General features: G+C 74.4%; 421 protein-coding genes, 12 tRNA genes, 1 other RNA gene and 1 pseudogene (2 of these 435 only partly in view). 257 read left to right on the top strand and 178 right to left on the bottom strand.

The genetic code is table 11. The features are described 5' to 3' along the window. On the top strand, positions 1-869 hold the 3' portion of the coding sequence (locus O2W14_RS07245) for a class I mannose-6-phosphate isomerase (protein WP_269175395.1). Its footprint begins 121 nt before the window's first position; 869 of the gene's 990 nt are visible here — the last part of the coding sequence; its start codon lies beyond the left edge, outside the window; its stop codon occupies positions 867-869. Positions 870-903: 34 nt separating this feature from the next. Here O2W14_RS07245 and O2W14_RS07240 read toward each other — a convergent pair whose 3' ends face one another. From O2W14_RS07240 to O2W14_RS07230, 3 genes are all read right to left on the bottom strand, one after another. Beyond that, a complete protein-coding gene (locus O2W14_RS07240; protein ID WP_269175394.1) occupies positions 904-3504 on the bottom strand; it encodes a bifunctional FO biosynthesis protein CofGH in 2601 nt (866 codons plus the stop codon). A gap of 49 nt (positions 3505-3553) precedes the next feature. Next, positions 3554-4498 carry a class A beta-lactamase gene (bla, locus tag O2W14_RS07235; RefSeq protein ID WP_269175393.1) on the bottom strand — a complete coding sequence of 315 codons (945 nt, stop codon included), beginning with the start codon at positions 4496-4498 and terminating at the stop codon, positions 3554-3556. A gap of 62 nt (positions 4499-4560) precedes the next feature. Further along, positions 4561-5070 carry a flavin reductase family protein gene (locus O2W14_RS07230; protein WP_269175392.1) on the bottom strand — a complete coding sequence of 170 codons (510 nt, stop codon included), beginning with the start codon at positions 5068-5070 and terminating at the stop codon, positions 4561-4563. Positions 5071-5096: 26 nt separating this feature from the next. Here O2W14_RS07230 and O2W14_RS07225 point away from each other — a divergent pair, with 26 nt between their 5' ends. Next, positions 5097-6518: a dihydrolipoyl dehydrogenase family protein gene (locus O2W14_RS07225; RefSeq protein ID WP_269175391.1), complete on the top strand. Its 1422-nt coding sequence runs from the start codon at positions 5097-5099 to the stop codon at positions 6516-6518. A gap of 30 nt (positions 6519-6548) precedes the next feature. Then, positions 6549-7505, top strand: coding sequence for an NAD(+)/NADH kinase (locus O2W14_RS07220; protein ID WP_269175390.1), 957 nt, complete (start codon positions 6549-6551; stop codon positions 7503-7505). A 69-nt stretch (positions 7506-7574) separates the two neighbouring features. On the opposite strand, the gene O2W14_RS07215 is transcribed toward O2W14_RS07220, so the two are convergent. Beyond that, positions 7575-8360 (bottom strand): transglutaminase-like domain-containing protein, encoded by a 786-nt coding sequence (locus O2W14_RS07215; protein WP_269175389.1) that lies wholly within the window; start codon positions 8358-8360, stop codon positions 7575-7577. A 106-nt stretch (positions 8361-8466) separates the two neighbouring features. On the opposite strand from O2W14_RS07215, the gene O2W14_RS07210 reads away from it, so the two are divergent. Beyond that, positions 8467-9288: an SGNH/GDSL hydrolase family protein gene (locus O2W14_RS07210; protein WP_269175388.1), complete on the top strand. Its 822-nt coding sequence runs from the start codon at positions 8467-8469 to the stop codon at positions 9286-9288. A 35-nt stretch (positions 9289-9323) separates the two neighbouring features. Here the strand turns inward: O2W14_RS07210 and O2W14_RS07205 are convergent, their stop codons facing one another. Then, positions 9324-11645, bottom strand: a complete 2322-nt coding sequence (locus O2W14_RS07205; RefSeq protein ID WP_269175387.1) for a putative bifunctional diguanylate cyclase/phosphodiesterase — start codon at positions 11643-11645, stop codon at positions 9324-9326. 171 nt (positions 11646-11816) lie between these two features. Further along, positions 11817-12119, bottom strand: coding sequence for a DUF427 domain-containing protein (locus O2W14_RS07200; RefSeq protein WP_269175386.1), 303 nt, complete (start codon positions 12117-12119; stop codon positions 11817-11819). Between the two features lie 139 nt (positions 12120-12258). On the opposite strand from O2W14_RS07200, the gene O2W14_RS07195 reads away from it, so the two are divergent. Both O2W14_RS07195 and O2W14_RS07190 read left to right on the top strand, forming a co-directional pair. Then, a complete protein-coding gene (locus tag O2W14_RS07195; RefSeq protein WP_269175385.1) occupies positions 12259-13290 on the top strand; it encodes an LLM class flavin-dependent oxidoreductase in 1032 nt (343 codons plus the stop codon). Positions 13291-13352: 62 nt separating this feature from the next. Next, positions 13353-14375, top strand: coding sequence for an aldo/keto reductase (locus tag O2W14_RS07190; RefSeq protein ID WP_269175384.1), 1023 nt, complete (start codon positions 13353-13355; stop codon positions 14373-14375). Between the two features lie 70 nt (positions 14376-14445). Here the strand turns inward: O2W14_RS07190 and O2W14_RS07185 are convergent, their stop codons facing one another. The 3 genes from O2W14_RS07185 to O2W14_RS07175 all read right to left on the bottom strand — a co-directional run bounded on the left by O2W14_RS07185 (position 14446) and on the right by O2W14_RS07175 (position 16533). Further along, positions 14446-15627 (bottom strand): S1C family serine protease, encoded by a 1182-nt coding sequence (locus O2W14_RS07185; protein ID WP_269175383.1) that lies wholly within the window; start codon positions 15625-15627, stop codon positions 14446-14448. A 227-nt stretch (positions 15628-15854) separates the two neighbouring features. After that, a complete protein-coding gene (locus tag O2W14_RS07180) occupies positions 15855-16403 on the bottom strand; it encodes a DsbA family protein (protein ID WP_269175382.1) in 549 nt (182 codons plus the stop codon). Positions 16404-16460: 57 nt separating this feature from the next. Further along, a tRNA-Arg gene (locus tag O2W14_RS07175) sits at positions 16461-16533 on the bottom strand. A 238-nt stretch (positions 16534-16771) separates the two neighbouring features. Between O2W14_RS07175 and O2W14_RS07170 the strand changes: the two genes are divergently transcribed. Together O2W14_RS07170 and ettA are read left to right on the top strand one after the other, a co-directional pair. Further along, positions 16772-17302, top strand: coding sequence for a single-stranded DNA-binding protein (locus O2W14_RS07170; RefSeq protein ID WP_269175381.1), 531 nt, complete (start codon positions 16772-16774; stop codon positions 17300-17302). Positions 17303-17410: 108 nt separating this feature from the next. Next, positions 17411-19081 carry an energy-dependent translational throttle protein EttA gene (gene ettA, locus O2W14_RS07165; RefSeq protein ID WP_269175380.1) on the top strand — a complete coding sequence of 557 codons (1671 nt, stop codon included), beginning with the start codon at positions 17411-17413 and terminating at the stop codon, positions 19079-19081. Positions 19082-19282: 201 nt separating this feature from the next. Here ettA and O2W14_RS07160 read toward each other — a convergent pair whose 3' ends face one another. Further along, positions 19283-19711: a protein-tyrosine phosphatase family protein gene (locus tag O2W14_RS07160; protein WP_269175379.1), complete on the bottom strand. Its 429-nt coding sequence runs from the start codon at positions 19709-19711 to the stop codon at positions 19283-19285. A gap of 102 nt (positions 19712-19813) precedes the next feature. Between O2W14_RS07160 and O2W14_RS07155 the strand changes: the two genes are divergently transcribed. Beyond that, positions 19814-20227 (top strand): acyl-CoA thioesterase, encoded by a 414-nt coding sequence (locus O2W14_RS07155; RefSeq protein ID WP_269175378.1) that lies wholly within the window; start codon positions 19814-19816, stop codon positions 20225-20227. 148 nt (positions 20228-20375) lie between these two features. Here O2W14_RS07155 and O2W14_RS07150 read toward each other — a convergent pair whose 3' ends face one another. After that, positions 20376-20972, bottom strand: coding sequence for a biotin transporter BioY (locus O2W14_RS07150; protein WP_269175377.1), 597 nt, complete (start codon positions 20970-20972; stop codon positions 20376-20378). Positions 20973-21478: 506 nt separating this feature from the next. On the opposite strand from O2W14_RS07150, the gene O2W14_RS07145 reads away from it, so the two are divergent. After that, the gene (locus O2W14_RS07145; RefSeq protein WP_269175376.1) at positions 21479-21847 is read left to right on the top strand and encodes a hypothetical protein; all 369 of its coding nucleotides are present in this window, start codon (positions 21479-21481) and stop codon (positions 21845-21847) included. Positions 21848-21942: 95 nt separating this feature from the next. On the opposite strand, the gene O2W14_RS07140 is transcribed toward O2W14_RS07145, so the two are convergent. The 5 genes from O2W14_RS07140 to O2W14_RS07120 all read right to left on the bottom strand — a co-directional run bounded on the left by O2W14_RS07140 (position 21943) and on the right by O2W14_RS07120 (position 29249). Further along, positions 21943-23460 carry an ATP-binding cassette domain-containing protein gene (locus O2W14_RS07140; protein WP_269175375.1) on the bottom strand — a complete coding sequence of 506 codons (1518 nt, stop codon included), beginning with the start codon at positions 23458-23460 and terminating at the stop codon, positions 21943-21945. Positions 23461-23607: 147 nt separating this feature from the next. Further along, positions 23608-25173 carry a glycoside hydrolase family 13 protein gene (locus O2W14_RS07135; RefSeq protein ID WP_269175374.1) on the bottom strand — a complete coding sequence of 522 codons (1566 nt, stop codon included), beginning with the start codon at positions 25171-25173 and terminating at the stop codon, positions 23608-23610. A 60-nt stretch (positions 25174-25233) separates the two neighbouring features. Next, the gene (locus O2W14_RS07130) at positions 25234-25662 is read right to left on the bottom strand and encodes a globin (protein WP_269175373.1); all 429 of its coding nucleotides are present in this window, start codon (positions 25660-25662) and stop codon (positions 25234-25236) included. Next, positions 25659-26978 carry an MFS transporter gene (locus tag O2W14_RS07125; protein WP_269175540.1) on the bottom strand — a complete coding sequence of 440 codons (1320 nt, stop codon included), beginning with the start codon at positions 26976-26978 and terminating at the stop codon, positions 25659-25661. The genes O2W14_RS07130 and O2W14_RS07125 overlap by 4 nt, the downstream gene beginning before the upstream one ends. A 192-nt stretch (positions 26979-27170) precedes the next feature. After that, complete coding sequence (locus O2W14_RS07120; protein ID WP_269175372.1) at positions 27171-29249, bottom strand: prolyl oligopeptidase family serine peptidase; 2079 nt, start codon at positions 29247-29249, stop codon at positions 27171-27173. A 121-nt stretch (positions 29250-29370) separates the two neighbouring features. On the opposite strand from O2W14_RS07120, the gene O2W14_RS07115 reads away from it, so the two are divergent. From O2W14_RS07115 to O2W14_RS07105, 3 genes are all read left to right on the top strand, one after another. After that, positions 29371-29967, top strand: a complete 597-nt coding sequence (locus O2W14_RS07115; protein ID WP_331253578.1) for an HNH endonuclease — start codon at positions 29371-29373, stop codon at positions 29965-29967. A 120-nt stretch (positions 29968-30087) separates the two neighbouring features. Further along, the gene (locus O2W14_RS07110) at positions 30088-31713 is read left to right on the top strand and encodes a hypothetical protein (protein ID WP_269175371.1); all 1626 of its coding nucleotides are present in this window, start codon (positions 30088-30090) and stop codon (positions 31711-31713) included. A gap of 1 nt (position 31714) precedes the next feature. Further along, positions 31715-32380, top strand: coding sequence for a class F sortase (locus O2W14_RS07105; RefSeq protein WP_269175370.1), 666 nt, complete (start codon positions 31715-31717; stop codon positions 32378-32380). 1 nt (position 32381) lies between these two features. Here the strand turns inward: O2W14_RS07105 and O2W14_RS07100 are convergent, their stop codons facing one another. Together O2W14_RS07100 and kynU are read right to left on the bottom strand one after the other, a co-directional pair. Further along, a complete protein-coding gene (locus O2W14_RS07100) occupies positions 32382-33029 on the bottom strand; it encodes a dihydrofolate reductase family protein (RefSeq protein WP_269175369.1) in 648 nt (215 codons plus the stop codon). Positions 33030-33095: 66 nt separating this feature from the next. After that, positions 33096-34361 carry a kynureninase gene (kynU, locus tag O2W14_RS07095; protein ID WP_269175368.1) on the bottom strand — a complete coding sequence of 422 codons (1266 nt, stop codon included), beginning with the start codon at positions 34359-34361 and terminating at the stop codon, positions 33096-33098. A 66-nt stretch (positions 34362-34427) separates the two neighbouring features. On the opposite strand from kynU, the gene O2W14_RS07090 reads away from it, so the two are divergent. From O2W14_RS07090 to O2W14_RS07080, 3 genes are read left to right on the top strand one after another with little or no spacing between them, the layout of a single operon-like run. Beyond that, a complete protein-coding gene (locus tag O2W14_RS07090) occupies positions 34428-35846 on the top strand; it encodes an amidase (protein ID WP_269175367.1) in 1419 nt (472 codons plus the stop codon). A 42-nt stretch (positions 35847-35888) separates the two neighbouring features. Further along, positions 35889-36338 (top strand): aa3-type cytochrome oxidase subunit CtaJ, encoded by a 450-nt coding sequence (gene ctaJ, locus O2W14_RS07085; protein ID WP_269175366.1) that lies wholly within the window; start codon positions 35889-35891, stop codon positions 36336-36338. Between the two features lie 4 nt (positions 36339-36342). Continuing rightward, positions 36343-36864: a DUF5130 family protein gene (locus O2W14_RS07080; RefSeq protein ID WP_269175365.1), complete on the top strand. Its 522-nt coding sequence runs from the start codon at positions 36343-36345 to the stop codon at positions 36862-36864. 311 nt (positions 36865-37175) lie between these two features. Here the strand turns inward: O2W14_RS07080 and pepN are convergent, their stop codons facing one another. After that, positions 37176-39722, bottom strand: coding sequence for an aminopeptidase N (gene pepN / locus O2W14_RS07075; protein WP_269175364.1), 2547 nt, complete (start codon positions 39720-39722; stop codon positions 37176-37178). A gap of 148 nt (positions 39723-39870) precedes the next feature. Between pepN and O2W14_RS07070 the strand changes: the two genes are divergently transcribed. Then, on the top strand, positions 39871-40536 hold the full coding sequence (locus O2W14_RS07070; RefSeq protein WP_269175363.1) for a mycothiol-dependent nitroreductase Rv2466c family protein: 666 nt from the start codon (positions 39871-39873) through the stop codon (positions 40534-40536). A 71-nt stretch (positions 40537-40607) separates the two neighbouring features. Beyond that, entirely contained in the window at positions 40608-41378 is a 771-nt protein-coding gene (locus O2W14_RS07065; RefSeq protein ID WP_269175362.1) for an SDR family oxidoreductase, read from the top strand. Between the two features lie 9 nt (positions 41379-41387). On the opposite strand, the gene O2W14_RS07060 is transcribed toward O2W14_RS07065, so the two are convergent. Together O2W14_RS07060 and O2W14_RS07055 are read right to left on the bottom strand one after the other, a co-directional pair. Further along, positions 41388-42149 (bottom strand): MBL fold metallo-hydrolase, encoded by a 762-nt coding sequence (locus tag O2W14_RS07060; RefSeq protein ID WP_269175361.1) that lies wholly within the window; start codon positions 42147-42149, stop codon positions 41388-41390. Next, complete coding sequence (locus O2W14_RS07055) at positions 42146-42823, bottom strand: DUF429 domain-containing protein (protein ID WP_269175360.1); 678 nt, start codon at positions 42821-42823, stop codon at positions 42146-42148. The genes O2W14_RS07060 and O2W14_RS07055 overlap by 4 nt, the downstream gene beginning before the upstream one ends. Positions 42824-42860: 37 nt before the next feature. On the opposite strand from O2W14_RS07055, the gene O2W14_RS07050 reads away from it, so the two are divergent. Beyond that, the gene (locus O2W14_RS07050; RefSeq protein ID WP_269175359.1) at positions 42861-43346 is read left to right on the top strand and encodes a ribose-5-phosphate isomerase; all 486 of its coding nucleotides are present in this window, start codon (positions 42861-42863) and stop codon (positions 43344-43346) included. A gap of 7 nt (positions 43347-43353) precedes the next feature. Further along, positions 43354-43944 carry a hypothetical protein gene (locus O2W14_RS07045; protein ID WP_269175358.1) on the top strand — a complete coding sequence of 197 codons (591 nt, stop codon included), beginning with the start codon at positions 43354-43356 and terminating at the stop codon, positions 43942-43944. Between the two features lie 62 nt (positions 43945-44006). On the opposite strand, the gene O2W14_RS07040 is transcribed toward O2W14_RS07045, so the two are convergent. The 3 genes from O2W14_RS07040 to O2W14_RS07030 all read right to left on the bottom strand — a co-directional run bounded on the left by O2W14_RS07040 (position 44007) and on the right by O2W14_RS07030 (position 47262). Beyond that, positions 44007-45242 carry a GNAT family N-acetyltransferase gene (locus O2W14_RS07040; RefSeq protein WP_269175357.1) on the bottom strand — a complete coding sequence of 412 codons (1236 nt, stop codon included), beginning with the start codon at positions 45240-45242 and terminating at the stop codon, positions 44007-44009. A gap of 86 nt (positions 45243-45328) precedes the next feature. Next, positions 45329-45973: a LuxR C-terminal-related transcriptional regulator gene (locus O2W14_RS07035; RefSeq protein ID WP_269175356.1), complete on the bottom strand. Its 645-nt coding sequence runs from the start codon at positions 45971-45973 to the stop codon at positions 45329-45331. Between the two features lie 8 nt (positions 45974-45981). Next, positions 45982-47262, bottom strand: coding sequence for a sensor histidine kinase (locus O2W14_RS07030; protein ID WP_269175355.1), 1281 nt, complete (start codon positions 47260-47262; stop codon positions 45982-45984). A 254-nt stretch (positions 47263-47516) separates the two neighbouring features. Between O2W14_RS07030 and O2W14_RS07025 the strand changes: the two genes are divergently transcribed. The 5 genes from O2W14_RS07025 to O2W14_RS07005 all read left to right on the top strand — a co-directional run bounded on the left by O2W14_RS07025 (position 47517) and on the right by O2W14_RS07005 (position 53646). After that, positions 47517-49205 (top strand): hypothetical protein, encoded by a 1689-nt coding sequence (locus O2W14_RS07025; protein ID WP_269175354.1) that lies wholly within the window; start codon positions 47517-47519, stop codon positions 49203-49205. A 97-nt stretch (positions 49206-49302) separates the two neighbouring features. After that, entirely contained in the window at positions 49303-50319 is a 1017-nt protein-coding gene (locus O2W14_RS07020; protein WP_269175353.1) for a sigma-70 family RNA polymerase sigma factor, read from the top strand. Further along, positions 50319-50876 carry a dihydrofolate reductase family protein gene (locus tag O2W14_RS07015; RefSeq protein ID WP_269175352.1) on the top strand — a complete coding sequence of 186 codons (558 nt, stop codon included), beginning with the start codon at positions 50319-50321 and terminating at the stop codon, positions 50874-50876. The genes O2W14_RS07020 and O2W14_RS07015 overlap by 1 nt, the downstream gene beginning before the upstream one ends. Before the next feature lie 677 nt (positions 50877-51553). Beyond that, complete coding sequence (locus O2W14_RS07010; protein WP_269175351.1) at positions 51554-53035, top strand: hypothetical protein; 1482 nt, start codon at positions 51554-51556, stop codon at positions 53033-53035. 5 nt (positions 53036-53040) lie between these two features. Further along, on the top strand, positions 53041-53646 hold the full coding sequence (locus O2W14_RS07005; RefSeq protein WP_269175350.1) for a hypothetical protein: 606 nt from the start codon (positions 53041-53043) through the stop codon (positions 53644-53646). Here O2W14_RS07005 and O2W14_RS07000 read toward each other — a convergent pair. From O2W14_RS07000 to O2W14_RS06990, 3 genes are all read right to left on the bottom strand, one after another. Further along, entirely contained in the window at positions 53643-55346 is a 1704-nt protein-coding gene (locus tag O2W14_RS07000; protein ID WP_269175349.1) for a hypothetical protein, read from the bottom strand. The genes O2W14_RS07005 and O2W14_RS07000 overlap by 4 nt on opposite strands. Further along, positions 55339-56556, bottom strand: a complete 1218-nt coding sequence (locus O2W14_RS06995) for a DNA methyltransferase (RefSeq protein ID WP_269175348.1) — start codon at positions 56554-56556, stop codon at positions 55339-55341. The genes O2W14_RS07000 and O2W14_RS06995 overlap by 8 nt, the downstream gene beginning before the upstream one ends. A gap of 618 nt (positions 56557-57174) precedes the next feature. Then, positions 57175-57248 (bottom strand) — tRNA-Gly (locus O2W14_RS06990). A 68-nt stretch (positions 57249-57316) separates the two neighbouring features. On the opposite strand from O2W14_RS06990, the gene O2W14_RS06985 reads away from it, so the two are divergent. From O2W14_RS06985 to O2W14_RS06960, 6 genes are all read left to right on the top strand, one after another. Beyond that, positions 57317-57390 (top strand) — tRNA-Pro (locus tag O2W14_RS06985). Positions 57391-57487: 97 nt separating this feature from the next. Then, complete coding sequence (gene tig, locus O2W14_RS06980) at positions 57488-59059, top strand: trigger factor (protein ID WP_269175347.1); 1572 nt, start codon at positions 57488-57490, stop codon at positions 59057-59059. A gap of 287 nt (positions 59060-59346) precedes the next feature. Next, entirely contained in the window at positions 59347-59997 is a 651-nt protein-coding gene (locus tag O2W14_RS06975; RefSeq protein ID WP_442928829.1) for an ATP-dependent Clp protease proteolytic subunit, read from the top strand. A 2-nt stretch (positions 59998-59999) separates the two neighbouring features. Further along, positions 60000-60638 carry an ATP-dependent Clp protease proteolytic subunit gene (locus O2W14_RS06970; protein ID WP_269175346.1) on the top strand — a complete coding sequence of 213 codons (639 nt, stop codon included), beginning with the start codon at positions 60000-60002 and terminating at the stop codon, positions 60636-60638. A 329-nt stretch (positions 60639-60967) separates the two neighbouring features. Beyond that, the gene (gene clpX, locus O2W14_RS06965; RefSeq protein WP_269175345.1) at positions 60968-62242 is read left to right on the top strand and encodes an ATP-dependent Clp protease ATP-binding subunit ClpX; all 1275 of its coding nucleotides are present in this window, start codon (positions 60968-60970) and stop codon (positions 62240-62242) included. A 178-nt stretch (positions 62243-62420) separates the two neighbouring features. Beyond that, positions 62421-63128 carry a DUF4230 domain-containing protein gene (locus tag O2W14_RS06960; RefSeq protein ID WP_269175344.1) on the top strand — a complete coding sequence of 236 codons (708 nt, stop codon included), beginning with the start codon at positions 62421-62423 and terminating at the stop codon, positions 63126-63128. Positions 63129-63203: 75 nt separating this feature from the next. On the opposite strand, the gene valS is transcribed toward O2W14_RS06960, so the two are convergent. Next, positions 63204-65795: a valine--tRNA ligase gene (valS, locus tag O2W14_RS06955; RefSeq protein ID WP_269175343.1), complete on the bottom strand. Its 2592-nt coding sequence runs from the start codon at positions 65793-65795 to the stop codon at positions 63204-63206. Positions 65796-65814: 19 nt separating this feature from the next. Between valS and O2W14_RS06950 the strand changes: the two genes are divergently transcribed. The 3 genes from O2W14_RS06950 (at position 65815) to O2W14_RS06940 (ending at position 68002) form a co-directional block, all read left to right on the top strand. Further along, a complete protein-coding gene (locus tag O2W14_RS06950) occupies positions 65815-67203 on the top strand; it encodes a bifunctional folylpolyglutamate synthase/dihydrofolate synthase (protein WP_269175342.1) in 1389 nt (462 codons plus the stop codon). Beyond that, a complete protein-coding gene (locus O2W14_RS06945; RefSeq protein ID WP_269175341.1) occupies positions 67200-67589 on the top strand; it encodes a DUF4233 domain-containing protein in 390 nt (129 codons plus the stop codon). The genes O2W14_RS06950 and O2W14_RS06945 overlap by 4 nt, the downstream gene beginning before the upstream one ends. Before the next feature lie 125 nt (positions 67590-67714). Then, on the top strand, positions 67715-68002 hold the full coding sequence (locus O2W14_RS06940) for a hypothetical protein (RefSeq protein WP_269175340.1): 288 nt from the start codon (positions 67715-67717) through the stop codon (positions 68000-68002). Positions 68003-68025: 23 nt separating this feature from the next. Here the strand turns inward: O2W14_RS06940 and O2W14_RS06935 are convergent, their stop codons facing one another. Beyond that, positions 68026-68544, bottom strand: coding sequence for a Clp protease N-terminal domain-containing protein (locus O2W14_RS06935; protein ID WP_269175339.1), 519 nt, complete (start codon positions 68542-68544; stop codon positions 68026-68028). A 1-nt stretch (position 68545) separates the two neighbouring features. Next, positions 68546-68767 (bottom strand): helix-turn-helix domain-containing protein, encoded by a 222-nt coding sequence (locus O2W14_RS06930; RefSeq protein WP_269175338.1) that lies wholly within the window; start codon positions 68765-68767, stop codon positions 68546-68548. 72 nt (positions 68768-68839) lie between these two features. Between O2W14_RS06930 and ndk the strand changes: the two genes are divergently transcribed. The 18 genes and pseudogenes from ndk to holA all read left to right on the top strand — a co-directional run bounded on the left by ndk (position 68840) and on the right by holA (position 90264). Next, positions 68840-69262: a nucleoside-diphosphate kinase gene (gene ndk, locus O2W14_RS06925; protein ID WP_269175337.1), complete on the top strand. Its 423-nt coding sequence runs from the start codon at positions 68840-68842 to the stop codon at positions 69260-69262. A 311-nt stretch (positions 69263-69573) separates the two neighbouring features. Continuing rightward, positions 69574-70590: a hypothetical protein gene (locus O2W14_RS06920; protein WP_269175336.1), complete on the top strand. Its 1017-nt coding sequence runs from the start codon at positions 69574-69576 to the stop codon at positions 70588-70590. Positions 70591-70675: 85 nt separating this feature from the next. Further along, the gene (locus tag O2W14_RS06915) at positions 70676-72661 is read left to right on the top strand and encodes a TIGR03960 family B12-binding radical SAM protein (RefSeq protein WP_269175335.1); all 1986 of its coding nucleotides are present in this window, start codon (positions 70676-70678) and stop codon (positions 72659-72661) included. Next, positions 72661-73428, top strand: a complete 768-nt coding sequence (locus O2W14_RS06910; RefSeq protein ID WP_269175334.1) for a TIGR03936 family radical SAM-associated protein — start codon at positions 72661-72663, stop codon at positions 73426-73428. The genes O2W14_RS06915 and O2W14_RS06910 overlap by 1 nt, the downstream gene beginning before the upstream one ends. A 294-nt stretch (positions 73429-73722) precedes the next feature. Then, a complete protein-coding gene (locus tag O2W14_RS06905) occupies positions 73723-77250 on the top strand; it encodes an Rne/Rng family ribonuclease (RefSeq protein ID WP_269175333.1) in 3528 nt (1175 codons plus the stop codon). A gap of 213 nt (positions 77251-77463) precedes the next feature. Next, complete coding sequence (rplU, locus tag O2W14_RS06900) at positions 77464-77775, top strand: 50S ribosomal protein L21 (RefSeq protein ID WP_163610748.1); 312 nt, start codon at positions 77464-77466, stop codon at positions 77773-77775. Between the two features lie 4 nt (positions 77776-77779). Continuing rightward, positions 77780-78070 carry a 50S ribosomal protein L27 gene (gene rpmA, locus O2W14_RS06895; RefSeq protein ID WP_237493723.1) on the top strand — a complete coding sequence of 97 codons (291 nt, stop codon included), beginning with the start codon at positions 77780-77782 and terminating at the stop codon, positions 78068-78070. A 109-nt stretch (positions 78071-78179) separates the two neighbouring features. Next, the gene (gene obgE, locus O2W14_RS06890; protein ID WP_269175332.1) at positions 78180-79670 is read left to right on the top strand and encodes a GTPase ObgE; all 1491 of its coding nucleotides are present in this window, start codon (positions 78180-78182) and stop codon (positions 79668-79670) included. Continuing rightward, entirely contained in the window at positions 79667-80773 is a 1107-nt protein-coding gene (gene proB / locus O2W14_RS06885) for a glutamate 5-kinase (RefSeq protein ID WP_269175331.1), read from the top strand. Before obgE ends, proB begins: the two co-directional genes overlap by 4 nt. Positions 80774-80867: 94 nt before the next feature. Next, positions 80868-81347 (top strand): peptide deformylase, encoded by a 480-nt coding sequence (def, locus tag O2W14_RS06880; RefSeq protein WP_269175330.1) that lies wholly within the window; start codon positions 80868-80870, stop codon positions 81345-81347. Between the two features lie 41 nt (positions 81348-81388). Next, positions 81389-82639 carry a glutamate-5-semialdehyde dehydrogenase gene (locus O2W14_RS06875; RefSeq protein ID WP_269175329.1) on the top strand — a complete coding sequence of 417 codons (1251 nt, stop codon included), beginning with the start codon at positions 81389-81391 and terminating at the stop codon, positions 82637-82639. A gap of 281 nt (positions 82640-82920) precedes the next feature. Next, a complete protein-coding gene (gene nadD / locus O2W14_RS06870; RefSeq protein WP_269175328.1) occupies positions 82921-83667 on the top strand; it encodes a nicotinate-nucleotide adenylyltransferase in 747 nt (248 codons plus the stop codon). Further along, entirely contained in the window at positions 83664-84140 is a 477-nt protein-coding gene (rsfS, locus tag O2W14_RS06865; protein WP_269175327.1) for a ribosome silencing factor, read from the top strand. Before nadD ends, rsfS begins: the two co-directional genes overlap by 4 nt. Beyond that, a complete protein-coding gene (locus O2W14_RS06860; protein ID WP_269175326.1) occupies positions 84137-84907 on the top strand; it encodes a histidine phosphatase family protein in 771 nt (256 codons plus the stop codon). Before rsfS ends, O2W14_RS06860 begins: the two co-directional genes overlap by 4 nt. A gap of 46 nt (positions 84908-84953) precedes the next feature. Continuing rightward, on the top strand, positions 84954-85817 hold the full coding sequence (locus O2W14_RS06855; protein WP_269175325.1) for a DegV family protein: 864 nt from the start codon (positions 84954-84956) through the stop codon (positions 85815-85817). A 134-nt stretch (positions 85818-85951) separates the two neighbouring features. Then, positions 85952-86803, top strand: coding sequence for a ComEA family DNA-binding protein (locus tag O2W14_RS06850; RefSeq protein ID WP_269175324.1), 852 nt, complete (start codon positions 85952-85954; stop codon positions 86801-86803). Position 86804: 1 nt separating this feature from the next. Then, positions 86805-88943, top strand: a pseudogene (locus O2W14_RS06845) (ComEC/Rec2 family competence protein); the annotation flags it as partial. A gap of 310 nt (positions 88944-89253) precedes the next feature. Continuing rightward, complete coding sequence (holA, locus tag O2W14_RS06840) at positions 89254-90264, top strand: DNA polymerase III subunit delta (RefSeq protein WP_269175323.1); 1011 nt, start codon at positions 89254-89256, stop codon at positions 90262-90264. 120 nt (positions 90265-90384) lie between these two features. On the opposite strand, the gene rpsT is transcribed toward holA, so the two are convergent. Further along, positions 90385-90645, bottom strand: a complete 261-nt coding sequence (gene rpsT / locus O2W14_RS06835; protein ID WP_237493735.1) for a 30S ribosomal protein S20 — start codon at positions 90643-90645, stop codon at positions 90385-90387. Between the two features lie 222 nt (positions 90646-90867). Between rpsT and lepA the strand changes: the two genes are divergently transcribed. Continuing rightward, on the top strand, positions 90868-92697 hold the full coding sequence (lepA, locus tag O2W14_RS06830; RefSeq protein ID WP_269175322.1) for a translation elongation factor 4: 1830 nt from the start codon (positions 90868-90870) through the stop codon (positions 92695-92697). Between the two features lie 73 nt (positions 92698-92770). After that, complete coding sequence (locus O2W14_RS06825; protein WP_269175321.1) at positions 92771-93424, top strand: MOSC domain-containing protein; 654 nt, start codon at positions 92771-92773, stop codon at positions 93422-93424. 6 nt (positions 93425-93430) lie between these two features. Here O2W14_RS06825 and O2W14_RS06820 read toward each other — a convergent pair whose 3' ends face one another. From O2W14_RS06820 to selD, 3 genes are read right to left on the bottom strand one after another with little or no spacing between them, the layout of a single operon-like run. Beyond that, positions 93431-93730 (bottom strand): hypothetical protein, encoded by a 300-nt coding sequence (locus O2W14_RS06820; protein WP_269175320.1) that lies wholly within the window; start codon positions 93728-93730, stop codon positions 93431-93433. A gap of 14 nt (positions 93731-93744) precedes the next feature. Beyond that, entirely contained in the window at positions 93745-94710 is a 966-nt protein-coding gene (locus O2W14_RS06815) for a zinc-binding dehydrogenase (protein ID WP_269175319.1), read from the bottom strand. Between the two features lie 57 nt (positions 94711-94767). Then, the gene (gene selD, locus O2W14_RS06810) at positions 94768-95769 is read right to left on the bottom strand and encodes a selenide, water dikinase SelD (RefSeq protein ID WP_269175318.1); all 1002 of its coding nucleotides are present in this window, start codon (positions 95767-95769) and stop codon (positions 94768-94770) included. A gap of 60 nt (positions 95770-95829) precedes the next feature. On the opposite strand from selD, the gene O2W14_RS06805 reads away from it, so the two are divergent. The 8 genes from O2W14_RS06805 (at position 95830) to selB (ending at position 105553) form a co-directional block, all read left to right on the top strand. Beyond that, a tRNA-OTHER gene (locus tag O2W14_RS06805) sits at positions 95830-95925 on the top strand. 161 nt (positions 95926-96086) lie between these two features. Continuing rightward, on the top strand, positions 96087-97085 hold the full coding sequence (locus tag O2W14_RS06800) for a LacI family DNA-binding transcriptional regulator (protein WP_269175317.1): 999 nt from the start codon (positions 96087-96089) through the stop codon (positions 97083-97085). Between the two features lie 267 nt (positions 97086-97352). Beyond that, positions 97353-98705: an ABC transporter substrate-binding protein gene (locus O2W14_RS06795; RefSeq protein ID WP_269175316.1), complete on the top strand. Its 1353-nt coding sequence runs from the start codon at positions 97353-97355 to the stop codon at positions 98703-98705. Between the two features lie 88 nt (positions 98706-98793). Beyond that, positions 98794-99744 carry a carbohydrate ABC transporter permease gene (locus tag O2W14_RS06790; protein ID WP_269175315.1) on the top strand — a complete coding sequence of 317 codons (951 nt, stop codon included), beginning with the start codon at positions 98794-98796 and terminating at the stop codon, positions 99742-99744. Further along, entirely contained in the window at positions 99741-100661 is a 921-nt protein-coding gene (locus tag O2W14_RS06785; protein WP_269175314.1) for a carbohydrate ABC transporter permease, read from the top strand. The genes O2W14_RS06790 and O2W14_RS06785 overlap by 4 nt, the downstream gene beginning before the upstream one ends. A 194-nt stretch (positions 100662-100855) precedes the next feature. After that, on the top strand, positions 100856-102367 hold the full coding sequence (gene arfA / locus O2W14_RS06780; protein ID WP_269175313.1) for an arabinosylfuranosidase ArfA: 1512 nt from the start codon (positions 100856-100858) through the stop codon (positions 102365-102367). A gap of 139 nt (positions 102368-102506) precedes the next feature. After that, positions 102507-103817, top strand: a complete 1311-nt coding sequence (selA, locus tag O2W14_RS06775; RefSeq protein WP_269175312.1) for an L-seryl-tRNA(Sec) selenium transferase — start codon at positions 102507-102509, stop codon at positions 103815-103817. After that, positions 103808-105553: a selenocysteine-specific translation elongation factor gene (gene selB / locus O2W14_RS06770; RefSeq protein ID WP_269175311.1), complete on the top strand. Its 1746-nt coding sequence runs from the start codon at positions 103808-103810 to the stop codon at positions 105551-105553. The genes selA and selB overlap by 10 nt, the downstream gene beginning before the upstream one ends. Before the next feature lie 4 nt (positions 105554-105557). Here the strand turns inward: selB and O2W14_RS06765 are convergent, their stop codons facing one another. Next, positions 105558-105716 carry a hypothetical protein gene (locus tag O2W14_RS06765; RefSeq protein ID WP_269175310.1) on the bottom strand — a complete coding sequence of 53 codons (159 nt, stop codon included), beginning with the start codon at positions 105714-105716 and terminating at the stop codon, positions 105558-105560. Positions 105717-105880: 164 nt separating this feature from the next. On the opposite strand from O2W14_RS06765, the gene hemW reads away from it, so the two are divergent. Together hemW and O2W14_RS06755 are read left to right on the top strand one after the other, a co-directional pair. Beyond that, on the top strand, positions 105881-107113 hold the full coding sequence (gene hemW, locus O2W14_RS06760; RefSeq protein WP_269175309.1) for a radical SAM family heme chaperone HemW: 1233 nt from the start codon (positions 105881-105883) through the stop codon (positions 107111-107113). 31 nt (positions 107114-107144) lie between these two features. Next, a complete protein-coding gene (locus O2W14_RS06755) occupies positions 107145-107891 on the top strand; it encodes an alpha/beta fold hydrolase (RefSeq protein WP_269175537.1) in 747 nt (248 codons plus the stop codon). Positions 107892-107903: 12 nt separating this feature from the next. On the opposite strand, the gene recQ is transcribed toward O2W14_RS06755, so the two are convergent. After that, positions 107904-109742 (bottom strand): DNA helicase RecQ, encoded by a 1839-nt coding sequence (recQ, locus tag O2W14_RS06750; protein ID WP_269175308.1) that lies wholly within the window; start codon positions 109740-109742, stop codon positions 107904-107906. Between the two features lie 105 nt (positions 109743-109847). Between recQ and O2W14_RS06745 the strand changes: the two genes are divergently transcribed. From O2W14_RS06745 to O2W14_RS06730, 4 genes are read left to right on the top strand one after another with little or no spacing between them, the layout of a single operon-like run. Next, positions 109848-110765 (top strand): ATP-binding cassette domain-containing protein, encoded by a 918-nt coding sequence (locus O2W14_RS06745; RefSeq protein ID WP_269175307.1) that lies wholly within the window; start codon positions 109848-109850, stop codon positions 110763-110765. After that, the gene (locus O2W14_RS06740) at positions 110762-111508 is read left to right on the top strand and encodes an ABC transporter permease (protein WP_269175306.1); all 747 of its coding nucleotides are present in this window, start codon (positions 110762-110764) and stop codon (positions 111506-111508) included. The genes O2W14_RS06745 and O2W14_RS06740 overlap by 4 nt, the downstream gene beginning before the upstream one ends. 36 nt (positions 111509-111544) lie before the next feature. Continuing rightward, positions 111545-112654, top strand: a complete 1110-nt coding sequence (locus tag O2W14_RS06735; protein WP_269175305.1) for a sensor histidine kinase — start codon at positions 111545-111547, stop codon at positions 112652-112654. A gap of 37 nt (positions 112655-112691) precedes the next feature. Then, positions 112692-113300 (top strand): response regulator transcription factor, encoded by a 609-nt coding sequence (locus O2W14_RS06730; RefSeq protein WP_269175304.1) that lies wholly within the window; start codon positions 112692-112694, stop codon positions 113298-113300. 77 nt (positions 113301-113377) lie between these two features. Here O2W14_RS06730 and O2W14_RS06725 read toward each other — a convergent pair whose 3' ends face one another. Next, entirely contained in the window at positions 113378-113710 is a 333-nt protein-coding gene (locus O2W14_RS06725) for a type II toxin-antitoxin system VapB family antitoxin (RefSeq protein ID WP_442928831.1), read from the bottom strand. Between the two features lie 239 nt (positions 113711-113949). Here O2W14_RS06725 and hrcA point away from each other — a divergent pair, with 239 nt between their 5' ends. Genes hrcA through O2W14_RS06705 form a run of 4 tightly spaced genes read left to right on the top strand, consistent with a single transcriptional unit; the run spans position 113950 to position 117229 of the window. Continuing rightward, positions 113950-114972 (top strand): heat-inducible transcriptional repressor HrcA, encoded by a 1023-nt coding sequence (gene hrcA / locus O2W14_RS06720; RefSeq protein WP_269175303.1) that lies wholly within the window; start codon positions 113950-113952, stop codon positions 114970-114972. A gap of 15 nt (positions 114973-114987) precedes the next feature. Continuing rightward, complete coding sequence (dnaJ, locus tag O2W14_RS06715) at positions 114988-116130, top strand: molecular chaperone DnaJ (RefSeq protein ID WP_269175302.1); 1143 nt, start codon at positions 114988-114990, stop codon at positions 116128-116130. Further along, entirely contained in the window at positions 116127-116882 is a 756-nt protein-coding gene (locus O2W14_RS06710; RefSeq protein ID WP_269175301.1) for a 16S rRNA (uracil(1498)-N(3))-methyltransferase, read from the top strand. The genes dnaJ and O2W14_RS06710 overlap by 4 nt, the downstream gene beginning before the upstream one ends. Continuing rightward, positions 116879-117229: a hypothetical protein gene (locus tag O2W14_RS06705; protein ID WP_269175300.1), complete on the top strand. Its 351-nt coding sequence runs from the start codon at positions 116879-116881 to the stop codon at positions 117227-117229. Before O2W14_RS06710 ends, O2W14_RS06705 begins: the two co-directional genes overlap by 4 nt. A 72-nt stretch (positions 117230-117301) precedes the next feature. On the opposite strand, the gene O2W14_RS06700 is transcribed toward O2W14_RS06705, so the two are convergent. From O2W14_RS06700 to O2W14_RS06685, 4 genes are all read right to left on the bottom strand, one after another. Continuing rightward, positions 117302-118906, bottom strand: a complete 1605-nt coding sequence (locus tag O2W14_RS06700; protein WP_269175299.1) for a PhnE/PtxC family ABC transporter permease — start codon at positions 118904-118906, stop codon at positions 117302-117304. A 5-nt stretch (positions 118907-118911) separates the two neighbouring features. Then, complete coding sequence (locus tag O2W14_RS06695; protein WP_269175535.1) at positions 118912-119583, bottom strand: phosphonate ABC transporter ATP-binding protein; 672 nt, start codon at positions 119581-119583, stop codon at positions 118912-118914. A gap of 53 nt (positions 119584-119636) precedes the next feature. Then, positions 119637-120542, bottom strand: coding sequence for a putative selenate ABC transporter substrate-binding protein (locus O2W14_RS06690; RefSeq protein WP_269175298.1), 906 nt, complete (start codon positions 120540-120542; stop codon positions 119637-119639). Between the two features lie 168 nt (positions 120543-120710). Beyond that, on the bottom strand, positions 120711-121466 hold the full coding sequence (locus O2W14_RS06685) for an SDR family oxidoreductase (RefSeq protein ID WP_269175297.1): 756 nt from the start codon (positions 121464-121466) through the stop codon (positions 120711-120713). A gap of 100 nt (positions 121467-121566) precedes the next feature. On the opposite strand from O2W14_RS06685, the gene O2W14_RS06680 reads away from it, so the two are divergent. Next, positions 121567-122388, top strand: coding sequence for a helix-turn-helix transcriptional regulator (locus O2W14_RS06680; protein WP_269175296.1), 822 nt, complete (start codon positions 121567-121569; stop codon positions 122386-122388). A gap of 4 nt (positions 122389-122392) precedes the next feature. On the opposite strand, the gene O2W14_RS06675 is transcribed toward O2W14_RS06680, so the two are convergent. Continuing rightward, complete coding sequence (locus O2W14_RS06675; RefSeq protein ID WP_269175295.1) at positions 122393-123235, bottom strand: helix-turn-helix transcriptional regulator; 843 nt, start codon at positions 123233-123235, stop codon at positions 122393-122395. A 101-nt stretch (positions 123236-123336) separates the two neighbouring features. Here O2W14_RS06675 and O2W14_RS06670 point away from each other — a divergent pair, with 101 nt between their 5' ends. Next, on the top strand, positions 123337-124116 hold the full coding sequence (locus O2W14_RS06670) for an SDR family NAD(P)-dependent oxidoreductase (RefSeq protein WP_269175294.1): 780 nt from the start codon (positions 123337-123339) through the stop codon (positions 124114-124116). Positions 124117-124159: 43 nt separating this feature from the next. Here O2W14_RS06670 and O2W14_RS06665 read toward each other — a convergent pair whose 3' ends face one another. Then, positions 124160-125716 carry a GAF domain-containing protein gene (locus tag O2W14_RS06665; protein ID WP_269175293.1) on the bottom strand — a complete coding sequence of 519 codons (1557 nt, stop codon included), beginning with the start codon at positions 125714-125716 and terminating at the stop codon, positions 124160-124162. A gap of 145 nt (positions 125717-125861) precedes the next feature. On the opposite strand from O2W14_RS06665, the gene O2W14_RS06660 reads away from it, so the two are divergent. The 7 genes from O2W14_RS06660 (at position 125862) to O2W14_RS06630 (ending at position 131739) form a co-directional block, all read left to right on the top strand. Continuing rightward, a complete protein-coding gene (locus O2W14_RS06660) occupies positions 125862-126233 on the top strand; it encodes an HIT domain-containing protein (RefSeq protein WP_269175292.1) in 372 nt (123 codons plus the stop codon). Between the two features lie 110 nt (positions 126234-126343). Beyond that, on the top strand, positions 126344-127477 hold the full coding sequence (locus O2W14_RS06655) for a PhoH family protein (RefSeq protein WP_269175291.1): 1134 nt from the start codon (positions 126344-126346) through the stop codon (positions 127475-127477). Between the two features lie 5 nt (positions 127478-127482). After that, a complete protein-coding gene (gene ybeY, locus O2W14_RS06650; RefSeq protein ID WP_269175290.1) occupies positions 127483-127980 on the top strand; it encodes an rRNA maturation RNase YbeY in 498 nt (165 codons plus the stop codon). Continuing rightward, positions 127977-129314, top strand: coding sequence for a hemolysin family protein (locus O2W14_RS06645; protein WP_269175289.1), 1338 nt, complete (start codon positions 127977-127979; stop codon positions 129312-129314). Before ybeY ends, O2W14_RS06645 begins: the two co-directional genes overlap by 4 nt. 90 nt (positions 129315-129404) lie before the next feature. Beyond that, positions 129405-129737, top strand: a complete 333-nt coding sequence (locus tag O2W14_RS06640) for a cytidine deaminase (RefSeq protein ID WP_269175288.1) — start codon at positions 129405-129407, stop codon at positions 129735-129737. Between the two features lie 227 nt (positions 129738-129964). After that, positions 129965-131083, top strand: a complete 1119-nt coding sequence (locus tag O2W14_RS06635; protein WP_269175287.1) for a sensor histidine kinase — start codon at positions 129965-129967, stop codon at positions 131081-131083. Continuing rightward, positions 131080-131739, top strand: a complete 660-nt coding sequence (locus tag O2W14_RS06630; RefSeq protein WP_269175286.1) for a response regulator transcription factor — start codon at positions 131080-131082, stop codon at positions 131737-131739. Before O2W14_RS06635 ends, O2W14_RS06630 begins: the two co-directional genes overlap by 4 nt. A 38-nt stretch (positions 131740-131777) precedes the next feature. Here the strand turns inward: O2W14_RS06630 and O2W14_RS06625 are convergent, their stop codons facing one another. Next, positions 131778-132374: a hypothetical protein gene (locus O2W14_RS06625; protein WP_269175285.1), complete on the bottom strand. Its 597-nt coding sequence runs from the start codon at positions 132372-132374 to the stop codon at positions 131778-131780. Positions 132375-132469: 95 nt separating this feature from the next. On the opposite strand from O2W14_RS06625, the gene era reads away from it, so the two are divergent. From era to O2W14_RS06610, 3 genes are all read left to right on the top strand, one after another. Next, a complete protein-coding gene (era, locus tag O2W14_RS06620; protein ID WP_269175284.1) occupies positions 132470-133387 on the top strand; it encodes a GTPase Era in 918 nt (305 codons plus the stop codon). 38 nt (positions 133388-133425) lie between these two features. Further along, a complete protein-coding gene (recO, locus tag O2W14_RS06615; RefSeq protein ID WP_269175283.1) occupies positions 133426-134172 on the top strand; it encodes a DNA repair protein RecO in 747 nt (248 codons plus the stop codon). An 88-nt stretch (positions 134173-134260) separates the two neighbouring features. Further along, a complete protein-coding gene (locus O2W14_RS06610) occupies positions 134261-135013 on the top strand; it encodes an isoprenyl transferase (RefSeq protein ID WP_269175282.1) in 753 nt (250 codons plus the stop codon). A 104-nt stretch (positions 135014-135117) separates the two neighbouring features. On the opposite strand, the gene O2W14_RS06605 is transcribed toward O2W14_RS06610, so the two are convergent. Both O2W14_RS06605 and O2W14_RS06600 read right to left on the bottom strand, forming a co-directional pair. Further along, a complete protein-coding gene (locus O2W14_RS06605) occupies positions 135118-137091 on the bottom strand; it encodes a methyl-accepting chemotaxis protein (protein WP_269175281.1) in 1974 nt (657 codons plus the stop codon). 148 nt (positions 137092-137239) lie between these two features. After that, positions 137240-137767: a hypothetical protein gene (locus O2W14_RS06600; RefSeq protein ID WP_269175280.1), complete on the bottom strand. Its 528-nt coding sequence runs from the start codon at positions 137765-137767 to the stop codon at positions 137240-137242. Positions 137768-137914: 147 nt separating this feature from the next. On the opposite strand from O2W14_RS06600, the gene O2W14_RS06595 reads away from it, so the two are divergent. Continuing rightward, positions 137915-139327 (top strand): glycine--tRNA ligase, encoded by a 1413-nt coding sequence (locus O2W14_RS06595; RefSeq protein WP_269175279.1) that lies wholly within the window; start codon positions 137915-137917, stop codon positions 139325-139327. 117 nt (positions 139328-139444) lie between these two features. On the opposite strand, the gene O2W14_RS06590 is transcribed toward O2W14_RS06595, so the two are convergent. Further along, positions 139445-140512, bottom strand: a complete 1068-nt coding sequence (locus O2W14_RS06590) for a type IV toxin-antitoxin system AbiEi family antitoxin domain-containing protein (RefSeq protein WP_269175278.1) — start codon at positions 140510-140512, stop codon at positions 139445-139447. 304 nt (positions 140513-140816) lie between these two features. Between O2W14_RS06590 and dusB the strand changes: the two genes are divergently transcribed. Genes dusB through O2W14_RS06560 form a run of 6 tightly spaced genes read left to right on the top strand, consistent with a single transcriptional unit; the run spans position 140817 to position 146067 of the window. Further along, the gene (gene dusB / locus O2W14_RS06585) at positions 140817-141977 is read left to right on the top strand and encodes a tRNA dihydrouridine synthase DusB (RefSeq protein WP_269175277.1); all 1161 of its coding nucleotides are present in this window, start codon (positions 140817-140819) and stop codon (positions 141975-141977) included. Between the two features lie 31 nt (positions 141978-142008). After that, the gene (locus O2W14_RS06580) at positions 142009-142467 is read left to right on the top strand and encodes a hypothetical protein (protein WP_269175276.1); all 459 of its coding nucleotides are present in this window, start codon (positions 142009-142011) and stop codon (positions 142465-142467) included. Between the two features lie 59 nt (positions 142468-142526). Further along, positions 142527-143156, top strand: a complete 630-nt coding sequence (locus O2W14_RS06575) for a YdcF family protein (protein WP_269175275.1) — start codon at positions 142527-142529, stop codon at positions 143154-143156. 12 nt (positions 143157-143168) lie between these two features. Further along, entirely contained in the window at positions 143169-143648 is a 480-nt protein-coding gene (locus tag O2W14_RS06570) for a hypothetical protein (RefSeq protein WP_269175274.1), read from the top strand. After that, positions 143648-145531 (top strand): DNA primase, encoded by a 1884-nt coding sequence (gene dnaG / locus O2W14_RS06565; RefSeq protein WP_269175273.1) that lies wholly within the window; start codon positions 143648-143650, stop codon positions 145529-145531. The genes O2W14_RS06570 and dnaG overlap by 1 nt, the downstream gene beginning before the upstream one ends. Then, positions 145528-146067 (top strand): hypothetical protein, encoded by a 540-nt coding sequence (locus tag O2W14_RS06560; RefSeq protein WP_269175272.1) that lies wholly within the window; start codon positions 145528-145530, stop codon positions 146065-146067. Before dnaG ends, O2W14_RS06560 begins: the two co-directional genes overlap by 4 nt. A gap of 7 nt (positions 146068-146074) precedes the next feature. Here O2W14_RS06560 and O2W14_RS06555 read toward each other — a convergent pair whose 3' ends face one another. Then, positions 146075-146284, bottom strand: a complete 210-nt coding sequence (locus tag O2W14_RS06555) for a hypothetical protein (RefSeq protein ID WP_163610675.1) — start codon at positions 146282-146284, stop codon at positions 146075-146077. A gap of 133 nt (positions 146285-146417) precedes the next feature. On the opposite strand from O2W14_RS06555, the gene O2W14_RS06550 reads away from it, so the two are divergent. After that, positions 146418-146490: transfer RNA gene (locus O2W14_RS06550), tRNA-Asn, on the top strand. 106 nt (positions 146491-146596) lie between these two features. On the opposite strand, the gene O2W14_RS06545 is transcribed toward O2W14_RS06550, so the two are convergent. Then, the gene (locus O2W14_RS06545) at positions 146597-147250 is read right to left on the bottom strand and encodes a DUF7002 family protein (RefSeq protein WP_269175271.1); all 654 of its coding nucleotides are present in this window, start codon (positions 147248-147250) and stop codon (positions 146597-146599) included. A gap of 329 nt (positions 147251-147579) precedes the next feature. Here O2W14_RS06545 and O2W14_RS06540 point away from each other — a divergent pair, with 329 nt between their 5' ends. Then, positions 147580-148557: an AAA family ATPase gene (locus tag O2W14_RS06540; protein WP_269175270.1), complete on the top strand. Its 978-nt coding sequence runs from the start codon at positions 147580-147582 to the stop codon at positions 148555-148557. A 159-nt stretch (positions 148558-148716) separates the two neighbouring features. Here the strand turns inward: O2W14_RS06540 and O2W14_RS06535 are convergent, their stop codons facing one another. Together O2W14_RS06535 and O2W14_RS06530 are read right to left on the bottom strand one after the other, a co-directional pair. Further along, the gene (locus tag O2W14_RS06535) at positions 148717-149169 is read right to left on the bottom strand and encodes an HNH endonuclease (RefSeq protein ID WP_269175269.1); all 453 of its coding nucleotides are present in this window, start codon (positions 149167-149169) and stop codon (positions 148717-148719) included. Positions 149170-149510: 341 nt separating this feature from the next. Then, complete coding sequence (locus O2W14_RS06530; protein ID WP_269175268.1) at positions 149511-149966, bottom strand: VOC family protein; 456 nt, start codon at positions 149964-149966, stop codon at positions 149511-149513. A gap of 128 nt (positions 149967-150094) precedes the next feature. Between O2W14_RS06530 and O2W14_RS06525 the strand changes: the two genes are divergently transcribed. Then, positions 150095-150874 carry an alpha/beta fold hydrolase gene (locus tag O2W14_RS06525; protein WP_269175267.1) on the top strand — a complete coding sequence of 260 codons (780 nt, stop codon included), beginning with the start codon at positions 150095-150097 and terminating at the stop codon, positions 150872-150874. Positions 150875-150935: 61 nt separating this feature from the next. Here O2W14_RS06525 and O2W14_RS06520 read toward each other — a convergent pair whose 3' ends face one another. Together O2W14_RS06520 and O2W14_RS06515 are read right to left on the bottom strand one after the other, a co-directional pair. Next, entirely contained in the window at positions 150936-151826 is an 891-nt protein-coding gene (locus O2W14_RS06520) for a TauD/TfdA dioxygenase family protein (protein ID WP_269175266.1), read from the bottom strand. A 292-nt stretch (positions 151827-152118) separates the two neighbouring features. Continuing rightward, positions 152119-153750 (bottom strand): glycoside hydrolase family 13 protein, encoded by a 1632-nt coding sequence (locus O2W14_RS06515; protein WP_269175265.1) that lies wholly within the window; start codon positions 153748-153750, stop codon positions 152119-152121. A 235-nt stretch (positions 153751-153985) separates the two neighbouring features. On the opposite strand from O2W14_RS06515, the gene O2W14_RS06510 reads away from it, so the two are divergent. Further along, complete coding sequence (locus O2W14_RS06510; RefSeq protein ID WP_269175264.1) at positions 153986-154405, top strand: DUF4396 domain-containing protein; 420 nt, start codon at positions 153986-153988, stop codon at positions 154403-154405. A 31-nt stretch (positions 154406-154436) separates the two neighbouring features. Here the strand turns inward: O2W14_RS06510 and O2W14_RS06505 are convergent, their stop codons facing one another. Both O2W14_RS06505 and O2W14_RS06500 read right to left on the bottom strand, forming a co-directional pair. Beyond that, the gene (locus O2W14_RS06505; protein WP_269175263.1) at positions 154437-155522 is read right to left on the bottom strand and encodes a HAMP domain-containing sensor histidine kinase; all 1086 of its coding nucleotides are present in this window, start codon (positions 155520-155522) and stop codon (positions 154437-154439) included. 2 nt (positions 155523-155524) lie between these two features. Beyond that, a complete protein-coding gene (locus O2W14_RS06500) occupies positions 155525-156187 on the bottom strand; it encodes a response regulator transcription factor (protein WP_269175262.1) in 663 nt (220 codons plus the stop codon). A gap of 123 nt (positions 156188-156310) precedes the next feature. Between O2W14_RS06500 and O2W14_RS06495 the strand changes: the two genes are divergently transcribed. Together O2W14_RS06495 and O2W14_RS06490 are read left to right on the top strand one after the other, a co-directional pair. Next, positions 156311-157195: a serine hydrolase gene (locus O2W14_RS06495; RefSeq protein ID WP_269175261.1), complete on the top strand. Its 885-nt coding sequence runs from the start codon at positions 156311-156313 to the stop codon at positions 157193-157195. Between the two features lie 122 nt (positions 157196-157317). Beyond that, entirely contained in the window at positions 157318-157590 is a 273-nt protein-coding gene (locus O2W14_RS06490) for a hypothetical protein (protein WP_269175260.1), read from the top strand. A 9-nt stretch (positions 157591-157599) separates the two neighbouring features. Here O2W14_RS06490 and O2W14_RS06485 read toward each other — a convergent pair whose 3' ends face one another. Continuing rightward, positions 157600-158109, bottom strand: coding sequence for a mycothiol transferase (locus O2W14_RS06485; RefSeq protein WP_269175259.1), 510 nt, complete (start codon positions 158107-158109; stop codon positions 157600-157602). 44 nt (positions 158110-158153) lie between these two features. Beyond that, positions 158154-159350, bottom strand: a complete 1197-nt coding sequence (locus O2W14_RS06480; protein ID WP_269175258.1) for a serine/threonine-protein kinase — start codon at positions 159348-159350, stop codon at positions 158154-158156. 89 nt (positions 159351-159439) lie between these two features. Between O2W14_RS06480 and O2W14_RS06475 the strand changes: the two genes are divergently transcribed. Then, a complete protein-coding gene (locus O2W14_RS06475; protein ID WP_269175257.1) occupies positions 159440-160468 on the top strand; it encodes an ion channel in 1029 nt (342 codons plus the stop codon). A 6-nt stretch (positions 160469-160474) separates the two neighbouring features. Here O2W14_RS06475 and O2W14_RS06470 read toward each other — a convergent pair whose 3' ends face one another. After that, positions 160475-160939 (bottom strand): histidine kinase, encoded by a 465-nt coding sequence (locus O2W14_RS06470; protein ID WP_269175256.1) that lies wholly within the window; start codon positions 160937-160939, stop codon positions 160475-160477. A gap of 105 nt (positions 160940-161044) precedes the next feature. Here O2W14_RS06470 and O2W14_RS06465 point away from each other — a divergent pair, with 105 nt between their 5' ends. Continuing rightward, the gene (locus O2W14_RS06465) at positions 161045-161503 is read left to right on the top strand and encodes a DUF5313 family protein (RefSeq protein WP_269175255.1); all 459 of its coding nucleotides are present in this window, start codon (positions 161045-161047) and stop codon (positions 161501-161503) included. A 1-nt stretch (position 161504) separates the two neighbouring features. Here the strand turns inward: O2W14_RS06465 and O2W14_RS06460 are convergent, their stop codons facing one another. From O2W14_RS06460 to O2W14_RS06435, 6 genes are all read right to left on the bottom strand, one after another. Continuing rightward, complete coding sequence (locus tag O2W14_RS06460) at positions 161505-161882, bottom strand: hypothetical protein (RefSeq protein ID WP_269175254.1); 378 nt, start codon at positions 161880-161882, stop codon at positions 161505-161507. 307 nt (positions 161883-162189) lie between these two features. Then, positions 162190-162669, bottom strand: coding sequence for a DUF2505 domain-containing protein (locus O2W14_RS06455; RefSeq protein ID WP_269175253.1), 480 nt, complete (start codon positions 162667-162669; stop codon positions 162190-162192). A gap of 36 nt (positions 162670-162705) precedes the next feature. Next, positions 162706-162966 carry a hypothetical protein gene (locus O2W14_RS06450; RefSeq protein ID WP_269175252.1) on the bottom strand — a complete coding sequence of 87 codons (261 nt, stop codon included), beginning with the start codon at positions 162964-162966 and terminating at the stop codon, positions 162706-162708. A 327-nt stretch (positions 162967-163293) separates the two neighbouring features. Continuing rightward, positions 163294-164751, bottom strand: a complete 1458-nt coding sequence (locus O2W14_RS06445) for an RICIN domain-containing protein (RefSeq protein WP_269175251.1) — start codon at positions 164749-164751, stop codon at positions 163294-163296. After that, positions 164748-165071 carry a hypothetical protein gene (locus O2W14_RS06440; protein ID WP_269175250.1) on the bottom strand — a complete coding sequence of 108 codons (324 nt, stop codon included), beginning with the start codon at positions 165069-165071 and terminating at the stop codon, positions 164748-164750. The genes O2W14_RS06445 and O2W14_RS06440 overlap by 4 nt, the downstream gene beginning before the upstream one ends. 487 nt (positions 165072-165558) lie before the next feature. Next, a tRNA-Ile gene (locus tag O2W14_RS06435) sits at positions 165559-165632 on the bottom strand. A gap of 61 nt (positions 165633-165693) precedes the next feature. On the opposite strand from O2W14_RS06435, the gene O2W14_RS06430 reads away from it, so the two are divergent. Then, positions 165694-166440: a DUF3145 domain-containing protein gene (locus tag O2W14_RS06430; RefSeq protein ID WP_269175249.1), complete on the top strand. Its 747-nt coding sequence runs from the start codon at positions 165694-165696 to the stop codon at positions 166438-166440. 148 nt (positions 166441-166588) lie between these two features. Here O2W14_RS06430 and O2W14_RS06425 read toward each other — a convergent pair whose 3' ends face one another. The 6 genes from O2W14_RS06425 to O2W14_RS06400 all read right to left on the bottom strand — a co-directional run bounded on the left by O2W14_RS06425 (position 166589) and on the right by O2W14_RS06400 (position 173287). Further along, complete coding sequence (locus tag O2W14_RS06425) at positions 166589-168001, bottom strand: acyl-CoA carboxylase subunit beta (protein WP_269175248.1); 1413 nt, start codon at positions 167999-168001, stop codon at positions 166589-166591. 90 nt (positions 168002-168091) lie between these two features. Further along, positions 168092-169333 carry a beta-ketoacyl-[acyl-carrier-protein] synthase family protein gene (locus O2W14_RS06420; protein WP_269175247.1) on the bottom strand — a complete coding sequence of 414 codons (1242 nt, stop codon included), beginning with the start codon at positions 169331-169333 and terminating at the stop codon, positions 168092-168094. Positions 169334-169449: 116 nt separating this feature from the next. Next, positions 169450-169695 (bottom strand): acyl carrier protein, encoded by a 246-nt coding sequence (locus tag O2W14_RS06415; protein ID WP_163610644.1) that lies wholly within the window; start codon positions 169693-169695, stop codon positions 169450-169452. A gap of 90 nt (positions 169696-169785) precedes the next feature. Next, complete coding sequence (locus O2W14_RS06410; protein WP_269175246.1) at positions 169786-170754, bottom strand: beta-ketoacyl-ACP synthase III; 969 nt, start codon at positions 170752-170754, stop codon at positions 169786-169788. Beyond that, the gene (locus O2W14_RS06405; protein ID WP_269175245.1) at positions 170751-171953 is read right to left on the bottom strand and encodes an acyltransferase domain-containing protein; all 1203 of its coding nucleotides are present in this window, start codon (positions 171951-171953) and stop codon (positions 170751-170753) included. Before O2W14_RS06405 ends, O2W14_RS06410 begins: the two co-directional genes overlap by 4 nt. A 146-nt stretch (positions 171954-172099) precedes the next feature. Beyond that, positions 172100-173287, bottom strand: coding sequence for a PucR family transcriptional regulator (locus O2W14_RS06400; protein WP_269175244.1), 1188 nt, complete (start codon positions 173285-173287; stop codon positions 172100-172102). Between the two features lie 45 nt (positions 173288-173332). On the opposite strand from O2W14_RS06400, the gene O2W14_RS06395 reads away from it, so the two are divergent. Together O2W14_RS06395 and O2W14_RS06390 are read left to right on the top strand one after the other, a co-directional pair. Beyond that, positions 173333-173980 (top strand): phosphatase PAP2 family protein, encoded by a 648-nt coding sequence (locus O2W14_RS06395; RefSeq protein WP_269175243.1) that lies wholly within the window; start codon positions 173333-173335, stop codon positions 173978-173980. Continuing rightward, a complete protein-coding gene (locus O2W14_RS06390; RefSeq protein WP_269175242.1) occupies positions 173977-174495 on the top strand; it encodes a pirin family protein in 519 nt (172 codons plus the stop codon). The genes O2W14_RS06395 and O2W14_RS06390 overlap by 4 nt, the downstream gene beginning before the upstream one ends. Here O2W14_RS06390 and O2W14_RS06385 read toward each other — a convergent pair. Then, on the bottom strand, positions 174484-175083 hold the full coding sequence (locus tag O2W14_RS06385) for a maleylpyruvate isomerase N-terminal domain-containing protein (RefSeq protein ID WP_269175241.1): 600 nt from the start codon (positions 175081-175083) through the stop codon (positions 174484-174486). The two genes, O2W14_RS06390 and O2W14_RS06385, sit on opposite strands and share 12 nt — an antisense overlap. Before the next feature lie 54 nt (positions 175084-175137). Here O2W14_RS06385 and O2W14_RS06380 point away from each other — a divergent pair, with 54 nt between their 5' ends. Then, positions 175138-176352, top strand: a complete 1215-nt coding sequence (locus O2W14_RS06380) for a M20 metallopeptidase family protein (RefSeq protein ID WP_269175240.1) — start codon at positions 175138-175140, stop codon at positions 176350-176352. Between the two features lie 111 nt (positions 176353-176463). Here the strand turns inward: O2W14_RS06380 and O2W14_RS06375 are convergent, their stop codons facing one another. Together O2W14_RS06375 and aceE are read right to left on the bottom strand one after the other, a co-directional pair. Beyond that, positions 176464-177477: a type IV toxin-antitoxin system AbiEi family antitoxin domain-containing protein gene (locus O2W14_RS06375; protein WP_269175239.1), complete on the bottom strand. Its 1014-nt coding sequence runs from the start codon at positions 177475-177477 to the stop codon at positions 176464-176466. Positions 177478-177673: 196 nt separating this feature from the next. Beyond that, complete coding sequence (gene aceE, locus O2W14_RS06370; RefSeq protein ID WP_269175238.1) at positions 177674-180484, bottom strand: pyruvate dehydrogenase (acetyl-transferring), homodimeric type; 2811 nt, start codon at positions 180482-180484, stop codon at positions 177674-177676. A gap of 322 nt (positions 180485-180806) precedes the next feature. Between aceE and O2W14_RS06365 the strand changes: the two genes are divergently transcribed. From O2W14_RS06365 to O2W14_RS06350, 4 genes are all read left to right on the top strand, one after another. Then, entirely contained in the window at positions 180807-181232 is a 426-nt protein-coding gene (locus O2W14_RS06365; RefSeq protein ID WP_269175237.1) for a DUF3052 domain-containing protein, read from the top strand. Positions 181233-181369: 137 nt separating this feature from the next. After that, on the top strand, positions 181370-181837 hold the full coding sequence (locus tag O2W14_RS06360) for a peroxiredoxin (RefSeq protein WP_269175236.1): 468 nt from the start codon (positions 181370-181372) through the stop codon (positions 181835-181837). A 62-nt stretch (positions 181838-181899) separates the two neighbouring features. Further along, positions 181900-181971: transfer RNA gene (locus tag O2W14_RS06355), tRNA-Val, on the top strand. A gap of 162 nt (positions 181972-182133) precedes the next feature. Beyond that, the gene (locus O2W14_RS06350; protein WP_269175235.1) at positions 182134-184689 is read left to right on the top strand and encodes a putative bifunctional diguanylate cyclase/phosphodiesterase; all 2556 of its coding nucleotides are present in this window, start codon (positions 182134-182136) and stop codon (positions 184687-184689) included. A gap of 43 nt (positions 184690-184732) precedes the next feature. Here the strand turns inward: O2W14_RS06350 and O2W14_RS06345 are convergent, their stop codons facing one another. Beyond that, the gene (locus O2W14_RS06345) at positions 184733-185413 is read right to left on the bottom strand and encodes an SPFH domain-containing protein (protein WP_269175234.1); all 681 of its coding nucleotides are present in this window, start codon (positions 185411-185413) and stop codon (positions 184733-184735) included. Positions 185414-185719: 306 nt separating this feature from the next. Between O2W14_RS06345 and O2W14_RS06340 the strand changes: the two genes are divergently transcribed. Beyond that, entirely contained in the window at positions 185720-186115 is a 396-nt protein-coding gene (locus O2W14_RS06340; RefSeq protein WP_269175233.1) for a rhodanese-like domain-containing protein, read from the top strand. 4 nt (positions 186116-186119) lie between these two features. Here O2W14_RS06340 and O2W14_RS06335 read toward each other — a convergent pair whose 3' ends face one another. After that, positions 186120-188078, bottom strand: coding sequence for an FUSC family protein (locus O2W14_RS06335; RefSeq protein ID WP_269175232.1), 1959 nt, complete (start codon positions 188076-188078; stop codon positions 186120-186122). A gap of 83 nt (positions 188079-188161) precedes the next feature. Between O2W14_RS06335 and O2W14_RS06330 the strand changes: the two genes are divergently transcribed. From O2W14_RS06330 to O2W14_RS06315, 4 genes are all read left to right on the top strand, one after another. Further along, entirely contained in the window at positions 188162-191896 is a 3735-nt protein-coding gene (locus O2W14_RS06330; protein ID WP_269175231.1) for an ABC transporter ATP-binding protein, read from the top strand. A 173-nt stretch (positions 191897-192069) separates the two neighbouring features. Continuing rightward, positions 192070-193707 (top strand): L-dopachrome tautomerase-related protein, encoded by a 1638-nt coding sequence (locus O2W14_RS06325; RefSeq protein WP_269175230.1) that lies wholly within the window; start codon positions 192070-192072, stop codon positions 193705-193707. A 198-nt stretch (positions 193708-193905) separates the two neighbouring features. After that, a complete protein-coding gene (locus O2W14_RS06320; protein ID WP_269175229.1) occupies positions 193906-194646 on the top strand; it encodes a zinc ribbon domain-containing protein in 741 nt (246 codons plus the stop codon). Next, complete coding sequence (locus tag O2W14_RS06315; RefSeq protein WP_269175228.1) at positions 194643-195737, top strand: bifunctional RNase H/acid phosphatase; 1095 nt, start codon at positions 194643-194645, stop codon at positions 195735-195737. Before O2W14_RS06320 ends, O2W14_RS06315 begins: the two co-directional genes overlap by 4 nt. Before the next feature lie 2 nt (positions 195738-195739). On the opposite strand, the gene O2W14_RS06310 is transcribed toward O2W14_RS06315, so the two are convergent. The 3 genes from O2W14_RS06310 to O2W14_RS06300 all read right to left on the bottom strand — a co-directional run bounded on the left by O2W14_RS06310 (position 195740) and on the right by O2W14_RS06300 (position 198218). Continuing rightward, the gene (locus O2W14_RS06310; protein WP_269175227.1) at positions 195740-196489 is read right to left on the bottom strand and encodes an amino acid ABC transporter ATP-binding protein; all 750 of its coding nucleotides are present in this window, start codon (positions 196487-196489) and stop codon (positions 195740-195742) included. Beyond that, positions 196486-197259, bottom strand: coding sequence for an amino acid ABC transporter permease (locus O2W14_RS06305; protein WP_269175226.1), 774 nt, complete (start codon positions 197257-197259; stop codon positions 196486-196488). Before O2W14_RS06305 ends, O2W14_RS06310 begins: the two co-directional genes overlap by 4 nt. 95 nt (positions 197260-197354) lie before the next feature. Further along, positions 197355-198218 carry an ABC transporter substrate-binding protein gene (locus O2W14_RS06300; protein ID WP_269175225.1) on the bottom strand — a complete coding sequence of 288 codons (864 nt, stop codon included), beginning with the start codon at positions 198216-198218 and terminating at the stop codon, positions 197355-197357. Positions 198219-198353: 135 nt separating this feature from the next. On the opposite strand from O2W14_RS06300, the gene nadA reads away from it, so the two are divergent. Next, positions 198354-199376 carry a quinolinate synthase NadA gene (gene nadA, locus O2W14_RS06295; RefSeq protein ID WP_269175224.1) on the top strand — a complete coding sequence of 341 codons (1023 nt, stop codon included), beginning with the start codon at positions 198354-198356 and terminating at the stop codon, positions 199374-199376. Between the two features lie 79 nt (positions 199377-199455). Here the strand turns inward: nadA and O2W14_RS06290 are convergent, their stop codons facing one another. Further along, positions 199456-200211, bottom strand: a complete 756-nt coding sequence (locus tag O2W14_RS06290; RefSeq protein ID WP_269175223.1) for a sulfite exporter TauE/SafE family protein — start codon at positions 200209-200211, stop codon at positions 199456-199458. Between the two features lie 26 nt (positions 200212-200237). On the opposite strand from O2W14_RS06290, the gene O2W14_RS06285 reads away from it, so the two are divergent. After that, the gene (locus O2W14_RS06285; RefSeq protein ID WP_269175222.1) at positions 200238-200597 is read left to right on the top strand and encodes a DoxX family protein; all 360 of its coding nucleotides are present in this window, start codon (positions 200238-200240) and stop codon (positions 200595-200597) included. Between the two features lie 100 nt (positions 200598-200697). Here the strand turns inward: O2W14_RS06285 and O2W14_RS06280 are convergent, their stop codons facing one another. After that, positions 200698-201696, bottom strand: coding sequence for an Lrp/AsnC family transcriptional regulator (locus O2W14_RS06280; protein WP_269175221.1), 999 nt, complete (start codon positions 201694-201696; stop codon positions 200698-200700). Positions 201697-201822: 126 nt separating this feature from the next. On the opposite strand from O2W14_RS06280, the gene O2W14_RS06275 reads away from it, so the two are divergent. Both O2W14_RS06275 and rnpB read left to right on the top strand, forming a co-directional pair. Beyond that, positions 201823-202545: a PIG-L deacetylase family protein gene (locus tag O2W14_RS06275; RefSeq protein ID WP_269175220.1), complete on the top strand. Its 723-nt coding sequence runs from the start codon at positions 201823-201825 to the stop codon at positions 202543-202545. A 34-nt stretch (positions 202546-202579) separates the two neighbouring features. Next, positions 202580-202979: RNase P RNA component class A (gene rnpB, locus O2W14_RS06270), an RNA gene on the top strand. A gap of 29 nt (positions 202980-203008) precedes the next feature. Here the strand turns inward: rnpB and O2W14_RS06265 are convergent. The 3 genes from O2W14_RS06265 to O2W14_RS06255 all read right to left on the bottom strand — a co-directional run bounded on the left by O2W14_RS06265 (position 203009) and on the right by O2W14_RS06255 (position 206059). Continuing rightward, on the bottom strand, positions 203009-203287 hold the full coding sequence (locus O2W14_RS06265; RefSeq protein ID WP_269175219.1) for a hypothetical protein: 279 nt from the start codon (positions 203285-203287) through the stop codon (positions 203009-203011). Positions 203288-203451: 164 nt separating this feature from the next. Next, positions 203452-203670 carry a hypothetical protein gene (locus O2W14_RS06260; RefSeq protein WP_269175218.1) on the bottom strand — a complete coding sequence of 73 codons (219 nt, stop codon included), beginning with the start codon at positions 203668-203670 and terminating at the stop codon, positions 203452-203454. Positions 203671-203773: 103 nt separating this feature from the next. Further along, positions 203774-206059, bottom strand: a complete 2286-nt coding sequence (locus O2W14_RS06255) for a putative bifunctional diguanylate cyclase/phosphodiesterase (RefSeq protein WP_269175217.1) — start codon at positions 206057-206059, stop codon at positions 203774-203776. Positions 206060-206201: 142 nt separating this feature from the next. Between O2W14_RS06255 and O2W14_RS06250 the strand changes: the two genes are divergently transcribed. From O2W14_RS06250 to O2W14_RS06210, 9 genes are all read left to right on the top strand, one after another. Next, positions 206202-206867, top strand: a complete 666-nt coding sequence (locus O2W14_RS06250; protein WP_269175216.1) for a prepilin peptidase — start codon at positions 206202-206204, stop codon at positions 206865-206867. 195 nt (positions 206868-207062) lie between these two features. Beyond that, positions 207063-207278 carry a Flp family type IVb pilin gene (locus O2W14_RS06245; RefSeq protein WP_269175215.1) on the top strand — a complete coding sequence of 72 codons (216 nt, stop codon included), beginning with the start codon at positions 207063-207065 and terminating at the stop codon, positions 207276-207278. 86 nt (positions 207279-207364) lie between these two features. Beyond that, on the top strand, positions 207365-207760 hold the full coding sequence (locus O2W14_RS06240; protein WP_269175214.1) for a TadE/TadG family type IV pilus assembly protein: 396 nt from the start codon (positions 207365-207367) through the stop codon (positions 207758-207760). Continuing rightward, the gene (locus O2W14_RS06235) at positions 207748-208713 is read left to right on the top strand and encodes a pilus assembly protein TadG-related protein (protein ID WP_269175213.1); all 966 of its coding nucleotides are present in this window, start codon (positions 207748-207750) and stop codon (positions 208711-208713) included. Before O2W14_RS06240 ends, O2W14_RS06235 begins: the two co-directional genes overlap by 13 nt. A gap of 11 nt (positions 208714-208724) precedes the next feature. Next, the gene (cpaB, locus tag O2W14_RS06230) at positions 208725-209468 is read left to right on the top strand and encodes a Flp pilus assembly protein CpaB (RefSeq protein WP_269175212.1); all 744 of its coding nucleotides are present in this window, start codon (positions 208725-208727) and stop codon (positions 209466-209468) included. Next, complete coding sequence (locus tag O2W14_RS06225) at positions 209465-210655, top strand: AAA family ATPase (protein WP_269175211.1); 1191 nt, start codon at positions 209465-209467, stop codon at positions 210653-210655. The genes cpaB and O2W14_RS06225 overlap by 4 nt, the downstream gene beginning before the upstream one ends. Further along, on the top strand, positions 210655-212064 hold the full coding sequence (locus O2W14_RS06220) for a CpaF family protein (protein ID WP_269175210.1): 1410 nt from the start codon (positions 210655-210657) through the stop codon (positions 212062-212064). Before O2W14_RS06225 ends, O2W14_RS06220 begins: the two co-directional genes overlap by 1 nt. Next, entirely contained in the window at positions 212064-213002 is a 939-nt protein-coding gene (locus O2W14_RS06215; RefSeq protein WP_269175209.1) for a type II secretion system F family protein, read from the top strand. Before O2W14_RS06220 ends, O2W14_RS06215 begins: the two co-directional genes overlap by 1 nt. Continuing rightward, positions 213002-213895, top strand: a complete 894-nt coding sequence (locus tag O2W14_RS06210; RefSeq protein ID WP_269175208.1) for a type II secretion system F family protein — start codon at positions 213002-213004, stop codon at positions 213893-213895. The genes O2W14_RS06215 and O2W14_RS06210 overlap by 1 nt, the downstream gene beginning before the upstream one ends. Positions 213896-213931: 36 nt before the next feature. On the opposite strand, the gene O2W14_RS06205 is transcribed toward O2W14_RS06210, so the two are convergent. After that, on the bottom strand, positions 213932-214267 hold the full coding sequence (locus O2W14_RS06205) for a hypothetical protein (protein ID WP_269175207.1): 336 nt from the start codon (positions 214265-214267) through the stop codon (positions 213932-213934). Between the two features lie 209 nt (positions 214268-214476). Here O2W14_RS06205 and O2W14_RS06200 point away from each other — a divergent pair, with 209 nt between their 5' ends. The 3 genes from O2W14_RS06200 to O2W14_RS06190 all read left to right on the top strand — a co-directional run bounded on the left by O2W14_RS06200 (position 214477) and on the right by O2W14_RS06190 (position 216305). After that, the gene (locus O2W14_RS06200) at positions 214477-215604 is read left to right on the top strand and encodes a baeRF2 domain-containing protein (protein WP_269175206.1); all 1128 of its coding nucleotides are present in this window, start codon (positions 214477-214479) and stop codon (positions 215602-215604) included. Positions 215605-215665: 61 nt separating this feature from the next. Continuing rightward, entirely contained in the window at positions 215666-215923 is a 258-nt protein-coding gene (locus O2W14_RS06195; RefSeq protein ID WP_269175205.1) for a DUF2795 domain-containing protein, read from the top strand. Between the two features lie 151 nt (positions 215924-216074). After that, positions 216075-216305, top strand: a complete 231-nt coding sequence (locus O2W14_RS06190; RefSeq protein ID WP_269175204.1) for a hypothetical protein — start codon at positions 216075-216077, stop codon at positions 216303-216305. A 9-nt stretch (positions 216306-216314) separates the two neighbouring features. Here the strand turns inward: O2W14_RS06190 and O2W14_RS06185 are convergent, their stop codons facing one another. Next, positions 216315-217334 carry a LacI family DNA-binding transcriptional regulator gene (locus tag O2W14_RS06185; protein ID WP_269175203.1) on the bottom strand — a complete coding sequence of 340 codons (1020 nt, stop codon included), beginning with the start codon at positions 217332-217334 and terminating at the stop codon, positions 216315-216317. 255 nt (positions 217335-217589) lie between these two features. On the opposite strand from O2W14_RS06185, the gene O2W14_RS06180 reads away from it, so the two are divergent. The 3 genes from O2W14_RS06180 to O2W14_RS06170 all read left to right on the top strand — a co-directional run bounded on the left by O2W14_RS06180 (position 217590) and on the right by O2W14_RS06170 (position 219643). Then, positions 217590-218348: a polysaccharide deacetylase family protein gene (locus O2W14_RS06180; RefSeq protein WP_269175202.1), complete on the top strand. Its 759-nt coding sequence runs from the start codon at positions 217590-217592 to the stop codon at positions 218346-218348. Between the two features lie 74 nt (positions 218349-218422). Next, a complete protein-coding gene (locus O2W14_RS06175; protein ID WP_269175201.1) occupies positions 218423-218854 on the top strand; it encodes a ChaB family protein in 432 nt (143 codons plus the stop codon). An 18-nt stretch (positions 218855-218872) separates the two neighbouring features. Further along, a complete protein-coding gene (locus O2W14_RS06170) occupies positions 218873-219643 on the top strand; it encodes a potassium channel family protein (RefSeq protein WP_269175200.1) in 771 nt (256 codons plus the stop codon). Here O2W14_RS06170 and O2W14_RS06165 read toward each other — a convergent pair. Beyond that, the gene (locus O2W14_RS06165) at positions 219627-220964 is read right to left on the bottom strand and encodes a M24 family metallopeptidase (protein ID WP_269175199.1); all 1338 of its coding nucleotides are present in this window, start codon (positions 220962-220964) and stop codon (positions 219627-219629) included. The two genes, O2W14_RS06170 and O2W14_RS06165, sit on opposite strands and share 17 nt — an antisense overlap. Before the next feature lie 50 nt (positions 220965-221014). Beyond that, the gene (locus tag O2W14_RS06160; RefSeq protein WP_269175198.1) at positions 221015-222187 is read right to left on the bottom strand and encodes a GGDEF domain-containing protein; all 1173 of its coding nucleotides are present in this window, start codon (positions 222185-222187) and stop codon (positions 221015-221017) included. A 140-nt stretch (positions 222188-222327) separates the two neighbouring features. Between O2W14_RS06160 and O2W14_RS06155 the strand changes: the two genes are divergently transcribed. Together O2W14_RS06155 and npdG are read left to right on the top strand one after the other, a co-directional pair. Beyond that, entirely contained in the window at positions 222328-222510 is a 183-nt protein-coding gene (locus O2W14_RS06155; RefSeq protein WP_269175197.1) for a hypothetical protein, read from the top strand. A gap of 87 nt (positions 222511-222597) precedes the next feature. Beyond that, on the top strand, positions 222598-223293 hold the full coding sequence (gene npdG / locus O2W14_RS06150; RefSeq protein ID WP_269175196.1) for an NADPH-dependent F420 reductase: 696 nt from the start codon (positions 222598-222600) through the stop codon (positions 223291-223293). Positions 223294-223367: 74 nt separating this feature from the next. Here the strand turns inward: npdG and panB are convergent, their stop codons facing one another. Both panB and O2W14_RS06140 read right to left on the bottom strand, forming a co-directional pair. Further along, positions 223368-224198 carry a 3-methyl-2-oxobutanoate hydroxymethyltransferase gene (gene panB, locus O2W14_RS06145; protein WP_269175195.1) on the bottom strand — a complete coding sequence of 277 codons (831 nt, stop codon included), beginning with the start codon at positions 224196-224198 and terminating at the stop codon, positions 223368-223370. Continuing rightward, the gene (locus O2W14_RS06140) at positions 224195-226027 is read right to left on the bottom strand and encodes an NAD+ synthase (RefSeq protein ID WP_269175194.1); all 1833 of its coding nucleotides are present in this window, start codon (positions 226025-226027) and stop codon (positions 224195-224197) included. The genes panB and O2W14_RS06140 overlap by 4 nt, the downstream gene beginning before the upstream one ends. A gap of 147 nt (positions 226028-226174) precedes the next feature. Between O2W14_RS06140 and O2W14_RS06135 the strand changes: the two genes are divergently transcribed. Both O2W14_RS06135 and O2W14_RS06130 read left to right on the top strand, forming a co-directional pair. Continuing rightward, on the top strand, positions 226175-227386 hold the full coding sequence (locus tag O2W14_RS06135; protein WP_269175193.1) for a L,D-transpeptidase: 1212 nt from the start codon (positions 226175-226177) through the stop codon (positions 227384-227386). Positions 227387-227486: 100 nt separating this feature from the next. Then, positions 227487-228827, top strand: a complete 1341-nt coding sequence (locus tag O2W14_RS06130) for a glutamine synthetase family protein (RefSeq protein ID WP_269175192.1) — start codon at positions 227487-227489, stop codon at positions 228825-228827. 73 nt (positions 228828-228900) lie between these two features. Here the strand turns inward: O2W14_RS06130 and O2W14_RS06125 are convergent, their stop codons facing one another. After that, complete coding sequence (locus O2W14_RS06125; RefSeq protein WP_269175191.1) at positions 228901-229350, bottom strand: hypothetical protein; 450 nt, start codon at positions 229348-229350, stop codon at positions 228901-228903. A gap of 125 nt (positions 229351-229475) precedes the next feature. Between O2W14_RS06125 and O2W14_RS06120 the strand changes: the two genes are divergently transcribed. The 4 genes from O2W14_RS06120 to O2W14_RS06105 all read left to right on the top strand — a co-directional run bounded on the left by O2W14_RS06120 (position 229476) and on the right by O2W14_RS06105 (position 235094). After that, a complete protein-coding gene (locus O2W14_RS06120) occupies positions 229476-230207 on the top strand; it encodes a type 1 glutamine amidotransferase (protein ID WP_269175190.1) in 732 nt (243 codons plus the stop codon). 2 nt (positions 230208-230209) lie between these two features. After that, positions 230210-233311, top strand: coding sequence for a bifunctional [glutamine synthetase] adenylyltransferase/[glutamine synthetase]-adenylyl-L-tyrosine phosphorylase (locus tag O2W14_RS06115; protein WP_269175189.1), 3102 nt, complete (start codon positions 230210-230212; stop codon positions 233309-233311). Between the two features lie 46 nt (positions 233312-233357). Then, positions 233358-233711, top strand: coding sequence for a CDGSH iron-sulfur domain-containing protein (locus O2W14_RS06110; RefSeq protein WP_269175188.1), 354 nt, complete (start codon positions 233358-233360; stop codon positions 233709-233711). Positions 233712-233849: 138 nt separating this feature from the next. Next, the gene (locus tag O2W14_RS06105) at positions 233850-235094 is read left to right on the top strand and encodes a hypothetical protein (protein ID WP_269175187.1); all 1245 of its coding nucleotides are present in this window, start codon (positions 233850-233852) and stop codon (positions 235092-235094) included. Between the two features lie 45 nt (positions 235095-235139). Here the strand turns inward: O2W14_RS06105 and O2W14_RS06100 are convergent, their stop codons facing one another. Together O2W14_RS06100 and O2W14_RS06095 are read right to left on the bottom strand one after the other, a co-directional pair. Then, a complete protein-coding gene (locus O2W14_RS06100; protein ID WP_269175186.1) occupies positions 235140-236153 on the bottom strand; it encodes an iron-containing redox enzyme family protein in 1014 nt (337 codons plus the stop codon). An 86-nt stretch (positions 236154-236239) separates the two neighbouring features. Then, entirely contained in the window at positions 236240-237784 is a 1545-nt protein-coding gene (locus O2W14_RS06095) for a methyl-accepting chemotaxis protein (RefSeq protein WP_269175185.1), read from the bottom strand. A gap of 224 nt (positions 237785-238008) precedes the next feature. Here O2W14_RS06095 and O2W14_RS06090 point away from each other — a divergent pair, with 224 nt between their 5' ends. Together O2W14_RS06090 and O2W14_RS06085 are read left to right on the top strand one after the other, a co-directional pair. After that, entirely contained in the window at positions 238009-240216 is a 2208-nt protein-coding gene (locus tag O2W14_RS06090; protein WP_269175184.1) for a carbon starvation CstA family protein, read from the top strand. Next, a complete protein-coding gene (locus O2W14_RS06085; RefSeq protein ID WP_269175183.1) occupies positions 240213-240416 on the top strand; it encodes a YbdD/YjiX family protein in 204 nt (67 codons plus the stop codon). The genes O2W14_RS06090 and O2W14_RS06085 overlap by 4 nt, the downstream gene beginning before the upstream one ends. Positions 240417-240437: 21 nt before the next feature. On the opposite strand, the gene O2W14_RS06080 is transcribed toward O2W14_RS06085, so the two are convergent. After that, complete coding sequence (locus O2W14_RS06080) at positions 240438-241319, bottom strand: DUF4349 domain-containing protein (protein WP_269175182.1); 882 nt, start codon at positions 241317-241319, stop codon at positions 240438-240440. Positions 241320-241599: 280 nt separating this feature from the next. Here O2W14_RS06080 and O2W14_RS06075 point away from each other — a divergent pair, with 280 nt between their 5' ends. Together O2W14_RS06075 and O2W14_RS06070 are read left to right on the top strand one after the other, a co-directional pair. Then, positions 241600-241992: a hypothetical protein gene (locus O2W14_RS06075; protein ID WP_269175181.1), complete on the top strand. Its 393-nt coding sequence runs from the start codon at positions 241600-241602 to the stop codon at positions 241990-241992. Positions 241993-242026: 34 nt separating this feature from the next. Then, entirely contained in the window at positions 242027-242755 is a 729-nt protein-coding gene (locus O2W14_RS06070) for a glutamine amidotransferase (RefSeq protein WP_269175180.1), read from the top strand. 151 nt (positions 242756-242906) lie between these two features. Here O2W14_RS06070 and glnA read toward each other — a convergent pair whose 3' ends face one another. Next, complete coding sequence (gene glnA, locus O2W14_RS06065; protein ID WP_269175179.1) at positions 242907-244340, bottom strand: type I glutamate--ammonia ligase; 1434 nt, start codon at positions 244338-244340, stop codon at positions 242907-242909. Positions 244341-244507: 167 nt separating this feature from the next. Here glnA and O2W14_RS06060 point away from each other — a divergent pair, with 167 nt between their 5' ends. Next, the gene (locus O2W14_RS06060) at positions 244508-244933 is read left to right on the top strand and encodes an RDD family protein (protein ID WP_269175178.1); all 426 of its coding nucleotides are present in this window, start codon (positions 244508-244510) and stop codon (positions 244931-244933) included. A 120-nt stretch (positions 244934-245053) separates the two neighbouring features. Here the strand turns inward: O2W14_RS06060 and O2W14_RS06055 are convergent, their stop codons facing one another. From O2W14_RS06055 to O2W14_RS06025, 7 genes are all read right to left on the bottom strand, one after another. Then, positions 245054-245908, bottom strand: coding sequence for a DUF4191 domain-containing protein (locus O2W14_RS06055; protein WP_269175177.1), 855 nt, complete (start codon positions 245906-245908; stop codon positions 245054-245056). Between the two features lie 71 nt (positions 245909-245979). Beyond that, positions 245980-246978: a lipoyl synthase gene (gene lipA, locus O2W14_RS06050; RefSeq protein WP_269175176.1), complete on the bottom strand. Its 999-nt coding sequence runs from the start codon at positions 246976-246978 to the stop codon at positions 245980-245982. 105 nt (positions 246979-247083) lie between these two features. Then, positions 247084-248574, bottom strand: coding sequence for a hypothetical protein (locus O2W14_RS06045; RefSeq protein WP_269175175.1), 1491 nt, complete (start codon positions 248572-248574; stop codon positions 247084-247086). Positions 248575-248829: 255 nt separating this feature from the next. Beyond that, on the bottom strand, positions 248830-249651 hold the full coding sequence (locus O2W14_RS06040) for a phosphocholine cytidylyltransferase family protein (protein WP_269175174.1): 822 nt from the start codon (positions 249649-249651) through the stop codon (positions 248830-248832). Positions 249652-249653: 2 nt separating this feature from the next. Further along, complete coding sequence (locus O2W14_RS06035; protein ID WP_269175173.1) at positions 249654-250778, bottom strand: CDP-glycerol glycerophosphotransferase family protein; 1125 nt, start codon at positions 250776-250778, stop codon at positions 249654-249656. Beyond that, positions 250775-251605: an HAD family hydrolase gene (locus O2W14_RS06030; RefSeq protein WP_269175172.1), complete on the bottom strand. Its 831-nt coding sequence runs from the start codon at positions 251603-251605 to the stop codon at positions 250775-250777. The genes O2W14_RS06035 and O2W14_RS06030 overlap by 4 nt, the downstream gene beginning before the upstream one ends. Further along, positions 251602-253176, bottom strand: coding sequence for a mannitol dehydrogenase family protein (locus tag O2W14_RS06025; protein ID WP_269175171.1), 1575 nt, complete (start codon positions 253174-253176; stop codon positions 251602-251604). The genes O2W14_RS06030 and O2W14_RS06025 overlap by 4 nt, the downstream gene beginning before the upstream one ends. 778 nt (positions 253177-253954) lie before the next feature. On the opposite strand from O2W14_RS06025, the gene leuS reads away from it, so the two are divergent. Beyond that, complete coding sequence (gene leuS / locus O2W14_RS06020) at positions 253955-256828, top strand: leucine--tRNA ligase (RefSeq protein ID WP_269175170.1); 2874 nt, start codon at positions 253955-253957, stop codon at positions 256826-256828. Between the two features lie 223 nt (positions 256829-257051). Here the strand turns inward: leuS and lipB are convergent, their stop codons facing one another. From lipB to O2W14_RS06005, 3 genes are all read right to left on the bottom strand, one after another. Continuing rightward, the gene (gene lipB, locus O2W14_RS06015) at positions 257052-257696 is read right to left on the bottom strand and encodes a lipoyl(octanoyl) transferase LipB (RefSeq protein WP_269175169.1); all 645 of its coding nucleotides are present in this window, start codon (positions 257694-257696) and stop codon (positions 257052-257054) included. A gap of 79 nt (positions 257697-257775) precedes the next feature. Next, on the bottom strand, positions 257776-258504 hold the full coding sequence (locus tag O2W14_RS06010; RefSeq protein WP_269175168.1) for a peptidase E: 729 nt from the start codon (positions 258502-258504) through the stop codon (positions 257776-257778). A gap of 57 nt (positions 258505-258561) precedes the next feature. After that, positions 258562-259815, bottom strand: coding sequence for an NAD(P)/FAD-dependent oxidoreductase (locus tag O2W14_RS06005; protein WP_269175167.1), 1254 nt, complete (start codon positions 259813-259815; stop codon positions 258562-258564). A 118-nt stretch (positions 259816-259933) separates the two neighbouring features. Here O2W14_RS06005 and O2W14_RS06000 point away from each other — a divergent pair, with 118 nt between their 5' ends. Next, positions 259934-261967, top strand: a complete 2034-nt coding sequence (locus O2W14_RS06000) for a serine/threonine-protein kinase (RefSeq protein ID WP_269175166.1) — start codon at positions 259934-259936, stop codon at positions 261965-261967. 26 nt (positions 261968-261993) lie between these two features. On the opposite strand, the gene O2W14_RS05995 is transcribed toward O2W14_RS06000, so the two are convergent. From O2W14_RS05995 to lpdA, 3 genes are all read right to left on the bottom strand, one after another. Further along, entirely contained in the window at positions 261994-262899 is a 906-nt protein-coding gene (locus tag O2W14_RS05995; RefSeq protein WP_269175165.1) for a TIGR01777 family oxidoreductase, read from the bottom strand. A gap of 129 nt (positions 262900-263028) precedes the next feature. Further along, a complete protein-coding gene (gene sucB, locus O2W14_RS05990; protein WP_269175164.1) occupies positions 263029-264891 on the bottom strand; it encodes a 2-oxoglutarate dehydrogenase, E2 component, dihydrolipoamide succinyltransferase in 1863 nt (620 codons plus the stop codon). Positions 264892-264952: 61 nt separating this feature from the next. Then, entirely contained in the window at positions 264953-266335 is a 1383-nt protein-coding gene (gene lpdA, locus O2W14_RS05985) for a dihydrolipoyl dehydrogenase (protein ID WP_269175163.1), read from the bottom strand. 157 nt (positions 266336-266492) lie between these two features. Here lpdA and O2W14_RS05980 point away from each other — a divergent pair, with 157 nt between their 5' ends. Next, positions 266493-266849, top strand: a complete 357-nt coding sequence (locus tag O2W14_RS05980) for an oxidoreductase (protein WP_269175162.1) — start codon at positions 266493-266495, stop codon at positions 266847-266849. Between the two features lie 21 nt (positions 266850-266870). On the opposite strand, the gene O2W14_RS05975 is transcribed toward O2W14_RS05980, so the two are convergent. Continuing rightward, positions 266871-268385 carry a leucyl aminopeptidase gene (locus O2W14_RS05975; RefSeq protein ID WP_269175161.1) on the bottom strand — a complete coding sequence of 505 codons (1515 nt, stop codon included), beginning with the start codon at positions 268383-268385 and terminating at the stop codon, positions 266871-266873. Between the two features lie 70 nt (positions 268386-268455). Here O2W14_RS05975 and gcvT point away from each other — a divergent pair, with 70 nt between their 5' ends. Next, on the top strand, positions 268456-269574 hold the full coding sequence (gene gcvT, locus O2W14_RS05970; protein ID WP_269175160.1) for a glycine cleavage system aminomethyltransferase GcvT: 1119 nt from the start codon (positions 268456-268458) through the stop codon (positions 269572-269574). A gap of 60 nt (positions 269575-269634) precedes the next feature. On the opposite strand, the gene O2W14_RS05965 is transcribed toward gcvT, so the two are convergent. Genes O2W14_RS05965 through O2W14_RS05955 form a run of 3 tightly spaced genes read right to left on the bottom strand, consistent with a single transcriptional unit; the run spans position 269635 to position 271395 of the window. Next, a complete protein-coding gene (locus O2W14_RS05965; RefSeq protein ID WP_269175159.1) occupies positions 269635-270822 on the bottom strand; it encodes a YihY/virulence factor BrkB family protein in 1188 nt (395 codons plus the stop codon). 49 nt (positions 270823-270871) lie between these two features. Further along, positions 270872-271144 carry a DUF4235 domain-containing protein gene (locus tag O2W14_RS05960; RefSeq protein WP_269175158.1) on the bottom strand — a complete coding sequence of 91 codons (273 nt, stop codon included), beginning with the start codon at positions 271142-271144 and terminating at the stop codon, positions 270872-270874. Next, the gene (locus O2W14_RS05955; protein WP_269175157.1) at positions 271141-271395 is read right to left on the bottom strand and encodes a DUF3618 domain-containing protein; all 255 of its coding nucleotides are present in this window, start codon (positions 271393-271395) and stop codon (positions 271141-271143) included. The genes O2W14_RS05960 and O2W14_RS05955 overlap by 4 nt, the downstream gene beginning before the upstream one ends. 124 nt (positions 271396-271519) lie before the next feature. Between O2W14_RS05955 and O2W14_RS05950 the strand changes: the two genes are divergently transcribed. Further along, positions 271520-271732 (top strand): hypothetical protein, encoded by a 213-nt coding sequence (locus tag O2W14_RS05950; protein ID WP_269175156.1) that lies wholly within the window; start codon positions 271520-271522, stop codon positions 271730-271732. A 60-nt stretch (positions 271733-271792) separates the two neighbouring features. Here O2W14_RS05950 and O2W14_RS05945 read toward each other — a convergent pair whose 3' ends face one another. Together O2W14_RS05945 and O2W14_RS05940 are read right to left on the bottom strand one after the other, a co-directional pair. Beyond that, the gene (locus O2W14_RS05945) at positions 271793-272776 is read right to left on the bottom strand and encodes an aldo/keto reductase family protein (RefSeq protein WP_269175155.1); all 984 of its coding nucleotides are present in this window, start codon (positions 272774-272776) and stop codon (positions 271793-271795) included. Positions 272777-272848: 72 nt separating this feature from the next. Further along, positions 272849-273457, bottom strand: coding sequence for a DUF3043 domain-containing protein (locus tag O2W14_RS05940; RefSeq protein ID WP_269175154.1), 609 nt, complete (start codon positions 273455-273457; stop codon positions 272849-272851). 219 nt (positions 273458-273676) lie between these two features. On the opposite strand from O2W14_RS05940, the gene O2W14_RS05935 reads away from it, so the two are divergent. Then, entirely contained in the window at positions 273677-274036 is a 360-nt protein-coding gene (locus O2W14_RS05935; RefSeq protein WP_269175153.1) for a HesB/IscA family protein, read from the top strand. Between the two features lie 425 nt (positions 274037-274461). Here O2W14_RS05935 and asnB read toward each other — a convergent pair whose 3' ends face one another. Genes asnB through O2W14_RS05920 form a run of 3 tightly spaced genes read right to left on the bottom strand, consistent with a single transcriptional unit; the run spans position 274462 to position 277139 of the window. After that, on the bottom strand, positions 274462-276396 hold the full coding sequence (gene asnB / locus O2W14_RS05930) for an asparagine synthase (glutamine-hydrolyzing) (protein ID WP_269175152.1): 1935 nt from the start codon (positions 276394-276396) through the stop codon (positions 274462-274464). Between the two features lie 52 nt (positions 276397-276448). Then, positions 276449-276784 carry a DUF3817 domain-containing protein gene (locus tag O2W14_RS05925; RefSeq protein ID WP_269175151.1) on the bottom strand — a complete coding sequence of 112 codons (336 nt, stop codon included), beginning with the start codon at positions 276782-276784 and terminating at the stop codon, positions 276449-276451. Next, a complete protein-coding gene (locus tag O2W14_RS05920) occupies positions 276774-277139 on the bottom strand; it encodes a metalloprotease (protein ID WP_269175150.1) in 366 nt (121 codons plus the stop codon). The genes O2W14_RS05925 and O2W14_RS05920 overlap by 11 nt, the downstream gene beginning before the upstream one ends. Before the next feature lie 286 nt (positions 277140-277425). Here O2W14_RS05920 and ctaC point away from each other — a divergent pair, with 286 nt between their 5' ends. Both ctaC and O2W14_RS05910 read left to right on the top strand, forming a co-directional pair. After that, positions 277426-278307: an aa3-type cytochrome oxidase subunit II gene (gene ctaC, locus O2W14_RS05915; RefSeq protein WP_269175149.1), complete on the top strand. Its 882-nt coding sequence runs from the start codon at positions 277426-277428 to the stop codon at positions 278305-278307. A 33-nt stretch (positions 278308-278340) separates the two neighbouring features. Further along, entirely contained in the window at positions 278341-278742 is a 402-nt protein-coding gene (locus O2W14_RS05910; protein WP_269175148.1) for a cytochrome c oxidase subunit 4, read from the top strand. A gap of 1534 nt (positions 278743-280276) precedes the next feature. On the opposite strand, the gene qcrB is transcribed toward O2W14_RS05910, so the two are convergent. The 4 genes from qcrB to ctaE are packed head-to-tail and all read right to left on the bottom strand — an operon-like array spanning position 280277 to position 284596. Beyond that, positions 280277-281980 (bottom strand): cytochrome bc1 complex cytochrome b subunit, encoded by a 1704-nt coding sequence (qcrB, locus tag O2W14_RS05905; RefSeq protein ID WP_269175147.1) that lies wholly within the window; start codon positions 281978-281980, stop codon positions 280277-280279. After that, entirely contained in the window at positions 281980-283095 is a 1116-nt protein-coding gene (qcrA, locus tag O2W14_RS05900) for a cytochrome bc1 complex Rieske iron-sulfur subunit (RefSeq protein WP_269175146.1), read from the bottom strand. The genes qcrB and qcrA overlap by 1 nt, the downstream gene beginning before the upstream one ends. Further along, positions 283092-283973, bottom strand: a complete 882-nt coding sequence (qcrC, locus tag O2W14_RS05895) for a cytochrome bc1 complex diheme cytochrome c subunit (protein ID WP_442928828.1) — start codon at positions 283971-283973, stop codon at positions 283092-283094. Before qcrC ends, qcrA begins: the two co-directional genes overlap by 4 nt. A gap of 8 nt (positions 283974-283981) precedes the next feature. After that, the gene (ctaE, locus tag O2W14_RS05890) at positions 283982-284596 is read right to left on the bottom strand and encodes an aa3-type cytochrome oxidase subunit III (protein WP_331253576.1); all 615 of its coding nucleotides are present in this window, start codon (positions 284594-284596) and stop codon (positions 283982-283984) included. A 146-nt stretch (positions 284597-284742) separates the two neighbouring features. Here ctaE and O2W14_RS05885 point away from each other — a divergent pair, with 146 nt between their 5' ends. After that, the gene (locus O2W14_RS05885) at positions 284743-285165 is read left to right on the top strand and encodes a hypothetical protein (protein WP_269175144.1); all 423 of its coding nucleotides are present in this window, start codon (positions 284743-284745) and stop codon (positions 285163-285165) included. Between the two features lie 4 nt (positions 285166-285169). After that, positions 285170-286228, top strand: coding sequence for an anthranilate phosphoribosyltransferase (gene trpD, locus O2W14_RS05880; RefSeq protein ID WP_269175143.1), 1059 nt, complete (start codon positions 285170-285172; stop codon positions 286226-286228). 162 nt (positions 286229-286390) lie between these two features. On the opposite strand, the gene O2W14_RS05875 is transcribed toward trpD, so the two are convergent. Together O2W14_RS05875 and O2W14_RS05870 are read right to left on the bottom strand one after the other, a co-directional pair. Next, the gene (locus O2W14_RS05875) at positions 286391-286678 is read right to left on the bottom strand and encodes an Lrp/AsnC family transcriptional regulator (protein ID WP_163610520.1); all 288 of its coding nucleotides are present in this window, start codon (positions 286676-286678) and stop codon (positions 286391-286393) included. Beyond that, complete coding sequence (locus O2W14_RS05870) at positions 286675-288582, bottom strand: DEDD exonuclease domain-containing protein (RefSeq protein WP_269175142.1); 1908 nt, start codon at positions 288580-288582, stop codon at positions 286675-286677. The genes O2W14_RS05875 and O2W14_RS05870 overlap by 4 nt, the downstream gene beginning before the upstream one ends. A gap of 288 nt (positions 288583-288870) precedes the next feature. Between O2W14_RS05870 and O2W14_RS05865 the strand changes: the two genes are divergently transcribed. The 4 genes from O2W14_RS05865 to O2W14_RS05850 all read left to right on the top strand — a co-directional run bounded on the left by O2W14_RS05865 (position 288871) and on the right by O2W14_RS05850 (position 293235). After that, entirely contained in the window at positions 288871-289206 is a 336-nt protein-coding gene (locus tag O2W14_RS05865) for a hypothetical protein (protein WP_269175533.1), read from the top strand. A gap of 476 nt (positions 289207-289682) precedes the next feature. Beyond that, a complete protein-coding gene (locus O2W14_RS05860) occupies positions 289683-290645 on the top strand; it encodes a C40 family peptidase (protein WP_269175141.1) in 963 nt (320 codons plus the stop codon). 182 nt (positions 290646-290827) lie between these two features. Beyond that, positions 290828-292117, top strand: coding sequence for a M48 family metallopeptidase (locus tag O2W14_RS05855; RefSeq protein WP_269175140.1), 1290 nt, complete (start codon positions 290828-290830; stop codon positions 292115-292117). Then, a complete protein-coding gene (locus O2W14_RS05850; protein WP_269175139.1) occupies positions 292114-293235 on the top strand; it encodes a glycosyltransferase family 4 protein in 1122 nt (373 codons plus the stop codon). Before O2W14_RS05855 ends, O2W14_RS05850 begins: the two co-directional genes overlap by 4 nt. 34 nt (positions 293236-293269) lie before the next feature. Here the strand turns inward: O2W14_RS05850 and O2W14_RS05845 are convergent, their stop codons facing one another. Continuing rightward, entirely contained in the window at positions 293270-295084 is a 1815-nt protein-coding gene (locus tag O2W14_RS05845) for an AMP-dependent synthetase/ligase (protein ID WP_269175138.1), read from the bottom strand. A 176-nt stretch (positions 295085-295260) separates the two neighbouring features. Here O2W14_RS05845 and O2W14_RS05840 point away from each other — a divergent pair, with 176 nt between their 5' ends. The 4 genes from O2W14_RS05840 to O2W14_RS05825 are packed head-to-tail and all read left to right on the top strand — an operon-like array spanning position 295261 to position 298326. Beyond that, positions 295261-295692 (top strand): SRPBCC family protein, encoded by a 432-nt coding sequence (locus O2W14_RS05840; protein WP_269175137.1) that lies wholly within the window; start codon positions 295261-295263, stop codon positions 295690-295692. Then, positions 295692-296870, top strand: coding sequence for an ArsA family ATPase (locus O2W14_RS05835; RefSeq protein WP_269175136.1), 1179 nt, complete (start codon positions 295692-295694; stop codon positions 296868-296870). The genes O2W14_RS05840 and O2W14_RS05835 overlap by 1 nt, the downstream gene beginning before the upstream one ends. After that, the gene (locus tag O2W14_RS05830) at positions 296867-297301 is read left to right on the top strand and encodes a hypothetical protein (RefSeq protein WP_269175135.1); all 435 of its coding nucleotides are present in this window, start codon (positions 296867-296869) and stop codon (positions 297299-297301) included. The genes O2W14_RS05835 and O2W14_RS05830 overlap by 4 nt, the downstream gene beginning before the upstream one ends. Further along, positions 297298-298326 (top strand): ROK family glucokinase, encoded by a 1029-nt coding sequence (locus O2W14_RS05825; RefSeq protein ID WP_269175134.1) that lies wholly within the window; start codon positions 297298-297300, stop codon positions 298324-298326. Before O2W14_RS05830 ends, O2W14_RS05825 begins: the two co-directional genes overlap by 4 nt. A gap of 182 nt (positions 298327-298508) precedes the next feature. Here O2W14_RS05825 and O2W14_RS05820 read toward each other — a convergent pair whose 3' ends face one another. Together O2W14_RS05820 and O2W14_RS05815 are read right to left on the bottom strand one after the other, a co-directional pair. Beyond that, positions 298509-299201: a hypothetical protein gene (locus O2W14_RS05820; protein ID WP_269175133.1), complete on the bottom strand. Its 693-nt coding sequence runs from the start codon at positions 299199-299201 to the stop codon at positions 298509-298511. Continuing rightward, complete coding sequence (locus tag O2W14_RS05815; RefSeq protein ID WP_269175132.1) at positions 299198-299977, bottom strand: alpha/beta hydrolase; 780 nt, start codon at positions 299975-299977, stop codon at positions 299198-299200. The genes O2W14_RS05820 and O2W14_RS05815 overlap by 4 nt, the downstream gene beginning before the upstream one ends. Positions 299978-300090: 113 nt before the next feature. Here O2W14_RS05815 and O2W14_RS05810 point away from each other — a divergent pair, with 113 nt between their 5' ends. Beyond that, positions 300091-300873 carry a lysophospholipid acyltransferase family protein gene (locus O2W14_RS05810; RefSeq protein WP_269175131.1) on the top strand — a complete coding sequence of 261 codons (783 nt, stop codon included), beginning with the start codon at positions 300091-300093 and terminating at the stop codon, positions 300871-300873. 10 nt (positions 300874-300883) lie between these two features. Here the strand turns inward: O2W14_RS05810 and O2W14_RS05805 are convergent, their stop codons facing one another. Then, positions 300884-301306 carry a RidA family protein gene (locus O2W14_RS05805; protein ID WP_269175130.1) on the bottom strand — a complete coding sequence of 141 codons (423 nt, stop codon included), beginning with the start codon at positions 301304-301306 and terminating at the stop codon, positions 300884-300886. A gap of 49 nt (positions 301307-301355) precedes the next feature. Here O2W14_RS05805 and O2W14_RS05800 point away from each other — a divergent pair, with 49 nt between their 5' ends. Continuing rightward, the gene (locus tag O2W14_RS05800) at positions 301356-302603 is read left to right on the top strand and encodes an alpha/beta hydrolase (protein ID WP_269175129.1); all 1248 of its coding nucleotides are present in this window, start codon (positions 301356-301358) and stop codon (positions 302601-302603) included. A 10-nt stretch (positions 302604-302613) separates the two neighbouring features. Here O2W14_RS05800 and O2W14_RS05795 read toward each other — a convergent pair whose 3' ends face one another. Next, the gene (locus O2W14_RS05795; protein ID WP_269175128.1) at positions 302614-303903 is read right to left on the bottom strand and encodes a cation:proton antiporter domain-containing protein; all 1290 of its coding nucleotides are present in this window, start codon (positions 303901-303903) and stop codon (positions 302614-302616) included. Between the two features lie 134 nt (positions 303904-304037). Between O2W14_RS05795 and O2W14_RS05790 the strand changes: the two genes are divergently transcribed. Then, positions 304038-304541: a polyadenylate-specific 3'-exoribonuclease AS gene (locus O2W14_RS05790; RefSeq protein WP_269175127.1), complete on the top strand. Its 504-nt coding sequence runs from the start codon at positions 304038-304040 to the stop codon at positions 304539-304541. 104 nt (positions 304542-304645) lie between these two features. Here the strand turns inward: O2W14_RS05790 and O2W14_RS05785 are convergent, their stop codons facing one another. Further along, positions 304646-306763, bottom strand: coding sequence for a methyl-accepting chemotaxis protein (locus tag O2W14_RS05785; protein ID WP_269175126.1), 2118 nt, complete (start codon positions 306761-306763; stop codon positions 304646-304648). Positions 306764-306904: 141 nt separating this feature from the next. Here O2W14_RS05785 and O2W14_RS05780 point away from each other — a divergent pair, with 141 nt between their 5' ends. The 3 genes from O2W14_RS05780 to O2W14_RS05770 all read left to right on the top strand — a co-directional run bounded on the left by O2W14_RS05780 (position 306905) and on the right by O2W14_RS05770 (position 311037). Next, the gene (locus O2W14_RS05780) at positions 306905-308242 is read left to right on the top strand and encodes a class II 3-deoxy-7-phosphoheptulonate synthase (protein ID WP_269175125.1); all 1338 of its coding nucleotides are present in this window, start codon (positions 306905-306907) and stop codon (positions 308240-308242) included. A 75-nt stretch (positions 308243-308317) separates the two neighbouring features. Beyond that, positions 308318-309367, top strand: coding sequence for a threonine aldolase family protein (locus tag O2W14_RS05775; protein ID WP_269175124.1), 1050 nt, complete (start codon positions 308318-308320; stop codon positions 309365-309367). A 257-nt stretch (positions 309368-309624) separates the two neighbouring features. Next, a complete protein-coding gene (locus O2W14_RS05770; RefSeq protein ID WP_269175123.1) occupies positions 309625-311037 on the top strand; it encodes a GntP family permease in 1413 nt (470 codons plus the stop codon). Positions 311038-311097: 60 nt separating this feature from the next. Here O2W14_RS05770 and O2W14_RS05765 read toward each other — a convergent pair whose 3' ends face one another. From O2W14_RS05765 to pknB, 3 genes are all read right to left on the bottom strand, one after another. After that, complete coding sequence (locus O2W14_RS05765; RefSeq protein ID WP_269175122.1) at positions 311098-312261, bottom strand: S8 family peptidase; 1164 nt, start codon at positions 312259-312261, stop codon at positions 311098-311100. Between the two features lie 142 nt (positions 312262-312403). Next, positions 312404-313300 carry a deoxyribonuclease IV gene (locus tag O2W14_RS05760; RefSeq protein ID WP_269175121.1) on the bottom strand — a complete coding sequence of 299 codons (897 nt, stop codon included), beginning with the start codon at positions 313298-313300 and terminating at the stop codon, positions 312404-312406. A gap of 11 nt (positions 313301-313311) precedes the next feature. Then, positions 313312-315330 (bottom strand): Stk1 family PASTA domain-containing Ser/Thr kinase, encoded by a 2019-nt coding sequence (gene pknB / locus O2W14_RS05755; RefSeq protein ID WP_269175120.1) that lies wholly within the window; start codon positions 315328-315330, stop codon positions 313312-313314. Between the two features lie 400 nt (positions 315331-315730). Here pknB and O2W14_RS05750 point away from each other — a divergent pair, with 400 nt between their 5' ends. Then, entirely contained in the window at positions 315731-316054 is a 324-nt protein-coding gene (locus O2W14_RS05750; protein WP_269175119.1) for an Rv2175c family DNA-binding protein, read from the top strand. 30 nt (positions 316055-316084) lie between these two features. On the opposite strand, the gene O2W14_RS05745 is transcribed toward O2W14_RS05750, so the two are convergent. Genes O2W14_RS05745 through O2W14_RS05735 form a run of 3 tightly spaced genes read right to left on the bottom strand, consistent with a single transcriptional unit; the run spans position 316085 to position 319673 of the window. Further along, positions 316085-317014, bottom strand: coding sequence for a phytoene/squalene synthase family protein (locus O2W14_RS05745; RefSeq protein ID WP_269175118.1), 930 nt, complete (start codon positions 317012-317014; stop codon positions 316085-316087). Further along, a complete protein-coding gene (gene crtI, locus O2W14_RS05740) occupies positions 317011-318528 on the bottom strand; it encodes a phytoene desaturase family protein (RefSeq protein WP_269175117.1) in 1518 nt (505 codons plus the stop codon). Before crtI ends, O2W14_RS05745 begins: the two co-directional genes overlap by 4 nt. Beyond that, positions 318525-319673 carry a polyprenyl synthetase family protein gene (locus tag O2W14_RS05735; protein WP_269175116.1) on the bottom strand — a complete coding sequence of 383 codons (1149 nt, stop codon included), beginning with the start codon at positions 319671-319673 and terminating at the stop codon, positions 318525-318527. The genes crtI and O2W14_RS05735 overlap by 4 nt, the downstream gene beginning before the upstream one ends. 92 nt (positions 319674-319765) lie before the next feature. On the opposite strand from O2W14_RS05735, the gene metF reads away from it, so the two are divergent. Then, a complete protein-coding gene (metF, locus tag O2W14_RS05730; RefSeq protein ID WP_269175115.1) occupies positions 319766-320695 on the top strand; it encodes a methylenetetrahydrofolate reductase [NAD(P)H] in 930 nt (309 codons plus the stop codon). A 1-nt stretch (position 320696) separates the two neighbouring features. On the opposite strand, the gene O2W14_RS05725 is transcribed toward metF, so the two are convergent. Further along, entirely contained in the window at positions 320697-321314 is a 618-nt protein-coding gene (locus O2W14_RS05725) for a hypothetical protein (RefSeq protein ID WP_269175114.1), read from the bottom strand. 76 nt (positions 321315-321390) lie between these two features. Here O2W14_RS05725 and O2W14_RS05720 point away from each other — a divergent pair, with 76 nt between their 5' ends. The 4 genes from O2W14_RS05720 (at position 321391) to O2W14_RS05705 (ending at position 324676) form a co-directional block, all read left to right on the top strand. After that, complete coding sequence (locus O2W14_RS05720; RefSeq protein ID WP_269175113.1) at positions 321391-321765, top strand: hypothetical protein; 375 nt, start codon at positions 321391-321393, stop codon at positions 321763-321765. A gap of 66 nt (positions 321766-321831) precedes the next feature. Continuing rightward, a complete protein-coding gene (locus tag O2W14_RS05715) occupies positions 321832-322938 on the top strand; it encodes a sigma-E factor regulatory protein RseB domain-containing protein (RefSeq protein WP_269175112.1) in 1107 nt (368 codons plus the stop codon). Then, positions 322935-323870: an ABC transporter ATP-binding protein gene (locus O2W14_RS05710; RefSeq protein ID WP_269175532.1), complete on the top strand. Its 936-nt coding sequence runs from the start codon at positions 322935-322937 to the stop codon at positions 323868-323870. Before O2W14_RS05715 ends, O2W14_RS05710 begins: the two co-directional genes overlap by 4 nt. Next, the gene (locus O2W14_RS05705; RefSeq protein ID WP_269175111.1) at positions 323867-324676 is read left to right on the top strand and encodes an ABC transporter permease; all 810 of its coding nucleotides are present in this window, start codon (positions 323867-323869) and stop codon (positions 324674-324676) included. The genes O2W14_RS05710 and O2W14_RS05705 overlap by 4 nt, the downstream gene beginning before the upstream one ends. 204 nt (positions 324677-324880) lie before the next feature. Here O2W14_RS05705 and O2W14_RS05700 read toward each other — a convergent pair whose 3' ends face one another. Then, positions 324881-326482, bottom strand: a complete 1602-nt coding sequence (locus tag O2W14_RS05700; protein WP_269175110.1) for a methyl-accepting chemotaxis protein — start codon at positions 326480-326482, stop codon at positions 324881-324883. A 109-nt stretch (positions 326483-326591) separates the two neighbouring features. Continuing rightward, a complete protein-coding gene (locus O2W14_RS05695; RefSeq protein WP_269175109.1) occupies positions 326592-327413 on the bottom strand; it encodes a lipase family alpha/beta hydrolase in 822 nt (273 codons plus the stop codon). A 53-nt stretch (positions 327414-327466) separates the two neighbouring features. On the opposite strand from O2W14_RS05695, the gene O2W14_RS05690 reads away from it, so the two are divergent. Beyond that, a complete protein-coding gene (locus O2W14_RS05690; RefSeq protein WP_269175108.1) occupies positions 327467-328159 on the top strand; it encodes a CDP-alcohol phosphatidyltransferase family protein in 693 nt (230 codons plus the stop codon). A gap of 115 nt (positions 328160-328274) precedes the next feature. Next, positions 328275-329252, top strand: coding sequence for a carbohydrate kinase family protein (locus tag O2W14_RS05685; RefSeq protein WP_269175107.1), 978 nt, complete (start codon positions 328275-328277; stop codon positions 329250-329252). A gap of 101 nt (positions 329253-329353) precedes the next feature. Here O2W14_RS05685 and O2W14_RS05680 read toward each other — a convergent pair whose 3' ends face one another. From O2W14_RS05680 to O2W14_RS05650, 7 genes are all read right to left on the bottom strand, one after another. Further along, on the bottom strand, positions 329354-329998 hold the full coding sequence (locus tag O2W14_RS05680) for a flavin reductase family protein (protein ID WP_269175106.1): 645 nt from the start codon (positions 329996-329998) through the stop codon (positions 329354-329356). Positions 329999-330014: 16 nt separating this feature from the next. Further along, a complete protein-coding gene (locus O2W14_RS05675) occupies positions 330015-331127 on the bottom strand; it encodes a glycosyltransferase (RefSeq protein ID WP_269175105.1) in 1113 nt (370 codons plus the stop codon). Continuing rightward, the gene (locus tag O2W14_RS05670; RefSeq protein ID WP_269175104.1) at positions 331124-331903 is read right to left on the bottom strand and encodes a carotenoid biosynthesis protein; all 780 of its coding nucleotides are present in this window, start codon (positions 331901-331903) and stop codon (positions 331124-331126) included. Before O2W14_RS05670 ends, O2W14_RS05675 begins: the two co-directional genes overlap by 4 nt. Continuing rightward, positions 331900-333516, bottom strand: coding sequence for a phytoene desaturase family protein (locus O2W14_RS05665; protein WP_269175531.1), 1617 nt, complete (start codon positions 333514-333516; stop codon positions 331900-331902). Before O2W14_RS05665 ends, O2W14_RS05670 begins: the two co-directional genes overlap by 4 nt. A 74-nt stretch (positions 333517-333590) precedes the next feature. Continuing rightward, on the bottom strand, positions 333591-334169 hold the full coding sequence (locus O2W14_RS05660; RefSeq protein ID WP_269175103.1) for a GNAT family N-acetyltransferase: 579 nt from the start codon (positions 334167-334169) through the stop codon (positions 333591-333593). After that, entirely contained in the window at positions 334166-334705 is a 540-nt protein-coding gene (locus O2W14_RS05655; protein ID WP_269175102.1) for a YbaK/EbsC family protein, read from the bottom strand. The genes O2W14_RS05660 and O2W14_RS05655 overlap by 4 nt, the downstream gene beginning before the upstream one ends. Positions 334706-334754: 49 nt before the next feature. Beyond that, positions 334755-336101: an MFS transporter gene (locus O2W14_RS05650; RefSeq protein WP_269175101.1), complete on the bottom strand. Its 1347-nt coding sequence runs from the start codon at positions 336099-336101 to the stop codon at positions 334755-334757. A gap of 266 nt (positions 336102-336367) precedes the next feature. On the opposite strand from O2W14_RS05650, the gene O2W14_RS05645 reads away from it, so the two are divergent. The 4 genes from O2W14_RS05645 (at position 336368) to O2W14_RS05630 (ending at position 341711) form a co-directional block, all read left to right on the top strand. Then, positions 336368-336691, top strand: coding sequence for a DUF6504 family protein (locus O2W14_RS05645; RefSeq protein WP_269175100.1), 324 nt, complete (start codon positions 336368-336370; stop codon positions 336689-336691). After that, positions 336691-337200 carry an SAV_6107 family HEPN domain-containing protein gene (locus O2W14_RS05640; RefSeq protein ID WP_269175099.1) on the top strand — a complete coding sequence of 170 codons (510 nt, stop codon included), beginning with the start codon at positions 336691-336693 and terminating at the stop codon, positions 337198-337200. The genes O2W14_RS05645 and O2W14_RS05640 overlap by 1 nt, the downstream gene beginning before the upstream one ends. A gap of 73 nt (positions 337201-337273) precedes the next feature. Further along, complete coding sequence (locus tag O2W14_RS05635; protein ID WP_269175098.1) at positions 337274-341119, top strand: DNA polymerase III subunit alpha; 3846 nt, start codon at positions 337274-337276, stop codon at positions 341117-341119. 322 nt (positions 341120-341441) lie between these two features. Continuing rightward, entirely contained in the window at positions 341442-341711 is a 270-nt protein-coding gene (locus tag O2W14_RS05630; RefSeq protein WP_269175097.1) for a hypothetical protein, read from the top strand. Positions 341712-341784: 73 nt separating this feature from the next. Here O2W14_RS05630 and O2W14_RS05625 read toward each other — a convergent pair whose 3' ends face one another. Continuing rightward, positions 341785-342543, bottom strand: coding sequence for a metallophosphoesterase family protein (locus O2W14_RS05625; protein ID WP_269175096.1), 759 nt, complete (start codon positions 342541-342543; stop codon positions 341785-341787). 54 nt (positions 342544-342597) lie between these two features. After that, entirely contained in the window at positions 342598-342804 is a 207-nt protein-coding gene (locus O2W14_RS05620; RefSeq protein ID WP_269175095.1) for a hypothetical protein, read from the bottom strand. Positions 342805-342960: 156 nt separating this feature from the next. On the opposite strand from O2W14_RS05620, the gene O2W14_RS05615 reads away from it, so the two are divergent. Beyond that, positions 342961-343695 carry a class I SAM-dependent methyltransferase gene (locus O2W14_RS05615; RefSeq protein WP_269175094.1) on the top strand — a complete coding sequence of 245 codons (735 nt, stop codon included), beginning with the start codon at positions 342961-342963 and terminating at the stop codon, positions 343693-343695. Further along, complete coding sequence (locus O2W14_RS05610) at positions 343692-344900, top strand: alkaline phosphatase family protein (RefSeq protein WP_269175093.1); 1209 nt, start codon at positions 343692-343694, stop codon at positions 344898-344900. The genes O2W14_RS05615 and O2W14_RS05610 overlap by 4 nt, the downstream gene beginning before the upstream one ends. A 1-nt stretch (position 344901) precedes the next feature. Here the strand turns inward: O2W14_RS05610 and O2W14_RS05605 are convergent, their stop codons facing one another. The 3 genes from O2W14_RS05605 to O2W14_RS05595 are packed head-to-tail and all read right to left on the bottom strand — an operon-like array spanning position 344902 to position 347559. Further along, complete coding sequence (locus tag O2W14_RS05605) at positions 344902-345912, bottom strand: sucrase ferredoxin (protein ID WP_442928827.1); 1011 nt, start codon at positions 345910-345912, stop codon at positions 344902-344904. Further along, positions 345881-347209 (bottom strand): cupin domain-containing protein, encoded by a 1329-nt coding sequence (locus tag O2W14_RS05600; protein WP_269175091.1) that lies wholly within the window; start codon positions 347207-347209, stop codon positions 345881-345883. Before O2W14_RS05600 ends, O2W14_RS05605 begins: the two co-directional genes overlap by 32 nt. 2 nt (positions 347210-347211) lie before the next feature. Further along, on the bottom strand, positions 347212-347559 hold the full coding sequence (locus O2W14_RS05595; protein ID WP_269175090.1) for a BatC protein: 348 nt from the start codon (positions 347557-347559) through the stop codon (positions 347212-347214). 306 nt (positions 347560-347865) lie between these two features. Here O2W14_RS05595 and dinB point away from each other — a divergent pair, with 306 nt between their 5' ends. Together dinB and O2W14_RS05585 are read left to right on the top strand one after the other, a co-directional pair. After that, positions 347866-349101, top strand: coding sequence for a DNA polymerase IV (gene dinB, locus O2W14_RS05590; protein WP_269175089.1), 1236 nt, complete (start codon positions 347866-347868; stop codon positions 349099-349101). 154 nt (positions 349102-349255) lie between these two features. Next, the gene (locus tag O2W14_RS05585) at positions 349256-349705 is read left to right on the top strand and encodes a DUF3040 domain-containing protein (protein WP_269175088.1); all 450 of its coding nucleotides are present in this window, start codon (positions 349256-349258) and stop codon (positions 349703-349705) included. 74 nt (positions 349706-349779) lie between these two features. Here the strand turns inward: O2W14_RS05585 and O2W14_RS05580 are convergent, their stop codons facing one another. From O2W14_RS05580 to O2W14_RS05565, 4 genes are all read right to left on the bottom strand, one after another. Next, the gene (locus O2W14_RS05580; protein ID WP_269175087.1) at positions 349780-350730 is read right to left on the bottom strand and encodes a ribose-phosphate diphosphokinase; all 951 of its coding nucleotides are present in this window, start codon (positions 350728-350730) and stop codon (positions 349780-349782) included. Between the two features lie 108 nt (positions 350731-350838). Then, positions 350839-353175, bottom strand: a complete 2337-nt coding sequence (locus O2W14_RS05575; RefSeq protein WP_269175086.1) for a transglutaminase family protein — start codon at positions 353173-353175, stop codon at positions 350839-350841. Further along, a complete protein-coding gene (locus O2W14_RS05570; RefSeq protein ID WP_269175085.1) occupies positions 353172-354560 on the bottom strand; it encodes a DUF58 domain-containing protein in 1389 nt (462 codons plus the stop codon). Before O2W14_RS05570 ends, O2W14_RS05575 begins: the two co-directional genes overlap by 4 nt. Positions 354561-354583: 23 nt before the next feature. Further along, entirely contained in the window at positions 354584-355624 is a 1041-nt protein-coding gene (locus O2W14_RS05565; RefSeq protein ID WP_269175084.1) for an AAA family ATPase, read from the bottom strand. 267 nt (positions 355625-355891) lie between these two features. Between O2W14_RS05565 and mraZ the strand changes: the two genes are divergently transcribed. The 18 genes from mraZ (at position 355892) to O2W14_RS05475 (ending at position 375969) form a co-directional block, all read left to right on the top strand. Further along, positions 355892-356326, top strand: a complete 435-nt coding sequence (gene mraZ / locus O2W14_RS05560) for a division/cell wall cluster transcriptional repressor MraZ (RefSeq protein ID WP_269175083.1) — start codon at positions 355892-355894, stop codon at positions 356324-356326. Between the two features lie 304 nt (positions 356327-356630). Then, positions 356631-357608 (top strand): 16S rRNA (cytosine(1402)-N(4))-methyltransferase RsmH, encoded by a 978-nt coding sequence (gene rsmH, locus O2W14_RS05555; protein ID WP_269175082.1) that lies wholly within the window; start codon positions 356631-356633, stop codon positions 357606-357608. Between the two features lie 4 nt (positions 357609-357612). Further along, positions 357613-358506 carry a hypothetical protein gene (locus O2W14_RS05550; RefSeq protein WP_269175081.1) on the top strand — a complete coding sequence of 298 codons (894 nt, stop codon included), beginning with the start codon at positions 357613-357615 and terminating at the stop codon, positions 358504-358506. 3 nt (positions 358507-358509) lie between these two features. Next, positions 358510-360378: a peptidoglycan D,D-transpeptidase FtsI family protein gene (locus tag O2W14_RS05545; protein WP_269175080.1), complete on the top strand. Its 1869-nt coding sequence runs from the start codon at positions 358510-358512 to the stop codon at positions 360376-360378. A 92-nt stretch (positions 360379-360470) separates the two neighbouring features. Then, positions 360471-362027: a UDP-N-acetylmuramoyl-L-alanyl-D-glutamate--2,6-diaminopimelate ligase gene (locus O2W14_RS05540; protein ID WP_269175079.1), complete on the top strand. Its 1557-nt coding sequence runs from the start codon at positions 360471-360473 to the stop codon at positions 362025-362027. Then, the gene (gene mraY / locus O2W14_RS05535) at positions 362024-363106 is read left to right on the top strand and encodes a phospho-N-acetylmuramoyl-pentapeptide-transferase (protein ID WP_269175078.1); all 1083 of its coding nucleotides are present in this window, start codon (positions 362024-362026) and stop codon (positions 363104-363106) included. The genes O2W14_RS05540 and mraY overlap by 4 nt, the downstream gene beginning before the upstream one ends. Next, positions 363106-364509, top strand: a complete 1404-nt coding sequence (murD, locus tag O2W14_RS05530; protein WP_269175077.1) for a UDP-N-acetylmuramoyl-L-alanine--D-glutamate ligase — start codon at positions 363106-363108, stop codon at positions 364507-364509. The genes mraY and murD overlap by 1 nt, the downstream gene beginning before the upstream one ends. 7 nt (positions 364510-364516) lie before the next feature. Then, the gene (gene ftsW / locus O2W14_RS05525; protein WP_269175076.1) at positions 364517-366205 is read left to right on the top strand and encodes a putative lipid II flippase FtsW; all 1689 of its coding nucleotides are present in this window, start codon (positions 364517-364519) and stop codon (positions 366203-366205) included. Then, positions 366202-367368 (top strand): undecaprenyldiphospho-muramoylpentapeptide beta-N-acetylglucosaminyltransferase, encoded by a 1167-nt coding sequence (gene murG / locus O2W14_RS05520; RefSeq protein ID WP_269175075.1) that lies wholly within the window; start codon positions 366202-366204, stop codon positions 367366-367368. Before ftsW ends, murG begins: the two co-directional genes overlap by 4 nt. After that, positions 367365-368837: a UDP-N-acetylmuramate--L-alanine ligase gene (gene murC / locus O2W14_RS05515; protein ID WP_269175074.1), complete on the top strand. Its 1473-nt coding sequence runs from the start codon at positions 367365-367367 to the stop codon at positions 368835-368837. The genes murG and murC overlap by 4 nt, the downstream gene beginning before the upstream one ends. Continuing rightward, complete coding sequence (locus tag O2W14_RS05510; RefSeq protein ID WP_269175073.1) at positions 368834-369673, top strand: cell division protein FtsQ/DivIB; 840 nt, start codon at positions 368834-368836, stop codon at positions 369671-369673. Before murC ends, O2W14_RS05510 begins: the two co-directional genes overlap by 4 nt. Positions 369674-370012: 339 nt before the next feature. Continuing rightward, positions 370013-371335 carry a cell division protein FtsZ gene (gene ftsZ / locus O2W14_RS05505; RefSeq protein WP_269175072.1) on the top strand — a complete coding sequence of 441 codons (1323 nt, stop codon included), beginning with the start codon at positions 370013-370015 and terminating at the stop codon, positions 371333-371335. A 60-nt stretch (positions 371336-371395) separates the two neighbouring features. Next, positions 371396-372127 (top strand): peptidoglycan editing factor PgeF, encoded by a 732-nt coding sequence (gene pgeF, locus O2W14_RS05500; protein ID WP_269175071.1) that lies wholly within the window; start codon positions 371396-371398, stop codon positions 372125-372127. Continuing rightward, complete coding sequence (locus tag O2W14_RS05495; RefSeq protein ID WP_269175070.1) at positions 372127-372969, top strand: YggS family pyridoxal phosphate-dependent enzyme; 843 nt, start codon at positions 372127-372129, stop codon at positions 372967-372969. The genes pgeF and O2W14_RS05495 overlap by 1 nt, the downstream gene beginning before the upstream one ends. 90 nt (positions 372970-373059) lie before the next feature. Next, entirely contained in the window at positions 373060-373938 is an 879-nt protein-coding gene (locus O2W14_RS05490; RefSeq protein WP_269175069.1) for a cell division protein SepF, read from the top strand. 54 nt (positions 373939-373992) lie between these two features. Beyond that, positions 373993-374277, top strand: coding sequence for a YggT family protein (locus tag O2W14_RS05485; RefSeq protein ID WP_163610439.1), 285 nt, complete (start codon positions 373993-373995; stop codon positions 374275-374277). An 87-nt stretch (positions 374278-374364) separates the two neighbouring features. Continuing rightward, complete coding sequence (locus O2W14_RS05480) at positions 374365-375084, top strand: DivIVA domain-containing protein (RefSeq protein ID WP_269175068.1); 720 nt, start codon at positions 374365-374367, stop codon at positions 375082-375084. A 120-nt stretch (positions 375085-375204) separates the two neighbouring features. Then, the gene (locus tag O2W14_RS05475) at positions 375205-375969 is read left to right on the top strand and encodes a hypothetical protein (protein ID WP_269175067.1); all 765 of its coding nucleotides are present in this window, start codon (positions 375205-375207) and stop codon (positions 375967-375969) included. 7 nt (positions 375970-375976) lie between these two features. On the opposite strand, the gene ileS is transcribed toward O2W14_RS05475, so the two are convergent. Then, entirely contained in the window at positions 375977-379138 is a 3162-nt protein-coding gene (ileS, locus tag O2W14_RS05470) for an isoleucine--tRNA ligase (RefSeq protein ID WP_269175066.1), read from the bottom strand. A gap of 97 nt (positions 379139-379235) precedes the next feature. On the opposite strand from ileS, the gene O2W14_RS05465 reads away from it, so the two are divergent. Then, on the top strand, positions 379236-380747 hold the full coding sequence (locus O2W14_RS05465) for a potassium/proton antiporter (RefSeq protein ID WP_269175065.1): 1512 nt from the start codon (positions 379236-379238) through the stop codon (positions 380745-380747). 194 nt (positions 380748-380941) lie between these two features. On the opposite strand, the gene mqo is transcribed toward O2W14_RS05465, so the two are convergent. Beyond that, complete coding sequence (gene mqo / locus O2W14_RS05460) at positions 380942-382426, bottom strand: malate dehydrogenase (quinone) (protein ID WP_269175064.1); 1485 nt, start codon at positions 382424-382426, stop codon at positions 380942-380944. A 274-nt stretch (positions 382427-382700) separates the two neighbouring features. Here mqo and lspA point away from each other — a divergent pair, with 274 nt between their 5' ends. From lspA to O2W14_RS05430, 6 genes are all read left to right on the top strand, one after another. After that, entirely contained in the window at positions 382701-383342 is a 642-nt protein-coding gene (lspA, locus tag O2W14_RS05455) for a signal peptidase II (RefSeq protein ID WP_269175063.1), read from the top strand. A gap of 54 nt (positions 383343-383396) precedes the next feature. Next, positions 383397-384377: an RluA family pseudouridine synthase gene (locus tag O2W14_RS05450; protein WP_269175062.1), complete on the top strand. Its 981-nt coding sequence runs from the start codon at positions 383397-383399 to the stop codon at positions 384375-384377. Between the two features lie 12 nt (positions 384378-384389). Beyond that, positions 384390-385190 carry a CPBP family intramembrane glutamic endopeptidase gene (locus O2W14_RS05445; RefSeq protein WP_269175061.1) on the top strand — a complete coding sequence of 267 codons (801 nt, stop codon included), beginning with the start codon at positions 384390-384392 and terminating at the stop codon, positions 385188-385190. A gap of 26 nt (positions 385191-385216) precedes the next feature. Beyond that, on the top strand, positions 385217-385651 hold the full coding sequence (locus tag O2W14_RS05440) for a GNAT family N-acetyltransferase (protein ID WP_269175060.1): 435 nt from the start codon (positions 385217-385219) through the stop codon (positions 385649-385651). A 242-nt stretch (positions 385652-385893) separates the two neighbouring features. Beyond that, the gene (gene dnaE / locus O2W14_RS05435) at positions 385894-389463 is read left to right on the top strand and encodes a DNA polymerase III subunit alpha (RefSeq protein WP_269175059.1); all 3570 of its coding nucleotides are present in this window, start codon (positions 385894-385896) and stop codon (positions 389461-389463) included. 99 nt (positions 389464-389562) lie between these two features. Then, positions 389563-390342: a DUF2567 domain-containing protein gene (locus tag O2W14_RS05430; protein WP_269175058.1), complete on the top strand. Its 780-nt coding sequence runs from the start codon at positions 389563-389565 to the stop codon at positions 390340-390342. A gap of 120 nt (positions 390343-390462) precedes the next feature. On the opposite strand, the gene O2W14_RS05425 is transcribed toward O2W14_RS05430, so the two are convergent. Beyond that, positions 390463-391374, bottom strand: coding sequence for an LON peptidase substrate-binding domain-containing protein (locus O2W14_RS05425; protein ID WP_269175057.1), 912 nt, complete (start codon positions 391372-391374; stop codon positions 390463-390465). A gap of 82 nt (positions 391375-391456) precedes the next feature. Between O2W14_RS05425 and hisD the strand changes: the two genes are divergently transcribed. From hisD to O2W14_RS05405, 4 genes are read left to right on the top strand one after another with little or no spacing between them, the layout of a single operon-like run. Continuing rightward, the gene (gene hisD, locus O2W14_RS05420) at positions 391457-392761 is read left to right on the top strand and encodes a histidinol dehydrogenase (RefSeq protein ID WP_269175056.1); all 1305 of its coding nucleotides are present in this window, start codon (positions 391457-391459) and stop codon (positions 392759-392761) included. After that, positions 392758-393864: a histidinol-phosphate transaminase gene (locus O2W14_RS05415; protein WP_269175055.1), complete on the top strand. Its 1107-nt coding sequence runs from the start codon at positions 392758-392760 to the stop codon at positions 393862-393864. Before hisD ends, O2W14_RS05415 begins: the two co-directional genes overlap by 4 nt. Positions 393865-393869: 5 nt before the next feature. After that, positions 393870-394466 carry an imidazoleglycerol-phosphate dehydratase HisB gene (gene hisB / locus O2W14_RS05410; RefSeq protein WP_237494039.1) on the top strand — a complete coding sequence of 199 codons (597 nt, stop codon included), beginning with the start codon at positions 393870-393872 and terminating at the stop codon, positions 394464-394466. Further along, entirely contained in the window at positions 394463-394639 is a 177-nt protein-coding gene (locus tag O2W14_RS05405; protein WP_269175054.1) for a hypothetical protein, read from the top strand. Before hisB ends, O2W14_RS05405 begins: the two co-directional genes overlap by 4 nt. Before the next feature lie 62 nt (positions 394640-394701). On the opposite strand, the gene O2W14_RS05400 is transcribed toward O2W14_RS05405, so the two are convergent. Then, positions 394702-395046, bottom strand: a complete 345-nt coding sequence (locus O2W14_RS05400; RefSeq protein WP_269175053.1) for a MerR family transcriptional regulator — start codon at positions 395044-395046, stop codon at positions 394702-394704. Between the two features lie 14 nt (positions 395047-395060). Further along, positions 395061-396551: a SulP family inorganic anion transporter gene (locus O2W14_RS05395; RefSeq protein ID WP_269175052.1), complete on the bottom strand. Its 1491-nt coding sequence runs from the start codon at positions 396549-396551 to the stop codon at positions 395061-395063. Positions 396552-396666: 115 nt separating this feature from the next. On the opposite strand from O2W14_RS05395, the gene O2W14_RS05390 reads away from it, so the two are divergent. Both O2W14_RS05390 and hisH read left to right on the top strand, forming a co-directional pair. Next, complete coding sequence (locus O2W14_RS05390) at positions 396667-397260, top strand: nucleotidyltransferase family protein (RefSeq protein WP_269175051.1); 594 nt, start codon at positions 396667-396669, stop codon at positions 397258-397260. Positions 397261-397277: 17 nt separating this feature from the next. Beyond that, complete coding sequence (gene hisH, locus O2W14_RS05385) at positions 397278-397916, top strand: imidazole glycerol phosphate synthase subunit HisH (RefSeq protein ID WP_269175050.1); 639 nt, start codon at positions 397278-397280, stop codon at positions 397914-397916. Positions 397917-398064: 148 nt separating this feature from the next. Here hisH and O2W14_RS05380 read toward each other — a convergent pair whose 3' ends face one another. The 3 genes from O2W14_RS05380 to O2W14_RS05370 are packed head-to-tail and all read right to left on the bottom strand — an operon-like array spanning position 398065 to position 400033. Beyond that, positions 398065-398838, bottom strand: a complete 774-nt coding sequence (locus O2W14_RS05380) for an SDR family NAD(P)-dependent oxidoreductase (RefSeq protein WP_269175049.1) — start codon at positions 398836-398838, stop codon at positions 398065-398067. A 16-nt stretch (positions 398839-398854) separates the two neighbouring features. After that, complete coding sequence (locus O2W14_RS05375) at positions 398855-399454, bottom strand: nitroreductase family protein (protein ID WP_269175048.1); 600 nt, start codon at positions 399452-399454, stop codon at positions 398855-398857. Between the two features lie 30 nt (positions 399455-399484). Beyond that, positions 399485-400033: a TIGR03086 family metal-binding protein gene (locus O2W14_RS05370; protein ID WP_269175047.1), complete on the bottom strand. Its 549-nt coding sequence runs from the start codon at positions 400031-400033 to the stop codon at positions 399485-399487. A 38-nt stretch (positions 400034-400071) separates the two neighbouring features. On the opposite strand from O2W14_RS05370, the gene O2W14_RS05365 reads away from it, so the two are divergent. Genes O2W14_RS05365 through hisF form a run of 4 tightly spaced genes read left to right on the top strand, consistent with a single transcriptional unit; the run spans position 400072 to position 402863 of the window. Next, positions 400072-400911 (top strand): helix-turn-helix domain-containing protein, encoded by an 840-nt coding sequence (locus tag O2W14_RS05365; protein ID WP_269175046.1) that lies wholly within the window; start codon positions 400072-400074, stop codon positions 400909-400911. Positions 400912-400948: 37 nt separating this feature from the next. Beyond that, on the top strand, positions 400949-401680 hold the full coding sequence (priA, locus tag O2W14_RS05360) for a bifunctional 1-(5-phosphoribosyl)-5-((5-phosphoribosylamino)methylideneamino)imidazole-4-carboxamide isomerase/phosphoribosylanthranilate isomerase PriA (RefSeq protein ID WP_269175045.1): 732 nt from the start codon (positions 400949-400951) through the stop codon (positions 401678-401680). After that, positions 401677-402072 carry a RidA family protein gene (locus tag O2W14_RS05355; protein ID WP_269175044.1) on the top strand — a complete coding sequence of 132 codons (396 nt, stop codon included), beginning with the start codon at positions 401677-401679 and terminating at the stop codon, positions 402070-402072. Before priA ends, O2W14_RS05355 begins: the two co-directional genes overlap by 4 nt. Beyond that, a complete protein-coding gene (gene hisF, locus O2W14_RS05350) occupies positions 402069-402863 on the top strand; it encodes an imidazole glycerol phosphate synthase subunit HisF (RefSeq protein WP_269175043.1) in 795 nt (264 codons plus the stop codon). The genes O2W14_RS05355 and hisF overlap by 4 nt, the downstream gene beginning before the upstream one ends. 2 nt (positions 402864-402865) lie before the next feature. On the opposite strand, the gene O2W14_RS05345 is transcribed toward hisF, so the two are convergent. Both O2W14_RS05345 and O2W14_RS05340 read right to left on the bottom strand, forming a co-directional pair. Then, on the bottom strand, positions 402866-403588 hold the full coding sequence (locus O2W14_RS05345) for a class I SAM-dependent methyltransferase (RefSeq protein WP_269175042.1): 723 nt from the start codon (positions 403586-403588) through the stop codon (positions 402866-402868). A 23-nt stretch (positions 403589-403611) separates the two neighbouring features. Next, a complete protein-coding gene (locus O2W14_RS05340; RefSeq protein ID WP_269175041.1) occupies positions 403612-404238 on the bottom strand; it encodes a TIGR03085 family metal-binding protein in 627 nt (208 codons plus the stop codon). 107 nt (positions 404239-404345) lie between these two features. Here O2W14_RS05340 and O2W14_RS05335 point away from each other — a divergent pair, with 107 nt between their 5' ends. The 16 genes from O2W14_RS05335 (at position 404346) to O2W14_RS05260 (ending at position 427208) form a co-directional block, all read left to right on the top strand. Next, complete coding sequence (locus tag O2W14_RS05335; protein WP_269175040.1) at positions 404346-406139, top strand: ABC transporter ATP-binding protein; 1794 nt, start codon at positions 404346-404348, stop codon at positions 406137-406139. Continuing rightward, positions 406136-407953: an ABC transporter ATP-binding protein gene (locus O2W14_RS05330; protein ID WP_269175039.1), complete on the top strand. Its 1818-nt coding sequence runs from the start codon at positions 406136-406138 to the stop codon at positions 407951-407953. Before O2W14_RS05335 ends, O2W14_RS05330 begins: the two co-directional genes overlap by 4 nt. A gap of 266 nt (positions 407954-408219) precedes the next feature. Continuing rightward, a complete protein-coding gene (locus O2W14_RS05325) occupies positions 408220-408771 on the top strand; it encodes a hypothetical protein (RefSeq protein WP_269175038.1) in 552 nt (183 codons plus the stop codon). Then, entirely contained in the window at positions 408740-410410 is a 1671-nt protein-coding gene (locus O2W14_RS05320; RefSeq protein ID WP_269175037.1) for an FAD-binding dehydrogenase, read from the top strand. The genes O2W14_RS05325 and O2W14_RS05320 overlap by 32 nt, the downstream gene beginning before the upstream one ends. Further along, positions 410407-411129 (top strand): hypothetical protein, encoded by a 723-nt coding sequence (locus O2W14_RS05315; RefSeq protein ID WP_269175036.1) that lies wholly within the window; start codon positions 410407-410409, stop codon positions 411127-411129. Before O2W14_RS05320 ends, O2W14_RS05315 begins: the two co-directional genes overlap by 4 nt. Positions 411130-411162: 33 nt before the next feature. Next, positions 411163-411528 (top strand): phosphoribosyl-AMP cyclohydrolase, encoded by a 366-nt coding sequence (hisI, locus tag O2W14_RS05310; protein WP_269175035.1) that lies wholly within the window; start codon positions 411163-411165, stop codon positions 411526-411528. Beyond that, complete coding sequence (locus tag O2W14_RS05305) at positions 411515-413029, top strand: anthranilate synthase component I (protein WP_269175034.1); 1515 nt, start codon at positions 411515-411517, stop codon at positions 413027-413029. The genes hisI and O2W14_RS05305 overlap by 14 nt, the downstream gene beginning before the upstream one ends. Next, on the top strand, positions 413026-413673 hold the full coding sequence (locus tag O2W14_RS05300; RefSeq protein WP_269175033.1) for a Trp biosynthesis-associated membrane protein: 648 nt from the start codon (positions 413026-413028) through the stop codon (positions 413671-413673). Before O2W14_RS05305 ends, O2W14_RS05300 begins: the two co-directional genes overlap by 4 nt. A 241-nt stretch (positions 413674-413914) precedes the next feature. Further along, positions 413915-414724 carry an indole-3-glycerol phosphate synthase TrpC gene (trpC, locus tag O2W14_RS05295; RefSeq protein ID WP_269175032.1) on the top strand — a complete coding sequence of 270 codons (810 nt, stop codon included), beginning with the start codon at positions 413915-413917 and terminating at the stop codon, positions 414722-414724. A 147-nt stretch (positions 414725-414871) separates the two neighbouring features. Beyond that, a complete protein-coding gene (gene trpB / locus O2W14_RS05290) occupies positions 414872-416263 on the top strand; it encodes a tryptophan synthase subunit beta (protein ID WP_269175031.1) in 1392 nt (463 codons plus the stop codon). Then, entirely contained in the window at positions 416260-417060 is an 801-nt protein-coding gene (gene trpA / locus O2W14_RS05285) for a tryptophan synthase subunit alpha (RefSeq protein WP_269175030.1), read from the top strand. Before trpB ends, trpA begins: the two co-directional genes overlap by 4 nt. Beyond that, positions 417057-418214, top strand: a complete 1158-nt coding sequence (gene lgt, locus O2W14_RS05280; protein WP_269175029.1) for a prolipoprotein diacylglyceryl transferase — start codon at positions 417057-417059, stop codon at positions 418212-418214. Before trpA ends, lgt begins: the two co-directional genes overlap by 4 nt. A 412-nt stretch (positions 418215-418626) precedes the next feature. Beyond that, positions 418627-423303 carry a glutamate synthase large subunit gene (gene gltB, locus O2W14_RS05275; protein WP_269175028.1) on the top strand — a complete coding sequence of 1559 codons (4677 nt, stop codon included), beginning with the start codon at positions 418627-418629 and terminating at the stop codon, positions 423301-423303. Beyond that, the gene (locus O2W14_RS05270) at positions 423296-424783 is read left to right on the top strand and encodes a glutamate synthase subunit beta (RefSeq protein ID WP_269175027.1); all 1488 of its coding nucleotides are present in this window, start codon (positions 423296-423298) and stop codon (positions 424781-424783) included. Before gltB ends, O2W14_RS05270 begins: the two co-directional genes overlap by 8 nt. 110 nt (positions 424784-424893) lie before the next feature. Then, positions 424894-426309, top strand: a complete 1416-nt coding sequence (gene pyk, locus O2W14_RS05265; RefSeq protein WP_269175026.1) for a pyruvate kinase — start codon at positions 424894-424896, stop codon at positions 426307-426309. After that, the gene (locus O2W14_RS05260) at positions 426306-427208 is read left to right on the top strand and encodes an acyl-CoA thioesterase (protein ID WP_269175025.1); all 903 of its coding nucleotides are present in this window, start codon (positions 426306-426308) and stop codon (positions 427206-427208) included. Before pyk ends, O2W14_RS05260 begins: the two co-directional genes overlap by 4 nt. A gap of 67 nt (positions 427209-427275) precedes the next feature. Here O2W14_RS05260 and O2W14_RS05255 read toward each other — a convergent pair whose 3' ends face one another. Together O2W14_RS05255 and O2W14_RS05250 are read right to left on the bottom strand one after the other, a co-directional pair. Then, on the bottom strand, positions 427276-429132 hold the full coding sequence (locus O2W14_RS05255; protein WP_269175024.1) for an aminotransferase class I/II-fold pyridoxal phosphate-dependent enzyme: 1857 nt from the start codon (positions 429130-429132) through the stop codon (positions 427276-427278). Positions 429133-429301: 169 nt separating this feature from the next. Then, positions 429302-429378, bottom strand: a tRNA-Leu gene (locus O2W14_RS05250). Between the two features lie 69 nt (positions 429379-429447). Here O2W14_RS05250 and O2W14_RS05245 point away from each other — a divergent pair. The 4 genes from O2W14_RS05245 to O2W14_RS05230 all read left to right on the top strand — a co-directional run bounded on the left by O2W14_RS05245 (position 429448) and on the right by O2W14_RS05230 (position 432474). Continuing rightward, positions 429448-430059: an ANTAR domain-containing response regulator gene (locus O2W14_RS05245; RefSeq protein ID WP_269175023.1), complete on the top strand. Its 612-nt coding sequence runs from the start codon at positions 429448-429450 to the stop codon at positions 430057-430059. 226 nt (positions 430060-430285) lie between these two features. Then, entirely contained in the window at positions 430286-431635 is a 1350-nt protein-coding gene (locus O2W14_RS05240) for an ABC transporter substrate-binding protein (RefSeq protein WP_269175022.1), read from the top strand. Positions 431636-431722: 87 nt separating this feature from the next. Beyond that, a complete protein-coding gene (locus O2W14_RS05235; RefSeq protein ID WP_269175021.1) occupies positions 431723-432049 on the top strand; it encodes a hypothetical protein in 327 nt (108 codons plus the stop codon). Then, positions 432046-432474, top strand: coding sequence for a DUF1772 domain-containing protein (locus O2W14_RS05230; RefSeq protein ID WP_269175020.1), 429 nt, complete (start codon positions 432046-432048; stop codon positions 432472-432474). The genes O2W14_RS05235 and O2W14_RS05230 overlap by 4 nt, the downstream gene beginning before the upstream one ends. A gap of 86 nt (positions 432475-432560) precedes the next feature. Here the strand turns inward: O2W14_RS05230 and O2W14_RS05225 are convergent, their stop codons facing one another. The 5 genes from O2W14_RS05225 to O2W14_RS05205 form a co-directional block, all read right to left on the bottom strand. Beyond that, entirely contained in the window at positions 432561-433412 is an 852-nt protein-coding gene (locus O2W14_RS05225) for an ABC transporter ATP-binding protein (protein ID WP_269175019.1), read from the bottom strand. After that, entirely contained in the window at positions 433409-434470 is a 1062-nt protein-coding gene (locus O2W14_RS05220; RefSeq protein WP_269175018.1) for an ABC transporter ATP-binding protein, read from the bottom strand. Before O2W14_RS05220 ends, O2W14_RS05225 begins: the two co-directional genes overlap by 4 nt. Beyond that, entirely contained in the window at positions 434460-435458 is a 999-nt protein-coding gene (locus tag O2W14_RS05215) for a branched-chain amino acid ABC transporter permease (RefSeq protein ID WP_269175017.1), read from the bottom strand. The genes O2W14_RS05220 and O2W14_RS05215 overlap by 11 nt, the downstream gene beginning before the upstream one ends. Before the next feature lie 4 nt (positions 435459-435462). Next, the gene (locus tag O2W14_RS05210; protein WP_269175016.1) at positions 435463-436770 is read right to left on the bottom strand and encodes a branched-chain amino acid ABC transporter permease; all 1308 of its coding nucleotides are present in this window, start codon (positions 436768-436770) and stop codon (positions 435463-435465) included. 194 nt (positions 436771-436964) lie between these two features. Continuing rightward, positions 436965-437369, bottom strand: coding sequence for a PaaI family thioesterase (locus O2W14_RS05205; RefSeq protein ID WP_269175015.1), 405 nt, complete (start codon positions 437367-437369; stop codon positions 436965-436967). Between the two features lie 71 nt (positions 437370-437440). Between O2W14_RS05205 and polA the strand changes: the two genes are divergently transcribed. Next, the gene (gene polA, locus O2W14_RS05200) at positions 437441-440182 is read left to right on the top strand and encodes a DNA polymerase I (RefSeq protein ID WP_269175014.1); all 2742 of its coding nucleotides are present in this window, start codon (positions 437441-437443) and stop codon (positions 440180-440182) included. A gap of 139 nt (positions 440183-440321) precedes the next feature. Here polA and O2W14_RS05195 read toward each other — a convergent pair whose 3' ends face one another. After that, positions 440322-441146 (bottom strand): IclR family transcriptional regulator domain-containing protein, encoded by an 825-nt coding sequence (locus tag O2W14_RS05195; protein ID WP_269175013.1) that lies wholly within the window; start codon positions 441144-441146, stop codon positions 440322-440324. Positions 441147-441238: 92 nt separating this feature from the next. Next, the gene (locus O2W14_RS05190; RefSeq protein WP_269175012.1) at positions 441239-442726 is read right to left on the bottom strand and encodes an amidohydrolase family protein; all 1488 of its coding nucleotides are present in this window, start codon (positions 442724-442726) and stop codon (positions 441239-441241) included. Between the two features lie 219 nt (positions 442727-442945). On the opposite strand from O2W14_RS05190, the gene O2W14_RS05185 reads away from it, so the two are divergent. The 5 genes from O2W14_RS05185 to O2W14_RS05165 all read left to right on the top strand — a co-directional run bounded on the left by O2W14_RS05185 (position 442946) and on the right by O2W14_RS05165 (position 447318). Then, positions 442946-444136: a CaiB/BaiF CoA transferase family protein gene (locus O2W14_RS05185; protein WP_269175011.1), complete on the top strand. Its 1191-nt coding sequence runs from the start codon at positions 442946-442948 to the stop codon at positions 444134-444136. Positions 444137-444218: 82 nt separating this feature from the next. After that, on the top strand, positions 444219-445052 hold the full coding sequence (locus O2W14_RS05180) for a citryl-CoA lyase (RefSeq protein ID WP_269175010.1): 834 nt from the start codon (positions 444219-444221) through the stop codon (positions 445050-445052). Continuing rightward, positions 445045-445908: an extradiol ring-cleavage dioxygenase gene (locus O2W14_RS05175; RefSeq protein ID WP_269175009.1), complete on the top strand. Its 864-nt coding sequence runs from the start codon at positions 445045-445047 to the stop codon at positions 445906-445908. The genes O2W14_RS05180 and O2W14_RS05175 overlap by 8 nt, the downstream gene beginning before the upstream one ends. Before the next feature lie 46 nt (positions 445909-445954). Then, entirely contained in the window at positions 445955-446314 is a 360-nt protein-coding gene (locus tag O2W14_RS05170) for a hypothetical protein (RefSeq protein ID WP_269175008.1), read from the top strand. After that, the gene (locus tag O2W14_RS05165) at positions 446314-447318 is read left to right on the top strand and encodes a quinone oxidoreductase family protein (protein ID WP_269175007.1); all 1005 of its coding nucleotides are present in this window, start codon (positions 446314-446316) and stop codon (positions 447316-447318) included. The genes O2W14_RS05170 and O2W14_RS05165 overlap by 1 nt, the downstream gene beginning before the upstream one ends. Before the next feature lie 34 nt (positions 447319-447352). Here the strand turns inward: O2W14_RS05165 and O2W14_RS05160 are convergent, their stop codons facing one another. Next, positions 447353-448213, bottom strand: coding sequence for a class I SAM-dependent methyltransferase (locus O2W14_RS05160; protein WP_269175006.1), 861 nt, complete (start codon positions 448211-448213; stop codon positions 447353-447355). A gap of 221 nt (positions 448214-448434) precedes the next feature. On the opposite strand from O2W14_RS05160, the gene rpsA reads away from it, so the two are divergent. Together rpsA and O2W14_RS05150 are read left to right on the top strand one after the other, a co-directional pair. Continuing rightward, a complete protein-coding gene (gene rpsA / locus O2W14_RS05155) occupies positions 448435-449907 on the top strand; it encodes a 30S ribosomal protein S1 (protein ID WP_269175005.1) in 1473 nt (490 codons plus the stop codon). A gap of 30 nt (positions 449908-449937) precedes the next feature. Then, entirely contained in the window at positions 449938-450618 is a 681-nt protein-coding gene (locus tag O2W14_RS05150) for a hypothetical protein (protein WP_269175004.1), read from the top strand. 48 nt (positions 450619-450666) lie between these two features. Here O2W14_RS05150 and O2W14_RS05145 read toward each other — a convergent pair whose 3' ends face one another. Further along, complete coding sequence (locus O2W14_RS05145) at positions 450667-450924, bottom strand: hypothetical protein (protein ID WP_269175003.1); 258 nt, start codon at positions 450922-450924, stop codon at positions 450667-450669. A 200-nt stretch (positions 450925-451124) separates the two neighbouring features. On the opposite strand from O2W14_RS05145, the gene coaE reads away from it, so the two are divergent. Continuing rightward, positions 451125-451721 carry a dephospho-CoA kinase gene (gene coaE, locus O2W14_RS05140; RefSeq protein WP_269175002.1) on the top strand — a complete coding sequence of 199 codons (597 nt, stop codon included), beginning with the start codon at positions 451125-451127 and terminating at the stop codon, positions 451719-451721. 110 nt (positions 451722-451831) lie between these two features. Here the strand turns inward: coaE and O2W14_RS05135 are convergent. From O2W14_RS05135 to O2W14_RS05120, 4 genes are all read right to left on the bottom strand, one after another. Continuing rightward, positions 451832-451906 (bottom strand) — tRNA-Val (locus O2W14_RS05135). 54 nt (positions 451907-451960) lie between these two features. Further along, positions 451961-452031: transfer RNA gene (locus tag O2W14_RS05130), tRNA-Cys, on the bottom strand. A 42-nt stretch (positions 452032-452073) separates the two neighbouring features. After that, positions 452074-452145, bottom strand: a tRNA-Gly gene (locus O2W14_RS05125). 132 nt (positions 452146-452277) lie between these two features. After that, positions 452278-452784, bottom strand: a complete 507-nt coding sequence (locus O2W14_RS05120; protein ID WP_269175001.1) for an SsgA family sporulation/cell division regulator — start codon at positions 452782-452784, stop codon at positions 452278-452280. Between the two features lie 185 nt (positions 452785-452969). Here O2W14_RS05120 and O2W14_RS05115 point away from each other — a divergent pair, with 185 nt between their 5' ends. From O2W14_RS05115 to O2W14_RS05075, 9 genes are all read left to right on the top strand, one after another. Next, complete coding sequence (locus tag O2W14_RS05115) at positions 452970-453605, top strand: sigma-70 family RNA polymerase sigma factor (protein WP_269175000.1); 636 nt, start codon at positions 452970-452972, stop codon at positions 453603-453605. Beyond that, a complete protein-coding gene (locus O2W14_RS05110) occupies positions 453602-454483 on the top strand; it encodes an anti-sigma factor domain-containing protein (protein WP_269174999.1) in 882 nt (293 codons plus the stop codon). Before O2W14_RS05115 ends, O2W14_RS05110 begins: the two co-directional genes overlap by 4 nt. A gap of 101 nt (positions 454484-454584) precedes the next feature. After that, positions 454585-454962 carry a TIGR02611 family protein gene (locus O2W14_RS05105; RefSeq protein WP_269174998.1) on the top strand — a complete coding sequence of 126 codons (378 nt, stop codon included), beginning with the start codon at positions 454585-454587 and terminating at the stop codon, positions 454960-454962. Between the two features lie 26 nt (positions 454963-454988). Next, a tRNA-Val gene (locus O2W14_RS05100) sits at positions 454989-455060 on the top strand. A 95-nt stretch (positions 455061-455155) separates the two neighbouring features. Further along, positions 455156-455554 (top strand): HNH endonuclease, encoded by a 399-nt coding sequence (locus tag O2W14_RS05095; RefSeq protein ID WP_269174997.1) that lies wholly within the window; start codon positions 455156-455158, stop codon positions 455552-455554. Between the two features lie 10 nt (positions 455555-455564). Next, the gene (locus O2W14_RS05090; RefSeq protein ID WP_269174996.1) at positions 455565-456119 is read left to right on the top strand and encodes an MOSC N-terminal beta barrel domain-containing protein; all 555 of its coding nucleotides are present in this window, start codon (positions 455565-455567) and stop codon (positions 456117-456119) included. 208 nt (positions 456120-456327) lie between these two features. Next, positions 456328-457299, top strand: coding sequence for a CapA family protein (locus tag O2W14_RS05085; RefSeq protein ID WP_269174995.1), 972 nt, complete (start codon positions 456328-456330; stop codon positions 457297-457299). 81 nt (positions 457300-457380) lie between these two features. Next, entirely contained in the window at positions 457381-459432 is a 2052-nt protein-coding gene (thrS, locus tag O2W14_RS05080) for a threonine--tRNA ligase (protein WP_269174994.1), read from the top strand. Then, positions 459429-459881, top strand: the 5' portion of a protein-coding gene (locus tag O2W14_RS05075) for an HIT family protein (RefSeq protein WP_269174993.1). 144 nt of this gene lie beyond the right edge of the window; 453 of the gene's 597 nt are visible here — the first part of the coding sequence; the start codon lies at positions 459429-459431; its stop codon lies off the right edge, out of view. Before thrS ends, O2W14_RS05075 begins: the two co-directional genes overlap by 4 nt.

The following is a 459881-nucleotide window of genomic DNA, read 5'->3' as shown; positions in this document are numbered from 1 at the left end:
GGGTCGGTTCCACGACGACGCTGTTCGGTGAGGGGGCACTGGGGTTGACGGTGCTCGACGACGGGCGCACGCTGCGCGACGCGGTCGGGGCAGACCCGCGGGCGTGGCTGGGGGAGGCGCACGTGGCCCGTTTCGGAGCGGACACGCGGCTGCTGACCAAGCTGCTCGACGCCGGGCAACGGCTGCCGGTGCACCTGCATCCCGACGGCGCCTTCGCCGCCGAGCACCTGGGGTGTGCGCACGGCAAGACCGAGGCGTGGGTGTTCCTGCGGGGAGGCGAGGTGCACCTGGGCTGGCGTGCCGAGCTGTCCGCGGACCGGCTGCGCCGGCTGGTCGACGACCAGGACGTCGACGGGCTGCTGGCAGCGATGCACCGAGTCGAAGTGGCGCCCGGGGACGCCGTGTTCGTACCGGCCGGCATGCCGCACGCGATCGGGGCCGGCACGTTCCTGGTCGAGGTGCAGGAGCCGGAGGACCTCTCGATCCTGCTGGAATGGCGTGACTTCGCACTCGACGGGCCGCGCGACGGGCATCTGGGGCTGGGCTTCGACCGCGCACTCCAGGCGACCGACCTCGCGCCCCGAACGGCCGACCAGGTCGAGGCCCTGGTGGTGCGCGCCGGGGCCACCGGACCGGTGCTGCCGGCGGCGGCGGACAGCTTCTTCCGCGTCGACCGCGTTGCCGGACGGACCGAGCTCGCGGCGGGCTTCGCCGTCGTCGTGGTCACCGACGGCGCCGGGGTGCTGTCCTCGGGGGCGGGCAGCCTGCAGGTGGAGGTGGGCGACACGGTGCTGGTCCCGGCGGCCGCCGGTGCGACAGTGCTCGACAGCGGGCTCACCGCCCTGGTCTGTCGTCCGCCCGCTCCCTGAGCGCAGGTGGGGTCGGCTGTCTCGGGAAGGGCAGTCAGACGACCTTGAGGGTGAGCGCGCGGCGGCCGGCGTCGGTGCGGGCGGTGGCCATCCGCTCGGCGCTCGGCGTGCCGTACTCCGTCGTGCGCTGGCGGGCCGGGCGGCCGATCGCGGCGGCCATGGCCTCCAGTTCGGCGATGGTCTTCAGCGACCCGTTGCCCGAGCCCGCCATCCGGCTGATGGTCTCCTCCATCAGCGTGCCGCCGAGGTCGTTGGCGCCGCCGTCCAGCATCGCCTGGGTGCCGGTGTCCCCGAGCTTCACCCACGAGGTCTGGATGTTGTCGATCCGCCCGTGCAGCACCAGTCGGGCCACGGCGTGCACCGCCCGGTTCTCCCGGTTCGTCGGTCCGGGCCGGGCGACGCCGGCCAGGTAGATGGGCGAGTTGTGGTGCACGAACGGCAGCAGCACGAACTCGCGGAAGCCGCCGGTCTCGTCCTGCAGGCGGCTGAGGGTGCGCAGGTGCGCGACCCAGTGGGCGGGGGTGTCGACGTGGCCGTACATCATCGTCGAGGTCGTCGGCAGGCCCACCTCGTGCGCCGTCCGGACGATCTCCAGCCAGGTGGCCGTGGGCAGCTTGCCCTTGGTCAGCACCCAGCGGACGTCGTCGTCCAGGATCTCCGCCGCGGTCCCGGGCAGGGAGTCGACGCCGGCCTCCTTCGCGGCGGTGAGGAAGTCGCGGAAGCTCAGGCCGGTGCGCGCCGACCCGTTCACCACCTCCATCGGGGAGAACGCGTGCAGGTGGATGTCGGGACGGCGGGACTTCACCTCCCGCGCCAGGTCGAGGTAGGCGGTGCCGGGCAGGTCGGGGTGGATGCCGCCCTGCATGCAGATCTCGGTCGCCCCACCGGCCCAGGCCTCCTCCACCCGGTCACCGACCTGCTGCATCGACAGGGTGAAGGCGTCGGCGTCGGTGCGCCGCTGGGCGAAGGCGCAGAACCGGCAGCCGGTGTAGCAGACGTTGGTGAAGTTGACGTTCCGGTTCACCACGTAGGTGACGTCGTCGCCGTTGACGTCGCGGCGGACGGCGTCGGCCAGCGCCGCGAGGGCGTCGAGGTCGGTGCCGTCGGCGCCCAGCAGCGCCAGGTACTCGGCGTCGCTCAGCCCGGCGGGGTCGGTCTCGGCGTGCCGGAGTGCCGCGTGCACCTCCGGGTCGCCGGCCGCGATCGCGGTCGAGTGCCCGTCGCGGGCGCTCTCGGTGCGGGAGCGCAGCTCGGCCCAGTCGCCGTAGACGGCGTCGAAGTCGCTGCGCCGGTCGCCGGTGCGCCCCAGGGTGTCGATCTCGGTGTGCAGGTCGACCCGGCCCGACGCCGTCCACGCCTCGTCCGGCTCCTGCCACGGCAGCCCGACCGGGTTGCGGCCCTCGACGGCGAGGCCGTCCTCGCCGGCCAGGGCGTCGACGTGCGGGCGCACCCGGGGGTCCAGCCACGGCTCGGGCTGCAGCACGTAGCCGGGCTGGGCGGCGAGCCGCTCGCGCAGCGTGAAGCCGGCGTCGGCGGTCAGCTGGGCCAGCTTGTCGATGTTGGGCCACGGGCGCTCGGGGTTGACGTGGTCGGGCGTGAGCGGGGAGACCCCACCCCAGTCGTCGACGCCGGCCCGCAGCAGCAGGCCCAGCTCGGTGGAGTCGCTCAGGTTCGGCGGCGCCTGGACCCGCGCGGCCGGCCCGAGGACCAGCCGGCTGACCGCGACCGAGGCGACGTACTCCTGCAGCGCGAGGTCGTCCGCGCCGGCCATCGCGGTGCGCGGCTTGGCCCGGAAGTTCTGCACAATCACCTCCTGCACGTGTCCGTGCCGGCGCGCCGAGGCCCGGATCTCGGCCAGCGCGTCGACCCGCTCGGCGTAGGTCTCGCCGATGCCCAGCAGCACGCCGGTGGTGAACGGGACCGCGGAGCGGCCGGCGTCCTCGAGCACCCGCAGCCGCACGGCGGGCTCCTTGTCGGGGCTGCCGAAGTGCGGGCCGCCCTTCTCCGACCACAGCCGCGTGGCCGTCGTCTCCAGCATCATGCCCATCGACGCCGCGACCGGCTTGAGCCGCTGGATCTCCTCCCAGCTCAGCACGCCGGGGTTGAGGTGCGGCAGCAGCCCGGTCTCCTCCAGCACCCGGATGGCCATCGCCCGCAGGTAGCCCAGCGTGGAGTCGAAGCCGTGCGCCTCCAGCCACTCGGCGGCCACCGGCCAGCGGTCCTCCGGGCGGTCGCCGAGGGTGAACAGCGCCTCCTTGCAGCCCAGCGCCGCGCCCTGGCGGGCGATGTCGAGCACCTCGTCGGGGGACAGGAACGGCGCCCGGCCCTCGGCGCGCAGCTGCCCGGGCGTGGTGACGAACGTGCAGTAGTGGCAGCGGTCGCGGCACAGGGTGGTGAGCGGGATGAACACCTTGCGGCTGTAGGTCACCACCCCGGGGCGGCCGGCGGAGGCGAGGCCGGCGTCCCGCACCCGGGAGGCGGTCGTCAGCAGCCGGTCCAGCGGCTCGCCCTCGGCCAGGCCGCGGGCGTGCATCAGGGTCTCGGCCTCGGTGGCGTCGAGCGTCACGCCGCGTTCGGCACGGACGAGCGCGCGGTTGAGGGCGGACGCGGACGGGGCGGGGAGGGAACCAGTCATCGCAGGCACGACGCTAGCCCCGGCTCGTGTCGCCCGCGTTCCCGGGCGCTCAGCGCAGCGCGGTGACCACGACCTCGGCCGCCCGGGCGACGACGGCGTCGGAGGGGTCGGCGTCCGCGTCGGCGGAGGTGGAGAGGACGGCGAGCACGATCGGCGCGCGCCCCGGAGGCTGCACGACGGCCAGGTCGTTGCGGGTGCCGTACGCCGCGGTGCCGGACTTGTCGGCGACGTCCCACCCGTCGGGGACGCCCGCGCGGACCAGCGCGCCGCCCGTGGTCGAGCTGCGCATCCAGCCCAGCAGCAGGGCGCGGTCGTCCGGGTCGAGCGCCTCATCGACGGCGACGGCGCGCAGGTCGCCGGCGAGTGCCCGGGGCGTGCTGGTGTCCCGCTCGTCGCCGGGGACGCCGGTGTTCAGCTCCGGCTCGTACCGGTCGGGAGAGGTGACGTCGTCCCCGAGTCCCCGCAGCACCTGCTCGAACCCCGCGGTGCCGCCCAGCTCGTCGAGGAGCAGGTTGCCGGCGGTGTTGTCGCTGACCTGCAGCGCGGCGGCCAGCACGTCCCGCAGCGGCAGCCCGGTCTCGACGTGCAGCTCGGTCACCGGCGAGTACGTCACCAGGTCACCGGCGGTCCAGCGGACCACCACGTCCAGCTCGGCGTCGGTCGTCCGGTCCAGCACCGCCGCGGCGGTCAGCGCCTTGGAGGTGGAGGCGTACGGGAAGCGCTCGTCGGCGCGGTGCTCGACGACCGCACCGGAGCCGGTGTCGACGGCGTACACCCCGAGCCGGCGCCCGGACTCCTCCTCCAGCGCCGCCAGCGCCACCCCGACCGCAGGGTCGGTGACCGGCGGGGCCGCCGACGCCGGAGCGGCCGGGGCCGGCGCGGAGGAGGCCGGGGCGGGGGACGCCCCCGGCGCCGCGCCCCCTGAGCAGCCCGCGACCGCGAGCACCGTGGCCGCGGCGAGCGCCGTTGCGCAGATCCCGGGAGGTCGGGCCACGCCGACACCCCGACGAGTGCGCACCCACCCGCCCCCGGCGATGCCGGGCGACCCGGCCCCGCTCACGGACGGCGGAGGGCCTGGCCGGCGCCGTCGGTGAAGCGGCCGCGCAGCCGCAGCAGCGGGTCGTCGTCGCCGAGCGCCGGCACGCCCTCGACCTGCAGCAGGACGACGACGTGGTCACCGGCCTCGACGACGGAGGCCACCGTGCAGTCGAGCGCGGCCAGGGCGCCGTCGAGCACGATCGCCTCGCTCACCGGCGCGCGGTGCCAGGGCACGGACTCCAGCAGGTGCCGGGCGCTGGGCCGGCCGGCGGAGGAGAACCGGCTGGCCAGGATCGCGTGGGCGGACCCGAGCACGTTGACCGCGCAGGAGCCCACCGCCTGCAGCACCTCGGCCGGGTAGCCCTCGGTGGCCAGCCCGATCGCGACCAGCGGCGGGTCGGCCGAGACGCTCATCAGCGACGTCACCGTCGTCCCGACGTCGTCGATGTCGTCGCGCACGGTCAGCAGCACCACGCCGGCCGCGTACTGGCGCAGAGCGGCTGCGTACTCCCGAGCATCGACAGGCACGGGGACCAGTCGACCACAATGCAGTCGTGACCACTGCAGAGCAGAGCTACGACGTCATCGTCCTCGGGGCGGGCTCGACCGGGGAGAACGTCGCCGACATCGTCGTCAAGGGCGGGCTGACCGCCGTCCTCGTGGAGAGCGAACTGGTCGGTGGGGAGTGCTCCTACTGGGCGTGCATGCCCAGCAAGACGCTGCTGCGCGGCAGCGAGGTGCTGGCCGGGGCCCGGGCCGTCTCGGGGGCCGCCGCCGCGGTGACCGGCGAGCAGGACGTCGCCGCGACGCTGGCCCGCCGCGACTCCTTCACCCACGACTGGGACGACTCCAGCCAGGTCGAGTGGGTCGAGAGCAGCAACATCGCCCTGGTGCGCGGCAAGGGCCGCCTCGACGGCGAGAAGCGGGTCGTCGTGACCCAGGCCGACGGCACCGAGCTGGTGCTCACCGCCCGGGAGGCCGTGGCCGTGTGCACCGGCTCGCGCGCCGCTGTCCCGCCGGTCGACGGGCTGGCCGAGGTCACGCCGTGGACCCCGCGGGAGTCCACCAGCGCCAAGGAGGTGCCGGGCCGGCTGCTGGTCATCGGTGGCGGCTACGTGGGCTGCGAGATGTCCACCGCCTGGCAGCAGCTCGGGTCCTCGGTGACGCTCTTCCAGCACAACGAGCGGCTGCTGCCGCACCTGGAGCCCGCCGCCGGCGAGGCGGTCGAGGCCTCGCTGCGCGACCTGGGCGTCGACGTCCACCTGGGCGTGGAGGTGCAGTCGGTGCGCCGCGAGGGCGGCGAGGTCGTGCTCACCAGCTCCGCCGGGGAGTTCCGCGGCGACGAGGTGCTGGTCGCCGTGGGCCGCGCCGCGAACACCGACGAGATCGGGCTGGAGACCGTCGGCCTGGAGCCGGAGGGGTACCTCGACGTCGACGAGTCGCTGCAGGTGCCGGGCACCCCGTGGCTCTACGGCGTGGGCGACGTCAACGGCCGGCAGCAGCTGACCCACATGGGCAAGTACCAGGCCCGCCAGGCCGGCGCGGCGATCGTCGCCCGGGCCCACGGCGAGCAGGTCGACCTGTCCGACTGGTCGCCGTTCGTGGCCACCGCCGACCGGCGCGCCACCCCCAGCGTCGTGTTCACCGACCCGCAGGTCGCCTCGGTCGGCATGACCGCCGCCGAGGCGGACAAGGCAGGGCTGCCGCACCGCGTCGTGGAGTACCCGATCGGCAGCGTGGCCGGTGCCGCGGTGCACGCCGACGGCTACACCGGGACGGCGATCGCCGTCGTCGACACCGAGCGCGAGGTGCTGCTCGGGGTGACGTTCGTCGGCGGAGGCGTGGCCGAGCTGCTGCACTCGGCGACGATCGCGGTGGTCGGCGAGGTGCCGATCGCGCGGCTGTGGCACGCCGTCCCGTCCTACCCGACGATCAGCGAGATCTGGCTGCGCCTGCTCGAGACCTACCGGGGCTGACGGGTGCACGGTGGGAGCCGCATCGGGCTCGTGCTGCACCCCTTCCGTGACTGCGCCGGCGCCGTCGACCAGGTGGCCGCCTGGACGACGGCGCACGGGGTGGAACTGGTCGCCAGCGACGGGGACGTCGCCCGGCTGCACCTGCAGGGGGTGACCCCGGTGGGCGTGGCGGAGCTGGCGACCAGCTGCGACGGCATCATCGCCCTGGGCGGTGACGGCACGCTGCTGGGCGCGATGCGCCTGGTCGTCGACGACCCGGTCCCGGTGCTGGGCGTCAACTTCGGCCGGCTCGGCTTCCTCACCGAGGTGGAGGGCCGGGAGCTGGAGGGCGCGCTCACCGCGATGGCCGAGGGCCGCTCGACGCTGGAGTCGCGCAGCTGCCTGGTCGTGCAGGGGCCCGGCTGGGAGACGGTGGCGTTCAACGACGTCGTCCTGGCCCGGGTGCCGGGGGAGGGGATGGTCGACGCGACCCTGTCGGTGGCCGGCCGTCGCTACGGGCACTACCGCTGCGACGCCCTGATCATCGCCACCCCGATGGGGTCGACGGCCTACAACTTCGCCGCCGGTGGGCCGGTCGTGTCCCCGGGTGCCGAGGGCGTGCTCGTCACCCCCTCGGCGCCGCTGAACGGCATCGACCGCACCCTGGTGCTCGGCCCGCACGAGCCGCTGCACCTGTCCCTGCCGGAGAACGCGGGCCGCCCGGCGGTCGAGGTCGACGGGCTGGTGGTCGGCCGGCTGGGCCCCGGCGACGAGCTGCACGTCTCCACCCGCACCGACGCCGGGCTGCTGGTGCGGCTGGACGACTGGCTGGCCGCCGACCGCAGCCGGGTCAAGCTCTCGCTGCTGGACCTCCCGCTGCTGCCCGAGGAGCTGGTCGAGCTGCTGCCCGACGAGCTGCGCCGCCGCCAGCCGGGCGGGGTCACGCCCCCGGGCAGCACCGCGACCAGCTCGCCGTCCGTCCGCAGCCGGGACGCCGACGGGCGCTGACCAGGAGCTGTCGACGGTGGGCCCGGCTCGGCCCAGGGGCCCTGGTCCACCTCCGGCAGGACGCGGCGGCTACGGCAGCGGGAAGGGCTCGTCGTCGGGGGCGGGGAGGTCGCCGTCCACGGTGGCGGTGACGGTCATCCGCTCCAGCACGGACCGGCCGCCGAACAGCGACAGGAACGCGGTGTCGGCGGCGTCCCGGCCCGAGCAGATGCGCACCAGCGCCGACGTCGGGGCCAGCCGGGTGGCGTCGACGGTCTGCCAGACGCCGTCCACGTCGGCCTCGACCACGGCGTGGAAGTCCATCGGCGACAGCCCCGGGGCGTAGACCGCGACCAGCCGGGCCGGGACCTCCAGCGCGCGCAGCATCGTGATGGTCAGGTGCGCGTAGTCGCGGCACACGCCCCGGCCCAGCAGCAGGGTGTCGACCGCGGTGTCCACCGGGCGGCTGGAGCCGGAGACGTAGCTCAGCCGCCCGGCCACCCAGGCGGCGACGGAGGCGATCAGCTCCGCGCGCGGCAGCGACCGGTCGAACTCGGTGCCGGCGTAGCCCTCCAGCTGGTCCGACGGGCAGTAGCGGCTGGGCCGGACGAACTCCGCCCACTCCGCCGGCGTGACCTCCCGCGGGCTGCCGGCCGACTCGACCTGCGCGGTGTAGACGATCGTCGTCTCCCCGGCCGGCACCTCCAGCCGGTGCACCCGGGCACCGGGGACGGCGACCTCCTCGACCGGCACCGGCCGTCCGTCGCCGAGCACGGTCAGCTGCTCGGTCAGCGGCGCGGCCACGGCGACCTGCAGCAGGGCGGTCGCCGGTGCGGGCGAGGAGACGATGAGGGTGCAGGCCACGTCGGTGCGCATGACCGCAGATCCTGGCGGTCTCATGTGACGGGCAGGAGACGGCGACGTTGAGGTCGGCCCCACCCCTCGCTGCGTGCCGCCGGTCCGGGCGTGGTGCAGTAGCAGCGTGCAGCCGGGCAGCGACCGACGGACGTGGCAGCGCTACATCGCGCTGGGGGACTCCTTCACCGAGGGGCTCAGCGACCCCGACCCGGGGACGCCGGACGCCTTCCGCGGCTGGGCCGACCGGCTGGCCGGGCACCTCGCGGCCGCGGCCCCCGCGGGCACCGTCGAGTACGCCAACCTGGCCATCCGCGGCCGGCTGCTGCACCAGGTGCTCGCCGAGCAGGTGCCCGCGGCGCTGGCCGCACGGCCGGACCTGGTCAGCCTGGTCGCCGGCGGCAACGACCTGCTCCGCCCCGGCGCCGACCCCGACCGGCTGGCCGCCGACCTCGAGCAGGCCGTGGTGGGGTTCCGGGAGGCCGGGGCCGACGTCCTGCTGGTGACCGGGGTCGACCCGCGGCAGACCCCGATCATCCGGCGCACCCGCGGCCGGGTCGCGGTGTTCAACGCCCACCTGTGGTCGATCGCCGCCCGGCAGGGCGCCGTCGTGGTCGACCAGTGGGGCGCGGCGTGGGTGCAGGACGCGCGGATGTGGGACGCCGGCGACCGCATCCACCTCACCGCCGAGGGTCACCGGCGCACCGCGCTGGCGGCGGCCGCGGCACTCGGGGTGCCGGTCACCGGCGACGACACCGACTGGCGGACGCCGCTGGACCCGGCGCCGCCGCGGCCGGCCCGCGAGGTCCTCGCCCAGGAGGCCGCCTGGGTGCGCGGGTTCGTGGTGCCGTGGATCGGCCGCCGGCTGCGCGGGCGGTCCTCCGGCGACGGCCGGACGCCGAAGCAGCCCGAGCTGCGGCCGGTGCAGGCCGGAGAGCGCGTCGGCTGACCGGCCGGCGTCGTCGCCGGCCGGTCAGGGGAGCGTCAGCTGCGGCCGACCTCGGGGAGCTCGCCGGTGCGCGGGCCGAGGCGCTGCTGGAAGGACTCCAGCCAGGGACGCAGCCCCGACAGGTCCCCGGCGTCGGGGGTCAGGCCGCTCAGGTCGCCGATCTCGGCGGCCTCGCGGGGCTCGGGCACGAACGGGTCCTGGACGCCGTTGGCGGCCAGCAGCTCGCGCAGCTCCAGGAAGGCGCGCGAGGGCCGGAACACCGACGGGTCGAAGTCGGGGTCGACGGCCGGGACCTCGTCGGCCTCCGGGACCGCTGCGGCGAGCGGCTCCGGCGCCGGGGACGCACCGGTCACGGGCAGGGCGAAGGCGTTGAGCTCCGGCACCGCGGCGGTGCCCTGCGCCGGCTTCGGCGTCCACCGGTCCCGGCTGCGGGGCCGCTCGTCGCGGTCCTGCTCACCGAGCTCCACGTCGTCCAGCTCGTCGACGTCGGACAGGACGTCGGCGGGCAGGGCGAAGGGGGTGTCGAAGGCCAGCGGGCCGGCCGACAGCCCCCCGGACGGCGCCGGACCGGACGGCGGGCCGCCCGGCAGGCTGAGGTCCGGCGGGGTGTCGAGGTCCTCGAGCTCGCGGGCCGGCAGCGGCGCGGGCCGGCCGAAGGCGTAGCCCTGGGCCATCGAGCAGCCGTGCTCGAGCAGCCACTTGGCCTGCTCGCCGTCCTCGATGCCCTCGGCGATGACCTGCAGGCCCATGCCCGCGCCGAGCTGCAGCAGCCCCTGCACCAGCGCCGCGGTGGCCGGCTGGCCGACGACGTCGGCGACGAAGGAGCGGTCGATCTTCAGCGTGTGGATCGGCAGCCGGTGCAGCGCGGTGATCGCGGAGTAGCCGGTGCCGAAGTCGTCCAGGGCCAGGGTCACGCCGGTCTCGGTCACCGTGTCCACCGCGTGCAGCGTGGCGTCGGCGGCGAACAGCGCCGTCGACTCGGTGATCTCCAGCTCCAGCCGCTCCGGGGCCAGGCCGGACTCGGCGAGGGCGTCGGCGACCAGCTCGGCGAACCCCGGCTCGGCCAGGTGCCGGGCGGAGATGTTGACGTGCACCCGCAGCGCCGGGTCCCAGCCGGCCGCGTCCCAGCAGGCCTGGTGCAGCACCCAGGCGCCCAGCCGGGAGGTGAGCCGGTTGTCCTCGGCGGCGGCCAGGAACGCGCCCGGCGGCAGCAGCCCGCGGGTGGGGTGCTGCCAGCGGATGAGCGCCTCGTAGCCGAGCAGGTGCTCGTCGGAGAGCGCGACGATCGGTTGGTAGAACAGCCGCAGCTCGCCGGCCTCCAGCGCGTGGCGCAGGTCGGTCTCCAGCTGCAGCTGGTCGACGTAGGCCTCGGTGACCGCGCCGTCGTGCAGCTCGACCCGGCCGCGGCCGCCGCTGTCCTTGGCCCGGGCGAGCGCGCTGTGGGCCTGGCGGAGCAGCGCCTCGGGGGAGATGTCCGACCCCAGCGTCATGCCGACGCTGGCGGACAGGCTCACCTCGCGGCCGGCCACGTGGAAGGGCTCGTCGAGCACGCTGAGCAGGCGGTCGGCCAGGGTGCGCAGCGCCTCGACGTCCTCGACGTCCTCGGCGAGCACGAGGAACTCGTCGGCGCCGAAGCGCACGGCGGTGTCCTCGACCCGGGTGCTCCAGCGCAGCCGGTCGGCGACCTGGCACAGCAGCTGGTCCCCGCCCTCGTGGCCCAGGGAGTCGTTGACGGCGGTGAACCGGTCGATGTCCAGGTGCAGCAGGCCCACGGAGGTGTCCCGGCGCCCGGAGACGGCCAGCGCGTGCTGCAGGCGCTCACTCAGGGCGCGGCGGTTGGGCAGGCCGGTCAGCGGGTCGATGAAGGTGCGGCGCACCAGGTCGTCCTCGGCCCGGCGGCGGTCGGTCACGTCGACCAGGGACAGGACGACGAAGTGCAGCTCGCCGGTGCTGCGGTGGATGAGCTCGCGGCTCTGCTCCACCCACAGGCTCTCGCCGTCGGCGCGCTGCAGCCGGCGCTCGCCGACGACCTGCAGCTGCGGGTCCAGCAGCGTCGTGCCGGGCAGGTGCTCGTCGGCGAGGTCGGCCAGCGGGACGTCGTCGGGGTGGGTCAGCAGGTCCAGGTGGCGGCCGACGAGCTCGCCCGTCGTGCGGCCGGTGAGATCGCACAGCGCGGGGTTGACGACCAGCAGCTGGCCGCTGGCGTCGACGACGGCCTGGGCGACCGGCGCGGAGAGGAACAGGGCCCGGAACAGCTGCCCCCGGTCGGCCAGCAGCACGTCGGCCGCACGCAGCCGCTGCCCGGCGGTGCCGTCGGGCCCGGTGGCCCGAGGCGACTCGGGAACGGAGGTGGTCACCTCGACAGCCTCGCCCATCGTGAGCCCTTAACCACGCAACCTCGGCCGTGTCAACGTGTTCGTGCCGTCACGTCCAGTGACAGGACGCCACTCGGGTCACGCGGTTCCCGTCCTGCACCACCGGCGTCCGGGCGGCAGGCGGTGACGGGTGCCGCCGCCTGCCGGGCCGGGTCAGGCGGAGACGGTGACGCCGGGGGAGAAGGCCACGTAGCCGGCGAAGTCACGGCCGACCCGCTCGACCGCCGAGGGCTTGAGGTCGGGGTAGCTCCAGGCGCCGTCCTTCGTGGTGCCGTCGGGGGTGACGACGTCCCAGTACTGGGCCGCGCCCTTCCACGGGCAGGTGTAGGGCGTGGGGCTCTCGCTGAGCGCGCCCGGGGTGAGCGCCGAGGGCGGGAAGTACCAGTTGCCCTCGATCTTGACGAGCTCGTCCTCGGTCGCCTCGGCGACGACGGTGCCGTTCACGGTGGCGCGCATGGGTCCTCCTGGGGTCAGCGGGCGGCTGGTGTGCCGCCCGACACGTCGGGGGCAACGCACGGACCACCCGATGTGATCCCACCGGGAACACCGTGGCCCCCGTGGACGCTCACGGGGCAGACGACGAGAGGTGAGTGCGGTGGACAAGAAGATCGGCTTCCTGAACTTCGGGCACTGGCAACCGGTCCAGGGCTCGCAGGTGCGCACCGGCGCGGACGCGCTGCTGCAGACCGTGGAGCTGGCCGAGGCGGCCGAGGAGCTGGGCGTCGACGGCGCCTACGTGCGGGTGCACCACTTCGCCCGCCAGCTCTCCTCGCCGTTCCCGCTGCTGGCCGCCATCGGCGCGCGCACCCGGCGCATCGAGATCGGCACCGGTGTCATCGACATGCGCTACGAGAACCCGCTGTACATGGCGGAGGAGGCGGCCGCGGCCGACCTGATCAGCGCCGGGCGGCTGCAGCTCGGCGTGAGCCGCGGGTCACCGGAGACGGCGCTGCGCGGGTCCGAGGCGTTCGGCTACGTGCCCGGCGAGGGCAGCGACGACGCCGAGCTCGCCCGGGCCAAGACGGGCCTGTTCCTGTCCGCGATCAGCGGCACCGCGCTGGTCGACGCCGACCCGCGGATGCACCGCGGCGGGACCCGGCTCGCCGTCCAGCCGCAGTCGCCGGGGCTCCGCGAGCGCATCTGGTGGGGCTCGGGCACGCGGTCCACCGCGGTCTGGACCGCCCAGCAGGGCATGAACCTGATGAGCTCGACCCTGCTGTCGGAGGACACCGGCGTGCCCTTCGACGAGCTGCAGGCCGAGCAGATCGCGCTGTTCCGCGCCGCCTGGGACGAGGCCGGCTGGGCGCACCAGCCGCGGGTGTCGGTGAGCCGGTCGGTCATGCCGATCACCACCGACGAGGACCGCGCCTACTTCGGTGCCGACCGCGACAGCGGCGACCAGGTCGGCCTGCTCGGCGGTGTGCGGTCCCGGTTCGGCAAGAGCTACGCCGGTGAGCCCGACGAGCTGGCCGAGCAGCTGTCCAAGGACATGGCCGTGCGCGAGGCCGACACCCTGCTGCTGACCATCCCCAACATGCTCGGCGTCGAGTACAACGCCCGGCTGCTGGAGACGATCACGCAGCACGTCGCGCCCGCGATCGGCTGGGTGCACCCCGACCAGCGTTGATCTCTGCAACCACCCCCGCCGAGAACGGTTCGGCGGGGGTGGTCGCGGTTACGGGGGTCGGCATGGAGATGCGCACGCTCGGTCGTACCGGCGTCAAGGTCAGCCCGCTCTGCCTCGGCGCGATGATGTTCGGTGCCTGGGGCAACCCCGACCACGAGGACTCGGTCCGGATCGTCCACGCCGCCCTGGACGCCGGCCTGAACTTCGTCGACACCGCCGACGTCTACTCCGCCGGGGAGTCCGAGGAGATCGTCGGCAAGGCCCTGCTCGGCCGGCGGGACGACGTCGTGTTGGCCACCAAGGCGCACGGGAAGATGGGCGAGGACCCCAACCACCAGGGCAACAGCCGCCGCTGGCTGGTCCGGGAGGTGGAGAGCAGCCTGCGCCGGCTGCAGACCGACTGGATCGACCTCTACCAGATCCACCGGCCCTCGCCGGACACCGACGTCGAGGAGACCCTCGACGCGCTGACCGACCTGCAGCGCGCCGGCAAGATCCGCTACTTCGGCTCCTCGACCTTCCCCGCCTCGGAGATGGTGCAGGCCCAGTGGGCGGCCGAGAAGCGACACAGCGGCCGGTTCGTCACCGAGCAGCCGCCGTACTCGCTGCTGGTGCGCGGCATCGAGACCGAGGTGCTGCCGGTCGCCCAGCAGTACGGCATGGGCGTGCTGCCGTGGAGCCCGCTGGCCGGTGGCTGGCTGTCCGGGAAGTGGCGCAAGGGGGCCGACGCGCCGGAGAGCAGCCGGTCGGGGCGGATGGGCGCCCGCTACGACCTGTCGGACCCGGTCAACCAGCGCAAGCTCGACGCCGCCGACGCCCTGGCCACCCTCGCCGAGGACAACGGGATGACGCTGGTCGAGCTGGCGATCGCCTTCGTCCTCAACCACCCGGGCGTGACCTCGGCGATCATCGGCCCGCGCACGATGGAGCAGCTGACCAGTCAGCTCCCCGCCGTCGACGTCGTCCTGTCGGCGGAGGTGCTCGATGCGATCGACGCGATCGTCCCGCCGGGGACGAACATCCGCGCCGACGACGCCGGCTACCAGCCGCCCTCGCTCACCGACGCCGCGCTGCGCCGCCGCTGACGTCACCGTTGTGCGCTGGTGGTCGCCTCCCGGTCCCGGAGGCGACCACCAGCGCACACTGGCCGGCCGGTCAGTCGGCGGGGCCGGCGACCAGGGTGACGGTGGCGGTCTGCGACGTCCCGGTGATGTCGGTCCAGGTGACCTCGACCTCGTCGCCGGGGTCCTGCGCGGCCAGGGCGGTGGTCAGGTCGGTGGCGCTGTCGACCGGCGTCCCGCCGAGGGCGGTGACGACGTCGCCGGCGCCGATCCCGGCCTGGTCGGCCGGGCCGTCGGACAGCACCCCGGCGATGATCGCGCCCGCGGTGCCGTCGGCCACCGAGACGCCTAGGAACGCCGGCAGGCCCTGGTGCACCGTCGCGTCGTCCACGCCGTCCTCGATCTGCCCGACCAGGTCCATCGCGGTGTCGATCGGGATCGCGTAGGACCGGACGGCACCGCCGCTGGAGGCCGCCGTGTCCATCCCGACCACCTCGCCGTCGGCGTCGAACAGCGGGCCGCCGGAGTCGCCGGCCTGGACGTCGGCGTTCGTCTCGATCAGCCCGGTGAGCCGCTCGGCGTCCGTGCCGGACTCGCTGGTCGCGGTGATCGACTGGTCCAGTGCGGTGACCGTGCCCTCGGCCGCGCTCGTCGAGGAGGGGTCGCCGCCGGCGTTGCCGACCGCGGTCACCGCCTCGCCCAGCTCGACGCCGTCGGCGTCGACCTGCACGGTGTCCAGCCCGGAGGCGTCCTCCAGCTGGAGGACGGCGACGTCCGCGGTCGGGACGGTGCCGACGACGGTCGCGGTGTACTGCTCGCCGGTCGACAGCACGGTCACCGTGATGCTGGTGGCGCCCTCGACGACGTGGTCGTTGGTCAGCACCTCGCCGTTGGAGGTGAGCACCATGCCGGTGCCCGCTGCCTCACCACCGGAGTACGCGAGCTCGGTGACGATGTCGACGACGCCGACCACCTGGTCCGCGGTCGCCGTGCCGGCCGCGACAGCCGTCGAGCTGCCGTAGCCGGGGGGCGTCCCGTAGCTGCCGGGGCCGCGGCCGAAGGTGACCGCCGGCTCGGTGGCCGCCGACGGCGTGATGGTCGCCGCGCTCGCGCCCCCGCTGGTCTGCACGCCGATGACCACGCCGGCGGCGACGCCCAGCGCCCCGACCGCACCGGTCGCGAGGGCGCGGGTCCCGCGTCGCCGCCGCGGGGTGGGGGCAGTGGTGGTCGTGGGGGCCGGCTGGGCGTCGGACAGCGGGGTCGTCTCGTCGTTCATGGGACGAGTGGACCGCCCGGGACCCAGCGGGGGCTGTGCGCCGGTTGGGAGTTGCCTGCACGCCCTGGGAGTTGCCTGGGAGCGGCACCCGATGGGGGTGGTCGTCGGCCTGCTCGCCTCGCTGACCTGGGCGTTGGAGCGGGACGGCCGTCAGGCCGAGCGGTTCCTGGCCGCGCACCCCGACCCGGCCGAGGCCGGCTGACCGCGCGCCAGCCGGCCGCCGCGGGTCAGCCGCGGACCAGCGCGCCCAGCGCCTCGGGGTCGTAGAGGACCTGCGCGTCGACCCACTCGCCGTCCAGCTGTGCCTGCGGGGTGCCGTCGGGGTCCTGGGCCAGGAAGGCCTCCTCCCGCTCGACCACCCAGTCGACGTGGCGGCCCTCCCGCACACCGGACACGAACTCGGGGGTGGTCAGGCCGGCCCTGCGGCCCAGTTCGACGAGCTCGTCGGTGGTGAAGCCGCCGGTCTGCTCGGCCGGCTGGTGGGCGAACAGCTCACGGCGGAGCTGGTCGAAGTGGCCGGCCTCGGCGGCCAGGGCCAGGGCGTTGTTCGCCCGGACCGACTCGGGGCCGAGGAAGCTGCGCATCCGGTACTCGACGGAGACCGAGCCCGAGGAGATCTCGCGCCGGAGCACGTCGCCGGTGGCGTCCTCGGACTGGCGGCAGTAGGGGCACTGCGGGTCCTCGAACAGGACGAGCGTGCGGCGCGCGTCTTCGCTGCCCACGAGCACGCCGCCCTCGGGGGTGTGGCCGGTGGGGGAGGGGGTCGGTGAGCTCATGCCCGGGCTCTACCCGCCGCCGGGTGTGCCGACGCGTCCGTGGCGCGCGGTGGGGAGCGCGCCCGGCAGGGATCGAACCTGCGACCAAGTGCTTAGAAGGCACCTGCTCTGTCCACTGAGCTACGGGCGCTCGCGGCCCGCATCATCGCATCGCGCGCGCCGCCGAGCGGGACGAACCCGGGGTGCCCACCGCGTCCGGTGCGTTCGGCGGGTCGCACGTAGTGCTGCGGGTCGGTCCTCCGCCGGCCGCCGTCCACACCCGGCCGGTTCCTCCACAAGCGGGCCGGACCGCTGTCCCGGGCGGCACCCGGACAGCACGGTGGTGGCATCCCCGGCAGGTCGCCGGGCCCACCCATCGGAGGAGCACCGTGAACGAGTGCCTGATCACCGTCGTCGGCAACATCGTCAACTCACCGCAGCGCAGCCGGCTGCCCAGCGGGGACGGCGTGACCAACTTCCGCATGGCCTCCACGTCGCGCCGGTTCGACCGGGAGACGCAGGCCTGGACCGACAACCGCACCTTCTTCGTCGACGTCGAGTGCTGGGGCGAGCTGGGCGGCAACGTCTCGCACACCCTGAGCAAGGGCGACCCGGTCGTGGTCCGCGGTGAGCTGTACACGCACTCCTGGGACAGCGAGCAGGGCCGCCGCAGCCGGCCGCAGATCCGCGCCGCGCACGTCGGCCCGGACCTGACCCGCGGGACCGCCGAGTTCCGCCGGTCCGCGCGGCCGGTCACCCAGGCCGCGCCTCCCGGGGTCCCGGACGACGTCGCTGCGGAGCCGCCGGCCGAGGACCCCTGGGCCGACCGGCCCACGGACTACATCGAGGGGGAGGCGGCGTTCTCCGAGGTGGACTCCGACCTCACCGGCGACCGTGCCGCGGTGCCGGCGCTGACGTGAGCCTCCCGGACTGGGAGGATCGGAGCTGAGAACGCAGGGGGCGGGGCCGGTGGACGCCGGGAACGGCTGCCCCGCCCTGCCCCCTCACCGACGGAAGGCACCGACCTCTTGGCTCAGTACATCTACTCGATGGTCCGTGCGCGCAAGGCGCACGGCGACAAGGTCATCCTCGACGACGTCACCCTGGCGTTCCTGCCCGGCGCCAAGATCGGCGTCGTCGGCCCCAACGGCGCCGGCAAGTCCACGGTCCTGAAGATCATGGCCGGGCTGGAGACCGCCTCCAACGGCGACGTCGTCCTCGCGCCGGGCGCGACCGTGGGCATGCTCCAGCAGGAGCCCCCGCTCAACGAGGAGCTCGACGTGCGCGGCAACGTCGAGGAGGCCGTCAAGGACCTCCGCGCGGCGCTGACCCGCTTCGAGCAGGTGAGCGAGGCCATGGGCGAGCCCGACGCCGACTTCGACTCCCTCCTCGCCGAGCAGGGCGAGCTGATGGAGGTCATCGAGAACGCCGACGGCTGGGAGCTCGACAACCGCATCGAGCAGGCCATGGACGCGCTGCGCTGCCCGCCCGGCGACGCCGACGTCACGGTGCTGTCCGGTGGTGAGCGCCGCCGCGTCGCGCTGTGCAAGCTGCTGCTCGAGGCCCCGGACCTGCTGCTGCTCGACGAGCCCACCAACCACCTGGACGCCGAGAGCGTCGCGTGGCTGGAGCAGCACCTGGAGAAGTACGCCGGCACCGTCATCGCCGTGACCCACGACCGGTACTTCCTGGACAACGTCGCCGAGTGGATCCTCGAGCTCGACCGCGGCCGCGCCTACCCCTACGAGGGCAACTACTCCACCTACCTGGAGACCAAGGCCACCCGCCTCAAGGTCGAGGGGGCCAAGGACGCCAAGCGCGCCAAGCGGCTCAAGGAGGAGCTGGAGTGGGTGCGCTCGGGCGCCAAGGCCCGCCAGGCCAAGAGCAAGTCCCGCCTGGCCCGGTACGAGGAGATGGCCGCCGAGGCCGACAAGTTCCGCAAGCTGGACTTCGAGGAGATCCAGATCCCGCCGGGCCCGCGGCTGGGCAGCATCGTCATCGAGACCAAGCACCTCACCAAGGGCTTCGGTGACCGGGTGCTGATCGACGACCTGTCCTTCACGCTGCCGCGCAACGGCATCGTCGGCGTCGTCGGCCCCAACGGTGCCGGCAAGACCACGCTGTTCAAGATGCTGGTCGACCAGGCCGAGCCCGACGAGGGCGAGGTCAAGGTCGGCGAGACGGTCAAGATCAGCTACGTCGAGCAGAACCGCAGCGGCATCGACCCGAACAAGAGCCTGTGGGAGGTCGTCTCCGACGGCCTGGACCACATCAAGGTCGGCAACGTCGAGATGCCCTCGCGGGCCTACGTCTCCGCGTTCGGGTTCAAGGGCCCGGACCAGCAGAAGAAGGCCGGCGTGCTGTCCGGTGGTGAGCGCAACCGGCTGAACCTGGCGCTGACCCTCAAGCAGGGCGGCAACCTGCTGCTGCTCGACGAGCCCACCAACGACCTGGACGTCGAGACCCTCACCAGCCTCGAGGGCGCACTGCTGGAGTTCCCCGGGTGCGCCGTGGTCGTCAGCCACGACCGGTGGTTCCTCGACCGGGTGGCGACGCACATCCTGGCCTACGAGGGCGAGTCCAAGTGGTTCTGGTTCGAGGGCAACTTCGACGACTACGAGAAGAACAAGGTCGAGCGGCTCGGCATCGACGCCACCCGTCCGCACCGCGCCACGTACCGCAAGCTGTCCCGCGACTGATCGGGGTCGGCGGACCTCGTCCTCCTCACCCCGCGCACCTACGGGGTGGAGCCCGGACGGGGTCCGACCGCGCCCATCCTCTTGCTCGCGGGCAGGGCAGCACGTCATGACGGCCGGTCGGAGCTCACGCTCCGGCCGGCCGTCGGCGTCTCGTGGACCCCACCCCGGGTGGGACGCCCGCACCGGCAGGGTCGGGCCGCGTCACCCGAACCGCGCGACGAACCGGCGCTGGGCCGGGGTCTCGACCGCGCGGGGGCGGTAGTGGGCGCGCACGTGGGCCACCGCGTCGGCCGCGGGCACACCGTCGAGGACGGCGAGGCAGGCCAGCGCCGTGCCGGTGCGTCCGGTCCCGCCCCAGCAGGCCACCTCCACGCGCTCGCCGGCCGCCCGCTCCCACACCTGCGCCAGCTCCGCGCGCAGCAGCACCGGGTCCCGCGGCAGCCGGAAGTCCGGCCAGCGCACCCAGCGGTGCTCCCACGGCAGCGGCTCCGGGCGGCGGCCCAGCAGGTACAGCCCGAACGTGGGCACCGGGCCGGGCGGCAGCGGCGCGCCCAGGCCCCGCCCGCGCACCCGCCGTCCCGACGGCAGGACCAGCACGCCGGGCGTCCCGTCGTCCCAGCCCTCGACCATGCCGGCAGCGTAGGGGCGCGCGGCCGCCCGGACCGGGCGTGCGGAGCGCCGGACCGGACCCGTCGTGCGGTGCCCGCGCACCGGGCTGGCAGGGTGGCGCGGGTGAGGCACACCGTGGCGGTCCCCATGCGCTGGTCGGACATGGACGCCTACCAGCACGTCAACAACGTGGCCTTCCTCGGCTACTTCGAGACCGCCCGGGTGGACCTGTTCTTCGACCAGCCCACCCACGACGAGAAGACCGGCCTGCGCCGGGGCATCGTGGTGGCCAGCCACGAGATCACCTACAAGCGCCCGGTCGTCTACGACGCCGAGCCGCTGCAGGTGCAGATCTGGGTGTCCGGCGTCCGGTCGGCGGCCTTCACCTGCCACTACGAGCTCCTCGACCACGGGCAGCTCGCCGTCACCGGCAGCACGGTGCTGGTCACCTTCGACTTCGCCACGAACCGGCCGCGCCGGCTCACCCCGGAGGAGAAGGTCTTCCTGGCCCGCTACACCGAGGACGCGCCGGCCTGAGCCCGCCGGTCGGCACGCACCACGTGGCGCCCCGGGTCCACGCCCGGCGGTGTCGTCGAGCGGCGGACGGCGGCGCCCGTCGTCGTCCGGAACGACGACCGCCCCGCTGCCAGGTGCTCGGCAGCGGGGCGGTCGGGGTGCGGTGCGGTCAGCTGCGCCGGGCGAGCCGCCAGGCACCACCGAGCACGCCGGCGGCGACGACGGCCTTGACCAGGCCACCGACGATGAACGGGTAGAAGCCCGCGTCCAGCGCCTGGCCGGCCGACATGCCGGTGCTGACGGCCAGCCACGGGACACCGACGGCGAAGATCACGGCCTGGCCGGCGACGAAGAGCGGAGCGGCCTTGAGCGGCTGCCGGTCCATGCCCCGGCGGGCGGCCATGCCGATCAGGTACGCGGCGGGGATGAAGCCGACCACGTAGCCGCCGGTGGCGCCGAAGACGACGTCGACGCCGCCGCTGGCCTCGGAGTAGAACGGCAGCCCGACCAGCGCGGCCAGGATGTAGAACGCCTGCACGGCGACGCCGCGGACCGGGCCGAGGCTGGCCGCGGTGAGCACCACGGCGAGCGTCTGGCCGGTGATGGGCACCGGCGACCCGGGCACCGGGACCGACACCTGGGCCAGCAGCGCGGTGAACAGCACGCCGAAGGCGACCAGGACCACGTTGCGGGCACGGACGGCCGGGACGAGGTCGGCGAGCACGAGCGGGCGCATCGGCAGCGCGGGCATCGAGGCAGTGGCCACGGGTCCTCCTGGGAGTGCGGGACGGCGCAGCGCACCGTCGAACGGCAGAGAGTCTGCCCTATCCGGCCGGGTTCCGGACCGCCGGTCGGGACGGCCGCGACGGCGCCTCGGCGGCGGCCTCGGGCACACCGGGAGCGGTCGCGGTGCGTACCTGCCCGCTCACCTGCAGATACGTCCGTCGGTTTGCCCGGCCAGCCGCCGACGTGTTCGCTGAGGTCCAGAGCCCCTCGGCGAAGGTGGATCACGGCATGGCAACCGGGTGGTGGTCGTCGCTGCTGTCGTGGGGGCGCCCCGCACCGCAGGACCCCCTCGGGGGAGCCCTGCGGTCACCGGACCCGGCGCCCGACGACGGCTCCGGACCCGACCGCGCACCTGCCGCGCCCGCCCCCGACGAGACGGCTCCGCCGGCCGGGGACCCCGTGCACGACGACCCGCCCCGGTCAGCTCCCGACCCGGGGGACAGCGACCCGCTGCCCACCGTCACGACAACGACAGGAGCCCCCACCGTGGCCCAGCTCGACAACGTCATCGCCGACCTGCTCGCCATCGACGGTGCCACCGGCGCCGCGATCGTCGACATCGACAGCGGCATGGCCCTCGCGACCGGCGGCAACCCCGGCTTCGACCTCAACGTCGCGGCCGCCGGGAACTCCAACGTGGTGCGCGCGAAGCTGCGGACGATCTCCGACCTCGAGCTCAAGGACGAGATCGAGGACGTCCTGATCACCCTGCAGGGCCAGTACCACCTGATCAACGTGCTGCGCGGCCAGGGCAACGCCGGCCTGTTCATCTACCTGGTGCTCAACCGGACGACGGCGAACCTGGCGCTGGCCCGGCACAAGCTGCGGTCGGTCGCCGCGGGCGTCGCCGTCTGACGCAGGACCCCGCTGCCCCCACCACTCGCACGCTCGCGGCGGGACCCTGCAGCGGGGCCTCACCGCGGTGCCGCCCCATGCGGGCGGCACCGCGGTCACGCGGCGGTGGCGGCCTCGAGGATCCGGGCGCGGACGGTCTCGACGGCCAGGTCGCCGGCCTCGATCCACCGGGTGACGCGGCCACCGGAGACGATGCCGATGCGGTCGCAGCACTCGGCCAGCTCGTCGGGGTCCACGGACACGACGACCACGGACGTCCCGTGCTGCGTGGCGTCGTCCAGCAGCTGGCGCACCTGCTGCCGGGCGCGGACGTCCAGGCCGCGGGTGGGCTCGTGCAGGACGACGACGTCGCGTGCCGAGGCCATCCACCGGGCCAGGGCCAGCTTGTGCTGGTCGCCGCCGGACAGCGCGCCGAACACGGTGCGGATGCTGAGGGTCTTGACGTCCAGCTGGTGCACCGTGCGGATCACGCTGCGCAGCGTGGCGATCTCCTTGTGCAGGTCGCTGAGCGTGCCCCAGGCCTCCTGGGTGAGCGTGCGGGCGATCGTCTCGCCGGGGTCCACCCCGTAGGCGTCGTCGTCGGCGCGGTAGACCGGCAGCTGCAGCGCCCCGTCACCCGCAGCCGTGCTCAGCTGCCGTGGCTCGCCGTGCAGCAGCAGCTCGTCGGTGACGGCGGGCAGCTCACCGGAGAGCGCGCCGGCGATCTCGCGGACGCCGGAGGAGCGGTGCCCGGTCAGCCCGATCACCTCGCCGCGGCGCAGCAGCAGGTCCACGCCGTCCACCGCGCCGGGCACCCGCAGGTTGCGGACCTGCAGCGCGACCTCCTCGTCCCCGGCCCGTGGCGCCGGCGGACGGCTCGTCTCCGGCCGTGCCGGTGCGGGCACCCGGGCCGGGGGCAGCGGCACCGGCTCGCCGACGGTCTCGGCGGCCAGCCGGACCGGGTCCATCTCCTCGGCCGGGCTGTCCAGGGCGATCCGCCCCTCGCGCAGCACCAGCACCCGGTCGACCACCGCGAGCAGCTCGGGCAGCCGGTGGCTGATGTAGAGCACGCCGCGGCCCTGGCGGCTGAGCCGGCCGGCGACGGCGTGCAGGCTGGTCACCTCCAGCGGGAGCAGGGCGGCCGACACCTCGTCGAGCACGACCACCCGGGTGTCCTCGGCGAGGACCCGGGCGATCTCCACCAGCCCGTGCACGAAGTGCGGCAGCTCCCCGACCGGGGTGTCGGGGTCGACGTCGAGGGTGACCTCGGCCAGCAGCGCCTGCGCCGGCCCGCGCAGCTCGGCCTGGGGGCGCCCGGCCTGCGCGGTGCCGCGGAAGACCGCCTGCGCGACGGTCAGCGCCGGGTCGATGCGGACCAGCTGCTCGACGACGCCGATGCCCAGGTCGCGGGCGTCCCCGGCCGACAGCGGTGCGTACGGACGGCCGCCCAGGGTCATCGTGCCGGCGTCGGCGGCGGTGATGCCGGCGAGCACGTCGCCGAGCGTGGACTTGCCCGCACCGTTGGTGCCGACGAGTCCGACGATCTCGCCCTCGCCGACGGTGAACGACACCCCGCGCAGCACGCGGCGGGCACCGAACGACTTCTGCACACCCTCGACCTGCAACAACGTCATGGCGGGCCTCCCGGGGCGGGTCCAGCGACGCTGGTGGACAGGTGACGAGCGTCCCCCGCGACGCTGCGTAACGGGTCGGATGCTACCTGCCGCGGGGTGCGGCGCCTCCCGGGACGGTCGGTCCCGGGAGGCGCCCGGCGGGTCAGGTCAGCCCTGCAGCCAGACCGCCGCGTCGGCCGCCAGCGTGCTGTCGGCGACCGCCTCGCTGGCCAGCAGCACCTCGCCCTCGGGCAGCGGGACGGGGGCGCCGGAGAGGTTCACCAGGCACACCAGCCCACCGGAGCGGCGGAAGGCCAGGACGCCCTCGGGGGCGGGCAGCCACTGCACGTCCTCGCCGGTGAAGGCCGACGAGCTGCGCCGCAGGGCCAGCGCGCTGCGGTACAGCGACAGCATCGAACCCGGGTCGGCGGCCTGGGCCTCGGCCGTCAGCGGACCCCAGCCCGCCGGCATGGGCAGCCACGTGTCGGGCGTCGTGGAGAACCCGTAGGCGGGGGAGTCCCCGGACCACGGGACGGGGACCCGGCAGGCGTCCCGGCCGCGCTCGGTGTGCCCGGAGCGTTCCCAGATCGGGTCCTGCAGCGCCTCGTCGGGCAGGTCGACGTCGGGCATGCCGAGCTCGTCGCCGTTGTAGACGTAGGCGACCCCGGGCAGGGCCAGCTGCAGCAGTGCCGCGGCCCGGGCCCGGCGGGTGCCCAGCTCGCCGCCGCCGTAGCGGGTGACGTGCCGCGGCCGGTCGTGGTTGGACAGCACCCAGCAGGCCGGGGCGGGGGTGGGCGCGACCGCGGCCAGCGAGTGCTGCACCGCCGAGCGCAGCGAGTCCGCCTCCCAGTCGGCGGTCAGCAGCCGGAAGTTGAAGGCCAGGTGCAGCTCGTCGGGGCGCAGGTAGGCGGCCAGCCGCTCGTCGTCGAACACCCAGCACTCGCCGACGGCCATCCGGTCCTCGTACTGGTCGAGCACCGCCCGCAGCCGCCGGTGGACCGCGTGCACGCCGTCCTGGTCGAAGCGCAGGTCGCCGGGGCCGTCGTCGGCGAACAGGCCGGTGTCCTCGGCCGGCGCCATGTCCGGGAGCCCGTCGGGCTTGGCCATGCCGTGCGCGACGTCGATCCGGAAGCCGTCGACCCCGCGCCGCAGCCAGAAGTGCAGCGTCTCCTCCAGGTCCGCCACGACCTCGGGGTTGGCGAAGTCCAGGTCGGGCTGCTCCGGGGCGAAGATGTGCAGGTACCACTGACCGTCGGGCACCCGGGTCCAGGTCGGACCGCCGAACACCGAGGGCCAGTTGTTCGGCGGCTCGCTGCCGTCGGGCCCGCGGCCGTCCCGGAAGAAGTACCGGGCCCGGGCCGGTGAGCCGGGCGCCGACGCCAGCGCCTCCTGGAACCAGACGTGCTGGTCGGAGCTGTGGTTGGGGACCAGGTCGACGGTGACCTTCAGGCCGGCGGCGTGTGCGTCGGCGAGCAGGGCGTCGAAGCCGGACAGGTCACCGAACGTCGGCTCGACGTCCCGCGGGTCGGCGACGTCGTAGCCGTGGTCGGCCATCGGCGAGGGGTAGAACGGCGTGATCCACAGCGCGTCGACGCCCAGGTCGACCAGGTGCGGCAGCCGGGACCGGATGCCGGCGAGGTCGCCGACCCCGTCACTGGAGGCGTCGGCGAAGCTGCGGATGTAGACCTGGTAGAACACCGCCTCGCGCCACCAGTCGGCGGTCGGGGTGGTCACGGACGTCGGGTGCTCGCTCAGCGGGGGCTCCTGCGGGTGTGGAGGGGCTGCGGCGCCGGATCAGACCGACAGCGTGCCGCCGGCCCCCTCGGGCCACCGGTTCTGCATGCTGTGCGCCGCCATCTCCAGGTAACCCCACAACGTGGCGTCCTGCTCGGCGGTGAGCCCCAGCGAGTCGACGGCGGCGCGCATGTGGGTCAGCCAGGCCTGCCGCGCGGCGTCGTCGATGGCGAAGGGGGCGTGCCGCATCCGCAGCCGGGGGTGCCCGCGCTCCTCGGAGTAGGTGCGCGGCCCGCCCCAGTACTGCTGCAGGAACATCCGCAGCCGCGTCTCCGCGCCCTCCCAGTCGTCGCCGGGGTACATCGGGCGCAGGACCGGGTCCTCCTTCACGGCGGCGTAGAAGTGGGCCACCAGCGCGGAGAAGACCGGCTCGCCGCCGATCTGGTCGTAGAAGGTCGCAGCCTCCGACGGGGACGCGCTCTGGGTCATGCCTGCGATGGTCCCCCAGCCGGGGGACCGGAGGCCACGTGGGCAGGGTCTCCTCCGGCCGGCCCGGACGCCGACCGCCGCAGCGCCAGCAGCGGGACGACGACGGCGACCAGCCCCACGGCCCCCGACAGCACCACCACGGTGCTCGGCCGGACCAGGTCGGCAGCGACCCCGGCCAGCACGGCACCCAGCCCCTGGACGCCGTACAGCCCGGCCACCGCCACCCCGAACGCGCGGCCGCGGTAGGCGCTGGGCACGGCCTGGACGAAGGCGACGTTGAGCGGGATCGAGCAGGCCCCGCCCAGTCCGGCGACGAACAGCAGGACCAGGACGACGACGAAGGCCGTGGTGCCGCGGTCGAGCACCAGCGGCACCAGCCCGGCCAGCAGGATGCCGCCCAGGGAGAGCAGCACCAGCGGGGTGAGCAGCCGGTCGCGCAGCGCCGGTGGACAGAACCGGCCCACGAGCACCCCGCCGACCGCGGCGCCGGCCGGGTTGGCGGCCAGCAGCAGCCCGGTCGCGCCGAGGGCGTCCTGCAGCTCCAGCGTCCAGGGGGCGGCGATGCCCTCCGGGGCGTTGACGAACAGCGCCGCGACCCACAGCAGCCCGACGATCGCCCGCAGCCGGGCGGCGCCGGCCACCAGGCGCAGGCCGCTGGCGGTGTCCTGCAGCAGCGAGCGCCCGGCCTCCCCGGCGTCCTGCACCGGTGCGGGCCGGCGGCGCAGCCCCAGGGTCAGCCAGACGGCGGAGACGGCGAAGGTGGCCGCGTTGAGCAGCAGGGCGGCGGAGGCGGACAGCTGCGTCAGCAGCAGGCCGCCGAGGCCGAAGCCGATCAGCTGGGCGACCTGCTGGGTGATCCCGGTCAGCGAGGTCGCGACGGCGTACCGGTCGCCCTCGAGCACGTCGGCCGTCAGCGCCGAGCGGGCGGCCTCGAAGGCTGGGGCGAACAACGACACCAGCAGCAGCAGGAGGAGCAGCAGCGGCAACGGCGTCCCCGGCACGGCCATCGCGGCCACCAGGACGGCGCGGGCGACGTCGCTGCCGATGAGCACCTGGTGCCGGGGCAGCCGGTCGGCCAGGGCGGACAGCACCGGGCCGCCCAGCAGCCACGGCAGGTAGCTGATCGCGAAGGTGAGCGCGGCCAGCACCGCGGAGTCGGTGCGCTGGTAGACCAGCACCGTCAGCGCCACCCGGGCGAGCTCGTCGCCGATCGTGGACAGCAGGTGGGAGCCGAACAGCGGCCGGAACTCACCGACGGCGAAGACCTGCCCGTAGGTCGCCGGCGCGTCGGCCGGGCCCGTCCCGTGGGCGCTCAGCGGGCACCTGCACGGGACCGGGGCCCGGCGGCCTCGGTGACGGTGACCGCTCGGGCACGTCGCATGACGGGGGATTCTGGCAGGTGGAACGGAACCGGCCGGTGCCACCCGGGGTCCACCGGGCGCGCCGGGGACCGCCGGCCCGTGGTCGGGCCGGCGGTCGGGGTCACGGTCGGGCCGGCCGGGTCACGCTCAGGCGGAGGCCGGGGCGAGGCCGGTGTGCGCGGCCAGGAACGCCAGCTGGTCGGCGGCCAGGCCGACCGTCCGGCTCACCGCGCGGGCCCCGTGCCCGACCGACAGCTCGCGGCGCAGCACGATCGGCGCCTCGGCGGAGGTGGCGTGCTGCAGCGCCGCGGCGAGCTTGCGGGCGTGCAGCGGGTCGACCCGGGTGTCGGACTCGAAGGTCGTGAACAGCACCGCCGGGTAGGCGGTGCCCTCGACCACCCGGTGGTAGGGCGAGTACCCCAGCAGCCAGCCCAGCTCGACCGGGTCCGCGGCGGTGCCGTACTCGTCGTTCCAGGTGCGGCCCAGGCCGAACAGCTCGTAGCGGACCATGTCCAGCAGCGGTGCGCTGCACACGACGGCCGCGACCAGGTCGGGGTGCTGGGTGGCCATCGCGCCCACCAGCAGCCCGCCGTTCGACCCGCCCATCACCGCCAGCTGCGCCGGCGTCGTCCAGCCGGCGGCGACCAGGTGCTGTGCCGCGGCGGCGAAGTCGTCGAACACGTTCTGCTTGTGCTCGCGCATGCCGGCCCGGTGCCACTCCTCGCCGTGCTCGGAGCCACCGCGCAGGTTGGCCACCACCCACACCCCGCCGGCGGCGACCCAGGCCAGCGCCTGCGCGCTGTAGGCCGGGGTGAGGGAGACGTTGAAGCCGCCGTAGCCGTAGAGCACGGTCGGCCGGGGGGTGTCGGGCATGCCGGAGGGCGAGAGAACGAACAGGTGCACCGGCGTGCCGTCGGCGGAGGTGGCGTGGGCCTCGACCACCTGCACCGACAGGACCGTCGCCGTGGTCGGTGCCTTCTCGTGCTCGGTGAGCACGGTCGGCTCGGTGGCGTCCCAGCGCAGCACCGAGGGCGGCGTCGAGTAGTCGGTGAAGCCGATCCAGGCGGTGGTGCCGCCCTCGGGCGGTGCGCTCACCCCGGAGATGCTGCCCGGCTGCAGGTCGCTGACCTCGCCGAGCGCGCCGGAGCCGTCGCCGGCCCACAGCGACAGCCGGTCGGTGGCGTCCACGGCGTGCACCGCTAGCACCGTCAGGGCGCCGTCCGCGCCGTCGACCAGGGCGAGATCGGTCAGCACGCCGTCGGCCTGCTGCGGCACGACCTCGCGCCAGGCCGCCGGGGCCCACGTCGCGGGGTCGGTGGGGTCGGCGACGACCAGCCGGCCGCGCGGGCTGTCGCGGTCGGTGTGCAGCCACAGCCGCCCGTCGCGGGCCACCCAGGCCGAGGTCTGGGCGTCCACGCCGACCTGCAGCTCGCGCAGGACGCCGTCACCGGCCAGGTCGGCCAGCCAGACGTCGTCGCGCGGGGCGGTGCCCACCGAGGCGGAGACGACCAGCCAGCGGCCGTCGGCGCTGGTGCGGGCACCGAAGTAGGTGGAGGGGTCGCTGCCCTCGCCGTGCACCAGCACGTCGGTGGCCGCGTCGGCGCCCACCCGGTGGCGCCACACCCGGCGGTGGAACTGCTCCTCGCCGGCCGGCACGAGGTCGGGGGCGAGCCGGCGCACGTAGAAGAGCTCCTCGCCGCCGGGCAGCCAGCCGACGGGGGAGTAGCGGCAGCGGTCGATCGGGCCCTCGACCACCTCGCCGGTGGCGACGTCCAGGACGAACAGCTGGGACTCCTCGTCGCCGCCGACCGAGAGCTGGTAGGCCAGCCGGTCGCCCTCCCAGGAGGGCTGCCAGGCATCGAGGGTGGTGGTGCCCGCGGGGTCCAGCGCGGTCGGGTCGACCAGCACCCGCACGGTGCCGTCGGGCTCGGTCACCCGCAGGACGGCGTGCTCCTGCCCGGGGTCGCGGCGGGTGGAGAAGGCCCGCCCGCGGCGCCGGACCGGGACCCCGACGGCGCCGGCGTGCACCAGCTGCTCGAGCCGCTCGGCGAACACCGGCCGGGTCGGCAGCCCGGCCAGCAGGTCCGCGGCCAGCTCGTCCTGGGCGGCGGCCCAGGCCACGGTGCGCGGGTCGGCGGCGTCCTCCAGCCAGCGGTAGGGGTCGGCGACCGAGTGGCCGTGCAGGTTCTCGACCAGGTCCAGGCGGGGGGCGTCGGGGTAGCGCACGTGGGCGACGGTAGTGCGGGGGTGTGACGCCCGCCGCCCACCACGGCCGTTTCCGGTGCAGGATGGAGGTGCCCGTGGGCTGTCGAAGCCGTCGGTGGCAACGGGCACCCGGAGGTGTCCCGTGTCGATCACCGCACTCCCGCCCGCGTCGGGCCGCGCCGCACCACGGCGTGACCCGGTCGCCCCGACCGCCCAGCCGGCCGCCACGACCGGCGCCACGTTGCTGCTCAACGCCACCTACGAGCCGTTGTGCGTGGTGTCCAGTCGGCGCGCGATCGTGCTCGTGCTGGCCGCCAAGGCCGAGAGCGTCGACGTCGGTGACGAGGAGGTGCACGCCGAACGGGTCACCCTGGCGGTGCCGGTCGTGGTGCGGCTGACCCGCTACGTGCGGGTGCCCTTCCCGGTGCAGGTGCCGCTGTCGCGCCGGGCGGTGTTCACCCGCGACTCCTCGACCTGCGTCTACTGCGGCGCGTCGGCCACCAGCATCGACCACGTGGTGCCGCGCAGCAGGGGCGGGACGCACACCTGGGAGAACGTGGTGGCCGCCTGCCGCCGCTGCAACCACGTCAAGGCCGACCGCTCGCTGGCGGAGATGGGCTGGGCGCTGCCGCACCCACCGCGGGCACCCAGCGGGACGGCGTGGCGCTTGCTGGGGCACCGCACGGTCGACCCCCGCTGGCGGGAGTGGCTGGGGCTGACCGAGTCCGTCAGCGCCTGAGCAGACGCGCCCGGCCGGTCCCACCAGTCACACGGGCGCGTCGCGCCGTCGGAGGCAGCCGGTCGTGCCCTACCTTTCGCCGCGTCGGCGTGTCGGACGCCGCGGTCGAGAGGCGTCCCCGTGTCCGTTCCCACCCCGTCCCGAGCGTCGGCCCGTGCCGCCGTCGGCGCGCTGGCGACGCTGGTCGCCCTCGCGTTGGGCACCTCCCCGGCCAGTGCGGCGGTGGGGCTGACCGTCCCGCTGTCGCCACCGGACGTCGTCCTCTTCCTGTACCCGTCGGAGAACACGTCACCGCCCACCGAGGACGGTGGCGGCGAGTTCGTCCCCGTCGAGGTCGAGTGGGGTGGCGCGGTCGACCTGCAGCTGCCCGCCGGTGTCGACGCCTCGGCGGCCACCTACCTGCTGGAGACCGGCGCCGAGACCGACGAGGAGCCGACCCGCACCCTCTCGTCCGCGGCGACCGGTGCCGGCCACCTCGACGTCACCGGGCCCTCGGACGGCCTCGTGCGCATCACGCTGCCGACCGACGCGTCCAGCGGGCCGCTGGGCCTGCTCACGGTCGCAGGGCTCACCGGCACCGCCCCCGGGGTCGAGGTCGGCGCGGACGTCGAGTACCTGCTCGAGTTCGCCGGCGCCGGCACCTCCGTGGTCCCGCTCGCCCCCGTGCTGAGCGCCCAGGCCGGGCTGCCGTGCACCTACGCGTGGCTGGCCGAGGCGCCCGAGCCGGACGTGGACGCCGGTGCCGACCCGGGCGCGGAGGTCGACTGCTCGTCCTACGCGGTCACCGCCGGGACGACGATCGCGTTCACGCTGCCGGCGGACTCGCTGATGCGCACCGTCGGACTCGACGCGCTCACCGACACGACGGCGGTCTTCTTCCGGACCGAGCCCGACGAGGACGGCTTCTGGGCCGGGTACGAGGCCGGGTACACCGACGGCTCCGACGCCGGGCTGCAGGCCGGGCTGGGCGCCGTGCACGTCCCGGCGCACGGGCCGTCCTTCGACGCCGCACAGGCCGCTGCCGACACCGGCTACGAGCAGGGGTACGACGAGGGCCACACCGACGGCTGGTACGAGGCGACCGTGCCCGCCCCGGAGGTGGAGCCCGACACCGACCCCGGGTTCGACCCGGACGACGAGCTCTCGCGGTGGCAGTACCTCATCGGGTCCCTGACCGGCGACTTCGGCATCCCGACCTCCCCGTTGGCGGAGCCGGCTCCCGCGGAGGCGCTGGCCCGCGTGGCCGCCGCCGAGGCCGTGGACGCCGCGCAGGCCGCTGCCGAGGCCGCCGACGAGCCCGCGGAGCAGCCCGCACCCGACGTGTCCGAGGACGTCGACGAGGAGGTGTCGGTCGACGGTGGGTCGTTCGGGGACGACACGCTGCCGGTGACCGTCACGGCCGACGGGATCGAGCTGACCGTGCCGGCCGACTCCCGGTCCGGCGACCACGCGCTGGCGCTGATCATCGGCACCGACGCGGAGAACCCCTGGTACAGCGTCACCCTCACCCTGGACGTGACGGCCGCACCGGTCGCCGTCGCCCCCGTCGTCGCGCCGCCGGGGCAGCCGGTGGTAGTCCCGGTGCTCAACCCGGGCCTGGCGTCCAACACCGGCTGGACCGAGCCGGACGCCGGTGCCTCGGTGCCGCTGGTCGCGGTGGGCGGCACGGCGCTGCTGGTCGCGGCGCTCGGTGCGGGTGCGGTGCTGCGGCCGCGGCGCCGCCCGGCCGCCGCGCCGCAGGACTGACGTGCGGCGTCCGGGCCCGCGGGCGGCGGCGCTCTCCGGGTGCACCGTCCTCGGGGTCGCCGGTGCCGTCGTCCTCGGGGTCGGCCTGTCCGGCGCGGAGCCGCTCTCGGCGGGTGGGGCCGCGGCGGCCGCGGTGACCGCGCCGCCCTCCGGTGCCCCGTCGCAGGCGACCGCGCTGCCGCGGACCACCGCCACGGCGTGGACGACGCCGTCCTCGCCGGTGCACGTGCGGGTCGACGCGGTGGGCCTGGACCTGCCGGTGCTGCCGCTGGCGGCGCCGACCGGGGTGATCGACCCACCGCTGCTGACCGCCGCCTACTGGGTGCAGCCCTACGGCGAGCCCGTCGGCGCGGCGGAGGACGCCGACAACACCCTCTACCTGGCGGCGCACTCGACCAGCACGGGGAACTCCGGCTTCGACCCGCTGCTCACCGCCGACCACCAGGGGTCCGCGCTGGTCCCCGGGGACGTCGTCTCCGTCAGCACCCCCGAGGGCACCGTCGACTACACCGTCGAGCGCACCGCCCGGTACGCCGCGGACGCCCTCGCCGGCGCGACCGAGGTGTGGGAGGCCGTCCCCGGGCGGCTGGTCCTGATCACCTGCCTGACGCCGCTGGGCTCCGGCGCGACGACGGAGGACCTGGTCGTCTTCGCCACCGCGCGCTGACTCACCGCCGCCAGAAGAGGTGGTGCACCACGCCGCTGGGACTGGGGACGACGTCCCGGTGGAAGCGGTCCAGCAGCTCGTCGGGTGAGTGCCACAACCGCGACCCGGAGCCGAGCTGGATCGCCGGTGCGACCGCCACGTGCAGCGTGTCGACCAGGTCGGCGTCCAGGAACTCCCGGATCACCGACGCCCCTCCGCCGAGCCGGACGTCGCGTCCCTGCGCGGCCTCCTGCGCCTGGGCCAGCACCTCGGCCGGTGTGCCGTCGACGAAGTGGAAGGTGGTGTCCGACAGCGTGAACGACGGGCGCAGGTGGTGGGTCATCACGAACACCGGGGTGTGGAACGGCGGCTCGTCGCCCCACCAGCCCTGCCAGTCGTGATCGGTCCACGGGCCGCGGTGCGGGCTTAACTCGTGCGCCCCCATGATCTCGGCGCCGATGCCGTGGGAGAAGTCGCGGACCAGGTGGTCGTCGAGCCCGCGGCTGCCGCCCGGTCCGGTGCGGTTGGGGAAGCTCGCCGTGCCGAGCGCCCAGCTCATGAGCGCTCCGGGGTCGGCGTGCCCGAACGGCCGTTCCAGGCTCTGCCCCTCCCCGGCACCGAACCCGTCGCTCGAGACGGTGAAGTCCTGGACCTCCAGCAGCTGGGGCACGCGGTTCCTCCTGGTCGGGGTCGGTCGCGGGGAGGACCGCCCCCGGCCGCGGAACTCATCGGTGCGTCAGGTGACCCGGCTGCGCTCGACCGGGTAGGCCTCCCAGGACCGGTCGGTGAGCACGGTGCGCAGCCGGTCCATCGCGTCCCAGACGTCGACGAACCGGGTGTAGAGCGGCGCCGGGCCCAGCCGCAACCGGTCCGGCGTCCGGAAGTCCGGGACGACGCCGCGCTCGATCAGCGCCTGGGTCAGCTGCCAGGCGGCGGGGTGGGCCAGCGACACGTGCGCCCCGCGTCGGGCGGCGTCCCGCGGGCTGGCCACCGCCACGCCGTGCCCGGCCAGCCACTCGTCGGCCAGCGCCACGACCAGGTCGGTCAGCGCCCGGCCCTTCGCTGCGATCGCGTCGATGCCGGCCCCTGCGGTGAGCCGGGCGCCCACCTCGACGGCGGCCATCGCCAGGACCGGGGGAGTGCCGACGGCGAAGCGGTCCACGCCCTCGGCCGGCTCGTAGGTCGCACCCATGGCGAACTGGTCGCGGGCCCCGAACCAGCCCCAGATCGGCTGGCGCAGCTGGTCCTGCAGCTCCTGCCGCACGTAGAGGAACGCCGGGGCGCCCGGCCCGCCGTTGAGGTGCTTGTAGGTGCAGCCCACGGCCAGGTCCGCGCCGACCGCGGTCAGGTCGGCGGGCACCGCACCGGCGCCGTGGCTCAGGTCCCAGACCACCAGGGCGCCGTGCTCGCGGGCCAGCCGGGTCACCGCGGCCATGTCGACCACCGCGCCGGACCGGTAGGCCACCTGCGACAGCACCAGGACGGCGACCCGCTCGTCCAGTGCCCGCGCCAGCACGGCCAGGTCCAGTCCCTCGTCGACGTGGGCCGCCACCGAGCGCACGGTCATCCCGCGCTGCCCGGCCACCCCGGCCACGACGTACCGGTCGGTGGGGAAGTCGTCGGCGCAGCACACCAGCACGTCGCGGCCCGGGCGTGCGTCGACGGCGGCGACCAGCAGCTTGTAGAGGTCGACGCTGGTCGTGTCGCTGATCAGCACCTCACCGGGCCGGGCACCCAGCACGCCCGCGGCCAGGACGTCGCCGATCCGCCGGGACTGCTCGACCCAGCCACCCCAGGAGCCGACCAGCCCACGACCCCACTCCTGCTCGACGACCCGTGCGACCGCGGCCGGGGTGTCCACCGGCAGCCGGCCCAGGGAGTTGCCGTCCAGGTACAGCGAGCGGCCGGGGCCCTCGTCGTCCGTGCCGGTGAAGCGGGCGCGGAACCCGGCCAGCGGGTCGGTGGCGTCGGCGGCGACGGCGGCGGCGCGGGAGAGGTCCACGCGGCCATGATGTCCGACGTCCCGGCCGGTCTCCCGCCGTCGGGGGCGGCGGCTAGCGTCCGGTCCGTGAGCACGCAGCTGCACGACCTCACCGCGCTGGAGCAGGCCGCCGCCGTCCGGGCGCGGGAGGTGAGCGCGACCGAGCTGGTGCGGCACTGCCTGTCCCGGATCGAGGCGCTGGACGCCTCGCTCGGCGCCTTCCTCACCGTCACCCCCGAGCGGGCGCTGGCCGCGGCCGCGGTGGCCGACGGGGCGGTGCTCGACGGGGTCGACCTCCCGCCGCTGCACGGCGTGCCCACCGCGATCAAGGACCTGAACAACACCGCCGGGGTGCGCACCACCTTCGGGTCGGCCGTGCTGGCCGACAACGTGGCGACCTTCGACGACGCCGTGGTCACGAAGCTGGCCGCGGCCGGGACGATCAGCGTGGGCAAGACGAACACCCCGGAGTTCGGCTTCCCCTGCTACACCGACAACGCCCTCGCCGGCCCCGCCCGGTCCCCGTGGGACCCCTCGCTGCTGGCCGGTGGCTCCAGCGGCGGGGCCGCCGTGGCCGTGGCCGCCGGGATGCTGCCCTTTGCGCAGGGCTCGGACGGCGGCGGGTCGATCCGCATCCCGGCCGGCATCAACGGGCTGGTCGGCATCAAGCCCAGCCGCGGCCGGGTCAGCAACGCGCCGCTGGGCAGCGAGACCACCGGGCTGGGGGTGCAGGGGCCGCTGGCCCGCACGGTCCGGGACGCCGCCGCGATGCTCGACGCGATGGCCGGCCCGGTCCCCGGCGACCCGTTCTGGGCCGCGCCGCTGCCGGCGGGGGAGACGTTCCTCGGCCACGCCGACCGCGCGCCCGGGCGGCTGCGGATCGGCCGCCAGCTGGAGTCGGGCATGTCCGGGGTGGAGCTGGACCCGCAGGTGCGGGCGGCCTTCGAGGACGCCTCGGCGCTGCTGACCGACCTGGGCCACGACGTGGAGGACCTCCCGCCGACCCCGCTCACGCCCCAGGTGTTCCCCGCCTTCGAGGTGGTGTGGGCGCTGTCGGCGACCACCCTGCCGGTCGGCCCCGGCCAGGTCGGGCAGTTGCGACCGCTGACCAGGTTCCTGCGCGAGCGCGGGCTGGCCCTGGGTGCCCGCGAGGTCATGGAGGCGATGGCGACGCTGCGGCTGTTCTCCCGCCGGTTCGTGCAGGCCACCAGCGGGTTCGACGTCCTGCTGGCGCCGGTCTGCACGATGACGCCGCGGCCGGTGGGCTGGTTCGGCGAGGACGGCGCCACCGACTTCGCCCGGCAGGTGGAGTACGCGGCCTTCCCGGCCGTCTACAACGTCACCGGCCAGCCGGCCGTGAGCGTGCCGCTGTGGTGGACGCCGGAGGGCCTGCCGATCGGCACGATGCTCGTGGGCCGCCCGGCCGACGAGGCCACGCTGATCTCGCTGTCCGCGCAGCTGGAGGCCGCCCGGCCGTGGGTGGCGCGCCATCCCGCGATGTGGTGATCCTGCCGGGCCGGTGATCGTCGACCCCGGTAGATTGCGGCCATGCCCGTGCTCGAGACCGTGCTCCTCTACGTCGTCGTCCCGCTGGTGGTCGTCCTGCTGTTCGCCGGGGTCACCATGATCCCCGGTCGCGGCAAGGGCCCGGCCAAGTACAAGCCCGGTCAGCCGTGGGAGCACGAGGCCGTCTGGTACGAGCCGCACCCCGACATCCCGGGCCTGCCCGTGCACGGTGACCGGCACGACGACCACGGTGGCGGCCTCAGCGCGCACGGTGCCGTCGGCGGCCAGACCGGCGCCCGCGCCCTGACCGGCGGCAGCAACGGCAACGGCCCCCGCGCCCTGACCGCCGGTGACGGGCGCACCGGCGCCAGCGCCGCGACCGCCGGGGTCGGCGCGACCGCCGCCGCGCTGGCGCTCGGCGAGCACCCGCACACCCACGAGGTCGACGTCCCGCGGCGCAGCGCCGCCGGCGGCGCGCGCGGGACCTGGTGACCCGATGAGCACCGCGATCTCCTCCACCCCGTCGTCCTCCGGAGACCCCGCCTCGATGTCGCAGTCCCAGACCCAGACGCAGCAGCAGCCCGACGCCGGGCACACCTCGACCAAGGACACCGCCAACTCCGTCGTCGACGACGCCAACAGCGGGATCTTCAGCTACCGCGACCTGGCCCGCATCGACGAGGCGCTGACCATGTCCACGAAGGAGACCGGGCTCCGGTTCACCCTCTACATCGGCGACCTGGGCCGCGACACCCGCGCCACCGCCGAGGACCTGCACCAGCGCTCCGGGGGCGACGTCAGCATCGGCGTCCTGGTGGCCATCTCGCCCGGGCAGCGGGTCATGGAGATCGTCACCGGCACCGCCGCGGCCCGCCGGCTGCCCGACCGCGCGTGCGCCCTCGCCGTGCTGTCGATGACCAACCGGCTCGGCTCCGGCGACCTGGTCGGCGCGATCGTGCACGGCCTCCGGCAGTTGTCGGACGGCGCCGGCCACCCCGCCCGCCGCGGCGGTCACTGACGAAGGACCCCCACGACTCGCACGCTCGTGGCGGGCCCCTGGAAGGGGCCCAGCAGGCCCCGCTCCCGGATCCCGGGGGCGGGGCCTGCGTCGTCTCCCGGACTGGTGCCGGGCCGCCCGCCGGCGGTGGCACGCCGGTCACCGCCGTCCGGGCTCACCCCGCGTGCTCCTGGCTCAGCGTCTGCGGTGAGCCAGGAGCCCCCACGACCAGCTGACCTGGCCCCGGAGCGCCACCGGCAGGCGCCGGAACGGCGACGGGCCCGGGACGCGGCTGCTGCGTCCCGGGCCCGTCGTCCCCGCAGGGGCCGTCGTCAGGCGGAGGCGTCCCGCTTGCGGGCCCACAGTGCACGGGCCACGCCGTCGCGGCCCTCGCTGACCAGGCGGCGCAGCGGCGGCGGCGCCGTCTCGTCGGTCAGCCACTCGTCGGCGGCCGCGAGGGTCTGCTCGGCGATCACCTTCGGGAAGAGGTACTCGACGGCGTTCTTCGCGATCTCACCGGGGCGGCGGTCCCACAGGCCGGTGATGTCGGCGAAGTAGCGCTGCACGTAGGGCGTGGTGAGCTCCTGCTGCGCCGGGTGCCAGAAGCCGGCCACCATCGCCTCGTGCACGGCGTTGGGGATCGACTCGTCGGTGAACGCCCGCTCCCAGGTCTCGGCCTTGGACTCGGCCGTGGGGCGCAGCGCGCGGGCGGTGGCGGTGCGGCGGGCGCCGGTGGCGGTGGCGTCCCGGGCGGACTCGGCGTCGATCTCGGCGTCCCCGGCGGCGCCCACCGCGACCAGCCCCTGCAGGAAGGACCAGCGCGCGTCGGCGTCGACGGTCAGGCCCTCGATCACCAGCGAGCCGTCGAGCAGCCCGCGGAGCGCGGCGACGTGCTCGTCGCTGCGCGCGGCGGCGGCCAGGGTGCGCGACCACTGCAGCTGCGCGTCGCTGCCGGGCTCGGCCGTGGACAGGGAGGCCAGCGCCTTGTCGGCCAGCAGCGCCCAGCCGGTGGGCGCCCAGGCCGGGTCGGCGAAGGAGGCCAGCGCCGACTGCACCCGGGCCAGCAACGACTGGACGACGCTGATCTCGGTCTCGGCGTCGACGCCGGCGAGCACCAGCTGCACCCACTCGCGGGCCGCCAGCTCGCCGTCGCGGGTCATGTCCCAGGCCGCCGACCAGCACAGCGCGCGGGGCAGCGAGTCCGGGATCGAGCCGATCCCGCCGCGCAGGGTGGCCAGTGACCGCTCGTCGAGCCGGAGCTTGGCGTAGGTGAGGTCGTCGTCGTTGACCAGCACCAGGTCCGCGGCCGGGTGGCCGACCAGCTCGGCGACCTCGGTGCGGGCGCCGTCGACGTCCAGCTCGACCCGGTGCGAGCGGGTGAGCCCGTCGGGGCCGGTGCTGTACAGGCCCACGGCCAGCCGGTGCCGGCGGAGCACCGGGTGCGCGGTCACCGCGGTCTGCTCGATGGCGAAGGAGGCGTAGCGGCCGTCCTCGTCCAGGGCGTAGACCGGGCGCAGGGTGTTGACCTGGCTGGTCTGCAGCCACTGCGCCGACCAGTCGGACAGGTCGCGGCCGGAGGCCTCCGACAGCTCACCCAACAGGTCGGCGAGGGTGGTGTTGCCGTACTCGTGCTTGCGGAAGTACTTGCGCACCGCGGCGAGGAAGGCGTCCTGGCCGACGTAGGCGACCAGCTGCTTGAGCACCGAGGCGCCCTTGGCGTAGGTGATGCCGTCGAAGTTCACCTCGACCGCGGCGACGTCGACCATGTCGGCGGCGATCGGGTGGGTCGAGGGCAGCTGGTCCTGGGCGTAGGCCCAGCTCTTCTCCGTGTTGGCGAACGTCGTCCATGCCGTCGTGTACTCGGTGGCCTCGGCCTGGCAGAGCGTGGAGATGTAGGTGGCGAAGGACTCGTTGAGCCACAGGTCGTCCCACCAGCGCATGGTCACGAGGTCGCCGAACCACATGTGGGCCAGCTCGTGCAGGATCGTCTCCGCGCGCCGCTCGTAGCGGGCCCGGCTGGTCTTCGACCGGAAGACGTAGTCCTCCAGGAAGGTCACGCAGCCGGCGTTCTCCATGGCGCCTGCGTTGAACTCGGGCACGAAGAGCTGGTCGTACTTGTCGAACGGGTACGGGTAGTCGAACACCCGGTGGTAGAAGTCGAAACCGGCCTTGGTGACGGCGAAGATCTCGTCGGGGTCCAGGTGCTGGGCCAGCGACGCGCGGCAGTAGATGCCCAGCGGGATGCCGTCGTGCAGGTCGGTGACCCGGGCGTAGGGACCGGCCACCAGGGCGACCAGGTAGGTGGAGATCCGCTTGGTCGGGGTGAAGTGCACCAGCTGGGAGCCGGCCTCACCGGCCTCGATGGTGCGGTCGCCGGTGTTGCTCACGACCTGCCAGTCGAACGGCGCGGTGACGTGCACGGTGAACACCGACTTGAGGTCGGGCTGGTCGAAGCAGGCGAACATCTTGGCCGCCTCGGCCGGCTCGAAGTGCGTGTACAGGTAGACCTGCTCGTCCTCCGGGTCGACGAACCGGTGCAGGCCCTCCCCGGTGCGGGAGTAGCGGCAGTCGGCGTCGACCACGAGCTCGTTGGTCGCGGCGAGGCCGGGCAGGGCGAGGCCGTCGTCCTCGGAGTAGCCGGACAGGTCCAGCTCCACGCCGTTGAGCGTCGCGGACCGGATCCGCTCGGCGACCAGGTCGATGAAGGTGTCGGCACCTGGCGTGCGGGCCTCGAACCGGACGGTGGTGACCGACCGGAACGTGTCCTCACCGGGGTGGCCGTGGCCGTCGGTGACGTCGAGGAAGAGGTCGTAGCTGGAGACGGTCAGCAGCGCGGCGCGGGCCGCGGCGTCGTCACGAGTCAGATTGGGGACTGCCACGCACCGGAGCCTGCCACGTGGCACCGACACCCTCCCCGGTGTGGTCGCGGCGGGCCGCGGGAATGACCGGACGGCGCCCCGACTTGCCGCAACCGATGACCGGCCCGCGCGCGCCGCGGGCCCCTGTCCACCGATCGAGAGGCACCCCGTGACCGAGACCGTGCAGACCGCACCCACCCGCGCCCGCGTCGACGTGTGGGTCGACCCGCTGTGTCCCTGGGCGTGGCTGACCAGCCGCTGGGTGCTCGAGGCCGCCAAGGTCCGCGACATCGACCTGCACTGGCACGTCATGAGCCTGTCGGTGCTCAACCGCGGCCGCGAGCTCCCCGAGCAGTACCAGGAGATGATGGCCAAGGCGATCGGCCCGGTCCGGGTGCTCACCGCCGCCGTCCAGCAGCACGGCGAGGGCGTGCTCGCCGACCTCTACACCGCCATGGGCACGCTGCGGCACCACGAGAAGCTGGAGATCGACGAGGTCATCGCCCCGGCGCTGGAGCGGGTCGGCCTGCCCGCCGAGCTCGCCGAGGCCGCCGGCTCGACCGAGTACGACGAGGCGTTGGAGAAGAGCCACCACGAGGGCATGGACCCGGTGGGCGAGGACGTCGGCACCCCGATCGTCCACGTCGACGGCGTGGCGTTCTTCGGCCCGGTGATCAGCAAGGTGCCCACCGGCGAGGACGCCGGCCGGGCCTTCGACGGCGCCGTGCTGCTGGCCGGGCTGCCGGACTTCTGGGAGCTCAAGCGCACCCGCACCGCCGACCCGGACATGTCCTCGGTCCCCGCCGACACCCTGGAGCTCACCGGCACCCGCTGAGGGAGGACGCCGTGGAGTCCCAGCGCTGCAGATCCCGAGCGCTGGGACTCCATCGGCGGCATGCTGGGTCGATGGCGCGACCCCCGCTCCGGCAGCGGATCCTGATCACCGGTGCGAGCTCCGGGCTCGGTGCGGGCATGGCCCGGCGGTTCGCCGCCCGGGGCCGCGACCTCGCCCTCGTCGCCCGCCGGCTGGACCGGCTGGAGGCACTGCGCGACGAGCTGGTCACCCGGCACCCCGGCGTCCGGGTCGCGGTCGCCCCGCTGGACGTCGACGACCCGGACGCCGTCGCCGAGGTGGTCCCGCGGCTGGCCGCCGAGCTCGGCGGGCTGGACCGGTTCATCGCCAACGCCGGGCTCGGCAAGGGCACCCCGATCGGCAGCGGTGACCCGCGGCCCAACCGGCAGGTGCTGGTCACGAACGTGCTCGGCACGCACGCCTGTTGCGAGGCCGCCGTCGCGCTGTTCCGCGCCCAGGGCGCCGGTCACCTCGTGGTCGTCTCCTCCGTCGCCGGCGTGCGCGGCATGCGCGGCACCCGGACGGCGTACGCCACCTCCAAGGCCGCCGACGCGGTGCTCGCCGAGGGCATCCGCGCCGACCTGCTCGGCGACCGGGCGACCCGCGGCATCCGGGTGACCACCGTCCACCCGGGGTTCATCGAGACCGACATCAACACCGGACGCCGCGGCCCGTTCACCGTGGACCTGGACACCGGTGTCACGGCGCTCACCGCAGCGATCGAGCGCGAGCCGGTGCGCGCCTACGTGCCGGAGTGGCCGTGGCGCCCGGTGGCCGCGCTGCTGCGCGTCCTGCCGCTGCCGGTGGCCCGCCGGCTGGCCTGAGCGTCCCGCTCAGCCCGGGACACGGGTCCGCGCGACCGCGCGGGTGTGCGCGTCGAACGCCGGCGGCGCGCCCGGGTCGGTGAGCCAGCGCGCCAGCCGGGCGAGCTCGTCGCGCTGGGCGGCCACGAACGCCGCGTCCACGACCGCGCCGTGCCCGGGCACCACCGGCCCGCGCACCCCGGCCAGCAGGGCGGTCAGGGTGCCCGGCCACTCGAGCGGGAAGGCGTCCTCCATCGCTGGGGGAGCACCCTCCTCGACCAGGTCCCCGGCGAACACGACGTCGTCCACCGCGACCACCAGGTCGCCGTCGGTGTGCCCGCGGCCCAGGTGGCGCAGGGTCACCTGCCGGCCACCGACGTCGAGCACGGCCGCGTCGTCGACGAGGTGGTCGGGGGTGTCGATCGGCGCGGTGGCGACCAGCTCGGCCGCCGGGTCGCCGTCGGCACGCAGACCGTTGACGACGTCGGCCCGCTGCAGCTCGCCGGTGGCGTCCAGCCCCTCGGCGCACCGGCGGGTGCCCCAGACGGCGGCCGGGCGGAACGCGGCGTTGCCGAAGCAGTGGTCGTGGTGGGCGTGGGTGTTGACCACCGTCCACGGGTGCCCGGTCACGGTGCGCACCGCCTCGGCCAGCGCCTGCCCCTCGCCCAGGTGCGAGCGGGTGTCGACGACCAGGCAGGCGTCCTCGCCCACGACCAGGCCGCAGTTGAGGTCGAGCTCGCGGTGCCGGCGGACGAACACGCGGTCGCCGACCTCGCGCCAGCCGGCGGTCACCAGCAGATCCGCATCGGCCGGCCGCGGGAGTCGCTCGTCCCGTCGCCGACGCACTCGGCCGTTCCGTCGGCGAGCCGCCGGGCCGACCAGGCGGCCGCGCAGGCGTCGAGCGCGTCGACCAGCGGGACGCCGGTGGGCGCGTCGGCGAGCGCGGCCTCCACGTCCATCACCGCGCGCAGGGCGGCCAGTCGCTGCACGGTGCCGCGGGCGGTGCCCTTGCGGTCGGGCACGCCGCCGAGCCCGACCCGGAACGCCAGCTCGGGGTGCACCTCCACGACCCGGCCGGGAGGTGGGTCGCCGAGGGCGTCGTCGAGTGCGCGGATGGACCGCACCAGCTGGAACGTCTGCGCCGAGGGCGCCCGTGGGGGAGTGGTGGCCGCCCGGGAGAGCGCGCGGGCCTCGGCGTAGTCCTCGGTGGCCAGCACCGCGCGGACCGGCGCGGGGAAGACCGAGCTGGCCGCGCCGAACGTCCTCAGCAGGTCACGAGCCGCGACGTCGCAGGCCCGGACGCCGTCCTCCGACAGCCCGATCGGCATGTCGATCCCGACCACCTCGACGCCGGGGACGGCGAGCACGTCCGCGACGGTCGGGAGGTCGAGCAGCTGGACGGTGCGGCCGTCCAGGCGCGCGCCGACCCAGCCGAGCTGCCAGCCGTCGACACCGAGCACCGCCACCGGGCCAGACTGTCACCTCTCCTGAGAGGATCGGGCCATGCGCGTCTTCCTCGGCACCGACCACGCCGGTCTGGAACTGAAAGCCCACCTGATGACGGTGCTCGCCGACGAGGGCTTCGAGCCCGTCGACTGCGGCGCCTTCGACTACGACCCGCAGGACGACTACCCGCCGTTCTGCTTCGAGGTCGGGGAGCGGGTCGTCACCGAGCCCGGCAGCCTGGGCATCGTCATCGGCGGCTCGGGCAACGGCGAGCAGATCGCGGCCAACAAGGTGCCCGGCGTGCGTGCGGCCCTGATCTGGAACGGCAGCACCGCCCGGCTGGCCCGCCAGCACAACGACGCCAACGTCGCCGCCGTGGGCAACCGGCAGCACAGCGTCGAGGAGGCCACCGAGCTCGTGCTGACCTACCTGCGCGAGCCGTTCAGCGGCGAGGCCCGGCACGTCCGCCGGATCGGGCTGCTCACCGACTACGAGCGCGAGCGGATCGGCGTCTCCGGCGAGTCGCGGCACCCGGCTCCCTGACGGCGCGGTGACCGGCGACGACCTGCGGGCGGCGGGGGCCGCCGTGCAGGAGCTGTTCACCCGCGTGCCCGACGGCGCGGCGTCGGTGCCCACCCTGGGCACCGACGTCATCGGCGTCGCCGCGCACATCACCTCGTGCCTGACCTGGTACGCCACCGACCTGGTGGCCGGGGTCGACGAGGCGACGGCGTTCGAGCTGGTGCGCCAGCCGGACGCCTCGCTGTCCGAGGTGCTCACCCAGCTGCGCGCCGCCACCGAGGTGCTCGCCCGGGTCGTGGACGCCGCAGGGCCGGACGAGCGCGGGTTCCACGACTGGGGCCTGGCCGACGCCTCGGGCTTCGCCGGCATGGGCTGCGCGGAGCTGCTGCTGCACGCCGGTGACGTCGCCGACGACCAGGGCCTGGACTGGACGCCGCCGCCCGCGCTGGCCGCCGCCACCCGCGCCCGGCTGTTCCCCTGGGCCCCGGCCGACACCGACCCGTGGACGGCGCTGCTGTGGGCCACCGGCCGCACCGACCTCCCCGGCCGCGCCCCGGTCACCTCCTGGCGCTGGCACTGCGCCCCCCTCGACGAGTGGGACGGCACCCGCCCTGCCTGATCGGCCCCCTCGCAGGGGCCCGCCACGAGCCCGCGAGTGGTGGGGGGCGAGGGGGTCCTTCCTCAGAAGTGGTCGGGGCACCACGGGGTGACCGGCCAGCTGAACGCCGTCGAGGCCGCGATGACCGCGCCGGGGCTGATCTCGGTGACCCGGCCGGCGGCCTGCAGGCTGGCCAGCGAGACGCCACCGAGGAACGCCGCGGACAGCGCCTCGATGTCGAGGACCAGGTCGGCGTCACGGTCGGTGCGGTCGCAGAAGGCACCGGACGGGTGGCCCCAGACGTGCCAGCGCCCGTCGTTCCAGTCGCAGAACCGGTCGCGCACCTCGATGACCAGGTCGATGCGGGCCGGGTAGCGCCGGGCGGACAGGGCCCGGCCGACGTCGACCAGCCGGACCCACAGCGCGTCGACCGGCCGGGCGTGCAGCGCCCGCGGGTCGGCGAGCAGGTGCCGCAGCGGGTCGTCGGCGGAGGCGTCGGGGACCTCGACGGTGCGCACCAGGTCCACGCCGAGCAGGAAGCGCCACAGGGCGGCGTACGCGGCCGGCGTGCCGGCGCGCACCTCACCGACGGTGAGCACGCCCTCGGGCTCGCCGGTGTCGGTCCAGTCGGCCTTCACCCGGTAGGTCGCGTAGCCGGTGACGGTGCCGTCGACCTCGGTGTGCAGCAGGTGCTGCCGGCCGGTGCCCCCCTCGGTCGGGCGGTCGAAGAGCACCCGGTCCCACCACCGCTCGTCGCGGGCGAGGTTGCCGGGGACGAACCGCCGGACCTGCTCGTACAGCCGGACGGCGGCCGGGCGGAACCGCTCGACGTCGACCAGGGCGACGGTGCCGGTGCCGCAGTCGACGTCCGGGCGCAGTCGGAGCCGTTCGGTGCGACCGGTCCAGCCGCCCCGCCAGGTGGCCGGGGCGTAACCGAAGCGGCCGTAGATCGAGGACTCCGCGGCCCACAGGGCCGCCACCGGCTCCCGGCCGGCCGACTGCGCCTGGGCGAGCTGCCGCCGCATGATCCCGGTCAGCACGCCCTGCCGGCGGTGGTCGGGGGCGACGGTGACCCAGGTGACCCCGGCGGTGGGGACGACGGCGCCGGGGACGCTCATCTCCAGGCTGTAGACGCCGGAGGTGGCCGCCACCCGGTCGCCGTCGAACAGGGCGAGGGTCCGGTCGAGCTCGGCGAGCGGGGAGGGCTCGTCGAGGAACGGGCCCGTGGACTCGACGCCGAAGGTGGTGTGCATGGCGCGGATGAACCGCGGCCACTCCTCGGCGGTGATCGGGCGGAGCTGGTCGGCGGGTTCGGTCACGGGTGGTGTCTACCGGCCCGGTACGACCCTCCGCCAACCAGTTCCGCCGCTCGGCCGTCCCCGGTCTGGGCGCGGGCCCCTGCCGGTCAGCTGCGCAGGTAGGCCAGGGTCGCCAGCACGCGGCGGTGCTGGTCCTCGTCCTGGGCGAGCCCGAGCTTGGCGAAGATGTGCTGGGTGTGCTTCTCCACCGCACCCGGGGTGACCACCAGCTCCCGGGCGATCGCGGTGTTCGAGTGGCCCTCGGCGATCAGCCCCAGCACCTCCCGCTCGCGGGGTGACAGTGAGCGCACCGGGTCGTCGCGCCGGCGCCGGGCGAACAGCTGGGAGACCACCTGCGGGTCCAGGACCGTGCCGCCGGCGACGACGTCGTCCAGAGCGGAGAGGAACTGCTCCACCTGGGCGACCCGGTCCTTGAGCAGGTAGCCCACCCCGCCGGCGCCGTCGGCGAGCAGCTCGTCGGCGTAGGCGACCTCGACGTACTGCGACAGCACCAGCACCGCCGTCGTCGGCACGAGCCGGCGGGCCTCCACCGCGGCCCGCAACCCCTCGTCGGTGTGGGTGGGCGGCATGCGGACGTCGACGACGGCGACGTCGGGGCGGTGCTCGACGACCGCGCGCACCAGGTGCGGGCCGTCGCCGACGGCGGCCAGCACCTCGGTGCCGGCCTCGCCGAGCAGCCGGACCAGCCCCTCGCGCAGCAGCACGGAGTCCTCGGCGAGCACGACGCGCATGGGCCGGTTCAGCGGCACGGGACCTCTCCGATCAGTCGGGTGGGACCGCCCCGGGGGCTGTCCACGGTGAGCACGCCGTCCACGGCGCGCAGCCGGTCGGTCAGCCCGGCCAGGCCGTGCCCGGGGGCCAGGACGGCCCCACCGGCGCCGTCGTCCTCGACCTCCACCCGCAGCAGGCCGTCCTCGAGGTCGACGGCGACCCGGGCCAGGGTGGCGGTGCTGTGCTTGGCGACGTTGGCCAGGGCCTCGCTGACCAGGAAGTAGGCGGTGTTCTCCACGACCGGTGGCAGGCGCTGGCCCAGCGGCAGGGAGACGGCCAGGTCGACGGCGACGGGGGAGCGCGCCGCGATCGCGGCCAGCGCGGCGGTCAGCCCGCGGTCGGCGAGCACGGGCGGTGCGATCCCGCGGGACAGCGCCCGCAGCTCCTCCAGCGTCTCCCGGGTCTGCTCGGCGGCCTCGGCCAGCGTGGCGCGGGCACCCTCGGGGTCGGTGTCGATCATCCGGCGGGCCCGGTGCAGGTCCATGCTCAGCCGCACCAGCCGTTGCTGCGGGCCGTCGTGGATGTCGCGCTCGAGCTGCCGCAGCGCGACCGCCTCCGCGGCGACCGCGGCGTCCCGGCCCTCGGCCAGTCGGCCGAGCTCGGCCTGGGTGCCGGCCCGCGAGGTGAGCAGCGCCCGGCCCAGCTGCGCCTCCAGCAGGGCCATCGCCCGGGTCACCGGGGGCAGCGTGACCAGGAAGAAGAGCCCCAGGACGGCGTTGGCGGCGATCCGGACGCCCAGGCCCTCACCGAGCCCCAGCAGCTCCGGCAGGTCCCGGGAGTCGGGCCCCTCGGGCAGCGCCCAGCCCCACGCGCCGTAACTGAGTCCGCCGAGCACGCCGGCACCCCAGGTGACCACCACGACGAAGGCGGGCAGCGCCACGACCAGGTGGAGCACCCCGTGCAGGGCGTCGAGCCAGTACTGCGGCTCGCGCATCGGGGCGACCAGCCGCTGGGGGAGTCCCTGCGTCGGGTCGACCGGGCGGTACACCGGTCGGGGCAGCGGGCGGCCGAGGACGGCGGGCAGCCGGCGCCGCTCCACGGTCGCCAGGCCGCGGGCCACGAAGAGCGTGCCGACCAGCACCGGCAGGCCGATCCAGACGATCAGCAGACCTGCGCCCAGGGCCAGCCCGACGACCACGACGACGAACGCGACCAGCGCGAGCGGGAAGCCCAGCAGGACGTGGGCCGCGTCGACACCGGTCTGGCGCCAGCGGGCCCGCTGTCCGGTGCGCGTGGTCGGGGTGGTCACGGGTCCCAGCCTGGTCCGGTCGTCCCCTGGGCCCCCAGCCTGCTGGCTGGCCACTGCCACGTCGGGCTGTCCCGACCCCTGCACCGTCATCCCGTCCGCGGATGCTCCCGGCGGGCAGCCCCGCTGTCCAGCACCGGCGGGCGCGAGGGGGCCCCATCGGGTGCCGTGCCCCTAGGGTGGTGTGTCCCTCGGCGCGGTCGCGCCCTCGGGTCCCCGGTCTGCGGGGGAGGGGCACCGGACCGAGGAAGTTGATGATGCGCTCCACCACCACCGCCGTCCTGCCCGCCGCCCTGGCCCTCGTCGTGCTCGCCGGGTGCACCAGCGGTGACGACCCCGCCGACGACGCCGCCGGGGGGTCCGGGTCCGCCGCCCAGCCCGCCGCGGTGGTCACCGCGGCACCGGACGCCGACCGCACGCTGGTCCCCGACGCCGAGCCGGCCGCCGCCGCGGTGTCGGCCAGCCGGGCCGTCTTCGCCAGCTCCCCGGTGGCCGTCGTCGCCGCACCGGACGACGCCTCGGGGCAGCTGCTCGGCGCGGCTGCCGCCGTCGGGCTGGGGGTGCCGCTGCTGCTCGGGGACCCCGACGTCGTGGGGCCCGAGCTCGACCGCCTCGGTGTGCAGTCGGTGCTGGCGGTCGGCGCCGACGCCGCCGGCCTGCTCCCGCCGGGTGAGGACGCCGCCGTGGTCGCGGTCCCGGCCGAGGCCGCCGCGGTGGCGCAGGCGACCGGGCTGCAGTTCGGCCCGGAGCAGACCCTCGCCCCGGCCGACCGCGCCGCGGCGGTGGCCGGTCTCGCCGCGGACAGCCTGCCCGCGTTGAGCGCCGAGGCCGAGCCCGCCAGCCCGTCGTCCGCCAGCCCGTCGTCCAGCCCGTCGGCAGCAGCGGAGCCGGGCACGCTGCCCGCGGTCACCCGGGGTGAGGCGCTCACCGACGTCGTCGTCCTGGCCAGCGGAGCCCCGGACTCCCTCGCCGGCATCGCCACCGCCCGCGCCGCCGGCGCCGAGGTGCTGCTGACCGGCGAGCCCGACCCGCGGGCTTCCGCCGAGGTCGTCGACCGCCTGGCGACCGACCCGTCGGTGGTCGTGCTGGGCGCCGACCTCGCCGCCGCTCCGGGCATCGACTGGAAGCTGGACACGGCGGCCACCGGCCCCCAGCTGCCCGGCGGCGGTCAGCTGCTGTTCCCCGAGCACATGATGGTCGCCCTCTACGGCATCCCGGGCAGCGGTGCGCTGGGGCTGCTGGGCGAGCAGGACCTGCCCGCCTCGATCCAGCGCGCGCAGCAGCTGGCCGACGAGTACCGCCCGCTGGTCGACACCACCGTCGTCCCGACCTTCGAGATCATCGCCACGGTCGCCTCCAGCAGCGCCGGCGCGGACGGCGACTACTCCGCCGAGCAGGACGTCGAGACGCTGCGCCCGTGGGTCGAGGGCGCCGGCGCGGCGGGGATGTACGTGGTGCTGGACCTGCAGCCGGGCCGCAGCGACTTCCTGTCCCAGGCGAAGATGTACCAGCCGCTGCTGGAGCTGCCCCACGTCGGCCTGGCGCTGGACCCGGAGTGGCGGCTGGAGCCGAACGGCCTGCCGCTGCAGAAGATCGGCCAGGTCGGCATCGACGAGGTCAACTCCGTCGTCACCTGGCTGGCCGACCTGACCCGGGAGAAGGCGCTGCCGCAGAAGCTCCTGGTGCTGCACCAGTTCCAGGTGCGGATGGTCGTCGACCGCGAGCGGCTGGACGTCTCCCGCGACGAGCTGGCCTACATGGTCCACGTCGACGGGCAGGGCGGGCAGTCGGCCAAGCAGGACACCTGGCGGGTGCTGCACGACGGGGCCCAGGAGGAGCTCACCTGGGGCTGGAAGAACTTCATCGACGAGGACCTGCCGATGCTCACCCCCGAGCAGACGATCGAGCAGGTGCTGCCGACCCCGGAGCTGGTCACCTACCAGTAGCGGACGCCCCCGTCGGTCCCGCGCGTCGTGGGCCCTTGGTTCCGTCGGTGCCCTCGGGCACCATCGGCCACCACGTCGACGACCGCGGGAGCCAGCCATGACCGGTGTGATCAGCGAACGTCCCGGCACGGGAGAGGCCGCGGACCTGGAACCGCGGCTGGCCGAGCACCGGCGGGAGCTGACCGGCTACTGCTACCGGATGCTCGGGTCGGTCTTCGACGCCGAGGACGCGGTGCAGGAGACGATGCTGCGAGCCTGGCGGTCCCTCGACAAGCTCGAGGGCAGCGGGGCGCTGCGCTCCTGGCTCTACCGGATCGCCACCAACGTCTGCCTGGACTCCCTGGACGGGCGCAAGCGCCGGGCACTCCCGGTCGACCTGTCCGCCGAGCCGTCCGCGCCGGTCCCGGCCTCGCTGGCCGGGGTGCTGGCCGACGGCGCGTGGCTGGAGCCGGCGCTGGACCGCCAGGTGCTGCCCTCCGGCGGCGGTGACCCGGCCGAGATCGCCGTCCAGCGGGACTCGGTGCGGCTGGCCTTCCTCGCCGCCCTGCAGCACCTGCCGCCGCGCCAGCGGGCCGTGCTCATCCTGCGCGACGTGCTGCGCTGGCGGGCCGACGAGGTCGCCGTCCTGCTGGAGACCACGGTCGCGGCGGCGAACAGCGCCCTGCAGCGGGCCCGGGCCACCATGGCCGCACAGCAGGCCGGTCCGGCTCCCGCGCCGCGCGAGGTGGGCGACGACCAGGCCGAGCTGCTGGCCCGCTACCTCGACGCCTTCGCCCGCTACGACATCGACGCGCTGGTGGCGCTGCTGCACGAGGACGCGGTGATGGACATGCCGCCGTTCGCCATGTGGCTGCGCAGCTCCGCCGACATCGCCACCTGGTTCCTCGGCCCGGGTGCGGAGTGCCGCGGGTCGCACGTCGTCCCGCTGCAGCTGGGCGGCAACCCCGCCTTCGCGCAGTGGCGCCCCAGCGGCCCGGGCGGGTCGTTCGAGCCGTGGGCGGTGCACGCGCTGGAGTTCACCGACGGCAAGGTCACCCGGATGACGGCGTTCCTCGGCCCGCGGCTGTTCGAGGCGTTCGGTCTGCCGCTGCACCCGGAGCCGGCGGCCCGCTGATGGGCCGGCTGCAGTACGCCGTGCTGTGCTCGCTGGACGGGTACACCGCCGACGCCGACGGCCGGTTCGACTGGGCGGCGCCGGACGAGGAGCTGCACGCGTTCGTCAACGACCTCGAGCGGCCGGTGGGCACCCACCTGTACGGCCGGCGGATGTACGAGACCCTCGCGGTCTGGCAGGACGTCGCCGGCCCCGACCACGACCCGGTCGAGAACGACTACGCCGAGATCTGGCGGGCCGCGGACAAGGTCGTCTATTCCACGACGCTGGCGGAGGTGGGCACCCCGCGGACCCGGCTCGAGCGCACCTTCGACCCGGCGGCGGTCGCCCGGCTGAAGGCCGGGACGGACCGTGACCTGGCGATCGGCGGGCCGGGGCTGGCCGCGCACGCGCTGCGGGCCGGCCTCGTCGACGACCTGCACCAGTTCGTGCACCCGGTCGTCGTCGGCGGCGGCACCCGCGCCCTGCCCGACGGGCTGCGACTGGACTTGGAGCTGGTCTCCGAGCGCAGGTTCGCCGGTGGCGTCGTCCACCTGCACCACCGCGTGGAGCCGTGAAGCAGGCCGTCAATCCGGGCGAGCTGGCAGCACTGCCCCGACACGGCCGTCGGGAGCGGCGTGGTGGCGGCGGGAGCTCACCGAGGGCGCCTTCAACGCCGCCTAGGTGTACTGCCCGGACAGGTTGGTGCAGTGCTGCGGTGAGCAGCTGATCTTGATCTGAATAGGGACCTTCGGGTTGGGTATGGGGGCCGCCAAGCACCCACTCCATCCCAGGAGGTAGCTCACCAGGAGCTGGCTGCGCTGCGGCATTCAGCGCGAGTGACCGGTGATCCTGGGCGTTCCGACCGATGGTGCGGTGAACGGCGTGTAGAACCCACCAGCTCCGCGGAGCAAGCCAGTCTGCTGGCTGGCTGGCCGGCCAGGCCTATGCATCGGCTCGTGCGTTGAAGACCACGGCGTCGTCGAACGACCCGACGGATCAAAGGGTGATCAACAGGCCGCCTGAGACACGCCCATCAACAGGTCACGGCTGTCGACGCGAGGGTGTCTCGCCTTGCGCACCTGGTCAAGAGGTGGCACCAGCCTGCCGATGGAGGAGCAAAAGTGTCACGCGGTGTCGAGCGGGACGTCGATGGCCTGGTCGACCTGACATGACGCGTGCTGATCTCACCGGCCTGTCGAGGTGGAGTGAGTGCGCCTCGGCCGCGATCTGGTGGAAGTCGGAGGTTGTGACAATGCGGACGTTCGAACTCTGGAGCGACAGCTTTCATGAGGGCCAGTGGGCGTGCGAGCAACTCGCCCTGACACACATACAGGCCGGAGGGACGCACTCCTACTCCTTCGTGGACGGCTTCCTCCCCGTGCACACCTATTCCGGTCCTGCGTCGTTCGAGATCGTGGTCTACGGCGACTACGACGCGTGGGAGTCTCGACCGGAGAAGATCAGCGAGCTCGTGCCATGGGGTAAGCCAGATCTGGCGTTGTACGACGCCTCGTCCGACCGGATTCTCTTCGCGGTCGAAGAGACGGCGGCCACCCCGACCGGCAACCAGGCCATGCAACGGTGCGAGCGACAGTACGGAGCGATGCGCCTCGGCATCCCCTTCTGGTACCTGCTGAGCGAGTTCGGCATGCACCTGGACGGCGGCGTGCGGCATGACTCGATCTGGCCCACCATCACGGCCCTGAAGCTGACTCAGGACCGTCGGGTTCCATCCGTCGTGCTGCACTACTCTGACCTGACGTCGCCCGAGGACTACTCCGCCGGCACTGGTCTCCGCAGCCTCTTCCAGACACTGCACCGGCTGATCCTCGACTCGGTCGGCGCGTCGTCTGTCGAGGCGAGCCTGCAGGCGCTGCTGACCGAGCAGTACGACGAGATGCTGAAGTTCATCGATCGGCAGTGGCGCAGTCAGATCGAGTACCTCCCGGGCAGTCCGGCGCTGGCCGACGCCGACCTGCCAGCTCAGTACGCCGCCGCTGCCCTGGGTCATCCGGAGGCGGAGGAGGCCATCTGGGACAAGGCTTTCCTGCGGTGGCCTTTGTTGAGTTCGGGCGATCACCCCTTGCGCGAGGGAGTGGCAGAAAAGGTCACCACGGACGACGTACTGGCGCAGCAAATCGAGAAGGACGTCGCGGAGGGGTTGGCGTACCCGGTGATGAAGGGGCGCGGTTCCAAGCCGCAACCACCTGCCGACCTCGAGGTGTGGCTGACGGCCCATCGGACCAGCCACCAACGGATGCCGGCTCTCGATCCCGCTGTGCGCTGGACGCTGTCGATGGACGACTTCCAGAACAGCCCGACAGGCCGCAAGCACGTGACCCGCAGCCGGCACATCGCCTACTTGTACGACAGCTGGGGCGACTTTTCCCAAAGTCTCCAGACCACCTTCCCGAGGCTCTCCGAGAAGCTCGACGGTCTCGTCTTCGCCGAGGAGGATCCGGTGTTCGTCTACTTGAGCAGCAGCGTCAAGCCCGGCCGCATCTTCGGGGACCCGTTCACCGGCCAGCTCGCGGCATGGGCCACCGCCTTCGGGAAGTTCGACCAGCGTCCTCGCCGCGTCGTGGCCTACTACCCGCACCAGTCCCATGCCCAAATTCGCGCGCTCAGGGCGGCCAGACCGAACAAGGGAGTCACGATCATGAAGGAACTGACCGACCTCATCATCTTCGCTGGAGGCGTCGCCGTCCTGCCCACAACCGGCGTGACCTTGTGAGGCGTGTGCGCAAGGTAACCGAGGAGATGGCCCGCTGGGCACTCGAGGTCAAGGTGGACGTCGCCGGCGACGAGTGGTTCGTCGCCTTCACCAACCCGACCGCTGGCCCGTGGAAGCGCGTCATGGCGCCTGATTCGAGCGGCCGGTCCACAGAGGTGCACCGTTTCGGCCGCGAGGAGACCCGCCCGGACCTGGTGCTGGTCAACGATCGGCTGGCAACGACGCTGATCATCGAGGCGAAGACCGAGCTGGCCGGCCTCACCGCGCAGGCCGCCAAGTCGGCTCAGGTCGCCGTGGACCTGACGGGAGCCCTCGCGTCCCGGGAGGGCGCCTGGATCTCCCGGCGCGCCCACGCGACGTACTGTGCGTTGCTCTGGGGCGCGGAACGGCCCACGTCCGCCACCGCCGCGCGCGCCGCCACCGACCTCTACGCGGGTCACGTCGAACGCGTTGACAGGGCTGGTCACCTTCGACCGGAGGTGTTCGGTTTCGAGTGCCTTCGCACCGCTGGCGCCACTCGGATCGACTGCCGGTTGATCGCCCCGGAGACATTCGCCGCGACCGCCGAGCAGATCGCTGAGTCCCTGGACGTCCCCGTGGTCCTCGTCTAGGCCGCCGGAGCCGGCCGCGGAGTGCCGTCGACAGGCGCGCACCGCTGCAGGAGGAGTGCGGTCGCGGACAGCCGCGTTCCTCGACCCGAGAAGTAGCGGCCGATGAGTTGATCGAGTTCACCCCAGCTCGCGCTGTCCAGGTTCATCCGCATCGCGGACAGTGCGGTCACCCGATGTACCAGGCCGCGCGGCACGACGGGCCCGTGCCCTGCGACGAGCTGCTCATACTGAGCGGCTAGCTGGTCCTCCCCCTCGCTCGTGGTGATCATCTCCGCTGAGCCCGCGCGAAAGGTGCCGTAGAAGTCACCCTGGTAGCTGCCGTCGGTGGAGAACTGCGCCTTGGCCGACACCACCGCTGGCCTCTGATAGGTAACTTCTTCAAGGATGAGCCCGGCTCCCTGCACCGCCGTCATCAGTGCCGACCAGGCCCGCAGGTCCAAGCTGTTGAAGGTGACAAGGAGGCGCCCGTCGTCGGTCAGCAACTGCGCGGCCTCCTGTACGGCGACCCGGAGCCCGTCCTCGTATGCCTCCCACGTGGCCGGCTGCTGCTTGCGCTGGGAAACGCTGAGGTCCTGGGCCAGGTCCGCGTCGCGGCGTAGAAAGGCGTTCCACAGCGCGGAGAACTCAAGATAGGCAACGCTGTCGCCGTACGGTGGGTCGAGGAAGACCAAGTCCGCCCGGACGCCGGTCTCCCGCAGTCCGCGCATCCCGGTGCGTGCGTCCTCAAGCTCCACCCGGCCCTTACGGGCCGGCACTCCGTGCAGTCGGGCGAGGCCCGCCGAGAACCGCTTGGCGCGCGCTCTCAGGTGATTGATCGGATTGGTCTCCAGGTGCACCGGTGGCACCCAGTACCCCGGAACCGTCCACGCCGGGCCGCCGCCGGACATCCGGCCCCGATCGGCGATGAGCCGCGAGCACTGGGCAACGCTGCTGGTTACCAGCATCTGCATGGCTTCCCGCAGGCCCGCGTCCGGCAGGCCTTCGGCGAAGTCCGCGGCACGGACGAGGAGGGAGAAGTTGCGGGGGGTGAACAGGTCCTCGGTTCTCATGTCGGCTCGGGTGAGCGTGCGTGCGTTGTCCACGAAGGGGACGGAGTACCGCTCGTGCAGCTCCGGAGCGCTCGGGACGGCGGACAGCTGCTGCTGTCGCTTTAACTCCCTTTGAGGTGAGGCCGCTGAGGGGTCAGGCCCGACTACGTCGACGACACGAGTGCTCTCGGAGACGGCGAGGTTGTACTGCAAGCGTGTCCCGCAGATGCAAACGTATCGGCGTCCCACCTTGCCTGCCAGGTTGGCTGCGGTACGCCGCGAACACTGCGGGCAGCAAGTGACCAGGGCATGCACGACATATCTGACGGGTCGACCGTCGTCGAGCTTGAAGCTCCGCTCGGCATCGTCGCCCAGCGTCGCCAGCAGGACTTCGACCGCGTCGCAGAAGTCCCGTGCGGGCGGCGGGTCCAGCGTCATGCTGGAGAGCATCACCGCGAGGGGATTGACGTCGAAGCCGTATGCACTGTGCCCGGCCTCTGCTGCCTGCCGGAGGAACACCCCGCTGCCGCAGAACGGGTCGACGACGACTCCGGGAGCCGTCAGCAGCCTGCCGAGGTGGTGATCCAGGACGGTCGCCGGCTTGCGCGCCCAGTACTTATGCAGGCCGTATTGCGGCCCGTGAGTCTCGGCCGGAACGACGACTTCAGCCATGAGCAGGCCTCAGGACGACGATGAAGTCGTACATCTTCGACGCCCCCAGTTCGGCTGTTGTGCGCCGCTGGCTCGCCGCCCAGCTGGCCTCGGTGAACTTGGGCACGCGCATGATCAATCGCTCTACGACCAGTCGGTCGCTGAGTGCGTCGAGCAGGGGCCGCACCACGCGAACGTGCTCACCGCCGAGCCGCGCGTCGCCCAGCATCAGAGCCAGGCGTCCACCCGGAGCAAGCCAGTCGACGGCGCGAGTGGCGGCGGCCGTCATGTCGGAGAGGAAGTCCTGGAGCTTGTCGGGTTTCGCGGTCTTGAAAAACTCGCGGATCTCACGCCGGCGGACAGCAGCTCGATCGATTCCCAGCCATGCCATCTCCAAGCTGTTGACCGAGCTGTACTTGTATGCGTTGAAATACGGCGGATGGAGCACCACGAGCGGAGCACGGCTGCGAACCGCCAGCTCACGGACGTCCTCACTGGTGACAGTGACCAGGCCTTCGGGCAGGGAGGCTGCACGGTCGATCAGCTTGTCCGCGGCCTTCAGGAAGGCAGGCAGCGCATCGAGCTGTGCAGTGGTCGCATCGAGGAAGAGCCGGCCCTGCTGGGTCGTCGCCCGTGACACCTTGCGAACGACCGCCGCCAGCGCCACGAGCAGCAGGTCGCGGACTTCTCCTCTGGTCACCATGTCGATAGCCCCGCGGATGGCACCCAGGCTGGTCTGCGTCTCCGGCAGGAACCAATGGTCGGTGTTCCGCAACCCGGACGGCGCGACAGGCTGGGCCAGTCCCTCCTCGACCACCAGCCGCACCTGCTGCAGGGCGGCGCGTGCCTCCACGGTGGCGATCCTCGTGGTCTTGACCCGGGCCACCAGGGCGCTAAACGGATTGACGTCGTTGAGGATGGCGGTGCGCCCGGACAGCAACGCCTCGACGCCGGTCGTTCCGCTGCCGGCCATGAGGTCGACGACAGTGTCCCCCGGCACCGTGTAAGCCGAGATCAGCCGCCGAGCGACCGGAGGTGGGAACTTGCCGAAGTACCGGAATGTCCCATGGGTGGCGAACGAGAGTGCTTGGTTAGACGCGAGGAAGGTCCAGGTCTCCGGCTCAGCCACGAGATCGGTGAGCCCGGACAAGTCGAGGAACTGCACCTCGTACGGGGTGAGGTCGGCTCCGGATCGCACCAGCGTTTGATGAACGCCGGTCGGCTCATGCACCACTGGGCCAACATCCATCTGTGACACACGTACCTCACTCATTGGCTCCACGGCACCCGTTCATATCGGGTTGGGCTGACGTTTCCAGGCGGCTCTCGCCGCCGACGGCCCACCGCGTGAGACCGGCCGACGCCGACAGGGCGGCAGCCTGGGTGGGACGTCGTCGGCTACTCCGGGACCGGACCGTGGAGCGATTGCAAGCAACTCTGGACCGCCTGATCTCACCGACAGTGGACCTTACCGGCGTCCATCGGCCCCTTCAGGACCAACACGGTCACGCCGTGAGGTTCGCGTTTAGGTCGTGGTTCCGCGGATCTGGTGGTGGGCAGCGACGTCGGCGTCCTCAACGCTTAGTTGCGGGCCCGGTTCGGTCCACGCCGGACGCATCACTGCCTCCGTTGGCCGTCACGGCGCTCGATGCGCATGTTCGGCTGCCGCTGAGCCTTGAGTGCACGACGGCCTGCGCGAGTGCTGACTGCCTGAGGTGACGTTCCGCAGCCGGGTCGAGCACCTCGACAGCCAGTACGCCATCTGAGCGACCGCCTGCAAGCAGCGGGCTGTTGGATCGGCTCGGCGACACCAGCTGGCGCTGACAATCCCGTGACCTGCGTGACCACGTGGAGCGGGTGACCGGGATCGAACCGGCATGGCCAGCTTGGAAGGCTGGGGCTCTACCATTGAGCTACACCCGCGGTGCACCCCGAGAGGTGCCTGCACAGAGTACCGGTCGCCCCGAGTGCCTAGACTCAGCGGCGGGCCACGGGGTGTAGCGCAGCTTGGTAGCGCACCCGCTTTGGGAGCGGGGGGCCGTGGGTTCGAATCCCGCCACCCCGACTCACGTCAACCGTCGTCCGCGACGTCTCTAGACTCGTGGGCGACCTGGCGCCGCCGGCGTCGGGTCCCGTCTGTCCCCCAAGAGGAGCGCTGCCCTGTGAAGAGCACCATCGAGAACCTGGGCCCGACCCGGGTCCGGCTCGCGATCGAGGTGCCGTGGAGCGACCTGGACCACGCTTTCGGTGAGGTCTACAAGGAGCTCGGCCGCCAGGTGCGCGTCCCCGGCTTCCGCCCCGGCAAGGTCCCGACCCGCGTGCTCGACCAGCGCATCGGGCGTCCCGTCGTCCTGGAGCAGGTCGTCCAGCACGCCGTCCCGGAGGTCTACTCCGAGGCCGTCCGCGAGAAGCAGGTCCGCGTCATCAGCCAGCCCGAGGTGTCGGTCACGCGCCTCGAGGACGGCGAGGTCCTGGAGTTCACCGCCGAGGTCGACGTCGCCCCCACGGTCGAGCTGCCCCCGCTGGACGCCCTGGCGGTGACCGTCGACGACGTCGCGGTCAGCGACGAGGAGATCGACCAGCAGGTCGACGTCATGCGCGAGCGCTTCGCCACCCTGACCGGTGTCGACCGCCCCGCCGAGGACGGCGACTACGTCTCCATCGACCTGGAGGCCACGCTCAACGGCGAGGTCCTCGAGGACGGCAGCACGACCGGCATGTCCTACGAGGTCGGCTCCGGCAACCTGATGAACGGCCTGGACGAGGCCGTCCGCGGCCTGTCCGCCGACGGCAGCGCCACCTTCTCCACCGCGCTGCTGGCCGGCGACCAGGCCGGTGAGGTCGCCGACGTGACCGTCACCGTCCGCTCGGTCAAGGCCAAGGAGCTGCCCGAGCTCGACGACGAGTTCGCCTCCATCGCCAGCGAGTTCGACACCCTCGAGGAGCTGCGGACCGACGTCCGCACCCGGCTGGCCCGCACCAAGGTGCTGCAGCAGGGTGCCCAGGCCCGCGACAAGCTGGTCGAGCACCTGCTCGAGGTCACCGACGTCCCGGTGCCGGAGAACCTGGTCGAGCAGGAGCTGTCCTGGCGCAGCCAGGCCATGGAGCGCGAGCTCCAGCAGGCCGGCATGGACTGGGACGCCTACTTCTCCATGGCCGGGATCGAGAGCCGCGAGGCCTACGACGCCGACCTGCGCGAGAACGTCGAGAAGGCCGTCAAGACCCAGTTCATCCTGGACTCGATCGCCGACGCCCGTGAGGTCACCGTCGACAACGAGGACCTCTCGGCCCAGGTCATGGCCGCCGCGCAGCGCAACCGGGTCAGCCCGGAGCAGTACGCGCAGCAGCTGCAGCAGGGCAACAACATCGCCGACTTCGTCGCCGACGTGCGCCGGACCAAGGCGCTGGCCCAGCTGCTGGAGCAGACGACGATCACCGACGAGTCCGGTGCCGTGGTCGACCTGGAGGCGCTGCGCCCGCAGACCGTTACCGCCGGCGACCACGACCACGCCGGTCACGACCACGACCACGACCACGACCACGACCACGACCACGCCGGTCATGACCACTCCGGTCACGACCACGGCGAGGACGAGGTGGAGGACGTCGCGACCGAGGACGCCGTCACCGACGCGCCGAAGCCGGACGCCGCCGGCGACGCGCCCGCCGAGCCGGCCGTGACCGACTCCGAGGCCGCCGTCGACGACGCCGAGGGCAGCACCGACAAGGCCTGACCGCCCGCCACGACAGCGCCGCCCGCACCCCGTCCCGGGTGCGGGCGGCGCTGTCGTTCCCGGCCACCGGCGCCCCCGCTGCGCCCACGGCGAACACCGCCCTGCACCGGGAGGAACCGGTCGGGGGTGGGCGTTAGGGTCGACGTGACACCGAGACGGTCATCGGGACCGCACCTCACGACGTCCGTCCACGACGGTCGTCCGCGGACCCGGCGAACGCCCCAGACCACCGGCAACCCGTTCCACGAGACCGACTGCACCGCAGTCCTACGGAGGTCACCGCACCCGTGAGCAACCCAGCCCTGATCACCCCCGGCACGCCGATGCTGCGCGGCGGTGGGTCGATGATGAACCTCAACGACTCGGTCTACGAGCGCCTGCTGCGCGAGCGCATCATCTTCCTGGGCAGCCAGGTCGACGACGTCATCGCCAACCAGCTCGCCGCGCAGATGCTGCTGCTGTCCGCCGAGGACCCCTCCCGCGACATCCACCTGTACATCAACTCGCCCGGTGGCTCGGTGACCGCCGGCATGGCGATCTTCGACACGATGCAGTTCATCGACTGCGACGTCGCCACCTACGCGATGGGCTTGGCCGCCTCCATGGGGCAGTTCCTGCTCACCGCGGGCACCAAGGGCAAGCGGTACTCGCTGCCGCACACGCGGATCCTCATGCACCAGCCCTCGGCCGGCGTCGGTGGCACCGCCTCCGACATCGCGATCCAGGCGGAGCTCTTCCGCAGCACCAAGCGTCAGCTCAACGAGCTGCAGTCGCAGTTCACCGGGCAGACGGTCGAGCAGATCGAGAAGGACTCCGACCGCGACCGCTGGTTCACCGCGCAGGAGGCCCTCGAGTACGGCTTCGTCGACCACGTGGTGACCCGTGCGGAGACCATGACCTCGACCGACAACCCGGTCACCGACGGACCGGAGAAGTGACCATGAGCAACTTCCAGATGCCGGAGAGCCGGTACATCCTCCCCTCCTTCGTCGAGCGCACCAGCTACGGCATGAAGGAGTCCAACCCGTACAACAAGCTCTTCGAGGAGCGCATCATCTTCCTCGGGGTGCAGGTGGACGACGCCTCGGCCAACGACGTGATGGCCCAGCTCATTACGCTGGAGTCCAACGACCCCGACCGCGACATCACCATGTACATCAACTCACCCGGTGGCTCGTTCACCGCGCTGACGGCGATCTACGACACGATGATGTTCGTCCGCCCCGACATCCAGACCGTCTGCATGGGCCAGGCCGCTTCCGCGGCCGCCGTCCTGCTCGCGGCCGGGACCAAGGGCAAGCGCCTGGCGCTGCCGCACTCCCGGGTCCTGATCCACCAGCCCTCCGGCGAGGCCGGCGGTCAGGTGACCGACCTGGAGATCCACGCGAACGAGATCGAGCGCGTGCGGGTCCAGATGGAGCAGATCCTGGCCCGGCACACCGGCCAGACCCAGGAGCAGGTCCGCAAGGACATCGACCGCGACAAGATCCTCACCGCGGAGCAGGCCATGGAGTACGGGATCGTCGACCAGGTCATCCCGAGCCGCAAGCTCAACGCACTGCCCCCCCTCGCCGTCTGAGGGAGGTCCCCGTCCCCCGGGTCCACGGCCCGGGGGACGGGGGACCGCCGGGGTCCGGTGGCGCCACCACGGCGCTCCCGGACCTCGGCGTCACCCGCAACCCGGCCGGGTCACCGGAGGGGTGCGGGACGGGTGTTACGGGCCGGACGACCCGGGTGAGTTCCTGCCCGGGAAGGTCGTTCCCGCCGGGTAGGTTCGCAGGACGCCCGGCTCCCCGGTCCAGACCGCAGGGAACGACGGACGCCGGCAGTTCCCGGTGTCGACGGGCACCACGCAGGTACCAACGGGACAGCGGCACCGCCGTCCCACTCGAGGTGGAGGTCAGCCAGGTGGCACGAATCGGTGAGAGCGGCGACCTGCTCAAGTGCTCGTTCTGCGGCAAGAGCCAGAAGCAGGTCAAGAAGCTCATCGCGGGCCCCGGGGTCTACATCTGCGACGAGTGCATCGACCTGTGCAACGAGATCATCGAGGAGGAGCTCTCGGAGTCCTCGGACCTCAAGTTCGACGAGCTGCCGAAGCCCAAGGAGATCCACGACTTCCTCGAGCAGTACGTCATCGGCCAGGACCAGGCCAAGCGCACGCTCGCGGTGGCGGTCTACAACCACTACAAGCGGATCCAGGCCGGCGGTGACCGTGCCAGCCGTGACGAGGGCGTGGAGCTGGCCAAGTCCAACATCCTGCTGATGGGCCCGACCGGTTGCGGCAAGACGCACCTGGCCCAGACCCTCGCCCGGATGCTGAACGTCCCCTTCGCGATCGCCGACGCCACCGCGCTGACCGAGGCCGGCTACGTCGGTGAGGACGTCGAGAACATCCTCCTCAAGCTGATCCAGGCCGCCGACTACGACGTCAAGCGCGCCGAGACCGGGATCATCTACATCGACGAGGTCGACAAGATCGCCCGCAAGAGCGAGAACCCGTCGATCACCCGGGACGTCTCCGGTGAGGGCGTGCAGCAGGCGCTGCTGAAGATCCTCGAGGGCACCACCGCCTCGGTGCCGCCGCAGGGCGGTCGCAAGCACCCGCACCAGGAGTTCATCCAGATCGACACCACCAACGTGCTGTTCATCGTCGGTGGTGCCTTCGCGGGGCTGGACCAGGTCATCGAGGCCCGCACCGGCAAGCAGGGCATCGGCTTCGGTGCCGAGGTCCGCGGCAAGGCCGAGATCGAGCAGGCCAACGCCTTCGCCCAGGTCATGCCGGAGGACCTGCTGAAGTTCGGGATGATCCCGGAGTTCATCGGCCGTCTGCCGGTCATCACCAGCGTGCAGAAGCTCGACCGTGAGGCCCTGATCAACATCCTCACCGAGCCGAAGAACGCCCTGGTCCGCCAGTACCGCAAGCTCTTCGAGCTCGACGGGGTCGAGCTGGAGTTCACCGACGACGCCCTCGAGGCCATCGCCGACCAGGCGATCCTGCGTGGCACCGGCGCCCGCGGGCTCCGCGCGATCATGGAGGAGGTCCTCCAGTCGGTCATGTACGAGATCCCCAGCCGTGAGGACGTCGCCACCGTCGTCATCACCCAGGACGTCGTGCTCGAGCACGTGAACCCGACGATCGTCCCGCGCAAGGTCGCCCGCGCCCCGCGCGAGAAGTCCGCCTGAGCGAAGGCCCCGTCCACCGGACGGGGCCGTGGACGCCCGTGGCCCGGAACCGACCAGGTCCCGGGCCACGGGCGTCCGACGACCGCATCGGTCGGCGCGACACGCCGGGGCGGGGAAGAGGAGCGGGGCTGTGGGCGCTCTGTGCGGGGACGCCCGCCGAGCCAGGGAGCACCCCGCGATGCCGACGCTGCTGCAGCACCCGGACACCTCCGCCGCCACCGTGGTCGCCCGCCGGCCACGCCGGCTCCGCCGTCGCCTGGTGGCCGTCGGGATCGGCGCCGCGGTCGTCGTCCCGCTGGTGGGGGTGGCCTACGACCGGGTCACCGGCTGGTCGCCGCTGGAGCAGCAGGTCGTCGACCGCAGCACGCCGCCGCTGCTGCTGGCCCTCGACGACCTGACCGAGTACCACGCTGCGACCGGCACCTTCCAGGTCGTCATCGACCAGGAGCGGGACACCCCCTACGTCCCCTCGGTGATCAGCGGTGAGCGCACCAGCCTGCTGGCGACCGGCAGCGTCGACGCCTACGTCGACTTCACCGGCCTGGACGCCGACGGGGTCCAGCTGTCCGCCGATGGCACCTCGGCCACCATCACGCTGCCGGCACCCCGGCTGGACACCCCGCAGGTCGACGTGGCCAACAGCCGGGTGCTCGACCGCGACCGCGGCCTGCTCGACCGGGTGGGCGACGCCGTGGTCGACGAGCCGGTCGACGACACCGCGCTCTACGCGGCGGCGGGGGAGCGGATGGCGGCGGCCGCCGGGGCCAGCGACCTGCGGGACCGCGCCGAGGAGAACACCCGCGCGATGCTGACCGGCCTCGGCGCGAGCTTCGGCGTCCCGAGCGTCACCGTGACCTTCGCGCCGACGGCGGACGCCCGGGGCTGAGGCCCGCGGACACCCGCAGGACGCCGACGGCCGGAGGACCACCCAGGTCCTCCGGCCGTCGGCGTCCGGAGCCGCTCAGCCCTCCGCGGGCACCTCGGCCAGGACGACGTCGACCCGCAGCGGGCCCTCGCCGGCGACGACGGTGAGCTCGGCGATCCGGCCGGCGGCGACGAGGTCGGGGCGCACCGCCTCCACCAGCGGCACCTGCGCGGCCGGGGCTGTCACCGTGGCCGAGGCGACGTCGGCGCGCATCGACTGCTTGGCCTCGGACTTCGCCTTGCGCACCGCGGCCAGGGTCTCGGCGGCCACCACCGGGACGGCGGTGTCACCGCCGGTCGGCAGCTCGGTCGCGGTCGGCCACAGCGCCCGGTGCACCGACCCGCTCTGCCACCACGACCAGACCTCCTCGGTGACGAAGGGCAGCACCGGGGCGAACAGCCGCAGCTGCACCGACAGGGCCAGCGCCAGCGTCGCCTGCGCGGAGACCGCCGCGGCATCGGACTGGTAGGCGCGGGTCTTCACCAGCTCCACGTAGTCGTCGCAGAACGACCAGAAGAACGTCTCGGCGACCTCGAGGGCCCGGGTGTAGTTGTAGGCCTCCATCGCCGCGGTGGCCTCGTCGACCACCTGCGCCAGCGACGCCAGCAGCCCGAGGTCGATCGGCTCGGTGACGTCCGCGGCGGTCAGCGCCGGGGAGGCGCCGAGGCCGAGGACGAACTTGCCGACGTTGAGGATCTTCATGGCCAGCCGGCGGCCGACCTTCATCTGCGCCTCGTCGAAGGGGGAGTCGGCACCCGGGCGGGCGCCGGCCGCGCGCCAGCGCACCGCGTCGGTGCCGTAGCGCTCCAGCACGTCGATCGGCGTGGTCGCGTTGCCCTTGGACTTGCTCATCTTCTTGCGGTCGGGGTCGACCACGAAGCCGGAGATGGTGGCGTGGGTGAAGGGCACCGAGCCGTGCTCGTAGTGCGCGCGGACGACGGTGGAGAACAGCCAGGTGCGGATGATGTCGTGCGCCTGCGGCCGCTGGTCCATCGGGAAGACGTGCGCGAAGAGCTCCGGGTCGGTGTCCCACCCGGAGGCCACCTGCGGCGACAGGGAGGACGTCGCCCAGGTGTCCATGACGTCGGGGTCGGCCATGAACCCGCCGGGCACGCCCCGCTGGTCCTCGGTGAACCCCTCGGGGACGTCGGAGGACGGGTCCACCGGCAGCGCGGCCTCCGGGGCCAGCAGCGGCTCGTCGTACACCGGCAGGCCCTCGGCGTCCAGGCGGTACCAGATCGGGAACGGGACGCCGAAGAACCGCTGGCGGCTGACCAGCCAGTCGCCGTTGAGGCCGTCGACCCAGTTCTCGTAGCGGTGCCGCATGTGCTCGGGCACCCACTGGATCTCCCGGCCCCGCTCGATCAGCGCGGCGCGCAGGTCGGCGTCCCGGCCGCCGTTGCGGATGTACCACTGGCGGGTGGTGACGATCTCCAGCGGGCGCTCGCCCTTCTCGAAGAACTTCACCTGGTGGGTGATAGGGCGGGGGTCGCCGTCCAGGTCGCCGCTCTCGCGCAGCAGCTCGACGACCCGCTGCTGGGCGGAGAAGGAGGTCTTGCCGGCGAGCTCGGCGTAGACGTGGGCGGGCACGCCCTCGGGGGCGTCGGCGACGAACCGGCCGTCCCAGCCGATGACGGCGCGGGTCGGCAGCTGCAGCTCGCGCCACCAGGTGACGTCGTTGAGGTCGCCGAAGGTGCAGATCATCGCGATGCCCGAGCCCTTGTCCGGCTCGGCGAGGCGGTGAGCGAGCACCGGGACCTCGACGCCGAACAGCGGCGTGGTCACCGTCTTGCCGAACAGCGGCTGGTAGCGGGCGTCGTCCGGGTGCGCGACCAGGGCGACGCAGGCCGGCAGCAGCTCGGGGCGGGTGGTCTCGATGAACACCGGCTCACCGTCCGGGCCGGGGAAGCCGATCCGGTGGTAGGCGCCGGGGCGCTCGCGGTCCTCCAGCTCGGCCTGGGCGACGGCGGTGCGGAAGGTGACGTCCCAGAGGGTCGGCGCCTCCTGGGCGTAGGCCTCCCCGCGGGCCAGGTTGTGCAGGAACATCCGCTGCGCGGTGGCCCGGGAGGTCTCCGAGATGGTGCGGTAGACGTTCGACCAGTCCACCGACAGGCCGACCCGCCGCCACAGCTTCGCGAACTCCTCCTCGTCGACGGCGGTCAGCTGCTCGCACAGCTCGACGAAGTTGCGCCGGGAGATGGGCAGCTGGTCCTTGCCCGGCTTCTCCGGCGGGGTGAAGTCGGCGTCGTAGGGGAGCGAGGGGTCGCAGCGCACGCCGTAGTAGTTCTGCACCCGGCGCTCGGTCGGCAGGCCGTTGTCGTCCCAGCCCATCGGGTAGAACACGTGCTTGCCGCGCATCCGCTGGTAGCGGGCGACGATGTCGGTGTGGGTGTAGCTGAACACGTGCCCGACGTGCAGCGAGCCGCTCGCGGTGGGCGGCGGGGTGTCGATCGCGTAGGTCTGCGACCGGGGGGCGGCGAGCGCGGCGGCCCGGTCGAAGCCGTAGGTCTGCTGGTCGGCCCAGCGGGCGGTCCAGGTGGCCTCGAGCCCGTCCACGGAGGGCTTGTCGGGTACGCCGACGGTCGCTCCTGGGGCCGTGCTGTCCAGGGGGGAGGTGTCGGCTGCCATGACTGGCATCCTAGGAGCGGTGAGCACCTCCCTTTCCCGTGACCTCGACCGGGTCGAGCAGGCGCTCCTCGCCCGCTGGCCGGAGAGCCGCCTCGAGCCGTCGCTGACCCGCATCACCGCGCTGCTGGACCTGCTGGGCTCCCCGCACCGGGCGTTCCCCGTCGTCCAGGTCACCGGCACCAACGGCAAGACCACGACGGCGCGGATGATCGACGAGCTGCTGCGCGGCTTCGGCCTGCGCGTGGGCCGGTTCACCAGCCCGCACCTGGAGACCGTCCGCGAGCGGATCGTCCTGGACGGGGAGCCGATCGGCGCCGAGCGCTTCGTCGAGGTGTTCGACGACATCGCGCCCTACGTGCAGATGGTCGACGCCGGCAGCGACATCCCGATGTCCTTCTTCGAGGTCACCGTCGCCATGGCCTACGCGGCCTTCGCCGAGACCCCGGTCGACGTCGCCGTCGTCGAGGTCGGCATGGGCGGCACCTGGGACGCGACCAACGTCGCCGACGCCCGGGTCGCGGTGGTCACCCCGGTGTCGATGGACCACGCCGAGTACCTCGGCCCCGACGTCGCCAGCATCGCCACGGAGAAGTCCGGGATCATCAAGCCCGCGCCGCCGACCGAGGAGGGGCTGCCCGGCGTCGACGTCGTCGCGGTGCTCGCCCACCAGCCGGCCGGTGCGCTCGAGGCGCTGGTGCGCCGGGCCATCGAGGTCGACGCGACCGTGGCCCGCGAGGGCACCGAGTTCGGCGTGCTGGAGCGGCGGGTCGCCGTCGGCGGGCAGCAGGTGCGCCTGCAGGGCCTGGGCGGGGAGTACGACGAGGTCTTCCTGCCGCTGTTCGGCGCCCACCAGGCGCAGAACGCCGCCGTCGCGCTGGCCGCCGTCGAGGCGTTCCTCGGGGCGGGGTCGGCCACCGGGCCGGTCGCGCAGGACGTCGTCCGGGAGTCCTTCGCCGCGGTGCGCTCGCCCGGGCGGCTGGAGCGGCTCCGCACGTCCCCGGCCGTGCTGGTCGACGCCGCGCACAACCCGGCCGGCATGGCCGCGACCGTGGCCGCCGTCCGGGAGTCCTTCGACTTCACCCGGCTGGTCGGGGTCGTCGGGTGCGTGCAGGGCAAGGACGTCGGCGGCATCCTCGCCGAGCTCGAGGGCCTGTGCGCCGAGCTGGTGGTCACCCAGAACAGCTCCCCGCGGGCCATCCCGGCCGACGAGCTGGGGGCGCTGGCCGTCGACGTGTTCGGGTCCGACCGGGTGAGCGTGCACCCGCAGCTGTCCGACGCCCTGGAGGCGGCGATCGAGCTGGCCGAGGCCGGCCCGGACGACGCCCTGGGCGGGTCCGGCGTGCTGGTCACCGGCAGCGTCGTCACCGCGGGGGAGGCCCGCACGCTGCTGGGCGGGGGCCGGAAGTGACGGCGCCGGACCCGGTCCGCGCGGGGAAGGCGCTCGGCGGGGCGGCCGCGGCGATCCTGCTGCTGGAGGGCATCGCCGTCCTGTTCGTCCCGCGCGGCATCGCGCAGAGCGGCGACGGGCTGACCGGCTTCCGGCTGACCGTGCTCATCGTGCTGGCGGTCCTGTTCATCCTGGCCAGCGGCGTGCAGCGGAAGCCGCGGGGGCTGATGATCGGCACCGTGCTGCAGGTGCCGCTGCTGCTGACCGGGTTCTTCGGCGCCGCCATGTGGCTGGTCGGCGGCCTCTTCGTGCTCATCTGGGCCTACCTGCTGCAGACCCGCAAGGACCTGCTCGGCTCGGCGCTGGGGCCCGTGCCCGCCGCGCCGCCGTCACCGCCCGTCGACTGACCACGGCCGGGGTCACCCGACCGGGGGGAGCCGGGGCGGACACCCTCCGGCACCCCCGGGTCGTGGTCGATGGTGGGTGGGCGCGGACCCCAGCGACGGGGTCGGCGCTGAGGACGGAGGCAGTCATGAGGCACCACGACGGCTGTTGCGCGAGCGCCACCGGCCGGACCGGCACCGGCAAGCGCACCGGGACCGACGGTCCGGCCATCGACCTGGCCGGCCCGGTCAGCCAGACCATCGTGGAGTACGCGGCACGCACCCGGCACCAGGTGCACGGCGACCTGGTCGAGCGGCACGCCCGAGAGCTGCACTCCCGGGCCAGCTTCGACTGCTGGAACGGCCTGTCCGACCGCGACCAGGAGCTGTGGCGCCACATGGCCCGGCTCGACCTGACCACCGGCCGGAGCGCCTGAGCCCAGGCGCCCGGCTCCGGCGGTCAGGCCGCCGGACCGCTGTCCAGACCGGCGCCCAGCCGGTCGTCGTCCGTGCCCAGCCGGGCCAGGACCCGCCGGACGGTGGGGTCGGCCACCGCGAGCACCCCGAGCAGCACGTGCCCGGTGTCCAGGCGCCGCTCCTTGCGCTGCAGCGCGGCCCGCAACGTCTCCTCCAGCGCCCGCTTGCTGCCGTCGGTGAAGGGGAGGTGTCCCCGGACCGGGCCGCGGCCGCGGTCGAGTGCACCCGGCCCGAACACGGCCTCCGTGGTGGCGCGCACCTGGGCCAGGTCCACGCCCACCGCGGCCAGGACGTCGGCGTCCAGGGCGTCCGGGGTCAGCGCCGCGCGCAGCGTGGCGTGGTCGACCCCCGACGCGGCGAGCGCGGTGCCGCCCCGGCCGGTGTCGCGGGTGAGCGCGAGCAGCAGGTGCACCGGCTCGATGCGGGAGGCGTCGAGCTGACGGGCCTCCTCCTGTGCGCGGACGACGGCCAGCCGGGCCTCGTCGGTGAAGCGTTCGAACACGTCAGCGGTCCCTTCGTGAGGTGGCGTGCTTCTTGTGGACGGCCTGCTTGCTGACCCCGAGGGCGTCGGCGATCTGCTGCCAGGACCAGCCGCGGTCCCGGGCGCTGCCGACCTGGAGCACCTCGAGCCGGTCGGCCAGGTCGCGCAGCGCCCGGACGGCACGCAGGCCGGTGTCCGGGTCGTCGGCCGCCGCGGCGGTCGTGACGTCGGTGGTGATGGGCATGACGTCAACGTAGGTTGACGACCTGGTCCTGTCAACCCAGGTTGACGATGCGGATCCCGTACTCTCCGCGGCGTGTCTGCACCCACTGCTGAGCGTTCCCTGGTCCTGGTCAAGCCCGACGGCGTGGCCCGCGGCCTGGTCGGCCAGGTCGTCGCCCGCCTCGAGGCCAAGGGCCTGCGCCTGGTCGCCGCCGAGCTGCGCACCCTGACCGTCGAGGTCGCCGAGGAGCACTACGGCGAGCACCGGGAGCGCCCGTTCTTCGGCTCCCTGGTCGAGTTCATCACCAGCGCGCCGCTGCTCGCCCTGGTCGTCGAGGGCCCGCGCGCCATCGAGGCGTTCCGTGCGCTCGCCGGCGCCACCGACCCGGTCAAGGCCGCCCCCGGCACCATCCGCGGCGACTTCGCCCTCGAGGTGCAGTCGAACATCGTCCACGGCTCGGACTCGCCCGAGTCGGCCGCCCGCGAGATCGCGCTCTTCTTCCCCCAGCTCGGCTGACCGCCGCGGCGGCGCGCACCGCCGTCCACCCGCTGGGGGAGACGGTCGCGCGCCGCCTGCGGTGCGACTCCTCCCGGGGGCGGGGCCCCCGCCTGCCCGACAGTCGGCACCTGCGTCCGACCCGCTGCCCTCTCCCGATCCGGTACAGATCCGTGTCGTGTCCCGCTCAAGCGCGAGCGTCGGCCTGTCGATAGTGGGAGCGGTGCGAGCAACGACCGTGTGCGGTTCCGCATGGCCGGTCGTCACCACCGACGAGGGGACGGGTGGTGAGCATGCGGGCGCACGGTCTCCCTCGGGGACGACGCGGGCCGTTGGCCGCGATCGTGGCGGTGCTGGCCGCGGCCGCGCTCCTCCTGGCGCCGACCGTCCTTGACGGCGCCCACGCGTCCTTCTCGGCGACCACGGCGAACAGCGGCGACGCATGGGCGGCCGACCAGCTGCAGCCGCCGTCCAACCTGACGGTCTCCTCGAGCTGCACCCTCACCCCGACCATCGCCCGGCGCGCCTCCAGCACTGCGACCGGGGCGGGGTCGGTGACGCTGCCGATGCCGGCCAACACGACGGCGGGGGACTACCTCCTGGCACACGTCGGCTACCACGACGACACCCAGACGCTCATCGCGCCGAGCGGCTGGCAGCTGGTGGGGCGGACCGACAACACCACCATCGCCTCGAACGTCTACTGGAAGGAGGCGGGGGCCAACGAGCCCAGCGCCACCTTCCGCCACCCCACCAGCGGCTCCACCCTGTACTTCGCCGGCGGCGTGACGGCCTTCCGCAACGCACGCCTCGTCGCCCCCCTGTTCGCCGGCGTCCCCGGCAGCTCCGACACGGCGACCACGCCGTCCGTGACCACCCAGGACAAGAACGTGCAGGTGGTGCACCTGTTCACCAAGACACAGGGACCCCTGGACCCGGCCTCCGGCGGCGCGGACTTCTACGGGACGTCGACGGGCACCGGTGACGGCGTCCACGTGGGCATCAGGGGCGCCGGGGAGACCTTCGGCGGCCCGGGGTCCACCACGCCGCGCAGTGCCACGGCCCTGGAGAGCTCGCGCTGGGTGGCCCAGGTCGTCGTCCTGCAGCGCGTGGCGGACACGGCCACGGCCAACCTGTCGTGGACGCCGACCCCGAGCACGTGGGCGGACGGCTACCGGCTGGAACGCGCGGGCGGTGGCGCCACGACGTCCTCGACGCTGGCGGCCGGGACCTCGAGCGTCTCGCAGGGTCCGCTGGCCGACGGCACCGCCTACACCTTCACGCTCACCGCCGCCCGGAACGCGTGGCGGTCCTCGCCGGTGACGAGGACCCTCACCCCCGACTGCTGACCGCCCCTGCGAACCGACCAGGTCGTCGGGGAGGGGCGTCGCCGGACGGCGTGTCGGGAACGCCGCCGTCTACCCTGGACGGGCCATGACTGTCGAGTCTCTCTACCCCCGCCTCGAGCCCCTCCTCGCCCAGGTGCAGAAGCCGATCCAGTACGTCGGCGGTGAGCTGAACGCCCAGGTCAAGCCCTGGGAGTCCGTCGCCGTCCACTGGGCGCTCATGTACCCGGACGCCTACGAGGTCGGGGTGCCCAACCAGGGCCTCATGATCCTGTACGAGGTGCTCAACGAGCGCCCGGACGCCCTGGCCGAGCGCACCTACGCCGTCTGGCCCGACCTCGCCGGGCTGATGCGGGAGGCCGGTGTCGGCCAGTTCACCGTCGACGCCCACCGCCCCGTCCGCGACTTCGACCTGCTCGGCGTCAGCTTCGCCACCGAGCTGGGCTACACGAACCTGCTCGAGGCCCTCGACCTCGCCGGGGTCCCGCTGCACGCGGTCGACCGCGACGAGAGCCACCCGGTCGTCGTCGCCGGCGGGCACGCCGCCTTCAACCCCGAGCCGGTCAGCGACTTCGTCGACTGCGCCGTCCTCGGTGACGGCGAGCAGGTCGTCGGCGACATCACCGACGTCGTCGCCGCCTGGAAGGAACAGGGCCGCCCCGGCGGGCGCGTCGAGCTGCTGGCCCGGCTCTCCCGCGTCGAGGGCGTCTACGTGCCGCGCTTCTACGCCGTCACCTACGGCGCCGACGGCACGATCGCCGAGGTCCTGCGCACCCGGGACGACGTCCCCCCGCGGATCAGCAAGCGCACGGTCATGGACCTCGATGAGTGGCCCTACCCGAAGCAGCCGCTGGTGCCGCTGGCCGAGAGCGTGCACGAGCGGATGAGCGTGGAGATCTTCCGCGGCTGCACCCGCGGCTGCCGCTTCTGCCAGGCCGGGATGATCACCCGCCCGGTGCGTGAGCGCACCATCACCGGCATCGGCTCGATGGTCGACGCCGGTCTCAAGGCCACCGGCTACGAGGAGGTGGGCCTGCTCTCGCTGAGCAGCGCCGACCACTCCGAGATCGGGCAGCTGGCCAAGGAGCTGGCCGACCGGTACGAGGGCACCAACACCGGGCTCTCGCTCCCGAGCACCCGCGTCGACGCCTTCAACGTGACGCTCGCCAACGAGCTGTCCCGCAACGGCCGCCGCAGCGGCTTGACCTTCGCCCCCGAGGGCGGCAGCGAGCGCATCCGCCGGGTGATCAACAAGACCGTGTCCAAGGAGGACCTGGTCCGCACGGTCACCACGGCCTACGCCAACGGCTGGCGCCAGGTGAAGCTGTACTTCATGTGCGGTCTGCCCACCGAGACCGACGAGGACGTGCTGGAGATCGCCGAGCTCGCGGTCGAGGTCATCCGCGCCGGCCGCGAGGCCAGCGGCTCCAAGGACATCCGCTGCACCGTCTCCATCGGTGGCTTCGTGCCCAAGCCGCACACCCCGTTCCAGTGGGCCGCGCAGGCCAGTGCCGAGACCATCGACCACCGGCTGCGGGTGCTGCGCGACGCGATCAACGCCGACCGCCGGATCGGCCGCTCCATCGGGCTGCGCTACCACGACGGCAAGCCCGGCGTGATCGAGGGACTGCTCTCCCGCGGCGACCGCCGGGTGGGCCGGGTCATCGAGCGGGTGTGGCGCGACGGCGGGCACTTCGACGGCTGGAGCGAGCACTTCTCCTACGACCGGTGGATGACCGCCGCGACCGAGGAGCTCGCCCCGTTCGGCGTCGACCTGGACTGGTACACGACCCGCGAGCGCACCGAGCACGAGGTGCTGCCCTGGGACCACCTGGACTCCGGCCTGGACAAGGAGTGGCTCTGGGACGACTGGCAGGACGCGATCACCGAGGACGAGGTGGGCGACTGTCGCTGGACCGGCTGCTACGACTGCGGTGTCTGCCCGACCATGGGCACCGAGATCCAGATCGGCCCCACCGGCCGCAGCCTGATCCCGCTGGCCGTGGTGGGTGCGCGCCCGCAGGTCGACGTGCACGCCGACGCGGCGGTGGCCGACCCGGTCCACACGCACTGATGGCCCGCACCCCCGACGGCCCTCCGCCGCCGCCGACCGTCCAGAAGCTCCGGCTGCGCTACACCAAGCGCGGCCCGCTGCGGTTCGCCTCGCACCGCGACCTGGCCCGCGCGCTGGAGCGTGCGCTGCGCCGGGCGCAGGTGCCGATGGCGTTCTCGGCCGGCTTCAGCCCGCACCCGAAGATCTCCTACATGGGGGCCGCGCCCACCGGCGCGGCCTCCGAGGCCGAGTACTTCGAGATCGGGCTGTCGGCGCGCTGCGACCCCGAGCAGGTGCGCCGGGCCCTGGACGCCTCGCTGCCCCCGGGCATCGACGTCCTGGAGTGTGTGGAGGCCGTCGAGGGCAGCGGCTCGCTGGCCGACCGGCTGGACGCCACCCGCTGGCGGATCGACCTGCCCGGTGTCGACACCGGCGACCTCGACGCGGCGGTGCAGGAGCTGCTCTCCCGGGACGTCGTGACGGTCGCCAAGCGCACCAAGAACGGCCTCAGGGACATCGACGCCCGCGCGGCCGTGGTCGGTGCAGAGGTCACCGAAGAGGCAGGTTGTGCCATACTCACGGTGGTCGTACGGCAGCTCACGCCGACCGTCCGACCGGACGACGTGATGGCCGCTCTGGCTGTCGTCGCCGACCTGCGCCCGCCGTTGCCCCCCCGGGCCGTGCGTGAGGCGCAGGGCCGGCTAGACGACAGCGGTGACGTCGCCGATCCGCTCGGGCCCGACCGCGCGGTGCGTTCCTCCCCCCAGGAGGAGAGCACGCCGGTCTGACCGGCGGAGCCGGACGCCGGACGTCGTGCTCGCGACACGTCTGCCAGCCGTGACGCTGCACCACCCCAGCTCCGCACCACCCGGACTTGCACCACAGGACCTGCACCACCGCACCACCTGCTCCTCGCACGCTGCACCACCGGGCCCCAGCCGCACCGGCCGGGGCGCGACCAAGACTTCGCGGGGAGGGCTGCGCCGCACACCGCGGCCGCCCGAACCGCCCAACCCGCGTCCCTGCGCGGCCGCCAGTCGGAGACGATCGGCGCCCGGGGACGTACAGGAGGCGAGCCCTCAGTGGCCGACCACGTCGACGACGAGACCAACGAAGTGACCGGACAGGCGGCGGCCTCGGCCGGCGTCCCGGACGGGTCACCCACCCCCGGGGCCGGCACCGCCGAGCTCCCTGCCGACCAGGCACAGCCGGTCGACGAGGCCGCGCTGCCGAAGGAGCCCGGCGAGGACCCGGCGGACGCGCCCGCGCAGCACACGGCCGACGTCGCCGGCCCGGCCAGCGTCGCGGACCCGGCCTCCGTGGAGGACATGGCCTCCGTGGAGAGCCTGGCCGCCGACGAGGGACTGGGCGCCGTCGAGGACGCCGACCCCGTGCCCGTCCCCGACGCCTGGGCCCCGCCCGTGCGCCGGCCCGAGCCCGAGCACGAGCCGGAGCTGCCCCGCTTCGGCGCGCAGTTCAGCTCACCCGAGCCGACCACCGTCACCGCCCGTCCGCGCCGCCGGGCCACCCGCCCTGCGCTGGCCGCCGACCCCGACTCCGTCGAGCCGCCGAAGCCGGTCACGCCCACCGCGCCGGCCTTCGTGACCTTCGTGGCCCCCGAGCCCGAGGTCGCCGCCCCCCGCCGGCGCAGCCGCCGTGCCGCCGCCGAGTCCCCGGTCGAGGCCCCGGTCGAGCAGCCCGTGGTGGCCGACGACCGGGACGACGAGCCGGCCCCGCCGCGGCGCTCGCGCAGCCGCCGCCGTGAGGTCGTCGAGGAGGTCCCGGCCGAGGTCGCCGAGATCGAGGACGTCGAGCCCGTCGACCTCGGCGTGACCGACGTCGACGACGCCGACACCGACGCCGACGACGAGGACCGTGACGGCGAGGACGGTGGCGCCTCCGGCAGCCGCCGCCGCCGTCGGGGCCGCCGTGGCCGCGGGCGTGGCCGCACCGGCGACGACTCAGCCGACACCGAGTCCGACGACGACGCCGAGCAGCCCGCCGAGCCCGTGGCCGAGTCCGCCGACGAGCCCGAGGACGCCGCCGACGCCGACGAGGCCGAGGACGAGGACTCCCCGGAGTCCGGTTCGAGCACCCGCCGTCGTCGCCGCCGCCGTCGCCGGGGGAGCAGTGGCGAGGCCGGCGCCGAGGACACCACCGAGGACGCCGACGACCGCCCGGAGCGGGCCGGCCGCAACGGCCGCACCTCCAGCGACGACGACGTCCGGGGCGTGGCCGGGTCCACCCGCCTGGAGGCCAAGCGCCAGCGCCGCCGCGAGGGCCGCGACGGGGGCCGCAAGCGCGCGCCGATCCTGTCCGAGTCCGAGTTCCTCGCCCGCCGCGAGGCCGTCGACCGCGCCATGGTCATCCGCCAGCAGGGCGAGCGCACCCAGATCGCCGTCCTCGAGGACGACGTCCTGGTCGAGCACTACGTGACCCAGGCGCAGGCGACGTCCTTCGCCGGCAACGTCTACCTCGGCCGGGTGCAGAACGTGCTGCCCAGCATGGAGGCCGCCTTCGTCGACATCGGCAAGGGCCGCAACGCCGTCCTGTACGCCGGTGAGGTCAACTGGGACGCCGCCGGCCTGTCCGGCAAGTCGCGGTCGATCGAGACCGCGCTGAAGTCCGGGGACAAGGTCCTGGTGCAGGTCACCAAGGACCCGATCGGTCACAAGGGCGCCCGGCTCACCCAGCAGGTGAACCTGCCCGGCCGCTTCCTGGTCTACGTGCCCGGTGGCTCGATGACCGGCATCAGCCGCAAGCTGCCGGACAAGGAGCGCACCCGGCTCAAGGACATCCTCAAGAAGATCGTCCCGGACGACGCCGGCGTGATCATCCGGACCGCCGCGGAGGGCGCCTCGGAGGAGGAGCTCACCCGCGACGTGTCCCGGCTGCAGGCGCAGTGGGAGGTCATCCAGACCAAGGCCGCCTCGACGTCGAACGCCCCGACGCTGCTCTACGGCGAGCCCGACCTGGCCATCCGGGTCATCCGCGACGTCTTCAACGAGGACTTCAAGCGGCTGGTCGTGCAGGGCAGCGACGCCTGGGACACCGTGGAGGCCTACGTCGCCCACGTCTCCCCGGAGCTGTCGCAGCGGCTGGAGCGCTACACCGGCACCGGCGACGTCTTCCGGGACCTGCGGATCGACGAGCAGCTGATGAAGGCCCTCGACCGCAAGGTCTGGCTGCCCTCCGGTGGCTCGCTGGTCATCGACCGCACCGAGGCGATGACGGTCGTCGACGTCAACACCGGCAAGTTCGTCGGCTCGGGGGGCAACCTCGAGCAGACGGTGACCCGGAACAACATCGAGGCCGCCGAGGAGATCGTCCGCCAGCTCCGGCTGCGCGACATCGGCGGGATCATCGTCATCGACTTCATCGACATGGTCCTGGAGAGCAACCGCGACCTCGTGCTGCGGCGGCTCACCGAGTGCCTGGGCCGGGACCGCACCAAGCACCAGGTCGCCGAGGTCACCTCGCTGGGCCTGGTGCAGATGACCCGCAAGCGGGTCGGGCAGGGCCTGCTCGAGGTCTTCTCCGAGCCGTGCGAGCACTGCCGCGGCCGGGGTGTGCTCGTGCACCTCGACCAGCCCGAGGGCAAGAAGGGCAACGGGGGCGGCAACGGCAACGGGGGCGGTGACGCCGGCAACGGCGGGCGCAACCGCGGCGGCGGCAAGGCCGACGGCGGCCGGCGCAACGGCGGCCAGCAGGACGCCGCCGAGACCGCCGGCGTCGACACGCTGGACGTCGGCCCGGTCTCCGAGCCGCCGTCGGTCGCGGTCACCCCGGTCGTCGAGGCCCCGGCCGTCGAGACCCCGGTCGTCGCGGATGCCGTCGTCGAGGCCCCGGCTGTCGAGGCCGACGTCCCGGCCGAGCCCGCCGGGGACGACACGCGCCGGGACGGCGGCCGTCGCCGCGGGACCCCGCGTCGTGAGCCCTCGCGCCGCGAGGACCCCGCCGCCGGCTGGGAGCTGGCCGACGCGCTCGCCCTCGGCGGTGGCACGGCGACCGCCGAGCCGGCCACCGAGCCGGTCGAGCCCGCCGTCGACGAGCCGGTGGCCGAGCCGGCCGCCGAGGGGCGCAGCGGACGGCGCAGCCGCGGACGCCGCGGCCGCGGCCAGTCGGCGGAGGCCCGCACGGCCGAGGAGACCGGTGTGACCGGGTCCCCGGTCGAGCAGCCGACGGAGCAGGTCGCCGAGCCACAGCCGACGGGGGAGCCGGTCGAGCACGCGACGCCGGACACCGTGCTGGCGGCCGTGGTCGCCGAGACCGAGGCCGCGTCGGAGGCGAGCACCGAGCTGGGTGCCCCGTCGCCGTCGGTGGAGTCCCTGACCGGCGAGACGCTGCTCGAGGAGACCCCGGTTCAGCAGGCGCCCGACGTGGAGGTGCCGACCGGCGCCCCCGCGATGGCCGGGCCGCTGGCAGGAGCCCCGACGGAGGCCGTGACCGAGGTGTCGACCGAGGCCCCGGCGGCCGACCCGCGGCCGGCTCCGGCCGTGGTCGTCTCGCCGCTGGCGGTCGCCGAGCCGGTGCCCGCCGACGCGCCCCCGGTGGCCCGTCCGCGGCGCCGCCGGGCGGCCACGCGGCCGGCCGGCCCGCCGGCCCAGTGACACGACCCTCCTGCTCCGACCCCGGACACCGGGGCCGGGGCGGGAGGGGTTCGACCCGGATGCTGCCGCTCGGGTACGCTGGACGGGTTGCTCCGCCACGACAGGCCACCTCTGGGTGTGTCGCGTCGGTGGACGACCGTCCAGCACTCGGCCGCGCGCCGGGGTGTGCGCAGGACACAGTGCTGGATACAGGAACCGATCGAGGAGTCAGTGGTGTACGCAGTCGTCAAGGCCGGTGGAACGCAGCACAAGGTGGGTGTCGGTGACACGTTCACCATCAACCGCCTGAGTGGGGTGGCCGGTGACACCGTCACCCTCCCGGCCATCCTCCTGGTGGACGGCGACACCGTCACCGCCGACGCCCAGACCCTCGCCGGGGTCACCGTGACCGGCGAGATCGTCGAGCACGGCAAGGGCCCGAAGATCCACATCCACAAGTTCAAGAACAAGACGGGCTACCACAAGCGCCAGGGGCACCGTCAGCCCCTGACCAGCGTCGTGGTCCGCGACATCACGAAGGGCTGACGACATGGCACACAAGAAGGGCGCATCGTCGTCCCGCAACGGCCGCGACTCCAACGCCCAGCGTCTGGGCGTCAAGCGCTTCGGTGGCCAGGTCGTCAAGGCCGGCGAGATCATCGTCCGCCAGCGCGGCACCCACTTCCACCCGGGTCTGGGTGTCGGTCGCGGCAAGGACGACACGCTGTTCGCCCTCGTCCCCGGCGCGGTGACCTTCGGGTTCCGTCGTGGCCGTCGTGAGATCGCGATCACCGCTGTCGGGGCCCCCGTGGCCGCCGTCCGGGAGACCGTCTCCGCGTGAGCTCGGGCCTCCCCGCGAGGGAGGCCATCCAGTACTGAGCGGGTGGCGGTGCCGACATCGGCGCCGCCACCCGTTTCCCATTCGCCAGTGAAGTAGAGAGGCGGCGACCATGGCCGCTTTCGTCGACCGTGTGACCGTCCACGTGACCGCAGGCAACGGCGCGCACGGGGTCAGCTCCGTGCACCGCGAGAAGTTCAAGCCCCTCGGTGGGCCCGACGGGGGCAACGGCGGCGACGGCGGGGACGTCGTCCTCGAGGTCGACCCCAACGTGCACACCCTGCTGGACTTCCACCACTCCCCGCACCAGAAGGCCGGCAACGGCCGCCAGGCCGCGGGTGACTACAAGAACGGTGGTCGCGGCGAGGAGCGCGTGCTGAAGGTGCCGCCGGGCACCGTGGTGCACATCGGCGGCGAGCCCGTCGCCGACCTGATGGGCGCCGGCACCCGGCTGGTCCTGGCCCGCGGCGGCAAGGGCGGGCTCGGCAACGCCGCGCTGGCCAACGCCCGCCGCAAGGCCCCCGGCTTCGCGCTGCTGGGCGAGCCCGGTGAGTCCGTCGACGCCGTGCTGGAGCTCAAGAGCATCGCCGACGTCGGCCTGGTCGGCTACCCCTCGGCGGGCAAGTCCTCGCTGGTGGCCGCCATGTCCGCGGCCCGGCCGAAGATCGCCGACTACCCGTTCACCACCCTGGTGCCGCAGCTGGGCGTCGTCCGCTCCGGTGACGTCACCTACACGATGGCCGACGTCCCGGGGCTGATCCCCGGGGCCTCCACCGGCAAGGGCCTGGGTCTGCAGTTCCTCCGGCACGTCGAGCGGTGCGCGGTGCTGGTCCACGTCGTCGACATGGCCACCATGGAGCCCGGGCGCGACCCGGAGAGCGACATCGACGCCCTCGAGCACGAGCTGCGCGAGTATGGCGGCGAGGAGCTGGACCTGGTGGGCCGGCTGCGGATCGCCGTCCTGAACAAGATCGACGTGCCCGACGGTCGCGAGCTGGTCGACCTGGTGCGCACCACGCTGGAGGAGCGCGGGCTGCAGGTGTTCCCGGTCAGCGTGGCCACCCACGAGGGCCTCGCCGAGCTGGGCTTCGCGCTGGCACGCGCCGTCGCCGAGCACCGCGCCGCACAGCCCGAGGTCGAGCCCGCGCACATCACGCTCACCCCCAAGGCCGTCGACGACGGCGGCTTCACCGTCGAGCCCGACCCGCGCACCGACGGCTGGCTGGTGCTGGGCACCCGGCCCGAGCGCTGGATCAAGCAGACGGACTTCAACAACGACGAGGCCGTCGGCTACCTAGCCGACCGGCTCAACCGGCTCGGCGTCGAGGAGGCGCTGGCCAAGGCCGGCGCCGTCCCCGGCGACGCGATCACCGTCGGCGACGTCACCTTCGACTGGGAGCCGACCCTGCCGGCCGGCACCCTCACCATCGAGGAGACCGCGGGCCTGGGCGGCCGTGGCACCGACGTGCGCCTGGAGAACAACAACCGACCCGGCGCCGACGAGCGGCTGGCGGCCAAGAAGGCCCGCCGGCTGCCCTACGAGGTCGCCGACGCCGACGGCTGGATCGACGCCGACCTGATCCAGGGCGACGCCGGCAAGTGAGCACGCGCGCAGACGTCGCCGCAGCCTCCCGGGTGGTGGTCAAGGTCGGTTCCTCGTCCCTGACCACCCTGCCCGGAGGGCTGGACGTCGACCGGCTGCGGGCGCTCGTCGACGTCCTGGGGGCGCTGCGGGCCGCCGGCCGCCAGGTCGTGCTGGTCTCCTCGGGGGCCATCGCGGCCGGGCTCGCCCCGCTGTCACTGACCGGCCGGCCGCGTGACCTGGCCACCGCCCAGGCCGCGGCCAGCGTCGGGCAGCTGCGGCTGGTGCAGACCTACGCCGACGCCTTCGCCGGCCACGGCGTCACCGTCGGGCAGGTGCTGCTCACCGCCAACGACCTGACCCGGCGCAGCCACTACCGCAACGCCCAGCAGACCATCGAGCGCCTGCTGGCCCTGGGTGTGCTGCCGATCGTCAACGAGAACGACACGGTCGCCACCGAGGAGATCCGCTTCGGCGACAACGACCGGCTCGCCGCGCTGGTCGCCCACGTGGCGGTCGCCGACGCGCTGGTGCTGCTGTCCGACGTCGACGGCGTCTACGACGGCGACCCCCGCACCGGCCCGGCCCAGCTGGTCGACACCGTGCACGGCCCCGAGGACCTCGCCGCGGTGGCCCTGGGCTCGGCCAGCCGCAACGGGGTCGGCACCGGCGGGATGGCCACCAAGGTCGAGGCGGCGCTCATCGCCGCCCAGGCCGGGGTGCCCGTCGTGGTCACCTCCACCCCGCAGGCGGCCGCGGCGCTGGCGGGGGAGCAGGTGGGCACGCTGTTCGCCGCGAGCGGCCGGCGTCCCTCGGCGCGGCAGTTCTGGCTGCGCTACGCCAGCCGCCCCCGCGGCCGGCTGTTGCTCGACGACGGCGCGGTGCGCGCGGTCCGCGAGCGGCACGCCTCGCTGCTGGCCGCCGGGGTCACCGGGGTGACCGGGGAGTTCCTCGCCGACGACCCGGTCGAGCTGGTCGGTCCCGACGGCGTGGTCGTCGCCCACGGCCTGGTCGCCTACGACGCGCGGGAGCTGCCCGCGCTGCTGGGCCGCAAGACCGGTGACCTGGACCCCGAGCACCGCCGCGAGGTCGTCCACCGCGACGAGATGGTCCTGGTCGGCTGATCCCGGCCGGTGGCTGAGAGGATGCACCCGTGAGCGAGCTTGCGGGATCACGCGTGCGCACAGTGCGGTCGACGGGCGCCGGCGAGGTGGCCGCGTGACCGTGCGCCCCATCCGCGAGATCGGTGACCCGGTGCTGCGGACCCCGGCCGACCCGGTCCGCACGTTCGACAAGGACCTGGTCGCGCTGGTCCGCGACCTCGAGGACACCGTGGACAACCCCGGCCGGGCCGGGGTGGCCGCCACCCAGATCGGCGTCGGCCTGCGGGTGTTCTCCTACAACGTCGACGGCGTCATCGGGCACATGGTGAACCCGCAGATCACCGAGCGTTCCGAGGAGACCCAGGACGACGACGAGGGCTGCCTGTCGATCCCCGGCCTCTACGCCCCGACCGTGCGGGCGATGCACTGCGTCGCCGAGGGGTTCGACTCCCGTGGCGAACCGCTGCGGATCGCCGGCAGCGGTCTGCTGGCCCGGTGCCTGCAGCACGAGGTCGACCACCTCGACGGGAAGCTCTTCGTCGACCGGCTGACCGGCGAGGCCCGCAAGCGGGTCCTCCGCGCGCTGCGCTCCTGAGGGAGGTCCCCGGCGCGGGGGGCCGCACGTAACCTGGTGTCGTGTCTGCTGCCGACCTGCCGTTGATCGGGGCCGCTGCGGCCCGCGCCCGCGAGGCCGCCCGGGTGCTGCGCACGCTGCCCACCGAGACCAAGGACGCCGCCCTCACCGCGATGGCCCAGGCGCTGGGCGAGCGGGCCGAGGAGGTGCTGGCCGCCAACGCCGCCGACGTCGAGGCGGCCGCCGCCGAGGGCACCGCGGAGTCCGTGCTCGACCGGCTCCGGCTGGACCCGGCGCGGTTGGCCGGCGTCGCCGACGCGCTGCGCCACCTGGTCTCGCTGCCCGACCCGGTCGGGGACGTCGTCCGCGGTTCGACGCTGGCCAACGGGCTGCAGCTGCGGCAGGTCCGGGTCCCGCTCGGGGTCGTCGGCATCGTCTACGAGGCCCGGCCCAACGTCACCGTCGACGCCGCGGGCCTGTGCCTGAAGAGCGGCAACGCGGCGCTGCTGCGCGGGTCGGCGTCTGCGCACCGCACCAACACCGCGCTGGTCGCCGTCCTCAGCGAGGCGGCCGAGAAGGCCGGGCTGCCGGCCGGGTGCATCGCGCTGCTGCCCGCCGACCGGGCCTCGGTGGGTGAGCTGCTGCACGCCCGCGGGCTGGTCGACGTGGTGATCCCGCGCGGTGGCGCGTCGCTGATCGCCCGGGTGGTCGCCGAGGCCACCGTCCCGGTGATCGAGACCGGGGTGGGCAACTGCCACGTCTACGTCGACGCCTCCGCCGACGCCGCGATGGCCGAGGCGATCGTGCTCAACGCCAAGACCTCGCGGGTGAGCGTGTGCAACTCCGCGGAGACGCTGCTGGTGCACCGCGACGCGCCGTTCCTGCCGCGGCTGCTGTCCGCGCTCGCCGACGCCGGGGTCACCCTGCACGGCGACGAGGCGGCCCGGGCCGCGCACGGCGCCGTCGTCCCGGCCACCGACGAGGACTGGGCCACCGAGTACCTGTCGCTGGACATGGCGGTCCGGGTCGTCGACGACCTGCCGCAGGCGCTGAACCACATCGCCCGGTGGGGGAGCGGCCACTCGGAGGCGATCGTGGCCGACTCGGCCCGGGCGATCGCCGACTTCACCGCCGGTGTCGACGCCGCCGCCGTGCTGGTCAACGCCTCGACCCGGTTCACCGACGGCGGTGAGTTCGGCTTCGGGGCGGAGATCGGCATCTCCACGCAGAAGCTGCACGCCCGCGGGCCGCTGGGCCTGCCCGAGCTGACCTCCACCACCTACGTCGTCACCGGCAGCGGCCACGTCCGCTGACCGGTCCGGGCTGCCCGGGACGCCGTCTGCGGCAGTTGGTCGCCCGCACAGCCGTAACCGAGACGGTTCCGTACCGTTGACCAGTACGGGACGGCGGCCGCCGTCCTGCGGAGCGCTCTCCGGGCGCTGCCGTGGGAGGCCGCCGGCGACCGGCTGCACGGGGGGGCCGGTCGGCGGACGGGGTCGGCGACGACCACCGTCCGCCCTCCCCGGCACGCCGGTGGCGTCCGGAGCCGGTGGTCGGACGACCGGCCCCGGCGGGACCGGGCTAGTCTCGATCGGTGGCAGCACGTCGACTCGGGGTGATGGGCGGGACGTTCGACCCCGTCCACCACGGCCACCTGGTGGCCGCCAGTGAGGTCGCCGGGCTGTTCGGGCTCGACGAGGTCGTGTTCGTCCCGACCGGCCAGCCGTGGCAGAAGACCGAGCGCGGGGTCAGCCCGGCCGAGGACCGCTACCTGATGACGGTCATCGCGACCGCGTCCAACCCGCGGTTCTCCGTGAGCCGGGTGGACCTGGACCGCGAGGGCCCGACCTACACCATCGACACCCTCGCCGACCTGCGCCGGCTGCACCCGGACACGGAGCTGTTCTTCATCACCGGTGCCGACGCGCTGGCCCAGATCGTGGGCTGGCACGAGACCGACAAGCTGTTCGGCCTGGCGCACTTCGTCGGGGTGACCCGGCCCGGCTACCAGCTCGCCGACGCCGACCTGCCCCAGGGCGCGGTCAGCCTGGTGGAGGTGCCGGCGCTGGCGATCAGCTCCACCGACTGCCGTGACCGCGTCCAGCGCGGGATGCCCGTCTGGTACCTGGTGCCCGACGGTGTGGTGCAGTACATCGAGAAGCGCGGGCTCTACCGCGCGGACACGACGTCCACCGGCGCGGTGCTCCCCGGGACCGAGCTCCGGCTCGCGGGTCCGCCCCCCACGGGTGGGAGGGCCGGCGAGCCGGCCCGGCCCACCCTGCCCGACGACCCAGCCCCCGGGGACGACACGTCCCCCGACCCGCAGGAGAACCCCCGATGACCGCCTCAGCCGAGGCACGTGAGACCGCGCTCATCGCAGCGCAGGCCGCCGCCGACAAGCTCGCCACCGACGTGTCCATCGTCGACGTCAGCGACCGGCTGGCCATCACCGACGCGTTCGTCCTGACGTCGGCGCCCAACGAGCGGCAGGTGCAGGCGATCGTCGACGCGGTCGAGGAACGGCTGCGCGAGCACGACATCAAGCCGGTGCGCCGTGAGGGCATGGCCGAGGGACGCTGGGTGCTGCTCGACTTCGTCGACGTCGTGGTGCACGTCCAGCACGCCGAGGAGCGCGCCTACTACTCCCTCGAGCGGCTGTGGAAGGACTGTCCGGTGATCCCCTTCACCGACAGCGCCCTCCGGGCCGGCGACGCGGCCACCCCCGCTGCGCCGGCCTCCGCCCCGGCGGCCGACGAGGACCCGGTGGACGACGACGAGCTCACCGACGCGGGACTGGACGAGACCGACCGGTGACCGCAGGTCCGGCCGCCCCGCCGGCGCCCCGCCTGCTCGTGTGGCGGCACGGGCGCACCGCCTGGAACGCCGGCGGGCGGTTCCAGGGCCAGCTCGACCCGCCCCTGGACGACGAGGGGCGGGCGCAGGCCGCGCGCACCGCACCGCACCTGGCCGCGCTGCTGCGCGGTGAGGACGCCGTGGTCGTCTCCAGTGACCTGCACCGGGCCCGGGACACCGCCGGGGCCCTGGCGCCGCTGCTGGGTGTCGAGGTGCGGGTCGACGGGCGGCTGCGCGAGCACGGCCTGGGCACCTGGGAGGGGCTGACCCGGGACGAGGTGGCCGAGCGCCACCCCGGGCAGTACGCCGACTGGATCGCCGGGCGCCCGGTGCCCGGACGCGGGGGAGAGGCGCAGGCCGACGTGGCCGCGCGGGCCCTGGCCGCCGTCGCCGACCTGCCGCCGGCGGACGTGGCGGTGCTGGTGACCCACGGCGGCACGGCCGGCCGGCTGATCGAGGCGCTGCTGGGCCTGGGCCCGGTGCACCGGCGGGTCTTCGGTCCGCTGGGCAACTGCCACTGGAGCGAGCTGTCCTTCCAGCCCTCGGGCTGGCGGCTGATGCGGCACAACCTGGCTGCGCCCAGCGGCGCCGACCACCGCGCCCGTGCCAGCGGCGACCGGGGGCCCTTCCCGGGGCCGTCGGCCTCCGACGTGCCGGACGCAGCCGTGCCCGACGCGGCGGAGCCCCCGGCCGACACCGCGGCGACCGACGCCGACGCCGCCGGCTGAGCAGGATCCCGACACCCCTGCGTCGCCTCGCGGCTAGCCTCGCGCCATGTCCGTCGCCGTGGTCACCGACTCGACGGCCTACCTCCCCGCCGACCTCGCCGTCCGCTACGGGATCGAGGTCGTGCCGTTGTACGTCGTGCTGGCCGGGCGGTCGGGACGTGAGGGCAGCGACGTCAGCTCGGCCGAGGTGGCCCGTTCCCTGGCCGCCCGCGGAGGCCACGTCACGACCTCCCGGCCCACCCCCGGTGACTTCGTGGCGGTGTACCGGCGGCTGCTGGACGGTGGCGCGGACCGGCTCGTGTCGGTGCACCTGTCCGGGGAGCTCTCCGGCACCTGGGACGCGGCGCGGGTCGCCGCCTCGCAGGTGGGAGAGCACCTGGTGACCGTGCTGGACTCCCGCTCGGCGGCGATGGGCAGCGGGTTCGCGGTGCTCGCCGCCGCCCGCGCCGCCGAGGCGGGTGCCCCGGCCGAGGAGGTCGCCGCCGCCGCCCGGGACACCGCCGCCGCGACCCGGACCTTCTTCGTCGTCGACACCCTCGAGCACCTGCGCCGCGGTGGCCGGATCGGGTCGGCGGCGGCCCTGCTCGGCAGTGCGCTGGCGATGAAGCCGGTGCTGCACGTGACCGACGGGCAGGTGGTGGCCCTGGAGAAGGTGCGCACCTCGGCCCGGGCGCTCAACCGGCTGGTCCAGCGGGCCGCCGAGGTGGCCGGTGACCGCCCGGTCGCGGTCGCGGTGCACCACCTGGCTGCGCCGGAGCGCGCACAGCGGCTGACCGACCAGCTCACGGCCCAGCTGCCGGCGGTGACCGAGCTGTTCGTCAGCGAGCTGGGTGCCGCGGTCGGTGCGCACGTGGGCCCGGGTGCGGTGGGCGTCGTCATCGCGCCGGTCCCGGGCGCGGCGCAGGGCTGAGCGGTCGGTGGGCGCGCCGCCCACCGTGCCGGTGTCACCGCCCCTGCGGGCGCCGCCGTCCACAGCGCAGGTGCCCGTCCACAACCTCGGCCGGCCGCCGTCCGGGCCGCCTGCTGGCTCCTACCGTCCCTCCGGTGCGCCCCTCCGCCCGTCGCAGCGACGACTCCGACGTCATCCGCGCCCGGCTGCGGGCGCTGCTCGCCGAGGGGCAGGCACGCGGTGGCTGGACACCGGAGGAGGAGCCCGAGCCCGACGAGTGGGAGGACGACGAGCCGGCACCGCCGGTGCGCCGGCCGGTCGAGCCCGCGGAGCCACCGCTGCCCGCCGGGCTCGGGCGGCACCGCGCCCCGGGGGCCACGGCCCGCCTGGACCCGGGACGGCCGGGCTCGTGGGCGCTGTGGGCGGTGGCCGTGGTCGCCGCGGCGGCGCTGGTCGGCTGGACCTGGCTGGGGCGCCCGGCGGTCGAACCGGTGCCGGTCGCGGTGACCGCGGCGGCCCCGTCGAGCGCCCCGTCGTCCACGGCGGCGCTCCCGGCCCCGCCCCCGGACGGCACGGTGGTGGTGTCGGTGGTGGGGCTCGTCGTCTCCCCGGGACTGGTGACGCTGCCGGCCGGTGCCCGCGTCGCCGACGCGCTGGCCGCCGCCGGCGGCCTGCTGCCGGAGGCCGACCCGGCGTCGGTCAACGCCGCCGCCCTGCTCGCCGACGGCCAGCAGGTCGCCGTCGGCGTGCCCGGCGCGGCCGGTGCGCCGCTCGCCGGTGCACCGCCGGCCGGTGCCGCCGGCACCGGTGACGGCGGGCTGCTGGACCTCAACACCGCCACCACCGCCGACCTCGACGCGCTGCCGGGCATCGGACCGGTCCTGGCGCAGCGGATCGTCGACCACCGCGCCGAGCACGGTCCCTTCGCCTCGATCGAGCAGCTGGACGACGTCAGCGGCATCGGCCCGGCCGTCTTCGCCGAGCTGGCCGAGCGGGTGCGGGTCTGACGTGCTCCCGGCCCGGGTGCCGCTGCGGCGGGTGCGCACCGAGCAGCGCTGGACGTGGGTGGACCTGCGGCTGGTGCCGGCCGCCGGCACGGTGTGGCTGCTGACCCTCGCCGCGCCGCGCCTCCCGGTGGAGCTGCTGCTGGCGACGGCGGTCGCCGCCGCACTCGGCGGCGGGGTCGCGCTGGTCCGTACCCGGGGCAGGACGGCGGGCGGTGCGGGGGCGTTGGTGCTGGTGGTGTGCCTCGCGGCGGTCACCCTCGCCGGTGCCGCCGCGGCGGTCCGGGGACACGAACGGGAGGTGTCGCCGCTGGCCGGGCTCGCCGACCGGGGGGCCGTGGTCCCGGTGGTGCTGGAGCTCGACGACGACCCGCGGCTGCTGACGGGCGGCGGTCTGCCCCGGGTGCTGGTGCGCGGCACCCTCGGTGAGGTCGACGGGCAGCGGCTGGGTGGCGACCCGGTGCTGCTGTTCGGGCCGGCGGAGGAGTGGGCCGGGCTGCTGCCCGGACAGACGGTCCGGCTGCGAGCCGCAGTCCGCCCCGCGGAGCCGGGGGACGACGTGTGGGCGGTGCTGTCGGCCCGGTCGCCGCCGGAGCCCGCCGGTGGGCCGGGCAGTGCGCAGGACGTCGCCGGTGCCCTGCGCGGCGGGCTGGCCGACTCTGCGGCGCGGACGTTGCCGCCACGCCCGGCCGGGTTGCTGCCCGGGCTGGTCGTCGGTGACACGACCGCGATGGACCCGGTGCTCACCGCCGAGTTCCGGCGGGCCGGGCTGGCCCACCTCACCGCGGTCTCCGGCGCGAACGTGGCGATCGTCGTGGCGCTGGTGCTGTGGCCGCTGCGTGCCCGCGGTGCCGACCGCAGGGTGCAGGCGGCGGTGGCCGCGCTGGCGATCGTGGGCTTCGTGGTGCTGGCCCGGCCGGGCGCCAGCGTGCTGCGGGCCGCGACGATGGGCGCGGTGGGGGTGCTCGCGCTGGCCTCGGGCCGGTCGCGGGCCGCGGTGCCCGCCCTGGCCGCGACGGTGCTGGTGCTGCTGCTGGTCCAGCCGGCGCTGGCCACCGACGCGGGCTTCGCGCTCTCGGTGGCCGCGACGGCGGGCATCGTGCTGCTGGCACCGGGCTGGTCCCGGTCGCTGCGCCGCCGGGGTGTCCTGCGGCCGGTCGCCGACGCGGTGGCGGTCAGTGCGGCCGCCGGGGTGGTCACCGCTCCGCTCGTGGCGGCGCTGTCCGGCACGGTCAGCCTGGTCTCCCTGCCGGCCAACCTCCTGGCCGCGCCCGCGGTCGCCCCGGCGACGGTGCTCGGGCTGCTGGCCGCGCTGGTCTCACCCCTCTCGCCCGGCGCGGCCGATGCGCTCACCTGGCTGGCCGGCTGGCCGGTGCGGTGGCTGGTGCTGGTGGCCGAGCGGGCCGCGGCCGTGCCCGACGGGGCGACCGGCTGGCCGGCCGGTGCGGGCGGGGCAGCGCTGCTGGCTGTCCTGCTCGCCGTGGCGGCCTGGGGGCTGTGGCGGTGGTCGCGACTGCGGCCGCTGGTCCTGGCGGCGTTGGTCGGCCTGCTGCTGGTCGGCTGGCCGCTGCGCCACGTCACCCGCGGCTGGCCACTCCCGGACACCGTGGTGGTCGCCTGCGACGTCGGCCAGGGGGACGCGTTCGTGCTGCCGACCGCACCGGGCGAGGCGGTGCTGGTCGACGCCGGACCCGACGTCGTTCTGGTCGACGGCTGCCTGGACCGGCTGGGGGTGCACCGGCTGCCGCTGGTCGTGCTCTCGCACCTGGACGCCGACCACGTGGGCGGGCTGGCCGGCGCGCTGTCCGACCGCGCGGTGGGCGAGGTGGTCACCGGCACGCTCGCCCCGACCGACGAACGGGCGCCGGTGGTGGCGGAGCTGATCGCGGCGGCCGGCGGACGGCAGGCGGTCCTGGTGCCGGGGGACCGACGGACGGTCGGCACCGCGGAGCTGGAGGCGCTGGCCCCCGACCCGGCGCGCGCCGTCCCCGGCGGGGACGCCAACGACCTGAGCCTGGTCGTCCGGGTCACCCAGCGCGGGCTGCGGGTGCTGTTCACCGGCGACCTCAGCGCCGAGGCCGAGGCGCGGGTGCTGGCCGGTGGTGCCGACCTCTCGGCGGACGTGCTCAAGGTGCCGCACCACGGCAGCGCGGACGCCGACCCGGCGTTCCTGTCCGCCAGCGGTGCCGCCGTGGCCCTGATCTCGGTGGGGGCGGACAACACCTACGGCCACCCCGCCGACCGGTTGCTCGACTGGCTGGCCGAGGCGGGCATGCGCACCTACCGCACCGACCGGGACGGGGCCGTGGCCGTCGTGGGCCGGGCGGGCAGTTGGGGCGTGGCGGTGCGCGGCCCGGACGCCGTCCTGCGCGCCACGGCGTCGGCGCCGACCGCCGTGGTCGGGGCAGCAGCGAGGTCCCGGTCCGGTCGGTACCGCGTGGCAGCATGGGGTCGTGGCAGCAGCACCCCCGGCACCGACGTCCCGCCTGCGCGTCGTGGCCGGCGAGGAGGAGCTCCTGCGCGCCCGCGCGGTCAGCGCCGTGCGCGTCGCGGTGCGCGAGGCCCACCCCGACAGCGAGGAGCACGAGCTCGCCGCCGCCGGGCTGGCGATCGGGCAGCTGACCGACGCCCTGGCGCCCTCGCTGTTCGGTGGGCACCGGCTCGTCGTCGTCACCGGCGTGCACGAGGCCGCGGCGGCGCTGGCGGAGAACCTGATCAGCTACACGAAGGACCCCGACCCGGAGCTGACCCTGGTCCTGGTCCACCACGGCGGCAAGCGGAACGAGGCGCTGGTCAAGGCGTTCAAGGCCGCCGGTGCCGCCATCGACGAGTGCCCGAAGATCAGCTCGGCGGGGGAGCGGATCGCCTTCGTGCGCAACGAGGTGCGGCACGCCGGCGGCCGGATCACCCCGGACGCCGTCACCGCCCTGCTGGACGCCGTGGGCAACGACCTCCGGGGGCTGTCGGCCGCCGCGAGCCAGCTGGTGTCGGACTTCGGCGGCTCCATCGACGCCGACGCGGTCGCCCGCTTCCACCGCGGGCAGGCCGAGGTCACCGGGTTCACCGTCGCCGAGCGGGTGCTGGTGGGCGACACAGCCGGCTCGGTCGAGATGCTGCGCTGGGCGCTCGACCGCGGGGTCGCCCACGTGCTGATCGCCGACGCGCTGGCCGACGGTGTCCGCACCGCGGCCCGGGTCGCCTCGCTGAACACCACGAACATCGGCGAGCTGGCCCGCCAGCTCAAGCTCCCGCCGTGGAAGGTGAAGAAGGCCCAGTCCCAGGCCCGCGGCTGGACCATCGACGCGCTGCAGCAGGCCATCGGCGTGGCCGCCACGCTCAACGCCGACGTCAAGGGCGCCGCGGCCAGCGCCGACTACGCCCTGGAGAAGGCGATCCGGCAGCTGGTGGAGATCCGGTCGGCCGGCGCCGCCGGCCGCGGTGAGCGGGCCCGCTCCTTCCGCTGAGCGACCGGTCAGGTCCGGCCGACGGTCCGGCGTCGCACCCCGGAACGGCGACGAGCCCCTCTCCCGGTGGGGAGAGGGGCTCGTCGGCGAGGCGACCGGCGTGCGGTCGCGCTCGGGAGGTCAGAGGCTGGCGACCTTCTTGGCCAGCGCCGACTTGCGGTTCGCAGCCTGGTTCTTGTGGATGATGCCCTTGCTGGCGGCCTTGTCCAGCGCCTTGCTGGCGATCTGGAGCGCGGTGAGGGCAGCGTCCTTGTCGCCGGCGTCGGCGGCGGTGCGGAAACGACGCACCTGGGTCTTCAGCGAGGACTTGACCGCGACGTTGCGCTTGCGCGCGATCTCGTTGGTCTTGATCCGCTTGATCTGGGACTTGATGTTCGCCACGCGTGAGCCTCGAATGTCTCTGGGAGTCTGGGTCAGTGCTCGTGCTGAGTCGCACGTCCGCGGCGCAACGAGAGCGCACTGCGGACCGGCCTCACAAGATACCAGCCCTCGGCCTGCGGCCCAACAGCCGTGGGCCGAGAGGCCGCCGGCCCACCGCGGACGACGGCGACGTGGCGGGCGATCGCTGGACGGCAGCCGAGTCCATGGGACGATGGGCGCACTGTGACGACTCCTGCCAGCACCGATCCCGCCCGGATCCGGAACTTCTGCATCATCGCCCACATCGACCACGGCAAGTCGACGTTGGCCGACCGGATGCTCGAGGTGACCGGCATCGTCGAGGGGCGCCAGATGCGCGCCCAGTACCTCGACCGGATGGACATCGAGCGCGAACGCGGCATCACCATCAAGTCGCAGAACGTGCGGCTGCCCTGGACGGTCGGGGACCAGGAGTTCGTCCTGGACATGATCGACACCCCCGGGCACGTCGACTTCACCTACGAGGTGTCCCGGTCGCTGGCCGCCTGCGAGGGCGCAGTCCTCCTGGTCGACGCCGCGCAGGGCATCGAGGCGCAGACGCTGGCGAACCTCTACCTGGCGCTCGAGAACAACCTGACGATCATCCCGGTGCTCAACAAGATCGACCTGCCGGCGGCCCAGCCGGAGAAGTTCGCCGCGGAGATCGCCAACATCATCGGCTGCGAGCCCGGCGACGTCCTGCGGGTCAGCGGCAAGACCGGTGTCGGCGTGCCCGAGCTGCTGGACGAGATCGTGGCCAAGATCCCGGCTCCGGTCGGCGACGCCGACGGGCCGGCGCGGGCGATGATCTTCGACTCGGTCTACGACATCTACCGCGGCGTCATCACCTACGTCCGGGTCATGGACGGCCGGATCTCCGGCCGCGACCGGATCAAGATGATGTCCACCGGCGCCAACCACGAGCTGCTGGAGATCGGCGTCATCTCCCCGGAGCCCAAGCCGGTCGAGGGGCTCGGGGTCGGCGAGGTCGGCTACTTCATCACCGGGGTGAAGGACGTCCGCCAGTCCCGCGTCGGTGACACCGTCACGCTGCAGCACAAGCCGGCCGCTGAGCCGATCGGCGGCTACAGCGACCCCAAGCCGATGGTCTACTCCGGCCTGTACCCGATCGACGGCAGCGAGTACCAGCTGCTGCGCGAGGCGCTGGACAAGCTGCTGCTCAACGACGCCGCGCTGGTCTACGAGCCCGAGACCTCCGCCGCACTGGGCTTCGGCTTCCGGGTGGGCTTCCTCGGCCTGCTGCACCTGGAGATCGTCCGCGAGCGGCTGGAGCGCGAGGCCGGGCTGAGCCTGATCTCGACCGCGCCCAACGTCGTCTACCGGGTGGTGATGGAGGACAAGAGCGAGGTCGTCGTCACCAACCCCAGCGACTGGCCGCACGGGAAGATGGAGGCCGTCTACGAGCCGGTCGTCAACGCCACGATCATCGCCCCCAGCGACTACACCGGCGCGATCATGGAGCTCTGCCAGGGCCGCCGCGGCGCGCTGACCGGCATGGACTACCTGTCCGAGACCCGCGTCGAGCTGCGCTACACGCTGCCCCTCGGCGAGATCATCTTCGACTTCTTCGACGCGCTGAAGTCCCGCACCCGCGGCTACGCGAGCCTGGACTACCAGGAGGCCGGCGAGCAGGTGTCCGACCTGGTGAAGGTGGACATCCTGCTGCAGGGCGAGGCCGTCGACGCGTTCTCCGCGATCGTGCACAAGGACAAGGCCTACAGCTACGGCGTGCTCATGGCCGGCAAGCTCCGCGAGCTGATCCCGCGCCAGCAGTTCGAGGTGCCGATCCAGGCCGCCGTCGGCGCCCGGGTCATCGCCCGCGAGACCGTCCGCGCGATCCGCAAGGACGTGCTGGCCAAGTGCTACGGCGGTGACATCACCCGCAAGCGCAAGCTGCTGGAGAAGCAGAAGGAGGGCAAGAAGCGGATGAAGATGGTCGGCCGCGTCGAGGTCCCCCAGGAGGCCTTCGTGGCCGCGCTCTCCACCAACGAGTCCACGGCCAGCAAGAAGTGAGCGAGCTCGCGAGCTCACTCAGGAGCGGAGCACCCTCGGGCACGTGCCCGGCGAGCGCCAGCGAGCTGGGCGCGTGACCGGGCGGCTGGAGGCGGTCTGCGTCTCGGGGAGCGACCTCCTGCCGCTGCCGGACAAGCGCCCGAACCGCTCCGGCATCGACAAGAAGCCGGTCGCCGGCCGGGTCGCCGTCCACCCGCTGGGCCTGGACGGCGACGTGCAGGTCAACAAGAAGCACCACGGTGGCGAGGGTCAGGCGGTCTACGCCTACGCCCAGGCCGACGCCGACTTCTGGTCCGCCGAGCTCGGGCGCGAGCTGCCGCCCGGCCGGTTCGGGGAGAACCTGCGCACGTCCGGGGTCGACCTGGACGCGGCCGTGTTCGGCGAGCGCTGGCAGGTCGGGACGGCGCTGCTCGAGGTCACCGCCTGGCGCACCCCGTGCGCCAACTTCGCCCGCTTCTGGGACGTGCCGGACCTGGTCAAGCGGTTCGCCGCCCACGGGGCGACCGGCGTCTACCTCCGGGTGCTGGAGACCGGTGAGCTCGGTGCCGGCGACGCCGTCGAGGTGGTCTCCCGCCCCGACCACGGCATCACCGTGGCCACCGGCTTCCGGATCGTGATGACCCAGCGGGCGCGGCTGCCCGAGCTGGAGCCGGCGCTGCCGTTCATGCCGCTCAAGGACCAGCCGGTGCTCGCCGCCAAGATCGAGCGGCAGCGCGCCCGGGCCTGACAGGTCTCAGTGCACCTCGTAGTGGGTGACGGTGCGCTCGCGGTCGACGAGGTACCGGTCGTCCTCGGGGTAGAAGACGGCTGCGTCCACGTCGTCCCCGGCGAAGGCCCGGACGTCGTCCAGTGACGCCCACAGGCTCACCGTGACCACCTCGGCCCGGCCGTCGCCCAGGTCGCGGGTGAGCAGGTGTGCCGCCATGTTGCCCGGCGTCCGCCGGTACTGCGCCATCCCCGTCTCCTCGACGTAGGCGGCGTAGGCCGCCCGGTCCTCGCTGCGGACCCACCCCCGCCAGGTGCGTGCGATCACCGGGACCACCCTCTTCAGCCGACGAACACGATCTTCCCGTTGGTGCGCCCCTCGAGCATCCGCGCAAACCCCTCGCGGGCCTCACGCAGCGGCAGCTCGACGTCGATCTGCGGGCGCACCCCGGTGACCTCGAGCATCCGCATCAGCTGGGCCAGTTCCTCCCGGGTGCCCATCGTGGACCCCACCACCGACAGCTGGGTGAAGAACACCCGGTTCAGCTCCGCGCTCGGGTCGAACCCGGTGGTCGCCCCGCAGGTGACGACGACGCCGCCGGGCTTGAGTGACCGGATGCTGTGCGCCCAGGTGGCCTTCCCGACGCTCTCCATCACGCCGTCCACGCGCTCGGGCAGCCGAGCGCCGGGCTCGAACGCCTGCTCAGCACCCAGGGCGAGCGCCGCCGTCCGCTTCTCCTCGCTGCGCCCGGTCACCCACATCCGGTAGCCCGCGGCCGTGCCCAGCTGGACCAGTGCGGTGGCCACGCCACCGCTGGCGCCCTGCACCAGCACCGTCTGACCCGGCCGCAGCCCCGAGCGGACGAACAGCATCCGGTACGCGGTCAGCCAGGCCGTGGGCAGGCAGGCGGCCTCGGCGAACGACAGCGCCGTCGGCTTCGGGACGACGTTGCGCGCCGGGACGGCGACCCGTTCGGCAAGCGTGCCCTGGTACCGCTCGGACAGCAGCGACCGCTTGGGGTCCAGTGTCTCGTCACCGGTCCACCCGGGGCTGGACACCACCGCATGGACGACGACCTCGTTCCCGTCGGCGTCGGTGCCCGCGGCGTCGCAGCCCAGGGTCATCGGCATCCGCTCGGCGGGCAGCCCGACGCCGCGCAGGCTGAACAGGTCGTGGTGGTTGAGCGCAGCCGCCTTCACCGTGACCGTCGTCCAGCCCTCGGGCGCCTCCGGCTCGGGCCGCTCACCCACCTCCAGCACCGAGAGCGGGTCGTCGGGTGAGGGCGCGGAGACGAAGGCGGCCAGCATGCCGGGAACCTACCCCCGCCCCGGGAGGGTGGAAGTGGCCACTTTCGCCCCCGGGGGTCATCGGACGACGACGGCGAACTCCTGCTGGGCGACGAACTCGCCGATCACCGGGGCACCGGGGACCTCGCCGCCGAGCAGCAGGCCGCCGGAGGTCTGGGCGTCGGCGAGCAGCAGCGCCTCGTCGTCGGACACGTGCGACAGGTCGGTGTGCGGGCGCACCCAGTCCAGGTTGCGCCGGGTGCCGCCGGAGACCCAGCCGTCGGCCACGGCCTGCCGGGCGCCGGCCAGGTACGGGACGGCGGCGGCGTCGACCACCGCGGTCACCCCGCTGGCACGGGCCATCTTGTAGAGGTGGCCGAGCAGGCCGAAGCCGGTGACGTCGGTGCCCGCGCGGATCCCGGCGGCCACCGCGGCGACCGAGGCCTCGGCGTTGAGCGCGCCCATCGACGCGATCGCCTCGGGCGAGGGCTCGCCGGTGTTCTTCATCCGGTTGTTGAGCACCCCGACGCCCAGCGGCTTGGTCAGCGACAGCGCCGTGCCGGCCACCGCCGCGTCGTTGCGGATCAGCTTGTCCAGGTCGACCAGCCCGGTGACGGCCATGCCGTAGGTGGGCTCGGGGGAGTCGATGGAGTGCCCGCCGCCGACGTGGCAGCCCGCCTCGTGGGCGACCTCCAGGCCGCCGCGCAGCACCTCGGCGATGAGCTCGACGGGCAGCACGTCGCGCGGCCAGCCGAGCAGGTTCACCGCCACGACCGGGGTGCCGCCCATGGCGTAGACGTCGGACATCGCGTTGGCCGCTGCGATCCGGCCGAAGGCGTAGGCGTCGTCGACGACCGGGGTGAAGAAGTCGGTGGTGAGCACCAGCCCCTGCCCGCCGGCCAGCCGCACCACCGCGGCGTCGTCCCCGTCGTCCAGGCCGACGACCAGCTCGGCGGAGGGGTCGCGCGGGCCGGTGTGGGTGAGGCCGGCGACGACCGCCTCCAGCTCGCCGGGCGGGATCTTGCAGGCGCACCCGCCACCGTGGGCGAACTGGGTCAGGCGGACAGCGGTCGCGGTCATGCCCCGAATCTACGACCGGCGTGCACGCCCCGGTCCGCGCGCCCCAGTAGGCTCGGCGGTGGAGGCGTCAGGGTGTCTGGTGGCCCCCGCGGCCTCTAAAGCCGACGTGATCGAGCATCTCGGTCAGGCGGGTTCGATTCCCGTCCGCCTCCGCCAGCTGCGTCCGCACGCGGGACCGGTCCCCACCGGTCCCGCGCTGCCGCGCCGGTCGCGGCCGTCCGCTGTGGCAGGCTCCCCCGGAGCGGCGCACGGGCGCCGACCGGTACTTCCCGGTCGGTGCCGCGTCGCAGCGCCGACGGACCGGGAGGACCTTGCTGGTGGCCGCCACCCTGCACGACGTGGCCCGGCTCGCGGGCGTGTCCTTCAAGACCGTCTCCAACGTCGTCAACGACTACCCGCACGTCCGACCCAGCACCCGCCAGCGCGTGCTGGACGCCATCGCGCAGCTGGGCTACCAACCCAACCTCTCCGCGCGCAGCCTGCGGTCGGGCCGCAACGGGGCGATCAGCCTCGCCGTGCCCGAGCTGCGGCTGCCGTACTTCGCCGAACTCGCCGACGAGGTGATCCGGGCCGCCGAGCGCCGGGGCCTGGTGGTGCTGATCGAGCAGACCAACCGGGACCGCCAGCGGGAGGTCGACCTGCTCACCAGCGCTCGGCTGCGGATGGTCGACGGCCTGCTCTTCAGCCCGCTGGGCATGACGGCCGAGGACGTCGGGCTGCTGGAGATCGACCTGCCCATGGTGCTGCTCGGGGAGCGGCTGTTCCACCCCACCGTCGACCACGTGATGATCCAGAACGTCGAGACGGCGCGGGCGGCGACCCGGTACCTCCTGGAGCGCGGGCGCCGCCGGATCGCGGTGGTGGGCGTGCACCCGGGGGAGGTCATCGGGTCGGCCGGGCTGCGTCTGCGGGGGTACCGGGAGGCGCTGGAGGAGGCGGGCATCGCCGTCGACGAGCGGTTGTTCGGGCCGGCCGAGCTCTGGTACCGCCACCAGGGCGCGGAGGCCGCCCAGCAGCTGATGCAGTCCGGCGTCGAGTTCGACGCGGTGTTCGCGCTGAACGACACGCTCGCCCTGGGGGCGATGCACGCGCTGATCACCGCAGGGCGCAAGGTGCCCGAGGACGTCGCGGTCGTCGGCTTCGACAACACCGACGACGGCCAGTACTCCCAGCCGGCGTTGACCACCATCGACCCCGGACGCCGGGAGATCGCCGAGTCCGCGGTGGCCGCGCTGGTCCGCCGGATCGCCGACCGGGACCTCCCGGTACAACACGTGCCGGTGGGCTGGTCGCTGGTGGAGCGCGCCTCCAGCTGAGCCGGGAGCTGCCGTCCGGGGGAGTCGCGGGCAGCCACCGCGACGTCGGCCGAGGACTCGGTAACGACACGGTCACCCCTCCTTGACATGACCCCGGGCGTTCAGCACGATGCCGTTCACAACGTTGTAAATCGTGTCCTGCACCACAGGGTCCGGCTCTCCCGCGAGGTTGGTCGGCTCCGCCCAGGCACCGGCTCCAGCCGGTCGCAGGACCTGCTCCACCCCCAGACGACGACGTCGTGGGGTGCGACTCCGAGAGGGAGCACCGTGAAGAACAGAGTCCTCGCCGCCGTCATCGGCGCCGGCACCGTCGTGGCCTCGCTCTCCGCCTGCGGTGGCGGTGAGGAGGAAGCGGGCGCCGCTGTCGACCCCGGCAGCTGCAGCGTCCCCATCACCAAGACCGAGGCCGCCATCGTCTCCGTGTGGGCCTGGTACCCCAACGCCGCGACGGTCGTGGAGAACTTCAACGAGGGTCACGACGACGTCCAGGTCTGCCTGACCAACGCCGGTCAGGGCGCCGACGAGTACGCCCGCTTCCAGACCGCGGTCTCCGCGGGCACCGGTGCCCCCGACGTGATCATGCTCGAGACCGACACCGTGCCGGTGTTCGCCCTGCAGGAGGCACTGGTCGACCTGACCGAGTACGGCGCCGCCGACGTCCAGGGGAACTTCGGTGAGGGTGCCTGGAAGGACGTCTCCAGCGGCGACGCCGTCTACGGCATCCCGGTCGACGGCGGGCCGATGGCGATGATGTACCGCACCGACGTCTTCGAGCAGTACGGCATCACCCCGCCCACCACGTGGGACGAGTACCGGGCGGCCGGCGAGAAGCTCAAGGCCGAGGGCGGCCCGCTCATGGGCGACCTCCCGGCCAACGTGCCGGCCCCGACGGTCGCGCTCATGCAGCAGAACGGTGCCGAGCCGTGGGTCTACGACTCGGCCAACCCCACCGAGCTGTCGATCGACCTCAACGGGCCGGAGAGCAAGGAGGTGCTCGACTACTGGGCGGGCCTCGTGGAGGACGGCATCGTGGGCACCCAGGACCAGTTCACGACCGACTACATCGCCGGTGCGATCGCCGGTGACTACGCCACCTACATCTCCGCCGCCTGGGCTCCCGGCTACCTGACCGGCGCCGGCGCCGGCGAGGGTGCCGACGCCGGCAACTGGGCCGTCGCGCCGCTGCCCCAGTGGGACACCGCGAACCCGGTGTCGGTCAACTGGGGCGGGTCGGTCTGGTCGGTGACCAGCCAGTCCCAGCAGAAGGAGAACGCGGCCCTGGTGGCCAAGGAGCTCTACGCGGACGAGGCCTCGCTGACCGACGGCTGGGAGAGCCAGACGATCTTCCCGCTGAACCAGTCGATCCTGACCTCCCAGGAGTTCATCGACAACGAGACCGAGTTCTTCTCCGGGCAGACCGCGAACAAGGACGTCTACATCCCCGCGGCCGAGGCGTACGAGGGCTCCACGTACAGCCCCTTCGGCACGACCTTCTACGCCCAGTTCACCGAGGAGATCGCCGCGATCAACAACGGCGAGAAGAGCGGCTCCCAGGCGCTGGACGACCTGCAGGCCGAGATGGAGACCTACGCGACCCAGCAGGGCTTCACGCTGAAGTGACCTGATCCACCCACCGTGACGTCGGGTCCCGGGAGAGCCGCCCTCTCCCGGGACCCGCACCCCCTCCACCGCACGAGAGCGAGTCGGAATGGCAACGCTGCACACGGCACCGCGGCCGGATGCACCCACCGCGGGCCCGCCGGCCGGCCAGCGACGACGGAAGCAGGGCCGGGGTCGTTCCCAGGGCCTGATCGGCTGGGCGTTCCTGGCGCCCTTCGCCGTGGTCTTCCTCGTCTTCCTGATCGCGCCGCTGCTCTACGCCTTCTACCTGAGCCTCTACACCAAGGGGCTGGCCACCGGTGAGCGTTTCGCCGGACTGGAGAACTACAGCCGCGCGTTCTCCGACCCGTCGTTCCTCAACGGTGTCTGGTTCGTCGTCCGCTTCTCCTTCATCGTCATCCCGGCGCAGATGATCGTGGCGCTGGCCGCGGCCCTGGTGCTGGACTCGGTCACCAGCCGGTTCTCGCGTTTCGCCCGGCTCATGATCTTCATCCCGTACGCCATCCCGGCCGTGATCGGCGCGGTGATCTGGGGCTTCCTCTACAGCCCGAGCTTCGGGCCGCTGGAGCAGCTCTTCGGGGACGACGCGCCCTTCCTGCTCAGCCCGGACAACCTGTTCTACGGGTTCACCAACGTCGTGACCTGGCAGTGGGCCGGCTACTTCATGATCATCCTGTACGCGGCGCTGCAGGGCATCGACCCGTCGGTCTACGAGGCAGCGAAGATCGACGGAGCCGGGTCCTGGCAGATCGCCACCCGGATCAAGATCCCGATGATCAGCTCGGCGCTGATCCTGGTCCTGGTGTTCTCCCTGATCGGGACCCTGCAGTTCTTCGCCGAACCCCAGGTGCTGACCCCGATCTCGAACGGGGCGATCGGCACCGACATCACGCCGAACGTCTACGCGTTCAACCTGGCCTTCCGGTTCGCCCAGTTCAACTACGCCTCGGCGATCTCCTTCGCCCTGGGGATCGTCGTCTTCATCGGCGTCTACATCTTCCTGTTCGCGACCCGCAAGCGTGGGGGGTTCCTCCAGTGAGCGTCCTGACCAAGCCCCTCGACACCCCGCCCGCCGGGGCCGCCGCCAGCAGCAAGCGGGGCAAGCGCCCCAAGCGCAAGCTCGGCTCGCACGTGTTCCTCGCGTTCCTGGTCCTGTACTTCGTCATGCCGCTGTGGTTCCTCATCGTGTCCAGCACCAAGAACGGCAGCGGCCTGTTCAGCTCGCCCAACGGCGCGCTCTGGTTCGGCGACGGGTTCCACCTGTTCGACAACCTGTCGACGCTGTTCACCTACAACGACGGCATCTACCTGCGGTGGCTGCGCAACTCGCTGCTCTACGCGCTCGGCGGCGGCATCGGGGCCACCGTGCTCGCGGTGCTGGCCGGCTACGCCTTCGCCAAGTTCGACTTCCCGGGTCGGCGGCTGGCGTTCTCCCTGCTGCTCGGGGCGGTGATGGTGCCGATGACCGCGCTGGTCATCCCCACCTTCATCATGCTGTCCGGGGTCGGCATGACCAACACGATCTGGGCGGTCATCCTGCCCTCGATGCTCAGCCCGTTCGGGGTCTACCTGATGCGGGTCTACGCCGCCGACGCCGTGCCCGACGAGCTCCTGGACGCGGCCCGGATGGATGGCGCCGGTGAGTTCCGGTTGTTCTTCCAGGTCGCGCTGCCGCTCATGCGACCGGCCGTGGTCACCGTGCTGCTGCTGTCGGTGGTGGGCACCTGGAACAACTACTTCCTGCCGCTGGCGGTGCTCTCGGACTCCCGGCTCTTCCCGGTGACCGTCGGCATCAACCTCTGGCAGGGACTGGCCGGGGCCAACAACGGCGGCGGGGTCTCGCTGTACACCCTGATCATCGTCGGCTCGCTGGTGTCGATCGTGCCCCTGATCGCGGCCTTCCTCGGCCTCCAGCGCTACTGGCAGGGCGGCCTGTCCCTCGGCAGCCTGAAGTGACCGCCGGGCCCCGCACCGCGGGGCCTGCCCGGCCCAGCCCGCGCTGAGCCGCCCGTCTCCGTGCTCCGCCGCGACGTCGTGACCGACGCCGTGCCGCGGTGCCGACCCGGTGCCCCCACCGGGTCGGCACCCGCTCCACCTGACCCTCGCCGCCCCCACGGCCGGCCCCCTGTGTCCTCACCGAGGAGTTCCCCATGTCCGCAGCACACCTGACCCTCAACCCGCACTTCGTCGTGGGTGACGTCCACCGACGGGTCTTCGGCTCCTTCGTCGAGCACCTGGGCCGGTGCGTCTACGACGGCATCTACGAGCCCGGCCACCCCGCCGCCGACGAGGAGGGGTTCCGCACCGACGTCCTGGACCTCGTCCGCGAGCTGGGCGTGTCGACCATCCGCTACCCCGGCGGCAACTTCGTCTCCGGCTACCGCTGGGAGGACGGCGTCGGCCCGCGGGAGGACCGCCCCCGCCGGCTCGACCTGGCCTGGCACTCCACCGAGACCAACGAGGTGGGCCTGCACGAGTTCGCTCGCTGGAACGACAAGGCCGGCAGTGAGCTCATGCTCGCGGTCAACCTCGGCACCCGCGGGGTGCAGGAGGCAATCGACCTCCTGGAGTACACCAACATCCGCTCCGGCACGGCGCTGTCGGACCAGCGGGTCGCCGACGGCACGCTCGAGCCCTTCCGGGTGTCGATGTGGTGCCTGGGCAACGAGATGGACGGCCCCTGGCAGCTGGGCCACCGCAGCGCCGAGGACTACGGCAAGATCGCCAGCCAGACCGCGAAGGCGATGCGGCAGCTGGACCCCTCGGTCGAGCTGGTCGTGTGCGGCAGCTCGAACTCCCAGATGCCCACGTTCGGCGCCTGGGAGCGCACGGTCCTCGAGCACACCTACGAGGACGTCGACTTCATCTCCTGCCACGCCTACTACGCGGAGAAGGACGGCGACCTGGCCGGCTTCCTGGCCTCGGCCGTGGACATGGACCGGTTCATCGAGTCCGTCGTGGCCACCGCCGACCACGTGAAGGCAGTGCTGCGCAGCGACAAGACGATCAACGTCTCCTTCGACGAGTGGAACGTCTGGTACCAGGAGCGCTTCCACACCGAGGACCAGATCACCGACATCGAGCAGTGGCCCTACGCGCCCCGGCTGCTCGAGGACCAGTACTCCGTGGCCGACGCCGTCGTGGTGGGCAGCCTGCTGATCTCGCTGCTCAAGCACGCCGACCGGGTCACCTCGGCGAGCCTGGCCCAGCTGGTCAACGTGATCGCCCCGATCATGACCGAGCCCGGCGGGCCGGCGTGGAAGCAGACGTCCTTCTTCCCCTTCGCCCTCACCTCCCGGCTGGCCCGGGGGCAGGTGCTGCGCCCGGAGCTGACCTGTGGCACCTACCGCACCGAGGCCCACGGCGAGGTCCCGCTGGTCGACGCGGTGGCCACCCACGACCCGGACACCGGCGCGACCGCGGTGTTCCTGGTCAACCGGTCCGTGGACGAGACGGTGACGGTGACGGTGGACCTCGGGTCGCTCGGCGTGGTCGGCCTGCAGGAGGCGCACACCCTCAACGACGAGGACCCCTACGCCGCCAACACCCTCACCGAGCCGACCCGCGTCGCGCCGGTCGACAACAAGAGCGCCGTCGTGGAGGACGGCACGCTGACCGTCGAGCTGCCGCCCGTCTCCTGGACGGCGCTGTCGCTCGGCTGACGAGCCAGGTGCACCCCGGCGGTCCAGTCGCCCCCGCCCGCTGTCGGGACGTGGCCGGCCGCCGGGGCGCACCTGTTCCACCGCACCTGCCGGAGCGGGCCCGGCGGCCGGTCGCGGTGGGCACCTACGCTCGGCGGCGATGACTCCCGATCCCCGCCGGCAGGTGCCGCGCACCGACGCCGTCCTGGCCGACCCGCAGGTCGCGGCCCGTGCCTCCAGGCTCGGCCGCGAGCTGGTGCGGTCGGCGGTCCAGGTCGCCCAGCAGCGGGTGCGCGCCGGTGAGCTGGCCCCCGACGACGTCGTCCCGGCCGTGCTCGCCGCGCTGCCCGGCACCGCGTCGAGCCTGTCGCCGGTGCTCAACGCCACCGGGGTGCTGGTGCACACCAACCTCGGTCGCGCCCCGTGGTCGACCGCCGCCGTCGAGGCGGTGGTCGCGGCCAGCGGCACCACCGACGTCGAGCTGGACCTGGGCACCGGCCGCCGGGGGCCCCGCGGGGAGGGTGCGCTCGGCGCGCTGCTGGAGGCGGTCCCGGCCGCCGAGGCCGCGCTGGTGGTCAACAACTGCGCCGCCGCCCTCGCCTTGGTCGCCACCGCGCTGGGCGGGGAGCTGGTCATCGCCCGCGGCGAGCTGGTCGAGATCGGCGACGGTTTCCGGATCCCGGACCTGCTGGTGTCCACCGGCGCCCGGCTGCGCGAGGTGGGCACCACCAACCGCGCCTCGGTCGCCGACTACACCGCAGCCCTGGGCCCGGACACCGGCGCGGTGCTCAAGGTGCACCCGTCGAACTTCGTCGTCCGCGGCTTCACCCGGTCGGTCGAGGTCGCCGAGCTCGCCCCGGCGCTGGCCGGCACCGGCGTCCCGTTGGTCGCCGACGTCGGCAGCGGGCTGCTGCGCCCGCACCCGCTGCTGCCCGACGAGCCCGACCTGCAGACGACGCTGGCCGCCGGCGCGGACCTGGTGATGTGCAGCGGCGACAAACTGCTCGGCGGGCCGCAGGCCGGCATCGTGCTGGGCCGGGCGGACCTGGTGCAGCGGCTGCGCCGGCACCCGCTCTACCGGGCGCTGCGGGTGGACAAGACCACCCTCGCCGCCCTGGAGGCCACGCTGCGCGGCCCGGTGCCGCCGGTGCGGCAGATGCTGGACGCCGACCCCGCGCAGCTGCACGCCCGGGCCACCGCGGTCGCCGCCGCGCTGCGGGCCGGCGGGGTCGAGGCGGACGCGGTCGAGGCGACCGCGCGGGTCGGCGGGGGAGGGGCACCGGAGTTCCCGCTGCCCAGCGCCGCCGTCGCCCTCGACGTCCGCTTCGCCGAGCCGCTGCGCGCGGCCACCCCGCCGGTGGTCGGGTACGTCGAGGGCGGCCGCACGCTGCTGGACGTGCGCAGCCTGCAGCCCGCCCAGGACGCCGAGCTCACCCGCGTGGTGCTGGAGGTGGCGCGCAGGTGGACGTGATCGCCACCGCCGGCCACGTCGACCACGGCAAGTCGACGCTGGTGCGCGCGCTCACCGGCATGGAGCCCGACCGGTGGGAGGAGGAGCGCCGCCGCGGCCTCACCATCGACCTCGGGTTCGCCTGGACGACGCTGCCCTCGGGCCGCCGGCTCGCGGTGGTCGACGTCCCCGGGCACGAGCGGTTCGTGGGCAACATGCTCGCCGGCGTCGGCTCGGTGCCGGCTGCCCTGGTCGTGGTCGCCGCCGACGACGGCTGGTCGGCGCAGACCGCCGAGCACGTCGCGGTGCTCGACGCCCTCGGGGTGCGGCACGGGCTGCTCGCGGTCACCAAGTCCGACCTCGCCGACGCCGCACCCGTGCTCGCCGACGCGCAGGAGCGGCTGGCCGGCACCTCGCTCGGCCGGCTGCCCGCGGTCGCCGTCAGCGCCCGCACCGGCGCCGGCCTGCCCGAGTTGTCGGCGATGCTGGAGCAGGTGCTCGATGGCCTGCCCGCGCCCGACCCGGTGGCGCCCGTGCGGCTGTGGGTCGACCGCGCCTTCACCATCAAGGGCGCCGGCACGGTGGTCACCGGGACGCTGGCTGCCGGCACCGTGGCGGCCGGTGACCGGCTGGACCTGGGCGGTGAGGTGGTCACCGTGCGCGGCCTGCAGTCCCTCGGTGAGCCGGTCGAGTCGGCCGGCGCGACCGCCCGGGTGGCGCTGAACCTGCGGGGCATCGCCGTCGAGCAGCTGTCCCGGGGGGCCGCGCTGCTCACCCCGGACGCCTTCCGGCGCACCACCGACCTCGACGTCTCCCTGGTGTCCCCGGTGGAGGACAGGCTGCCGGCCGAGCTGGTCGTGCACATCGGCTCGGCGACGGTGGCGGCCCGGGTGCGTCCGCTGGACGGCAGCGCGCTGCGGCTGCGGCTGACCGAGCCGTTGCCGCTGCGGGTCGGGGACCGGCTGCTGTTGCGCGACCCCGGCGCCCGCCGCGTGTTCGGCGCCGACGTGCGGGACGTCGACCCGCCCGAGCTGCGCCGCCGCGGTGCCGCCGCCAGCCGCGCGGCCGAGCTGGCCGAGCAGCCGACCGGTGAGGCCGGGGCCCTGGCCGACCTGGCCCGGCGGCGGTTCGTGCGCCGGGCCGACTTCGTGGCGATGGGCTGGCCGGTGCCCGCCGGCGTCCCGGCCGTGGGCCCGTGGTTGGTCGCGCCCGCGCTGGCAGACGAGCTGGCCGCCCGGGTGCCCCAGGTGGTCGCCCGCTACCGGCAGCTGCGCCCGCTGGAGCCCGGCCCGCCGCTGGCCGTGCTGCGCTCGGCGCTGGAGCTGCCCGACGTCGAGCTGGTCCCGGCCTTCGTGCGCCCGCCGCTGTCGCTGCGCGACGGCCGGGTGGTGGCCGAGTCGGCAGGGCTGCCACCGCAGGTGCAGCGCGCCGTCGACGGCATCCGCGCCCGGCTGGCCCAGGAGCCGTTCGCCGCACCCGAGGCCGGTGACCTGGTGGCCGCCGGGCTGGGTGCCAAGGAGCTCGCGGCCGCGGTGCGCGACGAGCAGCTGGTGCGGATCGGCGAGGGCATCTACCTGGCGCCCGGCGTCGCGGAGGTGGCCCGCGCCCGGCTGGCCACGCTGGCGCAGCCGTTCACGCTGAGCCAGGCCCGGCAGGCGTGGGGGACCAGCCGCCGGGTCGCCGTCCCGCTGGCCGAGTGGCTCGACGCCCGCGGCGTCACCGTGCGCCAGCCGGACAACACCCGCCGCCTGCGCTGACGCCTCAGGTGGCGGGGCCGAACAGCGCCGACCGCCACGCCTCTGGCACCGGGGGGTCCACGACCACCCGCGGGTCGGCGTCCGAGGTCTCCACGACGTCCTCGGGCTGCACGCGCTCGGGGAGCTGCCGGTACTGCGCCCGCGGGTCCTCCGGGTCGGTCATGGGCCCAGCGTGGGGGCCGGACCGGCGGCAGGCAAGGCATCCGCGGACGGTCGAGCCCTGCCCCCATCTGGGGGCAGGGCTCGACTGTCGGCAGCACACCGTCGCCGAGGTCACCTGCCCGGCACGCCGGGAGGTCGCCGGGAGCGGTCACACTGGGACCAGCGATGACCACGACCCTGCCGCTCCTCGGCGCGACCCCCGCCCTGCCGGCCGACCCCTCGATGCTCCCGGCATCGGCACGCGCGGGCCTGGCGACGACGCCCTTCGGGCTCTACGTGCACGTGCCGTTCTGCGCGACCCGCTGCGGCTACTGCGACTTCAACACCTACACCTCCGACGAGCTGGGTCCCGGCGCCAACCGCAGCGAGTACGCCGGGACGGCGATCGCGGAGCTGCGGCTGGCCGCGCAGGTGCTGGGCCCGGACCTCCCCGCGGTGCAGACCGTCTTCGTCGGCGGCGGCACGCCCACGTTGCTGCCCGCCCACGACCTGGTCGCGGTGATGGACGCCGTCCGTGAGCTGTTCCCGGTCGCCCCCGACGTCGAGGTGACCACCGAGGCCAACCCCGAGTCGGTGACGCCGGAGTCGCTGGCCACGCTGCGGGCGGGCGGCTTCACCCGGATCAGCCTGGGCATGCAGTCGGCCGCCGAACACGTCCTCGCCGTCCTCGACCGCCGGCACACCCCCGGCCGCGCGGTGCAGGCCGCGCACGAGGCCCGCGCCGCCGGGTTCGAGCACGTCAACCTCGACCTCATCTACGGCGCACCGGGGGAGACCGACGCCGACTGGCTGGCCTCGATCGACGCCGTGCTGGCCGCACCCGTCGACCACGTCAGCGCGTACGCGCTGATCGTCGAGCAGGGGACCCGGCTGGCCCGCCGGGTCGCCAAGGGCGAGCTGCCCATGCCCGACGACGACGTGCTGGCCGACCGCTACGAGATGGCCGACCGGGCCTTCGGGAGCGCGGGGCTGGGCTGGTACGAGGTGTCCAACTGGGCCCGCGACGACGCCGCCCGCTGCCGGCACAACGAGCTCTACTGGGCCAACGCCAACTGGTGGGGCATCGGCCCCGGTGCCCACTCCCACGTCGGTGGGCTGCGCTGGTGGAACGTCAAGCACCCGGCCGCCTACGCCGACCGCATCACCGCCGGCCTGCACCCGGCCGCGGACACCGAACTGCTCAGCGCCGAGGACCAGGCGCTGGAGCGGGTCATGCTCGGCCTCCGGCTGCGCGACGGGCTCCCCCTGTCGGCGCTGAGCGGGGTCGGGCGGGCCCGGGCGGCGGAGAGCGTCGTCCGCGGGCTGCTGGAGGCGGGGCCGCACGAGGCCGGGCTCGCCGTCCTCACCGACCGCGGCCGGCTGCTCGCCGACGCCGTCGTCCGCGACCTGACCGACTGACCCGAAGACCGCTAGCGTGCGGCGCGTGCGGATGCGCGCCGCGGTGGTGCTGGGGCTCCTGGTCGTGACCGGCTGCTCCGGCGGTCCCGAGCCGGTGCCCGGCGAGGAGACGGCCACGGTCGCCGGCCAGCGGGTGTGGTGCGCCGGGGAAGGCCCTGCGGTGGTCCTGGTGCACGGCATCGGCGAGGACGCCTCCTCCGCCCAGTGGCTGGACGTCGAGCGCGCGCTCGCCGGGGACGCCCGCGTCTGCCGCTACGACCGGCCGGGCACCGGTGCGAGCGACGCGCCCGGGACGGGTGGCCGGGGCGCTGACGCGCTGGACGCCGAGCTCGACACGGTCGTCGAGCACGCTGCGGGCGCCGGCCCGGTCGTGCTGGTGGCGCACTCCTTCGGCGGCTACCCGGCCCGGGTCCACGCCGGCCGACACCCCGACCGGGTCGCCGGCCTGGTGCTGGTCGACGCGCTGGACCCCTCGGTCGGCGTCGTGCGCGGCACCGGCGCGGCCGACCTCCGGTCCGTCGAGATGGGCGAGGAGGCGCTGGACCTGGCCGACGTCGAGGCGGCGGCGGCCGCGGTGACCGAGCTGTCCGCCGACCTCCCGCTGGCCGTGCTCAGCCGGGGGCAGGGCCTGTCGGCGGAGTGGACCGCGGCCCAGGACCGGCTGGCCGCGCTGGTCGAGGGCACGCAGGTGACCGTGGTCGACGCGGGTCACCAGGTCCCGACCGAGGCCCCGGACGCCGTCGTCGACGCGGTGCGGAGCGTCCTGCCCGGCGGGTGAGGGCCGCCGGTGTCAGGCGTGCAGGGCGGCCAGGAGCGACTCGCCGTAGCGCTCCAGCTTGGCCGCGCCGACGCCGCTGACGGTGCCCAGCGCCGCCAGGGTGGCCGGCTCCTCGGTGGCTATCTGGCGCAGCGTCGCGTCGTGGAAGACGACGTAGGCCGGCACGCCCTGCTCCTTGGCCGTTGCCCCCCGCCAGGCGCGCAGCCGCTCGAAGGCACCGGCCGCCGACGCCGGCAGCTCCGGGGCAGCGGTCGCCCGGTCCTTGCGCCCGGACCGGCTGGAACGCGCGGGGCGGTCGGGGTCGCGGCGCATCAGCACGGTCTGCTCCCGGCGCAGCACCGGACCGCTGGCCTCGCTGAGCGCGAGCGTAGCGTACTCGCCCTGCACCGCCAGCAGCCCCTGGGCCAGCAGCTGCCGGGCCACGCCGCGCCACTGCCCCTCGGTCAGGTCGGTGCCGATGCCGAAGGTGGTCAGCTCGTCGTGCGAGTGCTGGGCGACCTTGTCGGTGCGCTTGCCCAGCAGGATGTCGATCGACTGGCCGGCCCCGAAGGACTGCCCGCGCTCACGCTGCAGCCGCAGCACCGTCGACAGCAGCTTCTGCGCCGGCACGGTGGCGTCCCAGGACTCCGGCGGGGTGAGGCAGGTGTCGCAGTTGCCGCAGGGGGTGCCCTCCTGCCCGAAGTGGGCCAGCAGCCGCACCCGCCGGCACTCGACGGTCTCGCAGAGCGCCAGCATCGCGTCCAGCTGGGCCGACAGCACCCGCCGGTGCGCGGCGTCGCCGTCCGAGGTCTGGATCATCTTGCGCTGCTGGACGACGTCGGCCAGTCCGTAGGCCAGCCACGCGGTCGCGGGCTGCCCGTCGCGACCGGCGCGGCCGGTCTCCTGGTAGTAGCCCTCCACCGACTTGGGCAGGTCCAGGTGGGCGACGAACCGGACGTCGGGCTTGTCGATGCCCATGCCGAAGGCGATGGTCGCCACCATCACCAGGCCGTCCTCGCGCAGGAAGCGGGACTGGTTCCGTGCGCGCACCTGCTGGTCCAGCCCTGCGTGGTAGGGCAGGGCCGGGATGCCCTGGGCGACCAGGAAGTCCGCGGTCTTCTCCACCGAGGCCCGGGACAGGCAGTAGACGATGCCGGCGTCGCCGGGGTGCTCGGTGCGCAGCAGGTCCAGCAGCTGCTTCTGCGGGGAGTCCTTGGGCGCGATCCGGTACTGGATGTTGGGCCGGTCGAAGCCCGCGACCACGTGCAGGGCGTCGTCGAGCTGCAGCCGGGTGCTGATCTCGGCGTGCGTCGCGGGGGTGGCCGTGGCGGTCAGCGCGATCCGCGGGACGTCGGGCCAGCGCTCGTGCAGCATCGACAGGGCCAGGTAGTCGGGCCGGAAGTCGTGGCCCCACTGCGCGACGCAGTGCGCCTCGTCGATGGCGAACAGCGCGATCTTGCCGCGCTCCAGCAGCCGCGCGGTGGGGGAGGAGCCGCCACCCAGGGACTCCGGCGCCACGTAGAGCAGGTCCAGCTCCTGGGCCAGGAACGCCTGCTCGACGGCGCGGCGCTCGTCCCGGTCCTGGCTGGAGTTGAGGAAGCCGGCGCGCACGCCGAGGGCCGTCAGGGCGTCGACCTGGTCCTGCATCAGCGCGATCAGCGGGGACACCACCACGCCCACGCCCTCGCGCAGCAGCGAGGGCACCTGGTAGCACAGCGACTTGCCGCCACCGGTGGGCATGAGCACCAGCGCGTCACCGCCGGCGACGACGTGGTCGACCACCTCGCGCTGCGGGCCGCGGAAGGCGTCGTAGCCGAACACCCGCTCCAGCACCTCGAGCGCGGGGTCCACGGGGGCCTCGATGACGTCCACACCGCGAGCGTAGGCGGGTCGGGAGCCCCTGTCTGACATCCGTCAGGTGCTGTGGACGACGTTCCGCACTACCGCGGAGCCGGCCCTCCTCGGCAGGCTGGCCGCATGCCCGACACCCCCGCCCTCGACATCGAGGGACTCACCGTCCGCTACGGCGGCACCCTCGCCGTCGACGGCGTCGACCTGCGCATCCCGCGCGGGGAGACCGTCGCCCTGCTCGGCGCCAACGGGGCCGGGAAGTCCTCGATCGTCAACGCCGCGCTCGGGCTCTTCCGCCCCGCCGCCGGCCGGGTGCGGCTGCTGGGCCGGGCGCCGGCCGAGGCCGTGGCCGCCGGCGGGGTCGGGGCGATGCTCCAGCACGGCGGCCTGCCCAGCGAGACCCGCGTCGGCGAGGTGCTGACCCTGGTCCGCCGCCGCTACGCCGACCCGTGGCCGCTGGCGGACCTGCTGGCCACCGCCGGGATCGAGGAGCTGCTCGGGCGCGAGGTCGACGCCCTGTCCGGCGGGCAGCGGCAGCGGGTGCTGCTCGCGCTCGCGCTGGCCGGGGCACCTCCGCTGCTGGTCCTCGACGAGCCCACCTCGGCCATGGACGTCGAGGGCCGCCAGGCGTTCTGGACGACGATGCGCGGGCTGGCCGACCGCGGGCACACCGTCGTCTTCGCCACCCACCACCTCGACGAGGCCGACGCGGTCGCCGACCGGGTGGTCGTGGTCGGCGGCGGGCGAGTGCTCGCCGACGGGTCGGCCGCGGCGGTCAAGTCGCGCATCGCCGGGCGCACCGTGCGCTTCCGCTGCCCGGGCCCGCGGGACGGGCTCGGCGCCCTGCCCGGCGTGACGGCCGTGGGCGGGGTGGGCGAGCTGGTCGAGCTGGCCACCTCCGACGCCGAGGCCACGCTGCGCGCCCTGCTCGCCCAGCGCGACGCCCTGCCCGGGCTCGAGGTCCGCGGCGCCACCCTCGAGCAGGCCTTCCTCCAGCTCACGACCGCGCCGCTCACCACTGCCTCGGACGGGGTCTCCCGATGACCGACCTGCTGCTGTTCCAGCTCCGCCGGGTGGGCCGCAACCGGCAGTACGTCTTCTTCACCATCGTCCTGCCGGCGCTGTTCACCGTCCTGTTCACCCAGGTCTTCGGCGCCCAGGCCGCGGCGAACGGCGGTCAGGCCGACTACGGCGAGCTCTACCTGGTCTCGATGATGGGCTACGGCGCCATCGGCGCGGCCCTGGGCGCGACCATCCGGCTGGCCTTCGACCGCTCCACGGGCTGGCTGCGGCAGCTGCGCGTCGTCCCCGTCCCGCCGGGCACCGCGCTCGCCGTCGACGTGGCCGTGGGCGCCCTGCTGGTGCTGCCGAGCCTGGTCGTCGTGGCGCTGGTCGGCCGGTTCGTCAACGGCGTGGAGCTCGGCCTGGGCAGCTGGCTGGCGCTGGTCGGCGTCATGTGGGCCGGCGCGGTCGTGTTCGTGGCGCTCGGCATCGGCCTGGGCATCGCCCTGGACTCCCAGGCGGCCGGGGCGGCCATGGGCATCGCCGGGACGGCGCTGGCGGCGCTGGGCGGGCTGTGGTGGCCGGTCGAGATCCTGCCCGACGGGCTGGTCACGCTGGCCCGCGCCATGCCCTCCTACTGGTACGCCCAGCTGGGCCGGGACGTCGTCTCCGGCAGCGCCCCCTCGGCGCAGGCGGTGCTGGTGCTGTTCGCCTTCGGCGCGGTGTTCTCCGCGGCCGCCGTGGCCGTCGCGCGGCGTCGTCCGCTGCACGCGGTCGCCGGCTGAGCCGGGGGGACGACGGTGGGTGGCAGCATCTCGTCGGTGGACAGGTCGAGCCGGTGGCAGCAGGCGCTGTGGGCGGTGCCGTGGCTGCTGTTCCAGTTCTTCCCGGTCGTCGACCTGGTGACCACCGAGCGCCCGGTAGCGGCCCGCTGGGTCGCCGGCATCGGGCTGGTCGCCTTCACCCTGGTCTACCTGGCCGTCATCGCCCAGCTCGGCCGCCCGCGCGGCCTCCGTCCGGACTTCCTGGTCATGACCGCGCTGGCCGCGGCACTGGCGATTGGCTTCGGCCCGAGCTGGTCGGGGCTGATGATCTACGTGTCCGCGGCGGCCGCCGCCGTCCTGCCGTGGCGCTGGGTGTGGCCGGCGGTGGTGGCCGCGGCCGCGCTGTGCCTGGCGGTCATCCTGGTCGGCGGTGCGCCCGGGCTGCTGTTCCTGCCGGCGATCTGCCTGCTCACCGCCTTCGCCATCCAGGGCACCGGCTACCTGATCACCGTCAACCGGGAGCTGCAGGAGGCCCGCGAGGAGCTGGCCCGGCACGCCGTCGCCGAGGAGCGGCTGCGTTTCGCCCGCGACCTGCACGACCTGCTCGGGCACTCGCTGTCGCTGATCGCGCTCAAGAGCGAGCTGGCCCGCCGGCTGGCCCCGGTCGACGCTGTCCGAGCGGGTGCAGAGATGGCCGACGTCGAGGACGCCGCCCGGCAGGCGCTGGCCGAGGTGCGCGAGGCGGTCAGCGGCTACCGGCAGGTGACCTGCGGGCAGGCGCTGGCCGAGGCGCGCGCGGCGCTGACCGGCGCGGGCATCGCCGTGGCCCTGCCCGACCGGGTCCCGGTGCTGCCGGTCGGCGCCGACGCCGCGTTGGGCTGGGTGGTGCGCGAGGCCACCACCAACGTGCTGCGGCACAGCGGCGCCGGGCAGGTCACCATCGCGCTGACCGAGGACGGCGACCGCGCGGTGCTCACGGTGACCGACGACGGCGGCGGGGGAGTGCCCGGCGGAACCGTGCGGGGGACGTCGCCCGGCTCGGGGCTAGCCGGGCTGCGCGAGCGGGTGGGCGCGCTGGGCGGTGAGCTGGCCGCCGGCCCGGACGACGGCGGTGGCTACCGGCTCCGCGCGTCCGTGCCGCTGACGTCTGCCACGGTGGACGCGTGACCACCCGGGTGTCGCTGACGTCTGCGACCGTGGGCGCGTGACCATCCGGGTGCTCTTGGCCGAGGACCAGGGCATGGTGCGCGGGGCGCTGCGGGCGCTCCTGGACCTCGAGCCCGACATCGAGGTGGTGGCCGAGGTCGGCCGCGGCGACCTGGTGCTGGCCGCGGCGCACGAGCACCGGCCCGACGTCGCGCTGCTGGACATCGAGATGCCCGGGCAGGACGGGATCGAGGCCGCCCGCGAGCTGGCCGCGCAGCTGCCGGACGTGCGCGCCGTCGTCCTCACCACCTTCGGCCGGCCGGGCTTCCTGCGCCGGGCGATGGAGGTCGGCGCGGCCGGCTTCCTGGTCAAGGACGCACCCGTGGCCGAGCTGGCGCGGGCGATCCGGGCAGTGGTGGCGGGGGAGCGGGTGATCGACCGCGACCTGGCCGCCGCAGCACTTGCGCTGGGCGCGACGCCGCTGTCGGGCCGGGAGGCCGACGTCCTGCGGGCCGCCGCCGACGGCGCGACGGTCGCCGACATCGCCGCGCGGCTGTTCCTGAGCGAGGGGACGGTGCGCAACTACCTGTCCGCCGCGATCGGCAAGACCGGCGCCCGCACCCGGGTGGAGGCCGCCCGGGTCGCCGCGGACAAGGGCTGGCTCTGAAAGGACCCTCTCGCCCCCCACCACTCGCTGCGCTCGCGGCGGGCCCCTACGAGAGGGCCGGCGGGCCGGGAGGGGCGTCAGCGAGCGTCGGCGGTGGTGTCCGGGTCGGCGGGCATGAGCGCGTCGAGGTCGAGGACCCGGACGTGGATGACGTTGCGCTGCTGCAGGGCGGCGCGCAGCGCGCGGTGGACGCCGTCCTCGAGGTAGGTCTCGCCGTGCCACTGCACCGCGTGCGGGAACAGGTCGCCGTAGAAGGTCGAGTCGTCGGCCAGCAGCGCGTCGAGGGCCAGCTCGCGCTTTGTGGTGACCAGGGTGTCCAGCCGGATCTGCCGGGGCGGGATCATCGCCCAGTCGCGGGTGGAGAAGCCGTGGTCGGGATAGGGGCGTCCGTCCCGAACTGCCTTGAAGATCAGGGCCGAGCCTCCCGCTCCCCGGACCCCAGCGGCTGGGAGCCCGTCGACTGCGAATCACACTAGTGTGATTCGCCCGACCACTGCCGGGCCCCTCCCGCGGGACCGATCCCATGCGCGCCCGCCGCGGCGACGGGTCCTCGCGGGGCGGGGGACGGGGGAGCAGGGCCGCCGTATGCTGGCACTCGGACCGCTGGAGTGCCAGAGCGGCCCGTCGACCGGTACGGGAGGTGTCAGCCGTGGCGCACGACGACCGCCGCCTGCGCGTCCTCCGGGCGATCGTCCAGGACTACGTCTCCACCAACGACCCGGTGGGGAGCAAGGCCCTGGCCGCCCGGTACGACCTGGGCGTCTCACCCGCCACCATCCGCAACGACATGGCGGTGCTGGAGGAGGAGGGGTACATCACCCAGCCGCACACCAGTGCCGGCCGGGTGCCCACCGACAAGGGCTACCGCTTCTTCGTCGACCGGCTCAACACGGTCAAGCCGCTGTCGGCCGCCGAGCGCACCGCGATCGAGAAGTTCCTCGACGGTGCGGTCGACCTGCACGACGTCCTGGGCCGCAGCGTGCGACTGCTGGCCCAGCTGACCCGCCAGGTCGCCGTCGTCCAGTACCCGACGCTGTCGCGCAGCGCCGTCCGGCACCTGGAGCTGGTGCCGCTGTCGACGTCCCGGCTGCTGATGGTGCTCATCACCGACACCGGCCGGGTCGAGCAGCGCGTGGTGGAGGTGCCGGTCGACACCGAGTCCGAGACCGTCGCCGAGCTGCGCACCCTGCTCAACGCCGCCTTCACCGGGGCGAAGCTCGCCGAGGCCAGCGACAAGGCCCCCGGTCTGGTCGAGAACGCCCCGCCGCACCTGCGCCCGCTCGTCGCGGCGGTCAGCGCCACCCTGCTGGAGACCCTCGTCGAGCCCTCGGAGGACCGGCTGGTCATCGGCGGGACGGCGAACCTCGCCCACGGCAGCACCCTGGACTTCCCCGGCACCGTCCGGCCGCTGCTGGAGGCGCTGGAAGAACAGGTGGTGGTCCTGCGGTTGATGGCCGAGGTGGACCCCGGCGCGGTGATCGTGAGCATCGGCGAGGAGAACCAGCACGAGGCGCTGACCGGCGCGTCGTTCGTGTCCGTCGGGTACGGCTCGGGCGAGGAGGCCCTCGGCGGCCTCGGCGTCGTGGGGCCCACCCGGATGGACTACGCAGGGAACATGGCCGCGGTACGAGCCGTGGCCCGCTACGTCGGCCACCTGCTGGCCGAGAGCTGAGGACTGAGAACACGCATGGCAACCGACTACTACGGCGTCCTGGGTCTGAAGCAGGGCGCCAGCGACTCCGACATCAAGCGCGCGTACCGGAAGATGGCCCGCGACCTGCACCCCGACGTGAACCCCGACGAGGGCGCGAAGGAGCAGTTCCAGCTGGTCAGCCGGGCCTACGAGGCGCTGACCGACCCGGAGAAGCGGCGCATCGTCGACCTCGGCGGTGACCCCTTCGACACCAACGGTGGTCGTGGCGGGGGCAACCCGTTCGGCAACGCCGCGGGCTTCGGTGGCCTCGGCGACATCATGGACGCCTTCTTCGGCGGTCAGGGTGGTGGCCGAGGGCCGCGCAGCCGCACCCGCGAGGGCGAGGACGCCCTGATCCGGGTCGACCTGGACCTCGACGAGACGGTCTTCGGGACGACGACGGAGATCACCGTCGACACCGCCGTCCTCTGCGACGTGTGCACCGGTGCCGGCACCGCCCCCGGCACCCACCCCGAGACCTGCAGCACCTGCAACGGCCGCGGCGAGGTGCAGAGCGTGCAGCGCTCCTTCCTCGGCCAGGTCATCGCCAGCCGCCCCTGCCCCACCTGCCAGGCCACCGGCCAGGTCATCCCCAGCCCGTGCGGGCAGTGCGGTGGCGACGGCCGGGTCCGTGCCCGCCGCGACATCCCCGTGAAGATCCCCGCCGGTGTCGAGGACGGCATGCGCATCCGGCTGGCCGGCTACGGCGAGGTCGGCCCCGGCGGTGGCCCGGCCGGTGACCTCTACGTCGAGGTGCACGAGCGGCCGCACGACGTGTTCACCCGCGACGGCGAGGACCTGCACTGCCGGGTCACCCTGCCGATGACCGCGGCGGCGCTGGGCACGTCGCTGAAGCTGGAGACGCTCGAGGGCGCCGAGGACCTCGACATCCGGCCGGGCACCCAGTCCGGCAGCGTGCTCACCCTGCGGGCCCACGGCGCCCCGCGGCTGCGCGGGACCGGGCGCGGCAACCTGCTCGTGCACCTGGACGTGCAGACCCCGACCCGGCTCGACGACCGCCAGTCCGAGCTGCTGCGCGAGCTCGCCGCGCTGCGCAACGAGGACCTCACCAAGGGCACCGAGGCCAACCACGGCGGGCTGTTCTCCCGGGTGCGCGACGCGTTCAACGGCCGATGAGCTCCGCCGGGGCCCCTGAGGCCGACGGCGCCCCGCTCTTCCTGCTCGACGAGGTGCCCGCCGGCGACGTGCTGACCGTCGCCGGCGCCGAGGGCCGGCACGCCGTCGACGTCCTGCGGCTGGCCGCCGGGGAGCGGGTGCGGGTCTCCGACGGGCGCGGGCTGCTGGTCGAGGGCTCCGTGCTCGCCGCCGAGGGCTCGACGCTGCAGGTGCACGTGCTCGCCCGGCACGAGATCGCCGCGCCGGAGCCCGAGTTCCTGCTCGTGCAGGCGCTGCCCAAGGGCGACCACGGGCCGCTGGCAGTCGACCTGGCCACCGAGCTGGGCGTCGACCGGATCGTGCCGTGGACCGCGGCCCGCTGCGTGACGAAGTGGCGCGACGACCGCATCGACAAGGGCCTGGCCAAGTGGCGCTCGGCGGCCCGGGCGGCGAGCAAGCAGGCCCGGCGTCCGCGGGTGCCGGAGGTGACCGCGCCGATGAGCACCCGGCAGGTCATCGGCCTGCTCGGCGACGTCGACCTGACCCTGGTGCTGCACGAGCAGGCCCGCCGTCCGCTGGCGCAGGTCGACGTCCCGGCCGAGGGCACGGTCGCGGTGATCGTGGGTCCCGAGGGCGGTCTCACCGACGGCGAGGTGGTCGCCTTCCGCGCGGCCGGCGCGCACTCGGTGCGGCTGGGCCCCGAGGTGCTGCGCACGTCCACCGCCGGCGCCGCTGCCCTGGCCGCACTGAGCGCCCGCACCCGCTGGGCGTGAGCGCCCCGGCGGGGGAGACGTGGTTCCACGTCACCTCGGTGCGCAATCGGGCCTCGATCCGCCGGCACGGCCTCGACGTGCGCCGGATGGGCGCTGCCCCGGGCATCGCGGGCAGTCCGGTGCCCGAGCAGGACGGGGTGTTCCTCGCCGACGACGAGTTCCTCGTCGACTGGTTCGTGCGCATGAACAACACCGGTGGGCCGGTGGACGTGTGGGCGGTCGACGGCGTCGTCCGGGTGGACCTGGAGCAGTCCCCGGAGGGGTACCTGTTCCAGTCAGGCACCGTCCCTGCGGACCGCCTGTGGCTGGTCCGCCAGGACGTCCCGCCGTTGGGGGCGACCGACTGAGCAGTTGCGGTCGCCGACACGCACCGGCACGCCGGTCGGGGCGGCAGCAACTGCCCACTCGGCAGCGGGGGATCAGCGCAGCGCGGCCCGGGCACGGGCGCTGACCAGGTCGACCGCCGCGGTCAGCACGACCAGCGCGACCAGCACCGTGGTCACCGCGCCCCAGTCGAACACCGCCAACCGGGAGGCCAGCAGCGCCCCGAGCCCGCCGGCGCCGAGCAGCCCGACCAGCACGGTGTCCCGGACGGCCACCTCCCAGCGGTAGAGCGCGTAGGCCAGCACCGGTCCGGTCGCGGCCGGCAGCACCGAGTACAGCCACCCCGCCACCGGGCTCGCACCCAGCGCGGTGAGCGCCGCCCGGGGTCGGGGGTCGAGCTCCTCGGTGGCCTCCGCGGCCAGCCGGCCGAGCACGCCGAGGGTGTAGACGCCCAGTGCGAGCGCCCCCGGCAGGACCCCGGGCAGCAGCACGAACAGCAGCACCAGTGCCCACACCGGCGGTGGGACGGCGCGCAGCAGCAGCAGCGCCGCCCGGACGACGGCCCCGGTCAGCCGTCGCGCGACCGTGGGCCGGACCGGGTGCGCGGCGACCCCGGCCAGCAGCACCGCACCGACGGTGGCCACGGCGATCGCGATGACCGACATCTGCACGGTGTCCACGGCCGCCGAGGCCACGGCCGACAGCAGCGGGCCGTCGACGTCCGGCGGCCAGGCGGCGGCGAGCACGTAGCGCAGCTGGTCGCCGGTGCGGTCGGAGACCAGCGTCGCCGGGGAGACCGCCAGGTACCACCACGACCACGCGACGGCGGCCAGCGTGGTCAGGACGGCGGTGGTCAGCAGCGGGTCGCGGCGCAGCCGGTCGCCGGCCGGACGGGGGTCGGCCACCCGCCGGCGCACCGCCCGCCCGGCCACCACGGCCAGCACGCACAGCGCCGACAGCGCGTAGACGCACGACCACACCTCCGGCCAGCGCAGCGAGCTGAACGACAGCGACAGCTGGTAGCCCAGCCCGCCGGCGCCGATCAGGCCGAGCACCACCGCCGAGCGCACGGCGCACTCCAGCCGGTAGAAGGAGTAGGACAGCAGCCCGCCCGACGCCGCGGGCAGCAGCCCGTACAGCGCGGCGGGGACGGGGCCGGCGCCGGTGGCGCGCAGCGCCTCGTACGGGCCGCGGGGCACCTCGTCGAGCAGGTCGGCGAACACCTTGGCGGTGACCGCGCCGTAGGGGATGCCGATCGCCAGCACGCCCACCCACGGGTCCAGCCCCAGCAGGTTGACCAGCAGCAGCCCCCACACCGCCTCGTGCAGCCCGCGCGGGACGGCGAGCGCGCCGCGGGCCAGCGCCCAGCCCAGCCGGCGGCGTCCCCAGGTGGTGCGGGCGACCGCCACCGCGCCCACCGCGCCCAGCCCGACCGCCAGCGCGGCGCCGAGGGCCGCGTAGGCGACGGTGATGAGCACCGACGACGCGAGCACGCCGAGGAAGGCGGCATCAGTGGCGGGGGAGAGGGCGGCCGCGGCGAACCGGCCGAACTGGCGGGTGCCGGCGGTGTTGACCACCGCGCCGGAGAACAGCCCGGCCCCGGCCAGCGACCAGCCCAGGACGACGAGCGTGCCCAGCCCCCACGCCCAGCGCACGCCGTCCCGCCGCAGCGCCGGGACGCCCGCAGCGCGGGTGGTCACCGCGGTCACCGGCGGTAGAAGGCGGTCAGGTCGGCGAGGGACAGGACGGCGGTGGGGGAGTCCAGCACCACCCGCCCGGCGGCCAGCCCGACCACCCGGGTGCAGTGCCGCAGCGCCAGTGCCGGGTCGTGCAGCGAGGCCACCAGGGTGCTGCCGGTGCCGGCGAGCAGGGCCATCGTGCGGTCGGCGAGCACCGGGTCCAGCGCGGACGCCGGCTCGTCGGCGAGCACCAGCTCCGGCCGCTGCACCAGCACCCGGGCCACGGCCACCCGCTGCCGCTGCCCGCCCGACAGCCGGTCGGTGCGCTCCCAGACCCGGTCGGCCAGTTCCACCTCGGTCAGCGCGGCCAGCACCTCGGGCAACCCCTGCGGGCGCAGCAGCGACACCGCGGCCCGCCATGCCGGCCACGTCGCCAGCCGCCCGGCGTTGACGTTGTGCACCACCCGCAGCTGCCCGACCAGCTCCAGGTGCTGGTGCACGGTGCCCACCCGGGCGCGCAGCTGCCGCAGCGCGCGGCCGGACAGCGCACCCGGGTCGGCGCCCAGCACCTCGACCGTGCCCGCGGTGGCCGGCACCGAGCCGTTGGCCACCGCGAGCAGCGTCGACTTGCCGGCGCCCGACGCCCCGACCACGGCCACCCGCTCGCCGACGTCCACGGTCAGGTCGACGCCGTCCAGCGCGGGAGTGGAGCCGTGGGTGACCGAGACGCCGTGCAGCCGGAGGACGGCGGTCAGCTGACCAGTCCCAGGGAGCGGCCGATCTGCTCGATCTGGTCGTAGTCGCTCGCGGTGGCCGGGACGAAGGCGCCGGCGCCGAACAGCTCGAGCACCGGGTCGCCGGTGGGCAGGCCGGTGAACCACCCGGTCAGCCGGGTCGCGAAGTCGGCGCCCAGCCGCTGGGGGGCCTGCGGGCCCAGCAGCCAGTGGTAGTCGTGGAAGGCCGGCGTCCGGGCGTACTGCACCACCGCGGGGTCGACCGTGCCGGCTGCCGTCCGGCTCTCCCACACCTGCTCGTTGAGCACGCCGGCCTGGTAGGTGCCCGCGGCCACCAGTGCCAGCGTCGCGTCGTGCGAGCCGGAGAAGCCCGGGCCGCCCGGGAAGCCCTGCGGGTCCACGCCCTGCTCGCGCAGGAAGTACGCCGGCATCAGCCGGCCCGATGTCGAGGTCTCGCTGCCGTAGGTGAACCGCAGCGGCGCCAGCGGGGTCAGGTCGTCGGCCGGGGCGAGCCCGGTCGCGGCGTTGACCACGAAGACCGAGTGGAAGTCCTGGTCGATGTCGCGCTGGGCGAGCGGCTGCGCGCCGGGTGTCTGCAGCCGCGCCTGCACGCCGGTGAGCCCGCCGAACCAGACCAGGTCCAGGTCGCCGGTGCGGAAGAGGGAGACCGCGGCGGCGTAGTCGGTGACGGGGGAGTAGCTGACGTCGAGGTCCAGCGCGGCGGACATGGACTCGGCGACCGTGCCGTACAGGCGCTGGAGGACCTCGGGGTCCTGGTCGGGGATGGCACCGAGACGCAGGGCGCCCCGGCCGGAGGAGGGCGCCGCCCCCGGGGAGGACACGGGGGAGGTGCGGCCGCAGGCGGCGAGCGCGGCGGCCGTGGCGGTGGCCGCGGCGGCGGTGAGGAACCCGCGGCGGGACAACCCTGTCTGTGCTCGACCACCCGACCGGACGGCGCGACGGGTGCCCACTACGTCCTCGCGACGGGCTGCAGTGCGGGCATGACGGGACCTCCGGGGGACGGCGGGAACGGCGGGAGCGGACGGCGCCCATCGTCGCCCACGCCGGCGGCCCCGTCCTGCCCGGGGCCGTCAGCGCTGGGCGGCCGGCTGCACCACGATCTCGGTGACGTCGACGCCGTCGGGCTGGGCCAGCGCGTAGGAGATCGCCGCGGCGATCGTGTCCGCCGGCACCGTGTTCCGCCGGTAGGTGCGCATCAGCTCGGCCGCGGCCGGGTCGGTGATGGACCCGGCCAGCTCGCTCTCCACCACGCCGGGGGACACAGTGGTGACCCGGATGCCCGGGTCCAGCTCCTGGCGCAGCCCCTCGGTGATCGCCCAGGCCGCGTACTTGGTGCCGCAGTAGACGGCGGCGGTCGGGCTCACGGCGTGTGCGCCGACGGAGGCGACGGTGACGAAGTGGCCGCTGCCCTGGCGCTGGAAGTGCGGCAGGGCCGCCGCGATGCCGTGCAGCAGGCCGCGGACGTTCACGTCGATCATCAGGTCCCACTCGTCCACGCGCAGGGCGTCCAGCCGGGACAGCGGCATGACGCCGGCGTTGTTCACCACCACGTCGACCCGGCCGCGGGTGGCCACGACGGACTCCAGCAGGGCCCGGACGTCGGCGGCGACGGTGACGTCCACCCGGTGCGCCTCGGCGGAACCGCCGGCCGCCTCGATCTGCGCCACCAGCTCGGCCAGCCGGTCCTCGCGGCGGGCGGCCAGCACGACGTGGTGGCCCTCGGCGGCCAGGCGGAGTGCGGTGGCGGCGCCGATGCCGCTGCTGGCGCCGGTCAGCACGACCACCTTGTGGGTCGGGGAGGAGGAGGGTGTCGGGTTCTCGGTCATGCCGCCACCGTCCGGCGCGGCAGCGGACCGGACCAGGCCGGGCCGTGCCTGGGAGCACCGCACCCACCCACGGCCGCCGGTCCGGCCCTACGGTCGGGGCATGGCGTCTGACCTGGGTGACTTCCTGCGGGCCCGGCGGGCGCAGGTCACCCCGGCCCAGCTGGGGCTGCCCTCCTACGGCGCCCGCCGGGTGGCCGGGCTGCGCCGCGAGGAGGTGGCCCGGCAGGCGGAGATGAGCGTCGACTACTACACGCGGTTGGAGCAGGGCCGTGAGCGCCACCCCTCGCCGCAGGTGCTCGACGCCCTGGGGCAGGCGCTCCAGCTGTCCGAGGACAGCCGGTCGCACCTGTACCGGCTGGCCGGGCTGAGCCCCCGCCCGGACTGGGTCCCGCTGCCCGAACGGGTCGACCCCGCCCTGCTCGCCCTGCTGGACCGCTGGCCGGACACCCCAGCGCTCGTGCTGGGCCGCGCCTACGACGTGCTCGCCGCCAACCGGCTGGGCGAGGCGCTGTTCGGTGCCTCCCTGTCCTCCCGCAACCTCGTCGTCGCGCTGTTCTGCGACCCCGCGGCCCGGCAGCTGTACGCCGACTGGCCGCTGGTCGCCGCCAACACCGTCGCCGGTCTCCGGCTGGCCCAGGGTGCATGGGGCGAGGCGCCCCGCGTCCGCGCGGTGGTCGACCGGCTGCTGCAGGACAGCCCGGAGTTCGCCCGGCTCTGGCAGCGCAACGACGCCCGGGGCAAGACGCTGGAGGTCAAGCGGTTCCGCCACCCCGAGGTCGGGCCGCTCACGCTGGGGATGCAGTCCTTCGACGTCCGGGCCGCCCCCGGTCAGCAGCTCGTCGTCTACTCGGCCGAGTCGGGCTCGGCCAGCGCCGAGGGGCTCGCCCTGCTGGGGTCGGTGGCGGCGACCGCAGCCGGCTGAACGCTCAGCGTGCCGGGGCCGCCGCTCCCCAGCTGGCCAGCAGCGGCAGCTGCCGGGCGGTCGGGGACCCGGGCTCGGCGGTGTAGACGATCAGCCGCTGGTCGAGGTCGTGCGGGGCGGAGACCAGCTCGATGTCGAACGACAGCGGCCCGGCCACCGGGTGGGCGATCCGCTTGGGCACCGAGGCGTAGTCGCGCACGCCCTGGTCGTCCCACCAGCGGGCGACGTCGGGGTCGGCGGCCCGCAGCTCGTCGATCAGGGCGCGCAGCCGGACGTCGTCGGGGTGCCGGGCGGCGTCCCGGCGCAGCGCCCCCACCGACGCCATGGCGAACTGCGCCCAGTTGACGATCCGCTCGCGGGCCAGCGGGTCCAGGAACAGCCAGCGCAGCAGCGACGACCCCGGCTCGAAGGGGTGGCCGAGCACCGCGGTCAGCAGGGCGTTGCGGGCCAGCACCTCGCCGCGCTGGCCGAGCACGAGCGCCGGCAGGTGGTCCAGGCCGGTCATCAGCCGCAGCAGCCCCGGGTCGGCCCGCTGCGGCACCGAGGAGGTGGCCCGGCGGCGGCGGGTGGGGGCGGCCAGGTCGCGCAGGTGGGCGTGCTCGACGTCGTCCAGGCGCAGCGCCCGGGCCAGCGCGTCGAGCACCTCGTCGGAGACGTTGGCCTGCCGGCCCTGCTCCAGCCGCGAGTAGTAGTCCGGGCTCAGCCCGGCCAGCACCGCCAGCTCCTCCTTGCGCAGCCCCGGCACCCGCCGCGCCCCGGGGAAGGCGTCCATCCCGGCCTGGGCCGGGGTCAGCCGGTCGCGGCGGGAGCGCAGGAAGGCGCCCAGCGCGGCGCGGTCGGTCGGCATGCGTCCACGGTAGGGCCGCGACGTCGGTTCCCGGCTGGTCACGGCATGCCCAGGCTGAGCCGGACCTGGCCCGCCCCGGCTGCACCGGGTGCAGTGGGGCCATGACCTCACCGACCACCACCGCCGGCCGCCTGGCCGGCCGCACCGCCCTCGTCACCGGTTCCACCAGCGGCATCGGCGCCGCCATCGCCGTCGTGCTCGCCGCCGAGGGCGCCACCGTCGCGGTCAGCGGCCGGGACGCCGTCCGCGGCGAGGCCGTCGTCGCCGCGATCACCGCCGACGGCGGGCACGCCACCTTCGTCCCCGCGGACCTCGGCGGCAGCTACGCCGACCTGCGGGCCTTCGCCGCCGCCGCGACCGACGCCCTGGATGGGCGGGTCGACGTCCTGGTGAACAACGCCGGCATCTACCCGGTCACGGCCACCGCCGACCTGCCCGACGGCGACCTCGACGCGATGCTGGCGGTCAACGTCCGCGCCCCGCACGTGCTCGTCGGCGCGCTCGCCCCGGCGATGGCCGAGCGCGGCAGCGGGGTCGTGGTGACCATCGGGTCTTGGATGGCCTCGGTCGGCAGCCCCTTCGGCGCGATGTACACCGCGACCAAGGCCGCCGCCGAGCAGCTCACCCGGGCCTGGGCCGCCGAGTTCGGGCCGCGCGGCGTGCGGGTCAACACCGTCTCGCCGGGGGTCACGCGCACCCCGGGCAACGAGGCCGCCGGGGAGGTCCTGGACGCGATGACGGCCACCACGCCGGCCGGCACCCCGATCCGGCCCGAGGACGTCGCCCGCGGGGTGCTGTTCCTCGCCTCGGACGACGCGGCGATGGTGCACGGCATCACGCTCCGCGTCGACGGCGGCATCACCGGGACGAAGCTGTCCTGACCCCGGTCCCGGGTCGGCCGCCGCACCGGCCGACCCGAGGTCGTCAGGACATCTCGACGATGCTGCGGGTGACCGCGGACTGCTCGGTGAGGACGCCGGCGATCAGGTGCTGGGTCTCGTTGACCCGGTCGACCACCTCGCGGATGGAGTCCAGCGCCCCGACGACCCGCTGGACGTCGTCCTGGATGGTGGTGACCCGGTCGCTGACCTCGTCGGTGGCCAGCGCGGTCTCCCGGGCCAACTCCTTGACCTCCCCGGCGACGACCGCGAAGCCCTTGCCGGCCTCCCCGGCGCGCGCGGCCTCGATCGTGGCGTTGAGGGCGAGCAGGTTGGTCTGCTCGGCGATGCCGGTGATCACCCGGACGACCTTGTCGATCTCGGCGCTGGAGGTGCCCAGGCTGGCGACGAACTCGGCGGCCTGCCCGGCCACCCGCTGGCCCTCGCCGGCGACGGCGGTGGCCTCGGCGACGTTGCGCTCGACCTCCTGGATCGAGGCCACCATCTCCCGCGCCGCGGTGGCCACCCGCTCCGAGGCGCGCATCCGCTGGATGGTCTGGGAGACGAGGAAGGCGGTGTTGCGCAGCGCGTCGCGCCGGCTGTCGCTCATGACCAGCGTGCGCGTGGCGAAGAAGTCCATGGTCCCGAGGACCCGGCCGTCGACCGTGATCGGCAGGCAGACGCCCGACCGCACGCCCGCCTGCTGCGCGGCCGGCGCCCGGACGCAGTCCCTGACCTCGCCGAGGTCCTCGACGAACACCAGGTCGCGGGCCTTCCACGTGCGGCCGGCCACGCCGACGCCCTCGGCGAAGGACGCCGTCCGGCTGACCTGGCGGAAGGCCGGGCCGAGGTCGCCGGAGTCCAGCGCGAAGGTCAGCGCGTGGCGGCTCTCGTCGACGGTCCAGTAGGACCCGTAGTGCCAGTCGAACTCGCGGCGGATGGTGTCCAGCGCGGTCCGGACGGCGTCCTCGACGGTGGTCGCCGTGCTGAGCTCGCGGAGCAGGATGTTGATCGCGGCGACGTCGCCGGCGGCGCGCTCCTGGTCGGCGGCGGCGGTGACCCGGGTGAAGGCCTGGGACACCAGCGTGCCGACCGCGCGCAGCGCGTCCAGCCGCTCGGCGGTCGGGGTGAGCGTCTCGGTGGTGAAGAAGTCCATGGTCCCCAGGACCTCCCCGCCGCGCACGACCGGGAAGCAGACCCCGGACCTGACGCCCACCCGCTGGGCGGCCGGTGCGCGCACGCAGTCGGTCATCTCACCCAGGTCCGCGACGAAGAGCAGGTCGCGGGACCGCCACGCCCGCCCGGACAGCCCGACGCCCTCGGCGAAGGAGGCCGTCAGCGTGACCTCGCGGAACTCCCGCCCGGCGTCGCCGGACTCGACGGCGAAGTGCAGCGCGCGGTCACCGTGGTCGATCTTCCACCAGGAGCCGTAGGCCCAGCCGAAGCACTGCCGGACGGTGTCCAGCGCGGCGCGGGCCACCTCCTCCTCGGTGCGGGCGCCGTCCAGGGCCATGAGCACCCGGGTGACGGCGGTGACGTCCGAGCGCGCCTCGGCGAGCTCGGCGGCGGTGTCCGCGACAGGGCGGCGGGTGGTGATGCGCACGATGGCAGTCCTCCGGCTCGACATGGCCGTGGTCTCGACCGTCCGGTCGTGTACTCGGCAGCACCTGCACCGGGACGAACGGTCGCGCACGACCCGGACGTGGACTTCCAGGTTCCGGATTCACACGCGCCACTAGGGTCACGGCATGACCGAGGCCGCGCCCGACTGCCTGTTCTGCCGGATGGTCGCCGGGGAGATCACCCCCGACGTCGTCGCCGAGACCGCCACCACGCTGGCGTTCCGGGACATCGCCCCGCAGGCGCCGACGCACGTGCTGGTCGTGCCCAAGGCCCACCACGCGACGATCGGCGCCCTCGCTGCGGCCGACCCGGTGCTCGCCGCCGAGCTGCTCGCCGCCGCGCAGGCGGTCGCGGTGCAGGAGGGGCTGGCCAGCGACCAGGCCCCCGAGCCCGGTTGGCGGCTGGTCGCCAACAGCGGCCCGGGCGCCGGCCAGACGGTCCACCACGTGCACCTGCACGTGCTCGGCGGCCGCGGCCTGGGCTGGCCGCCCGGCTGACCCGGTCGGGGCCGGGGTGACCCGGTCGCGGCGACGGGGCAGGGAACCGCCGTCGGCGCGTAGACTCGCCCAGGTCACAGCCCCGTCACGGAAGGCAGGGTCGAGCGTTCTTGCCCGACACCTCACCAGGCGCCCCGATCGGTACCGCCTCGACGCGTGAGCTCTCCGCGCGCGCAGCGGCGATCACCGAGGGTGCCGCGGACGCTCAGGCCGTACCGGCCGCCGTCCGCACCTCCATCACCGTCCCCGCCACCGTCTCCATGGTCGCGCTCCTCGGCTCCGGCGACGAGCTGCTCCGCCTGGTCGAGAGCGAGATCGCCGCCGACGTGCACGTCCGGGGCAACGAGATCGCCGTGACCGGGCAGCCGGGTGACAACGCCTTCGCCGTCCGGGTCTTCGACGAGCTGATCGCGCTGCTGGCCACCGGTCAGACGCTGCGCCCGGACTCGGTGCGCCGCGTCGTCGGCATGCTGCGTGCCGGTGGCGGCGAGCGGCCCGCCGAGGTGCTCAGCCTCGACATCATCAGCCGCCGCGGCCGCACCATCCGGCCCAAGACGCTGAACCAGAAGCACTACGTCGACGCCATCGACACCCACAGCGTGATCTTCGGGATCGGCCCGGCCGGTACCGGCAAGACCTACCTGGCGATGGCCAAGGCCGTGCAGGCGCTGCAGACCAAGCAGGTCAACCGGATCATCCTCACCCGCCCCGCGGTGGAGGCCGGCGAGCGGCTGGGCTACCTCCCCGGCTCGCTGTCGGACAAGATCGACCCCTACCTGCGCCCGCTGTACGACGCGCTGCACGACATGGTCGACCCCGAGTCGATTCCGCGGCTGATGACGGCCGGCACCATCGAGGTCGCCCCGCTGGCCTACATGCGCGGACGCACGCTCAACGACGCGTTCGTGATCCTCGACGAGGCGCAGAACACCACCGCCGAGCAGATGAAGATGTTCCTCACCCGGCTCGGGTTCGGCTCCAAGATGGTCGTCACCGGCGACGTCACGCAGGTCGACCTGCCCGGTGGCGCGCAGAGCGGTCTGCGGGTGGTCCGCGACATCCTCGAGGGCATCGACGACGTCCACTTCGCCACCCTCACCAGCTCCGACGTGGTCCGGCACCGGTTGGTCGGCGACATCGTCGACGCCTACGAGCGCTATGACGCCACCCTGCTCCCCGCCCCCGCGGGCCAGTCCCGCAACCCCGCCCGGCCGGCCCGCCCGGCCCGGCAGCAGGGGAGCTGATCGACGTGCCCGTCGAGGTCGCGAACGAGTCCGAGATCCCCGTCGACGAGACCGCCCTGGCCGGCGTCTGCCGCTACGTGCTCGACGCCATGGAGGTCAGCCCGCTCGCCGAGCTGTCCGTGCTGTGCGTCGACGTCGACTACATGGCCACGCTGCACGAGCGGTGGATGGGCGAGAAGGGCCCCACCGACGTGCTGGCCTTCCCGATGGACGACCTGGACACCAAGCGGCCCGACGATCCCGAACCGGGTCCGGCGCTGCTCGGTGACGTCGTGCTGTGCCCGGCCGTCGCCGTCCGGCAGGCCCGCGCGGCCGGCCACTCGATGGCCGACGAGCTCCTCCTGCTGGCCACCCACGGCGTGCTCCACCTGCTGGGCTACGACCACATGGAGCCCGACGAGGAGAAGGAGATGTTCGGCCTGCAGGGCAAGCTGCTCGAGGGCTGGCGCTCCGTCCCGCGGGAACCGGTGACCGGCGAGCCCGTGGAGTCGGGCGACCGATGAGCCCGACAGCGATCGTCCTGCTGGTGATCGCGGTCCTCCTCGTGCTGGTCGCCGGTGTCTTCGGCGCGCTCGACGCCGCGCTGCAGCGGCTGTCGGTGGCGCGCGTGGAGGAGCTGCGCCGGGACGGCGCCAAGCGTGCCGGCCCGCTGATGGCGGTGGTCGAGGAGCGCGCGCGGCACGTGGCGCTGCTCCTGCTGCTGCGGATCGTGTGCGAGATGACCGCCGCGGTGCTCGTGGCCGGGGTGTTCTTCCGGCTCTTCGACTCCGTGCCGGTCGGCGTCGCCGTGGCCGCGGCGGTCATGACGGTGGTCAGCTACGTGCTGGTCGGCGTCGGCCCGCGCACGATCGGCCGGCAGCACGCCTACCCGATCGCGCTGGCCGCCGCCCCGCTGGTGCGGCTGCTCGGCCGGATGCTCGGGCCCATCGCCACGCTGCTGATCCTCATCGGCAACGCGATCACCCCGGGCAAGGGCTACCGCGACGGCCCGTTCAGCAGCGAGGTCGAGCTGCGCGAGCTGGTCGACATGGCCGAGGAGCGCGGCGTCGTCGAGTCCGGCGAGCGCAACATGATCCACGGCGTGTTCGAGCTCGGCGACACCATCGCCCGCGAGGTGATGGTGCCCCGGCCCGACGTGGTGTGGATCGAGCGCGGCAAGACCCTGCGCCAGGCGCTGGCGCTGTGCCTGCGCAGCGGGTTCAGCCGGCTGCCGGTCATCGGGGAGAACGTCGACGACATCATCGGCGTCGTCTTCCTCAAGGACCTCGTCCGCCGGTCCCAGGGCTCCTCGGACTCCCGGGTCAGCGAGCCGCGGGTCGAGGAGCTGATGCGCCGGGCGAGCTTCATCCCGGAGTCCAAGCCGGTCGACGAGCTGCTGCGGGAGATGCAGGCCAGCCGCACGCACATGGCCGTCGTCGTCGACGAGTACGGCGGTTTCGCCGGCCTGGTCACCATCGAGGACATCCTCGAGGAGATCGTCGGTGAGATCGCCGACGAGCACGACGCGGTGCAGCGGCCCCCGATCGAGGAGCTCGCCGACGGCTCGGTGCGGATCACCGCCCGGCTGCCGGTCGAGGACCTCGCCGACCTGTTCAAGGTGCAGCTCCCCGAGGACGACGGCGTCGAGACCGTCGGTGGGCTCCTGGCCCGCGAGCTCGGCGTGGTGCCCATCGAGGGCTCCGCGGCCGAGGTCGGCGGGCTGCGGCTGGTCGCCGAGAGCACCGGCGGACGGCGCAACCAGATCGACACGATCCTGGTCACCCGGGTGCCCGAGTCCGGTGAGGACGACGCCGAGCAGGCCGCCCGGGAGCCCGAGCACGCCACCGTGGAAGGCTGAGGAAGGACCCTCCCGCCCCACCGCTCCCGCTCGCGAACTCGCGGCGGGCCCCTGCGGGAGGGCCGGACCGACGGATGGGAGAGTGCTCCGGTGGCCGATCTGGACCCCGAGGACGCCAAGCTGATCACGCTGGCCCGTTCCGCCCGAGGCCGTACCGGCGCGCCCGAGGGCGCCGCGGTGCGCGACACCGACGGCCGCACCTACCTCGCCGCGACCGTGACGCTGCCCTCGCTGCAGCTGTCCGCGCTGCAGGCGGCGGTCGCGGCCGCGGTCTCCAGCGGGGTCGAGGGCCTGGAGGCGGCCGCGGTGGTCTCCGCCGGGGACGCCGTGGAGCCGGCCGGGCTGGCCGCGGTCCACGACCTGACGCCGTCCGCGCCGGTGCTGCTCGCCGGGCCCGACGGCGTGCTGCGCGCCCAGATGTGACGGTCGGCCTGCCGCAGGCAGCGTCCTGGCGATGTGCCGAAAGTTGTAGGGCGACTACACCGTTCGGGGGCTGAGGTTCCGTCGTCGATGAGACAGGGTGGGTGGGTGACCGGGGACGAGAGCGCGGCTGTGCTGCGTCCCCGGCCCGTCCCGGCAGGGACGCGCGCCCGGGGGGCGGCGTCCGCCGGTCCGGGTCCCGCTGTCCTGCCGCCTGCCACCGGCCTCCGGTGACGCAGGCGGGCGACGGGGCGCCCGACGTCCTCCTCGGCGACGCGCACGGGGGTGCCGCCGAGGAGGACCTCCCGGGAGGTCCGGCAGAGGACGCAGCGGTCGACGACGAGGTCGTCGCTGCGTTCCTCGCCGACGTCGCCCTCGTCTCGCCCCGGCTGGTCGCCGACCCCGACCTCCGCGCGCTGCTGGCCGGGCGTGCGCTGGCCGTCCTGCACACCACCCGTGCGCGGCTGCGCGGTCAGCCCGCGCCCGAGCGCGCACCCGACGTCGGCGCCGTCCGGGCGCGCAGCCACGTGCACCCGGCCGAGTCGCTGCGGGCGGCGAGCCTGCTGTTCCGGCACGCGCTGCCGCCGCTGCTCTCCCAGGCCGCGGGCCTGGTGACCGGTCCCCGGGCCGCCGAGCGGATCGCCCTCGTCCTGCACGAGGTCATCGACGCGCTCGTCGTGCCGGCCGCCACCTCCTACGTCGACGTGCTGCTGTCCCGGATCAGCGACGCGAACCGCGACGAGCGCCGCCGCGTGGCCCGAGACCTGCACGACCACACCAGCCACGGCATCGGCGCGGCCATGCAGGGGCTGGACCTGGCCCTGCACCTGGTCGACACCGGCCGGCCGCTGGACCCCGACCGGCTGCGGTCGACCCGCCAGCTGCTGCTGGACACCCTCAACGACGTCCGCAGCCTGGCCACCCGGCTGCGCGACATGGTGGGCCACCGGACCCTGGCCCAGGCGCTGCAGGAGTACCTGGACTTCACCGTCCCGGTCGGGCTGTCGGCGACGCTGACCGAGCAGGGTGAGGAGGCGGTCGAGCTGCCGTCCCACGTCAAGGAGGAGAGCTACCTGATCGTGCGCGAGGCCATCCGCAACTCGCTCCTGCACGCCCGCGGGGCGACCCGCCTGGACGTGACCCTCCGCGTCGCCGGGGCCCAGCTGACCGCGGTGGTCGAGGACGACGGTGCCGGCTTCGACCCGGCCACGGTCGACACCACCCGCACCGTCGGCCTGGCCTCGCTCCGTGAGCGGGCCCACGGGCTGGGCGGCCGCGCCGTCCTGGACGCCGGGCCGGGCGGGGTCACGATGACGCTGACCGTCCCGCTCACGGCGGCACTGGCGTGACCGGCGCGCTGCGGGAGCTGGGGGTGGTCCTCGTCGACGACCACCGGCTGTTCCGCGAGAGCCTCGGCGCGCTGCTGTCGGTGCACGAGGGCATCGAGGTCGTCGCGGAGGGCTCCAACGGTGAGGAGGCCGTGCGGCTGGCCCGCCAGCACCGCCCCGACGTCGTGCTGCTGGACGTGGAGATGCCCGGTCAGTCGGTGCTCACCTCGCTGGTGGAGATCCGCGCGGCGTCGCCGACGACGAAGGTCGTCGTCCTCACCATGCACGAGAACACCCCGCTGGCCCGGCAGCTGCTGCTGCGCGGCGCCTCGGCCTACCTGATCAAGACCATCGGCCACCACGAGCTGGTCGCGGCCATCCGGGCCAGCACCGAGCACGAGCAGGACCTGGTCACCCTGTCGGTGTCCCGCAGCGGGCTGGCCGGGCTGACCTCGCCGGCCGCGCCGGTGCTGTCCGACCGCGAGGTGGAGGTGCTGACCCTGGTCGCCCGCGCCTGCTCCAACGCCGTGATCGCCACCGAGCTGCGGATCAGCGAGGGGACCGTCAAGCGGCACCTGAGCAACATCAACAGCAAGCTCGGCTCGACGTCGCGGCTGGACGCCGTCCGCCGGGCCACCCGGGCCCGGCTCCTGCCGCCCACCCTCGACGACGAGTGAGGACCTCGTCCCCCTCAGGTCCAGGACGAGGCCGGGGTCTACGGGAGCGGGCGGCCCAGGGCGTCGGCGACGGCGGCCGGGTCGCGCACCCAGACGGTGAACGACCGCGGCGTCTCCCCGTCGGTGTCCAGGTGGGCCACGCTGATCCGCTGCCGCCCGGGCCACCAGCCGCCCCGGCGGCGGGGCCTCGGCCACCCGGCCGGCGCCGACCCGCGGACGACCTCGGTGACCAGCACCAGCGGGACCACCCCGAAGGACGACGTCTGGCGCAGCCCGGCGATGTCGGTGGAGACCGCCCAGTCGCCGATGGTGAACCGCCCGGTCGAGACGACGAGGACCAGCAGGCCCAGGCCGACCGCCACCGGTGCCTCGGCGGCGACCGCGGCGCCGCTGTCCCGCCAGCCCAGGAAGCCCAGCCACACCGCGACGGCCAGCACGGTCAGGCCGATCACCACCGGGCTGGCCACGTCGTACTGCCAGTAGCGCAGCGGGCGCGGGACCACGGTGGCGCTCCGCTTGGGCCCCCGGCGGGCGAGGTAGCCGTAGCTGCCCGTCTGCGTGCGGTGCTGCTCCCGGGCCCGCGCCGCCTGGACCGCCAGGGGCTCACCGTCGTTGCGTCGCGACCGGGGAGGCATGCCGACCATGATCGCAGGGCCGCCGGCGCGCCCTCCTGCGGTCAGGGGCGAGCGGGAGGGGAGAACGGTCGGTGCGCAGTGGGAGACTGGACGGCGTGACCCCTCCCGAGCAGCCCGTCCACCGCAGCGGGTTCGTCGCCCTGGTCGGGCGTCCCAACGCCGGGAAGACCACGCTCACCAACGCCCTGGTCGGCGAGAAGGTCGGCATCGTCAGCAACCGGCCGCAGACCACCCGGCACGCCATCCGCGGTGTCGTCCACCGCCCGGCCGGCCAGCTCGTGCTGGTCGACACCCCGGGCCTGCACAAGCCCAAGAGCCTGCTCGGCCAGCGGCTCAACGACGTCGTCCGCGACACCCTCGCCGACGTCGACGTCATCGTGTTCTGCATCCCGGCCGACCAGCCGGTGGGCACCGGGGACGCCTTCATCGCCCGGCAGCTGAAGAACGTCACCACCCCGGTGGTGCTGGTGGTCACCAAGACCGACGCCGCGGGCAAGAAGGCGATCACCGAGCAGCTGCTCGCGGCCAGCCAGCTCGTCGACGCCGTGGAGGTCGTCCCGGTCAGCGCCGTGGCCGGCGACCAGGTCGAGCTGCTGTCCGACATCCTGATCAAGATGCTGCCCGAGGGCCCGCCGCTGTACCCGGAGGAGCAGACCACCGACGAGGACGTCGAGCGGCAGATCGCCGAGCTGGTCCGCGAGGCGGCGCTGGAGAAGGTCCGCCAGGAGGTCCCGCACTCCCTCGCCGTCAGCGTCGAGGAGATCATCCGCAAGCCCGACCCCCGGGACGCGAGCGCCGTGTTCACCGAGGTCCACGCGCTGCTGCACGTCGAGCGCGCCAGCCAGAAGCCGATGCTGCTGGGCAAGGGCGGGAACATCATCAAGGCGATCGGCAGCGAGGCCCGGGTCGGGCTGGAGACGCTGCTGGGCGGCCGGGTCCACCTGGACCTGCACGTCACGGTGCTGGGGGAGTGGCAGGACGACCCGAAGAAGCTGAACAGGCTGGGCTATTGAGGAGCGGAGCGATCCGCCGCCGGGGGGCGGGGCGTTAGGTGTCGAACACCCCGCAGGCGCTGTACCGGGACGAGGGCGTGGTGCTGCGCACCCAGAAGCTCGGTGAGGCCGACCGGATCGTCACCGTGCTCACCCGGCGCACCGGCAAGGTCCGTGCCGTGGCCAAGGGCGTACGGCGCACCAAGAGCAAGTTCGGTGCCCGGCTCGAGCCGTTCAGCCACGTCGACCTGCAGCTCTACACCGGCCGCAACCTCGACATCGTCAGCCAGGCCGAGTCCATCCGCCCCTACGGCACCGAGATCGTCTCCGACTACCGGGCCTACACCGCCGGCACCGCGGTCCTGGAGACCGCCGACCGGCTGACGGTCGAGGAGAAGGAGCCCTCGCTGCGGATGTTCCTGCTGGTCATCGGCGCACTGCGCACGCTGGCCGAGGGGCAGAAGCCGGCCTCGCTGGTGCTGGACGCCTTCCTGCTGCGCGCGATGTCGGTGGCCGGCTGGGAGCCCGCGCTGGGCGACTGCGCCCGCTGCGGTGAGGCCGGGCCGCACCGTCACTTCTCCGTCCCCGCCGGCGGGACCGTCTGCCCGTCCTGCCGTCCCACCGGGTCGGCGATGCCGAGTCCGGTCACCATCGAACTGCTGGAGGCGCTGTTGTCCGGCGACTGGGCCCAGGCCGAGAACAGCCTGAGCATCAACCGCAAGGAGGGCAGCGGCCTGGTCGCGGCCCTGCTGCAGTGGCACCTGGAGCGTGGGCTGCGCTCGCTGCCGTTGGTGGACCGGACGTGAGCGGAGAGGGTCGTGAGCATCGCAGCGAGGTACGAGCGAGGAGCGGAGCGGTCCACGTGAGCGAACCGGTGACATGGTGAGGCGGGAGGTGAAGGCCCCGAGCCCGCACCCCTCCGGTGCCCGCCCGCCGGCGATCCCGGCGGACAAGGTGCCGCACCACGTGGCGATCGTGATGGACGGCAACGGCCGCTGGGCGAAGTCCCGCGGGCTGCCGCGCACCGCCGGGCACGAGTCCGGTGAGGCGTCGCTGTTCGACTGCGTGGAGGGCGCCATCGAACTCGGCGTGAAGGCGATCAGCGCCTACGCGTTCTCCACGGAGAACTGGAAGCGCAGCCCCGACGAGGTGAGGTTCCTGATGGGCTTCAACCGCGACGTCATCCGCCGCCGCCGCGACGAGATGCACGAGCTCGGCGTGCGGGTGCGCTGGGCCGGTCGCCGTCCGCGGCTGTGGGGCAGCGTCATCAAGGAGCTCGAGGTCGCCGAGGAGCTCACGAAGGACAACGACGTCCTGACCCTGACGATGTGCGTCAACTACGGCGGCCGCGCCGAGATCGCCGACGCCGCCGCGGCCATCGCCCGGGAGGTCGCCGCCGGGCGGATCAGGCCGGACAAGGTCGACGAGGAGACCGTCGCCCGGTTCCTCGACGAGCCCGACATGCCCGACGTCGACCTGTTCGTGCGCAGCTCGGGGGAGAACCGCACCAGCAACTTCCTGCTGTGGCAGTCGGCCTACGCCGAGTTGGTCTTCCTGGACACGCTCTGGCCGGACTTCGACCGCCGCCACCTGTGGCAGGCCTGCGAGGAGTACGCCAGTCGGCAGCGCCGGTTCGGCAGCGCCTAGGCCCCCTCTCGGGGCCCGCCCTGAGCTGGCGGAGGGGGCCGTCAACTCCCCACCACTCGCGCGCACGCGGCGGGCCCTGCAGGAGGGCCGGTACAGGTGCTCCGCTAGGGCAGGTCGAAGCGGGAGACCAGGCCGCGCAGCTCCTCGGTGATGGTGGCCAGGGCGACGGCGGTCTCCCGGGTGGAGGCGATGGACTGTGCGGTGGAGCGGGTCGCGGCGGTCACCGTGCGCACGTCGGCGCTGACGCCCTCGGTGCCGGTGGCGGCCTGGGCCACGTTGCGGCTCATCTCCGCCGTCGTCGCGCTCTGCTCCTCCACCGCCGAGGCGATGGTCTGCTGGTGGTTGTTGACCTGTTCGACGATGGCGGCGATCTCCGCGATCGAGGCCGCCGCCCCGGCGGTGTCGGCCTGGATGGTCTCGACCCGGCGGGTGATGTCCTCGGTGGCCCGCTGCGTCTCCTGGGCCAGCTCCTTGACCTCGTTGGCGACCACGGCGAAGCCCTTGCCGGCCTCCCCGGCGCGGGCGGCCTCGATGGTGGCGTTGAGCGCCAGCAGGTTGGTCTGCTCGGCGATGGAGGTGATCGCCGCGACGACGTCCCCGATCTGCCGGGAGGACTCACCGAGCCGGGCGACCTGGGCCGTGGTCCGCTGCGCCGCCACCACGGCCGAGGCGCCCACCCGGGCGGCCTCGGAGGTGGAGTGCGCGATCTCCCGGATGGAGACGCCCATCTCCTCCGCGCCGGCGGCGACGGTGCGCACGTTCTCGCTGACCAGCTCGGTGGCGGCCTGGGCGGTGCCGGCCACCTCGGTGCCGCGGGCGGCGTCCCGGGTGACGTCGTCGGACAGGCCGCGGAGCTGGTCGGAGGCCGTGGACAGGTCCCCGGTGCGGTCGCGCAGGCCGCCCAGTGCGCTGCCCATGTCCTCCAGTGACCGGTTGAGCGCGACGGCCAGCGCGCGCAGCTCGTCGGTGCCGGACTCGGGCAGGCGGGGGCGGAGGTCCCCGTCGGCCACCTGCTCGAGCACGCCGACCGCGTGGTCCAGGGGCCGGGTCAGGGCGCGGGCCACCAGCAGGGCCACCACCGCGACGACGGCGGCGACCACCACGGCGACCAGCAGCACCGCCTGCAGCAGGGCCGAGGCCGGGGCCACGGCGTCACCGAGGTGCTCGCTGAGCACCACGCCCCAGCCGTAGCCGGCGAAGCCCAGCGCCCCCTCGGACGCCGACCAGCCGCGCACCTTCTCGACGTCCGCACCGGTGCCGTCGGCGAGTTCGTCGGTGCCGTGCCCGGACGCGCCGGCCGCCACCGCGGTGGCCGCGGGGGAGCCGGTCGCGGTGAGGTCGAGGGAGTCCTGGGCGCCCGGGCCGACGAGGACGACGCCGTCCTCGCGCAGCAGCTGGGCGGTGACGGCGACGCCACGGTCACCCAGCCCGGCGACCTGCTCGTCCAAGATCTGGCCCATCACCCGGGGCACCGAGGCCCAGTTGACCCACAGCCGCTCGGCCTGGCCGTCGGCGCCGTAGACGGGGGCAGCGAACACCAGCGTCGCGTCGTCCCGGCCGCTCGCCGCGCTGACCAGCGGGTCGACCTCGGGGTCCTGCACGTAGGTCTGGCCGGCCGGCAGGGCCAGTGCCTCGGCGAACCACGGCCGGGTCGACAGGTCGGCACCGGCGTAGGACGCGGGGTCGATCGGCTGGCCGTCGCCGGTGACGCTGTTGCCGCCGACCACCCGGCCGTCCCGGTCGACGACGAGCAGCAGGTCGTAGATGACGTAGTTCCTGCTGTAGAAGTCCGCGGCCTCGGCGACCGTCGGCGGCTCGGCCGAGGCGTCGGGGTTGAAGGCGAAGGCCTGCACGTCGCCGTAGCGCTCGAAGAGGTTGCGGTCGATCTTGTCGATCGTGGACCGGGCCTCGCTCTGCAGCAGCTCCCCCGAGTTGCGCACCCAGTCGCCCTCGCTGCGCTGCCAGGCGAAGACGCCCAGCCCGGCGAGCGGGACCGTGCTGCAGGCGAGCACGACCAGCACCAGGAGGGTGCGCAGGGAACGCAGGCGCAGGGCGGTGGTCAGGCGGTGACCGGTCATGGTCGGACCCCTCTCGGAGAGCACGGCGCCCGGCTGGTCGCAGGCGGGTGTGCAGCTCAACGATCGGCAGTGCACGACCGGATCGACACCGATGCGCCGTGTGACCTGCGCGTTCTCCGTCCGATCGTGTTCCGTGAGGGTGTCGCGGTCAGCTCCGCCCGGCTCGTTCCACCGCGCGTCGCAGGGTCTCCAGGTCGTGCTCCGCCCGGGCACGCAGTGCCGGCGAGCCGGGGTCGGCCGCCAGCTCGTCGAGCCCGGCCCGCAGCGCCGCGGCCAGCTGCCGGGCCTCCGCGACGAGGGCGTCGGGGCCGCCGGTGGTGTGCAGCCGCAGCTCCCAGGCCCGCAGCTCCAGCCGTGCGGCCGCCGTCGTCAGGACGTCGTCCACCGCGGGACCCCGCGCCGGCTCCTGGGCCGCCCGGGCGACCTCCACCGACAGCTCGTCCAGGCCGCGGTCGAGGTCGGCGCGGTAGGCGGCCCACGCGTCGGCGTCGGCCTGCACGCACCGCTCGTGCACCCGGCGGAGACGGTCCCGCAGCGGCGCCAGGACACCGCGCACCGCCGGTGCGCTCGCGGGGTGGTCGCGGCACAGGCCGGCGGTGGTGCGGGCCAGGCGCTGGTCGACGACCGCCGGGCGGAGGGTGGGGGGATCGGCCGTCGGGGACGCGGGCACGGTCACGAGCTGCAAGGTAAGGCCGGGCCCGGGACGCGCTCCACCGGCAGCGGGTGAACACCCGGTGGCCGGTGGGGTCGGCCGGGGAGCGACGCGGGGAGGCCGACTAGCGTTGAGGGGTCACTCGCCGACCGCCAGCCGGATGGAGCCCCCGTGCCCAGCGAAGCCACCCCCGCCCGTACCGCCGACCCCGCTCGCCTGGAGAAGGTGGTCAACCTCTGCAAGCGCCGGGGGATCGTCTTCCCCTCCGGGGAGATCTACGGTGGCACCCGCTCCGCCTGGGACTACGGCCCCCTCGGCGTCGAGCTCAAGGACAACATCAAGAAGCAGTGGTGGCGCACCGTCGTCCAGAGCCGGGACGACGTCGTCGGCCTGGACTCCTCGGTCATCCTGCCCCGCCAGGTGTGGGTCGCCTCCGGTCACGTCGGTGTGTTCACCGACCCGCTGACGGAGTGCCAGAACTGCCACAAGCGCTTCCGGGCCGACCACCTGGAGGAGGCGTACGAAGAGAAGAAGGGCCGGGCCCCGGAGAACGGCCTGACCGACATCACCTGCCCGAACTGTGGCGTCACCGGCCAGTGGACCGAGCCGCGCGACTTCAACATGATGCTGAAGACCCACCTCGGCCCGGTCGAGGACGAGTCGGGGCTGCACTACCTGCGCCCCGAGACCGCCCAGGGCATCTTCGTCAGCTTCGCCAACGTCATGGGCGCCTCGCGGAAGAAGCCGCCGTTCGGCATCGGCCAGATCGGCAAGTCCTTCCGCAACGAGATCACGCCGGGCAACTTCATCTTCCGCACGCGTGAGTTCGAGCAGATGGAGATGGAGTTCTTCGTCAAGCCCGGCGAGGACGCCGAGTGGCACCAGTACTGGATCGACGAGCGCACCCGCTGGTACACCGACCTGGGGATCGACCCCGAAAACCTGCGCCACTTCGAGCACCCGGCGGAGAAGCTCTCGCACTACTCGACGCGCACCGTCGACATCGAGTACCGCTTCGGCTTCCAGGGCTCGGAGTGGGGCGAGCTGGAGGGCATCGCCAACCGCACCGACTTCGACCTGAAGACGCACTCGGAGCACTCGGGCAACGACCTGTCCTACTTCGACCAGGCCACCAACGAGCGCTGGACGCCGTACGTCATCGAGCCGGCCGCCGGGCTGACCCGCTCGCTGATGGCGTTCCTGGTCGACGCCTACACCGAGGACGAGGCGCCCAACGCCAAGGGCGGCGTCGACACCCGCACGGTGCTGCGGCTGGACCACCGGCTGGCCCCGGTCAAGGCCGCCGTCCTGCCGCTGTCGCGCAACGCCGACCTCTCGCCCAAGGCCCGCGGCCTGGCCGCCGACCTGCGCAAGAACTGGAACGTCGACTTCGACGACGCCGGCGCCATCGGCCGCCGCTACCGCCGTCAGGACGAGGTGGGCACCCCGTTCTGCCTCACCGTCGACTTCGACACCCTCGAGGACAACGCGGTGACCGTGCGCGAGCGGGACTCGATGAGCCAGGAGCGCGTCGGCCTGGACCAGGTCGTCTCCTACCTCGCCGCCCGCCTCCCTGGCTGCTGAGCTGGGGCTGCCGCACCTGCTCCGGGTGCGGCAGCCCGGGTCAACCCGGGTGACCTGACGTTGAGCCGTGCCACGGCGCGGCTCAACGTCAGGTGACGCGGTTCGACCCCCGTCAGCTCACCCTCCGACCCGGTCGTCGACCCGGGACAACCACCCGTCGTCACCCACCTCTCCGTCCCGTGGCCGCCCCACGGCCCGGGGCGCTTCCTGGAAGGCGCGGGCCAGGGGGCCGGGCGTCGCCAGGAGTCGGTGGACCGTCGTCGCGACGGCGGGCCGCTGGTCGCCGAGGTCAGCGGCGGAGAGCCGGACGAAGCGGATCCCCAGCGAGCGGAGCAGGTCCTCCGTGCGCTTCTCCTGCCACAACTCCTCCGCCGGGGTCCGGCCGAAGGCGGGCTGCCGGTACTTCACCTGCCCGTCGAACTCCACGGCCACCGCCGCCTCGGGGTACCAGCCGTCGACGACCTTGAGCAGCTGTCCGTCCACCCAGAGCTCGACCTGTGGGATGAAGGGCGGCAACCCGAGCGCGGCGAAGGCCAGCCGGCCGTACGTCTCGAGCCAGGACTCGGCCCGCCCGTCTGCCAGGGCGAGAGCGCGCACGGCTCGCGGGATCCCGGGTACGAACGCCTGTCGGTCGAGCACCTGGGCCACGTGGCTCCGGGTGGTCAGCCCGCGCAACAGCGCAGCGTCCAGGGCGGCCACGGCGTGCACCTCCGGCCACGAGCGGGCCACGTCGACCAGGGTCCGGGCCGCCGTCGTCACGGGGTACGCACCGCGCACGGTCACCTCGTCCTCAGAGAGGACGGCGCGGGTCATCCGCCATCCGCGACCGCGTCGCCAGCGATCCGGGTCGGTCAACTCGACCACCGGCTCCGCCGCCCGCGGTCTCGGGAGGCCCCACACCCAGGCCGCGGTCGCTCCGCTGAGGACAGCGGACGGGCGGCCCAGGCTGGTCGTCACGGCGAGCGCGTCCAGTCCCGGACGGCGTCGGGTGCGCTCCACCTCGGCGAGGTCCCCGGCCGTCACGAAGACGCCGGTGCGCAGCCGCACCCACGTCCCCGTGCGCACCGCCGTCCGGACCTCCCGTTCACCGACACCGACGGCGGTCAGGTCGGCGGTGGTGAAGATGCCGAGCCGTCGCCGTCCTGGCTCGGCCACGGCAGTCGGGACGGAGAGGGGAGCGCGCACCCCAGGCAGCGTGATCGGTGATCGCCGGCGGAGTGGCCCGACCGGGCGACCTGTGGACCGGTGGGGCCGACGGGGACGGTCACGGACACCAGACCCGGACGCGCGGTAGGCCCCCGGGTGGACTGGGCCGCCGCCCGGGTTGACCCGGTCGACCTGACGTCGGGCCGTGCCACGGCGCGGTTCGACGTCACCTGGCCCGGGTTGACCCGCGCCAGGGACGCCGAGGGGTCGAGCCGGATGGGACGGCGAGGTGGCCGCTCCGGCGTGTCCCCGGGCACACAGCCGGGGCACCTACCCTGGGGGCGTGACCAGCACCCTCGAGCGCGCGACGGCGCTGCCGGCGTTGCAGCTGGGGAAGCTGACCGTGGACCCGGCGGTGGTGCTCGCGCCGATGGCCGGGATCACCGGTCCGGCGTTCCGCACGCTGTGCCGGGAGTTCGGCGCCGGCCTGTACGTCTGCGAGATGATCACCACCCGCGCGCTGGTGGAGCGCAACGAGAAGACGCTGCGGATGGTGCAGGCCACCACCGACGAGGCCGACGCGTTCTCCGTGCAGCTCTACGGCGTCGACCCGGCCACGGTGGGCCGCGCGGTGTCGATGCTGGTCGACGAGCAGGTCGCCGGCACCCGCCCGGCGCACATCGACCTCAACTTCGGCTGCCCGGTGCCCAAGGTGACCCGCAAGGGCGGTGGCTCGGCGCTGCCGTGGCGCCGCGTGCTGTTCGGCAACATCGTGCGGGCCGCAGTCCAGGCCGCCGGCGACGTCCCGGTGACGGTGAAGACCCGCATCGGCATCGACCCCGAGCACACCACCTACCTCGACGCCGGACGGATCGCCCAGGACGCCGGCGCCGCGGCGATCACCCTGCACGGGCGCACCGCCGACCAGCTCTACAGCGGCACCGCCGACTGGGCGCCCATCGCGAGGCTGGTCGAGACCGTCGACATCCCGGTGCTGGGCAACGGCGACCTGTGGGAGGCCGACGACGCGCTGCGCATGGTCGCCGAGACCGGCTGCGCCGGCGTCGTCGTGGGCCGGGGCTGCCTGGGGCGCCCGTGGCTGTTCGCCGACCTGGCCGCTGCCTTCGCCGGGTCCACCCAGCGCACGCTGCCCGACTTCCGCCAGGTCGCCGCGGTGATGCACCGGCACGCGACGCTGCTGGTCGCCGAGCACGGCGAGGAGGCCTACGGCTGCGCGGACTTCCGCAAGCACGTGGCCTGGTACCTCAAGGGCTTCGCCGTCGGTTCGGACACCCGCCGCGCCCTGGCCATGGTCAGCAGCCTCGACGAGCTGGCCGAGCTGCTGGCCGGCATCGAGGACCAGCCCTACCCGCAGACGGTCCTGGGCGAGCCCCGCGGACGGACGACGTCGGCGCGCCCGGTGTCGCTGCCGGAGGGCTGGCTGGACGACCGCGACGACCCGCGCCCGCCTGCCGGCGCCGAGCTCCTGGTGGGTGGCGGATGACGCCCGTCGTGACCACGACCCGAGGCGGCAGATGACCACCGGACCGTTCCTCTACGACGACGGCCCGGCGCCGCTGCACACCGCCGAGCCGCGCCAGCGCAACGGCCTGGTCCTCGGCCTGCTGGGCGGCACGGCGCTGTTCTCGGTGACCATGGTCGTGCTGATGAACGTGTGGAACGGGAACGGGGCCGACCAGTCCCGGGAGGTCGCCACCGTCTTCACCGCCGCGCTGTCGCAGGGGGACCTGACCACCTCGTACGCGCTGATCTGCGACGACGTGCGGGCCGCGGTGCCCCCGGACCAGCTGGCCGCGGAGTACCTGCAGCCGGGCACCCCGCAGGTGACCGGGACGCAGTCGAGCGAGTACGAGGGTGCGCCGGCCGAGCTGGTCACGGTGCGCTGGGACGACGCCGGCACGGTCACCACCACCGAGCTCACCCTGGTCCCCGAGGGCGGCACGAAGGTCTGCGGGACCCGCGTCACGGGCTGAGCGACGGGCCGCCCCCAGCGGCTCCCCGCACCCGGCGCGTCGCGTGGTACCCATGACGGGTGGCAGCGTCGGCGGGGCAGTTGGTCGTGCGGGTGGTGGGTGCCGCGGTGACGTCGGTGCTGCTGCTCGCCGGGGCCACGGGGCTGGCCATCTGGTGGACCGCGCGGCAGGACGACCGGCCCGGGTCCGACGCGATCGTGGTGCTCGGGTCGGCGCAGTACAACGGCGTCCCGTCCTCGATCTTCGAGGCCCGGCTGGAGCACGCGCTGTCGCTCTACACCGACGGCGTGGCGCCGAGGGTGGTGACCGTGGGCGGCAAGGCCGAGGGTGACCAGTACAGCGAGGCGGAGGCCGGCCGGCGGTACCTGCTGGACGCCGGCGTCCCGGCGGAGGCGCTGCTCGCCGTCGAGGAGGGCGAGGACACCTTGGAGAGCGTGCGGGCGGTCGCCGGCACCTTCGACGGGCAGGGCTGGCGCACCGCCGTCCTGGTGACCGACCCGTGGCACGCCATGCGCGCGCAGCGGATGGCGTCCGACGCCAGCATGGACGCGACCAGCTCGCCGACCCGCCAGGGCCCGGCCGTGCAGACGCGCACCACGCAGCTGCGGTACATCGTGCGCGAGACGGCCGCCTACCTGCTCTACCGCGCGACCGGCGAGAGCGTCGCCGGGGCACCGGGCATCGGCTGAGGAGGAGAGACAGTGCTGGAGCTGGGCAAGAGCGCGTCGCACGACCTGCCGAAGGGCACCGTCCCGGTGCTCGAGGGCGATGCCGTCGTGGCGACGCTGCACGCGTCGAACTGGAAGGAGTCCGCGACCGCTGAGGTGGCCGGGCGGTCCTGGGTCTTCGGGAAGGCCGGCCGCGAGCTGGCCGCCCGCTGGGCCGTCGACCCCGAGGACGCCGTCCGGCTGCGGGCGCGGCAGACGTCGTACTGGAACGGCACCTGGACGGCGGAGCTGGACGGCATGACCGTCGAGGTCACGTCGGCGTCCCGCTGGAAGGGCACCCACCGCTACACCGTCGACGGCCGGCAGCTGGCCGAGAGCGACACGACCGGGTCGTGGAACCCGCGGCCCACGCTCACCACGGCCCCCGACCTGTCCCTGGACCACGCGGTCTTCCTGCTGTGGGTCGAGCTCGTCCTCGGCCGACGCTGGGCCGCGGCCGCGGCGGCCGTCTGATGCCCGGCCGGGGACGCATCCGGGCCGCGGACATCGCCACGGTCCGCGAGCGGTCGAAGATCGACGAGGTCGTCGGCGAGCACCTGCAGCTCAAGCGTGCGGGCGGCGGCAGCCTCAAGGGGCTGTGCCCGTTCCACGACGAGAAGTCGCCGTCCTTCCAGGTCACGCCCTCGCGCGGGCTGTACCACTGCTTCGGGTGCGGGGTCGGTGGTGACGTCATCCGCTTCGTGCAGGAGATCGACCACCTGTCCTTCTCCGAGGCTGTCGAGCTGCTCGCCGGCCGCACCGGGGTGCAGCTGCAGTACGAGGACGACGGCGGCCGCGCCACCGCCGGCCCCGACCGCGCGCACGCCGGCCAGCGAGCCCGGCTGGTGGCGGCCAACACCGCGGCTGCGGACTTCTACGCCGTCCAGCTGATGACGCCCGACGCCGCGCCGGCCCGCAGCTTCCTGGCCGACCGCGGCTTCGACCGGCAGGTCGCGCTGGACTTCAACTGCGGCTACGCCCCCGCCGGCTGGGACACCCTGACCCGGCACCTGCGCGGGCTGGGCTACACGCAGGAGGAGCTGGTCACCGGGGGGCTGGCGAAGGAGTCCTCCCGCGGCACGCTCATCGACCGGTTCCACCGCCGGCTGATCTGGCCGATCCGCGACCTCACCGGTGACGTGATCGGTTTCGGCGCCCGCAAGCTGATGGACGACGACCCGGGCCCGAAGTACCTCAACACCCCCGAGACGCCGCTGTACAAGAAGAGCACCGTCCTCTACGGCGTCGAGCGGGCCAAGCGGGAGATCGCCCGCAGCCACCAGGCGGTCGTCGTCGAGGGCTACACCGACGTGATGGCCTGCCACGTGGCCGGCGTGACCACCGCCGTCGCCTCCTGCGGCACCGCGTTCGGGCCGGAGCACATCAACGTGCTGCGCCGGCTCTTGATGGACCAGGACGAGTTCCGCGGAGAGGTGATCTACACCTTCGACGGCGACGCGGCCGGCCAGGCGGCGGCGATGAAGTCGTTCAAGGAGGACCAGCGCTTCGTCGCGCAGACCTTCGTCGCGGTCGAGCAGGAGGGCCGCGACCCCTGCGAGCTGCGCCAGGCCCACGGGGACGCCGCCGTGCGCGACCTGATCGCCCGGCGCACGCCGCTGATCGAGTTCGTGCTGCGGACGCACCTGGCCGAGTACGACCTGGACACCGTGGAGGGCCGCGTCGCCGCGCTGGACAAGACGGCGCCGCTGCTGGCCCAGATCAAGGACCACGCGCTGCGTCCCGCCTACGCCCGTCGGCTGGCCGGGCTGCTCGGCCTGCCCGACGAGAGCGAGGTCGTGGCCCGGCTGCGTCAGCAGGGTGGCGACGGGGTGGGGGAGAAGCGGCCGCCGTCCCGGGGCCGCGCGCCGCAGCGCTCCCCGGAGGACGCCGCGCGTGAGGTCGAGCGGGAGGCGGTGAAGGCGGCGCTGCAGTGCCCCGAGCTCGCCGGGCCCGACTTCGACGCCGTCCCGGCCGAGGCCTACACCGACCCGGACTACGCGGCGGTGGCCGCGGCGGTCTCCGGTGCCGGGGGAGCGGCCGGGGCGACGACGTCCGGCGCGGCCTGGCTGGACGAGGTGACCGAGCACTGCGACCGGGAGTCGGCCAAGGCGATGTTGACCGCGCTGGCGGTCGAGCCGATGCACTCGGTGGGGGAGAACGACCCCACCTACGTCAACGCGCTGATGGCCCGGCTGCAGCTGATGGCGGCCGAGCGTGAGCTGGTGGCGATCAAGGGCCGGCTGCAGCGCACCAACCCGGTCGAGGACTCCGACGGCTACATGAAGATGTTCCAGAAGCTGATCGACCTCGAGGCGCTGGCCCGGGCCCTGCGCACCCGGGCGGCCGGCGGCCTGTGAACCTGCTCGGGCGGCTGCGGGGCGGGCGCGCGCGCCCGCCCGAGCAGGTGCGCGCCCTGGTGGCCGCCGACCCCGACGAGCGGGTGCTGGCCTGGGGCGAGCTGGTGGCGGGCGGCTGGCTCGTGGCGACCAGCCGGGGCCTGCGGTCGGACGGCGACGTCCTGCCCTGGCACCGGGTCGGCACCGCGCGCTGGACGGCGGCGGGGGAGGGCGGCACGTTCACCGTCGTCCCGCTGGCCGACGTCGAGCCGGGCGTGCAGGCGCGGGAGGCGCCGCTGCGGTTCGTGCTGCGCGCGGCCGGCGAGCTGCCAGCGGTGCTGCGCACCCGGGTCGACCGGACGGTGGTGACCAGCCAGCGGCACCCGCTGCCCACCGGCGGGGCGGTGCTGCTGGTGGCCCGCCGGGTGCCCGGTCAGGCAGCCCGGGAGTGGACGGTGGTGTTCGACGACGACGCCGACCGCGACGACCCGGCCGCCCGCCAGGTCGCGCGGGAGCGGCTGGCGGCCGCGGTGGACGCCGACGACCCCAGCCGCTGAACCGCGGTCAGTGGCCGGTGTCGGTGCCCATGCGGGTCTTGACCGAGTCGACGGCGGCGTCGGCGCGGGCCTGGGCGACACCGGCGGCGGCCTGCAGACGCGGGTCGTCCTTGGCCGAGGCGTAGAGCCGACGGATCTGCTCGTAGCGCTCGCGGCCGGCCTTGGCGCCGAGGACGTAGCCGGCGCCGAAGCCGGCGAGGAAGGACAGCTTGGCCACGAGGGACCTCCTGGGTTCGGGGGAGTGCTGACGGTACCGGCCGGTTCCGCGGACGACCCGCCGAGAACCCCTGCCCCGACACCCCTCCCACGGTGTAGTAACCTTGACGAGTCCGCGGGTCACGGCCCGCTGATCCCTCGTAGCTCAATTGGCAGAGCATGCGACTGTTAATCGCAGGGTTATAGGTTCAAGTCCTATCGAGGGAGCAAGCCGAGCCCCTGGTCAGCGTCGCTGATCAGGGGCTTTTGTCTGCCGCGCCGAGGCGGGTCGGTGCGGTCCACGGACCAGTCCAGATCGCAACCCGTGCCGGCTTCAGCTGCCGCCGGTCCCCGGCTGGAGTGTCTTGCGCTCGATCAACAGGCTGCTCACGTCCTGAACGCCTCCCGGAACCGTCAGTTCAGCGATGGGGGGTCGCTTGCCTCGACGTTCCTCCCACGGGTACTCGTTGATCGGCAGGAAGGGCCGCGGCCCACGCTCGACCTTCGCGCCCGGATGGACAGCGCCACTGTTGTAGGGCGAGAGCTCGACGATGTGGCCGTAGCGCGACAGGAGCGCGGCGGTGTCCAGGACGAGCACCTCGTGCGCTCGGTCTCGGTAGGGGGGTGCGTTCCTGAGCCTGGACAGCGGCGACTCATCGAGGAAGAAGAACACTCGCTGGTTCAAGGCCCGGTAGTACTCACGAGCGTCCATGCCCACCAGCGTTCGGCGCAGGACTGTCTCGTTCATCGGCTTGTTGTCGCGCAGCCACGCGGTCCCCACGCCCGAGCGCTCGAGCCGCCTCATCTCCGGCCGGCGCTGGCTCAAGAGGCGCTCGCGTTCGGCGCCGACGACCCCGTACACGTCGAGCAGTGCTGCCGTCGACAGGAGCCCGTGGCGCTCGATCGACGGCCAGGACCCGATCTCCGTCAGGTGGTACAGCCGCGGCCAACGCTGCTCGATGACGTGGGTCGACAACGACGGAGTCATGGTCGGACGGTATCCACAACGACTCGTCCTGGGAGCAACGGCTCAGCCAGCGGTACTGCTCAGGGACGTTGATCGGCGTGGTCCTGGGGGGCTCACGACTCATCAACCGGTCTGTGATGGCCGTGCGGGTTGCCGCGAGCGAGTGGTCGACCAGACGCTTCATGCATGTCTCACCCGATCAACACGTGCGTCGCAGGGACAACGTGTCAGCGGCATCAACTCCGCCGCCATGACGACTGCACCGAGGCGTGCGCACCGCAGCTACGCGGCCGACGGTACGTGCTGTTCCTCGCCGAGCCTCCCGCTCCTGGGGCGCTTACGCTCGGTGGATGCCGTCCAACCGCAAGCCGCTGGACGAGCTCCGCGAGACCGTCGGCCGCCTCGGCGACCAGCTCCCACGTCCCGGCATCCGCGGCGTTGACGACCTGATGAACGACCTCTTCGGCGGCCGCCCCGGCCCGGCCCGACCGCTCGCGGTGATCCAGGCCGAACTCGACGGGCTCGTGGGGCTGGAGGCGGTCAAGGAGCAGGTGCAGGCGCTCGTCGCCTTCCTGCAGGTGCAGGCCCGCCGCAAGGCGCACGGACTCCCCGAGGCGGCGACGTCCCAGCACCTGGTGTTCCTCGGCAACCCGGGCACGGGCAAGACCACCGTGGCGCGGCTCCTGGCCGAGATGTACCGGGCGGTCGGCCTGCTGCAGAAGGGGCACCTGGTCGAGGTCGACCGGGCTGCCCTGGTCGGGCAGTACGTCGGCGCGACTGCGATCAAGACCGACCGGGTCATCCGCAAGGCGCTCGACGGGGTCTTGTTCATCGACGAGGCCTACTCGCTGTCCCCGGACTCCGACGGCCGGGTCGACTTCGGGCCCGAGGCGATCGAGGTCCTCCTCAAGCGCATGGAGGACCACCGCCACCGGCTCGTGGTGATCGTGGCCGGTTACCCGCGCCTGATGGAGGCCTTCCTGGCCTCCAACCCGGGCCTGCGGTCGCGCTTCGCCCGGGAGATCGACTTCCCGGACTACTCCACCGCCGAGCTGGAGGCCATCTTCACCGGCGTCGTCCTTCAGCACGAGTACGTGCTGGAGCCCGGCGCTGCGGTCACGCTCCGCCGCACCCTGGGTGGCCTCACGTCGGACCAGGAGTCCGGCAACGCGCGCTTCGCCCGCACCCTGTTCGAACAGTCGCTGAACCGCCAGGCCCTCCGGCTGACCCGCGCCGAGGGCAAGAGCGTCGACGACCTCAGCCGGGACGACGTCTCGACGCTCACCGCGAACGACATCGCGGAGGCAGCCCGCTCGCTGAGCGAATAACCGACCCGCCGGGTCGGTGCCCTCGACGCCTCTTGCACGGGCGGTCGCTCGCAACCACCGCACTGATGTGCCGATCATCCGGCCGCCGCGTGACGTCGAGCGGGGGGCGCGCCCTGCCGACGCCGCGTCCGTCCCTTCTCCATCAGTGAGCCAGGCCGGTCAGCGGCGGATCACGTCCACGGGCAGACCCGGTGGTGCGTACGACCGTCGACGGCGAGCGAGGCGGTTCAACTCCCCGTTCCACGGCACGCGAGCGGCCTTCGCCTTGTTGTGCCGCCGGCAGAGCACTTGTCCGTTGGCCAGCGTGGTCGAGCCACCCCGGCTGTGGGGATGGACGTGATCCGCCTCCAGTCGCGCCGTCTGCTCGCAGCGACCGATCAGCGGAGTGTGGTGCTCGCACCGGCCGCCGGCACGCAGGAGCAGCAACGACTTGTCCGCTCGGGAGTAGGTGCGCACAGGGTCCCGTCGCCTGCCCCCGTGGATGCCCTCGCGCACCACGCGCAGGCACGCGCGCCCGACCACCAGGGCAAGGAGCACACCGAGCCACGGTTGAGCCCACACCCCCTCCCAGAGACTGGTCAGAACAGAGCTCGTCGCGGTGTTCGAGGCCACTGGCCCGAGCGTCGGCAGGGGAGTCATCCCGCTCATCGGAACTGTCCATGCGTCACACCCGAGACGCTAGGCAGCTGCGGTGATCCGCACAGTCCACCTGACGAGCGACAGGACTTCGTCCGCCGCCACTGTGCGTGACGCGGCCCGGTCGGTGACCTTGACCTCCAGCGGTAGCGCTCCCGCGCCGGGGAGCTGCCCAGTGGGGCAAGGGTGATGATCTCCGTGCCGCGCGACGAGGTCACCCGCGCCCGGCCGCACCGGCTGGCCGCCGGCGGCACGTGCCAGCGACTCCACACGGTCTGACCGGCGTGACCCGGTGCGCTGGCCTCGTCGGCAGCGGCTCAGACCGCGACGCCCTGCGCGGCCGGTTCGGCGTCCTGGCCGGCCGCCGCCGGGGCCATCCACATGACCTGCCAGCCGTGGCCGTCGAGGTCGAAGAAGCTGCGGGACACCATGAACCCGAGGTCCTCGAGCGGGTCGGCCTCGACGGCGCCGGCCGCCAGGGCGGTGTCGACGACGCGGTCGACGTCCTCCCGGGACGGGACGCTGAAGCAGTAGAGCGCCAGTGCGTGCGTGGCCGGGTCGGCCATCGGCCGCTTCGAGTGCTGCGCGAAGGTCGCGTGGTCACCCAGCATCACGCTGGCCTGCTCGCCGACGAGCATGCAGGCGGCGCCGTCACCGGAGAAGGCCTCGTCGAAGGTGAACCCGAGCGCGGTGAAGAACGCCCGGCTGCGCGCGACGTCGGCCACGGGCAGGGTCACGAAGAACGTGCGGCCGGGGTGTGCGGGGCTGGTCACGGTGGGTCTCCCGTCGGTGGTTCGAGTGGGTACACCGGCAGGACCGGCCCGGCCGGTGGAACTCATCGGTGACGCCGGCCGAGCGGTCGAGCGCCCCGGCCGAGGAGGACGAGCGCTAGCGTCCCGCCATGGAGAGCCGGGTGCGCGGTGTCACCGTCCACTCCGTCGAGCACGGCAGCGGGCTGCCACTGGTCGCCCTGCACGGCGCCGGCGTCGACCACCGCGACCTCGAGGCGGCCCTGGAACAGGTCCTGGGCGGCACGGACCTCCGGCGCGTGTACCTCGACCTGCCGGGGATGGGCCGCACCACCGCCGAGGGGCTGCACGGCAACGACGACGTCGTCGCGGTCCTCGCCGCGTTCGTCGAGCAGCTGGACGGCGGGCCGGTCCTGCTGCTGGGCCACTCCTACGGCGGCTACCTGGCGCGCGGGCTGACCGCGCAGCGACCCGACCTGGTCCGCGGCCTCGCGCTGGTCTGTACGGCGGCCGAGAGCACCGGCGAGGTGCCCGCGCCGGTCGTCGTCCGGCAGGACGCCGACGCGTACGACGAGCTCGAGCCCGACCAGCGGGCCGGCTTCGACGAGTACTTCGTGGTGCGCACCCGGGCCACCGCCCGCCGGCACCGCGACTCCGTCGTCCCCGGCATGACGATCCAGGACGAGGTGGCGCTGGAGCGGGTCTTCGCCCGCTGGCCGGTCGACGTCGGCACGGGCCCGGTCGACGTCCCGACCCTGCTGCTCGCCGGGCGGCAGGACTCCGTCGTCGGATACGCCGACACGGTCGACCTGCTCGACCGGCACCCGCACGCCACGCTGGCCGTCGTCGACGGGGCAGGCCACGCCCTGCTGCACGAGCGCCCCGACGTCGTCGGCGGCCTGCTCGCCGACTGGGTCGCCCGGGCCCGCTGACCTGCCCGGACACACGACGAGGCGCCATCCCGTCCGGGACAGCGCCTCGTCGTAGCGGGGCTCAGGACGCGAGCGGCCCGACGGGCTCCTCGCCGCGGAAGGTGATGCGGTGCATCACGCGGCGCTGGGTGCCGTAGTCGCGGTTGGCGTAGTGCACGGTCGAGCGGTTGTCCCACATGACCACGTCACCGACCGACCAGCGGTGCCGGACGATGTGCTCGGGCTTGGTGATGTGGGCGTAGAACAGGTCGAGCAGGTAGCGGCTCTCGGCGTCGGAGACGTCCTTGATGTGGGACACGAAGCCGGGGTTGACGAACAGGCCCTTGCGGCCGGTGTCGGGGTTGACCCGGACGACGGGGTGCTCAATCGGGACCAGGGCGCGGAACTCCTCGCCCTCCCACTTGGTGCGCTCCTCGCGCTGGGCCAGGTAGTACCCGAACTCGCGGGTGCCGTCGTGCACCGCGACCAGCTGGTCGGCCAGGCGCTGCACCGGCTCGCTGAGCGAGCGGTAGGCCAGCTCGAGGTCGGCCCACTGGGTGTCCCCGCCGGTCGGCGGGAGCACGACGGCCCGCAGCACCGAGCCCAGCGGAGGACGGCGCACGAAGGTGACGTCGGTGTGCCAGATGTCGGCGAAGCCACCGCTGGCGCTGTCGAGCGCGTAGATCTCCGGGTGGTCCTCGTCGACGCCCGGGACGACCGGGTGGGACTCGGTGAGCTCACCGAGCCGGCGGCCCAGCGCGATCTGGCTGTCGGGGTGCAGGTCGTGCTGGTCGGCGAAGAACAGCACCTTGTACTCGGCGAGCGCGGCCCGGATGGCCACGATCTGCTCGTCGGTGGCGCGGTCGAGGTCGACACCGTGCACCCGGGCGCCGATGGTCGGCTCCAGGCGCTCGATCTCGAGCACGGACGGCTCGGCGGCAGTGGCGGTGGTGGGGCTGGCGAGCAGGGTCATGCGAGGACTCCAGGGGAGGGGGTGCGGGCGGGGCGGCGGGTGCTCAGTCGAGACAGAGCGCACTCGCGCACCGCAGCAGGTCGATGTGCCGGCGCTCGACGAGCGCGCACTGCACAATCCCTACCGATCTCATAGGAATTACCTTAACCGCACCCTGCGGCTCGTGTCGATGCGGAGGGGGTACCCGGCCCGTCGGCCGTCGAAGCGCCTCCGGTGGACACGTCGACGTCCCCAGTGCGCAGCCCCTCCCGTGTGCCGTCGTGCGCCGGGGCGCGCACGACGGCACAGCAGGTCAGTCCTCGCTGATCCAGGCGGCGGTGTTCGCCGGGAGGGCGATGGTGCCCGCGGACTGGCGCACCGAGGTCGACGAGGCCAGCAGCACCGTCCCCGTCGTCCGCACCAGCACGGTCTCGGTGCCCATGTTGACCACGCAGCGCACCGTCTCGTCGTCCCCGGCGCAGTGCACGGTGAGGACGTCACCGGCGGTCTCGACCGTCGCCTCGCCCGACCCGAGCGCCGGGTGCGCGGCCCGCAGGGCGAGGGCGCGGCGGTAGAGGGTGAGCATCGAGCCGCCGTCGCGGGTCTGGGTGGACACCGCGTAGCCGGACCAGTCGGTGGGGATCGGCAGCCACGGGTCGGCGGCACCGTCGGGGGAGAAGCCGACGCCGTCGGCGTCGTTCCACGGCATCGGGATGCGGCAGCCGTCGCGGCCGGCGCGGGCGCCACCGCTGCGGAAGAAGATCGGGTCGGTCTTGGCCTCGTCGGGGACGACGGCCTGCGGCAGGCCCAGCTCGTCGCCGGCGTAGAGGTAGGCCGAGCCGGGCAGCGACAGCATCAGCAGCGCCGCGGCGCGGGCCCGGGCGGTACCGAGCGCCCCGCCGCCGAAGCGGGTCACCTGGCGGTCCTTGTCGTGGTTGCCCAGCACCCAGGAGACCGGGGCGCCGACCGCGCCGAACGCGTCCAGCGCGCTGCGCACGCCGTCGGCGAAGGCCTCGGTGTCCCAGCCGGACTTGAGCAGCCGGAAGCAGAACGACTGGTGCATCTCGTCGGGGCGCGAGTACAGCGCCACCTCCTGCGGGTCGGCCAGGCAGACCTCGCCGACGATCATGGTGTCCGGGTACTCGTCGCAGATCTCCCGCCAGCGGCGCCACACGTCGTGCACCTCGGGCTGGTTCCAGGTCATCGCCTGCTCCGGGCCGTGCCCGAACAGCGTGGGGGAGTACTTCCCGGGGTTGTCGCGGAGTTCGGCGTCCTTGAACAGCCCGTAGGCCACGTCGACGCGGAAACCGCTGACGCCACGGTCCAGCCAGAACCGCAGTGTCTTCTCGAAGTCCGCGGCGACGGCCGGGTCGCGCCAGTTCAGGTCGGGCTGCTCGGGGGCGAACAGGTGCAGGTACCAGCGGCCGTCGGGGGTGCGCGACCAGGCCGGCCCGCCGAAGAGGGACTGCCAGTTGTTCGGCGGCTCTTCCGACGCCGGGGCGAAGTGGTAGCGCGAGGCCTCGGGGGAGTCGGGGTCGGTCAGCGCGGCCTGGAACCACGGGTGCTGGTCGGAGGTGTGGTTCGGGACGACGTCCAGCACGACCTTGAGGCCGAGCCGGCGGGCGTCGGCGACCAGCGCCTCGAGGTCGGCGACGTCGCCGTAGTCGGGGTCGACCGCGCGGTAGTCGGCGATGTCGTAGCCGCCGTCGGCGCCGCCGGAGGGGTAGTGCGGGTTGATCCACAGCGCGTCGACGCCGAGCCAGGACAGGTAGGGCAGCCGCGAGCGCAGGCCGGCCAGGTCGCCGATGCCGTCGCCGTTGCTGTCGGCGAAGGAGCGCAGGTAGACCTGGTAGACCACGGCCGACCGCCACCAGGGCGACGGGGACCGGAAGGCCTCGACCTGCTGCTCGGGGGACGTCCGCATCGTTGCGAGCCGTGGTGACATGTCGCCATCATCGGCACTCGTACGGCACGTCATGTGCTACAGGTCTCACCAATGACCCGGACGGTGTAGGCAGATGTAGCCATGCCGGTCGCCCGAGAGCTAGGAGAGCCGGGGGACAACTCGTTGCATCGGATACCCCCGGGGGGTATACAAGGGTCGTCCGTCCCGAGGAGGCGTCATGCACGACAGCACGGTCCACCCACCCCACGTCTCGACCCCGTCGGTCAGTTGGTCCATGGCGGTCCAGGCGACCCTGCACTGCCTCACCGGTTGCGCCGTCGGCGAGGTGCTCGGCATGGCGATCGGGACGGCGGTGGGCCTGCCCGACGCCGGCACCGTCGTCCTGGCGGTCGCGCTGGCGTTCGTCTTCGGCTACGCCTTCACGATGCGCGGCGTCCTGCGCAGCGGGCTGACGCTGCGGGCGGCCGTCCGTGTCGCGCTGGCCGCCGACACCGTGTCCATCGCGGTCATGGAGCTCATCGACAACGCGGTGATGCTCACCGTCCCCGGCGCGATGGACGCCGGTCTGGGCAGCGCGGTGTTCTGGCTGTCCCTGGCCGGGGCCCTGGCCGTGGCCTTCGTGCTCACGGTGCCGGTCAACCGGTGGCTGATGAGCCGCGGGAAGGGCCACGCGGTGGTGCACCAGCTCCACTGACATTCGCCCGGGTCCACGACGACGGGGGCGGTCAGCCCGGTGGGGGCAGCTCCACCGTCACGTCGAGGCCACCGGCCGGCCGGGCGGTGGCCTCGATGTGCCCCTCGTGCGCCTGGGTGATCGACCGGGCGATGGTCAGCCCCAGCCCGACCCCGCCGCTGGTGTCCAGCCGGTCGCCGCGGGCCCGCCGGAACGGCTCGAAGAGCCGGGGCACGGACTCGGCGGGCACCAGCGGGCCGGTGTTGGTCACCTGCAGCACCGGCTGCCCGGGCGTCACGCGCAGGCAGACCTCGCCGCCGGGGACGTTGTACTTGATGCCGTTGTGCACCAGGTTGGCGATCAGGCGTTCCAGCAGCGCCGCCTCACCGGACACGGTCACCGGCTCCAGCGCCGTCTGCAGCCGGACCCCGGCCGCCCCGGCCAGCTGCTGGTAGACCGAGGCGACGTCGGCGGCGATGGCGTCCAGCCGCTGCGGGGTGCGGGCCACCACGGCCTGGTCGGTCTCGGCCAGCACCAGCAGGCCCTCGATGAGCGCCTCGTTGCGCTCGTTGGTGGTCAGCAGCTGCCGGGTGAGCAGCTCCAACTGGTCCGGGGTCGGGTCCCCGGACAGGCCGACCTCGATCAGGGTCCGCTGCAGCGCCAGGGGTGTGCGCAGCTCGTGCGAGGCGTTGGCGGCGAACCGGCGCTGGGCCTCGTAGCCCTCCATGACGCGGCCGAGCATCGCGTCGATGCCCCCGGCCAGCTGACCGAACTGACCGCGACGGGCGCGCACCCCGGTGCGCTCGGCGAGGTTCTGCGGCCCGAACCGCTGCACGGTGACGCTCAGCCGGCGCAGTGGCCGCCCGCTCCACACGGTCAGCCCGACCACCGCTGCCAGGACCAGTCCACTGACGAGGACCAGCAGGGCGCCGGCCTCGAGGGGGTCGTAGGTGACCGGGGAGCACCCGCTGGCGCCGACGTCCCGCCAGTCGTCCGAGCAGCGCAGGAACAACGAGTCGTAGAACACGGCGCGCCGGATGTTGGCCAGGTGCTGGAACGCCCACGGCAGGAAGAGGCCGCCGAGGAGCAGGCAGGTCAGCAGGCTGAGGGTGGTCCGGACGCGCAGGGTCAGCCGCACGGTCAGCCGCTGCCCAGGCGGTAGCCGACCCGGGGCACGGTGTGCACCACCGGCGGCTCGCCCAGCTTGCGCCGCAGCGTCATCACCGCGACCCGGACGGCGTTGGTGAAGGGGTCGGCGTGCTCGTCCCAGGCCTGCTCCAGTAGCTGCTCGGCGGTGACGACCTGGCCCTCGGCGCGCATGAGCACGGTGAGGACCGCGAACTCCTTGGGGGTCAGCGACAGCAGCCGGCCGTCCCGCGAGGCGGTGTGCCGCGGGACGTCGAGCACGATGCCGTGCTGGTCGAGCACCGGCGGCGTGGCCGCACCCGAGCGCCGTCCCAGCGCCTGCACCCGGGCGACCAGCTCGGCAAAGGCGAAGGGCTTGGTGAGGTAGTCGTCGGCGCCCAGGCTCAGCCCGTCCACCCGGTCCCGGATGCCGCCGGCCGCGGTGAGCATGAGCACCCGGACGCCGTCCCGGCTGGCCACGATGTGTCGGCACACCTCGTCCCCGGTGCGCCCGGGCATGTCCCGGTCGAGCACCGCCACGTCGTAGCGGTGCACGGAGACCAGCTCCAGGGCGGCGTCGCCGTCGTAGCAGACGTCGACGGCGATGGAGAGCCGGCGCAGCCCCTCGGCCACGGTCTCGGCGAGCAGCCGTTCGTCGTCGGCCACCAGCACGCGCATCAGGTCCCCTCCCGTCGCTGCCCCCGTCGGCGGCGACGTCCCCAGGATGCCTGCTGCGGGCATAAGGGCGGGATAAGGGGAACGCTGACGGCCGGATCACCGCCCGCCCCGGAACCTGCTCCCGTGACCGAGACCTCCCTGCTGCGCGCCCCCGTCAGCCGTGCCCCTCACGCGGAGGCGCCGACCACCTACCGCCACGGCCGGCCGGGTCGGCGCCGGCGCGGCCCCCGGCTCCTGGGTCTCGTCCTCTCCGTGGTCCTGGCCGGCTGGCTGGCGGCGCACACCGAGGTGGTGGACGTGTCGGCGCTGTGGGGCGACCCGCCGGTCGAGGCGGGCGGCGGGACCATCTCGGTGGTGGCGCTGGACGCCTCGGGGGACGAGCTGGTGCCCTCCGCCGCCGCGGGGGAGACACACTGGACCGCCTCGCTGGCCAAGCTCTTCGTCGTCCAGCAGCTGCTCGAGCGGGACGCCGCCGGCACGGTCACCCTGGACGGCGACGACCTGGTGCGGATGCAACGGGCCGTGGAGCTCTCCGACGACGAGGCGATGAACGTGCTGTGGGTCGAGTTCGGCGGCGCACAGCTGGTCACCGCCGCCGCCGCGGAGTTCGGGCTGGACGACACCGCTGCTCCCGAGCGGTCCGGGCAGTGGGGCGAGACGACCACCACGGCGGCGGACTACGCGACCTTCCTGGCCTCCCTCGACGCGCACCTGTCACCTGCGGACCTGGCCACGCTGACCACCTGGATGCAGTCGACCACCCCCACCGCCGCCGACGGGTTCGGCCAGTCCTTCGGGCTGCTGTCGGCCCAGGCGGACACCGACGGCGCGGTCGCGGCCAAGCAGGGCTGGATGTGCTGCCTGGAGGGCAGCCGCCAGCTGCACTCCACCGGGGTGCTCACCGACGGCCGGGTGGTCGTGCTGCTCGGCGAGTTCCCGGAGGACACCACCTGGGCGCAGGCGCAGCAGGCGTTGACCGACACCGCCGAGCAGGTGGTCGAGGGCTGACCGCCGCTCCCGCGCGGAACGGGAGCCGGCGGTGGCGGAGGACGCCGACCGCTGATCGGCGGCACGCAGCACATCGCCCAGCAGATGATTGAGATGACGTGTCGCAGGGCACAGCTGCTGCCGTGACCACTGTTCAGCGCGGGAACACCTACGCCGTGGGCTTCGCTCGTCCCGACCGCCGGTCCTGGGCCCAGCCGGCCGACCAGCCGATGTCCTGGCACGCGGTGGAGGCCCACCGTCCCTCCGACGAGCTCGACGGCGAGGTGGAGCTGGCCGTCTGCGGCGCCATCGTGCAGGTGTGGGGCTCCCAGGACTGGGACCGGCTCAGCTCCGGCCGGTCCGCCTGCGCCGAGTGCCGCCAGCGCACCACCGTGCCACTGCGGCACGCCGGCTGACCCCTCCGCTCACCGCCGCTCGAGGACCCCGCGCACGATCGCGGCCTGGCCGGCGTGCTGCAGGTCGTCGCCGATCACGCTGAGCAGCCGGACGCCGAGGGTCACCGGCGGGTCCCACCGCTCGTCGACGACCCGGTCGAGGTCCCCGGCCGACAGCGTGCGCAGGAACGCTGCGGTCCGGCGGTGCACCTCGGCGTGGTAGTCGACCAGCAACTGCGGGTCGGTGACGACGGTGGCCGCCACGTCGGCGCTGCTGAAGCCGTAGCCGATCGCGCCGGGCTCGAACGGGAGCCCGAACCGGTCCGCCCAGCCGTCGGCCGTGTACGCCTGCTCGGTCCCGGCCACCTCGGACACGTGGTCGTCCTGCACCCGGGTCAGGTGCCAGACCAGCCAGGCGATCGTGTTGGCGTCGGGGTCCAGGCGCGCGGTCAGCAGCGCCGGGTCGATCCCGTCGAGGGCACGGCGGACGACCTCCTCGACGTTGTCGAAGGCGGTCAGCAGCAGGTCACGGCTCTCCATGCCCGCGACCTACCCGCCCATCCGCCGGGGCACTCGCCGCCGGCTCAGGACAGCTCGACGACCCCGGTGACCAGCAGCGCCAGCGCGCCCAGGACGAGCAGCACGAGCAGTGCCAGCAGCACCATCGGGACGACGACCCAGCGCCGCTTGAACCGCAGCCGGCGCTGCTTGACCGCCTGCCGTCGCTCGTGCCGGCTGCGGGTCGGCGCCGCCTCCGCGTCCGCCCGGCGCCGCCCGGCGGCGTCCTTGGCCTGGTCGCGGGCGCCGCGCACGACGGTGGTCACCACCGCCTTGGACGAGGAGGCCAGCGCCAGCAGGTCGGCCAGGTCGAAGCGCTCGACCTGCCCGCCGCGCGCCGCCGCCTTCGCCCCGCCGGTCACCGGGGTGCGCGGGGCGGCCGGCTCGGCGTCCACCCCGGCGGCGACCTGCGCCAGCCCGCGCCGGGCCTCGGCTGCCGTCATCCGCGCGGCGGGGTCCTTGGTCAGCAGCCCGCTCAGCACCGGGCCCAGCGGGCCGGCGGCGGTGGTCGGCGCGGGCTCCTCGTCGACCACCGCCAGCAGCGTCGCCATCGGGGCACCGCGGTCGAACGGCGTGTGGCCCTCGACGGCGGTGTAGAGGGTGGCGCCCAGCGACCACAGGTCGATCGAGGGGGTGGACTCCTCGCCGCGGGCACGTTCGGGCGCCATGTAGGACGGCGAGCCGAGCACCGCCCCCTGGGTGGTGAGCGAGGAGTCGTCGGTGGAGGTGGCGATGCCGAAGTCGGTGAGGCAGGCGTGGCCGTCGCCGTCCACGAGCACGTTGCCCGGCTTCACGTCCCGGTGCACGATGCCCGCGGCGTGCGCGACCTCGATCGCCGACAGCACGTCCAGCCCGATCCGGGCGACGGCGGAGGGGCTCAGCGGACCGTCGTTCTCCAGGACCTGCTGGAGGCTGCGGGAGCGCACGTGCTCCATCACCAGCCACGGCCGGCCGTCCTCCTCGACGACGTCGTGGACGGTGACCACGTGCGGGTCGTCCAGCCGGGCGGCGGCCCGGGCCTCGCGCAGGGTGCGCTCGCGCAGCACGGCGCGCTCGTCGTCGGTCAGGTGCACCGGGTAGGTGATCTCCTTGAGCGCGACCTCTCGCTGCAGCACCTGGTCGGTGGCCTGCCAGACCACGCCCATGCCGCCCCGGCCGAGCTCGGCGCCCAGCAGGTAGCGCCCGCCGACGAGCCGCTCACCCGCTCCGGGCCCGGTCGTCATGATCAGATGGGTGCTCCGTGCACGACCTGGCCAAACGCCGTGCGCCCGGGCGGTAGGTTGCGCGCAGCGTCCGACCCGGTGGGAGATCCGTGTTCCTCCTCATCTCCCGGCTGACCCGCCTGCTGGGCAGCCGGTTGCGCGGCTGGCGGTTGCCGCTGGCCGTGATCGTGCTGGTGTTCCTCACCAGCTGGCTGGCGATGGCGCTGGTGGAGCCGGCCGGCAGCGAGATCGCCGCGCCGGGCAACTACTGGTGGTACTTCGTCGTCACGGCCGCCACCGTCGGTTACGGCGACTTCTTCCCGGAGTCGGGCGCCGGGCGGCTGGTGGGCACGTACGTCATCGTCGGCGGGATCGTCACGCTGACCCTGCTGTTCTCGCGGCTCGCCGACTACCTGCAGTCGGTCCGCGGCAAGCGTCTGAGGGGTGTGGGAGCACTGGAGCTCACCGGTCACGTCGTCGTCCTGGGGTACCTGCCCGGCCGGACCGAGCGGATGCTCGCCGAGCTGCACGCGGAGAACGCCACCCCGATCGTGCTGTGCGCGTGGGACGAGGTGGGGGAGAACCCGGTCCCCGAGGACCCGGTGGTGTCCTTCGTCCGCGGCGACCTCACCCACGCCGACGTCATGACCCGCGCCTGCGTCGACCGGGCGCGCACGGTGATCGTCGACGGCCGCGACGACAACGAGACCCTGGCCATCGCCGTCGCCGTCGAGCACGCCAACCCCGGCGTGCACACCGTCGCGGCGCTGCGCGACCTCGGCCGGCGCGACAACCTGCGCTACGTCAACCCCGGGATCGCCTGCGTGCAGTGGCACATGCCCACGCTGATCACCGAGGAGGCGCTGGACCCCGGCATCACCGAGGTCTACAGCGACCTGATGAGCGCCGGCGGGCACGGCAACACCTACTCGCTGCGGCTGCCGTCCGGGCACGGGTTCACCGCCTTCGGCGACTGCCAGACCCACCTGGGACGGCGGTTCGGGGCCACCGTGCTCGCCGTCCGCACCGCCGGCGGGCTCACGGTCAGCCCGCCGTGGGACACCCCGATCGGTGAGGGGACGACGCTGTACTACGTGGGCCGCGGACGCATCGACACCCGTGACCTGGTCGCCCGCTGAGGCCGCTCAGGCGTCGGCGGGCAGCAGGGTGCTGAGCATCCGGGCGGACATCTCCACCAGCGGGAGGTGTCGGGCCAGCGAGCGCGGCTGGGCACGGCCCGAGACCCCGCACAGGGTCCCGAAGAGCGCGCCCGAGCGGGTGACCAGCGGGACGCCCACGTAGGCGGCCACCCGCTCGCCGTGCAGCGCCACCAGGTCCTGGTAGGCCGGGACGGCGGCGGCGACGGTGGCCACCCGGGGCCCGGAGCCGCTGACCATCGAGTGGCAGAAGGACTGCGCCCAGGGGACCGCGGTGCCGGACGGGACGGCCTCCCGGGGATGGGAGAGCAGCACGTGCTGGTGGGGCGGCTGGACCCGGGTCACCATCCAGGCGTCCAGACCGACGGTGCGGTGCAGGAACCCCAACGAGGCGCGGGCGGCGGCCGTCCAGTCCTCGAAGGGGACGACGTCGTCCACCACGAGAGCGAGCATGCCCCGATGGTCCTCCCCGCCGGCGCCGCCCGGGAGGGCCTGCAGTCACCTTTCGACCCCCGTGCGTCACACCCGCCCCACACCGCCCTGCTGTACACAGGACGGGTGGCTGACGACGACCCCCGGTCCGTGGACGACGGGACGCAGCTGCACCGCCCCGGGCCGGTGCGCTGGCTCGGCTACGCCATGGGCGCGGGGCTGCCCGAGCGCCACCGCGCCTGGGTGCTGCACGACACGACGGCCGCCACCTGGGGCCAGCGGCACCTGGCGCGGGCGCTGGTGCAGATGTCGGTGCCGGTCGCACTGGTGCTCGTCCTGGTGCCCGGGCCGTTCTGGATCCGCGGCATGACCGCACTGGGTGGGCTGCTGCTCGGGTTGATCTTCTCCTTCGCCTACATCACCGAGACCACCGAGCACCGGGTGAAGAAGGCCGGCTTCCCGCCGGGCACCGCCCAGGCCGTGCGCGACCAGGCCGCGGTGGGCCGGACCGCGGCGGAGTCGGAGCGGCGACGCGCAGCGGCGGAGAAGCGGGCCGCCCGCTACCGGCAGCGCCAGGGCCGCTGACTCACCGGTCGAAGAGGGTCACCGCGCTGGGCGTGACGGTGAACGGGTTGGCCCACTCCGAGGCGGCCGGGGTGATCGGCTGGGCGTCGGTCACCACCAGGAACGGCGTGCCCGGGTAGATCGCCAGCACCCGGCTGGGGGAGCCCAGCTCCTCGGTGCGCTCGAGCAGCTCGCCCCGGCGCAGCTGTTGCGTCGTCCGGCGTCCGGTCAGCGGCTCGCCCACGGCGGCGACCCACTGGGCGCCGTCGGCGTCGAAGGTGATCGACGCGACCCGCTGCCCGGCCGGGGCCGGCTCGCAGCCGGCGAACTCGGCCAGGGCGTCGTAGAGCCGTTCGGCCTGCTCGTCGTCGCTGGCCCGCGGGAGGAAGAAGGCGACCATGACGACCATCCTCGCGCGACCCACCGACAGTCCGGGGACCGGCGGCTGCACCACGGTCCCGGCGACGTCGACCGAACTCGGTGAGGACGACGGCAGCGCGACGGCGAGCGTGCGGACGAGCCGGCGCGGCCAGTGGCTCGACGCGGACGGCCGGACCGCCGGCCACGCCAACTCCGGCACGCCGGGCCCGTACAGACGGGTGGACACCCACGACCGGCAGGACGCGGTGCCGAGGACCAGCCAGGTCCCTGGCCTCGTCGCGCCGCTGACCTGGGCCCTTGGTCCCTGGGCGCTGCCGGCGGACTGATCAGGCCAGCCGGGCGCGGATGAGCTCGTCCTCCTTGCGCAGCACGACGGTCATCAGCTCGCGGACGGCGTTCTCCGCCTGCCTGCCGACCAGCGGGGCGTCGACCCGGACGTCGCCGGTGACCGTCGCGCGGGTGCCACCGGCCTCGGGGCGCAGCCGCCGCTCGCCGGTCACCCGGACCTCGCGGCCGAAGACCTCCGACTGCACGTCCAGGGGGGAGCGGTGGCCGCCCTCGCCGTCCGGTGTCCAGGTGGAGCGCTCGACGACGGCGACCGATGAGCCGACGAACCGGGCGAAGACCGGCGGGATGCCGGCAGTGGGTGCCGAGAGCCGGGTGGTGGTGGCGGAGCCGCTGACCGTGACCTCCTGCACCTGGGCGTCCAGCGCCGCGGCGCGGTCGCGGAGGAACTGCTCGTCGGTGAGGACGGCGAGCACGGTGTCGGGGGAGGCGGGGTAGCTGACGCTGGAGTCGAGGGGCACGTGCTCATCCTCAGCCGGAGGGCACCGACCTGCCGGTCAGCGCGGTTCGCGCAGGTGCCAGGCCCGGGTGAGCAGCTTCCGGGCCTCCTCGACGGCGGCCTCGGCCTGCGTCTGCGCCTGCGCGGCCAGGTCGCCCAGGCGGAGCGTCGCCTGCTGCTCGGTGTGGGCGGCGGCGTTGTGCTCCCGGCACAGCGACGTGCCCTGGTACGCCGTCACGGCCGGGTGCTCGCGCCCGTCGCCGGCCAGGCAGGCGCTGCACCACCCGAGCGGACGGGGGACGCGGTTCTTGTCAGCCATGCCCGGACTCTAGATCGACGGCGTCCCGGTCACCCGCGCTCGGAGGGCGCCTCCGTGGTCCGGTGCCGGCGGCGCACCGAGGTGGTGCCCAGGGAGGCGGCGAGCTCCATGCCGGACAGGTCCTCGGTGAACGGGGGGGGGGTTCCGCTCCTCGGCCAGGGCCCGGGACCGGGTCGCCAAGGTGTGCGCCGACAGCGGCCCGGACGACGGTCGGTCGCGTCGGTCCGCAGGGACAGCGGGCAGCCCACCCCGGACCTCGCCGACGCGACGAGGCCCCGCCCGCCAGCTGGACGCTGGCGGGCGGGGCCGGCTCGTGCGGAGCGCTGATCAGCGCGGGTTGGTGTTCCGCACCGCAGTCAACCGCGCCACCAGGGTCGCTGCGGACGCCGTGACCGTCGGGACCGGCGAGACGAGCGACCAGCGCTGCCCGCAGCGAGCGGCGTCCGGCGTGACCTGCTCGATGGCGACGCCGACACCCGTTGCGTCACCGCGCACCGCGACCGCCTTGCTGCTCGTCCGGTTGATCAGCTGGTAGGCGCCGCCGGCCACGGGGATCAGCTTGAACTCGGCGTTGGGGCTGCCGTTGTCGTAGTACTGGCTGAGGGCCACGCCGTCGGCGGAGGAGGTCCACGGGAGGCTCATCGTGGTGTTGTGCGCGACGTTGATCAGCTTGTGGTGACCGCCGGACGTGGCGGACACCCTCCACTGCTGGGACGCGGCGCCGCTGTCGGCGGCGGTCTTGAGGTTGCCCCTGCCGGCGGGTGCGTCGATGGCCGTGCGTGAGCAGGCGTTGACCAGCCGGTAGGTGCCGTTGGCGACGGGCGGGGCGACGGGTGCGGTCACGGGCGGGGCGATCGGTGCGGTCACGGGCGGGGCGACCGGTGCGGCGACGGGCGGGGCGACGGGCGGGGTGACGGGTGCGGCCACGGGCGGGGTGACGGGTGCGGTCACGGGCGGGGCGACGGGTGCAGCGACGGCCGATGGGAGCGCCCGCACCTCGACACGGTCGACGAGCAGCTGCGCGGGCTGAGTGGGGGCCACCACCTCGGCGCCACTGCGACTGTCGTTGGCCAGGTTGAGGATCAACCAGTTGGGCCGCATGACGTCGGGGCCGAAGCCCCACTGCTTGCCCGGGTCCTTGGTGTAGACCTGCCCGCACTGCACGTCGTCGAGCAGGAACGTGACCCGCCCGGGTTCGATGCGCGCGGAGTACTTGTGGAACCCGCTGGTCAGGTTCGCGGCGGGGCAGTAGTGGTCGGTGCCGTGGTAGCTGGGTGAACCCCAGGTGTGACCGACGGCGTGGTACGCCTCGGGCCAGGTGGAGTAGAACTCCATGGCGTCGGCCTCGCCGAGCGGGAGCACGTCGCGGCCGTCGGTGTTGTTGTTCAGCGACCAGAACGCCGGCCAGTAGCCGGCCTCGGCTGGCTGCTTGACCCAGGCGGACATGGTGCCGTAGACGAACCCGAACTTGGCGCCGGTCCGGATCGCGGACCCGGCACCGGGCTTGGCGGGGATGACCAGCTGGCCGGACCCGTTGAGGGTCTCGTTGTCGCCGGGCTTGATGTTGCCGTAGGCGGCGGAGGAGTTGTACGTCTCGACCGAGAAGTCCTCCCACTTCGTGCGGTCGAACGATGCACCGGCCGCGCCGGTGAAGTCGTCCTCGAAGAGGATCGCGCCTGGTTCCGCGGCGGCCGCAGGTGTGGGGTGCAGAGCGACCGGGGCCGCGATGGCTGCGCCGATGAGGGCAGTGACCGTGAGGGCACGAACGCGCCGTCCGAGGCTCATGACGCGCTGCGCGAGTCGACGAGGAGCTGGGCGGTCGTCGCGGCGTCGGCGTGGACCCGCCCGGCCGGGGTGGTGGTCGTCCAGCACTGGGCGTCGTCGAGCTCGAGGGCGGTGCGACGGCTGCCGGCGAGGCGGCAGCGCAGGTCGGCGTACACGGTCAGGGTCCTCCGAGGCGGTTGGGGATGGGGAGGTCGACTGCTCCGGCTCACGGCGGCGACCCGGTCGACGAGCGCGACGAGGGGCGCGTCGGGGAGCTCGATCTCCTCGGCGGAGACCTGCCGGCGGTCGGCGTCGAACGCGGTGACGGTGTCGGTGGTCACGGGCGTCCTCTCGTCAGGCGGAGCAGCGGAAGGCAAGGCGGGGGGTGGGTGTCGTCGCCGTCGAGGGCGGACGTGGTCGGCGGCAGCAGTGACGCCGGAGCGGTGGGACGTGAGCACAGGCGCGAAGCCGTGCCGGGGTCAGTCGTACGTTGCTCCCAGTGACGGTGCCACTACCGAGAGCTGTTCGCCAGCAGCTGGCTGACGGCTGATGCCGATGGGTTGCGTGTTACCGGTGGGGCGAACTCCGACCGCGGAGGAGGCGAGGTGGGTCGGCCGACGAAGTGCCGCCGTCGACCCCGGGCCCCACTGCCCGAACGGCACCAGGACCTCGTCGGGTCGACGGACCCGGTCGGGGTCCGGTGCGTGGTCACGGGAGTCCGCGTCGGTCGGGGTCCGGGACGCCGTCACCGGACCCCGGCACTGCGCCTGGCGTCGACGGGGAGCCACGGGGTGAGCCGGACCATCAGGTCGGCGACGAGGTCTGCGGTGGGGCGGGTGGGGCTCGAACCCACGACCCAGGGATTATGAGTCCCATGCTCTGACCGGCTGAGCTACCGCCCCAGGTGTCCACGCTAACGGTGTCGTCAGAGCGGTCGTCGAGGTGCTCCGTCCTCCGCGACAGATGGACGATCCCAGGTGGGATCGTCCACGTGTCGCAACAAGATCGTCGCTGAGCTGCGAAGATGCGCGTCTCGCTGGACCACTCGCGTCCCAGACGTCTCAGCGGGAGCAACTCGGGCTGGCGCTACCGGGTCATGATCCGGCAAACTCTCAACCGGTCGCTCTGAGAGCCGCCGAGGTACGAGAGCAGTCCACCGCACGACAGGTCCGTTGGGGAAGACGGAGTCAGTCGAGTCGATGGAGGTGCGCCGTGCAGCGGTCAACCCAGGGTGTCGTCTTCGTGCACTCGTGCCCGAAGGCTCTCTGCCAGCATGTCGAGTGGGCGCTCGAGCGCGTCGTCGGCGCGCCGGTGTCCCTGTCATGGGCTGACCAGCCCATGGCGCACGGTGCCTACCGTGCCGAGGTCGCCTGGACGGGGGTCCCCGGTACCGGGGCGAAGCTGGTCGCTGCCCTCAAGCAGTGGCCGATGCTGCGCTTCGAGGTCACCGAGGAGGCCAGCCACGGCAACGACGGCGAGCGCATGTCCTACGTGCCCGGCCGCGGCGTGCACCGCTCCCCGGTGAGCGCCAACGGCGACCTCGTCATCAGCGAGCAGCAGCTGCGGCACCTGGCGGCCACCGCCTCCTCGGTCGAGGCCTTCCGGCACGGCGTGGACACGCTGCTGGGCGCCGCCTGGGACGAGGACCTCGAGGCCTACCGCCACGCCGGCGACGCCGCCCCCGTCACCTGGCTGCACCAGGTCGTCTGAGGGAGGACCCTGCCGCCCCCACGCCTCGCAGGCTCGGCGCGGGGCCCTGCGGCAGGGCCGGTCCACCGCGTGCTGCCGTGGCGGACCAGCACCACGGACTGCGGCCCGGCCCCCTCCGCAGAGGGGCCGGGCCGCGTCACGTCCGTCGTCAGAGCGGGATGTTGCCGTGTGCCCCGCGGCCGGACGGCGCCTCGGCCAGTGCGGCCACCAGCCGGCGCTTGGTGTCCGAGGGGTCGACGACCTCGTCCACCACGCCGATCTCCTGGGCCTTGGCCACACCCCCGGCGATCGCCTCGTGCTCGGCGGCCAGCTGCGCGTGCAGCGCCTCCCGCTCACCGGGCTGCGCCGCGGCCAGCTTCTTGCGGTGCAGGATCCCGACTGCGGCCTTGGCGCCCATGACGGCCACCTCGGCGCCGGGCCAGGCGAACACCGCGGTCGCGCCCAGCGAGCGGGCGTTCATCGCGATGTAGGCACCGCCGTAGGACTTGCGGGTCACCAGCGTCACCCGCGGCACCACCGCCTCGGCGAAGGCGTGCAGCAGCTTGGCGCCGCGGCGCACGACGCCGTCCCACTCCTGGCCCACGCCGGGCAGGTAGCCGGGGACGTCGACCAGCACGACCAGCGGCACCCCGAAGGCGTCGCACATCCGCACGAAGCGGGCGGCCTTCTCCGCCGAGGCGGAGTCCAGGCAGCCGCCGAGTCGCAGCGGGTTGTTGGCCACGACGCCCACGGTGCGCCCGGCGAGCCGGCCCAGCGTGGTGACGACGTTGGGCGCGAAGCGGGGGTGCAGCTCCAGGCCGGGGCCGTCGAGCAGCTGGGCGACCAGCGGCTTGACGTCGTAGGCGCGGTTGCGCTGCTCGGGCAGCAGGCTCATCAGGTCGACGGCCGGCTCGCCCTCGGCGGGGGCGAAGGTGCCCTGGGCGGCGAGCAGGTCGACCGCCGTCCGGGCCGTCTCCAGCGCCTCCGCCTCGCTCTCGGTCACCACGTGGACGACGCCGGAGCGCCGGCCGTGGGTGTCGGGCCCACCGAGCTGCTCCTGGTCGACGTTCTCGCCGGTGACCGAGCGGACGACGTCCGGGCCGGTCACGAAGACGCGGCCAGCCGGGCTCATGATCACCAGGTCGGTCAGCGCCGGGCCGTACGCGGCGCCACCGGCAGCGGCACCCAGGACCACGGAGACCTGCGGGATCCGGCCCGAGGCGCGGACCATCGCGGCGAACACCTCACCGACCGCGTGCAGGGCGACGACGCCCTCGGCCAGCCGCGCACCGCCGGAGTGCCAGATGCCCACGACCGGCACCCGCTCCCGCAGGGCGGCGTCGATGGCGTCGACGATGTGCCGGCACCCGTCCAGGCCCATCGCCCCGCCCATGATCGTGGCGTCGGTGCAGTAGGCGATCGCCGGCGAGCCGGCCACCGTGCCGCGGGCGGCCAGCACGCCGGAGGTGTCGCGGGCGGCGAGCAGCTGCAGCGACCCGGCGTCGAAGAACTGCGCGAGGCGGTGCTCGGGGTCCCGGGGGTCGACGGTGGTGGCAGGGGGGTCGGCGTGCACGGTGGTCATGAACAGCTCCTCAGAGCGAGAGGCGGTTCGGCCCCCTTGCAGGGGCCCGCCGCGAGCGAGCGAGTGGTGGGGGGCGAGGGGGTCCTTCGTCTAGGCCTTCGTGAACACCACGGCCATGTTGTGGCCGCCGAAGCCGAACGAGTCGTTGAGGACGGCGTCGAAGGTCGCCTTGCGGGCCTCGCCCCGGACGATGTCCAGCGCCTGCACGGCCGGGTTGTCGTCGAGGTCGTCGAGGTTCGCCGTCGCCGGCACGACCTGGTCGCGCAGCGCCAGGATGGCGAACACCGACTCCAGCGCACCGGCGGCACCCAGCAGGTGGCCGGTCTGGCTCTTCGTGGCGGTGACCAGGGTGTGGTCACCGATCGCGTCGTGGATGGCGGTCGCCTCGGCGGTGTCACCGAGCGGCGTGGAGGTGGCGTGGGCGTTGACGTGGCCGATCTCGGCGGCGGTCAGCCCGGCGTCGCGGATGGCCGCGCCGATCGCGCGGGCAGCACCCTCGCCCTCAGGGTGCGGGGCGACGAGGTCGTAGCCGTCGGAGGTGCCGGCGGCACCGGCGAGCGTGGCGTAGACCTTCGCGCCGCGGGCCCTGGCGGCGTCGGCGCGCTCGAGCACGAGCGCCGCAGCGCCCTCACCGAGGATGAAGCCGTCGCGGCCCTTGTCGAAGGGGCGCGAGGCGCGCTCGGGCTCGTCGTTGCGGGTGCTCATGGCGCGCATCGCGGCGAAGCCGGCCATCGGGAGGGGGTGCACGCAGGCCTCGGTGCCACCGACCACGACCATGTCGGCGCGGCCCAGGCGCAGCAGGTCCAGGCCCCAGCGGATGGCCTCGGCACCGGAGGCGCAGGCACTGACCGGGGCGTGCACGCCGGCGCGGGCGCCGACGGCCAGCCCGACGGCGGCAGCCGGGCCGTTGGGCATGAGCATCGGGATGGTGAAGGGGGAGACGCGCTTGGGGCCCTTCTCCTCCAGGATGTCGTCCTGGTCCAGCAGGGTCAGCGCGCCGCCGATGCCGGTGCCGAAGACGACGGCGATCCGCTCGGGGGCGACGCCGGAGTCGGCACCCGCGGCGTCGCGCCAGGCCTCCTCGGCGGCGACGACGGCGACCTGCTGGCTGCGGTCGAGCCGGCGCATGCGCACCCGGTCGAGGGTCTCGCCGGGCTCGCTGGCCAGGCGGGCGACGAGCTGGGCCGGGAACTGCCCGGCCCAGTCGTCGGTGATGCGGCTGACCCCGGACCGGCCGGCCAGCAGTGCCTCCCAGGTGGAGGGCACGTCCCCACCGAGGGGCGTGGTGGCACCGAGCCCGGTGACGACGACGTCGGCGGTGGGCGTGCTCATGGGGACGTTCCTTCCTGGGACTGTCTGGCCGGTCGGCCGGGGGGAGTGCTGGATCGGCCCCGTCGCAGGGTCCCGGGGCGTGCGGAGCGCGTCCTGGGGGGCGACGGGGTCCTTCATCAGCCCTGGTTCTTCTCGATGTAGGACATGGCGTCGCCGACGGTCTTGATGTTGGCGAGCTCGTCGTCGGGGATGGCGACGCCGAACTTGTCCTCGACCGCGGTGGCGATCTCGACCATGGACAGCGAGTCGACGTCCAGGTCGTCGGTGAAGGACTTCTCCGGGGTGGCGTCGGCGGGGGTCACGCCGGCCACCTCCTCCAGGATCTCGCCGAGGCCGGCCTGGATCTCTGCAGTGCTGGGCACGTGGGGGTCCTCTCTGTGCTGGATGTGGCGGCGGCCCTCACGAGCTGTCGCCGTCGACCGGGACGGGTGTCCCGGCGAGGTCGGAGTGTGTCAGGGGAGGCGGAGGACCTGGCCGGCGAAGGTGAGGCCGGCGCCGTAGCCCAGCACCAGCACCAGGTCGCCGGACCCGGCCTCGCCGGACTCCTGCAGCGCGGTGAGCGCCAGCGGGATGGAGGCGGCCGAGGTGTTGCCGGACTGGACGATGTCGCGGGCGATGACGGTGTCCTCGGACAGGCCGAGCTTCTTGGCCATCGACTCGACGATCCGCAGGTTGGCCTGGTGCGGGGCGAAGACGTCGATGTCGGCGGCGGTGACCCCGGCGGCGTCCATCGCCTCGACGAGGGTCTCGGTGAGCTTGGTGGTCGCCCACCGGTAGACGGCCTGGCCGGCCATGGTCATGGTCGAGCTGCCGGCGGCGATCTCGATGGCGCTGTACTGGTCGCCGTCGCTGCCCCACACGGCCGGGCCGATGCCGGGGGAGTCGGAGGCGCCGACCACGGCCGCACCCGCGCCGTCGGCGAAGATCACCGCGGTGGTGCGGTCGGTGAGGTCGGTGACGTCGGTGAGCCGCTCGACCCCGACCACCAGCACGTTGCGGGCGTCCCCGCTGCGGATGGCGTCGCTGGCCACGCCCAGGGCGTAGCAGAACCCGGCGCACCCGGCGTTGAGGTCGAAGGCGCCCGGCCGGGGGATGCCGAGGCGGTGGGCGACCTGCGGGCCGATGCCCGGGATCGGCGCGGTGAGGCTGGCGCTGGCCAGGATGACCAGGTCGACGTCCTCGGGGTCCAGGCCGCTGGCGGCCAGCGCCTTGCCACCGGCGGCGACGGCCATCTCGACCAGCGTCTCGTCCTCCGAGGCCCAGCGGCGCTCGGCGATGCCGACGCGGCTCTGGATCCACTCGTCGTTGGTGTCCATCATCGTGGCCAGCTCGTCGTTGGTGACGCGGCGGCGCGGCCGGTAGGACCCGAGGCCCAGGATCTGCGCGCCGGGTGCGCCCTTGCGCAGGGTGATGGGGGTCATCGGGACTCCTCCGGGTAGAGACGGGCGAGCGGGTCTCCGGCGTCCACGAGGTCGCCGTCCTGCACGAGCCACTCGGCGAGCACGCCGTCGTACCCGGCGGAGACGACGACCTCCTCACGGCGGCTGCGGATGCGGCCCAGCGGGGTGCCGGCCGGTACGTGGGTGCCCTCGGGCACCTCGGCCGGGACGACGGTCCCGCGGGCCGGGGAGACGACCACGCGCCAGTCGGGGGAGTGCTCGGCCTCGGCGCGACCGCGCTCGGCGGCGATGAGCTCGCGGGCGCGCTCCAGCTCGGCCGGGCCGGTCAGCGCCAGCACCTCGATGCCGGCGCCCTTCCACTCCCGCTTGGCCAGGCCGGCCAGGGCGCCGGCCGGGGGCAGCTCGAGCACCGCGGTGACCCCGAGGTCGCGCAGGGTGGCCAGGCACGCGTCGAAGCGCACCGGGCTGGTGACCTGGCTGACCAGCCGGGAGACGACCTCGGCACCGCTGGTGACCGCGGCGCCGTCGGCGTTGGACAGCAGCAGCCGGCTCGGGTCGGCCGGGCGCAGGCCACCGACGAGGGCCTCGAGCTCCTCGCGGGCCGGTGCCATGTAGGAGGTGTGGAAGGCCCCGGCGACCGACAGCGGCACGACCCGGGCCTTGGCGGGCGGGTCGGCCTTGAGCGCGGCCAGCCCCTCGAGTGAGCCGGCGGCGACCACCTGCCCGCCGCCGTTCATGTTGGCCGGCACGAGCCCGTGCTGTTCGATCGCGGCGAGCACCTCGTCGGCGTCGCCGCCCAGGACGGCGGACATGCCGGTCGGCGTCTGCGCGCAGGCGCGGGCCATGGCCCGGCCGCGGACGGCGGTCAGCGCGATGGCGGCCTCGACCGACAGCACGCCGGCCAGCGCGGCCGCGGTGAGCTCGCCGACGCTGTGGCCGGTGATCACGACGTCCCGGCCGGCCTGCGGGGAGTGGACGACCGGGCCGGGCATGCCGCCCAGCTCGCGGGCGATGAACAGGCTCATCGCGACGACCAGCGGCTGGGTCACCGCGGTGTCCTTGATGGCCTCGGCGTCACCGGTGGTGCCGAGCCCCAGGAGGTCGGCGTCGGCGATCGCTCCGGCCCAGCGGAAGAAGGACTCGGCGCCCGGGAGGTCGAGCCACTCGGTGAGCATCCCGGGCTTCTGGGCCCCCTGACCGGGGGCGAGGACGGCGAGCACATGTTCACCGTGCCATTCCGGCGGCGCGCGCGGGCTGGCATCGCCCACGAACAACACCCGTGGATCTTTGGAGGATCCCTACAACTGCGACCGCGTCAACCGCGCGCGCGGCCGCGTGTCGGTGGGTGAGGCCACAACTGGGGCGGTCAGTTCCAGAGCGAGCGGTCGCCCTCGAGCTGCGCGAGGGCGAGGGCCAGCTGCAGCGTCCAGGCCCCGCGCGGGTCGGTCGCGGAGCACCCGGTGAGCTCGGCGGCGCGCTTGAGCCGGTAGCGCACGGTGTTGGTGTGCACGAACAGCGCGCGGGCGCTGGCCTCCAGGTTGCCCCCGGTGCCCAGCACGGTGCGCACCGTCTCCAGCAGCTCACCGCCGGCGTCCTGCAGCGGGGAGGCGACCCGCTCCGACAGCGCGGCCCGGGCCAGCGGGTCGCCGTCCAGGGCGCGCTCGGGCAGCAGGTCCTCGGCCTCCACGGGCCGGGGTGCGTCGGGCCAGGCGGCCGCGGCGCGGAGCCCGGCCAGTGCGGCGGTCGCGGACTCCCCGGCACGGGCCAGCGACTCGACCCGGGGACCCCGCACGACCGGGCCCGGCCCGAACTCCCGGCAGACCCGGCCGGTCACCGCAGCCGGGTCCGCGGCCCCGCCCAGGACGACGACCAGCTCGTCGGCGTGCACCCCGACCAGCACCTCGCAGCCCAGCGACCGGGCGGCCCGCCGGACGGCGGCGCGGGCGTCCTGCCCGTCCGGCGGCGCGGACCCCACCAGCACGAACACCGGCTCGGTCTCCGCCCAGCCCAGCGCGGCGGCCCGGCCGGGCAGCTCCTCGGAGCGGTCGCCGCGCACCAGGGCGTCGACGACGAGCGCCTCCAGCCGGGCGTCCCAGGCGCCGCGGTTCTCCGCGAAGCTGGCGTACACGTGCGCGGCGGCGAAGGCGATCTCCCGGCTGAACTGCAGCACGGTCAGCCGCAGCCGGTCGGCGTCCCCGGGCTCGGCGACCTGTCCGACCCGGTCCTCGACGACCTCGACGGTGACCTTGATCAGGTCGACCGAGCGCTTGAGCGGGACGGCGTGCATCAGCTCGCGGGGCGCGGCGCCGAACACCTCACCGGTCAGCTTCGGCGGACGGCCGGGGTTGCGGCACCACTCGACGAGGGAGGCGATCCCGGCCTGGGCCACCAGGGTCACCCAGGAGCGCTGGGCCGCCGGCATCGCCCGGAACCAGGACAGCTCCTCGTCCATCCGGGCCACGGCCTGCGTCGCCAGGGCGCCCGAGGCGCGCTCGAGCCGGCGCAGCGTCGCCTCCGAGGGGGCGTTCTCCCCGCTCCGTCCGGCTGCGTCCATGCCCCGAGCCTGTCACGGGCCGGGTCGTCGGGGATCGTGGAGCGCGTGCACACCGCCCGTCCGGGTCGGCCGACGGCGGTCGTCGCCCTCTGCCTCACGGTGCTCGCGCTGCTCGGCTGGGCCGTCAGGGCCGGGGCCGGGCCGGTGCTGCGGGTGGACCGGGCGGTCAGCGAGGCCCTGTACGCCGGCGACGACCGGTCCGGGCTGCACGAGGCGGCGCTGCAGGTGGCCACCGCGCCCGGCTCCTCGGCGTTCCGGGCGGTCGTCGTCCTGGCGGCGCTGGTCTGGCTGGTGCGGCGGCGCGCGTACCGGACCGCCGGCTGGGTGCTGGCCGCCACCGTGCTGGTGGGGCCGCTGACCACGCTGCTCAAGGAGCTGGTCGGGCGGCCGCGCCCGCAGTTCGCCCAGGGCGGTGCGGAACTGGACTCGCTGAGCTTCCCCAGCGGGCACGCCTCGGGCGTGGCCACGCTGGTCACCGTCGCGCTGGTGGTCGCCTGGCCGCTGCTGTCACCGGCCGGACGCCGCCGGGCGGCGGTCGCCGGGGTGCTGCTCGCGCTGCTCGTGGGGTGCACCCGGATGTGGCTGGGCGTGCACTTCCTGTCCGACGTCCTCGGCGGCTGGGCGCTGGGGGTGGCCTGGTCGCTGCTGGTCGCGGTTGCGGCCCGCGCGCTGCCGGGCAGGCTGACCCGATGAGCTCACGGGTGCTGCTGGAGCCGGACGACGGGTCGCTGGGCCCGCTGCTGCGGATGGCCGACGACCGGCTGGGTGCCGACGCCGGTTACGGGTGGCACGCGCACGCCGACGTCGACGTGGTCGCGGTGCTCCTGACCGGCTCACTGCGCCACGCCTGGGGGCGGGAGGCGGTGCTGGGGCCCGGGGACGTCGCGGTGCTGCGGGCCGGGCGCGGGCTGGAGCACGACGAGGTGGCCGGCGCCGGCGGGGCGCACGTCGTCCAGACGTACCTGCGGGCGGCCGCCCCGGGTGCGCAGCCGGCACACGACGTCCTGCTGCGGCCCAGCGGCTGGGTCGACCTGGGCCGCCCCGATGCCCGGCTGTGGGTCGGGATCGCCGGGCCCGGCGTGCCGGACGGGCTGCAGGTGGTCGTCCGCGGTGACGAGGTGCTCGTGGGCCCGGAGCCCGGCGACGGCGACCGGGTGCTGGTCTGGCAGCTGGACGCCGCGCGGCCGGCGTGGGCGTCAGAGGACTGAGAACCCCGTCGTCCGGCCGGTCGCGGCCAGCAGGAGCGCTCCGGCCTGCCCGCTGGTGACTGCGAGCCCGGCCACCAGGGACAGCGCCTCGGCGGCCGGCAGCGCGGGCACGTCGAGCGGCTCACCGAGTGCCCGGGCGAGGTCGAGGCCGTGCACCACCAGCTCGAACGTCCGGGTCGGCAGGTAGTCGGCCAGCCGCATGCCGCCGGCGATCGTCGTCAGGAGCTCGGTCCCGTCGCAGGTGCCGACCAGGGTGAGCACCCGCGCGGCGATCTCGTGCAGGGCGGCGGCAGGAGTGGCACCCAGCGCGGCGCCGGCGTCCCGTCCGCGCGCGGCGACGTCCGGGGAGGACGCGATCGCCCGGGTGGCCGCGTAGTAGTCCGCCGGCGAGCCCACCTCGACGGTGGCGGCGGGCCGGGCGAGGTAGCTCTCCACCGTGAGGAAGGACCGGCTGGTGTGGCCGACGAGGGCGCGCACGTCCCACTCGCCGAGGCCGGGCGCCGTCCACCGGTCGCCCACCCGGTCGACCGTGGACAGGAACCAGTGCGCGGCCTCGGTGGACGATCGGCGGCTGTCGTCCCAGGACATGCGCGGCACGCTAGCGGGTTCCCGTGGTCGTGAGCGTTGCTACAGACTGGGCGCATGCCTGCCGACGCATCCGTTGCCGCTGACCTGCTCGCCGCCGCCCGCGCCGACGCCGACCGCACGGTCGAGCTCCGCCGCGCCCTGCACCGCACGCCCGAGATCGGACTGCAGCTGCCGCGCACCCAGGCGCTCGTCGTGGAGGCGCTGGCCGACCTGCCGATCGAGGTCACCACCGGCACAAGCACCACCTCGGTGGTCGGCGTGCTGCGCGGTGGCCGTCCCGGGCCCACCTACCTCCTGCGCGGGGACATGGACGCCCTGCCCGTGGCCGAGGACACCGGCCTGGACTTCGCCTCCGAGAACCCCGGCGTCATGCACGCCTGCGGCCACGACACCCACGTCGCGATGCTCGTCGGTGCGGCCCGGCTGCTCGCCGAGCGCCGCGACACCCTCGCCGGGCAGGTCGTGTTCATGTTCCAGCCGGGGGAGGAGGGCCACCACGGCGCCCGGTTCATGCTCGACGAGGGGCTGCTCGACGTCGTCCCGGACGCCCCGGTCAGCGGTGCGTTCGCGCTGCACATCTCCACTGCGTTCCCGACCGGCACGATCAACGTGCGGCCCGGCTCGATGATGGCCTCGGCCGACCAGTTCACGATCACCGTGCACGGCCGCGGCGGGCACGCCTCGACCCCGCACATGTCCGCCGACCCGGTGCCGGTGGCCGCGGAGATCATCCTGGCGCTGCAGTCGATGGTCACCCGCCGCGTCGACGTCTTCGACCCCGCCGTGGTCACCGTGGGGCACCTGGAGGCCGGCCGGACCGACAACATCATCCCGGAGACCGCGCTGGTGCACGGCACCATCCGCACCCTGTCGCCGGAGCGGCGGGCCGACATGGTGGCGTCGGTCCAGCGGGTCGGTGAGCACGTCGCCGCCGCCCACGAGCTGCGCGGGGAGTTCGTGCGGGTCGAGGGCTACCCGGTGACCGTCAACGACGCCGCCGTCGCCGCGCAGGTCACCGAGGCCGCCGCCGTCCTGCTGGGCGAGGAGGCGAGCACGGTCATGCCGCAGCCGCTCATGGGCGCGGAGGACTTCTCCTACGTGCTCGAGCAGGTGCCCGGCGCGATGGCCTTCCTCGGCGCCCGGCTGCCGGAGCTGGACCCGGCCACCGCGCCCGGCAACCACTCGAACCTGGTGGTGTTCGACGAGTCGGCGTTCCCCGCCGGCGTCGCGATGTACGCCCTCATGGCGGTCCAGGCCCTCGCCGGCTGACGGTCTGCAGCTGCTCGGCTGGACAGACGGTGATCAGGTGACCTGATCACCGTCTGTCCTCCCTCACCAGCGTTGCTGCGGTAGGACAGACGTTGGTGAGGTCGGACGGCGTCAGGCGGTGGCGGCCCGGTGCGGCGTGCGCAGTCCGCCGTTCCACGCCGTCGTCCGGTAGCGCGGGGAGTGCCCACGGCCTCGCGCGAGCAGCGTCCCGAGGCGCTCGACCTTCGCCTGCCAGTCCGTGCGCAGGTCGTCCGGAGCGACCCGCACACCGTGCAGGTCGAGGTCCAGCAGGTGGTCTTGGCGGCGCTTCTCCGCCCACAAGACCTTGGCCGGGGTGCGCCCGCGCCACGGATCGGCGTACTTGACCATCCCGTCGCACTCCACGAACACGCCCGCTTCAGGCCAGTACATGTCCAGGACGGCGACGAGTCGGCCATCGAGCAGGACGGCTTGCTGCAGCAACGGCTCGGGCAACCCGGCGGCCAGTAGTGCCAGCCGCGTCCTGGTCTCGTGCGGTGAGTGCGCGCCGGTCCGGGCCGCACCGAAGGCACGTGCCGAGTCGCCGCAGCCGACCCAGTGCGTCTGGGCCAGCGCGGCGGCTTGCAGCTGCGGAAGTGTCGTCCGGCCGTCGGCCAGTGAGTCGTCCACGGCGACCACCGTGTCGGTGAACGACCATTCCCGGCCCACGTCGGCGAGTGTTCGGGTGACGGCGGTGATCGGCAGTCCTTCGTGCACCACGACGTCCGCCGGTGGCAGCGAGGCTGCGCTGATCCGGTACCCGCGGCCGGTGCGCCACTGCTCCGGGCCGGTCAGTCGTACCCCGTGGTCGAGGGACCTCGGGACGACCAGCCCGTGCAGTCGTGCGGCCGACGTGTGGCTGACCGTCGCCCCCGGAGCGCCGAGCCGCCGCAGTGCGGCGGCGCAGTCCAGCCGGTGCGTGCGGCCTTCCACCTCGTGTCGTCGCCACACTTCGCCTGTCGTGTAGATCCCGTACCGGAGCCGTCGCCAGGTGCCGGCACGCACGAGCGGGGCGATGGCGTTGCGGTCGACACCGGCCGCCAGCGCCTCGGAGGTGGTGAAGACGCCGGCGTGGCGTCTCATCGCGTCGTCCAGCAGCGGGTGCACGCCGACACGGTCTGTCGTCCCCGAGGTGACAGGGACGCCACCGGCCGATCTGTGGACGACGCCCGGGCCTGGGGACCGCCGTCCTGCCTCACCAACAACTGTCCCCCCTCACCAATGCTGGTGAGGGGGGACAGACGGTGATCAGGTCACCTGATCACCGTCGGGACGACGGCGATCAGGTGACCGACCGAGGGGGTCACGCCTCGGGCTGCTGCTCGGGGGTGGTGCTGGTGTCCTCCGGAGCGGCCTGGACGTCGCCGATCTTGTACTTCTCGACCGCCTGGCGGACGACGTCGCGCTCGATCTCGCCGCGGTTGGCCAGCGAGGCCAGCGTGCGGACGACGATCGACTCGGCGTCGACCCGGAAGTGCCGCCGCAGCGCCGGGCGGGTGTCGGACAGACCGAACCCGTCGGTGCCCAGCGAGACCATCCCGTTCGGCATGAACGGCGACAGCAGGTCCGGGACCGCCTTCATCCAGTCCGACACCGCCACGACCGGGCCGGGGGCGTCGGCCAGCTTCTGCGTGACGAAGGGGACCTTCGGCTCCTCGGCCGGGTGGAGCAGGTTCCACTCCTCCGCGGCCAGGGCCTCGCGGCGCAGCTCGTTCCAGGACGTCACCGACCACACGTCGGCGGACACGCCCCAGTCCTCGGCCAGCAGCTCCTGGGCCCGCAGCGCCCACGGCACGGCGACGCCGGAGGCCAGGACCTGCGCCTTGGTGCCCTTGTCGGCCGGGCCCTCGGCGTAGCGGTAGATCCCGGCCAGCAGGCCCGTGACGTCCAGGTCCGCGGGCTCGGCCGGCTGCACGTAGGGCTCGTTGTAGATCGTCAGGTAGTACATGACGTTCGGGTCGCGGTCGCCGCCCAGCGGCGCGCCCGGGTCCTCGCCGTACATCCGGCGGAGGGCGTCCTTGACGATGTGCCCGACCTCGTAGGAGAACGCGGGGTCGTAGGACACGACGGCGGGGTTGGTCTCGGCCAGCAGCAGCGAGTGACCGTCCTCGTGCTGCAGCCCCTCGCCGTTGAGCGTCGTCCGGCCTGCGGTGGCGCCCAGCAGGAAGCCGCGGGTCATCTGGTCGGCGGCCGCCCAGAACTCGTCGGCGGTGCGCTGGAACCCGAACATCGAGTAGAAGATGTAGATCGGGATCATGGCCTCGCCGTGCGTCGCGTACGACGTGCCGGCCGCGATGAACGACGCCGAGGAGCCGGCCTCGTTGATCCCCTCGTGCAGGATCTGCCCGGTCGTGGACTCCTTGTAGGCCAGCATCAGCTCGCGGTCGACCGAGGTGTAGTTCTGGCCGTGCGGGTTGTAGATCTTCTTCGTCGGGAACAGCGAGTCCAGGCCGAAGGTGCGGGCCTCGTCGGGGATCACCGGTACGAAGCGCGGGCCGAGCTCGGGGTCCTTGATGAGCTCCTTGAGCAGCCGGACGAACGCCATGGTGGTGGCGACCTCCTGCTTGCCCGAGCCCCGGCGGACGACCTCGAAGGCCTTGTCGTCGGGGGCCTTGAGCTGCGCGGCGGTGTGCCGGCGGCGGGGGATCGACCCACCCAGCGCCTGACGCCGCTCGAGCATGTACTGCATCTCGTCGGAGTCCGCGGCGGGCTTGTAGTAGGGCGGCAGGGTCTTGTCGAGTGCCTCGTCCGGGATCGGCAGGTGCAGCCGGTCGCGGAAGTTGGCCAGGTCCTCGGCCGTCAGCTTCTTCATCTGGTGCGTGGAGTTGCGGCCCTCGAAGTGGCTGCCCAGCGTCCAGCCCTTGATGGTCTTGGCGAGGATGACCGTGGGCTGGCCCTTGTGCTCCATCGCGGCCTTGTAGGCGGCGTAGACCTTGCGGTAGTCGTGACCGCCGCGCTGCAGGTCCCAGACCTCCTTGTCCGACAGGCCCTCGACCAGCTTGCGGGTGCGGGGGTCGCGACCGAAGAAGTGCTCGCGGACGTAGGCGCCGTCCTCGGCCTTGTAGGTCTGGTAGTCGCCGTCCGGCGTGCTGTTCATCAGGTTCACCAGCGCGCCGTCGCGGTCGGCGGCGAGGAGCTTGTCCCAGCCCCGGCCCCACACGACCTTGATGACGTTCCAGCCCGCACCCCGGAAGATCGACTCCAGCTCCTGGATGACCTTGCCGTTGCCGCGGACCGGGCCGTCGAGGCGCTGCAGGTTGCAGTTGACGACGAACGTGAGGTTGTCCAGCTCCTCGCGGGCGGCCAGACCGATGGGGCCGATCGACTCGACCTCGTCCATCTCGCCGTCGCCGAGGAACGCCCAGACGTGCTGGTCGGAGGTGTCGGCGATGCCGCGGTCGTGCAGGTAGCGGTTGAACCGCGCCTGGTAGATCGCGTTCATCGGGCCGAGGCCCATGGAGACGGTGGGGAACTCCCAGAAGCCGGGCATCAGCCGCGGGTGCGGGTAGGACGAGAGCCCACCGCCGGTGTGGCTGACCTCCTGGCGGAAGCCGTCGAGCTGGTGCTCGTCGAGCCGGCCCTCGAGGTAGCCGCGGGCGTAGATGCCGGGGGAGGAGTGGCCCTGGAAGTAGATCTGGTCGCCGCCGCCCGGGTGGTCCTTGCCGCGGAAGAAGTGGTTGAAGCCCACCTCGTACAGCGACGCCGAGGAGGCGTAGGAGGAGATGTGGCCGCCGACGGAGATGCCCGGCCGCTGGGCGCGGTGGACCATGATCGCGGCGTTCCACCGGATGTAGGCGCGGATCCGGCGCTCGACGTCCTCGTCGCCGGGGAACCAGGGCTCCTGCTCCGGGGCGATCGTGTTGATGTAGTCGGTGCTCCGCAGCGCCGGGACGCCGACCTGCTGCTCGCGGCTGCGCTCCAGCATGCGGAGCATCAGGTAGCGGGCGCGGTTGCGACCGGCGTTGTCGACGACCGCGTCGAGGGACTCCAGCCACTCCTGGGTCTCGTCCGGGTCGGTGTCGGGGAGCTGGCTCGGCCGCCCGTCGGTGATGACCGCGCGGGGGCTGCCGGTGATGCGGGCGGGGTCTCCGTCCGACTGCTGCGTGGCACTCATGTGCCCATCGTCTCCTGTCGGGGCGGTGCACGTCACGTTGCCTCGCGATCGGACCCTCAGGAAGGTCCGCGAACACCCCTCGGCGGCCCCCTCCGGACCCCGCATCCGGGTGGAGACCTTGCGCCGCGCCGCCGATGCCCTACGCTCCGCTGCAACGGTGGCCCGACGAGGTCCACCGGGGGTCCCGCCCAGGCGGGTCGGCCCAGGACAGGGCACCATCCCTGCAGGACACCCGCCCCGCGCACACCGCGCCGGGGCACCGCACGACGAACGAGACGCCCGGAGCAGACCGGGTCGCCGAACACACGGAGGAACCGCAGGGATGAGCGTCGACTCGGGCAGCACCAGCATGGCTGCCCGGCTGGGGATCAAGCCGGGCATGGTCGTGCAGGAGCTCGGCTGGGACGAGGACGTCGACGAGGAGCTGCGTGACTCCGTCGTCGAGCTCTCCGGCGGGGACATGGTCGACGAGGACTCCGACGAGGTGGCCGACGCCGTCCTGCTGTGGTGGCGCGAGGACGACGGCGACCTGATCGACGCCCTCGTCGACGCGATCGCCTCCCTCGCCGAGGACGGCGTCGTGTGGCTGCTGGTCCCCAAGTCCGGGCGCCCCGGCCACGTCGAGCCCGGTGACGTCACCGAGGCCGCCCCCACCGCCGGGCTGCAGCAGACCTCCAGCATCTCCGCGGCCAAGGACTGGTCGGGCATCCGCCTCGTCACCCCGAAGGCCGCCCGCTCCCGTCGCTGAGCAAGGACCCCCTCGCCCCCCACCACTCGCTCCGCTCGCGGCGGGGCCCTGCGAGGGGGCCGACGGCGGGCCCCTGCGACGGGGCCGATGGCGCGGGCCCTTGTGAGGGGGCCGACCGGGTGCGGCACGATGAGGGCATGAGCCTCTCCGTCGGTGACGTCGCCCCCGAGTTCAGCCTCCCCGACCAGGACAAGCAGGTCGTGTCCCTCGCCGACCTGCGGGGCCGGCCGGTGCTCGTCGTCTTCTACCCCTTCGCCTTCTCCGGCATCTGCACCGGCGAGCTGTGCCAGCTGCGCGACGAGCTGGCCGGCTACACCGAGGCCGGGGTCCAGGTGGTCGCGATCTCCACCGACCCGACCTTCAGCCTCAAGGCCTTCCGCGAGAAGGAGGGCTACGGGTTCCCGCTGCTGTCGGACTTCTGGCCGCACGGGGACACCGCCCGCGCCTACGGCGTCTTCAACGACAAGGCCGGCATGGCGCTGCGCGGCACCTTCCTGGTCGACGCCGAGGGCATGGTCGCCTTCGCCGAGGTCAACCAGCCCGGTGACCCCCGCGCGCAGTCCGGCTGGAAGGACGCCGTCGCGGCCCTGCCCGCAGCAGCCTGAGGAAGGTCCCCGCTGCCCCCACCCCTCGCGAGCTCGGGGCGGGATCTCGCAGCGGGGCCTGAGGGCGCGTAGCTCAGCGGTAGAGCGCTCGCCTTACAAGCGAGTGGTCGGGGGTTCGAACCCCTCCGCGCCCACCCCGGACGCCTCACCCCTTCGGGCGGGGCGCTCAACGGCGTGTGTCGGGGCGCCGATGGGAGGGCATGCGACTTCGATCGGCGTCCCGCACGGCAGGCCGCGGCACCCCGCTGTGGGCCCACCTCTCCGCGCTCGTCCTCGTCCCGACCGTTGGGGTCGCTGTGCTGACCACCGTCCTGGTCCGCGGCGCTGTGGCCGAGGCGGATGCGGCGACCGGCGCGGAGGCCGCGGTGAGCGCGGTGGCGCAGCTGGAGGCCGCCCGCAGCAGCGTCGAGCACGAGATCATCCCGGTGCTGTCGATCGCGGTCCTGCGCGACCCGGCGGCGGTGGCCCTCACCGGCCTGCCGACGTTCCTGGTCCGGGCGCAGCTGGCTGACGCGCAGGGGGCGCTCACCCAGGCGCAGCAGGTCACCGATGCGGCGATCGCGTCGGTGCCGGCCGGGTCGGTGGGCGCCGAGGTGGCCGAGCGGGCCGCGGTGGAGCTCGCCGCCGTGCGGTCCGGTGCGTCGGACCAGCAGGCCTCCCCGATGGACACCTACACGCGGTACCTCGCCGTGTCCGACATGCTGATGGCGGCCCAGCGGGACGCCGCGTCGGCGGCCGGCGCGCACGACGTGTCGGCCGGGACCGACCGCGCGACCCGCGACGTGGAGCTCGTCGCCCGGCTGGCCCGCACGGCCAGCCGCGCGATCCCGCTGTTCCTCAGCACCCAGACCACCGTCTCCGGCACCGAGGGCCCGGACCTGGACTGGCGCGCCACCTGGCGCAGCTACACCGACGCGCGCGCCCAGATGGACGAGCTCGCGCAGCCGGCGCTGGTGTCGGCCTGGGACGACGTCCGCACCTCCGAGGCGCTGACCGCGGTCGACGACGTCCTCGCTGCACAGGCCGACGACGCCGCGGCCGCCCCCATCTCGATCCTGCAGGTGGCCGCGCTGGTCAGCCGGAACACCGACCGGGACGCTGCGCTCGCCGGGCTGCTGCAGACCGCGGTCGGCAGCGCCCAGGCCGCCGCGGCGGCCGACCACGACGCCGCCGACGGTCGCCGGGACCGCACGTTGCTGGCCGCACTCGGCGTGCTGCTGGCCGCGACGCTCGGTGCGGCCCTGCTCGGCCGCAGCATCTCCCGGTCGCTCCGGGTGCTGGCCGGGCAGGCCGACCGGGTCAGCCGCGGCGAGCTGGTCGAGGTCGAGGGCGGTGGGCCCCGTGAGGTGCGCACCGTGTCGACCGCGCTGGGCTCCGCCGTCGCCAGCCTGCGCCGCATCCAGGCGCAGTCGGCCGCCGTGGCCGGGGGCGATCTGACCAGCCCCGTCCTCGAGGAGCCGCTCCCCGGTCCGCTCGGGGAGGTGGTGCACGCCTCCGTGCAGCAGATCGTCGAGTCGGTGCGGGAGCGCGAGCGCCTGCAGTTCGCGCTGACCCACCAGGCCACGCACGACCCGCTGACCGGGCTGTCCAACCGGGCCCAGGCACGCGTGCTGGTCAACTCGGCGCTGCACCGCGCCCAGCGGTCCGGGGGGATGACCGGGCTGCTGTTCGTCGACCTCGACGGCTTCAAGTCCGTCAACGACGGCTTCGGCCACGCCCACGGGGACGCCGTGCTCCAGGAGGTGGCCCGCCGGCTGCTGGCCACGGTGCGCTCCGGGGACGTCGTCTGCCGCCTGGGCGGTGACGAGTTCGTCGTCCTCGTCGAGCAGGTGGCCGAGGAGCGGGACCTGGTCGAGCTGGCCGAGCGGATCGTCGCGGTCACCGCCCGGGCGATCGACGTCGGCGCCGACCAGGTGTGGATCGGTGCCAGCGTCGGGGTGGCGGTCGCCCGCGACGCCGGCACCGACGCCGACCTGCTCTTCGCCGAGGCCGACGCCGCGGCCTACCGGGCCAAGGGGCACGGCCGCGGCCGGGCCGAGGTGTTCGACGAGGCGCTGCGCGCCGAGCTGTCGGCCCGGGCCGAGCTGGAGTCCGCGATCACGTCCGCACTGCGCAACGGTGAGATGCAGCTGCACTACCAGCCGGTGCTCGACGTCGCGACGAGCCGGCTGACCGGTTACGAGGCGCTGATCCGCTGGAACCGCCCCGGCCACGGGATGGTCCCGCCGGACTCCTTCATCCCCACCGCCGAGGCCACCCGGCTGATCTGCGAGCTCGACCGGTGGGTGCTCAACGAGGCCACCCGCCAGCTGGCGCAGTGGCGGGCGGAGGACCCGACCGCCGCCGACCGGACCCTCGCGGTGAACATCTCCGGCCGGCACCTGGCCGAGGCCGGCGTCGTCGACGACGTCCTGGCCGCGCTGGCCGCCTCCGGGTTCCCGGCCGAGCTGCTGATCGTCGAGGTGACCGAGACCGTGCTGGTCGACGACCCCGCGGCGATCAGCAACCTCGCCGTCCTGCGGTCGCACGGGGTGAGCATCGCCATCGACGACTTCGGCACCGGCTTCACCTCGATCGGCCAGCTGCGCTCGATGCCGGTGGACACCCTCAAGATCGACCGCAGCTTCATCGCCTCGGCCGAGGCGGGCAACCGCGAGCTCGTGGCGCTGATCATCCGGGCGGCGCACACCTTCGGGCTGACCGTCGTCGCCGAGGGCGTGGAGGAGGTCGACCAGCTGGAGCTGCTGCGCGCCGACGCCTGCGACCTGGTGCAGGGCTACCTGCTGTCCCGCCCGCTCCCGGCCGCCGCCGTCTCGTCCTTCCGCGACGGGGCCCACGCCCCCGTCGCCTGACCCGGACGGCGACGTCCCCCCGAGGGGACGCCGCCGCCCGGGTTCACGGGACCGGGGGGACGCCGACGTCGGTGCCGGTGGGCCCGGTGGTGAGGACGACGGTGGCGCCGCCGGCCTCGACCGCCTGGAGGGTCCGCAGCTGCAGCAGCCCCGGCTGCTCGGCGACCATCCGCGCCGCGTTGGCCAGGGCCCGGGTGGCCGCGACCTCCGACCGTGCCCGCTCCAGCGCGGCCAGCCCCTCGGCCCGGGCGGTCGCGACACCGGCCGCGGCCCGCCGCAGCTCGGCCGGGACCATCACGTCCCGCACCGCGACGTCCTCGACCGTGACGCCGACCGCCTCCGCGCGCTGGGCCGCCGCCGCCTGGAGGGCGCCGGGCAGCGCCTCGCGGGCGGTGAGCAGCTCGTCGAGGGTGCGGGTGGCGACCTCCTCGCGCAGCGCGACCTGCAGGGCGGCGTAGACGAACCCGTCGGCGTCCTCGACGGCCTCGTGCCAGCGCCGCGGGTCACTGGTCCGGCAGGTCGCCAGCAGGCTCACCTTGACCGTCAGCCCGTCGGCGGTGAGCACCTCCTGACCGGGGACGGTGAGCAGCCGCGGCCGGACGGCGACCCGCACGAAGCGCTGACGCCGCCGCGCCCGCCGGTGCCGGCCGGGCTCGAGCACCTCGACGAAGCGGCCGTCCCGGTAGCCCAGGACCCGCTCCCACTGCTCGACGACGATCCGCACGTCCGTGCTCCTCACTGCTCGCTCGACTGCCCGTCGGGGGAACCGGCCGGCGCGCGGCCGGGCGCGGGACGGGGGGCACCGGGGTGCCGCAGACCGACCGCGCCGGGATGACCGCGCGCCGGACGGCCTGAGGGAGTTGAACCCCGGACGTTCCGTGGACGTCTGCCCTGACATGGCCTGCCCGGAGCCGATCCGCAGGACCTGCGACGGCGATGCCGCCGTGGCTGCTGACCCCGGGCGAGGGAGGACGCTACGGCGGCCCGCCCGGCTCGACCAGCGCTTTTCCCGTCGGGCAGGCTGCTGGGCATGGGCATCGACGACGTGCTGGCCGCCAGCCGGGCCGGGGTGCACCGGCTGACGCCGCAGGAGCTGGTGGCCGCGGTGGCCCGGGGGGCGCTGGTCGTCGACACCCGCACCGAGTCCCACCGCCGGGTCCAGGGCGAGTTCCCCGGCGCGCTGGTCATCGACCGCACGGTGCTGGAGTGGCGGCTGGACCCGACCTCGCCGTGGCGCATCCCGGAGGCGACCGGTCCCGACCTGGAGGTGGTCGTGGTCTGCCGGCACGGCTACAGCTCCAGCCTGGCGGCCGCCTCGCTGCGGGCCGTGGGGCTGCCGCGCGCGACCGACCTGGCCGGTGGTGTCGAGGCGTGGACCGCCGCGGGGTTGCCGATGGCCTCCGGCCCGGCCGACGTCCGGGAGTGAGCGCTCAGTCGTCGGCGCCGCGGACGCCCGCCCGCCGTCCCGGCGTGGTCTCCCGGACCAGCCGCCGGGCGGCGTCGACCTCGCGGGCGACCGGGGCGAGCACCCCGGCTGCGTCGATCTCGGCGTCGTCGGGCACCCGGTGGTCGCGCAGGTCGGCCTCCAGCTCCCGCACCGCCTTGCGCAGCACCGCGACCTGGCCGGGCTCGGGCGCCGGCGCCCCGGTGCGCATCGCGATGACCGCCTCGGTGACCGCGTCCGCCGTCCGCTCCAGCTGCACGATCACCGGGTACCAGGCGGCGGCCCGCGTGCTGATCGGCGGTGGTTCGGCCAGCCGTCGCTGCAGTTGGGTCTGCAGCTCGGTGAGCGCGCGGTAGTTGGCCCGCCGCGCGCGCCTGGTCTCCTCCGGGCTCGCGGTGAAGGCGGCGTCGACGAAGCGGTCCAGCGCCAGGGCGGCGGCGCTCAGGGCGTCGTCCAGCGGGGCGCGCCAGGTCTGCGGCCACAGCAGGTAGCCGAACAGCAGCACGATGCCGCAGCCGATCAGGGTGTCGACCAGCCGAGCACCGACGACGCCGTCACCGCTGGGGGAGGCCAGGTCGATCAGCAGGATGATCAGCGGGGTCTGGAAGACCGAGAACAGCCCGAAGTTGCCGGCGCGGGCCCAGGGCAGCGCGCCGGCGGCCAGCGCCAGCGGGACCAGCACCCAGGCGTCGCGGGAGACGACCGTCAGCAGCAGCGAGCCGAGCAGCACCCCCAACAGCGTGCCGGCGCCGCGTTGCACCGCCCGGGTGAACACCGAGCCGAAGTCGGGCTTGAGCACGATGGCGACGGTGAGCAGGACCCAGTACGGCCGGTCGATCGGCAGCAGCTGGCGGGCCACCTCGGCCACGGTCATGCACAGCGTCAGCCGGACGACGAAGGCGCGGGAGTCGGCGTTGCCCACGGTGCGGTCGGCGAGGTCGTGCAGCCGCACCCGCAGGTCCGGCCGGGGGCGGACGACGGCGGCCGAGGCGCGCTCCTCGGGGTCGCCGACGACGTTCCAGACCAGCCGCAGGCCGTGCCGCACCGCGCGCTGCTGCGCCGGGGCGTCCTCCACCCGGGGCGGGCGCTCGCCCAGCAGCGGCCGGCGGTCGGTGACGGCGGTGGCCAGCGCGTGCGCGGCGCCGACGTCCCGGGAGTCGGCGGGCACCCCGGCCCGGGCGCTGGCCACGGCGCCCTCGACCAGCGGTGCGGCGGCATTGAGCACCCCGGCCAGCCCGGCGAGCTCGCGGTTGCGCCCGGCCGAGCGGCTGCGGGTGTGGATCACCCGGTCGTAGCCGTCGTTGAGCGCCAGGGTCAGCGCGCGGCGGGCGTCCTCGGTGCGGTCGGTGCCGATGGCCTCGAGCAGCTCGGCGACCCGGCGGAACACCGTGCCGACGGCGTCCCGGTCGGGGTCGACCGGTTCGACCCGGGCCTGCAGCACCACCGCCAGGGTGGCCAGCGCGGCACCGGCCAGGAAGAAGCCGACCTCGGCGACGGCCGGCAGCGGCGTGGACAGCCCGGAGGACACCGCGGTGTAGACCAGCAGTTGCAGCGCGCCCAGGGAGTACGCCGCGCTGATCGAGCTGAGCAGCGCCGCGACCGCGGACACCAGCGCCATCAGCACGATCGGCACCCAGCCGCCGCCGGTGAGCGCCTGGCCGACCACCAGCCCGGTGCCGCCCATCAGCGAGGCCGCCGCCACCCGGCGCAGCCGCACCCGCAGCGGCCCGGACTGCGGCGCCAGCGTCGCGGCCAGCGAGCCCATCGTGGCGAAGACGCCGGCACCCAGCGCCGGGCCCTCGACCCCGCCGACGGCCAGCGCCACGGCCAGCGGGGCGGGGACGACGACGGCGAACCGCACGACGTCGCGCCAGGGCACCGGCGGCCGGCTGGTGCGCACCAGCTCCTCCAGCCAGGCCGGTGCGTGCAACCCCCTGTCCGCCACCGCGCCACCCTCCCACCCCGTCGGCGGCGCGGCCGCCGGGGGAGTCGCACACTGGACGTCGTGCCGCTCACCCTCGCCGCTTCGTGACGGCCACTGCCCAGCGCGCCCCCAGCACCCGCTCCCGCGACGAGGCCCCGGTGCCCGAGGGCGGCTGGCTGAAGCGCCTCGTCGGCTACTGCCTGCGGCACCGGGGCGACCTGGTCGGGGCGTTCACCGCCGCGCTGGTCGGTTCGGTGATCGCCGCGGTCGCCCCGCTGCTGACCCGCGCCGTCGTCGACCGGGTGGTCGCCGGCGACGCCGACGTCACGCCCTTCGTCGTCGCGCTGGTGCTCGCCGGGCTGCTGCGCTTCGGCGCCGGGTTCGTGCGCCGGTACCTGGCCGGGCGGCTGTCGCTGGACGTGCAGTACGACCTGCGCAACGACGTCCACGCCGCGCTGTCCCGGCTCGACGGCCCGGGTCAGGACCGGCTGCAGACCGGGCAGGCGGTCAGCCGCTCGATCAGCGACATCACCCTGGTGCAGGGGCTGCTGGCGTTCCTGCCCAACCTGACCGGCAACGCGCTGCTGTTCGTGGTCTCCCTGGGCGTGATGGCCTGGCTGTCCCCGCTGCTCACCGTCGTGGCGCTGGCGGTCGGGCCGGCGCTGTGGTGGCTGGCGTTGCGGTCCAGGCGCGACCTGTTCCCGGCCAACTGGGCCGCCCAGCAGCAGGCCGGGGAGGTGGCCGGTGACGTGGAGGCCGCCGTCACCGGCGTCCGGGTGGTCAAGGGCTTCGGCCAGGAGGACCGCGAGCTCGACCGGATCGACGACGGCGCCCGCACGCTCTTCGGCGCCCGGATGCGCGTCGTCCGGTTCACCGCCCGCTACAACCCGCTGCTGCAGGCGGTCCCGGCGCTCGGGCAGGTCGGCGTGCTGGCCCTGGGCGGGTGGCTGGCGCTGCGCGGGTCGATCTCACTCGGCACCTTCCTGGCCTTCGCCACCTACCTGGCTGCGCTGGTGTCGCCGGTGCGGCAGCTCGCCGCCGTGCTCACCATCGGCCAGCAGGCCCGCGCCGGGGTCGAGCGGGTGCTGGAGGTCATCGACGCCCGGCCCACCCTGGTCTCCGGTGACCAGCGGCTGCCGGCCGGCCCGCTGACCGTCGAGCTCGATGACGTCACCTTCGGCCACACGCCCGACCGGCCGGTGCTGCGCGGCGTCTCGCTGCGGGTCGAGCCGGGGGAGACCCTCGCCCTGGTCGGCTCCTCGGGGTCGGGCAAGTCCACCGTCGTGTCGCTGCTGCCGCGCTTCTACGACGTCTCCGCCGGCGCGCTGCGGGTCGGCGGGGTCGACGTCCGCGACCTGGACACCGGGTCGCTGCGCTCGGCGCTGGGCGTGGTGTTCGAGGACAGCTTCCTGTTCTCCGACACGGTGCGGTCCAACATCGCCTTCGGCCGGCCCGACGCCTCCGACGCCGAGGTGCGCGCCGCCGCCCGGGCCGCGCAGGCCGACGGCTTCATCTCCGACCTGCCCGACGGTTACGACACCGTCGTCGGGGAGCAGGGCCTGACGCTGTCCGGCGGGCAGCGGCAGCGGGTCGCGCTGGCCCGGGCCTTGCTCACCGACCCCCGGGTGCTGGTGCTCGACGACGCGACCTCCGCCGTCGACGCCGCGGTCGAGGCCCGCATCCACACCGCGCTGCGCACCGCCGTCCACGGCCGGACGACGCTGCTGGTGGCGCACCGCCGGTCGACGCTGGCGCTGGCCGACCGGGTCGCCGTCCTCGACGACGGCCGGGTCGTCGACGTCGGGACGGCGGCCGAGCTCGAGGTCCGCTCGCCGCTGTTCCGGCTGCTGCTGTCGGGCACCGGCGACGTGCCCGAGCTCGACGCGGCCCCGGCCGACGGCGTCACCGCCGCCGCCTGGCCCGAGCCCACCCCGGTCGAGGCCGCCCCGGTGCGGGAGGCGGCCGCCTCGATCGGCGGTCGCGGCTCGGCGATGGCGGCCGCGGCACCCACGGCGGCGCTCACCGCGTTGGTCGAGAGGCTGCCGCCCGCCGACGACCGGCCCGACGTGCCCTCCGAGCGCGCCCGGGCCGCCGACACCGACTTCACGCTGTGGCGGCTGATCCGCCCGTTCCGCTGGGCGCTGGTCGCGGCGCTCGTGCTGGTGGCCGTCGACACCGCCGCGCAGCTGGCCATCCCCGCGCTGGTGCGCGAGGGCGTCGACAACGGCATCGCCGCCCGGTCGACGTCCCTGCTGCTGGGCGTCGCCGCGATCGCGTTCACCGTCGTGGTGGTCGACCTGTTCGTCGCCCGCGGGGCGGCCCGGCTGACCGGGCGCACCGGCGAGCGGCTGCTCTACACGCTGCGGGTCAAGACCTTCGCCCAGCTCCAGCGGCTGGGGCTGGACTACTACGAGCGCGAGCTCGGCGGCCGGATCATGACCCGGATGACGACGGACGTCGACGCGCTGTCGGCGTTCCTGCAGACCGGGCTGACCACCGCGGTGATCAGCGTGCTGACCCTGGTCGGGGTGCTGGTCGCGCTGTTCCTCTTCGACGTCGAGCTGGCGCTGGTGCTGCTGGCCACGCTGCCGGTGCTGGTGGTGACCACGGTCTGGTTCCGGTCGCGGTCGGTGCCGGCCTACACCGAGGCCCGCGAGCGGGTCAGCGCGGTCAACGCCCGGCTGCAGGAGGACGTCGCCGGGGTGCGGGTCACCCAGGCGTTCGACCGCACCGAGCACTCCACCGCCGTCTTCCGCGGGTACGCCAAGGCCTACCGGGACGTGCGGCTGCGGGCGCAGCGCTACATCTCGATCTACTTCCCGTTCGTCGAGTTCCTCTCCGAGGTCGCGGCCGCCGCGGTGCTCGCGGTCGGTGCGGCCCGGCTGTCCGACGGGGCGATCACCGCCGGTGTGCTGATCGCCTTCGTGCTCTACGTCGACACGTTCTTCTCCCCGGTCCAGCAGCTGTCGCAGGTGTTCGACAGCTACCAGCAGGCCGCGGTCGGGCTGCGGCGGCTGCGGGACCTGCTGCGGCTGCCGACGTCCACCCCGGCCGCCGTCGCCCCCCGCCCGGTGGGCCGGCTGCGTGGGGAGGTGCAGCTCTCCGACGTCACGTTCGCCTACGCCGGTGCGCCCGCCCCCGCGCTGCGCGACGTCTCGCTGACCGTCGCACCGGGGGAGACGCTGGCGCTCGTGGGCGAGACCGGCGCGGGCAAGTCCACGGTGGTCAAGCTGGTCGCCCGCTTCTACGACCCGACGTCGGGTGCGGTGTGCGTGGACGGCGCGGACCTGCGGTCACTGGACCTGCTGGCCTACCGCGGCCGGCTCGGCGTCGTCCCGCAGGAGGCGTTCCTGTTCTCCGGCTCGGTGCGCGACGCGATCGCCTACGGCCGGCCGGAGGCCTCCGACGCCGAGGTGGAGGCCGCGGCCCGAGCGGTCGGCGCGCACGAGATGGTGGCCGCGCTGCCGCAGGGCTACCGCACCCGGGTGGGGGAGCGCGGCCGGTCGCTGTCGGCCGGCCAGCGCCAGCTGCTCGCGCTGGCCCGCGCCGAGCTGGTCGACCCCGACGTCCTGCTGTTCGACGAGGCGACGGCCTCGCTGGACCTGGCCACCGAGGCCGCGGTCACCCGCGCCGCCGACGCGGTCGCCCGCCGGCGCACGACGCTGGTCGTCGCCCACCGGCTCACCACCGCCGCCCGCGCGGACCGGGTCGCGGTCATGGACGGCGGCCGGGTGGTGGAGGTCGGCACGCACGACGACCTGCTCGCCCGCGGCGGCGCCTACGCCGCCCTGTGGGCCGCCTACACCGAGGACGAGGACGCCGACCCGCTGATGGACTGAGGCAGGACCCCGCTGCCGCTGAGGCGGGGCCGAGAGGGCAGTGGGTGCCGTCCGGAGCGGTGCCCCCCCACGTGTCGACGACCGCAACTGCCCACTCGGGTGGGTCCCCGAGGGCCATGTCCGCGAGCACGGCCCTCTCGGGAGTCGGTTGGCCGACGTGTCAGGGTGCCGACATGTCGACCAGTCGCCACGAGGTGCGGGACGCCGGGGACGACGACCTGGCGCAGCTGCCGGACGTCGAGGCGGCGGCCGACGAGCTGTTCGTGCCGCTGGGGATCACCGACCTGCCGGCCCCGGCCACCGCGGCGGAGCGGGCGCGGTCCTGGCGGGTGCTGGTGGTCGGCGAGCCGGTGCAGGGCTTCGCCGTCCTCGAGCTGCTGGACGGCGCGGTGCACCTGGAGCAGCTGTCGGTGCACCCCGCGCACAGCCGGCGCGGCATCGGCGGGGCGCTGCTGGCCGCGGCCGTCGAGGTGGCGCGGGGGCACGGTGCCGACCGCGTCACCCTGCTCACCTACGCCGACGTCCCGTGGAACGCCCCGTTCTACGCCCGGCACGGCTGGGAGGTCATCGAGCCGACCGCGGCCCTGCAGGCGCTGCGGCGGCGGGAGGGTGAGCTCGGCCTGGACCGGCACGGCCCTCGGGTGGCGATGACGCGACGGGTCACGGGAGCGCGCGCGGGTACGGGCGAGGTCATGACGCAGTCAGCTGACGTGCAGACCGACCGCCCCTACGGCGAGCTGGAGGTGGTGCACGCCTTCACGTCCGGCCCGATGCCGACCGGCGTCTCGGTCTCGCACACCGGGCGCGTCTTCGTGAACTACCCCAAGTGGGGCGACGACGTGGAGTTCACCGTCGCCGAGATCCGGGACGGGGTGGCCGTGGCCTACCCCGACCAGGCGCTCAACTCGCCCAGCGGGGACGACGACGAGACCGCGTTCGTCAGCGTGCAGAGCATCGTCGTCGACCCGGCCGACCGGCTGTGGGTCCTCGACACCGGCTCCCCGCTGTTCCAGCCCACGCAGGTGGGTGGGCCGAAGCTGGTCTGCATCGACCTGACCACCGACACGGTGGTGCAGACGATCGTCTTCCCGCGGGAGGTCGCGCTGGAGACGACCTACCTCAACGACGTCCGGTTCGACCTCTCCCGCGGCGAGGTCGGCGTCGCCTACATCACCGACTCCGCGGACTCCGGCGAGAACGGGATCATCGTCGTCGACCTGGCCACCGGGGACTCCTGGCGCCGGCTGCGCGACCACGCCTCCACCAAGGCCGTCGTCCCGCCGGACCTGCTGCTGATGGTCGAGGGCCGGCCGTTCCTCACCCAGGAGAGCCCGGACGCCGAGCCGCAGCCGGTGGCCATGGGCTCCGACGGCATCGCCATCTCCGCCGACGGCGCCCGCCTCTGGTACTGCCCGCTGGCCGCCCGGCACTGGTACAGCGTCGCCACCGACGCCCTGGTCGACCGCAGCCTGGACGACGACGCGGTCGCGGCCACCGTCGTCGACGAGGGCGACAAGGGCAGCGCCGGCGACGGCCTGGAGACCGACGACGCCGGCAACCTCTACGCCACCGCGGGGGAGCAGAACGCGATCGTCGTCCGCCGTCCCGACGGTGCGATCGAGACCGTCGTGCACGACGAGCGGCTGCTGTGGCCCGACACCATGTCGGTGGCCGCCGACGGGCACCTCTACGTGACGGCCAACCAGCTGCACCGGCAGGCCCGCTACGCCGGCGGGGTCGACGAGCGGGTGTACCCCTACCTCCTGCTCCGGACGCCGATCGACGCCGGCCCGGTGCGCCTGACCCGCTGACCCCCGGGCCCCGGCCGCTCGGCGGTGGAGCGGCCGGGGTGCAGCCGCCCCGCCGACCGGTGGGCCGTGGCGCGACACGGCCCACCGGTCGGTGCGGTGGCCGGACCCCGCCAGGTGCCGGGTCGGGGCCGATGCTCGGTGCGGGGGCGCCGTCCCGGCGTGGTCCACGGCCGGTCGCGGCGCGGGTAGGTTGGCCACGTGCAGGCTGACCACTTCGACCAGCAGAAGCTGCTGGCCCTCGCTGCGGAGGACGTCGCGCTCGCGCAGCTCACCCACCGCAAGCGCACCCTTCCCGAGCTCGCCGCCGTCGAGGCCGCCGTCCAGGCGCAGCGGACCCTGTCCGACGACGTCGTCCGGGCCGAGACCGTCGTCCGTGACCTGGACCGTGAGCAGAAGCGGCTGGAGGGCGACGTCGACACGGTGCGCCAGCGCGCGGCCCGCGACCAGCAGCGGATCGACTCCGGCGGGGCGACGCCGAAGGAGATCACCGGCCTGCAGCACGAGCTGGAGTCCCTCGCCCGCCGGCAGGGCGACCTGGAGGACCAGGTGCTCGAGCTGATGGAGCGCCGCGAGGCCGCCGACACCACACTGGCCGAGGCGCAGGCCGGGCTCGCCGGCGCGCAGGGCGACCAGGAGCGCGCCGAGCAGGCCCGCGACGCGGCGTTCGCCGTCATCGCCGAGGGCATCGAGCAGCACCAGGCGAAGCGCGACCAGATCGCCGCCACGGTCCCCGCCGACCTGCTCAAGGTCTACGACCGGGTCGCCGCCCAGACCGGCAGCACCGGCGCCGCCGAGCTCAAGGCCCGCCGCTGCCAGGGCTGCCGGATCGAGTTCTACGGCACCGAGCTGGCCTCCTACCGCAACGCCGACCCGCACACCGTGCTGCGCTGCGAGAACTGCAACCGGGTCCTGGTGCGCACGGCCGAGTCCGGGCTGTGAGCCGCCGGCTCATCGTCGAGGCCGACGGCGGATCGCGGGGCAACCCCGGGCCGGCCGGCTACGGGGCGCTCGTGCGGGACGCCGACACCGGGCGGGTGCTGGCCGAGCGGGCGGAGTCCGTGGGCCGGGCGACCAACAACGTCGCCGAGTACGGCGGGCTGGTCGCCGGGCTGCAGGCCGTGCTGGACCTGGACCCGACCGCCGAGGTCGAGGTGCGGATGGACTCCAAGCTCGTCGTGGAGCAGATGTCGGGCCGCTGGCAGATCAAGCACCCGGACATGAAGCAGCTGGCCGTGCAGGCCCGTGACATCGCCCGGCAGCTGGGCTCGGTGCGCTACACCTGGGTGCCGCGCGCGCAGAACGGTGCCGCCGACGCGCTGGCCAACTCGGCGATGGACGGCAAGCCGGTGCGCCGGGACGTGGCCACCGAGCCGGTCGTGGTCGAGGACGACCTGCAGCCGGTCACCGAGCCGGCCCCGGTGGTCACCACGGTCACCCACCTGCTGCGGCACGGGCGCACCGAGCACACTCCCGAGCGCCGGTTCTCCGGCAGCAGCGACCTGCCGCTGTCGGAGCTGGGACGGGCGGAGGCCGCCGCGGCCGCCCGGCACCTGGCCGGCCGCGGCATCGACGTCATCGTCTGCTCCCCGCTGCAGCGCACCCGGCAGACCGCCGAGGCCGCTGCGGAGGTGCTCGGCGTCCCGGTCGAGGTCGACGGCGACCTGCGCGAGATGGACTTCGGTGCGTGGGAGGGGCTGACCGCCGACGAGGCGCAGTCGAAGAGCCCGCTGGCCTTCCGCCGCTGGTCCGGGGCGCTCGACGTCCGGCCGCCCAGCGGTGAGTCGGTCCTCGACGTGTCCACCCGGGTCGCCCGGGCCCGCGCCCGGGTGCTGGAGCGGCACGCCGGCACGACGGTGCTCCTGGTCAGCCACATGATGCCGATCAAGCTGCTGCTGGCCGCCGGGCTCGGGGTCGGCGACGACGTCGTCCACCGGGTGTTCCTGGAGGCAGCCTCGCTGTCGACGGTCACCTGGTCCTCCGACGGCCGCACCAGCGTCCGCCTCGTGAACGACACGTCGCACCTCGGCTGAGGTCAGAGGCGTCCGGCGTCGATGACCCGGGCGAGGAACTGGCGGGTGCGCGCCTCCTGCGGGTCGGCGAGGACCTGGGCGGGCGGGCCGCTCTCCAGCACCACGCCGGCGTCGAGGAAGGCGATGGTGTCGGCGACCTGCTTGGCGAAGCCCATCTCGTGGGTGGCCATCAGGATCGTCATGCCCTGCTCGGCGACCTCCCGGACGACGCGCAGCACCTCACCGACCAGCTCGGGGTCCAGCGCGCTGGTGATCTCGTCGAGCAGCAGCACCCGGGGGCGCACCGCCAGTGCCCGCACGATGGCCACCCGCTGCTGCTGACCACCCGACAGCCGGTCGGGGTACTCGCCGGCCTTGTCGGCCAGGCCCACCCGCTCCAGCAGGGCCGTCGCCTCGTCGCGCGCCTCGGCCCTCGACCGCCCGTGCACCACGGTCGGCGCCAGCGTCACGTTCTCCAGCACCGACAGGTGCGGGAAGAGGTTGTAGGCCTGGAAGACCACGCCCAGCCGGCGGCGGACGGCGTCGGCGTCGACCCGCGGGTCGGTGACGTCCTCGCCGTCGAGCAGCACCTGGCCGTCGTCGACGGTCTCCAGCAGGCTGGCGCAGCGCAGCAGCGTCGACTTGCCCGAGCCCGAACCGCCGATCAGCGCGACGACCTGGTGCTCGGCGACGGCGACGTCGACGCCGCGCAGCACGACGTTGCTGCCGAAGGCCTTGACCACACCCCGGACGTCGAGGACCGGCGCGCTCACAGCAGGTGCCCCGACTGCTGGCGCCGCCGGGCGCGTGCCGAGACGGCGTCCGCGATCCGGGCGGTCGGCACGGCCAGCAGGACGAACAGCAGGCCGGCGACGACGTAGGGCGTGAAGTTGAAGCTGCGCCCGACGAGGATCTGCGCCGAGCGGACTGCGTCGATCGCCCCGAGCACCGAGATCAGGCCGACGTCCTTCTGCAGCGCGACGAAGTCGTTGAGCAGTGCGGGGGTGACCGTGCGCAGCGCCTGGGGGAGCACCACGATGCGCATGCTCTGCCGGTGGGTCAGCCCCAGCGACCGCGCCGCGGCCCGCTGGCTGGGGTGCACCGACTCGATGCCGGCGCGGAACACCTCGGCCACGTAGGCGGCGTAGACCAGCACGATCGCCGCCGTCCCGAGCACGAACGGCGACGTGGGCACGCCCTGCAGACCCAGCGCCGGGAACCCGAAGCCCACCAGGTACAGCACGATGATCAGCGGCATGCCGCGGAACAGGTCGACGTAGCCGGTCGCCAGCAGCCGCAGCGGGGCGAAGGCCGGCCCGCGCAGCGTGCGCGCGATCGCCACCAGCAGGCCGACGACCAGGACCAGGACGCCGCCGACGACCAGCACCCGCAGGTTCAGCAGCAGCCCGCGGGCGATCTCGGGCAGCGAGTCCAGCGCGACCTGCGGTGAGAAGAACGTCGTCTGCACCCGCGGCCAGCCCGGCGACCGGGTGACCACCAGGTACGCCACGACCGCGAACAGCAGCGTGGACACCAGTGCCACGCCGGTGGACCGGCGGGCCCGGTCGCGTCGCCAGGCCCGCCGGGAGAGCTCGAGCTCGCTGGGCGCCGGCAGGACGGCGTCCGGGTGCCGGCGGCTCAGGACAGCACGGGCGCGTCGGCGACCTCGGCCAGCCACTGCTGCTCGAGCTCGGCGAGCGTCCCGTCCTCGCGGAGGGCGTCGACGGCCTGGCTGACGCAGTCGGTGAGCGGGCTGCCCTTGGCCAGCACCATCCCGAACTGGTCGGCGCTGCTGCCGGAGTCGCCCACCTGGCCGACGATCACGCCGTCGTCGAGCTCTGCGGCGGTGATGTAGAAGGCGGTGGGCAGGTCGACCACGATCGCGTCGACCTGGCCGTTCTGCAGCGCCAGCTTCGCGTCGTCGTTGGTGTTGAACACGACCGGGTCGGCGTCGGGGGCGATCGTGTCGGTGAGCACGTCGAGGCTGGTCGTCGCCACCTGCGCGCCGAGCCGCAGGCCCTTGAGCGCGGCCAGGTCGGTGGCGCCCTCGGCGGCGGAGCCGGCCGTGGTGATCACGGCCTGGGTGACGTCGTAGTAGGGCGAGGAGAAGTCGACGGCCTGACGGCGCTCGTCGGTGATCGAGAACTGGTTGATGTCGACGTCGAAGGTCTTCGCGCCGGGCTGGATGACGTTGTTGAACGGCACCGTCGTCCAGGTGACGGCGTCCTCGGCGTAGCCCAGCTGCTCGGCGACCGCGTAGGCCACCGCCGACTCGAAGCCCTCGCCGTTGGTGGGGTCGTCACCGCTGAACCACGGCTCGTAGGCCGGGGCGTCCGTGCCGATCGTCAGCGTGCCCTCCTCCAGCGTCGGCAGGGCGCCGGCCTCGCAGCCGGCGGCCGAGGGGGCGGCGACGGTGTCGGCCTGCTCCTCCTGCGGCGCGCACGCGGTCGCGGCCAGGGCGGTGGCGGCCAGCAGGGTGAGGGCGAACGGGCGGCGGCGCATGGGGGTCCCTTGGTCGGTCATCGGGTCGTGCACGATCGATGGGATCCTAGGGGCTGGCCGGCCCGCCCCCTACAGCCGATCGCGGACGATGATGGGCCGCGACCCGCGCGCACCCGACCTCCCGGAGACCGACGCATGACCGCCACGATCTCTCCCGCCCTCGTCGGTGACGAGCGCACCATGAGCGCCGCCGAGTACGAGGTGTGGGCCGCCGAGGTCCGCCGCCTCGCCGACGAGCGCGGCGCCGTCGTCCTGGCGCACAACTACCAGGTGCCCGAGATCCAGGACGTCGCCCACTTCACCGGCGACTCCCTCTACCTGTCCCGGATCGCCGCGGAGACCGACGCCCGCGAGATCGTCTTCTGCGGCGTGCACTTCATGGCCGAGACCGCGAAGATCCTGTCCCCGGACAAGACGGTGCTGCTGCCCGACCACGCCGCCGGCTGCTCGCTGGCCGACAGCATCACCGCCGAGCAGTTGCGCGAGTGGAAGGCCGAACACCCCGGCGCCGTCGTCGTCAGCTACGTCAACACCACCGCCGCGGTGAAGGCCGAGACCGACATCTGCTGCACCTCGTCCAACGCCGCCGACGTCGTCCGGTCGATCCCCGAGGACCGGGAGGTCCTGTTCCTGCCCGACCAGTTCCTCGGCGCGCACGTCAAGCGGGTCACCGGCCGGGCGAACATGTCGATCTGGGCAGGGGAGTGCCACGTGCACGCCGGCATCAGCCCCGCCGACGTCCGCTCGCAGATCGCCGCGCACCCCGACGCGGAGATCCTGGTGCACCCCGAGTGCGGCTGCACCACCTCGGTGCTGGACCTGGTCAGCCACGGCGACCTGCCCGCCGAGCGCACCCGCGTACTGTCCACCGGCGGCATGGCCGACGCCGCGTCGGCGACCCGGGCGCCGCAGGTCCTGGTGGCCACCGAGATCGGCATCCTGCACCAGCTGCGCGCGCTCAACGGCACGACCGACTTCATCCCGATGAACGCCCGGGCCGCCTGCCGCTACATGAAGATGATCACGCCGGCCAAGCTGCTGCACACCCTGCAGACCGGCGACGGCGCGATCGACGTCGCCCCCGACGTCGCCGCCCGGGCCCGCCGCGCGGTCGAGGCCATGATCAGCATCGGCGACCCCGGCCGCGGCGGGGAGTGAGGAAGGACCTCGCTGCCCCCCACGCTCCCCAGGCCCAGCGCGGGCCCCTGCAGCGAGGCCGATGGGCCGGGGACCGTGCTCAGCCGCGGAGGAACAGGTAGACCGCGACCGAGACGCCGAAGACCACGATCAGCACCCGCAGCGGGGTGCTCGGGATGCGGGTGGCGACCTTGGCGCCGAGGAACCCACCGATGAGGGCGGCCGGTGCGCAGACCGCCACGTAGGCCCACTCGACCGGGCCCCAGATGCCGAAGACGACCACGGTGACCGAGGCGGTGACCAGTGAGATGGCGCTCTTCATCGCGTTGGCCAGCTTCAGCCGGCCCAGCCCCAGGCCGAGCACCCCGACCAGGATCACGCCCAGCGCGCCGCCGAAGTAGCCGCCGTAGACGGTGGCCAGGAACAGTGCGACGTAGAGCCAGGCCGGGTCGCCGGTGCGGCCCTCGCCATCGGTCCGCTTCAGCCGCTTGGTGATCATCGGCTGGAAGGCCAGCAGGACGCTGGCCAGGAACACCAGCACCGGCACGATCGCGTCGAAGGCCTCCGACGGGGTGGTCAGCAGCAGCACCGAGCCGACCGTGCCGCCGAGCACCGCGGTGACCGCGAACCGGACCAGCCGGCTCCGCTGGCCGCCGTACTCGGCGCGGAAGCCGAGCACCCCGCCGATGTAGCCGGGCCACTGGGCGACGGAGTTGGTGACGTTCGCCGCGACCGTGCCCAGTCCCAGGCTGACCAGCACCGGGAAGAGGATCAGCGAGCCGCCTCCGGCGATGGAGTTGATGCCGCCGGCGAGCAGGGCGACCCCGGCGGCGATGAGGAGGTCGGTGGCTGACACAACGGGCGAGCCTACTGTCGCCGGGCATGAGGGACGACGTGCGTGCGCTGACCATGGCCGCGGCGCTGACCGCGACCGGGATGTTCCACCTGGTGCGGCCGCAGACCTACGACTGGATGATCCCCCCGGAGCTGGGCCCGGCCCGGCCGTGGGTCCTCGGAAGCGGCGTGGCCGAGCTCGGGACGGCGGGGCTGCTGGCGCTGCCGGCGACCCGGCGCGCGGGGGGCTGGGCCGCGGTCGCGCTGCTGGTCGGCGTCCTGCCCGCGCACGCCCAGACGGTGCGCGCGTTCCGCCACCGGCCGGGGAAGCTGGCCGTGGCGGTCGCCCGCATCCCGTTCCAGGTCCCGATGATCGCTGCGGCGCTGCGGGTCGCCCGCGGAGGCTGAGCGGGGCCGTCCGACCTCACCACCGTCCGTCCCCCCTCCCCAACGCTGCTGAGGGGGGACAGACGGTGATCAGGTCACCTGATCACCGTCTGGGCGGGTGTCAGCGCCCCCGCACCGGCGGGGGTTCGGGGTCGGTCAGCCGCGGACCGTCCATCAGGCTGCCGGCCTGCTTCACCCGGCGCAGCACCGTCGAGGTCTCCAGCGTGCGCACCGGCAGCGCCCCCACCCGCTCGGTGAGGAACCGGTAGAGGTGGGCGGTGTCCCGGCAGGTCACCGACACCATCAGGTTCGCCGGCCCGGTGACCACCGCGGCGAACGCGGTCTCCGGCTCCCGGGCCAGGGACTCCCCGACGTGGGCGATGTCGGCCGGTGCCAGCCCCAGCCAGAGGTTCGCGCTGACCGGGTGGCCCAGCAGCTCGTTGGCGATCTCCAGGTCGAAGTACAGCGCGCCGGCCGCGCGGAGCGCCTCCACCCGGCGGGCCACCCGGCTCTCCGACCAGCCGGTGACCCCGGCCAGCTCGGCGTAGCTCAGCCGCCCGTCGGTGGCCAGCGCCGCGAACAGCACCTCGTCCTCGGGGTCCAGGGCCAGCGGGGTGGTCGCCGTCCGGGCCGGGCCCTGGTCGAGGGCGGCGACCTGCTCGTCGGTCAGCGGGTCCTCGAAGGCGGTCCACTCGTAGTCGCCGCCCACGTAGGCGTGCAGCACCGAGAAGGCGTTGAGGTCGATGACCTGCACGGTGCGGGGGAGCCGGTCCAGCAGCAGGGCGTCCCGCTGCCGCGGGGTGCGCGGCCGGGTGGAGCAGGTGATCTCCGCACCGCCGGAGGTCAGGCTGACCCACGACACGTCGGGACGGCGGGCCAGCGCCTCGGCCACCGCGCCGGCAGCGGCGGGCTGGACCCGCACCCGGATGTGCCAGCTGGGCTCGGTGGCGTCCGGGGTGGCCAGCCCCAGGACCCGGACGACGCCGTCGGCACGCAGCCGGCGCCAGCGCCGGGCCACCGTCTGCTCCGACACCCCGAGCACGGTGGCCACCCGGCTGAACGGGGCGCGGCCGTCGACCTGCATCGCGTGCACGATCTGCCGGTCGATGCTGTCGATCACGGACGTGATCCTCCACCATGCGGGACCCGGGTGGAGGATCGCGTCGCGGTCAGCGACACCGACCGGGGTGCCGCCGTCCGGTCACCAGCCGGCGGACCGGCCCCGGACACGGAGCAGACTCCGGTGATGACCTCCGCCCCGTTCCCGGACGACTGGCAGCGCGCCCTGGTCGTCGCCGCCCACCCCGACGACATCGAGTACGGGCCGGCCGCCGCGGTCGCCGTCTGGACCGCGGCCGGCAAGGAGGTGCACTACCTGCTGGCCACCCGCGGGGAGGCCGGGATCGCCGGGCTCACCCCGGCGGAGGCCGGCCCGCTGCGGGAGGACGAGGAGCGCCGGTCGGCCGCCGTCGTCGGGGTGACCGAGGTCGAGTTCCTGGACCACCGCGACGGGGTGCTGGTCGCCGACCTGCCGCTGCGGCGCGACCTCGCCGGCGCCGTCCGGCGGCACCGGCCGGACCTGGTGGTCACCATGCACGGCGGGGACACCTGGACCGCACCCGAGGTCACCCCCGGCGCGCTCAACTCACCCGACCACCGGGCGCTGACCCGCTCGGTGCTCGACGCGGTCGCCGACGCGGCCAACGAGTGGATCTTCCCCGAGCTCACCGAGGAGCCGTGGTCGGGCGTGCGGTACGTCGCCGTCCACGCCGTCGGGTACCCGCCGCCGCACGTCGTCGACGTCGCGGTCGGGGTCGAGGCCGCGGTCGCCTCGCTCACCGAGCACCGCCGCTACCTGCAGGCGCTGTCCGACGACCCGGTCGAGGAGCAGGCACGTCGACAGGTCGACATGTCGACCCTCACCGAGGACGGCGGCCGGGAGGTCGGGTTCCGGCTCTTCTGGGGCTGAGCCGGGAGTCGCGTAGGGTCTCCGGCACGACGGACGAGTCGGCTGGGCGGTCGCGTTGGCGGGGGAGACCCCGGCACCGAGGAACGTCCGGGCTCCACAGGGCAGGGTGGTCGTTAACAGCGACCCGGGGTGACCCGCGGGACAGTGCCACAGAGAACAGACCGCCAGTGCTCGCACTGGTAAGGGTGAAACGGCGGTGTAAGAGACCACCGCACACCGGGTGACCGGTGTGGCTCGGTAAACCCCACCCGGAGCAAGGTCGAGAGGGACGGCGGTCCGCCGCCGTCCTGCGCAGGCGTTCGAGGGCTGCCCGCCCGAGCCTGCGGGTAGACCGCTGGAGCCTGTCGGCAACGGCAGGCGTAGATGGATGGCCGCCCATCGGGACGCCGCGAGGCGCCCGGGGACAGAACCCGGCGTACAGGCCGACTCGTCCGTCGCCCTCCCACCCGGGAGGGCGACCGGCTCAGCGGACGATGCGCAGGTGCGGCCCGGTGCGGGCCGTCTCGGGGTCCTCCACCGGCAGACCGGCGGTGCGGCGGACCCGGTGCTCCGGGACGTCGAGGGCCCGGGCCAGCGCGCGGGCGATGCGGTCGCTGACGTAGACCGACGTGCGGCCGCCCATCAGCCCGCGGACGGCCTCCTTGGACACGACCCCCAGGGTGCGGGCCGACGCCTCCTCGGCCGTCAGCCCGAGTTCGAACAGCCGACGCCAGATCAGCCGCTGCAGGTCCTCGTCGTTCACCGGGCGCCCGGCACCGGGGCGCTCGGGGACCGCTTCCGGTCACAGGGGTACATGATCACGGTCTAGCCCGTCGCTTTACGCGGTAAACGACCACCGGCGTCCCGTCTCGCTGAGGTGCGGGACGGTGCCGCAGGGTGAGGACCGCCGTCGTTCCGGGATCCCGGTCAACGCAGGGCGTCGCCGGCCACGTCGTCGACGATCGCGGCGAAGGTGGTCGTGTCCACCTCGTTGTCGACGGTCACCCGCACGATGTCGGTGATCTGCTGGCGGTTGGTCGACCGGCAGGCGCTCACCCGGGCCGCGGCGATCAGCTTGAGCTGCTGCAGGCGGGCGGGGGAGCAGTCCGTGGAGCCGGGGACCGGGGGGAGACGGTTCTCGCGCATGGACGAACGGTAGGTCGATCGTCCACCGCTGTGCAGCTCCGACGCCGCCGTGTCGCCCGGCGTCCACCTCCTCCGTCCCACGGGGCACGCCCGTCCCCGGCGGTCAGCGCAGTGCCGGCCGGGCCCCGTCGAGGTCGAGGTCGTGGTCACGGGCGCGGCGCTCGTCCTGGCAGGCCAGCCACTGCTCCAGCTCGGCGGCCGGCAGCGGCGGCGAGTGCAGGTAGCCCTGGCTCTCGTCGCAGTCCAGTGCGCGCAGGTGCGCCCACGTGGCGGGGTCCTCGACGCCCTCGGCGACCACCCGCAGCCCGAGCTGGTGGGCCAGCCGCACGGTGCTGGCCACGATGGCCGCCGCCCGGGAGTCGGTGAGCAGGTCGGCGGTGAACGACCGGTCCAGCTTGAGCTCCTGGACGGGCAGCTGGTGCAGGTAGGTGAGCGAGGCGTAGCCGGTGCCGAAGTCGTCGATGCTCACGCCGGCGCCGAGCTCGGTCAGCGCGCCGACCACGGCCAGGCTGCGGTCGGGGTCGCTGAGCAGCACCGTCTCGGTGACCTCCAGGACCAGCGCGGACGGCGGCAGGGCGTGCAGCTCCAGCAGCTCGGCCACCCGCGCGGGCAGCCCGGTGTCGAGCAGGTTGCTGGCCGAGAGGTTGACCGAGATGCGCAGCTCGCGGCCGGCCCGGCGCCAGGCGGCGGCCTGCGCGATCGACTGGGCCAGCACCGCGTCGGTGAGCACGCCCATCAGGCCGTGCACCTCGGCCAGCGGCAGGAAGTGCACGGGCGCGAGCAGCCCGCGGGTCGGGTGCTGCCAGCGCACCAGCGCCTCGACCCCGACGGTCCGCCGGGTGCCGACGTCGACCTGCGGCTGGTGGTGCAGGACCAGCTCGCCGCCGGCGATCCCCGCCCGCAGCTCCTCGACCAGCGCCAGCCGGCCGCTGCTGTCCCCGTGCCGGTCGGCGTCGTAGCGCACGACCTGGGAACCGGACCGCTTGGCGTCGTACATGGCGGCGTCGGCCTGGCGCACCAGCGCGGCCGCGGTGACCGGGTCGCCGTCCGGACCGCCGGGGTGGCAGGTGAGCCCGAGGCTGACCGCGACGTGGACGACCAGCCCGCCGACGGCGAAGGGCTCGGCGAGGGACTCGTGCACGACCCGCCCGAGCTCGGCGGCGCGCTCCTCCGGGCAGGTGCCGGGGGCGACGTGGGCGAGGAGGGCGAACTCGTCGCCGCCGAGCCGGCCCAGGACGTCGCCGTGACCGAGCCCGGCCGTCAGGCGCTGGGCCACCAGCCGGAGCAGGTCGTCGCCGGCGGCGTGGCCGAGGCCGTCGTTGACCTCCTTGAACTTGTCCAGGTCCAGGACGCCGAGCACCAGCGGGGCGCGGTCGGCGCACAGCTCCTCGACCCGGCGCAGGACGGCGCGGCGGTTGGCCAGGCCGGTGAGCTCGTCGGTCAGCGCCTCGTGGCGGCTCACCGCCAGCTGCGACAGGTCCCGGACGTTGAGCAGCAGCCGGATGCCCGACGCCGTCCCGGCGATGCCGGCGCAGCAGACCGCCGTCACGCTGGCCGCGCCCAGCGCGGTCGCCACCAGCACGGCGATCGAGGCGATGATGACGACGAAGGCGCCGATGGTCGTGGCGCCCGGGTCGGTCATCGTGCGGGGGACCGGGGTGGGCCGGACGACGGCGGCCAGGCACAGCAGGACCACCCCGAGGGCGGCCAGCGCCCAGCCGGGGCGGTACCCGAGCACCGCGCAGACCCCGCCCAGCAGGTCCGCGCTCAGGCCGCCGCTGATCAGCCAGGCCCGCGGGTCGCGGGTCATGCCGGAGATGTGGGGGACCGCCACCGAGGTGCCGATGACGACCAGCCCGGCGGCCAGGGCCAGCAGCACCGGCTGGACCTGCCACCAGGTGGCCGACGCCCACCGGCTGCCGGTGTGCGCCAGCACGGTGTCGGTGATCGCGACGACCGCCAGGACGGCGGCCGCGCCGAGCAGGGTGTCGCTGGGGTCGGCGACGTTGGTGCTGTCGCGGTTCCACAGCACCATGCCCCCGTAGAGCAGGGGGAAGGCCACGACGTGGGCCACCGCGAGCGGGACGACGTCGGCGGTGTGGTCGGCGCGGACGGTCACCACGAGGACGGCCACGGCGGAGCCGGCGGCCAGCAGGGCCGCGGCCCCGGCGAACCGCTGCCACAGGGGGCGTTCCGCCGGTGCCACCTGCGCCCGCCAGGTGAACAGCCGGCAGGCGGCCAGCTGCAGGGCGAAGGTGACGCCGAGCGGGACGGCGGTGCCGACGTCGACCGGTGTCAGGGCGAGGACCACCAGCAGGCCGGCGAGCAGGGCGACGAGGACCAGCGGCCCTCGGGGGACCGCGGTCAGCAGTCGGAGCCGGCGGGACATGCAGCAGTGATCGGGTCGCGGGCCGGTGCGGTGAAGTCCGGTGCCGGGACATCACCCGGACGGGCAGGGGACCGACGCGACCGCCGGGGTCGCGTGTCAGGGTCGCGGTCGTGGGCAGAGGCAGCGACTCCGGCAGGGCGCGGTGACGCTGCTGGCCGCAGCGGCCGCCGCGCTGCTGGGCCTGGTGGCCGGGACGGCGGTGGACCGGGCCGCGGGGCGCTTCCCCTGGCCGTCCGGGGCCCGGGCGGTCGACCTGCTGCGGCCGGGACGCCGCGCGCTGCGCCCTCCGCTGCTGGAGCTCGTGACCGCGACGCTCTGCGGTCTGGTCGTGGTCCGTCTCGGGGTGACCGCGGCCGTGCCCGCCCACCTGGTGCTGGTGGCTGTCTGCGTCCTGCTCGTCCTGGTCGACGCCCGGCACCAGCTCCTCCCCGACCGCGTGGTGCTGCCGGCGCTCGGGGCGGGGGTGCTCCTCCTGTCCGGAGCAGCCGCCGTGACGGGGGACTGGTCCACCCTGCTGCGCGCCCTGGCGGCGGCCGCCGTCCTGTTCGTCGTGTACCTGGCCCTGGCCCTGGTCTCGCCCGGCGGTCTGGGCATGGGCGACGTCAAGCTGGCGGCGCTGCTCGGCCTGCACCTCGGGTGGCTGGGCTGGGACGCGGTGCTCCTCGGGACGCTCGCCGGCTTCGTCGTCCAGGCTGCCGTGGCACTCGTCCTGCTGGCCGTCCGGCGGGTGGGCCGCGGTGACGCACTGCCCTTCGGGCCCGCGATGATCGTGGGGGCGGCGCTGGCGATGTCCCTGCCGTTGTCCTGATGGACATCTCTCCGTAACAAGGTCAGCTACTCACGGTGACCAGATTCGGGCTCTACGCCTCGGGAGGATGGACCCGGCGCCCTGACGAGGGCATGCCGGGGTCATCCCGGTCACAGGACCCGCATGGTCTGGGAGCAGCCGCAAGGACGCCTCACCCGACGCGCTCCAGCCGGCACACACCTCTCGGGAGCAGTCGTGATCGCCTTCTACGCCACCCTGTCCAGCTTCGTCTCCGTCGCCGCCGACCGGCTCAAGCGCGAGGAGAAGGGCGCCACCGCCGTCGAGTACGGCCTGCTCGTCGGGCTCATCGCCGTCGCCATCATCGCCGCGGTCGCCCTCCTCGGCACGCAGCTCGAGGCCCTGTTCACCGACGTCTCCGACGAGCTGCCCGCGGCTCCGGCGGCGGGCTGACCCACCGCCGCTGGACCGAGCAGCAGCTGCCGGCGCGGCGGCCTCGCACGGGGCCGCCGCGTCGCTGCACCCACAGGGAGGTGGCCATGGCCGGACGACGACTCGGGGACGAGCGCGGCGCCAGCGCAGTCGAGTTCGCGCTGATCGTGCCGCTGCTGGTCCTGCTGGTGCTCGGCATCGTCGAGTTCAGCCACGCCTACCGCGTGCAGGGCACCCTGTCGGCCGCCGCCCGGGAGGGCGTGCGGGTCATGGCCCTGCAGAACGACCCGGCCGCCGCGCGCGGGACCGTCCGGAACGCGGCCGACACCCTCTCCCCGGCGATCACCGACGCCCAGATCGTCGTCAGCCCGACGGCCTGCCCGCAGTCCGTGACCCCCACGAACGTCCGGGTCACGATCACCTACCGGATGCCCTACCTCACCGGCTTCTTCGGATCCGGTCTCACACTCAGCGGAACGGGGGTCATGCGGTGCAACGGCTGACCCGTGCGCTGGCCCGTCGCCTGCGGTCCCGGCTCTCGGGGGAGCGCGGTGCTGCCGCCGTCGTGCTGTCCCTGCTCATGGTGCCGATGCTCGGCTTCGCCGCTGTCGCCGTCGACATCGGCGCGCTGTACGCCGAGCGCGCCAGGCTGCAGGTCGCCGCGGACGCCGCCGCCCTCGCGGTGGCCCAGGACTGCGCGCGCGGCGCCTGCGGGGACATGGCGGCGACCGCCCGGGCCATGGTCGCCGCCAACGACGATGCCGCCGTGGCTGCGCCGCCGGTCCTGCTCAGCAGCCCGATGCGCGTCACGGTGAGGGGGAGCACCCCCGTCGAGCACTGGTTCGCGCCGGTGCTGGGCCACGACTCGACGGCGGTGTCGGCCTTGGCCACCGTGGCGTGGGGTGCCCCGGGTGGGGGGACGGCGGTCCTGCCGATCACCTTCTCCGTCTGCGCCTTCACCCAGCAGGTGGGTGGGCTGTCGAGCACCACGCCGGCGACCATCCGGTTCACCAAGACCGACGGGACCGGGTGCACGGGTCGCTCCGGCAACGCCGTCCCCGGCGGCTTCGCCTACCTGGACACCGACCCGGGCAGGTGCCAGGCGACCTCCGCGCGCAACCAGCGCCTCGCCTCCTCGACCGGGAACTCGGTCCCGTCGGTGTGCACCAGTGCCGACTTCTCCGCCCAGCTCGGCCGGGTCGTGCTGCTCCCGCTGTTCGACGACGCCGGCGCGACCGGCAGCAACGCCTGGTACCACGTGCACGGCTACGCGGCCTTCAAGATCACCGGCTACCACCTCGGCAGCGGCCAGTTCCGCACCAGCCCGGCGCCATGCTCGGGCAACGACCGCTGCATCGCCGGCCACTTCGTGCGCTACGTCGACCTCTCCGAGCGCTTCACGTACACCCCCGACGGCCCCTCCCTCGGGGCCTCCGTCCTCCGACTGATCCGATAGGAGCGCCGACCGTGAGACGTCGTCTCCTCGCCGCCGCGGCGGCGCTCGTCCTGGCCGTGCTGGGCAGCGTGGTCCTGGTGACCTACGCCCGCGGGGCCGACCAGCGGGCCATGGCCGGCATGGCGACCGTGCAGGTGCTCGTGGTCGCCGAGCCCGTCGCCGCCGGCACCCCGGTCGCGGAGCTGGCCGCGCTGGTCCGCACCGAGGAGCTGCCGGCGGTGGCCGCCGTGCCCGGCCGGGTCACCGACCTGGCGGACCTGACCGGCCAGGTGGCCGTCACCGACCTCCAGCCCGGGGAGCAGCTCCTGGCCGGCCGCTTCGCCGCACCGGAGAGCCTGCAGACGCCCGGGACGGTCGCCGTCCCCGAGGGGCTCGCTGAGGTCAGCGTCCTGCTGGAGCCCCAACGGGCGGTCGGCGGGCGGCTCGTGGCCGGGGACGAGGTGGGCGTCCTCATCTCCTTCGCGACGCCGACGACGCACGCCACCCTGGACCGGGTGCTGGTCACCCAGGTCCAGGGAGCGCCGGCGCCGGCCGTCAGCGGGGCCGAGGCCGGCACCGAGACCGCCTCCGCCGGCAGCCCGGCGCCCAGCGCCAGCCTGCTGGTCACCCTGGCCCTGCCCGTGCGGGAGGCCGAGCAGGTCGTCTTCGGCGCCGAGCACGGCACCCTCTGGCTCGCACTGGAGCCGGCGGACGCCGACCTGGAGGGCACCGAGGTCATCACCCCGGGCAACGTGTACCGAGAGGACCTGTCATGAGCCGAGTCGTGCTGGCCGCCGCAGGCGCGGAGCTCGCCCAGCGGGTGGGCGCGGCCGTCGACGGGGACCTGCAGGTGCTCCCCGCCGGCCGGCTCCCCGGCGACCCGGCCCGGCTGTTCGAGCAGCTGGTGGACGGCGAGCTGCCGGAGGTGCTGGTCATCGGACCCGACGCCGCCGCCGAGCAGGTGCTGGGACTGGCCACGCGGCTGGACGTGCAGTGCCCCGGCATCAGCGTCCTGCTCCTCGCCCGGCCCGACCCGGCGCTGCTGCAGGCGGCCATGCGCGCCGGCATCCGCGACCTGCTCGACCCGGCCTCGGACGCCGCCGAGATCCGTGCCTCGATCGAACGCGCGGCGCTGGCCGCGGCCGGTCGCCGCCGGGTCCTGCGCCCGGTCGAGGACTCCGCGCGCTACACCGGCCGGGTCATCACCGTCGCCTCGCCCAAGGGCGGGGTGGGCAAGACCACCATCGCCACCAACCTGGCCATCGGGCTGACCTCCTCGGCACCCCAGTCCACGGTGCTCGTGGACCTGGACGTGCAGTTCGGCGACGTGGCCTCCGCACTCGGTCTCGTGCCCGAGTACAGCCTGCCCGACGCCGTCGCGGGGCCGGCGGCGCAGGACACCATGGTGCTCAAGACCTTCCTGACCCAGCACCCCAGCGGGCTGTACGCCGTCTGCGGCTCAGAGTCACCGGCCGCCGGGGACACCGTCACCGCCGCCGACGTCAGCCGCCTGCTGGCGCTGCTCGCGCGCGAGTTCCGCTACGTCGTCGTCGACACCGCGCCGGGGCTGTCCGAGCAGACACTGGCCGCCCTGGACCGGTCCAGCGACGTCGTGATGCTCAGCAGCATGGACGTGCCCGGCGTCCGCGGGCTGCGCAAGGAGCTCGACGTCCTGCGCGAGCTGTGCATGATCCCGGCCGGACGGCACGTGGTCATGAACTTCGCCGACCCGAAGGGCGGGCTGTCCGTCCGGGACGTCGAGACCACGATCGGCACCGGCGTGGACGTCGTCCTGCCGCGCTCGTCGGCCGTGCCCGCCTCGACCAACCAGGGTGTGCCGCTGCTGGAGAGCGGACGCCGGGACCCGATGACCAAGGAGCTGCGCCGCCTGGTGTCCCGCTTCGCGGCCACCCCGCTGGTCAGCCCCACCGGGCACCGGGCCAAGCACCGGGCGGCGTCCTGATGAACCTCGCACACCGGCTCGAGGTCGCCCGGGGTCTGCCCCCGCTCGCCCCCGTGGGCGTCACAGCACCGGCGGCGCCGGTGCTGCCTGCCGGACCCGTCGCGCCTGCGCCCAACGACGCCCTGACCCGGTTGAAGGACCGGGTCGGGAAGGCGCTCTTCGAGCGCATGGGCAGCCGGATGAACGACCCCAGCCTGAGCGAGGAGGCGCTGCGGGCGATCGTGCTGGGCGAGCTCGACGAGGTGGTCGAGGCCGAGAAGGTGCCGCTGAGCAGCGAGGAGCGGCAGCGGCTGACCGCCGAGCTGGCCGACGACGTGCTCGGGTTCGGACCGCTGCAGCGGCTGCTGGACGACCCGACGGTCACCGAGATCATGGCCAACGGGCCGGACTCGATCTACGTCGAGCAGAACGGCAAGCTGACCCGCACCAGCTCCCGGTTCACCTCCGAGGAGCACCTGCGCCGGGTCATCGACCGGATCGTCTCCCGGGTCGGCCGCCGCATCGACGAGTCCTCCCCGCTGGTGGACGCCCGGCTGGCCGACGGGTCCCGGGTGAACGCGATCATCCCGCCGCTGGCCTTCAGCGGCTCCACCCTGACCATCCGCAAGTTCGCCAAGGACCCGTTCGGCGTCGAGGACCTGATCGGCTTCGGGACGCTGTCGCCGGAGATGGCCGAGCTGCTGCACGCCTGCGTCGAGGCCCGGCTCAACGTCATCGTCTCCGGCGGCACGGGCACCGGGAAGACCACGCTGCTCAACGTGCTCTCCTCCTTCATCCCCGACGGCGAGCGGATCGTCACGATCGAGGACGCCGTGGAGCTGCAGCTCCAGCAGGACCACGTCGTCCGGCTGGAGTCCCGGCCCCCGAACATCGAGGGCAAGGGCGCGGTGACCATCCGCGACCTGGTGCGCAACTCGCTGCGCATGCGGCCGGACCGCATCGTGGTGGGGGAGTGCCGAGGTGGGGAGAGCCTGGACATGCTCCAGGCGATGAACACCGGGCACGACGGGTCGCTGTCGACGGTGCACGCCAACTCCCCGCGGGACGCCATCGCCCGGTTGGAGACCCTCGTCCTGATGGCCGGCATGGACCTGCCGCTGCGGGCCATCCGCGAGCAGATCGCCTCGGCCGTCGACGTCATCGTCCAGCTGAGCCGGTTGCGTGACGGGACCCGCCGGGTCACCGCCGTCACCGAGGTGCAGGGCATGGAGGGGGAGACGGTCACCCTGCAGGACGCCTTCCTCTTCGACTTCGCCGCCGGCGTCGACGCCTCCGGCCGGTTCCTGGGCCGGCCGGTCCCGACCGGGGTCCGCCCGCGGTTCACCGACCGGTTCACCGAGCTGGGGATCACGCTGTCGCCGCGGGTCTTCGGCGCCGTCGACGACCCGCGGGCGCGGGGCTGGTCCTGATGCCGCCGCTGCTGGTCCTCGGCCTGGCGTCGGGAACGGCCGCGCTGCTGCTGGTCGCCCTCGCCGTGCTCCCGGCCGGTCCCCGGCGCGTGCCGCTGAGCCGGCTCGACCCCTCGGTCGCCCCGCCGGCGTCCGCGCTGGCCGGCGCCGGTGCGGCCGCCGGCGCTGCGGTCGACCGGCTGCTGACCCGGCGCGGGAAGGTCGCCGCCGGCACGGCGGCGCTCGAACGAGCCGGGATGACGACCTCGCTGTCGGACTTCGTGCTGGTCACCGGGCTGACCACGCTGGGGCTGGGCACGCTCGGCGCGCTGCTCGGGGGCCTGCTGCCGGCCGTGCTGCTCGCCCTCGCCGGCCCGCTCGGCGCGAAGGTGCTGCTCCGGGTCCGGTGCAGCCGCCGGCAGGCGGCCTTCGCCGACCAGCTCGACGACTCGTTGCAGCTGATGGCCAGCAGCCTCCGCGCCGGGCACAGCCTGCTGCGGGCGCTGGACTCGGTGGCGCACGAGGCGGCCTCGCCGACGGCCGAGGAGTTCACCCGGATCGTCAACGAGACCCGGGTCGGGCGCGACCTCGCCGACGCGCTGGAGGAGGTGGCCGCGCGGATGGCCAGCGACGACTTCACCTGGGTCGCCCAGGCCATCGCCATCCACCGGGAGGTGGGCGGGAACCTCGCCGAGGTGCTCGACACGGTCGGGCACACCATCCGGGAGCGCAACGCCATCCGCCGGCAGGTGCAGGCGCTGTCGGCCGAGGGCAAGCTGTCGGCGGTCGTGCTCATGGCACTGCCGTTCGGGGTCATCGGCTTCATCTCGCTGACCAACCCCGACTACCTGGCCGGGTTCTCCGAGAGCCTGGTCGGCTGGGCGATGCTGGCCGTCGCCGCGGTGATGATGACCATCGGCGGCCTGTGGCTGCGCAAGACCGTGGCGATCACCTTCTGATGACCACCACCCCGCCGCTCGTGCTGGCCGCCGCCGTGGCGGTCGCCTCCGCCGTCCCGGTCCTGGGCTGGGCGCTGCTGGCCCGCCCGTCGGGGGCGGTTCTCCGGACGCGCCAGAACCTGACCCGGGACCTGGACCTCGGGGTGGTCGTCGCGCCGCCGTCGGGGTCGGCCATCGGGCGCGCCGTCGTCCGGGCGCTCACCCCGGCCGGGACGGTCGCCCGGCTCGACCGGCTGGCCGGCACCGCCGGCCGCCCGGCGGCGTGGCCGCTGCCGCGGCTGGTGGCCGCCAAGCTGGTGCTGCCCGCGATCGCCGCGGGGCTGGGCGTGCTGGTGGCCGCAGCCCGCCCGACCCTGCTGATCTGGCTGACGGTCGCCGTGGTCACCGCGGTCGCCCACGTCGTCCCCGAGCTGCTGCTGTACAGCCGCGGCCAGGAGCGCCGGCAGGCGATCAACGCCGAACTGGCCGACACGCTCGACCAGATGACGATCGCCGTCGAGGCCGGCCTGGGCTTCGAGTCGGCGATGGCCCGTGCGGCGAAGAACGGCACGGGCCCGCTGGCCGAGGAGCTGCTGCGCACCCTGCAGGACATCGCCGTCGGCCAGCCCCGCCGGGACGCCTACCTGGCGCTGGCCGGGCGGACCGGCGCCCCCGACCTGGCCCGCTTCATCCGCGCCGTCGTCCAGGCCGACGCCTACGGGGTCTCCATCGCCGACGTGCTGCGCACCCAGGCGCAGGAGATGCGGCTCAAGCGCCGTCAGCGCGCGGAGGAGAAGGCGATGCAGATCCCGGTGAAGGTGATCTTCCCGCTGATCCTGTGCATCCTGCCGACCCTGTTCATCGTCCTGCTCGGCCCGGCCGTGCTGGGGATCGTGGCGGCCTTCAGCGACTGAGCCGGCCGCCGTGCGGCGGCCGGCCCGGTCAGCTGCTCAGCGGGGCTGCGCGGGGTTGGTCGGGTCGCCCTGGGACGGCGGGTTGATCTTCGGCCCGGTCGTCGCCTCGGACACCTGCGAGCCGCCGGCGGGTGCTGGTGCGTGCTCGGGCTGGGCGGCGGCCGGGTCGCCCCCCGAGGGCTGGGAACCGGCCCGCAGGTCGGCCAGGCGGTGGTTCATCGCCGAGATGACCTGCACCCGGTTGGCGTGCGCCTGCTCGTAGGTCAGCAGGGTCTGCAGCCCGTCGGTGTCCAGGGTGCGGATGCGGGAGGTGAGGCTCCCGACGGGCAGGTGGTCGTAGTCGGGCAGCGGGAGCGTCTCGTGCTCGGGCATCCCAGCTCCTTCCGGTCGCGGCGGACGTGTCGGCCCTGCCCGGCCCCGCCGGAGGCGTGCCAGTGGCGGGAGACAGGGCCCCTTCGGCTACCCGGCCCCGGGGTGTTGACACACCGGGTGTGAGGACGGGGGCGGTGGGTAGGCCGATCCGAGCACGAGCGGGGCTCAGCCACGGCCCCCGTCGCACGACCCGAGGAGCTCCCCGTCCCATGGACGTGACCTTCCTGGACGCCGTCTTCACCGCGCCTGGCCCCTACGCCACGGTCTGCGTGGACGTCACCCACAACACCGAGACCGCCGACACCGAGCTCGAGCTGAAGGTCCGGGCCGTCAGCGAGGAGCTCACCGCCCAGGGCGCGCCCGAGCCGGTGGTCGACGCCGTGCGGAGCCACCTGCTGGAGGCCAACGACGGTGGCCGGATCGCCACCCTGCGGGGTCGCGCGCTCATCGTGGCCGCCGACGGCTCGGTGGTCCTCGACGAGGCCCTCGCCGACTCCCCACGCGACCCGGTCGCCACCTGGTCGCCCGACCCGGCGTTGCTACCGGTGCTGCGTCAGCTCGCCGGCCGCGTCCCGCACGTGATCGTCATCGCCGACCGGGTCGGTGCCGACGTGCAGGTGGCCAGTGGCACGGGCCAGCAGGTGGAGACCGAGAAGATCGACGGCGACACCTTCCACATGCGCAAGGTCCAGGTCGGCGGCTGGGCGCACAACACCTACCTGCACACTGCGGAGAACCAGTGGGAGGAGAACGCCGGGCAGGTGGCCGCAGCGGTGAACGACGCGGTCGCCCGTGACCACTCGCGCTTCGTCCTGCTCGCCGGGGACGTCCGTGCCCGCCAGCTGATCGCCGACAAGGTCGGCCAGGAGGCTTCCCAGGTCCTGGTGAGCATCAACGAGGGTGGCCGCGCCGCCGGCGCCGATCGGGACGTCATCACCGCCCGGGCCACCGAACTGATCGCGGAGAACGAGGCCGCGGAGACCACCCGCGTGCTCGAGCAGATCGAGGCCGCCTCCGCACACGGCCTGGCCGTCACCGGCACCGCACTGGTCGTCGAGGCGCTCCGCAAGGCCCAGGTCGAGACCCTGGTGCTGGCCGACCGGCCCGACGACGAGCAGCTCCACGCCGGACCCGGCGCGCTGGAGCTCGGCGTCTCCGCCGAGGACGTCGCGGCACTCGGGGTCACCGACGCCCACCAGGTGCCCGCCGACCTCGGGATGCTGCGGGCCGCGATCGGCAGCAGCGCCGCCGTCGTCGTCGTCCCGCGGTCGGCCATGCCCGGTGACATCCCGGTGGCCGCCGTCCTGCGCTACACGGACGACTCCACCCCCAGCTGACCCCCCGACCCACAGACCTCTCGGCCGCACCGCGGCCGGACGATGAGAACGGAGCACCACCATGACCGACCCCCACCAGGCCGCCACCTCTCCCGGCACCACCCCGGCCGACGTCGAGCACCGGGCCGCCATCGCCGAGGCGCTGGGCAAGGAGGTGTGGCCGGCCGACAAGGACGCGCTGGTGGCCAAGGCGCAGGAGTCCCACGCCTCCGACCGCGTGCTGGCCGACCTGAACCGGCTGCCGGCTCACGCGCAGTTCACCAACGTGCAGGAGGTCGCCGAGGCCCTCGGCATCCACACCGAGTCGCACCGCTTCTGAAAGGACCCCCTCGCCTCCCGCCACGAGCAAGCTCGCGGCGGGGCCCTGCGAGGGGGCCGCTCCAGCACCTCACGTGCCCGCGGCAGCGCCCCATCGAGGGGCGCTGCCGCGCGGCCGGTGTCGTGGCGGGGGAGGTGGGTAGGGAGGCGGCATGCCCGACATGAAGGAACCGTCGCCCGAGGCGCACGCAAACGTCACCCAGCACAACGTCGACACCCGGGCCGAGCTCTACCCGGAGGAGCGGTCCACCGGCGGCAGCGTCGACCCGGAGAAGCAGGCCGAGCTGATCCTCGCCGAGTCCGAGGAGCGCACGATCCACCCCGACGCCGACGACGCCAACGGTGGTCACCGGCAGTCCGCGGAGACCGCCGACCTGCCCTGAGCCAGCGGCTCAGCGCGAGGGCGGGGCCGTGCTCTCCCGGACGACGAGCCGGGTGGCCAGCTCCAGGCGCGGCACGTCGAGCGCCTCGCCGCGCACCAGCCGCAGCACCGTGCGGGCGCCCAGCGCCCCCATCTCCGACAGCGGCTGGTGCACCGTGGTCAGCGGCGGGGACGACCACTCGGCACCGGGCAGGTCGTCGAAGCCCACCACGCTGAGCTCCTCGGGCACGCGCAGCCCGGCTCGCCGCGCGGCCTCGTAGACACCGAAGGCCATCTGGTCGTTGGCCGCCACGATCGCCGTGGGGCGGTCCTCCAGCGCCAGCATCGTGGTGGCGGCCTGGAAGCCGGACTCGTGGCTGAAGTCGCCGACGACCACCAGCTCGGGGTCCAGCGTCAGGCCCGCGGACTCCAGCGCCGCGCGGTGCCCGTCGAGCCGGGGCCGACTGCACAGCAGGGTCGGCGTCCCGGCGACGACGCCGATCCGGCGGTGGCCCAGGCCGATGAGGTGCTCGGTCGCGCTGAGGCCGCCGGACCAGTTCGTGGCGCCGATCGTGGGGACGTCGAGGGCCGGCACCCCGGCCGGGTCGATCATCACCGCGGGCACGTGCAGCCGCTGCAGCTCCGCGCCCAGGGCGGGGTCCAGCTGGCTGCTGACCAGGATGGCGCCGTCACTGGCCCGGCCGGCCAGGTTGTCCAGCCACGAGCGGGTGTCGCTGGCGCGGCGGTGGATGGCGGTGACCACCGTGCCGACGCCCTCGGCGTGCGCGGCGCCCTCGACGCCGCGGATGATCTCCACGGCCCAGGGGCTGTCCAGGTCGTTGAACACCAGGTCGATCAGCCGGGCCGAGGTGGTGGGCCGCCCGCCCCGGCGGCGGTAGCCGTGGTGGCGCAGCAGCTGCTCCACCCGCTCGCGGGTGTGCGGGGCGACGTCGGACCGCCCGTTGAGGACGCGCGAGACCGTCGGCACCGAGACGCCTGCCTCCGCGGCGATCGCCGCGATGGTCACGTTCTGCGTTCGGGTCTCGGTCACTGTTCCTCCTGGTCCGGGCCCAACCCTACGGGCCGGGGCGGTCGAGGGGTGCCGGTCCTGCCGCCCGGCTCACCCTGCTGGGTGTCGGCTTGACGTCCGCTGTGCTCGCTTCGTATGTTGCGAGTCACGTTCCGGAAGTTCTCGGGACCGGGTCGGCTGGAACCGGCCGACTCGACACAGGTCCCCGGGGTGCTCGCTCAGAGGCCCCGGTCAACCGGCGCCCGCACGCGGGCGTCCCTCTCCCGGAGGTCGACGATGACCACTGCCCGCGCCCGCACCCGCCGCCGCATCACCCCGGCGGCGATCGCCTTCACCGCCGTCCTCCTCGCCGCCGCCGGTCCCGCCCAGGCCGGGAACGGCAGCGGCGGGAAGCCCGAGTACGGCGGAGGACGCGGCGGCCCGGTGAACGACCAGGTCGTCACGACCACCCACCAGGAGGGGCAGGTCGCGGCCCTGACCTTCGACGACGGCCCGAACCCCCTGGACACCCCGCGGCTGCTCGAGGTGCTGCGGGAGAACCACGTGAAGGCCGTCTTCTGCCTCTGGGGTGACTACGTCGTGCAGAACCCCGACCTGGTCCGGCAGATCGTCGCGGGGGGCCACACCCTCTGCAACCACACGATGCACCACGACGACCTGGCCGACTGGTCACCGGAGGCGATCCGGGCGGACCTCGAGGAGACCAGCGCGGCCATCCACGCGATCGTCCCGCACGAGGACATCCCCTACTTCCGGGCGCCCTACGGCAGCTGGGGTGCCTCCCCGCAGGTGGCTGCCGAGCTCGGGATGCAGCCGCTGGGCTGGGCGGTCACGATCGAGGACTGGGAGACCCAGGACGCCGACGTCCTCACCGACCGGCTCGAGACCCGGATCCGGCAGAACCCCGGCGGCGTGGTCCTGCTGCACGACGGCCCGACCATGGACCGCAGCGGCACCGTCGAGGCCGTCGCCCGGGTGGTCCCTGAGCTGAAGGCCGAGGGCTGGCGCTTCGTCCAGCCGGCCAAGCGGGGCTGAGCTCGCCCCGCGGCCGCAGGGAGTGACCCCTGCGGCCGCGGGGTACCCCGGGTGCCGACCCGAGAGGAGCCGTCGTGCCGAAGACGACGAAGGACGGGGACGCGGTGCCCGAGGAGCTGCCGAGCACCCTGCAGCGTTCCGACCCCAAGGCCCAGCGCACGTTCGCCAAGGCGCACGACTCGGCGCTCGACTCCTACGGCGACGAGCAGCGGGCTGCCCGCGTCGCCTGGGGCGCGGTCAAGCACACCCACGAGAAGGTCGGCGACCACTGGCAGCCCAAGCCCGACGGCGCGAAGGGCCCCAGCGACGAGCAGTCGGCGCGGGGTGGCGCCGGCACCGACCTCGACAGCAAGGGCGGCGTCGACGCCAACGCCTCCAAGGCCCACCTGTACGACCTGGCGAAGGACGCCGGCATCGACGGCCGGTCGACCATGACCAAGGACGAGCTGGCCGACGCGCTGCAGGAGGCGAACGACGAGGCCACCGCCGCAGCCCGCGAACGGTAGGCCCGCGACACTGACCGCGTGACCAAGGACGACCTGCGCCGCCGCTACGAGGAGGCCAGCCAGTGGCCGCTGATCGGGCTGGCGGTCCTCTTCGTGGCCGCCTACGCCTGGGGCGTGCTGCGGCCCGACCTGCCCGGCTGGCTGCGGACCACGCTGACCGTGGTCACGGTCATCGCCTGGCCGGTGTTCCTCGCCGACTACGTGTTCCGGCTGGCGCTGGCCGACCACCGCTGGCAGTTCGTCCGCCGCAACTGGATCGACGGGCTCGCCGTCGTCCTCCCGTTGCTGCGGCCGCTGCGCATCCTCAGCCTGATCCGGGTGGCCCGGGTGATCGACCGGCGGCTCACCACCTCGCTGCACGGCCGGGTCGCGGCCTACGTCACCCTCACCGCGTCGCTCGTCGTCTTCATGGCCTCCCTCGCCGAGCTCGACGCCGAACGGGGCCATCCCGACGCGACGATCACCAGCTTCGGCGACGCGCTGTGGTGGGCGTTCACCACGATCACCACCGTCGGCTACGGCGACCGGTACCCGGTCACCGCCGAGGGTCGGCTGGTCGCCGGGATGCTGATGGTCGCCGGGATCGCCCTGCTCGGCACCGTCACCGCGGCCGTCGCCTCGTGGTTCGTCGGCCGGGTCGCCGACGCAGCCCGGGCCGAGGACGACGCCGCCGACGCCGCGGCCGACGAGGCGCTGCGGGCCGAGCTGCGCGCCCTGACCGAGGAGGTCCGCCGGCTGCGCGCCGAGCTGTCCGGGGAGGGCCGGGCCGGGCTCAGCGAGCGGGGATGACGATCAGGTCGGTCTGCCGGCCGTCGAGGTAGGCCACGCCGTCGGCGGAGAGCGCGATGCCCTGCTCCAGGCCCATCCGCACCAGCTGGCCGCCCCACTCCGGCACCGGCACCCGCACGCACAGCTCCAGGGCCCACACGGTGTCAGGGTGCACCACCATCGAGCCGGCACCGGGGACGCCGTCCTGCTGGTCCCACATCCCGATCGCGGGGCCGGCGCCGTGGCCGTGCACGCCGACCGGGTGGGAGTACACGTCGCCGTCGACGCCGGCTGCCGCAGCGGCGGCGCGGGCGGCGGCGAGCACCTCGTCGCCGGTCCGGCCCGGCTGCAGGGCCGCGGTGGTGAGGTCCTGCATCCGGTTGCCGACCGCGTGCGCGGCGACGAGCCCGGGCGGGGGAGCGGTCTCATCGGGGGCGAGCACGTAGGCGTTGCGCTGGGTGTCGGTCCGCAGCCCCAGGCTGGACAGGCCGACGTCGCAGTGGACCAGGTCGCCGGGGCAGATGGTGGCGTCGTAGGGCACGCCGGGCAGCACGGTGCCCTGGGCGTCGACCAGCGGGCTGCCCGCGCGCTGCAGGTCCACGGTCGGCTGGAACCACGGGTCGACGCCGAGGTCGGCGAAGCGCTGCCGGATCCACCAGGCGACGTCCAGCGCGGTGGTCTCCCCGACGGTGATCACCGCGGGGGAGAAGGCCTCGTCGATGACCTCGTGCGCGAGCCGGTTCATCGCGTGCAGCGCCGCGACCTCCTCCGGCAGCCGGGTCTCCAGCCAGCCGACGACCAGCGCCTCGGCCGACACGACCCGGTCGGCGTGCGGGCCGAGGGCGGCCATCAGCAGCCCGTGCTCGGTGTGGGAGAGCCCGTCGGCGTGGGCGGAGACGACCGAGACGTCGACGCCGATCCGGGCCGGGCAGGCCTGGTCGACGAACCGGCGGACGGCGGCCCACTGCTGCTCCTCGGCGGACAGCCCGGGCTGCTCGCCGGCCTCCCACGCCGGCTGGAACTGCCCCACCGGGTAGCGGGAGACGGCGGCCGCGGTCACCCCGTCGTCGCTGCGGTGGAACAGCAGGACCGTGCGCCGCCGTGCCGACAGCCAGGTCGCCGGCAGCAGGGTGGCCAGCACCGGGTCCTCGTTGTACTCCCGGCCGAGCACGACCCACAGGTCGATGCCGGCGCGGTCCATCAGCCCGGGCAGCAGGTCCAGCAGCCGCTGGGTGAGCCAGCGGTCGCGCACGTCGGCCTGCTCGCGCAGCGGGAGCGGCACCGTGCGCGTCGGGTCGGGGCTGACGACCCCCGGGACGGGGTGGCCGGGGATCGCGGTCATGCAGGCAGGAAAGCAGAACGGGCGGCGGGGCGCCGGGCGGACCGGCGAGGTCAGACGGCGCCCCCGGCGGCCGGGTCGGGACGGCGCCGTCCGCCCTCGGCGGCCCGCGGCGACGGCGGGACGTCGCCCCCGGCGACCTGCACCCGGTCCCGCCCGCCGTCCTTGGCGGCGTACATGGCCGCGTCGGCGCGGTCGACCAGCCGCCACAGCGCGTCGACGGGGTCCTCCCCGTCGGCCGGGTGGGCCAGCGCCACCCCGATGGAGGCGGTGACCTGCCACGGCCGGCCGGCCCCGCTGCCGGCCACCGCGCGGCGCAGCCGCTCGGCCAGCCGCCGCGCCTCGTCGGGGTCGGAGACCAGCCCGAGGACGACGAGCTCCTCCCCGCCGGTGCGGGCCAGCACGTCGGGGGGCCGCACGCTGGCGGCCAGCGCGCCGGACACCCCGCGCAGCACCTCGTCGCCCACGGCGTGCCCGAAGTCGTCGTTGAGCCGCTTGAAGTGGTCCAGGTCGAGCACCAGCGCGGCGACCCGCTGGCCGTCGCGACGCGCCTGCCGCCACACGCGGGGGGACTGGTCGACCAGCGACCGGCGGTTGGCCAGCCCGGTCAGCGGGTCGGTCGAGGACAGCTCCTGGGTCGCGGCCAGCAGCCGCTCCACCCGCCGGCGCAGCACGAAGACCCCGAACGTGACGACGTCGAGGATGCCCGCGCTGCCCGCCACCGGGACCACGAGCGCGGGCAGGGAGGGGTAGCTGTCGCACAGCACGAACGCGCAGGCGACGAGCACCGCCACCATGTGCACCGCCAGCGCCCGGGCGCCCAGGAACCAGGCCGCGACGAAGCAGGTGGACAGCAGCATCAGCGGCGGGGCGTAGCGCAGCGGGTCGCTGGTCGCCCAGGCCAGCAGCACGTAGGAGACGTCGCCGACCAGCACCAGGGCCACCGTCGCCCGCTCGCCCACCCGCTGCCGGACCGCCAGGGCCGCGGCCAGCAGCACGCCGACGCCGAGGGTGCCCACGTAGACCGGGCGGCTGGCCCCCTCCCGCAGGGCGCCGTCGATGAGCAGGTTGACCGAGCCCAGCGCCGACCCGGTGAACAGCAGCGCCGCCAGGCACCAGGCGACCAGCCGCCGGTCGGTGCCCCGGCCGCCGGGCGGCGCGGCGGCCTCCGGGGCGGACGACGCCCCGTGCCGGTGCCCTCGTCCGGGCGTGTGCGCCCCTGCCATGGCGTGCAGCATGCCGCAGCGGCCCGGTCCCGCACACCGCCGCGGGCGCGCCGTCTGCGCGGGCGGGGTCGGGACCGGAGGTGACCCCGGCCCCGCGGTGCGAGGCTGGGGAGGACCGCGCACCCCGAGAGAGGACGACGATGACCACCGGGCCCTGGTACTTCTGCCTCAAGCACCACACCGTCGAGACCCGGGACGGCTGCGCCGAGCGGCACCGCCTCGGCCCCTACGAGACCCGCGCCGAGGCCGAGCACGCCCTGGACAAGGTCGCCGAGCGGAACGAGCAGGAGGACGCCGCGGACCGCGCCTGGCGCGAGGACTGACCCACCGCGCCCGGCACCGTCGGGCGGGGCATGATCGACCGCAGGGGCGCCCCCGGCCGGGGGCGCCCGCGCAGGTCAGGAGGGGTCGTGACGGACGGACGCGCGGTGGAGGACCTCGTCGTCGGTGTGCTCGGGGGCACCGGGCCGCAGGGCCGCGGTCTGGCGGTGCGGCTGGCCGCGGCCGGGCAGCGGGTGTTGCTGGGGTCCCGGGACGCCGAGCGGGCCGAGGAGGTCGCGACCGAGGTGGCGACCCGCGCCGCGGCCGTCGCCGGTGCCGGTGAGGTGTCGGTCCGCGGCGGGTCGAACGTCGACGTCGCGGGCGCGGCGGACCTGGTCGTCGTCGCCGTCCCGTACGCCGGGCACGCCGACACCCTCGCCGAGCTGGCCACGCCGCTGGCCGGCAAGGTCGTCGTCGACTGCGTCGTGCCGATGGGCTGGGACGAGCTGGGCGCCTACGCCCTCGACGTCGTCGAGGGCAGCGTGTGCCAGCAGGCCGCGGTGCTGCTGCCCGACAGCTCGGTGGTCGGCGCGTTCCACCACCTGTCGGCGGTGCTCCTGGAGGACCTGTCCCGGCCCACGCTCGAGGGCGACGTCATGGTCGTCGGTGACGTGCGCGAGGCCACCGACCTGGTGCAGGCGCTGGCCGGGCGGCTGCCGGGCATGCGCGGGGTCTACGCCGGCCGGTTGCGCAACGCCCGCCAGGTCGAGGCCCTGACCATCAACCTGGTGTCGGTCAACCGCCGCTACAAGGCCCACGCCGGCGTCCGCATCACCGACGTCTGAAAGGACCCCGTTGCCCCCCACTGCTCGCCCGCTCGCAGCGGGCCCCTGCAACGGGGCCGGGCGTCCGGAGGACGTCAGTCGAAGCTGTGCTCGGCGGTGGGGAAGGTGCCGTCGCGGACCTCGGTGGCGAACTCCTGGGTGGCCCGCAGCAGCTCCCCGCGCAGGTCGGCGTAGCGCTTGACGAACCGCGGCACCCGGCCCGACGTCATCCCGGCCATGTCCGGCCAGACCAGCACCTGGGCGTCGCAGTCGGGCCCGGCACCGATGCCGATGGTCGGGATGATCAGCTCCGCGGTGACCTTCGCGGCGATCGCAGCCGGGACCATCTCCATGACGACGGCGAACGCACCCGCCTCCTGCACGGCCCGCGCGTCGGCGAGCAGCTGCTCGGCACCGGCGCCGCGGCCCTGCACCCGGAAGCCGCCGAGGGCGTTCTCGCTCTGCGGGGTGAAGCCGACGTGGGCCATGACCGCGATGCCGGCCTGGGTGAGCAGCCGGATCTGCGGGGCCACGCGCACCCCGCCCTCGAGCTTGACCGCCTGCGCCCCGCCCTCCTTCATCATCCGCACCGCGGTGCCGAAGGCCTGCTCGGGTGAGGCCTCGTAGCTGCCGAAGGGCAGGTCGGCCACGACCAGCGCCCGCGTCGTGGAGCGGGTGACCGCCCGGGTCATCAGCAGCATGTCCTCGACCGTCACCGCGACGGTGGAGGTCTGGCCGAGGACGACGTTGCCCGCGGAGTCGCCCACCAGCAGCACCGGGATGCCGGCCTCCTCGAACACCTGCGCCGAGTGGGTGTCGTAGGCGGTGAGCATCGCCCAGCGCTCGCCCCGCTCCTTGGCCTGCCGCAGGTGGTGGACCCGCACGCGGGAGGTCGACGTCCCGCCGTACAGCACGGACTCGGTCACGCCTGGGCTCCCTCTCGCACGCTGGGCAGGCTCTCCCGCCAACGGTTGGTGATCGGCAGCCGGCGGTCCCGGCCGAAGGCCTTGAGCGAGATCTTCGTGCCCGGCGCGGACTGACGGCGCTTGAACTCCGCGAGGTCGATCATCCGCAGCACGCGGGCCACGATCGCCGGGTCGTGGCCGCGTTCGAGCAGTTGGGCCATGCCGAGGTCGCGGTCGACGTAGTCGGTGATGACCGCGTCGAGCTCCTCGTAGCTGGGCAGCGAGTCGCTGTCCTGCTGGCCGGGCGCGAGCTCGGCCGACGGCGGCTTGTCGATCGAGTTCTGCGGGATCGGCTCGACCTCGCCGCGGTCACGGGCGTACGCGTTGCGCCAGCGGGCGAGCTCCCAGACCAGGGTCTTGAGCACGTCCTTGATCGGGGCGAACCCGCCGGCGGCGTCGCCGTAGAGCGTCGAGTAGCCCACGGCCACCTCGCTCTTGTTGCTGGTGGCCAGCAGCAGGTGCCCGTGCTGGTTGGACAGCCCCATCAGCAGGGTGCCGCGCACCCGGGCCTGCAGGTTCTCCGCGGCCACGCCCGACAGCTCGACCGACGCGCGGTAGGCCTCCACCATCGGCGCGATCGGGACGACGGAGTAGTGCATGCCGAGGCGCTGCGCGGAGTCCGCGGCGTCGGTCAGCGACCCCTCGCTGGAGTACTCGCTGGGCAGCCCGACCCCGTGCACCCGTTCCGCACCCAGGGCGTCGACGGCCAGGGCGGCCACCAGCGCGGAGTCGATGCCGCCGGACATGCCGAGCACCACCGAGGGCATGCCGTTCTTGTCGATGAAGTCCTGCAGCCCCAGGACGAGGGCCCGCCACACCTCCTCGGCGTCGACGAGCGGGTCGGCGACGGTGCCCGGGCGCGCCTCGAAGGCGGCGACCGGCTCCTCGCTGAGCACGTGCCTGGTGACGGTCATCGGCCCGATGCGGCCCTCGCGCCGCTCGGTCACCGCGGCGGTGTCCAGCGCGAGGTCGACGGTGAGCAGGTGCTCGACGAACTGAGGCGCGCGCGCCAGCAGCGTGCCGTCGGCGGCGACGGCGAGGGAGTCGCCGTCGAAGACCAGCTCGTCCTGTCCGCCGACCTGGTTGCAGTAGACGATCGGGGCGCGCGCCTCGGCGGCGCGGCGCTGCACCAGCGGCAGCCGCAGGTCGTCCTTGGCCCGCTCGTAGGGGGAGGCGTTGGGGGAGACGACCAGGTCGACCCCGGCCTGGCCGGCCACGCCGCACGGGCCGCCCTCGACCCACAGGTCCTCGCAGATGGTCAGCGCGACGTCGACCCCGTGCAGCCGCACGACCGGCAGCTCGGTGCCGGGGACGAAGTAGCGGGCCTCGTCGAAGACGCCGTAGTTCGGCAGGTGCCGCTTGTGGTAGCGGACGACGACGCGGCCGCCGTGCAGCAGGGCCGCGGCGTTGCGGGGTGCGCCGCGCCGGGGGTTGGCGTCGCCGGGGGAGTCCTCCGCGTCGGTCGGCGTCGAGTCGACCGGGGCCGGGCCGCTGCCCTCGGTGTGCGCCAGGTAGCCGACGACGACGGCGGTGTCGCCGAGCCCGTCGGCGGCCAGCCGCGCGGCCAGGTCGACCAGGGTCTGCTCGCTGGCCCGGGCGAAGGACTCCCGCAGCACGAGGTCCTCGGCGGGGTAGCCGGTGAGGGTCATCTCGGGGAAGACGACGAGGTGGGCGTCGTCGGTGGCGGCGCGCCGGGTCCAGTCGACGACGAGGTCCGCGTTGCCGGCGAGGTCACCGACGCGGGGGTCGACCTGGGCCAGTGCGACGCGCAGCTGTACCGGTGCAGTCACAGGTCACAGTCTGGTCGCCGTCGGGTCGGGGTGACCAGGCGGGGACTGCCCCGAGCGGTTGTGGGGTGTCACACTCCCCGCGTCGACCGCCGATACGGTCGATGTCGTTCCTGTTGTGTCGTTGCTCCTGCAGCCTCTGGGGTCTCCATGACCGGCTCCCGGTCCACCCGCTCCGTCGCCGTCCTGTCCGCGCTGCTGGTCCTCGGCCTGCCGGCCTGCCAGGCCGCACACGGCGACGAGCCCGCTGCCGCACCGGTCGCCGTCCCGGCAGTGACCGCGGCACCGCCGGCCCCGCAGCCGGACCCGGTGGTCATCAGCACCGACCCGCCGCTGGGGTCGGTGGACGTCGCCCCGGTGACCCCGCTGTTCGTCGGCGCCGGCAACGGCACGCTCGCCACGGTCGACGTCCGGGCCGCCGACGGCACCGTCGTGCTCGGCACGATCGCCGCCGACGGCACCTCCTGGGTGGCCGACCAGGACCTGGCCTACGGCACCACGTACGCCGTCGTCGCCGAGGCCAGGGACGGCGCGGGGACGACGACGCGCCGCACCGGGGAGATCCGCACGGTCACCCCGCGCACGCTGACCCTGCCCACGGTCTTCCCCTCCGACGCGGCCACCGTCGGGGTGGGCCAGCCGGTCTCGGTGACCTTCGACGAGGACGTCACCGACCGGGCCGCGGTCGAGCGGCAGCTGCGCGTCACCAGCACCCCGCCGGTCACCGGCTCGTGGTCGTGGCTGTCGGACCGCACCGTGCACTACCGGCCGCAGGAGTACTGGCCGGCGCACACCCACGTGGTGGTCGACGTCGACGTCCGCGGCGTGCACGTCGGCGACGGCGTGCACGGCCAGCAGAGCGAGCACGTGGAGTTCGACGTCGGGGCGAAGAAGGTCGCCACCGTGGACGCCACGGAGCTGGTGCTGCGGCTCTACGTCGACGACCGGCTGGTGCGGGAGATGCCCACGTCGCTGGGCAAGAGCAGCAGCCCCACGCCCACCGGCACCTACGTGGTGATGCAGCAGTCGCGGGAGTACACGATGCGCTCGGCCAGCTACGGCGTCCCGCTGGACGCCCCCGGCGGGTACGAGACGCCGGTCGAGTACGCCTCGCGGCTGTCGAACTCCGGGATCTTCGTGCACGGCGCCCCGTGGTCGGTCCGCGACCAGGGACGCCGCAACGTCTCCCACGGCTGCCTCAACGTCTCGGTGGCGGACGCCGGCTGGTTCTACGAGAACTTCGGCCGCGGCGACGTCGTGGAGATCGCGAACGCCGGCCCGGCCATGGAGGTCTGGGACGGCTTCGGCGACTGGAACGCCGGCTGGGCCGACTGGCAGGCGGGCTCGGCCCTGGCGCGGTGAGTGCGACACCTGCCCGCCGCTGCTGTCCCCGGGCGCCGGGAGCGGGCAGGCTGGGGGCCACGTAACACCCCCGTCACGCCCGGAGGCCACGATGGCGAGCATGGACCGCCAGCAGGAGTTCGTCCTGCGCACCCTGGAGGAGCGCGACATCCGCTTCGTGCGGCTGTGGTTCACCGACGTCTCGGGCTATCTCAAGGCCGTCGCGGTGGCACCGGCCGAGATCGAGGCGGCCTTCGCGGAGGGCATCGGCTTCGACGGCTCGGCGATCGAGGGCTTCGCCCGGGTCTACGAGTCCGACATGCTCGCCAAGCCCGACCCGGCGACGTTCCAGGTGATGCCCGCGCAGCGCGGCCAGGCCAGCGAGACGGCGCGGATGTTCTGCGACATCACGCTGCCCGACGGCTCACCAGCCTGGGCCGACCCCCGGCACGTGCTGCGCCGCGCGCTGGCCAAGGCCGCGGACATGGGTTTCACCTTCTACACGCACCCCGAGATCGAGTTCTTCCTGCTCAAGGACCTGCCGACCGACGGGCGCCCGCCGGAGCCCGCCGACACCGGCGGCTACTTCGACCTCTCCACGCACGACGTCGCGCACGACTTCCGCCGCGAGGCGGTCTTCGCGCTGGAGGCTATGGGCATCTCGGTGGAGTTCAGCCACCACGAGGTCGCGCCCGGCCAGCAGGAGATCGACCTGCGGTACGCCGACGCGCTGTCGATGGCCGACAACATCATGACGCTGCGGCACGTCGTCCGTGAGGTCGCGCTGACCCAGGGCGTGCACGCCACCTTCATGCCCAAGCCGTTCACCGAGCTGGCCGGCTCGGCGATGCACACGCACGTCTCGCTGTTCGAGGGCGACCGCAACGCCTTCCACGACCCGGCCGACCCGATGAAGCTGTCGACCACGGGCAAGCAGTTCATCGCCGGGCTGATGACCCACGCCCGGGAGATGACCGCGATCACCAACCAGACGGTCAACTCCTACCGCCGGCTGCTGGCCGGCACCGAGGCCCCGACCGCCGCGACCTGGGGCCGGGCCAACCGCTCGGCGCTGGTGCGGCTGCCCTCCTACAAGCCGAACAAGGGCAACTCCGCCCGGGTCGAGGTCCGCTCGCCGGACTCCGCGTGCAACCCCTACCTGACCTTCGCGGTCCTGCTCGCCGCCGGACTGCGCGGCATCGAGAAGGGCTACGAGCTCCCGCCCGAGGCCGAGGACGACGTCTGGTCGCTCACCGACACCGAGCGGCGCGCGGCCGGCTACGAGGACCTGCCGGTCTCCCTGGGCGAGGCGCTCACCGCCATGCAGGGCAGCGAGCTGGTCGCCGAGACCCTGGGTGAGCACGTGTTCGACTTCTTCCTGCGCAACAAGTGGGAGGAGTTCAACTCCTACCGGCAGAACGTCACGCCCTTCGAGCTGAAGCGGTACCTGCCAGGCCTGTGACGGAGGACCCCCTCGCCCCCCACGACGCGCTCCGCGCGCCGCGGATCCCGGCGAGGGGGCCGGGCCGGGACGGTCAGGCGCAGGGGTCGCCGGCAGGCACGGCGGAGACGGTCACATCGGCGGTCGGGGACCCGTCGCCGCGGAAGGCCTGACCTCCACCGCACACGACCCAGTCCGGCTGGACCGGCCGGAACCAGCCGCGGGAGTCGACCAGGTGCACGACGGCCTCGACCTGCTCCAGGGCCTGCTGCGCCTCACCGACGGTCCGGCCGGCGACGTCGGGCAGCGGGCCGGTGAGCGAGCGGGTCGGCAGCTCCTCGTAGTCCGCCCGCACGGGCTCGGCCGGCGGCGGCGCCGACGGCGGGGCGGCCGAGGGCGTGGCCGCGGCCCGCATGAGCGGGCGCTCGGTCACCTGACCGACGACGGCCGTCGTGGCCACGGCCACCGCCACGGCGAGCGCGAGCACCACCACCCAGCCCACCCACCGGCCGATCGTCGACGATGTGCTGCGCTCCGGGTCCATGCGCTCCTCCTCCGAGTTGGCGGGAACGTACCGGACCGGGACCGTGCGGAAGGCCCTGTCGGCCGTGTCGCACGCACGCCGGTACGGGACCGAGATCCGCGGTCCGGCGCCGATAGGCTCCCGGTGTGGCCCGCCTGCTCGTCGTCGTCCCGTCCGACACCGACCCGCCCACCCGGCTGGGGGAGTGGCTGACCGACGCCGGGCTCGAGCTCGACGAGCGGCGGCTGTCCACCGGGGAGCCGTTGCCGGCCGACCTCACCGGCTTCGACGGCCTGCTGGTGCTCGGTGGCCCGCAGTCCTCGCTGGACGACGAGACGGTCTCCCCGGAGCTGGTCGGCGTGCGGCACCTGCTCGGCCAGGCGGTCGCCGCCGACGTCCCGACGCTGGCGATCTGCCTCGGCGCGCAGCTGCTGGCCCAGGTCGGCGGCGGCAGCACCCGGGTCGGCGTCGACGGCCCCGAGGTCGGCCCCACCCTGGTGGCCAAGCGGGACGCCGCCGACGCCGACCCGCTGTTCGCGCCGTTGCCGCTGTCGCCCGACGTCGTGCAGTGGCACCACGACGAGATCGACCGGCTGCCGGCCGGGGCGACCCTGCTGGCCAGCAACCCGCGGTACCCGCACCAGGCCTACCGGGTCGGCGCGCACGTCTACGGCCTGCAGTTCCACATCGAGACCGACGACCACCTGGTCCGCCAGTGGGCCGGCAGCGACCCGGTCGGCGTGGCCAGCACGGGCACCGACGTCGAGACCGTCTGCGCCCGTGCGGCCGCGGTGCACCCCGACGTCGCCGAGGTCTGGGCCCCGTTCGCGGGCCGGTTCGCCGCGCTCGTGCGGGACCGCGCCGCCGCGCGGGCCTGACGGTGTCCGCAGCCCCCACGCCCGACGACGTCCCCCGGCGGGCCGTCGTCCGGCTGGTCCGGTTCGGCTTCGAGGACGGCGCCCAGGCGGCCCGGCTGCTGGCCGACGCCTCGCTGGGCCTGTGGGACCTCGACCGCAACGAGCCCGCCGACCCCGAGGCCGGTGCGGTCGTCTCGGCGCTGGCCCGCGCGGGCGACCCCGACCTCGCCCTCCGGTCGCTGGCCCGGCTGGTCGAGGCGCTGGACGCCGCCGACCCCGACGGCGGCCTGGCCGCGGCCCTGCTCGCCCGGCTGCGCGGCTCGGCCTCGGTGCGGTCGCGGCTGGTGTCGGTGCTCGGGGCCTCCGCGGGGCTGGCCGACCACCTGGCCGCGCACCCCGCCGACTGGATCGTCCTGGACACCGAGGACCGGGTGTCCCGGCCGAGCCCGCAGGAGCTGCAGGAGCAGCTGCTGTTCGCCGTCGGCGCCGACCCCGCCGACCCGCCGTGGGGCGTCGGGCTGGGCAGTGGTGCGCCGGACTCCGACGGCTCTCGGGTGCGCGACCTCAAGCACGCCTACGGGCGCGCGATCCTGTCGCTGGCCGGCCGCGACCTCGGGGACGCGCTGCCGGCCGACGAGGTCGCCGCAGAGCTGGCCGACATCGCCGCCGCCGTGCTCACCGCGGGGCTCGCCGTCGCCGTCGCCGACCAGCCGGCGGGCAGCGCCCCGTGCCGGCTGGCGGTCATCGGGCTGGGCAAGTGCGGTGGCCGGGAGCTCAACTACGTCAGCGACGTCGACGTCGTCTTCGTCGCCGAGCCCGTGGACGCCGGAGCCGACGAGGCCGCCGCGCTGTCCTCGGCGACCCGGGTCGCGGCGGCGCTGATGCGGATCTGCCGGGAGGCCGCCTGGGAGGTCGACGCCGCGCTGCGCCCGGAGGGCAAGGCCGGCGTGCTGGTGCGCACCGTGGCCGGCATGCGGGCCTACTACGACACGTGGGCCAGCACCTGGGAGTTCCAGGCGCTGCTGAAGATGCGCCCGGTCGCCGGGGACCCGGCACTGGGCCGGGAGTACGTCGACGCGCTGTGGCCGCTGGTCTGGAAGGCCGGTGACCGGCCCGGGTTCGTCGGCGAGATCCAGGCGATGCGCCGCCGGGTCGAGCAGAACATCCCCGCCGGGCAGGCCGACCGGGAGCTGAAGCTGGGCCGCGGCGGGCTGCGCGACGTGGAGTTCAGCGTGCAGCTGCTGCAGCTGGTGCACGGCCGGGCCGACGTCACGCTGCGGGTCGGCGGCACGGTGCCAGCGCTCACGGTGCTGGGCGCCGGGGGGTACATCAGCCGGGACGACGCGGCCACCCTGGTCGCCTCCTACCGCTTCCTGCGCACGGTGGAGCACCGGCTGCAGCTGCTCCGGCTGCGCCGCACCCACCTGCTGCCGGTCGCCGGGGACCAGCTGCGCTGGCTGGCCCGCTCGCTGGGCTACAAGCCCGACGACCGCGGTGACTCGGTGGCCGTGCTGCGCGCGGAGCTCGCGCTGCACACCCGGGTGGTGCGCCGGCTGCACGAGAAGCTCTTCTACCGGCCGCTGCTGTCGGCGGTGGCCCGGGTGCCCGGCGAGCAGCTGGCGCTGGGGCCGCGCGCCGCGGGGGAGTGGCTGCGGGCGCTCGGCTTCGCCGACCCCGAGGGCGCACTGCGGCACATGACCGCGTTGACCGGGGGCCTGAGCCGGTCGGCGTCCATGCAGCGCTACCTGCTGCCGGTCCTGCTGCAGACCTTCGCCTCCTGCGCCGACCCCGACGCCGGCCTGCTGGCCTACCGGCGGGTCAGCGAGGCGCTGGGCCACGACCAGTGGTTCCTCCGGCTGCTGCGCGACGAGGGGCAGGCCGCCGAGCGGCTGGCGGTGCTGCTGGGCTCCAGCCAGTACGTCGCCGGGCTGCTCACCCGCACGCCCGAGGCGATGCGGGTCCTCGCCGACGACGCGCAGCTCGAGCCGCGCAGCGCGGACACGTTGACGACGGCCTGGCGGCAGGCGGTGGCCCGGGCCGGTGACGCGGCCGGCGGGGTGCAGGTCCTGCGCTCGCTGCGCCGGCAGGAGCTGCTGCGGATCGCCTGCGCCGACCTGCTGGGCCGCCTCGACGTGCTCCGGGTCGGGCAGGCGCTGCACGCGGTCGCCGTGGCCACGCTGCGGGCCGGGCTGGACGCCGCGCTGCGCAGCTGGGCCGCCGACGCCGGGCTCGCCGTCGCCGACGTCCCGGTCGACATCGCCGTCATCGGCATGGGCCGCCTCGGCGGGGCCGAGCTGGGCTACGGCTCCGACGCCGACGTCCTGTTCGTGCACCGGGTGCGTCCCGGTGCCGACGAGAGCAAGGCCGCCTCGACGGCCAACGCCGTCGCCCACGCGCTGCGCCGGCTGCTCGGCGAACCCGCCCCCGACCCCGCCTTCGAGGTCGACGCCGATCTCCGCCCGGAGGGCCGGTCCGGGGCGCTGTCGCGCAGCCTGGAGGCCTTCGCGCAGTACTACCAGCGCTGGGTCGCCACCTGGGAGGTGCAGGCGCTGCTGCGGGCCGAGCCGGTCGCCGGCGACGAGGCGCTGGGTGCTGCGTTCATGGCCCTGGTCGACCCGCTGCGCTACCCGGGTGCGGGGCTGTCCAGCGAGCAGGTCGGGGAGATCCGGCGGATGAAGGCCCGGGTGGAGAGCGAGCGGCTGCCCCGCGGCGCCGACCCGGCCACGCACACCAAGCTCGGCCGCGGCGGGCTGGCCGACGTCGAGTGGACGGTGCAGCTGCTGCAGCTCGAGCACGCCGCAGTGCACCCGGCGTTGCAGGTCACCGGCACGGTCACCGCGCTGCACGCGCTGACCGAGGCCGGGCTGCTGGAGGCCGAGCAGGCCGAGGCGCTGCAGACGGCCTGGGAGCTGGCCAGCCGGGCGCGCAACGCGGTCTTCCTGGTCCGCGGCCGGCCCGGCGACCAGCTGCCCCGGGCCGGGCTGGAGCTCAACGGTGTCGCCCGGGCCTGCGGGTACGGCGCCGACACCGACGCCGGGCAGTTCCTCGACGACTACCGGCGGGTCACCCGGCGGGCCCACGCCGTCGTCGAGCGGGTGTTCTACGGCCGCACCGAGGAGGGCTGACCGGGGCGGTCGGTTGCGCGCCACGGAAGAGGGGCACCATCGGGGTGTGCCCCCCGAGTCCCTGGCCGAGCAGCCGGTCGCCGAGCCCACTGTCGAGACCACCGACGTCCCCGCCGTCTCCGAGGCGCAGGTCCAGAACCTGCCGCCCGCCGACGAGCCGACGGCGACCATCACCCCCTACCGCGACGGGCCGCTGCTCGTGCGCGGGGACTTCCGGCTGGTCGACACCGACGGCAACGAGATCGACCCCGGCCGCAGGACCGTCGCGCTGTGCCGGTGCGGGAAGTCGGGCATCAAGCCCTTCTGCGACGGCACGCACAAGCGGTCCGGCTTCTCCGCCGGCAGCGCGCCGTCCCGCCCGCGCCCGGCCGCCGAGCTGTACTCCGGCACCGGCGACTGACCAGCTCGTCACGCCCGGGCCCCCCGCTGTTCGCCCGGACGACACCTCCGGCTGGCCGGGGCGGTCGAGGCTGTGCCGGTCCCGTCCCGGTCCAGTGAGGTGCCCGTGCTCCGTCGTCCGTCCCGTCCCGTCTCCGGTGTGCTCGCGCTGAGTGCCCTCGCCCTCGTGGTCGCCGCCACGCCGGCCTCCGCCGCTCCGCAGCCGCGCACCTTCGCCCCGCTGGCCACCTTCGCCGTCGAGGGCGAGGTCGCCGAGATCCTCTCCGCCACCCCCGACGGCCGCACGGTGCTCTACACCGACTCCGAGCTGGGCGTCGTCGGCCTGGTCGACCTCAGCGTGCCCACCGCGCCCCGGCAGCTCGGCACCATCGACGTCGGCGGGTCGCCCACCTCGGTGGCCGTGACCCGCGACGGCCGGCACGCCCTCGTCGTCGTCGACGACACCACCGACCTGACCCGCCCGGCCGGCCACCTCGCGGTGGTCGACCTGCGCTCGCGCGCGGTGGTCCGCAACATCGACCTGGGCGGACAGCCCGACAGCATCGACATCGGCCCCAGCGGCCGGTTCGCCGCGATCGCCATCGAGAACCAGCGCGACGAGGACCTCGAGGTCGGAGGCGTCGAGGGTGGGCTGCCGCAGCTGCCCGCCGGGTTCCTGTCGGTCGTCGACCTGCGCGGCACGGTCGACCGGTGGACCGTGCGTCAGGTGTCGCTGACCGGGCTGCCCGGCGCGCTGTTCGCGAACGACCCCGAGCCGGAGTTCGTCGACGTCGACCGCGCCGACGTGGCCGCAGTGACCCTGCAGGAGAACAACGCCGTCGCCCTGGTCGACCTGGCCGGCGGCCGCGTCGTCTCCTCGTTCTCCGCCGGCACCGTCACCCGCACCGACGCCGACACGACCGATGACGGGACGGTCGCCTTCGACGACGTGCTCGTCGCCCCCCGTGAGCCCGACGCGGTGCAGTGGACCGCCCACGGCAACCTGGTCACCGCCGACGAGGGCGACCTCGCCGCCGAGCCCAGCGGCGGCCGCGGCTGGACGGTCTTCAGCCCCACCGGCACCGTGCTGTTCGCCAGCGGCGGCTCCGCCGAGGAGGCGCTGGCCGCGGCCGGCCGCTACCCCGACGGCCGCAGCGACGACAAGGGCGCGGAGTTCGAGGGCGCCGAGGTGACCCGCATGCAGGGCACCGACTACACCCTCATCGGCTCCGAGCGCGGCGACGCCGTCCTGGTGTACGAGCACGGCCGGGACGCCGCCCCGCAGCTGCTGCAGGTGCTCACCACCGGGGACGCCCCGGAGGGCCTGCTGGCCGTCGAGTCCCGCAAGTTGTTCCTGACCAGCAACGAGGGCGACGGCACCCTCTCCGTGTTCGGCCTGCGCTGAACGACGGCCCCTCCCGGCCCCGCTGCGGGGCCGGGAGGGGCCTCATCACACGGTGACCGGCTCCTGCACGCGCAGGCCCGAACGGCCGGCCTCCCAGGCGCCGAGCAGGTGGTGGGCGGTGAGCCCGTCGAGGGCCAGCGAGCACTGGGCACCGAACAGGACGTCGGCGGTCAGCTCCGGGTCGTCGGTGACCAGCGAGCCGCACATGTCGACCGAGGCGATCTGCTCGTGGACGGCGTCGGCCTCCACGTGCTCGTCGTAGAAGACGGTCGTGCCGGGGCCGAACCCGAGGCGCTTGAGCCCACTGGAGTACCGGCGGCTGGGCTCGGAGGAGGTCATCTCCACCGCGGCGAGGTGGCCCAGGGACGCCCCGCGCAGCCGGCGGTGCAGCCCGAACAGCGACATCGTGTTGACCGAGGTGAACGCCACCGCCGGGGCGTCGTCCCACAGCGCGCCGTAGGTGTCGTCCAGGTCCAGGTCGCGCATCAGGCCGGCGAAGAGCTGGCTGTGCATGCGCTCGGGGGAGCCGCCGCCGTACTCGTCGGCCTGGATCTCCACCATCGCGGCCTTCGCCCGCCCGCTCAGCCGGGGGATCGCCCAGGTGTGCGGGTCGCCCTCCTTGAGGTGGTAGACGCTGCGCACGGTGAGGTACTCGCGCCACTGCTGATGAGTGCCGTGCCGGGCCAGGTACCGCGACAGCGACGGGCCGTCGTCGGCGGCGATGACGGCGGTGAGCTGCTGGTCGACCGGGTCGGCGGTGACCGCGACCGGGCTGACGAGGGACTGCAGGGCGGCCAGGTGCCGCTGCTCGAGCACCGCGCGCAGGCGCAGCAGCTCGGGGTTCCACTCCCAGTCGTCGTCGACCTCGTCGAAGCCCCGGTAGTGCAGCTCGTAGCAGACGGCCAGGGCGAGCTGGAGGTCCTCGTCGGTCAGCGGGTCCTCCGCTGCGGCGGCCAGGGCGTAGCCGACCGCGAGCGTCTGGCTGCTCAGGGTCGACCCGGCGGCGAGGTCCGCGCACAGGGCGGTGCTGAGGGGACCCCGGGGCTTGGGAAGGCGCATGGGTCGATTGTGCCCAGCCGACCCCGGTCCCGAACCCCCGTGGCGGGGTGGGTGCCCGGCCGGGCGTACCCGGCCGGGCACCGCGGTCACTCGAAGGCCGACGCCATCCGGGCCTGCTCCTCCAGCACCTCACCGATCCGGGCCTGGACGACGTCGAGCTGGCCGATGATCTCGGCGGTGGTGTGGATGCCGGTGGCCACGGCCTTGCTGCTGGCCTGGATGCCGGCGATCTGGTCGGAGACCTTCTGGGTGGCGCTGGCGGTCTCCCGCGCCAGGTCCTTGACCTCGCTGGCCACGACGGCGAAGCCCTTGCCCAGCTCACCGGCGCGGGCGGCCTCGATGGTGGCGTTGAGGGCCAGCAGGTTGGTCTGGTCGGCGATGCCGGAGATGATCCGGATGACCTCACCGACGGCGGCGGAGGCCTCGTCCAGGGCCAGCACCTCGCTGGTCATGGTGGAGGCCTGGCTGACGGCGCTCTCGGCGACCCGCCCGGCGTCGCTCGCGGCCTCGCGCAGCCGGGAGACGGTGTCGAGCAGCTCGCGGGCGTTCTCCGCGGACTCCTCGGTGCGACGCAGCACGTCCAGTCGCTGGGAGACCAGCTGCTGCACGTTGCGCAGCGCCGAGGCCCGGGAGTCCGACAGCTCGATGGTCTCGGTGACGAAGAAGTCCATGGTGCCGATGACGCGGCCGCCGACCAGCAGCGGGAAGCACACGCCGGACTTCACCCCGGCGCGCTGGGCGGCCGGGGCGCGCACGCAGTCGGTCATCTCGCCGATGTCGGCGGTGAAGAACAGGTCGCGGGTCTTCCACGCGCGCCCGGACAGGCCCACGCCCTCGGCGAAGGACGCGGCCAGGGTGACCTTGCGGAACTCCTCACCGGCCGAGCCGGACTCCTGCTGGAAGCGCAGCACGTTCGCGGACTCGTCCAGTGCCCAGTAGGAGCCGTAGGCCCAGCCGAAGGCCTCCCGGACGGTGTCCAGCGCCAGGCGCAGCGCGCCGGCCTGGTCGCGGGCGGCACCGAGCTCGGTGACGACGGAGGTGACCGCGACGCGGTCGTCGAGGTTCTCCTGCAGCTCGGCCTTGGCGAGGGCGGACCGCCGGGCGTGGCCGAGCAGTCGGCCCAGCGAGTCCCACTTGCCCTGCCGGGCGCCGGTGAAGGGCATCTCGCCGCGGTTGTAGTACTCGTGGAGGGCGGTCACGGTCCCGTTCTCCACCAGCGGCAGGATGCACCCGTGGGTGGCGCCCGCGGTGAGCGCGCCACCCCAGCGCAGGCAGGTCGCGGGGTCACTGGCCTCGCCGACGAGCACCGCCGTCTTCGTCCGGATGGCCTGACCGCCGTAGCCGTCGGCGGCGGTGATGCTCCGGACGCGTGCCGACGTCGAGGCCGCCATCGCCGGCGCCAGCGGGCCGTACTCGCCGAACCGGTGGAAGCCGTCCGGGCCGGGCAGCCACACCGCGCCGTAGGAGAGGTCCAGCTGTCGGACCAGTTCCTCGGTGACCTTCTGGTGGGCGTCCTTGTCGTCGGTGACGCCCCGGTCGAGGACGGCGATGACCTGCTCGACCGCCTCGACGTCCCGGGGCATGGCCGCCGGCACCGCTGCCTTCTCCTGGCCGCTGTTGCGCCGCCTCATCCTCGTCCTCTTCCGCCGCCCCGTGCGGCGGGTGCTCCCGCCGGCTGTTGACCCGTCTCCTCTCCTTCTCGGCAGGGCGGGGCGGCATGTGGACGGGAACGGTGGCGTCCCCGGGGTGACGCGCGCGGTCCGTTGTGACACCGGTCTCACGCGGCCGCGCCGGGGCCCTATGATCGCTGCCGACGGCGTCAACGGCGACGCCGCTGTGGTCCGGAGGCGCGCGCATGTCCACGACCTACACCCGGGACGACACCGGTCCGGCGCGACCCCCCGGCGGCCCGGCCGGTCGTCGGCTGTCGGTGCGCTCGGTCCTCGTCTGGACGGCGGTGGCCCTGGCGGGCGCGGTCGCCTGGACGGTGCTCGCGCTGTCCCGCGGGGAGACTGTCTCGGCGCTGTGGATCCTGTTCGCGGCGCTGTGCTCCTACGCGATCGCCTACCGCTTCTACGCCCGGTTCATCGCCCGGACGGTGCTGCGCACCGACGACCGGCGGGCCACCCCGGCCGAGCGGCTGCACAACGGCGTCGACTTCGACGTCACCGACCGGCGGGTGCTCTTCGGCCACCACTTCGCCGCCATCGCCGGCGCCGGGCCGCTGGTCGGGCCGGTGCTCGCCGCGCAGATGGGCTACCTGCCCGGCACGATCTGGATCGTCGTCGGCGTCATCTTCGCCGGCGCCGTCCAGGACCTGACGGTGCTGTTCTTCTCGATGCGCCGCAACGGCAAGAGCCTCGGGCAGATGGTCCGCGAGGAGATCGGCGTCGTCGGCGGCGTCGCCGCCCTGATCGCCGTCTTCGCGATCATGATCATCATCCTGGCCGTGTTGGCGCTGATCGTGGTCAACGCCCTCGCCGAGTCGCCCTGGGGCGTCTTCTCCATCGCGCTGACCATCCCGATCGCGCTCTTCATGGGCCTGTACCTGCGCCGGCTGCGACCAGGGAGGGTGCTGGAGGCCACCGGCATCGGCGTCGTCCTGCTGCTGCTGGCCATCATCGGCGGCGGCTGGGTGCAGGAGAGCGCACTCGCCGACGCGCTGACGCTGTCCAAGGAGTGGCTGGTCCTCGCGCTGGTCGTCTACGGCTTCGTCGCCTCGGTGCTGCCGGTGTGGCTGCTGCTCACCCCGCGCGACTACCTGTCGACGTTCATGAAGGTCGGCGTCATCGTCCTGCTCGCCCTGAGCCTGCTCATCGCCCGGCCGGTGCTGCAGGCCGACGCGATCACCGACTTCGCCCGCGAGGGCACCGGACCGGTCTTCGCCGGGTCGCTGTTCCCGTTCGTCTTCATCACCATCGCCTGCGGTGCGCTCTCGGGCTTCCACGCCCTCATCGCCTCGGGGACGACGCCGAAGATGGTGGCCAAGGAGAGCCAGGTCCGGCTCATCGGCTACGGCGGCATGCTGATGGAGTCCTTCGTGGCCATCAGCGCGCTCATCGCCGCCTGCGTCATCGACCAGGGCCTGTACTTCGCGATGAACAGCCCGGCCGGCGCCACCGGTGGCGCGGTCGAGTCCGCGGCCACCTTCGTCCAGGGCTTCGGGTTCGACACCTCCGCCCAGGACCTCGCCGCCGCGGCGGCCGCGGTCCAGGAGCCGACCCTGATCTCCCGCACCGGTGGCGCCCCGACCCTGGCCGTCGGCATCTCGCAGATCTTCAGCGACGCGTTCGGCGGCAACCTGCAGGCCTTCTGGTACCACTTCGCGATCATGTTCGAGGCGCTGTTCATCCTCACCGCCGTCGACGCCGGCACCCGGGTGGGCCGGTTCATGCTGCAGGACACGATCGGCAACGTCTGGAAGAAGTTCGGCGACCTGTCGTGGCGGCCGGGCAACGTCATCGCCAGCGCGGTCGTCGTCGGGCTGTGGGGGTCGGTGCTCTACATCGGCGTGACCGACCCGCTGGGCGGGGTCAACCAGCTCTTCCCGCTGTTCGGCATCGCCAACCAGCTGCTGGCCGCCATCGCGCTGACCCTGGTCACCGTGCTGCTGATCAAGCACGGGAAGCTGCGCTACGCCTGGGTCACCGGCATCCCGCTGGCCTGGGACCTGATCGTCACGATGACCGCCAGCTGGCAGAAGGTCTTCTCCGACGTCCCGGCGATCGGCTACTTCGCCCAGGCCGACCGCTACCGCGACGCCCGGGACGCCGGCCAGCTGCTGGCACCGGCGAAGGACCAGGGGCAGATGGACCAGGTGGTCTTCAACTCCACCCTCAACGGTGTGCTGCAGAGCCTGTTCGCCGTCCTGGTCCTGGTCGTGGTGGTCAACGCCGTGGTGGTCATCGCCCGCGCCGTCCGCGCCGGGGGCCTGCCCACCACGGAGGAGCCGGCCGTCCCGTCGGCCCTCGTGGAGCCCTCGGGCCTGTTCGCCACCGCCGAGGAGAAGCGGGCGCAGGCCGACCACGAGCGGCTGGTCGGCAGCGGGGGCGGTCAGCAGTGACCGCCGCCGACGTCCGTTCCGCCGTCGTCCGGGCCGGCCGCGGGGTGCGCTGGTACCTGCGCGAGTGGAGCGGCGAGGCGCGCTGGGACGACCACCTGCGCGAGTGCGCCGCGCACGGGCACGCACCGCTGACCCGGCGGGAGTTCGAGCGCCGCCGGTCTGACGCGATCGAGCGGAACCCGGTCAGCCGCTGCTGCTGACCTGACACGAGGGAGGGGCGCTCACCCCTGCGCCGGCGCCTCCACCGAGGAGCGCCGGCGCACCAGCCGGAGCAGGGCGAGCGCCCCGGCGGTCAGCAGAGCGGCGACCGCCATCCACGGCAGCACCACGCCGAGGACGACGAGCGTCGCACCCACGGTCGTGACCAGCGCGCGCCAGCCGGTGCCCAGCCCCTCGAGGAACCCGTCCGGCCCGCCGACCGGGGCCACGCCGAACGGCCGCAGCTGCACCCGCAGCGTCGACAGCTCCACCTGGTCGGCCAGCGAGGCCCGCTGCGACTGCAGGGACTCCAGCTGCGACTGCCGCTCCGACAGCGCCTTCTCCGCCGCGAGCAGCGCCTCGGTGGTGGCCGCGCCGTCCATCAGGCCCTGCAACCGCGTCGCGGAGCTCTGCAGCGCCGAGATGCGCGCGTCCAGGTCGACCACGGTGGCGGTGACGTCGGAGCGGGACACCGACACGGACTCGACGTCACCGAGCTCCTCCAGGTCGGCCAGGACGCCGGTCAGTGCGTCGGCCGGCACCCGCACGACCAGGTCGGCGGAGGCGCCCGCGCCGTCCTCCTCGTCCTGGGAGGCGGCCTGCTCGGTGCGCTCCTCGACCCGGCCACCGGCGGCCTCCACCAGCTCGCTGACCCGCTGGGCACCGGCGGCGGGGTCCTCGACGGCCACCGAGGCGGAGCCGGTCTGCACGACCTGGCGGTCCGGCTGGGCCTGGGTCGGGACGCCGGGCGCCACCTCGGGGGTCCCGGGCACGGGGACGTCGACGGCGGGGGCCGCCGTGCCCGCCGCGCCCGACGCGTCCGACGCCGAGTCGGAGGACGCGCTGCAGCCGGCGAGTGCGACGACGGCCAGGACGGTGACAGCGGTGCTGCGCAAGCGCCTCATGGCGGCACGCTAGGACCTCCGACGCGCCGCTGACCAGCATCGACACCGGATCGTGACGCCCAGCGGGATGTGCGGGCGCCGTCGTCCCGGGGCTGGCCGGCCGCGCGACGGTGGTCCCGCCGGAGGGACCCGGGTGGGTCCGGCGCGCGACGGTTCGTCCCACCCGCCCCGGTGGCGCCCCTGCGGCACAGCGGACGCGGCGCCTGCGCCGTGCACCGGCCCCGCGCCCCCACGCTGTGTCCCACGGACGACCAGGGCACCGCGTTGAGGAGGACGACCGATGGGGACCGAGGCACACGGGGACGACACCGGAGGCCGCCAGGGCGCGGCGGGCTGGGCAGCGGCGCAGGCACGGCGGGAGCGCCAGGCGAGCGAGCTGCGGGCCGGGATCTCGCTGGTCGGCAGCGCCGCCGCCGACCTCGGCTGGGGCGCCCGGCCCGACGTGCGGGTGCTGCCCGACGGCCGGCTGTGGCTGGACGAGCTGGAGGTGGCGGTGACCGCGGCCGAGGTCTACCAGGCCGCCCGGCACCTGATCGCCGCCCAGGTGGCCACCGTCGCCGAGCAGGCGGGCTCGTCGGTGGGCGCCGTCGCCGGCCCCTGGCTGCTCAGCCTGCACACCAACGAGGCGATGGTGTCCCTCGACCTCGACGTCCCCCAGGAGGACGTCGCCTGACCCCGCGGGACGACCCGGCCTAAGCTCGCCCCTCGTGCGGCCCTTCCTCCTGCTCTCCTCCCGCGCGGAGGACCTGGCCGCCGACGACGAGTACGAGTCGTTCCTGCGCGCCACCGGGCTGGCGCCGGACGAGTTGCGCCGCGTCCGCATGGAGGCAGGCCCCCTGCCGGAGATCGACCTGGACCGCTACGCCGGGGTGTTCGTCGGTGGGGGCCCGTTCAACTCCAGTGACCCGCCGTCGCAGAAGTCGGTCGTCCAGCAGCGGGTCGAGCGTGAGCTGTCGGTGCTGCTGGACGAGATCGTCGCGCGTGACCATCCCTTCTTTGGTGCCTGCTACGGGGTCGGGACGCTCGGGGTGCACCAGGGCGGCGTCATCGACCGGACGTACGCCGAGCCGATCTCCGCGGTCCGGGTGCGGCTGACCGAGGCCGGGCGCACCGACCCGGTGCTGGCCGGCCTGCCCGCGGAGTTCGACGCGTTCGTCGGGCACAAGGAGGCCTGCCGGGTCCTGCCGCCGACCGCGGTCCTGCTGGCCGGCTCCGCCACCTGCCCGGTGCAGGTGTTCCGGGTGAAGCAGAACCTGTACGCCACCCAGTTCCACCCGGAGCTGGACCTCGAGGCACTGATCACGCGGGTGGACGTCTACCAGCACGCCGGGTACTACCCGCCCGCGGAGCGGGATGCCCTGGTGGCCCGCCTGGCGCCGGCGGTGGTCACCGAGCCCGGCCGGATGCTGGCCGACTTCGTCGCCCGGTACGCCTGACCCACGGCGTGCCGTCGTCGCGGGGCGGGGGAGACGGGACGCCCTCGCACTGGTCGTCCCGGTCGTCCTGCCGCCGAACGGCAGGAGAGCCGGCCCCCAGGGGGACCGGCTCTCCTGGTCGTTCAGCTGCGCGGGTGCAGCACGACGTGGATCAGATGTCGTAGTACATCGCGAACTCGTGCGGGTGCGGGCGGAGACGGATCGGGGTGATCTCGTTCTCCCGCTTGTACTCGATCCACGTCTCGATCAGGTCGGGGGTGAACACCCCGCCGTCGAGCAGGTAGTCGTGGTCGACCTCGAGCCGGTCGAGCACCGCGTCCAGCGACGCCGGCACCTTCTCGATGCCCAGGGCCTCCTCGGGCGGCAGCTCGTAGAGGTCCTTGTCGACCGGGGCCGGGGGCTCGATCCGGTTCTTCACGCCGTCCAGGCCGGCCATCAGCATCGCGGAGAAGGCGAGGTAGGGGTTGGCCGAGGGGTCCGGCACCCGGAACTCGATGCGCTTGGCCTTCGGGTTGTCACCCGAGATCGGGATGCGGGTGCAGGCCGAGCGGTTGCGCGCGGAGTAGACCAGGTTGATCGGGGCCTCGAAGCCGGGCACCAGGCGGTGGTAGCTGTTGACCGTCGGGTTGGTGAAGGCCAGCAGCGAGGGGGCGTGCTTGAGCAGGCCACCGATGTAGTGCCGGGCGGTGTCGGACAGGCCCGCGTAGCCGGTCTCGGCGTGGAAGAGCGGCTGTCCGTCCTTCCAGAGGCTCTGGTGGCAGTGCATGCCCGAGCCGTTGTCACCGAACAGCGGCTTGGGCATGAAGGTGGCGGTCTTGCCCGCGGCCCAGGCGGTGTTCTTGATGATGTACTTGAACAGCATCAGGCTGTCGGCCGAGCGCAGCAGGGTGTCGAACTTGTAGTTGATCTCGGCCTGCCCGCCGGTGCCCACCTCGTGGTGGCCCCGCTCGAGCTCCAGGCCCGCGCCGGCCAGGTTGACCATCATCTGGGCGCGCAGGTCGCTCTGGTGGTCGACGGGCTCGACGGGGAAGTACCCGCCCTTCTGCCGGGTCTTGTAGCCCAGGTTCGGGCCGCCGTTCTCCCCGGTCAGCGAGCCGGAGTTCCAGGAACCCTCGATCGCGTCGATGTGGTAGTAGCCCTCGTTGATCGAGGTGTCGTGCCGCACCGAGTCGAAGACGTAGAACTCGGCCTCGGGGCCGAAGTACGCGGTGTCGGCGATGCCGGAGCTGGCCAGGTAGGCCTCGGCCTTCTTCGCCACGTTGCGCGGGTCGCGGCTGTAGGCCTCGCGTGTGATCGGGTCGTGGATGAAGAAGTTGATGTTCAGCGTCTTGTGGATGCGGAACGGGTCGACGTACGCGCTGCTCGCGTCGGGCAGCAGCAGCATGTCGGACTCGTTGATCGTCTGGAAGCCACGGATCGACGAGCCGTCGAAGCCCAGGCCGTCGCTGAACGTGTCGGGCCCGAAGGTCTCCGCGGGGATGGTGAAGTGCTGCATGACGCCGGGGAGGTCGCAGAACCGCACGTCGACGAAGCGCACGTCGTTGTCGCGGATGTAGGCGAAGACCTCGTCGGGACTGGTGAACATCGATCCTCCGGGAGTGGGCGGACAGCCGAGCCGCAAGTTACGAGCGGGCGGTTGCCCTGCGGTGTCTCTCGTGTTTCCGGGCGGTAACACCGGCCCCCGGCGTGTCGCGCCGGGCGCGTATGTCCTGCCCCGCGGGGGTGCTGCGGGCCGGGACATACGCTGGCGGCATGGCCAGGGACGACGTCTCACCCTCTCAGCAACCCGCCCGTGGCTCCGCACTGGGGCTGCCCGCGAAGGGCCCCGGCTCACTGGCCCCCTTCGGACGTCGGATCGCCGCCTACCTGGTCGACTCGGTGGCCGCGGCCTTCGTCGCCGGCCTGGTCACCGCCCCCGAGCTGCCCCGACTGTGGAGCCTGCCGGCGTTCGGGGTGATCACCGTGGTCTTCCTGGTGCTCACCGGCCAGACGCCGGGCATGCGGTTGCTGGGCCTGCGGCTCGCGCACCCGAGCACCGGGCAGCGGCTGGCGCTGTGGCGGGCGCTGGTCCGCACCGGCCTGCTCATGCTGCTGGTGCCGGCGCTGGTGGTCGACGCCGACGGCCGCGGCCTGCACGACCGGCTCACCGACACCGCCGTCATCCGCGACCGGGTCTGACGAAGGACCTCGTCCCACTCAGCACTCGCAGGCTCGCGCTGAGCCTCCGGACGAGGCCGGGAACGCACGGACGCCCCCGGTCGCAGCGGCGACCGGGGGCGTCCTCGTGCTGGGGCTGCGTCAGCCGCGGCGGCGGACCTGCCGCTGGCTGACCGACATCTGGCGGCCGCCGGGGAGCGGGCCGCCGGGCATCGGCAGGCGCTGGGTGCCCAGCGCGGCCATCCGCTTGCCCAAGGAGTTGACCTCGGCGCCGTCGAGGTTGCGAGGGAGCTTCATGACGTGGGTGCTGAGCTTCTTCAGCGGCACCTGGCCCTCGCCGTCGCCGACGACCACGTCGTAGATCGGGGTGTCGCCGACGACCTTGGCCATCCGGCGCTTCTCCGCGGCGATCAGCCCGCGCACCCGCTGCGTGTTGCCCTCGCCGACCAGGATGATCCCGGGGCGGCCGAGCACGCGGTGCAGGGCGTCGAGCTCGCGGGTGCCGGCCACGCCGGAGCTGACCCGCCAGTCACCGCGCATGCCCTCGAGCACCCAGGACGCGGCACCCGGCTGGCCCTCGACCTGCTTGTAGGCCGAGCCCTGGGCACGCCGTCCGAAGACGATCAGCGCGGCGAGCAGCCCGAAGAGGACGGCGAAGGGCAGGAAGATCAGCGGCGAGCTCAGCAGCACGCCGATCAGCTCGACCACCGCGAACACCACCACGAAGGCGATGAGCATGGCCCAGGGGAGCTTGGGGTCGTTCTTGTACGTGAGCGTGTAGGCCTGGCGCATCATCCCGGCCTGGCCCTTGAGCTTGGCCAGCCGGGAGCCCTTGGGCTTGCCGTCCTTGCCCAGCTTCGGGGCCTTGGGCGCCTTGCCGGGCTTGCCGGTGGCACCGACGGCGGTGGCGCCGGTGTGGCGACCGGACGCGCCGGCCGGGCCCCGACCGGCCTTGCCGGTGGGGGCGGGGGAGTCGGTGGACCTGCTGCGTGCCATGCCCACGAGGATAGGGCCCCGGCGAGCCCCGTCCGCGCGGCGCGCGTCCGGGGTCGCCGGGAGGGGTGAGCTCAGCGGGTGGTGACGGTCAGCCCGCGGGCCTCGGCGGCCTGCTGGTAGAGCCGGCCGGCGCGGTAGGAGCTGCGCACCAGCGGGCCGGAGAGGACGCCGGCGAAGCCGATCCGCTCGGCCTCGGCGTTGAACTCGACGAACTCCTCGGGCTTGACCCACCGCGAGACCGGGTGGTGCCGGACGCTGGGCCGCAGGTACTGGGTGATGGTGAGCAGGTCGCAGCCGGCCTCGTGCAGTGCCTGCATGGCCTCGACGACCTCGTGCGGCTCCTCGCCCATGCCCAGGATCAGGTTGGACTTGGTGACCAGCCCGGCCTCGCGGGCGGCGGTGATGACCGACAGGGACCGCTCGAAGCGGAAGCCGGGGCGGATCCGCTTGAAGATGCGCGGCACGGTCTCCACGTTGTGCGCCAGCACCTCGGGGCGGGAGGAGAAGACCTCGGCGAGCTGGTCGGGCTCGGCGTTGAAGTCCGGGATCAGCAGCTCGACGCCGCAGCCGGGGATCTGCTCGTGGATCTGGCGGACCGTCTCGGCGTACAGCCACGCGCCGCCGTCGGGCAGGTCGTCGCGGGCGACGCCGGTGATGGTCGCGTACCGCAGGCCCATGGAGACCACGCTCTCGGCGACGCGGCGGGGCTCGTCGGTGTCGTAGTCGGCGGGCTTGCCGGTGTCGATCTGGCAGAAGTCGCACCGCCGCGTGCACTGGTCACCGCCGATGAGGAAGGTGGCCTCGCGGTCCTCCCAGCACTCGTAGATGTTGGGGCAGCCGGCCTCCTCGCACACCGTGTGCAGGCCCTCGCGCTTCACCAGCGACTTGAGCTCGGTGTACTCCGGACCCGTCTTCAGCTTGGTCTTGATCCACTCGGGCTTGCGCTCGATGGGCGTCTGGCTGTTGCGGACCTCCAGACGCAGCATCTTGCGTCCGGCCGGTTCGATCGGGGACGCCGCAGAAGCGGCCGGTCCGGCCGTCACAGCGGCCTCCTCCATGCCCAGGCTCATGCCGAGAACCGTACTCCCGGCCCCCGGACGACCCGGGACGTGCGGAGGGGGCCCGGCCGTGTGGCCGGGCCCCCTCGCAGGACGTGTGGTGCGGTGGACGGCAGGTCAGCCGGCGGCGTCCTCGTCGGGACGGGTGCCCCGGCTGGGTGCGGTGTTGCCGGCGCTGCCCGGGGACTCGGTGAAGCTGTCGGGTGCCGCGGTGGCCACCGGGCTGTCGGGGTCGTTCGTGGTCCCGGTCGCGGTGGTCGGACGGTCCTGGTTGCTGGGCTCGTCGCGGCCGGAGGCGGGCTGGGCCTCGAGGGCGCCGATGCCGCCCTCGACCGGACCGGAGTCCGAGGGGGCGGTCATGGCGGAGGAGACGGTCTTCCCCTGGGCCTCGGGGGACTCGGTACCGCCTGCGGGGGTGCTCGGTGAACTGGACACGGGGTCCTCTCGGTAGCTGGGCACGGGACCGTCGCCGGAGGGCGCCGGGTTCCACAGGTCGTTCGTGTTCTTCCTGCGCAGGACCACCACGGCGACGCCGGCGACGGCGGCCAGGACGGCCACCACCCACGGCCACCGACGCGGCTGCTTCTCGATGCCCACGCTCCGCTTGACCGTGGTGACGGTCTTCGCCGTGCGCTTGCCGGCCTCCTTGCGGGCCTCGGCGACGGCCTTCTCCAGCTCAGCCCGCCGCTTGGCGGCCTGCTTGGAGAGCTTGTCGGCCTTCTTGCCCAGCTTCTCGGCCTTCTTGCCCGCGGCCGAGTAGTTGGCGTCGGCGGCGGCGCGCAGCGCGGCGAGCCGGACGGCGGCCTCGGCGCGGGCCGTGTCGGCGGCGGCCGCGGCGTCCTTGCGGACCTTCTCGGTCTGCTTGGCCGTGGCGGCGGTCAGGGTCGCCGCGGTCGCGGCGATCTCGGCGCTGCGTGCGTCGATCAGTGCGCGGGCGGAGTCCGCCTGCGCGGCCAGGCTGGCCCGGGCGCTGTCGAGCGCCGGCACCGCGGCGTCACGGGCGGCGGTCACCTTGGGGGCGGCGTAGGCCGTGGCCGCGGCGGTGGCGGCGCTGATCTTCGGCCCCGCGGCGTCCCGGGCGGCCACGATGCGCGGCGTGGCGGCCGCGACCGCGGTCTCCAGGTTCGCCCGGGCGGCGTTGGCGGCGGCCTCGAGCGCGGGACCGCTCGCCCCGCGGGCGGCCTCGATGCGCGGCGTGGCCGCGGCGACGGCGGTCTCCAGGTTGGCCCGGGCTGCCTTGGTGGCCGCCTCCAGACGCGGGACGACGTCGGACTCGTAGGCCTTCTGTGCGGCCTCGATGCGCGGGGCGAGGTTCTCGCGCGCTGCCTCGATGCGCGGCGCCAGGTTCTCCCGGGCGGCGTCGAGCCGGGGCACCAGCACCTCGCGGGCGGCGTCCAGCTGTGGGGTGAGGGCGGCCACGGCGGCCTCCACGCGGGGGGCCACCTCGGTGGCGTAGGCCACGGTCGCGGCCCTGGTCGCTGCGTCGACCTGCGGGCGCAGCTGCTCGGCCGCGGCCCGGCGGGCCTCGGCCGCAGCCAGGCCCAGGTGCGCCAGCCCTTCCTGCAACTCGGCCCCGATGACCTCTGTCGGGCTCTTCTTGCGGAACACTCCAGCACCTCCGAGTTGATCGCTTCTCGATCATCCTGCCCGCTGGCGTCCCGCGGCACACCCCGAACCGGTGCGGGCACCCGGCGGAGCGCCGGTGCGCACGGCGCGCCGCCGTCCGGATCGCCGGTCCCGGTCGGCGCGTGCAGCCGCCGATCCCCAGGCGACCCCGGCCGGGTCCGCGCGAGGGGCTCCCTGCGGACGCGACAGCGCCCCGTCCCCTCACCGGGGGACGGGGCGCTGTCGTGCGGGGGTGGGTCAGTCCAGCTCGGAGGCCAGCGGCTCCAGGGCGGCCCGGGAGCCCAGCCAGGTGTTCGCCCGCTGCAGGTCGTCGTCGAAGTCGACCTCGACGGCGGAGAACCGGGAGATGTCCAGCGGGCGGAACCGCACGCCCGCCCGCTGAATCGCCAGCTCCATGCCCCGCTCGAAGTAGTCGGTCATCTCCACGGTGGACAGGGCCTCGACCAGCGCTGCCTTGTCGGCACCGGACACGTAGTTGATGCCCACCGCCTCACCGAGCCCGCCGACCACGGTCTTGGACAGCTCGGCGATGAAGCCCTCCTCGTCGAGGGTGTACTTGACCTCCTCCTCGGCGACGGTGGAGGTGTCGACGCAGACGAAGCTCTGGTCGGCGGCCACCAGCGGTGCGGCGTGGTCGAGCACGGCCGGGTCGAACACGACGTCGCCGTTGAGCCAGAGCACGCCGCCGGTCTGCGAGGACCGGAGCGCGCGCAGCAGGCTCTGCGAGGTGTTGGTGGTGGCGAAGTCGGGGTTGAAGGCGAACAGCAGGTCCGGCTGGGCCCGCATGACGGCCTTGGCCCGGTAGCCGACGACCGCGGTCACCGGGGTGTGCGCGCCGAAGACCGCGCGGACGCCGTCCAGCTGCTGGGACATGATGCTGCGGCCGTCCATCAGCGGGGTGAGCGGCTTGGGCAGCTTGCGGCCGAGGCGGGTGCCCATGCCCGCGGCCAGGACGACCACCTGGGGGGCGGTCTGCACGGTGGCGGAGGGGCGGCCGGCAGCGGCCGGCTGCGACCGCTGATCGCGGCCCCCGGTCAGGATCGGGTCAGCAGTGCGCATGCTCATCTCCTCTTTCCGTCGTGCGTGGGTGCAGCACCCGTCGGCCCAGGCGGGCCGGCCGGGAAGAACAGCTGGAGGACGCGCTCGGTGGCGTGTCCGTCCTCCAGCGAGCAGAAGGTCTCGCGGAACCGGTCGTAGCGCTCCGTGGGCACCCAGGGTGCCCGGCTGAGCTCGGCGATGGCGGCCAGCACCTCGTCGCTGGTGCTCAGCAGCTCACCCGGGGCGGCCTCGGCGAGGTCGAAGTAGAAGCCCCGCAGCTCGTCCTGGAAGTAGTCCAGGTCGTAGGTGAAGTTGAGGATCGGCTTCCCGGTGACGGCGAAGTCGAACATCGTGGAGGAGTAGTCGGTGACCAGGACGTCGGCCGCCAGGTAGAGGAAGCTGATGTCCGGGTAGCTGGACACGTCGCGGATCGGGGACCCGTCGGCGAGGTCCAGCCGGTCGGAGACCATCTGGTGCACGCGCAGCAAGAGCACGTGGTCCTCGCCCAGCGCCGCGGCGAACTCACCGAGGTCGAGCGGGAACGAGTGCTGGGGGTCGCCCTCGGCGGCGTTGAACACCTGGTCGTCGCGCCACGTCGGGGTGTAGAGGACCGCGGTGGCGCCCTCGGGGACGTCCAGCTCGGCCCGGACCTGCGCCCGGATCCGGTCGCGCTCCGGGGAGCTCAGGACGTCGTTGCGCGGGTAGCCGGTCTCGTGCACCGGGCCGGTGAAGCCGAAGGCCTTGCGGAAGCGCGGGGTGCTCACCGCGTTCGGCGACAGCAGCGCGTCCCAGCGGGCGATCTCGGTGTCCAGGTAGGCCAGTCGGCCCTCCGGTGCCCACAGCACGTCGTTGTGGATCCGCTTGAGCGGTGTGCCGTGCCAGGTCTGCAGGTACGTGGTGCCGGGGGACTTGTCCCAGTCGAAGCCGATGTGGTCGTTGGAGACGACCATGTCGGCGGCCTCGAGCGCGGCCACCGCGGCGGCGCTGCCGAACTCGACCGTCGTCGTCCCGGCGGGGAAGTCCCCGATCCGGTCGGCGGCGGCCAGCCACGTGTACGCGTGGTCGTCGCCGCGCTCGACCAGCGCCTCGAAGAGCGCGCGCGGGCTGTCGGAGTACATGCCGCGGAAGCTGTTGAGGACGACGTTCAACGCAGACCACCCGTCCGGACGAGGGAGGACCGGGACGCCGGACGGCGCTCCAGGACAGGCAGGACCAGCTCCGTCAGCTCGGTCCAGGAGGAGACGACGGCGAGGACGCCGGCCGCCCGCAGCTGCGCCTCGCGCTCGGCCCGCTCGGCCCGGGCCACGAAGCAGAGGTTGCCCACGGTCGGGCACCCGGCCCGGACGGCGGACAGGGCACCGGGGACGGAGTCCTCCACCGCCAGGCCCTGGGCCGGCTCGATGCCGAGGTCGGCACAGGCGTACAGGTAGACCGCCGGGTCGGGCTTGCTGGTGGGCGTCGGGAGGGAGTCCTCAGCGCTGTACCGGTCGGCCGGCGGGACGAGCTCGTCCAGGCCGGTGGCGGTGAAGCAGGCGGCCAGCCGGGTCAGCGCGCTGGAGCTGACCGCGGTCAGGGTGAGGTGCGCATCGAAGGCGGTCAGCGCGGCGGTGACCTCGGCGTCCGGCCGCAGCACCCGGCCCAGGTGGGCGGTGACGGCGGTCTTCTCCTGGGCGACCCAGCTGTCCAGGTCGGTCACGGGGACGCCGGCGGCGGCGGCCAGCTCGGCGGCCGTCGTCCGGAAGGTCTTGCCCGTGGTGGCCAGGCGGAGCTCCTCGGCGGTGAACCGCAGGTCGACGCCGTGTGCGGCGAGGAAGCGGTTGGTCACCTCGGCCGAGGCGACGAAGGCCGGCTCCTCGGAGGGGAAGAGGTTCCCGTCCGCGTCGCAGAGCAGCGCCTCGAGTGGCTCGATGAGCGCATCGGTGAGCCGGGGCATGGCGGGCGCCTCCTCCGTGGGGTGGGTCGGACGGGTGGTCATGCCGGCAGCAGTGCGCCGGACGACGGGGGACGCGCCGGGACGGCGGCCACGTCGTCCTCGGCGAGCGCGACGGCCACGGCACCCCGGACGCCGAGCTCCTCGAGCTGCTCGAGCGCGGCGCCGAGGTCGGCGACGAGGTCCTCGTCGCGGGCCAGGTCGCCGAAGACGGCGTCGACCGACAGCAACGGCCGGGGGTCGGTGCCGCCGGCGCGGGCCAGCAGCCCGAGCTGCTCGGCGCGGTCGTCGGCCAGCACGAGCTGCCGGCCGGCGAGGTCGGTGCCCTGCAGGTACCGGCACCAGCCCGCGACGGCGAGGGTGAGCAGCCGGGAGGGGCGGCCCTGCGCCCGGGCGGTGAGCAGCGAGGGCAGCACGTACAGCGGGATCTTCGACGACCCGCGGCGGCACAGCCGGTCCAGCCGGTCACCGGTCGCCGGGTCGGCGAAGCGACGCAGCAGGCTGCGCTGGTAGGCGTCCAGGTCGATGCCGTCGGGGGCGGGCAGCAGGGGTGCCACCTCCTCGGCCATCAGCGCGGTCACGTAGCGGCCCAGCACCGGGTCGGCCAGGAACTCGTCGACCCACGTGACCCCGGCCAGCTCGCCCAGGTGCCCCATCGCGGAGTGGCTGCCGTTGAGCAGCCGGGTCTTCATCAGCTCGTGGTGGCCGACGTCGGCGACGAGCTGCACGCCCACCCGCTCCAAGGGCGGGCGGCCGTTGCAGAAGGAGTCCTCCAGGACCCACTGGGAGAACGGCTCGGTGACGACCGGCCAGCGGTCGGCGACGCCGAACAGCCGGGCGATCCCGTCGCGGTCGGCGAGGCTGGTCGAGGGGGTGATCCGGTCGACCATGCTCCCGGGGAAGGTGACCCGCTCGTCGATCCAGCGGGCCAGGTCGGGGTCGCGCAGTCGGGCGAACCCGACGACCGCGGCACGGGCGGCCTCCCCGTTGGACTGCATGTTGTCGCAGGACAGCACCGTGAACGGGGGCAGCCCGCGCCCCCGCCGGACGTCGAGGGCCTCCACGATGTAGCCGAACAGGGTCCGCGGGTGGTGCGGGTCTGCCAGGTCGGCGTGGACCGCGTCGTCGGGGACGAACCGGCCGGTGCCGGCGTCGATCCGGTAGGCGTTGCCGGTGATGGTCATGGTGACCAGCCGGGTGCGCTCGTCGGTCAGCGCCGCCAGCACGGTCTGCGGGGAGTCGGGGGCGAAGTGGTAGTCGACCATCGAGCCGATCACGCGGGCCCGCTCGCCGGCGCTGCTGCGCTCGACGACCGTGTAGAGGTGGTCCTGCGGTCGGAGGGCGTCGCGCATCTGCGGTGAGTGCAGGCCCACGCCGACCACACCCCAGTCGGTGCAGCCGGTCTCGGCCAGGTCGTCGAGGTAGACCAGTTGGTGGGCCCGGTGGAAGCCGCCCACGCTGAAGTGGACGACGGCGGGGGTGAGGGCGGCCCGGTCGTAGGAGGGCACCCGCACCCGGGCGGCGTGGTGGGGGAGCGTCAGCTCGGACAGCGGGACCGCCTCGGGGGCGGTGGAGGCGCCGGTGGGGCCGGTGCCGTACTGGGCGAGCTGTTCCATCGACGTCCTCCTCTCAGCCGTTCAACGCTCCTCGCGCACGGTGGCGCCCACCACCCGCTCCGGGTTCCGCGACGGCCCGTGGGACTGCCGCCTGCCGGACGGTGGCCGTACCGCTCCCGGCAGCTGCGCTCCACCGGCGGCTCGGGCCGGACGACATGGCTGGTCGTCGGACTCGTGCCTGCCGGGAGCGCGTTGTCGGCGCGACCGTGTGCAGGCGGCGCTGCTGCTCAACGCCGGGTCGCTGGAATGCCCTCGTCGGACGTTGGGCAAACCCGCTGCGATCATGAACATACGGGCCGGGACCCGCTGTTGGCCAACGCAGCACCCCCGGTGGGGTCAGCCGGCGGTGCGCACCTGCACGCCGGGCAGCACCAGTGCGGTCAGCTGCGCCCACGAGCCGACCACCGCTGGCATCCCGGCGTCGGTGGGTGCGCCGCGCTGCGTGCGGGCCGCTCACCGGCCGGCACGACGAGGGCGGAGCGGTCGTGGGTGGGGACCGGGACCCGGTCGGGGTGCTGGGCCAGGGGGCGCCCTCCTGGGCGACGGCCGCATCGCAGGCCACCCGGTCGATCCCGCCCCGGGACCGGACGCGCGGCGTGCGCCCGCCCACGCGCCGGAGGAACGCCGTCCCCGGCCCGTGCGCGCGCTAGGATCGGCGCCGTGACCGGCGGACTCCTGCTTCCCCGGCCGTGCTGATCTCACCCACGTGGACCAGCACGGCGACCCCTCCTGTGTGAGGGGTCTCTTCATGTCCGCCCCCTGTACCAGGAGCGCCGCGATGAGCCAGACCACCGAGCCCACTGCCGACGGGGTGCCCCCGCACCGCTACACCCCGGCGCTGGCCCAGCAGATCGAGCTGGCCTGGCAGGACCGCTGGGAGGCCGAGGGCACCTTCCACACGCCCAACCCGGTCGGTCCGCTCAGCGAGGGCTTCGACCGCGTGGCCGACCGGCCCAAGGCGTTCGTGATGGACATGTTCCCGTACCCCTCCGGGGCCGGCCTGCACGTCGGGCACCCGCTGGGCTACCTGGGCACCGACGTCACCAGCCGGTTCCTGCGGATGGACGGGCGCAACGTGCTGCACCCGATGGGCTACGACGCCTTCGGCCTGCCGGCCGAGCAGTTCGCGGTGCAGACCGGGCAGCACCCGCGGGTCACCACCGAGGCCAACATCGCCGCGATCAGCGCGCAGCTGCGCCGGCTGGGCGTCGACCACGACACCCGCCGCACCTTCGCCACGATCGACCCGGGCTACTACAAGTGGACCCAGTGGATCTTCCGGCAGGTCTTCGAGGCGTGGTTCGACCCCGAGACCGACCGGGCCCGCCCGATCACCGAGCTGGTGACCGAGCTGGACGCCGGCACCCGCCAGCCCGCGCCGGGCACGCTGCCCGAGGGGCAGAGCTGGGCCGAGCTGTCCCCGGTCGAGCGTCGCCGGGTGGTGGACGCCCACCGGCTGGCCTACCGCCACTCCGCGCCGGTCAACTGGTGCCCCGGCCTGGGCACCGTGCTGTCCAACGAGGAGGTCACCGCCGACGGGCGATCCGAGCGCGGCAACTTCCCGGTCTTCCGGCGTCCGCTGACCCAGTGGATGATGCGGATCACCGCCTACGCCGAGCGGCTGATCGACGACCTGGACCGGCTGGACTGGTCGGACTCGCTGAAGCAGATGCAGCGCAACTGGATCGGCCGCTCCACCGGCGCACGGGTCCGGTTCCCCGTGTCCGGCGAGACCGTCGAGGTCTTCACCACCCGGCCCGACACCCTGTTCGGTGCCACCTACCTGGTGCTGGCGCCCGAGCACCCGCTCGTCGAGGCGCTGACCGCGGACGTGTGGCCGGACGGCGCCGACCCGCGCTGGACCGCCGGTGCCGCCACCCCCGCCGAGGCGGTCGAGGCCTACCAGTTGCAGGCCTCCCGGCGCTCGGAGCTGGAGCGGCAGACCGAGGGCCGCGACAAGACCGGCGTCTGGCTGGGCGTCACCGCGACCAACCCGCTGACGCAGCGCCAGCTGCCGGTGTTCATCGCCGACTACGTGCTCACCGGCTACGGCACCGGCGCGATCATGGCCGTGCCCGGTGAGGACACCCGCGACTGGGAGTTCGCCCAGGTCCTCGGCCTGCCGGTCGTGCGCACCGTGCAGCCCCCGGCGGACTTCGACGGTGGTGCCTACACCGGCACCGGGCCGATGATCAACAGCTCCAACGAGCAGCTGTCGCTGGACGGGCTGGACAAGGCCACGGCCATCGCCACGGTCACCGAGTGGCTGGTGGCGAACGGCTGCGGTGAGGCGACGACCACCTACAAGCTGCGCGACTGGCTGTTCAGCCGGCAGCGGTACTGGGGCGAGCCGTTCCCGATCGTCTACGACGCCGACGACCTGCCGGTCGCCGTCCCGGACTCGATGCTGCCGGTGCTGCTGCCCGAGGTCGACGACTACTCGCCCAAGACCTTCGCCGACGACGACGCCGACTCCCAGCCCGAGCCGCCGCTGTCGCGCGCCACGGAGTGGACGACGGTCACCCTGGACCTGGGCGAGGGGCCGCAGGAGTACCGCCGGGAGACCAACACGATGCCCAACTGGGCCGGGTCGTGCTGGTACTACCTGCGCTACACCGACCCGACGAACGACCAGCAGTTCGTCGACCCCGAGCTCGAGCGGTACTGGATGGGCCCGCGCGAGCCCGGCGACGTGGGCGGCGTGGACCTGTACGTCGGCGGTGTCGAGCACGCCGTCCTGCACCTGCTGTACGCCCGGTTCTGGCACAAGGTGCTGTTCGACCTGGGGCACGTGTCCAGCGAGGAGCCCTTCCGCCGGCTGGTCAACCAGGGCTACATCTCCGCCTACGCCTACACCGACTCCCGCGGCTTCCCCGTGCCCGCCGCCGACGTGGTCGAGCGCGACGGCCAGTTCCTCTACGAGGGGCAGCCGGTCCACCGCGAGTACGGGAAGATGGGCAAGAGCCTCAAGAACGTCGTCACGCCCGACGAGATGATCGCGATGTACGGCGCGGACACCTTCCGGGTCTACGAGATGTCGACCGGGCCGCTGGACCAGTCCCGGCCCTGGGAGACCAAGGCCGTCGTCGGCTCCGCCCGGCTGCTGGCCCGCATCTGGCGGGTCGTGGTCGACGAGGAGACCGGAGAGGTCCGCGCCGGGGACGTCGAGCCCGACGACGACACCTCCCGCGCGCTGCACCGGGCCATCGAGGCCGTGCGCGACGGCATGACCACGCTGCGGTTCAACATCGCCATCGCCCGGATCACCGAGCTGACCAACCACCTGACCCAGGCGTTCCCGCCCGGGACGGCGGTGCCCCGCTCGGTCGCCGAGTCCCTGGTGCTGCTGGTCGCACCGCTGGCCCCGCACCTGGCCGAGGAGCTGTGGTCGCGGCTGGGCCACGCCGGCTCGGTGGCCTGGGCGCAGTTCCCGGTCGCCGAGGACCGCTGGCTGGTCGACGACACCGTCGAGGTCGCCGTGCAGGTCAACGGCAAGGTCCGGGCACAGGTGGCCGTCCCGGCCGACGCCGATGCCGCGACCCTCGAGGCGGCGGCCCGCGCCGACGAGAAGGTCGTCGCCCAGCTCGAGGGCAAGACGGTGCGCCGCGTCATCGCCGTCCCCGGCCGCCTGGTCAACTTCGTCGTCGGCTGAGGAAGGGCCCCGCGGCGGCGACCGGCGGAGCCCGGCTACCGGACGTGGATCAGGTGACCTGATCCACGTCTGTCCTCCCTCACCAGTGCTGCTGAGGGAGGACAGACGTCGGTGAGGGAGGACGCCGCAGACCAGATCAGGCGGGGACGCTGGTCCGGCCGGGACACCGCCCGCGGCAGGGGGCTGCCCGGCGCGGGCACCTGCCCGGCGCCGGCACCCGACGTCAGGCGGGGACGGCGGTGCCGGTGAGCACGCGGCGCATCGTGGCCTCGACCGGCTCGATGGCCTCGGCGACGGTGACGTCCCGGCCGAGCTCGGCGGTCAGCGAGGTCGCCCCGGCGTCGGGGATGCCGCACGGGACCATGTTGCCGAAGGCGGTCATGTCGGGGTCGCAGTTGAGGGCGAAGCCGTGCATGGTCACCCCGCGGGCCACCCGGACGCCGATCGCGGCCACCTTGCGGTCCGGCCCGCGCTCGTCGGCCAGCACCCAGACGCCACTGCGGCCCTCGACCTGCGACGTGGCCAGACCAAAGCCGGCGCAGACCTCCATCAGGGCGAGCTCCAGCCGGCGGACGTGCGCGACGACGTCGACCGGGTCGGCCAGCTGCACGATGGGGTAGCCGACGAGCTGGCCCGGGCCGTGCCAGGTGATCTTGCCGCCGCGGTCGACGTCGACGACCGGGGTGCCGTCGAAGGGCCGCTCGTGCGGCAGGGTGCGCTTCCCGGCGGTGTAGACCGGCGGGTGCTCCAGCAGCAGGAGGGTGTCCGGGCCCGTGCCGGCGACCCGTCGCTCGTGCACCTCGCGCTGCTGCGCCCACGCCTGCTCGTAGGGGACCAGCCCCGCCCGCACCACCGCCAGCTCGCTCATGACCAGACAGCCTATGCCTCGTCCGGCTCCGTCCCCCTCGTCCTCCGCGAGCCCGGGACGAGCCGCTGGACGGGACCGGTCAGGCCAGCCGGCGGGGGCGGACCGGTGTCTCCACGGCCTGCCCGTCGCTGCCGCGCGCGACCCGGTGGGCGCTCGCGCCGGGCCGGTCGGAGACCGCCTCGACCAGCTCGGTGCCGCGGTAGACCAGCCCCACGCCGTCGTCGGTCGCGTACCCGGCGGGCAGCACGCCCTCGGCGACCAGCCGGTGGTAGACCGGCCGGCGCTGGGCCTCGGAGTCGTGGTGGACGCCGTTGGAGTGCGGCAGCAGCGCCAGCCCGTTCGTCACCGGCCGCAGGTCCGGGCCGAAGGAGTCCGTGGTGCCCCCGGCGTGCCAGCACAGCGACCCGGCCGACACCCCCGCCAGTACGACGCCGGCCTGCCACGCCTCCCGGAACACCTCGTCCAGGCCGTGCACCCGCCAGACCGCGAGCAGGGCGGCGACGCTGCCGCCGCCCACCCAGACGACGTCCTGGGACAGCAGGTGCGTGCGCACGTCGGCGAGGTTCGGCATGGGGAACAGGCTCAGGTGCGAGGCCCGGACGGCGCTGCCGGCGAAGGCGCCGTAGAAGCCCGCCACCCGCGCCGGGTCGTCGCCGGTGGCGGTGCCCAGGTAGGTGATCCGCGGCTGCTCCGGCCGGCCGGCGAGCTCGACCGCCAGGTCGACGACCGGTCCGGGCACCGCGCCGTGGGGGCCGCGGGCGTGCAGGCCCATGCTGGTGGCCAGGATCGTGGGTGCGGCAGCGGGCACGGCGCGAACCTACCCGGGCCCGGGCTCCGGCCCGTCGCTCCGCCGCGGTGGCGGCCCTCAAGCCCCGCGTCCCGGCGCGGGTGCCGAGCCCGCCAGCCGGCGCAGGACGGCGCGGGCGGTGCGGGCACCGCTGGCCATGGCGCCCTGGATGGACGGGGTGTCCCGGTGGTCGCCGCAGACGAACAGGCCCTCGCCCAGGTCGACCGGTCGCCGGTGCTGCAGCGGTACCGTCGCCGCCGGTTGCGCGCCGGTGACGGTCACGCTGGTGAGGTGCTCGAGCTCGGCCGGTGCCACGCCGTGCGCGCGGGCGACCTCGGCCCGGACGTCGGCCTCCCGGGTGGGCTGCAGGGTGGAGCTGGCCACCAGGGCCCGCCCGTCAGGGCTGTAGGCGGGCTGGGCGTCGGAGACGACGACGCTGTTGACCAGCCGGCCACCGGGCCGTCCGAGCACGATGAGCGGTTCGGACCATGGGGAGGTCGGCAGCACGTGCAGGTGGGTGGTGACCTGCCGCGGTGCGGAGGCCCCCAGACCGGGGAGCAGCCCGCTGGCGGTGTCGGGGTCGGTGGCGACCACGACCGCGTCGGCCGTCGTCGTCCCGGCGGCGGTGCGCACCGACCGGCCGTCGACGGCGGTGACGCGGACCCTCAAGTGCACCTGCCCGGCGGGCAGCCGGTCGGCCAGCTGCTGGCCGACCGACTGCATCCCGGCTGCGGGGAGGCCGACCCGGCCACGGACGAAGCTGCGCCACACCAGGTCGAGGTAGCGGCTGGAGGTGCTCAGCCGGTCCTCCAGCAGCACCCCGGACAGGAAGGGGCGCAGGAACGTCTCCAGGGCCTGCTCGCCCACGCCGGCGGAGCGCAGTGCCTCCTCGGCGGTGCGCTCGGGGGCCGCCAGCAACCGGGACACCGGCAGGTAGCCCGCCCGGGCGGAGAAGGCGGCCAGCGCCGCCTTCCGCGGGAGCCCGCCGATCGGCGCCCGCACGGTGTCCAGCAGTGCTCCGAGGTGCTCACGGGGGTCGACGACGCGGTGCGGGCCGCGCTCGCCCTGCACGACCGCCCCGGTCCAGAACCACCCCATGTCCAGGGCGTCCAGGTCGAGGTCGGCCACCCGCGGGTAGCCGGTGTTGAGCACCTGGAAGCCCCGGTCGACGGTGAACCCGTCGACCCGGGTCGTGGTCAGCCGTCCGCCGGCGTGGTCGGCTGCGTCGACCAGGTGGACGTCGCGGCCGGCGGCAGCCAGCCGGGTCGCCGCCGACAGCCCGGCCAGGCCGGCGCCGACCACGACCACCTCGGCGCGTGCAGGCAGGGTCATGCCCCGAACGTAGGCGCTGGGCGCCGGCCCCGTCCGGCCGGAGTCCGGCCCGTGGACGGAGCAGCGGCCTGTGGACAGCGCCGACGCGGTGGCCGCCGGACCGCCTACGGTCCCCGGCATGCCTGCGCAGCCCGCCCCGACCGCGGCCCCCGTCGTACCCGGACTCGTGCTCGAGGAGCTGCTCGGCCGTGGCGGGTCCGGCCAGGTCTGGCGGGCCCGTCCCCGGTCCGGTGGACCCCCGGTCGCGGTCAAGGTGCTCGTCCGGGGTGACCCCGAGCGGCAGGAGCGGGAGGCAACGCTGCTGGGGGAGCTGGACCACCCGCACCTGGTCCGCCTCCACGAGGTCGTCCGCCGCGAGGTGCGCGGTGCACCGGCGCAGGTGGCGCTGGTGCTCGACCTGCTCGAGGGCGGGAGCCTGGCCGCGCTGCTCGCCCGGCGGGGCCGGCTGCGGCCCGGGGAGGTCGTGACCACGGTCGCCCCGGTCGCCGCCGCGCTGGCCCACGCCCACGACCGTGGCGTCGTGCACGGTGACCTCTCGCCGGGCAACATCGTCTTCACCGCCGAGGGGCGCCCGGTGCTCACCGACCTCGGGACGGCGCGGCTGGTCGGGGACGCCGCCCGCGCCGAGGTCACCCCGCCCTATGTCGACCCGGTGGTCGCCCGCGGAGGCGCACCGGGGCCGGCCTCGGACGTCTTCGGCGTGGCGGCCGCGGCCTTCCACGCGCTCACCGGCATCGCACCGTGGAACGCCGCCGACCCCGCCGGCACGCTCACCGTCGCGGCGGGCGGTCAGCTGCCCGACCTGGCGGTGCTGGCCCCCGAGGCTCCCGAGGAGCTGGTCCGGGTGGTCCTGCGCGGGCTGTCGCCGGAGCCGCACGAGCGGGGCTCGGCGGCCGCGTTCGCCCTCGACCTCCGGCATGCCTGCCGGCCCGAGCCGGTGCGGCTGCCGGTGGCCGGGGTCCCTGACACCGAGCTCGCCGTCACCGGCCGCGGGCCGCGTACCGAGCTGACCCACCAGGTACCGGGGCAGCGGCCGCGGGCCGCGCACGCTGCACCCGCCCCGGCGAGCCGGCTGGCCCGGGCGCGGCGGTGGTCGACCGAGCGGTCCGGTGTGGACGGGCAGTGGCGCGCACTCGTCCGGAGGTCGGTCACCGGTGCTGCCGTGGTGCTGGCGGTCGGCGGTGCCCTGGCGGGTGCGGTCTGGCTGGGGTCGAGCTGGGGGAGCGCCGGCGAGCCGGTGCCCGCGGCGGTGGCCGGGCCCGCCCCGACCGGGGACGTGCGCTCCACTGCCCCGTCGGGGTCGCCCACCGGTCCGCCGGCGTCGCCGACCGGCGGGGCAACGGCTCCCCACGGTCCGGCGGCGCCCGCCGGGGGACGACCGGGGGACCGGGCGCCGCAGGGCGACACCGCGGGGACGGCGGGGGGTGCCACCGCCGGGACGCCGGAGCGCGGCGCGCCAGGAGGGCCGGGGGACGCCCTGCCAGGGGGGTCGGGGGCCGCCACGCCAAGAGGGCCGGGGAGCGCCGTGTCAGCAGGACCGGGAACCGGTACGCCAGGAGGGCGGGGGACCGGTACGCCAGGAGGGCCGGGGGCCCCGGGCACCCAGCCGGCTCCGGCACCGACCGGGTCGGCCACCGCCTCGTCGCCGGCCGTCGCACCGCAGCTCCCGTCCCCCAGCCCGCCCACGCAGGCGTCGGCGAGCCCGCCGGCCGCCGACCGCACCGAGACGCCGGTCGACGAGGACGGCTGGGCAGGGGTGGTCGGTGAGCTCTACCAGCGCCGGACCGCCGCCTTCGCGGCCGGCGCCGACCCGGCCGTGCTGGCCACCGTCCACGCCCCGGGCAGCCCGCTGCTCGCCCGGGACACCGAGCAGCTGACCGCGCTGCGCACCGCAGGCAGGGTGGTGGAGGGCTTCACCCCACAGCTGCGCGAGGTGGTCTCGGTGAGGGAGGAGTCACCCGGCCGGGTACGGGTGCTGCTGGTCGACGCGCTCCCGGCCTACCGGACGGGGGTGCCGGCACCGGGCACCCGCGAGCTGCAGGCCGACGCGGATCTGGTTCCCGGGCGCGGGGACGCCCGGGTCGAGCTGGTGCTCGCCCGCACCCCCGGCGGATGGCGGATCGCCGAGGGCGGGCTGGTCGGCGGCGGGTGACCGACCGGGGGTGTCCGGCGGAACGGTCAGCCCTTGGCGTGTGCCTGGGCGAGGGCCGCACGCAGGTCGGTGACGGAGAACCGGTACCCGGCGGCCTCCAGCGCCGCCGGCACCGCGCGCTGACCGGCCAGCGCGCCGACCCGCGCGAACTCACCCAGCACCACCTGCAGGGCGATGCCCGGCACGGTCAGCAGCGCCGGCCGGTGCACCACGTCGGCCAGTGCGGCGGTGAACTCGGCGTTGGTGACCGGGGTGGGCGCGGTCAGGTTCACCGGGCCGGACACCGGGGCGGTGAGCAGGAACCGGATCGCGTCGACCTCGTCGGCCAGGCTGATCCACGGCATGTACTGGCGGCCGTTGCCGAGCTTGCCGCCGACCCCGAGCTTGAACAGCGGGGCCAGTCGGCCCAGCAGTCCGCCGCGGGCGAGCACCAGCCCGGTGCGCAGGGTGGCCACCCGGATGCCGGCGTCCACCGCCGGTGCGGTGGCCGCCTCCCACGCGACGCAGACGTCGGCGAGGAAGTCCGAGCCCGCCGGTGCGCTCTCCTCGACGACCCGGTCGCCGGTGTCCCCGTAGTACCCCACCGCCGAGGCCGACAGCAGGACCCGCTCCCGGCCCGGATCGGCCGAGGCCGCTGCGGCCAGGGCCTCGCTGACGGTCGTGGTGGCGTCGACCCGGCTGCTGAGTACGGCCTGCTTGTGCGCCGCGGTCCAGCGGTGGTCGGCCACCCCGACACCGGCCAGGTTGACGACCGCGTCGACGTCGTCGAACAGGCCCGGGGGGAGCCGGCGGTGCGCGGGCTCCCAGCGGTGCTCGTCGGCGGTCCGCGGGGTGCGGCGCACCAGGCGCAGCACCTCGTGCCCGTCGGCGACCAGGAGCGGGACCAGTGCCGATCCGATGAGTCCGGAGGACCCGGTCACGGCGATCTTCATCGAGCTCTCCCAGCGGTGGCGGCGCACGGACCGGCTCGACGGCCGGAGAGATGCCGAGGGCCCCGGCAGGTGCCGGGGCCCTCGGTACCCGTCCGCGGGCTCAGCCGAGCCGGCGGACGGGGTGCTCGATCAGGCGAGGCCGAGGTCGCCGGAGAACTGGCCGGCCTCGAGACGCTCCTTCATGGTGACCAGGAAGCGGGCGGCGTCGGCGCCGTCGACGATCCGGTGGTCGTAGCTGAGGGCCAGGTAGACCATCGAGCGCACGGCCACGACCTCGCCGAGGTCGGCGTCCTTGACCACGACCGGCCGCTTCACCACCGCGCCGAGGCCCAGGATGGCGACCTGCGGCTGGTTGATGATCGGGGTGTCGAAGAGCGCGCCCCGGCTGCCGGTGTTGGTCAGCGTGAAGGTGCCGCCACCCAGCTCGTCCGGCGTGATCTTGTTGACCCGGGTGCGCTCGGCCAGGTCGGCGATCTTGCGCGCCAGACCCGGGATGTTGAGGTCGCCCGCACCGTGGATGACCGGCACCAGCAGACCGCGCTCGGTGTCGACGGCGATGCCGAGGTTCTCGCTGTCGTGGTAGGTGACCGTGCCGGCCTCGAGGTCGACCGAGGAGTTGACGACCGGGTGCTCCTTGAGCGCCTCGATCGCGGCCTTGGCGAAGAACGGCAGGAACGACAGCTTGACGCCCTCGCGGCCGGCGAAGTCGTTCTTCACCTGGTCGCGCAGCCGCGCGATCCGGGTGACGTCGACCTCGACGACGGTGGTCAGCTGAGCACTGACCTGCAGCGACTCCAGCATCCGCTTGGCGATGACGGTGCGCAGCCGGGAGAGCTTCTCGGTGCGCCCGCGCAGCGCGGAGCTGGACGTGGCAGCCGGCGAGGGGGTGCGGGTCGCCGAGGACGCCGCGGCGGGGGCAGGGCTGGCGGCCGGGGCCGGGGTGGCGGCCGCGGCCTTGGCCGCCTCGGCGGCGGCGAGCACGTCCTGCTTGCGGATCCGGCCACCGACGCCGGTGCCCTCGACCGTGGACAGGTCGACGCCCTGCTCGGCGGCCAGGCGGCGCACCAGCGGGGTCACGTAGGCGCCGGAGCCCTCGGGCGCGGGTGCTGCCGCCGGCCGCGAGGCGGGGGCGACGGCCTCGGCCGGCGAGGGGTTGTCGGTGGGCGAGGTGGTCGGCATGACGCCGCCGGAGCCGTAGTCGGCGCCGGGCTGGCCGGTGCTGGTGTTGGCCTCGACCGGGGTCGGGGAGACCTCCTCCGGCGCGGGCGCCGGGGCGTCGGTCTTGGGGGCAGACGGCAGCGGCTTCTCGGCCGCCGGTGCGGGGGCCGCCGCCGGGGCCGGGGTGGCCGGTGCCGCGGCGGGCGCGCTGCCGGCGGTGCCGATGACGGCGAGCTCGGCGCCGACCTCGACGGTCTCGTCCTCGTTCACCGTGATCGACAGCAGGGTGCCCGAGACCGGGGAGGGGATCTCGGTGTCGACCTTGTCGGTGGACACCTCCAGCAGCGGCTCGTCGACGGTGACCTCGTCGCCCACGGCCTTGAGCCAGCGGGTGACGGTGCCCTCGGTGACGCTCTCGCCGAGCGCCGGCATGGTCACCGTGGTGCCCTCGCCACCGCCCGATCCGCCGTCCTGGGACGGGGTCTCGGCCGCCGGTGCCTCAGCAGCCGGGGCGGGAGCCGCCGGGGCCTCGTCCTGGGCCGGGGCCGCCTCGGCCGGGGCCTCCTCCTGCGCGGGGGCGGCGGGAGCGGCGTCGTCGCCGCCGCCGATCACCGCCAGCTCCGCGCCGACCTCAACGGTCTCGTCCTCCGCGACGACGATCTTGGTGAGCACGCCGGCGGCGGGGGAGGGGATCTCCGTGTCGACCTTGTCGGTGGAGACCTCCAGGAGGGGCTCGTCGACCTCGACGGTGTCACCCTCCTGCTTCAACCAACGGGTGACCGTGCCCTCGGTGACGCTCTCGCCCAGGGCGGGCATGGTGACGGTCGTCGGCATCGAAGGCAGGTCTCCTCAGGTCAGGGGGGGTGTCGCGGGGGGTGGGACGGGACGAGCAGGGTCAGCTGTGCGCGTGCAGCGGCTTGCCCGCGAGCACGAGTGCGGCCTCGCCGAGGGCCTCGCTGAGCGTGGGGTGCGGGTGGATCAGCTGGGCGACCTCCTCGGGGAGGGCCTCCCAGTTGTAGATGAGCTGGGCCTCGGCAATCAGGTCGCCCACCCGGCTGCCGACCATGTGCACGCCGACGACCGGGCCGCCGTTGGCGGTGCGGATCAGCTTCACCGCGCCGGCGGTCTTGAGGATGGCGGCGCGCCCGTTGCCGGCGAGGTCGTAGGTGGCGATCTCGAGCTCGCCGTAGCGCTCCTTGGCCTGGGCCTCGGTCAGGCCGACGGAGGCGACCTCGGGCTCGGAGTAGGTGACGCGCGGGACGCCGGCGTAGTCCAGCGGCACGACCGGCAGGCCGGCGAGCCGCTCGGCGACGAGGATGCCCTCGCCGAAACCGACGTGCGCCAGCTGGAGGGTGGGCACCAGGTCACCGACGGCGGAGATGGTCGGCACGTTGGTCTGCATGTACTCGTCGACGAGGACGTAGCCACGCTCCATGGCGACCCCGGCCTCCTCGTAGCCCAGGCCCTGGCTGACCGGCCCGCGGCCGACGGCGACGAGCACCAGCTCGGCCTCGAACTCCTTGCCGTTCTCCAGGGAGACCTTGACGCCGTCGGCGGTGGTCTCGACCTTGGCGACCCGGCTGCCCAGGGAGAAGTCGATCTTGCGGCGGCGGAAGGCGCGCTCGAGGAGCTTGGAGGAGGACTCGTCCTCCAGCGGCACCAGGTGCGGCAGGCCCTCGACGATGGTCACGTCGACGCCGAAGGACTTCCAGGCGCTGGCGAACTCGCAGCCGATGACGCCGCCGCCGAGGATGATCGCCGAGGTGGGCACCCGGTCCAGGGCCAGTGCGTGGTCGCTGGTGATGACCTTGGTGCCGTCGATGTCGATGCCGGGCAGCGAGCGGGCGTAGGAGCCGGTGGCCAGCAGGACGTGCTTGCCCTCGTAGCGGGTGCCGTCGACCTCGACCGCGGTGGGGGAGACCAGCCGCCCCTCACCGGTGACGATGGTGATGCCGCGGCTCTTGATCAGCCCGGTCAGGCCCTTGAAGTTCTTGGAGATGACGCCGTCCTTGTAGGCGTTCACCCCGTCCATGTCGATGCCCGACAGGGTCGACTTCACGCCGAACTGCTCGCCCTCGCGGGCGTTGTCGGCGACCTCGGCGGTGTGCAGCAGCGCCTTGGTCGGGATGCAGCCCCGGTGCAGGCAGGTGCCGCCGACCTTGTCCTTCTCGATCAGCACGACGGACATGCCGAGCTCGGAGGCGCGCAGCGCCGCGGCGTAGCCACCGGAGCCACCACCGAGGATGACCAGGTCAGCGGGGGTGGTGGGTGCGCTCACAAGTGCTCCTCAGTGCTGGGTGACCCGGTGTGGTGCCGGGCACAACGATCGTGCGCCTGCCCATCCTGCCACTCCCGGGAACGACACGTCCGGGTGCTCCGTTCACCAGCTGCGAACGTCGCCGTGCAGCGCGCGACACCGGGGACGGGAGCAGGGCATGGGACTGGTCGACCGACTGCGTGGGCGCCGCGCGCGACCCGAGGCCGGGCCGGGCCGGCGCGGCACGCTGGACCGTGCGTCGGGGTCCGCCGACGTCCGGCACCTGGAGGAGTTCGTGTCGACCCGGCGCGGCGTCGAGGGCTTCGTCGAGCCCCGCACCGCCGTCACCGAGACGACGATCCTGCTGGTGGCCGCCGACGGGGAGTGGACGCGCCGGCGCATCGACGGGCCCGAGACCGCCCGCAGGCTGTCCCGCGACCTCGCCGTCCCGGTGTACGACGCACAGGTGACCGGCTACCCCCAGCGCATGCGCGACTGGAACCGCGACCACCCCCAGGGCCCTGCCGCCCGGTGAGGGCGGCAGGGCCCGGCCGGGTCAGGCCTGGGCGATGAGGTCCTCGATGGTGGCCAGCAGGGTGCGGACCGGGACGCCGGTGCCGCCCTTGGGCGTGTGCCCCCAGGGGCTGCCGGTGTTGTAGGCCGGGCCCGCCACGTCGATGTGCGCCCACGGCAGGCCCGAGGGGACGAACTCGGCGAGGAAGTGCCCGCCCACGAGCATCCCGCCCATCCGGTCGGGGTTGGCGTTGACCAGGTCGGCCACCGACGAGTCCAGGCCGCGGCGCAGCTCGGCGGGCAGCGGCATGGGCCACATCGGCTCGCCACTGCGCTTGCTGGCGGCCACGACGGCGTCGCGCAGGTCGTCGCTGCCCATGACGCCGGACGTGCGGGTGCCCAGCGCCACCAGCTGCGCGCCGGTGAGCGTGGAGGTCTCCAGCAGGTGGGCGGGGGAGTCCTCGACCGCGCGGCAGATCGCGTCGGCGAGCACGACGCGGCCCTCGGCGTCGGTGTTGGTGATCTCGGCCTTCTTCCCGTTGCGGAAGGTGACCACGTCGGCCGGGCGGTAGGCGGTGCCGCTGGGCATGTTCTCCGCGATCGGGACGGTGGCGGTGACGTCGACGGGGAGGCCGAGCTCGGCGACCAGGCACGCGGTGGCGATGACGGCCGCGGCGCCGGCCATGTCGCTCTTCATGTCCTCCATGTGCGCGGCGGGCTTGATCGAGATGCCACCGCTGTCGAAGGTGATGCCCTTGCCGACCAGCGCCACGCTCGTCCGCGCCTTCTTGCCCCGGTACTCCATGCGCAGCAGCCGCGGCGGGCGCGAGGACCCACCGCCGACGGCCAGGATGCCGCCGTAGCCACCGGCCAGGAGCGCCTTCTCGTCGAGCACCTCGACCGACAGCCCGGCCTTCTTGCCCGCAGCGGCGCCGCGGGCGGCCAGCTCGGCCGGGTACAGGTCGTTGGGCGGGGTGTTGACCAGGTCGCGGACCAACGTGACGGCCTGGGCCACGGCGCGCACCCTGGCCAGCGGGCCCTTGGCGGCGCCGGCGTCGGGGACGACGAGCTCGAACGACGACGGCGGGGTGGGCCGGTCGGCGGGCAGCGCGGACTTGTAGGCGGTGAACTCGTAGGCGCCCAGCAGGGAGCCCTCACCGACGGCGTGCAGGCGCTCGGCGTCCGGCGCGCCACCGACGGCGGCCAGCAGCGTGACGACCGAGCCGCGGCCGGTCAGCGCGCGGCTCGCCGAGCCGGCGGCTTGGCGGACCGCCTCGGGGGACCAGCCACCACCGGCCTGCGGGGCGCCGAGACCGGCGACCGCCACGACCGGGAACGGCCCCTGGCCGAACGTGGGGAGCTTGGTGACCTCGCCCTCGGCGCCGCGGGCGCCCAGGTCGGTCAGCGCGGCGAGCAGCCGGCCACCGAGCAGCCGGTCGAGCGCGTCGGCCCCCGGCGTGCTGAGCAGGCCGTTCGGCCCCTGGCCGATCCCGACGACGACGGCGTCGGCGGAGAGCTTCTCGAGCGGGCGGTCGGTGGCGGAGATCGTCGGCGGCACGCGACGATCGTAGGGAGGACGTGAGGACGGCGTACGACCGGCGTGGCAGCGACCACTAGCGTGGCGGGTCGTGACCTCCCCTCTCCTGTCGCCCCTGCACGACCGGCACGTCGCCGCCGGCGCGAAGTTCGCGGACTTCGGCGGCTGGTCGATGCCGATCGAGTACGCCGGCGGCGGGGTGATCGCCGAGCACACGGCGGTGCGTGGGGGCGTCGGTCTCTTCGACGTCTCCCACCTGGGCACGGCGACCGTGCGCGGCCCCGGTGCGGCCGACTTCGTGAACTCGTGCCTGACCAACGACCTGACGCGGATCGGCCCCGGTCAGGCGCAGTACACGCTGTGCTGCGTGGCCGACGGTCCCCAGGCCGGGGGCGTCGTCGACGACCTGATCGTCTACCTGCACGGCCCGGACGACGTCCTGTTGGTGCCCAACGCCGCCAACGCCGCCGACGTCCTCGCGCGGCTGTCCGCGGCGGCGCCGGCCGGGCTCACCGTGACCGACCGGCACACCGAGGTCGCCGTCCTCGCCCTGCAGGGCCCGCGGGCGGCGGAGGTGCTGGCCGCGGTGGGCCTGCCCGGCGAGCTGTCCTACATGTCCTTCGCCGAGACCCCCGGCTCGGGCGGTGACGAGGTGACCGTCTGCCGTACCGGCTACACCGGCGAGCACGGCTACGAACTGCTGGTCGCCGCCGAGCGGGCCGGCGCGCTGTGGGACGCCCTCCTGGCCGCTGGCGAGCCCGAGCAGATCCGGCCCTGCGGCCTCGGCGCCCGGGACACCCTGCGCACCGAGATGGGCTACCCGCTGCACGGCCACGAGCTGTCGCTGGACATCACCCCGAACCAGGCCCGCTCCGGCTGGGCCGTGGGCTGGGGGAAGGACGCGTTCTGGGGCCGGGAGGCGCTGGTGGCGGAGAAGGCGGCCGGCCCTGCCCGCCAGCTGTGGGGCCTGCAGGCGCCCGGCCGGGGCATCCCGCGGCCGGGGATGGCCGTGCTGTCCGCCGACGGGAGCACGGTCGGTGAGGTGACCAGCGGGACGTTCTCCCCGACGCTGCGGACCGGGATCGCCCTCGCCCTGCTCGACACCGACGCGGGTCTCACCGAGGGTGACGAGGTGGCCGTCGACGTCCGCGGCCGCCCGCAGCCCGTCGTCGTCCGCAAGCCCCCGTTCGTGGAGTCCCATGTCCGCTGAGGCCCCCTCGTAGGGGTCCGTTGCGAGCTCGGGAGCGGTGGGGGCCGAGGGGGTCCTCCGTCAGGCGTTGGCCTTGGCCTTCGCCTCCTCCTCGTCCTTCTTGTCCGGTACGGGCGGGTCGGCGACCTCGTCGGCCATCGTCGCGTCGCGCTCGCCCATGGGCTGGGGCTCGCCCTTGGTGGTGTCCACCGCGGTCTGGTGCTCGGTCTCGGAGTTGATCTCCGCGCCCAGCAGCACCAGGAAGACGGTCAGCTGCAGCCACAGCATCAGCACGATGACGCCGGCGATGGCCCCGTAGGTCTTGTCGTAGGACCCGAAGTTGTCGACGTAGAAGCTGAACAGCAGGCTGATCGCCGCCCAGATGACGGTGACGAAGACCGAGCCCAGGCTGACCCAGCGGAACTTGGGGGCGTCACGGTCGGGGGCGACCCGGTAGAGCACCGACAGTGCCCCGGCCATCACCCCGAGCAGCAGCCCCCAGCGGATGACCTGGGCCAGGATCGTGCCGAAGACCCCCAGCGGCAGGGCGTCGAGCACCACCGGGACGACGGCCACCAGGGAGAAGGTGATCAGGACGAAGACGATGGCGCCCAGGGTCAACGCCAGGGAGAGCAGCCGCAGCTTGAGGAAGTTGCGGGTCTCGACCTCGTCGTAGGCGATGTTGACGGCCTTGATCAGGTTCCCGACGCCGCCGGAGGCGCTCCACAGCGCACCGGCGATGGAGATGATCAGGCTCAGCGTCAGCGCGCCGCCGCTGTTGGACGTGATGGCGGTGAGCTGGTCGGCCAGCAGTGACTGGGCGCTCTCGGGCAGCTGGCCCGACAGCGACTCGATCTGGCTGGCCACCGTCTCCGGTGAGGCGATGAGGCCGTAGAGGGAGATGGCCGCGATCAGCGCCGGGAAGATCGCCAGGAAGCCGAAGAAGGCCACGCCGCCGCCGATGATCGGCATGTTGTCGGCGCCGTTCTCCGCCCAGGCACGCTTGACGATCTGCACCCAGCCGCGCGCGGGGATGTCGGTGGGCTTCTCCGCCTGCACACCGGGCAGCTCGGCCTCACTGGGCACCTCCGGCGCCGGGCGCTGGGCCTCCTGGCGCTCGGTGGCCACCACCGTGGCGGTCGTCGCACCCGTGTAGGGCGCCGGGTCCGTGGCGCGGTCGGCGCCCGCCCGGGCAGCCGCCCGGCGCGCGGCCTTCTCCTGCACGCGCTGACGGATGCGCTCGACGGCGTTGTCGGTGGTGTCCACCATCGGGGGCGTTCCTTCGTGTCTGGAGGCGGGACGGGGGGGTGGCGGGGGGTCAGTCGCCGGGCCAGGCGCCGGTCAGCTTGGTGAAGCCACGGGCACCGCCCCGGCTGACCAGGGCCTTCACGACGGCGACGATCGCACCGCGGACGGCGGAGGCCACGAGGATCTCCCGCAGCCGGTACTCGCTCTGCATGGCGGTGGGGGCGTCGTCCCGACGGGTGACCTTCTTCCACACCACCTGGAACAGGGTCGCGGCGATCGAGCTGGCCACGAGGCTGCCGATCAGGCCGATGGGGCGGTAGACGGCCTTGGCGGTCTTGCTCATCGCTTGCTCCTCCAGATGACGAGGCCCACGACCGCGGTGAGCAGGGCCGCGGCGGCCCCCATCACGGCCGGCGGGTTCTCGCGGTAGGTCTCCACCGCGGTGTCGCGGGTGCGCAGCGCGCTCTCCGTCAGTCGCGCCCGGGTGCGGGCCGGTACGTCGAGCCGCGCGGCGAGCTGGTCGACGGTCTCGCCCAGTCGCTCACGGGTCGCGTCGATCTCGGCCTGGATGTCCGCAGGGGTGGGCTTGCTCATGGGTCCTCCGCGGTCTCGGGGCGCAAGCGGTGCGCGTCTCCCATGCCCCGATCGACTCACCGGGTAAACCAAGATCGACGCCATCGGCCCGGCGCCGGGCCGTCGTCCTCGCTAGCCTCGCCGCATGAGCTGGACCTGGCAGCTGGAAGACCCGACGGGCGCGCCCGTGGACCCCGCCACGCTCGGTGTGGAGGTGCCGGCGTGCGACAACCAGGGCGACGCGGAGTCCTGGCTGGGGGAGGCCTGGCGCGACCTGCTCGAGCGCGGGATCGCCACGGTCACCCTCCAGCGCGACGGCGAGCGCGTCTACGGCCCGATGGGCCTGGCGGCCTCGTAGCGCGAAGGCCCTCCCGTCCCACGACGTGCGGGCACGCGAGGGGCGGGAGGGCAGGTACCGCTAGCCCCGGCTGGTCTTGGCCGGGTCGCGCTCGACGACGTCGCCGAGGACGTCGTCGATGCGGGTGAGCACCTCGGCCGGCAGGGTGACGCCGGCGGCCTTGACGTTGTCGTGCACCTGCTCGGGACGGCTGGCCCCGATGATCGCCGCGGCGACGTTGGAGTTCTGCAGCACCCAGGCGACCGCCAGCTGCGCCATCGACAGGCCCAGCTCGTCGGCGATCGGGCGCAGCTGCTGGACCCGGGTCAGCACGTCATCGGTGAGGTAGCCCTTCATCGAGCCGCCCACGGTGGCGTGCCCGCCGCGGCTGTCGGCCGGCGGCTGCTGACCGGGCAGGTACTTGCCGGTCAGCACGCCCTGCGCCAGCGGCGACCAGACGATCTGGGACAGGCCCTCCTGCTCGCTGGTGGGCACCACCTCGGCCTCGATCACCCGCCACAGCATCGAGTACTGCGGCTGGTTGCTGATCAGCTGGACCTTCAGCTCGCGGGCCAGCTCGGCGGCCGCGGCGATCTCCTCGGCGCGCCACTCCGAGACGCCCAGGTAGAGCACCTTGCCCTGGCGCACGAGGTCGGCGAAGGCGGTCATCGTCTCCTCCAGCGGCACCGAGGCGTCGTAGCGGTGCGCCTGGTAGAGGTCGACGTAGTCGGTCTGCAGCCGCTGCAGCGAGGCGTTGCAGCTCTCGATGATGTGCTTGCGGGACAGCCCACGGTCGTTGGCGCCGGGCCCGGTGGGCCAGTAGACCTTGGTGAAGACCTCCAGGCCCTCGCGGCGCTGCCCGGCCAGTGCGCGGCCCAGCACCGACTCGGCCCTGGTGCCGGCGTAGACGTCGGCGGTGTCGAAGGTGGTGATCCCGACGTCGAGGGCGGCCCGCACGCAGGCGTGCGCGGCGTCCTCCTCGACCTGGCTGCCGTGGGTGAGCCAGTTGCCGTAGGCGATCTCGGAGATGGTCAGGCCGCTGCGGCCGAGGCGTCGTGTCTGCACGACCCGACGTTAGCCCTGAGCGTGGCTAACGACCCCGGCCCCCTCGCAAGGCGCAGGCGAGGGGGTCCTCCGTCAGACCTCGGCGCCGAGGGCGACCTGGGGCTTGGGGTACCGCCAGCGGCGGACCATCGTGGCGCGGCTGATCCCGTAGAACATCAGGCTCCGGTGCTTCTGCGTGGTGTTCGGGAACCGCTCGGTGACCTTGGCCTTGATCTTCCGGCCCAGCACGATCGAGTCGACGATCAGCACGAGGAAGAACGCGTAGAGCAGGAGCGACGAGTACACCTGCAGCGACTGGCTGGGCACGACCAGGCTGACCAGCAGCAAGGCGGCGATGACCAGGAAGAAGCTGCCCAGGTTGCGGCGGGCGTCGACGATGTCGCGCACCAGCCGGCGCTCGGGGCCCCGGTCGCGGGGGGTCAGCGCGCTGTCGTCGCCGCGGGCCGCTGCCTCGCGGGCGCTGCCCCGGCCGGCCAGCTGCTGCTCGCGCTGGCGCCGGTAGGCCTCCTTGCGCGTGGTCGGCGGCGGCGGGACCGGCCCGGTGCGGCGTCCCTGGGCCTCGTTGCGCTTGGGGGTCGGGCGGCCCTTGCCCGCGCCGACGGCCGTCGAGCCGTGCGGGGTGACGACGGTCGTGTCCGGCGTCGAGGTGTCGGCGCGGCGGCCGGGCAGGCGGAGCTTCACGGCTGTGGAGTCTACGTGGCCACGGGCCCCCTCCCGTGCCGTCGTGGACCCTCGTGCCCTCTCCGGGTGGGGTGCGGTTGCTGTCCCGCCCGGCATCGGCGCCGTACAGTGGGAAGCAGCTCCGCTCCGGCGGTGTTGGCCGTCAGTGCTCATTGATGGCAGGAGTCCGTCCCCGTGGCGGGCCGAGCAGCACACCCTCGAGTGTGGGAGGACCACAACATGACCGTTCAGGACACGCAGGCCCCCGGCACGACCACCGACGTCATCCTCAGCGCCCCCGCCGCGTCCAAGGTGAAGGCCCTGCTGGAGCAGGAGGGTCGCGACGACCTGCGGCTGCGCATCGCCGTCCAGCCCGGTGGCTGCTCCGGCCTGCGCTACCAGCTCTTCTTCGACGAGCGCTTCCTCGACGGTGACCAGACCTTCGAGTACGGCGGCGTCGAGGTCATCGTCGACCGCATGAGCACCCCCTACCTCGGCGGCGCGACGATCGACTTCGTCGACACCATCGAGAAGCAGGGCTTCACGATCGACAACCCGAACGCCGGCGGCTCCTGCGCCTGCGGCGACTCGTTCCACTGATGTAGCCCCCGCCCTCGCGGGCGGGTCCGCATCGTCCCAGTGCCCGGCACCCCCTCGGGGGTGCCGGGCACTGTGCTGTCCCGGGCGAGGTGCCGGCCGGGCTCAGTTCTCGGTCGTCGCCCCGGTGGGGACGGGGACCGGCAGCCCGGACGACGGGCTGGGCACGGTGCGCCGCGGGGACGGCGGTGACCCGCTGGGCACGGCCGTGGGTGACGCACTGGTGGGTGCTGCGGTGGTCGGCGCCGCCGTCGTCCGGCTCGTGGAGCCGGTCGGGGAGGGGGCGCCACCGGACGACGACCCTGAGGTGGAGGTCGAGGTCGAGGGTGTCGGCGGGGTGTCGTCGGCACCGGAGCAGGCGGTCAGCAGTCCCGCGGTCAGCAGGGAGCCGGCCACCGCGGTGACCAGCCGGGCACGGCCCCCGCCGGTCACAGCCGCACCGGGTAGACCGGCTCGGGGACCTCCGGGTGGATCCGCTCCTCGACGAAGATGCCGTGCCAGATCATGAAGACCAGCACCTCCCACACCTGACGGGCGATGCGCTTGCTCGGCACCTCGGCGGAGCGCAGCCGCTCCAGCAGGAGGAGCACGTGGTCGCGGTCGAGCCACTCGTCGGTCTGGCTGTCGGTGACGATGCCGCGGGCCCACTCGTGCAGCGGGCCGGCCAGGAACTCCGCCGTCGGCACCGGGAAGCCCAGCTTGCGCCGGTTCATGATCTTCGGCGGCACGATCTGGGCCATCGCCTGCCGCAGCGCGTACTTGGTCGCGTCACCGCGGGCGGGGACCCGCTGCTCGACCGGCAGGCTGCTGGCGATGGCGAAGACCTCGGGGTCCAGGAACGGCACCCGCAGCTCCAGGGAGTTGGCCATGGTCATCTTGTCGGCCTTGACCAGGATGTCGCCGCGCAGCCAGGTGAACAGGTCGACGTACTGCATCGCGGTCACGTCGTCGTAGCCGGCCTCGCGGGTCTGCCGGTACAGCGCCTCGGTGACGTCGACGTGCGACAGGTCCCGGTCGCGGCCGGGCATGAGCGTGGCCAGCTCGTCCTCGCGCATGTTGCGGGCGTTGCCGTAGTAGCGCTGCTCCAGGGGCGTCGAGGCGCGCACCAGCAGGTCCTGCCCGCGCACCCCCTCGGGGACGAGACGGGACAGCCCGGCCAGCGCCCGCCGGCCCACCGCGGGCAGCTTGGACGCCCAGGCCAGGCTCAGCGGCTCGCGGTAGATCGTGTAGCCGCCGAACAGCTCGTCGGCGCCCTCGCCGGACAGCACGACCTTGACGTGCTTGCGGGCCTCGCGGGCCACGAAGTACAGCGGCACGAGCGCGGGGTCGGCGACCGGGTCGTCGAGGTACCAGACCACCGTGGGGATCGCGTCGGCGAACTCCTGCGCGCTCACCTCGATCGGCACGTGCTTGACGCCGAGGATCGCGGCGGACTCCGCGGCGATCTCCACCTCCGACTGCGCCTGGCGCTGAAAGCCAACGGTGAAGGTGACCAGGTCGGGGTTGTACTTGTGCGCCAGGGCGGCGATGGCGGTGGAGTCGATGCCGCTGGAGAGGAACGACCCGACGGTGACGTCGGCGCGCATGTGCTTGGCCACCGAGTCGTCGAGCACCTCGGCGATGCGGGCGTAGAGGGCCTGCTCACCACCGGGCGTGACCGGACGCGGGGTGAACGTCGGGTGGAACCAGCGCTTCGTGGTGAGCTCACCGTCGGCGACGGTGAAGCTGGTGCCGCTCTCGATCCGGCGGATGCCGCGGTGCAGCGTCGCCGGCTCGGGCACGTACTGCAGCGTCAGGTAGTGCTGCAGCGATGCCGCGTCGACGCCGCCGGCCCCGGCGCTGCCGCCCAGCAGCTCCAGCAGCGCCTTCTTCTCCGAGGTGAAGACCAGTCCGCCGTCGGCCAGGCGTGCGGTGAACAGCGGCTTGATGCCGAAGGCGTCCCGGGCGCCGAACGCCGTCCCGGTCTGGGTGTCCCAGATGACGAAGGCGAACATGCCGCGCAGCCGGGGGACGACGGCCTCGCCCCACAGGTGCCAGCCGGCGACGATGACCTCGGTGTCGCCCTCGGTGGCGAAGACCGCGCCGGCGGCCCTCAGCTCCTCGCGGAGCTCCAGGTAGTTGTAGATCTCGCCGTTGAAGACGATCCGGTAGCGCCCGTCGGCGTAGGGCATCGGCTGCGGGCTGCCCTCGATGTCGATGAAGGCCAGCCGGTTGAACCCCAGGACGGCGTTCCCGTCGGACCACACCTCGCGGTCGTCGGGACCGCGGTGGCGCAGGCAGCGCAGGGCGTGCTGGACCCCCGAGACGGTCTGCTCGTCGACGCGGGCGGCGTCGGTGGACAGGTAGGCCAGCAGGCCGCACATGCGGGAGGTCTCCAGGGGGTGGGGGACGGGGGAGGAGCGGTGGTGCAGCCGGTCAGAGGGGCTGGCCGGCGCGGACCCGCGCCGTCACCCGCCGCTCGGCCACGAAGGACACGAACGGGATGACGCCGGCCAGCAGGACCAGGACGGTGCCCTTGCTGGTGAACCGGGCCTTGAGCGCGAGGTCGAACGCGGTGATCAGGTACACCACGTAGAAGAGGCCGTGGATCGGCGAGACGACGGCCGAGACCTCCGGGACGTCCGCGGCGTACTTCAGGGGGATGGCCACGGCGACCAGGACCAGCAGCATGACCCCGACGACGTAGGCCAGCACCCGGTACCTGTTCAGGGCGCCGGCGATCCGGGGGGAGAGTGCCGTGTCAGCGCCCACGGGGCGTCTCCTGTCCGAGGGCCTTGGCGTTCAGGTCGGCCAGGTAGGCGTTGTAGGCGGCCAGCTCCGGGTCACCGGTCGTGTCGATGCGCGGCCGCTGGTACAGCACGACGGCGTTGCCCGGCTCGTCGTCGGCGGGGTCGCGGTTGAGCTCGTCCTTCAACATCCGCAGGTAGAAGCCCAGGCCCATGAAGCCGTAGAGCGGCCACTGCAGCGCGTAGCTCCAGTTGACCGCGCCACCGCCGCCCTCGGCCTTGCCCAGCTGCCAGTTGCCCAGGAAGAACGTCGCCACGAACAGCGCCAGCACCAGCAGGTGCAACAGCACCCACCGCACGGTCAGGACGCGTGAGTACACGCCTCGACTGTAGTCGGCGGCCCGGCGGGCGAGGCGCCGTACCGGGGAGGCGCCGGGCACATGCGTGGGGCCCGACGACCATCGCGCCCGGCGCCGGCGGGGCCCGCTGCGGCACGCCGGGGTGCGACCCGCCGCGCCCCTGCTCCCGCCCCCGGGACGACGAGCGTGGTCGGCTAGTCTCGGGGAGACTGTGGTCGAGGTGGGCAAGGCCTGTCGGGCAACCGAGGGACACCCGCCGGTGAGACCGCGTGGTGCCGCCACGCGGGGGATGAGGAGGCAGCGAGCAGTGGCTCGACGCAGCAAGCTGGCGAAGGTCGCCGGGCTCGGTCTCCTGGGTGCTCTGACGCTCAGCGGGTGTGACGTGCAGGGCGGTTGGCTCAGCTGGGGATGGCCCGAGGGCATCACCGACGAGGCCGCCCGGATGCACTCCCTCTGGATCGGTTCCACCATCGCCGCCCTCGTGGTCGGCATCGCGGTGTGGGCGCTCATCGCCTACGCGGCGATCCGGTACCGCAAGCGCGGCGACGAGGTCCCGCGCCAGACGGCGTACAACCTCCCGCTGGAGATCATCTACACGATCGTCCCGTTCATCATCATCGCGGTGCTGTTCTTCTTCACCGTGAGCACGCAGAACCGGGTCATGCAGCGCAGCGCCGACCCCGACGTGACCATCGCGGTCAACGCGTTCAAGTGGAACTGGCAGTTCGTCTACCCGGACACCACCGACAGCAACGGCGGCGAGCCGGTGTCGACGGTCGGGTCGAGCACCGAGATCCCGATCCTGGTGGTCCCCACCGACCAGACCATCCGGTTCGAGCTGGCCTCTGCGGACGTCATCCACTCGTTCTGGGTGCCGGAGTTCCTCTTCAAGCTCGACGTCGTCCCGGGCAACGAGAACGGCCGCGACAACGTCTTCGAGGTGACCGTCCGCGAGGAGGGTGCCTTCGTCGGCCGCTGCGCCGAGCTGTGCGGGACGTACCACGCCTACATGAACTTCGAGGTCCGGTCGGTCAACTCGGCCGACTACGAGGCCTACCTCGCCGCCCGCGAGGACGGTCTGTCGACCCACGACGCACTCGAGAGCATCGGTCAGCCGGGCAACTCGACGTCGACCCGTCCGCTCGACCTCGAGCGCGAGCAGTCGTCGGCGGCGGCCTCGGATGACTGACCTGTTCACCCCGCAGCACCAGGAGGAGCGGCCGTGAAGGTCGAAGCGCTCATCTTCAACTTGATCACCGTGTTCTGCATCGTGGCCGCGTTCGTCTACGGCTTCTGGTCGAAGGAGCCGATCGGCACGACGGCACTGGCCCTCTCGGCCGGGCTGACCGCGCTGATCGGTGGCTTCTTCTGGTTCGTCAGCCGGCGCATCGACGCCCGGCCCGAGGACAGCAAGGACGCCGAGATCGCCGACGGTGCCGGCGAGCTGGGCTTCTTCAGCCCGGCGAGCTACTGGCCCTTCGGTCTGGCCCTCTCCGCCGCGCTGATGGGTCTGGCCCTGGCGTTCTACTACCCCTGGCTGATCCTGATCGCGGGCATCGCGCTGCTGCTCACCATCGGTGGCCTGCTGTTCGAGTACTACGTCGGTCAGAACGCGCACAGCTGAGACCAGCACTCCTCGGCCACGACGGGCCCCTCCCCACCGGGGAGGGGTCCGTCGTGCGTTGCGGGGCCTGCCTCACCCCGGCTCCTGGGTGAGCCGTCCGACGCCGGCCGCCCGTCCGCCTGGTGCCCCGGGTGCCTGGTGCCCCAGGCGCGTGGTGCCTCAGGTCCTGGTGGCCCAGGTGTTCGGCTGCAGCAGCTGGCATCGGGGCGGCTCGTCCAGCTGCCCACGGGCTCGTGACGTCACGGCCCACCCCTCCACGCCTGCAACACCTGGGTACCGGCCTGCCGGGGCTCCGCGGAACCGCTGGCTCGCTGCCGAGTCAGGGCCGGTAGGGGCGGATCAGACAGCCCTCCACGAGCTCGGACCGCCGCCGCTCGCTCGTGGTGTCCCTGTGCCGGTGCCGGTGCCGGGGTCACGGCGCCCGGCGCATCGTGGATGCGTGGCCGGCGCCCCGGGCCGCCTGTGTCGACGTCCGGTGCAAGGGCAGTGGCCGGACGACAGGGTGCGTGCGACCGGTGTGCGATCGGCGACGCCGAACGGCTGGCGGGCCGATGCTCCGGGGCGCTGACAGCAGGGGCCTGTCACGCTGATCGGCTAGCGCTGAGGGTGTTGAGGTCCACGCTGGATCGGTGTCCGGCGAGTGGGTCACCTCGCGCCGACCGATTGGGGTGTCGGGTCCTCAGAGTGCCGGGTCCTGGTGCCCGATCGTCACACGGCTGATGGACCTGCGATGCAGGCGCCGGTGCCCGATACTGCGGACAGCAGCACCGGATGGTCCAGCGCGGTGTGCCGAAGGGCTCCGCTCATGTGGCGGTCCCCGGGCTGCGTGGCTCCGCAGAGCGGACCCGCTGGGACGCCGTGTGCCGTGAGCAGGTCTGCCGCCTGTCGGTGGGCGCCGCACGCAGCTGGGCGTCCGCGTGCGTACGCGTGTCGACGCACACGGAGGCGTTTCGGGCTGCGCCAGCTCTGGGCGTCTGGTGAGAGGACGCACGTGCTGCTCACCCAACGAGGACAGCCTGAGCCCGCGAGGCCCACGGCCGGCTCAGATTCTGCGCCCGCATCCACCAGGCGCAGCCTGGCACTCACGTTCGGATCTGCCAGCCGCGCCCTGCCACCCGCGCTCGGGCCTGCTGGCGCGGTCCGGGGGCCGGTCGCGCCCGGCCTGGTGAGGGGAACCTGTGGCCTGTCCACGACTCCGGGTGACGCAGTCCGACCCGCTCCGCCGAGAACCCAGACAGCTCTGCTTCGCGGCAGGGTGCCATGGCGTCTCACCGGGGCACGCGCCGGTGTGTCGCCGCTGTGCCTTGGCCGGGGCGCGGATCCACGTCGCCCACCTGGGGCGAGCCCAGGGCACTCGTTCGAGTGCCCGGCACACGACCTCGGTGGGTCACGCTGGCGTTCTCGCCGTGGAGCGGAGCACAGGGGGAGGGGAGCGGCTGAGGACGGCAGTCGAGCGAGGTGGCCCGACATGCAGCAGGGGCCCCGGCGGACGATGCCGCCGGGGCCCCTGCTGTGTGGTGCTCGTGCTGCTCGGTCAGGCGCGGGGCTCCTGCTGGGGCTTCCCGCCCTCGGAGGGACGACCACCCTCGGACGGGCGGCCACCCTCGGAGGGACGACCCGAGCCGGTGAGCTGCCGGTGCGACTGCTCGGACTCGAGGCCGCGGGCCTCCTGCTCGGCCTCGAGCTGCACGGCCGCAGGCTCCTCGATCGGCTTGAAGAAGCCCCGGATCGCGCGGCGGGCGCCACCGACCTGGTTCATCTTCTTCGGCACCGAGGCGCCACCGTAGGCCAGCATGCCGTGGCCGTGCTCGTCCACCGGGCCCAGGGGCTGGTGGACCTCGATGAACTCACCACTGGGCAGGCGACGGATGACACCGGTCTCGATGCCGTGCTCGAGCACCTCGCGGTCGTGCTGCTCGAGACCCAGGCACAGCCGGTAGGTCGCCCAGTAGGCGATCGGCGGCAGGACCAGGAAGCCGATGCGGCCGGCCCAGGTCATGGCGTTGAGGCTGATGTCGAACCTCTCGGCGATGACGTCGTTGCCGCCGGAGATGAAGAGCACCAGGTACGCGGTGATCGCCATGGCGCCCAGCGAGGTGCGGACGGGCACGTCACGCGGCCGCTGGAGCAGGTGGTGGCTGGCGGTGTCGCCGGTGAGCTTGCGCTCGATGATCGGGTAGAGCATCAGGAGCGTGAACATGATGCCGGGGATCCCGAGGGCCCCCCAGAGGACCGGCGGGATGTGGTAGCCCCACAGGTCGATCTCCCACGGCGGGAAGATGCGGGAGCCGCCGTCGACGAAGCCGATGTACCAGTCGGGCTGGGAACCGGCGGAGACCTGCGCGGGGTTGTAGGGCCCCATCTGCCAGATCGGGTTGATCTGCACCAGGCCACCGAGGGCGGCCAGGACACCGAAGACGATGAACAGCAGCCCGGTCGCCTTGGCGGCGAACGTCGGGAAGAGCCGGTTGCCGACCACGTTGTGCTCGGTGCGTCCAGCGCCCGGGAACTGCGTGTGCTTCTGCTTGACCAGGATCAGCAGGTGCAGCGCGATGAGCGCCAGCAGGACCGCCGGGATGATCAGCACGTGCAGGATGTAGAGCCGGCCGATGATCAGCTCTCCGGGGAAGTCCCCGCCGAAGACGGTGAAGTAGATCCACGTCCCGATCACCGGGATGGAGAGGAACACCGCGGAGAAGATGCGGAGACCGGTACCGGAGAGCAGGTCGTCGGGGAGGGTGTAGCCGGCGAAGCCCTCGAGCATGGCCAGCACCAGGAGCGCCACACCGATGAACCAGTTGGTCTCACGGGGCCGGCGGTAGGCGCCGGTGAAGAAGATGCGCAGCAGGTGGACGACGATCGAGGCGACGAACAGCAGCGCCGCCCAGTGGTGCATCTGCCGGATGAACAGACCGCCACGGACGTCGAAGGAGATGTCCAGCGTCGACTCGTAGGCCGCCGACATCTCGATCCCACGCAGGGCCGAGTAGGACCCCTCGTAGACGATCTCCTTCATCGACGCGTCGTAGAAGAAGGTCAGGTAGGTGCCCGACAGCAGCAGCATGATGAACGAGTAGAGAGCGATCTCGCCCAGCAGGAACGACCAGTGGTCGGGGAAGACCTTGTTCAGGGTGCGCCGGACGGGTCCGGCGACGATCAGTCGGTCGTCGACCTCGTAGGCCGCCTTGCCGACGAGCGTTGCGGGCGCCCCTGGCCCGGGCACGGTGCTGGTGGCCATCAGTTGAGCCTCCCAATGTTCCAGAACGACGGCCCGATCGGCTCGGGGAAGTCTCCTCGTGCCACAAAGTACCCCTCTTCGTCGAGGGCGATGGGCAGCTGCGGGAGGGACCGGGTGGCCGGGCCGAAGACCGGTCGAGCGCCCTGCGTCACGTCGAACTGCGACTGGTGACAGGGGCACAGGATGCGGCTGGTCTCCTGCTCGTAGAGCGACACCGGGCAGCCGGCGTGGGTGCAGACCTTGGAGTAGGCGACGTAGTCGCCGAAGGCGAAGTCCTCGCGGCCGGCGGCCGGCACGAGGGTCTCGATCTGCTCGGGACGGAGGCGGATCAGCATGACCGCGGCGTCGTAGGCGCGGTCACCGCCCTCGACGGCCGGGAAGACCGTGGCCAGCGAGCCCGGCTGCTGGTCACCGGGGCGGATGGGGGTGCCGTCGTCGCGGAGGAGACGGACGCCCTCGGCCCAGGGGGTCGTGCCCAGCGGGTTGCCCTTGTTCGGGTTCTTGATGAAGCCACCCAGCAAGGAGACGAGCATCGCGCCGAACGCCAGGCTCATCATGCCCAGGACGCCGACCAGGAGCTTGCGCCGCGGGAGGCCGGAGCTGTCCAGCCCGCCCATCAGCGTGGCGCCGGTGGTGACCCGGTCGAAGTGCGAGCCGTCGTGCTTGTCCTGCACGGCGGTCTCGTGGGGGAGCAGCTTCTTGACGTAGAGCACCAGGGCGATGCCGATGGCGATCAGCGCACCGCCCATGGTGGCGCCCAACAGCGGGGTGTACAGCGACTGCCAGGTGCCGCTCTCGATCCGCCACTCCCAGCTGGGCAGGAACCAGCCCGAGCCGAGGAAGACGACCACGAAGGCCAGCGACAGCAGGCCGGCCAGGGCGAACCACAGGGTGACGAGCCGGGTGTTCTTCTTGTCCAGCGCCGACCCGATGGGGGCGGCGGGCTCGACGTGCAGGATCTCGACGCCGTCGAGCCGGGCGCCGAGGCGGTCCAGCTCGGTGCGGTCCATCGCCGCGAGCTGCTCCGGCGAGTAGTCGTCGTCCGGTCCACCGTGCAGCTGGCCGGCCTCGTCGGCACCGCCCGCGGAACCGGGGCGGGGGTCTGTCGTGGTCACGCCTTGGTCCCCATCCAGAAGATGCCGAAGAGCAGGGCACCGACGGCCGCGACCCAGATGACCAGACCCTCGGCGACCGGGCCGACACGGCCGGCGCCGTAGCCACCGGGGTCGGCGCTGGTCTTCATGGTCTGCACGTAGTCGATGATCGAGCGCTTCTCGTCCGGGCTCAGCTGGTTGTCGCCGAACACGGGCATGTTCTCCGGGCCGTGCAGCATGGCCGCGTAGATCGTCAGGTCGTTGGCCTCGGCCAGCGAGGGGGCCCGCTTGCCCGAGGACAGCGCACCGCCCTGGCCGGTGAAGTTGTGGCACTGGGCGCAGTTGAGCCGGAACAGCTCGCCACCCTCGGCCAGGTCGCCGTCGCGCAGGTCGCCGGAGGGCAGCGTGGGCCCCCCGCCGTTCTCCTGGACGTAGGCCATGAGCTGGTCGATCTCCTCCTCGGAGAAGATCGGCGGGCGCTCGGCGGCCTGGGCCTCCTGGCGCACGAGCGGCATGCGGCCGGTGTGCACCTGGAAGTAGACGGCGGCCTCGCCGGCCCCGATGAGGGACGGGCCGCGGTCGGTGACGCCCTCGAGGTTGGAGCCGTGGCAGGTGATGCAGCTGCGGACGTAGAGCTCGCGGCCGGCCTCGACGGCGTTGGACGGGTTGCCGGTCGAGTCGTCTGCGGCGCTGGCGCCGGGGGCCAGCGCGGAGTAGCCCACCCCGGTCAGCACCAGGGCAGCCATCAGGCCGGCGACGTTGGCCAACCGGCGGCTTCGCTTGGACCGACGACGGTCGCGAGCCGCGGCGGCCGGCGTGCCGGCCTCCGGCCGGAGACGGCGCAGCCCGCGGCGACGACCCTCGGCGGGGGCGACGGATGAGGCGTTGGGAGTGGACACCCGGTTCCCTACTTGATCAGGTAGATCGTGACGAAGAGACCGACCCACACGACGTCGACGAAGTGCCAGTAGTAGGACACCACGATGGCCGAGGTCGCCTGGGCAGGCGTGAAACGGCCCATGGTGGACCGCATGAGCACGAAGGCGAAGGCCACGAGGCCGCCGATCACGTGCAGGGCGTGGAAGCCGGTCGTCAGGTAGAACGCCGAGCCGTACGTGGACGACGAGAGGGTCGTCTCGTGGTCGACGATCAGGGTGCGGTACTCGAACGCCTGGCCGAGCACGAAGACCAGCCCCATCACGAAGGTGATGGTGAACCAGCGCCGGAGCCCGTAGACGTTGCCGATCTCCGCGGCGAACACCCCGTACTGGCAGGTGACCGAGGAGGCCACCAGGATCAGGGTGAAGACCGTCGCGTAGGGAACGTTGAGCTCGGTCGGCTCAGGCGGCCAACCCTCCAGCGCTCGCGCGCGCGCGGTGAAGTAGATGGCGAACAGGCCGGCGAAGAACATCAGCTCGCTGGAGAGCCAGACGATCGTGCCGACGCTGACCATGTTCGGTCGAGTCAGGGAGTGCACCCGCGAGGTGTCGAAGGTGCTGCTCGCCACGGGGGCCGTTGTCACTGGCTCATCATGGCATCGGGACAGGGTTCCCACGACGTGGGGTCGGGTCCGCGTGGCGCGTCCTGCGGAACATGCCGGTTGTGCACAACCTGAGGGTACGCGGCCAGGGTCCCCGGAGGGCGGCGCTGCCCGCTAGGCTCCGCCGGGTGAGCGTCGACGCCGCGCCGGCCACCGTGCTGGTCTTCAGTCAGCGGGCAGAGGTCCGCGCCGCCGTGCGCACCGCCCTGGGCAGCTCCCCGTCGGCCGACGTCGGCCCGCTGCGGTACGTCGAGTGCGCCACCGGTGACGAGGTGGTGGCCGCGGTCGACGCCGGCCAGATCGACCTGTGCCTGCTCGACGGCGAGGCCCAGCCGACCGGCGGCATGGGCATCAGCCGGCAGCTGAAGAACGAGATCGCCGACTGCCCGCAGCTCGTCGTCCTCATCGCCCGTCAGGCCGACCGCTGGCTGGCGCACTGGTCGCTGGCCGACGCCACGCTGGCCTACCCGATCGACCCGCTGACGGCCACCGAGGTGGTCGCCGGGCTGCTGCGGGAGCGCGCCCTGCAGCGCCCCGCCGTGCGTCGCTGACCCGGTGGCCGACGTCCGCCCGACCTGGTCGGGACTGCTCAACCGGCTGATCCGCCGGGAGGACCTGTCCGCCGACGACACCCGCTGGGCGATGCGGCAGGTGATGACCGGCGAGGCGACCCCCGCCCAGGTGGCCGGCTTCGTCGTGGCGCTGCGGGCCAAGGGCGAGTCGCCCGACGAGGTCGCCGGCATGGCCGCGACCATGCTCGACCAGGCCACGCCGGTCCCGTTGCCGGTCGACTGCGTCGACATCGTCGGCACCGGCGGGGACGGGGCCCAGACGGTCAACATCTCGACCATGGCCGCCCTGGTCACCGCCGCCGTCGGGGTGCCCGTCGCCAAGCACGGCAACCGGGCGGCGTCCTCGGCGTCCGGCACCGCCGACGTGCTGGAGGCGCTGGGCGTGGTCATCGACCTGCCGGCGCCCGCGGTGGCCCGGTGCGTGCGCGACGCCGGGATCGGCTTCTTCTTCGCCCCGGTGTTCCACCCGGGCATGCGGCACGCGGCCGCCCCGCGTCGCGAGCTGGGCATCGGCACGGTCTTCAACTTCCTGGGGCCGCTGACCAACCCGGCCCGCCCGGTGGCCGCGGCGATCGGCTGCGCGGACACCCGGATGGCGCCGGTGCTGGCCCAGGTGCTGGCCGACCGTGGCACCCGGGCGCTGGTGTTCCGCGGCGACGACGGGCTCGACGAGCTGACGACCACCACCACCTCGGCGGTGTGGGTGGTCCGTGACGGCGAGGTGGTGCCCGAGCGGCTGGACCCGACGGCGCTGGGCGTCCCGGTGGCCGAGCCCGGCGCGCTGCGCGGCGGCGGGCCCGAGGTCAACGCCGAGGTGGTGCGACGGCTGGTGGCCGGGGACCGGGGTCCGGTGCGGGACGCGGTGCTGCTGAACGCGGCCGCCGCGCTGGCCGCCTTCGACACGCACGGCGGTCGGCTGCACGACGTGCTGGCGGCCGGGCTGGAGCGAGCTGCCGCCGCGGTGGACGACGGCCGGGCCGCGGCCAAGCTCGACCAGTGGGTCCAGGTCAGCCAGCAGGCCCGCGCCGCCGTCGGCGGCTGACCGACCTCACCGAGCCACGCCGCTGGCCACTGGCCGCGGCCCCTCAGCCGTCTCCGGTGCCCACGGTGTCAGCGTCCACCAGAGCACATCGCAGTGCCCCTCGGCCCCGCTGCAGGGCCCCGCCCTGAGCCTGCGCAGGGCGGGGGGCAGCGGGGTCCTTCGTCAGTCGGCGGACTCGAAGCCGATCGAGAACGCCGCCTCCAGGTCGTGCCGGGAGTAGGCGCGGAAGGCGATGTGGGTGTCGGTGTCCAGCACCCCGGGCACCTTGTTGATCCGTCCGGCGATCACCTGGGCGATCTCCTCGAACTCGTGCACCCGGACGAGGGCGACCAGGTCGACCCCACCGGCCACGGAGTACACCTCGCTGACGCCGGGCAGGGCGGCGACCGCTTCGGCGACCTCGCCGATCGAGTCGGTGGCGGCATCGATCATCACGATGGCGGTGATCACGTCGGGGATGCTAGCCCGGTGCCGGTCCGCCCGCGCCGTCCCGGCGTGCGGCCGTCGGGTCGGGGCCGGGACCGCCGGCCGGGCTCGGCGGGACGGCCCGGGGTGACCCGGTCGGGCTGGGACCGGGTGCCCAGCGCCCGGTTGTCGGCGAAGGGGTCCCGCTCGGCCCGGCCGGCCTCGACCAGGGCCAGGAAGCCGCTGTAGTCACCGGTGCCGGGCGTGCGGCTGGCGAGCGTGCCGGTGACGTCGACCAGGCGGGTGCCCGGCTTCTCCATCCACCGCAGCACGAGCTCGGTCTCCTCCACGGTGGCGGCCAGCTCTCCCTCCGGGGTGGTGGTGGTCTCGGCGGTGGCGCGCAGGTCGGCGAGGTACCCGCGGACCGAGCGTCCCCGCTCGGCGACCCCGGCGGCCACGAGCCGGCCGCTGCGGACCACCGACAGCTGCCACCCGCCCTCCCCGTCGGGCCGGGCCAGGGTCAGCTCGGGCACCGCGGCCAGCGAGGCCAGCCGTTGCCGGCGTCGGACGGCGCGCACGAGGACGGCGGCGCGGTCGCGCAGCTCTGCGGCGTCCTCGTAGCGGCCCTCGCTGGCCAGCCGCTCGACACGCTCGAGCAGCGGGGCGACCAGGCCGCGGGGGTCGTGGTCGACGGCGGCGGTGAAGACCTCGGCCACCGACGCGTACTCCTCCCGGCTCTGCGCTCCAGTGCAGGGCGCCCCGCAGCGGCCCATCCCGGCCAGCGCGCACGCGCTGCCGAGCACCGTGAGGGACAGCCGGCCGGTGCACTGCCGCAGCGGCAGCGACTCGTGCACCGCCGCCATCGCGGCCTCGGCGGCCCGGCGGTCGGGGAACGGGCCGAGGAAGGTGCCCGTGCCGGGGACCTCGCGGCGGACCACCGACAGCCGGGGGAAGGGCTCGTCGGTGAGCCGGACCCACAGCGCCCGCTCGGGGAAGCGCGAGCGCTTGTTGTAGCGCGGCTTGTGCTGGGCGATCAGCCGCAGTTCCCGGACGGCCGCCTCGAGGTCGTGGGCGCAGGGCAGCGTCTCGATCCGCTCCGCGAGGGTGATCATCTCGGTCATCCGGCTGCGCTGCTCGCCGGCGGAGAAGTAGCTGCGGACCCGGGTGCGCAGGTCACCGGAGGTGCCGACGTAGAGCGGCTCGTCGCCGGGACCGCGGAAGACGTAGACGCCGGGGCCGTGGGGGACGTCCTCGGCCAGGTGGCGCTTGCGCCGGCGCCGCGGGTCGACCTGGCGGGTGAGGCCGGTGAGCTCCTCCAGCGACGTGACGCCCAGCGGACCCAGCCGCTCGAAGAGGCCGTGCAGCACGTCGACGGTGGCCCGGGCGTCCTCCAGGGCGCGGTGGGTGGGCTGGGTCCGGGAGGAGAAGAAGGGCGCGAGGGTGCCGAGCTTGCAGTTGGGCACCTCGTCGCGGGTGAGCAGCCGGCGGGCCAGGACGGCGGTGTCGACCGAGGCGAACGCCGGCCACGCCATGTCGCTGGCCTCGCAGGCCGCGCGCAGGAAGCCCAGGTCGAAGGGGGCGTTGTGGGCCACCAGGACGGTGCCGCGGGCGAACTCCAGGAAGCCGGGCAGCACGGCGGCGATCCGGGGGGCGGCGGCGACCATCGTCGTGGTGATGCCGGTGAGCACGCTGATGTAGGGCGGGATCGCGTGCCCCGGGTCGACCAGGGTCTGGAACTCCCCGACCACCTGACCGCCACGGACCTTGACCGCGCCGATCTCGGTGATCGCGCTGTCCTTGGGGCTGCCGCCGGTGGTCTCCAGGTCGACCACCACGAAGGTGACCTCGGCCAGCGCGGTGCCCAGGTCGTCGATCGTGGCCTGGTGGTAGCGCGGCCGGCCGGGCGCGGAGACCTCCGGCGCTGCGGCACCGTGCACCGGCAGTGCCACCTGCTGCCACCCGGCTCGGTCCGGCGGCGCCCCGGGTGCGTCCGGCGGGAAGGGTGGGACAGGGGGGAACAGCACGCCCCGGACGCTAGGTCGGGTGTCCGACAGTTCCGTGCAGCCCACGCCGGGCGGCCGGGCCGGACGTGGGGCCCGTGCGGCGGCGGGACGGAACTGTCGGTGCCCGTCCCTAACGTCCGCGCTGTCCGGACCCGGAGAGAGAGAAGGAGAGCCGTCGTGCTCATCGACTGTGACACCTGCACCGTCCGCGGTCACGGCTGCGACGACTGCGTCGTGACCGTCCTGCTGGGCGCGCCACCCGGCTGGCGGGGGAGCGACCCCACCGTCGTGCCGCTGACCCGTCGGCGGCCGGCGGTCGGGGCCGGGGAGCCCGTGGTCCGGGCCGGACAGGCGGGGGCGGTGGGTGCCGTCGCGGCCGGCGACGCGCCCGGACGTGTCGACGCCGAGTGTGACGTGATCCACGTGGACACGTCCGCCGACGACCCCTGGTCGCTGGTCGAACTGGACGAGGTGGAGCAGGAGGCGGTCCGCGCGTTGGCAGAGTTCGGGCTGGTTCCGCCGTTGCGTCATCAGGATGCGTTCATCCGGGGCAGTCGCCACGTGAGCTGACAAATCGCACCACTGTGATTCGTCAGCTTCTCGCTCCAGTCGGGTGTTTGACGGGGCTTCATCTCGATCCGGTCACGGACCTAAGTTCGTCGTGTCCGTACGAGACGTCGTCGCCACAGAGGGTGACCTCGGCCGGGCACCGCCCGACCGCCAGCCCCTGAACCGGGTCGGTGGACGGGGGAGCCGCCGCAGTGCCGGGTGTCTCCTCCCGGGTCCGCACAGCACCGAGCACCGCGTCGACCAGGACGCGACAGGGCCCCGGCCCGGCCCGGCGGCTGACCGGACCGGCGGTCGAGCAGGAGAACGGAGTCCCGCCGCCCGTGGCGAGCCCTCAGCCCCGAGACCGGACCACTCGGGTGCCCGCACCCGTCGAGCGCACCGTCGGCCGGCGTCTCGCCCGTCCCCGGGCACGAGCGGGAGCTCGACCGGGCGGGCGGCTGACCGCGGGACTGCTGACGGGTGTCGCGGCGAGCCTCGTGCTGACCGTGCTGCCCGGTACCGCCGCCGCCGCACCCGGCGACCCGGTCACCCGGGCGGCCACCTCCGAGGAGGCGACCCGGCTGGTCTCGGACGCCACCCACGAGCTCGAGGTCGTCACCGAGCAGCTCAACGACGCCCGGGAGACGCTGGCCCAGCAGCAGGCCGCGGCCGGGGCCGCCGAGCAGGCGGTCGCCGACACCCGGGCCCAGCTCGCCGCGCTGGACGAGCACGTGCGCCGGATCGCCCGCAGCGCCTTCACCGGGGAGAACCTGTCCCGGTTCAACGCCCTGATGACCAGCGGCTCGGCCGACGAGTTCCTGGCCCAGGTCACCACCCTCGACGCGATCGCCGGGCACACCGACCAGGTGCTCGGTCGGGTCGCCGAGGCCGCCGCGGCCGCCGAGCAGGCCCGCGTGGACGCCGAGTCCGCCGCGGCCGCCGCCGAGCAGACGCTGGCCGACACCACCGCCCGCCAGGAGGACCTCACCGCCCGGATCGGCGACTACGAGCAGCAGTTCGACGCGCTCTCGGTCGTCCAGCAGCAGGAGGTCGTCGTCGAGCACTCCGGCCCGGTCCTCGAGCCGCCAGCGGTGGTGAGCGCCCCCAGCGACGCGGCGCAGGTCGTCGTCGACACCGCGCTCGCCCAGCTCGGCGACCCCTACGTGTGGGCCGCCGACGGCCCGGACGCCTTCGACTGCTCCGGCCTCACCCAGTACGCCTACGCGGCGGCCGGCCAGGCGCTGCCGCACTCCAGTCGCGCCCAGTCCGCGATGGGCACGCCCGTCGAGCGATCCGCACTGCAGCCCGGTGACCTGGTCTTCTTCCACAGCCCGGTGAGCCACGTGGGCATCTACATCGGCAGCGGCCAGATGGTGCACGCCTCGACCTTCGGTCAGCCGGTGCTCGTGTCCACGGTGGACATGAAGGGCTACGTCGGCGCCCGCCGCCTGCTCGGCTGACCGCGCCGCCCCGCGACCGGCGTCCCTGGGCCCGCCGCCCTGGGCCCGCCGCCCTGGGCCCGCCGCCCTGGGCCCGGCGTCCCCGGGGCCGCCGGCCGGGCGCCCGCCGGTCAGGGGCCGCGCACAGACCGGCTGCCTAAGCTCGCCGCCGTGTCCACGCTGACCCGCTCGGGGGCCTCCGGATGAGCACCGCCGTCGGGGTCCAGCCCACCTCCCGCCGGCTCGCGCTGGCGGTGGCCGCGGTGCTGGGCCTGGCCCTGGTCGCGGTGATCGCGGTCGTCACGCCCTGGGACCTGCTGCCCGCCCCGGCCGGCGGGCGGACCCCGGTCGACCCGGCCGCCGCCTTCACCGCCGAGCAGGCGGCCCGCGCCGAGTCCTTCGCCCGGGCGCTGCGCCCGGCGTCGCTGACCTCGCTGCTGCTCGGGCTGGTCGTCTCGGCCGTGTTCGGCCTGACCCCGGCCGGTGCGGCCACCGCCCGTGCGGTGGCCCGGCCGCTGGGCGGTGGGTGGGGCTGGCAGGTGCTGCTGGGCACGGTGGCCCTCCTGGTGGCCGGCCGGCTGGCCACCCTGCCGCTGGCCGCCTACGCCGAGGTCGTCCGGCACCGCTACGGGCTGTCCACCCGGAGCTGGGGCCTGTGGGCCCGCGACGTCGCCACCTCCACCGGCATCAACGCCGGGATCACCGCGGTGGGCCTGCTGGTGCTGGTCTGGCTGGCCCGCCGCGCCCCCCGCACCTGGTGGGCCTGGGCCGGCGGTGGGGCAGCGGTCCTGGTCGTCGTCGGCTCGTTCCTCTACCCGCTGCTCATCGAGCCGGCGTTCAACCGCTTCGCACCGATGCCCGACAGCCCGCTGCGCACCGAGCTGCTCGCGCTGGCCGAGCGCAGCGGCACCCCGGTCGAGGACGTGCTCGTCGCCGACGCCAGCCGCCGCACGACCGCGCTGAACGCCTACGTGTCCGGGTTCGGCTCGACCCGGCGGATCGTCGTCTACGACACCCTCCTCGAGCAGGTGCCCGACGAGCAGGTCGAGTCGATCGCCGCCCACGAGCTGGGGCACGTCGCCAACGACGACGTCCTCACCGGCACGCTGATCGGTGCGCTGGGTGCCGGCGCCGGGACGGCGCTGCTCGGCTGGCTGCTGAGCTCCACCCCGCTGCTGCGCCGGGCGGGGGCGAGCGGCCCGGGTGACGGCCGGGTCGTGGGTCTGCTGCTCCTGCTGCTGGCCCTGGGCACGCTGGTGTCGACGCCGGTGCAGAACCTGGTGTCCCGGCACATCGAGGTCCGCGCCGACCTGCACGCCCTCGACCTCACCGGCGACCCCGCGTCCTTCATCGCCGTGCAGCGGTCGCTGGGCTCGGCCAACCTCAACGACCCCGACCCGCCGGCAGCCTGGCAGTGGTTCTTCGGCAGTCACCCCACCTCGGCACAGCGGATCGCCTTCGCCGAGGACTGGACCCGGGTGCGCGGCCGGTGAGCCGCACCCTGGTCGTCACCAACGACTTCCCGCCGCGGCAGGGCGGCATCCAGACCTTCGTCGCCGCCCTGTTGGACACCCGGCCCCCGGAGTCGCTGGTCGTGCTGGCCTCCGACCACCCCGGTTCGGCCGAGCACGACGCCGCGCTGCCCTACGAGGTCGTGCGGCTGCCCACCGGGATGCTGCTGCCCACCCCCGGCGCCGCCCGGGCCGCCGTGCGGCTGGCCCGCGAGCGCGACTGCCGCACGGTGTTCTTCGGCGCCGCCGCACCGCTGGGCCTGCTCGCCCCGGCGCTGCGCCGGGCCGGGGTCGAACGGCTGGTCGGGGCCACCCACGGGCACGAGACCGGCTGGGTGGCGCTGCCCGGCGCGCGGCAGGTGATGCGCCGGATCGCCGGCGGCCTGGACACCGTCACCTACATCAGCGAGTACACGAGGAGCCGGCTCGCCCCGGCGCTGGGGGACCGCACCGAGCTGGTGCAGCTCTCACCCGGCGTGGACGTCGACCGGTTCGCCCCGGACGTCGACGGTGCGGCGGTGCGCGCCCGGCACGGGCTCGGCGACGCCCCCGTCGTGGTCTGCGTGTCCCGGCTGGTGCCGCGCAAGGGCCAGGACGTGCTGGTGGCCGGCTGGGCCGACGTCCTCGCCCGGCACCCGCGGGCCCGGCTGCTGCTGGTCGGTGGCGGTCCGCTGGAGCCGGCGCTGCGCCGGGCGGTGGCGGCGCGCGGGCTGCAGGACTCCGTCGTCCTGACCGGAGGGGTGCCGGCGGAGGAGCTGCCGGCGCACTACGCCGCCGGGGACGTGTTCGCCATGCCCTGCCGCACCCGCCGGGGCGGGCTGGACGTCGAGGGGCTGGGCATGGTCTTCCTCGAGGCCGCCGCCTGCGGCCGGCCGGTGGTGGCCGGCACCTCCGGCGGGGCGCCGGAGACCGTCGTCGAGGGGGTCACCGGGCACGTGGTCGACCCTCGCTCACCGGCGGCGGTGGCCGCCACGCTGGCCGGCCTGCTCGACGACCCCGACCGGGCGCGCGCCATGGGCGCGGCCGGCCGGGCGTGGGTGGAGCAGCGGTGGTCCTGGACGACGATCGCCGGGACCTTCGCCGCCGTCCTCGACGGCTGAGGACCCCGCCGCCCGGAGGCGGCGGGGTCGACCGTCAGTGGCGGGAGCCGGCGGCGTCGGTCGCGTAGAGGGCCTCGACCTGGTCGCCGTACTGCTTCATCACCACGGCCCGCTTGAGCTTCAGGCTCGGGGTGAGCGTGCCGTTGGCCTCGGTGAAGTCCTCACCGAGCACCCGGATCTTCTTGATCGCCTCGGCGTGGGAGACCGCCTTGTTGGCCTCGGCGACCGCGCGGTCGAGCTCGGCCAGCAGCTCCGGGTCCTCGCGCAGCTGGTCCGCGGTCAGCGCGGTGTCCTTGCCCACGCTCTTCAGCCAGGCCGGCAGCGCCTCGGGGTCGAGGGTGACCAGGGCGCCGATGAAGGGCCGCTGGTCACCGACCACGATGCACTGGCTGACCAGCTTGTGGGCACGCAGCCGGTCCTCCAGCACCGCAGGGGCCACGTTCTTGCCCGCCGCGGTCACCAGGATCTCCTTCTTGCGGCCGGTGATGGTCAGGAAGCCCTGGGCGTCGAGCTCGCCGATGTCACCGGTGCGGAACCAGCCGTCGGCGTCGATCGCCTCGGCGGTGGCCTTCTCGTTCCGCCAGTAGCCGCGCATCACGATGCCGCCGCGCAGGAGCACCTCGCCGTCCTCGGCGATCATCGCGTCGACGCCGGGCAGCGGCCGGCCGACGCTGCCGATGCGCAGGGCGGCGTCGTGGTTGACCGCGGCGGCGGCGGTGGTCTCGGTGAGCCCGTAGCCCTCGAAGACGGTGACGCCCAGGCCACGGAAGAAGTGGCCCAGCCGGGCGCCCAGCGGGGCGCCGCCGGAGATGGCGGCGTGGCAGCGGCCGCCGAGTGCGGCGCGCAGCTTGCCGTAGACCAGCCGCTCGAACAGCGCGTGCTGGACGCGCAGCCCCAGGCCCGGGCCGCCGGCGTCCTGGGCGCGGGACCAGTCGATGGCCACCTGCGCCGCCCGGTCGAAGATCTTCCCCTTGCCGTCGGCCTCGGCCTTGGCCTTCGCGCCGTTGTAGACCTTCTCGAACACCCGGGGGACGGCGAGCACGAAGGTGGGCTGGAAACGGCCGAGGTCGCCGACCAGGTCCTTGATGTCCGGGGTGTGCCCGAGCGTCACGCGGTTGTCGATGCAGCCCACCTGCAGCACCCGGGCCAGCACGTGCGCCAGCGGGATGAACAGCAGCAGCGAGCCGCGCTCGTTGAGGTGGCCGGACAGCAGGCTGATGCCGTTGCGGACCTCGAAGAGGAAGTTCGCGTGGGTCAGCTCGCAGCCCTTGGGCCGCCCGGTGGTGCCGCTGGTGTAGATCAGCGTGGCCAGGCTGGCCGCGCCCAGCGTCGCCCGGCGCTCGGCCAGGACGCCGTCGGGGACGTCGGCGCCGGCGGTGGTGAGGGTGTCCAGGGCGCCCTCCTCGATGACCCAGAGGGCGTCGAGGTCGGGGACCTCGCTGCGGATGGACTCCACCACCCCGGCGTGCGCGGCGGTCTCGACCACGATCGCGCGGGCGCCGGAGTCGGCCAGCACCCAGGCGACCTGGTCGGGGCTGGAGGTCTCGTAGACCGGGACGACGACCGCGCCGGCGGTCCAGATCGCGTAGTCCAGGACCGTCCACTCGTAGCGGGTGCGCGCCAGCAGCGCGACCCGGTCGCCGGCTCGCACGCCCCCGGCGACGAGGCCCTTGGCGACCCCGGCGACCTCGGCGGCGAACTGGGCGTAGGTGACGTCGGTCCACCGGTCCTCGTGCTGCCGGCGCAGCCCGACGTCGTCGGGGTGCTCGGCCGCGTTGCGGGTGACCATGTCGGTCAGCGCCTCGTCGGGGCCCACGGTGGCGGTGGGGGGAACGCTCAGCTCGCGCACGCCGGTCCTCTCTGTCCCGCCCTGCCGGGAGCTCCGTCGCACCCGGCCCGGACGTGGGGTCGGCCCTCAATCTAGTCCGGCGACGCGCCCGGGCAGCAGCCCAGCGACCCCCCGGACGGGCGGTGTGCCCCGGTCGTGGACCAGGGAGGACGTGCGGAGCGACTACCCTGCCGCCCATGGCCGACCAGTCCACGCAGTCGATCGTCGTCGCCGCCCCCGCGGCCGAGGTCATGGCCGTGATCGCCGACTTCCCGGCCTACCCGCAGTGGGTGGCCGCGGCCAAGGAGGTCGAGGTGCTCGGCACCGGCCCCGACGGGCGGGCCTCCCAGGTGCACTTCGTGCTCGACGCCGGTGCGGTCAAGGACGACTACGTGCTGGCCTACACCTGGGACGGTGACCGCCGGGTCGACTGGACCCTGGTGAAGGGCCAGATGCAGAAGCAGCAGGACGGGTCCTACTCCCTGGCCGAGTCCGCTGGGTCCACGACGGTCACCTACGCGATCACCGTCGACCTCACCATCCCGATGCTCGGGTTGATCAAGCGCAAGGCCGAGAAGGTCATCCTGGACACCGCGCTCAAGGAGCTCAAGAAGCGCGTCGAGGGCTGATGGGCTCCCTCCAGGTCCTCCTCGTCACCGGCCCGGGTGGCGCCGGCACCTCCACCGTCGCCGCCGCCACCGCCCTCTCCCGGGCGCGGGCCGGCGCACGGGTCGTGCTCCTCGGCGCCCAGTCGCCCGTGGTCCCCGGCGTCGCCGACGCGGTGACGGTCGACGTCGTGGCCCCGCTGCCGGCGCTGGAGACCCTGTGGGCCCGGCACGCCGAGCAGCTGACCGCCGCGGTCCCGGTGCTCACCGTGCCGCCGGCCACGTCGGTCGTGCCCGTCCCCGGGGTGACCGCGTTCGCGCTGCTGACCGCGCTCGCCGGCCACGTGCGCGCCGGGGACGCCGACGTCGTCGTCGTGGACGCCGGCCCGCTCGCCGACGCGACCGCGCTGCTCGCCCTGCCCGGCGCCCTGCGCTGGTGGCTGGGGCAGCTGGCCCCGACCCGGCTGCGGGTGCTTACCACCCTGCGCGCCGCCGCGACCCCCGGCCGCCCCGGTGCCGCCACCGGGCTGCTGGACGCCGCCGCCGCGGTGGAGGACCTGCTGGACGCCGTCCCGCTGGCCGACCCCGCCCGCACCGCCGTGCACCTGGTGCTGCGCCCCGAGCCGGCCGCCGCCGGCCAGCTGGAGGAGACCGCCGCGGCGCTGGCGGTGCTCGGCCAGCGAGTCGCCTCGGCGACCGTGGCCCGGGTGCTGCCGGTGGGGGCGGGGGAGTGGTGGGCGGCCCGCGCCGCCGTGCAGTCCGACGCCGTCGCCGCCGTGCGCGCGCTGTCTGTCCCGGTCGCCGAGGTGGCCGAGGCCGCCGTCCCGCCGGGCTCGACGGCCGACCTGCTGGCCCTGGACGCCGCGGTCCCGGAGACCGCGTCCGCCGCGCCGGCGCCGCCGGCGTCCCGGCGGACGGCGGAGGGGTGGACGCTGGACGTCGCCCTGCCGCACGCCCGCCGCGGCGAGGTCGGGCTGACCCGCTGGGGCGACGACCTGGTGGTCACCGCCTCCGGCGTCCGCCGGTCGCTGCCGCTGGACGCGCTGCTGCGCCGCTGCACCGTGGTGTCCGGGCACCTCACCGCCCCCGGCACCGGGCAGGCCACCCTGGAGGTCCGGTTCGCCCCCGACCCGGCGCAGTGGCCGCCCGGGCTGCTGTCGGCCACCACCGGACCGGCCCGGAGCGAACGGAGGACCGCGTGACCACCCCCGGACCCGACTGGGTCGAGCAGGCCCGCCGGCTCGCCGCGGGCCTGGCCGCCGAGCACGCCGCCGGGACGTCGCTGTCCGACGTCCTCGGCGGGCTGCTGGGCGGCGCGGCCACCGCGTCCCCGGCCGGTGCGCCCGCGGCCGACGACCACTCCGCGGAGTGCCGCTGGTGCCCGGTGTGCACCGGCCTGGCGGCCCTGCGCGGCCGCCGCCCCGACCTGCTCGAGTCCCTGGCCGACGTCCTCACCTCCGCCGCGACGACGCTGCGGGCCCAGGCGGCCGCCCAGGGCGCCCCCTCCCGTCCGGACGGCAGCGCCGCCGCAGCCGGCACACCCGACCCCGCCGCGTCCACCCCGGACGCGGCCGCTCCTCCGGAGACGACCGTGCCCCACACTGCCCCCGTCCAGCGGATCGACGTCGCGTGAGCGCCTCCGACACCGACCTGGGCTCGCTGCCCTACGGCTGCGCCGAGGACGCCGCCGCGCTGCCGGCGCTCGGCATCGACATCGGCGGGACCAAGGTCGCCGGCGGCGTCGTCCTGCCCGACGGCACCGTCACCGACACCGCCCGCCGGCCCACGCCGGGCAAGTCGGTGGCCGCCACCGAGGACGCGATCGCCGCCGTCGTCGACGAGCTGGCCGAGCGGCACGGCGGCCCGCTGGTCGGCGTCGGCGTCGGCGCGGCCGGCTGGTTCGACCGCACCGGCGACACCGTGCTGTTCAGCCCGCACCTGGCCTGGCGCAACCAGCCGCTGCGCAAGGAGCTGTCCGACCGGCTGCAGCGCCCGCTGTGGGTGGGCAACGACGCCGACGCCGCCGCCTGGGCCGAGTACCGCTACGGCGCCGCGCGCGGCAGCAGCCTGATGCTGATGATCACCCTGGGCACCGGCATCGGGGGCGGGATGGTCATCGACGGCCGGCTGCAGCGCGGCGCCCACGGCGTGGCCGGCGAGTACGGCCACATGCGGGTCGTGCCCGACGGCCGGCTGTGCGCCTGCGGCAACCGCGGCTGCTGGGAGCAGTACGCCAGCGGCAACGCGCTGGGCACCACTGCCCGCGAGGTCGCGCACTCGTCCCCGGCCGCCGCCGCGCACCTGCTGGACCGGGTGGACGGCGACCCGGACCGGATCACCGGTGAGGACGTCGCCCGTGCGGCTGCCGACGGCGACCCGCTGGCCGGTGAGCTGCTGGCCGAGGTGGGCACCTGGCTCGGGCAGGGGATCGCGGACCTGTCCGCGGTCCTGGACCCCGAGGTGGTCGTCATCGGCGGCGGCGTGAGCGTGCTCGGCGAGACGGTGCTGGGCCCCGCGCGCCAGCGGCTGGAACGGGCGCTGCCCGGCCGCGGCTTCCGGCCCGGCCCGCGGATCGTGGCTGCCGAGCTCGGCGCCCAGGCCGGCCTGGTGGGCGCGGCCGACCTCGTCCGCCGCGCCGTGTGCGAGGGCGACAGCTGAGCTGAGCGCGCGCTGGTCCCGGGTCGGTCCGCCGGCCGGGGCCGCTGAGCGGCCGGGTCGGCTCGGGCGCGGCTGCGCCGGGGCCTGCCGGCACCGAGGACCTCCTGAGCCACGGTCACCGCGTCGACGGACCTGTCCCGGGTCACGGGCGCGCCCCCGGCGTCGGGACCGGGGGCCTGCGCTCAGACGACCGCGCCGTCGTCGCCGTCCTCGGTGGAGCGTTCCCGCATCCGGGAGACCAGGACGCCGACGCCGCCGATCAGCGCGGCCACGCCGAGCACCAGACCGGTGTCGGCCGACAGCCCGAGCCGGCCCGGCGCGATGACCAGCACCGCGCCGGCCAGGATCAGCAGCAGCGAGTACAGCGAGGCCGGCGCCAGCACCGGCAGCGGCGGGGGCGGCGGGGGCTCGAAGTGCTCCTCGGGCAGGTCGAGCACCGAGCGCTCGGCCGGCGGCGGGGGCGGGTCGTCGCGTGGCACGCCGGGGGCGGCGGTCGGCCCGTGCTCGGCCTCGAAGGCGGCGACGATGCGGGCGAAGGCCTCGTCGTCGGCGGCCGGGTCCCGGGCCGGGCGCGCGGGCGGCTGCGCCGGCAGCGGCGGGACGGGCGGCCCACCGTGCACGTCGAGCACCGCGGCGGCCTCGGCGCGCCGGGCCCGGTCGACGAAGAGCCGGTCGGTGGGCGGGCTGGGCAGCGAGACGCCCCGGGTGTAGGGGTCGACGTCGGTGGAGGGTTCCAGGTACGCGGCGATGCCGGCTGCGGCCAGCACGTCGAGCAGGTGCTCACCGACCCGCGGGTCGACGTCGCGCAGCGGGTGCCACAGGACCGCGTCCAGGCCGTTGTCGCGGCGGCCGCGTCCGCGGCGGGGGAGGGTCACGCCATCGTCCCGCGGGCGGCCGGGACGCGGTCGCGGATCCACTGCACCGACCGGTCGAACAGCAGCGGGGCGTCGTTGTCCAGGGTCGCGACGTGGAAGCTGTCGTGCAGCAGGACCTCGGTGGTGTCGGTGCTGGCGGCCCGCTCGAGCAGCAGCCGGGTCGAGGACGCTTCCACCACGTGGTCGGTGACGCTGCGGAACACCAGCAGCGGCGCGCGCACCCGGCCCAGGTCGGCGCGCACCGCCGTCCACAGCCGGCGCAGCGCCACCGCGGCCCGGGTCGGCAGCCGCGGGTAGGCGAGCTCGGTGACGCCGGGCTTCTTGATTTCGCCGGCGATCGCGGCCCAGACCGGGGTCACCCGGGCCAGGACCGGCAGGAGAGCCGCGTCCCGGCGCTCGGTGAGCAGCGAGGGGTTGACCAGCACCAGCGCCGCGACGTCGTCCGGCCGGCGCTCGGCCAGCCGCAGCGCCAGCGTGCCGCCCATCGACAACCCGGCCACGACGACGGCGTCGCACCGGGTCAGCAGGTCGTCGAGCGCGGTGGACAGCGCGCCGTACCAGTCGTCCTCGGTGCTGGCGTTGGCGTCCTGCCAGCGGGTGCCGTGCCCGGGCAGCAGCGGGCAGCTGACGGAGAAGCCGGCCCCGGCCAGGTGCTCGCCCCAGGCCCGCATGCTCTGCGGGGTGCCGGTGAAACCGTGGCACAGCAGCACCCCGACGGCCCCGCCCGGCAGGTCGAACGGCTCGGCCCCGGCCATCACCGGTGTGGCCTGCGGCATCGGTCCTCCGGGGAGCGCTGGGTGGGCGGCTGGGGCAGGATGTCCCCGGACGGCTCGCCGATTGTCGGACGGCAGCAAGCCTCCCTAGTCTGACAGTCGCTGAGGGAGGCGCGTTGTTCTACTGGTTCCTCAAGTTCGTGGCCGTCGGGCCGATCGTCAGGCTCGCGCTGCGGCCCACCGCCGAGGGCACCGAGCACGTGCCGGCCAAGGGCGCGGCGATCGTGGCGAGCAACCACCTGTCGGCCGCCGACTGGGTCTTCATGCCCCTGTCGCTGCGCCGCCGGGTCACGTTCCTGGCCAAGGCCGAGTACTTCACCGGTCACGGGCTCAAGGGCGCCGCGCAGCGTGCCTTCTTCGCCGGCAGCGGTCAGGTGCCCATCGACCGCACCAACGCCAGCGCCGCCGAGGACGCCATCCGCACCGGGATGCGCATCCTCCGCGAGGGCAGGCTGCTGGGCATCTACCCCGAGGGCACCCGCTCGCCCGACGGCCGGCTGTTCCGCGGCAAGACCGGCGTCGCCCGGATGACGCTGGAGACCGGCGCCCCCGTCGTCCCGGTCGCGATGGTCTACCGGCCGCGCCGGGTGCCGCTGCCGGGCCGGGCCGGCCGGGTGCTGGGCGAGGTCTTCGCCGAGGTCACCGTGCGCTTCGGGAAGCCGCTGGACTTCTCCCGCTACGCCGGGCTCAGCGGTGACCGCTTCGTCGAGCGCTCCATCACCGACGAGATCATGTACGAGATCATGGAGCTGTCCGGCCAGGAGTACGTCGACCTGTACGGCGCCAAGGTGAAGAAGTCGATGGACACCACGGGTGCCTCGGCGCAGGACGCCGTCGGGCGCCTGCAGCCGCAGCCGCGCGAGGCCGTCGACCGGCTCCCGGACTCCCTGGCCGGGTGACCCGCGCCGTTCACCCGGCGTGCGAGGGCTCCGCGGGCAGGACGGCGACGGCCTCCACCTCGACCAGCTGGTCGGGGTACCCGAGCACGGTGACCCCGAGCAGCGTGCTGGGTGCGTCGTGGTCCCCGAAGGCCGCCCGGACGACGTCCCAGGCGGTCACCAGGTCGGCCCGCTCGGTCGACGCCACGTACACCGTCGTCCGCACCACGTCGGGCAGCCCGGCCCCGGCCGCGGCGCGCGCGGTGACCAGGTTCGCCACCACCTGCCGTGCCTGCCCGGCGACGTCGCCGACCGCGACGGTGGTCCCGGCGGCGTCCAGCGGGCAGGCGCCGGCGGTGAACACCGTGCGGCCGGGGCCCACCACGGCGGCGTAGGCGTACGGGGCCCGGTCGGTCAGGCCGGCGGGGCGGACGAACTCGATCGCTGCGGGCACCGGCCCATCCTGCCCGGAACGCCGCCGTCCGGTCTCCCGTTGGACGGACATGGGCACCGGGGGACGACGGGACCGCACGGCACGGCTGCGCCGGCGACTGGACGCCGACCCGCGGGTCCACCGGGTGCGGCGGCCGGTCGCCCCCGACCGTCCGGGGCAGACGTTCGAGCTGGCCTACGTCCGGGAGGGCCCGGCCGGCGACCAGCCGCTGCTCGTCCTCCCCGGTGGCCCGGGCCTGGCCTCGGTGCTGCCGTACGCCGCCTTCCGGGACGAGGCGGCCCGGCGCGGCATCGACGTGGTCATGGTCGAGCACCGCGGCGTCGGGCTGTCCCGCACGGACGACGAGGGGCGGGACCTGCCGCCGGAGGCGTTCACCATCGAGCAGGTGGTGGCCGACCTCGCGGCGGTCCTCGACGACTGCGGCGCCTCGCGGGCCGTTGTGCACGGGTCCTCCTACGGCAGCTACCTCGCCGCCGGGTTCGGCGTCCGGCACCCCGGGCGGGTGGCCGGGATGGTGCTGGACTCGGCGGTGCTGAGCGCGCACGACGACCGGGTGGTGCGCCGGACGCTGCGGGAGCTGTACTGGGAGGGCCGCCACCCGAGCACGGCGCGGGCCGCGGAGCTGATGCGCGCCGCCGTGGCGTCCGGGGCGGTGACCGTGGAGTCGACCGGTGCGGTCGCCCAGCTGGTGCACGAGTTCGCCGGGCCGGACGCCCTCGAGCAGCTCCTCCGCCTCCGGCTGTCCGGGCGCGGCCGACGTACCTGGGAGCGGCTGTCCACGCTGGGGGCCGCCGAGGCCGACGTCCGCCGGCCCCTGTTCATGGAGTCCGACCTGGTGGCCCGGATCGCGTTCGCCGAGCTCGGCTACGCACCCGATCCGGACGGGCAGCCGCTGGACGTCAACCTCTCCTTCGCCGCCGCCGCCGCTGCCACGCCGTTCACCGGTGAGCCCTACGACCTGCGGGTCGAGCTGCCGGACTTCTCGTGGCCGACCGCGGTGGTGTCCGGGGACCGCGACCTCCGCGCCCCGCGGGCGGTGGCCGAGGAGGTCACCGGGCTGCTGCCCGACGCCGTGCTGGTACCGCTGGCCGGGACGGGCCACAGCGCGCTGGACACCCACCGCGCAGCGGCGCTGCTGGTCGACCAGGTGGTCCGCACCGGTGGGCACCACCGGCTGTCCGCGCTGGCCCCCCGGCTGTCCGCCCTCCCGCGGCGTGGCCCGTCCCGGCTGCTGGGCACCGCTGTCCGGACGGCGCTCGCGGTCGAGCGGGTGCTGCCGGCGAGCAGGGCGGGCTGACCGGTCCGGCTCAGACCGCCGTCGTGGTGGCCGCGTCGGTCGTGCCGTGCAGGGCGACGGCCGCCTTCTCCCGGTGCCGGTCCAGCCGGGCCATCACCGGGGTCGCGGCGATGCCGTGGACGACGACCGAGCCCAGCACGACCAGCACCGTCACCCGCCACAGCTGCTCGGCCCCGGCGAACTCGGCCTTCTCCAGCGCGTAGGCCAGGTAGTACAGCGAGCCGATCCCGCGGACGCCGAAGAAGGAGATGACCGCGCGCTCCCGGCGTCCGGTCTTGCCCCGCGCCAGCCCCAGCCAGCCGGCGGCCGGTCGGACGACGAGGAGCACCAGCACGGCCAGGACGACCTCGGCCACCGTCACGTCGGCCAGCGCCCCGCGGGCGACCGCCCCGCCCAGCAGCACGAGCAGGACCATCGTCAGCAGCCGCTCCACCTGCTCGACGTAGGTGTGCAGCGTCTTGTGCGCGCCGTGGGCACGCTCCGCGGCGCGGATCGTGCACGCGCAGACGAAGACGGCGACGAAGCCGTAGCCCTCGGCGAGCTCGGTGACCCCGTAGGCCAGGAAGACGGTGGCCAGGGCGACGAAGCCCTCGGCCCGCTCGGCGAGCCCGACCTGCTGGGAGCGGGCGGAGAAGAACAGCAGCCGGAGCACCCAGCCCACGGCGATGCCGATGGCCACCCCGGCGGCCAGCCGCCACAGCACGTCCAGCAGCAGCCAGTCGACCAGCCACTGCGAGGGCGCCGCCCCGACGGTGGCCATGGCGATCGCGGCGTAGGTGAACGGGAAGGCCAGCCCGTCGTTGAGCCCGGCCTCCGCGGTGAGGGCGAAGCGGGCCTCGTCCTCGCTCTCGATGTCCTCGGTCGGCTCGCCGACCTGCACCTCGGTGGCGAGCACCGGGTCGGTGGGGGCCAGTACCGCGGCCAGCAGGACGGCCGCGGCGGCGCCCAGGCCCAGCAGCCAGGCGCCCAGCAGTGCGGTGACGACGATGGTCAGCGGCATGGTGACCGCCAGCAGCCGCCAGGTGGTGGCCCAGCGGTGCCAGCCCACGGGCCGGTCCAGGGCCAGGCCCGCGCCGAGCAGCGAGATGATCACGCACGCCTCGGTCAGGTGCACCGTGATGGTCGCGTGCTCCATCGGGTCCGGGTCGGGCAGGCCCTGGAACAGGGCGAAGACGACGAGCCCGACGGCGACGACCACCATCGGCACGGAGACGGGGAGCCGGCGCAGCAGCCGGGGCAGCAGCGCCGCCAGCAGCGCGGCGGCGCCGGCCAGGGCGTAGGTCGTGCCGGTGGGGTCCACGCCGGTCAGCTCGCCGCGGACAGGGTGGGCTGTGGTGCGTCGTCCTGGCTCATCGCTCACAGGATGCACGCCCGCCGCCGTCCCGGCCCTGCGGCCCCGGGCGGCCCGGGCACCCGGACGCCTACGGTGTCCGCGTGACCGTGCGGCGCTTCTTCTACGACACCGAGTTCATCGAGGACGGCACCACGATCGACCTGGTGTCGATCGGGGTGGTCGACGAGACCGGCCGGGAGTTCTACGCCGTCAGCACCGAGTTCGACCCCGACCGGGCCGTCCCGTGGGTGCGCCGCAACGTCCTGGACCAGCTGCCGCCCCCGGCGGACAAGGCGTGGCGCAGCCGGCAGCGCATCCGCGAGGACCTGCTGTCCTTCCTCACCGCACCCGGGGAGGAGGTCGAGCTGTGGGCCTGGTTCGCCGCCTACGACCACGTGGTGCTGGCCCAGCTGTGGGGCGCGATGCCCGCGCTGCCCCGGTCGGTCCCGCGGTTCACCCACGAGTTGCGCCAGCGGTGGGACGACGCCGGCCAGCCGGCCCTGCCCCCGAAGCCGGCCGGCACCCACGACGCCCTGGTCGACGCCCGCTACAACCTCACCCGCTGGCAGGTCATCGAGGCAGCGGAGCGGGCCGCCGGCCGCTGAGTGCGGGGAGGCGGCCTCGGCGCACACCGTGCCCGGGAACGCGGACGGGGCCGCCGGCAGCTGAGCGCTGCTGACGGCCCCGTCCCGGCCTCCTCGCGGGGTCCCTACACGGTGAAGACGTTGATCAGGCGGTTCAGCTCACCGGAGAGCTGGTCGAGCTCCCGGGCCGCGGTGCGCGCCTGGTCGACGTCGGCCGCGGTGCGGTCGGCGTCGTTGGTGACGTCGTTCATCGTCTCGGTGACCGAGGTGGCGCCGTCGGCGACCGAGCTGACGCTGCGGGAGAGCTCGTTGGTGACCGCCGTCTGCTCCTCCACCGCGCTGGCGATGGTGGTCTGGTGGTCGTTCATCTCGCGGATGACGGCCACGATCTGGCTGATCGAGCCGACCGCCGCGCTGGTGTCTGCCTGGATCGACTGCACCCGCTGGTGGATCTCCTCGCTGGCCCGCGAGGACTCCTGGGCCAGCTCCTTGACCTCGGTGGCGACGACGGCGAAGCCCTTGCCGGCCTCCCCGGCGCGGGCGGCCTCGATGGTGGCGTTGAGCGCCAGCAGGTTGGTCTGCTCGGCGACCGCGGAGATGACCTTGACGACGTCGCTGATCTCCCGCGAGCTGGTGCCCAGGGCCGCGATCGCGGTCTCGGTCGCGGCGGCGAGGTCGACCGCACCCTGACCGACGTGGCTGGCGTCGCTGGCGCTGCGGGCGATCTCGCGGATCGCCGAGCCCATCTGCTCGGCACCGGCGGCGGCGGAGGAGACGCCGGAGCTGATGTCGGAGGCCGCGGCGTGGGCGTGGCGGGCCTGGTCCCGGCTGCGGACGGCGCGCTCGCCGAGCCCGTCGGCGATGCGGGAGACCCCGGAGGCGGAGGACGCCAGGGAGCCGGCGGCCGAGCCGATGTCCCGGATGGTGCCGGCCACCTTGTCCACGAAGCGGTTGAACGCCGCGGCCAGCTCGCCGACCTCGTCGCGGGCGGACTCGTCGACCCGCTGGGTGAGGTCGCCCTCGCCGTCGGCGATCTCGGCCATCCGCTGGCGCAGGCCGTCCAGCGGTGCGGTGAGCCGGCGGCCCATCGACCAGGCGATGAAGAAGCCGACGACCCCGATCAGCAGGGCGGCGACCACCAGCGCGGTGGCCATCGCCGAGCGCCCCTCGTCCAGCCGGGTGACCGGGCCGGCGAAGTCGCTGTCCTGGGCGTCGACGACGAGCACCCAGTCCCACGGCTTGTAATAGGCGACCTGCACGGTGTGCGTGCCGGTCGCGTCGTCCCGGTAGCGGACGGTCGCCTGCTCGCCGTCGCCCAGCTCGACCGCGGCCGCCACGACCTCGGCGATGTAGGCCTTGCCGTCGGCGTCCTGGGCGTCCATCAGCGCGGTGCCCTCGGACTGCCCGTCCTTGCTGATCAGCACCGTGCCGGCCCGGTCGCCCGTGCCGCCCAGGGCCCAGACCGTGCCGTTCTCGCCGGCCGTGGTGGTCTGCAGGCTCTCCCGCAGGGCGGGCAGGTTCTCCTGCTTGACGCCCACGTAGACCATGCCGATCACCTGGCCGGCCTCGTCGAACAGCGGCTGGTAGGCCGTGACGTACCAGGAGTCGACGACGAACGCCGTCCCCCGGTAGGTCTGACCGGCCAGGACGGCGCCGATGACGGCGTTCGGGGCGTTGTCCGCGCCGACCGCGGGGATGTAGGTGCCGATGGCCCGGCTGCCGGTGGCGCTGACGACGTTGGTGCCCACGCGGAGCATGTCGCCGGCGTCGTTCATCCGCTGGAAGATCGTGGTGGTGCCACCGACGAGGGACTGCACCTGGTCGACCACGGGGGTCGGCTGCGCCACGTCGGCGTTCTGGCCCAACCAGTCCTCGCCCACCAGGACGCGGGGAAGCGCGACCGGGGTGACCTCACTGGTGACCTGGTTCTTGGCGTCCCACTGGACGGTGTTGCGGGTGGGCGAGCCCAGGCTCAGCCCCCCGTTCTGCTGGAGGACGTAGTTGGCCACCTGCAGGTCGGAGTCGACCTTGGCCGCCGTGGACTCGCCCTGCGTCGCCACGACGTCGTAGACGCCGTCGGCGGTCTGCTCGATGCTGTGGTCGACCAGCTCCTGGACGTCGACCCGGGCGTCGTCGGCGAACCGCCCGCTCTGCCAGGCGCTCACCCCCACCATGGCCGTCCCCGTGACCGCGATGCTGGCGACCGCCAGCGCCACGACCTTCGTCCTGATGCCCCTGCGCACGTGTGCTCCCTGGCCCGCTTCCCCGGACGGGAGATCCCGCCTCGGGTCCCTCATCGGCAGGGGGGTCGATCACCGGTACCGGTGGCCCCGCTGGGGCCGCGCGGTGCCGGTGGGGCTGCGGGCCGCCGGTACCCTCGTGTCGTGAGCCTCCCTGAAGCCGCTGAGCTGGTACCGGACCTGGACCGGTGGCGGGAGCTGCCCGCCGCCCAGCAGCCCGAGTGGCCCGACCGCGCCGCGCTGGACGCCGTGCTGTCCACCCTCACCACCGTGCCGCCGATCGTGGCGCCGGCCGAGGTCGACAGCCTGCGGGCCCAGCTGGCCGACGTCGCGCAGGGCAAGGCGTTCCTGCTGCAGGGCGGGGACTGCGCGGAGACCTTCGACCTGAACACCGAGCCGCACCTGCAGGCCACCACCCGCACGCTGCTGCAGATGGCCGTCGTCCTCACCTACGGCGCGAGCGTGCCGGTGGTCAAGGTCGGCCGGGTCGCCGGGCAGTACGCCAAGCCGCGCTCGTCCAACACCGACGCGCTGGGGCTGCCCTCCTACCGGGGCGACATGGTCAACTCGCTCAACCCGGTGCTCGAGGAGCGGATCCCCGACCCCAACCGGCTGGTGCGCGCCTACGCCAACTCCGCGGCAGCGATGAACATGATCCGGGCCTACGCCCGCGGTGGCATGGCCGACCTGCACGCCGTCCACGACTGGAACAAGGACTTCGTCGCCAGCTCCCCGGCCGGGGTGCGCTACGACGTCATCGCCCAGGAGATCGACCGGGCGCTGGCGTTCATGCGTGCCTGCGGCATCGACTCCGAGGCGATGCGCGGCGTGGAGCTGTTCAGCAGCCACGAGGCGCTGATCCTGGACTACGAGCGCGCCCTGCTGCGCCTGCACGAGGGGCGCCCGTACGCGCTGAGCGGGCACTTCGTCTGGGTGGGGGAGCGCACCCGCCAGATGGACGGGGCGCACATCGAGTTCGTCTCCCGGCTGGCCAACCCGATCGGCGTGAAGATCGGCCCCACGACCACCCCGGAGCAGGCCACCGAGCTGGTCGAGCGGCTGGACCCCGAGGGCCTGCCCGGCCGGCTCACCCTGATCAGCCGGATGGGCAACGGGAAGATCCGCGACGTCCTCCCCGGCATCGTGGAGAAGGTCACCGCCAGCGGCCACCAGGTCGTGTGGCAGTGCGACCCGATGCACGGCAACACCCACGAGTCGCCGAGTGGCTACAAGACGCGGCACTTCGACCGGGTGGTCGACGAGGTGCTCGGCTTCTTCGCCGTGCACCGCTCGCTGGGCACCTGGCCCGGCGGCATCCACGTCGAGCTCACCGGTGAGGACGTCACCGAGTGCCTCGGCGGGGCGATGGAGATCAGCGACGACGACCTCAACAGCCGGTACGAGACCGCCTGCGACCCGCGGCTGAACACCGGGCAGTCCCTGGAGCTGGCGTTCCTCGTCTCCGAGATGCTGCGTTCGTGACGAAGGGCCCCACTGCCCCCCACCACTCGCAAGCTCGCGGCGGGCCCCTGCAGTGGGGCCGAGAGGCACAGTCGAATGACCAGTTCTGACACCACCGGCGCCGTCGACCTGCGCTCGGACACCCTGACCCGTCCCACTCCCGGCATGCGGCGGGCGATGGCCGAGGCCGAGGTGGGCGACGACGTCTACGTCGAGGACCCCACGGTCAACGCCCTGGAGGAGCGGGTCGCGGACATGTTCGGCCACGAGGCTGCGCTCTTCGTGCCCAGCGGCACGATGGGCAACCAGATCGGCCTGCGGCTGGTCTGCGAGCCCGGCCAGGAGGTCCTCGGGGACGCCGACGCGCACGTCTTCACCTACGAGATGGGTGCGGCGGCCGCGCTGTTCGGGCTGTCCTCGCGCACGGTCGTCTCCGGTAGCGGTGGGGGCGGGTACGGCGACGCCGGGACGGTGTCGGCCGACCAGCTCATCGCCCAGGTGCGCCCGAAGGACGACTGGCACCTCACCGCGACCGCCGCGGTGGCCGTGGAGAACACCCACAACCGCGGCGGCGGGCTCGTGCAGCCGCTGGCGGAGCTGGAGAAGCTCTGGGACTGGTCCCGCGGGGCCGGGGTCAACGTGCACCTCGACGGCGCCCGGATCTGGAACGCCCACGTCGCCTCCGGCGTCCCGCTGTCCACCTACGGTCGGCTCGCCGACACCGCCTCGGTCTGCCTGTCCAAGGGCCTGGGCGCACCGGTCGGCTCGGTGCTGGTGGCCAGCGCCGAGCGCATCGCGGCCGCCCGGCTGTGGCGCAAGCGGCTCGGTGGCGGGATGCGGCAGGTCGGCGTGCTGGCCGCGGCCGGCGCCCACGCCCTCGACCACCACCTCGAGCGGCTGGCCGAGGACCACGAGCACGCCCGGCTCCTCGCCGACCTCCTCGGCGCCGACCCGGCGCGGGTGCACACCAACATGGTCGTGCTCGACGACGTGGACGCCGAGACCGTGGTGCCGGCCGCCCGGGCCCAGGGGGTCCTGGTCGGGCACGTCAGCGCCCGGCGGGTCCGGCTGGTCACCCACCTGGACGTCGACCGGGCCGGGGTGGAGCGCGCAGCGAAGGTGCTCGGCGAGCTCATCGCCCGCTGACCGGCCGCCCCGCCGTCGGCGGGCCGGACCGGACGCCGTGGCCCGGGGGCTGGTCGTCGTCCTCGCCGGGTCCCGCGAGATGTGCGATCTCGTGGCCACCCGGGGCCGGAGGCCACGAGATCGCAGACGTCGCGGCGGGCACCGAGTCCGAACCGAGATGCGCGGGGGACGTGCGGGGGAGCCGCCCCTGACACAGTGGTCACCTCCTCCGTGACCGCGGGGGAGACCCGGTCACCGACGACTCGAAGAGGTCCCCCGTGCCACCACCGGAACCCGTCCTGGGCACCACCGCCCTGCTGCTGATCGCCGTCGCCGCGGTCGCCCTGCTGCTGGTGCTGATCATGAAGTTCAGGGTCCACGCCTTCGTGGCGCTGGTCCTGGTGAGCCTGCTGACCGCTCTCGCCACCCGCATCCCGGTCGGCGACGTGGTCTCCACACTGCTGTCCGGCTTCGGCTCGACGCTGGCCAGCGTCGCCCTGCTGGTCGGGCTCGGGGCCATGATCGGCAAGCTGCTGGAGGTCACCGGCGGCGCGCAGGTGCTGGCGGACACGCTGATCAACCGGTTCGGTGAGCGCCGGGCGCCGCTGGCCCTGGGCGTGGCCTCGCTGCTGTTCGGGTTCCCGATCTTCTTCGACGCCGGCTTCGTCGTCTTCCTGCCGATCATCTTCAGCGTCGCGCGGCGCTTCGGCGGCTCGGTGCTCACCTACGCGCTCCCCGCCGCCGGCGCCTTCGCCGTCATGCACGCCTTCGTCCCGCCGCACCCCGGCCCGGTCGGCGCCGGTGACATCCTCGGCGCCGACATCGGCCTGCTGGTGGTGGTGGGCCTCGTCGTCGGCCTGCCCACCTGGTACGTCGCGGCCTACCTGTACGGCCTGTGGGCCGGTAAGCGGTTCCAGGTGCCGGTGCCCTCGTCGGTGGCCGGCGCGGCCGACCACGACGGCGAGGGCACCGGCGGGGGCGTCACGACGGCGGTCGGCCGCAAGGCCCCGCCCCGGTTCAGCACCGTGCTGCTGCTCCTCCTGCTGCCGCTGGTGCTCATCCTGCTCAACACCGGGTTCACCACGCTGGCCACCGCGGGCGCCGTCGACGAGGAGGCCGGCTGGCTGCAGTGGGTCACCCTGCTCGGCCAGACCCCGGTCGCCCTCCTGATCACCGTGCTGGTCGCGATGGTCGTGCTCGCCCGGGAGCGGTTCAGCCGCGCAGAGACCGAGACGCTGCTCAACGACTCCCTGGGCCCGGTCTGCGCGATCATCCTGATCACCGGCGCGGGCGGCATGTTCGGCGGCGTCCTGCGCGCCAGCGGCATCGGCACCGCCCTGGCCGACAGCCTCGAGTCGATCGGCCTGCCGGTCATCGTGGCCGCGTTCGTGATCGCCACCTGCCTGCGGGTCGCCCAGGGCTCGGCCACCGTGGCGCTGCTGACCACCGCCGGGCTCATCGCCCCGGCCGTCGAGTCCGCCGACCTGTCCCGGCTCGACGTCTCCCTCGTGGTCATCGCGATCGCCTGCGGTGCCACCGTGCTGTCCCACGTCAACGACTCGGGCTTCTGGCTGGTCGGCCGGTTCCTGGAGATGGACGTGAAGACCACGCTGCGCACCTGGACGGTGATGGAGACGCTGATCGGCGTCGTCGGCTTCGTGATCGCCGCGCTGCTGAGCCTGGTCGTCTGACCACGCACAGGGCCGGGCCGCCCGCGGGGTGCGGGCGACCCGGCCCCGGGTGCGGTCGGCTCAGTACGCGCTGAAGAGCAGGTCGTTGGCCGCGGTCCGGGTGGTCTTCACCCGGTCCTTGGTGGTGGCCCCCAGGACGGCGGTCGAGACCGTCGCCGGGCTGGCCGTGGGGTTGCCCTGCAGGTAGAGCGCGGCGACGCCGGCCACGTGCGGGGTGGCCATCGACGTCCCGCTGATGGTGCTGGTCGCCGTGGCGGAGGTGTACCAGTCGCTGGTGATGCCGACGCCGGGGGCGAACAGGTCGACGCAGGAGCCGTAGTTGCTGAACGAGGCCGGGGCGTCGGTGCGGTCGGTGGCGCCGACGGTCAGCGCGGCCGGCACCCGGGACGGCGAGCCGCCGCAGGCGTCCTGCGGGACCCCGCGGGAGTTGCCGTTGCCCGCGGCCACCGCGTAGGTGACGCCGTCGGCGATGGAGCGCTGCACCGCCGCGTCGACCGCGGTGCTGGCCCCGCCGCCCAGGCTCATGTTCGCCACGGCCGGGGCACCGGCCTGGTGGTGGGCGGTGACCCAGTCGATGCCGGCGATGACCCCGGCGTTGGTGCCGCTGCCCGCGCAGTCCAGCACCCGGACGCCGACCAGGCGCACGCCCTTGGCCACGCCGTACCGCGCCCCGCCCACGGTGCCCGCGACGTGCGTGCCGTGGCCGTTGCAGTCGTCGGCGGTCCCGCCGTCCACCGCGTCGTAGCCGGACACCGCGCGCCCGGCCAGGTCGGTGTGGTCGAGGCGGACCCCGGTGTCGATGACGTAGGCGGTGACCCCCGCGCCGGTGGCGGTGTAGCTGTAGCTGCTGCTCAGCGGCAGGGCCCGCTGGTCGACCCGGTCCAGGCCCCAGGTCGCCCCGCTCTGGGTGGCGGCCAGCTGCACCGGCTGGTCCAGCTCCACCGACGCGACCCCGGGCAGCGTCGACAGCCGGGCGGCCACGGTGGTGGGCAGCGTGACGGCGAAGCCGGTCAGCGCCGCGGTGTAGACGTGGTCGACCTCGCCGCCGAGCCGCTGCACGGCCTGGGCCGCGATCGCCGCCGCCGGGGAGCCGGGGGTGAGGCTGACGATGTAGGTGTCCTGTGCCTGCGGGGCGGCGGAGGCGGTGCCGGCACCGACCCCGGTCACCGTCAGGGCGGTGACGGACAGGGCGCTGAAGGCCAGCGTGGTCAGACGGGTGCGCATGGGCCGGGGCTCTCCTCGATGCGGTGAGGCCGCACTCTGTGGTGCGACACGGACACGTCGAGTGAAGCCCGCTCGTCCCGGAGGGGGAACCCCCGGGCCGGTGGGATCGTTTGCGCCCGGCGCGTCGCCGACCGTGGGCGTGTCAGCCGGCAACCGGGGCCCGACCTGCGAGGACGCCGTCCCGCAGGGCGCACAGCAGGGCGATGTCACGGGCGTGGCCGTCGTCCTCGCTGGGGGTCTCGACGACCACCGGGACGCCGGAGACCGCCGGGTGGGTGAGCAGCTCGGCGAAGGGGGCGGTGCCGATCGAGCCGGCGCCGATGGTGGTGTGCCGGTCGCGGGTGGAGCCGCAGGCGTCGAGGGAGTCGTTGGCGTGCACCAGCCCGAGCCGGCCCGGTCCCACGGTGGCCACCAGCGCGTCCAGCGTGGCGGTCATCCCGCCGGGGGCGGCGAGGTCGTGCCCGGCGGCCCAGGCGTGGCAGGTGTCGAAGCAGACGCCGACCGCGGGGTGGTCCTCCAGCGCGGCCAGGTAGGGCCCCAGGTCCTCCACGGTCGCAGCCAGCGACCGCCCGCCGCCGGCGGTGGGCTCGATCAGCAGCCGTGGCGCGCCCTCGGGCAGCTCGTCCAGCACCGGCAGCAACCGCTCGTGCAGTTGGGCCAGCGCCGCCTCGTACCGGTCGGCGCCGACCGCGGAGCCGGCGTGCACCACGACGCCCTGCACGCCCAGCTGGGTGCCGCGGGCCAGCGTGTGCCGGACGGTCTCGACCGACTGGTCGACGGTGGCCTCGCTGGGGGAGCCCACGTTGACCAGGAACGGCGCGTGGACGAACGACGGCACCCCGCGCTCGGCGCAGCCCGCGGTGAACGCGGCGTCCTGGGCCGGGTCGCCGGCGCTGGGCCGCCAGCCGCGGGGGTTGCCCACGAACACCTGGACGGCGCGGGCCCCGACGGCGTCGGTGTAGGCCAGACCGCCCTTCGCGAGGCCGCCCCTGACCTGGACGTGCGCGCCGACCGGCGGCGGGGTGTGCGGGGAGGTCACGGGTGCGCGGGTCAGCCGAACGTCGCGAGGATGGTCACGGTGGTGCCCAGGTCGACGGTCTCCCCGGCGGCGGGGGTCTGCCGGATGACCCGGTTGCCGAAGAACTGCTGCACCTCGACGTCCAGGCCGGCCTCCTCCAGCACGCGCTGCGCGTCGTCCCGGCTCTGGCCGGTGACGTCGGGCACGGCCACCTGGGGCAGGCCCTCGGAGACGGTGATCGTGACCTCGCTGCCGTACTGCTGCGCGCCGGCGTCCGGGCCGGGGGTGACCGCCATGACCGAGCCGACGGGCACCGAGGCGGTCCGGTCGCCGTCGCGCTGCACGGTGAAGCCCAGCTGCTCCAGGGTCGACTGCGCGGCCTCGGGCGACTGGCCCACGACGTCGGGCACGTCGACCGGGGCGGGCCCGGAGGAGACGACGACGGTGACGGTGTCGCCGCGCTTGAGCGCGGTGCCCGGGGCGGGGTCGAAGGCGAGGACGGCGTCGCGCGGCACGTCGGCGCTGAAGTCGTCGGCGCGGGCGACCGTCACGCCGGGCAGGTCGGTGGACAGCCGGGCCAGCACCTGGTCGACGGGCTGGCCGACGAGCTCCCCGCCGACGGTGAAGCGTTCGGGCCCCCGGGAGGTCACCAGCTGCACGTCGGTGCCGCGGATCGCCTCGCCCTGCGCGGGGTCGGCGGAGATGACCGCGCCCTCGGGGACGTCCTCGCTGAACTCCTGCGCGCCGAGCTCCGGGTCCAGCCCGGCCTCCTGCAGCAGTCCGATGGCGGTGTCGCGGTCCTTGCCGACCAGGTCGGGGACGTCGGTCCAGCGCCCGGTGCCCAGCCACCACGCCACCGCACCGATCGTGACGGCCAGCAGCAGCACCAGGGCGACGGCGAGCCGGGCCCGGCGCCGGCGGATGTGCTGCGGCACGCCCGGGCGCACCGGGGAGGGGCGGGCCCGGCCGACGGCGGTGGTCGGGCCGCCGCCCATGCCCGGCAGCACGGTGGTGCCCCGGCCGCGGTCGCCGCGGACCGCCCCGAAGACCTCGGTGCGCGGGTCGCCGACGGGGTCGCTGTGCCGGCCGCCGGGCGAGCTGGGGTGCCGCGGGCGGGGCGCGGTCGACCGGGTGATCGGCCGCAGGGTGGCGGTGGGGTCGCCGGCCGGGCGGCCGGTGGGCACCGGCACCCGGGCCAGGCCCAGGTCCGCGCGCAGGTCGGTCAGCTCGGCGAGGAAGGCCCCGGCGTCCAGCGGCCGGCCGGCCGGGTCGCGCCGGGTGGTGCGGGCGACCAGCTCGTCGACCTGCCACGGCACGCCGGGCACCTCGGCCGACGGTGCGGGCACGTCGTGGTGCACGTGCTGGTAGGCCACGGCCAGCGCGCTGTCACCGACGTAGGGCGGGTGGCCGGTGAGCAGCTCGTAGAACATCACGCCGGCGGCGTAGACGTCGCTGCGGGCGTCGCTGCGCCCGCGTTCGAGCTGCTCGGGGGACAGGTAGGCGACGGTGCCGATCAGCACCCCGCCGGTGTGGCTGGTCTGCCCGGTGCCGGCCACGGCGCGGGCCAGGCCGAAGTCGGCGACCTTGACCTGGCCGTCGGTGGCGATCAGGACGTTCTCGGGCTTGACGTCGCGGTGGGCGATGCCGGCCCGGTGGGCGGCGGTCAGCCCGGCCAGCACCGGCTCCAGCACGGCGAAGGCCTCACCGACGGTCAGCCGCCCGCGGGCCTGCAGCAGGTCGCGCAGCGTGCGGCCGCGGACGAGCTCCATGACCAGGAAGACCAGTCCTTGGTCGGCGCCCTGGTCGCTGACGGAGACGACGTTGACGTGGCTGAGCATCGCGGTGGCCCGCGCCTCGCGGGTGAACCGGTCGACGAACGCCGGGTCGTGGGCCAGGTGCTCGGCCATCACCTTGACCGCGACCGTGCGGTGCAGCCGCAGGTCGGTGGCGGCGTAGACGGTGGACATGCCGCCGCGCGCCAGGCGCTCCTCGAGGCGGTAGCGCCCCTCGAGCACCAGGCCGACCACGGGGTCGGTCACGACGGTCTCCACGGGGGCGAGTCTAGGAGCGCCGAGGGCGCCGGGACCGTGATGACGCGGGTCGTCAGGTCACGGGACGGACACCGGTCGACGGGAGTGACCAGGCGGACGCGTGGGACGACGCAGCGTGGTCGGGGAGCGCCCCGGGTGGCCAGTGGGACGGCTGGGGGGCGACGGTGCGCTGCCCGCGTGTCCAGCGCCGGCGGCGGGTGCGGGACGGCGCGGGGACGGCGGCTGGTCGCCGTGCGCGCGAGGTGTCCGGTCCACACGCCCCCCATGGTGTGCGCTGACCCTGGCAGCAGGCTGCCGGGAGGCCGCGCCACGCCGTCGGGACCGCTGTCGGCGCCCGGCGGGGCGCGCGGTGACCGGCCGCCCGCTCGCGGGCCCGCCCGGCGCCATAGGCTCGGCGGTCATGGACACGCTCACCCCCGCTGAGGTCGCCGCGCAGCTCGGCGTCTCGACCAACAAGGTCCGCCAGCTGATCGCCGAGCGGAAGCTGATGGCCGTGCCCGGCAGCGGCAACAGCAAGATCCCCGCCGACTTCATCCAGGACGGCGCCGTCCTCAAGCACCTGCCGGGCCTGCTCACCGTGCTCTACGACGGCCGGTTCACCGACGAGGAGGCCTTCGCCTGGCTCTTCGAGGTCGACGACTCCCTGCCGGGCACGCCGGTCGAGGCGCTGCGCGGCGACCGGCACACCGAGGTCACCCGCCGCGCCCAGGCGCTGGCGCTCTGACGACCCGTCGCTGACCCCGCGCGCGCGGGGTCAGCGGCCGGTGCCCACCCGGGCGAGCTGCGCGGCGGTCAGCCGCCGGGCGAAGACGGCGAGCCGGCGTGGCTTGGACACCCGCACCCGGCCGTCGAGCACCCGGTACCCCGCCCGCTCGATCTCGGTGAGGATGCCGCCGTAGAGGTCGGTCGCGGCACGCACGCAGTCGCGCGACTCCCGGGCCAGCATCGGCGTGCCGAGCGCGGCGTCGTCGTAGCGGCGGCGGGTGACGTCGACCATCTCGCGCATCAGCGCGGTGAAGCCGGGGGTGTGCCGCCGGGCGGACAGCTGCTCGCGGGTCACCCCGTGCGCGGCCATCATGTCCTCGGGCAGGTAGACCCGGCCGCGGTCGACGTCCTCGGCGACGTCGCGGAGGAAGTTGGTCAGCTGGAAGGCCTCGCCGAGCGCGATCGCGTGCGGGGCGGCCTCCTCGCGGACCACGCCGGGGGCGGTGCCCAGCACGGGCAGCACCTGGAGCCCGATCACCGACGCCGAGCCCCACATGTACCGGTCCAGCGCGGCCAGGTCGGGGTAGCCGGTGACGTCGAGGTCGCTGGTCATCGCGGCCAGGAAGTCGACCAGGTGCTCCAGCGGGATGTCGTACCGGCGGTAGGTGTGCGCCAGCGCCAGCCGCACCGGGTCGTCGGACCAGCCGGCCTCGACCTCGGCCAGCGCGGCCCGCGACCAGGTCAGCAGCTCGCCTTCGGGGTCCCGGCCGGGCTCGTCGGCGCCCACGTCGACGATGTCGTCGGCCACCCGCGCGGCGGCGTAGAGCGCGTGGACGGCCGACCGGCGGTCGGGGGTGAGCAGCCGGGTGGCCAGGAAGTAGGACTTGCCGTGCTCGGCGGCGATCCCGCGGCACACCGCGTAGGCGGCGTCCAGCTGCTCCTGCTGGGCCGCGCGGGTGCTGGGGGGAGCGACCGTCACGCCGGCACCGGGCCGGTGATCCGCTCCGCGGCCAGCCGCCCGCTGATGACCACCATCGGCACGCCGACGCCCGGCTGCACCGACGAGCCGGCCAGCACGACGTTCTCCGGGCCGCTGCGCGGCAGCGTCGAGGGCCGGAACGGGCCGGTCTGGCCGAAGGTGTGGGCGAGGGCGAACGGCGTGCCGGCGACCATGCCCTGGGCCTCCCAGTCGCGGGGGTCCAGCAGCTCCTCGACCTCGATCGCGTCGCCGATGCCGGTCCAGCCGCGGGCCTCCAGGGTGGCCAGCAGCTCGTCCCGGTAGGGGCCGCGCAGCCGGGGCCAGTCGATGTCTGGGTTGCCGCCGCTGCGCGGGTCCAGGTTCGGCGTGGGCGCCACGACGCTGAGCACCTGCCCGCCCTCGGGGGCCAGCGAGCGGTCGGTGCGCGAGGGCATGCTGATCAACAGGCTCGGGTCGCTCATCGGCCGCCCGTCGCGGGTCAGCTCGTCGAACACCTGCTGCCAGGACTCCCCGAAGCTGATCGTGTGGTGCGCCTGGCCGGGCAGCTCGGCCTTCACGCCCAGGTGCAGGGCGACGCAGGACGGCGAGTAGACCGGCCGGCGCGGACCGCGGAGCCCGGGCACCAGCCGGTGCGGGGCGTCGGCGGTGACCACGACCGCGTCGGCGGGCAGCAGGTCGCCGCCGGCCAGCGCGACACCGGTGACCCGGCTGCCGGAGGTCTCCAGCCGGTCGACCTCGGTGCCGTAGCGGAACTCGACCCCGGCCGCGGCCGCGGCGGCGGCCATCGCCCGCGGGACGGCGCCGATCCCGCCCTGGGGGTGCCAGACCCCGGCGCCGATGTCGAGCTGGGCGATGACGGCGTAGGCCGCGATCGCCTTGAACGGCGACACCCCGGCGTAGAGGGCCTGGAAGCTGAACAGCCGGCGCAGCCGGTCGTCGGTGAAGAAGCCCTCGACGTGGTTCGACAGCCGGCGGAACCCGCCCCGGCGGACCAGCTGGAGCAGCTCGGGGCCGAGCAGGTCCAGCGGGGAGTCGAGGTTGCGGTCGATGAAGGTGCGCAGCTGCAGCTCGTAGAGCTCGGCCAGGTCGTCGAGGTAGCGCAGCAGGGCCGCGGCCTCGCCCGGCCCGCACAGCGCCTCGACCTCGGCGGCGAAGGCGGTGCGGTCGGCGTGCACGTCCAGGTGCGAGCCGTCGGCGAACTGCGCCCGGTAGGTGGTGTCCAGCGGCGTGAGCGTGAGGGTGTCCTCCATCCGCGCGCCGAGGGCGGCGAAGGCGTCGGAGACCACCTCGGGGGCGGTGAACACCGAGGGCCCGGTGTCCAGTGCGTAGCCGCGGCGCTCCACCCGGCCGGCCCGGCCGCCGGGGCCCGGGACACGGTCGACGACGGTGACCTCGCGGCCGGCGCCGCGCAGCCGCATCGCCGCCGACAGCCCGGCCAGGCCCGCGCCGATGACGACGACCCGGTCGGTGCGGCCGGGGACGGTGCGCAGGGGACGGTCCAGGAAGCGCTTCATGCCGCGCGGGTGGTGGCGGCGACGGCGAGGGCGTCCAGCGCCTGGCGGGCGTCGTCGGCCAGGGGTGCGCCGGCGATCGCGGCTCGGGCCTGGCCGGTCTGCTCGGCGATCCGCTCCTCGACCCGGGCCAGGGCGCCGCTGCGGGTCATCAGCGCCCGGACGCCGTCGAGCTCGGCCGGGTCGGCGGCGCTGTTGCCCAGCGTGCCCGCCAGCAGACGCCGGCCGGCGTCGTCGGTGCCCTCCTCGGTCAGCGCGACCAGCAGCGTGCGCTTGCCCTCCCGCAGGTCGTCGTCGACGGACTTGCCGGTGACCGAGGGGTCGCCGAACACGCCCAGGACGTCGTCCCGCAGCTGGAAGGCCTCGCCCAGGGGCAGGCCGACCGCGCTGCAGACCTCCATGGCCGCGGGCCCGGCGCAGGCCAGCGCGGCGCCCAGCTGGAGGGGGCGCTGCACGGTGTAGCCGGCGCTCTTGAACCGGGCGACCTTGAGCGCACCGGCCGGGCCGGGCAGGCCACCGGCGGCGCGCAGCAGGTCCAGGTACTGACCGGCGGTGACCTCGGTGCGCATGGTGTCCCAGACCGGGCGGACCCGGGCCAGGGCGTCGGTGGAGATGCCCGACCGGCGCAGCAGCTCGTCGGACCAGACCAGGGCCAGGTCGCCGACCAGGATCGCCGCGCCCACGCCGAAGGCCGCCGCGTCGCCGTCCAGGGCGTGGCCGTCGTGCCGGTCGGCGAAGCCCACGTGCGTGGCCGGGCGGCCGCGCCGGGTGACGGCGGCGTCCATCACGTCGTCGTGCACCAGGGCGGAGCTGTGCACCAGCTCCAGCGCGGCCACCGCGCGCAGCACCGCGTCGTCGGTCTCGCGCGCCACGCCCGAGGCGGCGGCGAAGCCGCGCCAGCCCCAGTAGGCGAAGGCCGGCCGCAACCGCTTCCCCCCGCCGGCGACGGCGACGACCTCGTCGGCGACCGGCACCAGCTCGGCGGCCATGGCGGCCAGCGTCTCGCGCTGCTCGGTCAGGAAGGAGCGGAGCGCCGACTCGACGGCGGCCCGCAGCCGGTCGAGGTCGGCGACCGCGAGAGCGGGTCGTCCCGTGGTCTCGGTGGCGCTCCCGGCGGAGGGTTCGCGCTGCTGCGTCCCGGTTGTCACGAGGCGAGTATTGCCCAACTCGGCGTGGCGCGACCGCCACCGGGTGGCGTTCTGCCGACAGGGCGCCCGGCGCGCACGTAGTCTCGACCCCCGTGACCGGCACCGTTCGCGACCTGCTCTCACGCGAGCAGCCCACCTGGTCCTTCGAGTTCTTCCCCCCGAAGGACGACACCGGCGAGGTCCAGCTGTGGACCGCGCTCCGTGAGCTCGAGCGCCTCCAGCCCTCGTTCGTCTCCGTCACCTACGGCGCCGGCGGCTCGACCCGCGAGGGCACCGTCTCGGTGACCGAGCAGATCGCCAGCGACACCACGATGCTGCCGCTGGCCCACCTGACCGCGGTCGACCACAGCGTCGCCGAGCTGCGGCACGTGATCAGCCGGCTGGCCGCCGCAGGGGTGCGCAACCTGCTGGCGCTGCGCGGCGACCCGCCCGGTGCCGACCCGCAGGCCGAGTGGGCCGCGCACCCCGACGGGCTCCGCTACGCCGCCGAGCTGGTCGAGCTGATCAAGGGCATCGGCGACTTCTGCGTGGGCGTGGCCGCCTTCCCCGAGCAGCACCCGCGCTCGCCGGACCTGGAGTCCGACACCGACATGTTCGTGGCCAAGTGCCGTGCCGGTGCCGACTTCGCGATCACCCAGATGTTCTTCCGGGTGGAGGACTACCTGCGGTTGCGCGACCGGGTCGCCGCCCGCGGCTGCGACGTGCCGATCATCGCCGGGGTCATGCCGGTCACCAACGCCCGGCAGATCACCCGGATCGTGCAGCTGTCCGGGCAGGCGTTCCCCGACGAGCTGGCCGACCGGTTCGCCGAGCTGGACGGCGACACGCCTGCCCAGAAGCGGGCCATGCGCGCCTACGGCGTAGAGGTGGCCACGCAGATGTGCCAGCGGCTGCTCGCCGAGGGCGTGCCCGGCATCCACTTCATCACCATGAACCGCTCCACGGCCACGCGTGAGGTCTACGCGAGCCTGGCCGGGGAGGGCGTCGACACCGGGGCGCCGGCCGCGGCGCTGGCGGTCTGACTCAGCTGCCGAGCAGCTGCTCGGCCTCCTGCGCCGCCCGGCGCAGGCCCTCCCGCTCGGCGGCGTAGCCACCGACGACGCCGACCACCGGCAGCTGGGCCAGCGCGCGGTGGCGGAGCTTGCCCTTGGGGCGGGCGTCGAGGGCGTCGTCGATGCGGCTCAGCAGCCGGGCGGCCCGCCACAGGCTGCGGGCTGCGCCGTCCAGGCCCGAGCGGTCGGTGCCCAGCGCCTCGTCGACGTAGCTGCCCCTCGTCCGGGTCAGCAGCGGGGCGACCCGGTCGGCGGGCAGGTCGCGGTCCAGCAGCACCCGGGCCAGCAGCGAGATGCGCGCGGCGGGGTCGACGACGTCGTGCTCACCGGCCACCCCGAGGACGACGAGGGCCTGCACCGCCGAGCCCACGGTGTTCTGCAGCGGCAGCAGGTCGGCGAGCTTGCCGGCGAACCGCGGCGCGGCGGAGACCCCGGCGGCGACCCGGCTGACCCGCTCGGCCCACCAGGCGGCGCGCCGGGCGAGGTGCACCCGCGGCGGGCGGCCGAGGCGCTCGGCGAGCGGGGTGAGCCCGCGGTCGACCCGGCGGAGGACGTCGACGACCACGGCGTCGCTGATCGGGGCGGCCATGGGCACCGACCGTAGGGGGCCGGGCGGGCCGTCGCACGTCGTCCTCCCGGGCGGCGGGAGCCACTACGGTGCCCGCGTGCTCACCGGGTCCGCCGTCCTCGCCGTCGTCGTGCTGACCGGGCTGGCGGTGCTGCAGGCGCTGCTGGCCGCCGGCCGCCCGTACGGGCACCTGGCCTGGGGCGGGCAGCACCGGGTGCTGCCGCGCGCCCTGCGGATCGGCAGTGCGGTGTCGATCGGGCTGTACGCGGTGTTCGCGGCGGTGGTCCTCGGCGCGGCCCTGCGGTCCCCGGCCGTGCCGGGCTGGCTGCAGGTCGCGCTGTGGGTGCTGACCGGCTACTTCGTGCTCGGCGTCGTGCTGAACGGGATCAGCCGCAGCCGTCCCGAGCGGCTGGTGATGACCCCGGTCTGCCTGGTCCTCGCCGGGTGCTGCCTGGTGGTCGCGCTGGGCTGAGCGCAGGGCTGGACGCTCGGCCCGAGCGCCGGGCCGGGCACAGGATGCCGACGTACCGTGGCCCGCGTGCGACGACGGCGGACCGGTGCAGCCCGCCGGTGGGCGGCCGTCGGCGGCGGTGTCGCGGTGCTGCTCGCCCTGCCCCCGCTGATCGGTGCGCTGCCGGCCTCCGACGCCGGCACCCCGGCCGCCGACCTGCGCCGGGCCGCGCTGGACTCCACGGGCGTGGCCTTCGCCGGGTACGCCCAGGCCGCCGGCGGGCTGGCGCTGCCGGTGGGGGAGCAGCTGACCGGCGTCGCGGACCTGCTCAGCGACCGGACGACGATGCGCGCCTGGTACCGCGGGCCGGCCGACTGGCGGGTGGACGTCGTCTCGCCCACCGGGGAGACCGGCGTGCACGCCGACGCCGGTGGCACCTGGACCTGGGACTACGTGGCGAGCGCCGCGACCCGCACCGCGGACACCGCGCTGGCCCTGCCCACCGCCCCGGACCTGCTGCCCAGCGCGCTGGGCCGCCGGCTGCTGTCGGAGGCCACGGACGCCGAGCTCAGCCGCTTCGGCGCCGACCGGGTCGCCGGCCGGGACGCCCTGGGGCTGCGGGTCGTGCCGGCCGAGGGGTCGGCCTCGGTGGGCCGGGTCGACGTGTGGGTCGACGCGGCCAGCGGGCTGCCGCTGCGGGTGCAGGTGTTCGGGGAGTCCGGTGGTGAGCCCGCCGTCGACTCGTCCTTCCTGGAGCTCGACCTCACCACGCCGGAGGTCGAGGTCGTCGACTTCGCCGTTCCGCCCGCCGCGGAGGTCCGCGCGGGCCAGGACCCGCAGCTGCTGCAGGCGGCCACCCGCGGCACCCGGGACAGCACGCTGGTGCTGCCCGCCGCCCTCGCCGGCCTGGGCCGCCGCACGATCGAGGGCGCGCCCGCCACGGTCGGCGTCTACGGCCGCGGGGTCACCCTGCTCACCGTCAGCGCCCTGCCCGGCCGCGCGTCGAACGGGCTGCGCACCGCGCTGGCCGGTGCGCCCGGCGCGGTGGTGGACGACCTCGGCGTCCGGATCGCCGCCGGGCCGCTGGGGCTGATGCTGGCCGACGGCCCCGACGGCGCGGTGCTGCTGACCGGCACCGTCACCCTCGACGCGCTGGCCGCCGCGGCCACCGAGCTCACCGGAGAGGCACCCTGAGCACCGTCATCGGCACCACCGGCCTGGTCAAGCGCTACGGGCGGCTGCGCGCGGTCGACGGCATCGACCTCGACGTCCGCGCCGGCGACGTCTACGGCTTCCTCGGCGCCAACGGCTCGGGCAAGACCACGACCGTGCGGATGCTGCTGGGCCTGGTGCTGCCCACCGAGGGGGAGGTGCAGCTGCTCGGCGAGCCGATGCCGAAGCGGGCCCGCCGCGTGCTGCCCCGGGTGGGCGCGCTGATCGAGGGCCCGGCGCACTACGGCCACCTGCCCGCCCGGGCCAACCTGTCGCTGTTCGACGCCGCCGGGCCCGGTGGGTCGCGGCGCACCCGCACGGCGCGGATCGACACGGTGCTCGAGCAGGTCGGCCTGGCCGGGGTGGGCCGGCGGCCGGTGAAGGACTTCTCCCTCGGCATGCGGCAGCGGCTCGGCCTGGGCGCGGCGCTGCTGCGGCGTCCGGAGCTGCTGGTGCTCGACGAGCCGACCAACGGGCTGGACCCGCAGGGCATCCACGAGATCCGCGACCTGCTGCTGGAGCTCAACCGGGGTGGGACGACGGTGTTCCTCTCCAGCCACCTGCTGGCCGAGGTCGAGCAGCTGTGCACCCGGGTCGGCGTGCTGGACCGCGGGCGGCTCGTGCTGCAGGACCAGCTGGCCACCCTCACCGCGCCCACCGGTGCCACCGTCGTGGAGACCCCGGACCCCGACCGGGTGCGCGCCGCCTTCGACGGCCGGGTGCTGCGGACCTCCGACGGTCGCGCGGTGGTGCGTGGCGCGGACCCCGCCGAGGTCAACGCGGCGCTGGTCGCCGCCGGGGTGCCGGTGACCGGGCTGGCGCTGGAGCGCCCGACCCTGGAGGAGGTGGTGCTGGCCGCGGCGAGCACCAGCGCCGACCGGGTCGACGCACCGGGCGAGCGGTCGCGCCGGTGATCGCCGTCGAGCTGCGCAAGCTGTTCCGCCGTCCCCGCACCTGGGTGACGATCGCGATGCTCAACGCCCTGCCGGTGCTGGTGGCCGTGCTGCTGGCGGTCACCGACCTCGCGCCGCGGCCGGGGGAGGGGCCGGTGTTCCTCTCCGCCGTGCTCACCAACGGCACGCTCTACCCGCTGGCCGCGCTGGCCATCGTGCTGCCGCTGTTCCTGCCGATCGCGGTCTCCGTCGTCGCCGGCGAGGCCGTCGCGGGGGAGGCCCAGGCCGGCACGCTGCGGTACCTGCTGGCCCGCCCGGCCGGCCGCACCCGGTTGCTGGTGGCCAAGCTGGTCTCGGTCATCGCGTTCGTGCTGGTCACCGTGGTGGTGGTGGCCGCGGTGGGCTACGTGACCGGGCAGTTGCTCTTCGACGTCCAGCCGATCGGCGGGACGACCCTGTCGGGCACCACGATCACGCCCGAGCAGATCGCCTGGCGCACCGTGCTGGCGATCGGCTACATCACCGTCTCGATGCTGGGGGTGGCCGCGTTCGCGCTGTTCTTCTCCACCCTCACCGACTCCCCGCTGGCCGCGGCCCTGGGTGCCCTGGCGGTGCTCATCGCCTCGTCGCTGCTGTTCACCCTGGACGCGGCGTCGTCCTTCGCGCCCTACCTGCCCACCCGCTACTGGCTGGCCTTCGTCGACCTGTTCCGCGAGCCGGTGCTGTGGCGGGACGTCGTGCGCGGCATCGGGCTGCAGGCCGTCTACGTCGTGGTGCTGGTCAGCGCGGCCTGGGCCAACTTCACCACCAAGGACATCACCTCCTAGCGGCCCGACAGCTGTCCCCGGTCGCCGGAGTTGGATCAGGTGACCTGATCAACGGCTGTCCTCCCGCACCAGCGTTGGTGAGGAAGGACAGCCGTTGGTGAGGGAGGACGGACGGCGGCCGGGTCGTGCGGGCAGGAACGGTTCCGGCCCCGCTGCAGGGGCCCGCCGTGAGCTGGCGAGCGGTGGGGGACAGCGGGGCCTCCCTCAGAGGGTGAAGCGGGCGACGCCGGTGCGGAGGTCGGCGGCCATCCGGGCGAGCTCGGCGACCGCGCCGCGGGTCTGGCCGAGTGCCTGCGTGGTGTCGCCGGCGGCGGCGGAGACCCCGCTGATGGTGCGGGCGATCTCGGTCGAGCCCCCTGCGGCCTCGGCCACCGAGCGGGCCATCTCGTTGGTGGTGGCGGTCTGCTCCTCCACCGCGGAGGCGATGGTCAGCTGGAAGGCGTCGACCTGGCCGACCACGGTCTGGATCCGGTCGATCGCCGCGACCACCCCGGAGGTGTCGGCCTGGATGGTCTCCACCCGCCGGGCGATGTCCTCGGTGGCCCGGGCGGTCTCCGCGGCCAGCTCCTTCACCTCCCCGGCGACCACGGCGAAGCCCCGGCCGGCCTCGCCCGCGCGGGCGGCCTCGATCGTGGCGTTGAGCGCGAGCAGGTGGGTCTGGGCGGCGATCGCGGTGATGGTCTTGACCACCGCGCCGATCTCGTCGCTGGAGGTGCCCAGCCGGGTGATGGTCGCGTCGGTCGCCCGCGCCTCGGCCACCGCGTCGGCGGCGGCCCGGGCCGCACTGGAGGCGTTCTGGCTGATCTCGCGGATCGAGGCGCCCATCTCCTCGGCGCCGGCGGCGACCGTGGCGACGTTGCGGGACACCTCGCCGGCGGCGTCGGAGACGACCCCGGAGCGGGTGGCGGTCTGCTCGGCGGCGGCGGCGATCTGTGCCGAGGACGCGCTGAGCTCCTCGGAGGAGGCGGCTACGGCGTCGGCGGTGGCGGTGACCGAGGACAGCACGGTGCGCAGCTCGGCGACGGCGTCGTCCAGCGCGGCGGCGGTGGCGCCGACCTCGTCCCGCGAGGTGACCCCGGCGGTCCGGGTCAGGTCGCCGGCGGCCAGCGCCTCGGCGGTGGACTGCACCCGGCGCAGGCCCCCGGTGATCCCGCGGGCGACCAGCCGGCCGACGACCAGCGCGGCGGTGACGCCGACGGCCAGCACGGCGAGGAGCAGCAGCCGGGTCGACCCGTAGGCGGCGGTGGCCGCGGCGGCGCTGTCGGCGGCGGCCTGCTGGCGCTGTGCGGCGAGCTCGTCGAGCTGGCCCATGACGGCCTTGGCGATCGGGGAGATCGTCGACTCGCGCGCCTCGGACCAGGCGGTCAGGTCCCCGGCGTCGGCGAGGGCGTCGAGGCCGACCATGCCGGCCCGGTAGTCCTCGATGCCGTCGAGGACCTGCTGCACCAGGGCGCGACCGGCCTCGGAGGGGTGGGTGCCGAGGTAGCGGTCGGCGGCCGCGGCCAGCTCGCCATAGGCGGCGTCCCGGCTGGCGAGGTAGGCCACCCGGTCGGCGGGGTCGGTGGCGACGGCGTAGTTGGTGCCCGACAGCCGGATGGCGAAGAAGTCCGCGCGCATCGACTCGACCTCGGCGGTGCCGAGCAGCTCGTCGCGGTACATGGTGTCGGTGGCCTCGGCGGTGCGGCCGAGGCTGTGCAGCCCCAGCACGCCGACGAGGACGGCGACGAGCGCGGCGAGCCCGACGGCCGCGGTGATCTTGGTGGTGACACCCGTCCGGCGGGGCGACGGGGTGGTGGGGGCGGACACGGGGTGGCCTCCTGGCCTAGGTGACGCTCTGGATCGACGTCGTTGCACCGTGCAATCCCCGTGGTGCTCCCCGGGATGCCCGGTGGGCCGGTCAGCTCCTCCGAACGGGTCAGCCCCGCCGCAGCCGGGCGCAGTCGGCCGGGCCCAGGTCGACCGGCGGACCGGCGGCCAGCTGGGCGAGCACGATGCCCTGGACGACGGCGTCGGTGGGCAGCTGACCGTGGGTCACCCGGGAGTCGGTGCACACCGACTGCACGGTGAGCTCCAGCGCGCCGGCCAGCTCCGCGGACTCCGGCGGAGTGACCGTCTGGTCGGCGGTGGTCCACACCGACACCCAGTCCGGGCCCTCGGGCGTCTCGTCGCCGGCGTTGAGGTCGGCGAGCAGGTCGCTGGTGGTGGTCAGCTGCTGGCAGGCCTGCGGGCACTCGGCGGGCAGCACCCCGGCGGCCAGGTCGGCCAGGGTGGTGCCGTGGTGCGGCGAGCCCAGGGTGACCACCCGCCGGGCCTGGTCGGCGCCGCCGTCGGCGGCCCACAGCCGGGCGATCACCCCGCCGGCGGAGTAGCCCACGACGTCCACGCTGCCGGCGCCGGTGCGGGCCAGCGCGTCGTCCACGGCCGCACCGAGGGCCTCGGCGGAGGCGGTCATGTCGCCGGTGCCACCGTCGGGGACGGCGACGACGGTGGCGTCCCGGCCGGTGGCGGTGAGCCGGTCGGCGAGCACCTGCAGCGAACCGGTCGAGCCGCCGTAGCCCGGCACCAGCAGCACCGGGCCGGGGGTCTGCTCGGCGGCCGGCACCGTCCGGTCGGCCTCCGGGCCGGTCAGCCGCGGGACGACGACGACGGCGGCGATGCCGGCCGCGGCGACGGCGAGGACGGCGAGCAGCGCCACCACCAGACGGCGGCGGGCGGGGGAGAGGCCGGCGAGCACCACCCCACTGTCCCTGCCCGTGCCGGGACGTGCCCGCGACGTGGTGGACTGACCCGGTGCTGAGCCGTGACGAGTACCTGGCGGCCTGGTCGCGGTGGCACGGCGGCACCGACCCGGCCGACAGCCGGTGGGTGCACGGCTGGCTGACCCTGGCCTACACCCTCGCCGTCCCGCTGGCGCGGCTCTCCCCGCTGGTGGCCACCGCGCTGGGCCTGGTGGTGGCCGGTGCCGCGGTCGGGCCGGCGGCGGCCGGGGGCGGCTGGCTGGTCGTCTGCGGCCTGCTGATCGGGCTGTCGGGCCTGCTGGACTCCCTGGACGGCGCACTGGCCATCGCCGGCGGCCGGGCGTCCCGGCGCGGGTTCGTGCTCGACTCCGCGGTCGACCGGCTCACCGAGGTCGCCTACGCGCTCGCCTTCTGGGTGGCCGGGGCGCCGGGCTGGCTGGCCGTGGGCTTCGGTGCGCTGTGCTGGCTGCCGGACTACCTGCGCGCCCGCGCCGGGCAGGCCGGGGTGAGCGAGACCGGGGCCATCTCGGTGTGGGAGCGCCCCACCCGGGTGGTCATGTCCGCCTTCGGGCTGGGCGGTGCGGGGGTGGTCGCGCTGCTCGGGATCGAGGTCGGCAGGCACGACGTGGTGGCCGCGCTGGTCACCGCCGGGGCGGCCGTCGGCTGCCTGCTGGGCGTCGTCGGCACCACCCAGCTCGGCGTCCAGCTGCGCCGCGCGCTGGGCGAGGAGCCCGCGGCCGGCTGACCGCCCCGCGCGGCCGGCCGGGGTGGCTCCTACCCTGGAGCGGTCCCGCGCCCGGTCCCGGCCGGGGCCCGACCGGCCGCTCGATGGCCGTTGTCCCCCGGAGAGAGCAGCCCTCATGCCCGTCGTCGTGACCGGTTCGATCGCCACCGACCACCTGATGACCTTCCCCGGGAAGTTCACCGACCAGTTCGTCGAGGGCAAGATGGAGAACGTCTCGCTCTCCTTCCTGGTCGACGACCTGGTGCAGCACCGCGGCGGCGCGGGCGCGAACATGGCCTACGGCCTGGGGCTGCTCGGCCTGGCGCCGGTGCTGGTCGGCGCGGTGGGCAGCGACTTCGCCGACTACGACGCCTGGCTGACCCGGCACGGCGTCGACACCGGCAGCGTGCGGTGGTCGGAGCTCAAGCACACCGCCCGGTTCACCTGCACCACCGACGTGGCCAACAACCAGATCGCCTCGTTCTACTCGGGCGCGATGAGCGAGGCCTCGATGATCGAGCTCGCCCCGGTCGAGCACCGGGTCGGCGGCCTGGACCTGGTCATCATCGGGCCCAACGACCCGACCGCGATGGTGCAGCACACCGCCGAGTGCCGGGAGCGCGGCTACCCCTTCCTCGCCGACCCCAGCCAGCAGCTGGCCTGGGCCGACGGGGAGATGATCCGCGACCTGGTCGACGGCGCGGACCTGCTGTTCACCAACGAGTACGAGCACGCCCTGCTGCTGCAGAAGACCGGCTGGGACGACGCCGAGGTGCTCGCCCGGGTCGGCACCTGGGTCACCACCCGGGCCGCGGACGGCGTGGTCGTGGAGCAGGCCGGCGCCGAGCCGATCCGCGTCATCGCCGTCCCGGAGACCAAGCCGGTCGAGCCCACCGGCGGCGGGGACGCGCTGCGCGCCGGCTTCGTCGCCGCCCGGCAGTGGGGGCTGGGCCTCGAGCGCGCCACCCAGGTGGGCTCGGCCGTGGCCACCGCCGCCGTCGAGGTGATCGGCACCCAGGAGTACTCGCTGCCCCGCGAGCTGTTCCTCGACCGCTTCGCCGCCGCCTTCGGCGCCGACGCCGCCGACGAGGTCGCCCCCCACCTCCCGGTCTGAGGACCCGCAGGGTGGCCGTGTTGGCGAACATGGCCCCTTGCGGCCCCGCTGCAGGGTCCCGCCGCGAGCTCGCGAGTGGTGGGGGGCAGCGGGGTCCTTCATCAGTCGCCGCGGAGCTGCTCGCCGATGGAGGGGTCGTCGGTCCAGGTCGCGTAGGGGATGCGGCGGATCTCCCTGACCTCGCCGATCGTCGACCACTCGTTGCCGCCCAGGCGGGCGAGCGGGCGCAGGTGCTCGATCCGCGGCCGGCCGTCGCGGACGGCGGTGGTGTGGACGGCGATGTGCCGCACCTGCCCGAAGACGACGGTGCTGTCGCCGAGCCGCAGCGTCGAGTGCAGCGTGCACTCCAGCGACACCGGCGACTGCGCCACCCGCATCGCCGCGACGGTCTCACTCGGCTCCAGCCGGACGCCGGTGTGCTCGGCCTCGCTCTCCTCGGGCGGGAAGTCGGTGCCGGTGGCGTTGGCCTGCTCGAACATCGACTCCGGCGTCAGGTTGACCGTGAAGTCCCCGGTCGCCTCGGCGTTGACCAGGGAGTCCTTGCGGCCCACCGAGGTGAACTGCACGATCGGCGGGTCGACGCAGGCCACCGTGTAGAACGAGTGCGGCGCCAGGTTGTGCACGCCCTCGGCCGAGCGGGTCACGACCCAGGCGATCGGGCGGGGGACGACGACGGAGTTGAGCACCCGGTAGAAGGCGCCGGGGTCCATCTGCGCCGGGTCGAAGGACGTGCGGGGCTCGGTCACCGCCCCATCGTCGTCGTCAGCGCGGGACGGTCAGCGTGCGGCCCCGCCAGGTCAGCTCACCGCGCCGGTGGGCGCGCAGCGAGCGGGCCACCAGCACGTCCAGCAGCGCCACCGACACCGGGTGGGCCAGCGCGTCGGGCCACACCCGGCCGCCGGTGCCGGCCGCGACGACCGCCCGGTTGACCACGCCGGCCGCGTAGCCGACCAGCCCGGCCCGCGACCCGGTCAGCGCCGCCAGCGGGGGGAGCACCCAGACCGCGCCCAGCGCCACGGCGGCCCCGGCCGACGCCGCCGGGTGCCCGCCGAGGGCCGACCACAGCGACTTCGTGTAGCCGTCGCGGACCGCCGGCCAGCCGTCGTACATCCGGCAGCTGGCCAGCGTCGAACCGTCGACGACGACCCCGCGCCCGCCGGCGGCCTTGACCGCGCGCAGCAGGGCGATGTCCTCGAGGACCTCGCCGCGCACCGCCGCGTGCCCACCGGCCCGCTCGTACGCCGTCCGCCGCACCACCAGGAACTGGCCGTTGGCCGCGGCCAGCGAGGGCCGGGGCGAGCGCTCGGCCGGCCGCAGCGGCAGCAGGGTGGCCCACAGCCACTGCTGGAGCGGCTGCACCAGCCGCTCGGCCGCGGTGCCGGTGAGCTGCCGCGGCCAGGGGGAGACGAGGTCGAGGCCGGCGTCCTCCAGCACGGCGACGGCCGAGGCGATCGCGTGCGGCGCCAGCCGGACGTCGGCGTCGAGGAACACCAGCAGCTCGGCGTCCCCGGCGGCGGCCGCGCCCTGGGCGCAGGCGTTCGGCTTGCCCAGCCACCCCGGCCCCGGCGGCCGGGCGGTGAGCACCTGCACCCGGGGGTCGGCCGGGACCCGGTCGGGGGTGCCGTCGGTGGAGCCGTCGTCGACCACCACCACGCCCAGCCCCGGCACCCCACGCTGGTCGAGCAGCGCGGCCAGGCAGCCCGCGATCTGGTCGGCCTCGTCCCGGGCCGGCACGACCACGGTGACCCGGCGGTCGACCGGCCGCGGCGCGGGCGGGGGACGGCGCAGCAGCGCGGTGTTGACCGCCGCGTGCACGGCGGCGAGCACCGACAGCCCGGCGCACGCCTGCACCAGCCGGTGCGCCGCCGGACTCACCGCCGGCGGACCAGCGCGACGACCACCGGCGCCGCCAGGACGACGCCCCACACGGCCGACCCGGGGAGGTCGAGCCAGACGGCGTGCGCCAGCGCACCGCCCAGCACCATCCAGGCCAGCGTGAGCAGCGGCGCGGTGTCGCCGATGCGGGGCGGGGTCGCGGTGCGGGCCACCAGCAGGTCCAGCAGCGTCATCAGCACCAGCCCGGCAACCAGCCAGCCGGCCAGGTTGGTCAGCGGCACCGTGTCGATGCCGGGCAGCCCCGGCGTGGGGTGCGCCCAGCGCCAGAAGCCGGCCTGCACCAGCTGCGGGTCCAGCACGACGTCCCAGGCGGCGAAGACGTAGGCGGCCACGAGCACCCGCAGCGGGCGTGAGTCCGGGGCCAGCCGCCGGGCCACGACCCAGCTCGGCCAGGCCATCATCAGCCAGGCCAGCGGCACCAGGAACGGGACGCCGAGCAGCGTGGGGCCCAGCACGTCGCTGTAGTCGTAGGTGCCGTACGGGAAGCCGGTCGACAGCCCCAGCGCCTCGAACCCGACGGCCACCACGGCCACCAGCACCAGCACCCCGAGGCCGGTCCGGGCGCCGCGACTCACCCAGGCGTGGCTGATCGCGGCCGCGGAGCCCAGCAGTACGATCACCCAGCTGATGCCGGTGCGGGCCGACCCACCGGACAGCGGGTAGGCGATCGCGGTGGCCAGCAGCGCCACGGTGAGCGCCAGCGGCAGCCAGCCCGGCGCCGGCCGGGTGCGTCCGCGGACGGCGGTGGCGGTCACCGCGCCGCCCGGGCCGCCAGCCGGGTCCGGACCCCTGCCGAGAGCCCGGTGCGCAGCCGCGCGGCGGGACGACGGTCGGCCAGCACGATCCGCGCGGCGGTGCGCCCGGAGTTGCCGGAGACACCGCCACCGGGGTGGGTGGAGGCGCCGGCCAGGTACAGCCCGTCCAGGCCCGGGACGCGGTGACCGGACAGCGCCGGGGTGGGCCGGAAGCTGAACATGCTGGCCAGGCTCATCTCCACGTGCATGACGTTGCCGCGCAGCAGGGACAGCTCCTGCTCCAGCTTCAGCGGGGTCTGGACGTACATCCGCTGCACCGAGTCGGCGAAGCCGGGGGCGTACCGGTCGACCGCGGCGACGAGCTGCTGGGCGGCGTCCTCGGCCAGGTCGTCCCAGCTGCTGCCGTCGGCGAGGGCGTAGGGGTACCACTGCCCCCAGATGGTGACCACGTGCTGGCCCTCGGGGGCGAGGGTCGGGTCGCTCGCGGAGAACGACATCGCCAGCGGCACCGGCTCGCGGGGGAGCTCCCCGGCGAGGTAGTCGCCGTGCGCCCGGGCCAGCTGCGCGCGGTCGGTGCACAGCAGCTGCAGGCCCTGCAGGGCCTCGTCGCCCACGCCGGGGTAGTCGGGCAGGGCGTTCGTCTGGCAGCGCAGCACCAGGCCGAAGCCGTTGCCCAGCGGCGGGTCGGCGTCGGCCAGCGCCGGCGGTGCGTCGTCACCGGCGAGGGTCCTGGTGGCCAGCACGTGGCAGGCGGCGACGACCACGGGGGCGGTGACCCGCCGTCCGGACACCGTCTGCACGCCGGTCACCCGCCGGGCGCCGTCCGGGCCCTCGACCAGCAGCCGGGCCGCGCCGTCGCCGAGGACGACCCGGCCGCCGTCGGCAGCCAGCCGGGCGGCGAGGGCCTGGGTGAGCCCGCCGGAGCCGCCCACCGGGTGGCCGGGCGGGACGTCGTGCAGCAGCGCCACCCAGCCGACCATGGCCGCGGTGCCGGGCTCGGACATCGGCGGGCCGGACTGCGCGCCGAACCAGGCCAGGGCGGCCTTGAGCCGCTCGGAGGTGAACCAGCGGTCCAGCAGCGCGTCGCCGGAGCCGAGGAAGTCGGTGGCGATCTCCCCGCCGGGGGTGCGGGGGCGGCCGGAGCCGATCGGCCACAGGTGGCGCACCAGTTGGACGGGGCCCGGCCGGTCGCCGAAGGCCTTGACGACGGCGGCGCTGCGCGGGCCCCACACCTCGACGAACCGGCGGTAGGCGGCGGCGTCGGCCTCCCCGCACGCGGCGGCGATCGAGGCGCAGGTGGCGTCCAGGTCGACGGAGAACACCAGCGGCTGCCCGTCCGGGCCGGGGTCGCCGGGCACCGGGGCCGGGGCGAAGGCCCACGGGTCGCAGTCGATGTAGCGCAGCCCGAACTCCTCGAGCTCCAGCTCCTCGACCACCCCGCTGTGCCGGATGATCACGTGCGCGCTGGACCCGCGGTCGACCCGGACGCCGGGCCACCGCTCCACGGTGGAGACCGCGCCGCCCAGCACCTCGTCGGACTCCACCACCTCCACCCGCAGCCCGGCCTTCGCCAGGTGGGCGGCGGCGACCATGCCGTTGTGCCCGGAGCCGATGACGACGGCGTCGACGGTGGTGTCGCCGGGGGGCGGGGGGACGGCGGTGTCCTGCGGCGAGCTGGGAACGGCGATCAGTCCTTCCGGGCAGGCGGGGCCAGCGGCAGGCGGGCACCCAGGATGGCGAACGGGCGGGAGTCGCCGGGGAAGTGGTGGCCCCGGGCGAGGTCGACGAAGCCGTCGGCGTGGTAGAGCCGGAAGGCCTTGGTGTCGGTGTCCGGGGTGCTCAGCAGCGCCACCGTGGAGTCGGCGTCGGCGACCAGCGCGTGCAGCAGCTGCCGGCCCAGCCCGCGGCTCTGGTGGTCGGGGTGCACGTGCAGCTCGCAGACCTCGAAGGCGCCGGGCAGCCACTGCTTCGCCGTCCGCCGGTCCAGGGCGTTGCGCACCTGGTCGTGCCACCACTGGCCGGGCGACACGAGGTAGCCGTAGCCGAAGCCGACCAGCCGCTCGCCGTCCGGCGTCTCGACGAAGGCGCCCACGGCCCGGAAGCCGGCGCGCTCGGTGTGCTGGACGGCGTAGCCGTAGCGGCCGGCGACGACGGCGTCGCCGTAGCCCATCGCCGCGCCGTAGATGGCCAGCGCCTCGTGCAGGTGCTCGCGCATCCAGGGCACGGGCAGCTCGACGACCCGGGTGGCCGGGGTCGTGCCGGTCACGAGGCCACCTCCTCGAGGTGCGGCGCCGTGCCGGGCTCGACCGACGGACCGGGGCCGACCTCGGCGGGGGTGCCGTCGGTCAGCCGCAGCAGCTCCGCGTAGCTGGTCGGGAAGACGGTGTGCGGGTGCCCGGCGGCGGCCCAGACCTGCGCGTGCCGGGCCAGTTCGACGTCGACCAGCGTGCCGATGGGCTCGGGGTGCCCGACCGGGGCGACGCCGCCGATGGCCTGCCCGGTGTGCTGCCGGACGAACTCCGGGGTGGCCCGGACGACCGCCGGGACGCCGAGCAGCTCGGCCACCAGCGGCTCGGACACCCGGTGCGCGCCGCTGGTCAGCACCAGCAACGGCTGGCCGCCGACGTCGAACACCAGGCTGTTGGCGATGGCGCCGACCGGCACACCGAGCCCGGCGGCCGCCTCGGCCGCCGTCCGGGCGCTGTCGGGCAGCACGCGCACCTCACCGGGGACGCCGGCGGCGCGCAGCAGCTGCACGACCTCGGCGACCCGGGGGTGCTGCGGGATCTCCGCTGAGGTCATGCGCGCGATCCTGCCACCGGCCGGGGGAGCCCGCCGCACCGCCCGGTGGTCACCTCCGACCGAGGGCGGCCGTCTCCTCCGTCGTCCCGTCCGCCGTGTCGTCCGTCGTCCCGGTCGGGGTGTCGAGCGGGTGGGCGATCTCGTCGGCGGGCAGCCGGGCCACCACGATCGCGACCGCAGCCAGCACCGGGGGCACCAGCCCGGCGAGGGCGAAGGTGGCCGGCACCCCGATCACCCCGCTCACCGGGCCGGCCAGCGCCATCGACACCGGCAGGAAGGCCAGCGAGACGAAGAAGTCCAGGCTGGACACCCGGCCGAGCATCGCCGGGGGCACCCGGCGCTGCAGCAGCGTGCCCCAGATGACGGTGGCCCCCTGGAAGGCCGCCCCGGCGACCGCGGCGGCGAGCACGAACAGCCACAGCTCGGTGGCCACACCGAACACCGCCAGCGGCGCGCACCCGGCGCCCCACAGCGTGATCATCAGCGTCAGGTAGCGGCGCGGCAGCGGGCGCGAGGCGACGGCGAGGGAGCCCACCGCCCCGGCGATCCCGAACGAGGCCAGCACCAGCGAGTGCTCCGAGGGCCCGCCGCCGGTCTGCTCGCGCAGCGCGAAGGGGGTCAGCACCTCCAGCGGGCCGAGCACCACGAGTACCAGCAGCGAGGCGAAGACCAGCGTCGCGAGCAGCCACGGGGTCGCGACCATGTAGGAGAAGCCGGCCCGGACGTCGTGCAGCAGTGCGGTGACCGGGTGCCGGGCGGGCCCGCCGGCGGCCGCGGCCTCGGCGTCCAGGTCGCGGCGCAGCGGCGTGGCCGGCAGCCGCAGCAGCGCCAGGACCGCCCCCAGCGCGGCCACCGCGGTGACCAGCAGGGCGGCACCGGGTGAGGCGGCCGCGACGATCGCCCCGGCCGCGGCCGGGCCGGCGGCCTGCGTGAGCAGCGGCCGGAGGACCCCCTCCAGCCCGTTGGCCGCCAGCAGCTCGTCGGCGGGCAGCAGCGCGGGCACCAGCGCCGAGTAGGCCGGGTAGTACAGGCCCTGGCCCAGCCCGATGAGCAGCGACGCCACGGCCAGGTGCCACAGCTGGAGCAGCCCGGCCAGCGAGAGCGCGGCGACGACCCCGGTCGCGACCAGCTCGACGACGGCGACGACCAGCAGCAGGCGCCGCTGCGGCACCCGGTCGGCCAGGGCGCCACCGAGCAGCGTGGTCAGCAGCATCCCGACGGCCGTGCCGGCGCTGACCAGCGACAGCGCCGCCGGCCCGCCACCGAGCTCGATCACCTGCCAGACCACGGCCAGCAGGTACAGGCCCGAGGAGGTCAGCGTGAGCACCAGCGAGACGGCCAGCCAGCGGTAGCCCGGGTGCCGCAGGGGCATCAGCGCACGAGGCAGGGCGGGCACCGCCCCAGTCGACACCGGGGGTGGGGCGCGGCGCAAACGAGTTGCCCGGACCGTGGTGCAGGAGCGGGGGACGACACGGTCGTGGACACACCCGTCCCGGCTTGACGTCCCCGGTCCGCCTCCGGTCTACTCGACGTGTTCGAACACGTGTTCGAACACCGGTGGGTCCGCTCACCGGCCCGGGCCGTCATGCCTTCCCCGCATGCGCTTCCCCGCCGGGCCGGGGCGTGGGCCGGCCGGTGGGGCGAGGAGTTGGGGAGTCTGTCATGAGCCGAGTGCTCGTCGGGGCCGGTGGCCGCGTCGGTGAAGAGGTGCAGGTCGAGCAGGGGCCGACGGGGCCGGCCCAGTTCTGGCGAGGCCAGACCCGCTACGTGGTGGGCGAGCTGCTCGACTCGTGGGTCGAGACCGCCCCGTGGTGGCAGCCCGACCCCGCCGGCCGTGGCGCCTCGGCCGACCTGGTCGCCACCCGGCAGGTCTGGCGGGTGGAGGCCTCGCGGGCCGGGCGGTCCCGGATGAGCTTCGCCGGGGTGTTCGACCTGTCCTGGGAGCCGACGGCCGGGCAGTGGCTGCTCGTGCGGGCGCACGACTGATGGGCGCCGCCCGGGTCCTGCCGGCCCCCGAGCAGGGGGAGCTCCCCTTGCCCCCGGCCCTGCCCTCTGCCGCCGCCCAGCTGCTCGGCCAGGCCCACCGCGGGCTGGCCGAGGCGACCGGCAGCCCCGACGCCGGCTGGCGGTACGCCACCGCGCACCTGGCCGCCCTGCGCGCCGCCGCGGCGGTGCTGGCCGCCCGCACCCAGCCCGACGCCGACGCCGGCCGGCGCCGTCCGCGCAGCGCCTGGGTGCTGATCAGCAAGGTCGCCCCCGAGCTGGGCGAGTGGGCGGCGTTCTTCGCCGCCGGCGCGGCCAAGCGGGCCGCGGCCGAGGCCGGCCTGTCGCACGCGGTCACCGAGCGGGAGGCCGACGACCTCGTCCGTGACGTGCGCACCTTCCTCGGCGTCGTGGAGACCACGATCAGCCGGCCGGCCCCGCCGCCGGCCCCGGTCCGCCTGCGGTCGATGGACGGCGGCCGCCGCCGTCCCGCCGGGCGCCCTGAGACGTGAGCGAGCGTGCGAGCTCACGCATGAGCACAGCAGTGGCGCGAACGCGTCGGGCGAGCGCCAGCGAGCACGGCTCGTGAGTGACCCCTTCGTCCACCTGCACGTCGCCTCGGGGTACTCGATGCGGCACGGCGCCAACCACCCGGCCGACCTGGTCACCCGGGCAGCCGACCACGGCATGGGGGCGCTGGCGCTGACCGACCGCGACGGCCTCTACGGCGCGGTCAAGTTCGCCCTCGCCGCCCGGTCGGCGGGCATCCGGCCGCTGTTCGGCGTCGACCTGGCCGTCGACCCGGTCGCCGGGGGCGAGCCGACCGGGGCGGGCCGGGTCCGGGCCGCCGACCTGCACCGGGCGCGCCACCCGGCCGGCCGCCGGGCGCCGGCCCGGGGCGGGGCCAGCGTCGACCCGCGGCTGCCGCGGGTCACCTTCCTCGCCAAGGACGGCGCGGGCTGGCGGTCGCTGTGCCGGCTCACCAGCGCCACCCACCTCGCCGGCACCCGCGGTGAGCCGGTCAGCTCGCTGACCCTGGCCGGGGAGCACGCCACCGGTCTTCTGGCGGTGCTCGGCCCCGGCTCCTCGGTCGGCCGGGCGCTGGCCGACGGCCGCGCCGACCTCGCCCGGGCCCGGCTGGCCGCCTGGCGGTCGGTGTTCGGCCCCGGCCAGCTGGTGGTCGAGATCGTGCACCACCGCGGGCAGGGCGACCGGTCCCGCGCGCAGGCGCTGCTGGCGCTGGCCACCGAGGCCGGCGTCCCGGCGGTGCTCACCAACGCCGTCCGCTACGTCGACGCCCTCGACGCCCCCACCGCCGACGTCCTCGACGCCGCCCGCCGGCTGGTGCCGCTGGGGGAGCGGCACGTCGACCGGCGCACCGCCGAGGGGCACCTGAAGTCGGGCAAGGAGATGGCCGAGGTCGCCGAGGACATCGCCGGCCCCGACCGGGACGTCGCACTCCGGCTGCTGGAGACCACCGCCCGCATCGCCGAGCAGTGCGCCGTCGACGTCCGCGACGACCTGGGCATCGGCACCGTGCGCTACCCCGAGCTCGACGTGGTCACCACCGACGCCGAGCGGGGCATGGGCCCGGCGCAGGTGCTGCGGGCCCGCTGCGAGGCCGGGTTCGGCCGGCGGGGGATGACCCCCTCGGGTGCGGTGCGCGAGCGGCTGGAGTCCGAGCTCGGGGTGATCGAGCAGCTGGGCTACCCCTCCTACTTCCTCACCGTCGCCGACGTGGTCGCCCTGATCAAGGAGTTGCGGGTGCGGGCCGCGGCCCGCGGCTCGGGCGCCGGCAGCCTGGTCACCTACCTGCTGGGCATCTCCGACGTCGACCCGATCCGCTACGGCCTGCTGATGGAGCGCTTCCTCTCCCCGCTGCGCCACCAGCTGCCCGACATCGACATCGACGTGGAGTCCGCCCGGCGGATGGAGGTCTACGACGCGGTGATCGACCGCTTCGGGGCGCACCGGGTCAGCTGCATCTCGATGATGGACACCTACCGGGTGCGGCACGCCATCCGCGACGTCGGCGCAGCGCTGGGTCTGCCGCCGGCCGAGGTCGACGCGGTGGCCAAGGCGTTCCCGCACATCCGGGCCAACCAGGTGCACGCCGCGCTGCGCGACCTCCCGGAGCTGCGGGCCAGCCGGATGGGCTCCCGGCGTGGGGGCGGCAGCGGCGACCTGGACCTGATGTTCGACCTGGTCGCCCGGCTCGACGGGCTGCCCCGGCACATCGCGCTGCACCCGTGCGGCGTGCTGCTGTCCGACGCCACGCTGCTCGACCGCACCCCCGTCGAGAGCAGCTACCTCGGCTACCCGATGAGCCAGTTCGACAAGGACGACGTCGAGGAGCTGGGGCTGCTCAAGCTCGACCTGCTCGGCATCCGGATGCAGTCGGCGATCGCCCACGCCATGGACGAGGTGGCCCGGGTCGACGGCGAGGAGCTCGACATCGACGCGGTGCCCCGCGACGACCCGACGACGTTCGAGCTGATCCGCAGCACCCGCACGCTGGGCATGTTCCAGATCGAGTCACCGGGGCAGCGGGAGCTGGTCGGCAAGTTCGGCCCACAGACCTTCGAGGACCTCATCGTCGACATCTCCCTGTTCCGGCCCGGCCCGGTGAAGAGCGACATGGTCACCCCGTTCCTGATGGCCCGGAACGGCTGGCGCGACCCGGTCTACCTGCACCCGGCGCTGCAGCCGGCGCTGGAGGAGACCGCCGGGGTGGTGGTCTTCCACGAGCAGGTGCTGCAGATCGTGTCGGTGATGACCGGCTGCGACCTGGCCAGCGCCGACGAGGTGCGCCGCGCGCTGGGGGAGAAGGACGCCCACGCCGAGGTCAAGGCCTGGTTCGCCCCGCGGGCGCTGGAGGAGGGCTTCGACGTCGAGGTCGTCGAGAAGGTGTGGGAGGTGCTGGTCGCCTTCGGCTCCTTCGGCTTCTGCAAGGCCCACGCCGCGGCGTTCGCGCTGCCCACCTACCAGTCGGCCTGGCTCAAGACCCACCACACCGCGGCGTTCCTGGCCGGGGTGCTCACCCACGACCCGGGCATGTACCCCAAGCGGTTGATCCTCGACGACGCCCGCAACTTCGGGGTGGCCGTGCTGGGGCTGGACGTGAACGCCTCGGTCGGCAGCTACCGGATCGAGCGGGTCGACGGTGACCCGGACGGCGGTGACCCGGACGGCGGTGCCCCCGACGACGGCGGCCGGTACGACAGTGACCCCGACGACGGTGGGCCCGACGAGGACGGCGGGGTGGAGCTCGTGCCCCGGGCGCCCTGGATGCCCGCGGCGATGCCCGAACCCGGGCGGTACGGCATCCGGCTGTCGCTGGCCGACGTGAAGGGCATCAACGACGAGGAGCTCACCCGGATCGTCGAGGGGCAGCCCTACCGGTCGCTCACCGACTTCTGGAACCGGGCGAAGGTGTCCCGGCCGGTGGTGGAGCGGCTGGTGCTGGCCGGCGGGTTCGACTCGATCTACGGGTTCGGGGTCCGCGACAGCGAGGCCGGCCGGCCGGCCCGGCGGCGCGCGCAGCTGACCCGGCGGGACCTGCTGCTGCAGATCGGTGAGCTCGACCGGTGGAGCCGCAGCGGGGCGCGGGCCAGCAGCACCGGCCAGCTCGGGCTCGACCTCTTCGGGGCCGGGGCCGGGGCCGGGACCGACGACGGGGCCGAGCCCGGGCTGTTCGACGACGTCGGTGAGGGCGGCGGGGACACCGGCCAGCCGGAGTTCGTCAGCTCCGGGCTGCCGGAGTTCACCGACGCCGAGCGGGTGCGTGCCGAGCTCGAGGTGCTGGGGCTGGACGCCAGCCGGCACGTCATCGAGTTCTACCGGCCGTTCCTGGCCGCGCTCGGTGCGGTGCCGGCCGCCGACCTGCTGCAGTGCCGCAGTGGTGCGGAGGTGCTGGTGGCCGGGGTGAAGGTGGCCACCCAGACCCCGCCGATCCGGTCCGGCAAGCGGGTGGTGTTCGTGACCCTCGACGACGGCACCGGGTGCGCGGACTCGACCTTCTTCGAGGACGTTCAGGGTCCCTACGCCTCCACCGTCTTCCACTCCTGGCTGCTGGTGGTCCGCGGGGTGATGCGCCGCACCGGTCCGCGCGGGGTGTCGATGCGGGCCACCGGCGCCTGGGAGCTGCCCGCGCTGCACGAGGCGTGGGAGACCGGCGGGCTGGCCGCGGTCGCCGACCTGATGGTCACGCCCGGGCAGTACACCGACCAGGCGATCAGCGGCGCGGCGGCCTCCTACGGTCCCCGGCCGGTGGTGGTGCGCCCGGTGCTGGTGCACCCGACCGGCTTCCGGATGTCGCCCTACGCCGACATCAAGCCCGCCGGCGACGACGCAGCGACCGCCGTGCGCCGCGCGGCGGCCGAGCCACCGCGCAAGCTGTGGCACTCCAGCCCCGGCAGCTCGGGTCATTGAGCCCGGCGACGGGAGCGCTGGACCCGTACGGCCCGGGACCCGCCGAGTCCCGGGCCGCAGCGGTCCAGCTCCCACCTCGGTGCCGGATGCCGACCCGGTCCCCGTCTCCCGCTGGTGTCGACGGCCGCCGGACCGCGTCCAGGGGGTGCGCCCACCGGTACCGGTACAGCCGGCCGTCCGACCCGGTGGACCGGGGCGCTGTCGTTCCCGCCCTGTTGGCCCGATCGATCCCGCGGCGGCGCGTGGTGTCCACCCGGGCGGGTACCAGAGCTCCCGGGCCGGGTGTGGTGCCCGGTCGGCTCCATCGTCGAGAGGCAGACCCATGCCCGAGGTCCCACAGCCCGTCACCGACAACACCATCAAGGTCCGCCAGCTGAGCCACTACCAGTTCAGCTGGACCGCTGGAGAGCCGGGCAAGCCCGGTACGTACACCCTGCAGCTCGTGCTCGACCAAGGCGCCTGGGAGGAGGTCCTCACCCTGGACCCCGACGACGCCGACAACCTGCAGGACCTGCTGACCAACACCGAGACGGTCCACTACGACGTCGAACGGCGCGTGCTCATGTTCGGGGTCACCAAGACCGGCAGCTGATCTCCGGGAGGGCGCCCGCCCCATCGAGCGGGCGCCCTCCCCAGCCCGGCGGCGCCGTCCCCGGGCCCGTCCCTCAGCGGGGACGGCCGTCGCGCGGGCCGAACACGGTGAGCGCCTCGGCGTCGCTGGCCGCCGACCGCAGGAAGTAGTCGGCCCACTCCTGGCGGCGGGGGTAGCCGGACTCGGCGACCACCCGGGCCACCGCGGCGTCCACGTCGAGCGGCGTCCGGTGCAGGGTGACGGCGCCGTCGGCCAGCAGTGCCCAGTGCCCGCCCGCACGCCCGTAGGGCATCCCGACGCTGCCCGGGTTGACCACCAGCCGCCGGTCCACCAGCCGCAGGAAGGGCATGTGGGTGTGGCCGCAGACCACCGTCGCCACCTCCGCCGGCAGGTCGGCGAACACCTCGGCCCACCGCTCCAGCCGGGTGTCGACCAGCACGACCTCCTCGTCGTCCCGGGGCGTGCCGTGGCAGAAGACCGTCGGACCGAAGCCCTCGACGTCCAGCATCACCGGGTGCGGCAGCCCGGCCAGCAGCTCGACCTGGTCGGGGCGCAGCTGCGCGGCCGCCCACCTGCTCACCGGGTCGGGCACGTCGACGTCGGCCCCGCCGGCCAGCGCCACCAGCTCGCGGTCGGCGTTGCCGCGCACCAGCAGCACCCGGTCGCCCAGCGCCGTCAGCCGGTCCAGCACCTCCACCGGTTGCGGCCCGGCCGCGTGGTCACCGGTCACCACCACCAGGTCCGCCGCGGCGACGTCGGGCTCGGCGAGCACCGCCTCCAGCACCGGCAGCACCCCGTGGACGTCGGACAGGACCGCTACGCGCCGCACCATCCGGTCACCCTCGCCGGTCCCGCCTGCCCCGTCCAGAGGGGACGGGGTCCTTCCTCAGACGGGGGCGAAGGCGACGAGCAACTGCCAGCGCTCGCCGTCCTGGCGCTGCACCTGGAAGTCGCGGCGCGACCCGAACCGGGGTTCGGGACGCGGGAGTTCGTGGGCGCGCAGCACCCCGAAGGCCCGCGCCTCGTCGTCGCACGAGGCGGTGAAGAGGTCGGTCGGGCGTCCGTCCCCGTCCAGCAGGCGGTAACTCGGCATGGCGGCAACCTAGGCAGCAGCACCCCGTTCCGGAAGGGACACGCGCGCGGGCGTTCCCTCTGGCACCCCACCCGCCACTCGGACCCCTCCCGGCGGACGGTGCCGTTCCGCCACGGCGCTCTGCTGCGCGCCCGCGGCGGCACTAGGCTCCCCGGGGTGTTGAACCCTCCCGCCGTCACCGCGCAGGCTCCGGCCCGGACGGCGGCGATCTGGGCCGCCCTCGACCCGCTGGTCACCGCGGGCCCCCCGCTGCGCGTGCTCGACCTGGGCGGCGGCAGCGGCATGTTCGCCGTCCCGCTGGCCCAGCTCGGCCACCAGCTGACCGTCGTCGACCCCAGCGCCGACGCCCTCGCCACGCTGCACCGCCGGGCTGCGGCCGCCGGCGCGGGCGAGCAGGTGCGCGGCATCCAGGGCGACGGCGACCGGATGCTCGCCGCGCTGCCCGAGGGCGACCTCTTCGACCTGGTGCTGTGCCACTTCGTGCTCGAGGTGGTCGACGACCCGGCGAGCACGCTGGCCCAGATCGCCGGGGTGCTCCGCCCGGGCGGTCAGCTGTCCATCGCCTCGGCCAACCGGGCCGGTGCGGTCCTGGCCCGGGCCGTCGGCGGCCACCCGGTGGAGGCCCGCGCACTGCTCGCCGACCGCGACCCGGCACCGGCGAGGTCGGGTCCGGCGCGGCGCCGGTTCAGCCCCGAGGAGCTGCTCTCGCTGCTGGCCGCCGCCGGGCTGGAGCCGGGGGAGTGGCGCGGGGTGTCGGTGGTGGCCGACCTGCTGGGCGCCTCCAGCGGCGCCGACCAGGCCGCACTGCGCACCCTCGAGCTAGCGCTGGCCGAGGCCTCCCCCTACCGGGACGTCGCCACCGGCCTGCACGTGCTGGCCACCCGGCCGTGACCTCCCGGCCCCGTCCCGGGCCTGCGACGGACGGGGGCCGCCTCCCCGCCGGCTTCGCGCTGCCCGCCTACGGCAGCGCGTCCCTCGCCGACGTCCTGCCCGGCGTCGCCGCCGCGCTGGGCGTGCCGGTCCGCCGCGGCGACCTCCCGGCCGACCCGCTCGACCTGGTCACCGCGCTCGCCGGTGCCCGCCGGGTCGCCGTCCTGCTGGTCGACGGCCTCGGCGCGCAGCTGGTCGCCGGCCACCCCGCCCAGGCCCCCGTGCTGACCGCGCTCGACCGCCCGGCCGGGGTGCTGTCCGCGCCGTTCCCCAGCACCACACCGGTCAGCCTGACCACGCTGGGCACCGGTCTGCCGCCGGGCAGCCACGGCGTGCTCGGCTTCGTCACCGAGGTGCCCGGCACCGGCGCCACGCTCAACCACGTGCAGTGGCGCGACGACCCCGACCCGCAGCAGTGGCAGGCACAGCCCACCGTCTTCGCCTCCGCCGCCGCCGCGGGCGTGACCTGCAGCGTGGTCGCCCCGCACGCCTTCGCGACCTCCGGCCTCACCCGCGCGGCTTACCGGGGCGCGGAGTACGTGCCGGCCGTCAGCGCCGGTGACCTGGTCGCCGGGATGCTGGACCGGCTGGGTGCGGGCGAGCGCAGCCTGGTCTACGGCTACACCGCCGACCTCGACCTGACCGGGCACGTCCGCGGCGTCGACTCGGCGGCCTGGCGCGCGCAGCTGGGCCAGGTCGACCGGCTCGTCGAGCAGCTGGTCGCCGGCCTGCCCGCCGACGCCGTCCTGCTGGTCACCGCCGACCACGGGATGGTCGACGTCCCCGACGCCACCCGGCTGGACACCAGCACGATCGACGGGCTCGGCGACGGCGTCCGGCTGCTCACCGGCGAACCGCGGGCCCGCTACGTGCACGCCGAGCCCGGCGCCGCCGACGACGTCCTGGCCACCTGGCGGGCGGTGCTCGGCGACCGCGCCTGGGTGCTCAACCGGGCCGAGGCCTTCGACGCCGGGCTCTTCGGGGCCGTCGACGCAGGCCTGGCCGACCGGGTCGGCGACGTCCTCGCCCTGGCCCGCGGCAGCTGGGCACTGCTGGACTCCGCGACCGAGCCGCACGCCGCGGGCCTGCGCGCCTTCCACGGCTCGCTCACCCCGGCCGAGCTGGAGATCCCGCTGCTGGCTGCCCGCGGCCGCGCGCTGGCCTGACTCAGGCGCGCGCGGCCACCTGCAGCGACAGCGGGTGCCAGGTGCGCCAGTGCCCCGGCCGGGCCGCGGCGCAGGTCAGCCGCTGGGCCTCACCGGACAGCCGGCTCTCCACGGTGACCACGACGTCGCCGTCCGGGCCGGCCAGCGTGACCTCGAAGCACTCGGTCCCGGCGGCCGAGGAGTCCAGCGTGCGCACCCCCCGGGGCGGGAGGTCGGCCACGCCGAGCAGCCCGAGCTCGCTGCGGGCGTGGTGCTGGGCGGCCTGCGCCGCGGGCGTCAGCCCGGCCTTGCCGCGCAGCCACGGCAGTGCGACCTCCCCGGCGGCGTGTGCGGCGACCAGCCCGGCGCCGTCCTGCGGCACCTGCCCGTAGACGTACCCCCACGGCAGGACGACGACGTTGGCGGCGAACCGGTCACCGCCCAGGTGGCTGGTCTCCCACACGTCGACCGGCGCCCCGCTCAGCGGCAGTGCCCGGGCCAGCGGTCGCCCGCGCACCGCGCAGCACGCGTCGTGCGCGCCGTGGGTGCAGACCAGGTAGGTGGGCAGCGTGCTGGCCTCGCCGACCGACCCGTCCCAGGGCAGCTGCAGCAGCTCGGCGTCGGAGGTGCGGGTCGACCAGTGCACGGTCTCCACGCCCGCGGTCGTGTCGGCCACCGCCCAGCGCATGCCGGAGTCCGACAGCCGCTCCCCGGGACGCCGCACCATCTGGATCCGCATGCCGAGCTCGCGGGCGCGGGTCGCCAGCCGGGAGGCCACGTGCCGGTCGAACCGGGACTCCAGCAGCGCGTCCCGCCCCCACGGCCCGGGCTGTTCGACCAGCAGCCAGCGCCGGGCCGGGGGTGCGGTGGCCACGGGGGAGTCGCCGCGCAGCAGCGCCTGCACCGAGCAGCGGTCCGGCACCAGCCGGCCCGCGGGGGTGGAGCGCGGCGGGGTCTCCTCCCCGGTGTCCTGGCAGAACTGGGGGTCGGCGCCCGTGGTCTCAGGCTCCGGTGCGGTCGTCACTGTCCCCATGATGCGCCGTTCCGCCGGGGCGGGCGTCGGGGACGATCGCGATCGACTGGGTCACCAGCCGGCGGGCCAGGGTGAGCTGGTCGGCGGCGTCCAGGCCGGGCAGGTCGCCGACCTTGAGCTCACCGGCGGCCAGCAGCGCGGCCAGCGCGGGGTGCGTGTCGGCCGGCAGGTCGTGGGTGCGGCGACCGGCGACCAGCGCGACCCGGTCACCGACCGGCTCGCGCAGCTGGGCCCGCAGCAGCGGGCGCACCCGCAGCACGGTGTCGGCGTCCAGCGCGGCGAGCGCGGTGGACTGCGCCAGCGGTGACACCGGCGCCGGCCGCACCTGCGCCCAGGCCCGCGAGCGCAGTGAGTCGGCCACCGCGGCCGGGTCGACCTCGGCGAGCGCGCGCTGCAGGCCGCTGATCACCGCGGCGACGTCCTCGGTGGTGGTCGCGGGGTCGGCCAGGTCGACGCCCAGCGGCAGCGAGCTGCGCAGCGTCTGGTCCTCGGCGGCGAGCACCCGCACCAGGTCCAGCGCCGACTCCACCGCGCCCCAGCGGGTGACCGGGTGGACGCCGATGGTCAGGTGGGCGCTGATCTCGCCGAGCGCGACCGCGGAGTGGATGTAGCCGCGGGGCAGGTAGAGGGCGTCGCCGGGGCGCAGCACCGTGTCGATCACCGGCGGGCGCTCCGCGGCGGCGGCGACCTCGTCGGGGCGGTCGGTCCACGGGTGGGTGCGCAGCGGGTCGGTGAGCACCGGCTCGTGGATGGTCCAGTGCTTCTCCCCGGCGACCTGCAGCACGAACACGTCGTGCACGTCGTAGTGCGGGGAGAACCCGCGCGAGGACGGCGGGGTGACGTAGGCGTTGACCTGGGTGGGGTGCCCGAGGTCGGCGGCGAGCTGGTTGGCGAAGGCGATCAGCGGCGGCCACAGCCGGTGCAGGCCCTGCAGGACGACGGTGCTGCCCTCGGCGAAGAGCCGCAGCACCGCGTCGGAGGACACCTGGTCGGCCACCTCGGCGCCGGCGCCCTGCGGGCTGGTGAACCGCTTGGGGTCCACGACGGCGCCGTCCTTGGCGATCCGCAGGAACGGCGTGCGCAGTCCGCGGGTGCTCAGCAGCTCGTCGACGGCGTCCAGGTCGAGCAGGTCGGTGAAGGTGCTCCCGAGCTCGGCCGCGGTGGACAGCAGCGGACGGCGGGACCAGTGCTCGTCGGCGAAGACCTGCGGGTCGACGCGGATGCAGCGGCGCAACGCCGGACGGGCGCCGCCCTCGGGGGAGGACGGCGCCCGGTCCTGCAGATCAGGGTCGGGCACGGTCAGGCCGAGCCGTCCGCGCCGCCGTCGTGCTGGCCGGGGGTGCCGCCGCCGGCACCGGAGTCGGCCGGGCCCTCGGCGCCACCGTCGGCACCGCCGTCCGCGCCGCCATCGGCCCCACCGTCGGCGCCGCCATCGGCCCCACCGTCCGCGCCGCCATCGGCCCCACCGTCAGCGCCGCCGTCCGCGCCGCCGTCCTGCTGGCCGGGGGTGCCACCGCCGGCACCGGAGTCGGCCGGGCCCTCCGCGCCACCGTCGGCGCCGCCGTCGTGCTGACCCGGGGTGCCCTCGCCGGCACCGGAGTCGGCCGGGCCCTCGGTGCTGGTCATGTCGTCGTCGTCGAGTGCCATGGGGCTGCTCCGCTCGTCGCTGGTGTCGGTCGCCGGGAGGCGGCCGTCGGGCACTTCCTACCGCAGTGATCCACTCGCCACACATCCGGCGGCGGTGCGGTCGGTCGTGCACGACACGTCCGGCCGGGCCCCGACGCCCGTCGCGCTCGACGGCGTCCCACCCCGGAGGGGTCGACCTGCCGGCGGCGCGGACGTGCCGGGCGCGACCCGCTAGCCTCTCGAACAGGTGTTCGACGGCCGTGGGGACGGCCGCTGAGGGTGAGCTGCACCGGGGGAAGCCGGTGCAGCTCGGGAGAGGGGACGCGCGTGCCCGATCGGGCTGCCGGTTGCACGGTGCTGCACGTCGACATGGACGCGTTCTTCGCCAGCGTCGAGGTGCGCCGCCACCCCGAGCTGGCCGGGACGCCGGTCATCGTCGGCGGGGCGGGCAACCGGGGTGTGGTCACCTCGGCGACCTACGAGGCCCGCGCGTACGGGGTGCACAGCGCCATGCCCACCTCCCGGGCGCTGCGGCTGTGCCCGACGGCCACCGTGCTCCCCGGCGACCTCGCGCTCTACACCGAGGTCTCCCGGTCGGTGATGGCGCTGTTCCGCACCATCACCCCGCTGGTGGAGCCGCTGAGCCTGGACGAGGCGTTCCTGGACGTCTCCGGCTCCGGGCGGCGGCTGGGCGACCCGGTGGCGATCGGGGAGCACATCCGGGCCCGGGTCTTCGACGAGCAGGGCATCACCTGCTCGGTCGGGGTGGCCGGGAGCAAGTTCGTGGCCAAGCTGGCCTCCACCCGCTCCAAGCCCGACGGGCTGATGGTGGTGCGCCCGGCCGAGGTCATGGACTTCCTGCACCCCCTGCCGGTCGGCGCGCTGTGGGGCGTGGGGGCCAAGACCGAGGAGGTGCTGCTGCGACTGGGGCTGCGCACCGTCGGCGACCTGGCGCACGTGCCGGCCCGCACCCTGCAGCGCGCGGTCGGTCAGGCCGCCGGGGCGCACCTGCACGAGCTGGCCTGGGGCCGCGACCCGCGCCGGGTGGTGCCCGACGAGCCCGACCGCTCCACCGGGGCGGAGGAGACCTTCGGCACCGACGTCGACGACCCGCAGGTGATCCACCGCGAGCTGCTGCACCTGGCCGAGCGCACGGCCGGCCGGCTGCGCTCCACCGGCTCGCTGACCCGCACGGTGAGCATCAAGGTGCGCTTCGCCGACTTCACCACCATCACCCGCTCGCGCACCCTCAAGGTCCCCACCGACGTCGGTCAGGAGCTCTACGACACCGCCCGCGCGCTGTTCGACGCCCTCGGCCTCGACCGCGCCCGGATCCGGCTGGTCGGGGTGCGCGCCGAGGGGCTGGTCGACGCCGACGCCACCGCCCGCCAGCTCGAGCTCGGTGCCCGCGAGCACGGCCGCCGGGACGCCGAGCTGGCCGCCGACGCCGCCGCCCGGCGCTTCGGTGCCGGCGCCGTCCGGCCGGCCACGCTGCTGGGCCGCGGGCGCACCCCGGGCACCGGTCCGGCCGGACGCGGACCCCGCCCGAGGGCGGGTCGCTGACCTGCGCCGACGTCGTGTGAGGGGGAGTTCCCGGCCCGGGCGCGTCGCCCCTGTGCTGATGAGAACAGCCCCTGAGGGTGTGTCGCGGTCAACTCACCTTTCGCAGCCCGCAATCGCCTCGTATCCTCGGTGTTCCGCGGGCGGACTGCCGCCGGTGGCTGATTGCACTGCGCACCTGGAGGTCGACGTGCCGCTCTCCGAGCACGAGCAGCGTCTGCTGGAGCAGATCGAGCGCGCCCTCGTCGACGACGATCCCAAGTTCGCCTCGACGGTCCGTACCGGCGACCGGCGACAGAAGGCCCGCCGCAAGTTGCAGCTGGGCGTCCTGCTCGTCGTCGTCGGCCTGGCGATCGTCGTGGCCGGCGTCGCGATCCCCTCGGCCTCGGTGGCCCAGGTGGTCGTCGGCGTCCTGGGCTTCCTGATCGCCTTCGGCGGCGCCACGCTGGCACTGCTCAACTACAAGGGCGCCACCGGCGTCGTCGAGACCGGTCCGGTCGGCGGTGGCCGTCCCGGCCCCGGCGGCTCGAGCCGGGTCGGCAAGGCCCGGCGCCAGCCGATGAAGAACCGGCTCGAGGAGCGCTTCCGCCGCCGCTACGACCAGTAGCAGCCGCGGGGGTCACCCCCGAGCGAGCACCTCCCGGCAGCCGCCGTCCGCACCCGGACGGCGGCTGCCGGCGTTCAGGCGGTGGGGAGGGTGTCGAACAGGGCGCTGACCGACTCCCCGTCGTGGATCCGCTGCACCGCCTGGGCCAGCGCCGGGGCCACCGAGAGCACCGTCAGCTTCCCCGAGGGGTCGGCCGGTGCGGGCACCGTGTTGGTGCAGACGATCTCCAGCACGTCGGGCTGGGCGCCGATCCGCTCCAGCGCGCCGGCGGCGAACAGCCCGTGCGTGCAGGCCACCCGGATCGAGCGGGCGCCGGCGTCGCGCAGCCGGTCGATGAGCTCGAGCACGGTGCTGCCCTTGGCGATCTCGTCGTCGAGCACGATCACGTCCCGGTCGGCGACGTCACCGATGACGGCGTTGATCTGCACCCGGTCGTCGGCGTAGCGCTGCTTGGCCCCGGCGGCCACCGGCACCCCGAGCCGCCGGGCGAACGCCGCGGCCTCCTTGGCGTTGCCCAGGTCCGGGGAGACCACCGTGGTGCGGGACAGGTCGAGGGCGCGGAAGTGGTCGGCCAGCTCGCGCAGCGCGTGCAGGTGGTCGACCGGGACGCTGAAGAACCCGTGCACCTGCGGGGAGTGCAGCGTCATCGCCAGCACCCGGCTGGCGCCGGCGGCCACCATCAGGTCGGCGACCAGCCGCCCGCCGATGGAGATCCGCGGGGCGTCCTTCTTGTCCGACCGCGCGTAGGCGTAGTGGGGGAGGACCACGGTGATCCGGGCGGCCGAGGCGCCCCGGGCCGCGTCGATCATCAGCAGCAGCTCGACCAGGTTCTCCTGCACCGGGGTCACCAGCGACTGCACGAGGTAGACGTCGCGCTCCCGGCAGTTGGCCTGCAGCTGCACCTCGAGGCAGTCGTTGGCGAACCGGGTGACGCGCACCGGCTGCAGCGGGACGCCCAGCTGGGCGCACAGCTCCGCGGCGAGCTCGGGATGGGAGCTGCCGGCGAAGACGGCTATCTCACGCACAGGGGCACTCCGGTGCTGGTCGGGGACGCCGGCAGCGGCACGGTCACCGGCGGGGCAACCGTAGCCAGGCCCGGCCGCCGCCCGCGGGGCGGGCGGCGGCCCGCCGGCTCAGGCGGGGCGGGGCCGGCGGGGCGTGCGCGCGGTCAGCCACCGCAGCGCCGCGCCCAGCGTCGACGCCGGCCACACCGCCGCCGTCAGCCGCTGCTGCCGGGACACCGACCGCAGCATCGCCCGCCGCACGGTCTGCAGCGCCTCGGCCAGCGCCGGGTCCCGCTGGTCGCCGGCACCGGGCGGCCCGTAGACCGCCCGCTCCTGGGCCAGGGCCAGCGAGCGGACGGCGGCCACCGCGGCCGGCTCGGCGCCGGAGAGCCGCTCGGCCAGCTGCCGGGACAGCTGGCGGGACGTCGTCGTCCCGGGCACGTCGATCCGCAGGTCGGTGGCGGTGGCCAGCAGCTCCTCCCACAGCGCCCCCGGCCGCCCGTCGGTCAGCCGGGCCGAGCGCTGCCGCCGGCGCACCGCGAAGGGCAGGGCGGCCAGGCCGAGCAGCAGCAGGGCGCCCACACCGCCGGTCAGCCACGGCCGCAGGTCCGGGCCCGACGTCGTCAGGGGGGCCGCGGAGGGGACGGCCTCGTCGTCCCGGTCCAGCTCGGCGGTCGGGGCGGCGGGCACCGGGGCCTCGACCTGCGGGGTGACCGGGTCGACGGTGGTGTCCTCGGTGGCGTCGGTGCGCGGCGCCCAGGGCAGGTCGACGGCCCGGTTGGCCGCGATCGGGGTGGGGTCGAAGGGGATCCAGCCCAGGCCGCTGAACCAGGCCTCGACCCAGGCGTGCGCGTCGTCGGTGGTGACCAGCCGGGTGCCGTCCTCCTGCTCCTGCCCGGGGGTGTAGCCCAGCACGACCCGCGCCGGCACCCCGGCGGCCCGCACCAGCACCGCCATCGCGCCGGCGTACTGCTCGCAGTAGCCGCGCTTGAGCCGCAGGAAGTCGGCCAGGTCGTCGCCGGTGGTGCCCGGGGTGGTGGACAGGCTGTAGATGAAGTCGTTGGCGTCGTCGGTGAAGTACCGCTGCACGGCCAGGGCCCGCTCGTAGGGGGCCTGGTCTGGGTCGGTCAGCTCGCGGGCCAGGTCGGTGACGGTGGGGTCCAGGTCGGGCAGCTGGGTGTAGCGCTCCATCGCGTCGGCGTCGGCGGGGGAGTCCGGGGCGGCGTCCAGCTGCTCGACCGAGGGCTCGGGCTGCTGCGCGCTGATCCGGTAGGTCAGCCCCGCAGTGGTCGTGTCCCGGCCGAAGACCGTGCGGGCGTCGGCGTCGAAGCGCCAGTCCTCCGCGTCGCCGTCCTCCAGCTGCACCGCCAGCGGGGAGTACAGCACCGGCATGAAGACGTCGTCGTGCTCGAGCACGGTGACGGTGGCGGTGACCGGCCGGGCGCTCTGCCCGCCGGTCAGCGGCGCCAGCGTGGCGTCGTCGGCGATCGACCCGGTGCCGTTGAGGTTGGTCAGCCCCCAGCCGCGGTCGACGGTGTACTGGTCCAGCGCGACCGACCGGAGGTACCCGGGGTCGGGGACGGAGGCGTCGAGGCGGAACAGGTCGATGGCCTCGGGGCGGTTGAGCTGCCCGGACATCTCCGCGACCGGGTCCAGCGCGGTCCCCAGCCCGTTGCCGGTGCCCGAGCCGCCCAGCCCCGCGGCCAGCGACCCCTCCGACAGCGTGGGCACGACGACCGGGAGCAGGAGGCCGGCCACCAGCGCGACGACCCCGGTGCGCAGCGCGGGCAGGGTGCCGGTGCCCAGCGCCGAGCCGCTGCCGGCCCGGGCGCCCTCGACCAGCCGGCCGCGCTGGTCGGCCCACAGGAGGACGGCGAACCCGGCGGCCGGGGCGGCGAAGGAGATCAGCGCGACGTCGCCGGTCACGGTGCTGACCGGCACGCAGTACAGGACCAGCAGGCCCAGACCGCCGAGCGCGGGCTGGCGGGCGGGCACGGCGAGCAGGTCGACGACGAGGGCGACCAGCGCCACGAAGACGGTGGTCAGCGCGACCAGCCCGTTCAGCGGCAGCGCCGGCGTGCCCTGCTCCTGCAGCTCGTCGCCGCCGTCGGCCAGCAGCCCGGCCAGGTCACCGAGGCTGGTCGGGGTGGGCACCAGGCCGGCGAAGGCGTCGCCGGGGACGAAGACCGTGGTCAGCACCACCAGCACGAGCACCAGCTGGCCGACCGGCACGAGCACCCGCGCCGGGGCCTCCCACCGCGGCGCCAGCCGCGCGGCCCCGGCGCGCAGCGCCGCCCCGCCGAGCCCCACCGCGAGCACCGCGAGGGCGACGGGTGGGAACCAGGCGAGGGTGGCGAAGACCGGCTGCAGTGCCAACGAGCCCAGCAGGACGGCGACGGCCGCGGCGACCGCGGTGCCGCCCCGGCCCTGCCGCGGTCGGGCCAGCTCGTCGGTGCTGCGGGTCATGCCGGTGCTCCCGTGGAGAGGGGGGACGTCGGGGTGGGGTGCACCGAGCCGGTGGCGGCCCCGGCGGCGGTGGGCTGGCCGCCCAGTCGGGCCCACACCTGGTCGACCGTCTGGTCCGGGCGCACGGCCAGGACCTGCCAGCCGGCCGACCGCAGCAGCGTCACCGCCTGCTCCTGCCGCTCGACCAGCTGGGCGCGGGCGCCGGCCGACAGCGGACGGCGGCTGCGGGTGGCCCCGGCGTCCAGCCAGGCGCCGGCGTCGACGACCACCGCGACGTCGCTGCCCGGGCCGGAGCGGGCGCGGGCCAGCGCGGTGACGTCCTCGGGGCCGACCAGCCCGAGCAGGCAGATCGCCGGCCCGTCGACGGCGGTGCGGCGCAGCGTCTCCACGCCCACCTGCAGGCCGGGGTACCGGGAGGGCTCCAGCTCGGCCAACCGGTCCAGCAGCTCGTCGGGGCCCAGGGTGCCGCGGCCCAGCGCCGCGGTCAGCTCGCCGGCGTCGGTGACCACCCGCAGGGCGGCGCCGCGCCGCAGCAGGTGCACCCCGATGCTGGCCGCGGCCTCGATCGACCACTCCAGGGTGTCCGGCGAGGGTGCGGTGCCCCGGGCCCGGCTCCCGGCCAGGTGCGCGGTGGCCCGGGTGTCCAGGAACAGGGTGGCCGCGGCCTGCCACGGCGTCTCCTCCAGCCGGACCATCAGCTCGCCGGTGCGCGCGGTGGCCCGCCAGTGCACCAGCCGCAGGTCGTCGCCGTAGCGGTACTCGCGGGTGCTGACGTCGTCCTCGCCGTGCACGGCGATCGAGCGGCGCGCGCCCTCCCCGCCGGTGCCGCCGGCGCCGCTGAGCCCGCCGGTGCCCTGCAGCGGCCGCACCCGGGGCACCACCAGCAGGGCGGCGGTGTCGCTGCCGGCGGCCGTGCGCAGCACCAGGCCGAAGGGGTCGACCAGCCGCAGCCGCAGCGGGCCGAGGGCGAACCGGCCGCGCCGGGCACCGTGCAGCCGGTAGCGCAGCGGGGCGGTGGCGCCGGGGGACAGCCGCTCGACGACGAACTGCGGACGGCGGCCCAGCTCGGCCGGCAGCTGCTCGGTCAGCAGCCACAGCCCGCCCGACCGGCGGTCGGTGTTGGCCACCTCGACGAGGACCTCGGCGCTCTCGCCGCGCGGGAGCCGGGCCGGGGTGACGGTGCGCCGGGTGGCGACCCGGAACCGCTGCCGGGCGACGCCGACGGCGGAGACGACCGGCAGCGCCAGGACGAACAGCGCCAGCTGCACCAGCGCGCGCTCACCGAGCACCGCGCCCAGGGCCAGCAGGGTGAGCCCGGCGGCGACCAGGCAGCGCCCGCGCAGGGTCAGGGAGGAGGCGGCGTCGGCCAGCCGAGTACGGGCCATGGGTCGGGTGGTCCGGCGGTCGCTCAGTGCCCGCGCTGGACGGGGACGGAGGTCAGCAGGTCGGCCACCACGCGCTGGGTGTCGCGGCGGGCGAGGGCGGCGTCGGGGGTGAGCAGCAGCCGGTGGGCCAGCACCGGCACGGCCATGGCCTGGACGTCGTCGGGCAGCACGTGGTCGCGCCCGGCCAGCGCGGCGGCGGCGCGGGCGGCCCGCAGCAGCTGCAGCCCGGCCCGGGGCGAGGCGCCCAGGCGCAGCTCGGGGGAGCGGCGGGTGGCCTCGACCAGCGAGACGACGTAGCGGCGCAGCGGCTCGGCCACGTGCAGCCGGCCCACGGCGGCGACCAGGGCGCGCACCTGGGCGGCGTCGACCACCGGGGTCAGGGCGGTCAGCGGGTCGACGGTGGCGCGCTCGTCGAGCATCGCGAGCTCGGCGTCCCGGTCGGGGTAGCCCATCGACACCCGGGCGGTGAAGCGGTCGCGCTGGGCCTCGGGGAGGGGGTAGGTGCCCTCCATCTCCAGCGGGTTCTGGGTGGCCACGACCATGAAGGGGCGGGCCAGCTCGTAGCTGACGCCGTCGACGGTGACCTGCCGCTCCTCCATGCACTCCAGCAGGGCGGACTGCGTCTTGGGCGAGGCGCGGTTGATCTCGTCGGCCACCACCACGTTGGCGAAGATCGCGCCGGGCTTGAACTCGAAGGCCCGGGAGTCACGGTCGTAGACGGCCACCCCGGTCACGTCGCTGGGCAGCAGGTCCGGGGTGAACTGGATCCGGCGGACCGTGCCGTCGATCGTGCGGGCCAGCGCCTTGGCCAGCGTCGTCTTCCCGACGCCGGGCACGTCCTCGATCAGCAGGTGGCCCTCGGCGAGCAGCACGACCAGCGCCAGCCGGACGACGTCGGGCTTGCCCTCCACGACCCGGCCGATGGCCTCGGCGAGCCGGGCCCCCTCGGCCGCGACGTCGACATCGGGGCCCGGTGCGGCGTGGGGGTCGGCACCGTGCCGTGGCGCGGAGCGCAGCTCCGTCGTGCCCCGGTCCGGACGCAGCCCTGCCGTGCTCTCGCTCACCCGCCACACGGTACGTGCAGATGGCAACTGCGGGGGTGGTCGCGCGGCCGTCCGCGACGTCCCCGCCGACGGGCGCCGCCGGGGCTGCCGTGCTGGTCGGGAGCCCGCTGTGGGGTGCCTGTGGGGGCGGGTGGAGGACGGGGGACGACACGTGGCGATGTGGTGTCTGGTGGGGGCCAGTGGGTTACTGTGTCGCGGAATGGGGAGGCTGGGACCACGGATGGTGCCCGGCGACACCACAGGAGGACAGATGCAGGGGGTGATCCGGTGTTCGTCGGCAGCTACCCCCTGCGCCTCGACGAGAAGGGCCGGCTCGCCCTCCCTGTCCGGTACCGCGACCTCGTGGCCGACGGCATGGTGATCAAGAAGGGCCAGGAACGCTGCGTCTACGGGCTGACCATGGCCCGGGTCGCCGAGCAGAGCGCCGCCCTCAAGGCCATGGCGCCCTCGGACACCAACGGCGCCCGCATGCACGCGCGGATGAGCTTCGGCTCGATGGTCGAGGTGGAGGCCGACAAGACCGGCCGCATCACCATCCCGGCCAGCCTGCGCGAGTACGCCGGCCTGGACCGCGACGTGGTCGTGGTCGGCGTCGACACCCGCTTCGAGATCTGGGACTCCGCCACCTGGGAGGCCTACGTGGCCGAGCAGGAGGCCGCGTTCGCGGCGATGGAGAGCGAGGGGATGCCGACCCTCTCCTGAGCCCCACCGCCCCCCACCCACCCCCTGACGCACACCCCCGTCTTCGAGCCTGCTTCCCCGCGGCTCGACGGCACCCCCGGCAGGCGAGCCGACTTCCCCCCGGCTCGACGCCACCGCAGGACCGCCCCACCGCCCGGCCGCCCCAGCAGGGCACCTCCTGGTACCGCTTCCCCGGCGCCAGGCGACCCTGCGGGGCGGCGGGCCAGGGTCGGCGCCCCACCCCGGCGCCACCTCCCACCCCCGCCCCCACTGCACCCCACCCCGGGTCCGCAGCACCCCGAGCCGCCCCGGAGAGGACCCGTCGATGAGCAGCCCCGAGCCCACCGGGCCCGCGCTGCACGTCCCCGTCCTGCTCGACCGGGTCACCGAGCTGCTGGCCCCGGCGCTGCGTGCCCCCGGCGCGGTGGTCGTCGACTGCACGCTGGGCCTGGCCGGGCACTCCCTGGCGCTGCTGGCCGCCCACCCCCGGCTGCGGCTGATCGGCCTGGACCGCGACCCCGACGCCCGCGCCGAGGCCGCCGCCCGGATCGACGCCGCCGGCTTCACCGACCGGGCCACCCTCGTGCCCGCCGTCTTCGACGAGCTGCCCGACGTCCTGGACCGCCTCGGCGTCCCCGAGGTGCAGGGCGTGCTGTTCGACCTGGGCGTGTCCTCGCTGCAGCTGGACCGGCCCACCCGCGGCTTCAGCTACTCCACCGACGCCCCGCTGGACATGCGGATGGACCCCAGCGGCCCGCGCACCGCCGCCGACGTGGTCAACACCTACTCCCACGGCGAGCTCGCCCGGGTGCTGCGGGTCTACGGCGAGGAGCGCTTCGCCGGCCGGATCGCCTCGGCCATCGAGCGGGAACGCACCCGGGAGCCGTTCACCGGCACCGCCCGGCTGGCCGAGCTGGTCCGCGACGCCATCCCCGCCGCCACCCGCCGCACCGGTGGCCACCCCGCCAAGCGGACCTTCCAGGCCCTGCGCATCGAGGTCAACGACGAGCTCGGCGTGCTCACCCGTGCACTGCCGGCGGCCATCGATGCCCTCGCCGTCGGTGGCCGGATCGCCGTCATCAGCTTCCACTCCCTCGAGGACCGCATCGTGAAGCAGACCCTCGCCGCCGAGGCGACCGACCGCACCCCGCCCGGCATGCCGGTCCCGATGCCCGAGCACGCGCCGGTGCTGCGGCTGGTCACCCGTGGGGGAGAGGCCCCCGGCGAGGCCGAGCTGGCCGTCAACCCGCGGGCGGCCTCGGCCCGCGTGCGCGCCGCCGAGCGTGTCCGGCGGGCCTCGTGAGCGCGTGGACGAGCGCACCGGCGACGACGCCCGGCGCGGGGCCGTCGTGAGCCAGCCGGCCCGCACGGCGCGGGGGACCACCCCGCACCCCCCGCTGCCCCGCACCCCGCTGGTGCAGACCACGACGCCCCCGGTGACCTCGACCGCCGCCGGGTCCAGCAGCCCCCGCCCGCCGGTCGCCCGCACCCCGGTCGCGCGCACGCCTGCGCGCAGCGCCCCGGTCGCCCGGGGCAGCGTGCCGCGGTCGGCCAGCGGCCCGGTGCACGTGCCCCGCAGCGCCCCCACCCGGCGCACCGGTCCGGTGGCCTCCGGACCGCAGCTGAAGCTGGTGCCCGCCGCCACCCGCACCCCGGGGCGGGCCACCTCCCGCAGCCGCCGTCGCGCGCCCTTCGTCGCGCTGATCGTGGCGCTGCTGGTCGCCACCACGCTGGGGCTGCTCGCGCTGAACACCGCCATCGCGGTCGACTCGCTCAAGGCCAACGAGCAGCGCGCCGCCAACGCGCAGCAGGCCGAGGAGGTCTCCCGGCTGGAGCAGCAGGTCGTGGCTGCCGACACCGCCACCGAGCTGGCCCGCGCCGCCGCGGCGGCCGGGCTGGTGCAGCCGGGTGCCCCGGCGCACCTGGTGCTGCAGCCCGACGGCACCTCGGTGCTCCTGGGCACGGCCGTCCCGGCGCCCGACCCGAACGCCCCGGACCCGAACGCACCGGCACCGGCCACGCCGCCGGCCGCGGCGACCCCGCCCGCGACCGACGGGCCGGCCCCGGCCGGGACCACCCCGACGGACGCCGCCCCGAGCGGGACCGCACCGGCCGACACCGCCACCGACCCCGCACCGGCCGGGGCGCCGACGCAGGCCGACCCCGCCACCGACCCCGCTGCACCGACCCCCGGGAACTGATCCGTGCCCCCTGCAGGCCAGCTGCCGCCGATCCGTCCCGCCGCCGCGCGCCGCGACGGCGGCCGGGCGTCCGGTCCGGCCCGCCGCTCCGGCTCCTCGGCGTCCCGGCCGGAGCCCGGCGCGCGCCGGCGGCGTCCGACGCTGGGGCTGCACCAGCGGGACAAGCGCAACCGGTGGGGCCTGGCCCTGCTGATCACCCTGCTGGTGGTGGTCGTGGGCAAGCTGGTCCTGCTGCAGGGCGTCGACGGGGCCGCGTACGCCCGGGCGGCGGAGGCCGACCGGATGTCGGTCTCGCCGATCGAGGCAGCCCGGGGCCAGATCACCGACCGCACCGGCCGGGTGCTGGCCTACTCGGTCGCCGCCGAACGGGTCGTCGCGGACCCGAAGGCGGTCACCGACCCCACCCGCACCGCCCTGGCGCTGACCACGCTGCTCGACGTCCCGGCCGCGGAGCTGACCGAGAAGCTCTCCCGGGACAGCCGCTACGTGGTGCTCAAGCCCAAGGTGCCCACCGAGGTCACCGACCGGATCCGCGAGCTGCCGCGGGAGGACCGGACCGGCATCGTCTTCGAGCCCGACCCGGTCCGGCTGTACCCCGCCGGCGCCGTGGGCGGGCAGGTCGTCGGGTTCGTCGGCACCGACGGCGCGGGGCTGGCCGGCATCGAGCGGACGTTCGAGGACCAGCTGACCGGCACCGACGGCGAGGAGCGCACCGAGGTCGACGGCAGCGGCAACCCGATCCCCTCGGGCATCGACGACACGACCCCCGCCGTCGACGGCAGCACGGTCGCGCTGACCATCGACGAGGACCTGCAGTACGTCGTGCAGCAGCGGCTGGACGCCGCCTGCGCCGACGGGGCGACGACCTCCGGCTCGGCCGTGGTCCAGGACGTGCACACCGGCGAGGTCGTCGCGATGGCCGCCTGCCCCGGCTACGACCCCGGGCGCTACAACGAGACCGACCCCGAGCTGCTGGGCAACCCGGTGGTCTCCGACGTGTACGAGCCCGGCTCGGTCATGAAGGCGGTCACCCTGGCCGCCGCCATCGACCTGGGCAAGGCCACCAAGGACACCGAGCTCGTCGTCCCGGACTCCATCGAGGCCGGGGACGTCACCGTCCGGGACGCCGGCCGGCACCCGCCGCGGCGCTACACGGTCACCGGGATCATGGCCAAGTCCAGCAACGTCGGCACGATCATGCTCGCCCGCGAGGTGGGCGACGGGAAGCTGGAGGAGTACCTCAAGGCCTTCGGCATCGGCGCGCAGACCGGGGTCGAGCTGCCGGGGGAGAGCGCCGGCATCCTGGAGAGCGCCGCGGAGTGGACGCAGAGCCGGGCGGCCAACGTGCCGATCGGCCAGGGCGTGTCGGTGACCACCCTGCAGATGGCCTCGGTCTACCAGACCCTGGCCAACGGGGGCGTGCGCATCCCGCCGCGGGTGGTCGCCTCGGTCACCGCCCCCGACGGCACGGTCACCACAGCCCCGCGCCCCGAGGGCGTCCGGGTGGTCAGCGAGGACACCGCCGACCAGCTGACCCACATGCTCGAGTCCGTCGTCGGCAAGGGCGGCACCGCGCCGCTGGGTGCCGTCGACGGCTTCCGGGTGGTGGGCAAGACCGGCACCGCGCAGCGGGCCAACCCCGACTGCAGCTGCTACACCGGCGGCGGCTACTTCACGACCTTCGTCGGCTACGCCCCCGCCGACGACCCGCAGTACGTCGTGGCCGTCGACCTGGAGCGGCCCACCAGCGACGCCGAGGGCGGCCAGGTCGCCGCACCGGTGTTCTCCGACGTCATGCGGTTCGCGCTGACCGCCGGTGGCGTCGTCCCCTCGGGCTCCCCGCGGCCCGACTTCACCCTCCTGGTCGACTGATCCCCGTCCCGACCGCGGACCGGCCGTCCCGGGCGACACGAGGTGGCCCGGTGGGCGGGCGCCCGGGTGCCGCGCCGGTAGATTGGGCGGTCGTGACCCCGACCGCCTCCGGGTCGGCTCCCCGGCCTGCGGGGATCCGCCCTGTCCCGCTCACCGACCTGGCCGACCTGACCGGCGCCCCCGTGCAGGGGGAGGCCGCGGTGACCGTCTCCGGCGTCACCCTCGCCTCCGGCGACGTCCGGCCCGGAGACCTCTACGCCGCCCTCCCCGGCGCCCGCACGCACGGCGCCGCGTACGTCCCCGAGGCCCTGGCCCGCGGTGCGGTCGCGGTGCTGACCGACGCCGCCGGCCGCGCCGCGATCAGCGACCCGGACGTCGCCGTGTGCGTGGTCGAGGACCCGCGCGCGGTGCTCGGCCCGGTCGCCTCCCGGGTGTACGGCCGGCCCAGTGAGCAGCTGACCGTGCTGGGCATCACCGGCACCAACGGCAAGACGACGACGAGCTACCTGGTCGAGGCCGGGCTGGCCGCCGCCGGCCGGCCCAGCGGCCTGATCGGCACCGTGCAGACCCGGACCCGGGGGCGCGGCGCGGACGGGGGGCCGGTCACCACCGAGCTGCCCAGCGTCCGCACGACCCCCGAGGCGCCCGACCTGCACGCGCTGCTGGCGACGATGGTCGACTCCGGCGTGCAGGCGGTGGTCATGGAGGTCTCCAGCCACGCGCTGGTGCAGGGCCGGGTCGGGGGCGTGGGCTTCGCCGCCGCCGGCTTCACCAACCTCTCCCGTGACCACCTGGACTTCCACGGCGACGTCGAGAGCTACTTCCAGGCCAAGGCGCTGCTGTTCGACGGCCGGGCCGCGGTCGAGGTCGTCGACGTCGACGACGAGCACGGACGCCGGTTGGTCCGCCCCGGCACGGTCACCGTCAGCACCGCCGGGGCGGCCGCCGACTGGTCGGCCACCGACGTGGCCACCGCCCCCGCGGGCGGCTCGACGTTCACCCTGCACGGCCCCGGCGGGCGCACCTGGCCGGCCCGGTTGCGGCTGCCCGGTGACTTCAACGTGGCCAACGCCGTGCTGGCGGTCGCGCTGCTGGACGCCGTGGGCGTGCCGGTGGAGACCGCGCTGGCCGGGCTGGCCGACACCGTCGTCCCCGGGCGGATGGAGCCGGTCGACGCCGGGCAGCCCTTCGTCGCCGTCGTCGACTACGCGCACACCCCGGACGCGGTCGCCACCGCGCTCTCGGCGCTGCGCGGGTCGACCGCGGGCCGGCTGGTCACCGTGCTCGGCTGCGGCGGTGACCGCGACACCGGCAAGCGCCCCGCGATGGGCGCGGCCGCGGCCGCCGGCAGCGACGTGCTGGTGATCACCGACGACAACCCGCGCTCGGAGGACCCCGCGGCCATCCGGTCCGCGATGCGCGCCGGGGCCGAGGAGGTGCCGGCCCCGCAGCGGGCCGAGGTGCTCGAGATCGGCGACCGGCGGGCCGCGCTGGCCGCGGCCGTCGCCCTCGCGCGACCGGGTGACACGTTGCTGGTGGCCGGCAAGGGCCACGAGACCGGCCAGGAGGTGGGAGGTTCCGTGCTGCCCTTCGACGACCGCGCGGTGCTGCGCGAGCTGCTCCAGACGGCTGCGGGGGTGACCGCGTGAAGTCGGTGCTGGTCGCCGCCGCCGTGGGGCTGATCGTGTCGATCCTGATGACCCCGCTGGCCATCAAGGCCTTCCGGCGTCAGGGCTTCGGACAGGAGATCCGCGACGACGGCCCGGAGAGCCACCTGGCCAAGAAGGGCACGCCCACCATGGGCGGCACCGTCATGGTCCTGGCCACCGTGCTCGGCTACCTGGTCGCCCACCTGTTCCTGATCAACCAGGAGGGCCGGGGGGTCACCGCCACCGGCCTGCTGCTGCTGTTCCTGCTCATCGGCATGGGCACCGTCGGGTTCCTCGACGACTACCTCAAGATCCGCTACCGGCGCAGCCTGGGACTGAACAAGACGGCCAAGCTGGTCGGCCAGCTGGTCGTCGGGCTGACCTTCGCCGTCCTCGCGCTGATCGAGGACGGCGCCGACGGCACCGCGGTGGCCACCACCACCGTGTCCTTCGTGCGGGACATCGCGCCGCTGACCATGCCGGCGTTCGTGTTCTGCGCGGTGGCCTACCTGTTCATCGCCGGGTTCTCCAACGCGGTCAACCTCACCGACGGCCTCGACGGGCTGGCCGCCGGCTGCTCGGCGATGGTGTTCGCCTCCTACGTGATCATCTCGTTCTGGCAGTTCGGCCACGACTGCAGCTCCGCGCTGGCCATCGAGGGCTGCTACACCGTGCGCGACCCCCTCGACGTCACCCTGATCGCCGCGTCGGCGATGGGCGCCTGCCTGGGCTTCCTGTGGTGGAACACCTCGCCGGCGCGGATCTTCATGGGCGACACCGGCTCGCTGGCCCTCGGTGGGCTGATGGCGGGTCTGGCCATCGTCACCCGCACCGAGCTGCTGCTGGTCGTCCTCGGCGGGCTCTTCGTCGCGGTGACCCTGTCGGTGGTCATCCAGGTCGCCTTCTTCCGGGCCACCCGGCGGCGGGTGTTCCGGATGGCGCCGCTGCACCACCACTTCGAGCTCGCCGGCTGGGCGGAGAACACCGTCATCGTCCGGTTCTGGTTGGTCACCGGGATGGCCGTGGCCTTCGGGCTCGGGCTGTTCTACGCCGACTGGCTCTCCTTCGCGGGCCTCTGATGAGCGTCCTCGTCGCCGGGCTCGGCGTCTCCGGGGTCGCCGCCGCGCGGGTGCTGCTCGCCCGCGGGGACGACGTCGCGCTCACCGACGCGCGGGAGCCGGCCGTGCTCACCGAGCTGGTCGCCGCCGGCGCGCGCTGGCTGGGCCCGCTCACCGCCCCACCCGAGGACGTCGACCTGGTGGTCACCTCGCCGGGCTGGCGGCCGGACAGCCCGCTGCTGGTCGCGGCCGCCGAGCGCGGCATCGAGGTCATCGGTGAGCCCGAGCTGGCCTGGCGGCTGCGGATCGCGGCCCCCGGCGGGGAGCCGGCGCCCTGGTACGCGGTGACCGGCACCAACGGCAAGACCACCACCGTCACCATGCTCGAGCAGGTGCTCACTGCCGGGGGCCTGCGCGCGGTGGCCGCCGGCAACGTCGGCCGGCCGCTGGTCGAGGTCGTCACCGCCCGCGACGCCGACGGCCGGCCCAGCTTCGACGCGATCGCCGTGGAGCTGTCCAGCTTCCAGCTGCACTGGTCGAGCTCGATCGCCCCGGCCGCGGCGTGCGTGCTCAACGTCGCCGACGACCACGTCGACTGGCACGGGTCCTTCACCGCCTACCGCGACGCCAAGGCCCGGCTGCTGCGGCTGGCCCCGGTCGCGGTCGCCGACGCCGGTGACCCGGTCGCGGCCGCCCTGGTCGCCGCCCACCCGCACCCGGTGACCGTGACCCTGGACGAGCCCGCGCCCGGCCAGCTCGGGGTGCGGGGGAGCGACCTGGTCGACCGCGCGTTCGGCACCGACCCGGCCGGCGACGTCCTCGTCGGCACCGGCGAGCTGCAGGTCGGCGGGCCGCACAACCTGGTCAACGCGATGGCCGCCGCGGCGCTCGCCCGGGTCGCCGGGGTCGACGCCGACGGCGTGCGCCGGGGGCTGGCCGCCTTCACCGGCGGGGCCCACCGCAACGTGCTGGTCGGCCGGGTGGGCGAGGTGGACTTCGTCGACGACAGCAAGGCCACCAACCCGCACGCGGCCGGTGCCTCGCTGGCGGCCTACCCGCGGGTGGTCTGGATCGCCGGTGGGCTGCTCAAGGGCGCCGACGTCGACCCACTGGTCGCCGCGGTCGCGCCGCGGCTGGCCGGGGTCGTGCTGCTGGGCCGGGACCGGGAGGAGCTGGCCCGGTCACTGGCGCGACACGCCCCGTCGGTCCCGCGCACGGTGGTCGCCAGCGGCGACCATGAGGCCATGGGTGCTGATGTGTCGTACGGGGACGGTGTGATGCGGGAGGTGGTGGCCGCCGCCGCCGCGCTGGCGAGCCCGGGCGACACCGTCCTGCTGGCCCCGGCCGCCGCGTCGATGGACGTCTTCACCGACTACGCCCACCGGGGTCGTGCCTTCGCCGACGCCGTGCGGGCGCTGGGCTGAGCCGACGATGACCGCGAGCACCCGGGAACGCCGGAGCTCCGCTCCCGTCCGCGAGCCGCGCACGCCGCCGGTCGCCCGCACCGGCGGTGGCTTCCGACTGCGTGGGCCCGAGTGGCTCGACGGGCCGATGACCAGCTCGCACCTGGTGCTCGGCTCGGCCGGGATGCTGCTGGCCATCGGGCTGGTCATGGTCTTCTCCGCCTCCTCGATCGAGGCGGCGCTGGACGACCAGCCGGCCTGGCTGCCCGGCGTCCGGCAGATCGTCTTCGCCGGGCTCGGCCTGGTGGCGATGCTGGTGGCGATGCACCTGCCGATCGGCCGCATCCGGCGGTTCGCCGGCTGGGGGATGGTCGTCTCCTTCGTGCTGCTCACGCTGGTGCTGGTCCCCGGCATCGGGCTGGAGCTCAACGGCTCGCGCGCCTGGTTCGACCTGAAGGTCACCAACTTCCAGCCCTCGGAGCTGGCCAAGCTGCTCTTCGCGCTGTGGGGCGCGCACGTCATCGCCCTGCGCGAGCGCTACCTCACCACCCAAGCCCTGCTGGTGCCGGTGCTGCCGGCCTTCGTGCTGATGTCGGCTCTGCTCATCATGGAGCCGGACATGGGCGCGGTGGTCAGCCTCTCCCTGGTGGTGGCCGGGCTGATGTGGGCCGGCGGGCTGCCGCGCCGGTTCCTGGCCGGCGCCACGGTCCTCGCCGCTGCGGGCGTGGCCCTGATGATCGTCGTCGCCCCCTACCGGGCGGCCCGGATCACCGGCTTCCTCGACCCCTTCGCCGACCCGACCGACGGCGGGTACCAGGCGATCCACGGCTTCTACGCCCTCGCTTCCGGCGGCGTGGCCGGCGTCGGGCTGGGCAACAGCGCGATGAAGTGGAACCTGCTGCCGCACGCCGAGTCCGACTACATCTTCGCCATCATCGGCGAGGAGCTGGGCTTCCTCGGCTGCCTGGTGGTCATCAGCCTCTACGGCGTCCTGGCCTGGGCCGGGTTCCGGATCGCCCGCCGCTCGGCCGACCGGTTCGTCCAGCTCGCCAGCATCGCCATCACCGTGTGGCTGACCGGCCAGGCCACCATGAACATGGGCTACGTCGTCGGCCTGCTGCCGGTCACCGGGGTGACCCTGCCGCTGATCTCCGCCGGCGGCACGTCGCTGGTGCTCACCCTGTTCATCATCGGGCTGCTGGTCCGCTTCGCCCGCGCCGAGCCCGCCGCGGTCGCCCACCTGCAGTCCCAGCCCCGCGGCCGGCTGGTCCGGCTGTTCAACCCGGCGCCGGCCACCGCCGTCGACCCGGTGCCCTCCCGGCGCCGGTCGGGCAGCCGCAGCACCCCCCGGCCGGCCGAGCGCCCAGGCCGGTCCGACCCCCGGGGCGAGCCGCTGCGCGGCGTGCGCCCGGCACCGGCCGCCGCCCGCGACCTGCGCACCGCACGCCGGACGCCGGACGGTGCGCCGGCCCGTGCCCGGCGGGCCGAGGGCTGGGCACCGACCCCGGAGGAACGCTGGGGCGCGGTGGACCGGCAGACTGGGCGCGGCCGGCAGCCCGCCGGTGACCGCCCCTCCGCGCTCCGCCGGCCCTCGTCGGCCGCGGGACCCGCCCCGCGCGACGTCCCCCGTGAGCGCGCCGAGCCCCCGTCCGCGCGGGTCCGGCCGGCGCCGCGGTCCCACCCCCCGCGAACGGAACGGCCAGGACGCCTGCAGTGACCTCCCCCTCGAACGACGCCGGACCGCCCCACCCGGCGGACGCCGGCCGCCGGCTGCACGTGGTGCTCGCCGGCGGTGGCACCGGTGGGCACATCGAGCCCATGCTCGCCCTCGCCGACGCCCTCACCCGCCGCAGCACCGCCCCCGGCGGTGCCCCCCGGGTCACCTGCCTGGGCACCGCCCGCGGCATGGAGACCCGGCTGGTGCCCGCCCGCGGGTACGACCTGCGGCTCATCCCGCCGGTGCCGCTGCCCCGCAAACCCACGCCGGACCTGCTCCGGGTGCCCGGCCGGGTCGTCCGCGCCGTGTCCGAGACCCGCGCGCTGCTCACCGAGCTCGGCGCCGACGTGGTCGTGGGCTTCGGCGGCTACGTGGCGCTGCCGGCCTACCTCGCCGCCCGCCGGGCCGGCGTCCCGGTCGTCGTGCACGAGCAGAACGCGCTGCCCGGGCTGGCCAACCGGATCGGCGCCCGGGTCGCGGCGCGGGTCGCGCTCACCGTGCCCGGCACGCCGCTGCACGGCGGGGTGCACGTGGGCATGCCGCTGCGCACCTCGATCACCGGCCTGGACCGGGCCGCGCGCCGGGCCGAGGCCCGCGCCGCCTTCGGCCTGGACGCCGACCGGCCCACGCTGCTGGTCTTCGGCGGCTCGCAGGGTGCGGCCTCGCTCAACCGGGCCGCGGTCGGTGCCGCCGACGCGCTGACCGCCGCCGGGGTGCAGGTGCTGCACGCCCGCGGGCCGAAGAACACCGACGTCGCCGTCCCCGACCGCCCGGCCGGGTCCGCGCCCTACGTGGTCGTCGACTACCTGGAGCGGATGGACCTCGCCTACGCCGCCGCCGACCTGGCGCTGTGCCGGTCCGGCGCGGTGACCGTCGCCGAGCTGTCCGCAGTCGGGCTGCCGGCCGCCTTCGTGCCCCTGCCCATCGGCAACGGCGAGCAGCGGCTCAACGCGCTGCCGGTGGTCGAGGCCGGGGGCGGGCTGCTGGTGGCCGACGCCGACCTGGACCCGGCGTGGATCACCGCCGAGCTGGTCCCGCTGCTGACCGACCCCACCGCGCTGTCCGCGCTGGCCGCGCACGCCGCCGCCGCGGGCACCCCCGACGCCGACGACCGGCTGGCCGACCTGGTGCTCGACGTCGCCACCTCGAGAGGAACCCGATGAGCGCCGACGACGTCGCCGCCTGGACCGGCCCGATCCCGGCGCTGGGCGACCTGGGCGCGGTGCACTTCATCGGCATCGGCGGCGCCGGGATGAGCGGCATCGCCCGGATCATGCTGGCCCGCGGCGTGCCGGTCTCCGGCAGCGACCGCCGCGACTCCGCCACCCTGCGGGCGCTGGCCGCCCTCGGCGCGCGGGTCGAGGTCGGCCACGAGGGCGCGCACCTGGGCGAGGCCGCGACCGTGGTGGTCTCCACCGCCATCCGGGACGAGAACCCCGAGCTGCTCGCCGCCCGGGAGCGGGGCCTGCGGGTGCTGCCCCGGGCCGTCGCGCTGGCCGCGGTCATGGCCGGGCGGCGCAGCGTCGCGGTGGCCGGCACGCACGGCAAGACCTCGACCACCTCGATGCTCACCGTCGCCGTCCAGGCGTGCGGGGTCGACCCCTCCTTCGCCATCGGCGGCACGCTGAACGAGTCCGGGTCCAACGCCCACGCCGGGCAGGGCGACGTCTTCCTGGCCGAGGCCGACGAGAGCGACCGGTCGTTCCTGCTGCTGGCCCCGCTCGGGGCGATCGTCACCAACGTCGAGGCCGACCACCTGGACAACTACGGCGACCTCGCCGCGGTCGAGGCGGCCTTCGACACCTTCGTGCACACCGTGCCGGCCGAGGGCTTCCTCGTGCTCTGCGCCGACGACCCCGGCGCGGCCCGGCTCGCCGGCGTGGGCGGGGCCGCGCGGGTGCGCACCTACGGCCAGGGCCCGGACGCCGACCTGCGGCTGGTCGACCTGCGCGTGGCCGCCGACGGCACCCGGTACACCGCCGTCCTCGACGGCCGCGAGCTCGGCGAGGTGCACATCCAGCTGCCTGGGGCGCACATGGCCCTCAACAGCGCCGCGGCGCTGCTGGCCGGGCTGGAGCTGGGCCTGCCGGCGTCCGGGCTGATCAGCGGGCTCGAGCGGTTCGGCGGTGTGCACCGGCGGTTCGAGCTCAAGGGCACCGCGGCCGGCGTGCGCGTCTACGACGACTACGCCCACCACCCGACCGAGGTCGACGCGCAGCTGCGCGCCGCGCGGGCGGTGGTCGGGTCCGGCCGGCTCGTCGTGCTCTTCCAGCCGCACCTCTACAGCCGGACGGCGCAGTTCGCCGACGGCTTCGGCGAGGCCCTGGGCCTGGCCGACCTGATCGTCGTGATGGACGTCTACGGCGCCCGCGAGGACCCGGTGCCCGGCGTGACCGGCCGGCTGGTGGCCGACGCGGTCCCGGACGCCGGCCGCGTGTGGTTCGAGCCGTCCTGGTCGGCGGCCGCGCCGCGGGTCGCGGCCCTGGCCCGGCCCGGGGACCTCGTGGTCACCATGGGCGCCGGGGACGTGTCGATGGTCGGCCCCGAGGTGCTCGCCGCCCTGCGCGACCCCGAGGCCGGCGACCCGGAGGTGGCCGACGGGGCCGCGGACGGGACGGGGCCCACGCGGTGAGCCGGGTCGGGACGACCACCAACGACCGGGCGGGCTCACCCCGGCGGCGGAGCGGGTCGTCCCGGCGGCAGGCCTCCCGCGAGCAGTCCGCGCCGGTCACCCCACTGGGTCCCCGGCGCCGCCGCCGCAGCGCCCGCCGCACCCTGGCCCGGCGGCGGCGGCTGGTCGTCGGGCTCGGCGTGACCGCGGTCCTGCTCGCGGTCGCCGGCTGGGTGCTGCTGGCCGGCCCGCTGCTGGCCGTGCGCACGGTCCAGGTGGACGGCGCGGCCCGGCTGGCCGCCGGGGAGGTGGTCGGCGTCGCCGGCGTGGAGGTGGGCACCCCGCTGGCGCGGGTGGACACCGACGCGGTCGCCGCCCGGGTCGGTCAGCTGCCGCAGGTCGCCTCGGTCGAGGTCACCCGCGGCTGGCCGGGGACGGTGGTGATCACGCTGCAGGAGCGGGTGCCGGTCGCGGTCGTGCGGTCCGAGGGTGCCCGCCGGCTGGTCGACGCCGGGGGAGTGGTGTTCGAGACGATCACCGGCAGCACCCCCGACGGCGTCGTCCCGCTCGAGGTGTCCGCACCCGGGCCGGACGACGACGCGACGCGGGCGGCGCTCGGGGCGGTCACCGCGCTGCCGGGGGCCGTGCGGGCACAGCTGACCGGGGTCGCGGCGCGCACCGCCGACGACGTGACGCTCACCCTCACCGACGGCCGGACCGTGCGGTGGGGGAGCGCGGACCGCACCGACCGCAAGGCCGAGGTGCTCGCGGCGCTGCTGCAGCAGATCGACGCCGGTGCGGTCGAGCCCGGTGCGCTGCTGGACGTCAGCACCCCCGACGCCGTCGTCCTCCGCTGACCCTCGACCTCGACCACCAGCACGGCCGGGCTGCGACAGGCCGCGCGACACGCCCGGGACGCACCAGGTCCCTGGATTTCCGCAACTGTCCGACCGAGGTCCACCAGCGGGACGTCTGCACCGCTACGTGAGACGGAACCGCGCGGGTCGTCACACCGAGTGAGTCAGATGTGACAGGCGGGTCGCCCGATCTCCGTGCGACATCACAGTCCGGACACGCCGAGGCCGGAGGGGTGCTTGCTGGCGTGCGAGGGCACACCTAACTTCGACCACACACCCACCAGTTGACATAACTATAAGGCTTAACCTGAGGATGAAGGTCCAGTTGGGGAGCGCGGCATGACACCTCCGCACAACTACCTCGCGGTCATCAAGGTCGTCGGCATCGGCGGCGGCGGCGTGAACGCGGTCAATCGCATGATCGAGGTCGGCCTCAAGGGCGTCGAGTTCATCGCGATCAACACCGACGCGCAGGCGCTGCTGATGAGCGACGCCGACGTCAAGCTCGACGTCGGCCGCGAGCTCACCCGTGGCCTGGGCGCCGGCGCCCAGCCCGACGTCGGCCGGCAGGCCGCCGAGGACCACCGCGAGGAGATCGAAGAGGTGCTCAAGGGCGCCGACATGGTCTTCGTGACGGCGGGCGAGGGCGGTGGCACGGGCACCGGTGGTGCGCCGGTCGTCGCCTCCATCGCCCGCAAGCTCGGTGCCCTCACCATCGGCGTGGTCACCCGGCCGTTCTCCTTCGAGGGGAAGCGGCGGGCGGTCCAGGCCGAGTCCGGCATCGAGGAGCTGCGCAACGAGTGCGACACGCTCATCGTGATCCCGAACGACCGGCTGCTGCAGCTGGGCGACCGGAACGTGAGCGTCATGGACGCCTTCCGCACCGCCGACCAGGTGCTGCTGTCCGGTGTCCAGGGCATCACCGACCTCATCACCACCCCCGGCCTGATCAACCTGGACTTCGCCGACGTCAAGTCGGTCATGTCCGGTGCGGGCTCGGCGCTGATGGGCATCGGCAGCGCGCGCGGTGACAACCGGGCGCTGCTGGCCGCCGAGCAGGCCATCGCCTCCCCGCTGCTGGAGGCCTCGATGGAGGGCGCCCACGGCGTCCTGCTGTCGATCTCCGGTGGCTCGGACCTCGGCCTGTTCGAGATCAACGAGGCCGCCTCGCTGGTCAGCGACGCCGCCCACCCCGACGCCAACATCATCTTCGGGGCCGTCATCGACGACGCCCTCGGCGACGAGGTCCGGGTGACGGTGATCGCGGCCGGCTTCGACAGCGGCCGGCCGAGCAACCGCAAGGACGCCGGCACGACCCTGCTCGCGACCGCCGCCCCCGTGGCGCCGGCCGCACCCAGCACGCCGGTCACCACGCCCGCACCTGCCCGGGCCGCCGCGCCCGTGCAGACCGGCGAGCGCCCGGCGGCCCAGGCGCCGGTCCAGGCCCCGGCCGCGGCTCCGGCCACCCAGGCCGTCCCGGCCCAGGCGCCGGCGGCCGGTGCCCCGCGGCCCGGTCAGCCCGCCGCGCCGGCGACGGGTGGCGGGATCACCGTCCCGCCGCTGCCGCCCGTCCCCGGCCCGAACAGCGGCGCCCGTCGTCCGCTGGGCTCCGAGGACTTCGAGGAGGAGCTCGACATCCCCGAGTTCCTCCGTTCGCAGTAGAAGGACCCCCGTGCCCCCCACTACTCGCAAGCTCGCAGCGGGTCCCTGCACGGGGGCCGTGTGAGCTCCGGACCGGCCGTCCCGACGGCGGTGCGACCCCGACGGGTCGTCACCGACCGCCGGGGCGGCCGTTCCACTGCCCCCTACGACTCCTTCAACCTCGGCGTCCACGTCGGGGACGACCCGGCCGACGTCGCGGCCAACCGTGCGCGGCTGGCCGGTGAGCTGGGCGTGCCCGGCGAGCAGGTCGTCTGGATGACCCAGGTGCACGGCACCGGGGTCGCCATCGTCGAGGACGCCGAGGAGAACCCGGTCGCCGACGTCGACGCGCTGGTGACCGCGACGCCGGGCCTGGTGCTCTGCGTGCTGGTCGCCGACTGCGTGCCGGTCCTGCTGGCCGACCCGGTCGCCGGGGTGGTCGCGGCGGTGCACGCCGGGCGCGAGGGCGTCCGGCGCGGTGTCGTCCCGGCGGCGCTGGCGGCGATGACCCGGCTGGGTGCCCGCCCGGCCGACGTCGAGGCGCTGCTGGGCCCGGCGGTCTGCGGACTGGACTACGAGGTGCCCGCGGCCATGCAGGCCGAGGTCGCCCGGGTGGCCCCGGCCAGCGCGGTGCGCACCCGGCAGGGCACGCCCGGGCTCGACCTGCGGGCGGGTCTGGCCGAGGTGCTGCGCGGCGCCGGCGTCCGCCAGGTCGTGCACGACCCGCGGTGCACCGTCGAGGACCCGCGGCTGTTCAGCCACCGACGGGACGGTGTGACCGGTCGTCAGGCCGGCGTCGTCTGGCTCGGCTGATGACGGAGGACCCCCTCTCCGCCGACCTCTCCCACGCTCGCGGCGAGCCCCTGCGAGGCGGCCGGGACGAGTCGTCGAGCGGTGCCGGGGCCGAGCTCGTCGAACGGCTGACCGCGAACCTGCGGGCGGTGCGGGAGCGGATCGACGCCGCGGCCCGCGCCGCCGGCCGGGACCCGGCCACGGTGGCCCTGCTCGCGGTCAGCAAGACCCACCCCGCCGAGGCCGTGGCGGTCCTCGCCGCCCTCGGCCAGCTCGACTTCGCCGAGAACCGGGTGCAGGAGCTGTCGGGCAAGGCGGCCGCGCTGGCCGAGGACCCGGCGGTCCCCGCCCTGCGGTGGCACCTGGTCGGCCAGCTCCAGCGCAACAAGGCCGCCGCCGTCGTCCGGCTGGGGGCCACCGTGCACTCGGTCGACCGCGAGCAGCTGGTCACGGCCCTGGCCCGGGCCGCGGACACCCAGGAGCGCGTCGTCGACGTCCTGGTCCAGGTCGACCTCGGCGGGCCCGAGGGGGAGCTGGGGGAGCGGGGCGGCGCCCCGCCCGAGGACGTCCCCCGGCTGGCCGACGCCGTCGCTGCGGCCGCCGGGCTGCGCCTGCGCGGTCTGATGGCGGTGGCCCCGCGGGGCGGTGACCCGGCGCCGGCGTTCCAGCGGCTGGCCGCGCTCGCCGCGCGGGTGCGGGCCGACCACCCTGGTGCCTCGGAGACATCGGCAGGCATGAGCGGCGACCTGGAGGCTGCTGTGACCGCTGGTGCCACTGTGGTGCGTGTCGGTACCGCGTTGTTCGGCGCCCGGCCCCTAGCCTCCGATGCGGAGGACCCGCCCGGCACCACTGCGCGGTCCTGAGTCACACCAGCACCACCCGCACCACCGATCCGCACGACCCGCCCGGCCAGCGCGAGCCGCCGGCGCCGACGAGAACTGAGGAGACGTCCGATGGCCGGAGCCATGCGAAAGATGGGGGTCTACCTCGGCCTCGTCGAGGACGACGACACCCGGGGCGGCTACGACCGCTACGCGTCGCGGCAGGGCGACTACGAGCGTGACGAGCGCGGGTACGACCGGGGCGGCTACGACCGCTACGCCGCCGACCACGACGACGCCTACGGCGAGCCGGAGCCCGCGGTGGCCGAGAGCCGCTACGGCGCCGGCCAGTTCGGTGAGGCCGGCTACGGCGCCTCGGGCTACGGCGCGCCGGGCTACGACGCCGACCACACCACCGACCACTACGCCGGCGACCGGTTCGACGACCGCGGCCCCGAGCGCGCGCCCGAGCCCGAGGTCTCCCTGGGCCGCCGCAGCCCGGCGCCGCGCACCCTGGGCCTGGCCCCGGCGCCGGCCCCGACCCTGGGCAGCACCTCCGCGCGGCTGGTCGGCGGGTCCGGCATCGGTGCGGGCGGCTCCGGCAGCCCCGCGCGCAGCCGCATCGGCGGGGGCGTGTCCGGCTCGGCGGGCCTCGCGGTGAGCGAGCCGCTGGCGGTGCAGGCCGTGCCGGAGCCCACCCCGGCCCCGGCCCCGGCGCCCAAGGCGACGCCGAACTACCGCATCACCACGGTGCACCCCAAGGACTACAACGAGGCGCGCACCATCGGTGAGCGGTTCCGCGACGGCATGCCGGTGATCATGAACCTGACCGAGATGGAGCACGCCGACGCGAAGCGCCTGGTGGACTTCGCCATCGGTCTGACGTTCGGTCTGCACGGTAGTATCGAGCGCGTCACGGCCAAGGTCTTCCTGCTCAGCCCGCAGGACGTGGACGTGACGGCTGAGGACAAGGCCCGCATCCGTGAGGGCGGGTTCTTCCAGCAGCCCTGATCCGCCGCACGTCCCGTCCACCGCGCACGACGTGCCCTTCAACGAACGAGGACCGTGAACGTACTGCTGGACATCGTCGCCTCGGTCCTGCTCGTCTTCCTGATCCTGCTGTTCGCCCGGTTCGTCGTGGACTGGGTGATGGTGCTCGCGCGCAGCTGGCGCCCGCAGGGTCTCGTCGCCGCCGGTCTCGAGGTCGTCTACTCCACCACCGACCCGCCGTTGAAGGCCGTTCGGAAGGTCATCCCGCCGTTGAACCTGGGCTCGATCAGGCTGGACCTGGGGTTTATGGTGCTCCTGATCGCCGTGGTCCTGCTGCGCAACCTGGCGCTCTCGCTCTGATCCACCCGGAGCGGACTGGGGACCCCGTGCGGGTCGCCGCCGGTCTAGGTCCGTCCCCGTTCCTCCGTCCCACCTGAGGTGAGCCGCATGCCACTGACTCCCGCCGACGTGCACAACGTCGTCTTCAAGAAGCCGCCGATCGGCAAGCGCGGTTACGACGAGGACGAGGTCGACGCCTTCCTGGACGTGGTCGAGGCGGAGCTGGCCCGCCTCATCGAGGAGAACAACGACCTGCGCAGCTCCGGCTCGCGCACCGAGCGCCCCGAGTCCGCGCCGATGACGGTGGCCGCCCCGCCGCCCCCGCCGGCCCAGACCACGCCGCAGGTCCGCGAGGACGAGAGCATCCGCGCCACCCGCATGCTCGCGCTGGCCACCGAGACCGCCGAGCGGCACGTCAACGAGGCCAAGGCCCAGGCCGACCAGATGGTCGGCAGCGCCAAGAGCTCCAGTGACCGCATGATGAGCGAGGCCCGCACCAAGAGCGAGCAGATGGTCGGCGAGGCCAAGAACCGCGCCGACGCCATGCTCGGCGACGCCCGGACCCGCGCCGACACGATGGAGCGCGAGGCCCGCGCCAAGGCCACCGCCCTCGCCCAGGACGCCGAGCGCAAGCACGTCGAGGCCATGGGCTCGCTGGAGGAGAAGCGGGCGAGCCTGGAGCGCAAGGTCGACGAGCTGCGCACCTTCGAGCGCGAGTACCGCACCCGGCTGCGTTCCTACCTCGAGTCCCACCTGCGCGACCTCGACAGCCGCGGCTCCGCCGAGCCCGCCTCGAACAACCGGCAGAACCAGCACGTCAGCGCCTGATCCGGGTGCTCGCCGTGCGCGCACGGTGAGACCCAGCACGACCCCTCCGGACCTCGACCGGGGGGGTCGTGCTGTTCCTCGGGCCGACTCGACCCGAACGGCGCCACTAGCATCCGGAGGATGTCCTCGACGGCGGCTGTCCTCGTCTTCATCGCCCTGGGGGCGCTCGTCACCGGTCTCCTGCGGGAGTCGACGGAACTCACCTGGGTGGCGTTCATCGCGAGCGTCCTCGCCGTGGGGGTGCTGGTCGCCGGCGAGCTGGGCCGGCGCCGTGCCGGAACGGACGACGGAGCGCGGTCACCGGTGGCGGGCACCGGGAGGGGGCCGACCTCCACCGTCAGGCCCGGCGGCCCGGCAGCCGCACCGCTCAGGTCGGTCCTGGACGACGACCTGTCGGTACGGCGGGTGTCACCGCCGCCCGTGCCGCCCAGCTCGCCGGACGTCTACGGGAGGGGGCGCAGGCCCCGCACCGAGGACCTCGGCGACCTCACCGGCGCCGACATCCGGTACACCGGCACCAGGCCGGTCGACGGGCGAGCACCGACCAGCTCGTCCCACGCAGCTCCCGACGGCCCCGCCGCCCCACGTGTCGAGGCGTTCCCGGGCCGCGCATCGCCGATCGCACCGTCCCGGGCCGCCGACCGCGAGCCCCCGGCCGAGGACGTCGACATGACGGACCTGCTGCTGGTGCTCGACCTGACCGACGAGGTGATGGTCGTCGACCGGCACCCGCGGTACCACCTCGAGCGCTGCCCGTACCTGCTCGGTCACCAGGCGGTCGCGCTGCCGATCAGCGAGGCACGAGCGGACGGGTTCACCCCCTGCAGCACCTGCGGGCCGATCCGGCTGTTCGCCGCCCGGGAGCGCGCCCGCCGCTCGGTGTGACCAGCAGTCAGGCCGTCGCCCGGGTGATCCAGATGCGGGAACCGGCCGGGCCCTCGAGGCCCTCGCCGTCGCCGGCGGTCTGCGCGTGCACCGACGTCGCGAGCACCTCGGCGGCCACCTGCTCGCCGTGCTCGGTCAGCGCCCGGGCCGCGGCGTCCTCCCCGGTCCACCACAGCTCGATCCGGTCGCTGACCGCCAGGCCGGTGGTCTTGCGGGCCTCCTGCACCAGCCGGACCACCTCCCGCACCAGCCCGGCGCGCTCCAGCTCCGGGGTGAGGGTCAGGTCCAGTGCGACGGTGAGCCCGCCGGCCGAGGCCACGGTCCAGCCCTCGCGCGGGGTCTCGGTGACGATCAGGTCGCCCTCGACCAGCGGGACGTCGGTGCCGTCGACGGGCACCGTCGCCGTCCCCGCGCGGTAGTCGGCCACCAGCCCGGCCGCGTCGGTGGCGGCCACGGCCGCCGCGACGGCCTGCACCTGCTTGCCCAGCCGGCGGCCCACCGCCCGGAAGTCGACCTTGACCGAGACGTCGACCAGCGAGCTGCCCACCGCGGCGAGCTCGGTCAGCTCGGCGACGTTCAGCTCGTCGGCCACCTCGGCGACCAGGTCACGGGGGAGCTGCGACCACCCCGGGGCGGCGACGAGGGCGCGGGCCAGCGGCTGCCGGGTGCGCGACTTGGCCGACGTCCGGGCCGAGCGGCCCAGCTCGACCAGCCGGCGCACCAGCGTCATCTGCTCGACCAGGGCGTCGTCGCGGGCCTCGGCGTCCACGGTCGGCCAGGTCGCCAGGTGCACCGAGTCGACGGCGTCGGGCAGGCCGGGGGCGACGACGGTGCGCCACACCCGCTCGGTGACGAACGGGGTGAACGGCGCCATCAGCCGGGTCAGGCCGTCGAGCACCTCGTGCAGGGTGCCCAGCGCGGCCGGGTCGCCGTCCCAGAAGCGGCGACGGCTGCGCCGGACGTACCAGTTGGACAGGTCGTCGACGAACTCGGCGATCAGCCGACCGGCGGTCTGGGTGTCGAAGTCCTCCAGCGCGCGGGTGACCCCGTCGGTGACCGAGGCGAGCTCGGCCAGCGCCCAGCGGTCCAGCAGCGGGCGCTCCGCCCGCGGGGGAGCCGGGGTGGCCGCGGGGTCCCAGCCGTTGGTCTCGGCGTAGAGGGTGAAGAAGCTGGCGGTGTTCCAGTAGGTCAGCAGGACCTTGCGGACGACCTCGGACAGCGTCTCGTGCCCGACCCGGCGGGCCGACCACGGCGAGCCGCCGGCGAGCATGAACCAGCGGACGGCGTCGGCGCCGTGCCGGTCCATCAGGGGCATGGGCTCGAGGATGTTGCCCAGGTGCTTGCTCATCTTCCGGCCGTCCTCGGCCAGGATGTGGCCCAGGCACAGCACGTTCTCGTAGCTGCTCTGCTCGAACACCAGCGTGCCGACGGCCATCAGCGTGTAGAACCAGCCGCGGGTCTGGTCGATCGCCTCGGCGATGAACTGCGCCGGGTAGGCGGCCTCGAACTCCGCCTTGTTGCGGTGCGGGGCGCCCCACTGGGCGAAGGGCATCGAGCCGGAGTCGTACCAGGCGTCGATGACCTGGCGGACCCGGCGGTAGGTGCCCTCCTCGCCGTCGACGGTGAAGGTGACGTCGTCGATGAAGGGCCGGTGCGGGTCCAGGTCGGACAGGTCGCGGCCGGTGAGCTCCGACAGCTCGGCCAGCGAGCCGACGACGACCATCCGCGAGGGGTCTGCGTCGTTGCGCCAGATGGGCAGCGGCGTGCCCCAGTACCGGTCGCGGGACAGCGCCCAGTCGACGTTGTTGTTCAGCCAGTCGCCGAAGCGACCCTCCTTGATGTTCTCCGGGTACCAGTGGGTGCGCTCGTTCTGCGCCAGCAGCTGGCCCTTGATCTCGCTGGTGCGGATGTACCAGGAGGGCTGCGCGTAGTACATGAGCGGGGTGTGGCACCGCCAGCAGTGCGGGTAGCTGTGCTCGTAGCGCATCTCCCGGTACAGCACACCGCGGTCGACCATGTCCTGCACCAGCGTCGGGTCGGCGGCCTTGAAGAAGTGCCCCCCGACCAGCGGGACGTCGGCGGTGAAGTGCCCGGTCGGGTCGATCGGGTTGACGACGGGGAGGCCGTAGGCGCGGCCCACGGCGAAGTCGTCGGCGCCGAAGGCCGGCGACTGGTGCACCAGCCCGGTGCCGTCCTCGGTGGTGACGTACTCGGCCAGGACGACGTAGTGCGTCTCCACGTCGTCGGGGAAGTCGACGAGCTCGAACGGGCGCTGGTAGTGGGTGCGCTCCCAGTCGCGGCCGGTCGTGCGGGCCAGCACCTGGGCGCCCTCGCCGAGTGCGGCGGTCAGCAGCGGCTCGGCCACGACCAGCGGGCGGCCCGCGTCGTCCCCGGCCGGGCGGGCGACGACGTAGGTGACGTCGGGGTGCACGGCGACTGCGGTGTTGCTCGGCAGCGTCCACGGGGTCGTCGTCCAGACCAGCAGGTCGGCCTGGCCGGCCCACTCACCGGTGGTGACCGGCATCCGCACGTAGACCGAGGGGTCGACCAGGGTCTCGTAGCCCTGGGCGACCTCGTGGTCGGACAGGCCCGTGCCGCAGCGCGGGCAGTAGGGGGCGACGCGGTGGGACTCGACGAGCAGGCCCTTGTCGAAGACCTGCTTGAGCGACCACCAGACGCTCTCGATGTAGCTGGCGTCCATCGTCCGGTAGGCGGTCGACATGTCGACCCAGTAGCCCATCCGGTCGGTCAGCTCGGCGAAGGCGCCGACGTGCCGCTCGACGGACTCCCGGCAGCGGGCGTTGAACTCCGCGATGCCGTAGGCCTCGATGTCGGGCTTGCCGGCGAAGCCCAGCTCCTGCTCCACGGCGATCTCCACCGGCAGGCCGTGGCAGTCCCAGCCGGCCCGGCGGGGCACGTGGTAGCCCTGCATGGTCTTGAACCGGGGGAAGACGTCCTTGAACGCCCGCGCCTCGATGTGGTGCGTGCCCGGCCGCCCGTTGGCCGTGGGCGGGCCCTCGTAGAACACCCACTGCGGGCGGTCGGCGGCGCCCTCCAGCGTGCGGGCGAAGACCTTGTCGGTCGCCCACTGCTCCAGCACCTCGTGCTCGAGGGCCGGCAGGTCGACCTGGGGCGGGAGGGCCTGGAACGGGCCGGAGGGTGCACTCACGCCCTCCATCATCCCCGACCCGTCACGGCACCTCCGCAAGCGCCGTCATCTGCCGGAGACGCCGGTACGGGAGACTGCCCGCCATGGGGGTCCGGCGATGAACACCACGGTCACCGCCGCCCTGGCCGTCGGTGCGCTCGTGGTCCTCGTCGCCGCCGTCGCGCTGCGGTTGGCCGACCGGATCGGCCTGCCCTCGCTGCTGCTCTACCTCGCCCTCGGCGTCGCCCTGGGGGAGAGCGGCGTGGGCGTGGAGTTCGAGGACGTCGCCCTCACCCAGACCCTCGGCGTCGCCGCGCTCGTGGTGATCCTCGCCGAGGGCGGGCTCACCACCCGCTGGGCCGACGTCCGACGTGCGGTCGGCCCGGGCATCGCGCTGTCCACCCTCGGGGTCGTGGTCAGCATCGGGGTGGTCGCCGTGGTCGCGGTCTGGCTGCTGGACTACAGCTGGCCCTTCGCCCTGCTGGTGGGCGCGGTGGTGACCTCCACCGACGCCGCTGCGGTCTTCTCCACGCTGCGCCGGCTGCCGCTGCCCCGGCGGATGGTGGCCGCCCTGGAACTGGAGTCCGGCCTCAACGACGCCCCGGTGATCCTGCTGGTGCTGGCGCTGTCCGAGCAGCTCACCGGCGGGCACGCCCACCCCTGGTACCTGGTGCTGGCCGAGGTGCTCGGCGAGCTGGCCGGGGGTGCGGTGGTCGGGGTGGGGCTGGGCTTCGGCGGCGCCTGGCTGCTGCGCCGGGCCGCGCTGCCGCTGGTCGGCTTCTACCCGCTGGCCACCGTGGCGCTGTGCGTCCTGGCCTTCTCCTCCGCCGACCTGCTGCACACCTCGGGGTTCGTGGCGGTCTACCTGTGCGGGCTGGTGCTGGGCAACGCCGCACTGCCGCACCGCGCCGGCACGATCGGCTTCGCCGAGGGCCTGGCCTCCCTCGCCCAGATCGGGCTGTTCGTGCTCCTGGGCCTGCTGGTCTCGCCGTCCCGGCTGTCCGAGGCGCTGCTGCCGGCGCTGTTGATCGGTGGCGTGCTGCTGCTTTTGGCCCGGCCGCTGTCGGTGGCGGTGAGCCTGGCCCCGTTCCGGATGCCGGCGTCCCAGCAGCTGTTCGTCTCCTGGGCGGGCCTGCGGGGTGCGGTCCCGATCGTGCTGGCGACCTTCCCGGTCGCCGCCCAGGTGCCTGGCGCGACGCGGGTGTTCGACACCGTGTTCGTGCTCGTCGTGGTCTTCACGCTCGTGCAGGGCTGGTCGCTGCCCACCGTGGCCCGCTGGCTGCGCCTGGCCACCCCGGTCACCCCGACCGACATCGACGTCGAGTCCGCCCCGCTGGACGAGCTGGGTGCGGAGCTGATGCAACTGCGGGTGCCGGAGACCTCCCGGCTGCACGGCGTCTACCTGCCCGAGCTGCGGCTGCCCGAGAACGCCTCGGTGGTGCTCGTCGTCCGGGGCGGGCAGCCGTTCGTGCCCGACCGGTCGACCCGGCTGATGCGCGGGGACCAGGCGCTGCTGGTCACCACCCGCGGGTCCCGGCTGGAGGCCGAGCGGAGGTTGCGGGCGGTCAGCCGCGGCGGCCGCCTCGCCACCTGGCGCGGCGAGGACGGCGCCCCCAGCGAGACCGACTAGGAGGGCGACCCTCCGGGCCGCACCGCCGCCAGGAGCCGTCCCGGCCCGTGCCGAGCCGCTTCGAGCCCTGCCGCCGGGGAGCCTCCGGCCCCCGCGTCGTCAGGACTCAGCGGTCCTCCGGACCGCGACCACCCGCCTCGTCGCACGTCCCGTGTCCCGGTCGGCGAGCCTCCGGCCCGCGCGACCGGGCCACCTCAGCCCTGCAGCTCCAGCGTCTTCGTGGTGTCGGCGCGGACCTCGGCCAGCAGGTCCGGGTTCTCCGACAGCTGGTGGCCGTAGGAGGGGATGGCCTCCTGCAGCAGCGGGCGCCAGCCGTCGATCCGGTCGGGGAAGGCCCGCTCCAGCAGCGTGAGCATCGCCGCGGTGGCCGTCGAGGCGCCGGGGGAGGCGCCCAGCAGGCCGGCGATGGTGCCCTCGGCGCCGACGATGAGCTCGGTGCCGAACTGGAGGACGCCGCGGCCGGTGGTCGCGTCCTGCTTGATGACCTGGACCCGCTGGCCGGCGGTGATCAGCTCCCAGTCGCCGGACTCGGCGGTGGGCACGAACTCCTCCAGCGCGCGGAACCGCGAGCTGGTCGACTGCAGCACCTGGCCGATGAGGTACTTCGTCAGCGGGATGTTGGCGATGCCCGCGCCCAGCATCGAGCCGAGGTTGCCGCTGCGCACCGAGCGGGGCAGGTCCCACATCGAGCCGGACTTGAGGAACTTGGGCGAGAAGCCGGCGTAGGGGCCGAACAGCAGCGACTGCTCGCCGTCGATGAGCCGCAGGTCCAGGTGCGGCACCGACATCGGCGGGGCGCCGACCTTGGCCTGCCCGTAGACCTTCGCCTGGTGGCGGGCGACCAGCTCGGAGTTGCGGCTGCGCAGGAACTGACCGCTCACCGGGAAGCCGCCGAAGCCGCGGATCTCGGGGATGCCGGCGCCCTGCAGCAGCGGCAGTGCGCCACCGCCGGCCCCGACGAAGAGGAACCGGCTGCGCACCGTGCGCTTGGCGCCGGAGGCGAGGTCGGTGACCGTGGTCGCCCAGCGGCCGTCGGTCTCCCGGCGCACCCGGGTGACCCGGTGCCGCAGGTGCAGCTCGACGCCGCGGGTGACGGCGGCGTCGACGAGCAGCCCGGTGAGGGCGCCGAAGTTGACGTCGGTGCCGGCCAGCGAGCGGGTGGCGGCGACGACCTCGGTGGGGTCGCGGCGGTCCATCATCAGCGGGACCCAGTCGGTGAGCTCGCCGGGGGAGTCGGTGTACTCCAGGCCGGCGAACAGCGGCTGCGGGGCCAGCGCGTCGTACCGGTTGCGCATGTAGCGGTGGCCGTCGGGGCCGGTGACGAAGCTGATGTGCGGCACCGAGGTGATGAAGGACTTCGGCGAGTCGGTGAGCCCGCTGCGCACCAGGTGCGACCAGAACTGCCGCGAGACCTGGAACTGCTCGTTGATGCCGACGGCCTTGGTCGGGTCGACGGTGCCGTCGGGGCGGGCCGGGGTGTAGTTGAGCTCGCACAGCGCCGAGTGCCCGGTGCCGGCGTTGTTCCACGGCCCGGAGCTCTCCCCGGCCACCTCGGCGCCGGACTCGAAGACCTGGACGGTCCAGTCCGGGGCGACGATGCCCAGCAGGGCGGCGAGGGTGGCGCTCATGATGCCGCCGCCGACGAGGACGACGTCGGGGTTGTGAGCGTCGCTGGTCACGTTGTGCCTCCGTGCATCGAGTGTCTTCGGCGTCCATCGTCGCCCCAGTCGGGGAGCTGCACCGCCCCGGCCGGTCAGTCTCCCCGAAGTAGGGGGATGACCTGTCTCACACCGGGCCACCGTCGAGGGTGCGCTCCGGTCACCTGCACCCGCAGCACGGCCGCACGACACGGCCGGACGACGGGGCACCAGCGTGGCAGACGGCCTCCGCGGGACCCGCCGCTATCGTCGTCGCCGACGTGGCCGCCCGGGTCGCGGACAGGAGGACGGCGCGGTGTCCGAGCAGTCCCACCCCACCTCCGGGCCGGCGACCCCGCCGTCCGGCGACGGCGACGGCGCCACCCCCGCGCCGCGGCGCCGCTCGCGGGCCCGGCTGCTGCTGGGCCTGGCGCTGGTCGTGTTCGCCCTCGACCTGGCCACCAAGCTGGCGGTCGTCGCGACCATCGACCGCGGCGAGAACATCCGCACCCTGGGCGGGGCGGTCTACCTGACCCAGGCGCGCAACACGGGTGCGGCCTTCGCCTTCGCCGAGGGCGCCACCGTGGTGTTCACCCTCATCGCGCTGGTCGTGGCGGCGGTCATCATCCGCAGCGCCCGGCGGTTGTTCTCGACGGGCTGGGCGGTCGCACTGGGGCTGGTCCTGGGCGGTGCGGTGGGCAACCTGGTCGACCGGCTGTTCCGCGACCCCGGGTTCCTGCGCGGCGGCGTCGTCGACTGGATCTCGGTGTTCGGGCCGAACGGCGAGCACTACCCGATCTTCAACGTGGCCGACTCCGCGATCGTCTGCGGCGGCGTGCTCGGTGCGCTGCTGGCCTTCCGCGGCATCGAGTTCGACGGCAGCCGGACGAAGGACAAGGAGGCGGCTGCGAAGGCCGCCCGGGACACCGACCGGGACGCCGGGACCGCCGCCGACTAGGCCGGCTCGGCCCGGCGGCGTCGTCCCGTCGGCCCCACCCGTCACAATGGACCGGTGACCAGCAGTCCCGGCCCGACCCCTCCCGACGGGCCCGCCACCGGTGTACGGCGCGGTGAGCTGCGCTCGGTGCCGGTGCCCGACGGCCTCGAGGGCCAGCGCGTCGACCAGGCGCTGGCCCGGATGTTCGGCATCAGCCGCGGGGTCGCCGCCGACCTGGCCGACGCCGGGGTGGTGGTCGTCGACGGCAGGCCGCGCGGCAAGGGCGACCGGCTGACCGGTGGCAGCTGGCTGGAGGTGGAGCTGCCCCCGCCCCCGGGCGAGTCCGCCCCGCCGCAGCCGGTGTCCGGGATGACCGTCGTGTACGACGACGACGACGTGGTGGTGATCGACAAGCCGGTGGGCGTCGCCGCGCACGGCAGCCCCGGCTGGACCGGCCCCACCGTCACCGGCGGGCTGGCCGCGGCCGGCTACCGGATCTCCACCAGCGGCGCGGCCGAGCGGCAGGGCATCGTGCACCGGCTGGACGCCGCCACCACCGGGCTGATGGTGGTCGCCAAGAGCGAGCGCGCCTACACGCTGCTCAAGGCCGCGTTCAAGGAGCGCACCGTCGACAAGGGCTACCACGCCCTGGTGCAGGGCCACCCCGACCCGTCCAAGGGCACCATCGACGCACCCATCGACCGGCACCCCAAGCACGACTGGCGCTTCGCGGTCGTCAGCGGCGGCCGCCCGTCGGTCACCCACTACGAGGTCGTCGAGGCCTTCCCCTCGGCCAGCCTGGTCGACGTCCACCTGGAGACCGGGCGCACCCACCAGATCCGGGTGCACTTCTCCGCGCTGCGCCACCCGTGCGTGGGCGACCTGACCTACGGCGCCGACCCGACGCTGGCGGCCCGGCTGGGCATGACCCGGCAGTGGCTGCACGCCGTCCGGCTGGGCTTCGCGCACCCGGCCGACGGCCGCTGGGTGGAGTTCCACAGCGACTACCCGGCCGACCTGGCCGGTGCCCTGGCCGTGCTGCGCGCCGAGAACTGAGCCGCGCCCCTCGTGACCGGCCCCGACCTGACCTTCGCCGACTTCGGTCCGGCGCAGCTGGCGGCGGCGATCATCGCCGTCTACCTGGTGGTCGGTGAGCCGTTCGTCGGGTACGTGCTGCACCGCCGCTTCGAGGGCCGGCTGCGCTCCGACCCGGCCGCGCGGCGGTCGTTCTACCAGCGGCTGCTGGTCCTGGAGTGGGGCCTGGCGGCGGTGACGCTGGTGGTCTGGCTGGCCGCGCCGGGCGTCGGCGCGGCGCAGGTGGGTCTGCACCTGCCGGGCCGCTGGCCGGGCCCGTTGGCCTCGGTGGTGGTCGTCGCGCTGGTCGTGCTGGCGGCGCTGTCGGTCCGGGCGCTGCGGTCGGGGGCACTGGCGGGGCCGCCACCGGAGGTGCTGCGCCGCACCCGGCCCGGCGACGCCCGGCACGCCGAGGCACCGGGGCACGCGGCGCTGGCGCTGCTGCCGCGCAGCCCGGGGGAGCGCCGGCTGTTCGCCCTCGTCGGGGTCACCGCCGGGGTGTGCGAGGAGTGGCTGTACCGCGGTTTCCTGCTGGCCGTGGTCGCCGCCCTGGCCCCGGGGCTGCCCGCGCTCGCCCTCGTGGTGGTCGCCGGCGTCGCCTTCGGGCTGGCGCACGCCTACCAGGGGCTGACCGGGGTCGTGACCACCGGCGTGCTGGGTTCGCTGCTGGCCGGGGTCTACCTGTCCACCGGGTCGCTGCTGCTGCCGGTGTTGCTGCACGCCGCCATCGACCTGCGCTTCCTGCTGGTGCCCTCGACCGCGCTGCCGGCCGCCTCGGTGGTGCCGGTCCGGTGAGCGCACACCCCGGAGGTGCACGCCCCGTGGACGCACGCCTGGCCACGCCCGCCGACTGGCCGGAGGTCTCCGCGCTGCGGCAGCGGGTCTTCGTCGTCGAGCAGGGCGTGCCCGCCGAGCTGGAGCTCGACGACCGGGACGCGACCGCCGTCCACGCCCTGAGCCGGGACGACGCCGGCCGCGTGGTCGCCACCGGCAGGCTGCTGCCCGACGCCGCCGGGCCGGGCCGGGCGGTCGTGGGCCGGATGGCCGCCGACGCCGCCGTCCGGGGGCGCGGGCACGGGTCGGCGGTGCTCGCCGTGCTGGAGGCCGAGGCCGCCGCCCGGGGGCAGCGGGCGGTGAAGCTGCACGCCCAGGTGACCGCCCGGGGCTTCTACGACCGCGCCGGCTACGCGGTCGTGGGGGAGGAGTACGAGGAGGCCGGCATCGTCCACGTGACGATGCGCAAGGAGCTCCGGTGACCGTGCGCAGGGGCGCCCGGGCCGGGCGTGACGGAGTGGTCCGGATCGCGGAGACACGTCCTGTCGGACCCTCGGCGTAGGACTGATCAGGTGCGAGGATCGACAGGTGCCGACCTCGCGTCCGCACACCATCGGGACAGCACCGAACGGCCTTCCCCGCCGGTCACCTGAGAACGACCCGCCGCCCCTGACCACCCACCGGTGGCCAGGCGGCCGCACGACCGTGAGGAGCACCACCCACCGTGAGCAGCACCCCCTCGTCCGACTCGTTCGCACACCTGCACGTGCACACCGAGTACTCGATGCTCGACGGGGCGGCGAAGCTGGGTGAGGTGACCAAGGCGGCGGCCGCGGAGGGCATGCCGGCGCTGGCGATGACCGACCACGGCAACGTGTTCGGCGCGTACGACTTCTACAAGCAGGCCAACGCCGCCGGGGTCAAGCCGATCATCGGCATGGAGGGCTACTACACGCCCGGCTCGCGCTTCGACCGCGCACCGTTCGACTTCGGCGACAAGCTCATCGACGAAGAGGGCGACGGCGGCAACAACCGCGGCAAGGCCGCCTACACGCACATGACGATGCTGGCCCGCACCACCGAGGGCATGCACAACCTGTTCCGCATCTCCTCGATGGCCAGCCTCGAGGGCCAGTACCGCAAGCCCCGCTTCGACCGCGACCTGCTCGAGAAGCACGGCAAGGGCCTGATCGCCACCACCGGCTGCCCGTCGGGCGAGGTGAACATGTGGCTGCGCGCCGGCAAGTACGACAAGGCCCGTGCCGCCGCTGCCGACTTCCAGGACATCTTCGGGCGTGAGAACTTCTACGCCGAGGTCATGGACCACGGCCTGAACATCGAGAAGCGGACCCGGGCCGACCTGCTCAAGATCGCCAAGGACCTGGGCATCCCGCTGCTGGCCACCAACGACCTGCACTACACCCACCGCGAGGACGCGCAGGCCCACGACGCCCTGCTGTGCATCCAGACCGGGTCGCGGCTCAACGAGCCCAACCGCTTCAAGTTCAACGGCGACGGCTACTACCTGAAGTCCTCGGCCGAGATGCGCGCGCTGTTCGCCGACCTGCCCGAGGCCTGCGACAACACCCTCGTCATCGCCGAGCAGTGCGAGGTCCAGTTCACCGAGGGCGCCGACCTCATGCCCCGCTTCCCCCTGCCCGAGGGGGAGGACGAGACCTCCTGGTTCATCAAGGAGGTCGAGGCCGGGCTGCACAAGCGCTACCCCAACGGCATCCCCGACGCGGTGCGCAAGCAGGCCGACTACGAGACCGGGATCATCGCCCAGATGGGCTTCCCGGGGTACTTCCTCGTGGTCGCCGACTTCATCAACTGGGCCAAGGACAACGGCATCCGCGTCGGCCCCGGCCGCGGCTCGGCCGCCGGCTCCATGGCCGCCTACGCCATGGGCATCACCGACCTCGACCCGCTGGCGCACGGGCTGTTCTTCGAGCGGTTCCTCAACCCCGAGCGCGTCTCCATGCCCGACGTCGACATCGACTTCGACGACCGCCGCCGCGGCGAGGTCATCCAGTACGTCTCGCAGAAGTACGGCGAGGAGCGGGTCAGCCAGATCGTCACCTACGGCACGATCAAGGCCAAGGCCGCGATCAAGGACGCCGCCCGGGTGCTGGACCGGCCCTACTCCGTTGGTGACGAGCTGACCAAGCTCATGCCCCCGGGCGTGATGGGCAAGGACATCCCGCTGTCGGGGATCTTCGACCCCAAGCACGACCGCTACAAGGAGGCCACCGAGTTCCGGGCCCGCTACGAGTCCGACCCCGGTGCCGCCGAGGTCGTCGACCAGGCGCGCAAGCTCGAGGGCCTGAAGCGGCAGTGGGGCGTGCACGCCGCCGGCGTCATCATCGGCCGGTACCCGCTGATCGACAGCATCCCGATCATGCGGCGCGAGGCCGACGGCGCGATCATCACGCAGTTCGACTACCCGACCTGCGAGACGCTCGGCCTGCTCAAGATGGACTTCCTGGGCCTGCGCAACCTCACCGTCCTCGACGACGCGCTGCGCAACATCGTCATCAACGGCAAGGACCCGGTCGACCTCGACGAGATCAGCAAGGACCTCACCGACCCGGCGACCTACGCCCTGCTCTCGCGCGGCGACACCCTCGGGGTCTTCCAGTTCGACGGCGGCCCGATGCGCTCGCTGCTGCGGCTGATGCGCCCCGACAACTTCGAGGACATCTCGGCCGTCGGCGCCCTCTACCGGCCGGGCCCCATGGGTGCGAACTCGCACACCAACTACGCGCTGCGCAAGAACGGCCAGCAGGAGATCACCCCGATCCACCCGGAGCTGGCCGAGCCGCTCGCGGAGATCCTGGGCGGCACCTACGGCCTGATCGTGTACCAGGAGCAGGTCATGTCGATCGCGCAGAAGGTCGCCGGGTACTCCCTCGGCAAGGCCGACCTGCTGCGCCGCGCGATGGGCAAGAAGAAGAAGTCCGTCCTGGACGCCGAGTACGTCGGCTTCGAGGCCGGGATGAAGGCCAACGGCTACTCCGCCGCGGCGGTCAAGACGCTGTGGGACATCCTGGTGCCCTTCGCCGACTACGCCTTCAACAAGGCGCACTCGGCGGCCTACGGCCTGATCTCCTACTGGACGGCCTACCTCAAGGCCAACTACCCGGCCGAGTACATGGCCGGGCTGCTGACCAGCGTGGGCGACGACAAGGAGCGCCGGCCGGTCTACCTGGCCGAGTGCCGCCGGATGGGCATCAAGGTGCTCCCGCCGGACGTCAACGAGTCCTCCTGGGACTTCACCGCCGTCGGCAACGACATCCGCTTCGGCCTGGCCTCGGTGCGCAACGTCGGGCACAACGTCGTCGACTCGATCGTGCGGGCGCGCGAGGAGAAGGGCGCGTTCAAGGACTTCGCCGACTTCATGCGCAAGATCGACACGGTGGCCTGCAACAAGAAGGTCATCGAGTCCCTGGCCAAGGCCGGCGGCTTCGACTCCCTGGGCCACTCCCGTCAGGGCATCGCCGCGATCCACGCCCAGGCCGTCGACTCCGCGATGAGCCTCAAGCGCAAGGAGGCCGAGGGGCAGTTCGACCTGTTCGGCAGCTTCGGCGAGGACGGCGGCGGTGAGCTCGGTGACCCGCTGAGCGCCGCGCTGGACATCCCGATCCCGACCGCGGACTGGTCGAAGTCGGAGAAGCTGGTCTTCGAGCGCGACATGCTCGGCCTCTACGTCTCCGACCACCCGCTGCACGGCGTCGAGCACGTGCTCACCTCGCACGCCGACACCTCGCTGGCCGAGATCATCTCCGGCGGGGTGGAGGACGGCGCCAACGTCACCATCGCCGGCATCCTCACCGCGGTCGGCCCGCGTACCAACAAGCAGGGCGCGCCCTGGGCGATCGCCACGCTGGAGGACCTCGAGGCCGGGCTGGAGGTGCTGTTCTTCCCCAAGACCTGGGCGCAGGTGTCGGACAAGGTGGTCCGCGACCAGATCGTCGTGGTCAAGGGCCGGATCAGCCGCCGCGACGACACCCCGTCGCTGTTCGCCGCCGAGGTGACCATCCCGGAGATCACTGAGGGCCCCCGGGGCCCGGTGCTGGTCTCCATGCCCGCGGCCCGCTGCACGCCGCCGGTGGTCGAACGGCTGCGCGAGGTGCTCGGCAGCCACCCGGGCACGACCGAGGTGCAGTTGAAGCTGCTCAACGGCGGGCGGGAGACCGTGCTGCGGCTGGACCAGGGCCTCCGCGTGCGACCCAGCACCGCGCTGATGGGCGACATCAAGGCGCTCCTGGGCCCCACCAGCGTCGCCCTCCTGTAGGCGGCGCGGCCCGCCCCGACAGGTCCGGGGCGGGCTACCGGACCGTCTCCCTGGCCACCTGCCAGGGAACTCCCCGGCGGCTGCGACGACAATGGGCCGGTGACCGACCCCCGAGCCGCCGGGCAGCTGCCCCCGTTCCCGGCGCGCCCCGGCCCCGCGGAGGGGGCGGACGTGGTGCCCGGGACCGACACGGAGCGGTTCCCGGCCTCCGGGCCGCAGCACCTCCCGGTGCCCGGTGCGAGCGCCCCGTCCGCGCCGGGTGCCGAGCCGGGGCAGCCGCTGCCGCCCTGGGCGCAGGCCCGCCGGGCCGGCGTCCCGGGTCTGCGGGGGAGCCGGGAGGACCTGCGGACCGGGCTGCTCAGCGTGCTGGTGCTGGCCCTGTGCGGGCTGCCCGCCGGTGCGCTGTGGCTGTGGCTGGCGCCGCGGGCGGAGTACCGGGTCACCGAGACCGACGTCGTGCCGCTCAGCGGGCTGCCCAACTCCGAGCTGTTCGTCTCCGACGACAGCGTCTTCGTGCTGGTCCTCGCCGCGATCGGGCTGCTGGCCGGGCTGGTGCTGTGGCGGCTGCGCAGCCGGCGCGGCGCGCTGGTCCTGGTCGCGCTGGCCACCGGGATGCTGGCAGCCGGCATCGTGGCCTGGCAGCTGGGGACGGCGCTGGGCGACGGCCCGACCGAGGCCGAGCTGACCGAGGTCGGCCGCACGGTCACCACCGGGCTGAGCCTGCGGGCCACCGCGGCTCTCGCGGTCGGCCCGTTCCTCGCGGTGCTGGTCTACCTGGTCGCGGCCACCTACACCTCCCGCCAGGACCTCGGCCGCCCCGAGCCCGAGGACCTGCCGCCGCGATTGCCGCTCCCGCCCGTCCCGCCGCCGGCGTCCTAGCAGCGGCGTCCCGGCCCTTCGCCAGGCTCCACCGCGAGCGGCGAGTGGTGGGGGCGAGGTCAGGCCCCCTCGTAGCGCCCCACCGCGAGGTACGAGTGGTGGGGGGCGAGGGGTCCTTCGTCAGTTCGGGGTCATCGGGGTGGCGAACTGCACCAGCGGCACCGGGACGGCGCCCAGCGTGCGCAGCAGGGTGAGCTCGCGGCGCAGCAGCCGGGACTCCAGGGCCAGTCGGCGCCGGGTGGCGGACTCGGCCAGCAGCGCCTGCCGGTCCTCGGTGGTCAGCAGCGCCGCGGACGCGACCAGGTAGGACAGCCCGCGGGCGTCGTCGGCCACCTCGCGCAGCAGTGCCGCGGTGCCGCCCAGCTCCCCGCCGCCCTCGTCGTCGTCCCCGAGCAGCTCGTCGGGGGACAGCGCGTCGAGCACCTCGTCCGGCAGGCCGCCGGCGTCGCCGGACTGGCGGATGGCCACGTCGGCGACGTAGCGGGCGAACAGGTCGCGGACGTTGCCGGCGAGCACCTCCAGCGACCCGCGGGCGACCTCGCTGAGCACGTCCTCGGGGACGATGCCGGCGGTCTGGTCCGGGCCGGTGAGCCCCTCGGCGTCCCCGGCCGCCTCCTCGGCGGCCTCCTCCTCGTCCAGCCACTCCACCAGCGCCTGCAGGTAGGGCGGCTCGTCGGGGCCGGAGGGCACGAGGACGTCGAGCAGCCGGAACCGGTCGCCGCCGACGGCGACCACCTGGTAGCCGCCGTCGCTCTGCGGCGCGATCACCCGCACGGTGGCGGTGCAGCCGACGTCGAACAGCGCCTCCGCCGGCGCCACCCGCTCGACCTCCCAGCCCTGCCGGATCGCGACGACGCCGAAGCGGCGCGGCGCCCCTTCGGGCAGGGCGACCAGGTCGGCCACCAGCCGGCGGTAGCGGGGCTCGAAGATCTGCAGCGGCAGCACCACGCCGGGGAAGAGCGGGCTCTCCAGGGGGAACAGCGCGATGACCTCGCGGCCCCCCGCACCCTCGTCGTTCCCGCTCGCCCGCACGCCCGGAGCCTACGGGCAGCGGGGCCGTCGTACCGGGCGTCTACCGTTTGGTCGTTCTGCTGCTCGTACCCGGAGGTGCCCCGTGCTGTCCCGCATCGACCTGCGAGGGTCCGCTCTGCCCGGACCGCGTGAGCTGGCCCACCTGCTCCCGCGTGCCGGTACCGACATCGACGCGGTGCTCGCGACCGTCCGGCCGATCTGCGAGGACGTGCGGCTGCGGGGTGCCGAGGCGGTCCGGGAGATCACCGCGCGCCTCGACCGCGTCGACGTCCCCGACATGGCCGTGCCGCAGGCCGCGATCGACGAGGCTCTGGCCTCCATCGACCCGACCGTGCGCGCCGCGCTGGAGGAGTCGATCCGCCGGGTGCGGATCGTGCACTCCGACCAGCGGCGCACCGACGTCACCACCCAGGTCGCGCGCGGCGGCACCGTCACCGAGCGCTGGCTCCCGGTACGCCGGGTCGGGCTCTACGTGCCCGGTGGCCTCGCCCCGCTGCTGAGCTCGGTGGTGATGAACGTCGTCCCGGCCCAGATCGCCGGCGTGGAGTCCATCGCCGTCGCGAGCCCGCCGCAGCGGGACAACGGCGGCCTGCCCGACCCCGGGGTGCTGGCGGCGTGCGCGCTGCTGGGCGTCACCGAGGTCTACGCGGTCGGCGGGGCGCAGGCGATCGCCGTCTTCGGCTACGGCGCGGGCTCCTGCGCGCCGGTCGACATGGTCACCGGGCCCGGCAACGTCTACGTGACGGCGGCCAAGCGACTGCTGCGCGGGCTGATCGGCATCGACTCCGAGGCCGGCCCGACCGAGGTCGCCGTCCTCGCCGACGACACCGCCGACCCCGGCCACGTCGCCGCCGACCTGATCAGCCAGGCCGAGCACGACCCGCTGGCCGGCGCCGTGCTGGTGACCACCAGCGAGGAGCTCGCCGACGCCGTGCTCGCGCGGGTCCCGGACCAGGTGGCGGCCACCAAGCACACCGAGCGGATCACCACCGCGCTCAACGGCACCCAGTCCGGCATCGTGCTGGTCGACGACATCGACGCCGGCCTCGCCGTGGTCGACGCCTACGCCGCCGAGCACCTGGAGATCCAGACCCGCGACCCGCGCGCGGTGGCGATGCGGGTGCGCAACGCCGGCGCGGTCTTCGTCGGCCCGTGGGCGCCGGTGTCGCTGGGCGACTACATCGCCGGGTCCAACCACGTGCTGCCCACCGGCGGCTGCGCCCGGCACTCCAGCGGGCTGAGCGTGCAGACCTTCCTGCGCGGCGTCCACCTCATCGAGTACGACGAGCAGGCCCTCGCCGAGGTCGCCGGGCACATCGACGCCCTGGCGCACGCCGAGGACCTGCCCGGGCACGCGGCCGCCGTCCGGGTCCGGCAGCGGTCGTGACCTCGATCGAGGAGCTGCCGCTGCGGCCGGAGCTGCGGGGCAAGTCCGCCTACGGGGCGCCGCAGCTGCCCGTCGCGCACCAGCTCAACACCAACGAGAACCCCTACCCGCTGCCGGCGTCGCTGCTGGCCGACCTGGGCACCGCGCTCGCCGCGGCGGCCCAGGGGCTCAACCGCTACCCCGACCGGGACGCCGTGGCGCTGCGCGCCGACCTGGCGACCTACCTGACGCGCACCACCGGCGAGCAGGTCACCGCCGACCAGGTGTGGGCGGCCAACGGCTCGAACGAGGTCATCCAGCAGCTGCTGCAGGCCTTCGCCGGGGCGGGCCGGACGGCGCTGGGCTTCACACCGACCTACTCGATGTACCCGGTGTACTGCACGGGCACGGGGACGGCGTGGGTCGAGGGGCACCGGCGCGCGGACTTCACCCTGGACGTCGCCGCGGCGGTCGCCCAGGTGCGTGAGGTGCGCCCGGACGTCGTCTTCGTGACCAGCCCGAACAACCCCACCGGCACCGCGGTCGACCTGGACGCCATCGCCGCGCTCTACGACGCGACCGAGGGCGTGCTGGTCGTCGACGAGGCGTACACGGAGTTCGCCCGCACGGGCACCGTCTCGGCGCTGTCGCTGCTGTCCGGGCGCCCGCGCCTGGTGGTCAGCCGCACGATGAGCAAGGCCTTCGGCATGGCCGGGCTCCGGCTGGGCTACCTGGCCGCGGACCCGGCGGTGGTGGAGGCCGTGCAGCTGGTGCGGCTGCCCTACCACCTGAGCTCGCTGACCCAGGCCGCCGCCCGGGCCGCGCTGGCGCACACCGACGAGCTGCTGGCCACCGTCGAGGCGGTCAAGGCCCAGCGCGACCGGATCGTCGCCGAGCTGCCCGCGCTCGGCCTGGGCAGCGTGCCCAGCGACGCCAACTTCGTGCTGTTCGGGCACTTCGCCGACTCGCACGCCGCGTGGCAGGCGCTGCTGGACCGTGGCGTCCTGGTCCGCGACGTCGGCCTGCCCGGCTGGCTGCGGGTCACCGCCGGCACGCCGGAGGAGACCGACGCCTTCCTCACCGCGTTGGGTGACGTGGCCCCCGACCACCGACTGGGAGACTGAGCACCATGAGCAGGACTGCACGCATCGAGCGGGCCACCAAGGAGACCACCCTCGTCGTCGAGGTCGACCTCGACGGCACCGGGACCTCCGACATCGCCACCGGGGTCGGCTTCTACGACCACATGCTCACCGCGCTGAGCAAGCACAGCGGGATCGACCTGACGGTGCGCGCCGACGGCGACCTGCACATCGACGCCCACCACACCGTCGAGGACGTCGCCATCGCCCTGGGCCAGGCCTTCGCCGAGGCGCTCGGCGACAAGCGCGGCATCACCCGCTACGGCGACGCGACCATCCCGATGGACGAGGTGCTGGTGCAGGCCGCGGTCGACCTGTCCGGCCGGCCGTACTTCGTGCACGCCGAGCCCGAGAACATGACCCCGATGATCGGCCCGGACTACCCGACGTCGCTGACCAAGCACGTGCTCGAGTCCTTCGCGTTCAACGCGAAGATCAGCCTGCACGTGCGGGTGCTCTACGCCGGCCGCGACGCCCACCACATCGTCGAGGGTCAGTTCAAGGCGCTCGCCCGGGCGCTGCGGACCGCCGTCGCCCTCGACCCGCGGGTCACCGACGTGCCCTCCACCAAGGGCGCACTGTGAACTTCGGCGTCGCCCTGCTGGTGGTCGGCGGGTTCTTCCTGGGCGGCGCCTACAGCATCTCCAAGGCCGACTCCGAGACCAGGGGACGCACCAGCGGGCAGCTGGTCTTCGCCGGCATCCTGCTGGTGGCGGCCCTGCTGGCTACGGTCAGCGGCATCCTCTACCTGGTCTGAGGAAGGACCCCGTCCTCCTCACCCCTCGCACGCTCGGGGTGAGCCTCGGGACGGGGCCGGACTCAGGCTCCGCCTGAGCTCAGGCGGGCGGCGAACTCCTCGGCGGTGCGCAGCTGCCGGCGCAGGGTCGCCACCCGCTCGGCGGCCTGCTCGCGGAAGGCGGCCAGCCGGGCCGGGTCGGCGTCCGGCCCGGCGTCGAGCAGCTCCAGCAGCGCGCGCATCTCCTCCAGGCTGAAGCCCAGCGGCTTCATCTGCATGATCACCCGCAGCCGCTCGACGTCGGCCTCGACGTAGAGCCGGAACCCGCCCTCGGAGCGGGCCGAGGGGACGGCCAGGCCGACCTCCTCGTAGTACCGGATCGTGCGCAGCGACAGCCCGATCCGCTCGGCGACCTCGCCGATCTGCATGCGGCCCCCGGTGTTCACTCCCCGCCACCCAGCTTCCCGGCCAGCCGCTGGTGGTAGTGGCCGGTGACGTCGGTGAGCCCGGTGATCTCCAGGGTCTTGCCGCGGGCGGCGTACTTGCTGCCGACGGCGTCCAGGACGGCGACGGACGAGGCGTCCCAGACGTGGGCGGCGGAGAGGTCCAGGACGACGCGGTCGGGGTCCCCGGCGTAGTCGAAGCGGTCGACCAGCTCGTTGGCCGAGGCGAAGAAGAGCGCGCCGCGGACGGTGTAGACCCGCTCGCCGTCCGGCCCGTCCGTGGGGGTGAGGGTGACCAGGTGGGCGACCCGGCGGGCGAAGAGCACGCAGGCCACGACGACCCCGACCCCCACGCCGATCGCCAGGTTGTCCGTGGCGACCACCACCGCGACGGTGACCACCATGACCGCCGTCTCGCTGCGGGGCATGCGCCGGACGCTGCGCACGCTGTGCCAGTCGAAGGTGGTGAGGGCGACGAACACCATCACCGCCACCAGGGCCGCCATCGGGATGGCCGCGACCACCGGGCTGAGCACCAGCACCAGGACCAGCAGCCACACGCCGGCGAGGAGGGTCGACAGCCGGGTGCGGGCACCGGCCCGCACGTTGATCATCGTCTGGCCGATCATGGCGCAGCCGCCCATGCCGCCGAAGGCGCCGGCGGCCAGGTTGGCGATGCCCTGCCCGATCGACTCGCGGGTCTTGTCCGACGGGGAGTCGGTGATCTCGTCGACCAGCTTGGCGGTCATCAGCGACTCCATCAGCCCGACGAAGGCGATGGCCAGCGCGTACGGGGCGATGACCCGCAGCGTCTCGAGCGTGAACGGGACGTCGGGCAGGGCCAGGCCGGGCAGGCTGTCGGGCAGCTCGCCCTGGTCGCCGACGGTGGGGACGGCGATCCCGGCGGCCACCGTGAGCACGGTCAGCACGACGATCGCGACCAGCGGGGCGGGGACGGCGGTGGTCAGCCGGGGGAGCAGCACGATGACCGCCAGCCCGGCTGCGGTGAGCGGGTAGACCGGCCACGGGACGTCGATGAGCTGCGGCAGCTGCGCGGTGAAGATCAGGATCGCCAGGGCGTTGACGAAGCCGACCATCACGCTGCGCGGCACGAAGCGCATGACCTTGGCGACCCCGAGCAGGCCGAGCAGCACCTGGAACGCCCCGCCCAGCAGGACGGCGGCGATCAGGTAGGGGAGCCCGTGGTCGCGGACCAGTGGCGCGACCACCAGCGCGACGGCGCCGGCGGCCGCGGTGACCATCGCCGGCCGGCCGCCGGTGAAGGCGATGGTCACGGCCATGACGAAGGAGGTGAAGAGCCCGACCCGGGGGTCGACGCCGGCGATGACCGAGAAGGAGATGACCTCGGGGATGAGCGCCAGGGCGGTCACCAGGCCGGCGAGGACCTCGACGCGGGCGACCCGCGGGGAGAGCCAGGCAGGCCGGCGCAGGGCCGGGCGGGGGAGTCGGGCGGGCAGTGCGGTGCTCATGGGGGCCGTTCCGTCGCGGTGGTCCGACCGCGGCGCTGCGGGCTCGGCGTAGACCCTACCCTCACGTGAGAGGAGAGTCGGGTGGACCGCCGGACGCGTCGGGCAGGCTCGGGGCGTGTCCACCGACGAGCAGCGCTTCCTCGACCTGGTGCTGGCCAACCCGACGGTCGCCGCGGTGCTGGAGCGGGCGCCGTCCCTCGGCGTGGACGACTGGTGGCTGACCGCCGGTGTGCTGTTCCAGTCGGTGTGGAACGGCCTCACCGGCCGTGACCCCGCCGCCGGGGTGCGCGACGCCGACCTCTTCTACTTCGACCCGGACACCTCCTGGGCGGCCGAGGACGCCGTCATCCGCCGCGGCGCCGAGCTGTTCGCCGACCTGCCGGTGCCGGTGGAGATCCGCAACGAGGCCCGGGTGCACCTCTGGTACGCCGACCGCTTCGGCGTCCCGTCGGCCGCCCCGTTCCGCGACTGCCGCGACGCGATCGACGCCTTCGCGGCCGTCTGCTGCAGCTACGGCGTGACGGTGGACGACGGCGGGCTGCGCGTGCACGCGCCGTACGGCTACGCCGACCTCTTCGGCATGGTCGTGCGGCCGAACCCGGGGCCGGCGCCGCGGGACGTCTACGAGGGCAAGGCGGCCCGCTGGCTCGGGGAGTGGCCGCAGCTCACAGTGCTGCCCTGGGAACACGACGGGGCCCCGCGCGGCTGATGGGTAGCGTGGCAGCTGTGAAGAAGGTCGTCGTGCTGGACTACGGATCGGGCAACCTGCGGTCGGCGGAGCGTGCGCTGACCCGCGTGGGTGCCGACGTCACGGTGACCGCCGACGTCGACGCCGCCATGGAGGCCGACGGTCTCGTCGTCCCCGGGGTGGGCGCCTACGCCGCCTGCATGGACGGGCTGCGCGCCGTCGACGGCCCCAAGGTCATCGGCCGGCGGCTGGCCGGCGGGCGCCCGGTGCTGGGCATCTGCGTCGGCATGCAGGTGCTCTTCGAGCGCGGTGTCGAGCACGGCCAGGACACCGAGGGCTGCGGCGAGTGGCCCGGCGTGGTGGAGAAGCTCGAGTCGCCGGTGCTGCCGCACATGGGCTGGAACACCGTCGAGGCACCCGAGGGCTCGACGCTGTTCGCCGGCCTCGCGGACCAGCGCTTCTACTTCGTGCACTCCTACGGCGTGCGGCAGTTCCCGCTGGCCGAGCCCGGCGTCACCGGCCGGCTCACCCCGCCGGCGGTCACCTGGGCCGAGCACGGTGACCGGTTCGTCGCCGGGGTCGAGAACGGGCCGTTGTCGGCGACCCAGTTCCACCCGGAGAAGAGCGGCGACGCCGGTGCCCAGCTGCTCACCAACTGGCTGGACACGCTCGACTGATCGCCCAGTCCTCGGCGCACGGGACCGGTCCACCCGGCCGCGAGGCGGGTTGAGCCGGGCGACCTGACGTGAAGCCGTGCCGTGGCACGGGTCAACGTCAGGCGGATCGGGTTGAGCCGGGTGAGCGACGGTTGAGCGGGGACCTTCTTCAGCTGCGCAGGTAGCTGGCGCCGTTGACGTCGATGATCGTGCCGGTCGAGAACCGGGCCTCCGGCGAGGCGAGCCACAGCACCGCCGAGGCGACCTCCTCCGGCCGGGCCACCCGGCCGTAGGGCGACTGCGCGCGGACGGCGTCCCCGCCCGGGCCGTCGAGCACCTCGCGGGCCATCTCGGTCTGCACGAACCCCGGCGCGACCGTGCCCACCGAGATGCCGTGCGGGGCCAGCGCCAGGGCCATCGACTGCCCGAAGGCGTTGAGCCCGGCCTTGCTCGCCCCGTACGCGGGGTTGTTCGGCTCCCCGCGGAAGGCGCCCCGGCTGGAGACGTTGACGACCGCGCCGCCGCCGGCCGCGATCAGGTGCGGCAGTGCCCGGAAGGTGGCGTTGGCCGGGCCGAGCAGGTTCACCGCCAGGGTCTGCTGCCAGGCCGCCTGCCAGTCGGCGTAGTCGGTCTCCAGCGGCGGGTGCGCGGTGAAGACCCCGGCGTTGTTGACCAGCACGTCCAGCCCGCCGAGGCCGCCCGCCGCCTCGTCCACCATCGCCCCGACGGCCTCGGCGTCGGCGAGGTCGGCCTGCACGAGCACGTGCCCCTCGCCGGGCAGCTCCGCCAGCACCGCCTCGGCCCGCGTCCGGGAGCCACCGAAGTGCACCGCCACCCGGTCGCCGCGCGCGGCGAACGCCAGCGCGATCGCCCGGCCGATGCCGCGGGAGGCGCCGGTCACCAGGACGGCGCGGGAGGTCGGGGACTGCTGGCTCTCGGTCACGCCGGGAGTCAACCAGTCACCACCGGCCGCGGTGCACGACCTCCTCGACGCCCCGCCGCCCCCGCTTCAGCGACGGCGAGCGCTTGTCCTCGGCTCCCGGGTAGCCCACCGAGATGCAGCCCACCGGCGTGTAGGCGGTGGGCACGCCGAAGGCCTCCCGGAAGGAGCCCAGCCGCTCGGGCGGGACGCCGAAGAACGCCGCGGCCAGCCCCTCGTCGACCGCGGTGAGCAGCATCAGCAGTGAGGCCATCCCGGTGTCGACGTCCCAGTAGGGCACCGGCCAGCGGGCCTCGTCGCGGTCGGTCCAGCCCTTGTCCGGCTCGGCGTAGCGGTCCAGGTAGGCGGCCTTGTGCGACAGCGGGACGACCAGCAGCGGTGCCCGGCGCATCCGGGTGAGCCAGCCGTCCGGCGTCCCGCCGTCGGTGGTCGCGGCCCAGAAGCGGTCGCGCTCCTCGGCGGTCTCCAGCACCAGGAACGCCCAGCCCTGGCTGAACCCGGCCGAGGGGGCCCGGATCGCGTGCTCCAGCAGCCGCTCCCGCGCCTCGGCCGGCACCGGGCGGTCGGGGTCGTAGTCGCGCACCATCCGCCGGCGGCGGACGACGTCCCGGAACTCCATGCCGCCACCCTGTCACCCGGGTGCGACAGGTCAGCCGGTGCGGCCGAGCCGGGCGAGCACGCGGGTCGGCCGGTCGGCGGCGTCCGGCACCGGGAGCGCGGGGCCGCAGATGCCCTCCATGTGCAGCGCGGGCCCGAAGCCGTCGGCGCCGGCCTCGACCAGGTCCAGCTCGGCGTCGGTGAGCCCGGGGTCGGCGCCGACGGCCCGGGCGAGGTCCCAGCGGTGCACGACCATGTCCCAGACGTAGAACCGCGCGAACGCCTCGCCTACCGTGGTCGGCCCGAAGAAGCCGTCGAACGACCGGGCGGGCAGGTCGCCGTCGGCCAGGGCGGCGGCCACCCGGGCGGCGTGCTCCCGCCAGGCGGCGGCCGGGTCGGCGGCGACTGCGGGTGCGCTGCCGAGGTCCGCGCCGTGCGTGCCCAGGAAGTCCCGCTGGGCCGAGACCAGGTGGGCGACCACGTCGGCGGCGGTCCAGCCCGGGCAGGGTGAGAGGGCGCTCCAGCCGGACGGCGGGACGCCGTCCAGGAGCCGGGTCAGGGGGGCGTCTGCGGCGGCGTGCAGCTGCGCGGTCGGGTTCACGGGCGGGACGCTAGGAGGCTGGGGCAGGCTGGGTCTTGATGAAACCCGACAGCGACCCGTCGATCGACGCGATCGAGCGCGCGCACCTCAAGGACCCCGGCGACGCCTCGCACGTGATGCACCGCTACCCGGCCGGCCCGGAGTTCGCCGGGCTGCTGCAGCGGTTCTGGATCCCGGTGTGGTCGGTGCCGCCGGGTGCCGAGGCGCCGCAGCGGGTGCTGCAGTACCCGGTGTCGCTGATCGTGGTCGCGCACGACTACGCCCGCTTCTACGGCGTCGTCTCCGGGCTGTCGACGACCACGCTGACCGGGGAGGGCTGGGCGGTCGGGGTGATGTGCGCGCCGGCGGCCGGCACGTTGCTGGCCCGCGGCTCGATGACCCGCTACACCGACCGGCACGTCGACGTCCGCGAGGTGCTGGGCGCCGCGGGCGAGGAGCTGGTCACCCGGGTGCGCACCGCGATGACCCCCGCCCCGGCCGACCCGGCGGCGCACGCCGCCGCGGTGACGGCCTTCGAGGACGCGCTGCGGCCGCTGCTGCCCGTCGACGAGGAGGGCCTGCTGGTCAACCGGGTGGTGGAGTTCGTCGAGGGCGACCGGGACGTCGTCCGGGTGAGCCAGGTCTGCGAGCGGTTCGACCTGTCCGAGCGGGCGCTGCAGCGGCTGGTGCACCGCCGGCTGGGGCTGACGCCGAAGTGGCTGATCCAGCGGCGGCGGCTGCAGGAGGCCGCCGAGCGGCTGCGCTCGGGCCCGGTCGACCTGGCCGAGCTGGCCGCGCAGCTGGGCTACGCCGACCAGCCGCACCTGACCCGCGACTTCGGCCAGGTGACCGGTACGACGCCCCGCCAGTTCGCCGACCGGCACGCGTCCGGGACGTGACGCGGGCCGCGAGCGGGCGGTGCCTAGGCTGATCGTCGTGCCGAAGCTGCAGCTGCTCCCCGCCGTCGACGTCGCCGACGGTCTCGCCGTCCGCCTGGTGCAGGGGGAGGTCGGGAGCGAGACCTCCTACGGCGACCCCCTCGAGGCCGCGCTCGCGTGGCAGCGGGACGGCGCCGAGTGGGTGCACCTCGTCGACCTCGACGCCGCGTTCGGCCGCGGGTCCAACCGCGAGCTGCTGGCCTCGGTGGTCGGCGCGCTGGACGTCGACGTGGAGCTGTCCGGCGGCATCCGGGACGACGAGTCGCTGGCCGCCGCACTGTCCACCGGCTGCCGCCGGGTCAACCTGGGCACCGCCGCGCTGGAGTCTCCGGAGTGGTGCGCGCGGGCGATCGCCGAGCACGGTGACCGCATCGCCGTCGGCCTCGACGTGCGTGGCACCCGGCTCGCCGCCCGCGGCTGGACCAAGGAGGGCGGGGAGCTCTACGAGACCCTCGCCCGGCTGGACGACGAGGGCTGCGCCCGCTACGTGGTCACCGACATCACCAAGGACGGCACGCTGCGCGGCCCCAACCTGGAGCTGCTGCGCGAGGTCTGCGCCGCCACCCCGCGCCCGGTGATCGCCTCCGGCGGGGTCAGCTCGCTCGACGACATCCGGGCGCTCGCCGGCCTGTCCGGCATCGGCGTCGAGGGTGCGATCGTCGGCAAGGCGCTCTACGCCGGGCAGTTCACCCTGCCCGAGGCGCTGCGGGTCACCGAGGACCTGGCGTGAGCGCCGTGCGGCTGGGCTCGGGTGGGCCCTGGGAGGGCATCGTCGGCTACAGCCGGGTCGTCGCGGTCGGCGACCAGGCCTGGGTGAGCGGGTGCACGGCCGCCACCGTCGAGGGCACCGTGGCCCACCCCGGGGACGCCGGCGGGCAGACCCGGGTCGCCCTGCAGACGGTCGCCCGCGCCCTCACCGACGCCGGGTTCTCCGTCGGTGACGTCGTCCGCACCCGCATCTACGTGACCGACATCAGCGCCTGGGAGCAGGTCGGGCGGGCGCACGGCGAGGTCTTCGGCGACGTCCGGCCGGCCACGACGATGGTGCAGGTGTCCGCCCTGATCGACCCGACCATGCTGGTGGAGATCGAGGCGGACGCCGTGCGGGGGGCCGGGGCGTGAGCCTGTCGGTGCGGGTGATCCCGTGTCTGGACGTCGACGCCGGCCGGGTGGTCAAGGGCGTCAACTTCGTCGACCTCGTCGACGCCGGTGACCCGGTGGAGATGGCCCGGGTCTACGACGCCGAGGGCGCCGACGAGCTGACCTTCCTCGACATCACCGCCAGCTCCGGCAGCCGGGAGACCACCTACGACGTGGTCCGGCGGACGGCGGAGAGCGTGTTCATCCCGCTGACCGTCGGCGGCGGCGTGCGCAGCGTCGGCGACGTCGACAAGCTGCTGCGGGCCGGTGCGGACAAGGTGGCGGTCAACACCGCCGCCGTCGCCCGGCCCGAGCTCATCGCCGAGATCGCCGACCGGTTCGGCAACCAGGTGCTCGTGCTGAGCCTGGACGCCCGCCGGGTCCAGGGCGGCGCGCACACCGACTCCGGCTTCGAGATCACCACCCACGGTGGCCGCCAGGGCACCGGCCGGGACGCCGTGGAGTGGGTCGTGCAGGCCGCGGAGCTCGGCGTCGGCGAGGTCCTGCTCAACTCCATGGACGCCGACGGCACCCGGGCCGGGTTCGACACCGAGCTGATCCGGGCCGTGCGCCGCGAGGTCACCGTGCCGCTGATCGCCAGCGGGGGAGCCGGCGCGGTCGACCACTTCCCGCCCGCGGTCGAGGCCGGCGCCGACGCGGTGCTGGCGGCCAGCGTCTTCCACTTCGGCCAGCTGCGGGTGGGCGACGTCAAGGCCGGGCTGGCCGCCGCCGGCGTCCCGGTCCGGCACGAGGCCGACCGCCCGCTCGGCTGAGATCAGCCCGGACGGCGGGCCAGGACGACCAGCTCGCGGCCCGGCCGGTCCGGGGCGTCGCGGACCTCGTCGACGACCAGCCCGGCCGCGGTCACCGACCCGACCAGCTCGGCGCGGGTCCGGAAGCGGAGCGTGGACTCCGAGGTCAGCACCTCGCCGCCGAGGACGAAGGTCTCCCGGAAGCCGACCAGGTCGCCCCGCACCTCGAGGACCTCGACCCAGGACTCGACCGGGCCGACGCCGGGGACGTCGACCGTGGTGTGCGTCCGGGCCGGGGCCCACTCCTCCCACGCACGTCGCGCCGGGTCGCGGCTCTCGAACACCAGCCGGCCACCGGGCCGCAGCGCGTCGTGCACCGCGCGCAGGGTCGCCGTCCAGTCGGCGTCGGTGCAGAAGACCTGCGCCACGTTGGCGGTCATGGTCACCAGGTCGACCGCGAGCGGCGGCAGGGACGACGCGTCCCCGACCACCCAGTCGACCAGCCCGGCATCTGGCTTGCGGCGGGCCACGTCGATCGAGGCGGCGGCCGGGTCGAGTGCGGTCACCGTCAGTCCGCGTCCGGCGAGCAGGCAGGCGAAGGTGCCGGTGCCGCACCCGACGTCGAGCACCGTCCGCGCGCCCAGCTCCTCGACGATCCCGGCGTACACGTCGAGATCGGAGCGGTCGGGGTCCAGCGGGTCGTACAGCTCGGCCAGCCGCGGGTCGGCGAACGCGCGGTCGGGCACGGACGGGCGGGCCGGGGTCGGGCTCAGTCGACGGTGAGGTCGACGCAGGCGACGTCGGGGCGGCCGCTCACCCAGAGCAGCACCTCCAGCGGCGCGCCGGTCACGGTCGTCGCGGGGCTGCCCTTGCGCAGCCGGCGCTCGCTGTCCGCCGCGCCGTCGGGCACGTCGCTGCGCCGCACGACCAGCCCGCCCGCGGTCCGCGGCAGCCCACCGCCGCGGGCCAGCAGCGGCACGCTCGACCACAGCTGGTCCTGCACGGTCCGGGGCAGCTCGCGGGGCGCCCAGTCCGGCTGCGCCCGCCGCACGTCCTCGTGGTGGACCACCATCTCCACGGTGTTGAGCAGCCGGTCCACCGCCGGCCAGGAGGTCGGTACCCACGACGGCGGGCCCGAGCGCACCCCGGCGACCAGCTCGGCGAACGGGCGCTGCGCCGTGCGGGCCGACACCCTCGCCGTCCACCCGGCGAACGGGCCGCCGAGCACCACCCCGGGCATCGCGTCGGGGCGGCGGTCGCGCACCACCAGGTGCGTGGCCAGGTCGCGGGTCGTCCACCCCTCGCAACGGGTCGGCTGGTCGGGCCCCAGCTGCTCCAGCAGGTCGGCCAGCGCCGCCCGCTCCGACTGCGACACGGGCTGGGCTGCGGTCGGCATGCCCCGAGGCTAGCCAGTCCGGCAGCGCCCGGCCGATCCGTTAGGGCGGGTAACGAGCGCGGGTACGCTCGGCCCACCGACCCGCACGACGTACCTGGAGGACAGCTGTGCCGCGAGACGCCGTCGTCCGGCGCGGCCTCCGGCACGTCGCCCGGGGGATCCGCGAGCAACCCGGCATCTTCACCTGGGCGGTGCTCGGCAGCAGCCTCTACGGCGGCATGACCGTCGCCAGCGCCTACGTCATCGGCGGCATCACCGACCGGGTCCTGCTGCCGGCCTTCGCCGAGGGCGCCACGACCGCCGCCGCCCTCACGCTGGCCGCCCTGGCGATCATCGGCGTCGCCGTCCTGAAGATCGTCGGCATCATCGGCCGGCGGCTGTTCGCCGGGATCATGGCCTACCGGCTGCAGGCCGACTACCGCCGCCGCGTCACCGGTCAGTACCTGCGGCTGCCGCTGTCCTGGCACCAGCGGCACCCGACCGGCCAGCTGCTGTCCAATGCCAACTCCGACGTCGAGTCCGCCTGGTTCTTCGTCATGCCGCTGCCCTTCGCCTGCGGCGCGCTGGTCATGGTGGCGATCACCGTCGTCGCGCTGTTCCTCACCGACCCGCTGCTGGCCCTGGTCGGGCTGGTCGTCTTCCCGCTGGTCTTCGCGCTCAACGCCGTCTACAGCCAGGTGATGAGCCCGCGGATGGCCCGCGCGCAGCAGCTGCGCGCCGAGGTCAGCGAGATCGCCCACGAGAGCTTCGACGCCGCCCTGGTCGTGAAGACCCTGGGCCGGGAGACCTCCGAGACCGCCCGCTTCGCGGTCAAGGCCGACGAGCTCCGCGACGGCCTGGTCGCGGTGGGCCGGGTCCGCGGCCTGTTCGACCCGATGATGGAGGCGCTGCCCAACCTGGGCACCCTCGCCGTCCTGCTCATCGGCGCCGAGCGGGTCGCCTCCGGCGAGACCGAGGCCGGTGCCCTGGTCTCCATCGCCTACCTGTTCACGCTGCTCACGCTGCCCATCCGCGCGATCGGCTGGGTGCTGGCCGACCTGCCGCGGGCGATGGCCGGCTTCGACCGGGTCACCCCCGTGCTGGAGGCCCGGGGGGAGACCCCGCACGGCCCCGACGCCGCCCCCGCCGGGACCGGCGGCGCCGCCGTCGGCGTCCGGGACGTCGACTTCCGGCACGACGAGTCCGCCCGCCCGACCCTGTCCGGGGTGACCTTCGAGGTGGCCGCCGGGCGCACCGTCGCCGTCGTCGGCCCCACCGGTGCCGGCAAGTCGACCCTCGCCGGCCTGCTGGTGCGGCTGGTCGACCCGCACGACGGGTCGGTGCTGCTCGACGGCGTCGACCTGCGCACCCTGCGCGAGGGGGAGGTCAGCAGCCAGGTCGCGTTCGTCCCGCAGTCGACGTTCCTCTTCGACGACACCGTGCGCGACAACGTCACCCTCGGCGCGGACTTCACCGACGAGCAGGTGCACGCCGCCCTGCGCACCTCGGCCGCCGAGGACTTCGTCGCCCGGCTGCCCGAGGGCCTCGACACGCGGGTCGGTGAGCGCGGCGCCTCGCTGTCCGGTGGCCAGCGGCAGCGGCTCGCGCTGGCCCGGGCCGTCGTCCGGCACCCGCGGCTGCTCGTCCTCGACGACGCGACCAGCGCCGTCGACCCCTCGGTCGAGGCCCGGATCCTGGACGCGCTGCGCGACAGCGACCGCCCGGCCACCGTCGTGGTGGTCGCCTACCGCCAGGCCACGATCGCGCTGGCCGACGAGGTCGTGTGGATCGAGCGCGGCCGGCTCGTCGCCCGCGGCACGCACGCCGAGCTGCTCGCCCAGGTCCCCGGCTACGGCCGCCTGGTGCAGGCCTACCAGCCGCCGGAGCTGGCCGCCGCCGACCCCGTGGAGGTGCCGGCGTGACCGACGAGCCGCTGCTGCCCGCCGACGAGCGGCACGAGGGCGCCCTGCAGACCCTGCGCCGCGGCCTGCGGATGATGCCGGAGTTCCGCCAGGGCCTGCCCGCGACCTTCGCCCTGGCCCTGATCGCCACCGCCGGCCGGGTCGTCGTCCCGATCGCGGTGCAGCAGACCCTGGACCGGGGGCTGGGCGCGCCCACCGGCCCGGACATCGACCTGGTCCGGGTGCTCGTCGCGATCAGCGTGGTGGTCGTGCTGGTCACCAGCCTCGCCGTGTACCGGATGAACGTCCGGCTCTTCCGCACCACCGAGACCGCGCTCGCCGGCCTGCGGGTGCGCGCCTTCCGGCACGTGCACGACCTGTCGGTGCTGCACCAGCAGGGGCAGCGCCGCGGCTCGCTGGTCTCCCGGGTCACCAGCGACGTCGACCAGCTGTCGGTGTTCATGCAGTGGGGCGGCGTGCTGGGCCTGATCAGCGTCGGCCAGCTGGTCGTGGCCACGATCGTGATGGCCGTCTACTCCTGGCAGCTGACCCTGCTGGTGCTGGTCTGCTTCGTCCCGCTGGCGATGGCGGTCAAGTACTTCTCCCGCAAGCTCGCCACCGTCTACGGCGTCGTCCGGGAGCGGGTCGGGGACGTCCTGGGCGCGGTCGCCGAGTCCGTCGTCGGCGCCCCGACGGTGCGCGCCTACGGCATCCGCGCCCGGACGGCGGCGCGCATCGACAGCGCCATCGACCGGCACTACCGCGCCTCGGTGCAGGCCCAGCGGACGACGGCCGCGGTGTTCGTCAGCGGCGAGCTCGTCGCCGCCGTCGCCAACGCCGCGGTCGTGGTGGTCGGGGTGCTGCTGGGCATCGGCGGGCAGATCTCCGCCGGCACCCTGGTCGCCTTCCTGTTCCTGGTCACCCTGTTCGTCGCGCCGGTGCAGACCGCCAGCGAGGTGCTCAACGAGGCGCAGAACGCCGTCGCCGGTTTCCGTCGGGTGCTCGACGTGCTCGACACCGCCCCCGACGTCTCCGACCCGGAGCACGGCCGCACCCTGCCGCCCGGGCCGCTCGACGTCCGCTTCGACCACGTCGGCTTTGCCTACTCGGCCGGTGGCCGCAAGGCGCTGGAGGACGTCGACCTGACGATCACCGCCCGCACCCGGGTGGCCATCGTGGGGGAGACCGGCTCGGGCAAGACCACGTTCGCCAAGCTCGTCACCCGGCTGATGGACCCCACGGAGGGTCGGGTGCTCATCGGCGGTGTGCCGCTGACCGAGACCGCCTTCGCCTCGCTGCGCCAGCGGGTGGTGATGGTCCCGCAGGACGGCTTCCTCTTCGACGCCTCCGTGGCCGACAACGTGCGCTACGGCAGGCCCGGGATGACCGACGCGCACATCACCGCGGCCTTCGACGAGCTCGGCCTCGGTGACTGGCTGGAGAGCCTGTCCGCCGGCGTCGCCACCCCGGTCGGGCAGCGCGGTGAGTCGCTGTCGGCGGGGGAGCGGCAGCTGGTCGCCGTGGCCCGCGCCTACGTCGCCGACCCCGACCTGCTGGTGCTCGACGAGGCCACCAGCGCGGTCGACCCGGCCACCGAGATGCGGCTGACCCGCGCCCTGGACGCCCTCACCGACGGGCGCACCACGCTGACCATCGCCCACCGGCTCTCCACCGCCGAGCGGGCCGACGAGGTGCTGGTCGTCGACGCCGGCCGGGTCGTCCAGCGCGGCACGCACGCCGAGCTGGTGGACGCCGAGGGCCCGTACGGGCGGCTGCACGCCTCGTGGCGGCGCAGCTCGGGCAGCCGGCCGGAGGCCCAGGCCGCGCAGGCGTGAGGGCGGGGCGGGCCCTGCGACCGGCAGCGGACCCGCCCGGCCTGCCCGTGGAGGCCGCCCCCGGACGCCGGCCGGCCGGCCGACACCGGGAGCCCGCGGGGTCGGTGTCCGGCAGCCCGTACGACCAGCCGTGCGAGGACACCGACAGCTGCGCCGTCCACACCGTGTCGCTCACCGTCCTGCCCGCGCCGCGAGCAGGACCGGTCCCAGCGCACTCCCAGCCGACGGCCAGCGGGCCCTGGGCCGGTGGCCCTAGCCTGCCCGGCATGCCGTCCACCTCCAGTCGCCGCCCGGGCGCGGCGGCGACCCGGCACCGTCCCCGTCGTCCGCTCGGCCGCGGCCCGTCGGCAGCCCCGCCGGCGCCCGTCCGGCCCGTGCAGGCGCCGTTCGCCGCCCTCTTCGGCGGGCTGGTCGCACTGGAGGACGGCTACCTCGGCTGGCTCCTGTGGGACGCCGACCGCAGCTGGAGCTGGTACCTGCTCGTCCCGCTGCTGCTGGCGGCCGGCGCGCTCGCCGGCGGGGTCCTGGTGCTGCGCGGCCGGGGCCTCGGGCCGGTCAGCGGGTCGGCGGTGCTGGCCTGGAGCTGCGTCCTGCCGCTGCTCGGACTCCTCGCCCTGGCCCTGTTCTTCGCCGCCCTCGGCGACGGCGCGGCGGCGTGGCCGGCGCTGCTGCTCGTGGTCGGCCCGCTCGGCGGACTGGTGCTGGCGCTGCGCCGTCCGGTGCGGGAGTGGACCCGGCGCGGCCGGGCGCAGGCCGACCGGGCCCCGGGGCGGTTAGCGTCGGGACGTGGACCTGGCAGGAGTGCACGCGGACGCTGACGTCATCGTGGTCGGGGCCGGCCTCGCCGGGCTGGTCGCCACCACCGAGCTGGCCGACGCCGGCAAGCGGGTGCTGCTGCTGGACCAGGAACCGGCCGCCTCCCTGGGCGGGCAGGCCTTCTGGTCCTTCGGCGGCCTGTTCCTGGTCGACACCCCCGAGCAGCGCCGGCTGCGGGTGCACGACTCCCTCGAGCTCGCCCGGCAGGACTGGTTCGGCACCGCCGGCTTCGACCGCCCCGAGGACCACTGGCCCGGGCAGTGGGCCGAGGCCTACCTGCAGTTCGCCGCGGGGGAGAAGCGCGCCTGGCTGCACGCGCAGGGCGTGCGGTTCTTCCCGGTCGTCGGCTGGGCCGAGCGCGGCGGCTACACGGCCACCGGGCACGGCAACTCCGTGCCCCGCTTCCACGTCACCTGGGGCACCGGTCCCGGCGTCCTCGCCCCGTTCCTCGCCCGTCTCGCCCGGGCCGTGGACGCCGGGCTGGTCGATGTCCGCCACCGGCACCGGGTCGACGGGCTGGTGCTGACCGACGGCGCCGTCACCGGGGTGCGCGGCGCGGTCCTCGAGCCCAGCGACGTCGCGCGCGGGGTCGCCAGCTCGCGCACCGACGTCGGGGAGTTCGAGGTGGCCGCGCAGGCCGTCGTCGTCACCGCCGGCGGCATCGGCGGCGACCACGAGCTGGTGCGCCGCAACTGGCCAGCGCGGCTGGGCCCGGTGCCGCAGCGGCTGCTGTCCGGCGTCCCGGCGCACGTCGACGGGCGGATGCTGCAGATCACCGAGGACGCCGGTGGCCGGGTGATCAACCCCGACCGGATGTGGCACTACACCGAGGGCGTCGTGAACCACTCGCCGGTGTGGGAGCGGCACGGCATCCGGATCCTGCCCGGCCCCTCCTCGCTCTGGCTCGACGCCACCGGCACCCGGCTGCCCGCGCCGCTGTTCCCCGGCTTCGACACCCTCGGCACGCTGGCGCACATCGGCACGACCGGCCACGAGCACACCTGGTTCGTGCTGACGCAGAAGATCATCGAGAAGGAGTTCACGCTCTCGGGCTCCGAGCAGAACCCCGACCTGACGGACAAGGACCTGAAGCTGCTGCTCACCCGCATCCGGCCCGGCGCCGCAGCGCCGGTCCAGCGGTTCATGGACGACGGCGAGGACTTCGTGGTCGCCCCGACCCTGCCCGAGCTCGTCGCCGGGATGAACCGCGTCACCGGCGACACCCCGCACCTGGACCTGGCCACCGTCGAGCGGGAGGTCGTCGCCCGCGACCGGGAGATCGCCCACCGGTTCAGCAAGGACCAGCAGGTCACCGCGCTGCGCCAGGCCCGCAGCTACCTCGGCGACAAGCTCATCCGGGTGGCCCAGCCGCACCGGCTGCTGGACCCCGACGCCGGCCCGCTGATCGCCGTCCGGCTCAACCTGCTCACCCGCAAGACCCTCGGCGGGCTGGAGACCGACCTGTCCGGGCGCGTGCTGCGCGACGGGGGCGCGCCGGTCCCGGGGCTGTACGCGGCGGGGGAGGTCGCCGGGTTCGGCGGCGGCGGCATGCACGGCTACCGCTCGCTGGAGGGCACGTTCCTCGGCGGCTGCCTGTTCTCCGGCCGGGTCGCCGGCCGGGCCGTGGCGGCTGCGCTGTGAGCACCCAGGACTGGGACGCCGTCCCGCCCTCCGCCGTCCCGCCCTACGCCGGCCCGCCGACCACGGCACCGCAGCCCGGTCCGTCCTGGCCGCCGCAGTCCCACCAGCAGCCGTACGGGGCGTCGCAGCCGTACGGGCAGCAGCCCTGGGGACCCCAGCCCTGGGCCCAGCCGCAGTGGCCGCAGCAGCAGTGGGGCCAGCCGCAGTGGGGGCCGCCCGCGTGGGGACCGCCGCCGGTGCGTCCGGGTCGCTCCGGGCTGCACGTCGCCGCCGCCGTGCTGGCATTCGTCTCCACGCTGCTGGTGGTGGTGGGCACCATCTGGGCGATGGCCTTCTCCGCCCTGTCCAGCCTGGCCCGCGGGTCCTCGGCCGGCATCGGCGGCGGGACGGCGTTCCTCCAGCTCGTGCTGGCCGGCCTGCTCGTCGCCGGGGGCGTGCAGGTGCTGGGCGGCAGCCGGCGGTGGCTCCTCGGCGCGGCCGCCCTGCAGCTCGCGCTGAGCCTGTACTGGGTCGCCGTCCTCGACGACCTCGCGCCGGCCACCCTCAGCGAGGGGGTGTTCGTGCTGCCGGCGGTCTTCGCCGTCCTCGCCCTGCTCGCCGGCGGGCTGCCGTTCCTGCCCGAGCTCCGGGGCTGGCTGGCCCGGCGCACCGGGCGGACGGCGGGGGAGGGACCCCAGCCGGTGCAGCAGCCCGAGCCCACCCGGCCGCCCTGGGCCTGAGCCGCGCCGGTGCGGGGTGGGACGATCAGGGGCATGTCCGCCCCCGTCTCCCCGCTCGACCCCGCCGTCGCCGAGCTGCTGCGCCGCGACCCGGCCGGCCTGGTCGCCGTCGTCGCCCAGCAGCACGACACCGGTGAGGTGCTCATGGTCGCCTGGATGGACGACGAGGCGCTGCACCGCACGCTGACCAGCGGCCGGGCCACCTACTGGTCGCGCAGCCGCGAGGAGTACTGGGTCAAGGGCGAGACCTCCGGGCACCGCCAGTGGGTGCGCGACGTGCGGCTCGACTGCGACGGCGACGCGCTGCTGCTGCTCGTCGACCAGGAGGGGCCCGCCTGCCACACCGGCGAGCGCAGCTGCTTCCACCGCCCGCTGGAGGTCTCCGATGCGACTCGGTGAGACCACCCCCTCGGCCGAGGGGTTCGCGGCGCTGGACGCACCGGTCGTCCCGGTCACCCGCCGGCTGCTGGCCGACAGCGAGACCGCCGTCGGCATCTACCGCAAGCTCGCCGGCAACCGCCCCGGCACCGTGCTGCTGGAGTCCGCCGAGCAGGGCAAGCAGTGGTCGCGGTACAGCTTCGTCGGCGTCCGCAGCGCCGGGGTGCTGACCGAGATCGACGGGACGACGGCGTGGCTGGGCGACCCGCTGCCCGGGCTCACCGACGACCTGCCTCCCGACCCGCTGGCCGCCGTCCGCACCCTGGCCCGGCGGCTGCGCTCACCCCGCAGCGCGCACGCCGACCCCCAGGGCCTGCCGCCGCTGACCGGCGGGCTGGTCGGGTACCTCGGCTACGACGTCGTCCGGCGGCTGGAGCGGCTGCCGGAGACCGCCACCGACGACCTGGGCATGCCCGAGGTCGCGCTCATGCTGGTCACCGACCTGGCCGTGCTCGACCACACCGACGGCACCGTGCTGCTCATCGCCAACGCCCTGGGCGCCAGCCCTGCGGCCTACGACGACGCGGTCACCCGGCTCGACGCGATGGCCGCGGACCTGACGAAGGCGGTGCCGCCGGGCGTGGCCACGCTGGAGACCCGCGACGCCCCGCCGGTCACCAGCAACATGGGCCCGGGCGTGTACGAGGCCGGCGTCGAGCGGGTGCGCGAGCACGTGCGGGCCGGTGACGTGTTCCAGACCGTGCTCAGCCAGCGGTTCGAGCTGGCCACCGACGTCGCGGCCCTGGACCTCTACCGGGTGCTGCGGGCGACCAACCCCTCGCCGTACATGTACCTGCTGCGCTTCGCCGGGCGGCAGACGCCCTTCGACGTCGTCGGCTCCTCGCCCGAGGCGCTGGTCACCGTCACCGGCGACCGCGCCGTCGTCCACCCGCCGGCCGGGACCCGACCGCGCGGGGCGACCCCGGAGGACGACGTCCGGCTCACCGAGGAGCTGCTCGCCGACCCCAAGGAGCGCGCCGAGCACGTGATGCTGGTCGACCTGGCCCGCAACGACCTGGGCCGGGTCTGCGTCCCGGGCACCGTCGAGGTCGCCGACTTCATGCGGATCGAGCGCTACAGCCACGTGATGCACATGGTCTCCACCGTCTCCGGCCAGGTCAGCCCGGGCCGCGACGCCCTGGACGTGTTCGACGCGACCTTCCCCGCCGGCACCGTCTCCGGGGCGCCGAAGCCCCGGGCCATGGAGGTCATCGAGGACATCGAGCCCACCCGGCGTGCGCTCTACGCCGGCACGGTCGGCTACCTCGACGCCGGCGGCGACATGGACATGGCCATCGCCATCCGCACCGCGGTGCTGCACGCGGGCCGCGCGTACGTGCAGGCCGGCGCGGGCGTCGTGGCCGACAGCGACCCGGTCAGCGAGGAGGCCGAGACCCGGCACAAGGCGCGCGCCGTGCTCTCGGCGATCGCCACCGCCGAGGGGCTGCGGGAGCTCCCGTGAGCGCACCGGCGGGCACCGGCGCCCCCGCCCCCGGCCGGCGGGAGCTGACCGTCGCGGTGCTGGCGTGCGCGGCGGCCGGCGGGCTGGCGCTCACGTCGTCGTCCTCGCCGTGGGCCGAGGTGACCATCACCCGGCAGCCGCCGCTGCCGTCCACGGTCGAGGCGCTCACCGGCGGGCAGGCCGCGCCGCTGGTCGGGGCCTGCGGGCTGCTGCTGCTGGCCGCCGCCCTCGCCGTCATCGCCGTCCGCGGGGCCGGCCGGGTCGTCGTCGGCCTGCTGGTGGCCGTGGCCGGCGGGGTGCTGGCCTGGTCGGGGCTGCGCGGGCTGACCGGCCGGCTGGGCGTCGACCTCGCCGACGTGACCTCCTCGGTCGGGCTCGGCGACGCGCAGGTCACCACCGACGCCGCGGTGACCTGGCCGCTGCTGGCGCTGCTGGCCGGGGTGCTCGGGGTGCTGGCCGGGGTCCTGGTCGTGCTGCGTGGCCGGCGCTGGCCGGGGATGAGCCGCCGCTACGAGCGCACCACCGTCCCCACCGGCGCCGCAGCTGCGCCCGCGCCGGCCGGCCGGGCGCGGCCCGAGACCCCCGAGGACCGGCACCAGGCGGCGTGGAAGGCCCTCGACCGGGGCGACGACCCGACGGTCTGAACAAGGACCTCGGCGCCCCCTCAGGCCCCGGTGCAGGGTCCCGCGGCGAGCTGGCGAGTCGTGGGGGGCAGCGGGGTCCTCCAACTGCGCCGAGGCCGAAGGGCGCCGTCGGAGCTGAGGCCGAGGCGCCGGCGGGGTCGTGGTGGACCCCGGGTCGGAGCGGAACCGGGGCGTCTCTAGAGTGACCGCAGCTGCCCAGGAGAGTCCGGCGGCACACGTCCTGGCACACGGAGGAGGGGTCATGAGCGTCCTCGACGACATCGTCGCCGGCGTCCGGGAGGACGTCGCAGCACGCCAGGCCGCCACCCCGCTGGCCGAGGTGCAGGCCGTCGCCCGCGACACCCGCCCCGCGCTGGACGCCCTCGCCGCCCTCCGCGCCCCCGGCGTCGGGGTGATCGCCGAGGTGAAGCGGAAGAGCCCGAGCAAGGGCGCGCTCGCCGAGATCAGCGACCCGGCCGCGCTCGCCGCGCAGTACGCCGCCGGCGGCGCCCGGGTGATCAGCGTGCTCACCGAGCGGCGCCGCTTCGGTGGCTCGCACGCCGACCTGGCCGCCGTCCGCGCCGCCGTCGACGTCCCGGTGCTCAACAAGGACTTCGTGGTGAGCAGCTACCAGGTGCACGAGGCCCGTGCCCACGGCGCCGACCTGGTGCTGCTCATCGTCGCCGCGCTCGACCAGCCGGTGCTCACCGGGCTGCTCGAGCGGATCGAGTCCCTGGGCATGACCGCGCTGGTCGAGGTGCACGACGAGGCCGAGGCCGACCGCGCGCTCTCCGCCGGTGCCTCGGTCATCGGGGTCAACGCCCGCGACCTGACCACCCTGTCGGTCGACCGCAGCACCTTCGAGCGGATCGCCCCGGGGCTGCCCAGCGAGGTCGTTAAGATCGCCGAGTCCGGCGTCCGCGGCCCGCACGACCTGATCAGCTACGCCGGGGCGGGCGCCGACGCCGTCCTCGTCGGCGAGGGGCTGGTCACCGCCGGCGACCCCCGCCAGGCCGTGGCCGACCTGGTCACCGCCGGCTCGCACCCGGCGACCCCGCGCACCACCCGCTGAGCAAGGACCCTCCTGCAGGGCCCCACCACGAGCAAGCTCGCGGCGGGGCCCTGCAGGAGGGCCGGGGCGGCGGGCCCCTGCGAGAGGGCCGGAGGCGGCGGGGACCTGCGGGTCGGTGGAGGGCGCGGCGGTCCCTACGCTGTAGGGGTGACCGCACTCCACCCCGCCGCCCCTGACGCCCGCGACCTCACCGCGCGTCCGGAGTGGCCGGACGCCACCGGGCACTTCGGCCCCTACGGCGGCCGGTTCGTGCCCGAGGCCCTCATCGCCGCCCTCGACGAGCTCAGCGCCGCCTACGAGGCGATGCGCGTCGACCCGGAGTTCATCACCGAGTTCGCCCGGCTGCAGCGCGACTACACCGGCCGGCCCAACCCGGTCACCGAGGTGCCCAAGTTCGCCGAGCACTGCGGCGGCGCCCGGGTGCTGCTCAAGCGCGAGGACCTCAACCACACCGGCTCGCACAAGATCAACAACGTGCTGGGCCAGGCGCTGCTGACCAAGCGGATCGGCAAGACCCGGGTCATCGCCGAGACCGGCGCCGGCCAGCACGGCGTCGCCACCGCGACCGCCGCCGCGCTCATGGGCCTGTCCTGCACGGTCTACATGGGCGAGGAGGACACCCGCCGCCAGGCGCTCAACGTCGCCCGCATGCGGCTGCTGGGCGCTGAGGTCATCCCCGTGACCACCGGCTCGCGCACCCTCAAGGACGCCATCAACGAGGCCTTCCGCGACTGGGTCACCAACGTCGAGACCACCAACTACGTCTTCGGCACCGTCGCCGGGCCGCACCCGTTCCCGGCGATGGTCCGCGACTTCCAGCGGGTCATCGGCGACGAGGCCCGCGCCCAGGTGCTCGAGCGCGAGGGCCGGCTGCCCGACGTCGTCCTGGCGTGCGTCGGTGGCGGGTCCAACGCGATCGGCATCTTCACCGCCTTCGTGCCCGACGCCGACGTCCGGCTGATCGGCCTGGAGGCCGGCGGCGACGGCGTGGAGACCGGACGGCACGCCTCCTCCATCACCGGCGGCGACCCGGGCGTGCTGCACGGCGCCCGGTCCTACCTGCTGCAGGACGCCAACGGCCAGACCATCGAGTCGCACTCGATCTCCGCCGGCCTGGACTACCCCGGGGTCGGCCCGGAGCACGCCTACCTGCACGACATGGGGCGCGCGGAGTACCGGCCGATCACCGACTCCGAGGCGATGGAGGCCTTCGCCCTGCTCTGCCGCACCGAGGGCATCATCCCGGCGATCGAGTCCGCGCACGCCCTGGCCGGGGCGATGAAGGTCGGCCAGGAGCTGGGGCCGGACGCGCTCCTGCTGGTCAACCTCTCCGGCCGCGGGGACAAGGACGTCGAGACCGCCAGCGCCTGGTTCGCCCTCGGCGAGCAGGGTGCGCCCACCGACTCCGACGCGCGCGCCGTCGAGGCCGGCCGGGGCGCCGACCCGGGCCCGGGCCTGGACGAGGACCAGCACGCCACCGACGGTGCGGTCGCCAACCACGAGGCCGTCGCCGGCCAGGACGCGGGGGAGCAGGCGTGAGCGCGCTGCAGACGGTCATCGACGGCGCCAAGGCCGAGGGCCGCGCCGCACTCATCGCCTACCTGCCGGTGGGCTACCCCGACGTCGACTCCTCGATCGCGGCCATGGTCGCCGCGGTCGAGGGCGGCGCCGACGTCGTCGAGGTCGGCGTCCCCTACTCCGACCCCGGGATGGACGGTCCGGTGATCCAGGAGGCGGTCGAGGTCGCCGTCTCCGCCGGCGTCGGCATGCCCGACGTGCTCCGCGCCGTCGCGGCCGTCTCCGCGGCCGGGGCGGTGCCGGTGGTGATGAGCTACTGGAACCCCATCGAGCGCTACGGCGTCGACCGGTTCGCCGACGACCTGGCCGCCGCCGGGGGAGCGGGCGCGATCACGCCCGACCTGATCCCCGACGAGGCCGCCGCGTGGCTGTCGGCCAGTGAGCGGACCGGCCTGGACCGGGTCTTCCTGGTCGCGCCGTCCTCCACCGACACCCGGCTGGCCGCCACGATCGCGTCCTGCCGCGGGTTCGTCTACGCCGCCTCCACCATGGGCGTCACCGGGTCCCGCGCGACCGTCGGGGACGCCGCCGAGCGCCTGGTCGACCGCAGCCGTGAGGTCAGCGGCGACCTGCCGGTCTGCGTCGGGCTGGGCGTGTCCACCGGCGACCAGGCCGCCGAGGTGGCCGGCTTCGCCGACGGGGTCATCGTCGGCTCGGCCTACGTCCGCCAGCTGCTCGACGGCCACGGCGCCGAGGGCGTGCGTGTCCTGTCCGAGGAGCTCGCCGCCGGCGTCCGTCGTGCCAGGGTGGGCGCATGACCGGTGCCCTGGAGCAGCTCGCGGCCATCCCCAGCCCCACGGTGGGCGTGTGGGAGATCGGGCCGTTCCCGCTGCGTGGCTACGCGCTGGCGATCATCGCCGGCATCGTGCTCGCCTGCTGGCTGGGCGAGCGCCGCTGGGTCGCCCGCGGTGGCGCCCCCGGCGACGTGCTGGACATCGCCGTCTGGATGGTGCCCTTCGGCATCGTCGGCGGCCGCATCTACCACGTCCTCACCACCCCGGAGCCCTACTTCGGGCAGGACGGCGACCCAGTCCGGGCCTTCGCCATCTGGGAGGGCGGGCTCGGGATCTGGGGCGCCATCGCCCTGGGCGCGGTCGGTGCCTGGATCGGCTGTCGCCGCCGCGGGATCGAGCTGCCGGCCTTCGCCGACGCCATCGCCCCGGGCATCGTGCTGGCCCAGGCCGTCGGCCGGCTGGGCAACTGGGCCAACAACGAGCTCTACGGCCGGGCCACCGACCTGCCCTGGGCGCTGACCATCCACCGCTGGGACTCCTCGGCCGGGCGGGCGATCACGGGCGCGGACGGGCAGGCGGAGGTGCTGGGCACCTTCCACCCGACCTTCCTCTACGAGCTGCTGTGGAACGTCGGCGTCGCCGTGCTGGTGATCTGGGCCGACCGCCGCTTCCAGCTCTCGCACGGCCGGGCCTTCGCCCTCTACGTGGCCGCCTACTGCGCGGGCCGCGGCTGGATCGAGGCGCTGCGCATCGACACCGCCGAGCAGTTCCTCGGGCTGCGGCTCAACGTCTTCACCTCGGTCATCGTCGGCCTGCTGGCCGTGGCCTACCTGGTCGTCAACCGCGGCCGGCCGCGCGAGGTCGTCACCCGGGGCCGGGAGAGGGCCGCGGCCGACCGCCCGGTCACGACCGGGCCGGTGGAGGCGGCCGCGGCCGCGGGCGAGCACGGGGGCGCCACGGCCGCCGGGGTGCTGACGGCCGCCCAGCTCGTCGCCCAGCGCGGCCGGACCCGCGGGGACGCCGAGCGGGGTAAGGACGAAGGAGCGACCGGGCGGGCGGCAGCGGGCACGGCCGGGCCGGCGGAGGCCGCCGGCGTTCCCGAGGCCGCCGGCAGCGGCCCGGAGGAGCCCCGGACCGGGGGCGCCGCCGAGGACCGGGACAGGCCCACGTCCGGCTGACCTGGGTGTGGCGGGCGCCACCAGGGCGGACCGTCGGCGGCGACGCGCCGCCGAGACCTCTCCGAGACCCTCTGGAGATGTCGCCCAGGTGTCCTCGCTGTGTACGCTCCTTCTCGGCCGACCAGTGATCCTGGGCCGGCCGGCGACGTCGGAACCGGGCCAGCGCTGCCCCGCGCACGACCACCCCGCGGCCACCAGTCCGCGGGCTGCGCGGATCCACGAGGCCGGACGTACCGTGTGCGCCGGCCCCGCTGCCCCACCCCGACGGACCGCACCGTTCGACCCTCCCTGCTCCACCCCACCGCTCTGACCACCCGGCGGGGTCGACGTGACCCCCCGCACCAGCGCCCCCGGGCCGTCCTCGCGGACGGCGCGGACCCGGGCGCCGCGGCCAGCCGACGACGGGAGTGACATGTCCGACCTCGCCGCCCCCTCCGCAGGACAGCCGGTCCCGGCTGCCCCCTCGCCGGTCCCGTTCTCCGCCCTCCCGGCGGCCTCCGGTCTCTACGACCCCGCCCGGGAACACGACGCCTGCGGTGTGGCCTTCGTCGCCGACGCCCAGGGACGCCGCTCCCGGTCGATCGTGGCCGCGGGCCTCACCGCGCTGCACAACCTCGACCACCGCGGTGCCGCCGGCTCCGAGCCGAACTCCGGCGACGGCGCGGGCATCCTCACCCAGGTGCCCGACGCGCTGCTGCGCGCCAGCGTCGGCTTCGACCTGCCGCCGGCCGGTGAGTACGCCGTGGGCATCGCCTTCCTGCCCGCCGACCCCGCCGAGCGGGCCTCGGTCGTCGACACCGTCGCCGGGCTCGCCGCGGAGGAGGGCCTGGCGGTCCTCGGCTGGCGCGAGCTGCCGGTCGACCCCGACGGCGCCGACCTCGGCCCCACCGCGCGGGCGGTCATGCCGCACTTCGCCCAGGTGTTCGTCGCCGAGACCACCGGCGCCCGCGCCGACGTCGCGGCCTTCGGCGGCGGCGCCACCGCCCCGCACGGGGTGACCCGGCTCGAGCGCCGGGCGTTCGTGCTGCGCAAGCGCGTCGAGCGGGCCGCCCGGGAGGCCGGCAGCAGCTGCTACATCGCCTCGCTGTCGGCCCGCACGATCACCTACAAGGGCATGCTGACCACCGACCAGCTGCCGGCGTTCTTCCCCGACCTGCGCGACGAGCGCTACGAGTCGGCGATCGCCCTGGTGCACAGCCGCTTCTCCACCAACACCTTCCCGAGCTGGCCGCTGGCGCACCCGTTCCGGTTCATCGCCCACAACGGCGAGATCAACACCATCAAGGGCAACCGCAACCGCATGCGGGCCCGGGAGGCCAAGCTCGAGACCGAGCTGTTCGACGGCCCGGCCGGCCCGGCCAGCGAGCTCGGCCTGGAGCGCATCTTCCCGGTCACCGCCAGCGACTTCAGCGACTCGGCCACCTTCGACGAGGTGCTCGAGCTGCTGCACCTGTCGGGGCGCTCACTGCCGCACGCGGTGCTGATGATGATCCCCGAGGCGTGGGAGAACCACGCCGAGATGGACGCCGCCCGCCGCGCGTTCTACCGCTTCCACTCCTCGATCATGGAGCCCTGGGACGGGCCGGCCTGCGTCGCGTTCACCGACGGCACGCTCATCGGCGCGGTCCTGGACCGCAACGGCCTGCGCCCGGGCCGCTGGTGGCGCACCAAGGACGACCTGGTCGTGCTGGCCAGCGAGGCCGGCGTGCTGGACATCCCGGCCGGTGACGTGGTGGCCAAGGGCCGGCTGCAGCCGGGCCGGATGTTCCTCGTCGACACCGCCGCCGGGCGGATCGTCAGCGACGAGGAGGTCAAGGGCGACCTGGCCACGGCCGAGCCCTACGAGGACTGGCTGCACGCCGGGCTGGTGCACCTGCCCACGCTGCCCGACCGCCGCCGCGCGCGGCCCAGCCACGAGTCCGTCGTCCGCCGCCAGCAGCTCTTCGGCTACACCGAGGAGGAGCTGCGCATCCTGGTCCAGCCGATGGCGGCCAGCGGTGCCGAGCCGATCGGCTCGATGGGCAGCGACACCCCCATCGCGTCGCTGTCGGACCGTTCCCGGCAGCTCTACGACTACTTCAGCCAGCTCTTCGCCCAGGTGACCAACCCGCCGCTGGACGCCATCCGCGAGGAGCTGGTGACCAGCCTGGGCCGCACCTTCGGCCCGGAGCAGAGCCTGCTCGGCGCGAGCCCGGCGTCCTGCCGTCAGGTGCACCTGCCCTACCCGGTCATCGACAACGACGAGCTGGCCAAGATCCTGCACATCGACGACGACGGGGACCTCCCCGGCTTCGCCGCCGTGCGGATCACCGGCCACTTCGACGTCACCGGCGGGGGAGCGGCGCTGGCCCAGGCGATCGAGGACCTGCGCACCAAGGTCAGCAAGGCCATCGCCGCCGGCGCCCGCGTGATCGTGCTGTCCGACCGGGACAGCGACGAGAAGCGCGCGCCGATCCCGTCGCTGCTGATGACCGCCGCCGTCCACCACCACCTGGTGCGCGAGCGCACCCGGATGCAGGTCGGCCTGGTCGTCGAGACCGGCGACTGCCGCGAGGTGCACCACGTCGCACTGCTGCTGGGCTACGGCGCCGCCGCGGTCAACCCCTACCTGGCCTTCGAGAGCGTCGAGGACCTGATCCGCACCGGCACCCTCACCGGCGTGCAGCCGGCCCAGGCCGTCCGCAACGTGGTCAAGGCCATGGGCAAGGGCGTGCTGAAGGTGATGAGCAAGATGGGCATCAGCACCGTCGGCTCGTACACGATGGCGCAGATCTTCGAGACCGTCGGCTTGAGCAAGGCCGTCGTCGAGGAGTACTTCACCGGCACCCCGGCCACCCTGGACGGCGTCGGCCTGGACGTGCTCGCCGAGGAGGTGGCCATGCGCCACCGCCGGGCCTGGCCGCCGAACGCGACCGAGACCGCGCACCGCCGGCTGGAGACCGGCGGGGAGTACCAGTGGCGCCGCGAGGGCGAGGTGCACCTGTTCAACCCCGAGACGGTGTTCCTGCTCCAGCACGCCACCCGGTCCCGGCAGTACGACGTCTTCCAGCGCTACACCGAGGCCGTCGACGGCCTGTCGGCCAAGGCGGCGACGCTGCGCGGGCTGTTCACCCTCAAGACCGGTGAGCGCCCGGCGCTGCCGATCGAGGAGGTGCAGCCGATCAGCGAGATCGTCAAGCGCTTCCAGACCGGCGCGATGAGCTACGGCTCGATCTCCGCCGAGGCGCACGAGACGCTGGCGATCGCGATGAACCGGCTCGGTGGCCGGTCCAACAGCGGGGAGGGCGGTGAGGACGCCGGCCGGTTCACCCCCGACGCCAACGGCGACCTGCGCCGCTCGGGCATCAAGCAGGTGGCCAGCGGCCGGTTCGGGGTGACCAGCGAGTTCCTGGTCAACGCCGACGACATCCAGATCAAGATGGCGCAGGGTGCCAAGCCCGGCGAGGGCGGCCAGCTGCCCGGCAGCAAGGTCTACCCCTGGATCGCCCGCACCCGGCACTCCACGCCCGGCGTCGGCCTGATCAGCCCGCCGCCGCACCACGACATCTACTCGATCGAGGACCTCAAGCAGCTCATCCACGACCTCAAGAACGCCAACAACGAGGCGCGGGTGCACGTCAAGCTGGTCTCGGAGTCCGGGATCGGCACGGTCGCGGCCGGGGTGAGCAAGGCCAAGGCCGACGTCGTCCTGGTCTCCGGCTTCGACGGGGGCACCGGTGCGGCACCGCTGACCTCGCTCAAGCACGCCGGCACCCCGTGGGAGATCGGCCTGGCCGAGACCCAGCAGACGCTGCTGGCCAACGGCCTGCGCGACCGCATCGTGGTCCAGGTCGACGGGCAGATGAAGACCGGCCGGGACGTCATCGTCGCCGCGCTCCTCGGGGCCGAGGAGTTCGGCTTCGCCACCGCGCCGCTGGTGGTCGAGGGCTGCGTGATGATGCGCGTCTGTCACCTCGACACCTGCCCGGTCGGTGTCGCGACCCAGAACCCGGAGCTGCGCAAGCGGTTCACCGGGCAGCCGGAGTTCGTCGTGACGTTCTTCGAGTTCATCGCCCAGCAGGTGCGCGAGTACCTGGCCGCCCTCGGCTTCCGCTCCATCGACGAGGCCGTCGGGCACGCCGAGCTGCTCGACGTCGCCCCGGCGGTCGACCACTGGAAGGCCTCGGGTCTCGACCTGAGCCCGATCGTCGCCGTCCCGGACATGCCCGAGGGCACCCCGCGGCGCAAGGTGCGCGACCAGGACCACGGCCTGGACGTCGCCCTGGACCAGACGCTCATCCAGCTGTGCGAGGGCGCGCTGCTCGACGCCCGCCCGGTGCACCTGGAGCTGCCGGTGCGCAACGTCAACCGCACCGTCGGCACGATGCTGGGCTCGATGGTGACCCGCCGCTTCGGTGGCGAGGGGCTGCCCGACGGCACGATCGACCTGACCTTCACCGGGTCGGCCGGTCAGTCCTTCGGCGCCTTCCTGCCCCGCGGGATCACCATGACCCTGGTCGGGGACGCCAACGACTACGTCGGCAAGGGACTGTCCGGCGGGCACGTCGTGGTCCGCCCCGCGCCCGAGGCGTCCTTCGCCGCCGAGGACAACGTCATCGCCGGCAACGTCATCGGCTACGGCGCGACCTCCGGTGAGCTGTTCCTGCGCGGCCGGGTGGGGGAGCGGTTCTGCGTCCGCAACTCCGGTGCCCTGGCCGTCGTCGAGGGCGTGGGTGACCACGCCCTGGAGTACATGACCGGCGGCACCGCGGTGATCCTGGGCGAGACCGGACGCAACATCGCCGCCGGCATGTCCGGTGGGGTGGCCTACGTGCTGGACCTCGCCCGGCACCGGGTGAACCGGGAGATGGTGGAGGTCGAGGAGCTCGACGCCGAGGCCTCGGCCTGGCTGCGGGAGGTGCTGGTCCGCTACCGCGAGGCGACCGGCTCCGCCGTGGCGACCAGCCTGCTCGCCGACTGGGGCCGCTGGTCCGAGCGGTTCAGCGTGATCATGCCGCGTGACTACCGGCGTGCCCTGGAGGCCCGACGGGCCGCCGAGGCCGCCGGGCACGACGTGGACCGAGCTGTCATGGAGGCGGCACGTGGTTGATGCAACGGGGTTCCTGAAGTTCGACCGGCAGACGCCGCCGCGGCGTCCGGTCGACCTGCGCCTGCTGGACTGGAAGGAGGTGTACCTCACCCGCGACACCGGGGAGGACGCCGTCTTCCCGGTGCAGGCCGTCCGTGAACAGGCGGCGCGCTGCATGGACTGCGGCATCCCGTTCTGCCACCACGGCTGCCCGCTGGGCAACCTGATCCCGGAGTGGAACGACCTCGCCCGCCGGGACGACTGGCAGGAGGCGATCGAGCGGCTGCACGCGACGAACAACTTCCCGGAGTTCACCGGCAAGCTCTGCCCGGCGCCGTGCGAGTCGGCGTGCGTGCTCAACCTGGACAACGCGCCGGTCACGATCAAGAACATCGAGTGGGAGATCATCGACCAGGCGTTCCTCAACGGCTGGGTGACCCCGCAGCCGCCGGCGGAGCTGACGGGCAAGAAGGTCGCCGTCGTCGGCTCCGGTCCGGCCGGCCTCGCCGCCGCCCAGCAGCTGACCCGGGCCGGGCACGAGGTCACCGTCTACGAGCGGGACGACCGGATCGGCGGGCTCATCCGCTACGGCATCCCCGAGTTCAAGATGGAGAAGCGCCACCTGGACCGGCGGCTGGACCAGATGCGCGCCGAGGGCACCCGCTTCGTCACCGACGTGAACGTCGGAGGCACCGGCGAGGGCGCGGTCACCACCGAGCAGCTGCGCGAGGAGTTCGACGCGGTCGTCCTGGCCATCGGCACGCCGATCGCCCGCGACCTGCCGCTGCCCGGCCGCGACCTGGCCGGCGTCCACTTCGCCATGGAGTTCCTGCCCGGGGGCAACCTCGAGGCCCTCGGTGAGCTCGACGACCCGCCGATCAACGCCCGCGGCAAGAACGTGGTCATCATCGGCGGCGGCGACACCGGCGCGGACTGCCTGGGCACCGCGCTGCGCCAGGGCGCGGCGACGGTGGCCCAGCTGGACTACAAGCCGGCCCCGGCCGGCAGCCGTCCGCAGGACAACCCGTGGCCGACCTACGAGATGATCCTGCGGGTCTCCCCGGCCCACGAGGAGGGCGGTGACCGGCTCTTCGCGGTCAACACCGAGCGCTTCCTCGACGACGGCGAGGGCAACGTCCGCGCGCTGGAGGTCGTCGAGATCGAGGTCGTCGACGGCAAGCGGCAGCCGAAGCCCGGCAGCACCCGCGAGCTGCCGGCCGACCTGGTGCTGCTGGCGCTGGGCTACACCGGCCCGGAGACCACCGGCCTGGTGGAGCAGCTGGGCTGCGGCGTCGACGAGCGCGGCCGGGTCGCCCGCGACGACGAGTACATGTCGACCACGCCCGGCGTGTTCGTCGCCGGTGACATGGGCCGCGGCCAGTCGCTCATCGTCTGGGCGATCGCCGAGGGCCGGGCGGCGGCCGGGGCGGTCGACAACTGGCTCACCGGCAACTCGATGCTGCCGCGTCCGGTGACCCCGCGGGCCGTCCCGCTGTCCTGATCCGCTGGTCACCGCCGGGGACGAGACGTCCCTGACGACTACGCCCCCTCGGGGGGACACGACGGACCCGGTCCGCCGAGTCCCCCCGGGGGGCGACTAGTTTCTGCCCCATGTCACGTCGCGCGAAGATCGTCTGCACGCTGGGCCCGGCAACCGGTTCGCTGGAGCAGATCACCGCCCTCGTCGAGGCCGGCATGGACGTCGCCCGCCTCAACTTCAGCCACGGCAAGCACGCCGACCACGAGACGGCCTACCGCCTCGTCCGGCAGGCCAGCGACAAGGTCGGCCGCGCGGTGGCCATCCTCGCCGACCTCCAGGGCCCCAAGATCCGGCTCGGCACCTTCGCCGACGGCCCCGTCGTGTGGCCCACCGGCAGCCGCGTCTGCATCACCGTCGAGGACGTCGAGGGCACCGCCGAGCGCGTGTCCACCACGTACAAGGACCTCGCCAACGACGCCCGGGTCGGTGACCGCCTGCTCGTCGACGACGGCAAGATCGCCCTGACCGTCGTCGAGGTCGCCGGGCCCGACGTCTTCTGCCTGGTGCTCGAGGGCGGGCCGGTCTCGAACAACAAGGGCCTGTCCCTGCCCGGCGTCGCCGTCAGCGTCCCGGCCATGTCCGACAAGGACACCGCCGACCTGCGCTTCGCCCTCTCCCTGGGCGTGGACTTCGTGGCCCTGTCCTTCGTCCGGCACGCCAAGGACGTCGAGCTGGTGCGCGAGGTCATGCGCCAGGAGGACGTCGAGGTCCCGGTGATCGCCAAGCTGGAGAAGCCCGAGGCGATCGAGAACCTCGAGGCCATCTGCGACGCCTTCGACGGCGTCATGGTCGCCCGCGGCGACCTCGGCGTGGAACTGCCGCTGGAGCAGGTTCCGCTCGTGCAGAAGCGCGCCGTGCAGGCCGCCCGTGAGCGCAACAAGCCGGTCATCGTGGCCACGCAGATGCTCGAGTCGATGATCGAGAACTCCCGGCCCACCCGGGCCGAGGCCTCCGACGTCGCCAACGCCGTGCTCGACGGTGCCGACGCGGTGATGCTGTCCGGGGAGACCTCCGTCGGGAAGTTCCCCGTCGTCGCGGTCAAGACGATGGAGCGGATCATCGGCGCGGTCGAGGCCGACGAGATCCTCGCCCCGCCGCTCAAGCACGCCTCGCACTCCCGTCCCGGTGCCATGGTGCGCGCGGCCAAGGACGTCGGCGAGGCGCTCAACGTGTCCGCGCTGGCGGCCTTCACCTCCACCGGCCGCAGCGCCCAGCGCCTGGCGTCGGTGAAGACCCGGCTGCCGATCCTGGCCTTCACCACCGACCCGCGGGTGCGCAGCCGGCTGGCGCTGTCGTGGGGCGTGGAGACCTTCCTGGTCCCCGAGGTCACGCACACCGACGACATGGTCGGTCAGGTCGACTTCTCGCTGCTGTCCATCGGCCGGCTGCACGAGGGCGACCAGGTCGTCATCATCGCCGGCAGCCCGCCCAACACCGCCGGCACCACCAACCTGGTGCGTGTGCACGAGGTGGGCTCCGAAGCGTGACCGCCGGGGACGTGCGGGACGGCGGCGGGCGGCCGGGGGAGACCCCGGCCGCCGGGCTGATGGTGGTGCTGGACCTGGAGGAGCGGGGACGCGACCTCTACGTCGGCACCACCCCCCGAACGCCCCTGCAGCGGATCTTCGGCGGGCAGGTCGCCGCGCAGGCGCTGGCCGCGGCCAACGCCACGGTGTCCGGTGACCGGGCGGTGCACTCGCTGCACTCCTACTTCCTGCGCCCGGGCGACCCGCACGAGGAGATCCGCTACGAGGTCGACCGGATCCGCGAGGGCCGGTCGTTCAGCACCCGCCGGGTCGTGGCCCGCCAGACCCGCAAGGGCGAGGACGTCGCCATCTTCGCGCTGACCGCGGACTTCACCGCGGGGGAGCGCCCGCTCGTCGAGCACTCGCTGCCGATGCCCGAGGTGCCCGGTCCCGAGGGCCTGCCCGGGCTGGCCGAGGTCGCCGCCGCCCACCCCGAGCAGGGTGCGGTGCTGCGGGCGCTGGAGCGGGCGGTCGAGCAGCGCTACCTGGCCGACCCGTTCGACCCGACGCCGCGGGTGCCCCCGCACACCGCCTCCCGCGTGTGGTTCCGCGTCGCCGGCCGGCTGCCCGACGAGGACGCCGTGCACGCCGCGGCGCTGACCTTCGTCAGCGACCTGACCCTGCTGTCGGCCGGGCTCGCCCGGATCGGTGGCGGCTGGAGCGGGACGACGGTCGGCGCGAGCCTCGACCACGCCATCTGGTTCCACCGGCCGGTGCGCGCCGACGAGTGGTTCCTCTACGAGACCGACAGCCCTGCGGCCGCCAGTGGTCGCGCGCTCTGCATCGGGCAGATCTGGGCTGCGGACGGCACGCACGTCGCCACCGCCGTCCAGGAGGGGCTCATCCGCTCCCTGGAGTGACCCCGGCCCGCTGCGCACCCGCCGGGGTGCCGGTCGCCCGGACACCCCGACGAGCGCGCACGACCCGTCAACCCGCGGGGTGCTCCGCCGGGTTCGCGGGCGGCTGCCGGTCGGCCTGGGCGCTCGCCTGGGCGGCCGTCTCGTCCCACGCCGCGGGCGTCTCGGGGAGCGGGGCCTCGTCCGTGAGCGTGACCTCGTCGGTCGCCGGGACGGCGGACGTCGGGTCGTCGACCTCACCGACGGGCGGGGTCTCGTCCGCCGGCTGGGAGCCGTCGACCTGCGCGGCCGCATCGGGCTGCGCGGCCTCGTCAGCCGACGCCGCTCCGTCGGCGGGGGACACTGCGTTCTCCGTTGCGGCGGCCGCCTCGCGCTCGGCCTGGTCGCGCTCGGCCTGCTCGCGCTGCTCGGCCCGCTCCCGCTCGCGCTGCTCGCGGGCGGCCTGCTCGGCCTCGCGCTGCTCGCGGGCCTGCTCCTCGAAGTCGTCGGCCAGCCAGTCGTGGCCCTCGCGCAGCAAGGTCCACAGCCGCTCGACGTGCGCCCGGGTGGTCGCCGGGGCGCCGATGGCCACCCGCAGCACCGCCGCGCCGTCGACCGTCGTGTGGGTCAGGAGCACCTCGCCGCCGTCGTTGAGCCGCTCCAGCAGCGTCATGGTGGCCACGTCGGCGTCCACACCGCGCACCCAGCGGGGTCGCAGGCAAACCAGCGACAGCGGGTGCGGGGCGACGACGTCGAACCGCTCGTCGGCCTCGGCCCAGCCGGCCAGCTCCTGGGCCAGCGCCACGTGCTCGCGGACGTGCGCCCGCAGTCCCTCGGCGCCGTACCAGCGGACGACGAACCACAATTTGAGCGCCCGGAAGCGGCGGCCCAGCTCGATCTGCCAGTCGCGGTAGTCGACGACTGCGCCGGCGTCGGTGGCGGCGTTGCGCAGGTACTCGGGGAGGATCGCCAGCGCACCGGTCAGCGCGGCCCGGTCGGCGACCCAGAACAGGGTGGCGTCGAAGCCGGTGAGCAGCCACTTGTGCGCGTCGGTGGTGTAGCTGTCGGCCCACTCCACGCCGGCCTGCAGCGGCCGCAGCTCGGGCGCCACGGCGGCGACCCCGGCGTACGCGGCGTCGACGTGCAGCCACACCCCGTGCCGCTGGCAGATCGGGCCCAACTCGGCCAGCGGGTCGATCGCCGTCGTCGACGTCGTCCCGACCGTGGCGCAGACCAGGACGGGGACGAATCCGCGGGCGACGTCGCGCTCGATCCGGGCGGCCAGCGCCCGCGGGCTCATGGCCAGCTCCGCGTCGACCTCGACCACGCGGATCGCGTCGGTGCCGAGGCCGGCGATCCGGGCGGCCTTCTCCATCGAGCTGTGCGTCTGCGCCGAGACGTAGACGGTGTACTCGTCGGGGCGCACCCCCTGGCGCAGCGTGGCGCCCCGGCTGACCCGGTGCAGCGCGGCCAGCAGGGCGATGAGGTTGGCCCCGGAGCTGGAGTCCTGGACGACGCCGCCGCCGGTGCCGGTGGAGCGGAAGGAGGCGGGGAGGTCCAGCAGCTCGGCCAGCCAGTCCATGACGTGCTGCTCGACCTCGGTGGCCGCCGGGCTGGTCACCCAGGACATGCCCTGCACGCCCAGGCCGGCTGACAGCAGGTCGCCGAGCACGGAGGGCCCGGAGGTGTTGGCCGGGAAGTAGCCGAAGAAGCCGGGGTGCTGCCAGTGGGTGGTGCCCGGCAGGACCACGCGGTCGAGGTCGGCCATGATCGCGGCGAAGGGCTCGCCCTGCTCCGGCGGCGAGGGCGGCAGCGCGGCCCGGACGTCGCCGGGGGAGACCTGCGACCGGACCGGGAACTCACCGATGCGGCCCCAGTAGTCGGCGATCCAGTCGACGACCTCGTGGCCGTGCTGGCGGAACTCCTCGGGGGTCATGTGTCCGGTCACACGGCCACGGTATTGGCCCGGGGCGGACGTGGTGGCGGTGGGGCGGTCCGCGTCCGCGGGGCCCGCAGGCCGGCGTCCCCAGCCGGTGCGTCGGCCTGCCTGCTGTGCTGCGGCAGGCAGGCGGTCAGGTGAGCTGACCGCCGTCTCCCGGTGCGGTCCTGGACCGTCGTGGTGCCCCCGGTGCGACTCGAACGCACACTGCGCGGGTTTTGAATCCGCTCCCTCTGCCGATTGGGGTACGGGGGCCAGCTCGACCGGGTGAGCTGTGAGCCTATCGGGCCGTCGGCCCGGGCCGACGGCCGATAGGATCGACCCGTGACCAACGCACCGACCAGGGTCCTCATCGCCGAGGACGAGGCCCTCATCCGTCTCGACCTCAAGGAGATGCTCGAGGAAGAGGGCTACGTCGTCGTCGCCGAGGTCGGGGACGGCCAGGCCGCCGTCGACCAGGCCGAGCAGCTGCGCCCCGACCTCGTCGTCCTCGACGTCCAGATGCCCGTGCTGGACGGCATCGCCGCCGCCGAGCAGATCGCCGGCGCGCGCATCGCCCCGGTGATCGTGCTGACCGCCTTCAGCCAGCGCGAGCTGGTCGAGCGTGCCCGTGACGCCGGTGCGATGGCCTACCTGGTGAAGCCGTTCAACAAGAACGACCTGGTGCCGGCGATCGAGGTCGCGGTGGGCCGGTTCCAGGAGATGCACGCCCTGGACGCCGAGGTCGCCGACCTGAAGGAGCGGCTGGAGGCGCGCAAGGTCATCGAGCAGGCCAAGGGCCGGCTGATGGCCGAGCGCGGCATCACCGAGGCCGAGGCCTTCCGCTGGATCCAGCGCACCGCCATGAACGAGCGCACCTCGATGCGCGCGCTGGCCGAGGCCGTCCTGGCCACCGAGACGCCGGCCGACGACGCCGCGTCCCCGGCCGGCTCCTGACCCGGCGCGCCGGGGCATGCCCCCGGCGTGTTGCCACGGCGTGTCGCGCTGGACGGCGTGTGGCGCTGGCGTGACGGGAAGGTCACGACCTCGTCACGGTGCACCGGACGGTGGCGTCACCGCCTGAGGTGGCAGTTAGGTTTCTCCGCACTGATCGAGCCCCGGCAGGCGCACCCGGCCTGCCGCGGGGCGATGGAGACGTACTCACACCTCTGGGAGCAACTTGATGCGCACAGGCACGATCGTCCGCGCCACCGCCCTGTCCGGCGCAGCCCTCCTCGCGCTGAGCGCCTGTGGCGGCAGCAGCGACGACGCCGCCAGCGGCTCCGCGGGCAGCACCGGTGGTGCAGCCAGCGGCGGCGCGAAGCAGGTCAACATCTACGGCACCGACGGCAACATGGGCAACGCCCTGGGTGAGGACTTCCAGGCCGACGGCGCCCTGGCCGGCATGAAGGGCACCACGCCCCTCACCGAGCTCGGCCCGGAGTTCACCGACCGCCTCAAGGAGGTCGACCCCGCGCTCAAGGACTTCAACTACGCCGGTGAGTCCTACGACGCCGTGATGCTGGTGGCCATGGCCGCCCAGTCGGCCGGGTCGACCGACGCCCGCACCTTCGGCCCGTACGTCAACGCCCTGACCGTGGGCGGCGACAAGTGCTCCGACTTCGCCGCCTGCCTGGCGATCATCAACGCCGGTGGGGACGTCGACTACGACGGCATCTCCGGCCCGCTGAGCTTCGCCGAGGCCGGTGAGCCCGCCCAGGCGAGCTTCGGTCTGCTGCAGTTCGGCACCGACAACGCCCTCGACGACTCGAAGACCGAGTTCGTCATCGCCGGTGACGAGGCCAACGCCGCCACCGAGGCCGGCCCCGCGCCGGTCCCCGCGGGTGCCGCCAGCGACACCCCGCTGACCATCGGCACCCTGCTGCCCGAGACCGGCAACCTGGCCTTCCTCGGCCCGCCGGAGGTCGCCGGCGTCCAGCTGGCGATCAACGACGTCAACGCCGCCGGCGGTGTGCTCGGCAAGCCCGTCACCCTGGTGACCGGTGACTCCGGTGACGCCTCCACCGACACCGCCACCCAGACCGTCGACCGGCTGCTGCAGTCCGGTGTGAACGCGATCGTCGGTGCCGCCTCCTCCGGCGTCAGCCTGACCGTGATCGACACGATCACCCAGGCCGGCGTCATGCAGATCTCCCCGGCGAACACCTCCGACCAGTTCACCGAGTACGCCGACCAGGGGCTGTACTTCCGCACCGCGCCCCCGGACACGCTGCAGGCCACCGCGCTGTCGGACCTGATCCTGCAGGACGGCAACAACACCGTCGGCATCCTCGCCACCAACGACCCGTACGGCACGGGCCTGGCGGAGAACACCAAGAACAACCTGGTGGCCGGCGGTCTGTCCGAGGACTCGATCCAGACGGTCGTCTACGACCCGCAGGCGGCCAACTACGACGCCGAGGTCCAGCAGATGACCACCTTCGCCCCCGACGGCATCGTTGTCATCGGGTTCGAGGAGTCCTCGCGGATCATCCAGGGTCTCAACACCCAGGGCGTGGGGCCCCAGCGCTGACCCGCTGACCCCTGCACCAGGCTGCGGCCCGGCACCCCTCCCCGGGGTGCCGGGCCGCAGTGCTGTGCGGAGGGCAGACTCTCCCGGGTGGACGACCGTGCGCTCCTGCTGGCCCGCTACCGCGAGCTGGTGCTCGACCAGCTGCCCCGCCGGGCCCGTGCCGAGGGGTGGGTGGTGACCGCCGACCACTGCTTCGGCCGGATCGTGCTCGACCACGCGGTCGGCGGCCGCTGGTACGACGTGCTGGACCGCCGCCGTTCCCCGGCCTTCGCGCAGCTGGACGACGCACAGCTGCACACCGCGGTGGGGCTGGCCGAGCGCATCGCGGCCGAGGGCGACCCGCTGCTGCGCCGGCTCGACGCGCAGAGCCTGCAGTGGCGGGGCAAGCACGCCAAGTCCCCGGGCCGCCGGTGACCAGCGGACTGGCCGTCGCCCACCTGCTCCTCGTGGGCGGGTACGCCGGCTTCCAGTGGACCGTGCGCGTGCTGGTCTACCCGCAGTTCACCGCGGTGCCGGCCGCGGCCTCGGCGGCCTACGAGGCGAGCCACTCCCGGCTGGTCTCACGCGTGGTCGGGCCGCTGTTCGCCGGTCAGCTGGTCACCACCGGCTGGCTGCTGCTCGACCGGCCCGACGGCGTCTCCCTGGCCGGGGTGCTGGTCAGCGCCGCGTGCCTGGCCGTGGTCCTGGCGGTCACCGCGCTGCTCGCCGTGCCCCGGCACCGGCAGCTGGCCGACGGCTTCGACCCGGCCGCCTACGCCGGGCTGCTGCGCGCGGACACGCTGCGGGTCGCCGCCGCCACCGCGAACGTGGCGGCCAGCGCGTGGGCCGTGCTGGGCTGACCGGACGACGAACGGCGCCGCCCCCAGGGGGGCGGCGCCGTCGTGGTCTCGCTGCAGGGTCCCGGGCGGTGACCCGGGACCCTCGGTCACTTGGCCTTGGCCAGGGTGCCCAGGTACAGCTCGATGACCTTGGGGTCGTTCATCAACGACTGGCCGGTGTCGGTGTAGGCGTTACGGCCCTGGTCGAGCACGTAGCCGCGGTCGCAGATCTGCAGGCACCGGCGGGCGTTCTGCTCGACCATGATGATCGAGACGCCGGTGGCGTTGATCCGCCTGCAGCGGATGAACACCTCGTCCTGGTAGGCGGGGGACAGGCCCGCCGAGGGCTCGTCGAGCAGCAGCACCGACGGGTCCATCATCAGCGCGCGGCCCATCGCCACCATCTGGCGCTCACCGCCGGACAGCGACCCGGCCTTGCCCTTGCGCCGCTCACCGAGCAGCGGGAACAGGTCGATGACGTAGTCGAACCGCTCCTTGAACGACTTCGGGCGCAGGTACACGCCCATCTGCATGTTCTCCTCGATGGTGAGGGAGGGGAACACGTTGTTGTTCTGCGGCACGTAGCCCACGCCCATGGACACCAGCTGGTGCGCCGGGGCGCCGGTGATGGACTCGCCGCGCAGCGTCACCCCGCCCGAGCGCACCGGGATGAGCCCGAACAGCGTCTTCAGCAGCGTCGACTTGCCGGCACCGTTGGGGCCGATGATGCCGACGAGCTCGCCGTCCTGCAGGTAGAAGTCACAGCCCCGCAGGATGTTGACCCCGGGGACGTAGCCGGCGACCAGGTCGTCGGCACGCACCAGCGCGCCCTCGGCGAGCTTGAGGTGCTCCTCGCGGGTGGCCGCCTTCTCGGCGGGGGACAGCTCACCGGTCGCCACGGTCTGGGCGCGGGTGACGTCCTCGCCGGTCTCGTCGACCTCGAACAGGGGCTCGCTCACACCAGACCGTCCTTCTCGTCACTGCGGTTCGCGTGCGGGACCCGCGGCGGGCCCTGCTCCTCGCGGGCGATCTCCGCCTCCACCTCGGCGAGGACGCGGTCCTCCTCCTCGACGGTCAGCGGGGCGTCGTGGTGGGCGCCCAGGTAGGCGTCGACGACGGCCTGGTTCTGCGACACCGACTCCGGCGGGCCCTCGGCGATGACCTTGCCGGCGGCCATGACGACGACCCAGTCGCTGATGTCCCGGACGACGTCCATGTCGTGCTCGACGAAGATGACCGTCATGCCCTCCTCGCGGAGGTCCTTGACGTGCCCGAGCAGGCTCTGGGTCAGCGCGGGGTTCACCCCGGCCATCGGCTCGTCGAGCATGACGACCTTGGGGTCGCTCATCAGCGCGCGTGCCATCTCCAGCAGCTTGCGCTGACCGCCGGAGAGGATGCCGGCGAAGTCGTCCTTCTTGGCGTCGAGCTTGAACCGCCGCAGCAGGTCCATCGCCTTCTCGGTGTTCTCCTTCTCCTGGGCGCGCCACCCGCCGGGCACCAGGGCCCGCAGGAAGCCCTCGCCGCGCTGGCCCTGCGCACCGAGCAGCATGTTCTGCAGCACGGTGAGCCGGGACAGCGCCTTGGTCAGCTGGAAGGTGCGGACCACGCCGAGCCGGGCCACCTGGTGGGGGGCCAGCTTGCCGAGGTCCTTGCCGTCGAAGGACCAGGTGCCGGTGTTGGGCTGGTCGAAGCCGGTCATCAGGTTGAACAGCGTGGTCTTGCCGGCACCGTTGGGCCCGATCAGGCCGGTGATGCCGCCGCGCTGGATCTCCAGGTGGTCGACCGAGACGGCGGTGAGGCCGCCGAAGACGCGGGTCACGCCGTCGACGACGATCGCCGGGTCGGGCTTGGCCACCCCGACCTCCCAGGGGAGGTCCTTGAGGGCGGCCTGGGCCAGCCGCTGGGGAGCGGGCCGGCCGGCCGTGGCGGTGCCCGGGAGGGCGGCCGCGGCCTGGGCGGTGGACAGCTCCTCGGGCCGCGCCGCGTGGGCGCCGTGCGCTGACGGGTCAGCGGGCATCGAGCATCACCTCTCGTCGGTCACCGAAGATGCCCTGCGGTCGGAACACCAGCAACAGCATGAGCCCGAGGCCGACCAGGACGAAGCGGATCTGCGCCACGTCGGTGGAGGACAGCAGCGCCTCGGGGATGATGCCGTTGTCGATCAGCGCCCGGAGGCCCGTGTCGGCGAACTGCAGGATGAACAGCAGCAGCATCGACCCGATGACCGGGCCGAGCACCCGGGCCGCACCGCCGAGGATCAGCGCCGCGTAGGCCAGGAAGGTGTTGGCGTTCTGGTACTGGTCGGGGATCGCCGAGCCGGTGGCCACGGCGTAGACCATGCCGCCGAAGGCGCCGATCACTCCGCCCAGCACCAGGGCCTGCATCTTGTACGCGTAGACGTTCTTGCCCAGCGCGCGGACGGCGTCCTCGTCCTCACGGATGGCCTTGACCACCCGGCCCCAGGGGCTGCGCATGAGCTGCCAGACCAGCAGGCTGAAGACGGTCACCAGCAGCCAGCCGATCAGCGCCACCCACAGCTCGCCACCGCTCCAGGACGTGCCCAGGATCTGGTGGCGGCCCGCCGGGTCCCAGGGGGCCAGGTTGATGAAGTCGGCGTTGAACGCCGACAGGCCCCGGGTGCCACCGGTCACCGGCGTGGCCGAGACCGAGCGGAAGAGCAGGCGCAGGCCCTCCGCGGCGGCGATGGTGACGATGCTCAGGTAGTCCGCGCGCAGCCGCAGGGTCGGCAGACCCAGCAGCAGCGCCAGGACGACGGCGGCGGCCACACCCACGAGGACGCCGACCCAGAAGGGCAGGCCCCACATGCTCACCGAGATGGCGATGCCGAAGCCGCCGAGCATCGCGAAGGCGATCTGCCCGAAGTTCAGCAGCCCGGTGTAGCCGAAGTGCACGTTGATGCCGATGGCCAGCAGGGCGAAGAAGATCGCCTGGAAGCCGAAGAACGCCTTGCCGGCGATCGCGAACGCGTCGAGGAGCTCGGACATGGCGTCAGCCGATCCGGGCCCGGCTGCCCAGGATGCCCTGGGGCCGCAGAACGAGGATGACGATCAACAGAAGGAGCCCTCCGACGTACTTCACGTCACTGGGGATGACGAGGGTGGACATCTGCACGAACACACCGACGATGAGGCTGCCGACGAGGGCGCCGTAGGCGGTGCCCAGGCCACCGAGGGTGACCCCGGCGAACATGAGCAGCAGCAGGCGGAAGCCCATGTCCCACTGGACCTGGTCGGACAGGCCGAGGAGCACACCACCCAGGGTGGCCAGCGCCCCGCCCATCATCCAGACGACGAGGATCACGCGGTTGACGTCGATCCCCGAGGAGGCGGCGAGGTCGCGGTTGTCGGCGACCGCGCGCATGGCCTTGCCGATCGCGGTGCGCTGCAGCATGAGCGCGACCAGCACCAGGACGACCACCGAGATGACGATCGAGGCGAGCGAGCGGTTGGTCATGGTGAAGACGCCGTAGTCGATCGTGCGCTGGGTCTGGAAGTCCGCGTACGGGCTGGAGAACCCGCCGTAGACGATCTGGACCAGGTAGCGCAGCAGCATCGACAGGCCGATGGAGACCACCAGTGCCGCTACCAGGCCGGTGCCCCGGCGGCGCAGCGGCCGCCAGATGGCGAGCTCGTTGAGCGCGCCGACGGCCGCACCCACGATCATCGCGATGATCGTGGCCGGGATGAGCGGGATGCCCCCCTGGACGTTGATGTACCAGGCGACGACGGCGCCGATGGTGACCAGCTCGCCGTGGGCGAAGTTGGTCAGCCCCGTGGTGCCGTAGATCAGCGAGAGGCCGACCGCGCAGACGGCGATCAGCAGGCCGAAGCGGATGCCGTCGACGAGCAGCTGGACGGCCTCGACGGACCCGCCACCGGCGTTGGACGTGCCGTCGGCCAGGCCGAAGAGCACCGGCTGGGCGCGGTTGGGTCCGACGGTGACGGTGAGCGACTCACCCCGCTCGCCGAGCTCCACGCCGTCGGGCAGCGCCTCGGGGTCGATGGTGACCTCGTACTCGCCGGGCCCGGGGACCGGGACGGAGAACCGGCCGTCCTCGTCGGTCTCGGCGGTGTCGACCGGGTCGCCGGCGGCGGTCTCGACGGTCACCGGGACGCCGGCGATCGGGCCGCTGCGGCTGGTCTGCAGGGTGCCGGTGACCGCCTCGTTCGCGGCCGAGGCGACGCCCGGCATGAGCATGGCCAGCGCCATGGTGAAGGCGGCGAGGAGCAGGGTCAGGACCAGCGGTCGGCGGCCCGGGAGCCACCGGGACGGGCGTCGGCGGGCGGACGTGCCCACCTGTCCTCTGCCTGCCGTGCTGGCCTCACCGCGCCCTCGGGCGCGCTGCGGCGCGTGCGTCACTCGACCTCCCAGCCGTTGGTTGAGCCGGGACAGTAACCCACCCCTGTTACGGGCATCGACCAGCAGGGACACGTCGTGACCCTTCTGCGACACGCCGACGTGGCAGCCGACCCGTCGTGCACGACCGGTCGTCAGCGGGCCGGGCGGAGCAGACAGGTGAGCCGGAGGCTCGCGGTGGGCCGCCCGGCGTCGTCGGAGACGGCGATCAGGAAGGTGGCCAGGGTGCGCCCGCGGTGCACCGGGGTGCACACGGCCGTGACGACCCCGCCGGAGGCCGCGCGCAGGTGGCTGGCGGACAGCTCGATGCCCACGACGCCGCCGCCGGGGCCGGCGTGCAGCAGCCCGGCCACCGACCCGAGGCTCTCGGCCAGCACGCAGGTCGCCCCGCCGTGCAGCAGGCCGAAGGGCTGTTCGTTGCCCGCCACGGGCATCGTGCCGACCAGCCGGTCGGGGTCCCAGTCGACGATCTCGATGCCGAGCTTGCTGTCGAGCGGGCCGGTCATCGACGGCAGCCAGTCCGGACGGGGTGTGGTCACCGGGGCACCGTAGCCAGCGCGGGGGCGCGCGCGGCCCGGACGGTCGTACCCCGCACATAGGATCGAGGGCGATGTCCGCTCCGGTCGCCGCCCCCCAGTCCACCGCCGCCGCCAGCGCCGACGGCGCCCGCCCGCGGCTGCTGCTGCTCGACGGCCACTCGCTGGCCTACCGGGCCTTCTTCGCCCTGCCGGTGGAGAACTTCTCGACCACCACCGGTCAGCCGACGAACGCCGTCTACGGCTTCACCTCGATGCTGATCAACGTGCTGCGCGACGAGCAGCCCACGCACCTGGCGGTCGCCTTCGACGTCAGCCGGAAGACCTTCCGCAGCGAGATCTTCGCCGACTACAAGGCCAACCGGTCGGAGTCCCCGACGGACTTCCGGGGCCAGGTCAGCCTCGTGCAGGAGGTCCTGGGTGCGCTGCACGTGCCGGTGATCACCGCGGAGAACTACGAGGCCGACGACGTCATCGCCACCCTCACCGTGCAGGCGGTCGAGCAGGGCATGGACGTGGCCATCTGCACCGGTGACCGCGACGCGCTGCAGCTGGTCAACGACCACGTCACCGTGCTGTACCCGCGCAAGGGCGTGTCCGACCTGACCCGGTTCACCCCGGAGGAGGTCGAGACCAAGTACGGCCTGACCCCGACCCAGTACCCGGACTTCGCCGCGCTGCGCGGCGACCCGAGTGACAACCTGCCCTCCATCCCGAGCGTGGGGGAGAAGACCGCCGCCAAGTGGGTGCGCGAGTACGGCTCCCTCGACGCGCTGGTCGACCAGGTCGACACGGTCAAGGGCAAGGTGGGGGAGAAGCTGCGCGAGCACCTGTCCCAGGTGATGCAGAACCGCCGGCTCACCGAGCTGGACCGGCACGTGCCGCTGGAGCTGGGCCCGCAGGACCTCGCCGTCCAGCCCTGGGACCGCAACGAGGTGCACACCCTCTTCGACAACCTGCAGTTCCGGGTGCTCCGCGACCGGCTGTTCGCCACCCTGGCCACCCCCGAGCCCGAGGTCGACGGCGGCTTCGACGTCACCGCCGACGTGGTCGCCCCCGGCGCCTTGGGCGAGTGGCTGGACGCGCACGCCCGCACCGGGCACACCGGTGTCGTCTTCCGCGGCACCTGGGGCCGCGGCGTGGGCGAGCTGACCGGCCTGGCACTGGCCGCCGCCGACGACCACGCCACCTTCGTCGACCTGGGGCCGGCGCTCGACCCCGCCGACGAGCAGGCGCTGGCGGCCTGGCTGCGCGACCCGGCCCGGCCGAAGATCGTGCACGACGTCAAGGGCCCGCTGCTGGCGGTGTTCGAGCGCGGCTGGGACCTGCAGGGCATCGCCAGCGACACCGCGCTGGCCGCCTACCTGGCCGCGCCCGGCCAGCGCTCCTTCGACCTGGCCGACCTCGCCGTCCGCTACCTCAAGCGCGAGCTCAAGGACGACGCCGCCCCGGCCGCCCAGCTCACCCTGGACGGGCTGGGCCCCACCGAGGACGACGTCGCCGCCGAGGCCGCGCACGCCGACGTCCTCAAGGCCGTGGCGGTCAACGACCTCTCCGACGCCCTGGAGCAGGTGCTCGGCCAGAAGGGCGGGGACCACCTGCTCACCGACATCGAGCTGCCGCTGACCCGCGTGCTGGCCTCGATGGAGCACCGCGGCATCGCCGTGGACCTGGACTTCCTGCACGAGCTGCAGCGGGAGTTCGCCACCGCGGTCGCGGACGCAGCGCAGGAGGCCTACGCGGTCATCGGCAAGGAGATCAACCTCGGCTCGCCCAAGCAGTTGCAGGCGGTGCTGTTCGACGAGCTGGGCCTGCCCAAGACGAAGAAGAACAAGACCGGCTACACCACCGACGCCGACGCGCTGACCTCGCTGCTGGCCTCCACCGGGCACCCGTTCTTGGAACACCTGTTGCGGCACCGCGACGTCACCCGGCTGCGCACCGTCATCGACGGGCTGATCCCGATGGTCGACGACAACAGCCGGATCCACACGACGTTCCAGCAGACGATCGCGGCCACCGGGCGGCTGAGCTCCACCGACCCGAACCTGCAGAACATCCCGATCCGCAGCGCGGAGGGCCGCCGCATCCGGCAGGCCTTCGTCGTCGGCGCCGGCTACGAGTCGCTGATGACCGCCGACTACAGCCAGATCGAGATGCGGATCATGGCCCACCTGTCCGAGGACGCCGGCCTGATCGAGGCGTTCTCCTCGGGGGAGGACCTGCACTCCTTCGTCGCGTCCCGGGCGTTCGGCATCCCGATCGAGCAGGTCGACCCGGAGATGCGCCGGCGGATCAAGGCGATGAGCTACGGGCTGGCCTACGGGCTGAGCGCCTACGGGCTGTCGGGGCAGCTGAACATCTCCGTCGAGGAGGCCCGGGAGCAGATGCACGCCTACTTCGAGCGCTTCGGCGGGATCCGCGACTACCTGGACGGCGTGGTCGACGACGCCCGGCAGACCGGCTACACCGAGACGACGATGGGGCGGCGGCGCTACCTGCCTGACCTGACCAGCGACAACGGGCAGCGGCGGCAGATGGCCGAGCGGATGGCGCTCAACGCACCGATCCAGGGCTCAGCCGCCGACGTCATCAAGGTCGCCATGCTGAAGGTTGAGAAGGCGATCGCGGACGAGGGGCTGCGGTCGCGGATGCTGCTGCAGGTCCACGACGAACTGGTGCTCGAGGTCGCCGAGGGTGAGCACGAGGCGCTGGAGACCCTGGTCCGCCGCGAGATGGCGGGTGCTGCCCAACTGTCGGTGGCCATGGAGGTCTCCGTCGGCTTCGGCACGACCTGGGACGACGCGGCGCACTAGTCAGCCCGTCCGGCCTCGTCCAGAGGCTCGCCCCGAGCTCGCGAGGGGTGAGGGGGACGAGGTCCTTCGTCTGATCACCGTCTGTCCTCCCTCAGCAGCGTTGGTGCGGGAGGACAGACGTGCGTGCGGTGGGACGGCGTCAGGCGGTCGCGGGGCGGTCGGTGCGGCGGACCTCGGCGTGCGGGCGGGACTGCCACAGCGCCCACTCCGCGCTGACGTCACCGGCGGTGCGCAGCAGCAGCGGCAGGTGCTCGATGAGCAGCCGGTCGACAGAGGTCTCCGCGGCGTGCACCGTCACGTTCATCGCCGCCCGCACCGCCCCGGTAGCGTCGCGCACCGGGACGGCGACCGACCGCACCCCGGGGGCCAGCTCCTCGTCGGCCAGCGCCCAGCCACGGGCCCGCACCTCGGTCAGCTCGGTGTCCAGCTGCTCGCGGGAACGGCCGATGTAGGGCGGCAGTCCCGACCGGCTCGGCTCGGCGAGCGCGGCGCCGAGCTCCTCGGCGGTCAGCGCGGCCAGGAGCACCTTGCCCTGGGACGTCTGCACCGCCGGGAACCGGGTGCCGATCTCGACCCGCAGCGCGATGAGCTTCGGCACCGCGACCCGGGCGACGTAGACGATGTCCGAGCCGTCCAGCTGGGCCATCGAGGAGGACTCGCCGATGCGGGCGACCAGCGCCTCCAGGTGCGGCCGCGCGATGTCCCACAACCCCAGCGCGCCGACATAGGCCATGCCGAGGGTGAGCACCTTCGGGGTCAGCTGGAACGCCCCGCCGGAGCTGCGCACGAAGCCCAGCTCCTCCAACGTCAGCAGCAGCCGGCGCGCGGTCGGCCGGGCCAGCCCCGCGGCGGCGGCCACGTCGGACAGCGACATCACCGGCCGATCGGCGTCGAAGCAGGCCAGCACGTCCAGTCCGCGGGCCAGTGCCTCGACGAAGTCCGGTCCGGTCCCTCGACCTGCCATGCCCGTCCCCTCCCAGCCGTCGGTCGTCGTGTCGCAGGCTCCCACGGCCCGTCGCGGCGCCGTCCCGGCCCGGGGCGGGACGGCGCCGCCGGTCAGCCGATCTCGTCGCCCAGCTCGTCGCTGCGGCGGGCGCCGTGCGTGCTGGCCGACTTGTACTCGGTGTAGCTGTAGGGGTTGTCCAGCAGCTCCTCGCTCGGCAGCTCCGGGTTCATCCCGGCGGTCCACGCCTCCTCGCCCATGCTCGCGCGCAGGTGCTCGACGGTGGCGTCGACGCTGCGACGCACCGCGGCGAGGTCGGCGCCGACCAGCTGGTGCTCGCTCTTCACCACCCGGCCGTCGACCAGGACGGTGTGCACGTCGCCGCGCTGGGCCTGGAAGGCGACGTGCCCGTAGGGGTTGAGCAGCGGGAAGGACACCGGCGAGCGGTCGTTCTTGATCAGCACCACGTCGGCCTTCTTGCCCACCTCGAGACTGCCCAGGTCGTCGCGGCCCAGGGCCTGGGCGCCACCGCGGGTCGCCCAGTCGACGACCTGCTCGGCGCGCAGGTGCACCGAGGTGACGGTCTCGCCCTTCTCGTGGGCCTCCATGTGCTCACGGGACCGGTCGGCGCCCAGCGTCGTCCGCATCGCGGAGAACAGGTCGCTGCTCCACCACACGCTGGTGTCCATCGACAGCGACACCGGGATGCCGTGCTGACGCACCTGCCAGGTGGGCGGGTAGCCCTGCCCGGCGCTCTGCTCGGACTCCGTCGACACCGAGATCGAGCCGCCGGTGGCCGCGATCCGGTGGTAAGAGTCGGCGGTCAGCGTGGCCGCGTGCACGTAGACCGTCTCGGGGGTCATGAAGCCGTGCTCGTGCATCAGCCGGATGCCGTCGTCGTTGGTCGCACCCCACACGCCAGCGTGGGTGGTGACGGGCAGGTCGAGCTCGCGGGCGGCCTCGAACGCGGCCTTCTCCGGGAACGCCGGGTCGCCGGTGACGTCGAAGGCCAGCTGCAGCCCCAGCCGGCCCTCGTCCCGGCGGCGGCGGAGGAACGCCTGCACGCTCCCGTCGGTGGCCCACTCCCAGGGCCCGGCCTGGATGTTGCCGTAGGCCAGCACGAACCGACCGGGGACGGCGAGCAGGGCGTCGGCGGCGGCCTCGGCGTGGTCGACGGTCTGCAGCCCGTGCGACCAGTCGACGGTGGTGGTGACGCCGGCCTCGAGGGCGTCCCAGGCCGACAGCAGGTTGCCCGCGTGCACGTCCTCGGGGCGGAAGGCCCTCCCGTGCTCGAGGTAGTACCAGACGAAGTACTGGGTGAGCGTCCAGTCGGCGCCGTAGCCGCGCATGGCCGTCTGCCACATGTGCCGGTGGGTGTCGATCATCCCGGGCATCACGATGCCGCCGGTCGCGTCCACCTCGGCGGTGCCCTCGGGGACGTCGAGCTGCCGGCCCACGGCGGCGATCCGGTCGTCGACGACCAGCACGTCGGCGTCGGTGAGGACGGTGTGCGCCGCGTCCATGGTCAGCACGGTGCCGCCGCGCAGCACGACCGGACGGCCGGCCGCCGGCTGCTCGACGCCGTTGTCGGGGTGGACCATCGGAGGATCTCCTCGGGACAGGGACGGACAGCCGTCCGTCTGGCGGCCGCGTCGCCGCCCCGGCCACTGTGGAGTGATCTGGCACACGCTGTCAAGACCGTGCAGTCCGGTGACCCAGTTCACTCATCAGCCTTGACACAGCCGGGACTGGCGGCTGAGACTGCCGGTCATCCAACGGCGGACGCCTGTCCGTCCTGCGGCGTCAGCGGGAGGGGATCCATGAGCGCGCCACCACCTGTGCCGGGCGTCGAGCCCGGGCGCGGGCCCCTGGCCGGACTGCTGGTGGCCGACTTCTCGCGGATCCTGGCCGGTCCGTACGCCACCATGCTCCTCGCCGACATGGGCGCCGAGGTGGTCAAGGTCGAGGGCCCGGCCGGTGACGACACCCGCAGCTGGCAGCCGCCGGTCCGCGGTGAGGTGTCCACGTACTACCTGGGCGTCAACCGCAACAAGCGCTCGGTGGCCCTGGACCTCAAGGACCCCGACGACCTGGCGGTGGCCCGCGAGCTGGCCCGCCGGGCCGACGTGGTCATCGAGAACTTCAAGAGCGGTGGCCTGGCCCGCTTCGGGCTGGACTTCGACACCGTCGCGGCCACCAACCCCCGCGTCGTCTACGCCTCGATCACCGGGTTCGGCAGCCAGCCCGGCGGCGCCGAGCTGCCCGGCTACGACCTGATCGTCCAGGCGATCTCCGGGCTGATGAGCCTCACCGGCGACCCCGAGGGTGAGCCGTACCGGGCCGGCATCTCCGTCTTCGACGTGATGGCCGGCCTGCACGCCACCATCGGCGTCCTGGCCGCGCTCAACTCCCGGCACGAGACCGGCCGGGGTCAGCACGTGGAGGTCAACCTGCTGTCCTCGGCGCTGTCCGGGCTGGTCAACCACGCCAGCGCGGTCGTCGCCGGCGGCGTCGTCCCGTTCCGGATGGGCAACAGCCACCCGAGCCTGTTCCCCTACGAGCCGCTGCCCTGCGCCGACGGCGACCTGATCGTCACCGCCGGCAACAACGGCCAGTTCCGCAAGCTGGTGCAGGTGCTCGGCGTCCCGGAGCTGGCCGAGGACCCGCGCTTCGCCCGCAACGAGGACCGCACGGCCAACCGCGACCAGCTCCGCCCGCTGCTGGTCGAGCGGCTGCAGACCCGCTCCAAGCTCGACTGGTTCACCGACATCATCGCCGCAGGCGTGCCCTGCGGGCCGATCAACACCGTCGACCAGGGCGTGGCCTTCGCCGAGGGGATCGGCCTGGACCCCGTGGTCGAGGTGGGGGAGGGTGACGACGCCGTCCCGATGGTCCGCAACCCGATCACCTTCTCCGGGACGCCGGTCGGCTACCGGCTGCCGCCGCCCGGGCTCGACGAGCACGGCGCCGAGGTCCGCCGCTGGCTGACCACCCCCGAGGAGCGGGCATGACGACACCCGTGGAGACGACGCCTGAGCGAGCATCGCAGGGAGCGCCAGCGACCGAGGAGCGGAACGAAGGCGGAGTCGGACGATGACGGAGTACCCCACCGCGCTGGGCGCCTCGAGCCGGGAGTCGATCACCCTGCTGGGCTCCGACCTCGCCCGTGACGTCATGGGCACCGTCGGCTTCGGCGAGCTCGCCTTCTGGCTGGCCACCCAGCGCCGTCCCGGCCCGGGGGAGACCCGGGTGTTCGAGGCGGTGCTGGCCGCCCTGGCCGACCACGGGTTCACGCCCACCGCGATCGTGACCCGGCTGACCTACCTGTCGGCGCCGGACTCCGTGCAGGGCGCGCTCGCCGCCGGCCTGCTCGGCGGGGGCAGCCGGTTCCTCGGCGTCACCGAGGACTGCGGCCGCTTCCTGCACGACGTGCTCACCGGCGTCGACGGCGACCTGCCCACCGACGACGCCGGCTGGGACGCCCTCGCCCTGGCGACGGTCACCGCCCAGCGCGCGGCCCGCCGGTTCGTGCCGGGCCTGGGTCACCACGTGCACAAGGACGGCGACCCGCGCACCCCGCGGCTGTTCCAGATCGCGACCGAGGAGGGGCTGGTCGGCCCGCACCTGTCGCTGTTCGCCGCGATCGGCCGGGTCCACCCGCAGGTGCTGGGCCGGACGCTGCCGCTCAACGGGGCCGGCGTCTGCGGCGCCGCACTGGCCGACCTGGGCCTGCCGCTGGAGCTGCTGCGCGGTTTCGCGCTGCTGGCCCGCACCGCCGGGCTGATCGGCCAGCTGGCCGAGGAGATCCGGCACCCGGTCGCCAACGACGTCTTCCTCTCGGTCGACCTCAACAACCGGTCGGTCGACCCGGACCCCTACGTCCCCCCTGCGCTGCCCGCCGAGACCACCGGAGGTCCCCATGGCTGAACTGGTCGCGGTCGTCGCGTCCACCCACCACCCCTTCTACTACCGCGCCAGCACCTCCACCGGCGCGGACCGCCCCCCGTTCGCCGACGAGTGGGTGGCCAAGATCGAGCGGTTCCGGGAGACGCTGACCGCCGCCCGGCCCGACGTCCTGGTGATGGTCGGCAGCGACCACTTCCACCAGCTGTGGCTGGACAACATGCCGCAGTTCCTGGTGGGCAAGGCGCCGTTCTTCGACGCCAACTGGCACAACGAGGAGCGCGAGTTCGGCCTGCCCAGGATGACGCTGCGCGGGGAGGAGGAGCTGGCCGCGCACCTGCTGCGCGACGGGCTGGACCGTGACTTCGACCTGGCGTTCAGCAACGAGCTGCGGATCGACCACAGCATCACCTGCCCGATCATCACGCTGCGGCCCGAGGCCGACCTGCCGATCGTGCCGGTCTACACCAACATCTTCGCCCCGCCGATGCCCCGGCCCCAGCGGTTCGTCGCACTCGGGCAGGCGCTGCGGGAGATGGTCGAGTCCTGGGACAGCGACAAGCGGGTGGCGGTCATCGGCACCGGCCACCTGAGCCTGGAGCTGGGCGGCCCGCGCCAGTTCGGCGAGCACGGGCCCGACCCGGAGTTCGACCGCAAGGCCGTGGGGTGGATCGCGAACGGCGACATCGAGGGCTGCCTGGCCGAGGTGACGCTGGACAGCCTGCACCACCCGGGCAACGCGACCCACGGGTTCATGGACTTCATGCTGATGATGGGCGTGGCCGGCGCGGGCCAGAAGGCCGACCACGTCGACACCCTGGACCTGTTCCACACGATGGAGGCCTACTTCACCTGGTACCCGCAGGGGGATCCCCGGTGAGCGGGCTCCGGGACGCACGCCCGTCGACGGTCGGTGAGGAGAGGTCATGAGCCGGTACCTGCTGGACAAGTTCCTGTTCACCGTCGACCGGGACCCCGAGCTCACCGAGCGCTACCGCGAGGACCCGGCCGGCACGGTGACCTGGTGGGAGGCGGAGATGGCCAACACGCTGCTCAACTCCACCGCCGCCGAGCGGACCACCTGGCTGGCCTTCGACGACGACGAGCGGCGCGCCCTGGCCGAGCACGACCACGTCGCGCTGTTCACCATGGGCGCCCACCCGTTCCTGACGCTCACCCTGTTCATCGCGATGTTCGAGCGCGACCACGGGCCGATGGAGTACCAGCGGGCGTACGCGCGGGCCATGGACCACCTGTCCATGCCCTACCCCGACATCAGCACCTGATGGGCGCCCCGGTGCCGCGGGGCAGCTCCCCGGCCGCCGTGGTCACCGCGCCCGGGCAGCCGCCCGAGGTCGGCGAGCACCCGGTCCCGGAGCCGCAGCCGGGCCGCACGCTGGTCCGGGTGACCGCCGCCCCGGTCGTCCCGCTGGACCTGCTCTGCGCCTCCGGGACGTCGTACTTCGGCCGGCCCGCCGTCCCGTACGTGCCGGGGGTGCAGGGCGTCGGCGTGGTGCTGGACTCGGCGGTGCACCCGGTGGGCGCGCGGGTCTTCGTCGCCACCTCGGCCGGCATGGCCCCGGGCGACGGCAGCCACGCCCGGCAGTGCAGCGTGCCGGACGCCGACGTCATGCCCCTGGCGCCCGACGACGGGCTGACCGACGCCGCGGTGGCCGCGATCGGGCTGTCCGGCGTCGCCGCCTGGATGGCGCTCACCTGGCGGGCGCAGCTGCAGCCGGGGGAGCGGGTGCTGGTCCTCGGCGCGGGCGGGGCGGTCGGGCAGGCCGCGGTCGGGGCGGCGCGGGCGCTGGGGGCGGGCCGGGTCGTCGCGGTGAGCCGGCCGGGCGCCTCGGCCGCGCGGGCCCGGGCAGCCGGTGCCGACGTCGTCGTCGAGCTCGGCGCGGGCGTCGACGAGCTGGCCGTGCAGTTGGCGGAGGCATGCGGCGGCGCGGCCGACGTCGTCGTCGACCCGGTGTTCGGCCCGGTGGCCACCGCCGCGAGCCGGGCCCTCGCCCCGGGCGGCCGACTGGTCAACCTGGGCAGCGCGGCGGGGGACACCGCGGAGCTGTCCTCGGCGGTGCTGCGCAGCCGGGGGGCGGCGGTGCTCGGCTACACGAACAACGCGCTGACCACCGGGCAGCGGGCCGCGGCGCTGCAGGCGGTCCTGGCGGTCGCCGCCGCGGGGCAGCTGTCCGTCGCGCACGAGACGCTGCCGCTGGCCGGCGCGCGGGAGGCGTGGGAGCGCACCGCCGCGGGGTCGGGCGCCCGGCTGGTCCTGCTGCCCGGATGACCGTGCCCGGGGCACCCGCCCGCGGTGCGCGGGCTCAGGCCGGGAGGTCGCAGACCAGGACCAGCGTGCCCGGCACCAGCGCGCCGCGCTCGGGTGACCACTGCCCCCAGGTCTCGGTGCGCCCGGCCGTCCACTCCGGCTCGAGGAGGTCGGTGAGCACGAAGCCCGCGCCCACCACCGCCCGCACCCAGTCGCCGACCGTGCGGTGGTGCTCGACGTAGACGGTGCGGCCGCGGTCGTCGGTCTCGACGTAGGGCGTGCGGTCGAAGTAGGAGCCCACGACCCGCAGGTCCTCGGGGTCGGGGGAGTCCGGCATCGGCCAGCGCATCGGGTGGTTGACCGAGGCGACGAGCCGGCCGCCGGGCACCAGCACCCGGGCCACCTCGGTGAGCACCGCGCGGGCGTCACTGACGAAGGGCAGCCCGCCGAAGGCCGAGCAGGCCAGGTCGACGCTCGCGTCGGCCAGCGGCAGGGCGCCCGCGTCGGCCTGCAGCAGCGGGACGTCGACCCCGGTGCTGCGGTTGAGCTCCGCGGCCCGGGCGAGCATGCCGCCGGAGACGTCGAGGGCGACCGGGGAGGCGCCGGCCAGTCGCAGCCAGCGGGAGCAGGGGGCCGAGCCGCAGCCGATCTCCAGCACCCGCCGGCCGACGACGTCGCCGAGCAGGTGCGCGTCGGCCTCGCGCAGCCCCTCGGGGCACCACAGGAAGTCGGCGTCGCCCAGGTCCGAGCCGTGCTCGGCCAGGTAGGCCGGGGCCGCGGCGTCCCACCAGCCGCGGTTGGCCCGGGCTGACTCGACCTGCCCGGTGGGCCGCCGGGTGACCCCGCCGGCGGCCGGGTAGCCGTCCTCGGCGAGGGGCAGGGCGGCGGGCGGGCGCGGTCCGGGGGTCTGGTCCATGGCCGGCCGATCGTGACACGTCGGGGAGGCCCGTCCCGGGGCCGGACCCGGATGGACCGGGTCGGCGGAGGTACGTACCATGGAGGACCACGCCTGAGGTCTGTGGCGACGACCCCCTGTCCGGGGAGCTCGGCACGCCCTCTCCCGTGAACTCCTCCCGTGGTCCGCAGGGCCACGGGTGTCCTGTCCCTTCGCATCCCCCGTCCGGAGCACTCGACTTCATGACCTCCACCCAGGTCCGTCCCGACAGCACCCCCCAGGTCGCGGTGAACGACATCGGCACCGCCGAGGACTTCCTCGCCGCCATCGACCAGACCATCAAGTACTTCAACGACGGCGACATCGTCGAAGGCGTGATCGTCAAGGTCGACCGGGACGAGGTGCTGCTGGACATCGGCTACAAGACCGAGGGCGTCATCCCCTCGCGTGAGCTCTCCATCAAGCACGACGTCGACCCCACCGAGGTCGTCAAGGTCGGCGACGAGGTGGAAGCCCTCGTCCTCCAGAAGGAGGACAAGGAGGGCCGGCTGATCCTGTCCAAGAAGCGCGCACAGTACGAGCGCGCCTGGGGCACGATCGAGGCCAAGAAGGAAGCCGACGAGGTCGTCACCGGCACCGTCATCGAGGTCGTCAAGGGCGGCCTGATCCTCGACATCGGCCTGCGCGGGTTCCTCCCCGCCTCGCTGGTCGAGATGCGTCGCGTCCGCGACCTGCAGCCCTACGTGGGCCGCGAGCTCGAGGCGAAGATCATCGAGCTCGACAAGAACCGCAACAACGTCGTCCTCTCCCGTCGCCAGTGGCTGGAGCAGACCCAGTCCGAGGTCCGCAGCGAGTTCCTCAACAAGCTCGCCAAGGGCCAGGTCCGCACGGGCGTCGTGTCCTCGATCGTCAACTTCGGTGCCTTCGTGGACCTGGGCGGCGTCGACGGCCTGGTGCACGTCTCCGAGCTGTCCTGGAAGCACATCGACCACCCCTCCGAGGTCGTCGAGGTCGGCCAGGAGGTCACCGTCGAGGTCCTCGACGTCGACCTGGACCGTGAGCGGGTCTCCCTGTCGCTGAAGGCGACGCAGGAGGACCCGTGGCGTCAGTTCGCCCGTACCCACCAGATCGGGCAGGTCGTGCCCGGCAAGGTCACCAAGCTGGTGCCCTTCGGTGCGTTCGTGCGTGTCGACGAGGGCATCGAGGGCCTGGTGCACATCTCCGAGCTGGCCGAGCGCCACGTGGAGATCCCGGAGCAGGTCGTGCAGGTCGGCGACGAGATCCTGGTCAAGGTCATCGACATCGACCTGGACCGCCGCCGCATCTCGCTGTCGCTCAAGCAGGCCAACGAGGGCGTCATCGGCGACGAGGAGCAGTTCGACCCCGCCGCCTACGGCATGTCCGCGTCCTACGACGAGCAGGGCAACTACATCTACCCCGAGGGCTTCGACCCGGAGACCGGCGAGTGGCTCGAGGGCTACGACGAGGCCCGCGAGCGCTGGGAGAAGCAGTACGCCGACGCCCAGGCCCGCTTCGAGGCGCACCGCAAGCAGATCGCCGAGGCCAAGGCGGCCGACGCCGAGGCAGCTGCCGGTGGCAGCTACTCCAGCGCCGCCGAGGCCGACGACGACGAGAGCGGCGCCTCGACCGGTGGCACCCTGGCCTCCGACGAGGCCCTGGCTGCCCTGCGGGCCAAGCTCGCCGGCGGCGAGTGACCTCGCGGCTGACCTGAGCAGCACATGACCGTGCGCCGTCCACCCACCCGGGTGGGCGGCGCACGGTCGTTCGTGGGGCTGGTGGGGTTGGTGGTGCTCGCCGGGTGCAGCAGCACCCCGGACGCCGCCCCGGTGGTCGTCGCCACCAGCAGTGCACCACCGCCGTCGACGTCGGCCCCCGCCACCACGGCGGCACCGGTCTACGAGCTGCCCGAGGGCTGCTCGGGACTGCTGTCGCTGCAACAGGTCGACGACGTCCTCGGCACGCCGCTGCCCGGGGAGACCACCTTCACCGTCGGCACCCCGGAGCCCGAGATCGGCCGCACCGGTCGGGTCACCTGCGGCTTCGGGGTCCTCCCGGCCACCGAGGACGCGGCGGCGGGTGACCCGCTGCTGCAGCTGTCGGTCTTCAGCTACACCGACGCGCAGGCGGCGGCGGACCGGGTCGGCGCGACGGTCGACGCGCAGCAGGCCCAAGGGGTGCGCGCCGACCAGGCCGTGGTGCCCGGCAGCTCGGCCGTCCTGCTGAGCGGGCCCGACGAGACGACGCTCATCGCCACCGTCGACACCCGCACCTACTCGTTGTCCCTCGTGCCGGGCGTCCTGGACGCCCCCGGCACGCAGACGGCGCTGCAGTCGCTCATGGGCGCCGTGCTCGCCGCCGACAGCCCGGCCCCGGAGGGCACGGCCGGCGCCTCGCCGACCGGCTGACGCGCCCGCCGAGCGGGCGCCTGCGGGGCGGGGACGCCCCGGGGTGGGTCAGAGGCTGAGGATGATCGCGAACGCGGTGCGCGGGCGGCCGCCGGCGTTGGCCAGCGCGGCCCAGGTGTGCCGGCCGGCGGAGAAGCTGGGCACGAGCGCCCGGAAGAAGGCCGTCCCGCGCCGGGTCTGCGGTCGCGCCATGCGCACGCCGGGCAGGTCGGCGACGCGCAGCCCCGCGGGGTTCTCGATGCGGTGCCGGCCACGGGGGAGGGTGCCGACAGCCGACGGTGTGCCAGTGCTCGTGGAACGGGACATGGTCGCTGCCTCTCTGCTGTGGCGGGGGAGGTCCACCGGGACGAAAGGTAAGTCCTGTGACTGGTGGGACTGGAGCACGACGCGCCGGGCGCGACGCGCCGTGACCAAGCCGATACCAACGGCTGTTCCCGACCCCGTCCAGGGCCCCGCCCCGAGCGTGCGCAGGGTGGGTGGGACGGAGGCCGCATAGGGTCCGCAGGGTGTTGAGGATCGGGTTGACCGGTGGCATCGGGTCGGGCAAGAGCACGGTGGCCGCACTGCTGGCCGAGCGCGGGGCGCAGGTGGTGGACGCCGACCGGATCGCCCGGGAGGTGGTCGAGCCAGGCACCCCGGGGCTGGCCGCCGTGGTCGCGGAGTTCGGCGACGGCGTGCTGACCGCCGACGGTGCCCTCGACCGGGCCGCGCTGGCGTCGATCGTGTTCGGCGACCCGGCCGCCCGCGCCCGGCTCGATGGGATCGTGCACCCGCTCGTGCGCGCCCGGGCCGCTGAGCTCGTCGCTGCCGCCCCGCCGGACGCCGTCGTGGTGCAGGACGTGCCCCTGCTGGTGGAGACCGGCCAGGCCGGCGACTTCGACCTGGTGCTCGTCGTGCAGGCCGACCCGGGCACCCGGGTGGAGCGGCTGGTGGGCCGAGGACTGTCGGCGGCGGACGCCCGGGCCCGGATGGCCAGCCAGGCGACGGACGAGGAGCGCCGGGCCGTGGCCGACGTGGTGCTGCACAACGACGGGGACCGGGTTGCGCTGGCCGAGGAAGTGGACCGGTTCTGGGCCGAACGGGTCACGCCGGTGCTCGGCTGACCGCGGCTGTGGGGATGATCACCACGCCCGGACCCCGGCCGGGACGTCGGCACCGGGGGAGCCGGCCCGGGAACGGCGAAGGCCCCAGGTCGATGACCTGGGGCCTGTCGTGGTGGGCGATACTGGGATCGAACCAGTGACCTCTTCCGTGTCAGGGAAGCGCGCTACCGCTGCGCCAATCGCCCGTCCCGGCCTCGCGGCCGGACCCACCTCCACGCTCGTGCTCCGCGGAGGAGACGAGGTGGAGACGGGATTTGAACCCGTGTAGACGGCTTTGCAGGCCGTTGCCTCGCCTCTCGGCCACTCCACCGCACGCCGGGCACCAGTCCTGAGACCAGCGCCCGGGGTTCCGAGCGGATGACGGGATTCGAACCCGCGACCCTCACCTTGGCAAGGTGATGCTCTACCACTGAGCCACATCCGCAGTGCCCCGCTCTCGCGGTGCGTGGAGAACTCTAACCGACCCGGATCCGGGGGTTGAACCGGGGGGGTACCCGGGGTGTCCCTGGGGGCGTTCCTGCAGGTCAGCGGCGCATGCGGACCTGCAGGGAGCGCGTCAGTGCCCCGAGGGGTCCGAGCCGCCCTGCAGCAGCGCCGACAGCTCGTCGTCCACCCGGAGCGCCTCGCTCTCGTGCCCGACCGCCACGAGCTGCTCGCTCTCGCGCAGGAAGTCGCCCACGACGGCGGCCGACAGCTCGAACAGTGCCTCGCCCGAGGGGGCGCGCAGCTGCAGGAACAGCACGTCGAGCCCACCGCGGGCCGGCCACAGCCGCACGTCGCCCTCGCCGGCCGGCCCGGTGAGCCCGGCGCGCAGCAGGTCGCGGCTGAGCAGCCACTCGACACCGCCGTCCTCGTCGGGGAGGTCCTCGCCGAAGCCGGAGCCGTGCAGGCCGTCGTCGGTGCGGTCGAACTCGTCCTCGCCGCCGTCGCCGAAGCGGACCCGGACGGCGAAGGGGTCGTTCGCGTCGTAGACCAGTGCCGCCGGGACCGCCGTCCACGACTGGGGGCCGACCAGGTGGAGGGTCGTTCGTGCAGTGCAACCGGACCTCGGGTAGCGCGCCATGTCCCTGTAACGACCCAGAACGGGCCCCGGTCACGCATGGCGTCGGCGTGTCGCGCCTCTGTCGCCTCCTGAGTCACACCAGTCCCACCCGTCACCCGCTCGCGGCGCGTCCGGTGGCGCGCCCGGCGACGCGGTCGGCGCGAGTGAACCGTTCGGGACCCGTGCGACGAACCCGTCGTGTGACCATGGGCCTCGTGACTCGACCTGCGCGCAGCACCGAGGACGGCGCTGCCGACCTCGAACTGCTGCGTCGTGTCGCTGCCGGCGACCGTGGCGCCGTCGACGACCTCTACCAGCGCTTCCGCCGTCCGGCCTTCGCCCTGGCCCGCCGCGTGCTCGCCGACGACGTGCTGGCCGAGGACGTGCTCCAGGACGTCTTCCTCGGCATCTGGCGCGACCCGGGTGCCTTCGACGGCACCCGCGGCAGCGTGGCCTCCTGGCTGCTGACGATGGTCCACCACAAGGCCGTGGACGCCGTCCGGCGCGAGGAGTCCCACCGCCGCCGCACGGCGCGGGCCGAGGACGACCTGGCCCTGGCGGCCCCCGTGCAGACCAGCGACGTCGAGGACGACGTCTGGGAGCGGATGGAGGCCGGCCGGGTGCGCAGCGCACTGCGGGCGCTGCCCGACCCGCAACGGGAGGCGCTGACGCTCGCGTACTACGGCGGCTACACCCAGCGTGAGGTGGCGGCCCTGACCGGCACGCCGCTGGGCACCGTCAAGACCCGCATGCTCGCCGGGATGCGCCGGCTCAAGGACACCCTCGGCACCGGCGTCCCCGGGACAGCCGGTGTCACACCGTTCGACGGGACCGCCCGATGACCGCCCCCGGACAGCAGCCCGGCCGCGACGACGAGCACCGGACCTGGGACGAGCTCGCGGTGGGCTGGGGCCTGCACGCCCTCGAGCCCGAGGACGAGACGCTCTTCGCCGCCCACCTGCACACCTGCGACCGGTGCCGGCAGACCGTGGCCGACACCTCCGAGGTGATGGCCGCCCTCGCCGGCGACCTGCCCGGGGCCGAGCCCTCCGACGCGCTGCGCGACCGGCTGCGCGCCGCGGTCGAGGAGACCGAGCAGGTGCGGCCCGCCGCGCTGCCCGAGCCCCCGGCCGCGCAGCCGCCGGTCCAGCGGCCCGCCCCCGTCCCGCTGGGCGGGGCGACCGCCTACGGCAACTTCCGCGCACCGCTGCCGGCCCCCCACGCCGAGTCACGCCCGGCCTGGCGGCGGGTCCTGCCCACCGCCCTGGTCGCCGCCGCTGTCGCCGCGGTGCTCGCCCTGGGCGCCTGGAACGTGGTGGTGACCGGCGACCGCGACGCCGCGCGCACGACCGCGGCCGAGCAGAGCCGGGTGATCGAGTCGCTGCTGCAGCCGGGCCGGGCCGCGATCGCACCGCTGACCGAGAACGGCCAGGTGGTGGCCACGGTGGTCGCCCGGGACGGTCAGGTGCAGGTGCTGGCCGAGGGGCTGTCGGTCAACGACGGGGCGAACCAGACCTACGTCGTCTGGGGGATGCGTGACGGTTCCCCGGTGGCCATCGGGACGTTCGACGTGGTCACTCCCGAGATGGACCTGCGGACCGTAGGCTCCCAGGCGACCGGGCTCGACGACTACTCCACGTACGCCATCAGCATCGAGCCCGGACGGCAGGCTCCGACGACACCGTCGGAGATCGTCGCGACCGGGCAGGTGACCAGCTGAGCGGACAGGACATCCGGACCGCGCCGGGGGAGCAGCTGCCCTCCGGCCGGACCCGCGCGGTCAGGCCCGGGCACGAGAAGGACCGCAGCCTGCGCGAGCGGGTGGCCGAGTCGGGCTGGCGGCGGCGGATCGCGGCCCGCAAGAGCATCGAGGCCCCCTACCGGCTGGGTGTGGGCGTCGTCGGCGGCCTGGTCGTCGCCGTGGGCGTCGTGGCCATCCCGCTGCCCGGTCCCGGCTGGCTGATCGTCTTCGCCGGCCTGTTCGTGCTGGCGACGGAGTTCCTGTGGGCCGAGCGGGTGCTCGAGTACGCCCGCCGGCGGGTGGAGGGCTGGACCGACTGGCTGGGTCGCCAGTCCGTCGTCGTCCGCGTCGCCGTGGCGTTGCTGACCGCCGCGTTCGTCTACGGCGCGCTCGTGGTGACCCTGCACCTGACGGGCGTGCCGCACTGGGTGCCGGGGTGGGTGCCGTTGTGGCACTGAGCGTCTGGCACAATCGTCTGCAGCACGGGCGATTGGCTCAGCGGTAGAGCGCTTCGTTCACACCGAAGAGGTCACTGGTTCGATCCCAGTATCGCCCACCGTGCGCGAGGGCCAGGTCCACCCGGGAACGGGTGACCTGGCCCTCTCTGCGTCTGCGGGCACGGTGGCCCGGACGGGCGCACCATGGACGGCGATGGCACTGGACCGCGCCGCCCGCCTGCGGGTCGCCGTCGAGCGTGACGGGCCCACCTGCATCTGGTGCGCCCGGGAGTTCGGCGAGCACGTCGAGCCCAGCACCGAGCACGTCGTCCCGCGGGTCAAGGGCGGGCCGTCGTGGCTGGAGAACGAGGTGGCCGCCTGCCGCCGGTGCAACGCCGACCGCGGGCACACCGCACCGGTGGAGTGGCTGGAGGAGTGCCAGCGCCGCGGTTGGCACCCCGACGAGCCGCGGCTGGTGCGGTCGCTGACCGCGCTGGCCGAGGCGATCGCCGAGCGCGGGGGCCAGCGACGCGCCCGCCCCTACCTGGACGCCCAGCTGCGGCGGCTGCGCCGCCGGGGCGTGACCGTCCGCGACGTCGGCCCGGCCGCGTAGCGTGCCGCGGGTGAGCGACGTCGTGGGCGTGGTCGACCAGATCTCCCTCTACCCGGTGAAGTCCCTGGCCGGCCGCACGGTCCCGGCGGTCGAGGTCGAGGCGGCCGGGCTGCACGGCGACCGGGAGTGGTCGGTGGTCGAGGCCGGCTCCGGGGAGCGCGTCACGGTGAAGACGACCCCGCAGCTGGCCGGGATCGTGCCGACCGGGGACACCGAGGCCGACACGACCACCGTCACCGAGCTGATCGGCCGCCCGGTGCGGCTGGCCCGCTCCGCCGACGGGCCGCAGGTCGACGCCGCCGCCGTCCACCTGGTCTCCCGGGAGGCGATCGACCGCGCCGCCGCCGGGGACGTCCCGGAGGGGTGCTCGGCCGACGACCCGCGGGCCAACCTGCTGCTGCACCTGTCCGGCGGTGACGAGCGCGACTGGGTGGGCCGGCGGCTGCAGGTCGGTGGCGCCGAGCTCGAGGTCGTCCGCACGCCGAAGCACTGCCTGGGCGTCTACGCCGAGGTCCGCGTGCCCGGCCGGGTCACCGCCGGGGACGCCGTCCGGCTGCTGGGCTGAGCCGGCCGTGAGGTGGTCGCTGCGCCGGTCTCCCGGACGGGGCGCCCCCGCCGCGCGGCGGACGGTCGGGCTCCTCGCCGTCCTCGTGCTGGCCGGCTGCAGCAGCGAACAGACACCCCCGGCCGCCGAGCCCGCCCCCACTTCGACGACCTCGTCCCCGACCAGGGCGGCCACGACCGCGCCCCCGCCGCCGCAGTCGTTCACGCTGGTGGCCACCGGTGACGTGCTGGTCCACCAGGGCCGCTCGCTGACCGAGGGCGCCCGCCGTCCCGACGGCGGGTACGACTTCTCCGCGGTGTTCGCCGGGGTGGCGCCGGTGCTGCAGGCCGCCGACCTGGCGATCTGCCACCTGGAGACCCCGGTCGCCCCGCCCGGCGGCCCGTACTCGGGCTACCCGGCCTTCGCGGTCCAGCCCGAGGTCGTCGACGCGCTCGCCGGTGCCGGTTACGACCTGTGCTCGACGGCGTCCAACCACTCCCTCGACGACGGGTTCGACGGCCTGGTGCGCACCCTGGACACCCTCGACGCCGCCGGGATCGCGCACACCGGTACGTACCGCAGCCAGGCCGAGGCCGACACCCCGCGCATCGTCGACGTCGGCGGCGTGCGGGTCGGCCACGTGGCCACGACCTTCTCCCTCAACGGCGTGCCGCTGCCGGCGGGGGAGCCCTGGGCCGTCGACACCTTCGCGGTGCCCGACGTCAGCGGGGTGCTGGCCGACGCGGCCGCCGCCCGGGCCGCGGGTGCCGAGGTGGTGGTGGCCAGCGTGCACTGCTGCGCGGAGTACGACCACGAGCCCACCGCCGGGCAGGAGGAGGCCGTGCGCACCCTGCTGGCCTCGCCCGACGTCGACCTGGTGCTCGGCCACCACGCGCACGTCGTCCAGCCGTTCGAGCGCATCGACGGCGAGTGGGCGGCCTACGGCCTGGGCAACGCGCTGGCCCAGCACTCGACCCGCGGCCACGACACCGAGGACTCGGTGATCGCCCGGTTCACCTTCACCCGGGGCCCGGAGGGACGGTTCACCGTGACCCGGGCCGAGGCGGTGCCGGTGCAGATCGAGCTGGGGGACGACGCCGTCCGGCTGCTGCCCGCCGACCCGGCCACGGCCGAGCGGGTGGCCGCCGTGCTGGACGCCCGGGGTGCCGTGGCCGCCGGGCTGGGCATCGTCCCCGGCTGACCCGCCCGGTCGCCGGCGCGCACTAGTCTGCTCAGGGCCCGGTCGTCCGGCCGGGGCCCGACCGATCCCCCAGGAGACCTCGTGTCCACCGCGCCCTCGCCCACCGCCGCCGACCCCGTCCGGGTGCCGGCCGGGACGACGGCCCTGCAGGCGCTCAAGGACGCCGGGCTGCCGCTGAAGGGCCCCGACGGCGCGGTCGTCGTCCGTGAGCTGGCCACCGGTGACCTGAAGGACCTCGCCTGGACCCCCGACGCCGACACCGACGTCGAGCTGGTGCCGGCCGCGAGCGCCGAGGGCCGCGCGGTCATCCGGCACTCCGCCGCGCACGTGCTCGCCCAGGCCGTGCAGGAGCTCTTCCCGGGCACCCGGCTGGGCATCGGCCCGCCGGTGGAGAACGGCTTCTACTACGACTTCGACCCCGAGCGGCCCTTCACCCCCGAGGACCTCAGCGCCCTCGAGAAGAAGATGACCGAGATCGTCCGGGCCGGCCAGCACTTCCGCCGCCGCGAGATCAGCGACGACGAGGCCCGCGCGGAGCTCGCGCACGAGCCCTACAAGCTGGAGCTGATCGGGCTCAAGGGCGGGGCCGCCGAGGCCGGGGACGGTGCCGACGTCGAGGTGGGCGGCGCACAGCTGACCATGTACGACAACGTCGACGCCCGCACCGGCGACGTGGTCTGGACCGACCTGTGCCGCGGCCCGCACCTGCCGCGCACCTCCAACGTCCCGGCCTTCGCGCTCACCCGCAGTGCCGCCGCCTACTGGCGGGGGAGTGAGAAGAACCCCCAGCTCCAGCGGGTCTACGGCACCGCGTGGGAGAGCAAGGACGCCCTCAAGGCGTACCAGGAGCAGCAGGCCGAGGCCGAGCGCCGTGACCACCGCAAGCTGGGCTCGGAGCTGGACCTGTTCAGCTTCCCCGACGAGATCGGCTCGGGCCTGGCCGTCTTCCACCCCAAGGGCGGGGTCATCCGCCGGGAGCTGGAGGACTACAGCCGCCGCCGGCACGAGCAGGCCGGCTACTCCTTCGTCAACACCCCGCACATCACCAAGGGCCAGCTGTTCGAGACCTCCGGGCACCTGGACTGGTACTCCGAGGGCATGTACCCGGCGATGCGGCTGGACGAGGAGCGCGACGCCGAGGGCAACGTCCGCAAGCAGGGCCAGGACTACTACCTCAAGCCGATGAACTGCCCGATGCACAACCTGGTCTTCTCCTCCCGGGGCCGGTCGTACCGGGAGCTGCCGCTGCGGCTGTTCGAGTTCGGCACCGTCTACCGCTACGAGAAGTCCGGCGTCATCCACGGCCTGACCCGGGCCCGCGGCTTCACCCAGGACGACGCGCACATCTACTGCACGCCCGAGCAGATGGCCGGCGAGCTGCGCGGCCTGCTGGACTTCGTGCTGGGGCTGCTGGCCGACTACGGCCTGAGCGACTTCTACCTGGAGCTCTCGACCCGCAACCCGGCGAAGTCCGTGGGCAGCGACGAGAGCTGGGAGGCCGCCACCGAGGCGCTGCGCCAGGCAGCGGTGGAGTCCGGGCTGGAGCTCGTCCCCGACCCCGAGGGTGCGGCGTTCTACGGCCCGAAGATCTCCGTGCAGGCCCGCGACGCGATCGGCCGCACCTGGCAGATGTCGACCATCCAGGTCGACTTCCAGCTGCCCGAGCGCTTCGACCTGGAGTACAGCGCGGCCGACGGCTCCCGCCAGCGGCCGGTGATGCTGCACCGCGCGCTGTTCGGCTCGATCGAGCGGTTCTTCGGCGTGCTCACCGAGCACTACGCCGGCGCCTTCCCGGCCTGGCTCGCCCCGGTCCAGGTCGTGGGCATCCCGATCACCGACGAGCAGGTGCCCTACCTGACCGACGTGGCCCTGCAGCTGCGCGCCCGGGGCATCCGGGTCGAGGTCGACGACTCCGACGACCGGATGCAGAAGAAGATCCGCACCGCCAGCAAGCAGAAGGTGCCCTTCGTGCTCATCGCCGGGGCCACCGACGCCGAGGCCGGGGCGGTCTCCTTCCGCTACCGCGACGGGTCGCAGCGCAACGGCGTCCCGGTGGCCGAGGCCGTCGAGCAGGTCGCCGCCTGGGTCGCGGCCCGGCACAACACCGACCCGACCGCCGAGCAGGCGCAGTGACCGAGGGGCAGGTGACCGAGGAGCCGGCCGGGCACCCGGGCGAGCTGCGGGTGCCCGTCGTCAACGACGAGGACGGCCCGACGGCGGTGTTCGAGCACCTGTGGACGCCCTACCGGATGGCCTACATCCGCGGGGAGAACAAGCCCACCGGCGACCACGACTGCCCGTTCTGCCTGATCCCGGCGATGGACGACGCCGAGGGGCTGATCGTCGCCCGCGGTGAGACGGTGTTCGTCGTCCTCAACCTGTACCCGTACAACGCCGGGCACCTGATGGTGGTCCCGTACCGGCACGTGCCCGACTACACCGACCTCACGGTCGCCGAGGTCGCCGAGCTGGGGGCCTACACCCAGACGGCGATGCGCGTGGTGCGCTCGGTCAGCGGTGCGCACGGGTTCAACGTGGGCATGAACCAGGGCTCGGTCGCCGGGGCCGGCATCGCCGACCAC

Origin of the sequence: Modestobacter sp. VKM Ac-2986, assembly GCF_026967795.1 — a bacterium.
Classification (GTDB): Bacteria; Actinomycetota; Actinomycetes; order Mycobacteriales; family Geodermatophilaceae; genus Modestobacter.
Note: the sequence above shows the minus strand (reverse complement) of the source record. Positions and strands in the feature narration are given on the sequence as shown.

What these genes read in the sequence shown, in the direction of transcription:
- O2W14_RS07240 (WP_269175394.1), bottom strand. Translation starts at nt 3,504, where the DNA reads ATGACTGGTTCCCTCCCCGCCCCGTCCGCGTCCGCCCTCAACCGCGCG.
- O2W14_RS07215 (WP_269175389.1), bottom strand. Translation starts at nt 8,360, where the DNA reads ATGCGCACCGACGTGGCCTGCACCCTCATCGTCTCCTCGCCCGCACCG.
- O2W14_RS07200 (WP_269175386.1), bottom strand. Translation starts at nt 12,119, where the DNA reads ATGCGCGCCACCGTGAACGGCACCGTCGTCGCCGAGGCGACCGAGGAC.
- O2W14_RS07190 (WP_269175384.1), top strand. Translation starts at nt 13,353, where the DNA reads ATGGAGATGCGCACGCTCGGTCGTACCGGCGTCAAGGTCAGCCCGCTC.
- O2W14_RS07185 (WP_269175383.1), bottom strand. Translation starts at nt 15,627, where the DNA reads ATGAACGACGAGACGACCCCGCTGTCCGACGCCCAGCCGGCCCCCACG.
- O2W14_RS07180 (WP_269175382.1), bottom strand. Translation starts at nt 16,403, where the DNA reads ATGAGCTCACCGACCCCCTCCCCCACCGGCCACACCCCCGAGGGCGGC.
- O2W14_RS07160 (WP_269175379.1), bottom strand. Translation starts at nt 19,711, where the DNA reads ATGGTCGAGGGCTGGGACGACGGGACGCCCGGCGTGCTGGTCCTGCCG.
- O2W14_RS07140 (WP_269175375.1), bottom strand. Translation starts at nt 23,460, where the DNA reads ATGACGTTGTTGCAGGTCGAGGGTGTGCAGAAGTCGTTCGGTGCCCGC.
- O2W14_RS07130 (WP_269175373.1), bottom strand. Translation starts at nt 25,662, where the DNA reads ATGACCCAGAGCGCGTCCCCGTCGGAGGCTGCGACCTTCTACGACCAG.
- ctaJ (WP_269175366.1), top strand. Translation starts at nt 35,889, where the DNA reads ATGCCCGTGCTCGAGACCGTGCTCCTCTACGTCGTCGTCCCGCTGGTG.
- O2W14_RS07080 (WP_269175365.1), top strand. Translation starts at nt 36,343, where the DNA reads ATGAGCACCGCGATCTCCTCCACCCCGTCGTCCTCCGGAGACCCCGCC.
- O2W14_RS07065 (WP_269175362.1), top strand. Translation starts at nt 40,608, where the DNA reads ATGGCGCGACCCCCGCTCCGGCAGCGGATCCTGATCACCGGTGCGAGC.
- O2W14_RS07050 (WP_269175359.1), top strand. Translation starts at nt 42,861, where the DNA reads ATGCGCGTCTTCCTCGGCACCGACCACGCCGGTCTGGAACTGAAAGCC.
- O2W14_RS07035 (WP_269175356.1), bottom strand. Translation starts at nt 45,973, where the DNA reads ATGCGCGTCGTGCTCGCCGAGGACTCCGTGCTGCTGCGCGAGGGGCTG.
- O2W14_RS07025 (WP_269175354.1), top strand. Translation starts at nt 47,517, where the DNA reads ATGCGCTCCACCACCACCGCCGTCCTGCCCGCCGCCCTGGCCCTCGTC.
- O2W14_RS07020 (WP_269175353.1), top strand. Translation starts at nt 49,303, where the DNA reads ATGACCGGTGTGATCAGCGAACGTCCCGGCACGGGAGAGGCCGCGGAC.
- O2W14_RS07015 (WP_269175352.1), top strand. Translation starts at nt 50,319, where the DNA reads ATGGGCCGGCTGCAGTACGCCGTGCTGTGCTCGCTGGACGGGTACACC.
- O2W14_RS07010 (WP_269175351.1), top strand. Translation starts at nt 51,554, where the DNA reads ATGCGGACGTTCGAACTCTGGAGCGACAGCTTTCATGAGGGCCAGTGG.
- O2W14_RS07000 (WP_269175349.1), bottom strand. Translation starts at nt 55,346, where the DNA reads ATGGCTGAAGTCGTCGTTCCGGCCGAGACTCACGGGCCGCAATACGGC.
- O2W14_RS06970 (WP_269175346.1), top strand. Translation starts at nt 60,000, where the DNA reads ATGAGCAACTTCCAGATGCCGGAGAGCCGGTACATCCTCCCCTCCTTC.
- O2W14_RS06960 (WP_269175344.1), top strand. Translation starts at nt 62,421, where the DNA reads ATGCCGACGCTGCTGCAGCACCCGGACACCTCCGCCGCCACCGTGGTC.
- valS (WP_269175343.1), bottom strand. Translation starts at nt 65,795, where the DNA reads ATGGCAGCCGACACCTCCCCCCTGGACAGCACGGCCCCAGGAGCGACC.
- O2W14_RS06940 (WP_269175340.1), top strand. Translation starts at nt 67,715, where the DNA reads ATGAGGCACCACGACGGCTGTTGCGCGAGCGCCACCGGCCGGACCGGC.
- O2W14_RS06930 (WP_269175338.1), bottom strand. Translation starts at nt 68,767, where the DNA reads ATGCCCATCACCACCGACGTCACGACCGCCGCGGCGGCCGACGACCCG.
- O2W14_RS06915 (WP_269175335.1), top strand. Translation starts at nt 70,676, where the DNA reads ATGACTGTCGAGTCTCTCTACCCCCGCCTCGAGCCCCTCCTCGCCCAG.
- O2W14_RS06910 (WP_269175334.1), top strand. Translation starts at nt 72,661, where the DNA reads ATGGCCCGCACCCCCGACGGCCCTCCGCCGCCGCCGACCGTCCAGAAG.
- rpmA (WP_237493723.1), top strand. Translation starts at nt 77,780, where the DNA reads ATGGCACACAAGAAGGGCGCATCGTCGTCCCGCAACGGCCGCGACTCC.
- obgE (WP_269175332.1), top strand. Translation starts at nt 78,180, where the DNA reads ATGGCCGCTTTCGTCGACCGTGTGACCGTCCACGTGACCGCAGGCAAC.
- rsfS (WP_269175327.1), top strand. Translation starts at nt 83,664, where the DNA reads ATGACCGCCTCAGCCGAGGCACGTGAGACCGCGCTCATCGCAGCGCAG.
- O2W14_RS06855 (WP_269175325.1), top strand. Translation starts at nt 84,954, where the DNA reads ATGTCCGTCGCCGTGGTCACCGACTCGACGGCCTACCTCCCCGCCGAC.
- O2W14_RS06815 (WP_269175319.1), bottom strand. Translation starts at nt 94,710, where the DNA reads ATGCTGGCCGCCTTCGTCTCCGCGCCCTCACCCGACGACCCGCTCTCG.
- selD (WP_269175318.1), bottom strand. Translation starts at nt 95,769, where the DNA reads ATGACCGCGACCGCTGTCCGCCTGACCCAGTTCGCCCACGGTGGCGGG.
- O2W14_RS06790 (WP_269175315.1), top strand. Translation starts at nt 98,794, where the DNA reads ATGGCAACGCTGCACACGGCACCGCGGCCGGATGCACCCACCGCGGGC.
- arfA (WP_269175313.1), top strand. Translation starts at nt 100,856, where the DNA reads ATGTCCGCAGCACACCTGACCCTCAACCCGCACTTCGTCGTGGGTGAC.
- selA (WP_269175312.1), top strand. Translation starts at nt 102,507, where the DNA reads ATGACTCCCGATCCCCGCCGGCAGGTGCCGCGCACCGACGCCGTCCTG.
- O2W14_RS06765 (WP_269175310.1), bottom strand. Translation starts at nt 105,716, where the DNA reads ATGACCGACCCGGAGGACCCGCGGGCGCAGTACCGGCAGCTCCCCGAG.
- hemW (WP_269175309.1), top strand. Translation starts at nt 105,881, where the DNA reads ATGACCACGACCCTGCCGCTCCTCGGCGCGACCCCCGCCCTGCCGGCC.
- O2W14_RS06755 (WP_269175537.1), top strand. Translation starts at nt 107,145, where the DNA reads ATGCGCGCCGCGGTGGTGCTGGGGCTCCTGGTCGTGACCGGCTGCTCC.
- O2W14_RS06745 (WP_269175307.1), top strand. Translation starts at nt 109,848, where the DNA reads ATGCCCGACACCCCCGCCCTCGACATCGAGGGACTCACCGTCCGCTAC.
- O2W14_RS06740 (WP_269175306.1), top strand. Translation starts at nt 110,762, where the DNA reads ATGACCGACCTGCTGCTGTTCCAGCTCCGCCGGGTGGGCCGCAACCGG.
- dnaJ (WP_269175302.1), top strand. Translation starts at nt 114,988, where the DNA reads ATGGCAACCGACTACTACGGCGTCCTGGGTCTGAAGCAGGGCGCCAGC.
- O2W14_RS06710 (WP_269175301.1), top strand. Translation starts at nt 116,127, where the DNA reads ATGAGCTCCGCCGGGGCCCCTGAGGCCGACGGCGCCCCGCTCTTCCTG.
- O2W14_RS06685 (WP_269175297.1), bottom strand. Translation starts at nt 121,466, where the DNA reads ATGACCGAGAACCCGACACCCTCCTCCTCCCCGACCCACAAGGTGGTC.
- O2W14_RS06680 (WP_269175296.1), top strand. Translation starts at nt 121,567, where the DNA reads ATGGCGTCTGACCTGGGTGACTTCCTGCGGGCCCGGCGGGCGCAGGTC.
- O2W14_RS06675 (WP_269175295.1), bottom strand. Translation starts at nt 123,235, where the DNA reads ATGCCGACCGACCGCGCCGCGCTGGGCGCCTTCCTGCGCTCCCGCCGC.
- O2W14_RS06670 (WP_269175294.1), top strand. Translation starts at nt 123,337, where the DNA reads ATGACCTCACCGACCACCACCGCCGGCCGCCTGGCCGGCCGCACCGCC.
- O2W14_RS06660 (WP_269175292.1), top strand. Translation starts at nt 125,862, where the DNA reads ATGACCGAGGCCGCGCCCGACTGCCTGTTCTGCCGGATGGTCGCCGGG.
- O2W14_RS06645 (WP_269175289.1), top strand. Translation starts at nt 127,977, where the DNA reads ATGAGCCCGACAGCGATCGTCCTGCTGGTGATCGCGGTCCTCCTCGTG.
- O2W14_RS06625 (WP_269175285.1), bottom strand. Translation starts at nt 132,374, where the DNA reads ATGCCTCCCCGGTCGCGACGCAACGACGGTGAGCCCCTGGCGGTCCAG.
- O2W14_RS06605 (WP_269175281.1), bottom strand. Translation starts at nt 137,091, where the DNA reads ATGACCGGTCACCGCCTGACCACCGCCCTGCGCCTGCGTTCCCTGCGC.
- O2W14_RS06580 (WP_269175276.1), top strand. Translation starts at nt 142,009, where the DNA reads ATGACCACCGGACCGTTCCTCTACGACGACGGCCCGGCGCCGCTGCAC.
- dnaG (WP_269175273.1), top strand. Translation starts at nt 143,648, where the DNA reads ATGCCCGGCCGGGGACGCATCCGGGCCGCGGACATCGCCACGGTCCGC.
- O2W14_RS06545 (WP_269175271.1), bottom strand. Translation starts at nt 147,250, where the DNA reads ATGACTCCGTCGTTGTCGACCCACGTCATCGAGCAGCGTTGGCCGCGG.
- O2W14_RS06540 (WP_269175270.1), top strand. Translation starts at nt 147,580, where the DNA reads ATGCCGTCCAACCGCAAGCCGCTGGACGAGCTCCGCGAGACCGTCGGC.
- O2W14_RS06525 (WP_269175267.1), top strand. Translation starts at nt 150,095, where the DNA reads ATGGAGAGCCGGGTGCGCGGTGTCACCGTCCACTCCGTCGAGCACGGC.
- O2W14_RS06520 (WP_269175266.1), bottom strand. Translation starts at nt 151,826, where the DNA reads ATGACCCTGCTCGCCAGCCCCACCACCGCCACTGCCGCCGAGCCGTCC.
- O2W14_RS06515 (WP_269175265.1), bottom strand. Translation starts at nt 153,750, where the DNA reads ATGTCACCACGGCTCGCAACGATGCGGACGTCCCCCGAGCAGCAGGTC.
- O2W14_RS06510 (WP_269175264.1), top strand. Translation starts at nt 153,986, where the DNA reads ATGGCGGTCCAGGCGACCCTGCACTGCCTCACCGGTTGCGCCGTCGGC.
- O2W14_RS06500 (WP_269175262.1), bottom strand. Translation starts at nt 156,187, where the DNA reads ATGCGCGTGCTGGTGGCCGACGACGAACGGCTGCTCGCCGAGACCGTG.
- O2W14_RS06485 (WP_269175259.1), bottom strand. Translation starts at nt 158,109, where the DNA reads ATGGAGAGCCGTGACCTGCTGCTGACCGCCTTCGACAACGTCGAGGAG.
- O2W14_RS06480 (WP_269175258.1), bottom strand. Translation starts at nt 159,350, where the DNA reads ATGACGACCGGGCCCGGAGCGGGTGAGCGGCTCGTCGGCGGGCGCTAC.
- O2W14_RS06470 (WP_269175256.1), bottom strand. Translation starts at nt 160,939, where the DNA reads ATGCTCGCTCTCGTGGTGGACGACGTCGTCCCCTTCGAGGACTGGACG.
- O2W14_RS06460 (WP_269175254.1), bottom strand. Translation starts at nt 161,882, where the DNA reads ATGGTCGCCTTCTTCCTCCCGCGGGCCAGCGACGACGAGCAGGCCGAA.
- O2W14_RS06450 (WP_269175252.1), bottom strand. Translation starts at nt 162,966, where the DNA reads ATGGCTGACAAGAACCGCGTCCCCCGTCCGCTCGGGTGGTGCAGCGCC.
- O2W14_RS06445 (WP_269175251.1), bottom strand. Translation starts at nt 164,751, where the DNA reads ATGAGCCTCGGACGGCGCGTTCGTGCCCTCACGGTCACTGCCCTCATC.
- O2W14_RS06430 (WP_269175249.1), top strand. Translation starts at nt 165,694, where the DNA reads ATGGACGATCCCAGGTGGGATCGTCCACGTGTCGCAACAAGATCGTCG.
- O2W14_RS06425 (WP_269175248.1), bottom strand. Translation starts at nt 168,001, where the DNA reads ATGACCACCGTGCACGCCGACCCCCCTGCCACCACCGTCGACCCCCGG.
- O2W14_RS06420 (WP_269175247.1), bottom strand. Translation starts at nt 169,333, where the DNA reads ATGAGCACGCCCACCGCCGACGTCGTCGTCACCGGGCTCGGTGCCACC.
- O2W14_RS06410 (WP_269175246.1), bottom strand. Translation starts at nt 170,754, where the DNA reads ATGACCCCCATCACCCTGCGCAAGGGCGCACCCGGCGCGCAGATCCTG.
- O2W14_RS06400 (WP_269175244.1), bottom strand. Translation starts at nt 173,287, where the DNA reads ATGGACGCAGCCGGACGGAGCGGGGAGAACGCCCCCTCGGAGGCGACG.
- O2W14_RS06390 (WP_269175242.1), top strand. Translation starts at nt 173,977, where the DNA reads ATGAGCTCACGGGTGCTGCTGGAGCCGGACGACGGGTCGCTGGGCCCG.
- O2W14_RS06385 (WP_269175241.1), bottom strand. Translation starts at nt 175,083, where the DNA reads ATGTCCTGGGACGACAGCCGCCGATCGTCCACCGAGGCCGCGCACTGG.
- O2W14_RS06380 (WP_269175240.1), top strand. Translation starts at nt 175,138, where the DNA reads ATGCCTGCCGACGCATCCGTTGCCGCTGACCTGCTCGCCGCCGCCCGC.
- aceE (WP_269175238.1), bottom strand. Translation starts at nt 180,484, where the DNA reads ATGAGTGCCACGCAGCAGTCGGACGGAGACCCCGCCCGCATCACCGGC.
- O2W14_RS06365 (WP_269175237.1), top strand. Translation starts at nt 180,807, where the DNA reads ATGAGCGTCGACTCGGGCAGCACCAGCATGGCTGCCCGGCTGGGGATC.
- O2W14_RS06360 (WP_269175236.1), top strand. Translation starts at nt 181,370, where the DNA reads ATGAGCCTCTCCGTCGGTGACGTCGCCCCCGAGTTCAGCCTCCCCGAC.
- O2W14_RS06340 (WP_269175233.1), top strand. Translation starts at nt 185,720, where the DNA reads ATGGGCATCGACGACGTGCTGGCCGCCAGCCGGGCCGGGGTGCACCGG.
- O2W14_RS06325 (WP_269175230.1), top strand. Translation starts at nt 192,070, where the DNA reads ATGTCGACCAGTCGCCACGAGGTGCGGGACGCCGGGGACGACGACCTG.
- O2W14_RS06300 (WP_269175225.1), bottom strand. Translation starts at nt 198,218, where the DNA reads ATGCGCCGCCGCCCGTTCGCCCTCACCCTGCTGGCCGCCACCGCCCTG.
- nadA (WP_269175224.1), top strand. Translation starts at nt 198,354, where the DNA reads ATGACCGCCACGATCTCTCCCGCCCTCGTCGGTGACGAGCGCACCATG.
- O2W14_RS06285 (WP_269175222.1), top strand. Translation starts at nt 200,238, where the DNA reads ATGAGGGACGACGTGCGTGCGCTGACCATGGCCGCGGCGCTGACCGCG.
- O2W14_RS06275 (WP_269175220.1), top strand. Translation starts at nt 201,823, where the DNA reads ATGACCTCCGCCCCGTTCCCGGACGACTGGCAGCGCGCCCTGGTCGTC.
- O2W14_RS06260 (WP_269175218.1), bottom strand. Translation starts at nt 203,670, where the DNA reads ATGCGCGAGAACCGTCTCCCCCCGGTCCCCGGCTCCACGGACTGCTCC.
- O2W14_RS06255 (WP_269175217.1), bottom strand. Translation starts at nt 206,059, where the DNA reads ATGTCCCGCCGGCTCCGACTGCTGACCGCGGTCCCCCGAGGGCCGCTG.
- O2W14_RS06240 (WP_269175214.1), top strand. Translation starts at nt 207,365, where the DNA reads ATGGCCGGACGACGACTCGGGGACGAGCGCGGCGCCAGCGCAGTCGAG.
- O2W14_RS06225 (WP_269175211.1), top strand. Translation starts at nt 209,465, where the DNA reads ATGAGCCGAGTCGTGCTGGCCGCCGCAGGCGCGGAGCTCGCCCAGCGG.
- O2W14_RS06220 (WP_269175210.1), top strand. Translation starts at nt 210,655, where the DNA reads ATGAACCTCGCACACCGGCTCGAGGTCGCCCGGGGTCTGCCCCCGCTC.
- O2W14_RS06215 (WP_269175209.1), top strand. Translation starts at nt 212,064, where the DNA reads ATGCCGCCGCTGCTGGTCCTCGGCCTGGCGTCGGGAACGGCCGCGCTG.
- O2W14_RS06210 (WP_269175208.1), top strand. Translation starts at nt 213,002, where the DNA reads ATGACCACCACCCCGCCGCTCGTGCTGGCCGCCGCCGTGGCGGTCGCC.
- O2W14_RS06205 (WP_269175207.1), bottom strand. Translation starts at nt 214,267, where the DNA reads ATGCCCGAGCACGAGACGCTCCCGCTGCCCGACTACGACCACCTGCCC.
- O2W14_RS06200 (WP_269175206.1), top strand. Translation starts at nt 214,477, where the DNA reads ATGGACGTGACCTTCCTGGACGCCGTCTTCACCGCGCCTGGCCCCTAC.
- O2W14_RS06195 (WP_269175205.1), top strand. Translation starts at nt 215,666, where the DNA reads ATGACCGACCCCCACCAGGCCGCCACCTCTCCCGGCACCACCCCGGCC.
- O2W14_RS06190 (WP_269175204.1), top strand. Translation starts at nt 216,075, where the DNA reads ATGCCCGACATGAAGGAACCGTCGCCCGAGGCGCACGCAAACGTCACC.
- O2W14_RS06180 (WP_269175202.1), top strand. Translation starts at nt 217,590, where the DNA reads ATGACCACTGCCCGCGCCCGCACCCGCCGCCGCATCACCCCGGCGGCG.
- O2W14_RS06165 (WP_269175199.1), bottom strand. Translation starts at nt 220,964, where the DNA reads ATGACCGCGATCCCCGGCCACCCCGTCCCGGGGGTCGTCAGCCCCGAC.
- O2W14_RS06160 (WP_269175198.1), bottom strand. Translation starts at nt 222,187, where the DNA reads ATGGCAGGGGCGCACACGCCCGGACGAGGGCACCGGCACGGGGCGTCG.
- O2W14_RS06155 (WP_269175197.1), top strand. Translation starts at nt 222,328, where the DNA reads ATGACCACCGGGCCCTGGTACTTCTGCCTCAAGCACCACACCGTCGAG.
- O2W14_RS06135 (WP_269175193.1), top strand. Translation starts at nt 226,175, where the DNA reads ATGACCGGCTCCCGGTCCACCCGCTCCGTCGCCGTCCTGTCCGCGCTG.
- O2W14_RS06130 (WP_269175192.1), top strand. Translation starts at nt 227,487, where the DNA reads ATGGACCGCCAGCAGGAGTTCGTCCTGCGCACCCTGGAGGAGCGCGAC.
- O2W14_RS06125 (WP_269175191.1), bottom strand. Translation starts at nt 229,350, where the DNA reads ATGGACCCGGAGCGCAGCACATCGTCGACGATCGGCCGGTGGGTGGGC.
- O2W14_RS06100 (WP_269175186.1), bottom strand. Translation starts at nt 236,153, where the DNA reads ATGCGCCTTCCCAAGCCCCGGGGTCCCCTCAGCACCGCCCTGTGCGCG.
- O2W14_RS06095 (WP_269175185.1), bottom strand. Translation starts at nt 237,784, where the DNA reads ATGAGGCGGCGCAACAGCGGCCAGGAGAAGGCAGCGGTGCCGGCGGCC.
- O2W14_RS06090 (WP_269175184.1), top strand. Translation starts at nt 238,009, where the DNA reads ATGTCCACGACCTACACCCGGGACGACACCGGTCCGGCGCGACCCCCC.
- O2W14_RS06080 (WP_269175182.1), bottom strand. Translation starts at nt 241,319, where the DNA reads ATGAGGCGCTTGCGCAGCACCGCTGTCACCGTCCTGGCCGTCGTCGCA.
- O2W14_RS06075 (WP_269175181.1), top strand. Translation starts at nt 241,600, where the DNA reads ATGGGGACCGAGGCACACGGGGACGACACCGGAGGCCGCCAGGGCGCG.
- glnA (WP_269175179.1), bottom strand. Translation starts at nt 244,340, where the DNA reads ATGTTCACCAGTCCCGACGAGGTCTTCGCCTACATCCGCGACAACGAC.
- O2W14_RS06060 (WP_269175178.1), top strand. Translation starts at nt 244,508, where the DNA reads ATGGCCAGGGACGACGTCTCACCCTCTCAGCAACCCGCCCGTGGCTCC.
- O2W14_RS06055 (WP_269175177.1), bottom strand. Translation starts at nt 245,908, where the DNA reads ATGGCACGCAGCAGGTCCACCGACTCCCCCGCCCCCACCGGCAAGGCC.
- lipA (WP_269175176.1), bottom strand. Translation starts at nt 246,978, where the DNA reads ATGAGCCTGGGCATGGAGGAGGCCGCTGTGACGGCCGGACCGGCCGCT.
- O2W14_RS06040 (WP_269175174.1), bottom strand. Translation starts at nt 249,651, where the DNA reads ATGCGCACTGCTGACCCGATCCTGACCGGGGGCCGCGATCAGCGGTCG.
- O2W14_RS06030 (WP_269175172.1), bottom strand. Translation starts at nt 251,605, where the DNA reads ATGACCACCCGTCCGACCCACCCCACGGAGGAGGCGCCCGCCATGCCC.
- O2W14_RS06025 (WP_269175171.1), bottom strand. Translation starts at nt 253,176, where the DNA reads ATGGAACAGCTCGCCCAGTACGGCACCGGCCCCACCGGCGCCTCCACC.
- leuS (WP_269175170.1), top strand. Translation starts at nt 253,955, where the DNA reads ATGAGCCAGACCACCGAGCCCACTGCCGACGGGGTGCCCCCGCACCGC.
- lipB (WP_269175169.1), bottom strand. Translation starts at nt 257,696, where the DNA reads ATGAGCGAGCTGGCGGTGGTGCGGGCGGGGCTGGTCCCCTACGAGCAG.
- O2W14_RS06005 (WP_269175167.1), bottom strand. Translation starts at nt 259,815, where the DNA reads ATGACCCTGCCTGCACGCGCCGAGGTGGTCGTGGTCGGCGCCGGCCTG.
- O2W14_RS06000 (WP_269175166.1), top strand. Translation starts at nt 259,934, where the DNA reads ATGCCTGCGCAGCCCGCCCCGACCGCGGCCCCCGTCGTACCCGGACTC.
- O2W14_RS05995 (WP_269175165.1), bottom strand. Translation starts at nt 262,899, where the DNA reads ATGAAGATCGCCGTGACCGGGTCCTCCGGACTCATCGGATCGGCACTG.
- sucB (WP_269175164.1), bottom strand. Translation starts at nt 264,891, where the DNA reads ATGCCGACGACCGTCACCATGCCCGCCCTGGGCGAGAGCGTCACCGAG.
- O2W14_RS05980 (WP_269175162.1), top strand. Translation starts at nt 266,493, where the DNA reads ATGGGACTGGTCGACCGACTGCGTGGGCGCCGCGCGCGACCCGAGGCC.
- O2W14_RS05965 (WP_269175159.1), bottom strand. Translation starts at nt 270,822, where the DNA reads ATGGTGGACACCACCGACAACGCCGTCGAGCGCATCCGTCAGCGCGTG.
- O2W14_RS05960 (WP_269175158.1), bottom strand. Translation starts at nt 271,144, where the DNA reads ATGAGCAAGACCGCCAAGGCCGTCTACCGCCCCATCGGCCTGATCGGC.
- O2W14_RS05955 (WP_269175157.1), bottom strand. Translation starts at nt 271,395, where the DNA reads ATGAGCAAGCCCACCCCTGCGGACATCCAGGCCGAGATCGACGCGACC.
- O2W14_RS05950 (WP_269175156.1), top strand. Translation starts at nt 271,520, where the DNA reads ATGAGCTGGACCTGGCAGCTGGAAGACCCGACGGGCGCGCCCGTGGAC.
- O2W14_RS05935 (WP_269175153.1), top strand. Translation starts at nt 273,677, where the DNA reads ATGACCGTTCAGGACACGCAGGCCCCCGGCACGACCACCGACGTCATC.
- asnB (WP_269175152.1), bottom strand. Translation starts at nt 276,396, where the DNA reads ATGTGCGGCCTGCTGGCCTACCTGTCCACCGACGCCGCCCGCGTCGAC.
- qcrB (WP_269175147.1), bottom strand. Translation starts at nt 281,980, where the DNA reads ATGGCCACCAGCACCGTGCCCGGGCCAGGGGCGCCCGCAACGCTCGTC.
- O2W14_RS05855 (WP_269175140.1), top strand. Translation starts at nt 290,828, where the DNA reads ATGAGCACCGCCGTCGGGGTCCAGCCCACCTCCCGCCGGCTCGCGCTG.
- O2W14_RS05840 (WP_269175137.1), top strand. Translation starts at nt 295,261, where the DNA reads ATGGCCGACCAGTCCACGCAGTCGATCGTCGTCGCCGCCCCCGCGGCC.
- O2W14_RS05835 (WP_269175136.1), top strand. Translation starts at nt 295,692, where the DNA reads ATGGGCTCCCTCCAGGTCCTCCTCGTCACCGGCCCGGGTGGCGCCGGC.
- O2W14_RS05815 (WP_269175132.1), bottom strand. Translation starts at nt 299,977, where the DNA reads ATGCCGCAGGCCACACCGGTGATGGCCGGGGCCGAGCCGTTCGACCTG.
- O2W14_RS05800 (WP_269175129.1), top strand. Translation starts at nt 301,356, where the DNA reads ATGGGCACCGGGGGACGACGGGACCGCACGGCACGGCTGCGCCGGCGA.
- O2W14_RS05775 (WP_269175124.1), top strand. Translation starts at nt 308,318, where the DNA reads ATGACCAGTTCTGACACCACCGGCGCCGTCGACCTGCGCTCGGACACC.
- O2W14_RS05765 (WP_269175122.1), bottom strand. Translation starts at nt 312,261, where the DNA reads ATGCGCACCCGTCTGACCACGCTGGCCTTCAGCGCCCTGTCCGTCACC.
- O2W14_RS05750 (WP_269175119.1), top strand. Translation starts at nt 315,731, where the DNA reads ATGGACACGCTCACCCCCGCTGAGGTCGCCGCGCAGCTCGGCGTCTCG.
- crtI (WP_269175117.1), bottom strand. Translation starts at nt 318,528, where the DNA reads ATGAAGCGCTTCCTGGACCGTCCCCTGCGCACCGTCCCCGGCCGCACC.
- O2W14_RS05725 (WP_269175114.1), bottom strand. Translation starts at nt 321,314, where the DNA reads ATGGCCGCCCCGATCAGCGACGCCGTGGTCGTCGACGTCCTCCGCCGG.
- O2W14_RS05685 (WP_269175107.1), top strand. Translation starts at nt 328,275, where the DNA reads ATGCCCGTCGTCGTGACCGGTTCGATCGCCACCGACCACCTGATGACC.
- O2W14_RS05655 (WP_269175102.1), bottom strand. Translation starts at nt 334,705, where the DNA reads ATGACCTCAGCGGAGATCCCGCAGCACCCCCGGGTCGCCGAGGTCGTG.
- O2W14_RS05645 (WP_269175100.1), top strand. Translation starts at nt 336,368, where the DNA reads ATGAGCCGAGTGCTCGTCGGGGCCGGTGGCCGCGTCGGTGAAGAGGTG.
- O2W14_RS05640 (WP_269175099.1), top strand. Translation starts at nt 336,691, where the DNA reads ATGGGCGCCGCCCGGGTCCTGCCGGCCCCCGAGCAGGGGGAGCTCCCC.
- O2W14_RS05630 (WP_269175097.1), top strand. Translation starts at nt 341,442, where the DNA reads ATGCCCGAGGTCCCACAGCCCGTCACCGACAACACCATCAAGGTCCGC.
- O2W14_RS05625 (WP_269175096.1), bottom strand. Translation starts at nt 342,543, where the DNA reads ATGGTGCGGCGCGTAGCGGTCCTGTCCGACGTCCACGGGGTGCTGCCG.
- O2W14_RS05620 (WP_269175095.1), bottom strand. Translation starts at nt 342,804, where the DNA reads ATGCCGAGTTACCGCCTGCTGGACGGGGACGGACGCCCGACCGACCTC.
- O2W14_RS05605 (WP_442928827.1), bottom strand. Translation starts at nt 345,912, where the DNA reads ATGGGGACAGTGACGACCGCACCGGAGCCTGAGACCACGGGCGCCGAC.
- O2W14_RS05595 (WP_269175090.1), bottom strand. Translation starts at nt 347,559, where the DNA reads ATGGCACTCGACGACGACGACATGACCAGCACCGAGGGCCCGGCCGAC.
- O2W14_RS05575 (WP_269175086.1), bottom strand. Translation starts at nt 353,175, where the DNA reads ATGACCCGCAGCACCGACGAGCTGGCCCGACCGCGGCAGGGCCGGGGC.
- O2W14_RS05570 (WP_269175085.1), bottom strand. Translation starts at nt 354,560, where the DNA reads ATGGCCCGTACTCGGCTGGCCGACGCCGCCTCCTCCCTGACCCTGCGC.
- rsmH (WP_269175082.1), top strand. Translation starts at nt 356,631, where the DNA reads ATGAGCAGCCCCGAGCCCACCGGGCCCGCGCTGCACGTCCCCGTCCTG.
- murD (WP_269175077.1), top strand. Translation starts at nt 363,106, where the DNA reads ATGAGCGTCCTCGTCGCCGGGCTCGGCGTCTCCGGGGTCGCCGCCGCG.
- ftsW (WP_269175076.1), top strand. Translation starts at nt 364,517, where the DNA reads ATGACCGCGAGCACCCGGGAACGCCGGAGCTCCGCTCCCGTCCGCGAG.
- murC (WP_269175074.1), top strand. Translation starts at nt 367,365, where the DNA reads ATGAGCGCCGACGACGTCGCCGCCTGGACCGGCCCGATCCCGGCGCTG.
- ftsZ (WP_269175072.1), top strand. Translation starts at nt 370,013, where the DNA reads ATGACACCTCCGCACAACTACCTCGCGGTCATCAAGGTCGTCGGCATC.
- O2W14_RS05495 (WP_269175070.1), top strand. Translation starts at nt 372,127, where the DNA reads ATGACGGAGGACCCCCTCTCCGCCGACCTCTCCCACGCTCGCGGCGAG.
- O2W14_RS05490 (WP_269175069.1), top strand. Translation starts at nt 373,060, where the DNA reads ATGGCCGGAGCCATGCGAAAGATGGGGGTCTACCTCGGCCTCGTCGAG.
- O2W14_RS05480 (WP_269175068.1), top strand. Translation starts at nt 374,365, where the DNA reads ATGCCACTGACTCCCGCCGACGTGCACAACGTCGTCTTCAAGAAGCCG.
- O2W14_RS05475 (WP_269175067.1), top strand. Translation starts at nt 375,205, where the DNA reads ATGTCCTCGACGGCGGCTGTCCTCGTCTTCATCGCCCTGGGGGCGCTC.
- O2W14_RS05465 (WP_269175065.1), top strand. Translation starts at nt 379,236, where the DNA reads ATGAACACCACGGTCACCGCCGCCCTGGCCGTCGGTGCGCTCGTGGTC.
- hisB (WP_237494039.1), top strand. Translation starts at nt 393,870, where the DNA reads ATGAGCAGGACTGCACGCATCGAGCGGGCCACCAAGGAGACCACCCTC.
- O2W14_RS05400 (WP_269175053.1), bottom strand. Translation starts at nt 395,046, where the DNA reads ATGCAGATCGGCGAGGTCGCCGAGCGGATCGGGCTGTCGCTGCGCACG.
- O2W14_RS05395 (WP_269175052.1), bottom strand. Translation starts at nt 396,551, where the DNA reads ATGAGCACCGCACTGCCCGCCCGACTCCCCCGCCCGGCCCTGCGCCGG.
- O2W14_RS05375 (WP_269175048.1), bottom strand. Translation starts at nt 399,454, where the DNA reads ATGGAGTTCCGGGACGTCGTCCGCCGCCGGCGGATGGTGCGCGACTAC.
- O2W14_RS05365 (WP_269175046.1), top strand. Translation starts at nt 400,072, where the DNA reads ATGAAACCCGACAGCGACCCGTCGATCGACGCGATCGAGCGCGCGCAC.
- O2W14_RS05340 (WP_269175041.1), bottom strand. Translation starts at nt 404,238, where the DNA reads ATGCCGACCGCAGCCCAGCCCGTGTCGCAGTCGGAGCGGGCGGCGCTG.
- O2W14_RS05325 (WP_269175038.1), top strand. Translation starts at nt 408,220, where the DNA reads ATGCCGTCCACCTCCAGTCGCCGCCCGGGCGCGGCGGCGACCCGGCAC.
- hisI (WP_269175035.1), top strand. Translation starts at nt 411,163, where the DNA reads ATGTCCGCCCCCGTCTCCCCGCTCGACCCCGCCGTCGCCGAGCTGCTG.
- O2W14_RS05305 (WP_269175034.1), top strand. Translation starts at nt 411,515, where the DNA reads ATGCGACTCGGTGAGACCACCCCCTCGGCCGAGGGGTTCGCGGCGCTG.
- trpC (WP_269175032.1), top strand. Translation starts at nt 413,915, where the DNA reads ATGAGCGTCCTCGACGACATCGTCGCCGGCGTCCGGGAGGACGTCGCA.
- lgt (WP_269175029.1), top strand. Translation starts at nt 417,057, where the DNA reads ATGACCGGTGCCCTGGAGCAGCTCGCGGCCATCCCCAGCCCCACGGTG.
- gltB (WP_269175028.1), top strand. Translation starts at nt 418,627, where the DNA reads ATGTCCGACCTCGCCGCCCCCTCCGCAGGACAGCCGGTCCCGGCTGCC.
- pyk (WP_269175026.1), top strand. Translation starts at nt 424,894, where the DNA reads ATGTCACGTCGCGCGAAGATCGTCTGCACGCTGGGCCCGGCAACCGGT.
- O2W14_RS05240 (WP_269175022.1), top strand. Translation starts at nt 430,286, where the DNA reads ATGCGCACAGGCACGATCGTCCGCGCCACCGCCCTGTCCGGCGCAGCC.
- O2W14_RS05220 (WP_269175018.1), bottom strand. Translation starts at nt 434,470, where the DNA reads ATGCCCGCTGACCCGTCAGCGCACGGCGCCCACGCGGCGCGGCCCGAG.
- O2W14_RS05215 (WP_269175017.1), bottom strand. Translation starts at nt 435,458, where the DNA reads ATGTCCGAGCTCCTCGACGCGTTCGCGATCGCCGGCAAGGCGTTCTTC.
- polA (WP_269175014.1), top strand. Translation starts at nt 437,441, where the DNA reads ATGTCCGCTCCGGTCGCCGCCCCCCAGTCCACCGCCGCCGCCAGCGCC.
- O2W14_RS05195 (WP_269175013.1), bottom strand. Translation starts at nt 441,146, where the DNA reads ATGGCAGGTCGAGGGACCGGACCGGACTTCGTCGAGGCACTGGCCCGC.
- O2W14_RS05190 (WP_269175012.1), bottom strand. Translation starts at nt 442,726, where the DNA reads ATGGTCCACCCCGACAACGGCGTCGAGCAGCCGGCGGCCGGCCGTCCG.
- O2W14_RS05185 (WP_269175011.1), top strand. Translation starts at nt 442,946, where the DNA reads ATGAGCGCGCCACCACCTGTGCCGGGCGTCGAGCCCGGGCGCGGGCCC.
- O2W14_RS05180 (WP_269175010.1), top strand. Translation starts at nt 444,219, where the DNA reads ATGACGGAGTACCCCACCGCGCTGGGCGCCTCGAGCCGGGAGTCGATC.
- O2W14_RS05175 (WP_269175009.1), top strand. Translation starts at nt 445,045, where the DNA reads ATGGCTGAACTGGTCGCGGTCGTCGCGTCCACCCACCACCCCTTCTAC.
- O2W14_RS05170 (WP_269175008.1), top strand. Translation starts at nt 445,955, where the DNA reads ATGAGCCGGTACCTGCTGGACAAGTTCCTGTTCACCGTCGACCGGGAC.
- O2W14_RS05165 (WP_269175007.1), top strand. Translation starts at nt 446,314, where the DNA reads ATGGGCGCCCCGGTGCCGCGGGGCAGCTCCCCGGCCGCCGTGGTCACC.
- O2W14_RS05160 (WP_269175006.1), bottom strand. Translation starts at nt 448,213, where the DNA reads ATGGACCAGACCCCCGGACCGCGCCCGCCCGCCGCCCTGCCCCTCGCC.
- rpsA (WP_269175005.1), top strand. Translation starts at nt 448,435, where the DNA reads ATGACCTCCACCCAGGTCCGTCCCGACAGCACCCCCCAGGTCGCGGTG.
- O2W14_RS05145 (WP_269175003.1), bottom strand. Translation starts at nt 450,924, where the DNA reads ATGTCCCGTTCCACGAGCACTGGCACACCGTCGGCTGTCGGCACCCTC.
- O2W14_RS05120 (WP_269175001.1), bottom strand. Translation starts at nt 452,784, where the DNA reads ATGGCGCGCTACCCGAGGTCCGGTTGCACTGCACGAACGACCCTCCAC.
- O2W14_RS05115 (WP_269175000.1), top strand. Translation starts at nt 452,970, where the DNA reads ATGGGCCTCGTGACTCGACCTGCGCGCAGCACCGAGGACGGCGCTGCC.
- O2W14_RS05110 (WP_269174999.1), top strand. Translation starts at nt 453,602, where the DNA reads ATGACCGCCCCCGGACAGCAGCCCGGCCGCGACGACGAGCACCGGACC.
- O2W14_RS05095 (WP_269174997.1), top strand. Translation starts at nt 455,156, where the DNA reads ATGGCACTGGACCGCGCCGCCCGCCTGCGGGTCGCCGTCGAGCGTGAC.